Here is a 461,373-nt window from a genome sequence, read left to right on the forward strand (position 1 = left end):
GGCATCGTTCTCAAATTTGGGCAATTGCCCTGTACCGGTCATGGTGCGGCGGTTCACAATATAAGGCGGAATAATTTCCGTATATCCATGCTCCCTGGTATGCAAATCCAGCATGAAATCGATCAACGCCCGCTCCAGACGCGCTCCCAGACCCTTATAAAAGACAAACCGGGAACCCGTTACTTTGGCGGCGCGTTCAAAATCAAGCAAATCCAATTCTTCCGCCAGTTCCCAGTGCGGCTTCTGCTCGAAGGAAGGAGCGGGAACTTCCCCCCATGTGCGAACCACTTCGTTCTCTTCTTCCGACTTTCCGACGGGAACGCTTTCATGAGGAATGTTAGGAAGTTGGAGCAGGATTTGATTCATTTCTTCTTCATACCGGCGCAATTCTTCATCCAACCGTTTGATTTCCTCTCCCACTTGGCGCATTTCCTTGATTTTGTCTTCTGCATCCTCATTGTTCTTTTTCTTTTGGGAGATTTCTTTGGATACCACGTTCCGTTTGTTTTTCAATTGCTCACTTTGCTGAATCAATGCGCGTCGCCGCTGATCCAATTCCGTGAAGGCGCGGAGTCCTTCCAATTCGTCATTTCTTGTCGATAATTTTTTCTTCACATCCTCCATTTGATTGCGAAGGATTTTCATATCCAGCACTCACACACACCTCCTATAAAATAATAAACCTTCCCCCCTCATACAAGGGACGGAAGGTTCCGCGTTGCCACCCTTCTTGGCCGTGGACGCATCCACCGGCCCGCTCTGACGAGATAACGGTTCGTTCACCGAAAACACTTATGCGAACCCGGTTCGCTTCGTGCCTCGCTCCAAGGTGGATTCACTGATCATTTTGGACGGTTCGCACCTTCCACCGCCTCTCTGGATGGCAAAACAATCAGCTACTCGCCTTTTCCTCGCGGCCTGCCATTTCAAATTTTACCTTTTATTATATCCGATTGTACACCCTTTGTAACCATCCCAACCAAAAAATCCTCCCCAAAACAGGGAGGATTCCGTCAAGAATGAAAATTTTCCGTTATACTGCTTTTTCTGCCATCGATTCACGAACCATTTCAGCAAAATAAGCGTGAACCCGCGGATCTTCGGTCAATTCCGGATGGAAAGACATCGCGAGCAAATTCCCTTGCTTGGCAGCGACAATTTTTCCGTCCACTTCGGCGAAGACCTCGACTCCCGGTTCCACCTTTTCGATGTAAGGAGCACGAATAAAGACCGCCGGGTAATCATCAGCAATGTTTTTTAACGCCAGCTCCGCTTCAAAACTTTCCCGCTGGCGTCCAAACCCATTCCGCTTCACCGTGATGTTCATGATGCCCAAATGGGGTTCTTCTTCCGGCCCGATATTTTTGGCAATCAGGATCATTCCGGCACAGGTTCCGAAAATGGGTTTCCCAGCACGATGAAGCGCGAGAATCGGTTCGGTCAGTTCATATTTTTTCACCAATTTGCCAATCGTTGTGGATTCCCCGCCCGGAATCACCAGACCGTCCAGATCCGACAACTCTTCCGCCCTCTTCACCGCCACGGCCATTGCCCCGGTTTGTTGAAGCAGGCGGATATGTTCACGGACTGCGCCTTGTAATGCCAATACTCCAATTTTCATCGGATCTGTCCTCCTTATGTCACCAACCGCGCTCTTGCATCCGTTCTTCCGCACTCAGTTTGGAAATTTCAATCCCGGTCATCGCCGAACCCAGATCTTTGGAGACTTCTGCAATCAAAGCAAAATCTTCATAATGGGTGGTCGCTTCCACAATCGCGCGCGCATATTTTTCCGGGTTTTCCGATTTAAAAATACCGGAGCCCACAAACACGCCATCGGATCCCAAGTGCATCATGAGTGCGGCATCCGCCGGGGTGGCGACGCCTCCTGCCGCAAAGTTGACCACCGGCAATCTTCCGGTCTCATGCACTTCCAGGAGCAGTTCATACGGAGCCCCCAGTTTTTTCGCTTCGGCCATCAATTCATCACGGGACATATTTTGCACTTGGCGAATTTGTGCCTGCATCTTACGCATATGGCGAACCGCTTCCACAATGTTTCCGGTACCGGGTTCCCCCTTGGTCCGGATCATGGATGCCCCTTCCCCGATGCGACGCAACGCTTCCCCCAAATCACGGGCACCGCATACAAATGGAACGGTGAATTGGGATTTGTCGATATGGAACAAATCATCCGCCGGGGTTAACACTTCACTCTCATCAATATAATCAACCCCCATGGATTCCAATACACGCGCTTCGACAAAATGGCCGATCCGTGCTTTGGCCATTACCGGAATGGAAACAGCGTTCATCACTTCTTCCACCACACGCGGATCAGCCATGCGGGCAACGCCTCCTGCCGCACGGATATCCGACGGAACGCGCTCCAGCGCCATCACTGCCACCGCGCCGGCTTGTTCGGCAATTTTGGCCTGCTCGGCGTTCACCACGTCCATGATGACGCCGCCTTTTTGCATTTCAGCCATCCCGCGTTTTACCCGGTCCGTTCCTGTTTTCCGTGTTTGACTCATCTTGCTGCCTCCTCTGTGATCTTATGGATGTCTTCAACTGTGATCGTCATGGAAGGGGGGTTTCATTTTGCAAGAGAGAAAATCCCCCTTTTCCTCCCTCTTTTATTATAATTGAATGGAAGCATTTGAAAAATAATCAATCAAACCAACTTGAAATTTCATCCCCCACCGAGCGGAAAAAGAGGCGAATCCAGCTCCCTTCTTCCACGGATTGAGAAGTGACCACATTGATTGGTTTGAAGCCTTCCATTTTCTTTCCATCATAAACGACATATGCTTTTCCGACAATGGTGCCTTTCTCCAGAGGGGCTTTCACGTTGGAATCAAACTCCACTTTGATGGAATATTTGCCTTGTTCTCCTTTTTGAACCGGCAGCGACACGGCTTTTTCCACTTCCACCGGGACGGTCCGTTCCACGCCGTTAGGCAATGTCAATGATTCTTGCCCTTTTACTTTTCCGTGTTCCGGGACCAAAGTGGTGAATGAAAATTGGTCAAATCCGTAATCCAAAAGTTTTTTCGTTTCAGAAAAACGCCTTTGATCATTCGCGGTTCCCATCACGACCGAAACCAAGCGGTATCCGTTCCGTTGCGCGGTTCCCGTGAAACAATAACCGGCGGCATTGGTATGTCCGGTCTTCATTCCGTCCACACCCGGATAGGCATACACAAAATCCGGAAGCATAAGGTTCCAGTTCGTCACCGTTTGTTCCCGGTTGGTTCCGGGCCGGACCTTATATTTCGCCGTCGCCGTTACCTTCAGAACTTCGGGGTGTCTTTGAATCAACGTCGAAGCAAGAATCGCCGTGTCCCGGGCCGACATCACGTGTTTCCCGGGCACCTTGGGCGGATCGGGATACAGATGCAGATCCAAACCGGAGGCTCCTTGAAAATGGGTGTTGTTCATCCCAATTTCTTTCGCTTTTTCATTCATCCGGTCGACAAATCCTTCTTCGCTTCCGCCCACATGTTCCGCCAAGGCCACGGTCGCATCATTGGCGGAATAAATCAACATCGCTTCAAAAAGTTCCTTGACCGTGATCTTTTCGCCTTCGGTTAAATAAATTTGTGCTTCTTCCACATCGGCCGCCCGTTTGCTGACCGTCACCACATCATCCCAATGCAATTTTCCGTCCTGAATGTCATCCAAAACCACCAGGGCCGTCATCATTTTGGTCATGCTGGCCGGGGGATAAGGGGTTTCTTCATCTTTCGCGGCCAAAACCACCCCGGAATAAAAATCCATCAAAAAATAAGAACGCGCTTCCACTGGAGGAAGCTCTGCCTGCTCAGCCTGCACCGGAACCGGAAACATCCATATGAAAAAAGCAAACGCGCTTAAAAACAACCAAACTTTTTTGTCATGAAAATGATTCATCGTCGCTCATTCCCTACTTCCCTGTCTCTGTTTTGAAATCGTCCTCTACAACAACATTCGAAAAGGATGAAAAGGATGAGAATCATTTTACAAAATTGCAATAAAAAAAGAAATGGACAAGAAAAGAAAAATTTCGCATCACGAAGAAAAGCTGTTGACCGAATCAACGATCAACAGCTTGCATTTTAACGGATGGATTATAAATGATAGTTGGGCGCTTCTTTGGTGATTTGGACATCATGCGGATGGCTTTCGCGCAAAGAGGCATTGGTGATCCGGATAAACCGGCTGTTTTCCTTCAGTTCTTTCAATGTGGCCGCACCGCAGTAACCCATTCCGGCACGGATGCCTCCGATCAATTGATACACGGTATCGGCCAAAGGCCCTTTGTACGGAACCCGTCCTTCGATGCCTTCCGGAACGAGTTTTTGCGCATCTTCCTGGAAGTAACGGTCTTTGCTCCCCTGTTGCATGGCGCCGATGGATCCCATTCCCCGGTACACCTTGAACCGGCGTCCTTGGTAAATTTCTGATTCCCCGGGAGATTCCTCCGTTCCGGCAAACAGGCTTCCCAACATGACTGCATCCGCACCCGCCGCCAAAGCTTTGACGATATCCCCGGAATAACGGATTCCTCCGTCAGCAATGATCGGCACACCGTACTGGCGGGCCACAGTCGCGCAATCATAGATCGCCGTGATTTGCGGAACGCCGATGCCGGCAACCACACGGGTTGTGCAAATGGATCCCGGGCCGATTCCAACTTTCACGATATTGGCACCTGCCTCGATGAGATCACGGGTGGCTTCACCGGTTGCGACATTTCCGGCCACAATGACCAAATCCGGATACTTCCGGCGAAGCGTGTGAATGGCATCCAAAACCCCTTTGGAGTGGCCGTGGGCCGTATCCACAACAATCAAGTCCACTTCGGCATCGATCAAGGCTTGAACCCGGCGTTCCATATTTTTGGACACCCCGACAGCCGCCCCGACCAAAAGACGTCCTTGTTTATCTTTGGCCGCGTCGGGAAACTGTGTCGCCTTTTCAATGTCTTTGATGGTGATGAGCCCTTTTAAAACCCCGTTTTCATCCACCAGCGGCAATTTCTCGATTTTATGCTTTTGCAGGATTTCTTCCGCTTGTTCGAGCGTGGTCCCGACCGGAGCCGTAACAAGCGGTTCGGTCGTCATCACTTCTTGAATCGGCATGGCATAATCCCGTACAAAGCGAAGGTCACGGTTGGTGATAATGCCAACCAGTTTCCGGTTTTCATCCACAATCGGCACACCGGAAATCCGGTATTTGGCCATCAGTTCTTCCGCGTCATGGACTTTGTGTTCGGGCGTCAGATAAAACGGATTGGTGATCACTCCGCTTTCGGAACGTTTGACGCGGTCGACTTCCTCGGCTTGTTCTTCCACTTTCATGTTTTTATGAATGATTCCGATTCCGCCTTGCCGGGCAATGGCAATCGCCAGTTTGGATTCGGTGACGGTGTCCATTCCCGCACTGATCAACGGAATATTCAATTCAATTCCTTCTGCCAGCTTGGTTCCCACATTGACTTCGCGAGGCAGTACCTCTGATTTTGCCGGCAATAGCAGTACATCATCAAAAGTCAATCCTTCTTTGGCGAATTTCTGTTCCCACATAGACGTTTTCCCCTTTTGGCCTAATAATTTTAAAGCAGTTTAACAGTCTCCTGCATAACTGTCAAGATTTTTCAAGATCCAGCCATGGCTGTATTGTATTTATCCATAGATTATCCACAAAATCCTGTGGATAACTCACAAAGGCTTGTGGATAAATGTGTTTAAGGCAACAACTTGGATACAAATTCGGCAACCAGCGGGCTCTGGATCAACTGCAAATGGTTTAAATGCCAAAAAGTTTTCACATGGTAAGCGCCGGGAAGCGTGGCTTTTCCTTCTTCCACAACCCCGTCGCTGTCTGTATGATATTTCAGGGCCAGCAAGGTCCAACCGACGGCCAATTCCCCTTTCCATCCCCGGTCGCCCCAACCGTCCGCATCCCCGGCAATCGTGTACAGTTTTCCGTTTTGATAAAACGGGCTTTTTTCCACCGGAAAGCGCCGGTTAAACCGGGCCACTGCTTCCGGCGTGACATCTTTGATCCCTTCCTGTCCGTTGACAAACATCCCCAGCCATTCATATTCTTTCGCAAGCGGTGTCCCTTGATGCGGAGTCCCGAGCGTCACCAGGTCCGCCACTTCCCCGGGCCGCATGTAAACCAAACGCCGGGCAACGAGTCCACCCATGCTGTGAGCCAAAATGTAGTAGTTTTTCCCGAGTCCGTGCCTTTCTTGGAGAATCGAAATTTTCTCGGAAATCACCCGGGCCTGCTTCTCAATGGAATCATTCCCGGCCTGATGGTTTTTCGCCCCCATCATGATCACCCGTTTTCCTTGCACCGGCATCGACCAGACTTTCATGGACGAATTGGAATACACCACATAAACATTCCCGGAGCCCCAATTCCGGGCCAAACAGTTTAAAAATTCATACCCCCATTGATGGCGGTTGTTAAATCCGTGAATCAACACCAGATCATATTTTTTCGGAACCGTTGTCTTTCCGGAACCCGGAGGCGGCAACAGTCCAAACACAAAAACCGACAACAGACAAAGGCATATAACCTTTCTTTTCATGGATGCTGCCTCTCTCCCATTGCTCTTTCTTGTTATAGCCCTTTTTATTTTGTCAAACAATAAAAAAAAAAGAAAGAAAAATCGAGGTGACGGGTGTGCCGTTTTGCTCAGACCCTTCTTCCCGTGATGGCTTCCATGCACCGGATCTTTTTTTAAAACTGCAAAATGAAGAATGGGCACGCAAATTTCTGCAGCAAAAATATCAGGATGCTTCTTTCGGGGAACCGGGAGTTTTGGCTTACAAAAATGTCCAATCTTTTGCCGCTTACATTCGCCAAGCTTGCTCCCTGTTTCAAACAGCCCGGGCATGTGACAAATGGATGCAACCCCTTTTGCTCTATTACGGGATGATGAATTTTTTCAAAGCCTGGATTTTAACCAAAGACCCCGATTATCCAAAGAACACGGCCGTGTTGCGACACGGGCTGTCGACCCGCAAACGGAAAAGGGAACCCTTTCGCTTTTCGCAGGACGAAATCCGGATCCAAAAAGAGGGACTGTTTCCGTATCTGGCTGAAATGATAAATCTTCCGGTATCTGCCGGCGATTCCTATCGGATGAAGGAATTGCTCGGCTTTTTGCCTGAACTGCAGCCGACGTACCGGACGATCTTCGGTGAGTGCACTTGGTTTCCCGTGGATTGGATGCCTTCTTCCTCCCTTATGGTCATCCCTGAAAAAATTCTGGATCAATGCCACCTTGCTACCTCATCCTTTGTGGAAAAATTAAACGCACAAAGCAGGGAAATTCAGTTTTCATTGCACCATCAAGAGGAAGGAGCGCTTTACCTGAACTGTTCCGCCTCCGGCCCGCCGCACCGGCTTCATCCTTGGATTGAAAGAAACAAAAAGGGCGACCATTACCTGTATATCGGTAATCATCGCCCTGGTCCGCTTCCGCGGGTCATTTCCCTGATGATGCTGTGTTTTTCCATGAGTATGCTGTGCCGGTATGATCCCCCCTTGTGGGAAGAAATCATGCTGGCGTCCGTTCATCAGGAACAGCTGATGTTAATCCATCTGACTGATCTGATTCTTTACGGGTTCCCCGGCTTTATGGCCCCGTTTTGGGATTGGCCGGATTAAGCATCCGATTCTTTCTCTTCTTTTTCATCGTTTTCTTCCTCGGCATGCACCCGGGCCACCGCGGAAACTTCGTCTTCATCCACCCGAATCAGACGGACACCTTGGGCATACCGGCCCATGATGGAAATATCCGCAACTTTGATCCGGATCACGACGCCCGATTGCGTTGCAATCATGAGATCCTCATCTTCCGACACCACTTTGTGCGCAACCACTTCGCCTTTTTTCTCCGTCAGGCTTAACGTTTTAATCCCTTTGCCCCCACGCGATTGAATCCGGTATTCATCAATCGGCGTCCGTTTTCCGTAGCCGTTTTCGGTCACGATCATGACGTAGCTGTCCGGAACCACGATATCCATGTCAATGATGCGGTCTCCTTCGCCCAAGGTGATTCCTTTTACCCCGGTGGCAGAACGTCCCATTTCACGGACGTCGGATTCATGGAAACGGATGGACATGCCGTGCCGTGTTCCCATGATCACTTCCTGATCCCCGTCGGTCAGGCGCACGCCCACCAGATCGTCCCCGTCACGCAAATTGATGGCGAACAATCCGTTGCGGCGGATGTTTTCAAACTCGCTTAATGCGGTTTTCTTCACCACTCCTTCTGCTGTGACAAAGAAGAGGAATTGGTTCGGGGTAAATTCTTTGACCGGAATGACGGCTTCGATCCGTTCCCCTTGATCAATTTGAATCAAATTGATCACCGGGGTGCCTTTCGCCGTCCGTCCCAGTTCCGGAACTTCATAAGCTTTCAGGCGATAAACCTTTCCTTTGTTGGAAAAGAAAAGCAGCGTGCTGTGTGAATGGGTGACAAACATGTGCTGAACCAGATCGTCGTCACGGGTTCCCATTCCCGTGATGCCTTTTCCGCCCCGTTTTTGCGCGCGGTAGGTGGAAAGCGGCACCCGCTTGATATACCCTCTTTGCGTCATCATGATGGAGACTTCATCTTCCGGGATCAGATCCTCAATGTCGATGTTGTCTTCTTCAATTTTGATCATTGTCCGGCGTTCGTCACCGTATTTTTCTTTGATTTCAATGATTTCCTTGCGCAACACACCCCGGATTTTGTTCTCATCGGCAAGAATGGCACGCAATTTGGAGATCAGCTGTTGCAGCTCTTTATATTCGCTCTCGATTTTTTCCCGTTCCAAACCGGTTAAACGGTGCAGCCGCATATCGAGGATGGCTTGGGCTTGTTTTTCGGACAGGCCGAACCGTTCCATCAGGCCGGTTCTCGCTTCCTGCGTGGTTTTCGAGGAGCGGATCAAATCAATCACTTCGTCAATCTGGTCCAAAGCGATTCGGAGCCCTTCCAAGATGTGCGCCCGGTCTTCCGCTTTGTTCAAATCATATTGAGTCCGGCGGCGAATCACTTCGATTTGATGGTCCACATAATGTTGGATCGTCTGCTTCAGATTTAACACGCGCGGTTGTCCGTCGACCAATGCCAGCATGTTGATGCCGAAACTGGTTTGTAAGTTGGTGAATTTGTACAGGTTGTTCAAAACCACCTGCGGATTCACATCTTTGCGGAGCTCAATCACCACACGCATTCCGTTGCGGTCGGATTCATCTCTTAAATCGGTGATTCCGTCGATCTTTTTATCCCGTACCAATTCGGCGATTTTTTCGATCAATTTCGCTTTATTGACTTGGAACGGAAGTTCGTCCACCACAATCCGCATTTTTCCGTTTCGGGCTTCTTCAATCCGCGTTTTAGCCCGGATTTGAATGCTTCCGCGACCGGTGCGGTACGCTTTGCGGATTCCGTCATAACCCAAAATAATGCCGCCGGTGGGGAAATCCGGCCCTTTGATCACTTTGATCAATTCCTCAACGGACACATCCTGATTTTCCAGCAACAACAGGATGCCGTCGATCACTTCCCTCAAATTATGCGGAGGGATGTTGGTGGCCATCCCGACCGCAATCCCCGAAGCCCCGTTGACAAGGAGGTTCGGAAAACGGGAAGGGAGCACCACCGGCTCCTCTTGTTGCCCGTCGTAGTTGGGTGTGAAATCGATGGTGTCTTTTTGGATGTCGCGAAGCATTTCCAGATTGATGGCAGCCATCCTTGCTTCGGTATAACGCATGGCCGCCGGCGGGTCCCCGTCCACGGATCCGAAGTTCCCGTGTCCGTCGACAAGCGGATAACGGTAAGTAAAGTCCTGTGCCATCCGCACCATGGAATCGTACACGGCCGCATCCCCGTGCGGGTGATAATTCGCCGTCACGTTTCCGACGAGACGGGAAGACTTTTTGTACGGCTTATCCGGGGTCATCCCCAACTCGTAAAAGGTGTACAAAATCCGCCGGTGAACCGGTTTTAACCCGTCGCGGACATCCGGCAACGCCCGGCTCACGATCACGCTCATCGCATAGTCCAGGAAAGAGGTTTTCATTTCCTTACTGATATTGACTTCTTGGATACGGTTCATTTCTTCCATTGTTCATCTCTCCGTTCTACACTCGCCTAAATATCAAGGTTCGCCTGTTGTGCATACTCCTTGATAAATTCCCGACGCGGTGCCACGCGGTCTCCCATCAACATTTCAAACACTTCATCGGCATCCATGGCATCTTGCAAAGAAACACGGAGCAAGGTGCGGCTTTCCGGATCCATGGTGGTTTCCCACAGCTGGGTGGCGTTCATTTCCCCCAACCCTTTGTACCGTTGGATCTCGATTTTCCCTTTCCCTTGGAGCTCGGCCACGATTTCATCTTTCATCTTGTCATTGAACGCATACCGGATCTTTTTGCCTTGCGTAATTTTATACAGAGGCGGTTGGGCAATATAGACATATCCATGTTCAATCAACGGACGCATGTACCGGTAAAAGAAGGTGAGCAGCAAAGTCCGGATGTGGGCACCGTCGACGTCGGCATCCGTCATAATGATGATTTTGTGATAACGGGCCTTTTCAATATTGAAATCATCGCCGATTCCGGTTCCCAATGCCGTAATGATGGTGCGAATCTCATCATTGGAAAGCGCCCGGTCCAGTCGTGCTTTCTCCACATTGATGATTTTTCCTTTCAATGGCAAAATGGCTTGGAACATCCGGTCCCGTCCTTGTTTTGCGGTACCGCCGGCAGAATCCCCCTCCACAATGAAAAGCTCGCTGTCCTGAGCGCTGCGGGAGGTGCAATCCGCCAGTTTCCCGGGCAATGCACTGACCTCCAACGCGTTTTTGCGCCGTGTCAATTCCCGGGCTTTGCGGGCGGCCTGGCGGGCACGGGACGCCATCACGGCTTTGTTAATAATCTTTTTCGCTTCCGCGGGATGCTCGTCCAAATAGGTTTGGAAATGATCGGCAAAGAGCTGCTCGGTTGCGGAACGGGCTTCGCTGTTCCCCAGTTTGGTTTTGGTTTGCCCTTCAAACTGAGGATCCATAATTTTCACGCTGATAATGGCGGTCAAGCCTTCCCGCACGTCGTCCCCGGTCAAATTGCTGTCATTATCCTTCAAAAGGTTGTTCCGGCGGGCATAATCATTGATCACGCGCGTCAGAGCCGATTTAAAGCCGGCTTCATGCGTACCGCCCTCGTGCGTGTGGATGTTATTGGCATAAGAATAGATGTTGGATGTAAAAGAGTCGTTGTATTGCAAAGCGATTTCAATCAGGATGGAATCCCGTTCCCCCTGAATGTATACCGGCGGTTGATTCAACACTTCGCGATTCCGGTCCAAATGCTCCACAAAAGACCGGATTCCGCCTTCAAACTGAAAAACCACTTCTTTTTCTTCTTCGCCGCGCAAATCCTTTAAAATGATCTTTACGCCGCCGTTTAAGAAAGCAAGTTCGCGCAGACGGTTTTGCAAAATGTTGAAATCAAACTCGGTGGTTTCCGTGAAGATCTCGGGATCCGGTTTAAAGGTGATTTTGGTCCCTGTTTCCTCTGTTTCTCCGATCACTTCCAAATCCGCATCCGGAACCCCTCGTTGATAACGTTGATGATAGATTTTCCCGTCACGCTTCACTTCGACCGACAGCCATGTCGACAACGCATTGACAACAGAAACCCCCACACCGTGCAAACCGCCGGAAAATTTGTATCCGTCTCCGCCGAATTTACCCCCGGCATGAAGGACCGTCATCACAACCTCCACCGCCGGACGGCCCATTTTCGGGTGGATCCCGACAGGAATCCCGCTTCCGTTGTCAATCACGGTCACACTGTTGTCTTCATTGACAATCACCTGAATGGTATCACAACGGCCGGCCAGTGCTTCATCGATACTGTTGTCCACCACTTCCCACACCAAATGATGGAGACCGCGGCTGGAAGTGGAACCAATATACATTCCCGGCCGCCTTCGTACGGCTTCCAGACCTTCTAACACCTGAATTTGTGTTTCATCATAATTTGTTTGTTGAATGGACACTCTCGGTCACCTGCTTCCTTCTTCCATAACTGATAAACTCGGTTCTATATCTTTTGAGTCAGATCGGCCCGTTTTTTCAATGTGGTTGAAGAAATGGGCGATGCATAGATGTGATGTGTGGTGATCACATACGATTTGATTTCGTCAGGAGACAAATGTTCAATTTTCTTTTTCTGATGGCAAGCGTTCAAAAACGGTGGCGTTGCACTCTTCGCAACATTGGCGTCCAATATGGCGATCACTTCGCGAATGCAAATCATCCGGCTTCCACCCAAGTGGATAAACACTTCTTTCACCCCGATTCCGTAATCTGTCCTTGCTTCACCTGATAGATTTTGGCTCCGGATAAGATATCCGGATGGATCCCGTCCAAACCGGTGGTGGTCACAAAAGTTTGGACACGTCCGGAAATGGCCTTCAATAAATGCGTTTTGCGCATGTCATCCAATTCGGACAACACATCATCCAATAATAATATGGGATAATAACCGATTTCCTGATGAATCAATTCGATTTCCGCCAGCTTGAGCGACAAGGCGGCGGTTCGTTGCTGTCCCTGGGAACCGTAATGATGAAGATCCATCTCTCCCAGAAACAACCGGATGTCATCCCGTTGCGGCCCGATGGCGGTACTTCCCCGCATCACTTCTTTTTGGCGGTTTTTTTTCAGTTCCGACCGCAAAATCTCCGCCCATTCATCCGGCCCGGATGGTTCGGGCAAAGGAAAAGAAGGGCGGTACTTGATTACCAGCTCCTCCGGCTGTTGCGTAATGGCCTGATGAATTTCACGCGCCCATCGGGTGAGGGATTTTAAAAACTGTTTTCTTTTTTTCCATAAATGGACGGACAAAGCGGCAAATTGTTCATCCAATACCTCCAATAAAGGGGAATCCTCCTGCTTTTGCCGGGAAAGTTGTTTCAACAGGCTGTTTCTCTGCACGAGCAATTTGTTTAATTGCGACAAATCATGCACATATTGAGGACTTACCTGGCCAATCTCCATATCTAAAAAACGGCGTCGAACCTGCGGGCTTCCTTTGACCAGCGCCAGATCCTCCGGCGCAAAGAGGACGGCAGGAAGCGAGCCGATATACTGACTCAACTTCCTTTGTTCAACCCCGTTCCGACTCACTTTTTTTCCTTTGTCCGATAAACTGATTTCCAGACGCTGGATCTCATTTCCTTTTTTTACTCTGCACTTGATGAACGATGCCTTTTGGCCGAAACGGATCAGTTCTTTATGAGTCCGTGTGCGGTGTGATTTGCCAAGCGCAAGGACATAAAGGGATTCGAGGATGTTGGTTTTCCCTTGGGCATTGGGGCCGACAAAGAAATGAAGCTCCTCCGGACAATGCAGATGAAGTTTCTCAATGTTTCGGTACTGTTTCAATTCCAGGGTTTGGACACGCAAAACGAAGATCCTCCCTTACCGGTCCGACACGACCACGGACCCGAACCCGGAGATATCCACTTGATCCCGGGGATAAATTTTTCTCCCCCGTCTCGTTTCCACTTCGCCGTTGACTTTTACCGTTTCCTCTTGCAAAAAGTACTTGGCTTGCCCGCCGCTGTCGATCACATCCAGGCGTTTTAAGAGTTGCCCCAATGTGATGTACGGTGTGTCAATCTTGATGGATTCCAATCCCAATCCTCCTTTTCGGGCGTCATCCGTGCCGGTCCGTCCTAACGGGTGCGGACCGGTACGATCAGATGGAGCGAGTCATCCCGGTCTGTCGGTTGGATCATAAACGGTGTCATCGCGCCTGTGAATTGAATCCGGATTTCATCGCTTTCAATGGAGCGGAGAGCTTCCATCATGTAACGCGCATTAAAAGAGATGCTCATTTCCGGCCCGTTCACCTTGGCATTCACTTCTTCAGAGACGCTTCCAATATCCTGGGCGGTGGAGTGAACTTCCACTTTTCCGTCTTTTATAGTCCATTTTATCACATTATCCCGGCCATCCCGACTGATTAGGGATGCACGATCAACGGATTGTAACAATTCCTTGGTGGAGGAAACGAGTTCCGTCTCACCACGTTCGGGAATCACCCGGTTGGTGTCGGGATAGGTCCCGTCCAACAAACGGGAATAAAACGAGAATTCATCGGTTTTTACCAGAATTTGATTTTCCGCGATCAGGATATCCACATATCCGGAATAATCCCCCAGGGTCTTGGCCAATTCCGACAAGCTTTTGCCCGGGACAATCACATTTTTCAGTGTCACTTCCGGGGAAGCTTCCACTTGGGCCTGTTGTTTGGACAAACGGTGGCTGTCCGTGGCGATGCAAGTCAACACCCCATTTTCAAGTTGGAACAGCACTCCGGTCAATACGCCCCGCGCTTCTTTGGCGGCCACGGCAAATCCAGTTTGCCGGATCAGGGATTTGAGTGCATCGGCGGAAATACTGAACATCTGCTCTGTGGATAAGTGCGGCAAGCGCGGATATTCCACCGGATCCAGTCCGTTCAGTTGAAATTCCGCCATATCCGATCGGATGGTGGTTTGGAATTGATCATTGGTGATCCATTCCACTTCATCTCCGGGCAATTTGCGGACAAGCTCGCCAAAGATGCGTCCGGGGAGTACGATACTACCTATTTTTTCCACGAACACCTGATCCAAGTCCTCTTTTTTGACGGGAACATGCACCTGAATGGTGATGTCCGAATTGCTTCCGGTCAGAGTGAGCCCATCTTCATCCACAGCAATTTTAATCCCGGTGAGAATGGGAATGGTTGTTTTGGAAGAAACCGCTTTGGATACTTGAGAAACAGCATCAACCAATGCTGATTTGATGACACGGAATTTCATATCGATCCTCCTTGATGGTGATAGAACCAAAAATTGTTTTGGGAAAAACATGACAGGCATGCATAAAGCAGGACGCTTGTACATATATTTATTTTTTAAAATTGCAGTAGCACTAGTAGTAGGGATTGTGGATAATGTGGAAAACCGGGTTTGGACCAGGTGTAAAGCGGATTGCCGGCTGTGGAGAAAGTGTGCATAAGCTTGTACACCTTATCCACAGTTTCCACAGGCGTTGCTTTTAAGCTTTGCGTTGAAGTTGTTGTTTCAACTGCTTGATCACTTCTTTGACTTGGGGGTCTTCTTCGATCATGCGGCTGATTTTCTCATGTGCATGAATCACGGTTGTATGATCGCGCCCTCCAAAATCTTCCCCGATTTTCGGCAAAGAGAACTCTGTCATTTCCCGGCACAGATACATAGCGATCTGTCTTGGAAATGCCACCGACTTTGTTCGCTTTTTACTTTTCAAATCCTCTATGCGGAGACGGTAATAATCACAGACCGTCTGTTGAATAATATGAATGCTGAGCATTCTTGGCTTTGAATCGGGCATGATATCCTTCAGTGCCTCCAGTGCCAGATCGGGAGTGATGGGTTGATTCAAGAGAGCTGAATAAGCCACAACCCGGATTAACGCACCTTCCAGTTCACGAATGTTTGTATCCACGCGATCCGCGATAAATGCAAGGACTTCACTTGGAACATCTAAATTATCAGCTATTGCTTTCTTTCGCAAGATCGCGATCCGCGTTTCCAAATCCGGCGGTTGCACATCGGTGATCAGACCCCATTCAAAGCGTGAGCGCAAACGGTCTTCCAGCGTGGGGATTTCCTTGGGCGGCCGGTCGCTGGAGATAATGATTTGTTTATTGGCGTCATGCAAAGCGTTAAAGGTGTGGAAAAACTCTTCCTGGGTCTGTTCTTTTCCCGCCAAAAACTGAATGTCGTCGATCAACAAGATATCCACGGAACGGTATTTGTTCCGGAATTGGATCGTTTTGTTATCCCGGATCGAATTGATAAATTCATTGGTGAATTTTTCGGATGAGATGTACACCACCCGGCTGGACGGATCATGTTTCAGTACATAATGACCGATGGCATGCATCAAGTGTGTTTTTCCAAGGCCGACGCCACCGTAGATGAACAAAGGGTTGTATGCTTTGGCAGGCGCTTCGGCCACAGCCAGGGAAGCCGCATGGGCAAACCGGTTCCCGGAACCGATGACAAATGTGTCAAAAGTGTACCTCGGATTCAGTTGGGAGCCGGGGTCTTTTTCGTCTTCCACGTTTTCCGCCGCCGGTTGTTGCGGTTCTTTTAAGGATTCATGATGGTTTTTTTCCTGGGTCTGGCTGACAAATTTCACGCCAATTTTTGAACCGCCGGTCACTTCTTTCAAGGTGTCCCGCACCAAATCGGCATAGCGCGATTCCAGCCAGTCCCGGGCAAAATCATTGGGGGCACAAACGATCAGGATGTCATTTTCCATGTTGATGGCTTCAGTCGCCTTGAGCCAGGTTTCAAAACTGGGCTTGCTGATTTTGTTTTGGATGGAATCCAACGTTTGGGACCATAATTCTTGGATGTGAATCACCCAAAGAACCTCCTTCCTGACAAAAAAATGAACAATACTTATCCACAGTCAAAAGCGACGATGCATCAGAGTCTATTGCATTTATTCACATTATCCACAGGCTGTGGATACTTTTTTCCACAACTTGTGGTTAAATGATCTCCCGGATTATCCACAACTGTGGATATTCACTGCTCCGCAACATATTTATCCACAGGAAAACAAGAATAGAATATCAAAATATACCAATATTTACAATGAAAAATAGTGAGTTATCCACAATTCACAAAGCGGAAAAAACCTTGTTATCCACACCAGGGGATTTGTGGATAAATCGTGGATAATTTTGGGATAACGGGTGGATAATGAAAAATTTATCCACATGTGGATAAACAGGAGTGGATCCGGCCGGATTCTTGACAGTGATTGCCGATGCTGTCTATAATGATAGAGATTGTCCATCGGTTATTCACGGACTTGATTGAAAGAAGGGAGGTATCCTGGAACGCGGTCCTCAGCCGGCAAATTTGCCGTGGCTGAGTGATGGGGAACCAGGGGAATGAAAATGAAACGCACATTTCAACCAAGTAACCGCAGACGTAAAAACAAGCACGGTTTTCGTGCACGCATGAGCACGAAAAACGGACGTCGTGTTCTTGCAAGACGCAGAAGAAAAGGAAGAAAAGTATTATCTGCTTAATAAATGCCGGCCACGTGTTTTGTGGCCTTTTTTCCTATTTAATTCACGTTGAAAGTGTTTAATCTGCTTCTTTTTGTTTTATAATGTGAAGAAAAAACGGGGATTTTAGCGAGGAAGGAGATTTTCATTGCAGCGGGAATACCGTCTGAAGAAGAGAAAAGATTTTCGGAGGGTTTTTCAGGCCGGTCAATCTTTTGCCAATCGGCAATTTGTCGTGATCCAGTATGGCCGTTCTCCTTCCGGGCCACCGCGTATCGGCATCTCCGTGAGCAAAAAGGTCGGGAATGCCGTGATACGCAACCGGTGCAAACGTTTGATCAAAGAGGTGGCGAGGCATTGGGTTTCCCATTTGAAACCCGGAACCGATTACGTTATCATCGCCCGAAACCCCGTTGCCCAAATGGATTACAAACAGGTGAAATCCAGCCTTTTTCACGTGTTTCGCAAGGGAAAATGTTTTGTGTCAAAGCCTTCGGAATAGGGGAGGAGGAGTGGAATGAAGTGGATTGCCATCGGTCTGATTCAATTTTATCGCTATGTCATCTCACCGCTTAAGCCCCCTGTCTGCCGCTTCGTTCCCACCTGCTCGGAATACGCTTTGATTGCCTTTCGGAGACACGGATTTGTTGTCGGGGGATGGTATACGTTGATCCGTCTGTTGAAATGCCATCCTTTTCATCCGGGCGGATTTGATGATGTGCCGGAAAAAAAGAAACCGCAAACAAATGGATTCAGAGACTGAAGAGAAGATGAGGAGGAGTTATCCTTGCAAAAACGGAGGCGCGGGATTGCTGTACTCTTGCTGATGATTATGGCTGTCACCATCCTTTCGGGGTGTGCCCCCGATCAAAACCGGTACAAGATCGATTACAACAATCCCAGCTTTTTTCAACAGATCTTGGTTATCCCGATGGTCAAATTGCTGGACATCTTTAAAGATGCTTTGGGAAATTACGGATTGTCGATTCTGGTGCTGACTTTTCTCGTCCGTCTGATCGTCTTTCCGCTTACCTGGAAACAGCAACAAAGCACCCAGCGGATGCAGGAAATTCAGCCGGAAATGATGAAGATCCGCAAAAAGTACGAGAAAAATCCGCAAAAAATGCAAGAAGAAACCATGAAGCTGTTTCAAAAGCACAACATCAACCCGATGGCCGGATGCTTGCCTTTATTGATTCAGATTCCCGTTTTGTTCGCTTTTTACCAAGCGATCATGGGAAATGAGCATATCAAGGAATCCAGTTTCCTTTACCTGCAATTGGGAAGTCCGGATCCTTATTTCATCCTGCCTTTGATCGCGGCGTTTACCACGTACTTGCAGTTTATTGTTACCGGAGCGCAAAGCAATCCGCAAATGAAAGTAATGGTCTGGATCATGCCGGTTATGATCTTTTTCCTGGCCTATCAGTTCCCGTCCGCACTTTCTTTATACTGGGTATACGGGAACATCTTCACCATAGCCCAATCTCTCATTTTGCAGAAGCTGAATAAAAAAAATGAAGTAAAGGGTGCAACTCGTTGAGCAAACGGATAGAGCGGGCCCGGTCCGTTGAATTGGCGATTGAAAAAGCATGTGATGCGTTACAGGTGTCACCCGGTGAAATTGGGTATGAAGTGATCCAACCGCCCAAAAAAGGATTCCTCGGTATTTTCGGGAGACGGGATGCCATCGTGGAAGTTTCCGTCATCCGGAAGGAAAGCCCCGGGGAATATGCCTGTCAATTTTTGAAGGGGATCGTGGAGCGGATTGGTTGGCCGTGCCAAGTCGAAATGAAGGAAGAGCCGGCGGAGATTTCCTTTGTGTTGAAAGGAGAGGACTTGTCTCTTCTGATCGGAAAACACGGCCGGACGTTAAATGCAATTCAAACGTTGGTGCAAACCGTTGTCTGGCGGAAATACAATAACGGCATTCGCGTGACGGTGGATGCGGGAGATTACCGCCGTCGCCGGAAGGAGTCGTTAAAGCACCTGGCGGCGAAGATGATGGAAAAAGTCCGTGAAACGAAAAAAGAGGTGACCTTGCATCCGATGTCCGCAAGCGAACGGAAAATGATTCATCGCTTGGTACAGCGGGAAAAAGATTTAACCACATACAGTGTCGGAAAAGAACCCCGGCGCTCTGTGGTGATTGATTTAAGAAAAAACCAATAGCAGACGGCGCCCGTAAACTCCCCGTTCAGGGGGGTTTTTTGTTTCGGCGATTTTTTTGATTGAATGAATCGGATTATGCTAAGATTAAGTATTAGGAATCATGTTGGAGTGTGAAAAAATGGAGACCGATACCATTGCAGCGATTTCCACCCCCGTGGGGGAAGGGGGCATTTCGGTGATCCGTGTCAGCGGACCCGATGCCATTTCGATTGCAGATCAGATATATCAAGGAAAAAAATCTCTGGACAAGGTGCCTTCGCATACCGTCCATTACGGATATATCGTGGATCCGGAAGCGGGAGAGCGGGTCGATGAAGTGCTGGTGACCGTGATGCGCGCACCACGAACATTCACCCGGGAAGATGTGGTTGAAATCAGTTGTCATGGCGGGATGATTCCCGTTCAAAAAACGTTGGAAATCCTGTTGGATCATGGAGCAAGATTGGCGGAGCCTGGCGAGTTTACCAAACGGGCTTTTTTAAATGGCCGGATTGATTTGTCCCAGGCCGAAGCTGTCATGGATTTGATCCGCGCCAAAACGGACCGTGCCGCAAAAGTGGCTCTGTCCCAACATGACGGGAAACTTTCCCGTTTGATTCAACGGCTGAGAAGCGAAATTTTGGAAACCCTTGCCCATCTTGCGGTCAATGTGGATTATCCGGAGTATGACGCCGAAGAGATGACGGCCGGATTTTTGCGTGAGCGCTGTGTTTACATTTCCGGTGAAATTGAACGGTTGCTTCAAACCGCCCGCCAAGGGAAAATTTACCGGGAGGGAATCAAAACGGCAATCGTGGGGCGTCCCAATGTCGGCAAGTCATCGCTGATGAATGCTTTGACCCATGAAAACAAGGCCATTGTGACCGACATCCCGGGAACCACACGGGATGTGATTGAGGAATTTGTCAATGTGCGGGGAATTCCCCTCAAACTGTTGGACACAGCCGGAATCCGCGAGACCGAGGATGTGGTGGAACGGATCGGGGTGGAACGTTCCCGCCAAGCATTGAAACAGGCGGATTTGGTGTTGCTTTTGTTAAATTACGCCGAACCCCTCACCCCGTTGGACCGGGAGCTGCTTTCGCTGATTAAGGAGCACAGTTCGATCATCATTGTGAACAAAACAGATTTGCCCCGGCAAATCGAATTGGATGAAGTGAAGCGCTTGGCCGGCGACGTTCCGATTATTTCCGCTTCCGTCAAAGAGGACCGGGGAATAGAGGATTTGGAAGAAGCCATTACCCGGCTGTTTCAGTTGGGAAAAGTGGAACTTGCCGATGCCACGTATGTCAGCAATTCCCGGCATATCCACTTGCTTCGCAGAGCTTTGACAAGTGTGAAAGATGTGATCGAAGGGATTGATTCGGGGGTTCCGCTGGATATGGTGGAGATTGATTTGAAAAATGCCTGGGAATCGTTGGGCGAAGTCATTGGGGACTCCGTCTCCGAAGATTTGATCGACCAGATTTTTTCGCAATTTTGCTTGGGCAAATAAAGAGAGGTGAGCAGGATGAGGGATGCATCCCAATCCCAAAAATTTGACGTGATTGTAATCGGTGCCGGTCATGCCGGATGCGAAGCGGCCTTGGCCGCGGCCCGGATGGGTTGTTCCACACTGCTGTTGACCCTGAGTTTGGATACCATCGCTTACATGCCATGCAACCCTTCGATCGGGGGCCCGGCCAAAGGCCATGTGGTGCGTGAGATTGATGCGCTGGGTGGAGAAATGGGGAGAAATATTGACAAAACCCATATCCAGATGCGGATGTTAAATACGGGGAAAGGGCCGGCTGTTTATGCGTTAAGGGCACAAGCCGACAAAGTGCTGTATCAGCAAGAAATGAAGAAAACCCTGGAATCAACGCCCAATCTCCGTTTGCAGCAAGGAATGGTGGAAAAGCTGATTGTGGAAGACGGCGTGTGCAAAGGCGTCATCACCCGGACCGGAACCCGCTATCTGTCCGAAACGGTGATTTTGACGACCGGAACCTATTTGCGCGGCAAAATCATCATCGGGGATATCAGTTATGAAAGCGGCCCGAATAACCAACAGCCTTCCATCCAACTGGCTTATCATTTGAAAGAACTCGGTTTTGAAATGGTCCGGTTTAAAACCGGCACCCCGCCCCGGGTGAATAAACGATCCATTGACACCGGCAAGATGACCATTCAGCCGGGAGATGAGGAACCACGGGCTTTCTCCTATGAAACGACGGAATACATCACTGATCAACTGCCTTGCTGGCTGACATACACCAATGAAGAGACGCACCGTTACATCCGGGAAAATTTGCACCGCGCCCCCATGTATTCCGGGATGATTGAAGGGCGGGGGCCCCGTTATTGTCCGTCGATTGAAGACAAGATCGTCCGGTTCGCCGACAAAGGGCGGCACCAGATTTTTATCGAACCGGAGGGACGGGACACGGAAGAAATGTATGTCCAAGGGCTTTCCACCAGCTTGCCGGAAGATGTCCAGTTAAAAGTGCTTCACACCATCAAAGGACTGGAAAAGGCAGAAATGCTCCGTACCGGCTATGCCATCGAATATGATGCCATCGTTCCGACGCAACTTTGGCCTTCGTTGGAGACAAAATTGGTGAAAAACTTGTTTACCGCGGGTCAATTGAACGGAACTTCCGGTTATGAAGAAGCGGCCGCACAAGGCATCATGGCCGGAATCAATGCCGCCCGAAAAGTGCAAGGCAAGGAACCCGTGATTTTGGACCGTTCGCAAGCTTACATCGGTGTTTTGATTGATGACCTGGTCACCAAAGGGACCAATGAACCGTACCGGCTGTTGACATCACGGGCGGAATACCGCTTGTTGCTCCGGCATGACAATGCGGATTTGCGTTTGACGGAATTGGGCTATGAAATCGGGTTGATTCCGGAAGAGCGTTATCAGCGGTTTGTCAAAAAGAAAGAATTGATCCAAAAGGAAATTCAACGCCTGAGGGAAACCAAAGTCCGGCCGAAACCGGAAGTCCAAGCGATCCTGAAGGAAATGGGAACCTCGGAGATCAACAATGCGGTGGAACTGGCAAACTTAATCAAACGCCCCGAATTGGGATATAAAGAAATTGCCAGCATGTCCCCGCCGCCTGAGCCGCTCCCGGCGGATGTCATGGAGCAAGTGGAAATTCAATTGAAATATGAAGGTTATATCAAAAAAGCGCTCCAGCAAGTTGAAAAAATGCGCCGTATGGAAGAAAAACGGATTCCCGATTGGGTGGATTATGACAAAATCTCGGGAATTTCTTCGGAAGCACGGGAAAAATTAAAAGAAGTACAGCCGGTTTCTTTGGGCCAGGCTTCGCGAATTTCCGGGGTGAATCCTGCGGACATATCCATTTTGATGGTGCATATCGAGCAAGGCGGAAAAGCTTATGCCATATCGGAAAATCAAGCCTGACAAGTTTGTCAGGCTTTTTTAAAGGAGGTTTCAGGGGATGCATTGGGGGAGTTGGTTGCAACAAGAAACAGCGGAATGGGACATTTATCTGTCCCATGAACAGCTCCGGCAGTTCCACCGGTATTATGAGCTCTTGGTTGAAAAAAACAAAGTGATGAATTTAACGGCAATCACGGAAGAAAAGGAAGTCTACATCAAGCATTTTTATGATTCATTAACCTTGGCCCGCGTCATTCCGTTGAATCGTGTCCGGTCCGTGATCGATGTGGGGACTGGTGCCGGTTTCCCGGGATTGGCATTAAAGATTGCTTTTCCCCATTTGCAGGTGGTTTTGTTGGATTCGCTGAAAAAACGGGTCAACTTCTTAAACGAAATTGTGGGGGAATTGGGATTGACCCGGGTGGAATGCATTCATGGACGGGCTGAAGAGTTTGGAAAGAAAAAAGGATTCCGGCAAAGTTTTGATTTGGCCACGGCGCGTGCGGTCGCCCGGTTAAATGTATTGGCCGAATATTGCCTGCCGTTTGTCAAAGTGGGGGGGCATTTCATCGCCATGAAAGGGCCGGATGTGAGAGAGGAAATGGAAGAAGCGGGCAAGGCTTTGCACACCCTCGGGAAAACGACGCTGGATGTGAAGCAGTTTCGTTTGCCGGAAGAGATGGGGACGCGCAGTCTGCTGTGGATGAAAAAGCGGGATCATACGCCCAAAGCTTATCCGCGGAAAGCAGGGACACCGGCCAAACAACCATTGGTTTAAAAAGTCTGTTTCATATATAAAAAGAAAGCCGAATGCTCTTGGAGTCAGGGAGTGATTCGGCTTCTTTAATTAACCCATATTATTGATTAAATTGTGCAATCCACGCAAAGCGATTTTTCTCTTCTCAATTTTATCGATTTCTTGGCGCTTCCGGCTGTTTTGGGAATAAGGGGTCATGATTTCTTCCCACGAACTGTAGCCACCATAAGCATCTTCAAACTCAATGTCATCCCGTTTCAAACTGGATGCAGATTCTTCACTTTCATTCGTTTGAAAAGCGGAAACCGGTTGTTGCGCCTCGATCTTGTCTTCAATCCCGAAGGATTGGACACCGGATGAACCGTTGGGAAAGATGGGGTGCTTTTCATGGGTGGCGTGTTCTTCTGAAAACAGCATTGACTGGTTTCCTTGTTGTTGATGGTTTTCCGTCAATGATTGGTTTGTTTTTTCCGCAAGTGCTCCCCGCTTTTTTTGCAATCGGCTTCGCTTTCCCTGGCGGACCCGGCGGCGCGGCGAAAAAGGCTCAAACGGGACGAGTTCGTTTGACGGGTTGTCTTTGCTTTGTTCATTTGGTTTGAAATAATCCGATGGAAGGTTATTGTCGGACTCCGCATCGAATCCGTTCGAATAAAAATCAGGGAACGAGTCGGAAGAAAACGGGTCATCCGAAGTTCCGTACGTTTCCGGCGAAAAAGAGGAACGGTCTGATTGCATCGGCGATTCCTCGGCATCCTGGTTGAATGAATGGATCCACTGATTGTTTGTCCGTTTTTTGCGAAGTTTTGGTTCCCTTTCCAGAAGCATCTCTTCTTGTTTTTCCTGATCTTCGTCGATAAAAGGCGGATTCCAGGGATCTTCCCCGTGGTTGCTTGATTCTTCCTCTTCCCCCAACTGAACCCGTTCCAAGTGGTATACCGGATATTCATCCCCTGTTTCCGATGGTTCCTGGAAATTCAACTTTTGTTTACGGCGCAAAGTTTTTTTGCGTAAAGGGCCGCGATTGGTGAAAAAAGAATAGTGGGGAGGCGCATATTCCACTTTTTGAGCTTCGATGATCTCCATGTCTTTGGCGCTGGAGCTTTGGTCGGCCTGAGACGATTCATCATAAAAAGAGTCGGTTTGATAAGAAAAATCTTCAACCGGTTTGCTTTGGAATGTATATGTGTTGGTTTCAAGATGATTGGTATGTAAGGTTTGCTTTTGTACAAAGATTTCCCCGTTTCCATGCGTATCTGTTCGTGAGGAGGGGTCGCTTGATCCGGTGGATTGCCCGACTGCTTGTTGACTGATTAACGTTGCAATCATCTCGGGTTTCAATTCGATATACAGTGCGTTTTTCCCCTTTTCTTTGAGTGCATCGGCAGCCGCTTTTCCCGAATTGCCCGTACCGATAAGAATGCAATCGAATTGGGATTCAAATTGTGACATCTACTCCACCCTCCTTATAGTCGCCTGATCCCTTCCAACCTTCTTTCTCAATTATTATCTCTTTTTTCAGCGACAATCTCTATAATTTTTTTTGTTTATTTGACAAATTTCCTCAATGGAAAGCCCATGAAAAGTTTTCCCCCAAGGATTTCCTTGGGGGGTGAATCGCTTTTTTATTTTTTCCCGGATTTCCGATCTTTCTTTTGCTGGGTGTCCCCGAATTTATCAGGAACGTTAAACTCTTGGTGAATGGAGGCTGCCGCTTCCATCATTTCTTTGGATGATGCGGTGCGCGCTTTGGATTGGGCAAATTTGCACAATCCGAAGCCGTTGGCAAATTGGGCTTCGATTCCATAGTCTTCGGAGAAGATCAGTTTATCGCCGAAGCGTTCCCGGTAAAATGGTTTGAACGGAATCGAAGCTCCGCCGGTGAGGATGATATAAGTGATGTCGTCACCATAATCCAGGCGGTGCCAGACTTCATCCACCAAAGCTTCGCCCACTTCCTTGATCGATTCCTGAACGATGGCACTGACATCATATGATTTTCCTTTGAAACTGATTTCGCCGGAACGGACGATCCTAGGCAGGCTCCATAACGGATACTCTTTTCCGTTTCCGTCTTTATCCGCGTTCCGGGTGAATTCAAGCAAGCGCTTCGTCAGGTTTTGGTAAACGCCCAACATAGCATGGCGGGAGGTGAAGCTTTGGCGTTTGATGATCGTTTCCCCGTGCAGGGTTTCGATGTCCGAAGTACCAAAGCCCAAATCGTTGATGCTCACTTTTTGGATAAACAAGTCTTCATTGAGCAGTTTTCCTTCGCGGTCCAAGGCGATGTGGAACAAGGTTGCCATGGGTTGACTGATAACGAAAAGGTTTTCCTGTTTAATTTCAAACTCGATTTTGCGCCAAGGTAAGTTCCCTTGTTTCACTTCAAAACTGTGTTTCCCGATGAGACGGCGTTTCAATTCATCTTTGTAATCGATGTAGTTGTCCGTCGGCAGGGCCACCGCAACGACCGGTTCCGTCGATCCTTGCAGCATGAGGCCGGTGCTGACACGGAACATGATCAAGTATTCTTGTTCCCGGAACCAGGTCGGGCTGAAGAGACGACGTTTGTGTGAATCGAAAAGTTCGTCATCCCCGGCTTGCTCAATGGCCAGCTTTCCGCAGAACCATTCGCGGTCCCCTTCATGTTCCCGATACATGATGTTATGGGGATCGTTGTTATAGGTGATTTCCCCCACACGGTTTGGCACAACCATGTTCCGGATGAACATTTTATAAAACTTTCCATTCGCCCGGGTCACTACTTTGGTACCATAGTATCCTTGGTCATTTCCTATGTATACAGGTACGCTCATTTTTGAAATATCCTCCTCAAGTGATGAAATCCCCTTCTTCCCACGATTCTATCAATTGTGAAGGTAAAGGGTCAACAGAATAAAGTGAATCTTCACCAGCTTATAACGGGTTTTTTAGATTTGTAAATTCTTTTATATCGAAAGGCAGGGGGAGAAGGTTTGCGTCGATGTATCAGACCTTTCTTTCCACGATAAAGTTTCCGGATTCTCCCCTGTTTTTTAACCAAATGGTGAAAGGAACGGGTTTGGCATGATAAACTTTCCTCTCATATCATACAACGAAACCGGTCATGTTCCACGTGGAACATGTGAATCTTTTTCTATAATGTTTCGGGAAAGAAGGGGGTTGAACGATCAAAGCGAAAAGGTATATTAGGTGATTCCGTGACCTGAGTTGACCGTAAGGTGGTGTCTGTGTTCATGAGACAGTCTTTCACGAGATTATTCGGTCTGAAAGAGAAAGAGCAAGAACAAGAGCAAGAGGTTCATCCCGATCAAGTCATGCAGATTCCCGTGGACGAAATTGAACCCAGTCCCTATCAACCCCGCACGATTTTTGATGAGGAACGAATTGATGAATTATGCCAAACCATCCGTATGCACGGGATTATTCAACCCGTCGTGGTGCGCCGCACCGAACGCTGTTATGAGTTGGTTGCAGGTGAGCGCAGATTGCGTGCGGTAAAAAAATTGGGGCTGAAACGGATTCCTGCAGTGATTCGGGAAATGGATGATCATCAGGCGGCGGCGGCATCCCTCATTGAAAATTTGCAGCGCGAGGAATTGACGGCCATTGAAGAAGCGCATGCTTATCAACGGTTGATGGAGATTCATCAATTGACACAGGAAGGCCTCGCGCAAAAGTTGGGAAAAGGGCAGTCCACCATCGCCAACAAATTGAGGCTTTTGCAGCTGCCGGCCGAGGTGCAGGAAGCATTGCAGAAGCGGATGATCACCGAACGTCATGCACGGGCGCTCCTTCCGTTAAAAGAGGGGTTTTTGCAAAAACAAGTACTGGAAGAGATTTTGGCCAAAGGTTGGAATGTAAAGCAGACGGAAGAACGGGTCAAAAAGCTTCTGGTCAAGGAAACCAAGAAACAGCAGGCCAAACGCAAGTCGGTCACGCGTGATTTTCGCATTGCCATGAACACCATCCGCCAATCGGTGGATCTGGTGAAGAAAACGGGCATGGATGTCATGGTGGATGAACGGGAACATGAACATTTCGTTGAAGTGGTCATCCGCCTTCCCAAATGACGGGAAACGGATCTTCTTCCTGTTATGATGAATTTGATTTTATCTTTTTTTCTTTCTTTTTTATCATTAAAATAAGAGAAGAAACGGATGGGGCTGTGAGGCAATGATTCGCCTCATTTTCTTTTCGTACATAGGCTGGTTCTGCGGTGTGGTTCGGAAAACTAAAAGTCCGAAAATGAGGTGGGAGAATGGGCAAAGTAATTGCAATTGCAAACCAAAAGGGGGGCGTTGGGAAAACGACAACCTCAGTCAATCTGGCGGCAAGCCTTGCGGCGATGGGGAAAAAGGTTTTACTGGTGGATATTGATCCGCAGGGGAACTCGACCAGTGGACTCGGGATCAACAAAGCGGACGTGAAGCAGTGTGTATATGACATTTTGGTGGATGAAGTTCCGGCAGAAAAGGTGGTTTTGCCCACTGAGGTTGAGAATTTATCGATTATTCCCGCAACCATTCAGTTGGCAGGGGTTGAAATTGAACTGTCTCAGGCCATCTCACGGGAATTGCGGTTAAAAAGAGCATTGAAAAATGCAGCCCAACATTATCATTACATTTTTATCGATTGTCCTCCGTCGTTGGGGATCATTACGCTGAATGCGTTAACAGCTGCCAAATCTGTCCTGATTCCCATCCAATGCGAGTTTTATGCTTTGGAAGGATTGGGACAACTATTAAATACAATTCGCATCGTACAAAAACATTTGAACAAGGGACTGGAAATTGAAGGTGTGTTGTTGACCATGTTTGACGGGCGCACCAATCTGTCAGTCCAAGTGATGGAAGAAGTGAAAAAGTATTTTCAACAAAAAGTTTATGAAACGGTGATTCCGCGGAATGTCCGGCTGAGTGAGGCTCCCAGCCATGGCAAGCCGATCACGATTTATGATGCCCGCTCCCGGGGTGCGGAATGTTATAATCAACTGGCCAGAGAAGTGGTGATGAATAATGAGCAATTCTAAAGGTTTGGGACGGGGATTGGGTGCGCTGTTTCAACCGATTGATGTGGAGGACGGGGATGAAACCGTTCATGAAGCGGAGATTTCCGAGTTGCGCGCCAACCCTTATCAGCCTCGTAAAGAGTTTGATCCCGACTCCCTGCAGGAATTGGCAGAGTCCATTAAGCAACACGGGGTTGTCCAACCGTTAATCGTAAGAAAAAGCATTCGCGGATATGAAATTGTGGCGGGAGAGCGTCGTTTCCGGGCTGCCCAAGAAGTCGGACTGGAACGGGTTCCAGTGGTGGTGCGCGATTTTACCGATGAACAGATGATGGAAATCGCTTTGGTTGAAAATGTTCAGAGGGAGGACTTGAATCCCATTGAGATGGCGCGTGCCTATCAAAAATTGATGGAGCATTTATCCATCACGCAGGAAGAGTTGGCGGCGCGGGTTGGAAAAAGCCGGCCTCATGTCGCGAATTTCCTTCGTTTGCTTCAACTGCCGCCGGAGATTCAGGAGGATGTTTCACGTGGAACATTGTCCATGGGGCATGCCCGGGCATTATTGGGGATCAAAGACCGTGATTTAATGAAGAAACTGGCGGAAAAAGCAAAAAAAGAAAAGCCCAGTGTCCGCCAACTGGAGGAATGGGTGCAGCAATTGAATCAATCCGTTCCGAAAAAGGAAAAGAAAAAGAAGAAAGCGGCAGATCCTTTTATCAAACAATATGAAAACATGTTACAGCAAGTGTTCAGCACGCCGGTGCGCATTAAACACGGAAAGAAAAAAGGAAAAATTGAAATCGAATATTATTCCGAACGGGAACTGGAACGTTTAATTGAAATGTTAAACCGGGATCAGGTGATGACGGATTAACAGTCAAAGGAGAAACGAACCATGATTTATTTTGACAATGCGGCTTCCAGCTGGCCGAAACCTCCGGAAGTGGCGGAAGCTGTGCAACAAGCGATCATGCATGCGGGAGCCAATCCCGGGCGCGGCGGGCATCAACTGGCCCGAAAAGCGGAAGACATCATTGAAGGGACGCGGGGACGACTGTCTGAATTGCTGGGGGTTCATGATCCACAGCATCTGTTGTTTTGTTTCAACACCACCCATGCCATCAATCTGGCGTTGAAAGGATTATTGAAAGAAGGGGACCATTTGGTGATCACGGGATGGGAACATAATGCCGTGGCACGCCCCGCCTTTTGGTTGCAGGATCATCACGGAATCGGTGTGAGTGTGGTGGATGTGGATGCCAATGGCGATTGGGTTTCGGCGATCAAACAAGAGATTCGTCCAAATACCCGCTTGTTGGTCACCATCCATGGATCCAATGTAACGGGAGAATGCCTGCCGGTGTTGGAAATCGGAGAGTTCGCCCGTGAACAGGGGATTTATTATCTGGTGGATGCAGCCCAAACCGCCGGTTTGTTTCCGTACCAACTCGATCAAATGCCCATTGACATGCTGGCATTTCCCGGACACAAAAGCTTATTGGGACCGCAAGGAACGGGAGGTTTATATGTGGCCCCGAATGTTCCGTTAACTCCCTGGATGCAAGGGGGAACCGGGACGAAATCGGAAGAGATGGAACAGCCGCAAATCCGTCCGACGGGTTTTGAAAGCGGCACTCCCAATACCCCCGGAGTTGCGGGATTGGGAAAAGGGGTTGATTTTTTATTAAAAACCGGTGTCGAGGCGGTCTGTGAGCATGAACAAGCTTTGACCCGGCAGCTTTGGGAAGGATTGAGGGGGATCGACGGGGTGGAACTGGTGACGGACGCCCCGCCCGCTTTGCCTGTGATTTCATTTAATGTTCAGGGTGTGGACAGTCATGAAGTGGCCATGATCTTGGATCAGCATTATCAAATGGCGGTGCGCGCGGGTTTTCATTGTGCGGCACTGAAACATCGCGGTCTGAAGACGAAAACAGGAACGGTACGGGTGAGTCCGGGGTATTTCAACACCGGGGATGAAGTGGATCAATTGCTTGCTGCGGTGCGGGAAATCAGTAAGGCCTATTCCCTGTAAATCTCCACAAGTTTTGCCGTCCTGCCGCAAGAGTGTTCCGGCTGTTTTGGGAAAGGACTTTCCCACGCGTCATGCGCCGAAAAAGGCGCCTTTTTTATGGTTGCAAATACACAGGTTTTTCTTCCGACAGATTGCACACGGCTCGTCTGATGGATGAGGAAATCAGCTCGGCCATTTTCATGACCAGATTCAGCCTCGTATTCTGCAGGACAAAGTATTCCATAAATCCTGCCACGTTGACGATGCCGGTGATATGAATCTGGCCCACTTCCGGCAATTTTTTATGGACGCCGGCCCCGGGTTTCACAGGCCCCGGCCCCGCTTGAATCCAACCCACGTTTTTCATTTGTCCGAGACACGCATCGATGCCAATGATCAGTGCATGAGGGTGAGCGTCTTTAATCTTTGAAAGGGTTTGTTTCAAATTGAGTGCATGAACGGGCGCATCCAGTGTTCCGTACACCGAAAGTGAATCGGGAAGATCTTTCTCCAAAAGGGAGCCGACCAGCGGACCCAACGCATCCCCCGTGGAACGGTCCGTCCCGATGGAGACACAGACGACTTCTTCAAATGGAAAAAAAACAGACATTAATTTTTGCAATTGGCTTGAAAATTGATGTGGAGCATACGGATCACTGTATTCCACCCGAAAAAGGCCGGGGGGTTTCGCGCTGAACCGCGGAGGCATCGTTTCTCGCATTCGGGGGATCCCTTCCTTTACTCTGAAATCTCAAATTCAGTATACGGCTGGAGAGAAGAAAATATACATGCCGAAAAGTCCCACAGGCGTAAAATAAGGCGGATTCTTTTAAAATGAAATATAAATAGATTCAGAGGAAAAGAAGAATGGATCGCTGCAAGCTTCATCGCAAGCTTTTGTTTGCCGGTCCAGCGGCCGGTTCATTTGGGATCCGGTTCCGGGAAACCGGTCTTGTCAAAAGAGGCGGGGAGCCTCCGGAATGTCCGGTTGAATTTTAACGGGTCTCTTTCTATAATGAAGCAATAAAATAGTAAAGAGAGTGATTCCGATTGCAGAGGAAGGAATTTGGCTTAGGGGACATTGTGGAGATGAAAAAACCTCATCCATGCGGAACAAATGCCTGGAAAGTGATTCGCATGGGCGCAGATATCCGGATGAAATGCACCGGCTGTGACCATAGTGTCTTGTTGCCGCGCAGCCGGTTTGAAAGAAGAATGAAGCGGGTTTTGGTTTCGGCAAAAGACTCGGAATAAGAGAACCTCTCTCCCTGAATCGGCCCGGGAGGGAGGTTTTCTTTTTGCGGATGGAAGAGACCTCCCGTTTTACGCTATAATGGACGAGGATTGACGGGGCATAAAAATCCGGTGCGAAAAACCATTTTATAAATAGCAAGGAGGAGCCGATGTGGCGTTAGCAACAGGAATCGTCGGACTTCCCAATGTGGGGAAATCCACTCTATTTAATGCCATCACCCAAGCAGGGGCTGAATCAGCCAACTACCCGTTTTGCACCATTGACCCGAATGTGGGCGTGGTTGACGTTCCGGACGAACGACTGGAGAAAATCGCAGAAATTGTGGGTCCGCAAAAAGTCATACCCACCTCCTTTCAATTTGTCGACATTGCCGGGTTGGTCAAAGGAGCCAGCCGCGGGGAGGGATTGGGAAACAAGTTTTTGTCCCACATCCGCGAGGTGGATGCGATTATCCACGTGGTTCGCTGTTTTGAAAATGAAAACATCACGCATGTCGCGGGAAAAGTGGATCCGGCCGGTGACATTGAGACGATCAATCTGGAGCTGGTATTGGCGGATTTGGAAACCGTGGAAAAGCGGCTGGACCGCGTGGCACGCATCAAGAAAAGCGGAGATAAAGAAGCGGTTTTGGAATTTGACATCCTGACGCGTTTAAAAGAGGCGTTGGCAGAGGGAAAACCGGCCCGCACGGTGGAATTGGACGCGGATGAGAAAAAAATGATCAAAAGCTTAAACCTGCTGACCATGAAAAATATGCTGTATGCAGCCAACGTGAACGAGTCGGATATCGCCGATCCGGAGAATAACGAATATGTCCGGGTGGTCAAAGAGATTGCAGCTGCGGAAGGGGCTGAAGTGGTTCCGATCAGTGCGCAGGTGGAAGCAGAAATCGCCGAGTTGGATCAGGAAGAGCGGCAATTATTCCTGGAAGAGCTGGGACTCCGTTCTTCCGGAATGGACCGGTTGATTGCGGCGGCCTACCGCCTGTTGGGATTGATGACCTACTTTACGGCGGGGGAAAAAGAAGTGCGCGCCTGGACCATCCGCAAAGGAACGAAAGCGCCGCAAGCCGCCGGGGTGATCCACTCCGATTTTGAGCGCGGGTTTATCCGTGCGGAGGTTTTGTCCTATGAGGATTTGATCCGCTCCGGATCCCTGGCCAATGCCCGGGAGAAAGGATTGCTCCGGTTGGAAGGAAAAGATTATATCGTCCAGGACGGAGACATTATCACTTTCCGTTTTAATGTTTAAGGTTGAGAAAACCGGAAAGGGCAAAAATTTCAATGCCGGATGCGCATCCCCCGTATTGATTTATGACGGTGGCTTTGTTAGAATTAAATATCGTATTGTACATGGGCGATGATACGCTCCTTGCTCTGCCGGGAAGGCAGGGCCGAAAGTCCAGAAGGAGGTGGAAAGAGATGCAACACAGCTATGAAATGATGTATATTGTTCGTCCGGATGTGGATGAAGAAACATTGCAGGCAACCCGTGATAAAGTGGCGCAAACCATCAAAGCAAACAAAGGTGAAATCACCGATACCGATGACATGGGAAAACGCCGCTTTGCTTACGAGATCAATCACTATCGCGAAGGCTATTACACCGTTGTGAACTTCCAAGCGGATGCCGAAGTGATTGACGAGCTTGATTACACGATCCGGATCAATGACAACATTTTGCGTCATTTGATCATCAATGTGGACGAGAAAAAATAATTGGAACGTTGGAATAGATTCAAAGGTTGATCACGGGAAAGGGAGAGGTTTGTCATGATAAATCGGGTCATCCTGGTCGGGCGTTTGACGCGGGATCCGGAGCTTCGTTACACTCCGAGCGGTATCGCCGTGGTGCGATTCAATGTTGCGGTGAACCGGAATTACTTGAATCAGCGCGGCGAACGTGAAGCAGATTTTATCAATATTGTCGCTTGGCGGAATTTGGCGGAAAACTGTGCCAACTATTTGCGGAAAGGTTCGTTGGTTGGGATTGACGGACGTTTGCAAACCGGAAAATATGAGAACCAGGAAGGACGGACGGTCTATACAACCGATGTCGTTGCGGAAGATGTCCGGTTCTTGGAACCGCGCAACCGGAATGCGGAATCCGGCGGTGCTTTTGGAGCTTCTGACAACAGTCGGAACGGAAACAGTTACAGCCAGAACACGCCGTTGGATGACCCCTTTGCCGATGACGGACAACCGATTGATATCTCTGACGATGATCTTCCTTTCTGAGCACAAAAACGGTTTAAGGGAGGAGGGATGGTCTCATGGCACGCCGTCGTGGGAATAAGCGCCGTAAAGTTTGCTACTTTACAGCGAATAAAATCGAATACATCGATTACAAAGATGTTGATTTGCTGCGCAAGTTTATCAGCGAACGCGGCAAAATTTTACCCCGTCGTGTAACGGGAACCAGTTCTAAATATCAACGCCAGTTGACACGTGCGATCAAACGTGCACGTCAAATGGCTCTGTTGCCATATACCAATGATTGATCGAGAGCAGGGGTGGATGACGCCCCTGTTTTTCATATAAAAAGCAGGAAAACGCGAATCATCTGTGGAAACTTCTCCTAAATATGTTGGGTTTTGGAGGAGTGCAACCAATGAGTCGGCCTGAGCGGGGGTTACAATTCGCAAAGAGCATAAAGATTGTGGATTGGTTGAAGACAGAAATCCTGGATCAAATTGCCGCTTTGTTCCGGGCGATTTATTCAGCCAATCAGCATTTGATGATAGACAGTTTGTCCAGCTTGGTGATTTCGGTGTATGTATTGGCACGGAGAATGGGTTTTTCTTTCAGTGAATTGGATCAATCGGTTTCGCAAAAGTTGCGTGAACACGCCCGGGACGGGCACCAGCTGGAGAAATGGTATGGTGATTTGTCAAAACTGGACGAGTATCTAAACAAGAGGTGACGGATATTTGCCGCAAATGGACAAAGGTTGGATAAAAGACAGCTTCCTGTACACAGGGCTGTTTCTCTTCTTGCTGGCCTCCATTCACATTCCTTTTATCCAATGGCTTGCATTGTGGATCATTCCTTTTCCTTTTTTTATGTTGCGCGTGAAACAGCCGGTCAGTGCAATGGTTGTTCCGCTATTGGGCCTCTTCATCATGTTTCTCATCGGCATTCCGCTTTGGTACATCCTGCTCGGTGTTTCGGCCGGGTGCGTCGGCGTGGTGATGGGAAGCTTATACGCCCAAACCAGGATGACCGGAACCGATGTGGTATTGGGCGGATTGGTCAGCGGATTGATCGTCTCCGTCATGACCATGAGTGTGATGCAATGGGCCTTCGGGTTCTTTGACCGGTTAAATGCCCTGTGGTTGAATGAATGGCATCAGGCCCAAAAAATTTTGCAAGAATCGGGAGTGTCGGTGCCCGGGGAAATCATCCCGCCGTTGGAAGCTTTTGTGCTCATCTTTTTGTTGATGGCTTTATTGCCCATGGTATTGATAACGTTTGCGGTCGCCAAAAGACGGCTCGTATCCAAAGGATATGAAAGCAAATCGCTCCCTCCGTTTTATGAGTGGCGTTTGCCGAAGGTATTCTTTTATTTTTTTGTCATTGTGTTGCTGTTGCAGTGGCTTGCGGTCACGGAGGAGTACGGGGAAAATTTCCATTGGATCATCAGCGCCCTGCTGATTTTGCATGTCTTGTTTTTTATCCAAGGCTTGTCATTGATTGCGTTTTTGCTGAAACAAAAAAGAAAAAGCATGGTGTGGCTGGCACCGGCGGTTTTGTTGGCGTGGTTTCCCCCGGTTTCCTTTGTTATTTTGCTGATGGGGATGATTGATACAGGAACACCCTTGCGGAAAAGAATGCAGAAATGACAACAGGTACTTTATGGAACCGCGGATGTTTCACAAGGGGAGTTGCTCCTTGTGTCAACTAGGGTAAAATAAGAAGGAGAAACGGTTGCATATTGTGATGCATCGGATAGTTTGAGGGTGTATAGGATGCCGAAGTTTGTAATACAAAGATGGCATGGCTATCACATGGTTTTTGCCATGTGTTTCAGCCTGATTTTGATTGCGCTTTTATCGACGTACAAATGGATCTATGGAGTGATCGGTCTCGTTTTTTTTACGGTGTTGGCATGGGTCTTGTACCGGGCCGAGCGTGCCTTTCGCAAGGATTTTACCGAGTATGTGCTGACGCTTGGAAACCGGGTGAAGAACGCGGGACAGACGGCGGTGGATGAGTTGCCGCTGGGGATCCTGCTTTATGACCGGGACGGAAAAATCGAGTGGCATAACACCTTTGTCGAGCGCATGACAGGGCTTGACCGAATGGTGGGCAAGGAAATTGGTGAAGTGCTTCCCTCCTTGAAACAACATGCTTCGGAAAAAGAGGGGAGCTTTACCATGGAGCTGGGGGAGCATATCTATCAAGTCACTCCCCAGTCGGAAGAACGGTTGTACTTCTTCTGGGATGTCACCGAGTTGAGCCGTTTGAAAAAGCAGTTGCATGATGACAGGGCCGTTTTGGGATTTATTCACTTGGATAACTTTGATGAAGCCGGTCAAGGTTTGACGGATCAGGAAAGTACCTTGCTGTTGTCAAACGTGACGAGTGCGATCTCAAAATGGGCACTGGAATATGATATCGCCCTCAAACGAATTGAAACGGATAAAATGTTCTTTGTCACTCAACAGAAATCCTTGGAGAAGTTGATGAAATCCCGTTTTGGAATTTTGGATGTTGTCCGGGAAATGACCCGTCAAAATAAAATTCCGATTACGTTGAGCATTGGGGCAGCCAGTGTCGGCCAAACCATGGCGGAAAGAGTCCAGAATGCACAGGCGGCATTGGACATCACGCTGGCGCGGGGAGGCGATCAAGCAGCAGTCCACGCGGGAGAACAGATTACCTTTTATGGAGGAAAGACCAATGCGGTTGAAAAACGGACCCGCGTCCGGGCAAGGGTGATTTCCCATGCCATGAGCAATTTGTTTCGCGACAGCAAACGGGTTCTGGTGATGGGACATAAGCGCCCGGATATGGATGTGCTCGGAGCGGCCGTCGGTGTGGTCAAATTTGCCACCCTCCATGATTGTGAAGCGGCGATCGTATTGGATGAGGATGAAGACAACCTTTCCATTCAACGCTTGCTGATGGCCTTGAAAAATCATGAGTACCTGAAAGATCATTTGATTTCTCCCGAAAAAGCGATGCATTGGCTGGATGATCCGGACACTTTGTTGATTCTGGTGGATACGCATAAACCTTCGCTCGTGATGGAACCCCGTTTGTTGGATAAGGCCAAACGGGTCGTGGTTATCGATCATCACCGGCGGGGGGAAGATTTTGTTTCGGATCCGGTGCTGGTGTATTTGGAACCCTATGCTTCTTCCACTTGTGAATTGGTGACGGAGCTGCTGCAATACCAAGATGGCCGCCTGCCCATGGATACGCTGGAAGCGACCGCTTTGTTGTCCGGTATTGTGGTGGATACGAAAAATTTTGCTTTTCGTGCCGGGTCCCGCACTTTTGAAGCGGCTTCGTTCTTGCGGCGCCACGGGGCGGACCTGATGATGGTGCAGTCTCTGCTCAAGGAAGATTTGGGGCATTATGTGAAAAGAGCGGAAATCATAAAAAACACCGAAATTTATTTTGAAAACATTGCCGTGGCTCTCGGAAAGGAAGATGAGGAATATCATCAATTGCTGATTGCCCAGGCGGCGGATACTTTGCTCAATATGCAGGGAATCCGCGCTTCATTTGTGATTGGCAAAAGAGAAGACGGATTGGTTTCCATCAGTGCACGGTCTCAAGGAGAAATCAATGTCCAGGTGGTCATGGAGAAAATGGGGGGCGGTGGCCATATGACCAATGCGGCTTGCCAACTGGAACAGGTCTCTTTGGCGGAAGCGAAAGAAAAGTTGCTGAATGTGTTGAATGAAATCTTGGAGAGTGGGGGAGTGAACAGATGAAAGTAATCTTGCTGAAAGATGTGAAAGGTACCGGAAAAAAAGGGGAAGTCAAAGAGGTTGCAGAAGGGTACGCCCGAAATTTCCTGATTCCGCGGAAAATGGCGGTGGCGGCCACACAGGGAAACATGAATGCATTGAAAGACCAAAAACAAAGAGAACAAAGGCGCAAAGAGGAAGAACGGAAAGAGGCAGAGGCTTTGGCAGAAAAGCTGAACAAGATGAAGGTTTCTATCTCCATGAAATTGGGGAAAGACGGAAGGACTTTCGGTTCCATCACTTCCAAACAAATCAGCGAGATATTGAAGAAACAGCATCAAATGAATGTGGATAAGAGAAAGATCCAATTGGATCAGCCCATCCGTTCGCTTGGAGTTACGAAAGTTCCCGTGAAACTTCATCCGGAAGTGACGGCGACACTCGCCGTGCATGTGGTTGAAGAATGAGCGGAAGCACTCCATTGATCTGGAGTGCTTTTTTATGGATCGGAGGGATGTATCATGAGTGATCTTTTCGCGGACCGGCTCCCCCCTCACAACCAGGAAGCGGAACAAGCCGTGTTGGGAGCGGTTTTACTGGACCCCTCTGTGTTAACAACCGTGAATGAGCGATTAAAGCCGGGGGACTTTTATCGCCAGGCTCATCAAAAACTGTTTCAAGTGATGAATGAACTGGACGAAAAAGGTGAACCGGTTGATCTGGTGACGTTAACGGCTGAATTGAATGACCGGAAACTGCTCGACGAAATCGGCGGCGTTCCTTATTTGAACGAATTGGCCAATGCCGTGCCCACCGCGGCGAATGTGGAGTATTACGCCAAAATCGTGGAAGAAAAGGCCATTTTGCGGCGGTTGATTCGCACAGCCACGCAAATTGCCGCGTCCGGTTATTCGGGCCAAGCCGAATTGACTCAAATTTTGAATGAAGCAGAGAGAAAGATTTTGGAGATTTCACAGCGGACGGTTCGTGGGGAGGATTTTGTTTCGATCCACGATGCCTTGATGGAATCCTATGAACAGATTGAGACGCTTCATTTCAACAAGGGCGGGATCAGCGGGATTCCGACCGGTTTTGTCGATTTTGACCGGATGACTTCCGGGCTGAAAGGTTCGGAGCTGATCATTCTGGCTGCGCGTCCCAGTATGGGAAAAACGGCATTTGCACTGAACCTGGCACAAAATGTGGGGGTGCGAAGCGGAAAGACCGTGGCGATTTTCAGCCTGGAGATGTCGGCTTCCCAACTGGTGACCCGGATGTTGGCGGCGGAAGGGAATATCGATGCCCAAGCATTTAGGACCGGTAATTTGAATGAGGAAGATTGGGAAAAACTAACCATGGCGATGAGCACGCTGAGCGAAGCACCGATTTTTATTGATGATACGCCGGGGGTGACGGTGTATGATATCCGGGCGAAACTCCGGCGGTTAAAAGCCGAACACGGTTTGGGGCTCGTGGTGATCGACTATCTGCAACTGATTTCCGGCCGGGGCGGAGACAGCCGCCAACAGGAAATTTCGGAGATCTCCCGTTCCTTGAAGTTGCTGGCCCGCGAGTTTGATGTTCCGGTGATCGCTTTGTCGCAATTATCCCGTGCCGTGGAACAACGTCAGGATAAAAGGCCGATGTTATCCGATCTTCGGGAATCCGGGTCGATTGAGCAGGATGCCGATGTGGTGACCTTTTTGTATCGCGATGATTACTACAACGAGGAATCCGAAAAGCAAAATATCGCAGAGCTGATCATCGGCAAACAGCGGAATGGTCCGGTCGGAAAAGTGGAGCTCTTGTTTTTGAAGAACTATAACAAGTTTTTAAGCTTGGAAATGAACAAAACGCCAATTCCCGAATGATATTTATTTTTTATTTATCAATGTTCGACTTTTGTTTGACTCTTTTTACAGGATATTGATAAAATGTGCTTGTGCTAAAGCGATACAAAACCTCGTTTCAGGAGGAACGATAAGATGTCTACAGTGGTTGTCGTAGGTACCCAATGGGGAGATGAAGGAAAAGGGAAAATCACCGACTATCTCGCGGAAAAAGCGGAAGTCGTAGCCCGTTATCAAGGTGGAAACAACGCGGGACACACCATTGTTTTCAACGGAACCCGCTATAAATTGCACCTGATTCCCTCCGGGATTTTTTACAAAGAAAAAATCTGTGTACTTGGAAACGGGATGGTGATTCATCCCCAGGCGCTTGTCGAAGAACTGGATTATTTACACCAACATGGTGTTTCTACCGATAATCTCAGAATTTCAGACCGTGCCCATGTAATCATGCCGTATCATCTGCGTTTGGATCTGGCGAGCGAGAAACTGAAAGGGAACGAAAAAATCGGAACCACCGGAAAAGGAATCGGACCGGCGTATATGGACAAAGCCGCACGGGTGGGAATCCGCATCAGCGATTTACTGGATCCGGAACAATTTAAACAAAAATTAAAAAGAAATTTGGAAGAGAAAAACCGTTTGTTGGAACAGATTTATCAAACGGATGGATTCACATTTGAGGAAATCTACGAGTCGTATTTGGCCTGTGCCGACCGTTTCCGTCAATATGTCACCGATACCTCAGTGGTGTTAAATGATGCGATCGATCAAGGAAAACGGGTATTATTTGAAGGGGCGCAAGGCGTCATGCTCGATATCGACCAAGGAACTTATCCGTTTGTCACTTCTTCCAATCCGGTGGCCGGAGGCGTTTGCATCGGGTCCGGAGTCGGCCCGACCAAAATCCATCATGTCATTGGGGTTGCAAAATCTTACACGACGCGGGTCGGAGACGGACCGTTCCCGACGGAATTGCATGATGAAATTGGTGACCAAATTCGCGAAATCGGGCGGGAATATGGAACCACCACCGGTCGTCCGAGACGGGTCGGATGGTTTGACTCCGTCGTGGTCCGGCATGCCCGCCGGGTCAGCGGCATCACGGGCTTGTCTTTGAATTCACTCGATGTGTTAACCGGGCTGGATACGGTCAAAATTTGTGTCGCCTATGAAGTGGATGGCAAACGGATTGAAAATTACCCGGCCAATTTGTCCCTTCTTGAAAGATGCAAACCAGTCTATGAAGAATTGCCCGGATGGAAACAAGACATCACCGGCGTTCGCAGCATTCATGAACTGCCGGAGGAAACGCGGCATTATATCGAACGGGTGTCCCAATTGACCGGGATTCCGGTGACCACTTTCTCTGTCGGACCCGGCAGGGATCAAACGGTTCAAGTCCGTCCGGTTTATGCTTAAAAGACGGATCTTTGTGAAGACAGGCATATGGAACAATCAAGGACATTACATCATGTAATGTCCTTTTTGCTTTTTTTGTATTTTACTTTGATATGATTTCTATTTTAAACCCGCTAGGTACTTTTACATAGAAAGTATATCCGTGGGATTTTACGGGAGGAGTCATTTTTCAAGCGCTCACGGATTTGGTCCACTTTTTCCCTGCTTTCTTGTGGAAACCCGATATGAAACGTTTTTGGATACCGGATCTCTTTTCCTTTCATCAATGTGAGGACAAATTGGTCATCATCGAACAATTGAGAGGATTATTTTCATACCATCCCTGTATGTCATTAAATTTCTCTTTTGTTTATTTGTGATAGGTTTCTCCCCGGTTGATTTTAAAGGCCCGGTAGATTTGTTCCAGCAAGAAGACGCGGATCAGCTGATGGGGAAAAGTCATCTTTGAAAAAGAAAGGGAAAGATCAGACCGTTTCAGCACCTCGGGCGACAAACCGTAGGATCCGCCGATCACAAAGAGGATGCGGCTTTTCCCGTAGGTGGCCAGCTGATCCAGTTTCCGGGCGAATTCGGTGGATGTAAAAGCTTTTCCTTCGATGGCCAGTGCGATGAGAAAGGCATCCGCCGGACAGTGGCGCAAGATCCGTTGCCCTTCCTTCTCCAAAATTTGCTCTTTTTGTGCCGGATGAACCGGGTCACTCGCCCTTTCCTCCGCCACTTCAATGATTTCCGTTTTGGCATAGGGGGTTAATCGTTTCAAGTATTCTTTGCAAGCTTGTTGTAAGTATTTTTCTTTCATCTTTCCCACTGTGATGATTTGAATTTTCATAAGATCTCCTGCTTTTGAATTTCAAACTGATATTTCGGTTTTTCCCCGCACCATTTGCATCGCGCCCCGGCTTGTTGCGTGTCGCATGGTTCCATGACCGGCGGGGCTTGGTAAGTATCGATGAAATCTTCCATGACGATCTCTGTGTGTTCTTCACAAGCATACCAGACGATTTTTTCTCCGTCCAAAACCTTTCCTCCTTTCGACCATCGGATGAAATGAAAAATGAAACGAGTGTTTCACCCGTTTCATTTAAACATCATGGTTGGAATGATTTCGGGGCTTCCCCCAGGGCAATGGATGCGGTTTGTTTTTCGCCGTGGCGATAGTAAGTAACGTTGACTTTTTGATGAATCTCTTTTTTCGTGTACAAATACTTCCGAAGCTCGGAACTGCTCGAGATTTCCTGGCCATCCAAAGCGACGATCACATCCCGCGGCTGGAGTCCGGCTTGGTCGGCTGGGCTGCTTGGAACCACTTCGGCCACAGCCACGCCTTCACGCACGGAACCGGGCAATCTCAATTCCTCAAGGACATAAACCGGAAGGTTGGAGAGGTCAATCAGACTGAGTCCCAAATAAGGGCGTTGGACTTTTCCGTCTTTGACCAGGCTTTCAATGACCGGACGTGCTTCATTGACGGGGATGGCAAATCCCAGTCCTTCCACACCCTGGTCGGAAATTTTCAACGTGTTGATTCCGATCACCTGGCCGGCAACATTGACCAGAGCACCGCCACTGTTCCCCGGATTGATGGCGGCATCCGTTTGAATGACATCGGTCGCCATATTTGAACTGACTTCGATCGTTCGTTTCGGGGAACTGATGACTCCGACGGTAATGGAACGCCCGAGTCCCAGCGGATTGCCGATGGCAATGGCGGGTTCCCCGGCTTTCAGCGAATCGGAGTTGCCGAATTCGGCCACTTTGGTGACATATTTATCATCAATCTCCAAAACGGCAAGATCTGTATATTGATCGCTGCCAAGCAGTTTGGCATCCACTTCATGATGGTCGCCGTCTTCGCTGGAGATGTTGACTTTAAAGCTGGATCCGCCTTCGATGACATGGTTGTTGGTTACAATGAGCGCTTTGCCGTTGGCTTTTTGAAAGATGATTCCCGATCCGGTTCCTTGTTGGACTTGTTCGGTACTGAAGAAATCTCCCGAAGTTTTTAAATTAATTACGGATACAACAGCCGGCCCCACTTTGTTGACGGCTTCCGTCACTTCGGAATTGACACGGTAACTGGCTGTTTTGGAGTCGCCAAATATAGGTTCCTGTTGTTTGGAATACTCGGGAATGATTCCTTTTCCCATCAAAAAAGTAGACAGGAACAATACAACGAGCCCGCCGATGATGGCCGAAACGAGCGGAACCCATATGGTTGACGGGGAAAATTTTTTCTTCGGCGGTGGATTTTGAACATCGGATTCATCATAAAATCCCATGGCGTTCCCTCCTGCAAGTTAATATACCCAAAATGTTCTTTTTTTTAAACGGCAGTTTGCAAGATTTTCCTGTGTTTCATGGTGTTTCTGTTTTCATTCTACCGGACTTGTGTGTAGTTCATGTGAAAAAGATCAATCAAATCTGGGAACATCAGGTTCCTTCCCACTCCTGGAATTCGCCAAAATCAAAGAGGAAAACGTATGGGATGAATGGAATAGGTTTGTAAAGATTAAAAAACATTCTAAAAGTGAAGGGGAGTGTTTGGATATTAAAAACCAACGGCTTTTCCGTCGGGCTGTCACAGGGTGGATCCTTTCACTTGTTTTGGTTTGCGGTTTCCCTGTCCCGCCTGTATTTTCCGAAGAGGAACCGATGGCTCCCGTCAGTACGAAACCGTTTGTTCTCACCCGCACCGCGACGAATTTACCCGGTGAGGTGAGTAAGCTGGAAGGGGAGCTCAAAAAAAGCGGCATTCAAAAATTGCTGGATGAGGCCAATCGTGAGGCAACGCGGGGATGCAGTTCCCCGGCGCTGAACCAAGTGTCGGGTATTCTGGACAACTGGTGCTTCAACAGCGGGGACAATCAGACGTCCGAATGGTATCCGCAAGGAGTGACGGGAACCGGCGATGCCCAAGCCGATGATTATCGGGGAAGCAAACAGGCGATTTTGGTCAGCTGGTACCATTCCCAAAAAGGGGTCCGGATCAGTTTTCTGGATATGGATACGGGAAAATACCGCCATGTCTTGTTGGTTGAACCTTACACCAACTCGTATGGAAATCCGAGCTACCGGGCAGTGAAAATTCATGCCGGCGGGATCGTATGGTATGGAAACTATTTGTATGTCGTGGATACGAAAAAAGGGTTTCGCGTTTTTGACATGAGGTATGTGTTTGATTTGGGGACCAGTTCAAACGGCGATACCTCCAACAAAGATTTAATCGGGCGGCAAAACGGGGTTTATTACGGTCACGGTTACCGGTATGTGATGCCCCAGATCGGTGCCTGGACAGTTTCCGGAGACCAAACAAAAGACAATTGTGAACCTTCGGGTCCTCCCCGGTTCAGTTTTGTCGGACTGGATCGCAGTACTGTGCCTGATTCGCTGATTACCGGTGAATATTGCAATCCTCCCAATCCGGAAGAGGACCGCACATTATACGGGCGGGTGGCAAGATGGCCGATCGATGCCTCGACCGGGCAACTGAAAACGGCAGAGGACGGGAAAGTTTATGCAAGTGAAGCATATCGTCTGCCCAAAGCCCATGCACAAGGGGCCCTGGCTTTAAACGGCAATTGGTATGCGATGACCAGTGCCGGAGAGACCAAAAACGGGAAATTGTACAAAGGAACCCCGGGGAATGCACCTTCTTCCCGTGTTGCGGGGATCGGACCGGAAGATCTGTATTACTGGCCAAATCGCGATCAGCTATGGACGGTGACCGAGCATCCCGGAAAGCGCGTGTTGTATGCCGTCCGGCCTTAAAGGAGATACGTTGACCCCATCGGTATGAGGATGGGGTTTTTTGTATGACACAAAGCTCTTTAGGAACATTCACTTCCTGATCACAATTTTCTTACTTTGACTATATAAAATAGGAAAAAAGAGGAGATGAATAGAAAAAGTAAATATGCCAGGACAGATTAGGAGTTGAGAATATGGATCAACACAGACCCAAACGGGCGAAATTTTCAGGCTCGTTGGATTCGGTTGACAAATTGGACTTGGCAGGCCAGTTGGCAGAATTGAAATTAAGCTTTTACCAGCAAAGTGTGCTGTTATCCGCGATGATGGATTTGCTGATTGAAAAAGATTTACTGCAAAAAGAAGAAATAGCTCGTATGGCGATGAAAATAGATATGGAATTGGCAAAAGATCTGTATCCCCTGGAACAAAAGCCGACCGAAGAATAACAGGGCAGCCATTCACCGGCTGCCCTGTTTTGTTGCGCTTATTTCACTTCCCGTAAAGGGGTGGGACGATCATCGTAGGTTGTCCACAAATGGACATCCCGGCCGGTTTTGAGTCCGGTCTCTTCCAAAATGTTTTTTACGGTCAGATGGGCCAGTTCACTTAAATTGTTATCTTTGCTCAGATGAGCGAGATAAACATTTTCCCCCATCCCCTTTAAAATTTCCGCCAACGCTTCTCCGGCGTCTTCGTTGGACAAATGGCCGGTGTCGCTTAAAATGCGCCGTTTGACATTCCAAGGGTAAGAACCCATCCGGAGCATTTCCACATCGTGATTGCTTTCCCAAATCAATGTATCCACGCCTTGCAAAAAGTCGATGATGCGGGAGCTGACATAACCCAGATCCGTGACGGTTGCCAGCTTTTCCTTGCCGTGGTGAATCTGGTATCCCACGGGTTCGGCCGCATCGTGGGATACCGGGATGGATTCGATGAGCAGGTCTTTAAATTCCAAAGACGCTCCTGTTTCCATCACATTTTTTAAAGGCTCCGGAATTTCGCCCACACTGGACGGCAAATGTCGCCAGGTCGGTTCGTTCATATAAACGGGAATTTGCAGTCGGCGTGCCAACACGCCCAATCCTTTCACATGATCGATATGTTCATGGGTGACAAAAATCGCCTGGATGGTCGATGCGTCAACGTCCAGTTGTTGCAGGCGCATGGTCAGTTGTTTGGCGCTGATTCCGGCATCCACCAGAATCCTTGTTTGTTCCGACTCGATATATAAGGCATTGCCTGTGCTTCCGCTTGCGAGTACACTGAATTTCATGATTCATTCGTTCCCTTGCTTTATTGGTATTTTTTCAACCCCTTCATTTTGTCCGCGGTTGTTTGCCTGAATGAGGAGATAATCCGATCCCACTTCAAAGTACCAATAGGGAAGCAGGATATGTTCGTTGTTGACGCTGTTGTACAGTTTGGACCGGTAAGCGATGTTTGCGCCATTGATTGTCGCATTGTTGTTGAATTCCCAATTGGTGATCAGGCGGTACAAGGCCGTGCGCAGATTGACCGCGGAGATTGAAGACAGCTTTTCCAAGTGATTAAAATGCAGCACACGAATCGCTTCAATTTGTTTTCCGTTTAAATGGACTTCCACTTTTCCGTTGAAAAGTGGGATTTGGTTCACCACTTGGACATAGACACGCTTTTTTTCTGATGAAAATGCTTTGGAGTAACGGAAGTCCTGAAAAAACGGAATTTGTTGATTTAAAATCCGCTCCAAATCTTGTTCATTTTTAAACTCAAGCCCCGGGGAAAAGGTTTGGATGTAGCTTCCTTGTTTTTCTTTGACCCAGGGGTTCCCCAGTTCGGAAATCATCGCTTTGTACACCGTCAGTTGCCCGGGATAATCTTTTTGTTCCAGTTGGTCCAACTTTGCGTTTACATGGACCTGATCCAGCAACTGCTCAATCTGTTTGCGGTTGATTTGGTCTTCGCGGATGATTTTGGATTGTGTTTGCATCATTTGGCTTAATTGCAAGCCGAGAAAAAGATCGAGTATAAAAAAGGTGGCGATCAGGATACTTTTGGCCCGACTCCAATCCATTTGGGTTCCTCCCTGTCATGGAGAACTAATCCATACTTGCTGTCCGGATGTGGTTTTGACCACCCAGACGGGTGTCAACCGGACTTGTTGGTTGGTTGTGACAGCCTGATATCCCGGATGGATCCGTTTCACGTTGGAAAGGGAAAGATTCTGCCTGGACATTTGTTTGATCAGGGTCTCTTTATCCGGCAAGGCTGCCTGTTTTTGTTGCGGTTCTCCTGTGAGATAAAAGAGAGAACGCTCGTATTTATTGACATTGACTGCATTTTCAACCGGATTGGTTTGTAATTTGATTTCATCAGGGTGAATAAAATTCCTGTCTTTCCAATAAACCGGGTAGCCGTTCATGTAAAGACGGAATGTGAATTCGCTAAAAGCATTCTCTTTGTCTTCCACCTGATCGAGCAGATAATTGCCGGTCCATCCATGCGGCCGTTGCACAAAGTTGTTCACAGCCGACAAACGTTGTTCCACCGGCTGGATTTCTCCGGGGGACTCTTCCACGGCTTCGCTGTAGACCATAAACCGGTTGCTTTTGTTGACGGTCATCATTTGTTCGTCATACATGTACAGATCTTCATTTTTATTGATCGGGATCGGGCGAACCTCGGGATCTTTAAATAACCAGTCAATCATCGCATCCGCAGAGATGTCTTCCAACGGATAGGTTTTTTCGCTCAGAGAGACCGGTTGGGCCGGAAGGTAAAACATCCGCGGAAAAGGTTCGTCTTGATTGGCCGGATCCCACGGTGCTTTTCCGGTTGCAGGCACCGCCTCAAGAGACGGGGACAACGGATGTTTCATCTTTGAAAGCAGGTTTTCCAAGTCAATATCCGTTTTGGCTTGGATGATCTGCTGGTCTTGATCCGAAATAAACCAGACATAGTTTTGCTTTTTTTCCGGGTTGGAAAAGAACCAGATCCGGCTCACCGAGGAAAGGTGCGATATGGAATAATGTTGGGACAAAGATTCCTGGAAAAAGATGTCGGCGTATTCCAGGGAAACATCATCCGGAAAATAAAGTTCAACCCCCGTAAACCGGGTGAACATGTTTCTCCATGTGTCCGGGCTCACCTTCCCTATTTTTTCTATGTCACTGACAGACATGGATTGCATGGATCTTAATAATTGTTCATAACCGGCTTCCTCCGGCAGCAACCAATAATGGGCTCCCTTCCGGTGGACAATCATTTGGTTGGGAGCGGCCAGTTGATAAATTTTCCGGTCGTTGTATTTTTCGTCGTAAATCGGATTGATGGTGTAAGCATCGAGCGGATTGTAGGACCGCTTTTCCCCGGGTTGATTCAACCACAACAAGCCGGTCAGCAGGAAGCTGGCGAGGACCAGGGCAATGAGGAGCCCCGTTTTGATGTGCTCCACCCATTTTTCACTCATCGTTTTTCCCTCCTGTGACAGGGGGCAAGGTAAAGGTGACTAAAGTCCCTTTTTGGTAAACACTGTCAATCTCGATTTCGCCTTCGTGATGATGAACAATCTCTTGGGCGATGGCCAGTCCCAATCCCGTTCCCCCAAAGCTGCGGGAGCGCGCTTTGTCCACGCGATAAAACCGTTCAAAAATTCTTCCCAGGTCTTTTTTGGGAATCCCGATCCCCGTGTCGGCCACTCCGACTTCCACCATTCCTTGGCGGTTGGTTTGCAGCACCAAGGCGACCGATCCTCCGTCCGGTGTGTATTTCACGGCATTGGAGACCAGATTGTCCAAAACCTGATTCAGTTTGTCCTTGTCGGCGTAGACATTGGGAACCGGCGGATGAATGGACAAAGTGAAAGAAATGTTTCTTTCTTCGCATTGTAAACGGAAACGGTCGGCCACTTCCTCAAGCAAAGGTTCCAGAGAAATGGACTGTTTGTTGAAGGTCGCCTTTCTGGAATCCAAATGGGAAAGGTGCAACAGATCCTGAATCAGACGTGTCATCCGGTCGGCTTCCTGCAGGGACACTTTCAAGAAGCGACGGGCAAGTTCGGGCTCTTCCACCGCTCCATCTTCCAGTGCTTCCAGATAACTTTTGATCGTGGTCAAGGGTGTCCGCAGCTCGTGGGAAACATTGGCCACAAAATCTTTTCGTTGTTGATCCAGTCTTTTTTGCTCGGTGACGTCCCCCAAAACGGTCACCGTTCCGTACACGTTTTCTCCCTTCAGCTTGATCGGGGTGAAAGTGGCCCGCAAAATCACGGGATCTTCCGAATCCTGCTGACGGATCTCCAAATAAGTTTGCCACTCTTGGGCGAGCGGTTTGTCCAGGGGTTGATCCAGCGGGAGAATGTGATCGATTTTTTCCCCGATCGGAATCGGACGATCCAACAGTTTTTCCGCCCATTCGTTTTTCACAATCACTTTTCCTGCGCTGTCAAAAGCGATCACACCGTCGCTCATGTTGGAAAGGACCGATTCCAGCTTCTCTTTTTCTTCTTCTTTTTCAGCCAGAGCATTTCTGAGATGGGCTGCCAAATGATTGAAGGCGTGAGCCAGTTGCCCGATCTCGTCGTGACTGCGGACGTCCACTTTCCGGTCAAAATCCCCCGCTGCCATCAACGTGGCTTGTTCGGTGATCTCTTTCACCGGAGAGGTGATGGTGCGGGCCAGAATGACAATCAAAATGCAAGTGACCACCAGCGAGATCATGGTGATCTGAACCAGGATCACACTGATGTCTTTGATGTTTTCATAAGTTTGTTTTAAAGGCGCCTCAACATAAATCATTCCCACATAGTTGCCGGCATGGGACAGGCGTTCGGTGTAGAATTGATAATCCTGGTTTGTGGCCGGGTTGGTGCGTTTCAGCACTTCCGTGGGCTGTTGGGGCAAATTATAGGTGAACGGCCGCTTTTTCAGTTTGGATTGGTTGGGCTCCGTCGAAGCGATGATAAAATTGTTTTCGTCAATGATGTGAATGGTGATGTCGGATTGTTTCAATGACGGAGCCAGTTTGCCAAGCAACGTGTTCAGGTGATTGGAGCGCTCTTCGTCATTTTGTCCTTTCGCCAATTCTTCCGTGACGCCCATTTTCTTTAAGACCTCGGCTTGGGTGCGAAGGGTCTGATTTAAACTGCTCGTAAAATGATTTTCCAGCTGACGGAAGAAATAGACCCCGATCAGCTGCATGGCCATGATAATCATCAGCAAATAGATCACGACCAGTTTCCACTGGATACTGTTAGCAAGTTGTTTCCATCTTTTCAACATCCATCACCCGGCTACTGTTTCGAATAAGGATCCCGGATCGTGTAACCGATCCCGCGGCGCGTGATGATATATTGGGGAGCGCCCGGATCATCTTCAATCTTCTCCCTCAACCGCCGGATCGTCACATCCACCGTGCGTACATCCCCGAAGTAATCATATCCCCACACGGATTGCAAAAGATGCTCCCGGGTCAAAACCTGATTGACGTGTTTGGTCAGGTAAAGGAGCAACTCAAATTCCCGATGGGTCAAATCCACGGTTTGCCCTTTTTTGGTGACGACAAAGCTGTTGGGGTCAATCGAAATTTCCCCGACATTTAATGTGCCTTTCTTTTCTTCTTCGGCATTTGCCTGCTTCAGCGTTTGCGTCCGCCGCAAATTGGCTTTGATCCGGGCTAAAAGTTCCCGGTTGCTGAAAGGCTTGGTGACATAATCATCCGCGCCCATTTCCAGTCCGAGCACTTTGTCCAATTCCGAATCTTTGGCGGTGAGCATGATGATGGGAAATTGATAACGCTGTCGCACCTGCCGGCAAACTTCAATGCCGTCGGCGCCCGGCAGCATCAGATCCAAAAGCATGAGATCCGGAGGTGAGGACAAAGCTTTTTGAATGGCTTCACTGCCATCATGAATGCATTCCACGCTGTATCCTTCTTTTTCCAGATTGAACTGGATGATGTCTGCAATCGGTTTTTCATCTTCGACGACATAAATTTTGGCGCTCAAGCCCATCCCTCCCAAGGTTTTCAGGAATCGGAGAATTTATGGTCATCCACTGGTTTCAGAAACAAAAAAGAAAAAAGTTAAAACCATTTTCCCACAATTGCCTTCATGTGTACAATTTGTTTTTATGTCTTATTTTAACATCGGAATTCAGAGAAAACAGACGAAAAGATGGAAATCCACGGAACCTTAAAAAATCTCCCGGAGACCGGTTTTACGAAAATTGGGCTTTTTATTCCTGATCCATGCGACTTTCTTTGGAATAGGATACAAAAAAAAGGGGGGGAGCGCCATTGAAACCATTGCCGTATCAGCAAGTTGCCAGCAAAAGATTGAAGACCATGGTCCTGATGAAAAACCAACGGATCCGGCCCTACATTCCGGAAACAAGACTTTTCAGTCCCCGGAACCTGATCCGGATGCTCGGCCGCCACACTTCTTTGTTTCTCAAACCGGATAAAGGAGGAGGCGGTGCAGGGGCGGTCCGGTTGTTACAAAGAGGTTGGGGGCAAATTGAGATCCGCACTTTGAACCGCAAAAAAGTGATTGAGATCCGGAAGCTTTTCCATTATTTAAACCAATGCATGCACCCCGGGAAAAACTATATCATCCAACAGGGAATCGATCTGGGGGAAATCGGCGGACGCCCGTTTGATTTGCGGGTTCATCTGCAAAAGCCTTTTCATCGTTGGCACATCACCGGAGTTTGCGCCAAGGTGGCCGCTCCCGGCAAGATTGTCACCAACCATTGCAAGGGAGGATTGCCGGTGGAAGCAAAACATGCGTTGTGTCAGGTGGCGGGGCATCCAAGCCGGACGATTCATTTAATGAATGAGATCCAGGCGCTTTCCAAAGAGACGGCCCGCACATTAAATGCGGCTTTCCCCGGTTTAAAAGAGTTGGGCATTGATCTGGGGGTGGATAAAGATTTGCGGATCTGGATTTTTGAAGTCAACACCCGTCCGGACTTTAAAATGTTCCGATCTTTGAATAATCCCCGGATGTACCGTCGAATTTTGAAAAACCATGCCATGATCGTTTAAAAATTTAAGAAGAAAAATTATCACGCAAACCATTGCGGGTTAAATGATTTGTACATGCGCAAAGCATGTTTTTTTCGTTTTCGAAAATATATAACATGTTTCGACAAAGTCTTCCCGTTGACGTTCTTGTATAACACCTGTTACCATTAATATTAATTCTAGGTATTTAAAATTTTTTAACGATTTTTTGGAGGTGTATTTATGTCTTCCATTACGGTTGGCGTATATCTGGGGAAAAAGGACCGGTTGGTTCGTTATTGGTACGAAATTTTGCCGAAAGGCCAATTCCCGATGTTGGTCAAATACTGCATCCAGTCTTATCTGAGAAACAACTATTTCCCGTTGCAATCCATTTGTGATGCAAGACAGTTGAAAGAGCAAATCCAAAAAAGAAGCGAGTATGTTCCCACCCAGCGGAATGTCACGTTCACCCCGGAAGACGGTCCGGTTTATCAATGGATCAAAGGGCTGGAAAGCGGTTACCGCAGTGAGGAAATCAAAAACATTTTGAAGGAAACGGTGGTTCACACATTGCTGAATGAACAACCGCAATATCCGCAACGTATGATGGGACAAGTCCCTTACGGCGGCATGGAGGCCCATGAAGCCCAAGGCATGTACCGCCCTTATCCGGACGACACGCAAAAATTGACCCTGCTCAAACGGGAACAGATCGCGATGGAAGAACCGTACCCGACCGAAGGGGATGCAGAGGGGAAGGATAAAGCCACCAAAGGATTCAGCCATTTGGTCAACTATCTGGGATGACAAGCGGGTTTGATGACGGAAAGATAAATGCACACAAAGATGAACGACATCATGGGAAAAAGAGGAATGACAGTGTGGAGGAAAATCAGGCAGAAGGAATGAAAGAGTCCGTTTACTGTTGAGTGCGGGCTCTATTTTATTTGGCTTGATTTCAGACAGAGGATCGAAGTTTGACAATTTTTGTCGAATAAAACAAGGTTTGAAGGATTATTTTATTTGCAAGTGGAAGAAATCAACGAAGAATAATTGCACTGGATGTAGATAAAGAATGAATTTTGACAAAATATAGCAACTAAGGGAGTGCGGATCATCGTGTTGGATTATTATGCACTGGCAGAAAAGGGTTTTTTCTATTATGAAATCCAAAAATTATTTTCGGCCTACCCCTTTTTGCATTGGATGAGTGTCGGATTGGTCACGGGATTGTTGATCTTTTTGTTATTGATTCCGAAAAAAACGATGGAACGGTTTCCGCGCTACGGATATATGGCTTCCGTTTTGTTGACCATTGCATTATTGGATTTATTTACTTTATCCATCCCGATTTTAACTGTTTACCTGATTGTATTGGGATATGTCCTGTTTCGGTCCAATGAGGAAAAAAGCTATAAAGTGGCGGTTGCCTTTTTGTCTGTGTATTTGGTCATCTCGGCGTTGACGGTTTGGAACCGGTTGATGATCATTGAGCTGATCAGCCACGGGCTTTTATTTATATGGGTCACCTGGATGGCAAATCATGTGCGGGATATATTTTTTGAATTGCAAAAACAAAGGGAAAAAATCCGTTTCCTCGTTGATCAAAAGAATGAGGCAAATCAGCGTCTCCGGGATTTCCAGCGGGAACTGGATGAGACGTATCTCCGGGATTCGCTCACGGGACTGTATAACTTTCACGGTTTTCAGGAGCAGGTGATTCGCAGTTTGTCGCGGTTTTGGCCGGAAACGGCCTATCACGTGATTTGCATTGATTTGAATTCGTTCAGGCAAATCAACATTGAAGAAGGCATTGAGACGGGCGACCGCATTCTTGTGCAGATTGCCCGTCAACTGAAAAAACATCTTCCTCCTTCTGCCAAGCTGGCCCGCTATGACGGGGATCAGTATGCGATCGGATTGATGGGGGACGAATCGGTGTTGCGTCGTCTTTTGGAGACCATTGAAGCGATCATGGCCGGCATCCGCACCGAGCAAAGCATCATTCAATATTGCGTCGGGTTTGCCAGTTATCCGCGGGAAGCCAGCACCGGAGGGGAATTGATCCGCTTGGCTGAGGAAAGGTTGCGGATTGAACAGAACCGGATTCGCCACAAAGAGGAGGAGCAAAGAAGGCATATGGAAAAATTGTCGGCGGTCGGCCAACTGGCTGCGGGGCTGGCGCATGAAATCCGCAATCCGTTGACGTCGATCCGGGGATTTGTGCAGATATCGGCGGCGGAATCGGAAGCCGTGAAAAAATGGGAGTCCATCATTTTGCCGGAGATTGACCGGATCAACGATCTTTTGAAACAGTTTTTGAACCTGAGTGAATCCAAGCCGAAACAAGTGACGCGCTTTTCTTTAAATCAGTTGATGAGTGACGTGTTAAGTTTATTGGAACCCAAATCGTTGTTGATGGGGCATGAATTGAAACAAGATCCGCCGGAGGAAGACATGGAGATCGAGGCGGATCCGGAACAAATCAAACAAGTTTTGATCAACCTGATCCAAAACGGGTTGGAAGCCCTGAACGAAAAAGGAAGGGTGGAAGTGGGCTGGAAGCGGGTAAACCAGTATGTCCTGCTCACTGTCAAAGATAATGGAAACGGAATCAATCCGGAAGATTTCTCCCGGATTTTCGATCCTTTTTTCACCACCAAAGGCGATGGAACCGGCATGGGGCTTTCCATTTGTCAGCGCATTATTTCGGAGCATGGCGGGCAAATCACGGTGAACAGCCGTCCGGGCCGTGGGACCACTTTCCAGATTTATCTGCCACTTAAACAAGCAAGCTTGTGCCAAGAAGTTGATGAAGGCCAAAACCACCATCTGGAGGCGGATCCCGATCCGGGGGCACCGGAAAGAAACGTCGTTTCCGTTCAAAAGGCGGAACCGAGGAAAGAGGAGCAAAAACAGGGGGAAGTTGCCGTGTTACAGAAGCCGGCAGCCGGCGGAAAAAAAGTCTCGATCAGCCCGGAAGTGTCCCGGAAAATTGCCGCCATGATGCAAAAAGCGGAACGCACCATCGCCTTGAAATGGAAGGAGGAAGCAAAGGTAAGCCCGATCACCGGCCATAAGCGCCTGAAAGAAGAAAACAGGGCGGATCGAAAAGGGTTATCCGAAAAAAAGAAAACCGATTTTGCCCATCGGGCTGAACGTGCTGTAAAATAAAAGGAAGGAGGATGAAGAATGGCAGACAAAAAGAAGACGCAATTTCAGATTCTCGGTAACACATCCAACAGCATCCACGGCAGTTACTATACCGGAACTTTGAATCTCAGCAATTTGTCCTCACTTCTGATTGACGGGGATGAAGTAAAAATCGATTTGGGGCTTCTTCATGCCAAAAGTGCGGTGGAGCGCGGCATCAAATTTACGGCCAATCCGGAAGAAGTTCCGGAAGGAAAGGACTATTGGGTTATCTGGGTGGCCGCCGACCGGAGCGAAAAAGGGCCTTACTATGCAGGCGTTACCGCTTGTCCGATGCGCATTGACCGGGAAAAGCGGAAAGGGTGGAAAAATCTGGCCTTTCACGTGAACCGGATGGATGATGCCCTGAAGCGCAAAATCAAAATCAACGAGTTGGGCGGCCGGGAGAGAGAAGCCCTGAAGGAATTTTTGATCCGGCATAATAAGGAAATGTGGGAAAACAGTGGGGATGAGTTGAAGGAACAATTGTCCAAAAAGTGAACGGTTCGTGAACAAATCAACATATATCTTGCCGGGGTTGACCGGCAGGGGTACACTTGATTTGTGGTTTCGGAATCTTTTGCTAGGACACGGAAATGGCGAGCATACCCGCTCGCTGTTTTTTATTTGGAAATGGATGATATTTTCGTCTCCTTTGAGTCAACATAAATGGCAAAGGAGGCGTTTTTTCATGCGTGATTTCAATTCGGTCGATCTTTTTGCCAAACACGGGGGAGTCCATTACCGGGCCAATGTCCCCAAGCAACAAATCAACTTATATGTCCGGTCCTTGCCGGAACACAAAAGACAAAGCATGTTCCAAGTGATGCAAGAATTGGAATCAGCAGGGATGATCACCATCTACAATGACGGTTTGTTTGCCGATGGAGAGGGAGAAGTGGGAGGAAGCCAAGATTGTTGAAAATACGGGAACACCCCGGCATCCATAAAGCCGGGGTGTTTTTTTATCCGTGTTTCCACCAGCGGAGGAAACGTTCCAGCATGGAAGGCTTTTTCTTCCGGGGGATATGAGACGGAGTGCAGGACACGACCGGTTCGGTGCCGGCCACAAAATACTCCAAATATGCTTGTTTACCCATGCACCCGGGGGCGGCGATGTTCCCTTCTTCCGGATTCACATAGACGGCCTTTACACCGGACGGCATGGCGAAGATACGGGCCGGTTGCTTTCCGGTTGCCTTATTCATGTACTCGGCCCAAATGTTTTGAGCGAGACGCGCTTTGTGATAAGGAAGCTTTTTCCCTTGGTCATAACCCACCCACACTGTTGTGACCAAATTCGGTGTGTATCCGGACAACCATCCGTCCCAATCGGTGGTTCCGGTTTTTCCTGCCGCGGGCTGATGGAACAGATGTCCTGCCCGGTAACCGGTGCCACCCGGTTTCAACACATTTTCCAGCAGTTTTGTCAGCACAAAGGTGTGTGCCGGAGAAGCCACCCGCTCGGGTGCGGTCTTTTCTTCGACCAGGACCCGTCCAAACGGATCGACGATTTTGGTAATCCCGATTAGCGGTTTTTTGATGCCGCCGGCTGCCAGAGTGGCATATGCTTGCGCCATTTCAAACGGGGAAACGGGATAGCTTCCCAAGGCCAGCGAAGGGGTCGCTTGAATCGGGCTTTTGATCCCGAGCCGGCGGGCGGTTTCGATCACCGGTTCGGTGCCGATTTTGGCCAGCGTTCCAACGGCATAAACGTTATCCGAACGGGCAATCGCCTCTCTCAACGTGATCAGCCGGTTCGCATAGTGCTGATGAAAATTGCGGGGCGTGTAAGTGTCCCCGCCGAATTGAAAAATGGTGGGACGGCTCATGATTTTGGACAGGGGGGTAAAACCGTTTTCCAATGCACTTAAATAGACGACGGGTTTGAAGGACGAACCGGGTTGTCTCCGGGCAAAAACCCGGTTGTATTGAGATTGTTGATAATCCTTCCCCCCCACCATGGCTTTAATGTGACCGGTCGCCGGATCCACGGAGATCAGGGCTCCTTGCAGGTCTTTGTCATTTTGGGTATGGTTTTGCACCGCTTTTTCCGCCGCTTTTTGCATGTCTGCATTCAAGGTGGTGTAGATTTTAAGCCCGCCGCTTCTGACCAGCGATTCGTCCAGCCCGTACCGGGTGACCGCGGTTTGGATAATGTAATCGCGGAAATAACTGGCTTTGGCCGGCTTGGATCGGGACAAGGGATGCATGCTGACGGCCTGGTTCTTGGCTGCTTCGGCTTCTTCCGGCGAGATGAACCGGTTTTTCACCATCAGATCCAGGATGTGATGTTGCCGCTTTTTAGCCCGGTTGAGATGGCGGTAAGGGGAATAATAATAAGGCCCGCGGGGAATCCCTGCCAAGAGGGCGGATTCAGCCAAACTCAATTCTTCCGGCTTTTTGTTGAAATACATTTTGGAGGCCCGTCCGATTCCGTAAGCCCCGTGGCCGTAATAGATCTCATTGAAATACAGTTCCAGGATTTCATCTTTTGTGTAATGCAACTCCAATTGCAACGTATAGATCGCTTCTTTCAGTTTCCGGGTCCAGGTCCGGTCATGCGTCAAATAAAGGTTTCGGGCCAATTGTTGGGTGATGGTGCTGGCCCCTTGCACCACCCCGCCCGCTTTTAAGTTGGCGAGAACGGCCCGCACGATTCCGGAAACGGAAAATCCGTGATGGCGGTAAAAATCTTTATCCTCGGCCGCCAAGGTGGCATGGATCAAAGATTTGGGAAGTTGATTCAAACGGATGATGTCCCGGGGTTCCCCGTGATCCAAAGAGCCGATCACCCTTCCACGGTCATCCAGCATCATGGAACTGGCGTATGTATCGGGAGGAGGGAGCGGGCGCCCTTTCAGGTACAGTAAGGCAAGCCCGCAGAAAAGGGAAAAAAGGATGACGCTGATGAATGCCAATTTAATCATGCGTGCAAGACGCAGGATGATTTTCGCAAGGCGGGGGACATGCCCGGGTTGGACACCGGTTGGGAAATCCTGTTTATTCACAAATAGGCTCCTTCCTTCCAACAAGTTGACAAAGGGTATTATGCGGAGCCATCAGGAAAAATATACCTGAAAAAATTATGTTTGTATTTCCCGGGAAAAATGATTGTAACCACTTAAAACATGCATTATTCTTAGTATGTTATGGATCTGGTCAGTGTGGACAGGATGAAAGGAGATTGGATGGAAGATGGACATGGAATTGTGGTATACGGAAAAACAAACCAAAAACCACGGAATTACCACAAAAATTAAGCAAACCTTATATCACGACAAATCAGAGTATCAATCTTTGGATGTCATAGATACCATAGAATTCGGCAAGATGCTGGTTTTGGACGGAATGGTGATGACCACCGACCGCGATGAATTTGTTTATCATGAAATGATCAGCCATGTGGCCATGAACACGCATCCAAAGCCGAAACATGTTTTGATTGTCGGTGGCGGAGACGGAGGCGTCGTCCGCGAAGTTTTGCGCCATCCTTCCGTCGAAAAAGTGGTTTTGGCTGAGATCGACGGAAAAGTGATTGAAACCTCCAAAAAATATTTCCCGCAAATTGCCGGCAAGTTGAACGATGAGCGGGTGGACATCCAAGTGACGGACGGCGTGCGCCATATTCAGGAGAATAAAGGAAAATACGATGTGATTATTGTGGATTCCACCGAACCGGTCGGGCCGGCGGTGGGACTGTTCCAAAAACCGTTTTATGAAGGGATTTACGAAGCTTTGAAAGAAGATGGGATCATGGTTGCCCAAACGGAATCCCCGTGGTTTAACCGGCCGCTGATCCGCCAGGTGTTCCGGGACATTTCCCAAACGTTCCCGATCGCCCGCCTTTATACGGCCAGCATTCCCACCTATCCCAGCGGATTGTGGAGCTTTACCATCGGGTCCAAAAAATATGATCCGCTCGATGTGGATGAACAGTCCATTCGCGATTTGGACACCCGTTATTATCATCCGAAAATGCATCATGCTTTGTTCGATTTGCCCCGGTTTGTTGAGGAGCTGTTAGAGGATGGGGAGGAAAACGATGCGCTTTGACGAGAAGTATTCCGGAAACGTGTTTATCGGAGCAAGCGATGATTTTGACCGGGCTCAAGCCGTGATTTATGGCATGCCGATGGACTGGACCGTCAGCTTTCGCCCGGGTTCCCGCTTTGGCCCGGCGAGGATCCGGGAAAGCTCCCTGGTTCATGAGGAATACAGCCACTATTTAAAACGCGAGTTGTCGGAAGTGGTTTATTTTGATGCCGGGGACATTCCCCTTCCTTTCGGGAATGCGGAAAAAAGCTTGCAGTGTATCAGGCAGTTCGTGAGAAAAGTTCTGGATGCCGGGAAATTCCCCTTGGGGCTCGGAGGGGAACATTTGGTGACCTGGCCGGTGGTGGAGGAAGTTTATCGGGCTTATCCCGACCTGGCGGTGATCCATATCGATGCCCATGCCGATTTGCGTACCGATTATGAAGGGGAAATTTATTCCCATGCCACCCCTTTGCGCAAAATCGCCGAGCGGATCGGGGGAGAAAATCTTTATCAGTTTGGCATCCGCTCCATGACCAAAGAAGAAGTGATGTATACCGGGGAGGCCGGGATTCATTTTTATCCGTTTGATGTGGTGGAGCCGTTGAATCAATGCCTGCCGGAACTAAAAGGGCGTCCGGTGTATGTCACCATCGATATCGATGCGTTGGATCCTGCGCACGCTCCGGGAACGGGAACGCCGGAACCGGGGGGGATCACGACGCGGGAAATGTTGCAGGCCATCCATGCGATCGCCCGGTCGGAAGTGCGTGTGGTCGGTGCCGATTTGGTCGAAGTGGCGCCTTGCTACGATCACAGTGAGCAAACCCCCATTTTGGCGGCGAAACTGGTTCGCGAAATGCTGCTCGGTTTTGTAAAATCGTAAAAAAACGTCACGTCCGGTGCCGTTTCCCCCTTATAAAGGGGGTTTTTTCATATGCTGCCTTCAAGATTGGCAAACGGCAAAAACCAGTGATAAGATACTAATATTAGACAGAAAGGGGCAGGATGATGATTCCGGTCAAGATCTATATTGAATCGGTCATTCAATCGGAACCGGACCAGGAACCGGATGTGATCAAACAAGAAGTGAACGGCCGCTTTCAAGAAAAGGAAAACGGAGAGTGGATCCTGAAATACGAGGAAAACAGCGGAACCCGGGAGGAAGTGAAAACCTCCGTCAAGTCCATGCCGGAAAGAGTCACGATCATCCGGCAAGGCGCTGTTTCCTACCGGCAAAGTTACGAACCGGGGAAGACGTTGGGAAGCGTGGTTCACACACCTGCCGGGACCACGGAAATGGAAGTCACCACGTTGGCGTATGAGCGGAAACTTAAAGGGCAGGAAGGATGGATTGATTTTTCCTTTTTATTACATATGGGTCAACAAAATTTAGGAAAATACCAGTTGAGTTTACGGTGGATGGGAGGATCATGGAATGAGTCTGCTTGAGCAGAAAAAAGAGACGTTGAAACAGGAACTGAAACAAGCGGTGATTCAGTCCGGACTTGCTGAAGAAAAAGAGATTCCGGAGATTTTGCTGGAAGTGCCGAGGGAAAAAGAGCACGGGGATTGGGCCACCAACCTTGCCATGCAACTGACCAAAGTGGCACGCAGAAATCCGCGTGAAATCGCGGCCAAAATTGTGGAACACTTGGACAAAGAGAAGAATCACATTGAAAAAATCGAGATCGCAGGCCCCGGGTTCATCAATTTCTTCTTGGACCGCAGCTTTTTGGTCGATGTTTTGGATGAGATCGACCGCCAAAAAGAAAATTACGGACAATCCCCGGCCGGGAAGAACGAAAAAGTAAATGTCGAGTTTTGTTCCGCCAACCCGACCGGTTCCCTTCATTTGGGCCATGCCAGAGGCTCGGCGGTGGGCGATGCCTTGTGCAATCTGTTGGAAGCTGCCGGATATGATGTCACCCGTGAATATTACATCAATGATGCCGGAAACCAAATCCAAATGTTGGCTTTGTCGCTGGAAGCCCGTTATCTGGAACAGCTGGGGCAGCCCGTTTCCTTCCCGGAAAACGGTTATCGCGGGCAAGATATCGTCGACCTGGCCAAAGAGCTGGTGGAGAAAGAAGGCGACCGCCTGTTAAAGATCGACCGGGAAGAACGGATTCAAAAATTGCGTGAATACGGGAAAAAGCGCCTGCTTGACAAAATCCGGGAAGATTTGGCCAAATACCGTGTGGAATTTGACGTCTGGTTCAGCGAAACCTCGCTTTATGAATCGGGTGCCGTGGAAGAAACCCTGGAGGCGTTGAAGGAACGGGGTTACACCTATGAAAAGGACGGGGCTTTGTGGCTGAAGTCCACGGAATTTGGGGATGACAAAGACCGTGTCCTGATCAAAAAAGACGGTTCTTACACGTATTTAACCCCGGATATCGCTTATCACCGCAATAAATTCCACCGGGGATTCGACCGGTTGATCAATGTTTGGGGAGCCGACCACCATGGCTATATCGCCCGGATGAAAGCAGCGCTGGCTTCCTTGGGTTATAACCCGAATCAATTGGAAATCGTGATTACGCAAATGGTGAAATTGTTCCAAAACGGTGAACTGGTCAAGATGTCCAAACGGACCGGCAAAGCCGTGACACTTGTCGATTTGATGGAAGAAGTGGGAACGGACGCCGCCCGGTATTTTTTTGTCATGAGAAGTCCGGACACGCATTTGGATTTTGACATGGATTTGGCGGTTTCCAAGTCCAATGAAAACCCGGTTTACTATGTCCAATATGCCCATGCCCGGATGATGAGCGTGTTTCGCCAGGCGGAGGCAAAAGGCATCACTCCTTCCAGAGACCGCGAAGATTTGAAATTGCTCCGGGAGGAACAGGAATACGACTTGTTGGAGAAATTGGGAAGTTTTCCGGGCGAGATTGCTTCCTCGGCCGCACAGCTGGCCCCCCACAAGTTGGTTCGTTATCTGTATGAGTTGGCTTCCGACTTCCATCGTTATTACAACGCCCATCGCGTCATCAGCGATGATGTCAACCTGTCGCGGGCCAGACTGGCTTTGCTTCAAGGCATTGCCCAAGTGATCCGGAACGGATTAAATTTGATCGCAGTGGACGCACCGGAGCAAATGTAATGTTATACTAGCTAGAGGGGGAAATCCCTTCTGGCTTTTTTTATGCCATCATCACAGGGGTATTTTTCACATGTTGAATGAATGTTTGAAAAAATGTAACATTCTATCGCTGAAAACCGAGTTTTAATAGAGATGCTCAGACCTTTTTTCGTGGCTTGGGAATGAAAGAAATGATTTGGATAATAAACACTGCGATTAAGGAGATAGAATGATTATGGAAGGAATGAAGCTGGCGGAGAGATATGAGATCCTTCACTCTCTGGGCGGGGGCGGCATGGCGGTTGTATACAAGGCAAAGGACCTGGTGATTGACCGGTATGTTGCGATCAAAGTGATGAACAATTCGCTGATTCATGACCAGGATTTTGTCCGGCGCTTTATCCGGGAGGCGAAAGCGGCCGGCAGTTTGTCCCATCCCAATATTGTCAGTGTCTATGATGTGGGGCGGGAAGGTTCCATCTATTACATGGTGATGGAGTATGTGGACGGTCCGTCGTTGATTGACCTCATTAAAAAAGAAGGTCCTTTCCCGCCGGAAAAAGCGGTGAAAATTGCTTCACAGATATGTGACGGTTTGTCTCATGCCCATCGTCACGGGATTATTCACCGTGACATCAAACCGCACAATATTCTGGTCGGTTCCGACCAACGTTACAAGCTGACCGATTTCGGGATTTCGCATTTGCCCAGTGCCGCCACCGTCAAAACCAAAACTGGTTATGTCATGGGATCTGTTCATTATTTCTCCCCGGAACAAGCTTCAGGGAGAAAGGTGGACTACTCTTCGGATTTATATTCATTGGGAATCGTGATTTATGAGATGTTGACCAAAAAAGTTCCTTTTAACGGGGACAGTTCCATCTCCATTGCCTTGAAACATTTGCACGATCCGGTTCCGGACCCGACAACTTACAATCCGGATATTTCTGAATCGATGCGGCAAGTGCTGATGCGGGCGTTGGAAAAGGATCCGGAAAAACGGTACCAAACGGCAGTGGAATTGAAACACGCTTTGCAACAAGCCCTGGAAAAGCCGGATGCTTATATGTTGCCGGTGGACCGGCCGAAGAAGAAAAAATCAACCAAATTCAGCCCCAAAAAAATCGGGATCTTGTCCGGTGTGGCGGTTGTCGGACTTTTCCTGCTGACATTCGGCATCAAAATGATCGGGGAAACCAAGCAGGAAAAAAAGCCGGATCCTCCTTCTTCCTCCCCGACGGTTTCGCAAACACCGGCAAACGAGTCGCGGCCTGAATGGAACCATAAATGGTGGAAGGAAATACCCAAAGAAGAAAAGACCGAAAGCAAAATGTTTCGTGATTTTGAGGTGAAGGGAGCCGACGGCGAGTACGAGGTGACCCTCAAAGTCAACAATGACCTTAAGGGACGGACTTTTTATTATGATATTTATGTGGTGGATGGATTCAGTTCTCGGTCGGTGTTAAACGGCCGTTCGGTCACCTTTCACAAAGACAAGGATCAAGATTTTACAACGGTGGATTTTGAAGTCAACATTCCCAAAGAAGCGATCATGCCCATATCGGGTGAGGGAATTGCCAAAATCACCATATACAGTCTCGACAAGAAATCAGAGAACCGGAAAGAAAAATACACCATCGACAATTTATTGCAGATGTGGGGAACGGTCCCCGAATCTGAAGGAGAGAAAAAATCCGATTGACAGGAGGGAAATCCCCTCCTGTTTTTTGTCCGGATAATGCGGTACAATGGATAGTGATGAATTTTAAGCACAATTCTGATTATTTTTCGGCACCAACCGCGGAAGGAGGAATTTGGTCTGATTCATACCCGCTTGTCCAAAAAAATGATTTGCCGGTTTCTGGATTGTTTGAATGAAGGGGTGCATATCGTGGATGCCCGGGGAATGACGGTCTTTTACAACAAAGCGGCTTCCAAGCTGGACGGGATGGAGATTGACGAAGTCATGGGCGTCCATGTGCTTGAGGCATTTCCCTCGTTGACACAGAAAACGAGTACACTTTTGAACGTGCTGCAAACGGGAAAATCCATCGAAGAAAAACAGCAGTCGTTTATGAACCGGAGAGGACAGAGGGTGCTGACCGTCAACCGCACCATTCCGCTCCGGGTCCGTGGGGAAGTGGTGGGAGCTGCTGAAATTTCGCGCGACATCACGCAGGTCAAGGAATTGTCCGACCAGGTGATTCACTTGCAAGAAAAAATGAACCCGACGCCTCGCCGCTTAACTTCAAAAAAACAATCCTTTTACCAGTTTGCCGATATTGTGACGCAAAACCCGGTTATGCTGAAGGAAATCGAGAAAGCCAAGCGGGCTGCGCAAACCAAATCTCCCGTTTTGGTGGTCGGTGAGACTGGAACCGGAAAGGAATTGTTTGTCCAATCGATTCACAGTGCCTCCGGTCGTGTGAAGGGGCCGTTCATTGTGCAAAATTGCGCGGCGATTCCGTCAACTTTGCTGGAGGGGATCTTATTTGGCACGGTGAAAGGAGCGTTTACAGGTTCCGAAGATCGCCCGGGATTATTCGAATTGGCAGATGGAGGAACGTTGTTCCTGGATGAAATCCAATCGATGCCGATTGAGTTGCAGGCCAAATTATTGCGGGCACTCGAGGAAGGCGGTGTCCGGCGCGTCGGGGATGCGAGATTCCGTTCGGTGGATGTGCGGATAATTGTGGCGACCAACGAAGATCTGCTCATCAGCATGCAAAAAGGAAAGTTGAGAAAAGACTTGTACTACCGCATCCATGTGGTGGGAATTCATCTTCCTCCTTTGCGGGAGCGAAAAGACGACATCCCATGTTTGACCCGTTATTTTTTCAGGAAGTTAAAGGCCGAAATCGATTCGCCGGCCGGAGAAATCGACGATGAAGTGTTCCGGCTGTTCCATCAGTACCATTGGCCCGGAAATGTCAGGGAGTTGGCACATACCATTGAAGGGGCTTTGACGTTGGCGACCGAAAAAAAACTGAGCGTCGACCATCTGCCCGCCCATTTCAAAAACAGAAAATCCGATGCCGGGATCCAATTATCAACTTTATTCAAAGAAAACAGCAAGTCGCTGCGGGAAGTGGTGAGAGAAGTGGAGACCCGGTTGATCCGGCAGGCGATGAAAGAAACCGGAGGCAATGTGTTAAAAGCAGCCCGCCGGTTGGGGATTCCGCGCCAGACCCTGCAATACAAATTGAAGAAAATCAACTCGGTTTAAAAAGTGCCCAAAAATGGGCTTTTTTTTATGTTAAAAAACCCGGGATGCCCCGTGTTTTCGGTTGGCACCGGATTTGCATGAATAAAGGGCGAGAGGAGGGAACGACTTGATTTATCCGAAAGGCCACCCCTATGGTTTGCATCGTGTGATGGAACCGGCCGGCGCGTTGCCGCAACCGGCTTGGAAGCTGAATGCGGATCCGATGGTTTATGACAATGAACTGCTGATTGAAGTGGATTGCTTAAACATTGATTCCGCTTCTTTTCAGCAATTGAAAGAAGAAGCACGCCATGACGCCGGCAAGGTGGAAGAACAGATTTTGTCCATTGTTTCCCGACGCGGTAAAATGCACAATCCGGTGACGGGATCCGGCGGCATGTTGATCGGCACGGTGCAAGAGGCCGGCCCCCGTTTTCCATCCCGTGACGTCAAAAAAGGGATGAAAATTGCCACCTTGGTATCCCTGACACTGACGCCGCTTCACATCGAAAAAATCAAAAAAATACACATGGATACCGGTCAAGTCGAAATCAAGGGGCGGGCCGTCCTGTTTGCAAGCGGACCATTTGCCCTTTTGCCGGATGACATCCCGGAAAAAGTGGCACTGGCTGTGTTGGATGTATGTGGTGCCCCTGCCCAAACGGCCCGTCTGGTCCGGCCGCAGGACCGGGTGGTGGTGCTGGGAGCCGGCGGAAAGTCGGGGATGCTCAGTTTGTATCAGGCATGGAAAAAAGCGGGCAAGTCCGGGCAAGTGATCGCCATTGAGGCCAGCGAAAAGGCATGTCGGGAAATCCGTTCCCTTGGGCTGGTCCATGAAGTGATCCGGTTGAATGCCACGGATCCGATGGCGGTTTATGAGGCGGTTCACAAAGCCACCTGCGGGAAGCTGGCTGATTTGACCATCAACTGTGTCAACGCTTGTGATACGGAGCTTTCCTCCATTTTGGCCACCCGGGATCAAGGATTGGTTTATTTCTTCAGCATGGCGGTACAGTTTACCAAAGCAGCTTTGGGAGCCGAAGGAATGGGCAAGGACGTGCAAATGATGATTGGAAACGGCTATGCTCCCGGGCACGCAACGTTGGCTTTTCAGTCTCTTCGGGAATGTGACCGGTTGTTTCAAGCTTTTGCCAAACGCTATCAATGAAAGGGGTCGGAGACAGATGAGAGATTGGCGTGAGATCGAACTGTGGAAAGATGTGACGGAGGAACAGTGGAATGACTGGCTGTGGCAACTGACGCACACCATCCGCACGTTTGAAGACTTAAGCAAGGTGATCCGTTTGACGCCGGAAGAGATCGAAGGGGTGAAGATCTCCAAACAGACCATTCCGCTGAATATCACGCCGTATTATGCACTGTTGATGGATCCCGATGATCCGCAAGATCCCATCCGGATGCAATCGGTGCCGGTTTCTGCCGAATTGGACCGCACTCCTTACGACATGGAAGATCCGCTGTTGGAAGATACCGATTCCCCCGTCCCCGGATTGACCCATCGTTATCCGGACCGGGTCCTGTTTTTGATCACCAACCAATGCTCCATGTATTGCCGCTATTGTACGCGCCGCCGCTTTTCCGGGCAAATCGGGATGGGCGTTCCCAAAAAACAGATGGATGCCTGCCTCGACTACATCCGAAACACACCCGAGGTCAGGGACGTGCTGTTATCCGGGGGAGACGGATTATTGGTCAACGACCGGATTTTGGAGTATTTGCTGAAAAACCTGCGCGAAATTCCCCATGTGGAAATCATCCGGATCGGAACCAGGGCCCCGGTTGTTTTCCCGCAACGGATCACTGAAAATTTGTGCAATATCTTAAAGAAATACCATCCGGTATGGCTGAACACGCATTTTAACCATCCGAAGGAAATCACGCCGGAAGCCAAACGGGCTTGTGAAATGTTGGCGGATGCAGGGGTGCCGCTGGGGAATCAGTCCGTGATTCTGGCCGGGGTCAATGACTGTCCGCATATCATGAAAAAATTGATGCATGAGTTGGTGAAAATCCGTGTCCGGCCTTATTACATTTACCAATGCGATTTATCGGAAGGCATCGGGCACTTCAGAACTCCTGTTTCCAAAGGATTGGAAATCATCGAGTATTTGCGGGGGCATACTTCCGGTTATGCCGTTCCCACGTTTGTGGTGGATGCCCCGGGAGGAGGAGGCAAAATTCCGCTCAGCCCGAATTATCTGATCTCGCAAAGCACCGAAAAAACCGTTTTGCGCAATTTTGAAGGAGTGATCACCAGTTATCCCGAGCCGACCCATTACCAACCACATAACAAAGAAGAATGTGAATACTGCAGAGCAGCCGGGGAGCAAGTGGGAATCGCCGCTTTGATGAACGATGAACGGATCAATCTGGAACCGAAACAATTGACACGGGAAGACCGGCGTGTCCATCCGTCTTAAGGAACCGGCCATGGGCTTAAAAATGGATATCTCCTCCTTGTCTGTCATCGGACTGTCCAAAAACGCCGGAAAAACAACCGTGTTGAATGCGTTGATCCGCGATGCCCCCAAGGCCGGTGTGCTTGGGATATTAAGCATGGGCGTGGACGGGGAGAAACATGATGCCATAAGCGGCAGGGAAAAGCCTTTGATCCGGGTGAGGGAGAATATGCTGGTGGCCACTTCCGCTCACTGGTTGAACCGTCAACCGGGGCACTGGGAAGTGATTCAATCCTGCGGAATCCAATCGGTGATGGGGGAAGTGTTCATTGCCCGCGCCAAACGGGAGGGACCGGTTCTGTTGGCAGGTCTTCCTTCCAAAAGCGGGGCGGAACGGGCGATGGAGTTTTTGAGGCAGGCCGGTGCACAAAAAATCCTGTTGGACGGGGCTTATGACCGAAGATCGCCGTCCAGTCCCCAACTGACCGATGCAACCATTCTCGTCATCGGGGCTTCCCTTGATCCAAATTTTGCAGAGGTCCTCCGCAAAGCCGGGGAATGGAGCCGCTTGCTGCGCTTGAAGGCATGCAGCCATTTTCCGGAACAAAAAGCCGGAGCCTTGGCTTTGGAAAAAAAGCGGGTGGTCGGAGTTCTCCGCAACCGCATCGAACTGCTTCCTTTCACCGGTTTGTTTTCCGTCCGGGAGGACGGAGAATGGTTGCAAAAAGAATGGCAGGCACTGGCGATCAGCGGAGCGTTGACCGATCGGATGTTGCAAACTTTTCTCCGCTCCCGGAGGGCCGTCCGCATCATCGTTCCGGACATTACGCATTTATTTGTCAGTATGCCGGTGCTTCGCCGTTTTTACAAGCAAGGAGGGGAGATTCGCGTCCTGAAACCGATCCGTCTCCTTCAGGTGGCCGTCAACCCGGAATCGCCGGACGGATATTCCTTTCCCCCCGGGGAAATGAAAGAAAAAATCGGCCGCCTTTTCTTTCCCGTCCCCGTGGTGGATGTGATGAGGGACCGGCATGAGCAGGGAGTGTGGTGTGATGTTTTGTGATGAGCGTACTGCCAAAGAAATCGGCCTCTCGGTTTGCCTGGACTTGTTTCAGCCGCTCACCCCTTACGGAAGAGAGCAAAAGGATTGCCGGCCGTTTTTGCCGGGAGAGGAAGAAGCCTGGCAGCAATGTTTACAAGAGCAAGCAGAGATCAAAAAGCAATTTGACGCTTTTTCCATACGGGAACCGGTTCATGCCCTTCTCACCGAAATCCCGGACATTTCCTCTGTATTACGGAAACTGGAGGAGTTCCGGTTATTGGACTTGACCGAATGGTTCCAACTGAAAACCTTTTTATACAGCACGCAGAAGCTCCATTCGCTGTTGAAACAAACCACGCTCTTCCGCATGATTCTCAAAAACAAAGCGATGGAAAAGCGGTGCGAAAAGGCTTTTCTCCTTTTAAATCCCGCCAAAACGCACACATCTTCTTTTTGGTTTGATGATGCCTATGATGACCGTTTGAGAGAAGCCAGAAAAACGCTCAGGAAATTGCAGGCAAAAGTCAAACGGGATCAGGAACAAAAGGCGGTAAGGATTGCGGAAAAAACCGGGCAAACTTGCAACCGGTTTGGAGAATGGGTGGTGCCCCGGGATACAGAAGGGGACCGGTTGTTAAAAGAAGAGGCGGAATTGATGCTGGTTCGGCAAACGTCCCATGAATCGGTTTACCGCTTAAAAAACGAGCATCCCTTGTCGTGTGAAATTGCCGCATGGGAAGAACAGATCGCCCGGATCGAACAGGAAATCAACTGGTGGTTGGTAAAAGAACTGGTCCCGTTGGTCCCGGATTTCCGTGAATGGATGGTTCACATCACCCGGCTTGATCTGCAATGGGCCCGGATCCGGGCGGCCGAACACTGGCAAGGAGTCCGCCCGCGCTGGTCCAAAAATCAATTCCGGGTGAAAGGCGCTTTCCATCCTGCCTTGGAGCAAAAGCTGAACGAACGCGGACAATCCATGACCCGTGTGGATTGTTCCATCCGGCGCGGGGTGACGGTGATCATCGGCCCCAATATGGGGGGGAAAACGGTCGGATTAAAAACATTCGGGTTGATTGCTGTCTTGGCGCAATACGGATTTTTTGTCCCGGCTGCCGCCTGTGACATGCCTTTGTTTTCCTGGGTTGCCGGTTTGATCGGTGACGGACAGGGAATCCGGCAAGGGCTAAGCCGTTTTGGTGCAGAAATGGTCCGGTTTCGTGAGTTTTTACAGCTTCCGGGAACGGGACTGTTGTTGTTGGATGAAACGGGAAGCGGAACCAATCCGGTGGAAGGAGGGGCATTGGCCCGGGCCGTCACGGCTTTTCTTGCCAAAGAGCGGCACTATTCCGTGCATGTGACGCATTATCAGGAGGTGCTGGAAGTCAAAGGCATCCGCCTGTACCAAGTGGCCGGGATTTCTAGGCGGATGGCCGAAGCCGGTGCATTTCTTCCCGATGCTCTTGAAAAAAGGATGGATTACCGGCTGATCCCGGTCAAAGAGGGACGAAAAAGCATCCCGCATGAAGCCATCCGGATTGCTGAAGCCATTGGTCTGCCTCCCGAAATCATCCGGATGGCCAAACAACAAGCGGGGGAGAAAGCGGGGGAGGAACAGTGAATAAATTGAGGCTGGATCCTGAGAAAATCGCGCGTGCGCGTCAAGCGGCCAAAGAGATCGCCACCCAAGTGGACCGGTTGGTTTCCGATCACACCACGGTTGCGGTGGAACGGACGGTTTTGCGTTGTTTTGGAATCGACGGGGTGAATGAAGATGGAGTGCCGCTGGCCAATGTGGTTGTGGATCACTTGCTGGAAAGAGGACAATTGGAAACGGGTGCCGCTTATTGGGTTTTAAATGCGATGGTGATCAACGGGTGTTCGGCGCAGTATGTCGCGGAACAAGTGGCGGAGGGAAAATGGGATTTGGTGCAACTCCGCCGTGCCCCCTTGGCTGAGATTCAGGAAAAAGGAAAGCAAATGTCCGCTCTGGCTCTGGATGAGATTTGGAAAAACCGGATGGTGCGACAGCAGTGGACCGGGAAAACCGGGGAGAGAAAAAATCCTTATTTGTATGTGATCGTGGCAACCGGCGACATCTACGAAGATGTTGTGCAGGCCAAGTCTGCGGCCCGCCAGGGGGCGGATATTATCGCCGTGATCCGCAGCACGGGTCAGAGTTTGCTGGACTATGTGCCTTATGGCGCGACACGGGAAGGGTACGGGGGGACGTTTGCCACCCAGGAGAATTTCCGGATCATGCGGAAAGCGCTGGATGAAGTCAGCCGGGAAGAGGGGCGGTATATTTATCTGTGCAATTATTGCTCGGGGTTATGCATGCCGGAAATTGCCGCCATGGGAGCGTTTGAGCGGTTGGATGTCATGCTGAATGATGCCCTGTACGGGATTTTGTTCAGGGATATCAACATGCAGCGAACCCTGATCGACCAATCGTTTTCCCGCATGATCAACAGTTATGCCGGCATCATGATCAATACCGGGGAAGACAATTATTTGACAACAGCCGATGCCGTAAAAAGCGCGCATACCGTGCTGGCGTCGCAATTCATCAATGAACAGTTGGCGCTGTTGTCGGGACTTCCCCCGGAGCAAATGGGACTCGGCCATGCGTTTGAAATGAATCCGGATTTGGAAGACGGGTTGCTGTGGGAAATTGCCCAGGCCCAGATGGCAAGGCAAATCTTTCCCAATGCCCCCTTGAAGTATATGCCGCCGACCAAACACATGACCGGAAATATTTTTAAGGGCCATATCCAAAATGCACTGTTTAATTTGGTCGGCATCATGACGAACCAAGGGGTGCAATTGCTTGGCATGATGACCGAAGCCATGCATACACCACATATCCATGACCGGCAACTGGCCATCGAAAATGCCCGGTACATTTTCCGCAATGCCCGCCATTTGGGAGAAGAAATCTGCTTCCGGCCAGGGGGGCGCATCGAACAAAGAGCCCGCCATGTTTTGGAGGAAGCGATGAAACTATTGGAAGAAATTCGTGAAACCGGCTTGTTTAATGCTTTGGAAAAAGGCATGTTTGCCGATGTGAAACGGTCAAGGACCGGAGGAAAGGGGCTGGAAGGGGTTCTCAAAAAAAGCCGTGACTATTATAACCCGATTGAAGCGGAACTCCGGTTGCGTCTCGGATTGAAACCAAGGGAGGGGGTTGGACGTTGAAGGCGGATTTGACCCGTGTGAAACCGTATGGCGACACACTGAATGACGGCATGGTCCAGCTGAGTTTCAGCATGCCGGTTCCGTATGGTGAAGAAGCCCGGGAAGCAGCCAGACAACTGGCGATGAAAATGGGGCTGGATGAACCGCAAGTGTACCATATGAAAGACCTGACGGAAGGCTTCACTTTCTTCATCGTTTACGGAAAATGCCGCCATGCCGTTGATTTCACGGCCATCCGGGTTCCGAAAGTGGACAGTGTCCGCATGGATTTTGATCAGATCAATCAGTATATCCGGGAGAACATCGGAAGGAAAGTGGTTGTGGTCGGGGCGTGCACCGGAACGGACGCACACACGGTCGGCATTGACGCGATCATGAATATGAAAGGTTATCACGGGGAATACGGACTGGAACGGTATCCGGAAATCGAGGCTTACAATCTGGGAAGCCAGGTTGAAAACGAAGTGTTGATGGAAGAAGCTTTAAAGAAAAAGGCCGATGTGATTTTGGTTTCCCAAGTGGTGACCCAAAAAGGGGCCCACATCCAAACGCTTACCGGGTTGGTGGAATTGATGGAAGCGGAAGGGGTGCGGGACCGGTTTATCCTGATATGCGGAGGCCCCCGCATTCATCATGAACTGGCTTTGGAGTTGGGGTTTGATGCCGGTTTCGGCCCCGGCACATTGGCCCCGGATGTCGCTTCGTACTTTGTGCAGGAACTGGTTCGCCGCCAAAACCGGTCCCGGATGTTGTAAAAGGCTGACGCCAGCGCCAGCCTTTTTCTTTAAAACGAAAATTCGGGAGGAGACAAGGGGATTTCATTTTCCTGGTAAACTTTTCTTACATAGACCAGATAGTAGGATCGGAACTCCTTGTTGTTTAAGGGATGAATTTCAATCAATTCTTTTTTCTCCAACTGTTCCATGGCAAAGGAAACACGCGAATAGGGAAAATCCATTTCCTTGGCCAACCGGAAATGGTTGATAATCAGCCCCCGTGGCGGAATATTCACTCTGAAAATGGTATCTTTTTTAGCGACAGGAGAGGCCAAGCGGCTCAGTTCGTAGTAAACGAATCGTTCCATGGGAGGGAGTTTGTCAACGACAGAATACGGGATTTGAAAAGAATGAGGCTTCATATTCTCTCTCTCCTATTCTATATAAACTTAATAATCAAACGGGATGCCACTGGCTTTAATCTCTTGAAAAGAGGATGGAGGTACATTTTGACTCGACAGCATCCGGGAATTTTTCACGGGAGAAAGATCTTTGGCAGGTTGCAATTGGCCCATGCAATAGGCAAACAACAGGTTTTTGACAAGTCCGGAAAAGTTGATGTCTTCCCGGTCTGCCAACTTGAGCAGTTCCAGTTCCACCGCATCTTCGGTATTAAAGGAAACTTGTCTTCTTTCCCTCTTTTTATATTCCCTCATTCACCGAGCGTCTCCTTTCCCAGTGCATAATAACCGAGTGCATTGGCATATTGCGGATTGCCAAAACTGGTGGCGTGGATGAAACCCACATGTTTGAAGGGCTCCACCAATTCCGTTGCCTTTCCGCCGATCAACTCGACCACATCGGTCGTGGACCACATTCCTCCCAAATGTCCGACGATCATGGCCGCCATTTCCTCCGGATCGGCTTCCCGCACATTATCCCATCCTTTTGGCAACGTTCCGCTCTCCCGGTCAATAAAAATCCCGTCTTTAAACGTGGCATAGTTTGTCGTCCGGGCTCCCGGATCCACGATACGCACCGTTCCCATGCGCCGGTGCACCCAATAGGCCGCTCCTCCCTCAATGGTGATCGCGGCTTTGGTGATATTGATCTTTCGATATGTACCGTTTAAGACCACTTCGTGCTCTCCCTCCAACTTGGCACGAAGCCTCGCTCTTTCTTCCTCTTTATACATGTTGATCGGCACGCCGGTGACTAATTTTACATCCCCGATCGCTCCTGCTTTAAACAAAGCCGTCAGGATCAACAATACCGTTTCCACATTGACTTTGCTTTCGGTCATCATCTGTCTTGTGAAAGACCCTTCCCGCTCTGCCAGTTGCCCGATAAAATATTCCTTCCCTTGATACCGGAGCTCGATATCTTCCTCCAATGTCTGTACAAATGTTCTTTTTCTCGCTTTTGAAACTTTACTTGGAAATGAGAATTTTTGGTTTCCCGTTACTGTTTTTACAAAGGCACGTCCTGCATCCACCGCTATTAACATAAAAACGCCTCCTGCATCATTTTTGGCAAACGGAGACTGTCGTCATGACAAGTGTCATTCAATTCGTCTGTCCGGGGACTTCAGTCCGGACAAAAGTCAACGAAATGGAAAATCAGGTTGCCGTTTGTCATGACGACAGTCTGCATAAACGGAATAGAAATGTCCATAGTCCGGACCATGGTCTATTATAGCGCAAAAAAACGGCTTGGAGCATGAAAATATGCTAAAATTGAATAAATATCCATGGAAATGGATGAAGCTGGTTTTGATAAAAATTAATGAATGACTGCTCAGTTTATGATAGAATGTAAACAAACTGAATTTAAAGTAATTTTTGTGTGTTTGCAAAATCTTTTTTCTGAATTAACATAAATAATGGAAAGGAGAGAAAAGGATGTCGATGCTGCAAATTGTGAACCTCTTGGTCTTTTTAGGAGTTACCGCTTATGCCGTATACTTATTTGCCAGTGTTGTATATCGTCGGTATCAATATGTGAAATTGGGAAAGCCGGCCGATTTGGAGGTGGATTTAAAAACCGGAATCAATCAAGTGCTGGTAAACGTTTTTGGACAAAAGAAGCTGCTCAAGGATAAAAAAAGCGGGTTCATGCATGTATTGATGTTTTACGGTTTTATTATCATTCAATTTGGAGCGATTGATTTATTCATCAAAGGTTTGGCACCGGGACATCATCTTCCCGTGCCGGCATATCCGTTTTTTCTGTTCTTGCAGGAACTGACGACATTCATCGTCTTGTTGGCCACCCTTTATGCGTTCTACCGGCGTTATATTGAAAAATTGCCCCGGTTGAAAAGAGGTTTTAAATCCGGTCTTGTGATTATTTTTCTGACCTTATTGATGTCTTCCATTTTATTGTCCGCGGCCTTTGAAAAATTGTGGGCCGGCGAGGGGGTCACTTGGTACACCCCGTTTTCTTCCATCCTTGCCATGCCGTTTATGGATTGGATGAGTGCGGAGGCCGCCAAGGTGATGTTTTACGTTTTCTGGTGGATGCATGCCTTGGTCTTGCTGACTTTCTTGGTCTACGTTCCCCAATCCAAACACTTCCATTTGTTGGTGGCGCCGGTGAATGTTTTCTTGAAACAAAAACAGAAGCAGGCACCATCCAAGTTGTCTTTAATCGATTTTGAAGATGAATCCATCGAAGAATACGGGAAAGGAAAAATTGAAGACTTCAGCCAAAACCAATTGATCGATTTGTATGCCTGTGTTGAGTGCGGGCGTTGCACCAATATGTGTCCGGCTGCCGGAACGGGAAAAATGTTGTCTCCCATGGATTTGATCGTCAAAATGAGGGACCATTTGACCGCCAAAGGGGCAGCCATTACTTCCAAAAGCCCCTGGGTTCCGGGATTTGCCTTTGCCGGGGCGAATCAACAAGCTTTAAACACCGGGGAAGTCAATCTGATCGGGGATGTGATCACCGAGCAGGAATTATGGGCTTGCACCACTTGCCGCAACTGTGAAGACCAATGCCCGGTGATGAATGAGCATGTGGATAAAATTATTGACATGCGCCGTTACCTTGTGATGACGGAAGGGAAAATGAGCCCCGAAGTTTCACGGACTTTCTCGAACATTGAACGTCAGGGGAATCCTTGGGGAATCAGCCGGAAAGACCGGGCCAAATGGATAGAAAATTCGGATGTCCCCGTTCCGACCGTCAAAGAAGAAAAAGAATTCGAGTACCTCTTCTTTGTGGGTTCAATGGGGTCTTATGACAACCGCAGTCAGAAAATCAGCCGGGCTTTGGTGAAATTATTGAATCATGCAGGTGTGAAATTTGCCATTCTCGGGAATAAAGAGAAAAACTCGGGTGACACCCCCCGCCGTCTGGGAAATGAATTTTTGTTCCAACAATTGGCGATGGACAACATTGCTTTGTTCCAAAAGCATAAAGTGAAAAAAATTATTACGATTGATCCTCATGCCTATAATGCCTTTAAAAAAGAATATCCCGATCTTGGGTTGGAAGCGGAAGTATATCACCACACGGAAGTGTTGGCCGAACTCTTGAAACAAGGACGGATCAAGCCGACCAAAGAAGTGAAAGAACGTGTGACATACCATGATTCCTGCTATCTTGGAAGATATAACGGGGTGTTTGATCCCCCGCGTTATATCCTGAATCAAATCCCGGGCATCGAACTGGTGGAAATGAAACGAAACAGAGAAAACGGCATGTGCTGCGGAGCCGGCGGAGGATTGATGTGGCTGGAGGAAACCGAAGGGGTGCGCGTGAATGTCGCCCGTACCGAGCAGGCGCTTGAAGTGAACCCGACCGTGATCGGAAGTGCTTGCCCTTATTGCTTGACAATGTTGTCCGACGGAACCAAAGCCAAAGAAGTTGAAGACACAGTGCAAACCATGGATGTTGCTGAAATTTTGGCTCTTTCCATTGAGGATGAGCCGGGAGAAGTGGCAGAAGGCGTCCATTGATCAACAACGGGAAAGCGAATATGGGAAGAAAACTTCCTGTATTCGCTGTCTTCTTCTTTTGAGGAAAAAAAAGACAGGAAAGTGAAGCACAAATGCCAAAGATTTTGATCGTGGAGGACGAAGTGGAATTGGCCGGTCTGGTTGCAGGGGAACTGCGCCGCGACAGTTATGATACGTTGGTGGCCCACACGGCCGGCGAAGGATTGGAACTTTGGAAACAGGAGCAACCGGATCTGGTGATTTTGGATTGGGTTTTGCCGGATATGGAGGGAATCGAGGTCTGCAGAAAAATCCGGCAGAAATCGGTGGTGCCGATTTTGATGTTGACGGCCCGTGGCAGCGAGATGGAGAGGATTTGGGGACTGGATGTCGGTGCGGATGATTACATGATCAAACCTTTCAGCACCGGTGAATTGAGGGCCAGGGTTCGTGCCATGCTTCGCAGAATGGTTTTGATGGAACAGGAGAAGGGAAAACACGAACAGACCTGTATCGATTACGGGTTTATCCGCTTGAATGTGGAGACCCGTGAGGTTTTTTTGGAGGATTCCCTGCTGGAACTCACACCAAAGGAATATGAATTGTTGCACTTGTTTTTGGCCCACCCGGGCCGGGTGTTCAGCCGGAAATTTTTATTGGAACAAATCTGGGATTTGACGTATGATGGATTTGACCGGACGGTGGATACGCATGTATCGCGTTTGCGAAGAAAATTGGCGCCGTATTCAAAACATATTCTGACGGTGTGGGGAATGGGTTATAAGTTTGTGTTAAAAACGGCAAATAATGATTCATCACAGGAGTGAAAAGGTCTCTGCACAGCAGATGACCTTTTTTTAAAAGGGATTCGGGGGTCTCATTCATGCAGTTGAAAAGTTTCCAAAAAGCAGGAATCAAACGGGTATTGATTGAAACCTTTGCCCCGTTTTTGCTTTTATATGTGCTGATGCTCCTTTGGCAGGTCCGTACCTTTTATGAGTTGGTTTGGATGTATATATTGACGTTTATTCCCGAGTTTTGGATGAGTGTCTGGCCGGCTTATCGTTTCAAAAAAGGAGAAAATGCCAAAGAAAGTCTGGCTTTGTGGGCAAAGTTTTTGATCCCTTACCTGACGGGGGTTTTTTGTTTTGAATGGATCATGGAATGGCTGTTGAAACGGTTGCCCGTTTTCAAAGAATATCCGGTTCTTTTGCCGGACAATCAGGAAGTTTATATGGATTATGTCTGGATTTTGGCCATTGCGCTTTTCATCCTGGTTGCCTTCCGCCTGATCTTTTTCTTCCTGGGTGCCATTTGGGAATGGGCATCCGGCCGGTTGGTGCGCCAAATCACTTTATCACATGTCAATCTGTTTCTTTTTCTGGTGTTTTCCCTGGTTTCTTCTCTTGTTTTTTATACCGTCACCACCTATATCCCGAAAGTGGTCCGGGGCGAAAATGAAACGGTTCAAGTGGCCCGTTGGGCCTCCTACATGATGGAAAACCCACGGCTTCAGTCGTCGTTGCCCGAGTGGATCCGGCAGGTGGAATCCACGGCATGGAATGATTGGATTTTCCGGTGGTCTCCTTATCAGGTTGAACGGTATTGGACCATTTACAACCAAAAAGGCGAGTTGGTGGCCGACAGCACTTATCCGTTTTTGAAAGAAGCCCTGATCTCACAAGCGGCCCATCACGAAGAAAAAGCGTTTATCCGGGAGGTGCTGAAGACGCAAAAAATGATCAGCATCCCGTTAAAAAGCGGGAGCCGGTATATGACGGCCGCTCCGATTTACGGACACGACGGGCAAATTTTGGGCGTGGTCAATCAGATGATCCGCTTTGACGATTTCTTTTACGTGGATGCAGTGGTGTTGACCATGTTCTTTTCGTTTTTGTTATCCATTCCGCTGATCCTGTTGACGGTTTTGCTCGCGTTCGTCATTGCTCTTCCGTTTTCCTATCTTCATGCCCGCTTTGTCACCCGCCGGGTCGTCCAGGTGGGGGAAGCCGCCAAAGCCTGGTCCCGGGGAGATCTTGCTTTTCGGATTCGTGACGAACAAATTGATGAGCTGGGAATCTTGAGCCGCCAATTGAATCAGCTGGCCGGATCTTTGGAGGAAACGACGCAGAAGTTGCACAATGAAAAGAGACAAGTGGAGAGTTTATTGCGAAGCAAACAGGAGTTTGTCGCCAATGTTTCCCACGAATTGAGGAATCCCCTTGCCATTATCCAAGGGTATGTGGAACAACTGCACATGCATGACCCGTGGAAGGAGACGAAAGAGGTTCAAATCTTGAAACGGGAAGTCACCCGGTTGCAAAGGATGATTGATGACCTTTTTGTCATTGCCACCGAAGATGAAAAAAAATCGCTTGCTTCTTTTTTACAGCCGGAAACAACGCAGGTGGCCGGACTCATCAAACAAAGTCATGAAACTTTTTCCCAGATCGCATGGCAAAGCAAAAAAGTAAGTATTTTATTGGAGATCGAGCCCAAATTGCCCCTGATCCGGGTGGACCGGAAGAGGTTGTCGCAAATGCTGGACAATCTGATCCGCAATGCATTGCGTTTCACCCCGAGCGGATCGATGATCAAATTATCGGCAAGGCCGGCGGGGAACCACTGTGTCATTGAAGTGCAGGATACGGGGATGGGGATTTCCGAGGATGAACTTCCGTATATTTTCGAGAGATATTACCAGGGAAAAACCGGAGGGCGCGAACACGGGGCAGGGCTGGGGCTTGCGTTGGTCAAAGAATGGGTGGAGGCCATGGGCGGAAAAATTGAAGTGGAAAGCAAGGCCAATCAAGGCACTTTGGTTCGCCTTTGTTTTCCTGTGATGGATTCCAAATAACCGCACGCAACGTGCGGATTTTTTTATAGAAAATTTTATCTATACAGAATAAAGCATTTTATGGTAATAAATAAATTCGATTAACTATTGTTAAAAATAATAATTTCCGGTAAGCTAATGAATGAAGGCGTTTTCAACCGTATGCCAGCATATCGAACGAACGCTCGATAGAGTGCCTATTTACCGGAGGTGAAGAGATTTGTCCGAATCGGTGATTTTGGGTGGTGCACGAACTCCGATCGGGAAACTCGGAGGAGGATTAAAGGACAAAAAAGCAGTGGAATTGGGTGGCACGGCCATCCGGGCCGCTCTGGACAAAAGTGGTGTGCCGGATCAATCGGTGGACGAAGTCATCATGGGGATGGTTTTGCAAGGCGGAGCCGGACAAATTCCCTCCCGCCAGGCCGCCCGGCTTGCAGGGTTGAGCTGGGAAGTGGGAACGGAGACGATTAACAAAGTCTGCGCTTCCGGTCTTCGCAGTGTGACCTTGGCGGATCAGATTTTGCGGGCCGGCGATGCCGGATTGATGGTGGCAGGCGGCATGGAGAGCATGAGCAATGCGCCTTATGTTTTGCCCGGCGCGCGTTTTGGTCATCGGATGGGCGACGGGAGATTGGTGGATTTGATGGTGCATGACGGTTTGTGGTGTGCATTTCACGATGTTCACATGATCATCCATGGAAGCAATACGGCCAAAGAACAAAACATTTCGCGGGAAGAGCAGGATGAATGGGCTTTGAGAAGCCATGAACGGGCATTAAAAGCCATTCAATCCGGCCTCTTTGCGGAAGAGATTGTTCCGGTCACCGTCAAAACCAGAAAAAGTGAACATGTCGTGGATCAGGATGAATCGGTCCGGCCGGACACCACACTGGAGAAATTGGCTGCTTTAAAGCCCGCTTACCAAAAAGACGGCACCATTACAGCCGGAAATGCCCCCGGGGTGAATGACGGTGCTTGCGCATTGGTGGTTTCCACCGCCAAAAAAGCGGAGGAACTGGGCGTAAAACCATGGGCACGCATCTTGGGGCATGCATCCGTGGCGATGGAAGCCAAAGACTTTCCCATCACACCGGCATATGCCGTCCGGAAACTGTTAAACAAGCACCAGTTGTCGCCCCAAGACATTGATTTGTATGAAATCAACGAAGCTTTTGCCGCGGTGGCCCTGGCCAATCAAAAACTTTTGGGAATCGATGCGGAAAAACTGAATGTCAACGGGGGTGCCGTGGCATTGGGGCATCCCATCGGAGCCAGCGGTGCACGCATTCTTCTCACCCTGATCATGGAATTAAAACGTCGTGGCGGAGGATTGGGGGTTGCCGCCATTTGCAGCGGAGCAGCCCAAGGAGATGCCGTCTTGGTCCGGGTGGATGGATAGAAAGGGAGTGGAATGATGGAAATTAAACGGATTGCAGTGATCGGTGCCGGGCAGATGGGGAGCGGAATTGCCCAAGTGGCTGCCCAATCCGGTTTTTCCGTTTCTTTGCATGACGTGGCTGAAGAGCAGGTGAAAAAAGGACTGGCGCGGATTGAAGGTCTCTTGGAAAAAGGAGTGGCCAAAGGGAAGTGGACCGGGGAAGAAAAAGAGGCGGTGTTGTCACGGATTCAAACCACCGCGGATTTGCAGGAAGCGGTCAAGGATGCGGATCTGGTGATTGAAGCCGTGGTGGAAAACATGGAAGTCAAAACCGATTTGTTCCGCCGGTTGGACCAATACAGTCCGAAGTATGCGATTTTGGCCAGCAACACTTCTTCCCTGCCCATTACAGAAATTGCCGCAGCGACTTCCCGCCCCGAATCGGTCATTGGCATGCATTTTATGAACCCGGTTCCGGTGATGAAATTGGTGGAAGTGATCCGGGGATTGGCCACATCGGATGAAGTGAATGAAACCGTGAGGAATTTGGCGGAAAAGATGGGGAAAGTTCCGGTGGAAGTCAACGATTTTCCAGGCTTTGTGTCCAACCGCATCCTGATGCCGATGATCAATGAAGCCATTTATGCCGTGTATGAAGGCGTGGCTTCGCCCGAAGATGTGGACACTGTCATGAAACTGGGGATGAACCATCCGATGGGGCCGCTGACGTTGGCGGATTTTATCGGATTGGATACCTGCCTGTATATCATGGAAACCTTGTATGAAGGGTTTGGCGACAGCAAATACCGCCCGTGCCCTCTGTTGAGAAAATATGTGAAAGCCGGCTGGCTCGGAAAGAAAAGCGGTCGCGGTTTTTATCAATATGACAATGAAAAATAGAGAAAAAGCATCCTGAACTTTCATTTTCACGGAGTGGAGTGATTCTCATGCGGCTTTCCTTTACGGCTGAGCAAGAAATGATGCGCAAGATGGTGCGGGACTTTGCAGAAACGGAAATCGCTCCGTTGGTAAACCGCATGGATGAAGAAGACCGGTTTCCGGGAGAAATTGTCAATAAAATGGCACAACTCGGTTTGATGGGAATTCCGATTCCCGAGGAGTGGGGAGGAGCAGGAGCGGATTTTATCTCCTACATCCTTGCACTGGAAGAGATCTCGAAAGTCAGTGCCACGGTTGGCGTGATTTTGTCGGTTCACACTTCCGTCGGCACGATGCCGATTTTGACATACGGGAATGAGGAACAGAAAAAGAAATACGTTTCCCGTCTGGCTGCCGGCGAGTATCTCGGGGCTTTTGCCCTGACCGAACCCCAAGCCGGCTCGGAGGCTTCCAATCTTCGGACCAGTGCCCGGAAAGCAGGAGACAAATATATTTTGAACGGGAACAAGATCTTCATCACCAACAGTGGGGAAGCGGATGTATATGTCACGTTTGCCGTAACCGATCCCGATCAGGGTTCCAAAGGGATTTCGGCCTTTATTGTGGAGAAAGACACGCCCGGCTTCCGTGTCGGTAAAAAAGAGAAAAAGATGGGTTTAAATGGTTCCAATACGTGCGAGCTAATTTTTGAAGACGCGGAAGTACCGGCAGAAAACCTGCTGGGAAGCGAAGGGCAGGGGTATGAAGTGGCTTTGTCCAACCTGGCGGGAGGACGGATCGGCATTGCCGCGCAAGCCATCGGAATTGCCCAAAGAGCGATGCAGGAGGCACTTTCCTATGCCAAAGAACGGAAACAGTTTGGCCGGCCGATTGCAAAGAAACAGGCCATTCAATTCAAACTGGCCGACATGGCCACGCAAATCGAGGCGGCCCGTCTCTTGATTTACCAGGCAGCGGAGAAAAGGCAAAAAGGAAAACCGTGCAAGAAAGAGGCATCCATGGCCAAGATGTTTGCATCGGATACGGCCATGAAGGTGACCACCGAAGCGGTCCAAATTTTCGGCGGGTATGGTTATACGCGCGAGTATCCGGTCGAAAGATTGTTTCGTGATGCGAAAATTACGCAAATTTACGAAGGCACCAATGAAATTCAACGGATTGTCATCGCCGGCGAACTGTTAAATGGTTAGAAAACGATGATGGATGGGAGTGAAACCCGATGGAGTTTCAGTTGAGTGAAGAGCATGAAATGATGCGCAAGATGGTGCGTGATTTTGCATTAAAAGAAGTGGCCCCGTCTGCAGCCGAACGGGATGAACAAGAGAGGTTCGACCGTACCATTTTCGAAAAAATGGCAACGCTCGGACTGACGGGCATTCCCTTTCCCGAAGAATACGGCGGAGGCGGAGCGGACTTTTTGAGTTATGTGATTGCCGTGGAAGAGTTGTCCCGGGTTTGCGCGTCCACCGGAGTGACCTTGTCGGCGCATATTTCCCTGGCCAGCTGGCCGATCTTTAAGTTCGGCACCCCGGAGCAGAAAGAACGGTTTTTGCGTCCGTTGGCCGAAGGAAAGAAGTTGGGCGCCTTCGGTTTGACCGAACCGGGATCCGGTTCCGATGCGGCGGCCATGAAAACCACCGCCGTCCGCGACGGGGACGACTATGTTTTAAACGGCAGTAAAATTTTTATCACCAACGGGGGAGAAGCAGAGATTTATGTCGTTTTTGCCTTGACGGATCCGTCGCTGAAACATAAGGGAACCACGGCATTCATTGTGGAAAAGGGAACTCCCGGCTTCTCCATCGGAAAAAAAGAAAAAAAATTGGGGATCCGGTCGTCCCCGACCACGGAAATTTTGTTTGAAGACTGCCGGATTCCGGCGAGCCAGCGCTTGGGGGAAGAAGGAGAAGGATTTAAAATCGCCATGATGACGCTGGACGGGGGCCGGAACGGGATTGCCGCCCAGGCGGTGGGAATTGCGCAGGGCGCTTTGGATGAGGCGCTTTCCTATGCCAAAGAACGGCATCAATTTGGGAAACCGATCGCGAAAAAGCAAGCCATTCAATTTAAACTGGCCGATATGGCCACCCAGATTGAAGCGGCCCGCCTTTTGACTTACCAGGCTGCTTGGAGGGAATCCGAAGGCATTCCTTACGGAAAGGCATCGGCCATGGCCAAATTGTTTGCCGGGGATGTTGCCATGCAAGTGACGACGGAAGCCGTTCAAATCTTCGGCGGCTATGGATACACCCGTGAATATCCGGTGGAGCGCATGATGCGTGATGCAAAAATCACACAAATTTATGAAGGAACGAATGAAATCCAACGTGTCGTGATCGCAAACCACTTGTTAAAAGAATAAACCGTCTCCGGGAGGGGGAGTGATGGAGAGTTGGATCCAAGCCATCAGGCAAAAAAACAAGCGGAAGATTGCCCGCCTGATCACACGGATTGAAAATCAAGATCCGGATGCGGACCAATGGATGGAAGCGATTTATTCCAACACCGGAAATGCATACATTGTCGGGATCACCGGTTCGCCGGGGGCCGGCAAAAGCACGTTGTTGGACGAAGCCATCTCTTATTTGCGTCGCCAAAACTTGACGGTCGGGGTCATCTCCATTGACCCCTCCAGCCCCTATACAGGTGGGGCCATTCTGGGGGACCGGGTGAGAATGACCCGCCATTCCCTGGATGAGGGGGTTTTTATTCGGAGCATGGGAAGCCGCGGATCTTTGGGCGGCATTTCCAAATCCGCCAGAGACGCCGTCAAAATTTTGGATGCGGCCGGCTATGACCTGATTTTATTGGAGACGGTGGGAGTCGGGCAGGCCGAACTGGATGTGATGCATGTGGCCGATACCGTGTGCCTGGTTCTCAATCCGACCGCCGGGGATGTTATTCAGGTGTTTAAAGCCGGAATCATGGAAATTGCCGATTTGTTTGTCATCAATAAAGCCGATTTACCGGGAGCCGGACGCTTGGAATCGGAGATCAATGATTTGCTCGATTTGTCGAAGCAAAAGGAAGGCTGCTGGCGCCCTCCCATTGTCCGGACGATTGCGACGCGGGGGGAAGGAATTGAGAAATGGTGGGAAGCGATTGAACGGCACCGCCGCTACTTGGAAGAAAACGGGGAATTAAAGAAGAAGCGGAAAAAACAGTTGGAGTTGGAAACCCGCCAAATCATCGAAGAATCTGTCCGGCGCCTTTTGGAGAGGGCATGGAGGAGTCCGGATTGGAAAAAAGATTTGCAAAAGCTGGAATCCCGTGAGATCAGTCCGCGGAAGCTGGCTGAAAAATGGATCGGGGCATTGGGGAGGGGAGTCTGTGAAGAAACATTCCAAACTGATTCCTTCGATGATTAAGAATGAGCGTTTGATCGAACAAAGGCGGGAACAGATCATCGAAGGGGCGGTTCGGTTATTCGTGGAAAAAGGCTTTCACAAAACCACCACTCGTGAGATTGCCAGAGAATGCGGACTGTCCATCGGGACCATGTATGAATACATCCAGAGCAAAGAAGACGTTCTTTATCTGGTCTGCGAGCACATCCATTCCAAATTGGAGAGCCGGTTGCTGAAAGTCATGAACGAAGAAGACACCGGAATGGAATCATTGCAAAAAAGCTTGAAACAATTGTTCCGAGTCATGGATGAGATGCGCTCCTTGGTTCTTTTGATTTATCAAGAAACCAAATCATTGCCCAAAGACAAGATGAAATATGTATTAAAAAAAGAAGAAGAGATCACCAATTTATTTTCCCGAATTTTAGAAAAAGGAATGAACGACGGAACCATCCGAATCGATCCTTCCTCCATCAAGTTGATGGCCCACAATATCATGGTGATCGGCCAAATGTGGACGTTTCGCCACTGGGCGTTGGGGCGCGAGTATGATGTGGAAGAATACACAAAGCGGCAAATGGCTTTGTTGTTGGGAGAATTTACAGCAGGAGGCGATCGGGATGCAGGGGATTAAAACCAAGTATGCCATTCGGTTTGTGACCGCTGCGAGCTTGTTTGACGGACACGATGCTTCGATCAATTTATTCCGCCGCTTGTTGCAACAGGCCGGAGTGGAAGTGATTCATCTCGGACACAACCGGTCCGTGGATGAAATTGTGGAGGCCGCCATTCAGGAAGATGTGCAGGGGATCGCGGTTTCTTCGTACCAAGGCGGGCACATGGAATTTTTTAAATATATGATCGATTTGCTCAGAAAACGCGGCGCCGGCCATATTCAAGTGTTCGGCGGCGGGGGAGGCGTGATCGTTCCGCGGGAAATCAAGGAACTGGAAGAGTATGGCGTCAAAAAAATCTTTTCCCCGCAAGACGGGAGAAAGATGGGATTGGAAGGCATGATCCAAACCATGGTGGAGGCGACGGATTTCCCCACGGTTCGCGACATTTCCCGGGAAATGAGTCGTGCCAAGAAAGGGGATAAACAAGCGATTTCCCGCTTGATCACCTGGGTGGAGGATGATCCTGACCAGCGGGCAAGGCTGGGGGAACAGTTATCCAAAGAATTGCAGGGATTTGTTCCGGTCATCGGGATCACCGGGACGGGGGGAGCCGGGAAAAGTTCATTGACCGATGAATTGGTCCGGCGTTTTATCCATGACTTTGAAGACAAAAAAATTGCGATTTTGTCCGTCGACCCCTCCAAGCAAAAAACGGGAGGCGCGTTGTTGGGGGACCGGATCCGCATGAATTCCGTCCATCATCCCAGGGTTTACCTGCGAAGCCTGGCCACCCGGAAAACCCGGTCGGAATTAAGCGGCGGAATCAAAGAAGCGATTCAAATCTTAAAAGTGGCCGGATATGATCTGGTGATTGTCGAAACCAGCGGAATCGGGCAGGGAAATGCCGATGTGGTCGAAGTAAGTGACTTTTCCGTTTATGTGATGACATCGGAATTCGGTGCGCCTTCCCAGCTGGAAAAAATCGAAATGCTGGATTACGCCGACATGGTGGCCATCAACAAATTTGACCGGAAAGGATCGCAAGATGCCCTCAGAGACGTGAAAAAACAATACCGCCGCAATCATCAGTTGTTTGACGCCGATGATGAGGAGATTCCGGTTTATGGCACGATGGCTTCCCGGTTTAATGATCCCGGAACCAACCGGTTTTACCAGGAAATGATCCGGAAATTGAATGAAAAGTTTGATCTCGGTTGGGAAACCAAAGTAAAAGCCCCGGTTTCGGAAATGGACATCCATCATATCATCCCTCCGGAAAGGAGCCATTATTTAAGGGAAATTGCGTCCACCGTGCGGAAATACCATCAAGAGACGGAAGCGCAGGCAAAGCTGGCCACAAGGCTTTATCAATTAAATGGAAGCCTGCAATGCATGAAGGAAGAAGCGGCCGGGGAAGAAAGCCTGACGGAACGTTTTAAAGAGACCATTCAAAAAATTGAGGAACGCCTCACCCCGGAGAACCGGAAATTGCTGGATGAATGGGGTTTGTTGGCCGATGCCTACCGGCAGGATCGATTCACCATCAAGGTGCGCAACAAGACAAAGGAGATTCCTCTTTATACCAAAACGTTGGCCGGAAGCAAAATCCCCAAGGTGGCCTTGCCCCGGTTTGAGGATTGGGGAGAACGTTTACGCTTTTTGCGCAAGGAAAATGTTCCGGGGAGATTCCCGTTTACGGCCGGTGTGTTTCCGTTTAAAAGAACGGATGAAGACCCGAAACGGCAGTTTGCGGGAGAAGGAACGCCCGAACGCACCAACCGGCGGTTTCACTATTTGTCAAAAAATGATCAGGCCAAGCGGCTGTCCACCGCTTTTGACAGTGTGACCCTTTACGGGGAAGATCCGGACGAACGCCCGGACATTTACGGAAAAGTGGGTGAATCCGGCGTCAGTGTTTGTACCTTGGAAGATATGAAAAGGTTGTTTGAAGGCTTTGACCTTTGTGCTCCGAACACCAGTGTGTCCATGACGATCAACGGGCCGGCCCCCATTCTTTTGGCCATGTATTTCAATACGGCGATTGAGCAGCAGATGGTACAATTCCGCAAAAGGGAAGGACGGGAGCCCACGGCTGAAGAGGCGGAGGAAATCAAGAATCAGGCTCTGAAAAAGGTGCGCGGAACCGTTCAAGCCGATATCTTGAAAGAAGACCAAGGGCAAAACACCTGCATTTTCTCCACTGATTTTGCACTGAAGATGATGGGGGACATCCAGGAGTACTTTATTAAAAAAGGCATCCGCAATTATTATTCGGTCAGCATCAGCGGTTATCACATTGCTGAAGCCGGCGCCAATCCCATTACCCAGCTGGCTTTCACTCTCGCCAATGCCTTTACCTATGTGGAGTATTATTTGAGCCGCGGAATGAAGATTGATGAATTTGCCCCGAATCTTTCCTTCTTCTTCAGTAACGGATTGGATGCGGAGTATGCCGTGATCGGCCGGGTGGCGCGCCGGATTTGGGCCATTGTGATGAAGCATTTGTACGGAGCCAATGAGCGGAGCCAGAAATTAAAGTATCATATTCAAACTTCGGGCCGTTCCCTGCATGCGCAAGAAATGGACTTTAATGACATCCGGACGACGCTGCAGGCATTGATGGCCATTTATGACCAATGCAATTCGTTGCACACCAATGCCTATGATGAAGCGATTACCACACCGACCGAGGAATCGGTTCGCAGGGCCATGGCCATTCAGTTGATCATCATGAAGGAACTGGGGCTTGCCAAAAATGAAAATCCTTTGCAAGGCTCCTACATCATTGATGAACTGACGGATTTGGTGGAAGAGGCCGTCCTCTGTGAATTTGAGCGGATCAGTGACCGCGGGGGCGTGCTGGGGGCCATGGAAACCCAGTATCAACGGGGGAAAATTCAAGAGGAATCCTTGTTGTATGAAACGAAAAAACATTCCGGCGAGTTGCCGATCATCGGCGTGAATACTTTTGAAAACCCCAATCCCCCGGAAGATGTGGAAGTTCCGCTCAGCAGGGCCACCAAAGAGGAAAAAGACCTGCAAATCCGCCGTCTCCGTGAATTCCAGGAAAAACACCGGGAAGAGGCGAAAGTTGCGCTGGAGCGTTTGAAAAAAACGGCCCGCGAAAATGGAAACATTTTTGCCGAGTTGATGGAAACCGTAAAAGTGGCAAGCTTGGGCCAAATCACCCGTGCTTTGTATGAGGTGGGAGGCCAGTACCGCCGGAATATGTAAAGGTTTTCATGTCCGGGATGGAGACGGTTGTTGCTCCATCCCTTTTTTTGAGCCGTCCGGCTTTGGATGTTTATGGTTGACTTCACCTGTTTTTTGGATAAAATAGTTGTACTAGAAACAGGATATACGGTCTTCACCTCTGGATGGAAGGATGTGTCCGAATTTGAGTGACAATCTCGCTGTGGAAAGAGTGCGAGAGACTGCCATGGTTGATTTGGCTTACGACCTTTTGAAACAAAAGGGAGAAGCAATGCTGTACCGGGATATCATGGACGAAGTTTCGAGCATGAAAGGGTTTACAAAGGAAGAAGCCGAGCATTACATCGCCCAGCTTTACACCGAAATCAACATTGACGGAAGGTTTGTCTGTGTCGGCCGCAATTTGTGGGGATTGAGGGAATGGTATCCGACGGACCAAGCGACGGATTCCGCGGTTGCAGCCAACGTCAAAGAAGACGACGAATATCATGACCTTGATGAAGAACTGTTTGATGAGGAAGAAGAAGAGTTGGGCGAGATCGAAAATACGGAAGATGAATTTGCAATGGATGAGGAAGAAAATGAATTTGACGACGGGGATGAAGTGATTTAGTTGCTTGACAATCGTCATTTCCTGCGATAAATTATTTTCTGGGCTCGTTATGAACGGAAATAAAAGAGCGCCCCTTGATTGGGGGCGCTCTTTTCTATTTTGCGAAAAGAAAGGGCATCCTTGTCTATAGGAGGAAGATAAAAATGGCGAAATATATTTTTGTTACCGGTGGTGTGGTTTCTTCTCTGGGGAAAGGGATTACCGCTTCTTCCCTGGGAAGATTGTTAAAAAACAGAGGACTGAAAATTACCATCCAAAAATTTGACCCTTATATCAACGTGGATCCGGGAACCATGAGTCCTTACCAGCACGGTGAGGTATTCGTCACGGACGACGGGGCTGAAACGGACTTGGATTTGGGCCACTATGAACGATTTATCGATATTAATTTGACAAAAAACAGCAATGTGACAACGGGAAAAATTTATTCATCCGTCATTAACAAAGAACGCCGCGGGGATTACTTAGGGGGGACGGTTCAGGTCATCCCTCACATTACCAATGAAATCAAGGACCGGGTCTTCCGTGCGGCCCGTGAGACGGGCGCCGACGTGGTGATCACGGAGATCGGCGGTACTGTCGGGGACATCGAAAGCTTGCCTTTTTTGGAAGCCATCCGTCAAATCAAAAGCGATGTCGGCCGGGAGCATGTCATGTATATCCACTGCACCTTGGTGCCAATGATGCGGGCCAGCGGCGAATTGAAAACGAAACCGACCCAGCACAGTGTTAAGGAACTGCGCAGTCTCGGCATTCAACCCGATGTGATTGTTTGCCGGACCGAATATCCTCTTTCGGAAGAACTAAAAAATAAAATCGCCTTGTTCTGTGACATTGATCGTGAAGCGGTGATTGAAGTGCGCGATGCCGAAACCCTTTATGAAGTCCCGCTGATGATCCAGGAGCAGGGGCTGGATGAAATTGTGGTCAAGCGGTTGGGCTTGGAATGCGGACCGGCGGAAATGTCCGAGTGGTTGGAGCTGGTCAACAAAGTGAAAAACCTGACCCATCAAACACGCATTGCCATCGTCGGAAAATACGTGGCTTTGCATGATGCTTATATGAGTGTGGTTGAAGCATTGCGTCATGCCGGCTTTGACCGGGATACGGAGATTGACCTCAAATGGGTCAATTCCGAAGACGTGTCCGATTCCAATGTCCATGTTCTTCTCGGGGATGTGGACGGCATTCTGGTCCCCGGCGGATTTGGCGACCGCGGAATTGAAGGAAAGATCTCGGCGATCCGGTACGCAAGGGAACAGCGGATTCCTTTCCTCGGCATCTGTTTGGGTATGCAGATGGTTTGTGTGGAAGGCGCCCGGAACCTCCTGAAACTGGAAGGGGCACACAGTGCGGAATTTGATGCATCGACGCCTCATCCGATTATTGATTTATTGCCGGAACAAAAAACGATAGAGGAAAAAGGCGGCACCATGCGCCGTGGCTTGTATCCGTGCAAGTTGGTTCCCGACAGCCTCGCACATCAGGCATACGGATCGGATTTGGTGTACGAACGCCATCGCCATCGTTACGAATTCAACAATGAATACCGGAAAGCGTTGGAGGAAGTGGGATACGTGTTCTCGGGAACTTCCCCGGACGGAAGACTGGTCGAGATTGTGGAGTACAAAGATCATCCGTGGTTTGTGGCTGCTCAGTTCCATCCGGAATTTGTATCACGTCCGACGCGTCCGCAACCGCTGTTCCGTGAATTTGTAAAAGCAGCACTTCAAATGCATTTAAAGCCGCAAGTGGAAGTTTGAGGCGAAAAACCCGGCTGATTTCAGAGCCGGGTTTTTTGTATAGGGATTCGCAAACATTGGCTATTTTCTGTATAATAAAAATAATCAGATTGAAAGAGCGGGGGTGCTTCCGGTTTGAAGACACAACTGCAAAACGAAGTGAAGCCGGTCAGGCAAAAAAGTGATACCGCTTTCAAACACGTGGTTTCTTTTTTATTCATGATTGTCCTGACGGCCGTTTCGTTTCTGGCCGTGATTAATCAATGGTTCAGTTTGCAGGGAACGCTCTTTGTGATTCTTTTTTTGGCGGCTGTTCAAGTGATTTTGCAGCTTTATATTTTCATGCATCTGGATCAAAAAGGGTACGGGATGATGAGGATTTTCATCTTTTTCGGTCTGTTGTGCGGAACGGTTTGTGCCGTGGGGATTCTCCTCATGTAATGGGGGAGAAGTGTTCATAAAATGGTTAAATAAGGATTTGATTCATCGTTGTATTCGCTTTGCAGCCTGGTATAATTTTGTGTTGGAGCTGTCATGTCATATGACAGCTCTTTTTTTTCGGGACTTTTATTATTGATTTTTTTGCGCAAATTAGTGACAACAGGAGGGACAGAAATGGAATTTGCAAAATCCGTACCATCACAAACCGATGAAGTTTTCCAAGTATACAAAGAAGCCACCAAAATCATGAATGCCAATAATATTTATCAGTGGTCTGAAAATTATCCGGTACGGGAGGATATTGAAAAGGATATCCAAAGCGGAAATTTATATGTGCTGATGAACGAAGGGGAAATCGTTGCTTGTGTTGTGTTGGATCAACATCAGGAACCGGAGTATGATCACATACCGTGGGAAGATTCATCCGGGCGGTTTTTAGTTGTTCACCGGCTTTGTGTGAACCCAAAGTACCAAGGAAAAGGAATTTCGCGCACTTTGCTGGCGGAAATCGAACGATTTGCCAAAAAAGAAGGGTATGCCAGCATCCGGCTGGATACCCAGATGATCAATGAAAAGGCCATGTATTTGTATGAATCTTGCGGTTACGAGAAAAGAGGAAAATTTTATTTTCCCCGTCATGATGAGCCGTATATGGCTTTTGAAAAACGGGTGACTTAGAAACAAGCAGGACAGCAGGTTTCACGAGGTGGAGCCTGCTTTTTCTATTGACTGGATTTCTCAAGTTCTTGCTGATAAATCGACAACCTGCTGTAGACCGCTTTTATGAGCGGCAGACGGGCATCTCCGGGTGCCATTTTGAGCAAGGCCCCGTGGAAATGGTCGGATTCCACCGGCTTTCCTTTTTCCATGTCCCTCAACATGGAAGATTTCATGCTTGGGGAAAGGGATTCCATGTTGTGGAGGATTTTTCCGGCCAGGGTGGTCGGGATTTCCGGTTCCTGATGATGGGCAACCGAGACAATCTCCTCCAGCAGCTGTTGGTACATTTCTTTTCCGTAAGGTGCGGAAAGGATCGGACCGATACTGCTGTTCATCAGGCAGGTCATTCCGCTCATGGCGCTGATGAAAATATATTTTTGCCACATTTCAATCCGGATTTTTTGGCTGTATCTCGCGTCAAAACCGGCACCATCGAACAACGCTTGGATGTCAAGGATCCGTTTTGTCACATCTCCGTTTAATTCGCCGTAAACGATTTCATGTTGCGGGCTGTATTGTTCAATCTCCCCTTTGTCATTCAAGGTGGATTCAATAAAGCATAATCCGCCCAGAATCTTTTCAGCGCCGAATTCGTTTTGTAACTGCTGAATGTGAATGATCCCGTTTAACAGGGGGAGAATGGTGGTGTTTTCCCCGACATACGGCTTCAAATCATTGAGAGTCTTCGTTAAGTGATAAGCTTTAACCGAGAGGATGATCAGGTCAAAAGCGGGGGCCGGTTGTCCGGCGGTCAGGGTTTTCACTTTTAATTCGGCATTGCCGTTGACGCTTTTGATCACCAACCCGTTCTGCTCCAATTGCTCTTGTCTTTTCTTTCGCACCAGGAAGGTGACATCTTCTCCTTTTTCAACAAGCCTTCCTCCGAAATATCCGCCTACCGCACCGGCGCCAACCATCAAAACGCGCATCGTATTCCTCCTTTTGTCAAACAAAGGTCCTCTTGTAAAGCTATTGTAACAAAGGACCGGGCGAGGAACCCAGACCTTTGTCTGCCGATTAATAATGATATGTATTTTGGTTATTTTTCATTAATTGCAGAAACTGGCTTTTGACACTGTGATAGCCGATTTGGTACCATCCGTTTTTCGGATCCCACTTGCCGTATACTTGGACGGCACGCTTGATTTTATTTGCATCCTGCGGAACCAGCAGTTTCATTGTATATTCTTTTTGTGTGGGTTTGTATTTTGTGAACCGTGTTTTGTAAATGGAAAGAAAATATAAAGTTTTTTCGCCCTGGATTTTGCCTTCTTTCTCAAATTCGCTCAGGACTTTTCCCAGCATCCTGTGATCCGGATGGTAATCCTCGATGCTCATCGTCCGGAAGTGGGCGTCCGGAAAACGTTGCAAAAGCTCGTCCACAATTTCGCGAATCTCTTGTTCCTGTTCTTCAAACCGGTCGTTTTCAAGATCATAGACATGGACGTGATCTTTAGGAATCCCCAAAAGCTTGGCAGACTCTTTGAATTCCCGGACCCGGGCTTCCCCCAGATCGTCCACGGTGAGATAGAGATCCTGGTAGTGTTCTTTTTCCGGATCATGATATCGCTTGTGCAGAGGGCAATAAACCGGCGTTTTAAAGAGGAAGGGCTCTTGGTCGGAGTCTTTGAATCCGTTGATCAAAAAGCGGGCGCGGGAGTGGCCGCCGGGACTCATCAAAACCAAATGCACATCATAGCGCAAGCGGATGTGGTTGACGATGTCGACACCCATGGACAACAATTCATCATCGGCATGAGGGACCAAATACACCACTTGCGGCTGGTGAGACAGGTCGGATCCGTCCCCGCTTAACGCATGCAGTTCTTGATCCTCCAGAGCGGATACTTTGTGAAAAATGAAAAAAGCGGAGAATAAAAGGACGGCCAGCCCTGTGATGATGGGAAACCATTTCCGTTTCATGAATGTCTGCACCTACTTTGTCCAAATAAAACTCTTTTGCAATGAATTTATTATACGATGAAAAGAGTCCCTCTTTTATAAGCTCATTTTAAAATTTAAAGGAATTTTCGTGGGAGAAGGGGGTGTCGCATTTTTCGCCAAGAAGCAGGAAATAAGTGAAGGAATCGATAAATATTAGTCATAAATCCCTTTTGATGTTCGAAGATGCAAAATGGAAGCGGGGTTTGCAGGGACGGATCTGAGAGGAGGCAAGAGGTGAAATGGATAAAAAAATACTTGTGGTGGATGATCAATACGGAATCCGACTTTTGCTTCAGGAAGTGTTCTCCAAGGAAAATGTACATATTTTTCAAGCTTCCAACGGAAAACAGGCACTTGAAATCATACAAGCGGAAAAGCCGGACCTCATATTATTGGATATGAAGATGCCGGGAATGGATGGTTTGGAACTGTTAAGGCGTTTGCGGAAGTTTAACACCGAATCGAAGGTGATTATGATGACGGCTTACGGCGAATTGGATATGGTTGCCGAAGCCAGCCGACTCGGGGCGCTCACCCATTTTACCAAGCCGTTTGACATTGAAGAGCTGCGTACGGAAGTGTTAAAGCAACTGGCATCATAATGAGAATAAAGGGGATCATCAGGATGGAAGCAAAAATTCGCTTGCGGATGAGTCAGTCGGATGCACATTACGGGGGCAATCTGGTGGATGGAGCCCGGGTGATGTCTTTGTTCGGGGATGCCGCGACGGAACTGTTGATACGCCATGATGGCGACGAAGGGTTGTTTGTGGCTTATGACCAAGTGGAATTTTTGGCTCCTGTTCATGCCGGCGATTTTATCGAAGTGACCGGACGGATCGTCAAAGTGGGAAACACGAGCCGGAAAATGACCTTTGAAGCGGTCAAGGTCATTGAAGGCGGCATTGACCCCGCTTGCCCGTCCCGTGCCCGGGTGCTCAAGGAGCCGGTGGTGGTTGCCAGAGCTTCCGGAACTTGTGTGGTTCCGAAAAAGAACCGGACCGGATCATCGGTTTGAAGGAGGGAGCCGGTTTGCAAAAGCTGATCATTACGGCGGCGTTGGTGGGGGCGGAAGTGATGAAAGAGGACACCCCCCATCTTCCGGTTACGGCGGATGAAATTGCCGCTCAAGCCGAAGAAGTGAGAGAGGCGGGCGCATCGGTTGTCCATCTTCATGTCCGTGACGAAAACGGCCGTCCCAGCCAAGATCGTTCGCTTTATCAGGAAGTGATCGAAAAAATTCAAAAACGGACCGATCTCATTGTGCAAGTTTCCACGGGCGGGGCGGTGGGGATGTCTCCGGATGAGAGGTTGCAGCCCCTTTCTTTGCGTCCGGAGATGGCCACGTTGACAACGGGAACCGTCAATTTCGGTCGGGAAGTGTTCATGAATTCTCCCGCGCATCTCACCCGATTTGCGGAAGAATTTGAACGGTACGGGGTCCGGCCTGAATTTGAAATCTTTGATGTGGGAATGATAGCTAATGCCTTGAAGCTTGTGAAAGAAGGCTATTTTACCGGTCATCTTCATTTTGATTTCGTGATGGGGGTTCCCGGTGCGATTCCGGCCACGGCGGAAAACCTGCTCCATTTGATCCGCCAGTTGCCGGAAGGGGCGACCTGGACGGTGGCGGGAATCGGGAGGCACCAATTGCCCATGGCTGCACTCGGCGTGATTTTGGGAGGGCATGTACGCGTCGGTTTGGAAGACAACATTTATTACCGGAAAGGGGAACTGGCAACCAATGTCCGGCTGGTCGAGCGCGTGGTCCGGATTGCCGGGGAACTGGAGCGGAAGGTGGCAACCCCGGATGACGCCAGACAAATATTGCATTTAACAAAGAGTCGGTTTTATTAAGGAAGTGCATCTCTTTCTACCCAATCCTCCGATCAAGTGTTATAATGTCAAAATGATGATTTTTTGAACTGAAGGAGGCTACATATCATGCCACTTGTATCGATGAATGCCTTTTTGCCGCAAGCCAAAAAAGAAGGTTTTGCTGTCGGGCAATTTAATGTAAACAACCTGGAATTCGTGCAAGCCATTATCGAAGCCGGGAAAGAAGAACGTTCCCCGCTCATTTTCGGAGCCAGTGAAGGTGCCATCCGCTACATGGGGTTGAACAACGTGGTGGCATTGGCCAAAGCCGCTGCGGAAGAAGCTGATGTACCCGTCGCCCTTCATCTGGACCACGGAAGCAGCTTTGAAGTGGTGATGAAATGTATCCGGGCCGGATTTTCTTCGGTGATGTTCGACGGTTCCCATTATCCGTTTGAAGAAAACATCCGCCTGACCAAAAAAGTGGTCGAAGCTGCCCATGCCGTGGGGGTATCTGTGGAAGGAGAATTGGGAACCATTGGTGGTGTGGAAGACGATTTGAACGTTTCCGAAGAAGATGCCGCATTGGCGGATCCGGAGCAAGCCATCCGCTTCTGGGAAGAAACCAAAGTGGACGCGATGGCGATTGCGGTGGGAACGGCTCATGGCATGTATAAAGGAGAGCCGAAAATCCGCTACGACATCATTGAAAAAGTTGCCAGCCAAATTGAAGCTCCGATTGTTCTGCACGGCGGTTCTGGCGTGCCGGACGAATCCATCCAAAAAGCCGTTTCCCTGGGTGTCGGAAAAATTAATGTGAATACGGAAAACCAAGTTGCCATGGTGAAAGTGGTTCGTGAGTTGCTGGATAAAAACCCGGATATGATCGATCCGCGCAAATACCTCGGGCCGGCCCGCGAAGCCATCAAAGAAACCGTTAAAGCAAAAATGCGTTTGTTTGGAAGCTCCGGCAAAGCGTAAGCGATTGAACAATTATGGTTAGAAGGTGGTTGCGATGAAATTTTTTTTAGATACGGCCATTGTTGATGAAATTCGCCAGGTTCATGAATGGGGACTGTTGTCCGGGGTAACCACCAATCCCAGCCTCATTGCCAAATCAGGACGGGATTTTGAAGAAGTGCTCAAAGAAATCACGGAGATCGTGGACGGTTCGGTCAGCGCGGAGGTCCTCAGCCGTGACGCGCAAGGGATGATTGAAGAAGGAGAGCGTCTCGCTTCGATTTCGGACCAGGTGACGATTAAAGTCCCGATGACCGTAGAAGGATTAAAAGCCGTCAATCATTTTGCCAAAAAAGGGATCCATACCAACGTCACTTTGATTTTTTCCGCCAACCAGGCCTTGATGGCTGCCCGGGCCGGAGCCACCTATGTCAGCCCCTTTATCGGCCGTCTGGATGATATCAGCCAGGACGGAATGCAATTGATCCGGCAAGTGGCTGAGATTTTCCGGATTCACGACATTTCCTCACAAATCATTGCGGCCAGCATCCGTCATCCGGTGCATGTGACGCAAGCGGCCCTGAACGGGGCACATATTGCCACCTTGCCGTATAAGGTGTTGGAACAAATGGTTCGTCACCCATTGACGGATCAAGGGATTGAAAAGTTTGAGGCCGATTGGGAAAAAGTGAAACAATCTTGATCGCAGACGGGTTTGGCCGGGAAGGAATCTCCCGGCCGGACTCCCCTTTTAACCGGTACATTCCTATTTTTGGGATTTTTCACTCTACTGTTTTTGATAGTCATGATTTATAAATATCTTCGTCGTTCCCTCGCATTTTCTGTGCACAACCACTTTGTGTTCTCGTGATTTTCTTCACCGAAAAGGCGTTTCCTCCATCGAGATATCAAAAAATTGATCCATCCCCGTACAATCGTGTAACATATATCATAAATATGTTACTCTGATTGGGAGTTTTGTTGTCATTTTGATGTTTATTTTAAACAGGTGAGGGGATCGATCATGGAAAGAAGTTTAACGATGGAACTGGTGCGTGTGACCGAGGCGGCCGCTATTGCTTCCGCACGGTGGATGGGCTGCGGCAAGAAAGACGAAGCGGATGAAGCGGCAACAGAAGCGATGCGCAAAGTGTTTGACACGATTCCGATGCGCGGGACGGTTGTCATCGGCGAGGGAGAAATGGATGAGGCCCCGATGCTATACATTGGAGAAAAAGTGGGCTTGGGTTATCTCCCGGAAGTGGATGTGGCGGTGGACCCGCTTGAGGGCACCAATATTGTCGCTAAAGGTTTGTGGAATGCGCTGTCGGTGGTGGCGATTTCCGACAGCGGCGGATTGTTGCATGCCCCCGACATGTATATGGATAAAATTGCCGTGGGGCCGCAAGCCGTTGGACAAGTTGATATTGATGCGCCGGTGGAGGATAATTTGAAGGCGGTTGCCAAAGCAACCGGCAAGGATGTCGAAGATTTGGTGGCGGTGGTGCTTGACCGCCCGCGACATGCGAAACTGATCGAGGATATCCGCAAAGCGGGGGCGCGGATCAAGTTGATTCCGGACGGGGACGTGGCTGCGGCGATTCATACCGGATTTCCCGACACCGGGGTGGATATTTTGTTCGGGGCCGGCGGTGCTCCGGAAGGGGTTTTGTCTGCCGTTGCATTAAAATGCTTGGGCGGGGAAATCCAAGGCCGGCTGTTGCCGGAAAATGAGGAGCAATATAACCGCTGTGTTCAAATGGGGATCAGTGATCCGGGCAAAGTCTTGCGAATGGAAGATTTGGTCAAGGGGGATGATGCGATTTTTGCAGCGACTGGGGTGACGGACGGCGAATTGTTGAAAGGCGTCCGTTACAAAGGAAACCTGGCCAAAACCCATTCGTTGGTGATGCGTGCAAAAACCGGAACCATCCGTTTCATGGACGGAACGCATAAACTTGAGAAAAAACCAAATCTTATTTTATAATTTTCTCCTCTTCCTCTTTCTGATCCGGAAAGAGGAAGAGAATTTCAATAGAATCGAGTGGTGATGCGACACATGGAGCTCACGTTAAGTGATTTGGAAAATCGCCGCTTGGTGGATTTGTATAAGCTGGCGAAAGAATATCAAATTCCGTACTATTCACAGATGAAAAAGAAAGAATTGATTTTTGCGATTTTAAAAGCCAAGGCGGAAAAAGACGGATATATGTTTATGGAGGGTGTGCTGGACATCCTTTCCGAGGGATACGGTTTTTTAAGGCCGATTAATTTCCTTCCGTCCTCCGAGGATATTTACATCTCCGCTTCACAAATCCGCCGCTTTGATTTGCGGTCCGGAGATCTGGTGTCCGGTAAAGTCCGGCCTCCGAAAGAAAATGAGCGTTATTTTGGATTGCTTCATGTAGAAGCAGTCAATGGCGAAGACCCCGACATTGCTGCGGAAAGGCTCCACTTTGCTGCGCTTACTCCTCTTTACCCGCAGAAACGTCTCTTTTTGGAAACCACCCCAGATCGGATTTCAACGCGGATGATGGATTTGATCGCCCCGGTCGGTTTGGGACAGCGCGGTTTGATCGTCGCTCAGCCCAAAGCCGGCAAAACGATGCTGTTAAAAGAAATTGCCAATAGTATTACCACCAATCACCCGGATATCGAATTGTTCGTCCTGTTGATTGACGAACGGCCCGAAGAAGTGACGGACATGCAGCGGTCCGTGGATGCGGAAGTGGTGAGTTCCACTTTTGATGAGTTGCCGGAAAACCATGTTAAAGTGGCGGAGCTGGTTTTGGAAAGAGCCCAACGTCTGGTGGAACACAAAAAAGATGTGGTCATTTTGCTGGATAGTATTACACGCTTGGCACGGGCCTATAACCTGGTGATTCCCCCGAGCGGACGGACTTTGTCCGGCGGAATCGATCCGGCTGCTTTGCACCGGCCGAAAAGATTTTTCGGTGCCGCTCGCAACGTGGAAGAAGGCGGCAGCTTGACCATTTTGGCGACGGCGCTGGTGGATACCGGGTCGCGGATGGATGATGTGATTTATGAGGAATTTAAGGGAACGGGGAACATGGAACTTCATTTGGACCGCCGTCTGGCCGAGCGCAGAATTTTCCCGGCCATTGACATCCGCCGCTCCGGAACGCGCCGTGAGGAATTGTTGCTCAGCAAGACCGAACTGGAAAAGTTGTGGATGATTCGCAAGTCATTGAATGATTCTTCTGATTATACAGAAGCTATGGTGAAACGGTTGAAAAACACCGAGTCGAATGAGGAATTCCTCGCTTCGATCGAGTTCAAGTCCCATCGCACCAAGACATCGGTCTCTTAACGCCGGCTTGTTGTCATATTAAAGAAATTCCTCACATAAAGATAAAACCGGGTGAACTTCACCCCATCCATTATCTTCTGTGAGGTGCTAAAATGTCTTCAAAACGTGCCTTATTGGCTTCTTCCTTAGCCATCTGTTCAACATCGGCTTCATGGATGATGGGGACGGATAAGCATCCGGTTTATGCCCGGGAATTGGCCGATGGAGCTGATCCGGAACCGGAGAAGGAGCAGATTGCACAGGAAGCAATGTACCAATTTTTAAGCCCCATTTCTCAGGTTGCCGAGGGGAATTTGGCTGCCACGGTGGAGACAAAGCCTCTCACTTATCGTGTGCAAAAGGGGGATACGCTGTCACAGATCGGCCGATTGTTCGGAATCCCTCATCAAGAGCTGGTCCGGTTCAACCGGTTGGAAAACCCGGACTTGTTATACATTGGTCAGGAGATCAAAATTCCTTTGGCGAAAAAATGGGTTCGCTTGGAGTCCGGGGATACCTTGTCGGCTTTGGCCGAGACGTACCATACATCCCGTGAACTGTTGCTTTATTTGAACCCGAAGCTGAAGGAGGCCCCGCTCACGTATGCCGGGCAACTCATTGCCGTTCCCGAGAAATGGAGGGAAAGCATTCCGGGGTCATGGCCGAAAAAAGCGGATGCGAACAAAAAGAAAAAGAATACGATCCGGTTGGCAGACCGTGAAGGGGCTTATGTGTTCCGGTGGCCGGTCAATGGGCAGATCACCAGCAATTTCGGCTGGCGAAACGGCCGTCAGCATAAAGGGATTGATATTTGGAACGCAAAGAAAGCCAAAGCTGAAATTTGTGCATCGTTAAGCGGAGTCGTGATCCAGGCGGGTTATTCCGGATCTTACGGAAATCTTGTGGTCATTGACCATGGCGGCGGATGGGTCACTTATTATGCACATCTCAGCCAAATTTTGGTCAGCAAAGGCCAGGAGATTGAAACAGGGAACGTTTTGGGGATGATGGGACAGACCGGTCGTGCCACGGGTTATCATTTGCATTTTGAGGTTCGCAAAAACGGGAAAGCGATTAATCCCTTGCGGGTTTTAAAATAACTTGCTCTCATATTGGTTTATTTTTATGGAAGGGCACACTCTCCTGAAACCGGAGAGTGTGCCTTTTTAAACGGCCGGTTGCGACGGGGGCTGGTCTCTTTTCTTGCTTTCTCATCATCAAACGTGCTATAATACACCAGTGGTTCTAAATGTACGTATGGAAGCGGCATTAGGAAAGAGGTGAGACGAATGAAACAAGGAATTCATCCGGAATACAAATTGACCAAAGTCACCTGTGCGTGTGGAAATACATTTGAAACCGGATCGACCGTTGAAAACTTGAGGGTGGATATTTGCTCAGAATGTCATCCGTTTTTCACCGGGAAACAAAAAATGGTCAGTGCAGGTGGGCGTATCGATCGCTTCAAAAAGAAATACAACCTCAAATAATATCCTGGCAAGTCAGGCAAGCAGAAAATCGGGCTTGCCTTTTTATTTTTCATTCAGCAAACTTGAGACTGTGTATGTTAAAATAAAGAGAGTTTGCTTGGGCATCCAGAAGGGCTGGGTGCTTTTTCTTTGTGTAAAGAAATGGATTGAGCATCAATTTTTCGGGAGTTGGAGGAACAACAATGAGAGATATTCATCCATTAAGTGGTGATCACAGCGGCTGGATTGAAGTGATTTGCGGCGGGATGTTTTCCGGAAAAAGCGAAGAGTTGATCCGCCGGATCCGCCGTGCCAAAATTGCCAGGCAGAAAGTGGCCGCCTTTAAACCGGCCATTGATGACCGCTACCATCAAGAAGCGATCGCATCACACAATGGTTTGATGGCGGATGCCCGTCCGGTGAAAAGTGCAAGTGAAATTCCCGGATTGCTGGAAGAAAATGTGGATGTGGTGGCCATTGACGAGATTCAGTTTTTTGAACCCGAAATCGTCGATATTTGCCAGCAGTTGGCCGATCAGGGAAAACGGGTGATTTGTGCCGGATTGGATCAGGATTTTCGGGGAAAGCCGTTTGGCCCGACTCCGGTGTTGTTGGCTGTGGCGGAATATGTGACAAAATTGCAGGCCATTTGTGTAAAATGCGGAGGTCCGGCAAGCCGCACCCAGAGGCTGATCGATGGACGTCCGGCTGCCATTGATGATCCGGTGATCCAAGTCGGGGCCAAAGAACAATATGAAGCCCGTTGCCGGCACTGCCATGAGGTGTTGAGACAGAAAGAAGGGATTCTTGAAATATAAAAAACCCGCCGTTTGGAGACGGGGGTTAACTGCCCAACAGGCTCACGGAGATGTTATACGTCGCATGAATGATCATACATACGGTGGTGTTATAACGGATCCGTGCCCAACCCAGTACCAAGGCAAGCAACAGAACAACAAGGGAATTGAAACTGAATCCGTAGTTAGCGTGGACCAATGTAAACAACAGACTGGTGTAGACGAAGCCGAACCGCGGGAGCAATGCCCCCCGGAAAATCATTTCTTCTCCAAGAGCCGCTGCCAGTCCGATGGTTAAAATGCCGGGAATGGATGAGAGTAACGGTCCGAGCATTTTGTCCGTCAACTCATTGGCATGCACGTTCTCGGACCAATTCAGGGTCTCTGCCACCGATTGTGCGATGATCGGGGCCAAAAGCATGATCAGTCCGATACTAATGCCGGCTGCCGCCTGCTTGAGGGTGATTTTTTTCAATCCCAAGCGGTCCAAAGATTCCTTGAATGATCGTCTGGACAGCCATCCCACCCCGACCAGTCCCAAAATGCCGAACAGGATGTCTTGCGACCAGATGGAGGAAAGCGTTCCGGCTTCATCTCCGGGAACCGTCTGTTCATTGATCGATTCCAACCCGAAGCTCTGAGTGACAAAAAACTGAATAAAAACCAGCATGGAAAGGGATAAGGCGACGGCATGGACCTTGCTCCCGGGGTGAATGCGGAGAAAACGGGCACAAAACCGGCGTACGGGCGGCAACAAAACCGACATGGCGATCAAGGACGGGATCCATAGTGACATACCGACGTTTTTAACCATGTTCACTGAATACGGATCGACATCGAAATTTTGTGTCCATGGCAAGAAAGCATGGCTGTAGAAAAAAAGCAAGAGACCGATGATGAAACTGGCAAGATAACCGATCCATACGATCAAGTAACACAGAAAACCCAAAATGTTTCCCTTTATATCGGAATCGGAGTATGTATTTTCGGAATGGTTTATCAGCCAAAATAAAACAATCAAAGGACCGATAAGCAACAGATTATTGATGATGTTAAAGATGACTTCGTTCATGATCGCTCTCCTTTTATATTTTTTAACCGGTCTTCTGCTTTTTTATCATACCATTCTTTCCAATCCATTTCCTTCGCTTTCTTTCAAGGCTTGTGGTAAAATCAATTGATGCCAATTCTTGATCAATCATCATACTTATATCTTATAGTTAGCCGATATGCATGGCAAAATGATCCGATTTTACGGGAGTGAGCACAGTGTTAGATCGTCTTGAGGCGATACATCAACGTTATGAAGAGTTAAGCCGCCTGCTTTGTGACCCGGAAGTGATCAATGATACCAAAAAGTTGCGTGAATACTCCAAGGAGCAGGCCGGGTTGGAAGAAAAAAATCAAGCCTATATTGAATATAAAGAGACGATTGAGCAATTGAATGATGCGAAATCGATGTTGGAAGATAAACTGGACGAAGAAATGCGTGAATTGGTGAAAGCCGAAATCGACGAACTGAGCCGCCGGAAAGAGGAGCTGGAGGAAAGGATCAAAGTCCTGTTGCTGCCCAAAGACCCGAATGACGAGAAAAGCGTGATCGTGGAAGTGCGCGGGGCGGCAGGAGGAGAAGAAGCTGCATTGTTTGCCGCGGATTTGTACCGCATGTATACGCGTTTTGCAGAAAGACAAGGATGGAAAGTGGAAGTCCTGGAGGCAAACACCACCGGGCTCGGCGGATTTAAAGAAGTGGTTTTCTCTGTGGATGGCAACGGGGCTTACAGCAAATTGAAGTATGAGAACGGGGCACACCGGGTACAACGGGTGCCGGAGACGGAGTCCGGCGGACGGATTCACACGTCAACGGCCACGGTTGCCGTTTTGCCGGAGGCCGAGGAAGTGGAAGTGGAGATTCATGATAAAGACATTCGCATCGACACTTTCTGCTCCAGCGGCCCCGGGGGGCAAAGCGTCAACACGACCCAGTCTGCCGTACGCGTTACCCATCTTCCGACGGGGATTGTTGTTTCCTGTCAGGATGAAAAATCACAAAACAGCAACAAAGAGAAAGCGATGAGGGTGCTTCGTGCCCGCTTGTTTGACTTGAAGCAGAAAGAAGAAATGGAAAAAATGGCAAACGCCCGAAGAATGGCCGTGGGATCCGGTGACCGAAGCGAACGGATCCGGACTTACAATTTTCCGCAAAGCCGGGTAACGGATCATCGCATCGGACTGACGTTGCACAAATTGGATCTGATTCTGAACGGAGAACTGGAAGAGATTATCGATGCGCTCATTTTGCATGAGCAAACCGAGTTGTTGAAGGAGCAGGAAACAAAGACTTCCTGATTCAAAGGGTGAGTTTGATGAAAAATAAAACGATCCGGGAAGCCTGGCAAAAGGCTTCTTCTTTTTTACAGCAAAGCGGAACCGACTCTCCGCAGTTTGAAGCGGAATACATGATGCGCCGGCTTCTCGGGGTGGAGCGGGCAGCGTTTTTTGCGAAAATGGCCGATCCTTGGCCAAAGCGTCTGGAACCCAAATTCCGGGAATGGCTGAAACGACGTGGCGAGGGGGAACCGCTGCAATATATCGTGGGGGATCAGGAGTTTTTTGGGCGGGTTTTTGAGGTGAAGCCCGGGGTGTTGATTCCCAGACCGGAAACCGAATTGCTGGTGGAAGCTGTATTGCGGGAAGGGGAAAAGCTGTTTGCCGGCCGTCCGGTACATGTGGTCGATGTCGGGACGGGAAGCGGGGCGATTGCTGTCTCGTTGGCACTGGAACATCCCCACTGGCAGGTCACCGCGATTGACATTTCAGAACAAGCATTGTCGGTGGCAAGGCAAAATGCCCGGAAATTCGGGGTGAAAGAGCGGATCCGGTGGGTTTTGGGAAGTTATTTAAAGCCGCTTGAAAAGGAGCATCCCCCCATCGACATTTTGGTTTCCAATCCGCCGTATATACGTTCCGGGGAGATTGCAAGCCTTGACAAAACCGTTTCTTGTTATGAGCCCCGCCTTGCATTGGACGGGGGAGCGGACGGCCTTGAACCGTACCGTCGGATCACCCGGCAACTTTCCGGTTGGCCAAAAAGCCCGCGGCTGGTTGCTTTTGAAATTGGCGCCGACCAAGGCGAAGAGGTTTGCGGGCTGGTTCGCCAAATGCCGCGCATCACCCGCGTGGAAGTGAGAAAAGATCTGGCGGGAAGAGACCGGATGGTTTTGGGATGGTTTCAGGACGGAGAATCAATTCTGAAAAAATAAGATTAAGTTTTCTCCTCTCTGTCCATACTGTGGGTAGGGATAAAGAGGAGGAATGGGCAATGCGTAAATGGACTTATTTCATTCTTGGTATCATCGTGCTTTCCGGAGGAATCTTTTTTTACCAACGGGTTTGGGAGGATACGACCCAAACGCAAATGGCGTCATCTTCGAACCGGATCCCGGATCAGGCCATCCGCCTCAGAATTTTGGCCAACAGCGACCAGCCGGAAGATCAGTGGTTAAAACGAAAAGTCCGCGACGAAGTAATTCACGAAATGAATACATGGGTGACTCAGCCCCGTACGATTGAAGAAGCGAGAAAACTGGTGAAAGAGCACTTGCCCCGTTTTGAGGAAATTGCGCGGAAAACGGTCAGAGAACAGGGGTATGATTACGCGGTCCGGGTGGACTATGGAATGGTTCCGTTCCCGACCAAATTATACGGAGACAAGGTTTATCCCGCCGGAGATTATGAGGCGCTTCGCATCCAGATCGGAAGCGGCAAAGGGGAGAATTGGTGGTGCGTGTTGTTTCCTCCCCTGTGTTTTGTGGATATGAGCAACGGGGATGCCGTCAAGGCCAAATCGCCCGAATCGTTCTCCACTTCCATGACATCGGCGCAACCGGTTTATGCTTCGGAAGCGAAAGCACAAAAAGAAGAACAGGACAAGAAGCCCGAAGTACGGTTTTTTCTCTTGGACCAGGCAAAGAAGTGGATGAATGACTGACTCTTTGGTTCTATGAAACCTTTTTCTTTCATACCGCTAATATCAAAGAGTTTCAGCGGAATGGGGGAAAGGTATGTTTATCATCCGTCAAGCGGAGAAAAAAGATTTGTTTCAGATTCGCAAATTGCTCAAAGAAGTCGGATTAAATGACCGGGGGATCGAGGAGCACCTGGATCACTTTTTTATCGCCGAACTTCCCGGCGGAGGGGAAGGGGATGTTTCCCAAATGGTGGGCATCGTTGGCATGGAAGTGTATCCTCCGTACGGGTTGATCCGGTCTTTTGTTTTGGAGCGGGCTCCCTGGAACAGCAAAGTGGGAGTCCATATGATTCAAGTCATTCTTTCTTATGCCGAACAGATGGGGTTGTCCCGGATTTATTTGCTGGCCGGTCAATCCACGCATTTTTTCACCCGGCTCGGTTTTGTCAAGACCGGCGAAGAACATTTGCCGGAAGAGTTGCATCAATCCGCCCATTTGAAACAGTCGATCCACCGGGGGCAGCCGATGGTATACACCTGTGAGAATCCGACCTCGTTGCCGCATTGAGAAAATGTGTTATCATAAGTGGATAAAACGTGGAAAAGAAGGGAGCCAATGTTGAAAAAGACAGAACGGTTTCAACTGGATTGCGGGATGGAGGAAAAACAGCTCATTCATTCGGAAGCCATCAAACGGGCGGCGGCTTATTTGCGCCAGGGGAAACTGGTCGCTTTTCCCACGGAAACCGTCTATGGTTTGGGAGCGATTGCCACATCCCGCGACAGTGTTGCACAGATTTATGAAGCCAAAGGAAGGCCTTCGGACAATCCGTTAATTATTCATATCGGAAAAAAAGAGCAGCTGGCCAAATGGGTCCGCCGGTTTCCGGAGAATGCGCAAAAGCTGGCGGAAAAATTTTGGCCAGGCCCTCTGACGATGGTATTGCCCCACCGTGATAACCTGGCGGAAAACGTGACGGCAGGACTTTCGACGGTGGCGGTCCGGATGCCGGATCATCCGGTTGCGCTGGCCTTGTTAAACGAGGTGGACATTCCGGTGGCGGCTCCCAGTGCCAATCGTTCCGGGAAGCCCAGTCCCACGACGGCCGAGCATGTTTTAAATGATCTGGACGGAAGAATTGACGGAATCTTGGATGGAGGTCCGACCGGCATCGGGGTGGAATCCACCGTGGTCGACGTCAGCGGGGAAATCCCCGTGTTGCTCCGGCCGGGAGGAATCACTTTGGAACAGTTGCAAGAAACACTGGGGGAAGTTCGCGTGGACCCCGGATTGATGGACGCAAGCCAAACGCCCCGTTCACCCGGCATGAAATACCGGCATTACGCCCCGCAGGGAGAAATGTGGCTGGTCAAAGGGAATCCGGAAGCGGTGATTTTGTACATACAACAACAAGTCCAAGAGGCCGTCAAAAACGGAAAACGGGTCGGGGTTCTCACCACGGAAGAGAACCAAGGAAAGTATGATCGGGCGGATTGTGTGATTGCAGCCGGATCCCGCCGCCATCCGGCCAGCGTTGCCCGCCATTTGTATGGTGCATTGCGCCGTTTTGACGAACAAAAGGTGGATGTGATTTTTGCGGAAGCTTTTCCGGAACAAGGGTTGTATGCTTCCGTGATGAATCGCATGAAAAAAGCGGCCTCCGGCAACATGGTGGAAGTGTGAGACAATAGGCCCTGAAACCAAAAAACAGCTGCAATCTTCTGCAGCTGTTTTTTTCAGTTTATGTAAAATTCATCGTGATTTCCACGACTTCCGGCCGGTTTCCGATCCGAAGAGGCGGTCCCCATGTGCCGAACCCGCAGGAGACGACGGAATAAAAACCGCCTTTTTGCAAAAGTCCCCAGTCATTCTCGTAGATCATGGCGGTGATCCAGTTTCCGGGGAAAATTTGTCCGTGGTGGGTATGCCCGGAAAGCATCAGGTCAATGCCGTTTTTTTGTGCCTGTTCCAGCTCGATCGGTTGGTGATCCAGAAGAATCAAGGGTTGGGAAGAATCGGTTCCTTTCATCAAAGATGCCAGATCTTTGCGTCCCGGTTCCCGGATCAAATGAGGGTCATCCCGGCCGATCAGGGTGAAACGGTTTGGGAATACAACCTTCTCGTCTTTTAAAACCTTTATGCCGGCTTGTTGCAACGCCTGCATCAGTTCGCTTCCCCGTTCGGCAAGATCGCGGTCATGGTTTCCGGGAACGGCATAGACGCCATACGGTGCCTTGATATTTCCCAACGCGGTGGCCAATTTCCGGTCTTCCCCCGGCGGAAGAGGACCGTTGGTGATGTCACCGGCCAACAAAACCAAATCCGGTTTGATTTGATGAATCATCTGTTGCAAGGTTTTCAGTCTGTCCGTATCGATGACGGGACCGTAATGGATGTCGGATACCATGGCAATCCGGAGTTGTTTCATTTCGCCGGCATCTTTGTTGACGTGGACGTTGTATTTTTTGACCACCGGATGTTGTGCATTCCAACTGCCGTAAGCCACGGGAACCGTTGCGAGGAGAAAAACTGCCGCAGCCAGGGAATAAGGAGTGAAATGATGATTTTTAAAGGCGGGAGGAATGAATTTGGCCAGGCGGTCGATGAAGCGGACCACATCGAGCATCAGGATCAGAAAGAACAAATATAAAACGATGATCATGGAGTGTCCTCCCCAGATGCCCAACCAGGAACCGATGCGCTCAGGCAAAAGGTTTTTTCCCAGTTCGGACAGCGGGAAAGGGACGATCAGTGCCAACAGCGCCGCGATAAAAAGGACTTTGCTTACGGGGGAATCCTTACGGATCAAATATTTCCAACCTTTGCGGCCGATGTAATAACCCATCAGGCCATACAGTGTCAAAAAAATCAAAATAACCAGACCCCACATATGGCTCTCTCCTCTTAATTGATTGAAATGGTCTGTAGATGATTTTACTACAGATTCCGGTGGCGATGGCAAGCTTGGTTCTTTTTTTCGGGATCCGGCATATGATGGAATGTGACAAGCAGGCTCAGGGGGGGAACCAATGGAGCTTACACTCATTCAATGGGGTCAAGTGATGACTTTATCCATGATTGCGGTAGCACTCGGCATGGATGCTTTTTCCATGGGAATCGGGCTGGGATTGAAGCGGATTTCCGGTTCGCAAATGACGTTGATCAGCCTGTCCGTCGGCCTTTTTCATATCATCATGCCTCTTTTGGGAATGGGAATCGGGCACTTTTTAAGTGCTTTGTTGAAAGATATTGCCGTCATGCTGGGAGGCATCATGCTTTGCTTGTTGGGGTTGAATATGCTGTACCAGGTCGTCAAAGGGGATGATTCGGAGGAACTTCAAGTTCAATCGTTCTGGCAAACATTGATGCTTTCACTGAGTGTAAGCATGGATTCCCTTTCGGCCGGATTGAGTCTCGGCTTTTTTTCGACAGACATGGTGCTCGCGGTTTTGTTGTTTGGTTTCGCCGGACTGACCATGGCGGGAACGGGACTGATGCTCGGACGAATTTTCGGGGGATGGATTGGCCGCTACGGGGAAGTGATCGGAGGGTTTATTTTGCTTTTTTTGGGAGGAAAATTTCTGTTTTGACCGCTGGCGGCAGGAACAGAGAAGATGTGGAAGCCGCCGGGGATTTAGTGGTATGTTTTTAAAAGAAAGGGGGAAAGGGTATATCATCCATCTGTTCAACGGATACTGAAGAACAGGTGAAAATTGAGGTGAACATCATGAAAAGGGTGTTGTTTGTTTGCACGGGGAATACCTGCCGGAGTCCCATGGCAGAAGGATTGTTCCGTGAAACGGCCAGGAAAAGGAACATCCCGGTCGAGGTGAAGTCCGCCGGAATTGCTGCCATCGACGGGGTGAGGCCGTCCATGCAGGCGGTGGAGGTATTAAAAGAAAAAGGCATCAACTGCAATCATCGTTCCCGTTTATTGAATCAGCAACTCGTCGAATGGTCTGATTTGATTTTGGCGATGACGGAAGCGCATAAACAATTCATCGCACAAAACTTCTTGCAAAGCAGAGAAAAAATATACACTTTGAAAGAGTATGCTTTGTGGGGAGAAGAATCTGAGCAAATCCATAAAAAGCTGGATCAATTGTATCTGGAAGCGGAAAGCATCCGGGCAAAAATTCAGGCCCAGTTTTCCGTCAAAGCGGACGAGCCTTGGCCGGACGAAGCAAAGGCCGCCCTGGAAAAAGCCCTGAAGCCGCTGAGGGAACAGGAACAACAATATCTGGAAGAGATGAATGGGACAATGGATATTGAAGATCCGGTCGGCGGCAGCGTGGAGCGGTACCGGGAATGCGCCGCGGAATTGAAAAAATACATTAACCGGATTTTAGACCGGTGGGAGCAAGAATCATGACCCGGCGGGAAGGATTGATGATGTTATACTAAGATGGATCCAAGGAGGGAGATGAAGGGATGAAGCTGATCATCGGATCCGATCACGGTGGCAGAAATTTGAAAGAAGAGATTAAAGGACTGCTTGAGGAAATGAACATTGCTTATGAGGACGCAGGTTGTGATTGCGACACATCGGTGGATTATCCCGATTATGCCAAACCGGTGGCCAAACGCGTCGCCGAAGGGGAATTTGACCGGGGAATTTTAATTTGCGGAACCGGCATCGGGATGTCGATTGCCGCCAATAAAATCAAGGGAATCCGTTGTGCGGTCGTCAGCGATGAATACTCGGCGCGGATGAGCCGTGAACACAACAATGCCAATGTCCTGGCATTGGGCGAACGGGTCGTGGGGCCCGACCTGGCCAAATCCATTGTCCGCACCTGGCTGAAGGCCGAGTTTCAGGGAGACCGTCATCAGCGCCGTCTGGATAAGATCGAGCAATTGGAAAATGAAGGATGATCATGATGAAAGAGGAAGTGAAAAGGGCCTTACGTGATTTATTGGCGGCGATGCCCTTGGATGCCGGACATGTTTTGGTTGTAGGTACGAGCACCAGCGAAGTGGCCGGGAAACGGATCGGTTCCGGCGGCAGTGAGGAAATTGCGCGCGAATTGTATGAAGGAATTTCGGAAATTCAAAAGCAAGCTGGCTTTCATCTGGCATTTCAATGCTGTGAACATTTGAACCGGGCATTGGTGGTTGAACGAAAAACCGCCGAACGTTTTGGTTGGCCGGAAGTGACGGTGGTTCCCGTGAACAATGCCGGCGGAGCCATGGCCGCATATGCGTACAGACACATGAAGCAACCGGTGGTGGTCGAACAGATTCAGGCCGATGCGGGCATTGATATCGGGGATACACTGATCGGCATGCATTTAAAGCCCGTGGCCGTTCCCGTACGCTCTCAGCAAAAGACGATCGGACAAGCACATGTCACGTTGGCCAAGACCCGCCCCAAACTGATCGGGGGAGAGCGGGCCGTTTATGCGTTGGAAAAGTAATCCGAGTCCAAAAAAGAGAACTTGTTTGATAAAATAGAGAAAATTACCGAACAGGACAAGGAGGCAAATCATGAAGCAATTAATCACCAGCGATCCGCAAGTGGCTGAAGCCATCCAACAGGAACTGGGGCGTCAACGGGATAAAATCGAGTTGATTGCTTCGGAAAACTTCGTATCCCCGGCTGTGATGGAAGCGATGGGGACGGTCTTGACGAATAAGTATGCCGAAGGCTATCCGGGAAAGAGATATTACGGCGGCTGTGAGTATGTGGATGTGGTGGAAGACTTGGCAAGGGACCGTGCCAAGGAATTGTTTGGTGCAGAACACGCCAATGTTCAGCCTCACTCCGGCGCCCAAGCGAATATGGCCGTCTATTTTGCCGTTTTGGAACCGGGAGACACGGTATTGGGCATGAATCTTGCCCATGGGGGCCATTTGACCCATGGAAGCCCGGTGAATTTCTCCGGAAAAATGTACAATTTTGTCGCCTATGGGGTGGATCGTGAATCCCACCGGATCGATTATGAAGAAGTTCGCAAAGTTGCCTTGGAACATAAGCCGAAGATGATTGTGGCGGGAGCCAGCGCCTATCCCCGGATCATCGATTTCAAGCGGTTTCGGGAAATTGCCGATGAAGTCGGTGCATATCTGATGGTGGACATGGCTCACATTGCCGGACTGGTGGCGACGGGACTTCATCCCAATCCGGTTCCTTATGCCGATTTTGTCACCACCACCACACATAAGACGTTGCGCGGACCGCGGGGCGGCATGATCTTGTGCAAAGAAAAATATGCAAAGCAAATTGACAAATCCGTCTTCCCGGGGGTTCAAGGAGGACCGCTGATGCATGTGATCGCGGCCAAAGCCGTGGCGCTCGGGGAAGCCTTGACCGATGAATTTAAAACCTATACCCAAAACATTGTCGACAATGCCAAAAAGTTGGCGGAATCTTTGAAAGAGGAAGGGTTTAACCTGATTTCAGGCGGAACGGATAACCATCTGATCCTGATGGATGTCCGCAACTTCAACCTGACCGGCAAAAAAGCGGAACATCTGCTGGATGAAGTGGGGATCACGACCAATAAAAACGCGATTCCTTTTGATCCGGAAAAACCGTTTGTCACCAGCGGAGTCCGTATTGGCACGGCCGCTGTGACCAGCCGCGGCATGGACGGAAAAGCCATGGAGGAAATCGCGCAAATCATCGGATTGACTTTGAAAAATCCGGAAGACGAAAATGCACGGGAGGAAGCCAAAAAACGGGTGGCCCGGCTGACGGAAACGTATCCCTTGTATCCACAACTTTAACGGATTCATATGCCCGATCCGAGAGGGTCGGGTTTTTGGCAATAAGAAACATATATAAAAAAGTTGTGTACACAGGGTGAATTATGGTTATAATCAGTTGGATAAAAAATAGATGAGAAAGAGGTGAAGCAAGTGGGTCGTGTACATGTATTAGATCACCCGCTCATTCAACATAAGCTGACGTATATCCGGGACAAAAACACCGGCACGAAAGAGTTTCGCGAACTGGTGGACGAAGTCGCCGCTTTAATGGCTTATGAAATTACGAGAGACATGCCTTTGCGTGAAGTGGAAGTGGAAACGCCGCTGGCCAGGGCCAAATGTCAAGTGTTGGCCGGAAAAAAACTGGGCCTCGTTCCGATTTTGCGTGCGGGACTCGGCATGGTGGACGGAATTTTGAAATTGATCCCTGCCGCAAAGGTGGGGCATTTGGGAATGTACCGGGATCCGGAAACCTTAGAAGCGGTGAAATATTATTCCAAAATGCCTCCGGATATCGGAGAACGGGAATTGATTGTGATCGATCCCATGCTGGCAACGGGCGGGTCGGCCGCAGCGGGAATTTCCGTGCTGAAAGAAATGGGGGCCAAACAAATCAAACTGATGTGTTTGATTGCTGCTCAAGCCGGTATTGACCGCGTGCAAAAAGAACACGATGATGTGGATATTTATGTCGCGGCAGTCGATCCGGTTCTGAATGAAAAAAGTTATATCATTCCGGGACTGGGAGATGCAGGAGATCGACTCTTCGGTACAAAATAATTTTGAAAAAACCCGGTGTTTCAAGCGGAGTTTTTTAAATTGCGACAATTTGTTCATAAGTGTTTTTGAGAAAACGTTGACAAAAGATAGAACGCTTCGTTACTATAGGCAGGGGGAAGGATGGAAAACTGAGAAAACTTCACTCTTGTCAATCCGGCTCCCTACGGCGAAACTTCCCCTTTCAAAATGCCAAATGTTACGGGGGTTTTAAATTGAACGGAAATGCATGGCGGTTGTTTGCCGTGATCAGTTCCATGGGAATGGAAATCGTTCTTTTGACCTTGGGGGGAGCTTGGTTAGGGAAAAAACTGGATACGGTTTGGGGAACCCGGCCGTATCTTTTGATGGCTGGAGTGTTGCTGGGATTGGGAGTGGGTTTTTTCAGTGCCATTTACACCCTGAAAGCATTGTTAAAGGAATGAACCCTCATGGATACCGTGAAGACCATTCGGAAGCGAGTGGTATCCCTCACAACCGGACTCCTCACTCTGTTATTGATCATTTGGTTTATGACTCCGCACCAACGCATTGTTGCAGGCGTTTTCCTGGGTTTATGTGTAAGTTTGTACAATGTCTTAAACTTGTTGTGGAAAATAAAAATAGGTAGGGAAAGTGCCTTTCATGCAAAACCAAGATTTCGGGGAGTTGGAATGATTCATCGTTATCTCATGGTTGCCCTCGCTGTCATGATTGCTGTCAGATTTCCGGAATGGATTGAAGTCAAGGCAATTGTCGCAGGGTTACCAGTTTGCTATATATTGTTTTATTGCACTCAGTTTATCCAAGTGATTCGCTCTTCATCTTAAAGAGAAAGGAGTGAGGGAATGGAACTTACACCGAAGCTGGGATTTGAAGTGGCCGGGATTCCGATTCAATTTGACGTCACGGTCATGTTTACAACCACGGTCGCATGCATCCTGGTTTTTGTGATCGCCATGCTTGCTGCCCGTCGCCTTTCGCTTGTTCCGACCGGCATGCAGAATGTGGTTGAGATGGTGATCGAATTTACGCAGGGAATAGTCCGTGCCAGCATCTCGGGGAAAACGGCTGAACGTTTCTTCGGCTTTGCATTCACGCTTTTTCTGTTTATCTTTATCTCCAACCAGATGGGAGTCATGTTCAATGTCGTCGCCGAGTCGCATGTATCGATTCCGTTTTTGAAAATTTGGGCGGCCGATTCAGCCGGAGAAGGGGAACATTATGCGTATGCCCTGTGGAAATCGCCCACCGCCGACATCAATGTAACCATGGCCATGGCTTTGGCCATCACGCTGGCGGCTCATTTCCTGGGCTTCAAAAAATCTCCCAAGCATTATATTTCCCACTACTTCCAGCCTTTCTGGCCGATGGTCTTGATGCATGCGGTGGATGAAGTGGCGAAACCGTTGACACACGGCATGCGTTTATGGGCCAATATCTTTGCCGGTGAAGTGTTGATCATTGTGATGGTGAAAGGCAGCTGGTTCCTGACCGGGGCCCCGTTGATAGTCTGGCTGGGTTATTCCTTGTTCGTCGGAACCATTCAGGCCTATGTCTTCACCGTGTTGGCCATGGTTTACATGGCGCAAAAAATTGAATCATGACAATCAGAATGCAGTCTGAAGTCAGTCTTGTCTGATCCGCATATGGACTATCAAAAAAATTTTGAAACGAAAACAAATCAGAGGAGGAAATATCATGGATGTAAACATTTTGGCTGGTGCATTGTTGCTCGCAGTCGCAGCGATTGCCGGAGGATTTGGAAACGCAGTGGTATACAGCCGTTATTTGGAAGGGTCTGCCCGTCAACCCGAAATGGAAGGGAAACTTTTCACCCGGGCGTTTATCGGGATTGCGTTGGTTGAGGCATTGCCGGTTATTGCCGTGGCATTTGGTGTCATGTTGTTCTTCGGTGTAATTTAATGGATCGATCCGTATGATGGAGGCGGGGATTTGACTTTAAGTCCCCGTCTGGTCGTATTGAAGAAGAAACACGATCCCGAAGGGAGTGAGTTGGATTGCTGACCATCGAAATCGGTACGATGCTGTTTCAGCTGATTGCATTTATTATTTTAATGCTTCTTGTGTCCAAGTTTGCCCTTCGTCCGATGCTGCAGGTGATGAAACAACGCCAGGATCACATCGAAGGCCAGATCAAGGAAGCGGAAGAACGCAGAAAAGAAGCGGAAAAACTGCTTGAAGAGCAACGGCAGGAACTGAAAAAAGCGCGTCAGGAAGCCAAAGAGATCATTGAACGTGCCAAAGCGCAAAAAGACCGCGAAGCGGAAGCGATCATCAAGCAAGCACAGGAACGGGCAGGGCGCATTCTGGAAGAGGCGACGAACGAAATTCAGCGCGAAAAAGAAAAAGCGTTGGCCAGCTTGCGTGATGAAGTCGGCGGGCTTTCCGTTCAGTTGGCGTCCAAATTATTGGAAAAAGAATTGGACAAAAACCGGCATTCCGATTTGGTTTCCAGCTATCTTGACGAGGTAGGAAGATTGCAATGAGTAAGACGGTAGCGAGACGTTACGCCAAAGCGCTGTTTGAAGTTGCCTCTGAACAAAAGCAGATCGATGCCGTTGAGAAAGATTTGAAGCAAATCACCGATACATTGGAAGCTTTCCCGGAATTGACGGAATGGCTCAGCCATCCTTCAATCGGGAACGGACAAAAAAAGGAACTGCTCACCAAAATCTTTGATCAGTTGAATGCTTACACCAAGAATCTGATGTATCTGTTGGTGGATCGCCGGCGGGATAACGTTCTCTTTGATCTGTATGAAGAATACAAAAAGCTGGCAAATGAATCCAGAGGGATTGTCGAAGCTGTTGTCACGACGGCATTTGAATTGACCGAAGAGGATAAAAAACAAGTCAAAGCAACCTTTGAGCCAATGATCGGGAAAACCATGGAACTGGTTGAGAGAGTGGATTCAGATATCCTGGGCGGCGTGGTTGTGCAAATCGGCGACCGTTTGTACGACGGAAGTTTGCGAACCAGGCTGAATCGTTTCCAAGAACAGCTGAAACAAAATCAAGTTGGATAGATCACAGACGGAAAGATTGGGGTGACATTTATGAGCATTAAACCGGAAGAGATCAGCTCTCTGATTAAAGAGCAGATCGAGAATTACCGTTCCGAAGTGGAAGTGACGGATGTCGGCACCGTCATTCAAGTAGGTGACGGGATCGCACAAGTTCATGGCCTTTCCAACGCAATGGCGGGTGAGCTGGTTGAGTTTAAAAACGGCGTCATGGGAATGGTTTTGAACTTGGAAGAACACCATGTGGGGGTTATTATTTTAGGACCTTATCAGGATATTCGTGAAGGGGATCAGGTCAAACGCACCGGCCGCTTGATGGAAGTTCCGGTGGGGAAATCGCTTCTTGGCCGTGTCGTCAACCCGTTGGGTCAACCGCTTGATGGAAAAGGCCCCATTGAAACCACCGAATTCCGTCCCGTCGAATCTCCTGCACCGGGTGTCATTGACCGGAAATCCGTCCATGAACCTCTGCAAACAGGAATCAAATCGATTGACTCCATGATCCCGATCGGACGCGGGCAGCGTGAGTTGATCATCGGGGACCGTCAAACCGGGAAAACCACGATTGCCATTGACACCATCATTAACCAAAAAGATGAAGACATGATCTGTGTTTATGTGGCAATCGGGCAAAAGCAATCGACTGTTGCACAAGTTGTTGAAAAGCTTCGCCGCTACGGTGCGATGGATTACACCATTGTGGTGGTTGCCAGCGCTTCGGATCCGGCACCGCTTTTGTACCTCGCTCCCTATGCCGGATGTGCAATGGGTGAATACTTCATGTACAATGGCGGTCATGTTCTCTGCGTTTATGACGACTTGACCAAACAAGCCGCTGCTTACCGCGAGCTTTCGCTCTTGCTCCGTCGTCCGCCAGGCCGTGAAGCTTATCCGGGGGACGTGTTCTATTTGCACTCCCGTTTGCTCGAGCGGGCTGCAAAATTGTCCGACGAACGCGGCGGCGGTTCCTTGACGGCACTTCCGTTTATTGAAACCCAAGCCGGGGACGTGTCCGCATACATTCCGACCAACGTGATCTCCATCACCGACGGGCAAATTTTCTTGGAATCCGATTTGTTCCACTCCGGTTTCCGTCCGGCGATCAGTGTGGGGACGTCGGTATCCCGTGTCGGTGGCGCGGCGCAAACCAAAGCCATTAAAAAACTTACGGGAACGTTGCGTTTGGATTTGTCCCAATACTATGAGCTGGCGGCTTTTGCCCAATTTGGTTCGGATTTGGACAAAGCCACCAAAGCAAAACTGGAGCGGGGAAAACGCACCGAGGAAATTTTGAAACAGGAGGAACACCATCCGCTTCCTGTTGAGAAACAAGCGGTTTCCTTGTATCTTGTCACTAAGGGGCACTTGGATGACATCCCGGTGGAAGATGTGCGCCGTTTTGAGAAAGAATTCCACAGCTATCTGGAAACCAATGAAGAAGGCATTCTGAAATCGATCCGGGAGAAAAAAGCGCTTGAAGACGAGACCGAAGAAAAACTGAAAAAAGCAATCGAAACCTTTAAAAAAGGGTTTGCGGTTACCGAGAAATAAGCCGTTTCAGATAAAGTAGAAAAGAGTCGCTGGTCGTCAGCGGCTCTTACGGGGAGACTGGCAGCGGAAAGGCGGTGAAAACATGGGTCAATCGATGCGTGAGATCAAAAGGCGCATTCGTTCGACGGAAAAAATGAGACAAATCACCAAAGCGATGAAGATGGTTGCAGCCGCGAACTTGCGCCGTGCACAGGAAAGAGCCGAAAAAGCGCGTCCTTATGCGGAAAAAATGCGTGAAGTGATCGTAAGCATTGCCCAAGGTACGACGAATGCAAAACATCCCATGCTGGTTTCGCGCCCCGTACGTAAAACAGGCTATCTTGTGATTACGTCGGATCGCGGCCTTGCGGGAGGATACAACAGCAACCTTTTGCGGATGTTGCTTCAGACTTTGAATGAACGGCATCAAAGCAAAGATGAGTACGTATTGTTTGTCATTGGCCGGAAAGGCCGGGACTTCTTGAAAAAACGCAATTATCCAGTCATTGATGAGATTACGGGACTTTCTGATTCACCTTCTTATGATGAAGTGCAAGAAATTGCGAAAAAAGCCGTTCGTTTTTATGCAGAAGAGAAATATGACGAGCTGTACATCGTTTACAACGAGTTTGTAAACCCGGTTGTTCAGCGGCCTTTGGACAAACGGTTATTGCCGCTTGCGAGCGAGGATTTGAGCGGGCAGAAACAAGGTCCGAAAACAGCTTACGAATATGAACCATCGCAGGAAGAAGTGTTATCCGTCTTGCTCCCCCGGTATGCTGAATCTCTGATTTACAGCGCCTTACTCGACGCGAAAGCAAGTGAATTTGCTTCCAAAATGACAGCGATGAGCAATGCAACGGATAATGCGACGGAGTTGATTGATCAATTGACGTTACAGTTGAACCGTGCGCGTCAGGCTGCAATTACTCAGGAAATCGCTGAAATTGTCGGCGGTGCATCTGCGCTAAACGGCTGAGCATGATCTTTTCACAAGTGAAGAAACCAGTGCATGGCAGTTTAAGGAGGGAATTCGATGAGTTCTGGACGTGTGCTTCAGGTTATGGGGCCGGTTGTGGACGTTGAGTTTGAACGCGGACATCTGCCTGAGATTAACAACGCGATTAAAGTCAAGCGGGCGGACGGAAGCGAGCTTGTTTTGGAAACAGCTTTACATTTGGGAGATAACACGGTGCGTACCGTAGCCATGGCATCCACCGACGGTTTGGTCCGGGGGATGGAAGCGATCGATACGGGAAGACCAATCTCCGTACCCGTCGGACGTCCGACATTGGGACGGGTGTTTAACGTATTGGGAGAGCCGATTGATGAGGCCGGAGAAGTAAAAGGAGCCGAAAGACACTCCATTCACCGTCCGGCACCGAGCTTTGAAGAACAATCGACTGAGCAGGAAATGCTGGAAACGGGAATCAAAGTGGTTGACTTGCTTTGCCCTTATGCCAAAGGTGGAAAAATCGGACTCTTTGGCGGTGCGGGAGTAGGAAAAACCGTTTTGATTCAAGAGTTGATCAACAACATCGCACAAGAGCACGGCGGATTGTCGGTGTTTGCGGGGGTTGGTGAACGTACCCGCGAGGGGAACGATCTTTATCATGAGATGAAAGACACCGGGGTCATCGACAAAACCGTCATGGTGTTCGGACAGATGAACGAGCCCCCGGGGGCGCGGATGCGTGTGGCTTTGAGCGGTTTGACCATGGCGGAGTATTTCCGTGATCAAGAAGGTCAAGACGTTTTGTTATTCATTGATAACATTTTCCGCTTCACCCAAGCCGGATCCGAGGTGTCCGCACTTTTGGGCCGGATGCCGTCTGCGGTGGGTTACCAACCCACATTGGCAACGGAAATGGGTCAATTGCAAGAACGGATCACCTCCACGAAGAAAGGTTCCGTCACCTCCATTCAGGCCATTTACGTGCCGGCTGACGACTACACCGATCCGGCTCCGGCGACCACCTTTGCCCACTTGGATGCGACCACCAACCTGGAACGTCGTTTGTCTCAAAAAGGGATTTATCCGGCGGTGGATCCGCTGGCATCCACTTCCCGCATCCTGACGCCGGAAGTGGTGGGAGAAGAACACTATCAGGTTGCCCGTGGCGTGCAGGAACTCCTGCAACGTTACCAAGAGTTGCAAGACATCATTGCCATCTTGGGAATGGATGAATTGTCCGAGGAAGATAAAATCGTGGTTGCCCGTGCACGGAAAGTGGAGAAGTTCTTGTCGCAAAACTTCCACGTTGCTGAGCAGTTCACCGGTAACCCGGGAGTATATGTGCCGGTGAAAGAAACGGTTCGCAGCTTCAAAGAAGTGCTGGAAGGAAAATATGACGACTTGCCGGAAGACGCTTTCTACATGGTCGGCGGCATTGACGAAGCCGTTGAAAAAGCGAAAAAACTGGGTTATACCCGCATGGTGTAGATCCCGGCATTTTTTGCGGCGGGTTTCCGGTTGAACCGGAATGCCGATCGATGGATACACGGCTCACTCCGCAGGACAAGGAGGTGAAGCCCTGCCACATCCCGTGGTTGTTCCCGGGATCAGCAGGTCATGATGGGGAATAAAGTGCAGTTGGATATTGTAACGCCTGAGCGGATTGTTTATTCCAAGCACATTGATATGGTGGTGACAAAGGCGGCCAATGGAGAGATTGGCGTGATGGCCAAGCATGTTCCGTTTGTGAGCCCGATTATCGGGGATACCGTTCGGGTGAAAAATGACGGATCGGAAGAGACGTTTAAAATCAGCGGCGGGTTCATTGAAGTGCGCCCTGATAAAGTCACCATTCTTGCTGAATCCGCAGAGGTATAAAAACGGATCTTCAAAAAGACACCTTTTCCGAAGGTGTCTTTTTTATTTTAAGGTTTGTGAAAAATATTTCCCGCTTTTGGTGAACCATCTCAGATAAGCGCTATTTTTCTCAAGGACACGATCCTTCTCACAATTGGGAAAGTAGTGTATAATCAAACAATAGAGGAGGGGATTGCCAACTTTTTAGCACTGCTTTAAAAAAGCATTTTATTACTGAAAAATTAGTATTTCATTTAAATAATGTAAGCGTTTTATTTTTGTATAGATCAAGATGAAGGAGGGGTTTGTTTGTCTGCCGTCAGTCACGGGATCATTGCCATCTTTTTTATTCTCGGCATTGTTCTGCACATTGTGGCGCTTTCCATTGGAAAACTGCTTCGTCCCCATCAGCCCGCCCCGGATAAGGCCATTTCTTATGAAAGCGGTGTGGATCCGACCGGGGACAGTTGGATTCAGTTTAATGTCCGCTATTATTTGTTTGCGCTCTTGTTTGTCATCTTTGATGTGGAGGCGGTTTTTTTATACCCTTGGGCAGCCGGTTACGATGTTCTGCGCTCTGAGGTGGGGCTGTTCATTCTGGTGGAAATGGTTTTGTTTGTTTTCTTTCTGATCCTGGGTTTGCTTTATGCTTGGAAAAAGAAGGTGTTAGAATGGGAGTAAATTTTGAAAAATTGGCTCTGGTTGAGGAGCAGGAATTAAAGCGCAATGTGGTGACGACGAATTTGGAACAGATCAAAGCATGGGCGCGCAGCAGTTCTTTATGGCCCCTTACTTTCGGGTTGGCATGTTGCGCCATTGAAATGATGGGCACGGGGGCCCCGCATTATGATCTCGACCGGTTTGGCGTCATTTTTCGTGCGTCCCCGCGCCAGTCGGATGTCATGATTGTCGCAGGAACCGTGACCAAAAAAATGGCGCCTTTGTTGCGCAGATTATACGATCAAATGCCGGAACCCAAATGGGTGATTGCCATGGGGTCTTGTGCTACTGCCGGCGGACCGTATGTGAAATCTTATTCTGTTGTCAAAGGCGTTGATCAAATTGTGCCGGTCGATGTCTACATTCCGGGATGTCCTCCCAACCCGGCAGCCTTGATTTACGGAATCAACAAATTGCAGGAAAAAATCCGTTATGAAGCCAAACACGGGAAGAAGGTGACGAACCGGTGAGTTCTCATGAAGAGGATCGGAAAAAATCTGAAGAAAAAGAAAAAGGACTGGAAGAGAAAAACGCATCAACTGCTGGATCAAGTCCAAATGCTTTAGAACCGGAAAAACCGGCTCCCCAATCCCCGAAACCGAAAGACAAAGCAGTTCCCCAGCGGGCAAGGCCTGCTTCCGTCCGTTCCAAACCAGCCGACAAAGAGGAGAAAAAACCGGAAGAGCCGTCACCGCTTGAACCGGTTTTAAAACGTTTTAAGCAGGAAATCGTGGAAAAAGCAGGGGAAGACGCCGTGGTTGAAGATTATATCAACCGGGCCGGCGAACATATTCCCACGTTTGTCATCGCCAGGGAAAAGTGGCTTGAGGTGGCCCGGCTTTTGAAAGAAGATCCGTTGTTTTCCTTTGATTATCTGCGCAATTTATCGGCTGTGGATTACCAAAAAGAAATCGAAGTGGTATATCAGTTTTACTCTTTCAAAAAGAAACACCAGATTGCCATTCGCGTCAAAACAGACCGGGATGAAGCCAAAGTGCCGAGTGTGGCTCATTTATGGAAAGCAGCCGACTGGAATGAACGGGAAGCTTATGACCTGATGGGAGTGGTTTTTGAAGGGCACCCGAATCTGAAACGGATTTTGTTGCCGGATGAATGGGTGGGGCATCCGCTCCGGAAAGATTACGAACCACTGGATAAGGAGGTTTAATCCTTGTGCTTAGAACGGAAGAAATGTTGCTGAATGTCGGACCTCAACATCCCAGCACCCATGGCGTGCTCCGTTTGGTCGTGAAAATAGACGGGGAAATCATTGTGGATGCCGAGCCGGTGATTGGATACCTCCATCGGGGAACCGAAAAGCTGGCGGAGGATCTGAATTATACACAAATCATTCCCTATACGGACCGGATGGACTATCTGTCCGCCATGACCAACAACTATTCCATCGTCCATGCCACCGAAAAGCTGATGCAACTGGAAGTTCCGGAAAAAGCCCAATTTTTGCGGGTGATTGTGATGGAACTGAACCGGATTGCCAGCCATTTGGTTTGGATGGGAACTTATTTGTTGGATATCGGTGCTTTAAGCCCCTTTTTATATGCATTTCGGGACCGCGAAAAGATTTTGGATCTGTTTAATGAGTTGTGTGGTGCCCGGATCACGTTCAACTATATGCGCGTGGGCGGTGTCAAATGGGATGCGCCTCCGGGTTGGATTGACAAGGTCGGGCAATTCGCGGAGGACATGAAACGGCAAATGAAAGAATACCATGATCTCATCACCGGAAATGAAATCTTTATTCAACGGACCAAAGGAATCGGGGTGGTTTCGCCGTCGCTGGCCATTGAATACGGACTGTCGGGTGCCAATTTACGGGTGACCGGCGTGGATTGGGATTTGAGGAAGAACCAGCCGTATTCGATTTATGAACGGTTTGATTTTGATGTGCCGGTCGGGAAAACCGGAGATTTGTATGAAAAATATTTGTGTCGGATGAGGGAAATTGATGAATCCTTGAAAATCGTCGAACAAGCGGTTGCTCAGTTCCCCGAAAGCGGTCCGGTCATGGGAAAAGTTCCCCGGGTCCTACGGGTTCCGGAAGGAGAGATTTATTGCGGTATCGAATCTCCACGGGGAGAGCTGGGTTGCCATATTGTCAGCAATGGGAAAGACAAACCGTGGCGGTTGAAGTTCAGGCGTCCGTCTTTTTATAATTTACAGATACTCCCGACTTTATTAAAAGGAGAGAATATATCCAATTTGGTGGCGATTTTGGGCGGAATCGACATTGTGCTCGGGGAGGTGGATTGTTGATGAATCCGTGGATGATCATCGGACCGGTTCTGCTTTTGCTGATCGTACTCGGGTTTGTGACGTATGCCATTTTGTTTGAGCGGAAAGTGCTGGGCTGGATGCAGAACCGCATCGGCCCGAACCGGGTGGGGCCCCGGGGGATGTTTCAAACCGTGGCGGATGTTTTGAAGCTGCTCATCAAAGAAGATGTCATTCCCGCAAAAGCGGATGCCGGATTGTTTAAATTGGCGCCGGCGATTGCCTTTGTTCCCGCTTTTGCCGTGATGGCGGTGATTCCTTTCACCCCTTCCATTCAGTTTTCTGACTTTGCAGTCGGTTTGCTGTATTACATGGCAGTTTCCAGCATTACCATCATCGGAATCCTGGTGGGAGGCTGGGCTTCCAACAACAAATATGCATTGATCGGCGGGATGCGTTCGGCAGCGCAAATGATCAGTTATGAAATTCCGCTGGTGATGTCTGTCGTCGGGATTGCTTTGTCGGTCGGTTCATTAAATCTGGCCGAGATTGTGGAGGCCCAAAAAGAGGTTTGGTTTATTTTTCCGCAATTTATCGGTTTTGTGGTCTTTTTGATCGCGTCGGTTTCGGAATTGAACCGGACGCCGTTTGACCTGCCGGAAGCCGAATCGGAACTGGTGGCCGGTTACCATGTGGAATATACGGGTTTCCGGTTTGCGTTTTTTATGTTGGCGGAGTATACCTACATTTTTGCCATGGCATCCCTGACGACCGTGCTTTATCTGGGCGGATGGAATGCGCCATTCGGCTTCACGTGGGTTCCGCCGGTCCTTTGGTTTATATTGAAATTTTTGCTGGTCGTGTTTTTCCTGTTCTGGTTGAGAGCCACCATGCCGAGGATTCGTGTCGACCAACTGATGCAGTTTGCATGGAAGGTGTTGTTGCCGGTCGCTCTCCTCAATATTTTGCTGACTTGTCTTTTAAAAGAAGTGCCGGTGATCGGGACTTATTATTAACGGAAAAGGATTGGAGGGGAAAATGGTGCTTGGCTTGATCAAAGGGTTGGGAGTCACCCTCAAAAACATGACAAAGCCGAAGGTCACTTACCGGTATCCGGATGAGCCGCTCGAGATGCCGGACCGCTTTCGCGGAATCCAGCATTTCGATCCGGAAAAATGCATTGTCTGCAACCAATGTGTCCGCATCTGCCCGACCGATTGCATTTCACTGACGGGGAAAAAGCATCCGGAAAAGAAAGGGAAAGTGATTGACACTTACGATATTAACTTTGAAATTTGCATCTTATGCGATTTATGCACGGAAGTTTGCCCGACAGAAGCCATTGTCATGACCAATAACTATGAGCTCGCCGTTTACGGAAGGGATGAATTGTTTAAAGATTTGGAGTGGCTCAACCAAAATAATACAAAGATTCGAAAAGAAAACAGCACCAATCTCATCAAAAAACCGGGAGGAAAAAAATAATGCCCGTAAACGCTGAATTCATTGCATTTTTTATCCTTTCCGTCATGGCGATTGGCGGGGCCGTGTTTATGATCAACTTTACAAGGGTCATCCATATGGCTTTGGCGCTCGCATTCACTTTCTTCAGTATCGCAGGCATTTATTTGCTCTTAAACGCCGAGTTTTTGGCGGTGATCCAGGTGCTGATCTATACCGGGGCCGTTTCGATTCTCATGTTATTCGGGATCATGTTGACCAAACACCGGGATGAAGAGAAAAGTTCGATTGCGCCATGGCATGCCGTGCTCGGTTTTATCACTGTCGCTGCCTTTTTTGGCGTCATGATGTGGATCATTTATCAGGTGCCGGTATGGAGCGAACCGCATAACGGTGAAGGGTGGAACGTCGTCCGGTTGGGAGAGCGGGTCTTCACTGAATACGTGATCCCGTTTGAACTGGCATCGATCTTACTCTTGGTGGCACTGGTCGGGGCAGTCATTCTGGCAAAAAGGGAGGAGAAATGAGATGGTCATCACCTCATATCTTGCTTTGTCGGCCATCTTGTTCAGTATCGGTTTGTATGGCGTGTTGACGAAGAAAAACGCCGTGATGGTCCTGTTCTGCATTGAGTTGATGTTTAACGCCGCGAATATCAACTTTGTGGCATTTTCCAAATTTGGTCTGTTTCCCAATCTGGCGGGCCAGATCTTCACACTGTTTACGATTACGGTGGCAGCGGCGGAAGCGGCTGTGGGGATTGCCATTTTGATTGCCTTGTACCGGCAGGTGTCCACGGCGGAAGCCGACCGTTATCATTCGCTGAGAGATTAGCGGAAGCAATCAAACTTCTAAAAAGAAGGAAGGGTCAGAAATGGAAGCAAACATGGCTCTGTTGATTCCTCTTTTTCCTTTCATTGCATTTCTTTTGCTTCTGTCCGGCCGTGGATTCATCCAAAGGAAAATTGCGGCCGCAACAGGAGTGACGGCAACTTTTCTTTCTTTGTTGCTGTCCGTTTACGTTTGGTTGTCCGGGGAAACCGTCACATGGAACATTCCTTGGTTGAATCTGGGGGACGTTGCGGTTTCATTCAGCATCCATCTGGGTTCCCTGCAAATCTTGATGCTTTTGATCATCAGCATCGTCAGTTTTCTGGTTCATCTGTATTCGTACGGTTATATGGAACGGGATGACCGGATCCGGGTGTTTTATGCTTATTTGGCTTTGTTCACTTTTTCTATGTTTGGTCTGGTCATGGCGGCCAATCTGTTGTGGATCTATATCTTTTGGGAATTGGTCGGGGTTTGTTCCTTCTTGTTGATCGGGTTTTGGTACTTCAAACCGGAGGCCAGGGAAGCGGCACACAAAGCGTTTGTCGTTACAAGGATCGGGGATGTCGGTTTCTTCATTGCCATTCTCCTGATGTTTTGGCATGTGGGAAGCTTTGAAGTTTCCGATTTGAAAACGGCTGTGGTTTCCGGGCAAATGTCCCCCGGTTTGATCACTTTGTTGGCAATTCTCATCTTTATCGGAGCGGTTGGAAAATCCGGACAGTTTCCATTACATACCTGGTTGCCGGATGCCATGGAAGGGCCGACGCCGGTCAGTGCCCTGATCCATGCGGCCACCATGGTAGCCGCCGGGGTTTATCTCGTTGCCAATCTGTTTTTCCTCTTTCAGGCATCTCCTCCGGCCATGGATGTGGTGGCTTATATCGGGGGGTTCACTGCGATTTTTGCCGCAACCATCGGATTGATGCAGCATGATGTCAAACGGGTGCTTGCTTATTCCACGGTGAGCCAGCTCGGCTTCATGATGTTGGCCCTGGGTTCGGCCGGATATGTGGCCGGGGTTTTTCATCTCTTTACCCACGCTTTTTTTAAAGCGTTGTTGTTTTTGGGAGCCGGCGCGGTCATTGTTTTGCTCGCCCATGAACAGGATTTGCGGAAGATGGGCGGGCTTTGGAAAACCCACCGCCAACTCGGTGTTTGGTTCTTGGCCGGTTGTTTGTCCATTGCGGGGATTCCGCCTTTCTCCGGGTTTTTCTCCAAGGATGAAATCTTGTTTTCCGTTTACCAGGATGGAAGGACGGGGCTTTTTGTCACCGGTTTGATTGCCTCCTTCTTCACGGCTCTTTATATGTTCCGCCTTTTCTTTCTGGTATTTGCCGGGGAACCGAGGGGTCCCAAGGCAGACCGTCCGGTGTCTGCCGTGATGATGATTCCGGTGGCCGTGCTCGGGATTCTTTCAATTGGAAGCGGATGGGTCGGTTTGCTTCCCGGCGGGGGGTTTGAAAACTGGTTGGCCGCCGGCAACGGATCCGTTTCGGATGCCGCATCGGTTCCGATGTGGTTGGCGGTCGTGACGGTTGCGGTTTCCCTTGCCGGAATCGGATTGGCCTGGCTGTTTTACGGAAACGGTAAGTTCAGCGCCTGTCAGGCGGCACAAACCGTTCCTTGGCTCCATCGCCTGGTTTTGAACAAATATTATGTGGATGAATTGTATCAGTATTTGTTTGTCTGGACGATCAAAGGAATCGGCTGGTTTTTGTCCGGATGGGACCGGTTTGTGATTGGTGGGATTGTCCGGTTTGTCAGTTGGGTCGTCCAATGGATCGGGCGTTTGGGTTCCAGGATCCAAAACGGGCAGGCACAGACTTATGTGTTGGTGAGTGTGATTGGTTTTGTCCTTTTGATGGTAGGAATGACAGCGGGGAGGTTATTTAAATGAGTCGGTTTGATTGGATGCCTTCATTGGTCACGTTTCTCCCGCTTTTAGGGGCTTTGGTTCTCATTTTTCTTCCCCGTGAGAAAGTGCGCTGGCACCGGATTTGCGGGATTTTGTCCACACTTCCGCCGCTTTTGCTGTCCCTTGTGATGTATGCGCAATTTGATCAGGGGTTGAAAGGGTTACAGTGGGTGAAATCGGTTGTCTGGTTTCAAATCCCCCTCTTACAGGGAGAACCGTGGACTTTTCATTACAGCATGGGAGTGGACGGATTATCGCTTCCCTTCATCGTTTTGACCACCCTGATCAGTGCCGTGGCTGCCGCGGCATCCGGATTCATCAAGGAGGAGACCAAAGGGTTTTACCAGCTGTTTTTGCTCTTGGAGACAGGGATGATTGGTGTTTTTTCCGCATCCAATCTGTTTCTCTTTTTCATCTTCTTTGAAGTTACATTGATTGCCGCTTATTTTCTGATCGGAAAGTGGGGATTTTTGGGCAGGGAGAAAGCAGCCAACCAGTTTTTGTTGTTTAACGGGCTGGGATCCGGATTCCTTCTGTTTGCCATGGTGGGTTTGCTGCTTCTCTTTGGCACGTTGGATTATTCGGTGTTGCAAGACCGGATGGATCAGGTGATGGGGCAATTTGCGCTGTTGCCCCCAGTTTTGAAAACGATGTTGTGGGGAACGTTTGCGGCACTGGTAATCGCATTTTGCATTAAGTTGCCCGTGTTTCCTTTCCACAGCTGGATGTTAAAAACCCACGTCGAAGCTCCCATCCCGGTGGTGATGGTTCATGCCGGGGTTCTGCTGAAGATGGGGGCTTACGGTTTAATCCGGTTCGGGTTGGGGTTGTTCCCGGTGCAAATGAAGGAAATCTCCATCTATCTGGCTGTGTTCGGTTTGATAAACATCTTGTACGGAGCCTGTATTGCCATTGTGCAAAAAGAGTTGAAGCATGTGCTGGCTTATTCCAGTGTCAGCCATATGGGGATCATTTTGTTCGGGTTGGCCGCTTTAAATACGGCCGGACTAAACGGAGCGGTTTTCCAGGCGGTGTCCCACGGGATCATTTCGGCACTGCTTTTCTTCCTCGTCGGCAGCATTTATGACCGTGCCAAAACGACGGAATTGGATGATCTGGGCGGACTGGCCAAATCGGCACCGGTACTTTCGGGGATTTTCCTCACCGGTGGATTGGCGCTTTTGGGATTGCCGGGGCTGTCCGGTTTTATCAGCGAGTTTCTGGCCTATCTCGGCGTGTTCCAAAACCATCCGGTGATTGGGGCGGTCGGGGCACTCGGGTTGATTTTCACCGTGGTTTATGCATTGCGTGCTGTGTTGAAAACGACCTTCGGACCGTTGCCGGAACGTTTTCAGGCGGTTGGCGATCTGCATTTGCGCGAAAGCTTTCCGATGTTGGTGATGGTGCTGTTGATTGTCCTGATCGGTGTTTATCCGGCCGTTTTGAGTGCGCCGATGCAAGAAACGTTAGATCTTATTGTATCTCGGATCGGAGGGTAGGGGCATGATGCAAACATTGCTGGATTTTGACCTGAGGGTGATGGCCCCCGAGCTGACGATCGTCGTTGCCGCCGCTCTGTTGATGATTTTGGATTTGTTGTTGAAAGAAACGGTGTCAAAGAAATGGATGGGCATCTTCGGGCTCATGGCCATCTTGGCGGCAGGCGTTTTTGTCGGCATGGGTTGGGGGCATGAACCGTATCAGATTTTGGGGGATTCGTACCGGATTGATCATTTGAGCTTGACGCTCAAAGGCATTTTGCTTGCCGGAACGGCTTTGGTTTTCTTGTTTTCCTTCCGGAAAGACGAAGAGTTAAAAGCGGAAAGCGAATATTATTCTTTGCTTCTTACCGCTTTGCTCGGTGCCATGATCATGGTGTCGTCGGCGGAGTTGATCACATTGTTCGTCGGTCTGGAGCTGTTGAGCCTCTCATCCTACATATTGACTGGGATTCGGAAAAAACGGACTGATGCGACCGAAGCGGCATGGAAATATGTCGTTTTGGGAGGGGTTTCTTCCGCTTTTATCCTGTACGGGATGTCCTTTCTCTATGGATTGACCGGAAGCACCCACTTGTTTGAGATACGGGACCGGGTTGCGGAAGTTTCGGCAACTGATTACCAGTTGTTCCTCTTTTTGTCGTTCTTTTTAATGATGGTCGGATTTGGTTTTAAAATTTCATCCGCGCCTTTCCACACCTGGGTTCCCGATGTTTACCAAGGCTCGTCAACCCCGGTGGCGGTGTTTTTGGCTGTGGTGTCCAAAACCGCGGCGTTTGCTCTGGTGCTCCGGATGTTGCTCGGGGCCTATATTCCGCTGGTGTCAAACGGTGTCTGGAATGAAGTGATTTCCTGGACATTGATGATCATGGCAGCAGCTTCCATGATTGTGGGAAACACGGTGGCATTGCGCCAAACCAATGCCAAGCGGCTGATGGCTTACTCCAGCATCGCCAATGCCGGTTATCTGCTGGTTCCTCCCGCAACGATGGGATTTGTGGGATATGATCTGTTTCCGAGTCTGGTGTATTACCTCATCGCCTACCTGTTCATGACGGCCGGGGCCTTTGTGGTGATTGAAGTCGTGGGAAAAGAGACGGGAACCTATGATTTGAGAGCTTTTTCCGGGTTGTACCAACGTTCGCCGGGGCTGGCGGTGATCATGACCCTGTTTATTTTGTCTCTTGCCGGCCTTCCCGTGACGGCGGGGTTTGTAGGGAAATTTTACATTTTGATGAGCGCGGTGGCCAGTTCACACAACTGGCTGGCGCTCATCATGATCATCACAACGGTGATCTCTTATTACTACTATTTTCGCATCGCCCGGCACATCTATTTTAGAAGAGCCGGGGATGATGGGAAGCTGAACGTCCCTTGGACGGTGATGGCCGTCATCGGGATCGGATGTTTGGGCACCTTTTTGTTGGGATTGTTGCCGGACTACTTCTTTCAAGCCTTGGGGGATCTGGATTGGATGTCTGCGTTCTCCCAAGCTGCCAATACTTCACCATAGGCGCTCTTTTCATCAAGCGGAATCTGAAAGCATACCCCTCTTCAGAAGGGGTATGCTTGTTTTGTTCATGCATTTGCAAAAATATCTTTTGCGCATTCGCCATTTTTTTTGTACCATGGTAGCATGTGAACATATGCCTGAGGGAGTGCATATTATGGATGGGACGACGCAGCTGGCCTTGTCGGGGCTGGTGAACATATTCCTCTCGATCTTAAGCATTGCCTTTGTCTGGTGGATCTTGCTGGGCATGCGCATCGAGCAACTTTTCAAAAAGAATCACACGGCTCAGATCAGAGCCTTGATGATCGTCTTGTCGATCATTCTCGGGCATCAACTGGCGTCCTTTTTTATTGATTATCTCAGTTGGTCCAGGCTGATCAGCCAGCTGATTCACTGACCGGCTCCACGTATATCCTTTTCCCTGAATGTGAAGAATGGGAATAATAAGAATTCAGGGAGAGGGATGGAAAATGTGGGGGATTGTGAAAAAAGTGATTCTTTTTTGTGTTTTTTTGCCTTTTGTATTCATTGGATCACAGGAACAATCCCAACCCGAAGGGCAATTGATCAAAGCGTTCAAGAAAGTCGGGGTGGAACCGGAACGATATGTGTTGCATTATGGAAACCGGCTGCACCGGGCAATGAGCCAACAAGAGATCGAAGAGTGGACACAAGCATTGAGTCGTTCATTAAATATCGGGCCGTTGGAACGCAATGATGAATTTGCCGGAATAAAATTTTCGGCGGAAGGGATCATCGAGCGAAACATTTTGGTGAAAATGGCCGTGATCAATGATGAACCGTCTGAAGAATTCATCCATCCATATTTGTCCATTCAATTGGAAGGAAAAGGAAGTGACCGGGAAAACTGGCAAGCTGCCCGCGATCATGTGACGCGTGTTTTGTTAAATCATGGCATTACTCCATCTTATCATTATTCCGTTCAGGGAAGCAGGCCGGTGCAAAACGAACAGGAGGAATATTTACTCGCGGAGATTTTCCGGCTGTTGAAAGCGGAAGAGGTGGAAGCGATGCGTACGGATCATACCGTCAGCATCTCCGCACTTTCTCCGTTGTTACCGGCAGGCATCAAGACAAGAGGCGGCATGATGAATATGCAAGCGGCCGTTCGGATGAATCAGGATGCCCATCGCATGGTTATCACTTTAGGCACGCCAATTATCACCATCGAATATTAGTTTTTGGGGGGAAAAGCTTTGGAAAAGATCATCGTTCAAGGCGGAACACGTTTAAAAGGAAGAGTGAAAGTACATGGCGCCAAAAATGCGGTACTTCCTTTGATTGCCGGATCCATTTTGGCATCCAGAGGGGACATCAGGATTACGGATGTTCCGCTTTTGGAAGATGTGAAAACCATCACTCAACTTTTGAAACGCTTGGGGATCCAAGCCGATCTGGGTGATGACCAAATTGTGATCAATGCAGAAAAAGTGGAATCCACCGAAGCGCCTTATGAACTGGTGCGCAAGATGAGAGCTTCTGTTTTGGTGATGGGACCCCTGCTTGCCAGGAAAAAACACGCACGGATTCCTCTCCCGGGAGGATGTGCCATCGGAAGCAGGCCGATTGATCTGCATTTAAAAGGACTGGAAGCCATGGGTGCCCGGTTTGACATCGGGCAAGGCTACATTGAAGGGACCATTGACGGGCGTCTTCATGGAGCGACGGTTTATCTGGATTTCCCAAGTGTCGGAGCAACCCAAAATATCATGATGGCAGCAACATTGGCTGAAGGCCGGACAGTGATTGAAAATGCCGCTTGTGAGCCGGAAATCGTGGATCTTGCCAACTTCCTCAATGCGATGGGTGCAAAAATCCGGGGAGCCGGTACCGATGAAATTCGCATCGATGGAGTGGATATTTTGCGGGGAACAGAATACACCGTGATTCCCGACCGGATCGAAGCCGGAACTTACATGGTGGCGGCTGCCATCACCCGCGGCGAAGTTTTTGTGGAAGGGGCCATTTCCGATCATTTGGTTCCGCTGATTGCCAAGATGCGTGAAATGGGAGTCCATGTGCTTGACGGCGAAAACGGGATTCACGTTCGTGCAGACGGGGATTTGAAACCCGTGGATGTCAAAACCTTGCCCTATCCAGGATTTCCGACGGATATGCAATCACAGATGATGGCTCTTTTGCTTACCGCAAACGGAAACAGCATGCTGACGGAAACCGTGTTTGAAAACCGGTTTATGCATGTGGAAGAGTTTAAGCGGATGGGGGCGCAGATTAAAATCGACCGGCGCACCGCATTGATTGAAGGTGGAAAACCGTTGTCGGGAGCTCAGGTGAAAGCCACGGATCTGCGTGCCGGTGCGGCCTTGATTTTGGCCGGATTGGCAGCGGAAGGAGTCACCGAAGTGACGGAGTTGCATCATGTGGATCGCGGTTATGTGGACATTGTCGGGAAATTGAGAGGCTTGGGAGCCAAAATTGAACGGGTGAGCGAGGAGAAAAGTTCCAAGACGGAACAAAAATCTTTTGCATGACCAAACGAAGGTCAAGCGGCTTCTTTGAAGGGAAGCCGCTTTTTTCTTTATCAGGGAATCTACGAATTCCGGTTCTAAAAAAAGGGGTTTTTTTCATAGCTTAGTAGTGAACGCTGTGATTCAAATGGAGGCGAAGAACAGATTGCACAAAGGATTGCTGATGGTATTGTTGGGGCTTGTGGGCGTTATTCTTTTGATTCCGGTGTTTCTGGTTGCTTGGGATTCCGATGTCCCACCGGAGGCATTGGCAAAAGAGAAAGCATTGCAAAGTGAAAATCAGGATATCCGGGTTAAAGTGTACCTGACAGAGTCGAAAAAAGTGATTCAATTGCCGTTGGAAGAGTACATTTACGGTGTCGTGGCGGCGGAAATGCCGGCGGATTTCCACAAGGAAGCCTTAAAAGCCCAGGCCTTGGCTGCCCGGACTTATATCGTGGACCGGTTGGAGCGAAAAGATTATTCGGATATGTCCAAATGGGGGGAAGAAGCAAAGAAAGCACATGTCACGGACACGGTGAACCATCAGGCTTTTAAAACGGATGAAATGTTGAAGCAGGAGTGGAAAGCCCAATATGAAACCCTCCGGAATTCCATCCGGGAGGCCGTGAGGGAAACCGACGGCCAGATCATTACCTATCAGGGAAAGCCCATTTATGCTGCGTTTTTCTCAACCAGCAACGGCTATACCGAGAATTCGGAGGAGTATTTCAAACAAAAGTATCCTTACTTGCGGAGTGTGTCTTCCCCATGGGATCGGATGTCCCCAAAATATATTCACCGGCATACGTTGTCATGGGACGAGTTTGTCAGCCGACTGGAAAAGAAAACCGGACAGGCAGTCAGTCTTCCCGCCACAACCGGTACGCGTTTGATCCAGGTGACCGAGCGTACAAAAGGAAAAAGAATCGCCAAAATCAAGATTGGCGATCAGACATTCACCGGCAGGGAAATCCGGGAAGCATTGGGATTGGCTTCAACCGATTTTGATGTGGCGGTACAGGGGAATCAACTTCAAATCACCACCCGCGGATACGGACACGGCGTCGGCATGAGCCAATGGGGCGCCAATTTGATGGCAAAGCAGGGAAAAAAGGTGGATGAAATTATTCAGCATTACTACCAGGGGGTAAAGATCGAGCCTTTCTCCCCCGATCAAGTGAAATAAAGAATTTCTGCCCGGGGAAAGTAAGTGGAAATGGTGCGGTGCATGAAATCTTTGATTTCGTCCATTTGCTCTTTGGGATAAACATACTTTATCCGTCCGTAAGGGCCCCATTTTTTTCTCCGCTTTTCATCGTCCATGTCCAGCTTGGTCTTGGGATAACGTTCTTCGATGACCCGTTTGGCGCTTTGCGTGTAACGGTGGGTGATGAGTTCAAAGGTCAAATCATCCACTTCGGGAAGGCGATTGGACAATTTTTTCAATAAGGCCTGGTATTGTTCTTTCCATCCGGAAAAAGACATGATGGGAGCGATGATGAATCCGAGCGGGTAGCCGGCTTCCGCCACTTTTCCGGCGGCTTCAATCCGGTCCGGCAACGGTGAGGTTCCCGGTTCAAAATGTTTGACCACATAATCGGCATTAATGCTGAAGCGAAAACGGGTATGTCCCTTGTGGTCGGCATTTAAAAGGGATTCCACATTGGCGTACTTGGTGACAAAGCGCAAACGGCCCAACGGCTGTTTTCCCATGAACTCGATGGTTTTGTATAGCGACCCCGAAATATGTTCGATGCCCACCGGATCGGAAGTACATGCGGCTTCAAACCGGGTGATTTCCGGAGCACGTTCTTGGATGTATTTTTCGGCTTGGGAAAAAATTTCATCCAGGTTGACATAAATCCGGATATAAGGACGTTTTCCGAGCGTTGTTTGCAGATAACAGTAATGGCAATGCCCCATACAGCCGGTGGCCAGCGGAATGGCATATTCGGCTGAGGGCTTGGATTGTTCGAATTTTAATGATTTCTTCACTCCGATGACCAAGGTCCGCTTGGCAATCCGGTATTTATCCAACGGGGTCTCTCCCGGCAGGCCGGTCACCTGGTTGTGCGAGGTTGTTGGCCGGACCGGAATCTTCATGCTTTGAAACCTTGCCACCAATTCTTTTCCGAGTGGATAGTCCAAAGCTCCGGGCTCGTAGTAGACCAGATCAGGCTCAAAGGGTTTTATCACCGTTTCACCTCCTTCTGCCAAGCCTTTTCTAAAGTATGAGCCAAAGAAATGAAGATCATGTATGTCTCAGTTTTGACTTTGCTTCGAATTTACTAAAAGTTCCCATCTGTAGGTATAAAAAGAGAGAAGCTGGTCGACAATGGTTCCTGAGGTGATTTCCATGAAATCGAAGGAACCAAATGCAAATAACCAGATTTCTTCCTTTGAAAAAGCGAAGCGACGTTTGAAATGGAAAAAGTTAATGTCCAAAAAGTGGTTTTTCCCTGCTGTCTATCTCTTTGTGGCGGCACTGATTTTAAGTGTGGCATGGTGGTATCAGGATCATCAGGTGGAAAAAGCATCCAAAACCACCAGGGATTTGGTGGAACAAAATCTTCCCCAAGAGCCGATTCCGACCAATCCGACCGATGATGACATGATATTGCCTGTCGCCAAAAATGCCCATGCCGACAAAACCATGGGATTTTATAAGCAAGAAGATCCGGAAGCGAGCCGGGAATCCTCTTTGAACCAATATGCCAATACGTTCACGCCGCATTCGGGAGTTGACTTTGCGAAAAAAGATGGAGGAACCTTTGATGTGGTGGCGGCATTGGAAGGGAAAGTGGTGAAAGTCGAGGAAAACCCGGTTGTCGGATGGCAAGTGGTCATTCAGCATGAAAGCGGCATTCAAACGGTATACCAAAGTTTGGACGATGTCCGCGTCAAAAATGGACAAACCGTCAAGAAAGGACAAGTGATTGCCAAAGCAGGACGCAATCGTTTTGAAAAGGAAGCGGGTGTCCATCTGCATTTTGAAATCCGCGACCGGGATCAGAAAGCCATCAATCCGGATGTTTATTTAAGCGGGGAAAAATAAGGAAAAAGGCGTTTCCATCCAAGGGAACGCTTTTTTTTGTTCCCGAAAAAAGAAAAATTGCCAAACATGGCTTGTCACGGCTTGTTTAGAAAGAATAACCCGCCTCTTCCCTCAATATAATGTAGCAAATGGAGAAGAGAGGAGGTTTGGCGGGGTGCATGAATATATTAAGGAACGAACATTAAAAATCGGACATTATTTTGTGGAGACGCGAAATACGGTCCGGACGATTGCGAAAGAGTTTGGTGTTTCCAAGAGCACGGTTCATAAAGACCTTACGGAACGATTGCCGGAAATCAACCCGGAACTGGCTCGTCAAGTGAAAGAGATATTGGAATACCATAAATCGATTCGCCATATAAGAGGTGGAGAAGCGACAAAGATTAAATATAAGCAAAAAACCGGAAAAAAGAAGCAAGAAGTGTCCGTGTGACTGTGAAAATGAGACGGAAGCACCGGCAGTGTTTACATAAAAACAAGATCTCCGAATCATTGCCATAATATGTATCCTTTTTCCTTTCAACCCGGTGCTTCTACTGTATAAGAAACTTTCACACTCCTATAAGCTGTAAGTATAGACTTATGTTCATAGTTGCGATATATTCTATTATGAGTAGAATGGAGCTTATTTAAAAGTAAACTTGATTTTGTTGGACGAGCTTCATGAAATAGAGAGGATCGGTAATAGAAGTTAGCCTTGGAGAGGAATGCAGATGAGTTATTCTGATAAAGAAAAACACATGGACTACCAATCAGACGATGTGGAGTCTTCAGCAGAAAAATTCAATAATCCATCGGACCATTTGACAGTGGAAAATGAAAAAGTGGATGATATCTTGCCGGTAGGCCAATTGAAATGGCGAAGAGATGAAGAAGAAGAGCAAGACACCCTCGACAGTTTGGAGGATGCCCGGAAGTTTGAGCCTGCAAAGCAAGAAGGCGACAAAGAGAAAAAAGAGGAACAGACGGAGGAGAAGAAAGACTCCGGTAACCAGTTCCATTCCCATGAGTATGGCGCACCTCCAACCTTCGAAGTGGAACAACCTTCTTCCCCGCATGAAAAACGGCAGCTTTCATTAGAAGATACGTTAACTCCCATCGATTTTAAGGAATATTCCATTGATCCGGTCATCGGAGAGAACAGCGGCGACGAAAATTTCAAAGAAGAAGTGAAAAAACCGTCTTTTGTTGCAGAACAGCCAGTGAAACCGCGGGTGGAACAACTGGACTCCACCAAAGAAAAAAAGCAAAGTGCCGCTTCCCGTAGTGAAGATGATCCGCCGATTGATGAGAAAAAAGAGCAAATTCTAAAATGGGTTAAAATTCTTTGGCTGCCTGTTTCGCTCATTGTGGCTTTGTATGCGGGATTTGTCGTTGGTCATACCATCATTGGTGATCAACCGGCCGGCGATTTCTTGAATTTTGACATGTGGGTGCATATTTATCAGCTCATTTTTGGATCATAAGTCCCGTCTGTCACTTGGATGGAAGACGGGCTCTTTCCTTTTTTATTAACCATCCGTTCGGTAAACTGTAAGAAGGGGGGTCCTGAATGAATTTGCCCAATTTCTTGACCATGATTCGCCTTTTTTTGATTCCTGCGTATTTTGTTGCATTTTTTTCGGACACGCCATGGAATGTGTACTGGGCGTTTGGGATCATTCTTCTTGCGGGGTTAACCGATGTCATTGACGGGTATGTGGCCAGAAAGACAAAGCAAGTGACCCAGATTGGAATCATGCTGGATCCTTTGGCGGACAAATTAATGATGCTCTCTGTTTTTTTATCCCTGATGATCTCCGGAAAAATCGGAGTTTGGGCTGCCTTTATCATTGTCTTGCGCGATGTGTCCATGATCCTTTTTTCTGTTTTCCTGAAGCTGAGAGGCAAACGAACGGTCCCGGCAAACATTTTCGGCAAGCTGACAACCTTTTTGTTTTATGTCGCTTTATTTTTTATCATGTTTGAATTGCCGCTTGCACAAACTTTTTTATGGTCGGTCATTATTTTGTCCTACATCACGACACTTTCTTACCTGTTGCAATTGAAAACGGTGAACGAACGGGCTATGTAGGAAGAATCGGTGACCGGATCCGGTTCTTTTTTTCGATTTGACTTCAGACGGATTAGGGAGGTTAACGGATGGTACGGAATATGACACGCAGCATTATCGTGGAAACTCCTTCAAAGCCTGGCAACCTGGGAAAAGTGACCACAGCGATCGGACAAGCAGGAGGCGATATAGGGGACATCACCACCATCAAGATCGGCCCGTTTTCCACTCTCCGGGACATCACGGTCCAGTGTGAGAGTGAAGCACATCTGGATCAGGTGGTCACCAGCATTGAAGCGTTGGGGGGCGGCATTTACGTTCATTCCATATCGGACGAAGTGTTAAGTGCCCATGAAGGCGGAAAAATCCGCATGGTCAGCAAGATGGACATCCGGTCCTTGGCGGATTTGCGCCGTGTTTACACCCCGGGAGTGGCCAATGTATGCCTGGAGATCCGGGAGAATCCGGAAAAAGCCAATTATTATACAAGCATTGGAAACACCGTTGCCATTGTGACTGATGGCACCGCCATTTTGGGGCTTGGCAATATCGGTCCGTTGGCGGGAATGCCGGTGATGGAGGGAAAGGCCGCTTTGTTTGACCGCTTTGCCGGGATCAGCGGGATTCCGATTTTGTTGGATACAAGTGATCCGGATGAAGTGGTGAACATCTTGAAACACATTTATCAGGGATTTGGAGGCATTTTGTTGGAGGATATTGGTTCCCCGCATTGCTTTGAGATTGAAGAACGCCTCAAAGAAGAGTTGCCCATTCCGGTGATGCATGACGATCAGCACGGAACGGCGGTCGTGACACTGGCTGCCGTGATTTCGGCTTGCCGTTCCACCGGGATCAACCTGAAAGAAGCGTCAGTGGGACAAATCGGGCTTGGTGCCGCGGGTTTGGCTATTTGCCGCATGTTTAAAGCTTACGGGGTGCGGGAGATTTGCGGTGCCGACCGGCAAGAAAAAGCTTTGGAGCGTTTGGAGAATTACGGCGGCATACCGGTGGGCATGGAAGAATTGATGGAACGCTGCGACATTGTGGTGGCGACAACAGGGGTTCCCGGATTGATCAAACCGGAAATGATCCGGGAAGGTCAGGTGATTCTCGCCTTATCCAATCCCAAACCGGAAATCGACCCTGAATTGGCACTCAAATCCGGTGCTTCTTTTGCAGCAGACGGGCGTTCTGTCAATAATGTCCTCGGGTTTCCCGGGATCTTCCGCGGCGTGTTGAATGCCAATGCCAAGAAAATCACTCACCCGATGTTGGTGGCCGCCGCCGAAGCCATTGCAGATTGTACCAGTCCCGGGGAATTGGCGCCGCATCCCTTGGATCCCAAAGTCCATCGGGAAGTGGCCCGCGCGGTGGAAAGGGCTGCCGCTTTGTCGTGAAAAGTCACAGGGCGCAAGCATTGACACTTTGTTAAACGGACCGGAAAGTCCGTGTAACAAAGTGTTTTTTTATTCTCCAGATTGTTAAGAAACCGCCATTTTATGACGCCCGGATGTTTGGTAATTTAAATACGGTTTCGCTATAATGGTGACAAGTGATTTCAGAAGGTGAGACGGTTTTTTGAGAGGTGGATGACGATGTTAGATGCAAAACAGATTCAAGAAATTATTCCTCACCGGTATCCTTTTTTGTTGGTGGACCGGATCACGGAATTGGAACCGGCGAAAAAAGCGGTGGGAATCAAAAATGTGAGTGTGAATGAGCCGTTTTTCCAAGGGCATTTTCCGGACTATCCTGTTATGCCGGGCGTGCTGATTGTGGAGGCATTGGCGCAAGTGGGGGCCGTTGCCATTCTCAGTGTGGAAGAAAACCGGGGCAAAATCGCATTTTTTGCCGGACTGGATAAAGTCCGTTTCCGTCATCAGGTCAAACCCGGAGATGTCCTAACGCTGGAAGTGGAATTGACCCGGGTGAAAGGAAAAGTCGGGAAAGGCAAGGGTATTGCCCGTGTCGGGGAACATGTGGCGGTGGAAGCGGATCTGATGTTTGCGATCAATGATTAAAAAATACATAAAGCGGGAAGGTCCTTGGGGATGGACCTTCCTTGTCATGTATTTATTTCCATAAATGAAAAATGCGAAGTCCGAAATAAATCAGTCCCCAAAAAGGCAAGCTGATGAGAAAGGCATTCAACATGCCGAGGAATCCGTCATAGGAGTCGCTGGCGATTCTTTGTCTTTTCATGACAACGACCTCTCCTGTATGGTGTTGTACATAGTATCACCGGTTTGGAAAATGCTATTGACAGTAATCTTTCGGAAATGAAACCGGATAAAGGAAGTGGTTTCAATGAATGGGCGTATTTTGATCATTTCGCATATGTACCCGAATCCGGTCAATCCCATGGCGGGAATTTTTGTCCATAACCAGGCAAAAGCTTTAAAAAGAGAAGGGGCAGAGGTAAGCGTGGTGGTGCCCGTTCCTTCTTTCCCCTTTTACCCGAAGTGGAAAGGGTATCGTCAATTGCCGAAAAAGACAGAAAAGGATGGAATTGCCGTTTATTATGTTCCCACGCGAATGATTCCGGGGGGATTTTTTTTCCAACGCTATGGCAAGTATTATACAAAAGCCCTGCAAAAGGCAGTGGAGGAAGTACATAAAGCGTTTCCTTTTGATCTGATTCATTGTCACACCATCTATCCGGATGGTTATGCAGGAGGGGAACTGAAGAAAATTTGGAAGGTGCCGGTGTTAAGCACGATCCATGGCTCGGACATCATGTTGTATCCCAAACGAAAGCGTTCCGTTTATGAACAGACGCTTCGTGCATTAAAGGAAAATGACCTGGTCATCACGGTCAGCGACCGGCTGAAAGAAGAAGCGGAAAAAATGCATCCCGAGCTTGCGGCCAAAACGGTTTACAACGGTTTTGACCCGGAGAAATTCCGCCCCATGGACCGTCTGGAGGCAAGGAAACGTCTGGGGTTGAACAGGGAACAAAAAATTTTGCTTTTTGTCGGCAACTTGTATCCGGTCAAAGGCGTTTCTTATTTGTTGGAGGCTTTTTCCCGGATCCGCCAAGAAAGCCGGGACATTCATCTGTATTTGATCGGGGACGGGCCTTTGCGCCCCCGGCTTGAAAACCAGGCGGAAGAATCGGGATTAAGCGAAGCCGTCACCTTTTTGGGCAAAAAGCCGTACGCTGAGATTCCCGACTGGATCAACAGTGCCGATGTGATGGTTCTCACCAGTCTGAGCGAGGGGCTTCCCTCCATATTGCTGGAATCGATGGGGTGCGGCCGGCCCATGGTGGCGACGGATGTGGGCGGAATCAAGGAAATTCTTCAAGACGGGAAGACCGGATTTCTTGTGCCGGCCAAAGATGTGGACAAAATTGCCGGTTGCTTGCGCAAAATCCTGATCGATGATCCTTCCCTCATCGCCACTATGGGGAAAAATGCGTTGGATGCGTCCCGTGCATTGACTTGGAGCGAAAACGCGCGAACTACCTTACAAATTTATACATCTTTAATAGAACGGAAAAGTTTATGACTTTTTTGATGCAGGGTACTCAAGAGATTTCATCTATGTTACATTGAACATTAGATTTTGTAATGTTACTGTAATATAGATTGGATATGAATTGACTGACTGGGTAAAAGAAGAGAGGGAGATCTTTTGATACGCTATGGAATTGTAGGTTGTGGTCACATTGCGAAAAAGCACGTGGCAGCCATTAAAGCGGTGGAAGGAGCCGAGTTGGTTGCGGTTTGCGACACCAATGAAGAGCGTCTTTCCGAGTTTGCCGTCGACGGTGTCCGTGGGTATGCCGATTTGAAAGACATGCTGGCTTCGGATGTGGATGTGGTTTGCATTTGCACACCGAGCGGGATTCATGCACCGCTGACCATTCAGGCAGCGGAAGCCAAAAAGCATGTGATCGTGGAAAAACCGATGGCACTGACCTTGGAAGATGCAGACCGGATGATCGATGCCTGTGAGAAAAACGGTGTGAAAATGGCGGTGGTTCACCCCAACCGTTTCCGTCCGGCTGTCGTGGAACTCAGAAAGCAGTTGGAACAAGGGGCTTTCGGCAAAATCGGGCATGCCAACGCAACGGTTCGTTGGAACCGAAACCAGGCTTACTATGACCAGGCTCCTTGGCGTGGCACGAAAGCAATGGACGGAGGCGTGTTGATGAATCAGGCAATTCACAACATGGATCTTTTGTTGTGGATGATGGGGGACATTGAAGAGATTTCCTCTTATCACGCGACCCGTATCCGGAACATTGAAGCTGAGGACACCTCGGTGTCGGTGATCCGCTTTAAAAACGGGGCACTCGGGGTGTTGGAAGCTGCGGTCACCATTTATCCGAAAAACTTGGAAGAATCATTAAGTATTTTTGGCGAAAAGGGGACCGCGGTGATTGGCGGGCCGACGGCCAACTGGATCAAAGAATGGAAATTTGAAGGCCTGCCGGATGAAGAGGCTCAAAACACAATCCGCCGGGTGGAACAAGATCCATTCGGAATTCCGGGACATCAGTGCATCATTCAAGATATGACCGAAGCGGTGTTAAAAGACCGGAAGCCGGTCGTTTCCGGCGAAGAAGGACGCAAGGCGTTGAGCTTTGTGATCGGATGCCAGTTGGCTGCCGAAAGAAACCGGCCGGTCCGGATGGACGAATTAAACCGAAAATAAATTGAAATGATTAAAGGAGTAGAAAGCGATGAAAAAGATTCCTTTATTGGATTTAACGGCACAGTTGCAACCGATTCGGGAAGAAGTTCTCCAAGCGGTGGAGCGGGTGATTGACAGCGGACAATATATTATGGGGCCCGAAGTCAAAGCTTTTGAAGAAGAAGTGGCCAACTATCTCGGGGTGAAACATGCCATCGGCGTTGGGAACGGCACGGATGCGTTGCTTCTGGCATTGGATGCGGCAGGAATCAAAGCTGGCGATGAAGTGATCACGACACCGTTTACATTTTTCGCCACTGCCGAAACGATTTCTCAAGTCGGGGCCACCCCGGTTTTTGTTGACATCGACCCGAAAACTTACAACATCGATGTGAACCAAATCAAGGAAAAAATCAATGAAAAAACCAAAGCGATCATTCCGGTTCACATTTTCGGCCAGCCTGCCAACATGGAAGAAATTATGGCATTGGCTGAAGAACATCAATTGTTTGTCTTGGAAGATGCGGCTCAAGGCATGGGTTCGGAATATAAAGGACGGAAAATCGGAAATTGGGGTCATGCGGCCACCTTCTCTTTCTTCCCCACCAAAAACCTGGGCGGCTATGGTGACGGGGGAATGGTTGTCACCAATGATGACCAACTGGCGGAGAAAATCCGGATCTTGCGGGTTCATGGTTCCAATCCGAAGTATTACCACAGCATGATCGGATACAACAGCCGCCTGGATGCTTTGCAAGCTGCTGTTTTGCGCATCAAACTGCGCCATTTGGATGCTTGGAATGACGGCCGTCGGAAAAAAGCGGCCCTGTACAACGAGCTTTTAAAAGATACACCGGTGGTTACTCCTCATGAAGCGGAAGACCGCAAACACATCTATCACTTGTATATCATTCAGGCAGAAGATCGCGACGAATTAATGGCTCATTTGAAAGAGCAGGGAATCTCCTGCGGAGTTTATTATCCGGTTCCCCTGCATCAGCAGGAAGTGTATAAAGACTTGGGATATGAAGAAGGAAGTTTGCCTGTTTCCGAATACATGGCCAAACGCACCTTTGCACTTCCTCTGTATGCAGAATTGGAGGATGAAAACATCCGTTTTATCGCAAATACCATTAAAAGTTTTTATGCCAACAAATCCAAGTGAAAGAAGGAATAACCGTGAGTGGTAAGACTTTATTGCAAAAAATCGATGACAAAACGGCTAAAATCGGTGTTGTCGGATTGGGATATGTCGGTTTGCCACTGGCTGTGGAGAAAGCCAAAGCCGGGTTCAAAGTGATCGGTTTTGATATTCTGCAAAACCGTGTGGACATGGTGAACCGGGGAGTGAACTATATCGGCGATGTGGTGGACGAAGAATTGAAACAATTGGTGGAAAGCGGACAAATGTCTGCGACCACGGATTACTCCTTGATTCGTGAAGTGGACGCGGTGGCTATTTGCGTTCCCACACCGCTTGACAAATATCAGCAGCCCAATGTTTCCTATGTTGAATCTTCAGCAGAAAGCATTGCAAAATATTTGCACCCGGGCATGCTGGTGGTTTTGGAAAGCACCACCTACCCCGGAACCACCGAAGAAGTGGTGAAACCGATTCTGGAAAAAACCGGCTTGAAAGCAGGCGAAGACTTTTACCTTGCTTATTCGCCGGAACGGGTGGATCCCGGCAATAAAGTGTTTAATACCAAAAACACTCCCAAAGTGGTGGGCGGTGTGACCGATCAATGCACGGAAATCGCCGGTGCTTTGTACCGCGCGGTGTTGGACGGGGAAGTTCACCAAGTATCCAGCCCGAAAGTGGCCGAAATGGAAAAAATTCTTGAAAACACCTTCCGCAACATTAACATTGCCCTGGTGAACGAGATGGCCATTCTTTGCAACAAAATGGGAATCGATATTTGGGAAGTGATCGATGCCGCCAAAACCAAACCTTACGGTTATATGGCTTTTTATCCGGGGCCGGGTCTGGGCGGACATTGCATTCCCATTGATCCGTTCTATTTGACATGGAAAGCCCGCGAATATCATTATCATACGCGTTTGATTGAAGTGGCAGGCGAAATCAACAATGAAATGCCCGACTTTGTGGTGGATCGTTGCATGAAAATCTTGAACCGCTACGGCAAATCGTTGAATGGTTCCAAAGTGGCGGTACTCGGGGTGGCTTATAAAAAGGATATCGATGATTACCGCGAGTCCCCCGTGATTCAAATTGTCGAGCTGCTTGAGAAATATCAGGCAGAGTTCACGCTGGTTGATCCGCATGTGAAAACCTTCAAAGCCGGAGGCAAAGAATATGAAACGCAAGAGCTGACCACCGAACTTCTGGAGACGGCGGATCTTGTTTTGATCACCACGGATCACAGTGACTTTGATTATGAAGAAATTGCCGATAAAGCAAAAGTGATCTTTGACACGCGGAATGCTTTGAAAGATGTCCAAAACATCAAAGCGGATTACGAAAAATTATAAGAGGATGGGTTTTTCATGAAACAATCTTTCATTCATGATTCAGTCGAAATGGGAAAGAATGTCTCCGTCGGTTGTTTCTCTGTCATTGAAGAAGGCGTGGTTCTTGGCGACAATGTGACGATCGGCAACAATGTCACCATTAAAGCAGGAACCGTGATCGGTTCCGATGTATATATCTCTGACAACTGTGTGTTGGGCCGCTGGCCGAGACCGGCAAAGTCGTCCACCGTAAAGGTGGATGCCGACTTGCCGGTGCTGGAAATCGGCGACGGAACGACGATTGGTGCCAACACCGTTCTTTACCGGGGCAGCCGTTTCGGAAAAGAGGTGATGATCGGGGATCAGGCATCGGTCCGTGAAAAATGCGAGATCGGGGACCGTGTGGTGATCGGCCGTGGCGTTGCGGTGGAAAATCAGGTGAAAATCGGATCTTTTACAAAAATTCAAACCAATGCTTATATTACAGCTTATACCGTGTTGGAAGATCATGTCTTCATTGCCCCGACCGTCACGACCACGAACGACAACTTCATGGGGCGGACCAAAGAGCGTTTCAAATACGTGCGCGGTCCGGTTGTGAAAAGAGGAGCGCGTGTGGGCGGCGGATCCATCCTTTTGCCGGGGATCACGGTGGCCGAAGAAAGCTTCATTGCCGCCGGGGCGTTGGTCAATCGGGACACGGAGCCGGGCAAAGTGTATATCGGGGTTCCGGCACGGGTTTTGCGCGATGTTCCTGACCGTGAGAAATTGCAAAATCAAGAGTAACAGCCTGCAGGCAGAAGGTGTTGTTTAATCATGAAACAACTCATTAGACGGCTTTTTTCTGATTCAGCCGCTTTTGCGATTGCAACGATGGGGAATAAGGTGGTTGCGGCCATGCTTGGCCCCATCTATGTTGCTTTTTTGACCGGAGAAGGGGAAATTGCAGAGTGGGGACTCACCAACACGCTGACTCTGATTTTGACTTATCTCAGCATTTTGGGAACGGATGCGGCCATGGCGTTCTATTTTTATGACGCCAAGGATGTGACGGAACGCCGCACCTATTTTACCAATGCGGTGGTTTTCAGTGCCGGGGTTTGCCTGATATTCACCGTCTTTGCATTTTTGTTTGGAGCCCCTTTGTCCGAATGGGTCTATGAAAGCACGCGGGATTATTCCAACTTGTTGCCGGTTGCTTTTATGGCCACGTTTGGGGCGATCATTATTCAGCATATTTTGGGATATGCCAGATACAGCCGCCGGGTATGGCTGTTTAATATTTTCAGCATGGCTTATGTGATTGGTTCCAATTTGTTGAGCATCTTTTTTGTCACTGTCTATGACATGCGGGTTATGGGAATTTTTTATGGACAATTAATCGGTCAATTGACAGTGGCATTGATTCTGATTATCCTATTTCGCAAGGAATTTGTTTTTCGTATTTCGCGTAAACATTTGATGGATTTGATTCGTTACGGTGCTCCGCTGTTGCCGACATTGCTGGCTTTTTGGGTGATGACATCTGTATCCCGGCCCATTTTGTATCACATGGATTCCCAACTGAGTGCGGATATTTACGAAACCTGCATCCGGATTGCAAGCATCATTGTTTTGATCACCTCACCGTTTCAACTCGCATGGCGCCCTTTTTCCATGTCCATTAAAGAGCGGGAAGATGCCCCGCAGTTGTTCGGGCTGGTCGGTCGCGCGTTGTTGGTGGTTGGAACGCTGGCTGTCATGATTCTGGCCTTCTTCATGAAACCACTGTATCATTTGTATATTATCGGTCGGGATGATCAGTCGCTTTCATCCGGTTATATCTATGTCTGGGCTTTATCTTTGGGAACTTTATTCAATGTGTTGCATAATGTTTTTGGTGTCGGTTTGTTGATCAAGAAAAAAACCCAGGTCATTTCCTACGGATTTATGATTGCCGCCGCCATTTACCTGATCGGCAATTTGATCCTGGTGCCGGTTTTCAGCATTTGGGGCACTGTTATCATGACCGTTGTGGCTTATCTTTTTGTCATTGTTTGGGTTTATTGGAAAAATCAAAAAGAATATCCGATTGATTTCCGGTTTCGTTCCATTCTCATCTATTTGGCTGTCTTTTTCATCTCAATGACCGGGGTTACCTGGGTCCAATTAAATGAGATGGAATACGCCTGGCTCTATTATGTGCTGGCTTTTGTTGTAACCTTCGGATCTGTGTTTGCGACAGGACTTTTTTCCATTTCTTCACTGAATCGGATCGGTCACTTGTTACCCAAACTAGGAGGAAAAGGGTGAGAGTTGGTGAGTGAACTGTTGTTTTCAAAGCAGAAGCGTTTGGATATATTGTTTTATTTGATGATTGTTTTTGCGCTGATCGGCCCCTCCTTGGGTGTACCGATATCCGATGGGTTTAATCTGACGTTTTTCCGCATCGCATTTCTGTTGGTGGCGGCGGGAATCGCGCTGAGATTTGCAGCGGAAAAGAAATTGGAAACTTCCTACATGTATCCGGTTCGGTGGTATGGAGCCTTCTTTTTGTTTTGGTTTGCATACGGAGTGATTGCGTTATCCTGGTCAGCCAGTCTTTCTGCCGGGGTGCGGTATCTCTTTTTATTGGGAATGATGTTGCCTCTTGCTTATTCGTTCCCGTTTTTCCTGAAATCAACCGATTATTTTTGGAAAACCCTGCGGATTTTATTTTGGGTTTTTGCAGCCATTATTTTGTTTGCGGTTTTTGAGTCCATCACTTTGATTCATTTGCCGCAATCACGTGCATTTGGTCGGTTATCGGCTTCGGTGACATCGGTGTTTCGCAACCAGAATGATTTGGCAACCTGCATCACACTCGGCCTTCCTTTCCTGGCCAGTTCCTTTTATATGCTGGATCTGAAACGTAAACACAAATGGTTTATCTATATTATCGGTATCCTGTCCATTTATACACTGATTGCGACCGGTTCGCGCAGCAACACCTTCTTTGCCCTGCCGCTTGCCGCTTTGCCATTGGTGGTGCTGTTGCCGCAGGTGATGGACCGGAGCAAAATCACGTTGAAAAATGTATTTAAAGCCATTATTGCCGTTTTGGTGGCTTTCATACTGGCCAATGGTTTGAGCATGGTTTTCTTGAGCGCTGAAGCCAGGGAACAAGCCAAAACCAAACTGTCCAGCACTTTTGGCTTCTTGATGGATGTTCAAAACAGTCCGTGGACGGTGGAAGAAGGGGGAGAAGACCCCATTGATGCGGAAACCGGCCGGAGTGCCACGGTCCGGAAGTTTTTGATCCTCAACGGACTCCGCTTCCTCCATCAAAGCCATTACATGGGAGTCGGTCCAGGAAACGTTGAAGTGTACATGGACGGCGCCCCCAAAGTGGATAAAGTCAATATGCACAATTGGTGGGGCGAAGTGTTGGTCAACTTTGGCGTGATTATCTTTATCCTGTATATGTCCCTTTACTTCCTTATGTTGTGGCGCTTGTGGAAATTGGCCAGCTTGAAACACTCGCCGGAATTGAACCCGGTTTTGCGTTGGGGCGCTTACGCCACCATAGCCGCATTGACCGGTTACTTCTTCGGGGGCATGGCACCAAGCACGGCCATTCACTATACGCCGATGTGGATTTGTTACGGAATCGGCTTGGCCATCATTGCCATCGGGGAAACTTTGAAAAAGAAACACTCCGGATCGGAGCGGGAAAAAGGGTCTCTGGAGGGAGTGTGAGGAGAAAGGAGTTGCTTGTGTGTCCGCTAAAGTAATGATCTTCAGTTCGGTTCATCCTTATGATGATTCGCGGATTTTCCACAAACAAGCAAAATCACTGGCGAAAAACGGATACCGGGTGGAGCTCCACGCCATCGCCGATTTTAAAGAAAAAGTGATCGATGGCGTAAAAATCCGGGGGGTAAAGCGCGTCAACAAAAAGTGGAAACGGCTTTGGACCGGATATGAGCTTTACCGGCGCGCTTTAAAATGCGGAGCGGATTTGTATCATTTTCATGATCCGGAGTTGTTGCCGTGGGGAGTGTTATTGGCTTGGCGGACCGGGTGCCCGGTGATTTATGATTCGCATGAGGATTTGCCCAAACAGATCCAAACCAAACCGTGGATTCCCGAAAAGCTCCGTGCCCCGCTGGCAAAAATCGTCCATAAAGTGGAAAAGGGATTGGCCCGCCGGCTGTCCGCGGTCATTACAGCGACGGAATCGATTCAAAGACAGTTCCATCAAGCCAAAAGAGTCGAAGTGATTAAAAACTATCCGTTGTCGATCCCGGAGATCGAAAAAGAAGAGGATGGCGTCAACCGGATTTTGTATGTCGGGGGCGTGTCGTATCTGCGCGGTTACCGGGAAATGATACAGATGATGGATTATTTGCCGGAATCCTTGCAAGCCGAACTTCACATCATTGGTCCCCTCCAGCATATCAAACCGGAAGACCGGGACAAGTCCGCACTGGAACAGAAGAGGGTTTATTTGCATGGCCGGATTCCGTTTGATGATGTGCAGAAGTGGTTGGGAAAAGGAAAAGTGGGATTGGTTTGCCTGCATCCGGTCGAGAATTACCGGGAATCCCTTCCCATCAAGATGTTTGAATACATGGCCGCCGGATTGCCCATGGTGGCGACGGATTTTCCGATGTGGAGGGAAATTGTGGAATCCAGCCATTCCGGGCTGGTGGCCGATGCTTTGAATCCCAAGGATATTGCGCAAAAAGTGGAACGGATCTTAAGCGATGACGAACTGCGCGGCCAAATGAGCACCGATGCGAGAAAAGCCCATGAAACCCGTTATAATTGGAAGGTTGAGGAAAGAAAAGTTTTTTCTTTATATCAGGAACTGCTTCAATGAAAAGGGATCCTGTGTCCATGATCAGGGCGATTCCCCTGTCCATGGCAGGATCCTTTTAATAAAGGGTGTCAGGAGGTCGGGAATAGTTCAGTTGTTCCGCCAGGATCCCCCGGATGCGTTCGATTTCTTCGGGTGACACCCGGAAATAATAAATGCCGTCAATGGTTGCATCTTCCCCTTTGAACCGGACCGTTTTGATATTTTCCCGTGAAAGATTGGCATAGCGGTTTTGCAGTTGCAAAAGCTGAAAGGGGGAAATGTCGGTTTTGACATTGGAGCCGAGTTTTTCCATGACCGTATCCAGTTTGGTGAATGTGGTCCAATCCGTTCCCTTGCGGACGATGGCCCGGATCACTTCTTGTTGCCGTTGAATCCGTCCGAAATCCCCCAGCGGGTCCTCTTTTCTCATTCGTGCAAAGGCAAGGGTTTCTTCTCCGTTTAAATGCATGGTCCCCTTTTTGAAAGTGTGTCCTCCATAGGAAAAGGTGAAAGGCACTTCGACATCAATTCCATCCAGCTCATCCACGATTTCTTTCAAGCCTTGCATGTTGATTTGAACGTAACCATCGATGGGCAAATCCAAAAAATGCTCCACGGTCTTGCGGGTCAAATCCACTCCGCCGTAGGCATAGCTGTGGTTGATTTTGTCGCGGAAGTTTTTACCGGGGATTTCAACCCGGGTGTCCCGTGGAATATTGGTTAAGACAATGTCTTTTTCTTGCGGATTTAAAGCCGCAATCATAATGGTATCGGCACGTCCCTGATCTCCGTCCCGTTCATCCACGCCAAGCATCAGAATGGCGACAGGATCCTCATGCCATTTGATCGCTTCTTGACGTTTGTCCGATTTTTCCTGTTCAGGCGGGACATAGGACCGGTGAGCGGCGGACCAGATCAGGTACACATAATATCCAAATCCAAGCAGAACCGTTATAAACAAAAGCAGAAAAAAACGCAGGATCCATTTTTTCATTACGGAAAATCCCTCACAGGTGTTTGGTTTTATGTACTATATTATTCTTCTTTTCCATGGGAAAATACCTTCCAAAATATTGGGTGGGGATGTGGGGGCCAAGGGGCTATTTTCGAAAAATATGGACAAAAAGTTTAAAACTTGTCTTTTGCTTCTGCCTGGCTGAATTGATAAGATAGACGGGAATACGTTGAAAATGGCCGACTCAATTGACAAAGTCCACTCGAGAGAGGAGTCTGTAACAATGAAGGTAATCGTGACAGGCGGAGCCGGTTTTATTGGTTCCCACATTGTCGATCTGTTGATTGCAAGAGGAGACCGGGTGGTGATCATCGATAATCTTTCTTCAGGCAAGAAAGAGCACATCCATCCGGAAGCGAAATGGATTGAAATGGATTTGACCAATCCGGAATTAAGTGATGTGTTCATGCGGGAAAAACCGGAAGCCGTCATCCATCAAGCGGCGCAAATCCGTGTGGATGTTTCCGTTGAAGATCCGGTTTTGGACGCAAACACCAACATTATTGGGACGATCAATCTGTTGGAAGCCTGCCGCAAAAGCGGGGTGAAGAAAGTGGTTTACGCTTCATCCGCCGCCGTCTACGGAGATCCGAAATATCTGCCGGTTGATGAAGAACATCCGGTGTCACCGCTTTCCGGATACGGAATTTCCAAACATACCGTGGAACATTATTTGGAAGTGTACGCCCATTTATACGGGTTGAAATACACCGTTTTGCGCTACGCCAATGTTTACGGGCTCAGGCAGGATCCCCGCGGGGAAGGGGGAGTCATTTCCATCTTGGTGGATAAGTACTTGAAAAAAGAGCCTTTCACCATTTTTGGCGACGGCGAACAAACGAGGGATTATATTTATGTGGAAGATGTGGCCAAAGCCAACGTCGCGGCACTCTCAAGAGGAGACGGGGAGATCCTGAATGTCGGAACCGGGGTGCAAACTTCGCTGAACCAATTGCTTTCCTTGTTTGATGAAATCGCTTCTTTTGAAAACGAAAAGGTTCACGGCCCGGACCGTCCGGGGGACATTAAACACAGTTATTTCAAGAATGACAAAGTTTGCCGCATATTGGACTGGAAACCGAAATACACTCTTATGGAAGGTTTACGCAAAACCTACGAATATTACCAAAACGAATATCGCAAAATGGACAAAGAAATGTAGAAAATAAGCATATGCTGTGATCGGTCAAGGATTTGACACGGTTTTCAAAAAAGAACCTATTGTCATTCCGTGGGTTCTGCAGTATACTGTTTTACAGTAATCGGTTTGAAATATTACTGTAATGTTACTGTTATTTTTGTAAACTTAGCGAAGAAACGGAAGGGATTCTGATTATTATACACAGCAGGGGTGGATAGCTGATGCGTTCCAAGTTAGCCTACGAGAGCAACAACACGGGTGCATTTTCCGGACAGACCATTTATCCGATTTTCAAGCGGGCTTTTGAGATTGTTTTTTCCGTTGCATTGCTGCTGTTTACATTGCCTGTGCTTGTACTGACCATGATCGCGATTAAACTGGAGTCTCCGGGGCCTGTTTTTTATAAACAGGAACGCGTGGGGTTGAACGGGAAACGGTTTGAGATTATCAAACTCAGATCCATGCGCACCGATGCTGAGAAAAATGGTCCGCAATGGGCGGCAAAAAATGACCCGCGTGTCACTCGAGTAGGTAAATTTATCCGTAAGACACGGATTGACGAGCTTCCACAGTTAATCAATATCCTACGTGGTGACATGAGTCTGATCGGTCCCCGTCCGGAGAGACCTGTCTTCACCGAGAAATTTGACAAGGAGATTCCTGGTTTTAAAAAGCGCTTGTTGGTGAAACCAGGTTTGACTGGGTGGGCTCAGGTAAACGGAGGATATGAGATGACACCTGCTGAAAAGTTTGAGTTGGATATGTTCTATATTCAAAACCAATCCTTTAAAATGGATATGCAGATTTTGTTTCGGACGGTTTGGGTGGTTGTTTCCGGAAATGGAGCCCGCTAAAGAGATGCTGCCAAAAAGGGTGGCATCTTTTTTATTTATCGGAAGGATGATGGATTTCATTTGGTGCGCTCATTCAGAAAATCATTTTTAAAAACAGGTACATGAGAAGCCACAGTGGCACACTCAAACAAGAAGCGTTCATGACTCCGATCCAGAAGGACTTGCCGACAACCGTGTGCTCCATATGCGCACCTCCAAAGGATGAATGTATTTTTATTATACGCCATCTTCATTTTGGATAGATCGAAGTAGCGGCTTTGTTAATGAAATGTAATCTGGGAGTAACAGTTGATAAGATGCTGAAAACAGGCATATTTTTCCATAAATCGAATGAAGTTATACATGACCTTAAAAAATCGTTTGCATTAGAACGCTAATTGTTGACTGGCATGATTTTATGTGATAATTTTAGAAAAGATCTTGAACAAAATTGTATACGGGAATGAAGTATTCTCTTATCCAGAGAGAGGGAGGGAACAGGCCTGATGATCTCTCGGCAACCCCCTGTTGGGTTTGAAGAACCCATGGGAAGGTGCCAATTCCTGCAGAGCTGTACACTGCTCTGACAGATGAGAGAAGGAGATTGAGCAAAGTGATCCTTTCTGCATCTGAACGAGCAGGAAGGTTTTTTTATGCTTAAAAAATGTTTGCAGATCGAAGGCGGTGAAGGAAATGATTCAGTTGAAAAATGTTGTCAAAACATTTCCGGCTGCAGGTAAAAACAAAGAAATTACGGCATTAAAAGAAATTTCCCTGGAAATCGAAAAAGGGGATATATTTGGAATTGTCGGTTACAGCGGGGCCGGGAAAAGCACGTTGCTCCGGTTGTTAAACGGATTGGAGACGCCGACAAGGGGAACGGTGCTGGTGGATGGAAAAGAAATTTCGCGGCTTAGTGAACGGGAATTGCGCTTTGCCCGGCAAAAGATTGGTATGATTTTTCAACATTTCCATCTGTTGTGGTCCCGGACGGTTGCGGAAAATGTGGCGTTTCCGCTGGAGATTGCCGGGGTTCCCAAAAAACAGATCAAGGAGAAGGTAAGCCGTTTGCTGGAACTGGTCGGGTTATCCGAGCGCGCCGATGCTTATCCGGCACAGCTCAGTGGAGGACAGAAACAACGTGTCGGAATTGCCAGAGCCTTGGCCAATGATCCGGACGTGCTTTTGTGCGATGAGGCCACCTCGGCGTTGGATCCGGAGACCACGGCTTCGATTTTGCGGCTGTTAAAACAGATCCATCAAAAACTGGGGCTGACCCTTGTCTTGATTACGCACGAGATGAGTGTGGTACGTGCCATCTGCAACAAAATGGCGATCATGGAAAACGGCCGGATCATTGAAACGGGTCCGGTTGCCGAAATTTTTCAAAATCCGAAGCATCCTTTGACGAAGAAATTTGTTCAGGATGCAGAACCCGGCCAGGATGGCATTTGGGTGCCGTGGTCCGGCCTTTCCAAACTGAATGAACTGGCCCGCCAATATAACGTGCATTTTCAACTGGTCGGCGGAGAAGTGAAAGGAAGCAACGATGAAGATGCAGTCCAAGTCAAAATCGGCGGAAATGAAGAAGCAGTGGAAAAAGTGCGGAAGGTGTTGGGAGGGGAACTTGAATGTGGGAGTCGGTAGATCTTGATCTGTTGCAAGAAGCAACCCTGGAAACTCTTCATATGGTGGGAATTTCCACCCTGATGACGGCGGTGCTGGGGATTCCGCTGGGGGTGCTTCTGGTGGTGACGGACCGCGGCTATTTCTGGGAAAATCTCGTTTTTCAACGTATCTTGGCCTTTGTGGTCAATATTTTCCGGGCCGTTCCTTTCATTATTTTGGTTTTGTTTTTGTTTCCGGTGGCCAAGCTCTTGGTGGGAACCACATTGGGGCCGACGGCAGCCACCATTCCGCTCATTGCAGGAGCCGCTCCTTTTTATGCGCGCATGGTGGAAACCGCCATCCGTGACATTGACAGAGGAGTGATTGAAGCCGCACAAGCAATGGGGGCCAGCCGGCTGACCATCATATGCAAAGTGCTGATTCCGGAGGCATTTCCTTCGATTGTCTCCGGACTGACCGTTACTTGTGTTTCGTTGATCAGTTTTTCCGCAATGGCCGGAATTGTCGGGGCCGGCGGTCTCGGGGACACGGCTTATCGTTTTGGTTTTCAGGCATTTAATGATGCGATGCTGTACAGTTGTGGAATTTTGTTGGTCGTATTGGTGCAATTGGTTCAAGCAGTGGGGGACTGGATTGCCCGTGCCTTGGATAAAAGATCTTAAGGAGGTCAAATGGGATGAAAAAGTTTTGGGTTTTGCTTGTCAGTGTGCTGGTTGCGGTATTGGGAGCCGCTTGCGGCAACCAAAGCAAGGAAAATACGCTTGTGGTCGGAGCCACGCAGGTTCCGCATGCGGAAATTTTGGAGCATGTCAAACCGCAATTGGAAAAACAAGGGGTAAACTTGGAAATCAGAGTGTTTACGGATTATGTTTTGCCCAATAAAGCATTGGAAGAAGGAGAAATTGACGCAAACTATTTCCAACACATTGTCTGGCTTCAAACCACCAATCAGGAAAAAGGATATCATTTGAGGGATGTGGCCCGGGTCCATCTGGAGCCGATGGGGGCTTATTCCAAAAAAATAAACTCGGTTGATCAATTAAAAAGCGGTGCCAAAGTCGCCATTCCCAATGGAACGAGTGAAATTACACGCGTTTTGCAGTTGTTGGAGAAAAACGGGTTGATCAAGTTGAATGGACATCAAGGGGAGATCACCCTGAAAAATATTGTGGAGAACCCGAAAAATTTGCAGTTTGAGCTGCTTGAGGCTTCTGCACTTCCACGGATGATCAATGAAGTGGATCTGGCTGTGATCAATACCAACTATGCGCTTCAAGCCGATTTGGATCCGCTCAAGGATGCACTGTTTATGGAAGAGAAAGACCAAAATCCTTATGTGAATGTTTTGGCGGTCAAACAAGGGAATGAAAATAACCAGGCGGTGAAAAAACTGGCGGAAGCCCTCACTTCACCGGAAGTGAAAAAGTTTATCGAGGAAAAATACAAAGGCGTAGTGGTTCCGGCGTTCTGAGGTGTAAAGAAATCCCCCTTTCCGGTCAGGAGGAAAGGGGGATTTCTTTATATTCTTTTTCTCCGCGTGTCACTTTCACTTGCCCGTGGGTCCAGTTGGTGACTTGTTGGATGAAGTCCTCTTCTTCCCCAACCGGGATCCACACCGGCCAAGACACCACCTCCTGATAGAGGGGTGTTTCCAAAAAGTAATCGGTTTGGCGGAATTCATGTTCCATTTTTCCCATAAAATGATAATCAAACGTAAAGGTGATTTTTTGGTGTAATTGGCAGCGGATGATCCCGGCTGCTTCAATTGCCGCGGAAGCCCCCTGGCTGTAAGCGCGTACGAGCCCGCCCGCTCCCAATTTAATTCCCCCGAAATAACGGGTTACAACAATGGCGGTTTTGACCAGCTTTTTGGCATGGATCACTTCCAGTATCGGACGTCCGGCGGTCCCGGCCGGTTCCCCGTCATCGGAGGATTTTTGAATGGTGTCGGACACCAGGTATGCATAACAGTTGTGTGTGGCATCCCAATGTTGTTTGCTGATTTTCTGGACGAATTGTTGCGCTTCTTCCTCCGTAGAAACCCGTTTGGCCCTGCAAATAAAGCGCGATTTCTGAATGACGATTTCCGTTTCCCCTTGAGGTCCGACGGTTAAATACTGTTTCTCAGACATCGTTTCACCTTCTTCCCTACTATCTTAATGAAAACGGCGGGGAAATACCAGCGGTTTGCCGGGGAATTCGATGGTAAAACGGAAAAGTGACGGCTTAATAGCTGCCGTCACTTTCTGTATCACCGTCATATGAATTGGTGTTTTCGGTATCCGACATGTCATCATCCGTTCCGGAGCCGGAGTCACCGTCTGTCTCCCCATTTTCAAGCGGAGGCAATTCCAATTGTTCCCGCAGGGCTTGTCGAATTTTTTTGCGGTCTTTTTCAGGCCAGATCAACACCGCACCTGCCCCTTTGATATTTTCGGGGTAGGTTTCAATATGCAGGGTTTCAATATTGCTCTTCGGTATTTTGGTGTAGATGTTCACCAATGCCGGGAAGTTGTCCAATTCAAGACTGTGTTCGAAGTTCTCGCCCACTGCATTCATCAGGTCGGAGAATTTGCCGACTCCTTTGAAACTGGCGATTTTGTCAATCAATTTGGCAACCACTTCTTGTTGCCGTTCGTTGCGGCCCAAATCCCCGCGGGGATCCTGCTTGCGCATCCTTACATAGGCCAGGGCTTCAGATCCGTTCAGTTTGGCCGGTCCCGGCTCAAAGTAAACCGTCTTGCCGCCGATGGCTTTTTGGTGGAACGCAAACGGTACATCCACTTCCACTCCGCCCAAGGCATCGACAATGTCTTCAAATCCTTGGAAGTTGATTCGTGCGTAATGATCGATGGGGACATGCAACAGATTTTCCAAAGTTTTACGGATATTTTCAACTTGCCCGACATCTTTCTTATATCCCCAATAAGCGGCGGCATTTAATTTTGTTTTTAAACCATCCGTGTTGGCGATCTCTGTATAGGTATCCCGGGGGATACTCAGGACTTTGGCCGTGTGTTTTTTTGGGTTGACGGCAACCAGAATCATGGTGTCCGCCCGCCAAACCGGATCCGAACGTTTCCGTTGGTCGGTTCCGAGAAGTAAAATGGTGAAGGGGTCGGATTCCATTTCCACTTGTTTATCCCGTAAATCGGATTTTCCGATATCGTTTTTCGTATTGGCAAAGACTCCCCATATTTCGGATCCTAAATAAAGACCGACACCTAAAAGAAGGATGAAGGCCAAAGAGATGGAACGGATGATCCATTTTTTCCGCTGGTTTTTTTTAACCCGATTTAATCGGCTTTGTTCTACTCTTCTCATCGAAATCCCCACTCGCGCTAAATGTTTTCATTCAATGGTAACATCGTGGTTTGGATTGGATCAAGTAAAGACCGGTTGGCAATGATCAAATTCACTGAAAATTAATATTTAGGAAAGAAAACATCAAATAGTGATTAAACAGATAATATTGACGCTTTGTTGAAATCTTTTTGAACCGGGAAGAAAGGCTCCCGTACAAACCATGGATCAAAATGGAAACAGAATTGAATGGAATCCTTTAAAGAGATTTACATATGTAGACGTAATCCGGTCAGGATGGTTGCGTAAAAATTTGTCGATTTTGAGAAAACGATGAAACGATGGGAACGGCGAAACGGACCTTTTCATCAGAATGGAGGAGTTTAGAAAAATCCGGAATAGCTTTCTTCAAAAATTGGAAAGCTGTGGAGTGTCAAGGAGTCCCCTTCTGTTTCCGCTTTCCCGACGTGTCTGAGACACTGTAATTCTTTCAAAAGAGCGGTGCAAAAGGTAGAGAAGCTTCAATAAAGAAAAAGAAAGATTCTATCTACAATTATTTATTTTATATAATAAATTCGTATGAATCTACAATCCAGCTTTATGTTTTTTGAAAATAATCGTACTTTTGGTGATTGACATGATAAATCGAAAGAGGGCCGTGGGGCTGTTTTTCCTGTTTTTTGTGTTTATTTTGTTGCTTTCAGCTGTAACCTTACCGATGATGTCCACCCCCGGATCGCTGATTGCAAGCCGCAAGTGGGTGGTGAAGTGGCGTCAGCCGGCCCCTTCTTCTTTCTGGATGGAAGCAGAGCTTTTGGAAGAAGGGGGAGAAGGTTTATATTTGGTGCAGACCAAACCGGGAACGGATGAAGAACGGTGGGTTGAAACGTGGAAAGAAGATCCGGGAATCGAATTCATCGGTCCCGATATCCGGTATGAACTGGGGAAAGAAAAAAACCGGAGACGTTCCCGGGTGGCGTTTGGCAAAAATTATTATTTGCAACAAATCCGTATCCCGAAGGCTTGGGATTATTTCCGAAAAAAGGCGGATCCCGACAAAATAAAGCCGGTGACGGTGGCGGTGGTGGATACCGGAGTCGATTTGTCCCATCCGGTACTCAAACCTTTTCTGACCGAAGGGGTGAACGTGAAAAATCCCGATCTTCCCCCGCAGGATCATTTCGGGCACGGAACCAAAGTGGCCGGGGTTATTGCTTCCACTTGGGGGGCCAGAGAGGGGAAGCCGGTTGGAAAGGGCAGGATCATGCCGGTCAAAGTGATGGAAAACGACGGGGATGGTGAAATTTTCTACACTGTGAAAGGAATCCGCGAAGCCATCCAAAGAGGTGCTGACATCATTGTATTGTCACAAGGGAGTTGGACTTATTCCAAGTTGATGGAGGACGCAGTGGAGGAAGCCGAAAGCCGGGGCGTGCTGGTGGTTGCGGCGGCGGGGAATGCGGAATTCGATGAAAAAGGGGAGCTTTTGTTCAGTCAACCTTTGTATTATCCGGCGGCATTCCCTTCGGTTTTGTCCGTGGGTGCCACGGATTTTCAAGGGAAACATGAGCCCTTTTCCAATACCGGTTTGGGTTTGGATATCGTGGCGCCCGGTGACATGATATATACCACGTCCAATGGACAGGATTATGCTTTTGATTCGGGAACATCCTTTTCCACACCGCAAGTTGCCGGAGTGGCGGCTTTGGTCTGGCAGCTTCGTCCCGATTACACGCCCGGGGACATCCGCATGTTGCTCCGGCAAACGGCTTCTTCTTCGCCGCATTGGAATGAAAAAACCGGGTTTGGGATGTTGGATGCGGATCGTGCGCTTCGGTCCCCGCTTGACTCCGATATTGGCGAACCAAATGACAGTGAACAAACAGCAACGCCTTTTTTTCTTTCCCAAGAAATCCGTCTGGTTCTGCAAAAAGGGGATCCGGATTGGTATGTCTTGGATTTAAACAAGGCCGGCCGGCTGCAAATTGATGTAGAAGTGCTCGATGGCCCGGGGAAGGATGTTATTTTGTCAATTATCCAGTCAACGACCGGTCAAACCCGTTCCCGTTCCCTTTTGGCCCAATCAGGCAAACAACGGATCATCACGCCGGTCTCCCAAGGGAAGATCTTGTTGAAATGGTCGGTGTCCCAAGCATCCAAACAAGAGGTTGCCTTGCGGTTTCATGCCGCTTATTTGCCGGAAGAGGATGAGTATGAAGCGAATGATTTGTTGTCCCAAGCCGCTTTGCTGCCTCTTTCGGAAACCAAAAACACATTTTCTGCAACCATTTCCCGTCCCGGCGATGCCGACTGGTACCAATTGTTGATTCCGAAAGAAGGAAGGCTGGTGGTGCAAGTTCAACCCCTGACCCCGCGTTTTGATCCGGTGATCTTTAAAATCCGGCAGGATGATTGGGATAAGATGCGACAAGATGAAGAGAGGGAAGGAAGAACCGAAACTTTGTCACTGGATGTGAAACCGGGGCCGTTTTATTTTCGCGTGACGGACTATGCAGGAAATTTGATTGAGGATCCGTATCATTTAATCGTTTCTTTTGAACCAAAGTGACAAGCGTATGCGTCAAAATGTGGAAGAAAAGAATACGGTTGTAATTCACGAATGATTAGGTTATTCTAATGTTAAATAAAAATAGGGGTTTTATGTATCTGGGTATCGAGGATTACGAAACAATAAAGCCTTTCCTCGAAGGAAGGGCTTTTTCTGTTTGCAGTTTCAGGGTAGATAGGGGGAGAATGAATGTCAGCAACAAAACGCAGCCTTTTCACCTCTGAATCCGTCACGGTAGGTCACCCGGACAAAATTTGCGATCAGATTTCCGATGCCATTTTGGATGCCATTTTGGAAAAAGATCCTAATGCGCGGGTTGCTTGCGAAACTTCAGTGACAACCGGTTTGGTGTTGGTCAGTGGTGAGATTACAACTTCTTGCTATGTCGATATTCCCAAAATTGTTCGCCAAACGATCAAAGATATCGGCTATACCCGGGCAAAATACGGTTTCGATTCCGAAACATGCGCTGTGCTCACCTCCATTGACGAGCAGTCGCCCGATATTGCCATGGGTGTCGATGTCGCCCTTGAAAAACGGGAAGGTTCCATGACCGAGGAAGAAATTGAAGCCATTGGGGCCGGCGACCAAGGGATCATGTTCGGGTTTGCCTGCAATGAAACGGAAGAATTGATGCCGCTGCCCATTTCGCTGGCACACAAACTGGCCCGTCGCTTGCATGAAGTCCGGGTGGATGGCACGCTTCCATACCTTCGTCCGGATGGAAAAACGCAAGTGACGATTGAGTATGAGGATGATAAACCGGTCTGGATCGATACCATTGTTGTATCCACACAACATGCGGATCATGTTTCATTGGAACAGATTAAGAAAGATCTGATGGAACATGTGATTCTTCCGGTTGTTCCGGGTGAAATGTTTGATGAGCGAACCAAAACCTTCATCAATCCGACCGGTCGTTTTGTCATCGGGGGTCCGCAAGGGGACGCCGGCCTGACGGGACGGAAGATTATCGTGGATACTTACGGCGGATATGCCCGGCACGGCGGCGGGGCATTTTCCGGTAAAGACCCGACAAAAGTGGACCGTTCCGGAGCTTATGCAGCACGTTACGTGGCGAAAAACATCGTTGCCGCCGGACTCGCCGACAAATGTGAAGTACAGCTGGCTTATGCCATCGGGGTGGCCCGTCCGGTTTCCATTCGTGTGGACACCTTCGGCACGGGAAAAGTGGATGAAGAAACGCTGGTGAAACTGGTGGAAAAACATTTCGACCTGCGCCCGGCCGGCATTATCCGGCAGCTTGATTTGCGTCGCCCGATTTACCGGCAGACAGCTGCATACGGCCATTTCGGGCGGAACGATGTCGACTTGCCTTGGGAGCGCACCGACCTGGCGGATGTGTTGAAGAAAGAAGCCGGATTATGATAAAGAATGGAAAAGAGTTTGTGACCGTCAGGCGCAAACTCTTTTCTTTATGGATTTTAAAAAACCGGCCGCTTTGGCTGTTTGGTTCCTGCATACAAGGAAACGTTCGGCCGGTGATGAAAAAGATGTGCGTTCTCTTTTGAAGTGAAGGATTGTCTTTAAATGATGGACATCTTATTTCATCTTGATTTTATTCATGGTAAAATTTAAATAGAGGCAATATTGCGAGAAAGAGGCGATTTCCTTGGAGAAACAGCGGGCTGAAGTAGAAGAAAATACGGAAATTTCACAACATCCTTCTCCGATCCGGATCATGATTGCCGATCAGGACACCCGATTTCGTGACCGGCTTAAAGAGGCCTTAAAGCGGGAAAGCGATATGCTGCTCGTTGGCGAAACATCCGAAGGGAACGAGGTTCCTTTGGCCTGTGGAACATTGAACCCGCATGTTGTCGTCATGAATTTATATTTGCCGCGGGTGGACGGAGTGGAGGTCACCTACCGGCTTTGGAAAATGAGCCCGCAGACAAAAATTATGATTTTATCCGATCACGCCGATCCCTATGTGTTGGAAACGATTCGTTCCGGAGCGTCCGGTTTCCTGTTGAAAGATACCGAAATCCGGACGATGGTCGATGCGATCCGTGTCATTGCCCACGGAGGCGTCTATATCCATCCCGTCATGATGGGAAGTCTGGTCAATGAATTTCGCAGATTGAGCCGTATGGAAGGGGCGATTTATTATCATTACATGACCGTCCCCAAGGTCTCTTGGAGAGAAGTTTTGACCGAAAGGGAAATGGAAGTTTTAAGACTATTGGCACAGGGAAAAAATAACCGGACGATCAGTGAGCATCTGTACATCAGCGAAAAGACGGTAAAAAACCATGTGAGTAATATTTTGTATAAATTGAATGTACAGGATCGGACGCAAGCGGTGTTGATGGCGATGAGATACGGATGGGTTCAATTGATATGACGAATATCCCGGCAATGGTCACAGTCCCTGCCTTTTTGCCATACGATGCTTTTTGAGGAGGGGCGTTTTGTATGGGAGAGTGGATTTTGTGGAGCGTTTTTTTGTACATTGCCCTCTATTTCCTGGTAAAGGGTCTTTCCCGCTATTTGGGCAACTATTACCATAACAAAGCCGTTCATCTGGTGATCATTACAAAAAACAGCCAACACGAAGTCGAGTGGATGATCCGTTCTTATTATGCATGGAACGGTTCACAGGGAAAGCCGGGGCAAATCACTTGCCTGGATGCCGGTTCCAAGGATGACACCCTGTTCATTTTAAACCGGTTGAAACAACGTTATCCCACATTGGAAGTGATTCGGCTTCATTCCGGTTTCGATGAAGATGAAGCGGTTTATCGCTGGCTTCAATCCCAAGAGAAAAACAGCGGAAAACTGATTGTGATGGACTTGAGAGAGGTGGATTCGTCGGATAAATCTGAAAAAGGATCCGCTTGATTTGATCAGGCCTTGATCCGGCCTGATTCATTTTTGGGAAGTGATGGAGTTGGAAATTTATTTTTATCGTCTGGAAGGGGAAAAACAGGGGCGGTTCAGCCTGGCAGTGGAAGTGGATTTCTGGTATTGGAAGAAGCGGGGGAAGACATTGGCGGAGGTGCATTGGACCCGTTCGATCCGGGAAGCCTGGTCCTTGGCCCGGGGAAGGAAAGAAAAATCACCGGAACCCGTTACCATGCCTGTTGGACATGAACTTCCGGCATGGATGGATCAAGCGGGCCGGCTCTTTCCGGTTCTTGCCGGGAGAGCGTTGTTGTGGCAGGAAGTCCAAAACCTGGTGGAGAAACATATGTCGGGCATGGATTTGAAAACGATAAAAAGAGCCTTGCAAATCCTGATCCTGGAACAAAAATGTCAATTGAAACCGGGCGTGATCAAGCTGGGTTCGGTACGCAGATGGCGTTGTGAACGATGCCGTCATCAGGGGGAGGAAATCAAAGCGACGGTCTGTTCGTCATGCGGCGGCGAGTGTGCGGTTTGTGAACATTGCCTTTTGATGGGGCGCAGCCGTGCTTGCACCCCTTTTTTCTTGTTTGAACCGGAGGCAAATCAACCGGCAAAACCCGCATGCAAGGATCCGGCGTTTTCTTTGACCTTGAACCAGCAACGGGCTTCTTCCCGGATCGAAACCCTTCTTGAGAATCAGGAAAAAAAGGTATTGGTCTGGGCTGTCACCGGAGCCGGCAAGACCGAAATCATGTTTCCGGTGATTCAAAAATGGCTGGATCGCGGGAAAAGGATATTATGGGCGACGCCGCGCAAAGATGTCGTGTTGGAGTTGTACCCCCGGATGCGGGAATTTTTCCCGGCAACGGTTGCTTTGTACGGGGGATCCCCGCACCGGTGGCTTTCTTCCCCGCTTGTGCTGGCCACTTGCCATCAAATGTGGCGGTATCATCATGCGTTTGATTTGATGATCATTGATGAGGTGGATGCTTTTCCACTTGATGGCGATCCTGCGTTGGAAAGCGGATTGCACCGGGCGATGGCCCCGGATGGGCAACAAGTCTTGTTAACCGCAACACCGCCGGTTTATTGGCAGGACTCCGTCAAAAGAGGTCGTCTGGCCGCTGTGATGTTGCCGGCCCGGTATCATGGATGTCCACTTCCGCTTCCAAAGCTGTTTCTGGAGAGCCGGTTATGGACGAAAATCAGCAAAGGGAAACCGGTTGCCGTCTTGACCCGTTTTTTGCAACAACTGGATGAATGCCGGGGACAAGCTCTCATTTTTGTGCCCAGGGTTCGGGATGTCCGCTTGGTGCTTTTATGGTTAAAGAAAAATGCCCCTTCCTGTTTTGCCAGAGCCGGGGGCGTTCATGCCCGCGATCCTTTTCGTGAGCAAAAGATCCGGGAATTCCGCGAAGGAAAGTGGATCGTTTTGGTGACCACCACCATTTTGGAACGGGGCGTGACCGTTCCGCGTTGCCATGTGCTCGTCATGGGAGGAGATCATCCGGTTTTTGACGAAGCAACCCTCGTGCAAATCGCCGGCCGCGTCGGGAGAAATGCCGGGTACCAAAAGGGAGTGGTTTGGTTTTTGTCAGAGGAAAAAAACATGGCACAGAAACAAGCATTGAAAAAAATAAAGTGGCTGAATCATTTTGCTGAAAAAGAAGGATTTTGCTGAAAAAGGAGCGTATAATCAGAGGTGAAGTGGTGGTCATCTTTGTTTCCGGCTTTTCGTACTTGCTGGTTTTGCTCGTCTCCTGTGCAAAGGGAACTCCCCGTATCTGTATCGGATCATATCTGCCCGGTTTGTCTGGAGCAAGCGGAAGTGCTTCAAAAACCGTATTGTTCCATTTGCATGAGCCCCGGGGTATTCAACAGAAAGATTTGCGAAGATTGTCTGCGAATCCCCCCCGGTGAACGGGTCGTAAATCGCAGCGCTGTTTCCTATTCCCCTTTGGTCCGGGAATGGATGTGGACATTCAAATATGGCGGCAAGGAAAGCTTGGCGGTGCCGATGGGAAAGTGGATGGCGGAAGTGATCCGGGAACACTACGGGAGAAAAGCCGTTTCGGTGATCACTTATGTTCCGATGCATGGCGAAAGGCAAAAACAGCGAGGCTTTAATCAAGCGGAACGATTGGCTTTGACCATCGGGAAAAAATTGTGGATCCCGGTACATCCTTTATTGAAACGAGTAAAGGAAACCACTCCGCAAAGCAGGCGTACTCGCCGTGAGCGGCTTCATTCCATAAATGGCGTTTTTCAGTTGGCGGATCAAAGGCAAGCGCAAAAGGGCCGGAAACGGTCGGTATTGATCGTGGATGATGTTTACACCACCGGCGCCACGGTCAGAGAGTGTGCAAAAGTTTTGCGGAATGCGGGATTTCAAGAAGTTTTCTCTGTTACATTTGCCAGATAAAGTATTAGAATAGAAAAAAGTGGTCAACTCTTGTAGATAGCAATGTAAATCAAGTAATCATGAAGGAGCGTTGAAAAATGAACAAAACGGAATTAGTGGAAAAAGTAGCTGAAAAAACGGGCAAAACGAAGAAAGAGGCAGGAATGATCGTCGACAGCGTTTTGCAAACCATTTCGGAAGCATTGAAAAACGGAGATAAAGTCACACTGATCGGATTTGGAAACTTTGAAGTCCGTGAATATGCGGCACGCAAAGGAAGAAACCCGCAAACCGGAGAAGAAATGTTTATCGAAGCAAGAAAAGCCCCGGCTTTTAAACCCGGAAAACAATTGAAAGAACTGATCAATCAGTAATCCGTCCCTACGGAATCACCTGAGGCGCTGAGCCCCGGGTGATTTTTTTTATTTCCGCCTTCCTGAATTTGCATTCATGCCAGGATTGAATAAATATACATAAATATGTATAATTAAATCGAATCTTTTCAAAGGAAATGATTAAATTTTATACGTTTTTAGCGGATAAAGGGTTTGGGAAGGGGTGTGGGAAAATGCGCTTTTGCATGATTATACTTTCTTTGGTTTCTTCTTTGTTTCTATTGGCCGGTTGCGGCAGTCCGGCTGAAAAAGAAAATGACATCAAAGTGGGAACCAATGCTGAATTTCCTCCGTTTGAAAAGTTGGAAGGGAACGGGAAGATCACCGGTTTTGATGCTGAAATTTTGTCGGCTGTGGCCGAAGCGGAAAACCTTTCATTGGACTTTCAACATGTCGGCTGGGATGTCATGTTAAACGGTGTGGCAAGAGGCCGGTTGGATGCAGGGATCTCTGCAATCACCATCACAAAGGAGCGCCAAAAGATTTATGATTTTACGGAACCTTACTTTGAAGCGAAACAAGTGATTTTGGTTCCGTCGGCTTCCCAGGTCAAAACATTGAAAGATTTAGAAGGGAAAAAGATCGGGGTGCAATCGTCCACAACCGGGGAACAAGTGGTGCAAAAAGCATTTGGAAACACTTATCCGGGATTGAAACGGTATGACGTGATTTCTTCAGCGGTGGAAGATTTGAAGCTCGGCCGCATTGATGCGGTGGTGGTGGATGAAGCGGTGAATGCGGAATATCTCAAAAAGCTGGGAAAAAGTCAATTCAAAACGGTTCAAGATCCGTCGATGCCGTCGGAATCTTACGGGATGATTGTGAAAAAAGGAAACCGGGAATTGTTGAACCAGTTGAATGCCGGGCTGAAAAAGATTAAACAAAACGGAACTTATGACAAAATTTATGCCAAATATTTTGGGGATAAGTGAAATAAATCTGTGGATAACTTGTGGGTAAGTTGTGAAAAGAGCCTGTTTTTAATTTTGTGGATAATGTGGATAACTATGTGAATAACTGTGGACAGGGAGAAGGAGACTGTGGATAAATGATGGATTGGGATTGGTCGGTTGTCATAGAATATAAAGATTTATTTATCCAGGGGTTGATCACGACCATCGAATTAACCACGGTGGCGGTGGCCATTGGATTGGTGATCGGGGTTTTGCTGGGGATGATGTTGATTTCCACGAAGAAATGGCTCAAGATTCCTGCCAGGGTTTATGTCCATCTGTTTCGCGGAACCCCGCTTTTTTTGCAGATTTTGTTTTTCCATTTTGCCGTTTTGCCCACGTTGGCGGAAATGTTTTTCATGGATCCGCCCGAAGCCGTCATTTCCGGATTCGTTGCTTTTTCCATGAATGCCGGAGCTTATATTGCGGAGATTTTTCGCGGCGGCATTCAGTCTGTGGATAAAGGGCAGTTGGAGGCGGCCCGTTCGCTGGGCATGACTTATCCACAAGCGATGCGGTTTGTGGTGTTGCCTCAGGCGTTTAAAAATATGTTGCCGCCGCTCGGAAATGAAATGATCACCCTTTTAAAAGACACCTCCTTGGTGACCGTGATTGCCGTCAATGATATTACGTATGCGGCATTCGTGACGGCCAAAAACACATTTGTCCGTTGGACCCCTTACATCACGGCCGGATTGGTGTACCTCGTGTTGACAACGCTTCTGACGCAATGGGTTTCTTATTTGGAAAAACGGTTTCGGACAAGCAAACGTTAATCCGTGGCACAAAAAAATTTATGATCGGTTCGTTTGCGCCGTTTCAAAGGCATGCATGTGATGCCTGACGGACTTCAACGGATAAGGGATGATGACAGGATGATCCGGACAGAAAAACTGGATAAATTTTATGGTCAGTATCATGTATTAAAAGAGATTGATTTGGAGATAAATGAAAAAGAACTTGTTTGTGTCATTGGTCCGAGCGGATCAGGCAAAAGCACGTTGTTGCGCTGTTTGAACCGGCTTGAAACCATTACTTCAGGCAAGTTGATTGTAAACGGACAAGATTTGACGCATCCCGGTACCGATGTGAACCGGGTGAGGGCTGAAGTGGGGATGGTGTTTCAGCATTTTGAGCTGTTTCCTCACCTGAGTGTGTTGGAAAACATCACTTTGGCTCCGATTCGTGTCCGGAAGATGAAAAAAGAAGAAATCGAGCCGAAAGCTTATGCGTTATTGGACAAAGTCGGATTAAAGGAAAAAGCGGGGAGTTACCCCGGTGAACTGTCAGGAGGGCAAAAACAACGGGTTGCCATTGCCCGGGCATTGGCCATGGAGCCCAAAGTCATGTTGTTTGATGAACCCACTTCCGCCTTGGATCCGGAAATGGTGAAAGAAGTTTTGGAAGTGATGAAAGGCTTGGCCCGTGAAGGGATGACGATGGTCGTCGTCACCCATGAGATGGGATTTGCCCGTGAAGTCAGCGACCGCATCGTCTTTATGGACGAAGGAAGAGTCTTGGAGACGGGCAGTCCGGAAGAGATCTTTTTTCATCCCCGGCACGAAAGATTAAAAAATTTTCTCAGCAAGGTTTTATGATTCAAAAAGGGTCTTCTTGACAGTATTTTTAGACAAATGATATAGTTAAATGGCGTAAGATGTATGTCTTGTGCAATCTGATTGAAGAAGGGAATGTATTTTTCATGCAAGGCAAAGTCAAGTGGTTCAACGCGGAGAAAGGTTACGGCTTCATCGAGCGTGAAGGCGGGGACGATGTGTTTGTCCATTATTCCGCGATTGAAATGGAAGGATTTAAAACATTGGAAGAAGGTCAATTGGTTGAATTTGAAATCGTGGAGGGTTCGCGTGGACCACAGGCTGCGAACGTTGTTAAATTAGGTTAACGTTTTATAAAATCGAAAATAAAGCTCCCTCGAGGTTTCCTCCGGGGAGCTTTTGTGTTTTCTGTGGCATGCGGCCGGATCTTTTCGAAAATTAAAAACATCCAATATTTACCTTATATTAATTGTAACAAATACTGGAGGAATTTTTTAAAAATCAGGGAATAGATAAAGTACAAAGCGGAAGGAGGATTTCCCCATGAAATGTATCGTTCGCGGTCACAACTTACAAGTTACAGACGCTTTGAGAGACTTTATCGAACGTAAGTTGAGCAAGTTGGAAAGGTACTTTGATCATTCCGCTGAAATCGAGGCACAAGTTTCCCTGAATGTTTTAAAAGATATGCACAAAGTCGAAGTGACGATCCCGTTTCCGGGACTTTTGGTCCGGGCCGAAGAACTGAGTGAAGATATGTATGCCTCTGTGGATCTGGTAATGGAAAAACTGGAAAGACAGATCCGGAAATACAAAACCAAAATCAACCGGCGTTCCCGCCGCGAGTCAGGCTTTCGTAACATGTTAAAAGAAAACGCTTTAGAAAAGGGAACCACCATGACCGCATTGACCGATGAAGAAGAAGGAGACGATGAAATCGTCCGGGTGAAAAGGTTTCAGTTGAAACCGATGGACACCGAAGAAGCGATTTTGCAAATGGAGCTGTTGGGACACAATTTCTTCGTCTATACCAATGCAGTCACGGATGAAATAAATGTGATCTATCGCCGAAAAGATGGAAAGGTCGGCTTGATTGAACCCGAATAAAAATCCAAACTGCGAAATCATCCCCCCTTGCTTGGGGGGATTGTTGCTTTTATGATGTTTTTTATAAAAGAAGATTGAACTTGGACCATGCTGTGATATGATAACTTCATATTCCATGGGATCTCCCAAATTTCAGAGCACGCAGGGGGTTTATCCAATGAAAGTCTTGACAGTGGTTGGAGCAAGACCGCAATTTATCAAAGCAGCACCGGTTTCCCGTGTGATTCGTCGTCATGCCGAAGAAATTCTTGTACATACCGGTCAGCATTATGATCAGTCCATGTCGGATGTATTTTTTGATGAATTACATATTCCCGTGCCCGAATACCATTTGCATGTCGGTTCCAAATCGCATGGCCGGCAGACTGGTGAAATGCTGGGCAAAATCGAGGAAGTCCTTTTGTCTGAAAAGCCGGATTGCGTTTTGGTTTACGGAGACACCAATTCCACCCTGGCCGGGGCGCTGGCGGCTGCCAAGCTTCATATTCCGGTTGCTCATGTGGAAGCAGGGCTGAGAAGTTTTAACAAACGGATGCCGGAAGAGGTTAACCGGGTATTGACCGACCATGTTTCCAAATGGTTGTTTTGTCCCACGAAAACGGCGGTCAACCATTTGAAAACGGAAGGGATCACCGAAGGTGTCCATTTGATCGGCGATGTGATGTTGGATGCCGTGCTTTACAACCGCCGTCTGGCGGAAGAAAAAGCCGGTGCGCTCGAAAAACTCGGATTGGAACCCGGAAGCTATATTTTGATCACTTTGCACCGGGCGGAAAACACGGATGATCCCAAAAGGTTGCATGAAATTGTAAAAGCGATCAATGAATTGCCGGTGCCGGCGGTTCTCCCGCTTCACCCGAGAACGCGCGGAAAACTGAAAGAGTATGGTTTTGCCATTCAAAACGACCGCGTCCAATGCATTGAACCTGTCGGCTATCTGGATATGTTGCAGCTGGAAGTCAATGCGAAGAAAATTTTAACCGATTCGGGAGGCGTCCAAAAAGAAGCCATGTTTGCAAGGGTTCCCTGCATTACCATGCGCGATGAGACGGAATGGACCGAGACCGTTGAACTGGGAGCCAATCGATTGGTTGGTGCGGACTCCCGCAAGATTTTGGAAGCCGTTGAACAATTCGAAGTGGACTTTGACCAGGTGGAACCGGTTTTCGGAGACGGACATGCGGCGGAGAAAATTTTGGAACAGTTGGGCAAAGATATAGGATAAAGAAGGGATGAAGCCAGTTCTGAAAAAGGAACTGGCTCTTTTTATCAACGGTTTTAATCTTGACTATTTTGCGAAAAGGAATCGAAAGGATACCCAACGCAGAATGATTATGTTACATTGACGATAGTTTATTTCAGACTTTGTAATACAATGACGTTTATATTACAAAAGGAATTGATTTCCTTTTTTCATAAATTAAAAAAGTGAGAAACAAGGAAGTGAAGATCGTGCGGATATGGTTAGCGAATCATTATGCAGTTCCACCGAATATTGCAGGCATAACCCGCCACTATGAGCTGGCAAGAGAGTGGGCGGATGGCGAAGGGGCGGAAGTGACTCTGTTTTTGTCCAAGTTTGTGCACCCCCGCCGGACATTTATCACGGAGGAAGAAAAACGAAACATTGAACCGGTGAAAGGGCTGAACCTGGAGTGGCTGTGGTCCTTCCCGCATAAAACCAACGATTTCAAGCGGATTCTCAATATGGGAAGTTTTGCTTCCATTTTTTTTCTGGCCGGCTTGTTCAAAAAGAAGCCAGATGTGTTGATTGCATCTTCTCCCCATTTGTTCACGGCGTTTGCCGGATGGATGCTTTCAAAAGTAAAGCGTTGTCCGTTTGTTTTGGAAGTGCGTGATTTGTGGCCGGATTCGCTGATAAAAATGGGCGGTTTGAACAATAAATGGGTGGTTCGGATCTTGACTTGGATGGAATCGTTTTTGTATGAAAAAGCCGACCAGATTATCGTGTTGACGGAACATCAGCGCAAATTTATCGCAGACAAAGGGTTTGATCCCGATAAAATCCGGTTGATTCCCAATGGCATTGTGGTCGGCTCCTGGGAACCCGACCCGTCCAAACGGACTGAATTCCGCAGACGGATGGGTGTGAAGGAAGATGAGTTTGTTGCCATTTATACCGGGGCACACGGTCCGGCCAATGCACTGCAACATGTGGTGGAAGCAGGCCGCTATTTAAAACCGGGGGTTTCCATCGTTTTGATCGGAGACGGGCCGGAGAAGGAAAAATTGCTTCGATTAAAAGAAGAAGAAGGCTTGGATAACGTTCATTTGTTGGACCCGGTGCCCAAATCGGAGATCTTTGACTATACCCAGGCGGCTGACTGCGGAATCATTTCTTTGGCTGACAACGAGGTTTTCCGTGGCGCCCGGCCCAACAAATTGTTTGACTACACATTCATCGGCCTGCCGATCGTCACTACCGTTGACGGGGAAGTCCGGGAGATTGTGGAAAAGAATCAAGTCGGTTTCTTTGCGGGAGCGGAAAACCCGGAAGGGTTGGCTGAGGCCATTGAAAAAGTGCGTTCCCTGTCTCCTGAAGAGAGGGAAGCCATCCGGAAGCGGGGACGCGAATATATTGACCGGGAAGGGGACCGCAAGAAACTGGCCCGTCGTTTCTACGGATTCTTAAAAGAGCTGGTGAAGTAAAGCGCATACGCCGGATGTTTTTTTACTCTCCCCGGCGGTGAAAGCCAAATGAAAAAGGGGAAAAAATTTGTTAAACTATACAATATGGATTTGTTTGGATTTCGGCGAATATCTAATCCAGCTCAAGGTAGGAGATGATGAAGGTTGTTAAAAACCCTTCGCAAACTGTTTGACAATCAGGAAAGGCAACTGAAAAAGTTTTTTCAGATTGCCGATCAGATTGATGCTTTGGAACCGGATATGCAAAAACTGACCGATGCCCAATTGAGAGAGAAAACGGATGAGTTTAAACGGCGTCTCAAGGAAGGAGAAACATTGGACGACCTCCTGCCGGAGGCGTTTGCCGTGGTTCGCGAAGCCGCGCGCCGTGTCTTAAACATGCGTCATTTCCGTGTGCAGTTGGTCGGTGGAATGGTGCTTCATCAGGGCGATATTGCCGAGATGAAGACCGGGGAAGGAAAAACGCTCGTCTCCACGCTTCCTGCTTATTTGAATGCTTTGACGGAAAAAGGCGTTCATATTGTCACCGTGAATGATTACCTGGCCAAACGGGACCGTGAATGGATGGGGCAGGTGTTTGAATTTTTGGGCCTCACCGTCGGGCTGAATCTGCCGCACATGTCACCGGAAGAGAAGAGAGCCGCCTATCAGGCGGATATTACTTTTGGGACAAACAATGAATTCGGATTTGATTATTTGCGGGACAATATGGTGATGTATCCGGAGCAGTTGACGCAACGGGAACTGAATTATGCCATCATCGACGAGGTCGACAGCATTTTGATCGACGAAGCGAGAACGCCTTTGATTATCAGCGGGCAAGCCAATAAGGCCACCGATTTGTATTACGCGGCGGACAAAGTGGTGCGCCGCCTGAAACCGGAAGAGGACTTTACGGTGGATATCAAAACGAAGCAAGTGACGTTAACCGAAGACGGCGTGAAGAAAGTGGAGAACTTCCTCGGGATTGACAACCTTTATGACATGAAGCACATCATGTTGAACCACCACATTCAGCAAGCATTGAAAGCCCATGTTCTCATGAAACGGGACGAAGATTACGTGGTGAATGAAGACGGCGTGGTCATCGTGGATGAATTTACCGGCCGCTTGATGTACGGAAGGCGTTACAGTGACGGCCTGCACCAGGCGATTGAGGCCAAAGAAGGTTTGCAAGTTCAACGGGAGAGCATGACCCTGGCCACCATCACTTTGCAAAACTATTTCCGGATGTATGAAAAATTGTCGGGAATGACCGGTACGGCCAAAACCGAAGAAGAAGAGTTCCGCAAAATCTATAACATGGATGTTTTGCAAATTCCGACCAACCGTCCGATGATCCGGGAAGATTATTCTGATGTGCTGTACAAAACGGAAGAGGCGAAAATGAAGGCCGTGGTGGAGGAAATTGAACAATGCCACCAAAAAGGCCAGCCGGTGTTGGTGGGAACGGTGTCCATCGAAAAATCAGAGCGATTGTCCCGGATGTTGAAGCGAAAAGGGATTCCCCATCAAGTGCTGAATGCGAAAAACCATGAACGGGAAGCAGAAATCATTGCACAGGCCGGGCAAAAAGGAGCCGTCACCATTGCCACCAACATGGCCGGGCGCGGAACCGACATTGTTTTGGGAGAAGGTGTTGCCGAGCTGGGTGGTTTGCATGTGATCGGCACGGAACGCCATGAGAGCCGGCGGATTGACAACCAGCTCAGGGGACGTTCCGGACGTCAGGGCGATCCCGGTTCTTCCCGGTTCTTCCTGTCCCTGAATGACGATTTGATGCGCCGTTTTGGAGCGGAAAATCTGGAAGGAATGTTGAATAAACTGCCCGATGACGAACCGATCCGGGGGAAATTGTTTACCAAAGCAGTGGCCAATGCCCAGCGGAAAGTGGAGGCGAACAACTTCGATGCGCGCCGGTGGGTTTTGCAATATGACGATGTGTTGAACCAGCAACGGGAAATCATTTATAAACAACGCCGTGAAGTTTTAACCAGCCAGGATTTAAAAGATGTCGTTCTCGGCATGGCCAAATCAACCATCGAAAAAGTGGTTAAGGCCCATACGGCCGATGAACTGGAGGAAGAATGGGATTTGGATGCCATTGTTGATTTCGTCGAATCCAATCTGCTCCCGGAAGAAAGGATCTCCATCGATGAGTTGGAAAAATTGGATCCGGAAGAAATGATCGAATATATTTATGACGAAGTCGTAAGATATTATGAAGAGCGCAAGGAGGAAATGGGCGAAGAACGGCTCAATGAATTTGCGAAAGTCGTGACCTTGCGGACGGTTGACCGGAAATGGATGGATCACATTGACGCAATGGAACAATTGCGGCAAGGCATTCATTTGCGGGCGTACGGACAGGACAATCCTCTCCGGGCTTACCAATTTGAAGGTTTTGCCATGTTCGAGGAAATGGTGAGTGAAATACAGGAGGAAGTTGTCCGTTACGTGATGAAATCTGTCATCGACGAAAAAGAAGAAATTGAACGGGAAGAAGTCGCTGTCAACACCAAGGCGGTTTCCGGCCAGGAACAGAGCGAGACGGTATCGAAGAAGCAACCGGTTCGCCGGAGCGAAAAAGTGGGGCGGAATGACCCCTGCCCTTGCGGCAGCGGAAAGAAATACAAAAACTGTTGCTTAAAAAATGAAAAATCTGTTTCGGTTCAATGAAAGAAGCTCAGGGAACCCTGAGCCTTCCCTTTTCCAATCCGTTTTTTTGGAATAAGATATGTCATGAGGTGATAGGTATGGAAATCCATGAAATGAAACAAGCGTTGGAAAATACAGCCGGGAAACTGGCGGACATCAGGAGGTCTCTTTGACTTCGATCAGAAGAAATCGCGTTTGAAAGAGCTGGAAAGTGAGATGTCTCTTCCTGACTTTTGGGATGATCAGGAATCAGCCCAAAAAGTGATCGGTGAAATGAAACAATTGAAAGAACAGATCGAGAAGATGGAAGAGCTGGATGAAACCTTTGAGGAACAGAAATTGATGCTCGAACTGTTGCAAGAAGAAGGGGAAGACCCTTCCATGGAGAAGGAATTGGAAAGCGGAATCCGTTCCTTGCAAAAAGAGATCGACAATTTCGAGCTGACGGTCATGCTCAGTGAACCGTATGACCGCAACTCGGCGATTTTACAACTGCACCCGGGGGCAGGCGGAACCGAATCGCAAGATTGGGCGGACATGCTGCTCCGTATGTATACCCGTTGGGCGGAAGACCATGGATACAAAGTGGAAACATTGGATTATCTCGCAGGGGATGAAGCCGGCATAAAAAGTGTGACGTTGCTGATCAAAGGAAATTATGCTTACGGGTATTTGAAGGCGGAAAAAGGCATTCACCGTTTGGTGCGAATTTCGCCTTTTGATTCCTCCGGCCGCCGCCACACTTCGTTTGTATCGGTTGAAGTGATGCCGGAGATTGACAATGATATCGAAATTGAAATCCGGCAGGAAGACCTGAAAATTGACACCTACCGTTCCAGCGGCGCCGGGGGCCAGCATGTGAATACGACGGATTCAGCCGTCCGGATCACCCATATCCCAACCGGCATTGTGGTCACTTGCCAGTCGGAACGCTCTCAAATCAAAAACCGCGACCGGGCGATGAAAATTTTAAAAGCCCGCTTGTACGAGCGGCAATTGGAAGAGCAACAAAAAGAATTGCAGTCGCTAAAAGGGGAACAGAGCGAGATCGGATGGGGAAATCAGATCCGTTCTTATGTATTCCATCCTTACAGTATGGTGAAAGACCATCGGACGCAAGTGGAAGTAGGCAACGTGCAAGCCGTGATGGACGGGGAAATCGATTCGTTTATCGAAGCGTATTTACGTCAGCAGTTAAATCAAAAATCCTAGAGAAAAAATCAAAAACCAGGGAGGGCGGAAAATGTCCGACTGGAAATATTTAAACGTGGAGTTTGAGGGGAATACGGCGGTTCTGACGATTTCGCGGGAAAAAGTTTTAAATGCGCTGAATCAGGATCTGTTAAACGAATTGGAAGAAGCGGTTGCATCCATTGAACAATCGGAAGACGTCCGGGCATTGGTGATTACGGGAGCAGGGGGAAAAGCTTTTGTTGCGGGGGCCGACATCAAAGAGCTGCGCGAAATCTCCCGGCCGGATCAGGCTGAAGCCAAAGCCAAAAGAGGACAGGCCTTGTTCAACCGGATTGAAGAATTGAACATCCCGGTGATCATGGCCGTCAATGGATTTGCCTTGGGCGGAGGTTTGGAATTGGCACTCAGCGGGGATATGATCCTTGCATCGGAAAATGCGAAATTCGGGCAACCCGAAGTCAACCTGGGTGTCATCCCCGGTTACGGAGGAACGCAGCGCTTGGCCCGTTTGATCGGCAAGCAAGCTGCCAAATACCTTTGCATGACCGGGGAGATGATTTCCGCTGAGGAAGCCCGGCGGTTGGGAATTGTTTATCAAGTGTTCCCTTCCGACCAATTGTTACCCAAAGCAAAAGAGTTGGCTCAATTATTGGCCAAAAAGGCTCCGCTGGCCGTCCGTTTTGTGAAAAAAGCGATCAATCAGGGAGCAGAAGCAGATCTCCGATCCGGCTTGCAAATGGAAGCCGCGTACTTTGGTTTGTCCTTCGCCACCGAAGACCGTGTGGAAGGCATGGATGCTTTTCTTGAAAAAAGAGAGCCCCGGTTTAAAGGAAAATAAACATTGGCGGGCCGGCAAACAAAGCCGGCCTTCTCATTACATAGTCATGTTGGGGGAGCAGAGAAAAGAGGAGGTCGTCTTATGGATATGATCATGGAAAATCCCGTCTTATGGGGAACCGTTTTTGTTGTTGCATTGATTGTCATCATATTGGTCATCAGCATTATCGTTTCGAAAAAAAGAAAAAAAGAAGTGGAAGAAATCGAAAGAATGTTTCCGGATGGAAACATGTCCAGCGAAGATGTGCAGATTTCCATGGAACGATTTAAGCGGGAAAGGCAAAAAAGAAAACAAAAGCCCCGCATCCATCGTGAACGGCCGACGGAAGCACATCCGGATGAAGACAAAGAAATCATTGTGCGGAGTCCCGAGGAGTTACAAAAAAGAAAAGCCAACACCAAACCCGGTATCCAATCCAACACCAGCCGACCTGACGAGAAGAAGCGCGTCAATGCGAAGGCAAAACCGGCTGCATCCGAAGAAAAGATTCATTCCAAAAACGATGGTGCCGCTTCCATGACGTCAGAGAAGAAAGCAGAACAACCGAATGTCAACGGCAAACAAAGTTTGTTGAAATCTAAGCCGGAAGAGGTGTCCGGCCACAAATTGACATTAAACAAGAAGACACAAAAACCGGAAAAGAACCGTGGAGACGAAGAGAAGGCGACAGACGAAAAGCAACAGGAAGCATTGGATAAAAAAACAAACCGCCGTTTGTACAAAAGAAGTTTGTTAAAGCCGGAAAAAAGCGGGGAATCAACGAAAGATTCGGGGGAACACCCGAAAGCCAGCTTACTCGGCTCGCAAGCACCCGGCCATAATCAAGAGGAAGAGGAACAAGACCAAAAGAAAACGCCCTCCCGGGCCAAACATTATGCAGGGAAAAGTCTGTTTTCCAAAAAGAACAAGTAGGAGTGATACCATGAAAAGAACAGGTTGGTTTTTCGGAGCGCTTTGCGGACTGTTGCTCTTGGCCGGATGTAACTCCGGTGGAAATCCGAACACTTCGCAAAATCAAAACGGGACGACAACAGCTTCGGATCCCCAAACGGTTTATATGAACAACTGTTCTTCTTGTCATGGCGGAAACCGGCAAGGGGCCATGGGGCCGAGTTTGCAAAAGATCAGCGAGAAAATGAATAAAGATGAAATTCTTCAGGTTTTGGAGAATGGAAAAGGAAGCATGCCTGCTCAATCGCACATCCCCCAGGATCAGCGGGAAAAATTGGCTGACTGGTTGATTGGGCAGCCATAATCCGCACGTTCAAAAGCCAAGCGATCTGCTTGGCTTTTTTTGTTTCTCCTGAAATACGGTTGAATAAATATTATATTAAATGTATAATAATACATATCCAAAATGAAGGTGTGAGATTCTTTGAGAGTTTCAGTGATCGGTTCCACGGGCTATGGTGGCATGGAGTTGTTGCGAATTCTTCAGCGTCATCCGGAATTTCAAATTGCTTCTTATGTTTCCTCTTCCCAAGCCGGGCGGCCGTTAAACCGTTCTTTTCCGCATATGCCCCAATTGACGGAAACGTTTTGGGATCTGGATGTGAAACAAATTTGTGACTCGGCGGATCTTATTTTTTTTGCCACCCCGCCGGGCGTCAGTAAGGAGTACGCGTCTTTGTTTGTGGAAGAAGGAAAGATTGTGGTTGATTTGTCCGGGGATTTCAGGCTGAGGGATCCCGGCCGGTATGAAACGTGGTACCAAAAGCCGGCGGCGGACCGCAAATATCTGGACATGGCAGTTTACGGGTTGAGTGAATGGTTTTCCGAGGAGTTGAAAACGGCGCAACTCATCAGTAATCCGGGTTGTTATCCGACGGCCACGTTGCTTGCGCTTTTGCCGCTTTTAAAGGAAAAGTGCCTGGATCCGGCTTCGGTCATTATTGATGCCAAATCAGGTGTCACCGGTGCCGGACGGGCTGCCAGGCAGCAAAACTTGTTCAGCGAAATCAACGAAAATCTTCGTCCTTATAAAATCAGTCATCATCAACACATTCCCGAAATCGAGCAGGTGGCAAGCAGTCTTACCGGTTCGGATGTCCGGGTTCAATTTGTTCCCCATCTGGTTCCGATGAACCGGGGGATATTGGTCACGATCTATGCGCAGCCACTGAATAAATATACAAAGGCGGACCTTTTGCAACTTTATGAGGAAACTTATGCTTCGGAACCGTTTGTTCGTGTGTTAAAAGACAAATGGCCCGAAACCAAAGCAGTACAAGGAAGCAACTTTTGTGATATCGGGGTTCAAGTGGATGAACGGACAGGGAGATTCATCATCTTGGCGGCGATTGATAACTTAATGAAAGGAGCAGCGGGACAAGCCGTGCAAAATGCCAACATTCGCATGGGCTATCCGGTCACTGCCGGACTTGATATGGATCCGCTTTATCCTTAAACGGGGGGAGACGACATGATCACCGGAACGGATTGGTTTCAAATCGTTGAAAATCCTTCCATTGCATTGCCCGCAGGGTTTTCAGCCAAGGGAATCCATGCCGGATTGAAAAGAAAACGGAAGGATTTGGGGATGATTCAGTGCGAAGTGCCAGCTTCGGCGGCGGCGGTTTATACCGTGAATGCCTTTCAGGCGCCGCCGATCAAAGTGACGCAGGAAAGCATGGGCGTGGAAAGCAAGTTGCAAGCGATTGTGGTCAACAGTGCCATTGCCAATGCATGCACGGGGGAACGGGGATTGGAAGATGCAAGAAAAATGCGGGATCAAGCCGCTTCTTTATTAAATATTCCTTCGCATTTGGTCGCCGTGGCTTCCACGGGCGTGATTGGCGAGTATTTGCCCATGGACCGGGTCGCGGCCGGCTTAAAACGATTGGTGACGGAGACGGACAACCAACCTGCTGCATTTGCTGAAGCGATCCTGACGACGGATACATGCACCAAAGAAATTGCCGTCACCTTGGAAATTGACGGGAAGCCGGTAACCATTGCGGGAGTGGCCAAAGGTTCCGGCATGATTCATCCCAATATGGCGACCATGCTTTCTTTTATTACCACCGATGCCAAAATTGGGCCGGATCATTTGCAGAGATTGCTTTGGCAAACCACCGATGAAACCTTCAACATGATCACGGTGGATGGCGATACCAGCACCAATGACATGGTGTTGGTGATGGCAAGCGGATATGCCGGTCACCGGCCCCTTACCCGTCAGCATCCGGAATGGGCACGGTTTCAAGCCGCATTCCAATACGTTTGCGGGGCATTGTCCAAAATGATTGCCCGCGACGGCGAAGGAGCCACCCGCTTGATTCAGGTCCGGGTTGAAGGAGCCCCGTCGAAGGAAGCAGCACGGAAGGTGGCCAAATCCGTGGTGGGATCCAACCTGGTGAAAACCGCTGTTTTCGGGGAGGATGCCAATTGGGGCCGGGTCATCTGCGCAGCCGGTTATGCCGATCCTTCGTTAAATCCGGAAAACATGGATATCTGGCTGGGACCGGTTCAGGTGGTGAAAAAAGGGATGGCTTCAGACTTTCGTGAAGAGCTGGCGGAGCAAGTGTTAAAACAGGATGTCGTGGAGATCCGGTTGGATCTGGGCGACGGAATGGAGGAAGCCGTTGCCTGGGGATGTGATTTGACCTATGAATATGTCCGCATCAATGCAAGCTACCGGACATAAACAAAGGAGGAACAGAAAGTCTCCAATGATTGTGTTCAAATTGGGGGGAAGCGTGCTGAAACGGCTTCACCCGGATTTTTTCCGGAAGTTGAGGGAGTTGTCAAAAGAAAACATTCCGTATGTGATCGTGCACGGCGGCGGTCCTTTTGTTTCAAACTGGATGAACAAACTGGGCCAAAAACCGGTGTTTATCGAGGGGAGACGGGTCACGGATGAAGGAACGCTGGATATCGTGCAAATGGTGTTGGCCGGCCAAGTGAACAAACAGCTCGTTTCGCGTTTGCTCCAAGAAGGGATTCCGGCGCTTGGCATAAGCGGAATCGATCTGAATTTGATCACGGTGAAACCCAAAGACGAAAAACTGGGTTTTGTCGGGGAAGTGACCGGACTGAACCGGAAAGTGCTTCATCAGATGTTGGAGACTGGCTGGGTTCCTGTCCTTTCATCCCTCGGAATCGGGGAAAAAGGGCAAGCGTTTAATGTCAATGCCGATGAAGCGGCCGCTTTGGTTGCACAAGGGATGGGAGCGAGACAATTGGTCATGGTCAGCGATGTGGACGGAATTTTCATAAAGGAAGGAAATGAAAAAAATCTGTTGCGCCATGCGACACCGGAAATGGTGGAGCAATTGATTTCAGATGGGCAGATCACCGGCGGTATGATCCCGAAAGTCCGGTCCGCGGTCCGTTGCTTGAACGGCGGGGTGGAGAAAGTGTGGATTATCAACGGAGAAAAAGGTCGCGACACGGATGAAAAAAGACCGGATTCCCCGGGAACATGCCTGATGAAGAAAGAGGTGAGCGAACGTGTCTCTGTTTCCAACATATAAGCGCCACCCCGTTCATTTTGTGGACGGCGAAAAGGCGGTGTTGACCGATGCACAGGGAAAACGGTATCTGGATTTTGGTTCCGGCATCGGGGTGACCAATTTGGGTCATAAACATCCCCGCGTGTTGGAAGCACTCATGGCGCAAGCCCGGGCGGTTTGGCATGTGTCCAACCTGTTTGAACAGCCGTTGCAGGAAAAAGTGGCGGAAAAGTTGTGCCAAATCACCGGGTTGGATGCCGTCTTCTTTTGTAACAGCGGGGCGGAAGCGAATGAAGCATTAATCAAATTGGCCCGGAAATGGGCGAAAGACGCAAAGATCATCCATGAGCCTGAAATCATCACATTCACCGGCTCTTTTCACGGCCGTACACTGGCCACTTTGACGGCCACGGGGCAAGAGAAAGTTAAAACGGGATTTGACCCTTTGCCTCCCGGATTCCGCACGGTCCCCTATGGAGACATGGAGGCGGTGAAAGGAGCAACCCGGACAACCACCGCGGGTGTTTTCTTGGAACTGGTGCAGGGGGAAGGCGGGGTCCGGCCGGCTGATCCGGCGTTTGTCCGGGAATTGGCGGATTGGTGTAAAGAAAAAGAGATTTTGCTGATGATCGATGAAGTGCAGACCGGAGTCGGAAGGACGGGTGAATGGTTTGCCTATCAGGCATATGGCATCAAGCCGGATGCAATCTCCGTTGCCAAAGGGTTGGGAAACGGGTATCCGGTCGGGGCTGTTGTGGCGGATTCCCGCTTGAAACCGGTGTTGGGCCCCGGCACACACGGGACGACATTTGGAGGTAATCCGTTGGCCATGGCCGTTTGTGATGCGGTTTTGACCGAAATCGAACAAACCGGATTGTTGGAACAGGTAAGGGAAAAAGCGGAGTATTTAAAGAAGAAGCTGGACGGTTTGATCCGATCCCTTCCTGCTGTCCGGGAAATCCGCCAAAAAGGATTGATGGTCGGCATTGAGCTGGATGAACCGGCTGCCCCGTTCATCCGTCAGCTGTTGGAAAACGGACTGGTTGTGCTTCCTGCCGGCGAAAAGGTTGTGCGCCTGTTGCCGCCTTTAATTGTAAGTGAAGAAGAAATAGACCAGGCGGCCTCCGTTTTGCACCAAACCTTGTCACAAACAAAAATCGGCATGTGAGGAGGGGCGATAGTGAAAGAGACTTTGGAAACGCCGTTATTAGCAGGGAAAAAAGGGAAGAGTTTTTTAACATTGATCGACTGGGAGCCGCATGAAATTGAAGCTTTGCTTCAATCAGCCCTCAAACTCAAATCACTGCGGAACAAGGGAGAACACTGTCAGCCGCTGAAAGGAAAAAGCCTGGCGATGCTGTTTGAAAAGCCGTCCACCCGGACCCGTGTCTCTTTTGAAGTCGGGATGAAGGAGTTAGGGGGATACACGGTCTTGCTCCGGAACGATGAGATGCAGTTGGGCAGGGGAGAAAGCATGGAGGACACGGCAGGTGTTCTTTCGCGGTTTGTGGATGCGATTTTGATCCGCACCCATGAACATGCAAGAATCGAGCGCCTGGCCGATGCCGCAACCATTCCGGTCATTAACGGGCTTTCCGATCAGGCCCATCCCTGCCAGGCGCTGGCCGATTTGTTGACCATATTGGAAAAGAAGGGATCGTTAAAAGGAGTGAAATTGACTTATGTCGGGGATGGTAACAATGTCCTTCACTCTCTGATCCAGGCTTCGGCGCTCACCGGCATCGATTTGCATGTTGCAACGCCGCCGGGTTATGAACCGGATCCCGCTGTTTGGGAATACTCGGAGCAAATCGCCGGACAAACGGGAGCCTCTCTCACTTTCCATTATGATCCGGCCGTTTCCGTGCAAGGGGCCGATGTGGTTTACACAGATGTCTGGGCGAGCATGGGACAAGAAGAAGAAAAAGAAGAACGAAACAAAACGTTTGCTTCTTATCAAGTGAATGCTTCGCTGATGGAAAAAGCGAAACCCGATGCCATCTTTATGCATTGCCTGCCTGCTTACCGCGGACTGGAAGTGACCGGAGAAGTTTTGGAGGGACCGCAATCCGTGGTTTTTGATCAGGCGGAAAATCGTCTTCATGCGCAAAAAGCACTTTTGGTAGCCATTTTGGCTGATGGTTGACCCGGATGAAAACCCCCGGTTTCTGAAATGAAAGAAACCGGGGTTTTTTTTTGCGTGGAGCGAATTTTGACAGGGATTTGATTTTATGTCAAAGTAAAAGGATTATGCGAATTAAAAATTAAAATAATAAATGTTATGATGTTGGTAAAAAGTGATAACCAGCCGTTGATCCGTGTGGTGTCGTCAGGATGATTTTGCAAAGGAGAACCGGTTATGGCTATACATGTTGGTGTTGAATTATCCTCTTCTTTTTTCAAATTGGTTGAAGTGAAGAAAAAGAGGAAGAACATGGAGCTTCTCCAATATGTGGTCCATCCGTTGCCCAGTGTGTGGGCGGAATCGGGCACGTTTTTGGATCGGGAGGAATTGATCCAAACCATCCAGGAGGCCTTGTTGGGGAGAAGACTCAATACAAAACGGGTGCATGTCAGCATCCATTGTCGTCATGTTTTGTTTAAACGGGTGATGTTGCCGGAAATGCGCAAAAGAAAATACCGGAGATGGATTGAAAAATATTTGATTCCCGTGTTGGACCTGCCTTTTTCCGATCCGGTGTTTGATTTCCGTTTGCTGGATCATGTCTGGGAAGACGGGGACCAGCAAGAGGTTTTTCTGGCGTTGATTTCTCAGTCATACATTGACTCTTTTGTCCGGTGTTTTCAATATTGCGGATTGGATCCGGTTCATATTGATCTGGCTCCTTTCGGTTTGTACCGATGGATCCATTATCACCGGAGCTTTCAGACGCCCCATACCCTGATGATTCAAATCTCCAAACAGGATGTGGAGGTCAGCCATTTTATCGATCGAAAACTGGAACGGGTTTATCATCTTCATCTGCCGATGGCTTCGTTTGCAGAACATGAGGACCGTCCGCATCCCGATCCGCTCCATCCCTTGTTGAAAGAGAAACAAGAGGTGGAGAGATACGGGAAAAGGTTGATGGAACAAATTTTTGAAAAAGTTTCGAACAAGGAGAGAAAATGGTTGAAAAGCTCCAGAGCGGAATGGTTTTTGTCCGGGGAAGGATTGGATTTTTATTTGTTGGAAAACTGGCTTCAGCAACATTTGGAGGCGTCTGTCAAACTTGCCCCTCCGGCAGAGATCATCATGCCCGAACCGTTGCGTGACCGCGCATCGAAATGGCTCGGAAATGCTTTGTCGATCCCGATCGGTCTGACGGTGGATGAGAAGGAAGGAATGGGACCATGAATTTTTTGCCGCCACAGCCGATATACAAACGGTTTTTTTACAGTTTTTTGTCCGGGATTTTGCTTTTGCTTTCAGGGTTGGGGGTGGGCATTCTATATGCCAAGAAGGTTGCCGGTGAACGCGTGTCGGCTTTGGAAGCGGAAGTGGCCCAAAAGCGAAAACAGTTGAATCAGGCCATTCAGCTTAAAAAAAACGAAGAGAAAATTTATGAGAGTCAGCAACCAGCCATGGATTATGAAAAAACGATCCAAAAAGTGGAGGCAAGTCAACAGCGTTGGAAAGAAGCGGCCTATCAAGTGCATCAAATGATACCCCGCGGCACGGACTTGTTTCGCCTGCAAGGAATAGGAAATCAATTGGAAGGTTGGGCCTATTTTTCTTCGATTCCGGAAGCGACGAAATTTCTTCAGGAACTGGTTGAAAAAAAGCCGGATTTGTATCAGGAAGCATGGATCGAGTGTGTCGGAGACCGCTGCATGAATGAAGTTTATGAAAAAAACGCCAATCAGGTATTGGTGCATTTCCGGCTGGATTTAAAAAGAGAGAAAGGAGTGGAAGAATCATCCGAAAACCAGTCAAGATCCGGCGATGGAAGTCCGGAAAGTTCTTAATCATGACCCTGGCGGCTGGATTCTTGCTCATCCTGACCCTCTATTTTTATCTGGTGCATCCCTTGGTTTTAAAACAAAAATGGCTGGAAAGGGAGAGGGAATCCCTGGCCCAAAACATTGAAAGGCATCAAAAATACCTGGCGCCTGATTACCAACCCCCGTCTGTGTTAACCCATATGGAGTTGAGACGGCTGGAGGAAAGAATTCCGCTGAACCGGCGGGATCCGGGCTATGTTGTCGATATTGAGCGGGCCGTCAAATCGTCCGGTGCCGATTTTTTGAAGCTGGAAAGCTTAGCAGATCTTCACCAAATTGCACGTCAGGACACTGCGGAGCAAAGTGAGGCCCGACCGGTCAGTGAAGAAGAGCTCATGCAACAATTGGGGATGGTGGTGCGCCCGGAATTGGTTCCTTCTTGGGTTCAGTTGGAAGTAAAGGCCAATCAAAAAGAGTTTGCTTCATTGTTGGACCAATTGCAAAAGAGTGATCGTCTGGTCAGCGTGATTGGTTGGGATTACCAATGGGCGGACGAGCACACGGAGGATAAGGGTGTGATTTATCTGGCGGTTTATTCTTATCATGATCAAGAGGTGAAAAAATGAGCTACTGTAAAATATTTATGAACTGGCAGAAAAATTATTGACGGAGGAACAAATTTTTATATAATGTTTGTATGAACTGAATAATTGAATCATTTTTTGTTCTTTGATTAAGGGGAGTAGCTATTTACAACAAAGTCGTCATTACGGGTTTATCCCCGGCTTTGTTGCAACATTTTTATGTTGTTGGCAAGACCTTTGCGTGATTTGTCATGCAAAGGTCTTGCCATTTTTTGTAATCCCCTGAATCCAATAACAAATGGAGGGAAAGAATTTGGACTTCTTGTCAGTTGAGTTTCTCACCGCTTTACTTTCCATTGTGATCATTGATTTGGTTTTGGCAGGAGATAATGCCATTGTTATCGGGCTTTCCGCCCGCAATTTACCGAAAAACAAGCAAAAACAAGTGATTTTTTGGGGGACTGTCGGTGCCGTTGTGATGCGGATCCTTTGTACGCTGGCGGTGGTCTGGTTGTTAAAGGTTCCGGGGCTTTTGTTGATCGGCGGGCTGCTTTTGATCTGGATTGCCATGAAATTGCTGATTGAAGAGAAAGGCGATGAAGATGTCGAAGCGGCCAGCAGTGTGATGTCCGCGATCCGCACGATTGTGATCGCCGACACCCTGATGGGCTTGGATAACGTCCTCGCCGTGGCCGGCGCTGCTCACGCAAGCTTCATGCTGGTGATTATCGGATTGTTGATCAGCGTTCCCATCATTGTTTGGGGCAGTACCTTGTTCCTTAAGCTGTTGGAAAAGTATCCGTCGATTATTTACATCGGATCGGGAGTTTTGGCCTTTACATCGGCAAAAATGATTGCAGATGACAAGTTCATCCGTCCCTTTTTCCAAGGAGCGGAATGGTTGCAATATGTTTTCTATCTCGTCATGATCGCGTTTGTTCTGTTATGCGGACGCTGGTTGAAACTGAAAAAAGCGAAAAAAGAGGTTCCCAACGCCTCCTGATGACAAGGAAAAGAAGCAGATGTTATCAATCTGCTTCTTTCTTCATGACAAAGAAGGGAAAACCCTTTCATATTATAGAACTATATTTTTGTTGAGTTGATTATTATTTGGAATTGAGGGTAAATATGGAGAAGCTGGAATATCATTTGATGGAAGACGGAGAGGAGATTTCCGTCTTGTATGAGTATCCGTCTGTTTCCAAGGAAGAAGTGATGATGCGTTTTGCGTGTGACTATTTTGTCAGGGGGAAAGACGTGTTTGAATGTGTTCACATCCAGGCGGACCCGCCCGTGCACAAGATTTATGTAAAACGAAGCGAAGAAGAAAAAGTGCTTGACGACCGCCTCCGTTTCAGCCCGACCTGGCAAGGAATCCGCATGGAAGTGCGCCATTTTGATGCACGGTGGTCCGGTTATCCTGTGGTTCATTGTTATCAATTTCATCATGCACAAGATGCTTTGCTCCGTTTGCTCGGCAGCCTGCACTACATTGACGGGCAATGGTGGAAAACGACATCAACGGAAGTGGATGAAAACCGGTATGTTTATGTGATCTATGCTGTTCCCGTTTTAAAGGAAGGAGGAGGAAACGGATGAAAAAGAGCCGCCATCTGGTGGGGTTGTTTACCCTGGCCATGCTGTCCGTCCCGCTGTCGGGATGCGATGACAAGAATGACTGGGAATTTTGCCGCGACCAGAATCATGATCTGTTATGCGATGATGACCAAAGCCGGGTGGATCCGGACAGTTACGTGGTGATCAACGGGAAGAAAATGTATTATATCAAAGAAAACTCGCTGGTTTCATCCGGTTACAAAAAAACGGGCAGCAGTTACAAATCAGGAATTGGCAAAATCCGTGGTTCAGGAGGATAAATTTTGAAAGATTTAAATTATGCCAAGCGCAGGGAACAGATTTACCATCTGCTGAGAGAAGAAAAGGTGTTTACCTGGGACGTCATGTACGGTCAGGAATATGCCCTCGCTTCGGTTTACCCTTTGGACCCGGCGCTTCATCATGAAATTCAACAAGCGACCGCGTGTTTGGGGAAAATCTATGAACGCACGGTCAAGGTTTTACAGCAGGCCGATGACCGGTTGTTGGAGGAGTTGGGAATTCCCGAAGCAGCCCGAAGAGCCGTCCGGCAACCTTTTCTGCTTGACTGGCCAACGGTGATCGGTCGTTTTGACTTTGCCTATACCCCGCAAGGATTGAAAATGCTGGAATTTAACAGTGACACCCCCACAGGCATTGTGGAAGCTTTTTATGTCAACGGGCGGGTTACGAAAGCGATGGGATATCAAGATCCGAATGAAGGCATGGAGCAAGATTTGACCGATGCCTTTCAAAACGTGGTGGAGGCATACCAGAAACGAGGCTTCCGAACCGATCACATCTGCTTCAGCGCGTTGGACTGGCATGAAGAAGATTCCGGGACGACCCGGTATTTAATGGAGAAATCAGGCCTTTGCGCCCGTTTTGTCCCGTTGTCGGCATTGGCCGTCCGGGGAGACCGGTTGTATGCCAAGCAGGATCATGCCGGCTATGGACCGGTGGACGTTTTATATCGTTTGCATGCCATTGAAATCATGGCCGAAGACACGGATGAGGATGGTTATCCGACCGGGGCGCATCTCCTTTCCCTCATGGCCGGTCAAAAGCTGGTTTCCATTAATCCCCCCTCTGCTCTTTTATCGCAAACCAAAGCTTTACAGGCACTGATTTGGAACTTATATGAAACAAATACTTTTTTTAATGAAGAAGAACGTGATGTGATCGCAACGTACATGTTGCCCACCTACTTGGAAAACAATTTTAAAGGCCATGCGGCTTATGTGAAAAAGCCATTCTTCGGCCGGGAGGGCGGCGCCGTTTCTTTGTATGACCAAAACGGGAATTTGATTGTCCGGGACAACCAGGATGCCTATTGGGATCAACCCATGATTTATCAACAATTGGTGTCCCTGCAAAAAGTGGAAGTGGAAACCCTCAAGGGAGCTTATCAGGGGGAATTGTTGTGGGGGTCTTTTTTGATTGGCGGAAAGCCTTCGGCCGTGATCGCGAGGGTGGATCGGAAAATCACCGGAAACCTTTCCTATTTTGTGCCGGTGGGAAGGAAAGATTGAGCCGCTCCATCCGGGGTGGATCATCGTTTCAGAGCAGAAACCGGAAAAAGGTTTCTGCTTTTTTTTAGCCGGTTCAAAAAATTGGGGGTGGATTTTTTATGCACAGGATGTATAATCATACATATAAATGAATTTTTATTAAAAGCGAGGGATACCCATGAGTAAGGAGAAAGTGGTCTTAGCTTATTCAGGTGGTTTAGATACATCAGTTGCGATTCCGTGGTTGAAAGAAAAATACGGCTATGATGTGATTGCGGTCGGATTGGACGTCGGGGAAGGCAAAGACATGGATTTTGTCAAGGACAAGGCGTTGAAAGTGGGAGCAGTCAAATCCGTTGTGGTCGATGCCAAAGCGTTGTTTGCTGAAGAATACCTGCTGCCGGCTTTGAAAGCCAATGCTTTATATGAAGGAAAGTATCCGATGCATTCGGCCTTGTCCCGTCCGTTGATTTCCAAAGTGCTGGTTGAAATCGCAAAAGAAGAAGGGGCCGTTGCCGTTGCCCACGGTTGCACGGGAAAAGGAAATGACCAAGTCCGGTTTGATGTTTCGGTTGCGGCATTGAATCCAAAGTTGAAAGTGGTGGCCCCGGTACGGGAATGGGGAATGACCCGGGATGAGGAAATTGCTTATGCAAAAAAACACGGGATTCCGATTCCGGTTGATTTGGACAATCCGTTCAGCATTGACCAAAACATGTGGGGAAGAAGTTGTGAATGCGGTGAATTGGAGAATCCGTGGCAGGCGCCTCCGGAAGCTGCTTATGAATGGACGTGTCCTTTGGCCGGCACCCCGGATCAACCGGACGAAATCGAGATCGCTTTTGAAAAAGGCGTTCCTGTATCCCTGAATGGAAACCGGCTTTCTTTCCCTGAGATTTTGGAGCAATTGAACAAGTTGGCCGGAAAACACGGGGTCGGACGGATCGATCATGTGGAGGACCGGCTGGTGGGAATTAAATCGCGTGAAGTTTATGAATGTCCGGGAGCGGTCACATTGATCAACGCACACCGGGAACTGGAATTTCTGACGCAGCCGAAAGATGTTTTGCAGTTCAAGGCCACGGTTGAGAAAAAGTGGTCGGAAATGGTTTATGACGGGCTTTGGTATTCGCCGCTGAAAAAAGCGCTGGATGCGTTCATTGAAGAAACGCAACAAGTGGTGACCGGAAAGGTTCGCGTAAACTTGTTCAAAGGCCATGCGACGGTGACGGGAAGAATTTCCCCTTATTCGTTATACAACGAAAAATTGGCCACCTACTCCAATGAAGACAGTTTTGATCATCAGGCGGCTGTCGGGTTTATTAAATTGTGGGGATTGCCGACGAATATTTATGCAAGCGTGCATAAAAAGGAGGAAGACCATGAAACTGTGGGGCGGGCGTTTCACCAAGACCACACACCAGTGGGTGGAAGCCTTTAATGCATCCATTGGATTTGATAAAGAATTGGCTGAAGAAGACATCGAAGGGAGCATGGCGCATGTGAAAATGCTGGGCGCATGCGGGATTATCACCGGGGAAGAAGCAAACCGGATACTGGAAGGTTTGTCAACCATCCGGCAAAAAGTCCGGGAAGGGAAAGCCGAATTTTCCATTGAACATGAAGACATTCACATGAACATCGAGAAGATGCTGATCGACGAAATCGGGGAAGTCGGCGGAAAATTGCACACCGGACGGAGCCGGAATGACCAGGTTGCCTTGGATATGCACCTTTATGTGCGCAAGGAGACGGTCGATCTGGCCGGAAAGATCCTGGAATTGCAGGAAGCTTTGCTCAAACAGGTCGAGAAACACGTGGATACCATATTGCCGGGATACACTCACTTGCAGCGCGCGCAACCCGTCCGGTTTGCCCATCATTTATTGGCTTATGTTTCGATGTTTGAACGGGATGTACAACGGTTCATCGACAGCTTCAAACGCGTCAACTGCTGTCCGTTGGGGGCCGGTGCCATTGCGGGAACGACATTTCCCATCGACCGGCAAATGGTTGCAAAAGCGTTGGGATTTTCCTCGCTTTACGATAACAGCATGGATGCGGTGAGTGACCGGGATTATTTGGTGGAGTTTCTCTCAGTCTGTTCCTTGGTGATGGTTCATTTGTCCCGGCTGTCGGAAGAACTGATTCTGTGGTCGAGCGAAGAGTTTCAATATGTCATCCTGGATGATGCGTTTTGCACCGGAAGCAGCATGATGCCGCAGAAAAAAAACCCGGATATCCCGGAGTTGATCCGCGGAAAAACCGGACGGGTGTTCGGGCATTTGATGGCTTTGTTGACCACGCTGAAAGCTTTGCCCCTCACCTACAACAAAGACTTGCAGGAAGACAAAGAGGGGGTTTTTGATACAGTCCGCACGTTAAAAGGTTCCCTTCGTTTGATGGCGGCCCTCATTGAAACGATGGAAGTCAACCAATCGAAAATGAAACGGCATGCCGGGCAAGGGTTTGCCAATGCAACGGATTTGGCCGATTATTTGGTGGGCAAAGGCATTCCTTTCCGCAAAGCGCATGAAATTGTCGGAAAGCTGGTTTTGTATGCCATTCACAAAGAAAAAACCTTGAGTGATTGCTCCTTGGAAGAGTTTCACCGTTTCTCCCCGGAAATCGGGGAAGATGTCTATTCCTGTTTGGAACTGGAAAATGTGGTGGATGCGCGCAAAAGCGAGGGAGGAACCGCAAAAGAACAAGTGTTGAAGACACTTTCAAACAAAATCGCCACGCTTAAAAAGCAGCGGGAAACCTTATCCAATATTTACTAGGAAGGAATTCTATGGTAAGATAATACCCCAAATCACCATCATTTGGGGTTTTTTGTATTTTTGAATAAAAAATGATTTTGCAAAATATTAACCCGGGAAATTGGTGAATGGTGTTATAATATTGAAGTAGTTTTTGAAGGAAAGTAAGCCATTTCTTTATTTGATATTTTTCTTCAAATTTAGGATGATAATGGGATGAAGTGGCGAACCATTTTTGTTACCATCAGTAAGCAGGAGAAAAAATGGAGAGAGATAAACTATATTGAAAATCATGTTTCCTGGGGTGAGTTTTCGTGATTGAAATGCATGATGTGTGGAAGGTTTATCCAAATGGGGTTGAAGCTCTCCGCGGAGTGGACGTACGGATCGACCAGGGAGAATTCGTGTATGTGGTCGGACCGAGCGGAGCGGGGAAAAGTTCATTTATCAAGCTGATGTACAGAGAAGAAAAACCCACGCACGGCGTTGTTCTGATCAACGGGGTCAACGTCAAACGGGTACGCGATTGGAAAATTCCGCATGTTCGCCGCAAAATCGGTGTCGTGTTCCAGGATTTCAAATTGCTTCCGCATATGACAGCTTTTGAAAATGTTGCTTTTGCGATGGAAGCGATCGAGGCTCCCAAACGCAAAATCAAACCGAGAGTCACCGAAGTCTTGGAGCTGGTTGGTCTGGCGGACCGGATGCATGCCTTGCCGTCGCAACTTTCCGGAGGGGAGCAGCAACGTGTGGCAATCGCTCGCGCAATTGTCAATAATCCAACTTTTGTGATAGCGGACGAGCCCACCGGAAACCTCGATCCGGAAAACTCTTGGGACATCATGTATCTGCTGGAAGAGATTAACCGGCGCGGAACCACCATCGTAATGGCGACACACAACAAAGAAATTGTAAACACACTCAGACAACGCGTCATTGCCATTGAACAAGGTGTGATTGTCCGGGACGAAATGGGAGGAGAATACGGCTATGAGGATTGAGACATTATCGCGACATTTTCGGGAAGCTTATCGCGGCGTGCGTCGCAATGCCTGGATGAGTTTTGCCGCGATCAGTGCTGTAGCCGTTACGCTGTTTATCTTCGGTATTTTCCTCATTTTTGCATTCAACGTCCGCTACATGGCGGTGGAGCTGGATAAACAGGTGGCGATTCGTGCAGCACTTGCCGAGCAGTTGACGGATGACCAGCAGCTCCAAGTATTGAAACAAATCGAATCGATGCCCGAAGTGAAAAGTGCGGAACTGGTGCCGAAGGAAGAAGGATTGCGTCAGCTGAAGGCCCAATGGGGAGAGGAAGGAACGGAAATTTTCCGCAGTTATGAAGGGGAAGGGAAAAACCCCTTGCCTGACGTCATCACGGTTGTACCCAAAGATCCCCATCAGATCAAAAGCCTGACCGAAAAGGTGAAATCGGTGACGGGAATTGACGAAGCGGATGACGGTGAATATGTGACCGAGCAATTGCTGACATTGTCCAGCTGGATTCGGAACATCATTTTGATTTTCGGATTGGGGCTGGCGACTCTTGCCGCCTTCTTGATTTCCAACACCATTAAGCTGACCATTATTGCCCGTCGGAAAGAGATTGAAATCCAACGGCTGGTGGGAGCCAGCAACTGGTTCATCCGGTGGCCGTTCTTTATTGAAGGGGCGTTTATCGGATGGGTTGGTGCCCTCGTTCCGACCATCCTGGTTTTGGTTCTCTATCAAGTGGCTTACACCATTTTGGGGGCCGGTGAAGCCCAATCCATTCTGAAAATGATGCCGATCCTCTCGCTGGGTACTTATGTGACCTTGTGCATTTTCGCTCTGGGAACAGCGATCGGGACACTGGGAAGCATTATTTCCGTGCGCCGTTTCTTGAAAGTGTAAAGAGGAGGAATCTAGTTCGAGGAGGAGCAAAGTGATTAGGAAAGAATTTGCAGGGATATTTTCTTTTTTGCTGGTTTTTTCTTTGATCCCCGTCAAAGACAGCTTTGCAATCACAGATTCCTCTTCCATCGATGAGAAAAAAGAGGAAATCCGACAACGGGATCAAGAAATATTGCAACTGGAAAAAAAGAAAGAACTAGCGCAAGAGGACATGAAACAAATTTTGGGTCAGATTGAAGCGAAAAAGAAGGAACTCAACCAGTTGGACATGCGTGTTTATGCACTGGAAAACCAAATAAAGGAAAAACGGGAAGAGCGCAAAAGCGTTGAGAGGGAATTGGATCTTTTGCGTCAAACTTACAAACATCGCATGCAGGATATTTATTTAAAAGGAAACAATTTTTACTTTGAGCTTTTGTTACAATCCGACTCCATCGGGGATTTCCTGAAACGGTACGATTATATCAGCATTTTGGCCCGGGCCGATCAGCGCGTGATCCAAAAATATACCGACAAACAAAAAGAATTGGCCGGAGTTGAGCAGGAATTACAAAAGGATTTGGCAAACTTACAAACAGCACAAAAAGAAGCCCAGGGCGTTTTTGCTCAACTCCAAAAAAAATACCAACAACATGAAGGAAAGTTGGCGGCGCTGGAGACGAACCTGGCGGAATTGGAGGACCAAAACATTCAGGCCCGGAAAGAATTGCGCAACTGGGTGGCCAAACGGGAAGAAGAAGCCCGCAAAAAAGAGCAACAAAACCATCCGGACGGCAATGTTCCGGCAAGCGACGGCTTTCTTTGGCCGGTAAACGGGACGGTGACTTCCCCGTTCGGCATGCGATATCACCCGGTTCACCGGGAATACCGGATGCATGAAGGGATGGATATCGCAGCGAAAATGGGGACCCCGATCCGTGCCGCGTCGTCCGGTGAAGTGATTGAAGCCCGTCCTTCAAATGGATACGGTTATGTCATTGTCATTTACCATGGGAACGGACTTTCCACGCTTTATGCCCACATGTATGCTCAAACGGTAAAAGTGGAAGTCGGCCAAAAGGTATCGGCGGGAGATGTCATCGCAGCTGTGGGAAGTAATGGATTTTCAACCGGACCTCACTTGCATTTTGAAGTACATAAAGGAAGTACACCTGTCGATCCCATCTCTTATTTGCCCCCGGAACAGGGCAAGTAAGCTGAATTGAAACGGGAGGAGTACGACCAAAGTGGTTCGAAAATGGTTTGTCACTACAATGATGCTTGTTCAGGCGGTCTTATTCAGCCTCGCAAGCCCGCTTTCGGTCAAAGCAAACAGTGAACACCAGAAGAACCCGGCATGGATCAAACTGGAAGAAGCCAAAAAACAGGTTATGGCCAGGGAGCGGCAAGTTGCGGGGTTAAATGAAGAAATCGCGCAAAAGAAAATGAACCTGTTGGAGAAACAAAAAAAACTGAGCATGCTGGAAGCGCGGTTTGAGGCGGTGCTGGTACATATATATAAGAGAAGTCACAAAAATCAATATCTCTATTATTTGTTGAGCGCGAATTCCGTTTCGGAGTTTTTGATGCGCCTGGATATTCTTTCTATGTTCGTGGAAAATGAAAGTGCCGTGATCAAGCAATATTTGAAAGAGAAAAAAGCTTTGGAAAATGAAGTGGCCATGATCGAGAAAAGCAAAAAAGAAAAAGAGGCTTTGCTGAAAGAAGCCCGGCAACATTTGACACGTTATACGGCGTTGTATCAGCAGCAAAGCCGGACGCTTCAGCATCCGGTACGGGAGCCGGAGCCCGAGAAAATGCAACCCGTTCGTCAGGAGGATAAAAACAGACAGGTTCGCAATTCCCATCCGCCGGCATCTTCTTCACCGGACCGGCATGAGAATGATACTTTGGCCTGGCCGCAACCGGGCGGAAAAGTCTCTTCTGAATTCGGGGAACGAAACGGAAGCCACGAAGGAATTGACATCAAAAATTCGATGGGCTCACCGATTGTGGCTGCGGCTTCAGGCATCGTTGTATTGACAAAATCGGACCCGGGCGGATACGGCTACTATATTGTGATTGATCATGGAAATGGATTCAAGACCCTTTATGCCCATATGTATCCAAGCACAGTGCAAGTTGAGGTCGGGGATCGTGTGGAAAAAGGGCAACAAATCGCTTCGGTCGGGAACTATCCCCAGTTGGTGCCCTACCTGCATTTTGAAATACATGAAAACGGGAAACCGGTGGATCCCTTGCAATATTACTAGAACAAATCATGGATAAAGTCGATCTAATCCTGGTGATTAGATCGACTTCCCATTTTCATTGACCCCATCAAGCAAATTGGATAAAAAGGATAAAATCGTCAAAATTTCTTTGTATGTTTCCATATAAAATAGAATTAAACTATATTCATATGTTTTGAGTGATATAAAAAAGAACAGAGAACAGGAAGGCGATGGGGAACTAGGAGAAAGACTGGGAGGCGCTTATATCAATGAGTAAGAAATGGTTAACCATGGCTTTGATTGCTTCATTGACGGCAATGATGACTCCTCCACAAACAGTGTCAGCCGAGTCGCTCCGGGAAAAAATCGACAGCGTCCGTGAGGACAAACAAGGAATCCTGGAGAAACAGCAAAGTTTGAAACAGAAGATGGAAGAGTTTAAAAGCAAGATGGACGAAGCAGATCAAAAGATTGAGTCCATCCAGAAGGAAATCGAGCCCATTGAGCAAAAGCGGCAGGAAGCGGAAAAAGATTTGCAAGAGATCCGGAAAGATTTTGATGTTCGCATCAGCCGGATGTATTTGCACGGAGAAAATAACTACTTGGCCCAGTTGCTGGCTGCAGAGGATTTTAATGAGTTTTTGAACCGCTTTGAAATCATTCGCCTTCTCGTCAAAGGAGATTATAAAATCGTGGCCGAATACCAAAAAGCGGTCGACGATCGCCAGAAAGCCATTGACGAAAAACAGGTGAAAATTGAGGAACAACAAAAGCTGATTGATCAAATTAACAAAGAATATCAAAAGTTGATGAAAGAACTCGAAGCGTCCGATGCCAGCCTGCAGCAGCTGGAAAGCATTCTGGAGGAACATAAAGACGAATTGATTCAGATCAACCTGGCGGAATGGCGTTCGGGCAAGCTTCGTTTTGCATACACCGGTCCGCTCATTAAACCGACCACTGTCACAAAGACTTCCAGTTACGGATACCGTGTGCATCCCATCTTTGGAACGAAAAAACTTCACGCGGGAGTGGATTACGGAGGACCGATCGGCACTCCGATCAAGGCCGCAGCTGACGGTGTCGTGGTGTCCAGCCGTGCGTCTTCCGGATATGGTTGGTTGATCACCATTTATCACGGACATTATAAAGGCATGCCTTTCTTTACCCGGTATGCTCACAGTTACCCCAACCAAGTCAAAGTGCAACCCGGGGAAGAAGTAAAAGCCGGGCAGGTCATTTCAGCGATTGGAAATAACGGAAACTCAACGGGACCGCACTTGCACTTTGAAGTACGGATCGGACAAGGGGCCCAACCGCCGTCTTATGACCCGGAACGGTATATGAACTAAAAATGTGATATAGTTAAAATAATATCCCGGACGACTATTTTGTCCGGGGTTGTCATACATTAAAGAGTATAAAGGGCTGATCCGGATCGCCTGCAAGGGGATCCAAAGGTGGGTGTTTACTGACAATGAATTTTAAAGGCAGGACCGTCGCGATCATTACGGTTGTGACAATGATTTTCAGCAGTTTGCTTACCGTGCTGGTTGTGGGTGACGGGGGGTTGATTGATCAACTGGAATCCGGAACCCTGTTTTCTTTTGACCGGTCTCAATCATTTGAAACACACGAGGGGAAATTAAAGCAAGCATATCAAACGATTACTTCTTCTTATTTACATAAAGTAAATGAAGAACAATTGATTGACGGGGCCATCAAAGGAATGATTGAATCCCTGGGGGATCCTTACTCCGCCTACATGAGTCCGAAAGAAGCAGCGCAATTTGAGGAAGATTTGCAGTCATCCTTTACGGGAATCGGTGCCGAAGTGACATTGACCAACGGCCAAGTGACCATTATTGCGCCGATCAAGGATTCGCCTGCGGAAAAAGCCGGATTGCGTGCAGGTGACCAAGTGTTAAAAGTCAACGGGCAAAGCTTGGAAGGAATGGACATTCAAGAGGCGGTCAGCAAAATCCGCGGTCCGAAGGGAAGCAAAGCCCAATTGCTCATTTCCCGTCCCGGCGTCAGCGAACCGCTAAACATTACGGTGGTGCGGGATGAAATTTCGCTTCAAACCGTGGAAGCAACGATGTTGCCTGACAAAATCGGACGGATCACATTGACGCAGTTTTCGGAAAATACAGCAGAAGATTTTGCCAAAGAGCTGAAAAAACTGGAGGATCAGGGGATCAACGGGCTTGTCATTGACGTCCGCGGAAACCCGGGTGGCCTTTTGCAGTCCGTATTGGAAATTTGTGACCAATTGGTGCCCGGCAAAAAACGCGTCTTGATGACGGAGGATAAGTCGGGAAGCCGCACGGAATATCATTCCAAACAGGAAACCAAAAAGCCTTATCCCATCACGGTTTTGATTGACAAAGGCAGTGCGAGTGCGTCTGAAATTCTCGCAGCCGCTTTAAAAGAATCCGGTGGATATCCGTTGGTCGGGGAAACCACCTTCGGAAAAGGAACGGTTCAGACCACCAAATCCTTTGATGACGGCAGCAACTTGAAACTGACCATCGCCAAATGGTTGACGCCGGAAGGAAACTGGATTGACCAGCATGGCGGAACCAAAGGGATCAAACCGGATGTTCCCGTGAAGAAACCCGCATATGCCAATGTGCTTCCTCCCCAGCCGGATGCACCGCTAAAAAAAGATGATAATTCAACCGAAGTCAAAAATATGCAGTTGATTTTGGATGCGCTGGGTTACCATCCGGGGCGCACGGACGGATATTTTGACGGTTCTACCGAACAGGCTGTCAAGTCCTTCCAAAAGAAAGAAGGAATTCCGGAGACAGGACAACTGGATGAGGTATCCTCCGATAAATTGCGACAAGCATTTATCAACTTTTTGCGCGACCCGAAAAATGATGTGACATTGCAGGTGGCAGTGGAGCTCTTGAAGAAAAAATAAAGGATTTGTCCCGGAAATATAGAAAATACCCCAATGATTTCCATTGGGGTATTTTTTATGATATGGAGGAAGGACAAATTGTGGTCTGTTTGGGAAGATCCGCTTTCTTTTTTGACCAAGTGGTTTTCAACGTTCATTCACCCGGCTTTTTGGCTGGGAACAGGGATGATTGTGGTATATGTGTGGGTGCGCAGGCGATATGAACTCAAAACGTTTCACAGTGTTTTGGAACCCAAGTGGGCTTTGTTGCTTCGGACAACTTGCTGGTCGTTGATTGTCGGTTTGGCCGGTTCCCTGTGTTTGTCCGGGGGCCGGTGGGAGATTCAACCCGGAGACTGGTTCATGGTTTGGAGCCTGACGCTCCTTTTGTCCGTCTTTGGACTGCGTTTTGCTTGTCTTGCTTATTCTGCCGGCATGTTATGCCTGGTTCACTATTGCGTGACGGAAACAACGTGGCTGGATCCTTTCCCGGTCCCCGAAATGGTGTATGCTTTCCCTGCCCGGGACTGGTTATGGCTGATTGCCGCCAGCCATTGGTTGGAATGGGCTTTGATCCGCTTGGATGGGGAAAACGGAGCTTATCCGGTCCAAGTCAATCAGGTGAGTGGTTTCATGCTGAAAAAAGGCTGGCCGGTTCCTTTGCTGTTGAGCGGTCCAAATGGTTGGATTCCGCTTCCGGTTTTTTTGAGTTTTGCGCGGATGAATCTGTCGGGAATGTTGAAAAAACAAAAAAGGCAGACATCCACCTTTACTTTTTTGTATGCCGTGATTTTAAGTTTGGGGCTGGCCTTTTTGGAAGGATGGGAGTCCGGCGGGTGGATCATGGCGGTTTTGGCGGTGCTGGGGCATGAAGGGATCTATCTTGGAACCAAGTGGATGGAAAAACGTTCAACGCCGTATTTTGTTTCCAACCATCAAGGTGTGAAGGTTCTGGCTGTGATTCCGGATTCCCCGGCAGAAGCGATGGGATTGAGAACTGGCGATGTGATTCAGCGCTGTAACGGACGGCCCGTCCGGAGCATGGAGGAGCTGACCCGGGTGGCGGAAACAGCGACCCATTGCAAGCTGGCAGTGTTGGATGAACATCAGAACCTGCACATCACCCAAAAAACTTTATTTGAGGATGATCCGGCTGATTTGGGAGTGATTCCCGCCCTTCCGGCGGACGAAAAAACCCGCGTCCGGTCCACGTCTTGACTTGGGCCGCAATTTGGGGATTCAGGCGCCCGTCGGGTGTCAGCCAAAAGCCTTTCCGGTCTGGAAAGGCTTTTTTTGGATTCGGAACGAATGTTCTTATAGGTCGTGTCCGTATGTTATAATACTTTCATGTGGAAATGAGGTGAGTCGGATGGGAAAACAATTCCAACTGGTGTCGGATTTTGAGCCGCGTGGGGATCAACCGCAGGCGATTGAGAAACTGGTCCGCCAAATTCAGGCGGGCAACAAGTACCAAACCCTTTTGGGAGCCACGGGGACGGGGAAAACGTTTACCATGGCCCAAACGATTGCCCGGGTCAACAAACCCACGCTGGTGATTGCGCACAACAAGACGTTGGCGGCGCAGTTGTGCGGGGAGTTGAAGGAATTCTTCCCCCATAATGCCGTCGAATATTTTGTCAGTTATTATGATTATTATCAACCTGAAGCTTATATTCCGGCAACGGATACTTATATAGAAAAAGATGCGTCCATCAATGATGAAATTGACAAGTTGCGCCACTCGGCAACCAGCGCTCTGTTTGAGCGGGAAGATGTGATTATTGTTTCGAGTGTTTCTTGTATTTACGGCTTGGGTTCACCGACGGAATACCGGGATCTGGTTCTTTCCTTGCGAGTGGGAATGGAAAGGGACCGGAACGAAGTGTTGCGTAAGTTGGTGGATATCCAATATGAACGAAACGATATCAATTTTGTGCGCGGAACGTTCCGGGTGCGGGGCGATGTGGTGGAGATTTTCCCTGCTTCCCGGAGTGAACAAGCGGTCCGGGTGGAGTTTTTTGGGGATGAGATTGACCGGATTCGCGAAATTGATGTCGTGACGGGAGAAATTATCGGGGAAAGGGAACATGTTGCCATCTTCCCGGCTTCTCACTATGTCACCCGTTCCGATGTGATGGAAAGGGCTTTGAAAGGGATTGAACAGGAGCTGGATGAACGGCTCAAGGAACTGAGGGAACAAGGCAAACTGCTGGAAGCACAACGCTTGGAGCAAAGGACGAGATATGATTTGGAAATGATGCGGGAAGTCGGATTTTGTTCCGGGATCGAGAACTATTCCCGCCACCTGGTCGGCAAAAAGCCGGGAGAACCGCCTTACACCTTGTTGGACTTTTTCCCGAAAGACTTCTTGATCATAGTGGATGAGTCCCATGTCACCATTCCGCAAATTCACGGGATGTACAACGGGGATCAGGCGCGAAAGGAGATGTTGGTGGAGCACGGTTTCCGGCTTCCGTCGGCCAAAGACAACCGGCCGCTCAGATTTAGCGAGTTTGAAGAAAAGATTAATCAGATCTTATTTGTTTCCGCGACACCGGGTCCGTATGAATTGGAGAAATCGCCGGAAGTGGTGGAACAGATTATCCGCCCGACAGGGTTGTTGGATCCGAAAATCCATATCCATCCGATCAAGGGGCAAATTGACCACCTGATCGGGCTGATTCATGACCGCATTGAACAGGATGAACGCGTGCTGGTGACGACCCTGACGAAAAAAATGGCGGAGGATTTGACGGATTATCTGAAAGAAATGGGGATCAAAGTCCGCTATTTGCATTCGGATATCAAAACCATTGAACGGATGAAAATCTTACGCGATCTGCGTCTGGGTGAATTTGACGTGTTGATTGGGATTAACCTGTTAAGGGAAGGATTGGATTTACCGGAAGTTTCCCTGGTGGCGATTTTGGATGCCGACAAAGAAGGATTTTTGCGTTCGGAGCGTTCTTTGATCCAAACCATCGGACGGGCTGCGCGGAATGCCCACGGAGAAGTGGTGATGTATGCGGACAAGATCACCGACTCCATGAAAAAAGCGATCGATGAAACAGAGCGCCGTCGGCAAATTCAAGCGGCCTACAATAAAAAACACGGAATTGTCCCCCAAACGATTCAAAAAGACGTGCGTGAAGTGATTGAGGCGACCAAAGTGGCGGAACAAACCGCTGAATATGTGACAGGAAAACAAACGAAGAAAATGAGCAAGTCTGAACGGAACAAGTTGATCCGCGACCTGGAAAAAGAAATGAAAGAAGCCGCCAAAGAGTTGAATTTTGAACGTGCTGCCGAATTGCGGGATTTGATTATCGAATTGAAAGCGGAGGTTTAAGACATGTCGCAAGAAAAGATTGTCGTTCGCGGTGCACGGGTGCATAATCTGAAAAACATTGATGTGACGATTCCGCGTGATCAGTTTGTTGTCATCACGGGGTTGAGCGGTTCCGGAAAGTCCTCACTTGCGTTTGACACCATTTATGCCGAAGGGCAACGTCGTTATGTCGAATCGCTTTCGGCTTATGCCCGCCAGTTTTTGGGGCAAATGGACAAGCCGGATGTCGATGGGATTGACGGGTTGTCCCCGGCGATCTCCATCGACCAGAAAACGACGAGCCGCAATCCCCGTTCCACGGTCGGAACCGTGACCGAGATTTACGATTACCTGCGCTTGCTCTATGCGCGGGTGGGACATGCTTATTGTCCGGTGCATGGAATCGAGATTAAATCGCAAACCGTTCAGCAAATGGTGGACCGGATCATGGAATTGCCGGAGCGTTCCCGGATTCAGGTTTTGGCACCGGTCGTCAAAGGGCGAAAAGGGGAGCATGTCAAGCTTTTAAAAGATATCAGCCGCCAAGGGTATGTGCGTGTCCGGATTGACGGGGAACTCCGGGATTTGACCGAAGAGATCAAACTGGAGAAAAACAAAAAGCATACCATCGAAGTGGTGGTGGACCGGATCATCGTCAAACCGGGCGTGAACACGCGGCTTACGGATTCCGTCGAGACCGCTCTGGCAATCAGTGACGGTGAAGTGTTGGTGGATGTGATCGGCGGGGACGAGTTGTTGTTCAGTTCCAAGCTGGCTTGTCCGGAGTGCGGCTTCAGCATTGAGGAATTGTCTCCGCGCATGTTCTCTTTTAACAGCCCGTACGGCGCTTGTCCGGCTTGTGACGGACTGGGAAACCGGTTGGTGATCGACCCGCAGCTGGTGATTCCCGATCCGTCCCTTTCCCTGAATGAAGGAGCGATTGAACCCTGGTCTTCTTCCAACGGCAATCATTATTACGAGCAACTGTTGAAAGCCGCTTGCGACCATTTCCAAATTGACATGGATAAGCCGTTTCAGGATTTAAGCCAAAAGGAAAAGGATATTCTCCTTTACGGTTCCGATGAACGGTTTCCTTTCAGATATGTGAGAAACAGCGGTTTTGAACGGGAAGCCATGGCCCGGTTTGACGGGGTGGTGGGACATTTGAACCGCCGTTTTAAAGAAACCGGTTCCGACATGGTGCGCGAGTATTTGGAAACGTATATGACAACCAAGTCTTGCCCTTCCTGCAAGGGGGCCCGCCTGAAAAAAGAGATTCTTCATATCTACGTCGGCGGAAAAAACATCGATGAGGTCACTCGTCTTTCGATCAAAGAGGCACTGGGATTTTTCCAAAACCTGTCTTTGTCGGACAAGGAAAACCAAATCGCTTATCAAGTGTTAAAAGAAATTAAAAGCCGGCTCGGTTTTTTGGTCAATGTGGGACTCGGTTATCTGAGTTTGTCCCGCGCGGCCGGGACGTTGTCGGGAGGAGAAGCGCAACGGATTCGCCTGGCGACCCAGATCGGTTCCAAATTGATGGGGGTTTTGTATATTCTGGATGAGCCGAGCATCGGACTCCATCAGAGAGATAACAACCGCTTGATTGCCACCCTCAAGGAGATGAGGGATTTGGGGAATACCCTGATTGTGGTGGAGCATGATGAAGACACGATGTTGGCTTGCGATTACATCATCGATATCGGTCCTGGTGCCGGAGCCCACGGGGGAAAAGTGGTTGCTGCCGGCACGCCGCAGGAATTGATGGAAAATGAAAAATCGTTGACAGGGGAATACTTAAGCGGCCGCCGTTTCATTCCCGTGCCACAGAAGCGGAGAGAGCCGAACGGCAAATGGATCAAAGTGTCGGGAGCACGGGAAAATAACTTGAAAAATATCGATGTTGCCTTTCCTCTCGGCGTATTCACCTGTGTGACGGGCGTTTCCGGTTCGGGAAAAAGTACACTGGTTAATGAAATTTTGTTAAAAGGTTTGGCGCGCCGGTTGGGCAAAGCCAAAACGGTGCCCGGCAAGCACAAAAAAATCGAAGGCGCCGAACATTTAAATAAAATCATTAACATCGACCAATCTCCGATCGGGAGAACACCGCGTTCCAATCCTGCAACGTACACCGGGGTGTTTGATGATATCCGCGAAGTGTTTGCATCCACGCCGGAAGCCAAGGTGAGAGGCTACAAGAAAGGGCGTTTCAGTTTCAATGTCAAAGGCGGACGGTGCGAGGCCTGCCGCGGGGACGGTATTATTAAAATTGAAATGCATTTTCTGCCGGATGTTTATGTACCGTGTGAACAATGCAAAGGGAAACGGTATAACCGGGAAACCTTGGAAGTGAAATACAAAGGAAAAAGCATTTCGGATGTCTTGGAAATGACGGTGGAGGAATCCTTGGATTTCTTTGCGAATATTCCCCGGATCCAACGGAAATTGCAAACCCTTTATGACGTGGGGCTGGGGTATATCAAACTGGGACAGCCGGCCACGCAATTGTCCGGGGGGGAAGCCCAACGGGTGAAATTGGCTTCGGAGTTGTATAAACGGAGTCAAGGGCGGACGTTATATGTGCTGGATGAACCCACCACCGGTCTTCACATCGATGATATCGCGCGGTTGCTCAAAGTGTTGGAGCGGCTGGTGGAAAACGGGGACACGGTGGTCGTCATTGAGCATAATCTGGATGTGATTAAAACAGCGGACTATCTGATTGACCTGGGACCGGAAGGCGGAAGCGGCGGGGGAACGATCGTTGCCAAAGGAACACCGGAAGAAGTGGCCAAGAGCAAAGGATCTTATACCGGACAATTCCTGGCGCCGATTTTGGAAAGAGACAAAAAACGCATGGAAACCCTGCTGGCAAAACGGGAAGAGACCGCAACCCCAAAGTAAGGAATCAATAATTGCACGGAATTGCGGACAAACTGAATATTGCAAGACGTTCATCACCACCTTACGACAAAGGAGTGATTCGAATGGCTAGAAGAAACAGGCTTGTTGTTCCGGGTGCCAGAGAATCATTGGAACAGATGAAGAATGAAATCGCTCAAGAATTCGGAGTCGAGTTGGGGGCTGACACCACAGCCCGTGCCAATGGGTCAGTAGGTGGAGAGATGACAAAACGTCTTGTGGCGCTGGGCTCGCAAGTCATGGAGCAACAGCGAAAAGGAAAAGCAGGGGAATGATTTCCCCTGCTTTTTTATGTCAACACCATCCCAAATCGCAATCGCTCATACGAGTCAGGCGAAGGTTGGGATGGTGGGATGAGTGAAGAATGGATGTCTCCGTTTTTGAACTGATAGCCTTCTTCCAAATGAGGCAGCTTTTCGTCCAACGGAATATGGCCGATTTTTTTTCCAAGATGATATAAGACCACTTTACCATTTTCGATTTTTCCTACAACTTCGGATGTGATTTTTTGTTGGCAATCCATTTAGTCCATCCCCCTCCTTGCTGAAGAACCTAAAGATAAGTATACCCGTGGCATGATCCCTGAATGCAGGAAAGGGCTGATTCATTGTATTTTTACAATAGCACGGCTATATATTAAAGTCAATATCAATTTATAATAATTATAAAATGAGATTGATTATTAGTCAATTGAAGGGATCAAAGAGTGTGTTCGGTTTCATGATTCTATTCATTCATGAATACAGTGTATTAAAGATTGGAAAGAAATCATGATACAATAGGAAAAGAAGACCGGTTTGAAAAGAGGAGGAGAGAGATGTATTCATATGTCGTGGATGTGAAAGGCGCTTCGACGGAACAGGTGCTGAAGCGTTTGGAGGAAAAAATTGCCGAACATAAATTCCGATTATTATGGAAGTATGATATTTCCACAAAATTGTTTGAACAAGGAATCCGGTTCAATCAACCTTATTACATTCTTGAGTTGTCTCACGCCGACTTGACGAAACAGCTGTTAACCGAACATCCCGACTGTGGATTTTTGCTTCCGGCCAAATGCATGGTTTATTGGGATCAAGAAAAAAATACCGTACGTGTCGGTGTTCTACGTCTGAGTGAACTTGCCAAGGAAGTGGAAAGTGAACGGGTGAAACGGATTGCCGGGCAACTGGAGAAAAGACTGGTCGAAATGGTGAACCAATGCACGGGAGAAGAAATGGCATCCTGAAGTTTGTGTGATACAGGAAAGCGGGACGCCGGCTTTTCCGGACGGCTTGATCCGTTTGCAAAAAAAGACAGCCATGGCGGTTGAATGGATTCCATAACTTTTGCTCCTTCTCATCCGGGACAGAGGGGGATTCAAGAAAAAGGTTGATTGTTCACAAAGCATTTTATATCTTTGAACAATCGGGTATGAATTAAGTAAGGAGGAGAATGTTTATGAGAATCCTGTTAAAAATCGTTGTGGGCGCCATTGCTGTCTTTCTTGCTTCCCATTTGGTTTCGGGAATTGAAGTGGAAAGCTGGAAAGCCGCTCTTTTCGCCTCGATTGCACTGAGCATCATCAATCTGATTGTCCGGCCGGTCATCAAGGTGTTGACTTTGCCCATCACCATTTTGACATTGGGCTTGTTTTCATTTGTGATTAATACGTTCATGTTTTGGATGGCCAGCTTCTTTGTGGACGGGTTTGAAGTGGAAGGATTTGTCGCCGCATTTTTGGGGGCGTTGATCATGACCGTGGCCAACTGGATTTTGGGTTGGTTTACGGATTAACCGGCAACATAAAAAGGCTTGTGGAAAACACAAGCCTTTTTATGAATGATGTTTGTAAAATTGGTATTGTCCGAAAAGCAGTTTGCAAACATGGATAAACATTTCTTTTCGTTTCACCTGGTTGTTGGTGAAGATGCCGACGGCTCCTTGATCCCGGCGAACCCCTTTTTGTTTGGAATATTCCTCCATGATCCATCCTAATTCCTTTCCCTGATTCAGCGGAGTCCTGAATGAATCCGGAAGCGGAATCCGGGCCCCTCCGGCCAGCTGCACACGGCCGTTTTCATCCACAAGGGCTCCCCAATTGCACAAAAACAAACCATTAGGCGTTTCGGTCACTCCGCCTTCCAAGCCGATTCCGATGGCTGCGTCCAAAGCTTTTTTGGCGCGGCGTGCACGGTGAATGGCCCCTTCGATGGTTTCCTCATCGGAAAAAGGCTGGTCTGAAACCCCGGAAGGAACGGAAGCGGATAAAACCGTTCCGGTCCGGTTAAATTCCTGCCACGCTTCTTCAACAGCCCCGACTTTAGCGGGATTGGTCGATCCGACTGCGATGATCATGTTTGTTTTCACCTTCTTGAATTTGAATCAATTCAGCCCGGATGATATACCGATCCGGGGCATCTCCCACGTAATCAAACGGATAACAAGTTGACAGGGTCAGAACCGGACGGGAAATGGGAACGATCACGGTCCGGTCATCGGCGTGGGTGATCCAAGATTTACGGATTTGATAAGTGAAGAGATAGTTCCCGTATTTTATGTATAACCGGTCTCCTTTTTTCAATTTGCCCAAATCCCGAAAAACAGTGTCCCGATGGCCGGACAGGACAACATGCCCGGTGTCCCCGGGGTAAACCGTGCCATGCCCTTGGTATAATCCGACCCCTTTTTTTAAGGAATCGGAATCCGTTCCTTTGACGATCGGGAGAATCCGGCCCAGTTTCGGAATCACCAATTCTCCCAGCTTTTCACCTTGGCGGACGGGAGGGGGCGGGACGGAGACTCCCTGTTTTAAAGAAGGCATCGTGGTTTGGACATGCCAGTCGGGGGCAATGGATGCCGCCAGTTGTTCATTCTGTTCCACGACCGATGCTTCTTTCTGCCAATGATACATATTGTAACAAAAGAAAATGCCGCCTGCCAGAATCAGGAGCCAAGCCACTATGCGCATCACGCGTTTCCTCCTTGACGGCTTCCATTTCCGTGTTTATGGTTTTTATTCGACAAGAAGCCGGATATTCCCTGTGTCACGCCGGGAGAGAAAATCTCTCCTTCCGTTTTGACAAAGAAACAGAAAAAAAGGTATTTTAGGATATGAAACAAGTCAAGCCGGCAGAGGAACGGCATCCGTGAGAATAAAAAACTGTCCGCCGGCAAAAAGGCAATCAAAGGCCGGTTGGATGTTAGGAGATACGGACGATGAGTAAAAAGGTTACACTGGAAAAGTTAATACAAGAGTTTCGCCTGGAAGTGATTTATGGTTGGGATCAATTGGACCGTGCCGTGACCGTCGCGGATTTGTACCGGCCGGGATTGGAGCTGGCAGGTTTTTTCACTTATCATCCGGTCGAACGTTTGCAGTTGCTTGGCAAAACGGAATTGTCCTTTATTGAAGGATTGACCAGGCAAAAAAGAGAGGAACGTTTGGAGCGGTTGTGCCACTCGGAAATCCCTTGTTTTATCGTAACGCGGCAGTTGGAAGTGCCGCCCGAATTGATCCAGGCGTCCAAGAAGAAAAAGGTGCCGATTTTGCGCACTTCCTTGGCAACCACCAAATTTGCCAGCAAATTGACCAATTACCTGGAAAAATACTTGGCCCCGGCCACAACGATGCACGGGGTGTTGGTGGATGTGTATGGAATCGGCGTGCTGATTACGGGTTCAAGCGGAATCGGCAAAAGTGAAACGGCATTGGAACTGGTGAAGCGCGGCCATCGGTTGGTTGCCGATGATGCGGTGGAAATCACCCAGTCCGAAGAAGGGACGCTGGTCGGACATGCCCCGGAATTGATCCGTTACCTCCTGGAGATCCGGGGACTCGGGATCATCAATGTCATGACGCTGTTTGGGGCCGGAGCCGTGCGCGATAAAAAGAAAATTTCGCTGGCCATTCATTTGGAGGCATGGAAGGAAGAGCGCCAATACGATCGATTGGGTCTGGATGAAGAGAAAATCCGCATTATCGACACAGAAATCCCCAAGTTGACCATTCCGGTCCGCCCGGGGAGAAACCTGGCGGTGATTATTGAAGTGGCGGCCATGAACTACCGGTTGAAGCAAATGGGTTATCATGCCGCACAACAATTTGTCCAGCAATTGGGTTCCGCGATTGATGACAGTGAGGAATTTGATTGATGGGGTTGAATCCGGGAGGAGGAGAAGAAAAATTTGATGAAAAATGAACATGCATGGATGAAAGAGGGTTTTTCCTTTTTGCAATGGGTGGTCTTCTTGTTGGCAAATGCCCTTTCGCTCCCCGTTGTCATCGGCCAGCTTTATCATCTCTCTGCTGCAGAAGTTGCCGGCTTGATGCAGCGGACTTTTTTTGTAATCGGATTGACTTCTTTTTTGCAGGGATGGCTGGGGCACCGTTATCCTTTGGCAGACGGTCCGGCGGGAATCTGGCTCGGCATGTTCACGGTGATGGGAACCATGGCCGGGGCCGGTGAAGCCGTGCTTTCGGAGACCTTACGGGTGTTGGAAGGGGCGATGATCTTGGCCGGAGTCATCATCATCGTTATTTCTGCCTTCCGCTTGCTTCCGAAAATCCTGTTTTTATTTACCCCTTTGGTGACCGGGTCCTTTTTAATGCTATTGTCGCTCCAGTTAAGCGGTGTGTTCTTTCAGGGAATGTTCGGGATCGGGCAAGGCCGTGATGCTTTGGAGGGCAAATTGTTGCTCGTGTCGGTGGCGGTTTTTGTGTTGGTGTGGGTTCTTTCCGTTTGGGGAAAAGGCTGGATGAAAAATTATGCGGTTTTAATCGGCATTGCGGCAGGTTGGGCCGGTTTTGCAGGGTTGGGTTATGATGCGGCGCCGGTTTCTTTTTCTTCTTTTGTCACCCTTCCGTCCGTTTTTGCCTGGGGAACGCCGGTCTTTGATCCGAACATGATTTTAACCGTATTGGTGATTGTGTTGTTGCTTTTGTCCAATTTGATTGCAAGTGTGTCAGCCATGGAACAAGTGTTGTCCGGGAAGAATCGCTTGGAATCCGGGTTGTTGTCCCGTTCCGGAACGGTCAACGGGGTGGCGACGCTCGCTTCGTCTCTTTTTTCGACGGTCGGAATGGTTCCTTTGACGGTTTCCGCCGGCTTTGTCAGCATGACCGGCGAGAAGAGGAGACGTCCTTATCTGGCAGCCTGTATCGGGGTTGTCGCCATTTCATGCATCCCGCCTATCATCTCGTTTTTCGCCCAATTGCCGGGCCCGGTGGCCTATGCGGTATTGCTGGCTTCTTTCGGGCAAATGTTCGGCATCGGTTTGAAAGGCGTGTTAAAAGAAGCTCTGGATTCACGGAGATTTCAGATTTTAGGTATCACCATGTCGGCCGGGGTGGGAATGATGTTTCTTCCTGCCGAAGTGTTCCAAAACTTTCCCCCGGTGATTCAGTCCTTGATGAGCAACGGATTACTGGTGGGGATGTTGATCTGTCTGGTGCTGGAACAATGTTGGAGGCCGCGTGGGGAGGAATCGTTCAAAAAGGTGTCAAACCACGCATAGAGGCTGCTTCTTTTGTCAGGAGCAGCCGGCTGTGATCTATTATTCAAGCGTGATTTCGCGATCGGCGTGACAAGTTTTCGGCTTGCGCCAATGGGGAAGGTACACAAACTGGATGGGATCATTGGACAAACATCCGGGAGTGGAGCAAAATCCGCGATCTCCCATGATATACACACTTTGGCTGTTTCCGCATTCCATACAATCATAACGTTCTGCTTCTTCTCGGTGTAAATCGAACGCCAACAAAATAAATCCCTCCAATGATTTGTGTATACTATTTTAATGAATCAGACTTTTTATGTCCATAATAAATAATTCGATAAAAAAATGAAAAATACTGCACGGAAAGTCCGCCGGGATTTTTATGACGTTGCTTTGGACAGGCCAATCTGCTTTGAATGAAAACCGCTTGATCTGAAAGGGATTTTCTTTGCGAAAATTTTTAGGTTACAATGAAGACCAAATTTGTTCAAAATGGAAGGGTGGATCTGTGAAATTACTGTTTGGGGAAGAAGGGGGATGAAGGGAATGACGTTCATGGTGATTGATCCCGTGGCCTTTTCCATCGGCCCGATCCAGGTGCATTGGTACGGGATCATTATGGCGACGGCCGCCATGTTGGGTTTGTGGTTGGCGACAATGGAAGCAAAGCGCCAGGGGCTGGATCCGGATATTTTATTGGATATGATGATCTGGGTATTACCTTCGGCGATCGTGGGAGCCCGGCTTTATTATGTGCTCTTTGAGTGGGAGTATTATGCCATGCATCCCGGAGACATCATTGCCGTTTGGAAAGGCGGACTGGCGATTCACGGCGGATTGATCGGTGCTTTTACAGCCGGATACATATTTGTGCGCAAGCATGGTTTGTCATTTTTGCAAATGGCGGATATTGTAGCCCCGAGTATCATTTTGGGCCAGGCGATCGGACGTTGGGGAAATTTCGTCAATCAGGAAGCCCATGGTGGGGAAGTGTCGCGGGCTTTTTTGGAAAGCTTGCATTTGCCTTCATGGTTGATAGAGCAGATGAATATTTACGGTGTGTACTATCATCCGACGTTCCTGTATGAATCGATCTGGAATTTGGCCGGGTTCCTTTTGCTGATCGGTTTACGAAAGATACGCATCCGGCAAGGCGAGATTTTCTTCTCCTACTTGATCTGGTATTCATTGGGCCGCTTTTTCATTGAAGGCCTCCGGACAGACAGCCTTGCGTTTTCCGGCCCCGGCTTTTTGGAACAACTGCTGGCTGGGCTTTGGTCCCCGATGCAATTGTTGTTCGAACCGGGAATGTTAACCGGGGGGAACATCCGCATTGCACAATTGGTGAGCCTGATCGGCGTCTTGGCGGGGCTGGTTCTCATCATTTGGCGTCGCATGAGCGGAACTGTCCCAAAGCAGGCCGGTGAAAGTAAAAAAGCTTAAATCCCGAAGGAGTGGAACAAGCGTGAAATATTCCGTCATCCTTTTTGATTTGGATGGAACGTTGATCAATACCAATTCGTTGATTCTTGCTTCTTTTATGCATACGCTCAGTCAGCATTGTCCGGGAAAGTACACTCGGGAAGATGTGCTGAAGATCATGGGGGAGCCTCTGCTCGACCAGATGCGCCGTTTTGATCCTGATCAGGCCGAAGCGATGGTGAAAACCTACCATGCCTATAATATCAAGCATCATGATGAATATGCCGAAGCGTTTCCCCATGTCCGGGAGGTTTTGCAAGCGTTGGATCAAGCCGGTGTGGTGATGGGGGTGGTTTCCAATAAACGGCGGGTCGTGGTGGAAAGAGGATTGGATCTGTTTCAACTGACCCCGTTTATGAAAACCATCGTTTGCATCGGGGACACTCCCGAGGCAAAACCGTCTCCGGACATGATTTTTCTGGCTTTGGAACAGTTAAAGGCGGCTCCGGAGGAGGCATTGATGGTTGGAGACAGCCGCTATGATTTGATGGCGGCCAAGCGCGCCGGGGTCGATGCGGCAGCGGTGGGTTGGAGCCTTCATGCGGAGGAACTGAAGAAGTATGAGCCAGCCTATTATTTGCATGATATGCGTGATTTGCTTCGCATTTTGGATACAGAGAAGGGGTAAGCGGACAACATGCGCAAGACGGAACGATTCAAAGTGAGCGGGCCTAATTCATTATGGCAGGTGTACCGGACGGTTCCCTTTTGGAAAGTGTTTAAAAACACCCTCGTGATCTTGGTTGCCCGTTATTTGCCGTGGATGGGGTTGAAAAGGTGGTTTTATCGCAAGCTGACCGGCATGGAAATCGGAGAATGCACGGCGGTTGCTTTCATGGTGATGATGGATATTTTGTATCCGGAGAAAATCCATATCGGGAAAAATACGATTATCGGATACAACACCACCATTTTGACGCATGAATATTTGATTGATGAGTACCGGTTGGGGGATGTGCATATCGGTGATCATGTGATGATTGGCGCCAATTCCACCATCCTTCCGGGAGTGACGATTGGAGACCGTGCGGTGGTCGGAGCCGGTTCCGTGGTCACCAAAGATGTGCCCCCCGGCACTTTTGTGGCAGGAAATCCGGTCAGGGTGATAAAAAGTACAAAACAATGAGGGATTGAACCAAAAACCGGAATCCGATTCCGGTTTTTGGTATTCATGGGATGAAAGATTGGAATTTATATGAACAACAGTGAGATACACTATTTTTCAATTTGCTTAGAAGTTATTATTTAATCAGATTAATTATTTATGGGTGATATGAAAGGGGAGTCAAGGTGAATTGGTTGACCCGTTTTTCACTGCGAAACGTTGCCGCAGTGTTGATTTTGATCATTTTGGTAACCGGTGGCGGTGTTTATACAGCAACCCAATTAAAAATGGAAGCCATGCCGGATATCAACTTTCCGGTGATTGTCGCAGTCACCCCGTATCCGGGGGCATCGCCTGAGGATATCGCCGAAGAGGTGACCAAGCCGATAGAAAGAGAAATCATGGGAGTCAAAGGGGTGGATAAGGTTACATCCATTTCGGCAGACAGTACTTCCGTGGTGGTTGCCCAATTTGATTTTGATGCGGATCTGGACAAGGCGCAGCAACAAATGAGGGACGCCCTGGACCGTTTGGATTTGCCGGACAATGTGATGGATACAATCTTTAACCGGTTTGGATTCAACACCTTCCCCATGATTAATTTTACGGTAAGCAGTGACAAGAAAAATGCCACTGAATTGGAGCAATGGGTAAAAGATGTGGTGAAACCCAAACTGGAGTCGATCGAAGGGGTCGGTGAAGTACAGGTAAAAGGAGAAGGGACCAAAGCGGTATACATTCGTTTGAATCCGGAAGCATTAAAGAAACATAATCTCACTATGCAGCAAGTTCAACAAGCTTTGGCCAGTGCCCAGATGTCTTTGCCGCTGGGGGATTTAAACACCGGCAATGTGGATATGCCTGTACGCATTCATCAGGAGATCACCTCAGTGGAAGACTTGAAAAATTTTGAGTTGACCGTTCCTGCCAATCCGACGGAAGGCATGCAGGATGCCTTCAACCAAATCGGTCAATCCATGGAGAGCTTGGGGCAGGCTGTAGGCGGCCTAGGTCAAGCTGTCGGAGGATTGAGCGAAGGGTTGGGGCAAATGAGCCAAGGACTGGGACAGGTGAGCCAAGGATTGGGGCAAGTCAGCCAAGGAACCCAGCAGTTGGCGAAAGTACAGGCCCATACGCAAAAAGTCCAAGCCGAAATGATCGGGATTCAGATTGAGTTAAATAAAGCGATGGAGCAACTGCAAAAAGATCCTGAAAATCCTGAGCTCAAACAACAAATCGCCATGTTGCAGGGACAGTTGAAGGCCAAACAAGCTGAACTGGTGGCGCTGAGCAAACAATTGCAAGCGATGCTGGCGAAGATGCCCAAATCTTCCGGAACTGTGCCGAAAGGAAACAGCCAATCGGTAAAAATGCCGGCTTCGCAAGGAAAAACTTCTGCCGGCACCGGCAAACCGGAAATGAAAGAACCGGAAATTAAAACCGTCAAACTTCAGGACATTGCCACCATTACGGAATCAGCAAAAGGTCAATCCATGATCACCCGGACCAACGGGAAACCCTCCATCAATGTGGAGGTCATCAAAAATCCGGATGATAATGTGGTGGAAACAGCAGATGCAGTGAATGCGCAACTGGATCAGCTGGCAAAAGCCAATAAAGACGTTCAATTCATGAAGTTGTTTGACCAGTCGGACAGTGTCAAAATGTCCATCCATTCCATGGTGCGGGAAGGATTGCTCGGGGCTCTGTTTGCTTCGGTTGTGATTCTTCTGTTCTTGCGGAATGTGCGCATGACATTGATTTCGATTGTTTCGATTCCGGTGTCTGTTTTTGCAACCTTGATCTTGTTGAAACAAGCGGATGTGAGCCTCAATATCATGACCCTTGGCGGAATGACGGTGGCCATCGGTCGGGTGGTCGATGACAGCATTGTCGTGATCGAAAACATTTACCGCCACCTGATGAAAGGGATGGAACGCACGTCCGAATTGATTCTGTTGGCGACCAAAGAGGTTGCTTCAGCCATTACATCCTCCACATTGACGACGGTTGCGGTATTTGTTCCGCTCGGAATGATTGAAGGGATTATCGGTGAAGTCTTTTATCCCTTTGCACTGACGGTGACCATTTCGCTTTTGTGCTCGTTGGTGGTGGCTGTCACCATCGTTCCGGTCTTGGCGAAATTGCTGGCTTTGAACGGAAAGCCGTTGAAAAAAGACCGGACAAGGAGCCGGCTGGCGGAACAATACAAAAAAGCTCTCAATTGGTCTTTGAACCATAAAAAAATCGTTTTGGTCGGGTCGACTTTAATGTTGTTGGGAAGTTTTGCGCTCGTACCCTTTATCGGAACCATTTTCCTTCCTTCCGATAAAGAAAAAGCGATGAACATTGAATTGAAAATGCCTTCCGGCACGAATTTGGAAAAAACAAATCAAGTCGCCGAACAAATGGAGCAAAAGTTGAAACAGCACCCGGAAGTGAAAGTGATCAGCAGTTCGGTCGGGAACATGAGCAGCCAGATGACCAATGACGGTTCAACGGGCAGCAGCAACCGCGCTTCCATGTTTGTCACCTTGGCGGATGACACCGAAATGGACACCTTTTTGGAAAACATCCGCAAGGAATTAAATGCGGTGGATCAGGATGCCGTTGTGAATGTCAGTGAAGTCAACAGCATCAATCCCGCTTCCAATTCCATCGAAGTGGTGATTACCGGAGATTCGATGGACAAGATCCGGACATTGACCAATCAATTGACGGCAAAAATTCAAAAAGTGAACGGTCTTGCCAATGTGGAAAACAATTTGAGTGAACAGAAGAAAATCGTCACCATTGAAGTGGATGATGCCAAAGCTGCGAAGAAAGGTTTGGTGGCCCAACAAGTGGCCGCAAGTGTCCGCGGATTGTTGCAGGCGGATACGATCTTTGAAATTGAGAAAGGAAACGAATCGCAAGAAGTGAAATTGGGATTGAAACAAGATGAAGTCAATTCGGTGGATAAGGTGAAAGAAATCCGGATATTATCCTCCACCGGTGAACTGGTTCCGCTCAAAGATATTGCCAACGTCAAGGTGGAAGAAGGACCGGTCACCGTCAAAAGAGAAAACGGGCAGTTGGCTGCCACCGTTTCCGGGGATGTCACCATTAAGGACACCGGAGCCGTTTCCAAAGACATTCAAGCGCAAATTGACAGCACTCCGATCCCGCAAGGCGTTTCGGTCAAACTGGGCGGCGATATCGAACAAATGAACGAAAGCTTTGCTAATCTGGGGAAAGCCATGATCGTCGCGGTCTTTGCCGTTTATGTGGTCATGTTGATTGCATTTGGGGAAGCCACGGCACCCTTTACCATTTTGTTCTCTCTCCCGTATGCCGTCATCGGCGGTTTGCTCGGTCTGTGGATTGCCGGTCAGCCGATCAGTGCGCCTGCTTTGATCGGGGCATTGATGTTGATCGGGATCGTGGTCACCAATGCGATCGTCTTTGTGGATCGTGTGCAACAGATGAAAAAACGCGGGCACAATACCGTTGATGCTTTGTTGGAAGCAGGAGAAACCCGTCTGCGTCCCATTTTGATGACGGCTTTTGCAACGATTTTCGCTTTGTTGCCGCTGGCTCTCGGGTATGGAGAAGGTGCCGCCATGTCGCAAGGATTGGCGATTGTGGTGATCGGAGGACTTGCCTCGTCCACGTTATTGACTTTGTTTATTGTTCCGATCGTCTATCTTTTCCTCTCCCAATTGAAAGAAAGATGGCAGTCCAAAAGAAGTCGTCAAGCCGAAGCATAACCAAATCCCCCGGGGAAGACTTCCCGGGGGATTTTTATAACGGGTCCACCTCAATCAATTGATCAAAGGTGATTTTTTTCTTCCATTCGCCGTTGGCCATGATGAACCATTCTTCATACGGATGGATTTTTTTGATGCGTCCGTAAAACTGAAGGGGTGAATATTTCCCCGCATAGATCACGATGACAGGTTTTTGCAATTCATAAGATTCTTCCAGCAAAAAAGTCATGTATTGGCGCTCGTCTTCATCCCTTGCGGGGGGATGGTATGTTGCGGCCGGCCTGTTTGTGACCATGTTGTGCCGCTGGGTTTCATACCATTTGTGAAAAGAAGCTGCCAGCATCTTTCTCCGCCTCCTTGTCTATGATCATACACGAACACAAGTTCGCATTCAAGGAGGAACAGAGAAAAAATTATTGTTTAATCAGCTTGAAGGCATCAGCCACCACATAACCGGAACCGGATGACCATCTGGATACGGCAATTTTATAATCAGTGCCTTGCGACATGTGAAAACGGCCCAGATAGTTCCATTTGCCGCCGTTTTGTTGCTGATTGACATAAACTGTTTGGTTGCCGGAAGATGTTTTGATGATCACGGGCGTGTTGGAGTTATAGCCGCTGTTGGCTGGCCACCAGCCGTAAATATCATAGTTTCCCGAGGAAGGAATGTTGATTTGGTACCAGAAAGGGTCGCTGGCAAGCACCGGTTCGGCAAAATGATAGTTGCTTCCGTATTTTTGGGAATTCCAGCTGCTGGTTCCCCATGCGTCGCTGGCCATTTTTGCGCCGGTGTTGTCAAAAACGAGTTCTTGAGACTCCTTGACCAAAGACATATAGTAGTTCCAATCCCAGTGGGAACCCGGATCAGTATGGGTTGCGCCCGGCACTTCATTGTGTCCGATAATATGGCTTCGGTCTTTGGGAATGCCGTACCGGTCACACAACCAGCGGGTCAGGTTGGCTGAAGCGCGGTACATGGCATCCGTGTACCAAGCCGGATCGCTGACGTATCCTTCATGTTCGATCCCGATGCTGTGGACGTTGTAGTTCCAGTTTCCCGCATGCCAAGCAATGTCCTTGTTTTGAACCATTTGGGTAATTTCTCCGTCACTGGAACGGATTACATAGTGGGCGCTGACACTGGCTGCCGGATTTTGGAACCAGCTGATCGTGCCGCTGTAAGAGCCCTGTGTCGTATGAATGATGACATAGTCGATGGAATTGCCGTCGCTTTCGCGATTGGCCGCTGTATAGTTGGAACTGGAAGCGGCCACCCATTTGGCACCAGGGTAATCGGGCGTTGCCTGTTTTTCCGGTTGCTTTTCCACTTGTTCATACTTTCCTGTATGAGGTGTTACCGGAGTCGGCTGAATGAAAACATCTTCCCCGTCAATCACCCGTTGTGCGCCTTCATTGATGATTTTGAAAACTTCATCGGCATACCATTTGGCAGCCAAGTCGGAGGATAACCCGCTGTAATCGGCCACGGTGGTATACCAGTCAGCCAAATTTTGCGGGATCTGGCCCTGATTGTTTTCCTTGGCCAGTTCGGCCAAAACGGCAGCGCCTCCCCGGATGTTTTGTTTGATATCTGTCTTCAATGTGGATTCGGGGAGATTCAACAGGCGGCTGGCTTCTTTCAATGATTGGTTGTACGGGTTGTCGGCCAGGTGCATCAACCCGTAGCCGTTGAGCTGGCTGGGTTGTCCGTGATGGTCTTGCCAGCGGGTTTCGGCATAACTGACAGCCAGTAAAATTTCATCGGGAACCTGAAATTCCTTGGCAGCCTGCTGGAACGTTTCATATAAAGTTCCCGGTTGAAAGTGATCGTCGGCTGCATAGCTGACCGGCGGACTGAAACTGAAAAAGACCATGCTGAAAAGAAGAAGCGAGATCCCCAAAATTCTCCTCAAACCGGATTCCCCCTTTTATGTCTGAAGTGGTTCTCTATCTTTAATTATATATCTATAGCATTTTTCATAACAATATTTTCATTTTAAAAATAAAGAATTTTCTATATAAAAAAGCAGCGGCCGGAGGAAGGATTTAAATACAAGAAAAAGAAACAAGGAAAGAGAAAGGGGAGTGACAGGGGATGAACCGAGAACAAGACCAAATATTAAGCCAATTAAAGGAAAAGGGGGATACCGTCAAAATATATTTGGTCAACGGATACCAATATCAAGGGAAAGTCAATGATTTTGACAAATACACCCTTTCCATCGAGGTGGACGGGGAAATGTTTGTCATCTCCAAGAAGATGGTCAGCACCATTGAAATGTCAAAGCCACCTGAAATGTTTTGACAGGAAAAAGACGGGCTTTTACAAGGGAACCCGTCTTTTTGTTTCCTGCAAGTGTTGGCCGATCCATTCGGTAAAATGGCTGATTTGTTCTTTTTCCATCTGTCTTATCAATTCCTGGTTGATTTGCTTGACGATCCCGGGTCCCTGATAAATCATGCCGGTATAGATTTGAACCAGATTGGCCCCCGCTTTCAGTTTCTCGATGACATGTTGTCCCGAAAAAATGCCTCCCGAACCGATGATGGGAATGCTGCCTTGTGTTACGGAATAAATGTGTCGGATCATTTCGGTTGATTTTTCCCGCAAAGGCTTTCCGCTCAAACCTCCGTTTTCATGTCGGGCCGAGGCGGTCAATCCTTTACGGGACAACGTGGTGTTGGTGGCGATGATGCCGTCAATCCGCAAGGAAACCGCCGTGGAGACAATCTCTTTTAATGTCTGGATTTCAAGATCCGGAGCGATCTTTAACAGAACGGGCTTTCTTTTTTGATCGATTTTTTCCAATTTCGTTCGTTGGTTCATTATTTCCGTCAATAACGACTGCAATGCCTCGATGTGCTGGAGGTCGCGAAGCCCTTTGGTGTTGGGGGAGCTGACATTGATTACAAAATAGTCGCCGTAGGGATACAGTTCTTGGAGACCGCGGGTATAATCCTCCACTGCTTTGTCATTGGGGGTGTCTTTGTTTTTACCCAAATTAATGCCGACCGGAATGGCGGGATGTCCCAATCGTTCAAAGGATTCTTTCGCCGCGGCAATCCCGTGATTGTTAAATCCCATCCGGTTGATCACGGCTTTATCTTCCGGAAGGCGGAACAACCGGGGACGGGGATTCCCGTTTTGCGGACGGGGAGTCAGGGTGCCGACTTCCACGAAGCCGAATCCCAAAGCGGCAAGTGCCGGATAAACATAGGCGTTTTTATCGAATCCGGCTGCCATTCCCACCGGGTTTGGAAAAGAAATACCCCATAATTCGGAGGCAAGGCGCGGATCTTGGATGGTGAATGGTTTGGAGACGGTCTTTTGAATCAAGGAAGCAGACTGCATCCATTTCAATCCCCGGACGGTCCAGTTGTGGGCGGTTTCCGGATCCATCCGAAACAACACTTTTCGAAATAACTGGTAGTTCATGGGTGTGACTTCTCCTTTACCGCAAATATCTGAAGGTAGCATACCACAAGGGGTGGACAAAAAAAAGCTGACTGGCTTGTACCGGCCAGTCAGCAGAATGTGTATCAAGAGTTTCCAAAACAGAGGGGATCGTCCGTCATATGTAATTAATAATTTAAATTGGTGAAAAGGTTCGCTCTGAAGACTTGTTCTTTCCCTACATAGGCCACCAGGTAATCGGCTGCATCGTTGATCCAGCTTTGGGCAACGGCTTGTCCTTCTTCGCTGGCTAAGACTTTTTGCAGGGCATCGGGGCTTGCGAAGTAAATTTCGCACATTAAAGCAAAATCGTTATCCGGTGTCACATCGGTCGGGCTGCTGTTGGAAACCATCAATTCCGTCACTTCCACTTTAATTACACCGTGGATTTTTAAGATTCTCGGGATCAATGTATTTTTTAATTCCTCTGCAAACTCTTCAATTCCATCTTTTCTTTTGTAGTAACCAATGATCTTATACATAAATAAAAACCCCTCTTTCCTTATATCTTTCTGGAAATATATTTGATCGGAAATAAGTAATTGATAATTAACAGATAAGTTCATTACTTAAACCCAATAATTCAATTTTAATACCTTTATTAATCATTGTGTAGAATTAATCGAATCTTTTCAAGATGATTTCATGGTTTTTATCACAAATTTGTTACAGCAAAAAGAAGAGATCGTTAAAATCCGCCGTTATTTGTAAACGTTTTCAAAAAAACACAAAAAAGCTTCGGGTTTTAAACGCCGGTTTTATATGGAAATCATTCCAACCAACAGGAAAACGAGGCCCATCATTATGGGTTCCAATGATTGGTTTTTTCCCCGATATACCAGAAAGATTCCGATCAGTTCCAGAACGATCCCGGTTGCCAGGAAAGAGAGTCCCAAGTAGCCCATTGCTTTCGCCTTCCTTGTTAAAGTCTCTAGTGTATTTATTCGCATTGAACCGATCGTTTATGTCTTTTTTGTAAAAATAATGCGGCTGGCAGTGTATTATTTATTTCTGATGCAAGAGAATTAGCGTTAAAATGAGAAAAAATCAAAGTCAGATCGAACCATCGGAGGGGAAAAAATGAAACTTTTTTTCGTGACTCAAAACAAAGCAAAAGTGGCAGAAGCCAAAGGAATCCTGGCGCCTTTCGGAATTGACGTGGAGCAGAAGACGGTTGCCTTTGTGGAACCGGATAAAGGAACGGTGGAAGAAACAGCCCGGGCCAAATTGAAACAAGTCCGTAAACAAGGGCTGGATCAATTCATGGTGGATGATGCCGGGATCTATTTTGCGGCTTACAAAGATTTCCCCGGGATTTTGTCCAAGCGGATTTATGAACGGATTGGCTACAAAGGAATCCGCAAACTTTTGCACGGGGAAAAGAGAGAAGCCTGGTTCCAGGGAGCGGTCGGCATCTGCTTCAACGGGGAAATGAAGATTTTCAGCGGAGAAACCAGAGGGCATATCGTTGAGCAAATCGAACAATCGGAAAGTCCCGTCACCGACTTCCCCTATGACCCGATTTTTATACCGGAAGGGGAGTCGAGGGTGCTGAGTGAGCTGTCCGAAGAAGAATGGCAGACTTATTCTTACCGCCGCAAAGCATTGATCGGTTTGGCCGAATGGTTGAAAGAAAAAACAAAACACTAGTCAATAAGAAGTGCTTCATGTTATACTACTTGAAACGATACTTTAACTCATTATCGATTTAATAAGATAAAGCGAAGCGGAGGGGAGTGCGATGACCAAACCGCAGACATTTGAAAAACCAATGGGTTTTCGGGACTTTCCGCCGCTCATTGCGGAAAAGAAACGTTTGTTGGAAGACCGGGTCCGGGATCATTTTGTCAAGTGGGGCTATCAGGAAGTCTGCACGCCGGCCTTGGAATTTTTTGATACAGTGGGACAATCCAGCCAGATTCCCGTTTCGCGGATGTTTAAATGCATGGACCGGGACGGGAATCTGTTGGTTTTGCGTCCCGACCAGACCGCTCCGATCGCGCGGTTGGTGACTTCGGTTTTAAAAAGGGAGCCTTTGCCGCTGCGCCTGTTTTATCACGGGACGGTTTTCCGCGCCCAAGAGAAGGAAGCAGGCCGAAACAGCGAAAAATTTCAGTCGGGGGTGGAACTGGTCGGACAAGCGGGGCCGGAAGCCGACGGGGAAGTGATCGCTTTGGCCGTGGAGTCGATCCAGGCTTGTGGCATCGGTGCTCCGACCATCGTACTCAGCCATGTCGGACTTTTGGAAGGATTTTTAAGGGAACGGATTCATCGGGATGAAGCGATTGAAAAGTTGAAAGAAACATTGGAAGTCAGGGATTTGGTTGCATTTCGCCGCATTCTGGAGGAGTTGGATCTTTCCCTTGAAGAACGGCAAGAAATCATGGAGCTGACAAAACCGGGACTGGAAGGGAAAGATTGGAAAAAACTGTCTGCGTCGGCCCAAACAGAAGAAGTGCGGGAAAAATTTTGTTATCTGAAACGGGTTTGGGACCAGTTGCAGATTTTTGGCTGTGTGTCGCAAGTGAAAGTGGATTTGAGCTTGGTGGGGAGTCTCGGTTATTATACCGGCGTTTATTTTGAGGGCTATGCAAAAGGGATGGGATTTCCCCTCGTCAGCGGAGGACGGTATGACCAGCTTTATCAATCTTTCCACACGGATCTTCCGGCAACCGGTTTTGCTTTAAAAACCGACCGCCTGTTGGAGGCCAGTCCGTTAAAACCGGCATCGCCGAAACGGATCGCAGTTTTTTATGAACCTCATTTGCAACAGGAAGCTTATCGGAAAGTGCGTTCCTTACGGGAGCAAGGTTGTGCGGTGATCATGCAGCCGGTGGGAAGCCGGGCAGACCGGACACCGGATGTGGATGAAGTTTTGACGATCGCCGGCGAAGGGGAGTGGTCCACGTGTTAACGATCGCCATGGCCAAAGGGCGGGTGATGGAGGAAGCTTTTGACCTGTTTCAACAAGCCGGCCTGCCGGTTCCGAAAGCGGATGATCTGGATTCGCGAAAACTGGTGGTGTCGGTACCGGAGAACGAAATGACCTTTTTTTTGGCCAAGCCGATGGATGTCCCGACCTATGTGGAATATGGAGTAGCAGACCTCGGTGTGGTCGGGAAAGATGTGCTGATGGAGCAATCCCGTGATGTTTATGAATTACTGGATTTGAAAATCAGTCCCTGCCGGATGTCTGTGGCCGGGAAGCCGGAATCCACCCTTTCCCCCCATCCGAAGGTGGCAACCAAATATCCGCGGATTGCAGAACAATATTTTAAGGAACAAGGACAGCAGGTTGAAATCATCAGCCTGCACGGATCAGTCGAACTGGCTCCGATCATCGGATTGGCTGAGCGGATTGTCGATATTGTCTCCACCGGCCGGACACTGAAGGAAAACGGTTTGGTGGAGTGGTGTTGTATTGCCGATATTACCTCGCGGTTGATTGCCAATAAAGGAAGTTACCGCTTGAAGAATGAACGGATCCAAAAAATTTTGGGTGATTTGGAACGCGTGATTGAAAAGGAGGGGCGTCTGTGATCAAAATTGTCTCGCGGGAGGATTTAAAACGTCTCCACCGGGCCGGGATTGAAACGGAAGAACCGTTGTCAGCGGTGCAAGAGATCATTGACCTGGTCCGGAAAAAAGGCGATGAAGCCCTGCGTACCTTCACACTTCAGTTTGACGGTGCCGACGTTCAAAAATGGGAAGTGAGTCCGGAAGAAATTGAAGAAGCCATGGAGCAGGCGGATCCGGAGTTGGTCCGGGTTTTGACCGAAGCGGCCGGACGCATCCGGAAGTTTCATGAACACCAACGGCAACAGTCGTGGTTTTTTACAGAGGAAGACGGAACCGTTTTGGGACAAAAAGTCATTCCTTTGGAAAAGGTCGGAGTTTACGTGCCGGGAGGAAAAGCAGCTTATCCCTCATCTGTGTTGATGAATGTGATTCCGGCCAAAACCGCCGGCGTCAACGAGGTGATCATGGTGACTCCCCCGCTTGAAAACGGGGAGGTGTATGTAACGACGCTGGTGGCGGCAAAAATTGCTGGTGCGGACCGCATCTTCCGGGTCGGAGGAGCTCAGGCGATTGCTGCCTTGGCCTATGGGACGGAAAGTATTCCCCGTGTGGACAAGATTGTGGGGCCCGGCAATGTCTATGTGGCGTTGGCGAAACGGGCGGTGTTCGGCCAAGTGGATATTGACAGCATCGCCGGTCCGAGTGAGATCGTGGCCCTTGCGGATGAATCGGCGGATCCGGTTTATGTGGCGGCCGATCTGCTTTCCCAGGCGGAACACGACCGGATGGCCTCCGCTGTGTGTATCACGCCTTCCCGCTTTTTGGCTGAACGCGTCGCGGAGGAAGTGGACAGACAATGCCGCCGGTTGCCGCGCCGCGAGATTGCGGAAGCATCCATCAAAAATTTCGGTGCCGTTTGTGTGGTGAAAGATATGGAAGAAGCGGTGTCAACCGCAAATCAGCTGGCGCCCGAACATCTGGAACTGATGGTTCGCGATCCTTGGCATTGGCTTGCCAAAATTAAACACGCGGGTGCCGTCTTCCTGGGTGAACACAGTCCGGAACCGTTGGGGGATTATTGGGCCGGGCCCAATCATGTGTTGCCGACCAGCGGAACGGCCCGCTTTTTTTCACCGCTGAGCGTGGATCAATTTGTGAAAAAGACCAGTGTCATTTCCTACAGTCCGGAGGCGCTTTACCGTGACGGGAACAAAGTGATGTACCTCGCGGAAGCGGAAGGACTGACGGCGCATGCCGAATCGGTCCGGGTACGGATGGCAAAGAAAAGGGAAGGTGAGGGAATTGGTGAAAACAGGGAAGCGGATGAGTAATATCTCCCGTCAAACCAGGGAAACCGAGATTTCTTTGGCATTGCAATTGGATGGGATGGGACAAACCAATTTGAAGACAGGCGTCCCGTTTTTGGAACACATGCTGGATCTGTTTGCAAAACACGGGAAATTTGATTTGTTTGTCGAAGCTAAAGGAGATACCCATATTGATGATCATCATACCGTGGAAGACATCGCCATCTGTCTGGGACAGGCGTTGAGGGAAGCGCTCGGGGACAAAAGGGGAATCCGCCGCTATGGCAATGCTTTTGTTCCGATGGATGAGGCGTTGGGCCAGGTGGTGGTCGATTTGTCCAACCGTCCCCATTTGGAATTCCGGGCGGAATTCCCGAGTGAGAAGGTGGGGCGTTTTGACACGGAGCTTGTCCATGAATTCTTTTGGAAATTGGCGCTTGAAGCGCGCATCACTTTGCATGTGATCCTTCACTATGGCCAAAACACCCATCATATGATCGAGGCTTGTTTCAAAGCATTGGGGAGAGCATTGGATGATGCGGTGCAGATGGATCCCCGCGTACAGGGAATCCCTTCATCGAAAGGAGTCTTGTGATGATTGTCATTGTCGATTACGGAATGGGAAATTTGCATAGTGTGTCCAAAGCATTGGAACGGATGGGCTATGACAGTGTCATCGCGTCTGACCGGGAAACAATTCTTGAAGCGGATGCGATTATCCTGCCGGGAGTCGGTGCGTTCGGAAAGGCGATGTATGAACTGACCCAAAGGGATCTGGCCGCGGTGATCAAGGAAGCGGCCCGCCGGAACAAACCGGTTTTGGGGATTTGTCTGGGAATGCAATTGTTGTTCACCAGCAGTGATGAACATGGCTATCATCAGGGATTAAATTTGCTGCCCGGCCACGTGGTCCGGTTTGAAGGGGAATACCGGATTCCGCATATGGGGTGGAATTGGCTGAGTTTTAAACATCCGCATCCGTTATTTAAGGGATTGGAAGAAGGACATGTTTATTTTGCCCATTCCTATCATATCCAAGCGGACAATCCCGAAGATGTGATTGCCACCACCGATTACCACCAGACGGTGGCGGCGGTGGTCACCCGCGGAAACATTTACGGCATGCAATTCCATCCGGAAAAAAGCGGCAAGCTGGGACTTGCCTTGTTGGAACGGTTTGCCAAGCTCAGTGAAAAGGTGGGGACATCATGAGTTTTGTCATCTATCCGGCCATCGATCTAAGGGGCGGCAAGTGTGTCCGGCTCAAACAAGGGGATTACGGTCAGGAAACGGTGTACAGCGAAGATCCGCTGAACGTGGCACAAACGTTTATCGAACAGGGAGCGGAATGGCTCCATATCGTGGATTTGGATGCGGCGCGTTCTGGAGGGATGGAAAATGCCTCCATCATTCAAAAGATTGTGGAATTCTCTCCGGTTCCGGTTCAAATCGGCGGGGGCGTCCGAAATATGGAGCGGTTGGAGCGGCTTTTAAAATGGGGTGTCCGCCGGGTGGTCATCGGTTCCGCAGCCATTGATGATCCGTCGTTTGTGAAAGAGGCATTGAAGCTTTATTCCGCGCATATCGCCATCGGTCTGGATGCCAGGGACGGATTTGTCGCCACCCATGGCTGGCTGAAGACATCCCGGGTGAAAGCGGGGGAATTGGCACAACAAATGAGTGACTGGGGTGCGGAAACGTTTATCTTTACAGACATCTCCAGAGACGGAATGCTGACTGGTCCGAATATCGGGGCCGTGCGGGACCTGGCGGGTGTATGCGGGAAAACGGTGATCGCGTCCGGGGGTGTTCATCGGGTGGCAGATCTGAAACAGTTGGCTTCTTATCAACATGAAGGCGTGAAAGGAGCCATTGTCGGAAAAGCGTTGTACACCGGAGCCATCGACTTTCCGTCAGCCATCCGTGCGACAAAGGAGGCGAATTTATGATAACCAAACGCATCATTCCTTGTTTAGATGTCAAAGACGGCCGTGTAGTCAAAGGGGTTTCTTTTGTTGATTTAAAGGATGCGGGCGATCCGGTGGAGCTGGCGGCTTATTATGACCGGAACCAGGCGGATGAACTCGTTTTTTTGGATATTTCCGCTTCCCACGAAGGGAGGAAAATCATGCTGGATGTGGTGAGAAGAGCCGCGGAGCAGCTGAGCATCCCTTTCACCGTGGGTGGGGGAATCCGTACGGAGGAAGACATGTATGACATTTTGCGGTCGGGAGCGGACAAAGTGTCGGTCAATACATCTGCCGTTTTGAATCCCGGATTGATTGAAGCAGGCGCCAAACGGTTTGGCCACCAATGCATCGTGATTGCCATTGATGCCAAGTATGACCCGGATGAAAAAGACTGGTTTGTTTATACACACGGCGGACGGAAACGAACGGACAAGCGGGCCGTGGACTGGGCCGTGGAAGCCGTTGGCAGAGGGGCCGGGGAGATTTTATTAACCAGTATGGACCGGGACGGGCACAAGAACGGTTATGATCTGCCACTGACCCGGCAAATTGCCCAAAAAGCGGGCGTTCCGGTGATTGCTTCCGGCGGGGCCGGCAAGGTGGAGCATTTTGTGGAAGTGTTTCTGGAAACCGAAGCGGATGCGGCGTTGGCGGCTTCCATTTTTCATTTTCAAGAAGTCGGGATCGATCAAGTGAAAAAGGCTTTAAAAGAAAACGGGGTGAATGTGCGTTGATCCATCCGGATGATATTCAATTTGACGAAAAAGGGCTGGTGCCGGCAATACTGCAGGATGCGGCCAGCAAAGAAGTTTTGACCTTGGCTTATATGAACCGCGAAGCATTGGCATTGACGCTGAAGACAAAGGAAGCCTGGTTTTACAGCCGTTCCCGCAATCAACTTTGGCATAAAGGGGAAACTTCCGGAAATGTGCAGAAAGTGGTGTCCGTTCAGACGGACTGCGACCGGGATGCGATTTTGGTGAAGGTGCTTCCCGAGGGGCCGGCTTGCCACCAAGGAACCTACTCTTGTTTTAAGGAGCAACCGGAAGATACCGCCGGCCGCTTTCAGATGATCAATAAGTTGGAATCGGTGATTGCCAAAAAAGAAGCAGAACGGCCCGAAGGCTCTTATACGGCTTATTTGTTTGACAAAGGATTGGACAAGATCTTGAAAAAAGTCGGTGAAGAAGCTTCCGAGGTGATCATTGCCGCCAAAAACCGCAGCGCCGAAGAGCTGAGCAATGAAACGGCGGATCTCCTTTATCACTTGTTTGTTTTGCTGCGGGAACAAAAATTGCCTCTGGATGAGGTGCTCCGTGTATTAAAAGATCGGAATCAATAGCAAATCTTTAAAAATACAGACAAGGGATCATGCGTTCTCTTGTTTTTTATTTTGTTTGAGACTCTCCATATATTGATGTTTTGTTGTAATATTTAAATGGATCCATGTTAAAAAGATGGCTGTTAAAATTTGTTGGATCCTTTTAGAAATATTATCCATTTTTTTGCCAGGATTCTTGGTGATCCCCTTGTGTTTGCGCTATAATTGAATAAAATAATGAAACAACTTCATTCATGGCTTTCTTGTTCGGGTTTTGAAATTTATTTCTGTATTTGCATCATTTTATGTCAAATCGTTGACAATTACCCTGAGAATGTTACGAATTTGGTATACTACCAAAAAAACACACACCAGCCTGGCGAAAACATTGTGCTGGGTGGAGGGGAAATTCATGAGAAAATCACAGGCCGGAGCAGACCGCCAAAAAAATAAAAAAATCATCCGTTTGCGGATGGATGCCGGCTTTTTCTTTGAACGGGCCTTATATTACCTTGACCGCCACCGTTACGACAAAGCGGTCAAATATTTTCGTTTGGCGACGGAAAAGGAACCGGGAAATCCGGTGAATCACTGCAACCTGGCCGGCATTCTTTCGGAACTGGGGCGCTTTCAAGAGTCCAATCAAGTGCTGATGTCCGTTTTGGAAGAAGTGGATCCTGATTTATATGAATGCTGGTTTTATATGGCGAATAACGCGGCCAACATGGGCGATTTGGAACGGGCCGAAGAATATTTGTTGCAATATTTGAGCCGGGATCCTTACGGAGACTTTGCAGAAGAAGCAGAAGAAATGCTTTACATGATTGCCCAGGAGCTCGGACGTCCCCCAAAAGAATGGAAGCCGGTGAACCAGCCCGGCTATATTGAGGATCATGAAAGAGCACGCAGTTATTTGGAAGAAGGGAAGTTTCTCCAGGCCATACAACTGCTCGAAGAAATTTCCGAGGCGCATCCGGAGTTTTTGGCGGCGAAAAACAATCTGGCATTGGCTTATTATTACACGGGGGACTTGGAAAAGGCGACGGGATTGATCGAACATGTGCTGAAGATCGACCCCAATAATCTGCATGCATTGTGCAATCTGGCGGTTTTGTCCCGGAATCTCGGTGACGAAAAAAAGGAACGGGCCATTCTTGATATGTTGAAAAAACTGGTTCCGTTTCATCAGGAAAATACTTATAAATTGGCAACCACGCTGGGGATTTTGGGAGAACATGAAGTGGCGTACGCATTATTTTCCCGCCTTTTGAAAGTCGACGGAATTCAGGAACCCGGGCTTTACCATTACACGGCGGTTGCGGCTTGGAACTGCGGCCGCTTTGAAAGAGCCCGGCAATATTGGAAAAAGGCAATGAATCTCGAAGGCAGGGAAGCGATCGCGGCTTTCTATTACAAACATATGGACCAATGGGTGGAGTTGGATCAACCGCCGAAGCTCCCTTATCATTACCAGCTTCCGTTTGAAGAGCAATTAAACCGGATGGAACTGTTCGGCCCCAACGAGGAGATTGTCAAGCAATTACAGAGCAATCTGCTTTTGCGCTCTGCTTTTTTCTGGGCTTTGAGCCGGGGCGATCATCAAACGAAAAGGCAAGTCATCAAGTTTTTGACTTGGTTTTCGGATGATGAAGTGAAACAATTGTTGGAGCAGTTTGTGTCACAACCGGAAGAAGACGAGGAATTGAAACAGTTGGCGCAAATGGTGCTTCGCGAATTGAGCCGCACGGAAAGCGGGGAACCGGAAGATCCTCTTCCTTCGGTCATTGAAGTGAATCATAAGTGGAAAAAAGTGTTGGAATGCTGTCTGGAGCATGTTCAGGAAACATCCACCGCCCACCTCTGTAAGGAGATCGAACGGCTGTGGTTCGAATGGGCTGCAAGAAACCGTGACTTTTCGGTGGTTCGAAAAGTGGAGGGATGGGCGGCGGCTCTGGAATATTTGACGGCAAAATATCATGGGGTGGCCGTGACTCAGCGAGAACTGGCCAAAAAATACGAAGTATCCATGTCAACGGTATCCCGGCTTGCCAAACAGTTGGAAACCATCGCCAAAGAATGTTTTTCCTGAGGAAAGGGGAGGGATCGTTGTGAAAAAAGTGGACAAAGGAAACTTTCACGACTTTATTGCAGAAGGGGATAAAGTGGTCGAATTCAGTGCAAAGTGGTGTATTGATTGCAAACGGATCGCGCCTGATCTGCCTGAGATCACCGATCGCTTTTCCGGGCGGTTTGAATTTGCAGAGCTGGATGTGGATGAATCCAAGGAAATTGCCGATGAATACAATGTAAAAGGAATCCCGACCTTTATCGTTTATCGTGACGGAAAAGAAGTCGACCGGTTGCCGAGTCGCCATGCAAAGACAAAAGAACAAATCGAAAGCTTTTTGAGCCAGGTGTAAAGGCTTTGAATCCGAAACCGCCGGTGTTTGCCGGCGGTTTAGTTCTACATTGATGACATAAATTAATCATGATATTATAAAATGAATCAAAATATAGCTATTAAAACATTTTGAAAAAAGATTTAATCCAGCCGGAACGATGAGGGGTGTGGACGTGAAGCAGTATTTCGTCGGAATCGATCTGGGTGGAACCAATATGAAAATCGGATTGGTTCATCAGAACGGAAATGTGATCAAAGACATAGAAAAACCTACACTAAAAGAAGAAGGTCCGGACGGCGTGATTCGCCGGATGGTACGCCATACACAGGACTTGGCCAAAGAGGCCCGGGTGCCGTGGGAGGAAATCGGGGGAGTGGGTGTGGGATTGCCCGGCTTTCTCGATATTCCCGGCGGTGTTGTCAAGTATTTGACCAATCTGGGTTGGCGGGATGTCCCGATTCGTGATCAGCTGGAGTCGGCGTTTGAAGTACCTGTGAAGATTGATAATGATGCCAATGTTGCCGCGCTCGGAGAAGTATGGACCGGTGCCGGTGCCGGTGAGCAAAATGTGGTGTTGATCACACTCGGAACCGGTGTGGGCGGAGGCATTATTGCCGGCGGCAAACTTTTACACGGTGCCCGGGGCATTGCCGGGGAGATCGGGCATATTCCGATTGATCCGGACGGGGTGTTGTGTAACTGTGGACGAACCGGATGTTTGGAAACGATCGCATCGGCGACCGGAATGGTGCGGCTGGTTCGTGAAGCGGTGGAGGCAGGGGAAGAATCTTCGCTGGTACTTCCGGTTCAAAACGGAACGTTGTCAACCAAAGAAATTTTCGCCGAAGCGGAAAAAGGAGATTTCCTGGCCAAAAGAACAGTGGAAAGGGCCGTTGATGCGCTTGCCCGGGCGATGGCCATTCTTTCGGTCGTGGTAAATCCTTCGCTGTTCATTATAGGAGGCGGTGTTTCCAAGGCGGGGGATGCTTTGCTGAAGCCCTTGGAAAACCACTACCGGAAGCAGGTGCAACAAAATGCCGGCCAAGGTGTCCGGATCGAGTTGGCACGGTTGGGTAACCAAGCCGGATTCATCGGGGCTGCGGGTCTTTTAGCAAGGACGGGAAAATAATGTATAATAAGAGGAAATGGTTGCTCAGAGGTGATGGCCGTGGAACAAAAACAAGAAGTGAATATGGTTGTCATCACCGGTATGTCCGGAGCTGGAAAGTCCGTAGCGATGCAAAGCTTGGAAGATCAAGGCTACTTTTGCATAGACAATTTGCCCCCGATCTTGCTGCCCAAATTTGCAGAGCTTCTGAAAGAATCAAAGAGCAAATACCATAAAGTGGCCGTGGTGATTGACTTAAGAGGCCGGGAGTTTTTTTCTTCTTTGCTTGATTCACTGGATCTGTTGGTTAAAAATCACGGGATTCACCCGCGGATTATCTTTTTAGATGCTGATGACAACACACTGGTTCGAAGGTTTAAGGAGACGAGGCGTCGCCATCCGCTTTATCCCGGCAGCACGCCGTTGGATGCCATTTTAAAAGAGCGCAGGTTGTTGGAAGAGATCAAAGGCCGTGCACACTATCTCATCGACACGAGCGATTTGAAGCCTTCCGATCTGAAGGAGAAAATCGCCGTCATGATTTCGGAGAAAGATTCGGCCAAAATGATGGTGACCTTTGTATCCTTTGGATTTAAACATGGCATCCCCATCGATGCCGATCTTATTTTCGATGTGCGCTTTTTGCCAAATCCCCATTATGTTGACTCCCTTCGTCCGCAAACCGGACGGGACCCTGAAGTGGCCGAATACGTCATGAAATGGACGGAAACCAAACAGTTTTTGGAGAAGTTGACCACTTTGTTGGAGTTTTTGATCCCCCGGTATGCACGGGAAGGAAAGTCGCAACTGGTGATCGGAATCGGATGCACGGGAGGAAAACATCGTTCCGTGGCCATTGCAGAGTATTTGTATCAGACTTTCAATAAACAGGAGCATTGTCGAATCGCACATCGAGACATGAAGAAAGGCGGATAGCATTGTCGGCAAAGAAGAACCTGAATTCGAATGTATTTAGGCGTCCGCGTGTGGTTTGCATTGGTGGCGGTACAGGATTGTCCGTTATTTTACGTGGTTTGAAAAAGTTGCCCATTGAGATCACGGCCATTGTGACCGTAGCAGACGACGGAGGCAGCTCGGGGCGGCTGCGCAATGATTTACGGATGCCTCCCCCCGGCGATATCCGAAATGTTTTGATTGCGCTTGCAGATACGGAACCCCTTTTGGAAAGTGTTTTGCAATACCGGTTCAAAAACGGGGATGGTTTGGCAGGGCACACATTGGGGAATTTAATGATCGCCGCGATGAAAGAAATCACAGGGGATTTCACGCAAGCGGTCAAAGAAATGAGCCGTGTTCTTGCGGTGCGCGGACGGGTTCTCCCTGCCAGTGAGCAGGATGTTGTGTTGATGGCGGAAATGAAGGACGGAAGCATTGTCGAGGGAGAGTCACAAATTCCGCAAACCGGAAAGCCGATTCGCCGTGTTTTTTTAAACCCGCCGGATCCGCATCCCCTTCCCGAGGCGTTGGAAGCCATCGAGGCGGCGGATGGCATCGTGGTCGGGCCGGGGAGTTTGTACACCAGCATTCTTCCCAACCTGTTGGTCAAAGACATGAGCCGGATGATTCGCAAGTCCGATGCCTGCAAGATTTATGTTTGCAATGTCATGACGCAACCCGGGGAGACCGACGGGTTTTCTGCCAGTGACCACATTCAAGCCATTTATGATCACGTTGGTGAACGCTTGTTTGATGTGGCCATCATCAATAATGAGGTCCCACCGCTTGCCATCCAACAGCAATATGCCGAACGGGGCCAAAAGATGGTTTTGCCGGACATGAAAGAGATTCACCGTCTCGGTTGCCATGTCGTTGCCGATAACTTGCTGTTGTATCAGTCTGTATTGCGCCATGACGCCGAACGGATCAGCGGACACATTTTCCGCTTGATACATGAGCGCATGAAAAAGCGGCAAAGTGGTTAAAAGAAGGGATGTTCTATGTCATTTACTGCGATGATCAAAAAAGAATTGACCCAGCTTCAGTCGGAGACTTGTTGCAAGACGGCTGAACTGTCGGCATTGGTCCGGATGAACGGCACGGTTCACATTATGCACAAGAAGCCCATGATCGATATTGTGACTGAAAACCCGTCGACCGCGCGATACATTTTTTCTTTGGTCAAAAATTTGTATCAGATTCATCCCGAGGTGTTGGTGCGCAAAAAAGTCCGCTTGAAGAAAAACAATGTTTATTTGATACGCTTGACTTCGGACACGAGCCGGATTTTGGAAGAACTGCACATCATGAAAAAAAATTCATGGGAAAGGGTCGAAGGAATCTCCCCTGGCCTCATTGGCCGTCCTTGCTGCAAAAGAGCTTATTTAAGGGGAGCGTTTTTGGCCGCCGGTTCGGTCAACAACCCGGACAGCGCTTCTTATCATTTGGAAATTGTATCGACTTACCAAGACCATAGTCAATCACTTTGCGAAGTGATGAATCAGTTTCATTTGCATGCCAAAGTGATTGAGCGCAAAAAAGGCTTTGTGGTTTATATTAAAGAAGGGGACAAAATCGGGGAGTTTTTAAATATCATCGGCGCGCATCCTTCTTTGCTCGAATTTGAGAACGCACGCATCATGAAAGATATGAGAAATTCGGTGAATCGGCTGGTCAATTGTGAAACGGCGAATTTGAACAAAACGATTCAGGCTGCCATGCGCCAAATCGAAAACATCAAACGGATTGACCGGGAAATCGGTTTGGAACAATTGCCGAAAAAATTGCGGGAAGTCGCTGAAGCCCGTTTGAAATATCCGGAAGCCAACCTGGCGGAATTGGGCCAGTTGTTGCCGGAAGGAAAGATCAGCAAGTCGGCTATTAACCACCGTCTCCGCAAATTGGAGGAAATTGCGAAGAAATTGTGAAGTAAGGAGGATTGTGATGGCAGAAAAAAAAGTAACCGTTCAGTTGGAAACCGGACTTCATGCCCGACCGGCGGCTTTGTTTGTGCAAGAAGCGAACAAGTTTGCTTCGGATATTTTTGTGGTCAAAGGGAATAAAAAAGTGAATGCCAAAAGCATCATGGGAATTATGAGCCTGGCGGTCTCCCGCGGTACGGAAATCACCATCACCGCGGAAGGTTCCGATGAGGAAGAAGCGGTGGAAAAACTGGTGGAATTGGTCAGCAGACCGGAGTAAAAAAGGAAGCGGGCGTTTTCGGAAGAGAACAAGCCCGCTTTCATGAAGTGGAAAAGAATGTCAAAAACGACACGGAATCGTTGAAAGCATGTCACATTTCCCGGGTATGAATTGTTAAATTTTGACTATGATGGAATTAAATCTGGGGGGAACGTTTGGATAACCGACAAAGAAACCCTTGGATGGATACATATGATTGGAGGAAATTATGGATGCTTTCCTTTATCCGGTTTTGACAATTGGATATCTGGCTTTGTTTATCTGGAGTTTCCGTTCCTTTCGGGAATCTTTTTTTTGGGGGACTTCATGGATTTTATTCATCATTTTGGCATTCGTTTATGACAATTTGGTTTTGTCGCTCGGGATCTGGGTGGGGCAATCCGAATTATTTGAGATGCTGAGCATTGTCCGTTATTTGCTCCATGTTTTGCTGATTCCGACGCTGGTGTATGTATCCCTTGATATTATGCGGCGCATCCGTATTGAATGGTCGGAATACTTTGTGACCCATGTGGTGTATCACCTTTATACTTTTTTCTTGACGGTGCTCGGAATCTTCACCAATTTTTTGTGGGTGGAAATCGTCCCGAAAAAAGTGAGCGGAGTGGTGCAATATGTGCCGCAACAGATCCAATTTCCGGTTGTGTTGATGCTTGTGATGATCCCGCTTGTTATTTCCGGCTATTTGGTGTGGAAAAAGTTGCGCTGGCCCGTTTTGATATCAGGGATCGCATTGACCGTGATCGGAGGCGGATTGGCCTATGCACTGAAACTTCCGGGCATGGCCGCGCTGTTCCATTTTATCCTGATGGGAAGCCTGGTATTGACGGAACAAAGATTGAAAGCAGAGGATTATGAATAACAGGTCGAAGCCGTTGCTTCGGCTTTTTTGCGCATAAAGAACGCTTTCCTTCATCAAACTAGAAAGGGAGGTGTTCTTTGTGAAGCGGTTTTTTTGCCTTTTTCTTTGTCTTTTATCCGTCATGTTGTTTGCCTGCCAAAGGTTTGAAAAGCCCGCAGAACGGGAAGGGCTGGACAAAGACAGCCACTCTTTCACCAATATGGGTTTTCCGGAAAGCAAGATGAAGCAGGTGGCCAGAGATGTGGAAGGCGTGGAAGATGTCCGCGTGGAGTATAAACAACAAAAGATCATCATGTACATTTTGCCGGAAAAACACATTCCATCTTCAAAGTACCGGGATTTGGCCAACCGGGTTTATGAAAAAGTGAACGAGGCCACCCCGTCAAATCCGTTTCATGTGAAAATTGTCCCTCCTGAAAAGTGGATGGAGACGCCTTATTAATCCGTAGAAAGCATAAAAAGACCTTGGGAGGTCACCCAAGGTCTTTTGGCATCGAAGCTTATTTGTGTTTCATGACTTGGTCGATCAAACCGTATTTCAGTGCTTCTTCCGCACTCATAAAGTAATCGCGGTCGGTGTCCCGTTCAATTTTTTCCAACGGTTGCCCGGTGAATTCGGAGAGCAGCTTGTTCAAGCGGTCTCTGGTCCGCAAAATTCGTTTCGCCCGGATTTCTATGTCGGAAGCCTGGCCTTGCGCCCCGCCCAGTGGCTGATGGATCATGACCTCGCTGTTGGGAAGGGCAAACCGTTTTCCTTTTTTTCCGGCGGCCAGCAGGAATGCGCCCATGGATGCGGCCAATCCCACGCAGATGGTGGAGACATCCGGTTTGACGTATTGCATGGCATCATAAATGGCCATTCCCGCGGTGATGGAGCCGCCTGGCGAGTTGATGTACAGATGGATGTCCTTTTCCGGGTCTTCGGCTTCCAAAAAGAGAAGCTGGGCCACGATTAAGTTGGCGACTTCGTCGGTCACCGGGCTTCCCAGCAAAATAATCCGGTCTTTCAAAAGGCGGGAATAAATATCATAGGAACGTTCACCGCGATTGGTTTGTTCCACAACCATTGGGATTAGATTCATCTATCAGGGATGCACGGATCGTCCGGCACCCTTCCCTCCTTTCAAGGATCAAGGATGGTTTTCATTCGGTAAGGTTCATCTGTCCACATGGATGTTGCTTTACTTTTATGATACCCCAAAGGTCAAAAAAGGTCAAATCAATTTTGACGAATAAAAAAACAGGGCCTTCAAGGGCCCTGAAATAAAAGGGATTTATGTCATAAGGGGAATCCCATAAGAAAAAGAAGGGGGAGGACGAAGCTGGGACTTCGTCCATAAACAGAATTTAGAAACAGAGAAGGCCTTTTCTAACGTGACGAAAAAGCTTTGGGAACAAAATAGTCTGGTTAGGAGGACCATTTACTTAACAGACGCAAGGAACAGAAAAAGAGTTGCAGAGAAAAAATTTTTTTTCAAAAGTTTTTTATCGCTTTCATATTTGCAGAAATTCCGTCACGGTTTGGTCAATCTGCCGGACCAATTCATTGAATAACTTTTCCCCTTTTTCTTTGGAAGCACGGGTGGGATAACCGATGGTTCCCGTTTTGGTATATGCCTGCATTCCCAAAACTTCCAACAAGGGACGGTCGGAAACTTCCACATCTTCCGCTTTTTCCAATTGCACCGCTTGTTCCTGCAACAAATGGAGCAAGATGGAAGTTTCCCCTTCTCCGGCATGCATATCCTGAGAGGGGGTGGATGACAATCCCGCTTTTTGGTAAGCTTGTTCCCAGTGTTTCCGGCTCGGGGCGATCAAAAGTCTGCTTTTGCTTTGATTGAGCTCCTGGGCGAAGTTGGAAAGCAGTTTGTTTCCTCCGTGGCCGTTGATGATGACGCAACGCTTGACCCCGGATTGTTCCAGAGAAGAAAGCACATCTTTGACAATGGAGAACAGCGTCTCGATGCGGAGGGAGATGCTGCCGGGAAAGCCCGCATGCTCAAAGGAGCAAGAGTAAGGCAGAGTGGGAACGACAAATGCCTGATGTTTCATTGCCAGCTTTTGGGCGATGGCGGTCGCAATGAGGCTGTCCGTATTGGTGGGCAAATGGTATCCGTGCTGCTCGGTGGATCCGATCGGAAAAAATGCCAGCTCCATGTCTTTGAAATCTGGCCATGTTGGAAAATGGTTCATGTTTCGGCTCCCCTTTTCTTTTTTGAAATGTATTCTGGGTTTAGTGTAGAGCATCCTGCGGAAATTGGAAATAATTTTCCCAAAAACATCTTGCATGATTATTTTTTCCGTGATATAATTTCTTTCGTCAACTCGAAAAACGTGCGCCTATAGCTCAGGGGATAGAGCACTGGTCTCCGGAACCAGGTGCCCAGGTTCGAATCCTGGTAGGCGCACCATCAGAAGAAAAAGGTGCTTTTTATGCAAAAAGCACCTTTTTTGTTTTTTGCCCTTTTTTCAAGGAAGAGAGTGGTAAAAAAAGCGTAAAATGATGAATGGTATATTATGATAAAATATAATTGAAATTGTTTATTGAAGAAATTATTGAGCTGCATATATGATGTAGGCGGAGGTGGATGAGAGAATGGCTCTGCAAGTGGGTTTTGGCTTGATTCAGGAACAGCGGATGAAGATGGTGATGACCCCGGAACTGCGCCAAGCGATTCAGATTTTGCAATTCTCCGCAACCGATTTGCGAAAATATATAGAAGACCAAATGATGGAAAACCCGGTTTTGAATGTTTCCGAAGCAGAGAAAAAAGAGCCGGATTTGGACCGGTGGATGGAGTATATGCGTGACTTGCCCCGGCAAAGCAGGATCGGCTACCGGAAAGAACCGGACGAACCGTCGTTTGAGTCTTTTGTCACGGGACATCAAACGCTGGCCGATGAATTGGAAGCGCAACTTTGCGAGTATTCCCTGACTTTAAAAGAACGGAAGGTTTGTTTGTATTTGATTCACAATCTGGATGAAAAGGGATATTTGGATTTGGGTTCCGGTGAAGCATGTAAGCGCTTGCATATCGATGGCGGGATGTTTGCAAAGTGTTTGAAGGTGATTCAATCGATGGAGCCGGCTGGTGTGGGTGCCCGCTCGCTGGGAGAATGTGTGGAGCTGCAGTTGTGCCGGCGGGAGAGTGTCAATGAAACAGCCATCCGCATTGCCCGGGAGCATTTGCCGGATGTGGCGGATGCCAAATGGCGCAAGATCGCCGATGCCTTGCAAGTGGATCTGAGTGAAGTGCATCGTGCGGTGGAAGAGATTAAATCGTGCAATCCCAAACCCGGTCTTCAATTTCATTCATCTCCTCCCCGTTATGTGTCACCGGATGTGTATGTCGAGAAAATGGAGGATGAATACGTGATTCTCCTGAATGAAGGGGATATGCCGAATCTGACCGTGAACCGGTATTATCAGCAATTGTTGCGGCAAAAAGATGAGTTGGGCGAAGAGGTTAGCCGGTATCTGAAAAACTGGGTGCAGTCCGCTTTGTGGCTGATGAAGGGGATTGAGCAGCGCAGAGACACCATCTACCGTGTTGCCCAAGCCATTGTGAAGCGGCAGCGTGACTTTTTTGAGCTCGGGGTTGATCATTTGAAGCCGCTTACATTGAAGCAAATTGCCGAAGAAGTCGATCTCCATGAATCGACGGTCAGCCGGGCGACCCAGCATAAATACATGCAGACGCCAAACGGTTTGTTTCCGTTCCGTTTTTTCTTTCCTTCCGGCTTACAGACCGATACCGGAGTGGACATGGCGCAAAGTGCGGTGCAGAAAAAAATCCGGCAAATGATTGAAAACGAGGATAAAGCCAAGCCGTTATCCGATCAGAAGATTGCGGATCTGTTGAAGGCAGAGGGGGTTTCGATCTCCCGGCGCACCGTGGCCAAATACCGGGATGAAATGGGAATCGCATCATCTGCAAAACGAAAGCGTTTTCTGTGAATGTTCAATAAAATCAGGCCGGAGGAAACTTGTCAAAGACTGCCCTCTTAGGATAAAATAAAACTGATCCCAGCATCGGGGATTTTTTTTGGAGTGATTGGGACGATTTTTTCTACACGGGACATATTGCGTCCCAATGGTGGGGGTTTGATGAAAAATCTACTCAATTTGCAGAAACAATTATTGCCTGACTTGCTGAGGGTTATGCATAAGCGGTATGAGATACTGCGGCATATTCAATTGATGCAACCCGTGGGACGGCGGAGCCTTTCCGGCGTGTTGGATTTCACCGAACGCGTGCTTCGTGCCGAAGTCGATTTTTTAAGGACACAGGATTTGGTGGCTGTTGACTCCAGCGGCATGAGGCTGACCCAAAGCGGAGCCGATTTGTTGTCCGAGATGGAACCGATGATGAAAGAGCTGTTTGGACTCAATCAATTGGAGCGTGATTTGGAGTCCTGCCTCAACTTGAAAAAAGTCATCATTGTTCCCGGCGACTCGGATCAATCGGATTGGGTGAAAAAAGAAATGGGAAGGGCTTGTGCGCGATTCCTCCGGAAAATTGCAGAACCGGATCAGGTGATTGCCGTCTCCGGAGGGAGCACCATGTTGGCTGTCGCGGAAATGATGATGCCGTCTTCCGCTTTCAAATCCACCATGTTTGTTCCGGCCCGGGGAGGGGTCGGGGAAGCGGTGGAATTGGAAGCAAACTACATTGCTTCGCTCATGGCCAAAAAAACCAAAGGCCATTACCGCATGATGCATGTGCCGGACCAAGTCAGCGACCAGGCTTACCAAACGTTGCTTCGCGAACCGCATATTCAGGAAGTGCTGGAATCCCTTAAAAGAGCGCACATTGTCATTCACGGGATTGGCAATGCTATGACTATGGCAGTGCGGAGAAAATCAAGCCAAGCCGTCTTGGACAAGTTGCAGCGTGAACAGGCGGTTGGGGAATCTTTCGGATATTACTTCAACCGCAACGGGGAGATTGTTTACCGTGTGCAATCCTTGGGTTTGAAGTTGGATGATTTGGCCAATGCCAAAAATATCATTGCGGTGGCGGGCGGCTCGAGTAAGGCGGAAGCCATCCGGGCCATCAGCACCAAGGTTTCCAGAGATATTTTGATTACTGACGAGGGAGCCGCCAAAGCGATTTTGTCGCTGGAATGAGACCGCTTGGACGGTTCCGTCCTCAGTGATACTTTGCATAGATAACAAGGAGGAATTTTACCATGATCAAAGTGGGAATTAACGGATTTGGCCGTATCGGACGCAACGTTTTCCGGGCAATGATGAACCATCCGGAATTGGAAGTGGTGGCTGTCAATGATTTGACAGACTCCAAAACACTGGCCCATCTTCTGAAATATGATTCGGTTCATGGAAAATTCGACGGCGAAGTGGAAGCCACCGAAAACGGCTTCAGCGTCAACGGCCGGGAAATCAAAGTGTTGGCTGAACGCGATCCGGCCCAAATCAAATGGGCAGACTATGGTGTGGAAATTGTTGTTGAATCCACCGGGCGCTTCACCAACCGGGATGACGCCGCCAAACACCTGATCGGCGGAGCCAAAAAAGTGATTATTTCCGCTCCGGCCAAAGGGGAAGACATCACGATTGTGATGGGGGTTAACCATGAAAAATACGACCCTGCTTCCCATCACGTGATTTCCAATGCATCCTGCACCACCAACTGTCTTGCACCTTTTGCCAAAGTCTTGCATGAGAACTTCGGCATCCGCCGCGGTTTGATGACCACCGTCCATGCTTACACCAACGACCAACAAATTTTGGACCTGCCTCACAAAGACTTGCGCCGTGCACGTGCAGCGGGTCAATCAATCATTCCGACCACCACGGGGGCTGCCAAAGCCGTTTCCTTGGTACTGCCTGAATTGAAAGGGAAATTGAACGGTTTTGCCATGCGGGTTCCGACCAAAAACGTATCTGTTGTGGACTTGGTTGCCGAATTGGATCAGGAAGTCACCGCTGAACAAGTGAATGAAGCGTTGCGCAAAGCGGCAGAAGGAGAGTTGAAAGGCATCCTCAACTATTCCGAAGAACCGCTGGTGTCTGTCGACTACAACGGTGATCCTCATTCTTCCACCATTGATGCACTGTCCACGATGGTATTGGAAGGAAACATGGTGAAAGTCGTTTCCTGGTATGACAATGAATGGGGTTACTCCAACCGCGTGGTGGATCTGGCCAGCTACATTGCCAGCAAAGGTCTGTAAAGTTGAAAGATCAATAAGTTATACTAATTGAAAATATGCTATACTGATTTCGGAATTGAACCTGAAAAGAGGAGAACCATTCTCCTCTTTCTCATGCATTAAGGAGGGAGTCCCCTTGAACAAGAAATCAGTCAAAGATGTGGATGTACGCGGAATCCGCGTGTTTTGCCGCGTGGATTTCAACGTTCCGTTGCAAAACGGGAAAATTACTGATGACACCCGGATCCGTGCGGCCCTTCCCACCATCCGCCATTTGGTGGAACAAGGCGCCAAAGTCGTGCTCGCCAGCCATCTGGGACGGCCGAAAGGGAAAGTGGTGGAGGAGTTGCGTTTGAATCCGGTGGCCGAAAGGCTTTCGGAATACTTAAAGCAACCGGTGATCAAAGTTGATGAAGTGGCAGGTCCGGAAGTGGAAGAAAAAGTGTCAACGTTAAAGAACGGAGAAGTGTTGCTTTTGGAAAACGTCCGTTTCCATCCCGGTGAAGAAAAAAATGACCCGGAGCTTTCCAAAGCCTTCTCCCGTCTCGCTGATTTATATGTCAATGATGCCTTCGGCGCCGCTCACCGCGCCCATGCGTCCACAGCCGGAGTGGCTGAATATCTGCCGGCCGTTGCCGGGCTTTTGTTGCAAAAAGAAATTGAAACGTTAAGCAGTGCGCTCAACAATCCGAAACGTCCGTTCACGGCGATTATCGGTGGAGCCAAAGTGAAAGACAAGATCGGCGTCATTGAAAATTTGCTGGATAAAGTGGACCATTTGATCATCGGCGGAGGATTGGCTTATACATTTGTCCATGCCAAAGGATATGAAATCGGAAAATCGTTGTTCGATCCGGATAAAGTGGAATTGGCCAAATCATTCATGCAAAAAGCGGAAGAAAAAGGTGTCTGGTTTGAACTGCCGGTGGATGTGGTGGTTGTCGATGAATTCGGCCCCAATCCTTCCACGGTGAAAACAGTGGATATTGATCAGATTCCCGAAGACATGGAAGCGGTCGATATCGGCCCCAAAACAAGAGAACGGTACAAGGCGATTGTGAAAGAGTCCAAGCTGGTGATCTGGAATGGTCCCATGGGTGTTTTTGAATTTGATCAATTTGCCAAAGGAACCAATGCCGTGGCTGAAGCCGTCGCTGACAGCGAAGCCATGACCATTATCGGTGGCGGGGATTCGGCAGCAGCCATCAAAAAATCCGGATTGGCCGATCGGGTTGATCATATTTCCACCGGCGGTGGCGCATCCTTGGAGTTTTTGGAAGGAAAAGAATTACCGGGAGTGGCGGTGCTACAAGATCAATAACAGGAGGTTGCTTCGATGCGGAAGCCAGTGATTGCAGGAAACTGGAAAATGCACAAAACCATTGACGAAGCATTGCTTTTTGTCAAAGAGCTGAAGGAGACTGAGCTCCCTCAAGATGTGGAGACGGTTTTGTGCGCACCATTCCTGGCATTGCCTGCATTGGTGGAAGAGACCAAAAACAGCGGGATCGGAATCGGTGCGCAAAACGCCCATTATGAAGAACAAGGCGCATATACCGGTGAAGTGAGTTTGCCGATGTTAAAAGCTGCAGGCGTGCAGTACGTGATTTTGGGGCACTCGGAGCGGCGCGCTTATTACAATGAAACGGATGAAGACGTGAATAAGAAAACCAAAGCGGCTCACGCCCACGGCTTGATCCCGATCGTATGCGTCGGGGAAGTGTTGGAAGAAAGAGAAAGCGGCAAAACCATGGAAGTCGTTGCCGCACAAGTGAAATCTGCTTGTGAAGGGCTTTCTGCCGAAGAAATGAAAAAAACGATCATTGCCTATGAGCCGGTTTGGGCCATCGGCACCGGAAAAGCTTCCACGGCTGAAGATGCGGAGGAAGTTTGCTCTTTCATCCGGAGCACCATTTCCGACTTGTATGATGCATCTGTGGCCGAAGCGGTGCGGATTCAATACGGCGGCAGTGTGAAACCGGAAAACGTGGCTTCCTTCATGAAGCAGAAAAACATTGACGGAGCGTTGGTGGGCGGAGCCAGCTTGAAGCCGGATTCGTTTGCTTCGTTGGTAAGTCAGGCAAGTGAAGGTGAGAAACAATGAACCGACCCAAACCAGTGTTGTTGTGTATTTTGGATGGCTTTGCCCTTCGGGAGGCACGGGAAGGAAATGCCGTCAAGCAAGCCAACAAACCGAATTTTGACCGCTATTGGAACGAATATCCGCATGCAACGCTCGAGGCAAGCGGGGAAGCCGTCGGTCTTCCTGACGGACAAATGGGAAACTCCGAAGTGGGGCATTTGAATATCGGTGCCGGACGGATTGTGTATCAGGATCTGACCCGGGTGACCAAGGCAATTGAAGACAGCAGCTTCTTTGAAAACGAAGCGTTCCTTCAAGCGATTGAACACGTGAAAAAGAACCAAAGCCGCCTCCATTTGTTCGGACTGCTTTCCGACGGCGGGGTGCACAGCCACATCAACCATTTGTTTGCGCTTTTGGATCTGGCTGCCAAAGAAAAAGTGGAAGAAGTTTATGTGCATGCGTTTTTGGACGGGCGCGACGTGGCGCCGGACAGTGCCGTCCAATACATCCGGCAGTTACAGGAAAAAATGGATGAAGCCGGTGTCGGCAAGATTGCCACGGTTCAAGGACGTTATTATGCAATGGACCGTGACAAACGGTGGGATCGGGTGGAAAAATCCTATCGTGCCATGGTTTATGGAGAAGGTCCCCGGTACGGCGACCCGGTGGAAGCGGTACAAGCCTCCTACCAAGAGTCTGTCTATGACGAATTTGTGGTCCCGACGGTCATCGTGGATAAAAACGGAGAACCGGTCAGCCAAATCCGCGATCATGATGCAGTTATTTTTTACAATTTCCGTCCGGACCGGGCGATTCAACTTTCCCTCGCCTTTACCGATCCGGACTTTGACGGGTTTGACCGCGGTTCGGAGCATCCGCAAGACCTGGCTTATGTCTGCCTGACACATTACAGTGATGCGGTAAACGGCGAAGTGGCCTTTAAACCGACTGATCTCGCCCAAACGCTTGGGGAAGTGGTCAGCCGGCATCAACTGAAACAATTGCGGATTGCAGAAACTGAAAAATACCCGCATGTCACCTTTTTCTTCAGCGGCGGGCGGGAAGAGAAGTTTCCGGGTGAAGAACGGATTTTGATCAATTCGCCGAAAGTGGCGACTTACGACCTCAAGCCCGAGATGAGTGCCTATGAAGTGGCCGATGCGCTTTGCCGGGAAATCGAGGCGGAAAAACATGATGTGATTATCTTGAACTTCGCCAATCCGGACATGGTGGGCCACTCCGGAAAACTGGAACCGACGATCCGGGCGGTGGAAGCCGTTGACGAATGCCTGGGGAAAGTGGTCGACCTGACAATTGAAAAAGGCGGAGTGGCCGTGATCATCGCCGATCACGGAAACGCAGACATGGTGGTGAATGAAGACGGAAGTCCGCACACTGCCCATACCACCTTCCCGGTTCCTTTTATCGTGACGAAAAAAGGAGTGACCTTGCGGGAAAAAGGGATTTTGGCGGATGTATCTCCCACCTTGCTCCATCTGTTGAACATTGAACAACCTGAAGAAATGACAGGAAAATCGATGATCAAATCCAAATAAAAGTGAGGGATCAAGCAAATGACAACCATCATTGAAGTTTATGGCCGCGAGGTTTTGGACTCCCGCGGGAATCCGACGGTGGAAGTGGAAGTCGTATTGGAATCCGGTGCAACGGGACGCGCCATCGTACCGTCCGGTGCATCGACCGGTGCTTATGAAGCCGTTGAATTGCGTGACGGGGATGAAGAGCGTTTCTTGGGCAAAGGTGTGCTCAAAGCGGTTCAAAACGTAAATGACGTGATTGCCCCCCAACTCACGGGAATGGATGCACTGGACCAAGTGGCGATTGACCGTGCCCTGATCGAAATGGATGGCACCGAAAACAAAGGAAACCTGGGTGCCAATGCCATTTTGGGAGTATCCATGGCAGTTGCGCGCGCTGCCGCAGAGGCTTTGGGGGTTCCGTTATATACTTACTTGGGCGGATTTAACGCAAAAGTGCTGCCGGTTCCGATGATGAATATTTTAAACGGCGGCGCTCATGCCGATAACAATGTGGATATTCAAGAATTCATGATTATGCCCGTCGGTGCGGAAAGCATGCATGAAGCGGTCCGGATCGGCGCCGAAATCTTCCATAACCTGAAAAAAGTATTGAAAGAAAAAGGCTATGCGACCGGCGTGGGCGACGAAGGCGGATTCGCCCCGAACTTGAGTTCCAACGAAGAAGCTTTGTCCACGATCGTGACCGCCATTGAACGTGCCGGATACAAACCGGGAGAAGAAATCATGCTGGCGCTCGATGTGGCTTCCAGCGAAATCTATCGTGACGGCAAATATCACTTTGCCGGGGAAAACATCAGCCGCACTTCCGAGGAAATGATCGATTTCTATGAAGAATTGATTTCAAAATACCCGATCATCTCCATTGAGGATGGCTTGGCAGAAGACGATTGGGATGGATGGAAAAAAATGACCGAGCGTTTGGGTGACAAAGTGCAACTTGTCGGGGACGACTTGTTTGTCACCAACACCACCCGCCTCAAAGACGGAATTGAAAAAGGTGTTGGTAACTCCATTCTGATCAAAGTCAACCAAATCGGCACACTCACCGAAACCTTTGATGCGATTGAAATGGCAAAACGTGCCGGATATACCGCAGTGATTTCCCACCGCTCCGGGGAGACTGAAGACACCACCATTGCGGACATCGCCGTGGCAACCGGCGCCGGTCAAATCAAAACCGGGGCTCCTTCCCGCACGGATCGTGTGGCCAAATACAATCAATTGATCCGCATTGAAGATCAATTGGGCCATATCGCTCAATATCCGAAGCGTTCCGCATTTTACAACCTGCGCTCCATCGAAAAAGAATGACCGACATCTCATAAAGGGCACGGGGAAAATTCCCTGTGCCCTTTTTTGTTTGAATGTCCGACGGTCTTTTGTCTGTTGACGCCGGATTATTGAAATGCCGATTCGAATATGATAAAGTCATCTAGAGAGACGGCAAGGAGGTTGTGAACGTGGCGCTTGTTTCAAAATGGGTCCTTGCAATCATTTGCATCGGGTTGATTGTCGTTGTCCTGCTGCAACCTGGAAAAAGTGCAGGGTTGTCCGGTGCGATTGCAGGTGGAGCTGAACACCTGATGGGAAAAGCAAAAGCACGCGGTTTGGATGCGCTGTTGCACCGGTTAACCGTGGTGTTGGGAGCCTTGTTTATTATTGTTGCTTTGGTTGTTGCTTTCTTTTTGAAGTAATCTAAAGCTGGAATTCCTTAAGAGATATCTTTAAGGAATTCTATTTTATTTTTTTTAAAAAAAGACTTGCCAAGAGGATAAGGACATGCTATTATAATAAATGTCTGGTGACCATAGCGGAGGGGATCCACCCGTTCCCATCCCGAACACGGAAGTTAAGCCCTCCAGCGCCGATGGTACTTGGGGATGACCCCTGGGAGAGTAGGTCGTTGCCAGGCAAAAAAACCACGACGTTTGTACGTCGTGGTTTTTTTGTTGTTTTTACAAGGGTTGAAAAATGAAGCATTTATATGAATTTTCTATATGATATTCCGGTTTTTCTTCGTATAATGGGATCAGAAGGGGGCCATTCGCTGCCGGAAAGGAGAGGATTCCCGTGAAAAGAAGCTTTCGTCTTTTGTCTTTTGCATTGATAGCGGGGCTTCTTGCCGTTTTTGCGCTTCCCTTGTCATCTGCGGCGGCTTCCGCGAATAATGACGCAGGGGCGTACCTGGAACATATCATGTGGCTGGCGCAAGAAAAGAAAACCTTAAACAGCGGCCCTTTTCAGGTGGGCAGTTTGCTGGATGAGGTGAAGAAGTGGTGGGGCGAGCCGGATGACGACTCCGGTGTGGCGGCCAACTATTGGAACCGGAACATCCGCTTTATTTATGATCCCGATCAAAAGGGAAACCCCGTCACATGGGTGGAAGATTTTGATCCCGCCCTGCAAAAGATCACATTGGAAGAATTGCTTGACACATTGGGGGAAGCGGATCGGTTTGTGGAAGCGGAGGGAGATTATTATGTCACCTATTTGCTCAACGATGGCCATGAAATCACGTTTGTTTTGAATGTCCCCATGGAAGGGCAAACTTCGACAGTTCATCTGTATTATGTGACGGAACATACCCCATAATCCTTTGGTAAGTCCATCTTCGGATGGATTTTTTGTTTGGGAAGTTCCGGTCGGATTTCTTTCCATTTTTTCATCGGGTGTGCTATGGTTAGAATATTAAAAAATAAAATCCGAACCAAGGGGATGCACAATCATGAAAGTGGTACAACGTTCACCTGAACCTTTTTTTTATTCCGGGGGAAAAACGGGCATCCTATTGATACATGGCTTTACCGGGACGCCGTCTGAAATGCGGCCCATGGGGGACTTTTTCAAGGAGAAAGGTTACACCGTTTATGCGCCTCTGTTGGCCGGACATGGCAAAACACCCGAAGATTTGGAGCAAACCGGGTGGCGGGACTGGTGGCAAAGCGCGTTGGATGCTTATGATGAAATCCGCTCGAAAGCCGACTTGGATCACTTGTTTGTGGCCGGTTTATCGATGGGTGGCGTCCTGTCACTGCTTCTTGCCGCCGAAAAGCCGATGGATGGGGTCATTCCCATGTGCGCTCCAGTGTGGGTCCGGGACCGGCGGGCATTTTTGGCCGGGTTTGCCTATCGTTTTTACCGGTTTAAACCCAAAGGAAATCACCCCGATCCGGAAGTGGATGCCTATCTTGTCCCGTTTGACCGGACTCCCGTCAAAAGTGTCGGGGAACTGATGAAATTGCTTCGCCGGTTAAAACGAAATTTGCCCAAAGTGGAAGTTCCGGCACTGATTATTCAATCGCGGCAAGATGAAACCATCCGGTCCCGAAGTGCCAAATATATTTATGAGACCATTTCATCCAGGCACAAACATCTGTCTTGGTATGAAAAATCTTCCCATATCATTACGTTGGACAAAGAGAGAAAAAAATTATTTCATGAAGTGGATCACTTTATCAAGCACGTGTCTTTAACATCCATGAACGATAAGAAGTGAGGTGAAGCATCTGTCGCGGGGAATCTCCCCACAGCAGATGAGGTATGATCACAGAACAAGAGATTCGGCGTTTTATGTTGGAACAAGCTTATAAGCCGCTGATGCTGGAAGAACTGATCGAAGTCTTCGGCATTGGGGAAGAAGAGAGGGAAGCGTTTGTCAAACTGCTTCAGCAAATGGAAGAAGATGGAAAAATTGTGCAAACCCGGGCTAAACGGTACGGTGTCCCGGAGCGGTTCAACCTGGTGCGCGGCACTTTGCAGGGAACATCCAAAGGATTTGGCTTTGTCATTCCCGATGCGGCCCATCTAGATGATATTTATGTCCATCTGAACGATATGAACGGCGCGTTGGATGGCGATTTGGTGCTGGTGCGCATTCATAAAAGAAAATCGGAGCACCGGCGGCCGGAAGGGGAAATTGTCCGTGTGTTGAAACGGGGACGGGACCGCATTGTCGGAACGTTCCGCCGCTTGTCTTCCCATTTCGGCTTTGTGATTCCGGATGATAAACGGATTCCGGCCGATATTTTTATCGCTCACGAGTTGCAGATGAACGCCAGGGATGGGCAGAAGGTGGTCGTCAAACTGCACCAGATTGCCGGGCGCCACAGCGCGGAAGGGGAAATCATCGAGATCCTCGGGCATAAGGATGATCCGGGAGTCGACATTCTGTCGATCATCCGAAAACACGGATTGCCGGAAAAATTCCCCGAAGAGGTGCTGGCCGAAGCAGAGCAAATTCCCGGGGAAATCAGCGAAGAAGAAATCCAGGGAAGGCGCGACTTGCGCGAACGTACCATGGTCACCATTGACGGGGAAGATGCCAAGGATTTGGATGATGCCGTTTCGGTGGAACGTCTGGAAAACGGCAATGTCCGTCTGGGCGTTCATATTGCCGACGTGAGTTACTATGTCAAAGAAGGTTCCGCTTTGGACCGGGAAGCTTATGAACGGGGATGCAGTGTTTACCTGGTGGACCGGGTGATTCCCATGCTTCCCAAACGTTTGTCCAATGGCATCTGCAGTTTGAATCCCAAAGTGGACCGCCTGACCATGACGTGTGACATGGAGATTGACCCGGAAGGCAATGTGGTCGATTATGACATCTTCCCCAGCGTGATCCGTACCAATGAGCGCATGACTTACACCGATGTCAAAAAAATCGTCGTGGATGAAGACCCGGAACTGATCGAGCGGTACCGGCCTTTGGTGGAAGACTTCCGCCTGATGGCCGATCTTGCGAAAACCCTTCGCAGAAAACGTCTGCAACGGGGAGCCATCGATTTTAACTTTGCCGAAGCGAAAGTGGTCATCAATGAGAAAGGGGAGCCGGTGGACATTGTCAAACGTCCCCGGACCATCGCCGAACAACTGATCGAAGAATTCATGCTGAAGGCCAATGAAACCGTGGCCGAGCATTTTTACCGTTTGGAGGTTCCGTTCGTGTACCGGATTCACGAAAATCCGGATGCCGAGAAACTGAAAGCTTTCTATGAATTCATCACCAGCTTTGGCTACTCGGTCAAAGGGCGGCCGGATCAGGTCAAGCCGCACGCGCTCCAATCCTTGCTGGAGAAGATCCGGGGAAAACGGGAAGAGCATGTCATCAGCACCGTCATGTTGCGCTCGATGAAGCAGGCCAAGTATGCCGCAGATTGCATCGGCCACTTTGGTCTGGCGGCTCCTTTTTACAGTCATTTCACCTCGCCGATCCGCCGGTATCCGGACCTCATTATTCACCGGATCATCCGCGAAGTGTTGACAAAGGGCAGCTTGTCGGTGGAGCGGATTGATGAATTAAACGAAATCCTCCCGGATGCAGCTCAACAATCTTCCATCCGCGAACGCATTGCCGTGGATGCGGAGAGAGAAAGCCAGGATTTGAAAATCGCCGAGTTTATGATGGATAAGATCGGGGATGAGTACGAAGGAATCATCAGCAGCGTGACCTCGTTCGGGATCTTTGTGGAACTGCCCAACACCGTGGAAGGGCTGGTGCACGTCAGTTACCTGACGGATGATTACTACCATTATGATGAAAGTTCTTATTCCCTGATCGGCGAACGGACCGGCCGGATCATGCGCATCGGGGACAAAGTGCGGATCAAAGTGAGCGGGGTCAACATCGACGAGCGTAAAATCGACTTTGAACTGTTGGAACATTTCCCCGGAGAGGACGTGGTCTTGAAAAAGAAAGGGAAGAAAATCAAAGCCAAAAAAGCATCCGGGGAAAAAGAGAAAAAGCGCGGAAAAAAAGGCAAGTATTATGAAGTGGACCGTGAAGCTTTCCAATCAAAAACAAAAGAACAAAAGCAGCACAAGAAAAAGAAGAAGAAAAAGAAAAAATACCGCAATAAAGCAAAGAAAAAATAAAAAAATGCCCTCCGCCCAAAAGCGAAGGAGTTTTCCTTCGCTTTTGGAACGGACCGGAAATAATGATTGACTTGACAAAACATTTCTTGTTAGAATAAAATCTGCCATTCATTTCTACGGAGAACCGGGGCGAGGTGAAAACGATGAAAAACAAAGGCGTCAAGGTGATTGCCAAAAACAAAAAAGCATTTCATGATTATGAAATCAAAGAACAATATGAAGCTGGCATCGTTCTCACCGGAACAGAAATCAAGTCGGTCCGCAAAGGCAGTGTCAATTTGCGGGATGCCTATGCACGGATAGAAAACGGCGAAGCCTTTGTGATTGGCATGCACATCAGCCCGTTTGAGCAGGGAAACCGGTTTAATGTGGATCCCACCCGGACCCGGAAATTACTGATGCACAAAAAAGAGATTGACAAATTGTACGGCTTGATCAAGACGAAGGGGCTAACGTTGGTTCCGCTTGACATTCATCTGCGAAACGGTTTCGCCAAATTGCAGTTGGGACTCGCTCGCGGGAAAAAGCTGTACGATAAACGGGCAACCGCCGCCAAACGGGATGCAGAGCGCATGATCGAACGCAAACTCAAAGAACAAAATTATCGTTAAAAATGCTTGCATGATTTTCTATATGGTGTTATAATCTTGAACTGTAGCGAAAAGATTGCTCGATATTTCCTCAGAATCTCGGGGGCGTTCTTGGGATTCGACGGGGACAGATCGAGCGTCAGTAGCGAGCCGAGGGGTTGCGAACTCGTTAAAAACGCAAATGCCAAATGTAACTGGCAAACAAGAAAACTACGCTCTGGCTGCTTAATTAAACCAGCCAGGATCCGCCTCTCCATTGCCTGTGTGGAGTTGCCGGGTCTCATAACCAAGCAGGCTAGCTGACCGATCGGCCACTGGTCGGAAAGCGAAACTTGAGTGGCTAGTCTTTCATAACGCCTGTCACTGGGCAGTATGGAAGGCGAAGCTTCAATACAGTGACTGCGCTCGGAGAAGCTGGCGTGGCGATGTCTTCGGACAGCGGTTCGACTCCGCTCGCCTCCACCAAAAATGAAATACCATGCTGGAGTAGCTCAGCTGGCAGAGCACTTCACTCGTAATGAAGGGGTCGCAGGTTCGAATCCTGTCTCCAGCACCAAATCAAAACCTCTGCGGAATGCAGGGGTTTTTTGATTTTTAAATTCCAGCGATAAAATATGAATCCGTTTGCTTATGAAATCGTGAGAATTTCTCCCGCTGCTTCCTGTTTCGAAAACAGATGATGAAATAAATTTATTGATAATGATATAATGTAAATGATTGTTGACGATGAAATAACAGTGGGAAAGAAGGTGTCCTTTATTATTCATAAAGAGCTTTTAAAATATTGGAATCTCAATCTGGAAGAAAACCGGTATATGGACATCAATGAAAGAAATATCAATCCCTTGCACAGCATTAGCAGAGAGGAATATTATTCGGGTAAAATTTCAGATTTTACGCAATTGGCTAAGCATTGCACTGATGAAAACAGTGAATTGTTTATATGCCCGAAGTTATACCGGAAAAAAGAATACCAAGAGAACGGGGAGTCGACATATGTCTATTCCGTTTGGTTGGTGATACCGGCCAAAGTGACATCAACAGGTGAATTGGTGGCCACACGTCAACCTTTTATCCCGAGAAAATATTTACGTCCTTCCAAAGGGGATTTAACATTTTCTTCTCTGGAACGAGTGGAAAGGTATTGGAAAGACCATCCTTTCCCGACAAATCCAAGCTGGAAGCGGACGTTGGAAATATGCGAGGATTTTTCCCGTCGTGTGTTGGATAATGTGATTTCGCTCATTACTTTAGGGACTTATCAGGAACTGAAAGAAGTCATTATATTTGATGCAAATGAATGTTTGGGATCGGCCACGGACCGTCATGTGAAAAATTTTTATGAAAATCATATTGTCAATAAGTACAGCAAAAAGAAATACACGGAGCTTTGTAAAAAAAGTCCGCTCGTTTCTAAATTGTTTCTCCCCAAAGAAGAATTGCAACAAGGAACATTGTCAAATCATGAAACCATGGCTTTAAAACATTTAGGGCAGATCAAAAACAAAGATCCGCTCACTGAATCCCAACGCAAGGCACTTCATCACTTTTTGGCGTTGCAGGATGGAGAGTTATTATCCATTGAGGGGCCGCCGGGAACAGGGAAAACGACCCTGTTGCAAAGTGTGTTTGCTTCGATGTGGGTTTGTTCCGCATTGGATCAAAGTGATGTTCCTCCGGTTCTGTTGGCTTCGGGCGGCACAAATCTTGCCATCACCAACATTTTAAAAACATTTGACGAGAACATTGAGCTGAAGAGAGACCAATTTCCAAGTGGAGACCATTTTCATAACATTGAACTATTGGCAAAACGATGGATTCCCGATGTAAAAAGTTTGGGGACATATTGCATCGCTCCGTCCAAACAGGGGGACCACCAAGATTACCAGTTAATTTTTTATGACAAAGAAAGTCTGAAAACAAACTGGATCCACTTCGAAGAGCTGGACGAACAAGATATAAAAAGATACGAAAAAGCTTTTTTGAATGCAACCTCCAGATACTTCGGATTCAGCATTCCTGATATTAAATCAGCGAGACAACTGTTGCATGCAAGGTTGCAAACAGCAGTCGGTGAAATAAACGAAGTGATGGGGGTTTTGACAGAGGATTATTTGACGGCAAAGCAAATCCACGAGTTACTGAAAGAATACAAGGCTGAAAGTTTGGACCAGGTTTTATCCCATTGGAGCAATCAGCTGAATGATTTGGAAAAAGAAAAACAGGCCATTGAAGCGAAAATGTATGCATGGGATAAACACAAAGGCATTCGAAAGCCATTGGAAAAATTTTTGTTGCGGCTACCGGTGGTAAACAAATTCTTCGAAAAATGGTTTGTTTATGCCAATCAACGGTTTGTGGACAGAGTTCTAAGCAGTGCTTCCATTCCTTCCTATGAAGATACAACCATTGAAACTTATTTGGAAGAATTGGAAAAAGAATGTAATCAAAAGATCTGTCAACTGACAGCCAAAAAGGCCAAAGCAGAAGAATTAAAACAGAGAAATGAGCAAGCACAAAATGAATTAACTCATTTGCAAGAGAAATATAAAAAATATAAAGAGATTCCCATGGATCTGTTTCGTGCACAGGAAGCGTTTGATAAAATGCACAGGGTGCTGGCCTTTCATCTTTCCACTCATTATTGGGAAGCAAGATGGATTGAACGGGCAAAAGAAAGAATCTTACAAAAGCAAGGAAAATTTAGTGATCGAAAAGATTTTTACCGGGAAGTGGCGATGTTGACTCCGTGTTTTGTATCGACCATGTATATGGCACCGGTATATTTCAATGAGAAGTACAATTATTTTTATGGGTTTGCTGATCTTTTGATAATTGATGAGGCAAGCCAGGTGTTGCCGCAATATATGTTTCCGGTTCTTTCGTTTGCCAAAAAAGGACTGGTGGTCGGCGATTCCAAACAATTACCACCGATTTCCAATTTGTCCCGCGAGCGATGCGAAGTGAATATCAAAGAGGCCGGTTTACATAAGACTTCGTTGGATATTGAAGCCATGGGGCTCCATCAACCGGATGGAAGTATGCTGAAACTTGCCAACTACTTGACACGTTATTTGGATGAAGACTTGAAACCGTTTATGTTAAAAGAGCATTTCCGTTGTCATCCTTCCATTGCAAAATATTTTAATCAGTTGTTCTATGGGAAAAACTTAATTGTTCGTTCGGGCCAGAATAGTCCATATTCCATTCCGAATCTCGGATTTGTCGATATTGAAGGACAGGAAGAACCCTCCGGCTCCAGTCGCATTAATCATATTGAAGCCGCAACCATTGCCTTGTGGATTCAAGATTTCTTTGACTTGTACAACATAAAGGAAGATAAACAAAAGGACACATTGGCCGTATTGACCCCGTTTGCCCAACAGGCGAGAGTCATTCGGAAATACTTAAAAGAATTGGGGATTGACCAAATTGTTGTGGGAACCGTCCACTCGCTGCAAGGGGCCGAGTTTGACGTGGTTGTTTTTTCCCCGACATATACTTCCAATACGGATCAACACTTTTTTGACCGGGAACCCTATATTTTAAATGTTGCCGCTTCAAGAGCAAAAAAAGCGTTTTTGACTTTTGGGGATTTGAGGTATATCGGTGTGAATCGGAATGAGCCTTCCGGCAAACTGAGAAAAATGAGTGTGTTGGCAACCGAAACAGCTTTTGCACCGGCACTTCCGGAAGAAGTAGAAGTGAATGATTTGCTTGAAAGGATGAAAAAAGATTTTTACCGGGAGTTGCCTGAGAAAACCCATCAGATTTATAAAATGAACATTGTGAATAGTATCATTGACCGCTCGCAATTTGGAATGAATGAAAATGCCACTTTATATACTTGAAAGGAGAAACGGATAATGGGAAACGGAAATTTTTCCTTAAATTTTAATAACAATGTGATGAATGGCACTCAAATCGGAGACAACCGCAATGCCACAATGGATAATAGAAATGCCAACATAAATATCAGCAATCATCTTGATCCCAAGGAAGAAATAGTAGAGGAATTGAAACAAAAGCTAAATGAATTGATCCAGCGGATTGAAACGACAACCGAGCTTGATGAGGAAACAAAAGATGAATATCTGCTGAGTGTCAATGGAGCCAAAAGCCAGATTGAAAACGGGAAATGTACAAAAGGAGTATTGAAAGGGTTAAATAAGTCGTTAACGGAGTTTAGTGGCATCGTGGCCGGGATTTCTGCATTAGCCCCGACTGTCAGCGCTGTGGTTGATGTGATAGAAGCCCTTTTAAAAAGTTCTTAAAAAGTCTGTGATTCAGACTCTTTTTTTAATCCGGGGAACTTACGGGAACGCCAGGTCAGGGATTGATGATATTATCAAGAAATTGAGATTATGACGATCAGGATGTGGAATCATGAAAAAAGGATTTGAAGATTACTTTTCAAAAAGGCAGAGGACGGAAGTGATTGGTGAACGTCTTGGATGTCCTGTAAATGATCTGGGGACTGCATTCATAAAGATTTATTGATGCGTGGAAATAAGGTGGTTTTTATGGAGATCCAAATTGGATGTGAATATGTCCCGGCTGAAATAACCGATTTGCTGAAAGGGATAGTCGGTGCCAAAGTAATGAAGTTAACAAGATTTAGTTGGTGGAAAGGGAGTAGGCTAAGGAGCAATTGCAGATTGAAGCAGATGCACGGATGATACGGTTGTCCGGGAACTGAGAGAGGCATTGGGGATGGATGAAGAGCTGGCGGGTTGGTACAGGGAAGAGCCCCGCGGATGGGTGAGCTGGATTTTGGCGGAAATCCAATTCAATTGTACGAGCCGGAGGAACTGATTGATTTGCAGATGAATTTCAGCCACGATTTGCAAAATATGAAAAGGGATCCGGAGTGGAAAGATGATTTGGATTGTGATTGCAGACAAAGGTCTCGATCCTTTGATCTACGACATGAAATCCAAAGGAATGTATTATGCGCGACACGGTCAAGGAGATATCACATTAAAAAGACTATCCCCCGATCTGGAAGGGTGGATCAAGGCGCTTGTTGTGCTGTGTGAGATTTGTTACTTAACCTATCATGGGCGGTTTATGGACGAAAACGGGGAATTTGTTCCGAGGATTTTGCAAGGAACCGAAGAAAAATTGGATGCATTCCTGCCCGGTGAGTGCATTCAAAATTGGCGGTGCCTTCTGGAGTAATTAAAAAGCAGGTCAAATCAAATAAAGATATTGCCTCTGTCCGTCAAGATGGATATCGGCGGAAGGGAGCAAGTCGGGCTCTTTGATCAGATCAAAAGAAGAGTTGATAGATATCGTAAGCAAGTTGCTCCACTTCCACTGAAAAAGAGGCGGAGGGGTTGTCCCTTATGGAGAGAACCGTCCCTAATTTCCAGAGTTCATGAGGTTGATTTATTGAAATGATCTGGAACTTTCTCTGGAAGAGATCGTGGAAAAAGCTTTGATCATTGAACCGGTTGTGACACCCGCTCCGGATAATGAAAAAGCATAAGCATAAGCACCAAAAATGCCTCCTCGATGGCAGGAGGTATTTTTTTATGCAGGAAGCAGATGACACAAGATTGTTAACATCATTGGATGGAGACATGTTAAAATGAATTTGTTTTAATAAATCTGTTATTTAAAAAATTTGAGGAGTGCATGGGGAAGGGATGAATAAGAGAGAAAGAGAGAATATGGGGAATGAAATTGATCCTGTGACTGTTGAGGAATTAGATGAAGCCAGACGAAGACGAAAGAAAAAGATTTTACGTCTGGTGTCTTCTTTTCTCAGCGTGATTTTGATTCCGGTGATCCTCACGGTTGTCCTCGCCGCTTATGAAGATGAGACGAATGAATGGGTGCGCAATTTGTTTGAAGGCGAAAAGAAAGAAACCTACATGGAAAGCCTGAAGCGATTGGCTTCCGAAGGGAACATGCCTGAGTACGAATGCGGTGCGTTGGGTTCCGGCATTACCAATGTGATCAATCGTTGCGGGGAACCGATTGCGCGTAAAGATACATACGATGTCAGCTCGACCATGACAAGTTTGTACTATCAGTATGGGGATCACAAGTTGGTTCATTTGAACTTTGAGAATGATCGGTTAAAGGCGATCAAGGTGATGGATGAATCGAAGGAATCATTGTCTGTGGATGAAATGAAACGGGTCTTTGGGACTCCGGTTGAAACGGCGGAGAATCAAACAAATTTGAAATCGGATACGGTTTACTATCAATATCTTTTATCCGTATATGACTTGATGTTAAATTTTAGCAAGGACACAGGAAAATTGAAAGATATCAATCTGGAGACCAGAGAAAAGTTCGGCTATACCGGTTCTCCGCGAACACAATTTGAAACGGAAGTTCATCCGGTTGATCAAGCAAAGAGAATTTCCTCTGCCGGTGGCGTGAAGGCGGCCAAACAATTGCATGAATGGATCAGCCAAGGGGATTTGGGAAATTATGATTGCGGGCCGCTGGGAACCGCTTATCATGATGTTTTGTCCGGAAAATGCGGAACTTATCAGAATAATGTATCTCATAAAGAGGCGAATCAACAAAATAATGAAACGTTGTTGAAATATCAATTTAAAGACCGGGAAATAAAACTTAAATTTTTTAATGACGTTTTAACATCCATATCTATTCGGGAATTTGAAAATCTGTAACAAAAGATGACATTATTCAGGTTTTTGGCAAGCCGGCTCCGAAGAAAAGTCCGTCTGTCAACTTCGGGACTGAGATTGATAGTTTAACTTATCAAATCAACGGGAACAAAGTTCAAATGTTTTTCGATGAAGAAGGCAAAATCGACTATTTGTGGTTTTTTAAAGAGGGCTTGTATGATGAAGAATTCGGCTTTTTGTTGCCGCAAAAAAAATGATCAAACAAAAATCCCTGCACCGGACCGGATGCAGGGATTTTGTCGCGGCGGTGAAGCGGGGCCGTTTATTTGTTACAATACATATTAATGAAGGCAAATCGAGGATGCATCAGAGGGGGAACTTTGTTTGCGTTTAGTCGTTGGAATCACAGGTGCGACCGGAGCCATCTTTGGGATTCGATTGTTGGAATTTTTGCGGGAAACGGATACGGAAACCCATTTGATTTTATCCAAATGGGGGAGAGCGAACATTGAATTGGAAACGGATTACACGGTTCCGCAAGTGGAAGCGTTGGCGACGGTCTGCCATTCGTCACAAAATCTGGCCGCATCGGTTTCCAGCGGCTCTTTTCGTGTCGATGGGATGGTGATTGCACCTTGCAGTATGAAATCATTGGCCTCGATCCGGACCGGGCTTGCGGATAATCTGGTGACCCGGGCGGCGGATGTGGTTTTGAAGGAACGGAAGAAATTGGTCTTGTTAACCCGGGAAATGCCGCTGAATGACATTCACTTGGAAAACATGCTGGCTTTGTCGCGCATGGGTGCAACGATTTTGCCTCCGGTGCCGGCCTTTTACAATCATCCGCGAACAATCGATGATATTGTGGATCATGTGGTCGTGCGCACGTTGGATCAATTCGGGATCGAGGTGAGAAAGGCCAAACGCTGGCAGGGGATTGAAACGGGAAAAGACCGGAATTGAAGCCTGGAGGAAGACCGGGCTTTTTTATTTTCCCAAAATGGAAATCATTCATGGTAAAATGAAGAGAAACATCTTTATCCTTACAAACAGACCGGAGGTTTTTGAATGAAATTTTTTAAAATGAGGGAACCCGTCAATACTTGGACGCATTTTATTACGTTTTTGGCGGCTGTCATCGGGCTTTTTTTCCTGATCGGTTTCAGTTGGCCCGACCCCTCGACACTGGTCACGATGACGATTTACGGTGTGAGTGTGATTTTGCTGTATGGCGCAAGTTCTTTGTACCATTGGGTTGTGACGACTCCCGAAAAAGAATTGATCTTCAGGAAAATGGACCATTGTGCCATTTATTTGTTGATCGCCGGTTCGTACACTCCGGTCTTTTATTATGGCCTGAACGGAACCTTTCAATGGGTGATGCTCATCAGTGTATGGGGGTTATCGGTTCTCGGCATCGTGTTGAAGTTGTTTTTCATGCACATTCCGCGTTATGTTTCGACCGCATTTTACCTGACTTTGGGATGGATCGCCGTGGTTCCGTTTGTGCAATTGGTTCGTGCGCTTCCAACCGGTGCGATCTTGTTGATGGTTTTGGGAGGGGTGTTTTACACCGTCGGAGCCGTCATTTATGCGACCAAATGGCTGGATTTCTTTCCGGGTAAATTTGGTTTTCATGAAATTTTTCACTTGTTTATCATGGCCGGCACCGCTGTTCATTTTGCGATGATGGTGATATATATTTTGCCGATCGGATTGGGAAATGCATGATTCCGGTGGGGATGGCTGACCGGGAGGTCCTGTTCGGACTTGCCGGTCAGCTTTTATTTTCGGAAAGAGGCAAGTTCCTGCTTCAAAAACGCTAATATTTTTATATTATAATTGTATAGTAAAATAAAAGAATATATTATTTGTTTTAAATGTTAGTAAAGGAGGCGAAAAGACATGGTGATTGGAGACTTGCTGAACAGCCGGGCGGAACTGTCCCCACATTTGGAAGCGCTCATCTATAACGGCGAGCGCCTTACTTTCCGTGAATATAAACAGAAAGTGAACCAGCTGGCCAATTATTTGCTGAGTCTCAACGTGAAACATGGCGACCGTGTGGCCATGCTTTGCAAGAATACATACGCATTTCCGATCATATACTTAGCGGCAGCCAAAATCGGCGCGGTTACGGTTCCGGTGAATTGCCGGTTAAAACCAGTGGAGGTTCAGTATATTTTAAAAGACTGTCAAGCCAAAGTTTTATTATATGATGAGGATTTCAAGGACAGCCTGCAAGTGCTTCCGGATTGTGTGGAGAAAGTGATCTGTGTTTTTCAAGGAGAGCAGGTGTCGGAACAATTCAACAGCATTTTTTATACCGAATCGGATGAAGAACCCGATGTGGAAGTCCATGAAAACGATATGGCCACCATTATTTACACTTCCGGAACCACCGGAAATCCCAAAGGGGTGATCAGTACCCACGCCAATGTGTATGCGGCGGGATTGGCCAATGTGAACACGTTGGATCTTCGCAAGGCTGACCGTTTTTTGTTTGTGACGCCGCTTTTTCATATCAGCGGCATGATGTTTATCATCAACGCACTGATTCGGGGAATGGCCTTGGTGATCGCATCCAATTTCACTCCTTCCAAACTGTGGAATCTGATTGATGAAGAGAAGATCACCGGAATGATGTCGGTGCCGTCGATGTTGCCCTTTATGTTGGAAATGTTGAAGACCATTGATAAGGACATTTTTTCTTTGCGCGGAATTGTTTGCGGCGGTTCCCTGGTTCCGGAAAATTACATCAAGGCTTTTCACGATTTGGGATTTTCAGTGATCCAAGTTTACGGAGCTACCGAATTCACCGGTGCCGTCACTTATTTCTTGCCGGAAATGGACATCAACCGCTGTTATTCTGTCGGAAAAGGATTATATCTGACTGAAATCAAAATCATCGATCCGTTGACGGGTGTGGAGTGTGCTCCCGGAGAGATCGGAGAAATCCTGGTGCGCGGGGATCAGGTGTTTGCCGGCTATTGGAATAATCCGGAGGAAACGGCAAAGGTATTAAAGAACGGCTGGTATCACACGCAAGATTTGGGACGGGTGGATGAAGAAGGGTATTTGTATGTGATCGACCGTCTCCGTGACATGATCGTTTGTGGCGGGGAAAAAGTGTTCCCGGCCCAAGTGGAATCCGTGCTTCTGCAGATGGAAGGAATCGCTGAGGTGGCTGTCGTGGGTGTCAAGCATCCGGTTTGGGGAGAATTGCCCCGGGCATACATTGTGAAAGCGGATGGCCATGATATTACCAAAGAAGAAGTGATCCATCATGCGCGTGAAAATCTGGCGGATTATAAACTGATCGATGTGGAATTTATTAAGGAGCTTCCAAAAAACAGCATGGGGAAAGTTTTAAAATATGTATTGCGTGAGTATGCTTCCTGTGCCAATTAACTGCAAGGGACGGTTATCTGATCGGGTTAACCGTCCTTGCATGTTTTTTCAGGAGGGAAATGTCCTGCAAGGGGGTAATATTCAAAATAATGAATCTATTTATTAAAGGCAATAAATTTGAAGGAAAAGACTTTACAAACGTATGTTCGTATTTTAAAATATTATTGTCATCATCAGAAAAAGGGGAGCAATCATGAGCAAAAAAATCACTGAAAGAGACACAAAAGCGACCATTTTAAAAGCGCTTCGTGAAGCAGAAAAGAAAATTGCGGAACTGGAAAAAGGAAAATTGGATGCAGCCAAAGAGGCGAAAAAGAAGAAAGAAGCCGAAATCACCAACAAAGCCGATCAATTGATGGAAGGAAACATCGAAGGCAAAATCACCGATTTATCCAAATCCGTTGTTCAACTGCTGACGAAAATCGACAGTGATTTAAAAGAACAGACCAAGAACCTGCAGACGGTCAAAGAAGCCATTGCCATCAAAGAAGCCGAACTCAAAGAACTGTTTGATATCGAGAAACAAGCCCACACCCTTGCGGGATTGGTCAATGCTCATCAGGAATTGAAATTATCCCAAGAGAAAGAATTGGCTGAAGAGAAGGAAAAGGCGACCAATGAACTGGAAGAGATCAAAAAGCAAATCGAAATCGCCCGCAAAGAGTACCAAACCATGCTGAAAGAGCAAAAAGAAGCATTGGAATTGCAGAAAAAAAGAGGCGAAGAAGAGTTCAAATACGAATTCGCCCGCCAGAAAAAACAGTCTTATGACCAGTTGGAAGATGAACTGGCAAGCAAGCGGAAAGAATTTGAAGCGGAAGTCGAAAAAACCACGAAAGAACTGGATGCCTATAAAATGCAATTGGATGAACGCGAAGAAAAGCTCCTGAAGCGAGAAGAGAAAATGAAAGAGTTGGAAGAGGAAGTGGCTTCCATCCCGGACAAAATCGCGGAAGTGAAAAAAGAAGCGAAGGAAAAAGCGGACGCAGAGATGAAAAAAGTCTTGGCCATCCGCGAAGCCGCCTTCAAAAAAGAAGTGGAAGCGGACAAAAAGATCCTCGAAACCGAATGCGAAAACCTCAAAAAGCAACTGCAAGCATCCCACGAAACGATTACCGAACTGCAAAACAAGCTGGATGAAGCCTATAAGCGCATTCAGGAAATGGGGATCCAAATGGTTTCCAGTTCCAATGAGTCCAAAACCTTCGATAAAATCGCCGCACTCGTGTCAGAGAAAAATCATTCAAAATAAAACCGGATTCAAACCCATTCCTCCCCCAAAGGCAACACAAGTTGTTCATACATATCGGAAGACGGCTCGACAAAATTGGACAGCGACACCCCGACCAACCGGACGCCGGCTGAATAATCAAAGGCATCAAGCAACTCCTCCAAAACTTTGGCCCAGTCGGCGCCCGGTATTGTTGTTCGTTGCTTGGAATGCATTGTAAAATCAGCGTATTTGATTTTCAGGGTGAGTGTTTGCGGCCTGATTTTTTTCTTGTTCAGTTTTTGCTCGGTCTCCGCGAGAAGATCGCGGGCGATCCGGGCGATTTCCTCCCTGTCATACAAGTCTGAGGGCAATGTGATTTCCCGGCCGTGGGATTTTGGGGAACGATCGGTGACAATATCGCGGTTATCCTGCCCGCGGGCACGATCATATAAATCATGACCAAACTTGCCAAACATCGCCGTCACTTCTTCCAAAGACAAGCGCCAGAAATCACGAACCGTTTCCACTCCCATGGCGTGCAAACGCTTTTGTGATTTTTTTCCGATGCCGTGCAAAGCGCCGATCGGCAAATTTTTTAACACCGCCATGGCTTGTCCGGGCCGTATGATGACAAAGGCATCCGGCTTTTTTAAATCACTGGCAATTTTGGCCATGGATTTGTTGTAGGAAAGCCCGATGCTGCATGTAAGCCCGGTTTCCTCCCGGATCCGCCGCTTGATTTCACGTGCGACGGGTACAGCATTGTCGTAATGGGAGACATCCAGATAGGCTTCATCCAATCCGACGGTTTCGAAGCGGTCGCTGTATTCGGTGTAGATGTTCCGTACTTCACGGGATTTTTCCCGGTAACGTTCATACCTTACCGGCAAAAAAATGCCTTTTGGACAGAGTTTCCGGGCCTTGGCGGTCGGCATGGCCGAGTGGATGCCGTACTTCCTGGCTTCATAGCTGCAGGTGGAGACCACACCGCGGTTTTTCAGTCCCCCGACAATGACGGGTTTTCCCCGCAGTTCGGGAAAATCGAGTTGTTCCACGCTGGCAAAAAATGCATCCAAATCCAGATGCAAGATTTTTTTCATGGTGCTTTCACCTTCTGTGCAAACCGCAGTGAATAAAATCAAACCGGTGTTTCGTCATGGATATTATACCAAAAGAAATGAGCGGTCATCATTTCAAAACAATGGGAGATTCGAAGTCATCTGACGGATAGATTTCTTGCGGCATTTGTGTGCGAATTTTAAAAATTCCGTTTGGAGGGCTTAAATGAGAAAATTCACTGCTGTGGCTTTTTCATTGATCACCGTGTTCAGCATGTCTTTTTTCAGTTTTCAGCCGGAAACCTATGCCTGGTCGGAGGATTGGACCGGAACCTGGCCGAATCAAACCGTATGTGCAAATGATGCGGTCACGGTTCAATCGGCAAGCATTGACGGTGATCATCGAATTGCGTTACAGTCCGTCCTGTGAGACGGTTTGGGCACGGATTACCGCCGACTATCCGCATGATCCGAACTGGGGGTTGGGCACAGCCAAAATTGTCCGCAACAGCGACGGGCGCACATACAATTGTGATATTCCGAGAGGAGAGACGGTTTGCTTCACCCAACAGGTCAACGATCATCATGTGACGTCTTATGCGCATGGTATCCATGACAACGGGATCTATTTCCGGGGAGCAAGAACGGCTGCCTATTGACAGAAATCATGAGGGAGGGGAAAGCCTGTGTCCTTTTTTGGGGCACAGGCTTTTTCATTGGGAGGTGGTCAGGTCAAAGGTGGGAATTACTTCAAGGATTGCAGTTGCTTGGTCAGGATATCAGCGGAATGGTGTAATTTTTTTCGTTCTTCTTCCGTGAGATTAAGTTCGATAACTTCGCGAACCCCGGAGCGGTTAATGACAGCCGGGACCCCCAGACAGATGTCATTCAGACCGTATTCTCCTTTCAGGAGCGTGGAGACGGTCAGGATTGCATTTTCATCGCGAAATATGGCTTGCGTCAAACGCACCAGTCCCATGGCGATTGCATAGTAGGTGGCACCTTTCAAATCAATGATCTGGTAAGCGGCATCCCGCACTTGGGTGAACAGTTGATCCAACTGCTCTTTGTCCGGGCCTTTTCCTTCTTTCAAATAATCGGAAACCGGACGGGTGCCGATATAGGCATGGCTCCAGACCGGAAGTTCCGTATCGCCGTGTTCGCCTATGATATAAGCATGCACGTTTTGCGGGTTGATTTGGTAAGCTTCGCCGAGCAGATAGCGGAAGCGAGCCGTATCCAGAATGGTTCCCGAGCCGATGACGCGGTGAGCCGGGAAGCCGGAATACTTCATGGTGAGAAAGGACAAGATGTCAACGGGATTGGTGGCGACCAGAAACAGTCCGTCAAAACCGCTTTTCATCACTTCTGCAATGATGGTTTGAAAGATTTTCGCGTTCTTATTGACCAAGTCCAGACGGGTTTCTCCCGGCTTTTGATTGGCTCCGGCGGTTATGACGACCAAGTCTGCATCGTTACAGTCTTCATAATCTCCGGCCCGGACACAAATGCGTGATCCGAAGGGGGAAGCATGGTTTAAATCCATCGCATCCCCTTCTGCTTTTTTCTTGTTGATATCAATCAGGACCAGTTCATTGGCCAATCCTTGATTCAACACCGCAAAAGCATAGCTGGATCCGACAAATCCGGTTCCGATCAGAGCAATTTTTCTTTTCATCGTACAACACTCCCCACTTCTGTTTCAGCTTAGTGGAACAGAAAGCTCAAAAGATAGGTAAAGATACAGGTCAGCAGCAGGAAGGAAAGGCTGACTTTTAACGTCTTGCGGAACAAACCGGATTCCTGTCCCGCTTTGCCGACAGCTGCTGTGGCAATGGCCACGGATTGCGGGCTTAACAGTTTTCCGATCACCCCCCCGCTGGTATTTGCGGCGACCAACCAAGCCGGGGATGCCCCGATTTGGTGTGCGGTCACCAGTTGCAAGTTGGCAAACAGGGCATTGTTTGCGACGACCGACCCGGTCAGGAAAACGCCGAGCCACCCCAAAACGGGTGAGAAAAACGGAAAGAGTCCGCCGGTTTTGGCAAGGGTTAATCCCAAGGTGGAGGAAATGCCAGAGTAATTGGCGACATATGCAAAGGAAAGCACAAAACCTATTGTGATCACCGGTTTCCACAGTTCCGACCATGTTTCTTTGACCAGTTGAATTGTCGTTTTCAGATCCATCCGGAACAACCAAAGAGTCAAAAGGACGGAGAGGAAAATGGCGGTTCCGGTGGAAGAAACCCAATCCAGTTTTAAGATGGCATCATAAGGGGTCAATTTATCAGCAATGGGCGGAGCGATGAGAATTTTTTGATGCAACCCGGGGATTTTCAGATACGTGGTCAGAAAAGCCAGCGGTCCGCCGGGATCAAATAATTGCTTAAAGCCATGGCTGCTCCACAGTCCGATGATCCCTGTCAAGATGTAAAACGGTGACCATGCTTTGACCACTTCAAAAAGGGTGACTTGCTTCGGCGGTGCGGATGGCACGCCGTGTTGGAGTTGAAATATTTTTTTCGGTTTCCAGTATCTCGACAAGAGAACCAACGCCCCCATGCTGATGAGCGATGAAGTGATATTGGCCAGTTCCGGACCGATCCACGTCACGGTCAGATATTGTGTGAGTGTGTAGGAGCCGGCCACGGCCATCAGTGCCGGAAAGGTTTCTTTGATCCCCCGGAAGCGATCGATCATCCACACCATCAGGAACGGGACAAGGAAAGAGATGACAGGCAGTTGAATCCCGAGAATTTTGGAAAGCGTCATTTTGTCGATGCCGGACACCTGACCGGCGACAATCACCGGGATTCCGATGGCTCCATAAGCTCCGGAAGCCGCATTGGCAATCAGACAGAGAGAAGCGGCCTGCAAAGGCTTGAAACCGAGTTGCACCAACAGTGCAGCGGAAATGGCAATCGGAACCCCAAAGCCGGCGGCCCCTTCCAAAAAAGCGTTGAATGAAAAACCGATTAACAACAGTTGCAGACGCTGGTCTTGGGAAATGGCGATGATACTGGACCGGATGACATCGAATTGTCCGGTCTTGACCGTGATTTTATACAGCAAGACGGCTGTGATGACGATCCAGGCAATCGGCCACAACCCGTATGCAAAGCCAAAAACGGCCGCACCGGCAGCCATCGGGACAGGCATGTGATAGAAAAGGATTGCAATCGCCAAAGCAATCAAGGTGGTATATATAGCCGCGATGTGGCCTTTTAAGCGTAAGATTGTGAGGGATATCACAAAGAAGGCGATGGGAACGGCGGCAATCAGCGCCGACAGCCAAGAGCTTTCCAATGGATAATAAGTTTGGGTCCACAGATTCATGGGGAACACCTCGTTCCGGTCAAAGTGGCCTGGTTTTCCATACGCTAATGAATGGTTTCCAAAGAAAATCAATTTTATTCCAACGGCCTGCTGGTGACTGTTTCATGGGATGATGGATCCATCACCTACAGTATACTTCCGAAAGATGGGAAAAGAAATGGACATAATGTGAAATATTTCACATTAAGGGTGCTTTTTTTTCTTATCACTATAAAAAAACTAATATTTACAACGTTTATGACATGTTTAAACCAAGAGTTATTTGTGAATATATGAACATAAACTGTTTTATCCAAAGAAGTCAGAAGGGAAACCAAAAACGGCAACAACACGGAAATCGTCGGGGATTCCCAAATGTTTGCGGATATAATTTTCTCTTTTTTCGATCCCGCTTCGTTCTCGGAAGGATAAACCGCTCACCGACCACCCCGTCCTGTTTCAAATTGAAGGACATTTGTGCCGGAATTGGTTTTTTGACAGATTGGTATAATAATTTGAAAACAGGAGGATGCGGAAATGGTTTATCAATTGAAATTGAAACGGATCTATGAACCACCTGTCCGCGAAGATGGGAAACGGATTTTGGTTGATCGCTTGTGGCCACGCGGAGTCAAAAAAGAGCAAACCCGTTTGGATGAATGGATGAAAGAGGTTGCGCCGAGTCCGGAGTTGCGCCGTTGGTTTGGCCACCGGCCGGATCGTTTTGAGAAGTTTCGCGTGCTTTACCGGAAGGAATTGGCCACTGATCCCGGATGCAGACAATGGGTCGACCGGATTTGCCGGTATTTGCAAGAGGATCATGTCACCCTCCTTTATGCAGCCAAAGATCCAATTCACAACCATGCCGCGGTTCTGCGGGAATGGGTGAAAAATCAATGCTTGGATAATCCATAACCCAAATTTGTACAAAGGGGTTGGACAAAAATTGGGATGAAAACGTTTTCTATCTCCTGCGTTTTTTCCTTATACTGAAGAAAGAAAGGGATGATCCATGCAACTTGATGAACGCTGTATTCGATTGCTTCATGAAATTGCATCCCGCCCGGGCAGTTCATGGAAACAATTGCAGGAAAGGCTGGGGCTGTCCCGACGCCAGATCACCTATGATTTGGAGAAGATTAATTCCTGGTTGAAAGAAGAAAATCTCCCGGCGATTCGATATGTCCGGCAGCATGGATTTGTCATCCCTTCTTCATTGGAGGAATACTTGCAAAGATGGGATGCCGTCGAACAAAAAAATTATGTTTGGACCGGCACTGAACGAGTGAATATGCTCTTGCTTTCGCTTTTGATTGCAAGAGAACCGTGGTCGCTCGTCCATGTCACCAGTTTATTGGACGTAAGCCGGAACACGGCACTGGCCGATCTGAAAGAAGCGAGGAAAAAGGCTCGCAAAGCCGGAGTGAATTTGATCTATTCGCGGGCTGACGGGTACCGCTTTGCCGGCCCGGAGTGGAAGCAAAGGAACTTGTTAAGGTGGCTAGTGATCGAGTGCATTCGCTGGGATAACGGTGAAATGCTTTTAAACACCGTGTTGGATCAAGGCACGGGAATTTCCGCTGACCAAGTGTTGCATCAGTTGGAAGAGACCGAAAAACGGCTGGATATCCGTTATATGGATGAACATTTGAATCAGCTGAAATATTTGTTGATGTTTTTAATCCGGAGAATCGAAGAGGGGAACCGGGTCCGATGGCCGGAAAAGTGGGATGAAATTACGCGTACAAAAGCATTTGCGGCGGCCGGAAACCTGCTGAAAAGGCTGCTTCGTTTCCCGCTTTCCGATCCGGTTTTCAGTCGCGAACAAGCTTATATCGCCTTGCTTTTGCTGACGGGAAACATTTTTTCTCAGGCGGATCAGCCGATGCACGAATTGGCGGAAAAGATGATCGGGCGTTTTGAGCAAATCGGATGCCTTTATTTTTCGGAAAAGGAACAATTGGCTTCGATGATCGCCATGCATCTGGATCCGGCTTATTACCGGATTAAATACGGGCTGACACTGCCCAATCCTTTGAAGAACATCATTTTAGAGGAGCATGAAGCCCTCCATTTCCTGGTGAAAAAGTGTGCCGTTCCGTTTGAAGAAAAAGTAGGGAAACCCATTCCGGAAGACGAATTGGCTTATCTTACCATGCATTTTGGGGGATGGCTCCGACGACAAGGATTGGAATTGACCAACCGGCCGAAAGCGGTGGTGGTTTGCCCCAACGGAATTGCCATTTCCAATTTGCTGACCCACGGGCTCAGGGATTTGTTTCCGGATATCCTGTTTTTGGATGCGGTAACGGTGAGGGAGTTCTTTTCCAAACGTTATCCGTGTGACTTGGTTTTTTCCACGGTGTTTTTGCGGACGCAAGCAAAATTATTTTTGATTCCTCCGATTTTGACCCAAGAAGAAAAAGTGCGTTTAAGAAGTGAAGTTTCCAGGGAAATTTACGGTTTTTCCACGAATGAGGAGCATATCTTGAACATCATTGAGCAGTACGCGGACATTCATGACCGGGCTGGTCTGTCCAAAGCGTTGGCTTCGCTGTTCGCGCAAAACCATTTCGCTCCTTCATCAATAAAGGAGAGTCAGAAACCGATGTTGAACGAATTAATCACCGAACAGACGATTCAACTGGCCAAGAAGGCTGATTCATGGGAAGACGCCATCCGGCTGGCTGCAAAGCCGCTGGTCCAAAAAGGATGTGTCAAAGAACAATATGTCCAAGCCATGATTGATTCGATCCATGAATTGGGGCCCTATGTCGTGTTGGCACCGAAAGTGGCCATTCCTCATGCACGGCCGGATGACGGAGTTCATCAACTGTCGATGAGTTTTTTGCGATTGGAAGAAGGGGTGCTTTTTCCGCAACAGAAAAAGGTCCATTTACTCTTTGTGCTGGCGGCGGTGGACAGTGAATCCCATTTGCTGGCGCTTGCACAATTGTCGGAAATGTTATCCGATGAAGCGGAGATCGAGAAGCTCATCCAAGCACAAACCCCGGAAGAAGTTTTGCAGATGATTCACCAATATTCGAAAGGAGATGGCGTATCATGAAAATCTTGGTGGTATGCGGAAATGGACTGGGCAGCAGTTTTATCATGGAGCTGAACGTGAAAAAAGCATTGAATGAATTGGGCAAAGAAGCGGAAGTGGGGCATACCGATTTGGCGTCAGCCCGTTCGGAAGAGGCGGATCTTTATATCGGAGCGCAAGATATTATTTCACAACTTGATGATGGAACCCGCAACATTGTCGCACTGGAAAATGTAATGAATCTTGAGGAAATCAAAACCAAAATCGCTCCTTATCTCGATTGACATAATGGACAGGAAGTTGGCGATGAAAATGGAACTTTTAAATGTTTTTCTCGATATTTTGGCAACGCCTGCGATCCTTGTGGGTGTTTTTGCCTTGATCGGTTTGCTGTTGCAGAAAAAAGAGGTTTCGCAAGTCATTTCGGGAACGTTGAAAACGGTACTCGGTTTTATTTTGATTACTGCCGGTGGCAATGTCATCATCAGTTCGCTGGATGTGTTCGGGCAAATGTTCAACCGTGCCTTTTCCATTTCGGGGGTCATTCCGAACAATGAAGCCATTGTGGCTGTGGCTCAAAGCACATTTGGGACGCAAACGGCTTTGATCATGGTTTTCGGAATGGTCGTGAACCTGATTTTGGCCCGGTTTACCCCGCTCAAATTTGTCTTTCTCACCGGACACCATACCTTGTTTATGGCTTGCCTGATTGCGGTGATCTTGTCCACCGCCGGATTGAATGGGGCCCTGTTGGTGATTGTCGGTTCTGTGATTCTGGGGATTTTGATGGTGGTTTCCCCGGCGATTTTGTTCCCGTATGTCCGTAAAATCACGGGGTCTGACGATTTTGCCGTGGGTCACTTTGGTTCCGTGGGCTATTTGGTGGCAGGCGCCGTTGGAAAATGGACCGGGGATAAGTCAAAATCGACCGAATCGATCAAAGTGCCGAAGCAGCTGGGATTTTTAAGGGATACGTCGGTTGCCGTTTCTCTGACGATGGCGATCCTGTTTATAGTGGTGGCGCTTTTTACCGGATCGGGGTATATTGAGTCGCAGCTTTCCGACGGACAAAACTATCTGGTGTATTCCCTGATTCAGGCCATTACCTTTGCAGCCGGTGTGTATGTGGTGTTGGCCGGGGTGCGGATGTTGATCGGCGAAATTGTCCCCGCTTTTAAAGGATTCGCGGAAAAACTGGTGCCCGATGCCAAGCCGGCGTTGGACTGTCCGACGGTGTTCCCGTTTGCTCCCAATGCCGTGATTATCGGCTTTTTATCCAGCTTTGTTGCGGGATTGGTCAGCATGTTTGTGTTGCCGCTATTCGGCCTGCGGGTGATTGTTCCGGGACTTGTCCCCCATTTCTTTACCGGGGCGACCGCAGGGGTGTTTGGCAATGCGACCGGCGGGCGCCGCGGGGCGATCTTGGGCGCGTTTGCCAACGGACTCATCATCAGCTTTTTGCCGGCTCTGTTGTTGCCGGCGTTGGGGGATTTGGGATTCCGGGAAACGACCTTTGGGGATGCCGACTTTGGCGTTGTCGGACTCATTTTGAGTTTCCTGGCAGATTTCTTTTCATAAAGGAAATATTTTAAAGGGATGCGGGCCGTTTTGGATCCGCATCCCTTTATTGTGCAAAAAAGAAGCAACGTGGGGAAAATTGCTTATTCACAAAATATACACGAGTTTTCCGTATTGATTATTATACATTTAATGATTAAAATTTATATTAATGGAATCCGGAGATTTTTCCTTTAAAAAATAAAAATTGTCATAGCAGGATGTTCATTCCTTGTGATTGGATGAAGGAAAGTATACATAATTTCATGATGGAGTCAAAAAGTGTGAAGTATTTGAAAATGTGGAAATTGATGCAAAAATGAGTCGATCGGTTTTTGAGGGGGAATCATTTCATTCCCCCCTTTCGGTTTCTTAAAAAGAAAGGAGGGAGCGGCGGTTGAGTGTGATTGTCACCGTGATTTACGGTTCCGACGAAAAAAAAGACTGGGTGGATTTGGAACTTCCCACCGATGTTCAAGTCGGAGAGTTGATTCCGATCATGGTTGAAACGCTTGAAGAACATCTGCAAAACATACAGGACCGGTTTGTCTTGGAGATCAAAAACAAAAACAGCAATTGGGAAAAAATGAATGAAAAAAAGACGCTTCAAAACTATGGAGTCATGGACGGGTTTTATCTCCGGATTCAAAGAAAGCCGTTGGAAGAAGAAAAACATGACGATCTGGCCGAACAGCTGGGCTTGATTGAAAAAGAAGAGATCAAGGGGATTCTTGAAACTTGGAAGACCGATGGTTAAACCGGTAAAGGAGAGAAAGTGATGAGCATTATTTTTCAGAGATCACCGAGGATCAAGGAAGAGATGCCCCGGGAAGTCATTGAGATCAGCGAACCGCCTCAAAAGCCGACGGCGCCGACTTTTTCTTACGTGCAATTGATCTTCCCCATTCTCATGACCTGTACCACCATCGGGTTGTATATTTACATGATTAAATCGGGGAAATTGGGGAATTCCAGTTGGTATATGTTTTCGATCATCTCTTCCGTTATGATGGCTTTTTCGTACATCCTTCCGTTTTTCACTTACTTATCAAACAAGAAGAAATATAAACAAGACTTGGTCGAACGGGAGAGAAAATACCGGAATCTCCTGAAAAAATACCAAGAAGATCTGGAACAAAAGGAAAACCGGCAAGCGGAACTGCTCCGGAAATGGAATCCCTCGCCGCATGAATGCCTGAGAAGAATGCAGCGGAGAGACAGTTCCTTGTGGGAACGTTCGCCGCATGACAGCGATTTTTTGTCCTTGCGGTTGGGAAATGGCGATGTGCCTTCAACGCTGACGATCGTGGCGCCGAAACAGGATGAATATGAGCGGGAACCGCTCATCGATGAGGCCAAAGAACTGGAGAAAGAATACGGTCTCTTGGAAGACGTCCCGGTGTTGCTCCCGTTGAACAAACGGCAAGTGGTGGGGGTTGTCGGAGACCGGGATTCGATTTTAAGCACCTTCCGCAATCTGATCATTCAAATCGTGACGCACCATTCGCCGGATGAAGTGAAAATCGTTTCTTTTTATAACGAGGAAGAAGCCGATCGCTGGGATTGGATCCGGTGGTTTCCCCATGTTTGGGATGACCAGCGCCGAGTGCGGTACTTGGCATCCAATTATGAAGAAGCCCGGGAATTGGTCGATCACTTGTATGAAGTTTTGCGCCGCCGGAAACGGAACAAAAACCGGGAAATGATGGGGATGGAACTCCCTTATTATGTTTTTCTCATTTCCGACCCCGGTTTGTTGGAAGATGAAGCGATCCTGCCTTTGATTTTGAAAGAGCCGGATTTAGTCGGTGCGCGTACCTTGTTGCTTGCCGACTCCAAAGAAGTTTTGCCCATGCAATGTCAGGCGGTGCTTGAAGTGCAAGAGGGAGGCGGCATCCTGAAAGAGACGAACTATACCAAGGTCGAAAAAGAAGAAGACAAGTGGGAATACAAGTTTTATCCGGACCATGTTTCGCTGGAAATTGCGGATTTGTCCGCACGGGCATTGGCTCCGGTCCGTTTGAAAGCCAACCGTTCCAATCAAATCCCGCAATTGCTGACTTTGTTCGACTTATTGGAAGTTGAGAAGATGGAGGAAATGGATGTCAAGCGCCTCTGGGAGCGGAACCGTTTCCCCAACACATTGCCGGTTGCGGTGGGAATGAGCGCCGGCGGGAAGAAAGTCCGCTTGAATATTCACGATAAAATCGAGCGGCAAGGACACGGTCCGCACGGGCTGATCGCCGGTACGACCGGTTCGGGGAAAAGTGAAGTGATTCAAGCCTTGATCGCGGCACAAGCGCTGAAATATCATCCGCATGATATCGCTTATTTGTTGATTGACTATAAAGGGGGCGGGATGTCCAATATTTTTGAAAACCTCCCGCATTTGGCCGGCGTGATTACCAACTTGGACGGAAATCTTATTGAAAGGGCCAAGATTTCGTTAAAAGCGGAATTGATGAGGCGTGAACGGATTTTTAAAGAGGCAGGAAACATTCAGCATATTGATGAATATTTCAGGTCGGGCCATGCCGAAGAAAATCCGCTTCCTCATTTGGTGATTATTATCGACGAATTTGCGGAGTTGAAAAAAGAGCAACCCGAATTCATGAATGAATTGATCTCGATTGCGGCCAAAGGAAGAACCTTGGGGGTTCACTTGATTTTGGCCACGCAAAAACCGGCAGGGGTTGTGGATGACAAGATTTGGAGTAACGCCCGTTTCCGAGTCTGCTTGCGCGTACAAGATGAAGCAGACAGCCGTGAAATGTTGAAAATCCCGGATGCTGCATGGATCACCAACCCGGGACGCGGTTATTTCCAAGTGGGTAGCAATGAACTGTTGGAGTTGGTTCAATTTGCATGGAGCGGGGCTCCTTACCGCCCGGATTCTTCGCAAAATCAAGAAGCATCCATCAAGGAAGTGCTCTTGACGGGAAGAAGAGTGGACCGGACGAAACGAACATCGTCCGTGAAGAAGAAAAAAGAAGGAAGAACCCAAAAACAATTGGATGTGCTGGTGGATTATTTGGCCGAACAAGCCAGAGAAATGGGGATCAAACCGGTTGGCGGCCCATGGCTCCCGCCTTTGCCCAAACAGCTCTTTTTGGAAGAGTTGCGTGGGGAAAACGCGCCCGGTTGGGACGGGGAAACCTGGCAGCCGACAGAAAACTGGCTGGAACCGGCAGTCGGTTTGTTTGACGACCCGGAAAACCAAAATCAGGATACGTTGCGCATTCCGTTGAACGAAGGCCATTTGCCGGTATACGGAATGCCGGGAACCGGTAAAACCACATTTGTACAAAATCTGCTGATGTCACTGGCTTTGGAACATTCACCGGATGATGTGCATATGTATGTCCTGGACTTTGGTCGCATGTTCCGTGATTTGGCAAATCTCCCGCATATGGGGGCAATCATTCAGGATGACGAGCCGGACCGGGTGAAACGCTTGTTCCGTTACCTGACGCAGGAAATGGAACGCAGGCGGGATAAAATCGTTGAGTCCGGAGCAAAAACCTTCCAGGCTTACCGCAAGTCGGCATCGGAAAAAATTCCGGCCATCATCGTGGTGCTGGACGGGTATGTCAGCTTCAAGTCGACGTATGAGGAAGAACATCATCAATTGGAGAAATTGCTCCGTACCGGCGTGGGCTTCGGAATCCACTTCATTGTCACCATGAACCAATTAAGTGACATGTTTGACCGGGTGAGAAACAACTTCTCCTTGGGGGTTTCCTTTGAGCTGGCAGATCCGAGCGATTATTATTACGCAGTGGGCCGTTTAAGGACACCGCCGGTAAGTTTGCCGGAAGGGCGCGGATTTGTCAAAGGACAGGTTCCGCCTTTGGAATTCCAGAGCGCACTTCCGTCCGAAGGTGCGGATGAAATCGAGCGGTCCCGGACATTGCGGGAGAAAGCGCAGCTTCTCGCGGATGCTTGGGCCGGAAAACGCCCGAAAGAAATCGGTTCTCTGCCGGAAGTGGTGGAACTGCAAGAGCTGATTGTCAAACATGAAGAAAACCAGGCTTCCTTGAATCATTTGGAAGCACCGGTCGCCATCTCCATGGATGATTTGACCCCGTTTTATGTCAGTTTGAAGGACGGTCCTTACTTTGTGGTCGGAAGCCCGGTGGAAGGTGGCAAAACGTCTTTCTTGCAAACATGGATGTTGTCCCTTTCCTATTTTTATTCACCGGATGAAATCGAATTTTATTTAGTGGACTTCCGCCTCGGGGATCAAGGGTTGGCCATGGTGACAGGACTTCCCCATGTGAAGGGATATGCCACCGACGAAGAGGAACTGAAGGAAGTTTTAAAGCAGATTGATGAGAAATTGAGCAAGCGCGTGAAACCGAAAGGGTTTGAAGCCGTTTTGGCTGCCGCCAATGAAAAGAAAAAGGAAGGCCCGGCGATTGTGCTGGTAATCGATGATGCCGATTACTTCAGCAAACGGATGAATAACTTTGATCTTCAAAATCAGCTGAACCAAATTGCAACGCAGGGGCGGAGTAAAAACTTCTACATGATCATCTCCGGAACCCCCTCGAACTTCCCGTACAGCAGTGATAACTGGCTGGCGGAAGTAAAAGCCATGGAAACCGGCTTTTTGTTTGCAAGTCTGGATCCGAATGATTTGTCGTTCTTCAAGATTCCAACATCGGAGTCGAGGGCTTACTCCATGGGGCCGATTCAGCAAAGTTTGCGGGCCGGTGAAGGGTATTTCGCAAAACGGCGTTACACCAAAGTGAAAGGAGCACTTCCTTATTCAGGGGATTGGACGCCGGTTACTTGGACGGAACGGATAAGACAGCGTTGGCCGTCTGTTGAAAAAAAACCGTCCGAAAGTGTTGATGAAGCATGATGAAACACTTTTCATATAAAATATAAAAGGAAGAATATTGCTATAACAATAATTTTTGTATATAATTTCAATGTATATATTTTGGCTTTTACGAAAGGAGTTATACGGAATGCCTCGTATTCAAATTGATCCGGCTCAGGTCGAGCAAGTAGCTAACCAATTCCAAGCAAAACGCCAAGAAAGTGAGCAAATCATCCAACACTTGAGAAGCCAAATCAACAGCCTCGAAGGTCAATGGGAAGGTATGACCAAACAACGTTTCTTTAATGATTTCCAAGAAGCAGAACAAAACATGAAAAACTTCACCTTGCTCTTGGAAAACATTTCAACCGCATTGAAACAAATCGCCACCAAATTCCGTCAAACCGACGAAGCTTAATGGGATTTGGGACAAGCAGATCCGACGCCAGACGGATCTGCTTTTTTTATGCAATTAAAAAAACCTCCTGATTTCCAGGAGGTTTTTATTCTTTCTTGGGAGAATCCGGCTGGTGATAGATGCCTTCCATCTCCCATAAGGATTCCATGTTTTTCAGGTGTCGGGTGATTTCGTTTTTGTTCATCCGTGCGACTGCCGTCAAAAGCGCGTTGATCAAGCTTAGCGGGGCAACAAATGAGTCCAAAAACGACGGCAGGTTACTCGCGGCCACCAGGCACACATCCGAGACGCCGGCCAATGGGGAGCTGTGTGCGTCCGTAATGGCCAAGACCGGCACGTTTCTTTTTCTGACGAATTGCATGGCTTGGATCGTCCGCGAGGTGTAACGGGGAAAACTGATGCCAATCACCAGGTCTTTTTCCGTCAGGGTGGATAATTTCTCAAACATGGTGTCCGATTCGGTAATCAACTCTGCATGCTTTTTTAACAATTGCAAGTAGAAGGTGAGAAAAAAGCCCAACGAGTGGGAACTGCGAAGAGCGACCACCGTGATGGTATCGGCATGATGAATTTGTTTGGCCGCCTCGCTGAAGTCTTTGGCATCCAGCATTTGAATCGTTTGGTTGAGATTGGCGATGTCGTCGTTCAGAATTTCGTAGGCAATCCGCTGTTCTTCCGGGTAAATGTCACCGGCCAGATCCAATCTCTCCACCGTGGTGATCCGTTTTCGCAGTTGTTCCTGTAAACTGTGCTGCATGTCGGTGAATCCGGAATAGCCGAGGAAAGTGGAAAAACGGATAATCGTGGCTTCCCCCACTCCCGCCCGTTCTGCCAACTTGGCCGTGGTCAGAAATGCAGCGGTATCCGGATTGTTTTCGATATAGCGGGCGATTTGGCGCTGGGCTTTGCTCATCTGACTGCTCTTCTGGCGAATTCTTTGAAAAATGTCCGGTTGTTTTGTCAAACCATCATCTCCTGTTTAATCAGTTTCAAAACCCCCTTTTCAAATTGTTCCAGGGTTTCATCAATGATTTCCGGAGTGTGTGCCACTGAGGTGGAAAAGCGGTTCAGCGGTTTTATATAAATCCCCTGTTCCAATAATAAAAAATCCAATTTTTTGCGTAAGTCACGATTGGAGTTCAATACATCGTAAACTTGTCGGATGGGGCGATTCGTAAACACCAGATTAAAGATGCTGCCCACTCCCACTGTTTTGCCGTCGAGACCGTGGCGGTTCAAGATTTCCTCGATTCCGTTCCGCAAGCGCATAGTATTCTTTTCCAAAGATGAATAAACATCCTTCTTTTCCAAGAGTTGCAGCGTGGCCCATCCTGCTGCAAGGGTTAAGGGATGACCATTGTGCGTCCCGCTGTGAAACAAAGGTTTTTCGCCGGCATTGCCCGATTCCATGGATAAGATGTCCGTTCCGCGGGTGGGGGAGCATAAATCCAGGATGTCTTTTCGTCCTCCGACCACACCGACCGGAAAACCGCCGCCCAACACTTTGCCCAGTGTGGTCAGATCGGGGGAGACCCCGTAATAGCCTTGCGCTCCCGCCAAGCTGATGCGGAAACCGGTTTTGATCTCATCAAAGATGAGTACCATGTTCCGCTCCCGGGTTACTTCCCGGAGTCCTTTTAAAAATTCCGGGTCCGGCGGGATGTACCCGGCTTGAACCGGTTCCAGGATCACGGCACCGATCTCCGCGTGATGCCTCCGGAGAAATTCGGCGGTTCGGTCCAAATCATTAAAAGGGAGAACCAGCGTGTTTGCCACGATGTCTTCAGACAATCCATAAGAATCGGAGGTGGCGACGGGCATGGCCCCGGAAACCGGGGATGAGGGATTGACATTGATCAAAACCTGGTCGAAACTGCCATGATAATGCCCGTCAAACTTGACGATTTTCTTTTTTCCGGTCCAGGCGGTTGCCAGCCGAATGGCCAAGAGGGTCGCTTCCATCCCGGAATGGGTATAGCGGACTTTCTCGATTCCGGGATACAGGCCTGCCAGGCGTTCGGCCATTTGTTGCTCCAAAGCGTGAGGAGTTCCAAACGAAGTGGTTCCCCATTCGTTCAACACCGTTTGGATCGCACGGTTGACAGCGAGATGGCCGTGTCCCAAGACAAGGGCTCCGTAACATAAGTTGTAGTCAATATAACGGTTTTTGTCTATATCCCATAAATAGGCCCCGTCAGCTTTTTCCATCATGATCGGATAAGGTGAAAAATATTTGATATTGGCGGTCACACCCCCGGGTAACCATTGGCAAGCCTCTTGGTAAGCTTGGGCGGAACCGGAAGTTTGTTTTGCAAAGGAAGAAGTGAACATCACGGGCACCTCGCTCAGAAATATTTACTCCATATAAATAAATAAACAGAGTATATACTCCATTTTTCACACAATGGAGCACTTGTAAAACCGGAAGAAGAACGAAAAGAAGCGGGAAATCCTGTGAAAACGGCGTTTTGATCCGGAAAACTCCGGCTCCCTTTGAATTCTGCACAAAAAAACATGTCTTTCCGACATGTGGAGTGATCACATTATTCAATTTGTCGGTTTAAATATTTCTGCAGAATGGCTTCCAGTTGTCTTCCGGCCGGCATCCGCCAGTCTCTTTGCATCCGGGCGGCGGTTTCCAATACGTTGGTCAGCAAAACTCCCGCAGATTGCAATTGCTGGCTGACCATCCATATTCCGCCGGCGGTGTGAGAGCAGGAAACGTCCATCAGGGCGTAAGAGGTGTAACCGTGTTGGACGGCAGTGGAGGCCGGCAGGGTTAAACTGATCTCTGCAATGGCTCCGGCCCAGAAAAGGTTTCTTCTTCCGGCTTGCCGGATGGTGCCGGAAAAGCAGGAGTCATCCCAGGGGTTGACGGTGGTGCGGGAAATGATGACGGGTTTGGAATGCAGTTTTCTCCATTCGGGGATGAGGGAGGCATCCGATAACCCCAAGCTGCCATAGGTCATGATGACGGGCAGATGGAAAAGGTTGATCACTTGGATCAAGGTTTTCAGATTGTCCCGGGTTTGCGTGTTTTCCGTAACCAAAGGTTCAAGATAGTCGTTTAAGATCACCAGACTGTTTTCCGGATCCGGCATTTCGGTTTGCCGGTTGTAACCGTTCCTGCTCACCGGCTGAGGCCTGCCCGTCCTGAAAAACGGCTGATTCTCATAGTGTACTTCATGATGAACTTCATGATGGACTTCGGTAAACCGGTTTCCTTCATGGGTGGAGGAAGTGGTTGAATGCTTCGGATACATAGAGATCCCCTTTGCCTTAGGATGTTAATTTATACGTATGCAACAGTCTGCAAAAAAGCGACGCATCAGATGGCCCCCGACGCAATCACCCGGATAAAAAATCATTTTTTTCATGTATTTTGACAAAAATGAAACATTTTTTCGGTATATTATATATTGTCCTATTGATACGAAAAGGAGGAATGATCATGAAACGTTATTGGTCTGTTGTGATGGCTTTTGTCTTCATTTTCTCCATTTCTTTGTCCCAACCGGTTTTTTCCGCGCCGGATTTGGCGGTCCATCCTTCCGCAACGTATGAAGCTGAAGCGGCGGACACCGTTGTTACGGTATCTGCAAAGATTGCGGAGATCCGCGGATATGATTCGGACTATGAACATCAACACATCCTGGTGAATAATATCAATGTGTTGGATATTGAAAATGGAAATGCCAGTGACATTCCCAGCCGGGCGTTTGTCGCGATTCGCATTGATAAATCGGGAATCGGCGGTGAAATCCCCAATCTTCGCGTCGGTGCTTCGATTGTGATCAAAGGGGAATTCATTCCGGAGGACGAAGCGTATAAAACGCCGCATAACTGCTGTGATGCCGTTATTCATTTCACCCATGACCCGGTCGGATATGTTCAATATGACGGGGTGACTTATCGCTAAACCTGAAAGAAGTTGCATATTCAAATAAACAAATCCGATTTACCGGGAGGATGGTATGTCCCGTTTCAGGGAATATTGTCCTCTCGTTTTTTACATACACGATACTCTGTATGATAAATATTTGAATTATGAACGGACAGAGGCCTTCCCGAAACAAAAAAGGACATAACACAGGTGTTGCATGCAATCTGTTATGTCCTTGCATTTGATTTTTTTGGCTGAGGGTGGTTTCTTTTTAAAAAATAAGGAGTTTAATAAACAAAATCGCGGCAAACGGAATAAAAAAGGGGAAGAAAAAAGAAGCTTTCAGTTGTGAATCTTTGTTTTTTCTGAGTGGTTTGAAGTGGATGCCGCCCTTGCTTACCCCTGTGATCACGCCGGTGATGGTGTGTCCGCTGATCAGTTTGATCCGCACGACTTTCCCCTTGTACAAACGGCTTTTCTTTAACCAATGTTTTTTGGCAGGCATGAAATCTCTCCTTTCTTTTCTTTATCATCATATGGAAAAAAGGAGAGACAGACAGGGCGTGTACCTTTGTGCAGGAAGAAAAAGGGATGCATCATTTTAACGAAGAATATCTTTTTTTAGAAACACAGCAGGATTTTTCGGGAAAGGATGACACACGTGCAAAATCCATATCAACTGAAACAGCTCCGGCTTTTTGCTTTTCCTTATGCAGGAGGTTCGTCGAATATTTATCACGACTTGAAATCATATTTGCCGGCGGAAGTCGACTTTTGTCCGGTGGAATTGCCGGGCCGCGGACGCCGGTTGACCGAACCGCTTTGTGAGAATATGGCTTGCTTGGTGGAAGATGTCAGTCAACAAATCAAGGGACAACTCGATCTCCCTTTTGCATTTTTTGGATATAGCATGGGTTCGTTGCTCGCTTATGAGTTGGCCGTCCGGTTTCAGAAAGAGGGGGAAACTCCGGTTGCGCTTTATGTTGCGGCCAGCCGCGCGCCGCATTTACCGCGCCGGGATCTGGACATCGGCGATTTGTCTGATGACGAAGCATTGATCACCAAACTTCGCCAATTAAACGGGACACCGGAAGAAGTCTGGCAAAATCCGGAGTTATTGGAGATTGTGCTTCCGATTTTGCGCGCTGATTTTTCGGTGGTCAGCCGCTATACTTATGAACCGGCAGCCCCGCTTTCATGTCCGGTCATTGCTTTTGGAGGCGAGCGGGACCTGGATGTTTCCGAAGAAGCGCTGCTTGAGTGGGAGCGTCATTCGAACGGTTCATTCCGCCATTACATCTACCCGGGAGACCATTTTTTTATCCATGGAAACAAAGATGACTTTTTCAAGACGTTGAGCCGGGAACTGAATCGTGTCATCAAAGAGAAAGTAAACGGATAAAGGAGCGGTTGTCGTTGCAAACGAAGGATTCATTAATCCCCGGCAGGGTCTGGATTTATCAAACGCCTCTATCAGCGGCGGTCCCGGAACTCGCCGCTCTGTTAAACCATACGGAATTAAAAAGATTTCGTTCATACCAAAAGGAAGAAGATCAAAAACGGTCGCTTTTGTCTTTTGCTTTGCTGCGTTTGTTGCTGTCCCGGTTTACTGGGAAAGATCCCCGAAAGATAAAAATTTCCCGAAATTGCCCTGCTTGCGGAAAGCCGCACGGCAAGCCGCGGGTGATGGATGAAGGACCCATCGAAGTGAACATTTCCCATTCAGGAAAATGGGTGCTGACCGCCATTGCCTGTCACACTCCGGTCGGCATTGACATTGAACAAATCAATCCTGATCTGGTTGAAGATGAAATGGTGAAAAGGGTGCTTTCCGCGGAGGAAATGAAAGAATGGGAGAAATTGCCCCCGGGGGAAAGAAAAGAGGCCTTTTACCGGTACTGGACATGGAAAGAAGCAATCTTGAAAGCGACCGGAGAAGGGTTGGCGGTTTCAATGCCCCGCTTGACGGTGACAAACCGGGATGGTTCTCCGCGATTGACCCGGTGGGAAGGCCGTGAAGACCGGGTCGGGCAAATCGGTTGTCACCCGCTGCAGGTGGATCCGCAATATGCTGCTTGTTTGGCCGTGATCGGACGGGCTGAAGAAATCCTCCTCAGGCAAGGGGAAGAAATTATACAAGCATGGACGAAAAATCAAAACATATGGAGGAGTGCCCGTTGATTTTTGCGGGCTTTTTTATCATGAAGAGAATTTCCCGGACACGGACATGGAGAAATCGCTGGATTGGCAGGGATGATGATGGAGTTCATTCAAATCGGGCCCATGTTGCTTCGCTTGGAGTGGTTTGTTTTTTTCGTGGGCGGAGGTTTGGGAATGGCATTGTCAAGATGGTTGGCGATCAAGAAGAAATTGGATCCTGCTTGGGATTTGGATATTATCATCCAGGCGATTGCCATGGGAATGCTGGTTTGGAAATTAAGTGCGGTGATCTTTGAACCTTCATTGTTTTTGAAATATCACTGGACCATTGTTTACTTGCCTCCTTCCGGGAATGGGGATTGGTTGGGATTGTTGATTGCACTTTCCTATTTGGGGATTTATTTTTTCCGGTTAAAAAAACAGATGCGCCGCGGATGTTTGGACCTGTTCGGTGTTTTGATGGGGGTCGTGCTGGCGGTGAATCAATGGATCCGTGTTTTTTGGGATGGGGCTTGGAGCCTTCAGTGGATTCATTTGCCGGTGGCGGTTTTGCACAGCATGATTTTGTACTGGCTCTGGAGGCAGGGATTGAGAAAGATGGGAACGGGGGAAGTGTTTGCTGATTTTTTGGCTTTTTCCGGCTTGGTTTTGCTTGCCGGTTCCTTTCCGGTGTTTCACCCGGATCCCTTGATGTTTTTTGTGAAAACCGAATGGCTGGGCTTTTTCATGACCATTGCCGGACTCGTTTTGTACCTTATGCTTGATCAAGACAAAGGGAAAAACCGCTTCTAAGTCATTGGGCGGAAATGGCACGGCCTGGCCGGGTTATCCGGACCTTTGGGCATGAAGTGTTTATTGTCGGAAGCAGGGTAGCCATGGAATGGTTTTCACAATGAATGCTTTTATTTTAATTGTTGATAAAATAAAGTATTTATGTTATCCTTTTAAAAAAAGCATATTACGTTTTTCAGGGGGAGTCTGTCACTGGCAGGCTCCCTTTGTTCTTTTTGACCTAATTTTTAAAAAATTTGAGGGGTGAGGAGGAGAAACCATGTTTTTTGCACAATTACTGCTAATTTTGGTTGCAACAAAGTTGGCTGGCGATTTGAGCACCCGGATCGGACAGCCGGCTGTTTTGGGAAAATTGATTGTCGGTGTGATTTTGGGACCGGCGGTGCTGGGATGGATTGAAGAGAGCGACATCATCCATCAAATGAGCGAAATCGGTGTTCTCTTGTTAATGTTCTTGGCTGGTCTGGAGACCGATATACATGAGCTTAACAGAAATCGCACCTCTTCTCTTGCCGTGGCTGTGGGGGGAGTGATTCTCCCGTTGGTCGGAGGTTATCTGGTTGGGATCTGGTTCGGGATGGAACCGTTTACTGCCTGGTTTTTAGGTGCATTGCTTTCGGCCACTTCTGTCAGCATCACGGTTCAGACATTGCGGGATCTTGGCAAATTGCAAACCAAAGAAAGTGTCACCATTTTGGGTGCGGCCATTGCCGATGATGTCATTGTGGTGGTGTTGCTGGCCTTTTTGATGAGTTTTTCCGGATTGCAGGATGTCAGCCTCGGATTGGTGATCGGTCAAAAAATCTTGTTTTTTGCCCTGATTATCTTGTTGGGATGGAAAGTGGTTCCGTGGGCCATGAAATGGATGACCCGCATTCGCGCATCCGAAATTGTGGTCAGCTCTGCGTTGATGATTTGCTTTGCCTTTGCCTTTATGGCGGAAGAAATGGGCGTTGCAGGAATCATTGGCTCTTTTGCGGCCGGTCTTTCTCTGTCGCAAACCAAAGTGCGCCATGAGGTCGAAGAAAAGTTGAGTCCGATTGCTTATTCCGTTTTCGTTCCGATTTTCTTTGTAAGTATTGGGTTGTCTGTGTCTTTCGAAGGACTCGGCAGTCAAATTGGATTGATTGTTGTTCTTTCCATTCTTGCCATTTTCTCCAAATGGATCGGTTGCGGATTGGGAGCCCGTTTGACCGGATTTAACACCGCTTCATCCATCAGCATTGGTTCTGGCATGATTTCGCGTGGGGAAGTGGCCTTGATCATTGCTTCCCTTGGATTAAGTAAACATCTGTTGCCCGCCGAATGGTATACATCCACGATTTTGGTTGTGATTTTGACCACTATTATCACACCACCGTTGTTGAAAATCACCTTCCAGAAAATGAATCCTTCCAAAAAAGAGAAACCCCGACAAGAAGCAATTGCTTCCAAATAAAACCCATGTCAGGCCCCTTGATCCGGTAAGGAGCAAAGGGGCTTTTTTATGCGGGATGAATTAAATGATTTTTAAATAAATAATTTTCAAAAAAGTTAACTTTTTCATAAATTAATATGTTATATTTTTGAATATATATTATTTATCTAATAATCAGATTAACATCTTTGGAGGAGGTTTATTCATTGTCAGAAAACAAGAAGGTTGACAGAATGGCCTCAACGCATCCGGATTGGGAGGAAATTTCCCGCTCACCGGAATTTCGCGAGCTGATGCAAAAGAAGCGCCGGTTTATCATCTCAGCCACGTTCTTTTTCGCTCTCTATTATTTTGCCCTGCCTTTTTTCACCGGTTATTTTGAGTTTCTCAACACTCCGTTGATCGGATCCATCAATGGTGCCTATCTGTTTGCCATCTCCCAATTCTTTATGGCTTGGATCCTGGCGGTTTTATATGTTCGTCATGCCAACCAAACCGATCAATTGATTCAGCGTCTGATTGAGAAACAGAGGAGGGAAGCTTCGTGAACACAACCGCTTTTTCGTTGTTTTTGGTGATTGTGTTGCTGACGCTTTTGGTCACCTATTGGGCCGCCAAAAGGACGCAGACCACCACGGATTTTTATGCGGCGGGCCGGTCAATCAAGGGCTGGCAAAACGGGATTGCCATTGCCGGGGATTACATGAGTGCTGCCTCTTTCCTCGGAATAGCCGGGTTGATTGCTTTGGGAGGTTTTGACGGTTTTCTTTATTCCGTCGGCTGGCTGGTCGCTTATCTGGTCGTGTTGATCATCGTTGCTGAACCCCTCCGTAACTCCGGCCGGTATACGCTGGCGGACATGCTGGCCTACCGCATGAGGGCAAAGCCGGTCCGTTCCGCTGCGGCGCTGAGTACTTTGGCGATCTCCACCTTTTATATGATTGCCCAACTGGTCGGGGCAGGCGGGATCATCAAGTTATTGCTCGGGATCGATTTTGAGGTATCGATTGTAATGATCGGGATTTTGATGATTTTGTACGTGGCATTTGGCGGGATGCTGGCCACCACTTGGGTGCAGATCATCAAGGCGGTTTTGCTGATGGCGGGAACGGTTTTGCTCAGCTTCCTGGTGCTTGCCCGGTTTGATTTCAGCATGGTGGAGATGTTTAATCAAGTTTCGGACAAGCTCGGGCAAAGATTTCTCGAGCCGGGACTGTTGTACACCAATCCGCTGGACAACATTTCGTTGGGACTGGCCCTTCTGGCCGGGACGGCAGGCCTTCCCCACATATTGATCCGTTTTTATACGGTGCCGACTGCCAAAGAAGCGCGGACTTCCGTCGTCTGGGCCATGTTTATCATCGGGGCGTTTTATATCATGACCACGTTCCTCGGTTTTGGTTCGGCCATTCTGGTTGGCCAGGAAAAAATTATCGCCGCGGATCAAGCCGGAAACATGGCTGCCCCTCTGCTTGCCGAAGCATTGGGAGGAAATTTCTTTCTCGCCTTTATTTCCGCCGTGGCATTTGCAACCATCCTGGCGGTGGTGGCCGGGCTTGTGATCTCGGCAGCCGGTGCCTTTGCCCATGATTTTTATTCCAATGTTTTGCGTGGGGGAAAAGCCACGGAAAAAGAGCAAATGCAGGTGGCCAAATGGGCTTCGGTGGGAGTCGGGATTGTGTCCATAATCCTGGCCATTCTTGCCAAGAACCAAAATGTCGCTTTTCTGGTTTCTCTCGCCTTTGCCGTGGCGGCCAGCGCCAACTTGCCGGTGATCCTCTTCAGTTTGTTTTGGAAGCGCTTTAATACAACGGGTGCGGTCACCGGGATCTTAACCGGACTGTTCAGCTCCATTTTCCTTGTTTTGATCAGCCCGAACCTGATGGATCCGGAAGATGCGCTTTTCCCTCTGGGGAACCCTGCCATTGTATCGGTTCCGCTCGGTTTTATCGGTGCCTGGTTGGGAACGGTGTTTTCCCGTGAACCGGAGGCGGAACAGAAATTTACGGAGCTCTATGTCCGGTCCAACACCGGAATCGGTTCCGAATAAACGAAAGAAGCCTGCTTCAAAAAGCAGGCTTTGCTTTTTGGAGGGCAGAAAATGCGGGAATTTTATTCAGGATTTCAAAGCAGGTTGACAGGAGGGAAGCTTTTTTCGTGGTTGCAGGGTTTGATACCACCTCCGGCAGAGGACGATGATGATCACCAAGTCGATCACGTCGCCCCCGTAGTACATCAGCATTCCTCCGGCTTCTGCCAGGTCCGTTGGAACTTCGCCAGGCGGATGGGCATAGATGAATTTGGCCAAAATTTGGTGCGCGGCAAGGGAGAGAACCAGGACAGCAGCCCGGAACGAAAAACGGTACCGGTCAGGGGAAGGTTCCAACTGCAAGAGGGAGGCGGTGTATACATAGCCGGCCAAAAAAATGTGAAGGTGGATCAAAAGATAAAAAAACGCATGTTGATGCATCATTTCCCAGAGGCGGGTGGTGTATAACACCCACATCCCGCCGATATTGAGGAGGGAAGCGGTGACGGGATGGTGGAGGGTCCGGATATACCGGGTTTTTAAAAAACGGACAAGCCTCCGGGCGTTTTGGATGCTCAGGGTGCGAAAAATGAGGGTGAACGGGCGGGCCGAGTGGATCAAAAGCGGGGACAGCATGCCCAGAATTAAATGGGTTCCCATATGAAACCGAAAATCGGCATGCGCAAGATGGGCCAAGGGTCCGGTCGCCGAAACGACGGCCATAAGAACCCCCACAATCCCAAAAACGGTACGGGATCGCGGCCATGCCTTTCCCCGACGGCGGGAATGGACGAAGGCACCATACAGATAGACAAAAAAAACCGTCCCGAACGGAAGGATGAACAGCAGGGTATAAACCGGATTCACGCTTCCCGCTCCTTCCGTTTCTTTTGTGAGCGGATGACCAGAAAGCCGGCGATGATCATGATCACTGCAAGCAAATTCCAAACCAGATCATAGATCAACACATTTTCCACATAACGAATCTGATGAATCCGCATCCACTTGTGCTGAATGATTCCGTCGTACAATTGAAACAGACCGGCTCCCAGCACAACGCTTCCCCACCATCTCTTTTTCCGCCAGGCATGGCGCCGGCGAAGATCGGCCAGCAAGAACAATGACCAGACCGTCGCAAACCAGCTGAAGGCATGAAACAGCCCGTCGGAGACAAGCCCGATGCTGCGGGTGGCCCGGTCATAAAAATGATGCCAGTGTAAAAGTTGGTGAAAGACTGCTTCATCGAAAAAAGCAATCAATCCGATGCCAAACAACAACCCGGACCAGAAATTGCGCTTCCAAAAAACCGAATCCATGGATTCACGGGATAACGGACGACTTGTATCCATACGGATGCTCCTTTTTCTTTCGGGAATTTCGCAATTTATCCTCTAGGTTATCCCATGTGTATCCAAAGCAAACGTCTGAAGGATAATCAGGGTTGTCCACAATGTAATCTCTGATTTTCATTTATCTTCCGGTTATGGAACTGAGAGAGGAAATCGACGGTTTAACCAGCTTTCAGGGGGGCCGTTCAGGATTTATTTTTGTTGACACAGATCAGCAAAACCCTGATGGCAAGGGTTAACAAGGAGATTGCCAAAATCCCGATTCCCAGTCCGGTCAGCGTGAGAGAGGTGATTTCAATTTCAAACAACGGATCGCACCCCACTTTCCTCTTTTAAATGAAATATTTCATCATAATAAAATTATGCTGAATATTTGATGGTTAAAATATAAAAAGATAAAGTCCCCCGAAAAAAATTGAAACATTTGGGGGACTGGATCATGGAATGAAACGTTTCAGCAGGCTGTTTTTGTTTTCTAATAAACGAGGTGTTTAAATTTTATGTTCTTGTCGTCCAAATAACTCTCCACTTTATACCGGATCTGATGCAATAAATCAGTCTTATCCACCTTTATATCAAACAAGTTCTCCCCGTAAAAACGCACAAAAATCTTACCGTCATTCAAATCCTCCACGTGATTTTTTCCGATTTCCCGGACAATCGTTTCCACAATGACTTCCCTGGGTAAGTGAGTTTCCAAAAGATCCAATAACTCTTGCCACTCTGGATGAGGTTCCAAAGAGGCCCGATAGTCATAGATTTTTTCCGGACGGTAAAGAAAATAGATATTTCCCATAAAACCAGCCCGCAAGTCGCCTAACCACAGTTCTTGAATCTCACTGATCCGGGAAATGTCTTTCATCACCTGGATAAAATGACCGGTTAACGCTGGATTCTCCTTGAAATATTTCCCGCCATCATACTCGGAAATTGACAGGACCGAATCACTGATAAACATGCGGTGAACATATGGCTCCTCCTGTACCATTGGATTAAAAAAAACGACGTTAAAAGCGTCAAAGTTCTTTAACCGGGTCCCGGCGAGATGGATGAATTCAGATGAATATTTAATATCTCTTGCAATATCCCCCACCTTGTAATTGGTGATGGCTTTGATTCCTTCCCAATGCTTTAATAGTTTTTCACATATTTTGATTGCCGTGTTCCAATATCCATCCACCAGATATCTTCCCCAACCGGTATAAGCCAGATAAGTTTTTTCATCCATTTAGTCAATCCCCCTTATACCTTCACATTTTTACCCAAGAAATCAATATCTCATTTCCCGAATTTAACCTTGCGATATTTTACAACAATGCCAAGCTCTTTCTTAAAAGTATCCACAATCGTTTTCATATCTTTATCCTCTGCCTGGGAACCTTTATATAATATTCGACTATCTGCTCTATGAGTTATGCCAAGTTCCCGTGCTTTCTCTTGAATAATTAGGTCATCCAAGTGCTGATTTAGATAATCGATCGCATTTTTATGTTTATATAACTGAATAAAGGCATTAAATTCATTTCCTTTGCTATTTTTAACGAGAAGACCATCCTCTATAAATTGTTGAGGTTTATTCTCTGCTAACAGAGCTAAATCTTTGAGGGCATCTTTGGAATACAGTTTTGCTTCCTCTACAATAATGATTTTTCCGTTATCAACCACAATGTCATCAGGCAAACCAAAAATACCTTTTTTAGTTGGATCTTCTTTGTACGCTTTGTTGTAAACAGCTCGAAATAAGGAGTCTATTTTTCGTTTTCCTTCTTCTTCGCCAAATTTACTTCGGATACTGTTCTTTAACAAAGATTCCTCTTCAAAGCTAACACTGGCGTACTTTTTACCATTTGATTTGCTGGCAAACTTCTGTAACCACTGACCGAATGAGGTATCACCGATTGTCTTTGGTGCGGAAGCAGTTCCATCAGCAAATATTTCGAATGCCGTCGAAAGACTGAGTCCGTTAATTTTAGTTATAATGCCATCTAAATGGCTGCTTATGTACCAGCCGCCAAAGCTAAGGAAAAAACCGAATGCAGCGGCCACTATTGCTCGTTTTAAACTAAATATACCTGTTTTCAGGTAATCTGTTATGCTTTGGTCCGTTCCCGCAATCACTGCATTACCAAACATTTTGGGCGTAGCTCGGTTTAGCCAAGGAATTCTGGAACCGATCGAAGCTAGGATACTTGATTCACCGATCATGGCTATGAAGTAAGTGCACTGACGATTTCACCTAACACAATCCCAACACCTACAAAGGTGGCAATAGTAACCTCAAAAGCGAAAACAATGATGGCCACGATGATACCAGATCCTATTTCAATACCAATCCAATGTCTTTTTAGAATTTCGGCTGCGATATATGTTGTTACCGCTTCCACCAAATGGTTCAAATATCAAGTCACCTTCGTTTGTCGCAAACAAGCTAATGGTGTAAAGCCGATTAAACATGCATTTATTGAGAAGTTAAATCAGCTAGGTTGGGAAGATGAAAAGATTGTAAGTAAGAAGTCGATCAAAAATAGAAAGATTGACTCTTCCTTAGAATTAAGTGATGGAAAGTATTTTGGTGTTGAATGGGAAACAGGAAACATAGCTTCAAGTCATCGAGCAATAAACAGACTTAAACTTGGTATGTTAGAAGGTGATTTAGCTGGGGGATTCTTGGTATTACCTTCTCGTCAAATGTACTATTATTTAACTGAACGAGTTGGAAATTTTCAAGAGCTAGAGAAATATTTTCCTGTTATGTCGGATACTTCGAAAATTACCGGTTTTCTTGGTGTTATTGAAATAGAACATGACGGAGTAAGAGCTGATATACCTCCAATAAAGAAAGGAACAGACGGTAGAGCGCTAGTTTAAGGGTTAATCGATGTTGCATGATAAATCAAACGCTTGTATAAAGAGCTAAAAATGCTGAATACAAAAGCCAATTGTATACATAAGAAAGAAAAGACTAAAAAAAACTTTAGTCAAACTCCATAGATAACGTTAAGGGATGAACTCTAGCATAAAGTCCATCCCTTCTTGATCATAATCTCCCGTTATTTCATCAATAATAACTTTTCGAACTTAAAGTTTCATTTAAAGAAATATCCTAATTATTAGTGGTTGTATATCATGGTCTTGTATAAAGTGGAAAAAGGAGCAGTGATGTTTCAAGTCGTTGTTCCTTTTAACTTATTGTAAATAAAAACCCCCCGGAACATCCGAGGGTTTTCCTTTGGTGGAGCATAGCGGGCTCGAACCGCTGACCTCTACACTGCCAGTGTAGCGCTCTCCCAGCTGAGCTAATGCCCCGTGTTTTTCAGTTACATATTGTATTATAATCACCGGAGATCATTTTTGCAAGAAGAAAATTAAATTTTTTTCGTGTACTCGTTTACAAAAATTCTGTTCATTTCGTGATATACTCTTCCATATCCGAAAAACAACAAGAGAAAAAATGCCCTGACGGGGTGGAAAAGGCGGGAGGAACATGATTCGCAGGTTGACGGAAGAGGATCATGAAGCATGCATGAAGCTTTTGATGCCGAAAGCGGCGGAAAACTTGTTTATTCTCGGCGATATTGAGGCATATGGTTATGATCAGGCGTTCCAAAAGGTGTGGGGCGATTTTGATGATCATGGAAACTTGCGTGCGGTGCTTTTAAAATATTACCAAAATTACATCCCTTATGCGCCCGGTCATGATTTTGACCACGAAGGGTTGGCCAAGGTGATGGTTTCAGATCCGGAATTTCAAAACCTGAATGGCTTGGAGGATGTGGTTTCTTTTCTTATTCCGTGGATCGCTTCCAAGCCGTCTCAAATCCGGAAACTTTATTACGCCAAGTGCCGCGCGTTAAAGGAGTCTCAAGTAAATTGGCCGGTGAAAAAAGCAGGCGTTGAGGATGTCGGGAGAATCATGGAGTTATACCGGCACTTTTCATTCAGTAACAATCCGGAATCCATCAAAAGAAACATGGAAAAAGGTGTAGCCCGGACTTATTACATCGAAGTGGACGGACAGATGGTTTCTTCAGCTTCCAGTACGGCGGAAAATACGCTTTCTGCCATGGTGGTCGGGGTTTGCACTGTAAAAGAGCATCAAAAGAAGGGGATGGCTTCCGCCTGTCTGGTCCGGCTGTGCCAAGATCTGCTTCAAGAGGGAAAGGAACTTTGTTTGTTTTATGATAACCCGGACGCCGGGAGAATTTATGAACGTTTGGGATTTGTCCCGATCGGCCGGTGGATGATGGTTTCGTTTCAGTGAGTCCCGGTGAATGAACAGGAACCGGGGATGGGATTGGAAAGATTCTGCTTCAGGAATTAAAAGTTTGATGCCGGAAGGCTCCGAAGTGCACAAAGAACCCGGGGCTGTTGACGCTGTTGTCAACAGCCTGACCGATTTAAAACCACAAGGCCCCCGCGGAAAGTGCCAGAGACAGCAAAAACAGAATGGAAAAAAGAATCGTTTGCCGCTTTGATTTTTGTTGCCACATTTCTTCTTTTTCCAAAATGACTTTGTTCAATTGAGCCAGGTTTTCGGTCCATTTCTTTTGTTCCGCCTCGATGGTTTCCTTTAAGTTTTTCAATTTGTCATCCAGCTCTTCTTTTTTCTCTTCGTATTCTTTTTGCCGCTGATCCAGGGATTCCAATATTTTTTTGGCATGTTCATCCAGCTGTTTCTGCTTTTCTTCTTGTTTTTCATTCACCCAGTCGGTGAATTTTTCTTGATGTTGATCCAGTGCCCCGGCCATCTGTTTTTCGATTTCCTCTTGGATTTCCCCGGTTTTTTGATGTAGCTGTCCGATCAAATCTTCTATGTTTTTCCGTTGTTGGCGGATATAAGCGCAGGTTTCCTGATCATCCTTCTGGATGGATTTTTGGATCAGCTGTACATCCCGGTACGTTTCATTCAGTTTTTGTGAGATCATGACAGCCGATTGGTTGATCGTCGTGGCTTGTTTCAGCTTCTGGTCGATCTGGCGAAACGAGGATATTTCCCGCTTGATTCTTTCAATTTGGTGATACATGTTTCCGAGTTCTTCATAAATCTCTTGCAAAGCTTCGCCTGTGTTATTCGCGGAAAATCGGTTGAAAAAGCCCATATCACTCTCTCCTAGCTCTGGGTTGCTTAATCTCAAGTCACCAATACTATTCATCATATCAATAATTTAAATAGATCCATAATTATTTGTTTGTGAATCATTTATAAAATCTTTAAAGAACGTCCAACTATCAAGGATATGGTATGATGGAAAAACAGACAAGTGTTGAAGAAGGAGATTGAAAATGAAGCCAAAGCCGAGAACATACAAGGAGGGCGGTGCCAAGCGCCGGGTGCTGGTTGTGACCTCGGTACAGGCCGAACGGGAAGCTGTTTTACGGGGGCTGGAGCAGACCGAAGGGATTGAGGCCGAGGTCTTGGTGGCCGGAGTGGGATTGGCCCAAGCGGCTGCCTCCACAGCCATGGCTTTGTCTGCCGCCTCGTATGATTGGGTGATCAATGCCGGCATTGCCGGAGGGTTCCCGGGAAAGACGGACATTGGTTCGCTGGTGCTTTCCAGTGAAATCATTGCCGCCGACTTGGGCGCGGAAACCGGGGAAGGCTTTTGTTTTTTGGATCAATTGGAACTGGGAACCTCCCGGATCCCGGCGGATGCGGAATTTGTCTGTTGGATGGAACAAGCTTTGCAACATAAAGGGATATCCGTTACGACCGGACCGATCTTGACGGTGTCCACCGTCACCGGGACACAAGAAACGGCAGAGGAGCTGATCCGGCGTGTTCCGGAAGCGGCGGCGGAAGGGATGGAAGGTTTCGGTGTGGCCACCGCGGCCCGGTTGCAAGGCGTGCCGGTGTTTGAAATGCGGGCCGTGTCCAATTTTGTCGGCCCGCGAAACCGGGCGGCCTGGCGAATTAATGAAGCCTTGCAAACTTTGGAAAAAGCAAGCAGTGCATTGACGGAGGTGGTTCGATGAAAATCGCTTTTTCCCCTTGTCCCAATGATACGTTTGTATTCCATGCCTGGGTGCATGGATTGGTGCCCGGAGCGCCCAAACTGGATGTGACCTATGCCGATATTGATATCACCAACCATCTGGCGACACGGCCGGATGGACCGGATGTTTTAAAAATCTCATCCGCCGCTTTGCCGTGGGTATTGTCCGACTATGCACTTCTTCCCTGTGGAGGCGCGATGGGAAGGGGATGCGGGCCGCTCATCCTGACCAAGGATGCTTCCAAAGAAACGGACTTGAGCGGCAAACGCGTTGCCGTGCCCAGTGAACGCTCCACCGCTTATCTGTTGTTCCGTCTCTGGACCGCCCGGCATGTATCAGGAGACTTGGATATCCAGGTGGTTCCTTTTGACAAAATCATGCCGGCTGTCCGGGAAGGTACCTTTGATGCCGGATTGGTGATCCATGAAGCCCGTTTCACCTATCCGTCTTATGGACTTCATTTGTTGGCGGATCTCGGGGAATGGTGGGAAGAGGACACCGGCTTGCCGATTCCGCTCGGTTCCATCATTGCCCGCCGCACCCTTGATGTGAAGTCCATTGCCGAATGGACACGCGCTTCGGTCGAATATGCATGGAACCATCCGGAAGCATCCCGGGAATATGTGATGCAGCATGCCCAGGAAATGGATCCGGAAGTGGCCAAGAAACATATTGACCTTTATGTCAACGACTTTACCGCCGACCTCGGCGAAGAAGGGTATAGCGCGATTTATGCATTGCTCAGCCGGGCTGCCAAAGAAGGAATTGTTCCGGAAATCAAGCCCGAAATGTTGCGTTGAAATCCCAAAAGCAAAAAACGGATGGTTTCAGGCCATCCGTTTTTTTTTGTTCTTTTTAATTTTTCTTTAATGGACCGACCGTAACCGATTCATCCCCAAACGGGATGGACCATACTTCCCGACCGCCGGTGATGGTAAATCGATCCTTGCTTACCATATTTAAGATTTCCTGATCCGAAAGGGAAGGGGCTGTTTTGATAACAGCCGTCAGATAAGTGGTGTACGATTCTCCTGATGGGATGTTCCGAGGAAACCATAATTGCTTTTCACTGACCACAAGCAGTTTCTTTGTATCTTCGGAGAAAAGTGGTTGAACTCTGTGGTAGACACTGTCAGCGAGCGGGGAAGTGTTTTTGATCTCAAAAGTATAGGTGACTTTTTTGTAATCATCGATATGGTTGATGATTTTTTCTTTCTCTGTTTGATTTAATCCATACATGTTAAGAGAATCTTTGCTTCGCACGGATTTTTTTAAAGGATCCACTTCTACTTGTTTTAATTCCACTTCCATCACATGGCTTACGGCATACTGATAAAAGACAATAAAAGCGACGATGAAGAATATGATTGAAAGGATGGTAATCACCATAGGTCTTCTCCTGAAAAAATGCATAAAAAACCTCCTGTTTTTTCGAGAAATTATTTGACTTCAATCTGATCTTTCATTTTTACAATATGTAACTTATAATTGGGGGCTATGTTAGCGCCAACCTCAGCATTGAATTGATCATATGTGTGCCCTGAATAGAGCAAATGTCCTTGTTGATTCACGCCTGTAATCATAGTTGCGTGGTCAATTTTACCATCACCTTCAAAATCCCAGTAAAGTAAGTCTCCTGGTTTGATACCACCGCTTTTTTCAGCCTGGATCAAATCTTCCATTGTGGAGATTTCAATTGTTTCCTCAGAAAAACCGTTCTTTTTATTGGAAAAGTAACGGTATTGATCATCGGCAACGGCCCATTTGGGTGAGAAGTAATCAACAACGCGATTTAAAATGGGTATTTTGCGGATAAAACTGCCTTTTTTATAATACCATTCGTCGTTCATAGGGAGTCCGCCTGCATGCAGAAGTTGGGAGACAAAGTTGGCGCAATCTCCTCCACGGTTACTTCCGTGACTATCCATTCTTTCGAAATCCGGATTGAATTTCCCTTGGTTATCCGGGTCACTCCATTTTTTGGCATATTGGATGGCTTTGTCCCGGTCATAAACGATGAATTTTGTAAATTCGTCTTCGATGTGCGGAACATCAAACGTGCCGCCATTCGGATCTGCAAAAGCTTCATGGTAACCAAAGATCATGATGGATAACAGCAGTAAAAGAATGACAATATAATACTTTTTCCTGCTCATGCTAATCATTACGGAAAACCATCTACTCAAGTTATGTTCTCCGTAGTTGGTCACCTCTCTTCTTACGCTATAAGCATATAAAAAATGAAATCCTGATGAATCGGGGATAAATCAGAATAGATTATACAAAAGCCACAATAAAGACGAAATGATTGTACAAAATAAAAAATTATTTATTTTTAATCCAAGGTTTCAACCAGTTCATGCAGACGGTCCGCCAGCCGGCGCATGGGCATTTGTTTTAACGTCAGCCAAGCGTGACCGGTGACTTCTTCTTCCTGAATGATGACCTTTGCGGAAGGTTGCAAACGGAAGGCAAACCGGAAATCGGCGTGCCAGTGCGGAGGTTCGCCTTTTTCGGGATTTTCGGGGATCTCGTGCAAATCAATGTCAACGGGAACATTTGGGGGCAGGACGGGTTGAAGTTGTTCCGGAGAGATGCCGGTTTCTTCACAGGCTTCCCGCAAGCTGGCTTCAATCAGTGAACGATCTTTCTTTTCACAATGTCCACCCGGAAGAAGCCAGGCGTTCAAGGTTTTATGCCTGATATGCAGAACTCTTTTTTGTTCATCCATGATGACGGCACTTGTTGTGACGTGCCCGGGAAAAGTGGCGCGGGAAGTGATGTCCCGGGAATGATGAAGCACATCCATGAGAGGGTGGAGGGATTGCATGCCGGAGACGGAAAACCGGTTGGCATAAGCAGCAATGGACCGGGTGATTTCTGAATGCAAAATGGTCACCGGGATTCTCTCCTTTCCTTTTGAGGGTCACATGAAACGTTCTCCAATCCGGCTTGAAAACCTTCCGGATCCGGACATTACAAAGGGCATCGATGGATGCCCTTAAACGATGATATAAAACGCTTTTAAGGGGCCGTGGACCCCGACGACCAGGTTCATCTCAATATCTGCCGAGTTGCTGGGACCGGATATGAAATGGATGCTGGAGGGCGGGGTTTGGCCGTTTTCAATGGCTTGGTTGATGGCGTGGACGGCTTGGGTCATCCGCGGGACGATGGTGTCTTTCGGAATGATGGCGATGTAATTCTCCGGCAGATAATTTAAAGCCCGGCCTTGATCATCCCGGGTTTGAAGAACCACGGTCCCGGATTCTGCCAAGGCATGGTCGCAGAAGACCACGCCGAATTTGGCTGACGCGGCCTGCCGGATGTTTTCTTCCTTTTTCCCTTCTTGCCATCGGTAAACGGAAATCCCCTGACCGGGCCAGGTTTCATGAAGCAGCTCATGGAGCCCGTATTCTTGAAAGCGCGGATCCCCGGAGATGACCACCGGGCCTCCCCCGTTTTCCGATACCAGCTTTTTCAGCGTTACCGGCAGTTGTTCCCTTGTGGTTTCCATGACGGTTGTGTGGATGTTCCGGCATTGTTTTTTAAATATTTCCAGCAGTTGCTCTCTGCTTGCGCCTTTTAAAGTTTCCCGGTGAACTTCTGTTTTCCATTCCGGACGGGGGACCGGATCCGTCCTTTGTTTCCGTCCCAGCTTTCGGGCAATGTTTTTTAAAAAAGGGTCCCGGTTATGAATCGTTCCTTGCATCCGCTTTCCCTCTTTTCTGTTCCTGTTGATACCAATCACGAAAGCGCTCTTGGCTAGGGGCCGGAAATTCGCGGGATGCCATCCACTGCTTCAACGGGCCGACGCCTTTTTTGAATTTTGCACCGGCTGTAAGTGGACGGGTTGCCGCAGAGGCCATTTTGGATCCCCACTGATACAAAGTGCCGGAAGAAGCGCCCATTTCAAACATTTTCATGGCCAATTTCTCGGCCAGCGGGGCACGCCCTTCTTGTTCCACAATCACTTGCCGGTGTTTGATCAACAGTTCATGCAGGGGGATTTTTACCGGACATGCTTCGGTGCATGCCCCGCACAAACTGGAAGCGTAAGGCAATTCCTGAAAGTCTTCGTACCCGGCCAACAGAGGGGTTAAAACCGCCCCGACCGGCCCGGGATAGACCGATCCGTATGAAAGGCCGCCGATGTGGCGATAGACCGGGCAAACATTGATGCACGCCCCGCAGCGGATACATTGGAGGATGGAGCGGAACTCGGAGCCTAAAATCTTTGACCGGCCGTTGTCGACGATCACCAGGTGAAATTCTTCCGGTCCTTCGCTTTCCCCTGGCGGTTTGGGGCCGGCCACGGTGATATAGCTGGTTAACTTTTGCCCCACACTGCTCCGGCAAAGCAGGCTGACCAGAATATCCAGCTCTTCCATGGTCGGGACAATCCGTTCCATTCCCATTACGGCGATGTGGGTGTCCGGGATGGAAATGGCCAGGTCGGCATTTCCCTCATTGGTGACAAGACAGATGGAGCCGGTGTTGGCCACCGCAAAATTGCACCCGGTGATGCCGATGTCCGCTTCCATAAATTTTTCGCGCAAAATCTGCCGGACAAATTTGGTCATTTCATACGGGTCGTCCGATTGGTCATAGCCGAGTTTGTTTTGAAAGGTTTCGCGAATTTGTGTTTTGTTTTTGTGAAGCGCGGGAGCGACGATATGAGAAGGAACATCGTCGTTGATTTGCAAAATGTATTCCCCGAGATCGCTTTCCACCACTTCACAACCCGCTTGTTCAAGCGCCGGGTTCAAATGGATTTCCTCGGTCACCATGGATTTGGATTTGACGATTTTTTTGGCCTTTTTTTGCCTGGCCACGTTTTGGATGTATTGCACGGCTTCTTCCGCGGTTTGGGCGAAAAAGACATGGCCGCCCAGCTTGGCGACGTTTTCGCTGAGTTGCATCAGATAATGATCGAGGTTTTCCAGCGTGTGCTTGCGGATTTGCTCGCCCAAAAGCCGCCATTCTTCCCAGTTTCCCAATTCATTGGCGGCAGAAAGGCGCCGGTCTTGCAATCGTTCTTGGGCCGAGGCAACCGCCTGCCGCATCGTGGCATTTTCCAATCCTTGTTGTACCCGGTGGTCAAATGGATCTTCACTGATTTTAATTGCCATTGTGATCTCTCCTTAACGGCTGTTTAAAACTTCCGCGATATGCATCACTTGAACGGGATGCCCCAGGCGTTCGAGCCGCCCCTTGATATTCATCAGGCATCCGCAATCCGCCCCGATCAGGTAGTCGGCTTTGGTTTGCAGGATGTTGTTGACTTTCTCATCGACCATTTCCGTGGAGACGGGGCTCATTTTCACGGAAAACGTGCCTCCGAAGCCGCAGCAATTTCGCGCTTGGGGGAGCGGTTCAAGCTGCAATCCCCTGACATTGGAAAGAAGCGTGAAAGGTGCGTCTTTCACACCCAGCAGACGGGTCATGTGGCAAGACGAATGATATGTGGCTCTTCCGTCCAGCCGGGCTCCCGTGTCCGTGATCCCGAGAACATCCACAAGAAAGCGGGTCAGCTCGTACGTTTTGGAGGCCAACTGTTCAGCGCCCTCTTTCCACTTGGGATCGTCTTGAAAAAGACGCGGATATTCTTTGAACATGGTGGCGCAGGAGCCGGAAGGAGTCACGATGTATTCCGCATGTTCAAAGGCTTGAATCATGTTTTTGGCTGCACTTTTCGCTTCCCGGACATAACCGCTGTTATAAGCCGGCTGTCCGCAGCATACTTGTTTTTCCGGAAATTCCACATCACAACCCAGGTGGTTCAGCAATTCAACAGTGGCCTTTCCGACATTCGGATAAAACATATCCACCAAACAAGTAACAAACAACGATACTTTCACCATCATCACCTGCCCGGTTCATCGCATGTTTTTTTGTTTTTTGCGGTTGGCAAACAATTTTTGCTCCACATTCGCCAAATGCGTGAACATGGATTTTTCCGCTTCCCCGGCATGTTGGGCGGCAATGGCTTCATAAATCTTCTGATGTTCCTGAAGCAATTGATCCGGGTAACCGGGAATCAAAAACAATTGTTGGCGGCTTTCTTTCAATGATCTGGACAAGATGCCGTAAATGGATTCCATCATCCATTCCAACACCGGATTGTGGCTGGCACGGGCAATGGCATAATGAAAAGCCAGGTCCGCCTCATCCCCGAGTTCGCCTTCAGCCGCCGCGTTTTTCATGTCGGAAAGCGACTTTTCCATGGCTTTTAAATCCTCCCCGGATCTCCTTTCGGCAGCGTACCGGGCCATGCCGGTTTCAACGACTTTGCGTGCTTCCAGAAGGGAAAGGAGATCTTGGCGGGTCACCGGTTGAAAGGGTTTAAATTCAGACAAAACTTTTTTGGGGTCCAGCCGGGTGACGAAAGTCCCTTCTCCATGGCGAATCGTCACCAGTCCCATGGTTTTGAGCGAGCTGACCGCTTCCCGGATGGTCGATTGGCCCACTCCGATTTGTTCGCTCAATTCCCGGAAGGAAGGCAAGCGCTCGCCCGGTTGGTAGGTGCCGTTTAAAATGTGTTCTTTTAACAAGTCCGCCACTTCTTCATAGGATTTACGCACTTTCAAAGCAGATCTCATCTTCATTTTCTTTTCCATTTTTCACCTCATAAGGTCATCTGATGACCGGATGATTAAAAATGATCGTGTGCCATTCATGCAACGATGACAATGTTTTGGTTGTTGCAGATTCATGTTTTTAAACGGTAATCCCTGGCCGGCACCTTCAGACCGGTATGAAAAGAAAATCCCCCGAAGGGGGATCCCTGCGAGCAGGATGGAACCTGCAATTCCAGCGGGAAAGGCTGGCGTTTTCATTTAAACTATCGCAGGGCACAGGAAGGATTGGTTACCTTCATCTCCTGCGTGGGGCAGGCGCTTTCATTAAGCGACTGTGTGAAAAAATTTTATCATGTGATATGATTTTTTGTAAATATAAAATATTTAAATGGTGAGAGTTGAATGACGAATCCGCATCAACCGGCTCAGAGAGAAAAGAAACAAAAATGTTACATATGCAAACAACGGATGGATTCCTCCCATCCCCGTTATCCCAAATTGTGTGTGGAATGCGGAAATTTGAACGAACAGAAACGCCTTGCCCGCCATGATTTGACTTCTTATGTCGCGTTGGTGACAGGCGGCAGGGTGAAAATCGGGTATCATACGGCATTGCGCCTGTTGCGCGAAGGCGCCCGGGTGATTGTCACCACACGGTTTCCTTATGATGCCATCCGGCGATACTTTCAGGAGCCGGATTGGGAAGACTGGAAAGACCGGATTCACGTATACGGGTTGGATTTTCGGCGGATTGACCTCGTGGAGGCATTTGCTTTTTCTTTGAACAAGCAATTTCCCTATATTGACATCATTGTCAATAACGCAGCCCAGACGGTCCGGCTTCCGGATGAAGCGTACCAGGCCCTGTTGCAAAAAGAAAGGGAATGGAAAACGAAATGGTTGGGTTCCGGCGAAGAGCGGGGAAGGGAGTTGCCGGTTTATGCATTTGCGCAAGGGACGGAACCGTATGATGAGAAAAATCTTCTCCTGCCCGTGGCCAGCCCGTCCCGGCATCCGGCGAATCTTCCTCCATTTGCCAACAATGCCTGGATTGCCAAACCGGATCAGATCTCATTGACGGAAATGCTGGAAGTTCAACTGGTGAATGTCACGGCGCCCTTTTTGATCAGCACCCGGTTGAAACCGGCCATGCTGAGAAGTCCCCATCTGAACCGCTTTATCATCAATGTTTCTTCCAAGGAAGGGATCTTTCGGACCAAACGCAAAGGGCGCTACCATGTCCATACCAATATGGCCAAGGCTTCGCTGAATATGATGACATTGACGATGGCCAAAGATTACAAGCGGGATCGCATTTTTGTCAACAGTGTTGATCCGGGATGGGTGTCCAATCAACTCCCGGCCAAAATCCGGGAACCCATTCCACCTCCGTTGGACTGCGAAGATGCCGCGGCCCGGATTTGTGACCCGGTTTATCTGGGGATGGATGCTAAAAAACCGCCCAATGGACAGTTTTTCAAAGATTATCGCCCGGTGGACTGGTGATTTTCCTCATTCGGGTTTCGCAGAGGGCAGAGGATGGAGATGCCAACCAACTGTTTCAATCTTGTGGACAGAAAGGGGATATAAGATGGAAAGAAAAGTGACCATCGGGAAAACCGGTCTCACCGTCCATCCCATTGGTTTGGGGACCAATAAGGTCGGCAGCCAGGCGGGAAAAGAAGTGGTCCAAGCAGCCATTGAAAACGGGATCAATTTTTTGGACACCGCTTATCTGTACGGCCCCGAAAGGTCGGAAGAGCTGATCGGGGAAGTGGTGAAAGAAAGCGGCAAACGGACAAATGTGGTGATTGCCACCAAAATCGGCCCCAAATTTGTGAACAATCAGGTGGTGGCAGACAACACCCCGTCTTTTTTGAAACAGGAAGCCGAAAAAAGCTTGAAGCGTTTAAAAACCGATTACATCGACATTCTCTATATTCATATGCCGGATCAGGATACGCCCAAAGAAGAGGCGGTCGGGGCGTTGCAGGAACTGAAGGAAGAAGGGAAGATCCGCGCCATCGGCGTATCCAATTTTTCTCTTGAACAGCTGAAAGAGGCCAATCAGGACAGATATGTGGATGTGTATCAGGGAGAATACAATCTGTTGAACCGGCAAGCAGAACGTACCCTGTTCCCTTATCTCCGTGAGCATCAGATTTCCTTTGTTCCGTATTTTCCGCTGGCTTCCGGACTTTTGACCGGAAAATATGATGAAACGTCAACCATTCAGGGATACCGGGCCAATCTGCCCTATTTTCAAGGAGAAGCCTACCGCGAGAGTCTGGAAAAAGTGGAGAAATTAAAAGCGATGGCCAAATCCAAAGGGGTCAATACAGCCAATTTGGCGTTAGCCTGGTGTTTGCACCGGAAAGAAGTGGATGCGATCATCCCGGGGGCAAGAAACCCGGAACAGATGCTTTCGAATTTGAAAACCCTGGACGTGACCTTGACAGAGGAAGACATCAAGCAATTGGATGCAATCTTTTAATTTGGAGTGCCGGTAAGTGGCAACCCATCTTTCCATTGTTGAAAGACAGGTTGCCATTTTCTTATGGAACCGGGCGGAAAAACTCCATCGCACCGTTTGGCACGGATTTTGCAATTGTTTTGCAATGAATGACGGATAAGGGAGGAACCAGGATGGAAAAGAACAAATGGGGTTTTTCCACCCAAGCGATTCATGCCGGGATACGTCACGGGGAAATGGAAGGATCGTTGGCACCGCCCATTTTTCAAACTTCGACGTTTGTGTTTCCCTCGGCGGAAACCGGCGGGAACCGTTTTGCCGGACGGGAGGACGGATTTATTTATACCCGGCTGGGCAACCCGACGGTCCGCCTGTTGGAAGAGAAAGTGGCTGTGTTGGAAAAAGCGGAAACGGCGTTGGCTTTTTCATCCGGGATGGGAGCGGTTGCCTCGGTTTTGTTGGGGATTTTGAAGGCCGGGGATCATGTGGTTTGTTCCAAAGGCTTGTACGGATGCACGTACAGTCTGTTTCATTGGTTGCAGGAGCGGTTTCAAATCCGTTTTTCCATGTGTTCCATGATGGAAGAAGCCGTATTGGAAAAGGCGATTCGTCCCGAAACCCGTTGTTTTTATATTGAAACCCCCATGAATCCCACCCTTGAGCTGGTGAATCTGGAGTTGGTTTCAACCGTGGCCCGCAGGCACGGAATTGTGACCATTGTGGACAATACCCTGATGTCTCCGTATTTGCAGCGTCCGTTGGAATGGGGCTGTGACATTGTGCTGCACAGCGCCACCAAATATATCGGCGGTCACGGGGATGTGATTGCCGGGATTGCGGCTGGCCCCCGCCATCTGCTGGGAAACGTGAAAAAAACCACCTTGAAAGATTTGGGGGCGATTTTGTCGCCGATGGACGCCTACCTTTTGATCCGGGGATTGAAAACATTGGAGGTGCGCATGGACCGCCATTGTGAAAACGCGGGGAAGATCGCCCGTTTTTTGGCGGAACACCCCAAAGTGAAACAGGTATTTTACCCGGGACTTTCTTCTTTCCCTCAGGTTGAATTGGCCAAAAAACAAATGCGAAAGCCCGGCGGAGTCATCAGCTTTGAGATGAAGGGCGGATATGAAGCCGCCGTCCGGTTGCTGAATCATGTTTCGCTCTGTCAATTAGCCGTCAGTCTGGGGGAAACGGATACACTGATCCAGCATCCGGCTTCGATGACCCATGCGGTGGTTCCGCGGGAGGAGCGGCTGAAAATGGGCATTTCCGACGGCATGATCCGCCTGTCCGCGGGGATTGAAAACGCAGAGGACATTTTGGCTGATCTCGAGGAAGCTCTTTCATTTGTGTGATCGATCTTCCTCTTTCCTTCCGCTAAGATAAAAGTAAGAGGGACGGGAAGGAGGAAACGAATGAAAACGATCGCCCTCTGCATTAAAACCATTGACCGGGTGGGCATGACGCATGAGGTGATTTCCTGTCTGTTGGCCGATCATGTCGACATTGAGCGGATGGAGGTGGAATCGGGAAGCATTCATCTGAAAATCCGGTCGGTTCCTTCCGGGGTGTTTAAAAAGTTGACGGAACGGATCAGGCAAATCCCCGGGGTGAAGGAATTGGAACCGGTTCAAATTCTTCCGTCCGAGATGCGTGAAGGACAAATGAACACCATTTTGGAAACGGTTTCTGAAGGAATGATCCTGGTGGACGCCCGGTTGAAAATTCAGGCGATGAACCGGGCGGCGGCCGAAATTCTGCGCCTTTTTCCGGGAGATTGGGAAGAAGAGGATCTTCCCGGACTTTGGGGAACGGACCCGGAATGTTTACGGACATATTTGCAGTCGGGGAAAGAGCAGATGAATGTCCCGGTGACCATCTGCCGCGGTCCGGACATGATTCAAGTACTGGCCAGTTTTATTCCGGTCCGTTCCGGCGGAAAACGGCAGTCCGGCTTGGTGATCGTCATTCGCGACATGAATCAGGTCCGCCAATTGCTGCGGTCTGTCAACCGGAAGGGAATGGTTCAGTTTCAGGACATTATCCATCAAAGCGAAACGATGAAAAGATGCGTGGAAACGGCCAAAAAGGTGGCGCAAATGGAAGCGACCGTTTTGTTACAGGGGGAAAGCGGAACGGGAAAAGAATTGTTTGCGCGGGCCATTCATTTTGAAAGCCGGCGGGCCAACGGCCCTTTTATTTCCATCAATTGTGCCGCCGTTCCGGAGTCGTTAATGGAAAGCGAATGGTTCGGCTATGAGGAGGGAGCGTTCACCGGAGCGGGGAAAGGCGGAAAAAAAGGATTGATGGAATTGGCGCAGGACGGGACGCTGTTTTTGGATGAAATCGGTGAGCTTCCGCTCAATCTGCAAGCCAAATTATTGAGGGTTTTGGAAGAGAGGGCATTGAGGCGGGTCGGCGGAAACCGGTGGATTCCTCTTCGCGTGCGGATCATTGCCGCCACCAACCGGGATTTGGCGGATCTGGTGCGCCGGGGCCGGTTCCGCAAAGACTTGTATTACCGCCTCCATGTGATTCCGGTCACCATTCCCCCGTTAAGGGAACGCAGAGAAGACATCCCGCTTCTGGCAACTCATTTTCTCCGGAAATTTTGCGCCCGGTCCCGCCGTCCGCTTCTTTCCCTTTCCTCCCAGGCTCTCCTTCGCCTGCAGGCACACTCCTGGCCCGGGAATGTCCGGGAACTGCAAAATGTGATGGAGCGGAGCGTTTATCTTTGCCCGGAAGGAGAAACCGAATTAAAAGAAGTTTATCTGAGCGATGTGTTGGATACGGATTTCGCTTTTCCCCGGCGCAGTTTGAAAGAACATCTCGCACAGTATGAAAAGGAACTGGTGCAGGCCGGGATCCGGCGGTTCAAAAGCATACGGAAAACCGCCCGCCATCTGGGGGTGAGCCATACCACCGTTTTGAACAAGATGAAGAAGTATGGAATTTCCAAAAAAGACATTTTTTGTTGAAATCAGGGGTGGATTGGTTACATCTTTCATACATTGTTCAATGCAACAGGAAAAAAAGCTGTTAAAATAACGTTGTCGCTGAAAACACTGTTAGAAAGGGAAACGACAGATGAATAAAACCATTTTGTTTACAGGTGGCGGAACCGCCGGCCACGTCATGGTCAACTTGGCACTGATTCCTAAATTTTTGGAAGATGGCTGGAAAGTGATTTATATCGGTTCCAAAGACGGAATAGAAAAACAATTAGTTTCCGAACTGAAAGATGTGGAATATTACAGTGTTTCGACCGGAAAACTGCGCCGGTACTTTGATTGGAACAACTTTAAAGATCCTTTTAAAGTCCTGAAAGGGATTTTTGAAGCATACCGGCTGATTCGCCGCCATAAACCGGGTTTGATCTTCTCCAAGGGAGGATTCGTGTCGGTTCCGGTGGTGCTGGGAGGATGGTTGAACCGGGTGCCTGCCATCATTCACGAATCCGACATGACGCCCGGGCTGGCCAATAAGATTGCCACTCCGTTTGCAACAAAAGTTTGCACCACGTTTCCGGAAACGGCCAAACATTTTTCCAAGGAGAAAGGAAAGTATGTCGGCGCCATCATCCGGGAAGAATTGAAACACGGGGACCCCGGACGGGGAAGGGAATTGTGCGGATTCACCCAAGAGAAGCCGGTGATCCTGGTCATGGGCGGAAGTTTGGGGTCTGGCGTTATCAATGAAGTGGTTCGCAACAACTTGGATACGCTTCTAAAGCGGTTTCAAATTGTTCATCTTTGTGGGCGGGGAAAGGTGGACGAGTCGATTCAAAAACCCGGCTATTGCCAGTTTGAATACTTGTCGGAAGAACTTCCCCATGTCTTGAACATGGCCGACTTTGTCGTGTCGCGTGCCGGATCCAACGCCATTTTTGAATTCTTGTCGCTGAAAAAACCGATGCTTTTGATTCCGCTTTCCAAAGCCGCCAGCCGCGGGGATCAAATTTTGAATGCGCGTTCTTTCGAAAAAATGGGCTATGCGGAAGTTTTGATGGAAGAAGACTTGACTGATGAAAGTTTCTTCCAACATCTGGAGAATTTGGTGGAAAATCAGGAAGCCTACCGCGAGAAAATGAGCCAAAATTCTCCCGAGCAAAACATGCAAGAAGTGATCCAATTAATCAAATTGACTGCCAAACCGATGTGAAAAGAAAAGGTCTCGTTCCCGGTTGTCACCAGAGGGAAGAGACCTTTTCAGGTTTAACGGATTTTCTTTTTGAAGAAACCGATCAGGACGGCCGTGACGAGCGAACCGGCCAGGATGGCGAGAAGATACAAAAGCGGTTGGTTGACCAACGGTATGACAAAAATTCCGCCATGCGGAGCCGGCAAGGTGATGCCGAACATCATGGTGACCGCACCGGCCACGGCAGATCCCACAATGCAAGAAGTCAGAACCCGCAGGGGATCGGCGGCGGCAAACGGAATTGCTCCTTCGGTGATGAAAGAAGCGCCCATCACGTAATTGGTCAATCCGGATTTGCGCTGTTCGTCAGTGAACTTGTTTTTGAAGAAAGTGGTTGCCAACGCAATGCCGAGCGGCGGAACCATTCCCCCGGCCATGACGGCGGCGTGGGGGGCGAGGTTGCCGGCTTCGATGGCGGCGATGCCGAAGGTGAAAGCGGCTTTGTTCACCGGACCGCCCATGTCGACCGCCATCATGCCGCCCAAGATCAATCCGAGGATGACGGCATTGGTGCCGCTCATCCCGTTCAGCCAATCCGTCAGCCACTGGTTCAGTGCGGCGACGGGGGTATTGATCACTAGCACCATCAACACTCCGGTGATCAGGATGCCGAAAACCGGGTAGAGCAACACCGGTTTAATTCCTTCTAAACTGTCCGGCAAAACGGAAAAAGCTTTTTTCAATAAAAGGACGACATAACCGGCAAGGAAACCGGCAATCAATCCGCCCAAAAACCCGGCTCCCGCGCTGGCGGCCAAATAGCCTCCGACCACCCCGGGGGCAAATCCGGGGCGGTCCGCCAGACTGCTGGCGATAAATCCGGCCAAAATCGGAACCAAGAAATGAAACGCTCCTTCGTCTCCTCCGATTTTCATCAAAAGTTCTGCCACAGGGCCCTTGGCATCAATGCCTCCAAAGACAAAGGACAACGCAATGAAGATACCGCCGCCCACCACAAAGGGCAGCATATTGCTGACCCCGTTCATTAAATGCTTGTAAAACCCGAAGGAAGAAGGCGCTTTCTTTTTCGCACCTCTTGTCTCTTGATGTCCCTGGTAGACCGGGGCGTCCTGTTTCAAAGCGCGCCGGATGAGGGTTTCGGCCTTGTGAATGCCGTCGGCCACCGGAACCTGAATCACGTGTTTTCCATGAAAGCGATCCATTTCCACTTGCTTGTCCGCTGCGACGATGATGGCGGTGGCCCGTTTGATTTCGTTTTCTGTCAAACGGTTTTTCACTCCGGTTGAACCATTGGTTTCCACCTTGAGGGAAACTCCCATTTCTTTCGCTTTGGCGGCCAAGGCATCGGCAGCCATGTAGGTGTGGGCGATGCCGGTGGGGCAAGCGGTGACAGCCAGGATCATAGCTCCGTCGTCACCGGGTTCTTTTTCGTCTTTCTTTTCTTCTCTGTCCTCATGCCCTTCTGCTTCCTGGCGGCGAACAATGTCCAGCAGTTCTTCTTCGGTTTCGGCCTCGAGCAAGCGTTTTCTAAAATCTTCATTCATCAGCAACGTGGACAAGCGGGATAACGTCTCCAAATGGGTCTCGTTGGCTCCTTCCGGCGCGGCAATCATGAAGAATAAGCGGGCCGGGTTGCCGTCCAGCGATTCATATTCGATCCCGGAACGGCTGCGGCCAAAACCAATCGCCGGTGTCCGGACCGCTTTGGTTTTGGCATGGGGAATCGCGATCCCCTCGCCGATGCCGGTGGATCCTTGCGATTCCCGTTCGAGGATGGCTTCTTTAAACAGATTTTTGTCGGATAAAACCCCGGCTTGATCCAGCTTGTCCACCAGCTCGTCGATCACGGCAGATTTGGTGGTTGCGCCGAGTTCCATCACGATCGTTTCTTTGGTTAACAAATCGGTGATCTTCATTGGATTTGCACCTCCTCAAAGCGCCTCAATGTCAATTTCCTGTCGTAATTGTTCAACCTGTTCTTTGGTGCACAAGTCGGGCGAAAACGCGGTTGCACTGCCGGCAGCCACGGCGGTTTTGAATGCGGAGACCGCATCGTTGGTTTTCTCATAGTCAGCGAGAAAGGCGGCAACCATCGAATCGCCCGCCCCGACCGGGTGAACCACGGTGCCTTTGGGAACGGTGGAGCGATATGTCGCATCCTCTGTAAACAAAAGCGCTCCTTGGCCGGCCATTGATACGATCACATGGGCTGCCCCCGCTTGTTGCAGCTTGCGTCCGTAAACAACCACCTCTTCCATGGTGTTTAAACGGACACCATACAATTGGCCCAGTTCATGGTGATTGGGCTTCAACAAAAAAACGGGACGGTTGGCCGCTCTTTTTAATGCCGGACCGGCAACGTCAACAGCGACACGGACGCCGCGGGCGCTAAGTATTGCGGCCCATTCCTCATAGACGGAAGGGGACAGCGACGGGGGAATGCTGCCGGACATCACCACGGTGTCTCCCGGCCGGACTTGTTCCAGCTGTTCGTTTAATTGCTGAAACGCTACCGGAGGGATCGCCGGCCCTTGGCCATTGATTTCCGTTTCCTCGTTTGCCCCGGTTTTGAGCTTGATGTTGATGCGCGTATCTTCGTTGACGCGGATCCACCGGGCAGGAATGCCTTCCCGTCGCAACGCTTCTTCAATAAACCTTCCGGTAAATCCGCCCACAAAGCCGAGAGCCGTGGTTTCGGCCCCCAGCCGGTGCAACACGCGAGCCACGTTGATCCCTTTGCCCCCGGGGTATTTTTGTTCTTTCTTCATCCGGTTGACTTGATGGAGTTGCAAGGTTTCCACTTCAACCACAAAATCGATGGAAGGATTCAATGTAATGGTATAAATCATGCCTGATCAACCTCAAATACATAAGTTTTTTGTGCAAGTTTTTCTTTGATCTCCGAGGAAAGAGGAAGTGTAATCAAGGAGGCTTCTTCCAAATCAGCGAATTTGGCAAAAGAAACTTCCGATAACTTGCTGGGATCGGCCAACACAAACGCCTGACTGGAAAGTTGAAGCGCTTTTTGTTTCAGGCAGGCTTCTTCGGGATCCGGCGTCGTGTATCCAAAATCCGGATGGATGCCGTTGGTTCCCAAAAAACACTGATCAAAGCGGTAACGTTCGATTCCTTGGAGTGCCACGGCTCCGATCAGCGCTTTGGTGGATGATTTCATTTTCCCGCCCAAAACATAGGCCTCGATGTCATATTCAACCAGCCGTTCCAAATGCGTCATTCCATTGGTGACCACTGTGACTTGTTTTCCGGCCAGCGCCGGGATCATTTCAAGCGTGGTGCTGCCGGCATCGAGATAGATGCAAGCTCCCTGATCGACAAAGGAACCGGCAAAGAGAGCGATTTCTTTTTTCTCGGGGGTGTGCCGAATCGCTTTTTCTTGAATGGGCATTTCCAAACCTTTGTTTTGAAGCAGCGCTGCACCGCCGTGAACCCGTTTTAAAAGATGTTGTTGCTGCAATTGATCCAGGTCGCGGCGGATGGTGGATTCGGAAGCGCCGGTTAAATGAACCAATTCCTGCACTTTTACGATACCTTGCCTTTTTAATAAACTCAGAATGAATTGGTGACGTTGGGGTGTAAGCGTGATCCATCACCTCGCTTCGGCCTTTTCTTGATTGTATCGAAAAAAGAGAGCAAAAACAATCATTTTAAATCATAACCAATCAAAAACAATCAAAAAACAGGATCAAAGAAGGAGATTGCGCTGTTAATTTACTGGGTAAAATAAGAAATACAGAGAAAAAAAAGATATAGAGACAATATTTGAAGGATGTTTGAGTAATAAACAAAGTATTTTAATTTAATACATAAAATATTTAATAAAGATGCGGAGCATGGGATTAAACATTGATTGTTATTTGTAAAATTCGAAAAAATATCCGACTCGAAATAAAGATGTGAAAGCGGTGTTTCGATTGTTTTTTTCAAGATGAAACCGGGGCTTGTTTTTTGGGATGAAAGTTAAAAATAGAAATTGGTATAAATTACAATCCATAAAATGTTAATTTTTATATATTTATTTCTTTATAAAATAAAATGAATGAAGTAATATAGAGTTAACCAACAATCCGAAAGGAAAGATCGGCTATGAATATTTTGGAAATGAGTGAAATTGGCAAATTTATTCGTAAAGTCCGAAAAGAAAAAGGGTTAAGATTGGAAGATTTGGCAGATGAGCATATCTCCACGGCGACAATCAGTAATATTGAGCGCGGTGTTCCTCATGTCAACAAAGATAAAGTCTTGTATTTAATGAGCAAGCTGGAACTGGATTTAAATGAAATTCCGGAAATGATCGAAAAAGATACGGAAACTTTGGAAAGTATGCAAGTGCGGTTTGTCGCCATCGAAACCATGATCCAGATGGGAATGCCTGAACGGGCCCTTCATTTGCTTTCGGATATATCGGAAGAATCTTATTCCAGACATCAGGCTACGGTTCATTATTTGAAAGGGAAAGTGTACAGTCACCAGAAGGAATGGCGCAAAGCAGAACGTGAGTTGAGTGAAGCCATCCGTCTGGCTTATCAGGATCCCTATTCCCCGAAAAATCATTTGGAAGCTGCCGGTTATTGTGAACTGGCTTATTGCCGCTTTATGAACAAAGATTATGGACAAGCCCTCCGGTATGTGGAACGCGGGTTGGCGGCAATGGAGCAAGACAAATCCAATGAGTGTGATGACCGAACCTATTACTTGCTCTTGATTTCGCAAGTGGCTTACTTGGAAAAGTTGAACCGCACGGATGAAGCTTTCCGCCTGCTGGAAGAGTTGTGGGGGAAAATTCCCCGGATTCAAAGCAAAGACATCATCATTAAAATGTACTATTATCGCTCCAGGTTGTTACAGAGAATGAAACTTTACCATGATGCCATCCGCTATGCCAGAGAGGGGATTCAACGGTCGGTCGGCAGTAAAAACACGGAAGAAATGTTGAAGCTTTGGAGTGGATTGGGACTGTCTTACCTTGAAATTTCCCAATTGGATGATGCAGCGACCTGTTTCCAATTTGTCTTAGAACTGGCAGAACATGATGATAACTCCCAGGAAGTAGCACATGCCTATTGCCATCTGGGTAAAGTGTATATGTTGCAAGGCAAATACCACGAAGCTTATGATAAGCTGAAAAAAGCGCTGGAATGGGCGGAAAAAATTTATGATCCGCAACTGTTGAATGATGCCCTTTTCACCATGGGCAAACTGCTGAAGCAGATGAAGCATTACACTGAAGCGGTCGAATATTTGAAACGGTCTGCCCGTTTGGCAGCCAAAAACAAGCTGAAAACCAATGTTTACGACTGTTATTATGAACTGGCCGGCTGTTATGAAGCTTTGGATGATCAGGATGGCTTCAAATCGGCCACCGAGCAAATGTACCTGGCCCAAAAAGAACTCGAACAACAGCAACTGCGGCAAATTGGTTGACAACTTGCAAAAAGATTTATATATTATGAAGATAAACTGACATAATTTTTACAAGGATCTCTTATCAAGAGAGGCGGAGGGACTGGCCCGATGAAGCCCGGCAACCTGTTGGAACTTGCGTCCAATGTGGTGCCAATTCCAGCAGAGAGAGTTTCTCTCTCTGAAAGATGAGAGTGAGTCTGGCCGGGTAATCCACACCTTTTCATCTTTCAGAGATGAAAAGGTGTTTTTTATTTTGCGGACCTCTGCCTGGGAAAAAACGGTTAAAGGTGGCGATAGGTGTGGGGAAAAAACCGATTGAAGAATATTTGCGCGAAAAAATTGTCATTTTGGATGGCGCGATGGGCACGATGTTGCAGCAGGCACAACTGACGGCTGATGATTTTGGCGGAGAGCGGTATGAAGGTTGCAATGAAATCTTGAACCTGACCCGGCCGGATCTGATTCGAAACATTCATGAAAAGTATTACCAGGCCGGCGCCGATGTGGTGGAAACCAATACATTTGGAGCCACGCCGCTGGTTTTGGGGGAGTATCATTTGGCAGACAAAACCGAAGAAATTAACCGGGCAGCCGCCCGTTGTGCGGTTCAAGCAAGGGACAAATGGTCAACCGGTGACCGTCCCCGCTATGTGGCCGGCGCCATCGGGCCGACCACCAAGACATTGTCCGTCACCGGGGGGACGACCTTTGAAGCGTTGGCCGAGGGATACTATCGGCAGGCGAAAGCATTGATGGAGGGCGGGGTGGACTTTCTCCTGTTGGAAACTTCCCAAGACACGTTAAATGTGAAAGCTGGGGGGATCGGGATTGAAAGGGCTTTTCAGGACTTGGGCTTCCGTTTGCCTGTCATGATTTCCGGGACGATTGAGCCGATGGGAACGATGCTCGGAGGACAAACCATTGAAGCGTTTTATCTGTCCATCGAACATCTTCGCCCGTTTGCGGTCGGGCTGAATTGTGCGACCGGTCCCGAGTTCATGACGGATCACATCCGTTCGTTGTCCCGAATTGCCCGTTGCGGCGTCAGTTGTTATCCCAATGCCGGCTTGCCGGATGAAAACGGGGATTATCCGGAGACCCCCGAAGCCTTGGCGCAGAAATTGACCGACTTTGCGGATAAAGGATGGCTGAATTTGGCGGGAGGCTGTTGCGGAACCACACCGGAACACATCCGGGCCATTGCCCGGGCTTTGGAAGGGAAAAAACCCCGCCGGCCGGTTCAAAGCCATTTGCCAGGAATCTCGGGAATTGACCCGGTTTTCTTGGAAGAGGATGCCCGGCCGTTGCTTGTCGGGGAGCGCACCAACGTAATCGGGTCCCGCAAGTTTAAACGGCTCATCAGAGAAGGGAAATATGAGGAAGCCTCCGAGATTGCCCGCAAACAAGTGAAAGGCGGAGCCCAGATCATCGATGTTTGTCTGGCTGATCCGGACCGGGATGAACTGGCGGACATGGAAGCATTTTTGAAGCATGTGACCAAAATGGTGAAAGTTCCGCTGATGATTGATTCGACCGATGCCAGGGTGATTGAAAAGGCGCTTCAATATTCCCAAGGAAAAGCAGTGATCAATTCCATCAACCTGGAAAACGGGGAAGAACGTTTTCAAGAAGTGATCCCGCTGGTGAAAAAATACGGGGCGGCAATCGTGGTGGGATCGATTGATGAAGAGGGGATGGCGCAGACGGCCCGGCGGAAACTGGAAGTGGCGCTCAGAAGTTATGATTTGCTGGTTCATAAGTACGGCATTCCTGAAGAGGACATCATTTTTGACCCATTGGTTTTCCCCGTCGGGACGGGAGATGAACAGTACATCGGTTCCGCCCGTGAGACGGTGGAAGGCATCCGGCTCATCAAAAAAGCGTTGCCCCGGACATCAACCATTCTGGGTATCTCCAATGTTTCTTTCGGGCTTCCGCTGGCCGGGCGTGAAGTGTTAAATGCGGTGTTTCTCTATGCCTGCACCAAAGCAGGGTTGGATTATGCCATCGTCAATACGGAAAAACTGGAGCGCTACGCTTCCATCGGGGAAGAAGAGAGGGAGTTGGCGGAAACCTTCTTGTTTCACTCAGATCATCAAAACTATGACGATATCTTGATCCGGTTTACAAACTTTTACCGCCATAAAAAAGAAAAGAAAAAGCAAACCGGGGTTCGGATGACTTTGGAAGAGAGGCTTGCCAACTACATCCTGGAAGGAAGCAAAGACGGTTTGTACGAGGATTTGGATCAGGCGCTTGCCAAGTACAAACCGCTGGATATCATCAACGGGCCGTTGATGGCAGGCATGGATGAAGTGGGGCGTTTATTTAATGATAACCAGTTGATTGTGGCTGAAGTTTTGCAGAGTGCGGAAGTGATGAAAGCGGCCGTCCGGTATTTGGAACCCCACATGGACCGGGCGGAAAGCCATACACGGGGAAAAGTCGTTTTGGCCACCGTCAAGGGAGACGTCCATGACATCGGGAAAAATCTGGTGGAAATCATCTTGGCGAATAACGGCTATCAAGTGGTGAATTTGGGGATCAAAGTGCCCCCGGAGCAATTGATTGAGACCGCCCGGAAAGAAAAGCCGGATATCATCGGGCTGTCCGGGCTTTTGGTGAAGTCGGCCCAACAGATGGTGGTGACGGCCCAAGATCTGAAAGAAGCGGAGATTGACATTCCCATCCTGGTGGGCGGGGCGGCTTTGACGAGAAAATTTACAGAAACACGCATTTCCGTGGAATACGACGGCCCCGTTTTATATGCCAAAGACGCGATGAACGGACTGGAACTGGCCAACAAGTTGATGAATCCGGAGCAGAGGGAGCAAATTGAGGCCGAAAAAAACGAAAAGAAAAAACAGCGGTCTCCATTGCAAACAGACCGAAGGGAGGCGGGGCCCCCGGCGTCTTTGCTGGTGAAAAGCAAAGTGAACCGCAAGGCCCCTGTTTTTACTCCGCCGGATTTCAAAAAGCATGTTTACCGGGATTATCCGTTGGATTTGCTTCTTCCCTATATCAATTTGCAGATGTTGTTTGGAAAACATCTCGGGTTAAAGGGAAATGTGGAGCAATTGATCGAAGAGGGGGACGAAAAAGCGCTGGAAATGAAGGGATTGTTTAGCCAGTTTTTTGAAAAAGCCAAAAAAGAACGGTGGCTCACCCCTCACGGCATTTATCAATTTTTCCCCGCGCAAGCCGACGGGGATGACATTTTGATTTATGATCCTGAAGACCCCGGCGTGATATTGGAACGTTTTTCGTTTCCCCGTCAGCCTGAGGATCCGTATCTGTGCCTGGCAGATTTTGTGCGTCCGGTGGAATCCGGGGAAATGGATTATGTCGGTTTTCTTGCGGTGACAGCCGGGCAACACATCCGGGAATTGTCCCAAAAATGGAAAGAAAAAGGGGATTATCTCCATTCCCATTTCATTCAGGCCTTGGCATTGGAAACGGCGGAAGCCTTCGCCGAACAATTGCATCAACAGATGCGGAACCGTTGGGGATTTCCGGATCCGGCCGAAATGACCATGAAGGAGCGGTTCGGCGCAAGATATCAGGGAATTCGCGTTTCTTTCGGCTATCCGGCTTGTCCTGATCTGGAGGATCAGCAGAAGTTGTTTCGCCTGATTTCGCCGGAGGATATCGGCATTCAGTTAACCGACGGTTTCATGATGGATCCCGAAGCATCCGTGTCGGCAATGGTGTTTGCTCATCCGGAAGCTCGGTATTTTAATGCGATATAAGGGGGAAAGATTGATGGGCAAGCAAGGCTTGCTTCAATGCCTGCAACATTCTTTGCTGGTCGGAGACGGGGCGATTGCGACATTTTTGTATCAACAAGGCGTTTCCATCGGCCATTGTACGGAGGAATTGGTTTTGAGCAACCCGTCCCTGATCAGCGAGGTTCATGAAGCATATTATCGGGCCGGGGCGCGTGTGATTGAAACGCACACCTTTGGTGCCAACCGCGAGAGGCTGTCGCGTTACGGACTGGAGAGCAAGGTGACGCGGCTGAACCGGGAAGCCGTTCATATTGCCAAAGAATCGATTGGCAGCGATGCCTATGTTCTTGGGGTGATCGGTTCCATCTGTGCCGGGAAGGTGCCGGTGTACGATGAAGAGGAGTACCGGGTGATGTATGAAGAGCAAGCGGTGGCTCTTTTGCACGGAGGTGTTGACGGGATTTTGCTGGAGACTTTTTTGGATTTGAAAGAGCTGCAATTGGCGGTTGAAGTGATTCGCCCGTTGACGAAGCTTCCCGTCTTTGCCCAGCTGTCGATGATGGAAATCGGCCGGACCCGGGATGCCTTTACCGTCTCTGAAGCTTTTGAGAAGCTTGCATCGCTCGGGGTGAACGGGGTGGGAATCAATTGCCGTTTCGGTCCCGTGGAAGTATTGAGAACATTGGAAAAAACCATTGTTCCCGAGCAAATGATCCTCACGGCTTTTCCCAATGCCGGGCGGCTGGGGATGAGCAACGGGGAACTTCATTACAAGTCGGAGCCGGACTATTTTGAAGAAACAGCCGGTCTCTTGATTGATCAAGGAGTCCGCCTGCTTGGAGGGTGTTGCGGAACCACCCCCGGGCACATCGCCCGGATAGCCAAAGCATTGAAAGACAAATGTCCGGTTCAGCGGAAAAATCCTCCCCGGGATGGTTACAAACTGTCTTCCCATGAAACGATCGTCTTGCAAAAAAGAACGAAACCGACGGTCGTACAGAAAGTCCGCAACGGACAACGAACCATCATTTGTGAATTTGATCCGCCGAAAGATCTGGATACCATGCGGTTCTTGCAAGGGGCGAAAAAACTGAAACAAGCCGGTGTCGATGCGGTCACGATGGCGGACAATTCCCTGGCCACCGCCCGGATGAGCAATTTGGCGCTGGGCGCCATCTTAAAAAAATATGATATCGAGCCGTTGGTCCACGTGGCTTGCCGGGACCGGAATTTATTGGGACAGCAATCCCACCTGATGGGGCTTCACGCCTTGGGAATCGATCAAATTTTGGTGATTACCGGGGATCCCACCCGCATGGGGGATTTGCCCGGAGCCCATTCGATTTACGATGTCACTTCCTTTGAACTGATCCGGATGGCGAAACAGCTGAATGAAGGGATATCGTTCTCTGGAAGGAAATTAAAACAAAAAGCGCAGTTTGTGGTGGGCGCCGCCTTTAATCCGCATGTGCGAAAGCTGGATGCGGCGGTCAAACGTCTCGAGAAAAAAATTGAAGCCGGCGCGGATTTTGTCATGACTCAGCCGGTCTATGACCCGGACGGGGTGATTCGGATGCATGAGGCGACGAAATCGCTTGGCATCCCGGTGTTTATCGGTGTGATGCCGCTCACCGGGTATCGCAATGCATTGTTTTTGCATAATGAGGTGCCCGGAATTAAAATACCGGAAGACGTGTTAAAAAGAATGGAAAAAACGACCGACCGGCAGTCCGGAAAATCAGAAGGCGTCCAAGTGGCCAAGGAACTTTTGGAAGTGGCGATGGAAAAATTCGACGGAATTTATTTGATCACCCCGTTTTCCAACTGGCAGATGACAGAAGAATTGACGCATTTTATCCGGCGGCATGACAAAAAGATGCAAGCCTGTCTCAAGAGCCATACACATGCTTAAAGAACAAAAAAAGGCCCTCCTGTCGGTTCAGGAGGGCTGATTGTTTGATTACCCAAAACCAAATTCAAAAGAATAGAGAAACGAACCATTGGCCATTTGGGGGAATGATTCATCCGTTTGGAGAGGAAATGACGCCCTTTTGGAACGGGAGGGCTGTCATCCAATGCAAAATGCAAACCAAACAAAGGTGATTCACTTTTTAAAAGGCACATCCTTCGAAATATGGTCGAGAAACATATCTCTTGCCATTTTGAGTACCGTCCTTTTCACTGCGGGACGAACCCGCTTGTGAATGACACGGTACTTGTATCCCAGACGCTGGTCGGCAAAAGATTTCGAGGATCGATCACGTACGACCATATTCGCCCCCTCCTTTTTAACATTTATTAGACATCGGTAACCAACAATTCCTTCCTCGCGACATAAGTAGTCAAATCATTTAATTTTTTGACAAAAAAGGACATTGATGATAATGAGGATGATGGGGATTTTTTCGCATTCTTCCTTCTTTGAAAGGGGTTTGCCGGCTTGTTGACGAATGGATGATATAGTCAAAAATAACGAATTTTGCTTTTAAATATAAATAAAAAGATGCAGTGGATTGGTTTGTTCATGGAAAACGCGATTTTTTCAAAAGGGGAAATGGGTGAACAATGATGCAGGATCAAACAAAGAGAAAAAAAAGAGTGGAGCGTTTGGCGGACCAGATTGAAGCGGAGATATTAAATGCGATCCGGGAAGGCGGGCCTCAACCTTATTACACGGAAATGTATTTAAATTGCGCGATCTGTTATCAGGAAAAGAAGAGAACCGAATTGAGAATCGCCAAAGATCCCGACCAAATCTTTGATGAATTCGCCGTGTGCTTTGACTGTATTGCCCGGCGAAACCTGACGCTTTCCCATTCGGAACGGGCGCTTGATTTTGAAGCGAGAACGTTGGCCATCTTGCGAATCAAAAACGGTGTCATGAAACCCCAGAATTGGGAGGAAGAAGAGGAAGCTCTTTAAATCTGCACGAAATCACCCCTGTTTCATGGTTTTGTAATATTCCCATTCTGTACAAATTTATTTAAATGTAGTATACCTATTTACAGACGGACAAGATTCGGGGGGTTTTGATCATATGAATGGGAATATTCTGGATTCATCAGGAGTGATTATCCTTTTTTTGTTGTTTATTTCTTTTATTCTTGGTACCTTGTATGTCCGCGAAAGAATGAAAAATTAATCCGATACAGGTGCAATCAAGGCCATCCTTCCGGGAGAGAAATCAGGAAGGATGGCCTTTTTTCAGCAATGATGGTGAGAGCTTTCCCACCGGTGACGAGGGGATTCATGCGGATGACAGTGGTAAGGTCTTCTGCAGTGGGGATGGTGACGGTGAGGATGTCTGCAATCATGTTTGCTCTCACAATACCTCATATACCATTTAAGCATTTCCAATTCATACTTATGGCAAATTTTAAGGTGGTGATACATGTGCCGGAGCCATCTGGGATCACAGGGGATTTCATGCATGGGCGGCATGCAGGGCATGGGCATGGGGTGTTCCGGCATCGGCGGCATGGGATATTCCGGCATGACCGGCGGTTGCGGTTCGGGCCTCGGCATGGGTTTTGCTGGTTTTTCCATAATGCACACTCACTTCCTTCTGTTCATGATGACAGTGTATCTTATGAATGACCAAGGGTGGATGTTCCAGAAAAAATGCCTAAAAAATTGTGAAATCCTTTTGGACTTATCGGGAACAGGGAGGATTTGCATTTACCCGGAGCGGCCGTTGCGCTATAATGAGATGGACAAAAGCCTCGGATCCAACATCGGGGTCAGGAGGGAAAAACATGGAAGTCGTAAAAATCACACCGAGAGGATATTGTTACGGAGTGGTGGATGCCATGGTTTTGGCGCGCCAAGCCGCCCAAAACCTGGATCTGCCCCGTCCGATTTATATATTGGGAATGATTGTTCACAACAGCCATGTTGTGGAAGCATTTGAAGACGAAGGCATTATTACCCTGGACGGAGCAAACCGGTTGGAGATTCTGGAGAAAATTGACAAAGGGACGGTCATTTTCACCGCACACGGGGTTTCTCCCGAAGTCCGCCGTCGCGCCCGGGAAAAGGGTTTGACGGTGGTGGATGCAACTTGTCCGGATGTGACGCGGACGCACGATCTGATCAGGGAAAAGACGGCTGCCGGATATGAAGTGATTTATATCGGCAAACAAGGCCATCCCGAGCCTGAAGGGGCCATGGGAGTGGCTCCCGGGAAGGTTCACTTGATTGAAAAAGAGGAAGATATTGACCGGCTCCAACTCAAAACGGACCGGTTGCTCGTCACCAACCAAACCACCATGAGCCAATGGGACACCAAGCATTTGATGGAAAAGGTCAAAGAACGGTTCCCGACGGCAGAGATCCACAATGAAATTTGTCTCGCCACGCAATTGCGGCAAGAAGCCGTTGCGAAACAGGCGAAGGAAACGGATCTGGTTCTTGTTGTCGGAGATCCCCGCAGCAACAATTCCAACCGGCTGGCTCAGGTGGCCAAAGAGATCGCCGGCGTGGATGCGTACCGGATTGCGGATGTGACAGAAATCAATTTGGACTGGCTCAAAGGGAAAAAAGTGGTCGGCGTGACGGCGGGTGCGTCGACGCCAACACCGATCACCCGCGAAGTGATTCGCTTTTTGGAGCAGTTTGACGAAAATGATCCGAGTACCTGGGAACGCAAACAGGAAGTCAGCATGAACAAAATTTTGCCGCCGGTGCGAAAGAAAAAGTTACAACCGAAAAAATAACCGGAGACTTTCAAGTCCCGGTTTATTTTTCACTCATTTCTTTATACAATTCTGTCAATTTACAGACCTAAAAAAACATTATTTTCGGGGATAGTGTGCGGCCATAAAATCATAGCATTGATTCATGGTGCCGCGAAATTCAATGCGATGATCCTTTTTCATCGGATTATACCAAGCGAAATAGTTATCTTCATGAATGATCGATGGCGGGAGTTTTTCTGAATCGCGGACGACATAATACATTTTCGAACACACCTCCTAGTTGTATTATGTCCAATACAAATAAAAATTAACCATCATTTAACAGAACGGCGGGATACCGGTTTTTCCAACAAAGCCAAAGGAACGGCTGTTTTTTCACCGGAATGTTCCCAATTTCCCCAAGCCATCACTCCGTTCAGATATTCGACATAAAAAGGAATGTTTTTTCCTTCCACTTGATACCAACAGGAAGTTTGGACAGTTGAGGAATCGATCAGGTATGAACGCGCAAGATTGATTTTTTGTTCCAAAATGGCAAGTTGTGTATCCAAACCTTGGTCTTTTGCTTTTTGTTTTTCCCGGTTCAGGCGCTCAATTTCCATCTCAAGAGCATCTTTGGACATTTGGCTGAAACGTTGCATCGTATCCTCCTTTTTTGCAATACTCCTTTTTATTGTACCGGGAGGCCGGGATGAAAAACAACCTGGAGGACACAGACGGGGGGTGGGGAAGATCGCTGTTGTGCTGCTGTTTATTGACGGGGTGGGCTTGGGAGAGATGGCTGATCACAATCCCTGGGTGACGTATCCGACTCCTTGCATCCGTCAGTTGCTAGGCGGAATGCCGTTGGTGAGGGAAGCGGCCGGCCGCCATGGTCCGGATCTTCTTCTGCTCGAGACCGATGCCTGTCTGGGCGTGGAGGGGCTTCCGCAGAGTGCCACGGGCCAGGCGACGATCTTTACGGGAAAAAATGCAGCCCGTGAGATGGGAAAACACATGAGCGGGTTGCCGTTTCGAAGGTTGCGTGAATGGGTGAAAAAAGACAATATCTACTTACAGTTTGAAAAAAAAGGATGGAAAGCGACCTTTGCCAATGCGTACACCAAAGAGTATTTTGAACGTCCTGCCACCAAGCGCGGATGGGTGTCGGTCACCACGGCAACGATCCAATCCAGCGGGGAGCCGGTTCGGTTTTTCCCGGAATTGGTGGAAGGCAAAGCGGTGTATCATGACATTACCCGGACCATCCTGAAAAAATCAGGGACGGATGTGGAGGAAATCACGCCGGAGCAGGCTGCCCGCCACCTTTGGTCGATAGCCAGCGGTTATGATTTGGTTGTCCATGAGTTCTTCTTGAGTGACCGGGCCGGCCACAAACAGGATCCCTGGTTGCTTCAATATGTGACGCACCATTATGATCGTTTTTTGGGGGAACTTGCGCGGTTGAAAGGGCCGGAGGATACGATAGTATTGGTCAGCGATCATGGAAACAGCGAAGATTTGCGGGTGAAAACCCATACCGCCAACCCGGTCCCCACCCTGGTGATCGGGGATATTGACGCATTCTCGGAGGTTGACACGGGAGCGTGGGATTTAACGGGCATTGTTCCGCTGTTGCATCGGATCGTGTCCAGAAATAAAAATGAGGTAAAGGATCGGTGATTATGAGTTCAAGATATATACCACAGGTGACAGAAGCAGCCATTCCGGAGGACGGAGGATGGACCGAACTCCGTGCGGATGAAACGGATACGTTGGTGTTGTCCATTCCGGAGTGGGCCGGCGATGTCAAGCAATCGGAGGAAGCGGATGAATATGTCTGGATGTACGACCGCGGCAATGATGCTTACCTCTTTTGTTTCCGGTTGAAGGGGAAGCGGGAATATGCAGTTGCGTTTCCGAGGGAACATGCCGGGATCCTGCTGAAAGACAAACGTGCTTATGCGCCCTTTCATTTGTTGATCACCAGTCAACCTTTGTCGGGTTCCGATTCGTTGGATCCTTGCTTTTTGTTTCGGAATATCGAATTAAAAAGGCATCCCCAAGCCGGATGGTGAAGAAGACAAAAATCCCCTTTTTTTCTTTGAAAAGAAGGGGATTTTTTATGTTTCAGCCATCGTCCATGTTGTAGATGTATTCTTGCCGAAGATGGTCGTCGTCTTCCTTTTCTTGTTCGCTTTTGAGACGGTCCAATAATTTTTTATATTCATCGGCTCTTGTATAAGGCGGTTCGGTTTCCAACACCTTGGTTAGAGCCCGGATGACGATGCCGCGTTCTTTGGGTGTCAGGTACATAAAAGAAACCCCCTGGATTTAGGGTAATCAACATCTAAATTATATCCTACCCGCATTAAATAAAAATTACACGACGGATCTCCCTTTTTTGTGTTGATTTTATGTCCAATTGACATGAAACCGGGAAAAAGCCGTTTGTATTTCAGAAGACAGGGTAAAAGTTACTGATGATAATATCGGGCAGCTTGGCAAAAGCTAAGGACAGCGGAGTTGCAGAAAGAAAGATGATGGAGGAGAGTAGTTGAATGAAAACCACTCAAACCACTCCACATAATGTATCTTATGAAGTGGATGAATTTAATAGTCGCATTAAATTGATCCAATACAGCCGGTACGATGTGGAGTCCCTGTTGAAACACCTGGAAGAATTGGCCAAGGAAAAGGATATCGGTAAAGTGATGATTTATGCAAACCCTGAGGATATCTCCTTTTTTGAGAAGCTCGGGTTTCAAAGAGAAGGAGAAATCAGCGGTTTTTTCCAAGGAAATCCGGCTTGTATTTTGTCCCGCTTTCTGGAAGAGGACCGCGCGCATAAAAAAGATGAGGAGAAAAAAGATCAAATTGTGGAGATGGCAGAGCAGGCCGAAGCCATTAAAGAGCGTCCGCGTTTGGATCCAAAGTATCAATTGCGCCATGCCGTGAAAGAAGATGCCGAGGCTTTGGCGAAGTTGTATCAGCTGGTTTTTGAAACGTATCCCACCCCCATTCATGATCCGGATTTTATCCGCCAGTGCATGGACCAGGATGTCTACTTCACGGTGGTAACCGAAGGGGATCAGATTGTCAGCTCGGCATCGGCTGATGTTTTTCCGCATTTTCAATGTGCGGAAATCACTGATTGCGCCACTCACCCGGATCATCGGGGAAACGGACTGTTAAGTGCCATTATTTATGATCTGGAATTAAGAATGAAAGAAAAAGGGATCCCTCATCTGTTTTCATTGACCCGGGCGGTTTCGACGGGAATGAATATGGTGATCGCCAAGCTGGGTTTTGAATATAAAGGACGATTGATTCAAAACAGCCAGATCTCCGGGGATTTTGAAGATATGAATATCTGGGTGAAAAAGTTGTAAAAAGGCGGGCGTTGGCAAGAAGGAAATTAAAGCGGGACCGGATCCCGCTTTTTTTAACAAATGCTCCGGCAATGATTGGCCGTGGATGAGACACAGAAAACCTGGATGGACAGGTTCGTTGCAGGATGATTCGGATGATTCGAAATATTGGTTTTAAACTTTTTAAAAAGATCGCAGTGAAAGGGAATTTCGGTTAAAATAACTATTGAAGTTGTATACAGATTGTGTTAAGTTAATCACTGTGACATTGAGCTAGTAGGATCCAGGATTCACTTAAAGGGTTGGGACCTCACTGGACTAACCTTCCCCCGTGGTGAACAAGCAGATCCTAGCGGAATTTGGCTCACACCAACTTTTTGCTAGGAAGGGGGCCGAAAGAGATGGAATTTTCTACTTTCGGAAGACATGTAGCCATGGATGCATGGGGTGTTGATTTCGATCTGCTGAATGATGTCCAGCGTTTGGAGGAACACTTGAAAGATGCGGCAAAAGCCTGCGGAGCAACCGTTTTGTCCGTCCAATCGCATCAGTTTGAACCTCAAGGGGCCACTGTTTTAGTGTTGCTCTCAGAGAGTCATCTGTCCATTCACACGTATCCGGAAAAAGGGTTTGCCGCTTTGGATTGTTATACTTGCGGTCATACCGTTGATCCCATGATTGCCATTGAGCACATGTTCAATGTATTAAAACCCTCCCAAGCCTATCACAAAATGCTTCGGAGAGGTGTTAGGCCTATTGAGGTTGTCCAACCAGAACCAGCAATACGACCGATGAAAAAAATGACGGTTTAAATAAGGAACGGTGGGAATCCAAAAGCATGTTTTGGATTCCTTTTTCATTTAAAAAAAAAAGCCGAAGAACATGTTCTTCGGCTTTTTTTCGTCTTTATGATTTTTGTTCTTGGATGAACCGGCGGACTTGATCCCCGTCTTTTTGGTTCAACAGTCCCGCCGCCAATTTTTTGGCTTTTTCCGAATCGGTTTGGCGGACTTTTTGTTTCACTTCCGGAATGGTTCCTGCACTCATGGACAATTCGTGCAGGCCGAGTCCGACCAACGCTTCTGTCATGGCGGTGTCACCTGCCAATTCCCCGCACATGCCGACAACGATTCCGGCTTTTTCCGCGGCGTCACAGGTCATTTTGACCAGGCGCAACACTGCCGGATGTGCGGCATCATACAAATGAGCCACTTTCTCGTTGCCCCGGTCTGCCGCCAGGGTGTATTGGGTGAGGTCGTTGGTTCCAATGCTCATGAAATCCACTTCCGGCGCAAGTAGATCCGCATTGATGGCGGCTGCCGGAATTTCCACCATGATGCCGACGGGAATGTTTTCTGCGAAGGAAATGCCTTCGTTTTTCAGTTCATTTTTGCACTCATCCAGCAGCGCTTTGGCTTGGCGGATTTCGGCGAGGTTTTCGATCATCGGGAACATGATCCACAGATTTCCGTGGATGCTTGCCCGGAGCAGTGCACGCAATTGAGTTTTGAAGATGTCCGGGTTGGAAAGACAGAAACGGATCGCCCGGTGTCCCAAGAACGGGTTTTCTTCTTTGGGTAATTCGGCATAAGGCAAGTCTTTGTCGCCGCCGATATCCAAAGTCCGGATGACCACGGGGCGGTCGCCAAACGCTTTCAAAACTTTTGCATAAGCGTCATATTGTTCTTCCTCGTCAGGCCAGTGGTCATTTTCCAGATAAAGAAACTCGGTTCTGAACAAACCGACCCCTTCGGCATGGTTTTTCAGGGCGATTTCCACATCATTTAAACTTCCGATGTTGGCGAAAACCTGAATCCGTTTTCCATCAGCTGTATAAGCATCGGCTTTTGCTTCTTTCAATGCTTGCTCGCGTGCTTCGTTTTGTTTTTTGATCTGTTGGCGGATCGCTGCTTCGGTTTCTTTGTCCGGGTTGATTTGGATGGTTCCCTGATCCCCGTCCAACACAATGATGTCGCCGTCTTCAATTTGACGAATGGCCTCACCCAGTCCCAATACGGCCGGAATGCCCAAAGTCCGGGCCATGATGGCGGCATGGGCGGTTTTGCTTCCGCGTTCGGTCACCATCCCGCTGATTCCTTCCGGGAATTGGGCCGTGTCGGAGGGAGTCAATTCTTCCGCGATGACAACATGCCCCGGTTTTAACAAGGAAGGATCAAAAGGTTGTTTGCCGGATAAAATCAACAACAAACGGGTTCCGACATCACGAATGTCGTCGGCACGGGCTTGCATGTATTCGTCATCAAGCGAAGCCATTAACTGGCTCATTTCATCGGTGACTTCCTGGCAAATGGATTCCGCGTTTTGTTTTTTGCTTTGAATCCGGTTTTTCATTTCTCCCGTAAAACCGGGATCGTCCAAGAAGGCGAGGTGTGCATCAAAAACAGCGGCCTCTTCGTCACTCATCCGCCGGGAAGCGATCGAACGCAGCTCCTGGATTTGTTCCCTGGCTTGTTCAATCGCTTGATTTAACTTTTCCACTTCGGCATCGGTATCGGAGATGGAGCGTGTTTCCACAACCGGTTTTTCTTTGCGCCACCAAATGGCCTGTCCGATATTTAACCCCGGTGCAGCCCCCACTCCCTTGATGTGTTGGCTCAACATGAACCCTCCTTAAAGTTAAGCGTTGAGTTGTTCGATAAATTGTGCCAATTGGTTTACGGCTTCTTCAGCGTCTTCTCCTTCAGCCTGAATGACGATTTCATCATTTTGTTTGGCTGCGAGCGACATGACCCCCAATAAGCTTTTGGCATCCACTTCTTTTCCGTCTTTCACCAATTGGACTTTGCTGGAAAATTTTCCGGCTTCTTTCACCAAAAGTGCTGCCGGACGGGCATGCAAACCGCTTGGATTGGTAATGGTTACTTTCTTTTGAGCCATGTGACATGTTCCTTTCTTTTTATCATTTTGGATTTTGACTGGCATATCGTGTACAAGGTGGAAAGGATGACAACCTTTATTCTGTCCCATGCAATGAACGGTAAGTGGATAAAAGCAATGCCGCCTGTTTTAGCAACTGATCTCCGTTCATCGTGGCAAAAGCAACCGGGTCGACTTGCGCAAACGGTTTTCGATGGGCTTTTGCGACCGGTTCGATCTCGTTTCGGAGATGGCTGATTTGGGGTTCGATCATGATGAGATCTGCAGATTGGAGATGTTCGCTCCAATCTTTGACGCCGACTGCTTTTGCCCTTAAAGCAATCCCCTTTTGGGAAGCTGCTTCATTGATTTTCTGGCACAATACACTGGAAGTTGCCCCCCAGCTGCAAATGACGAGCAGGCGGATAGTGTGGTTCATTTCATTCCTCCGCTTCTGACAGAAACGATTTTCCACCTTGGTTTTAGTAATAAAAAATAATGCCATTTCATTTTAAATGCAAAAAGCATGCCAAACAATAAAACATACCGATTGGAAAGATTTTTCGCATCGGATGAGATTGGACACACCTGTGTGCAGCAAAATTACACACAAGGGTGGAACGGTTTAAACGGAAGACGCCGACAAACGGGTCATTTCTTGTGCCGTCATCGCCGGATATTGAACGGAAAAGACGGATTCCAGTTGGTGCAAAAGGTTTTTCCATAAATAGGATGGTTGTTCTGGCCGGGATTTATGCCCGCCGCCGTGATTTTGGCGGGACGTTTGATTGATTTGTTCTTTCAGCAGTTGATCGGTGTAAATCGCCAAATGCATCCAGATCCCCAGTTCGCGTTCGGGGGTCCACTGAAATGTTTCTTGAAACGGCGCGCGATGTTTTTGGATCAGGTCGATATATTTTTTGGGATTAAAGTGGGTGACCGTCTCCCGCAATCCTTGTTCCATTAACTGAAAGAGCCGGTTTTCGGGTTCCGGTTTCATGTCGCGTTTAAAAGATGAAGTGCCCGGGCGGCTATTGGATAACAGTTCCTTCAATTTGTCCCATCCGGCGGGTTGGTACAGTTCCCAAACCGGAATGTATGGAACATCTTTCATCTTGGGGGGAACCGTCCCGACCACGGCGACCAGATGACAGGATTTCGCCAGTTCTTCCAACTCCCCGGATTCGCGTTCAAGCGGATCGATCTGCACCGCACGGATCAACACGTCCTGGTCTTGCTCCGGCAAGTGTTGTTTCAGCCAAAGTTCCAATGAAACCGCCGCTCCTTCGCCAGTTAAACAAACCGTGGCAATCACCCGCGGCTTCGGATCGGATGAACGGGGTTGATACAACGAGAAAAAAAGGGAGATTAAATCCAATTCATCTTTCGGCAAACGGATACCCAACGCTTGTTCCAAAGCAGTTCCGATCTGACCGGCCAGTTCTCGGTAAACCGGTTCAATTTTCAACCCGTTAAACGTTTTTTTCGCACGGGGTCCGGGTTGTTCCAAATAAGACTGGATGTGCAGGGCCAGGGCGTTGATCTTCGTGCCGGATATCTTTTGGGCCAGAGGATGGTTCCAATGATCCACACATTGCCCGAGCACCTGCCGGATCGATTGGAACAGACGGGTTTCCTGATCCCCGGAGGGTTGTCGGTTTTTGGCTGAGTGCAAAAGACGGGTGATATATTCATTGACCGTTTCCTGCAGTTGCCGGTTTAATTCTGCAGGCGAAATGTTTTGTTTGCTTAATTGTTCTTTGGCTGCCAGCAGTTCACGGTAGATGTTGCCCGCTTCGTCTGTTGTTTTTGCTTTTGCCTCTATGGGTGCCGGTTGATCTTTCATTTTGGCTTCGATGGCGGCCGAGATCCAGCCTTGTTTGCGCAGATGGGCCGGCAAATCATGCAGTTGAATCACCACTTCTTGTCCGGAACGGTTCATGTGTCGGAGGAAAGCGCGGGCGCACGCAATCTGGATATCGCTTTTTAATTGGCCGATGTTTCCAAAACAAGGATAAGTCAAAAGCCGCGAGCGGCATTCGGGGGACAGGGAAACGGGAATGTTCATCTGTTTGGATTCATTGAGGAGAAATTTTTCGATCAATTGTTCCCTCACCTGAACCGGACGCTTTCTGAGCGGCGGAATTTCAATTTGCACGGAGAAACGGCGCTGTAAGGTCGGCAATAACGCCTGTTCAGGAGGTTCGGTGGTGGCGCCGATCAGCCGGATGCGGGCAGGGTGTTCCACGGAAGCTTCCCCCAGGCGACGGTAAAATCCTTGGTCCATCAGGTAAAAAAGCATTTCTTGTCCCGATGGGGGAAGACGGTGGATTTCATCCAAAAACAAAATGCCGCCATTGGCCCGCTCCACCAACCCGGCCCGGTTTTCCTGCGCACCGGTGTAGGCGCCTTTCTTCACGCCAAACAGTTGAGCCAGAAGCAATTCGGGGTTTTGGGCGTATTCCGCACAGTTAAAAGAGACAAACGGAGTGTTTGGCGGAAGGTAATTTTTTTCGATGGCCACTTCGACCAATTTTTTGGCCATATAGGTTTTTCCGACACCGGTTTCCCCGGTAAACAAAATGGGAAGCCCTTTGGGAGGATATAAAAGAGCTGCCAGGGCATCGTCCAGCAATCCGTCATCTTCAGCCGGTTTCTGGCGGGAGGTTGCCTGGATTTTGCCCGGGTCATCCGCAGGAAAATACCGCACCGGGCGACCCGCCTGTTTCCGGGCGCGTCCCAGTTTGACCAATTCATTTAAATACCGGCTGGCGGTGGAACGGTTCAGGCCTGATATCTTTCCGACTTGTTGTGCCGTCATTCCTTCCGGGTTTTCCAGGCAGGATTGACGGAGAACTTGTTCGATCCAATCCCGCTTTTTCATGGTACCGCCTCTTTTTCTCATTCTTCTAAGTATCATACACACTTTGCACACTAATTGTCACCCGAGCGTGTAAAAAAGGCAAGAAAAAATGAAATCCAAATTTAACCGTACACCGGCAAAACCGATGATTTTCATTTTTTTCGGGCATCGCCTGGGATGTGATGTTTTGGTACAATAAACAAAGATTGACTGAATCTCCGGACTCTTTGCCCGGCAAACTGGAGGGAAATCGATTTTGCATGAAAAATGGGAAGCATTAAAAACGAAGTTGCGCGAAATATATGATTTGGAAGCAACGATGGCCATATTAAGCTGGGATCAAAATACATACATGCCCCCGGCTGCAGCGGAAGCAAGAGGACACCAACTGTCCCTGTTGGGGAAACTGGTGCATCAGAAAAAAACGGATCCACGGTTGAGCGAATTACTGGAGGATCTGGAAAAAGCGACGGCTTCTTCATCCTTGGATTCCGATCAGGCAGCCATCGTCCGGGTTGCCAAACGGCAGTATGAGGAAGCACAAAAAGTTTCGGCGGATTTCATGGCCCGTTTTTACAGGCATATCACCGAAACCAACCAGGCGTGGTTGGAAGCGCGGGAAGCCAATGATTTTGGCAAAGTGATTCCTTACCTGAAAAAGACGTTGGAACTCAGTTTGGAATATGCCGACTTTTTTCCGGAAAAAGAGCATGTGTCCGACCCGTTGATCAACCGTTCGGACTACGGGATGAAAGCGTCGATGCTCCGCAAGTTGTTTCATGAGTTGCGAAGGGAATTGGTTCCCTTTGTGGAAGCGGTGACGAAGAAGCCGGCTTCGGACCGTTCCTCTTTGGAGCAATCTTATCCGGTGCAAAAACAGCTGGATTTCAGCAAGGAAATTATCAAGCAGATGGGATTTGATTTCAACCGCGGGAGAGTGGATTTGTCGGCCCACCCATTTATGACGCGGTTTGCGGCAGGAGATGTTCGCATCACCACCCGCGTCAATGAACGGGATATCAGCGAAGCGTTGTTCAGTACGATCCATGAAGCCGGGCATGCGCTGTATGAATTGGGGATTCGCCCGGAATATGACGGAACCCCGCTCTATGACGGGACCTCTTCCGGGGTACACGAAAGCCAGTCGCGTCTGTGGGAAAATGTGATTGCCAGAAGCCGGGAGTTTTGGACCTATTTTTATCCGCAATTGCAGGCCACGTTCCCGACCCAGTTGGGAAGGGTGACACTGGATGAGTTTTACCGGGCCATCAATCATGTGAAGCGGTCGCTGATCCGTACGGAAGCGGATGAATTGACATACAACTTGCATGTGATTATCCGCTTTGATCTGGAACTGCACATGCTGGAAGGAAAACTCCGGGTGGAAGATTTGCGTGATGCATGGAATGAACGTTATCAGTCCGATCTTGGAATCACTCCTCCCGATGACCGTTCGGGCGTATTGCAGGATATCCATTGGTATGCGGATTTTATTGGCGGACAGTTTCAGGGCTATGCGCTTGGAAATATCTTAAGTTGCCAATTTTACGAAGCGGCATTAAAAGATGCCCCTCACATCCCGGATCAAATTGCACACGGGAGCTTTACCGCTCTTCATTCTTGGTTGAAAGAACAGATCTATCAGCATGGAAGCAAATATACAGCAGATGAATTGATCCGGCGGGCAACCGGATCGGAACTGACCATCCAACCCTATCTGGATTATTTAAGAAAAAAATACAGTGAATTATATTTATAGGAGATTCTGACAGCAAATGTCCCGGGGGCATTTGCTTTTTTCTAAAGGAAAAAAGCCGGCTGTGGTATACTTATATTGTAAATGTAAACTATTTATTTCGATTTGGTTTACAATTGAATTGGCCCGACACCGGTTGATCCGGAGATTGGGTTCATGCATTTTTAAGGAGCAGGAGGTTTCTATGACACTTCATTCTTTCAGAAGCTTGTCCAAATGGGAAAAGTTGGCGGATAAGGCGCTTCAAGGAGAAACATTGAGCATGGAAGAGGGCCTTTCGGTGTTAAATGCACCGGATGATGAATTGCTGCCTTTGTTGCAAGCCAGCTTCCGTGTCCGGTGCCATTATTTCGGGAAAAAGGTCAAATTAAATATGATCATCAATGCCAAAAGCGGGCTTTGTCCGGAAGATTGCGGTTATTGTTCGCAATCGGTCGTTTCGCAGGCTCCGGTTGAGCGATACAGTTTATTGAAAAAAGAGGAATTGGTCGACGGGGCAAAAGAAGCCTTGGCACGAAAAGCCGGGACCTATTGCATTGTGGCAAGCGGGCGCGGACCGACCCGACGTGAACTGGATGAAGTGGTTCAAGCGGTTCGGGAAATCAAAGAAAAATATCCGCTAAAAATTTGCGCTTGTTTGGGGATCTTGAATGATGATCAAGTCAAACGGTTAAAAGAAGCCGGCGTGGACCGTTACAACCACAACCTGAATACCGGCGAAAAACACTATGAAAACATCACCACCACCCATACGTATCAAGACCGGGTGGAAACACTGCAATTGGTGAAGAAGGGGGGCATTTCCCCTTGCTCCGGCTATATTGTCGGCATGGGGGAAACCCAAGAACAAGTCGTGGAAATGGCTTTGGCCTTGCGTGAACTGGATGTTGATTCGATCCCGGTGAACTTCTTGAATCCCATCCCCGGAACGCCTTTGGAAGGGATGAATGAATTAAATCCGCGTTATTGTTTAAAAGTGCTTGCGTTGTTTCGTTTCATATGTCCGCAAAAGGAAATTCGGGTTTCGGGAGGAAGAGAAGTCAATTTGCGCCATTTGCAAGCATTGTCCCTCTATCCTGCCAATTCCATTTTTGTCGGGGATTACTTGACGACAGAAGGCCAATCGGCCTTGTTGGATCATCAAATGATACGGGATATGGGATTTGAGGTGGAAGAGGCAGAAGAAGATTGAACTTTTGCCTTGTGAAAACGGCCTGACAAAAATCCAAGAAAGCACATTGATTGATCCGCTCGCCGTGAGGAATGTATGGTAAGATGGGAGTAAATTAAATAATGATGAAAGGATGGAGCGGATTTGTTTAAGAAAATTCTAGCTTCTTTGGGAGTGGGAGCGGCCAAAATCGATTTGGTTTTGGATTCCGATGTGGTCACCATGGGTGAAGAGGTCACCGGAAAGGTGTATGTTGAGGGAGGCGAAGTCGAACAGCTAATCGAAGAGTTGGAAGTCCACTTCAATCTGGCGTCCTCTTTTAAAAAGGACGATGAAATCAAGTATGTCAATGAAACCATCGCAACCATTCCGGTGATGCAGGAAGAATTTGTGGTCCGGCCCGGGGAAAAAAGAGAATTTGATTTCTATTTTAAATGTCCTGAACTGCTCCCGGTTTCATCCGTCAACACCCGTTATTATTTCCAATCCAATTTGGAAATCATAAGCGGCATTGATGCCAAGGACCGGGACGTTGTCGATGTAAAGCCGTCGGGCCTTCTCAAAAACTTTTTGGGCGGTTTTGCAAAGCTGGGCTTTGTTCACTATGGAGAAGGGTATACCGGCCAACGGAACGGAGGCGTCCAAATCATCCAGTTTCATGCCACCGATTGGATGCGCGGCAAATTTGATGAAATCGTGTTTCAGTATAAACCGAAACAGGCGGTAAACAGCGTCAGAGGATTTTTTGAATTGGATAAGAAAACCAAAGGGTTGATCGGCATGCTGGCAGATGAGCTGGATTTAGATGAAAAAAAGGGAGCTTTTGAATTCCGTGCGGAAGAACTTTCCTCTGAAGAGGCGGCGGCAGAAACCATACGCAATTTCATCATCAAAAATTCTTCCGGATTAATTACCGGATAATTATGGAAATTAATGATTCCCTCGATCCCGATGGACGAGGGATATTTATTTACATAAAATAAACTTCTTGGAAACAAAGATTCAACCTGTAAAATCAAATTTTGTTTAATTTTAGTTGTAATTAAAATTACTGGTTAACAAAGACATGGAATTTTTAAATTTTCCCGGGAGGAAAGAATTATAAAAAGATATAAATATATATATAAAACTTTTTTATGACAAAGTTTTACGAAATAAAATAAAACAGAAAATCATCCAGGTCTTTGTGGGGGGAGGAGCAAACCGATGATATATATCTGTTTGCTGATACTGTCGTATTTGTTTATCAGCATCAACCGGGCGTTGTTGGGAATCCCGGGTTTTTTCTATTATTCCAGTGTCCGGCCGGTCTTGAAAATGTACTTCCGGGATAAGCTTTTTAAAGTGGAAGAAGTGTATTATTGGGAAATGGCCGAATCACTGGGAGACCGGGCTTTGTGGTCGATTTTGCCGGCGTATGTGTTGGCGTTTGACTTGTTGGATCTTCCGAATGTTTGGTTGAAAGCGGGGACTTTCCTTTTCATCAACTATTTGTGGTGCCTCTTTTATGCCGCGGCTTTGGTGAAAGAGTATATTCCCCAGACCCCCGCATTGAGACCGCGTGTGATGCGGGCAAGCAATCATTTATAAATTAAGGTGGAACGTTGCTCAGGCATCCGTCGGGGATGCACCGGGCAACTTTTTGCTTTCTAAAGGGATGTTTAAAATAACAAGGAATCCAACTGTTAATTAATAGATATTTTAAAACTATTTAGAAATATATGTTATAATGAATGTAACCATGAATGGAAAATTTCATGAAATCTGGGTTTTCTTTGGAAGGGAGGAAAGGGATGAAAAAGGGGTGGACCGCCTTTTTCGCTTTTTGGCTGGTTGTGGCGGCGCTTCCTTTATCACACAGCCTGGCTCAGGATGCCTATTCGATTCGGTGCAGTGTCGGTTTTGATGAACAAAGTGAACGGTATTATGTGTATGCGCGGCTCACGGTCGGATCCGGCGATCAAGTGGAAGGAAGCTGGTATTATTTTGACCGTGAACACAACCAATCGTTCCGCGAGATTGGCGATGGCGATGTCTCTTTTTTAAAGATCGGGAATGATGCCGGGAAAACCGCGGCACTCCTCAAGTTTGACGGGATTATTAACCGCAAGCCGTATATATTGGAAGAAAATTGCACGTTTACCCGGGAAGGCATTCGGTTGCAAGTGTCACCCTCCCAAGAGGGCATCCGCGCTTCAGGGGAAATTTTATATGGGAGTCAAGCGGCAGGAAAATGGCATTTTCAAATTTTTGATCAACAAGGACAAGAAAAAGCTTCCATTTGGCTCCGGCAAAACGGGGAGACCGCAAGCCACCGGTTTGAGGCGCTTCCTCCTGGCGCTTATCAGGCACAGCTCACCTTTGACGGGACGATCAACGGCGACCGGCGAATATTAAGAGATGCTTATTCGTTCCAAGTCTCTCCCGAAAGCTCTTCACCGGCTTCTGAAGACGAACCCGGCTTGCCGGATTCCGGTCCGAATCCTTCGCAAAGCAGCTCCACTCCGTTTTTCTTCACACCCGTTGCCATCTTTTCGGTTGTCGCATTGGGGGCGGGAATCATCATTTGGATCGTTATTTATCGAAAAATGTGACGAATCAAAAGGAACCGGATCGTTTTGAAAAAATATTTTTGTCAGAAGGAATTAAAAAGTCGATAAAAACCCTTGACGAAAATAAAAAACAGAGAAATAATATTATTGAAATTAATTATAAACAAAATAAAATTTGTTAAGTTATGAATTGGTGTCAATCCTCTTGTAGTCAAAGCCGATCCTTAGGGATAGGTTTTTTTCTATCCCTCAAGTGAATGACTGTTCATTCAGACGGGGTTTTTTAAAAGAAGAGAGGAGGAGAACTCTTGCGACGCATTCAAAAAGCAGCAGTGTTGGGCGCAGGTGTCATGGGGGCATCGATCGCCGGGCATCTTGCGAATGTAGGAATTCCCACTTTGTTACTGGACATTGTGCCGCGCGATTTGACGGAAAAGGAAAAGCAGAAAGGACTGACGCTTGAAGACCGGGCGGTTCGCAACCGTTTGGCTCAGGCCGGGAAAGACCGTTTGTTCAAGGAAAAGCCATCTCCGCTTTATACGAAGGAAGCGGCTGAACGGATAGAAATCGGAAACATGGAAGACGATTTTGACCGCTTGTCCGAGGTGGACTGGGTGATCGAAGTCGTTGTGGAAAATTTGGAAATTAAACAAGATTTGTTCAAGCGCCTGGAAAATGTTTGGAAACCGGGCATTGTGGTCAGTTCCAACACTTCGGGCATTTCCATCAATAAGATGGTGGAGGGCCGTTCCGAAGAGTTCCGGAAGCATTTTTTGGGGACGCACTTTTTTAACCCCCCGCGCTATATGAAATTGTTGGAGATTATTCCAAATGAAAAGACCGATCCTGCTATTGTCGAAGGCATGAAGTCTTTTGCCGAGGAGGTTCTGGGCAAAGGGGTGGTCATATGCAAGGATACCCCCAACTTTATTGCAAACCGCATCGGAACTTACGGGCTTCAAGTCACGTTAGAGGCGATGGAGGAAATGGATCTCGGACCGGCTGAAGTGGACGCGATCACCGGACGTGCCATGGGGCGGCCCAAAAGCGCCACCTTCCGTACCCTGGATCTGGTGGGATTGGATACGTTTGTCCATGTGGCAAACAATGTGAGAGAAAATGTGGATGATCCGGAGGAAAAAGCCGCTTTTGAGGTTTCTCCCCTCCTGAAAAAAATGGTGGAAAACGGGTGGCTCGGTGAAAAGAGCGGCCAAGGATTTTATAAACGGGTGAAAACGGAAAAAGGAAAAGAGATCTTGGTCTTAAATCCGAAAACGCTTACTTATGAACCGCGCCAAAAACTGAAAGCCCCTTCACTGGAAGCGAGCAAACGGGCAAAAGGGCTGCCGAAAAAATTGCGAGCTCTGGTTTATGCCGATGATGTTGCCGGAAAATTGGCTTGGACTATCACGAAAAAAGTGCTTCTTTATTCCGCTGCCCGTCTGGAAGAAATCGCCGATGACATCACCAGTGTGGATCGTGCGATGAAATGGGGATTCAACTGGGATTTGGGGCCGTTTGAAATGTGGGATGCCGTCGGGCTTGAAGAATCCGTCAACCGGATGCGCGAAGAAGGAGAAACCATCCCGCAATGGGTGGAAGAGATGCTTCAGTCCGGAAAAACCGCTTTCTATCAAACGGAAGACGGAAAAACCCGGGTGTTCGCGATTGGCGGCAAGTATGAAGAAGTAAAAGAGCATCAAAAAGCGATCTCTTTGGCCCGCTTGAAAGAACAAGGGAAGAAAATCTTCGGAAACCGGGGAGCCTCCCTGATTGACCTGGGCGATGACATTGCTTGTCTGGAAATCCATTCCCCCAAACAAGCACTGGGGCCGGAAGTGATCAGCATGATCAACAAATCGGTCAAAGAAGTGCGGAAGAATTACCGGGGACTCGTCATCAGTGCGGAAGCGCCCAACTTCTGTGTCGGCGCCAACCTGATGATGCTCTTAATGGAAGCCCAAGATTACAACTGGCCGGAAATCGATTTGATTGTTCATCAGTTCCAGCAAGCCATGGGCTCTTTGCGGACCCTTGAGAAACCGGTCGTTGCCGCACCTTATGGCATGGCGTTGGGCGGCGGCGTTGAGGTGTGCTTGCCGTGTGACCGGATTCAGGCAGCGGGAGAAACCTATATGGGGCTGGTTGAAGTCGGTGTCGGTTTGATTCCGGGCGGTGGCGGCAACAGCGAAATGTTGCTCCGCTTCACCGAAGGCGTGGATCCCAAAGACCGGATTTCTTTGCAGCCTCTGGTGAATCACATCTTTATGACCATCGGGCAAGCCAAGGTGTCAACCAGCGGTGAAGATGCCCGTAAATATAAATTCATCCGTCCGTATGACGGTATTACCGTCAACAAAGATCATTTGATTTACGATGCAAAACAAGTGGCGCTGGGACTTTACAACGCAGGTTATAAAGCGCCTCAACCGCGTAAAATCCCGGTGGTCGGGGAAACGGGATACAACACGCTGAAACTCGGGGCTTACGGTCTCTTGAAGTCGGGATATATCAGTGAGCATGACTACAAAATTGCAAGCAAACTGGCTTTTGTTCTGTCCGGAGGAAATGTGCCGGAAGGAACGCTGGTGGATCAGCAATATCTGTTGGATCTCGAACGGGAAGCCTTTTTGAGTTTGATCGGAGAACCCAAAACCCAACAAAGAATGCAACATATGTTGGCCAAAGGAAAGCCTCTTCGCAACTAACATTTGAAAAGGGGGAGAAAATATGCGCGAAGCAGTCATTGTGGCCGGCGCCCGTACTGCGGTGGGAAAAGCGGGAAAAGGGAGCTTGCGCAATTACCGGCCGGATGAAATGGCCGCAGCTGTTGTTTCGGATCTGATGCGGCGTGTTCCTCAGGTGGATCCCAAGGAAGTGGAAGATGTGATCTTGGGATGTGCGTTTCCTGAGGGAGAGCAAGGGATGAACCTTGCGAGAATCGTCGCTTTGAGGGCGGGACTTCCCACGGAGGTTCCGGGAATGACCGTGAATCGCTTCTGTTCTTCCGGCCTGCAAACCATTGCCATTGCGGCGGAAAAAATTATGTGCGGATTTGCCGACATCATGATCGCCGGCGGTGTCGAAAGCATGAGTATGGTGCCGATGGGCGGATATAAACCGGCGCCCAACCCCTATCTGATGGAACATTTGCCGGAAACCTACATGTCCATGGGGCATACGGCGGAAGAAGTGGCAAAGCGGTACAACGTGACAAGAGAAGATCAGGACCGTTTTGCCCTGGCCAGCCACCAAAAGGCGGCGGCAGCCATCAAAGCGGGGAAATTTAAAGATGAAATCGTTCCGTTGACCGTGAAGGAACATTTCTTTGATGAAAACGGAAAACTGCAAGTCAAAGAGCGGGTCTTTGACACTGATGAAGGCGTTCGTCCCGACACCAATCTGGAAGTGCTTGGGAAATTGCGTCCGGTTTTCCACGTGAACGGAACGGTGACCGCGGGGAACTCTTCGCAAACGAGTGACGGAGCGGCCGCTGTGATGATCATGTCCCGTGAAAAAGCCGAGGAACTGGGTGTGAAACCGCTGGCGATTTTCCGCGGATTCACCCTGGGCGGGGTGGATCCGGATGTCATGGGAATCGGTCCGGTGGCAGCCGTCCCCAAATTGCTTGAAAAAACGGGCATTCGCCTTGAGGACATCGATTTGATTGAGCTGAATGAAGCCTTTGCTTCCCAATCGGTGGCCGTGATCCGGGAGTTGGGACTGGATCACGAGAAGGTGAATGTCAATGGAGGCGCCATTGCCTTGGGCCATCCCCTGGGATGTTCCGGAGCGAAATTGACCGTTTCCATCTTGGGAGAACTGGAACGGCGCAATCTTCGTTACGGGCTTGTCACCATGTGTATCGGCGGCGGCATGGGAGCTGCGGGCATTGTGGAACGGGTAAGCTGACCCGGCCAATCCATCAGGTTTTAAATTAACGGGAGGGAAGAAAAATGACAGATACAAAAGCAAAAGGCGGAGCTTATTTACTGGAGCAAAGAGATCCGGAAACCGTGTTTACCCCGGAAGATTTTACAGAAGAACATAAGATGATCGCCAAAACGACCGAAGACTTTGTCAAAGACAAAGTATGGCCGGTTTTGCCGGAAATTGAGAATCATCAATTTGAACATACCGTGCGTTTGTTGAAAGAAGCAGGAGATTTGGGACTCCTTGGTGCCGACGTGCCGGAGAAATATGAAGGGCTGGGGCTGGACAAAGTCAGTTCCAGTTTGATCACGGAGAAAATTTCTCTTGCCCGTTCTTTTGGTTTGTCCCACGGGGCGCATGTGGGGATCGGATCCCTTCCGATTGTCTTTTTCGGAAATGAGGAACAAAAGAAAAAATATCTGCCGGATTTGGCCTCCGGACGGAAACTTTCCGCTTATGCCTTGACGGAACCCAGTTCCGGATCAGATGCCCTGGGGGCAAAAACGACGGCGAAATTAAGCGATGACGGCAAATATTACATCTTAAACGGGGAGAAACAATGGATTACCAACTCCGGCTTTGCCGATGTGTTTATCGTGTACGCCAAAGTGGATGGCGACAAGTTTACGGCGTTCATCGTGGAACGTGACTTCCCCGGTGTTTCTGTCGGGCCGGAAGAAAAGAAAATGGGGATCAAAGGTTCATCCACCCGCACCTTGATCCTGGAAGACGCCAAGGTTCCGGTGGAAAACCTGCTCGGAGAATTGGGTAAAGGGCACAAAATCGCCTTTAACATTTTGAATATCGGCCGTTACAAACTGGCCATCGGTACCGTGGGTTCCTCCAAACGGGCCATCGAGATCTCGGCGCAATACGCCAATGAACGGAAACAATTTAAAGTCCCGATTTCTAAATTTGGCCTCATTCGCGAAAAATTGGCCAACATGGCGACAAAAGTGTATGCTTCGGAAAGCTTGGCGTACCGGATTGCGGGAATGTTTGACGCCAACCTGGAAGGAGTGGAAAACGCGGAAGGTTCCGTGGTGGCCAATGCGATCGGAGATTTGGCGATCGAATGTTCCGTGTCGAAAGTGTTCGGTTCCGAAGTGCTCGATTATGTGGTGGATGAAGGGGTACAAATTCATGGCGGTTACGGTTTCATGAATGAGTACGAGATTGAAAACATGTATCGCGATTCCCGGATCAACCGCATTTTTGAAGGAACCAACGAAATTAACCGTTTGATCATTCCGGCCACCTTGATGCGGAAAGCATTGAAAGGGGAATTGCCTTTCTTGCAAGCCGCGCAAGACCTGCAAGAAGAATTGTTGACCATGATGCCGTACTTCCCGGATGAAGATGCTCCGGTCTTGGAAGCTGAAGAACATTATGTGGAAAATGCGAAGAAAATCTTCTTGATGGTCGCCGGACTGGCCACGCAAAAATACGGTGAGAAAATGCAGAAAGAACAAGAGTTGTTGCGTGACCTGGCGGATATCGCCATCGAAACCTTTGCCATGGAGAGTGCTTTGTTGCGCACGAAAAAAGCCATTCTTAAAAATGGTGAAGAAAATGAACAAGCCAAAATCGATTACACCGTGGCCTTCATCTATGATTCGATGCAAAAAGTGGATGCACTGGCCCGCCATGCTTTGGCAGCCATCGAAGAAGGCGATGTCCTGCGCACACAACTTTCGGTATTGAAAAAGCTGACCCGGATTCAACCGGTAAACGAAGTGGAACTGAAACGCCGGATTGCCGCCCGGATCATCGATGCCGAGAAATATGTGGTTTAATCGGCGTTTTCAGGCTGTTGACAAAATCGTCAACAGCCTTTTTTTATTGAAAAATTTCCTTTCATGTCTTTTCAATGACGGTTTCGTCCTGAAGCAGATGTTCGCTTTGCTCCGGGGAAGGCAGGTGAACGAGGAAACGTCTTCCGCCATGAACGTGCGTTTGAAATTCAGCGGCTTTCAGGAATTTTATATCCAAATATTTTTTATTATTTCTATATGATGAATCGGAATCAAATCCCCCTTTTGCATGTGTGAAGAAGAAAAGGGGAACGAAAGGGAAGGGTTAAAAAACCTCTTTTTTGCCAAGAAATTTAAAAAACCAGCGATGGTAAAACCATTCGATGACGGCATAGAGGATCCCGGCGGTCAAGGAAATTTGAAAAAGCGGCACTTGGTTGATTTTAAAGTTTTTGGTGCCGATATCCATATCAAAAAAGTAAGTCCCGATGAACCAAACAATGAGAAAACTTAACAAGGCATCCGACAGAGTGGTGAACATATTCCCCATTTTCGGCAGCAAAAAGAAATCCCCCAGATATCCGGCCAATGCAAGAACAATGCTGACAAACAGAATCGATTTATAATCAATGTCGTAAATCAATCCCAACGTAAGGTAGAGAAGCAAAGTGACATAGATAAACTTGATGATCAGATGGTAAGTATGATTCAACGCGCAAGCTCCTTTCCGGTTTTTTGTTATTATTTCACCGCCATAAACACCTATGCATGCGATGGATCAATCGGTGGTTTCATACAGCGCCAGCCACGCGCGGACGGCTTGATTGAGTTGCCGTGCAGCTCGGGTGATTAAGTGATGCGGCTTGTGGTTCAGCGGAAAATGAGTGGAATTGGGCAGGTTTTTGGTGAGAACTTCGGTATATTTGCGGAACCGGTCATTCCGGGTTCCCGAGAAAACCAAAACAGGTGCCTGAATGCCCGGCAGGAGCTTGGTGCCGTTAAATGTTTGGCTGTATTGAAAGTATTGCTTGATGTTTTCCGGGTTTCCCACGCGGGCTGCGGCATGGAGATAAGAAAACATTTTGCGGCTGCCGGCGTTGGCCATGCAAATGCCCCGTGACAAAAACGGAAAGCCGATGCGGTTGCACAAAGCCACAGCCAGATCCAATTCCGCTTGGATGATCGGATCGGATATTTCTGAAAGCGCACTGATTAAGATTCCGCCCAAAAATCGTTCGGGGTGGCGATGCAAGGCGTTTAACGCCACGCTTCCACCTGTGGAATACCCGGCCAGATAAGCTTTTTCGATTTGCAAGTGATCCATCAGGCGGCAAAGATCCTGGATGATTAACGGATAGGTCACCGGCTGGCGCGACGGGCCGCTGAATCCATGGCCGCGAACGTCAAAAAGGATCAGTTGATAACGGTGTTTCAAATCTTCTTTCTGATATCGGAAGACGCGGCTGGTGATCAGCGGAGGATGGATAAAAATGATGGCAGGGCCGTTTCCTTCCGATTCGTAGTAAAGCCGGGTTCCGCCGCAATCCAAAAAGGGCATTTTTTTTCGCCTCCTTCGCTTGTTGGCTTTATTTTGGCAAGAAGCTGGAAAAAGTATGAGAAAAATGCCCGCAATGGTGGCAGGATTTTGGGGGCGCCGGAGGGAAGATTAAGCAAAACCGGGTTTGCTTGTACAAGCCGGGAATGAAAGAAAACCGCAATTTTGATATTTTTGTCAAAATATCGACAAATTGCAGGGATATTTTTGACAAAAATTTCTATATAATGGAAGAAACAAAAGCAGAGTCAGAGATGGAGCTGATCGGCGATGGAAGAATTGCAATCTTTGTTGCATGCGGTGATGGAACGGATTGACATGCAGTCTGCAAGCATTGAACAGATCAAAACGGATATCTCGGATTTAAAAAAGAATTTGAACAAGGTGGAGCAAAAAGTCGACCGGATCGAATCGCACGTCAACGGAATGAAACAAATGGTGGGAATGATCAAAGAGGAACTTTCCTCTATCGACCGCTCAAAGGAGAGGCTGGATCAGGTTCTGATTGAGGAAGAAAATTGGCAGGAACAGATCACACAGGCTTTGGCCTTATGTTCCAAAGAAAAGAAGAATCAGCTTAAAAACATCATTGATCAGCATGTAGGGTAAGCCCGGACACGTTGTTTGGGTTTTTCTTTGTTTTGAATCGGTGTTATAATGGATACGATCTGAAGTGTCCCTTGATAAAGGAGGAAGCAAAGTGAGCATCAATGGTGTGGAATGGCTGCTGATATTTGTGGTGGCACTCATTTTGTTTGGTCCGAAGAAACTGCCGGAATTGGGACGAGCCCTTGGGAAATCGCTTCGAGAATTTAAAAAGGCCACCAGCGGGGTTTTAAGCGAAGAAGATTCGGGACAAGGAGCAGAGGCCAAGCCGGATGCACCCAAAGCGGAAAATGCCAAGACCGAAAATCCGAAGGCGGAAACCCAAACCGTGAAAGACGAAACAAAAACACCCAGCCTCTAAAGACCAGAGGTGGGTGTTTTTTTGCTGTTTCCGTTCAGCAACAGCGGCGGATGTCGCCGCTTCCGTATCGTTCATCGATGGCCTGGCGGTAAAATTCGGCTCTTGTCATCGGGATTTGGTCCGGATGATGTTTTTTAAGGTGCTCAAGATATCGGTTGTAATTGGGGACACCGGCCATTTCATTTAAATAAAAAGCAATGGCCCGGCAGGATTTTTTGATCCATTTCACCATTCAAATTCACCCCTTCACGGTTTTGGGTTGATGCGGAACGTACGGCGCTTCTTTTGCCGACAGGGGTTCGTGTTTGACCAGCACCTTGTACCAGATGCGGGCCGCATCCACAATAATCACGAGCACAAAAGCAATGAACAAGAAGGTTAAGACGGCATCAATCTGATTGTTCAAAACGATGCGTTTCATTTCTTCAATCGATTGCGCCGGACCCAGCAACTGGTTGTTGGCAATCGCTCCGGAATATTTGTTGGCCGCCGCGATAAATCCGATCGAAGGATCGGAATGGAACAACTTTTGCCATCCCGCTGTCATGGTGACGATGGTCAGCCATCCCAGCGGAATGAACGTTACCCAGGAGTAGGCGGCTTTTCCCATCTTGATCAAAATAGTGGTGCCGACAACCAGCGCAACGACCGCGAGCATTTGGTTGGCGATCCCAAACAGGGGCCATAACGTGTTAATGCCGCCCAACGGGTCGATGACGCCCTGGTATAAAAAGTATCCCCAGCCGGCAACGACCAGTGCGCTCGCCAGGATGTTTGCCGGATAAAACTTGGTGTCTCCCAGTTTTGGGACAACCCTTCCCATCAAGTCTTGCAAAATGAAGCGGCCCACTCGGGTACCGGCATCAATGGTGGTCAGAATGAACACGGCTTCAAACAAAATGGCAAAATGATACCAGAATGCCATCAACGATTGACCGCCGATCACTTCAGAAAAGATGACGGACATTCCGACGGCAAGGGTCGGAGCTCCGCCGGTGCGGGAAAGAATGGTGCTTTCACCGACCGATTCAGCCAGTTGCGACAAATCCTGTGGCGTTACGGTGAATCCCATCTCCGTCACGGCCCGGGCTGCCGAAATGACGTCATTTCCGATCACCGAAGCCGGACTGTTCATGGCAAAGTACACACCGGGGGTCAGGATGCATGCCGCGACCAATGCCATGATGGCGACGAAAGATTCGGTCAGCATTCCTCCGTATCCAATCATGGTGGCATGGGATTCCCGGGCGATCATTTTGGGAGTGGTGCCGGATGAAACCAAAGCGTGAAATCCGGAAATGGCACCACAAGCGATGGTGATAAAGACAAACGGGAACAGATCGCCGGAGAACACGGGACCGGTTCCGTCAATAAATTGGGTTAAGGCCGGCATTTGAAGATCCGGCAAGACAATGAGAATGCCGACAGCCAGTCCGAAAATGACCCCCACTTTCAAAAAGGTGCTTAAATAATCGCGTGGAGCGAGCAAAAGCCAAACCGGAAGAACCGAAGCGACAAAGCCGTAAATAATCATCATCCAGGCGATGGTGGTGCCTTCAAACGTGAAGTGGGAAGACAGGGCTGGATGAGCGGATACATATTGTCCCCCGTAAATGGACAAGAGCAACAAGGCAAACCCGATGATGGAGGCTTCCAGCACTCTCCCCGGCCGCAGATAGCGCATGTAAATGCCCATAAATATGGCGATGGGGATCGTCATCACAATGGTGAACATTCCCCACGGGCTGTGTGCGAGCGCTTGTACAACCACCAATGCCAAAACCGCCAGCAAAATAATCATAATTCCCAAAATGGCGATGGCAGCCGTGAATCCGCCAACCGGGCCGATTTCTTCGCGTGCCATGTCACCGAGCGACTTTCCGTTTCGCCGCATGGAGCCGAACAAAATGATAAAATCTTGCACGGCCCCGCCAAGCACCACGCCGACGATGATCCAGATCGTTCCCGGCAAATACCCCATTTGTGCCGCCAAAATGGGACCGACAAGGGGACCGGCGCCGGCAATGGCCGCAAAATGGTGGCCGAACAACACCCATTTGTTGGTGGGAACATAATCTTTGCCGTCGTTATGAATTTCTGCCGGAGTTTTCCGATTGTCATCCAATTCGAAAATTTTCCGCGCGATAAAACGGCTGTAAAAACGGTAAGCAACCGCATAGGTGCAGACGGCGGCGATAATCAGCCAAAATGAGTTCACCGATTCGCCGCGGTTTAAGGCCAAAACGGCCAAACCGGCGGCGCCTAATACGGATATTCCTCCCCATATGAGAATGGACAATAGTCGATTTTTCACTTTCAACCCTCCTGCTGATGAGAATTCGTCCGAACCGGTTGAATGGCGTTGCTTCATCGAATTCATCAAAATATTTATTGAATTTTATCATTATTATACTGGAGATTTTTCATGATTTCGACAAAAATATTTCCGGTTTTCGTCAAAAAATAAGGTCTCGGTTCCCACGGACCTGTATTTAAAAGGACGGAGCCAAAGAAAAACTAATGAAATTTACGGTTTTATGCTATACTGTGAGAAGTTAAAGTGGAAGAATAATAAGGCACGCGATTGTTTAGCGGAGGTGAACGAGATGGCGATTTCCAAAGAAGAGGTTTATAAAGTGGCTGAACTGGCCCGTTTGAAATTAAGTGAAGAGGAAGCGGAGCGGTTTACCAGCCAGTTAAATGATATTTTGGAGTTTGCCAATAAATTGAACGAATTGGACACAGATCATGTGGAACCGACCAGCCATGTTTTACCGATGATCAATGTGATGCGGGAAGATGAAGTGCGTCCGTCCCTGGACCGGGAAAAAGTATTGAAAAATGCACCGGAACATCAAGACGGAATGTTTCGTGTGCCGGCAGTTTTTGAAGAGTAAGGGGGAGAACGATGTCGCTGTTTAATGAATCCATAAAGAGCATACATAAACGCTTGGCAGATCGTGAAATTTCGGCCACAGATCTGGTGAATGAATCCTTGCGGCGCATTGAAGAAGTCGACGGACAAGTGAAAGCTTTTGTTCACGTGGATGCGGAAGGCGCCCGAAAGCGTGCGGAGGAGTTGGACAAGAAGCTTGCAAACGCTTCGGAAAAAGGTCTGCTCGCCGCTTTACCGGCAGGCATCAAGGACAATATTTGCACCGAAGGCATGACCACGACGTGTGCCAGCCAGCTTTTGTCCAATTACCAGCCGATCTATAACGCCACGGTGATGGATAAATTGGAACAGGCCGAAGCGGTGACGGTGGGAAAAATGAACATGGACGAATTTGCGATGGGTTCCTCCACGGAAAACTCCTCTCTCCACTTGACCCGCAATCCGTGGGATCTAAACCGGGTACCCGGAGGATCCAGCGGAGGTTCGGCCGCAGCGGTGGCCGCCCGCGAAGTCTATTTCTCACTGGGATCGGATACCGGCGGATCGATCCGCCAACCGGCAGCATATTGCGGCGTGGTTGGCATGAAGCCGACCTACGGGCGTGTTTCCCGTTATGGTTTGGTGGCTTTTGCCTCTTCGTTGGATCAAATCGGGCCGTTGACGAAAAACGTGGAAGACACCGCTTATGTCTTGCAAGCCATTTCCGGTCACGATCCTCATGACACCACCTCGGCCCCGGTAGAAGTGCCGGACTATCTGTCCGCTTTGACCGGAGAGATCAAAGGCATGAAGGTGGCCGTGGCCAAAGAAATGTTGGGAGAAGGTATTGATCCTTTCGTACGTGAAACGGTTCAAAAAGCGATTGACCAGCTGGAAAAAATGGGCGCACATGTGGAGGAAGTTTCCCTTCCCCATATGGAATATGCGGTAGCGGCCTACTACATCATTGCCCCGGCGGAAGCCTCTTCCAACCTGGCCCGCTTTGACGGCGTGCGGTACGGGGTTCGCAAAACCGGGAAAAACTTGTTGGATCTTTATCTGGAATCGCGCAGTCAGGGCTTCGGTCCCGAAGTGAAACGGCGGATCATGCTCGGAACTTATGCCCTCAGCTCCGGTTATTATGATGCTTACTACAAAAAGGCACAAAAAGTGAGAACATTGATCCGTCAGGATTTCGAGAACGTATTCAAGCAATTTGACGTGATTGTCGGACCGACCACGCCGACAACGGCCTTTAAAATCGGCGAACAGGCGGACGATCCGCTGACCATGTATATGAACGATATTTTGACCATTCCGGTCAATCTGGCAGGATTGCCGGCCATTAGTGTTCCGTGCGGTCTGGCAGACGGCATGCCGGTTGGTTTGCAGATCATTGGCCAGCCTTTTGCCGAATCGACGGTATTGCGCGTGGCTCATGCCTATGAACAACAAACTGAGTCATTGCCGGCTCCGATGGTGGGAGGGAACGCAGAATGAGTAAATATGAAACAGTCATCGGTTTGGAAGTTCACGTCGAACTGTCCACGAAATCCAAAATCTTTTGCGGTTGTTCGACTGAGTTCGGAGCTCCCCCCAACACGAATACCTGTCCGGTTTGCCTGGGGCATCCCGGCGTGCTTCCGGTATTGAACAAACAAGCAGTGAATTTCGCGATGAAAGCCGCCATGGCCCTGAATTGTGAGATTGCCGAATACAGCAAGTTTGACAGGAAAAACTATTTTTATCCGGACAGCCCGAAAGCTTACCAAATCTCTCAATATGATCAACCGATCGGCCAAAACGGATGGATTGAAATCGAAGTTGACGGAAAAAAGAAACGCATCGGAATCACGCGCTTGCATCTGGAAGAAGACGCCGGAAAGCTCAATCACAGCGATAACGGCGACGGTTCCCTGGTTGATTTCAACCGTGTGGGCGTGCCGCTGATTGAGATTGTATCCGAACCCGATCTCCGTTCACCGGCCGAAGCCCGGGCTTACTTGGAAAAATTAAAAACGATCATCCAGTACACGGGTGTATCCGATGTCCGGATGGAAGAAGGTTCGTTGCGTTGCGATGCCAATATCAGTTTGCGTCCGGTCGGCCAAAAAGAATTCGGCACCAAGACGGAAATGAAAAACTTAAACTCGTTCAAAAACGTGGAAAAAGCGCTGGAATATGAACAAAAACGGCAACAGGAAATTTTGGACCGCGGCGAAAAAGTGGTGCAACAAACCTTGCGCTGGCTGGAACAGGAAAACCGGACGAAAACCATGCGCAGCAAAGAGGAAGCGCACGATTACCGTTACTTCCCCGAACCGGATCTGGTTACGCTTCATATTGACGAAGCTTGGAAAGAAGAAATCCGCGCAAGCATCCCTGAATTGCCGGATCAGCGAAAAGAACGGTACCAAAAAGAGTTCGGGCTCAGTGATTATGATGCGGGAATTTTGACCAGCTCCAAAGCCGTTGCCGATTTTTATGAAGAGACAGTGACGAAAAAAGCGGATCCGAAACTGGCTTCCAACTGGATTATCACTGAACTGTTGGGATACCTGAACCGGGAAGGCATTGAAATCGAAGCCATCCGGATGACACCGGCTCATTTGGCTGAAATGATCTTATTGATCCAAAAAGGAACCATCAGCAGCAAAATCGCGAAAAAAGTGTTCAAGGAAATGCTGGATACCGGAAAAGACCCCGGCACCATCGTGAAAGAAAAAGGATGGGTCCAAATCAGTGACGAAGGGAAGCTGAAAGAGGAAGTCGCAAAAGTGATTGCCGCCAACCCGCAATCCGTTGAGGACTTTAAAAACGGAAAAGACCGGGCGCTTGGTTTCCTGGTTGGTCAGGTGATGAAAGCAACCCGGGGCCAAGCCAATCCGAAATTGGTGAATGAGTTGATCTTAAAACAAATTCAATCGTCCAATTAAAAAGCTCGCCTTTCGGCGGGCTTCTTTCTAATCAGAAGGAGGCTTGGTTGTGCTGCTTTTTCATCTTGTGATTATTGCGCTTCTGTTGGGGGCGGGGGTTTATTTTTTATTTTTGGTGCCGGCTCCTTATGAAGCGGTTACTTTTTTGATTTTTGCGTTGTACTTTTTGTTGACTTATTATGAACGGACGGCCCGGGCGTTTCCCAAACCGGTTTATTGGGTGACGGTTTTTTTGCTGGCTTTAAACGGAGTGGCTCAGGTCTTTTTTTATGCGGAAGGCCTGATGAATGGGATGATCAGCTTCTTTTTTGCTCTTTTGACATTTAAATCCATGCAGAAAGTGGCAGATCATTCAAAATAAGGGGATGTGTGATGGCGGAAAAAATCGGGGTGCTGGTGATTGCTCATGGTTCCAGAAGCAAACAGTGGGTCCGGTTGGTTGATGATGCCGCAAAACAGGTAAAAACGGACCATCCGCTTACGGTCGGTTTTTTGGAACTGGTGAAAGGGCGGAAGATTCAAGACGGAATTGATGCATTGGAAGCCCAAGGGGTAAACCGGATTTTCGCCATCCCTTTGTTTGCTTCTTCCGGCAGCAAACATATTGAAGAAATCCGGTTTATGTTGGGGCTGACCGGCCGTCTTCCGGCCGCATCCGATGCCGCACCGTTGAACGTGCATGCCAAAGTGGCGATGAGTCCCGCGATGGACGACCATCCGATCATTGCGGAAATGTTGGCCAAAAGAATCCAAGCTCTTATCCGGAAACCGGAGGAAGAGGCGGTTTTGCTGGTGGGACACGGAAATGGATTGCCTGGTTTCAAAGAGAAGTGGGAAGCCGGAGTGAACGGATTGGTGAAGCAGCTGCGGCGAAAGTTTCCTTTGGCCTGTATCACCTCTGCCTCCCTTTCATCGGACGAATTGCGAAAACGGGCTGATGCTTTGAGTCAGAAATACCGGGTGTTGGTTTTGCCTTTGTTTTTAAGCGAGGGGTACTTCACTGACCAACTGATTCCCTCCCGTTTGGAAGGATTGAAGGTTGAATACCTCAGGTCGGCATACTTGCCGGATCCGGGGGTTTCCCGTTGGATGGAGGCCATGGTGGAGGACCTGAAGAAAAAGACCAAGTCATAACAGATGACTTGGTCTTTTCTTTAAGATCCGGCAATTTGTTCAATCCTCCGGCAAACTTCTTCCGGGGTCAGGCCGCTTGCGCTGATGACCGGACAGTTTTCCACTTGGTCTTGCATGCCCATTAAATTCTGATCTTGTCCGGATATGACAATTGCGGCATAATTACCTTGATTTTGCAGTGATTCCGCTTGATATTCCTCCACTTGGAAACCTCTTTGGCTCAAGTAATCACGGACGGGCGATAATCCGGCTTCCACTGCAACGCGTTTCATGATTTAATCCCTCCTGTTTCTTGGTACGTTGTTAGTTTGATGGAAATGGCCCGGAATTATACGAAATGATGTGGGAGGAGAGATAGGATGGAGAAAATCCGTTATTGGGGATGGATGGGATTTTTATTGTGGATGATCGTTTTTTTGCCTTTGTTGCCGGCAGAGGCCCATCCGTTGCATCTGGTGTCTACGGATCTTTCGGTCGAAGGCAATCAAATTCATGTCTCGATGCTGATCAATGAGCCCCTGTTGGAACAGGTGGCGGGGAAGCAGCTGGTGCTGAAGGAAAATAAAGTGCGTGAAGAACAGGAGAATCAAATCGAAAGCTATATAAAAACACGGTTTGTTGCAAAAAATAATAACCGTCCGATGCCATTCACATTGAAAGAAATCACCCGGCCGGAACCGGGGCACTACAGGGTGGAGGGAGTGTTTGTTTCCACGGAACCGGTTGGCAAAGTGGATTTGTCCTATCAAATGTTCTTTGAATTCAACAAAAGCCAACACCAAAACGTGGTCAAGATCCATAACGGGGATCAGGAAGGGCATTATGTTTTTCATGATGACAACCGGCATCTGACTTTTTCCAAACAAACGGATTTGTCGGTTTGGCTGACGGCCAAAGAGTTTGTTTATATGGGAATGACACACATTTGGTTTGGGTTTGATCACTTGGCTTTTTTGGCGGGTCTTCTGGTGGCCGCGGGAAACGCGAAAAACTTGTTGAAGGTGATTACTTGTTTCACCGTTGCCCATTCCATCACGTTGATTTTGGCCGTCATGGACATTATTGCAGCCCCCTCCAAGTGGGTGGAAGTGCTGATTGCACTGACCATTGTTTATGTTGCAGTGGAGAATTTCTTTTTCCGGACATACCCTCATCGACTGACGGTTACGTTTTTCTTCGGATTGATTCACGGTCTCGGGTTTGCCGGTTCGCTGGCGGATATCCACTTGCCCAAAACCAATTTTCTCACCGCCCTCTTTTCGTTTAATGCGGGGATTGAAATCGGGCAATTGTTGGTGGTTTCCTTGGTGTTCCCGTTGCTTTGGCAGATCCGCATGCGAAACGGGGCACTTAAGCGCCGGATCATCCGGTGGGTTTCGGCGGTGATGGCGTTATTGGGAGTTTTGTGGATGGTGGAGCGGGCCTTTGAGATTCAAATTCCGTTTTTCCCGATTTGAAGAAGAATGAATTTGTTTTTGTTATAATTAATTATTAAAGATGAACAATACTTTACATTTATAGAAGGATGTGTCGTTCATGGCAAAAAGTCATATCGGAGTAATCGGACTGGCAGTGATGGGCAAAAATCTGGCTTTGAATATGGAAAGCAAAGGTTATACCGTATCTGTCTTCAACCGTTCTCCGGAGCGGACGAAAAAGCTGACCGAAAAACACAGCGATTTGAATATCGTTGGTACATATACCATGGAAGAATTTGTTCAGTCTCTTCAAAGGCCGCGCCGGATCATGTTGATGGTCAAAGCCGGCCAACCGACGGATGACATGATTCAACAACTGAAAAAATACCTGGAACCCGGCGATATCGTGATTGACGGCGGCAATGCCTTTTACGAGGACACCATTCGCCGCAGCAAAGAATTGGAAGCCACCGGGATTCATTTTATCGGGGCCGGGGTGTCCGGAGGGGAAGAAGGAGCTCTGCACGGACCGGCCATTATGCCGGGAGGATCCAAAGAAGCCTATGAGCAGGTCCAACATATTTTGACCGACATTTCCGCCAAAGTAAACGGCGATCCCTGCTGCACCTATATTGGCCCGGACGGAGCCGGACATTATGTAAAAATGGTTCACAACGGCATCGAATACGGCGACATGCAATTGATCAGCGAAGCTTATCATTTGTTGAAACATCTGTTAAACATGAATGCCGAAGAATTGCATGAGGTCTTTAAAGAATGGAACCAAGGCGAGTTGAACAGTTACCTGATCGAAATCACGGCAGACATCTTTACCAAAGTCGATAAGGAAACCGGACAGCCGTTGGTTGAATTGATCCTGGATACCGCCGGGCAAAAAGGAACCGGAAAGTGGACGAGCCAAAGCTCCTTGGATCTCGGCGTCCCGCTCTCCATTATCACCCAGTCGGTTTATTCCCGCTTTTTGTCGGCCATGAAAGAAGAGCGGGTTAAAGCCAGCCAGGTCTTAAAAGGGCCGAAAACCGGCTGCCATACGGTGATCGAGGACCGGGAAGCATTGATCGAATCGATCCGCAAAGCCCTTTATGCCAGCAAGATCTGTTCGTATGCCCAAGGATTTGCCCAAATGAAAGCTGCATCCGATGCATTTGGCTGGGATTTAAAACCCGGGGAAATCGCGATGATTTTCCGTGGCGGATGCATTATCCGTGCCCAATTCCTGCAAAATATCAAAGAGGCATATGACCGGGATCCGAACTTGAGCAACTTGCTTTTGGACCCCTACTTTAAAGGGATTGTGGAAGAGTATCAGCAAGCTTGGCGGGAAGTGGTGGCAACGGCGGTGTTAAACGGCATTCCGGTGCCGGCTTTTGCCAGTGCCATCAACTACTATGACAGTTACCGCTCTGAGAAATTGCCGGCCAACCTGTTGCAAGCCCAGCGCGATTATTTTGGAGCTCATACTTACCGGCGCATTGACCGGGAAGGCGTGTTCCATACGGAGTGGACAAAAGAATAATTTGGAGACCCCGGGATATCATTTCCGGGGTTTTTTTCTTGCATTTTATACATAAAACGAATAATATATATCTGTGCTTCTAATAATATTCGTTTTTTGGGGGAGTTCATCCATGTTTCAATTGGAAAAACACGGATCTTCCGTTAAAAAAGAAATCATTGCAGGAATGACCACCTTTTTCACCATGTCTTATATTATGGTGGTGAACCCGATTATTTTGGCGGATGCCGGGGTTCCCTTTTCGTTGAGTTTCTTTGCCACCATCATTGCGACGGTGGTTGGAACGCTGGTCATGGGATTGTTCGCAAATTACCCGATTGCCATTGCTCCGGCGATGGGTTTAAATGCATATTTTGCCTATTCCGTGGTGAAAGCCCATCAAGGATTGGGATATGAAGAAGCGTTCGCGGCGGTCTTTGTCGCGGGGATTCTCTTTGTTCTGATTTCGTTGACGCCGCTTCGGACCAAGCTGATTGAAGTGATCCCTTCCAATTTGAAAAGCGCGATCACCGCAGGCATTGGATTGTTTATTGCTTTCATCGGTTTGCGAATGTCGGGATTGATTCAAGACCATCCCTCCAATTTGGTGGCGCTTGGCAATCTTCATTCTGCTTCGGCGCTGCTTACGCTGGCCGGATTGGCGATCACACTGGCTTGTATGGCCTTGAATCTTAATGGCGCTTTATTTATCGGGATGATCGGGACGGGAATCATTGCTTATTTGACGGGACAGCTTTCTTTTGACAGCGGCATTGTGTCGGCTCCCGAGATTCCAAACCGGCTCGTGGTGGACAATCCGGTTCATGCGTTTCAAATCGTGTTTGATTACGGTTTGTATGCAGTGGTCTTTTCCTTTTTGCTGGTCACTTTGTTTGACACCACCGGCACTGTCTTGGGGGTTGCCAAACAAGCCGGATTGATGAAGGAGGGAGTGCTTCCCCGGGGGGAAAGGACCCTGCTGGCCGATTCGGTCGCAACCTTGACGGGCTCCGTTTTTGGAACCAGTCCGACTTCGGCCTATATTGAATCGTCTTCCGGTGTGGCTTCTGGCGGGAGAACCGGGTTGACAGCCGTGGTGGTGGCCGTGTTGTTTGCCCTTTCCGCCTTTTTCAGCCCGTTGGTTCAATCCGTGTCCGGGATTGCGGCCATCACGGCCCCGGCTTTGATTGTGGTCGGCGCCCTGATGATGAGCCATGTCAGCCATATCCAATGGAACGAGATCGATGAGGCATTCCCGGCATTTATGGTGATTTTGAGCATGCCGCTGACGTCAAGCATCGCCACGGGAATTGCGCTGGGCTTTCTCACCTATCCGCTGATGAAAATCTTCCGCGGCAAGTGGAGAGAAGTTCACTGGCTGGTGTATCTCTTTGCTGTCCTGTTCTTTTTCCAACTGGTTTATCTGCCCCATTGACCCGGACATTGACAGGCTTGTGGGAATTTCCCGCAAGCCTTTTTCTATAACGAAATATTCACTTTGAAGTGGGCAGGGGTGTTGGGTAAACTAGTAACTAGGTGTTTGTTCCAACGGAATAAGGAAAAATGACGGCAATTTTTTTGAAAGTCCAAAGGAGCTGGCTCTATGAAACGGGCACGACTGATATATAATCCCACAGCCGGAAGGGAAATGATAGCCAGGAAGTTGCCGCAGTTGATCGCGGTATTGGAACAGGCCGGATATGAAACCTCCTGCCATGCCACCACGGGACGGGGTTATGCCACCCGGGAAGCCCGCATTGCCGCAAAACGGGGAGAGGACGTGGTGATTGCCGCCGGCGGGGACGGGACGATTCATGAAGTGGTCAACGGGTTGGCGGAGTTTCCAAACCCTCCCGCACTCGGCATTTTGCCCGGAGGAACCACAAATGATCTGGCCCGGGCTTTAAAACTTCCCCGGGATTTGGAAGAAGCTTGCAAAGTAATTGCCAAAGGAAACACCGTCGATGTGGATGTCGGTGTGTTTGGAGATAAATATTTCATCAATGTGGCGGCAGCCGGCCGGTTGACGGAAGTCACCTATGAGGCGCCCAGCCGTTTAAAGTCCATGGTGGGGCCGTTGGCTTATTACGCCAAAGCGATTGAAAAGCTGGGGAGCCTTCATCATCCTTTCCCGGTCGAGCTTCAAACGCCCCGTGGGAAATGGAAGTCGGAAATCTGGCTGATCATCATTGCCAACAGCGTCTCTGTCGGGGGATTTGAACGGCTCGCTCCCGAAGCCAGTCTGAATGACGGTTTGTTTGATGTGCTCATCATTCCCAAAGCCAATATCCCCGACTTGTTGCACTTGGCTGCCCTGGCCCGTAAAGGGGAACATATCCGGGATTCGAGAATCATTTATTTCCAAACGGATGAGCTCGAGATCAACACCCCGATTTCCCTGAAATTAAATTTGGACGGGGAGTGGGGAGGGGAGCTTTCCGGTAAGGTGAAAATGCTGCCGCGCCACTTGCAGATCTTTTGTCCATAGTCGCCGTTCATCCGGGTTGATGAACGTTTTTTTATGAAGGAGTTGTTCGGATGAAGAAAGCAAATCCGCCGGTAAAAACAGGCGATGTGATTGAAATGGAAATCACCGGCTTGTCCCATGACGGAGCCGGTGTCGGGAAATACCAGGGATTCACCATCTTTGTTCCGCAAACGGTTCCGGATGAGAAAGTCCGCGTCCGCGTTCAAGTGGTGAAAAAAACATACGGGAAGGGCGAGGCGATCCAAGTGTTGAAAAGCCATCCCCGCCGGACGGAGCCCCCTTGCCCGATTTACCATGAATGCGGGGGATGCCAGATCCAACATTTGCAATATCCTGCCCAACTGGAGTATAAACGGCAACAGGTGGCGGATCATTTTGAGCGGATCGGCGGCATGCAGGTGCCGGTTCTCCCCGTGTTGGGCATGGAAGACCCATGGCGGTACCGCAATAAAGCCCAGGTTCCTTTGGGATGGGAGGACGGGAAAGTGAAAGCCGGTTTTTATGCGGCCGGATCGCACCGGATCGTGGATATGGAGGCCTGCCTCATCCAGCATGAAGCCAATGATCAAGCTGTCCGGAAAGTCAAAGAACTGGCCCGGGAACTGAAAACCCCCGTTTATGACGAAACCAAACACCAGGGATGCTTGCGGCATGTGATGGTTCGCACCGGTTTTCACACCGGGGAAATGATGATTGTGCTGGTGACGAACGGCAAAAAACTGCCGCATCGTGACAAATGGGTGGAGGCGTTGCGAAAAGAGTTTCCCGCGCTCAAGTCATTGATCCAAAACATCAATTCCAAACGGACCAATGTGGTCTTGGGTCCGGAAAATGAAGTGTTGTGGGGCCGGGATTTCATTTACGACCGGATCGGGGAAGTGACCTTTGCCATTTCGCCGCATTCCTTTTTCCAGGTCAATCCCGTGCAGACCCAAGTGCTGTATGATCAAGTGGCCCGGTATGCCGGCCTGACCGGCCATGAAGTCGTGATCGATGCTTATTGCGGAATCGGAACCATTGCCTTGTACCTGGCGCAAAACGCCAAGCGGGTGTACGGGGTGGAGATTGTCCCCGCCGCTGTCCGGGATGCAAAAAGAAATGCGAAAATTAACGGCATGGATCATGTCACGTTTGAAACGGGAGCCGCGGAAGAAGTGTTGCCCCGATGGTACAAAGAAGGGATCCGCCCGGATGTCGTGGTGGTCGATCCGCCGCGAAAAGGCTGTGACCGGGTGCTGCTCGATACCCTCGTTTCCATGCAGCCTGAGCGGCTCGTCTATGTTTCCTGCAATTCATCCACGTTGGCCCGTGATGCAAAATACCTCGCAGAATGCGGGTACCGGGTGCAGGAAGTGCAACCGGTGGACATGTTTCCGCAGACCGGGCACATAGAAAATGTTGCCATGTTTAAATTAGAAAATTATCTAAAATAAAAAGATCTGAAGAAATAGGCCTTAACCTGTCCTTGGGGGGGTCTATTTCTTTTAATATAGTGTCATTAGAGCAATAATTTCATTGACTCAAGCCGTAAATATCTTTTTATATTTGATAATTTGCCATATACCCATTACAAATTACAATAACTGTGCCTCCAGAAGGAGTCGAAACGGTCTGACTTTGTTCAGGGAGTTTCTGCTTTTGGCAGCGACTCAAAAAAATACATTCGTATTTTTCTGCGGTGTCATGCTCCGTAGCATATTCAAAGTCCTGCGGGAACAACACGATCCTAAAGACCTGAGCAAACGCGCTTGCGCGTTAACCTATACCCTTTGACAAAGGGTCGATATTTATATTAAAATTAAGAATATAAAGTTTATTTATTATATATTTTTTTAAGGGAATAAAATGAATTCATATGTTAAGTTTTCAAATATAAACGGAAATAAATTAGTACAGTTGAAAACAGGAAAGAGCAAGAATGGCATTTATAATATCCAGTATATTAACAACTACCACAGATTACATTGAGGTCTGAAAAATGCAGTCAAATTCCAAGAGGCCAGCAATTCGTTCGTCTCATGGATTCAGATAAATCAGAATTTATTGAATGATATTGAAAGGAGGTAATTATGGGAAATTCATTTCAGCGGGAAGATGTTGACTTTTATTCCAAGGGAACAAGATGCAGTGCATGGTTGTATTTACCAGCAAGCGATAAAAAATGCCCCATAATTGTAATGGCTCACGGATTGGGTGGAACTCGTGAAATGCGTTTATATGAATACGCTGAAAGATTTGCAGAAGCAGGATACGCTTGCTTTTTATTTGACTATCGTAACTTTGGGGCAAGTGACGGCAATAAAAGACAACTGATAAATGTAAAAATGCAGCTCGAAGATTGGAATAATGCCATCGAATATGTCAAAAAAGACAATCGCATTGACGGAGAGAATCTTTTGCTCTTTGGCACTTCATTCAGCGGTGGGCATGTAATATGGCTGTCGGCACACAGAAATGATATTAAAGCAACAGTAGCACAATGTCCATATACGGATACCATGGCCACAGTAAAAATGGTATCCCTGCCTTATATCCTGAAAAAAGTACCTTTTGTTATTGCTGACTTATTATCCTGTATAAGAGGATATCATCCCGTCATGCTGAAACTCTCCACATACAAGGGAGAAAATGCGTTTATGGAAGCCGATGAGGAAACCACAAAGAGATTTATTGGAGATGCAGAATTTAGAAATGAAGCACCAGCAAGAACATTACTTGAATTTGTCAAGTATTCTCCCGGCAAATATTTCAGTAAAATCAACAATCCGATTTATGTTGCGGTTTGTTCAAAAGATTCATTGGCTCCTGCAGAAAAAACCATACAACTTGCAGGAAACACGAAATACTCAACTTGTAAACAGTATGATTGCGGACACTTTGATATTTATTTAAATCCGTATTTTGAAGAAGCTATCAATGATTATATCAACTTTTATAATGAGATATTATTGTAAAACAAGACAGATCTGATTTTCGTATATGTCAGAACTAAGTTAAATGCACAAATCCCGGTTTGTAGAGGAAATAACGTCTCCTTTACAATTACACAAAAGATCAACCATATTTAGTAACAGAGCCTTTTTATTTTACATACTTTTCAAATCTCCATTGAGCTAAGGTATCATAAATTTCTTTTGTTTCTTTTATTGGTTCACCTCCACAATCGGATCCGTAACATAAAAGGTATTGAAAAGAAGTGATAATGCACCACTTCATCTCATTTTTTATAATTTGTCTGCCGTCAACACTCGAGATACGTGGAGTGCGTGGCATGGATGAAAAAAGATTGACAGAAAGACATTGGATCCGGATTTGATATAAAAGCACTGATCATTTCCGGATCTTTTTCTGTACCAATCCGGAGGGAATTTAGGGTGGACAAGAAAACAGAATTCTTGCCCGCGAGCGGGAGTCGTCAAGCAAGATAAACCGGAAGCAATATTTCGTCCACCAGCCGTTCCAACCGTTTGGTATTAATTCCATCTTTGCGCAAAATATTTTCAATCCGGATCAGGTCAAAAGGCAAGGTCAGTGTCTCGTCGCTGACCTCCTTTATTTTTTCTCCCCGTTTTTTGGCGAATCCGAGCAGTTTCCGCATGACCTGGATGTTTTTATTGGTTGCGTTGATTTCAAGTTCAGCCGCGATTTCTTTGTTTTGCCCCATTTCAAATAAAATCGCATTCATGATTTCACGCTCGCACCGGTCATAAATGCTTTGGTAGAGGGTGAGCAACTGCAATAAGTCCCCGCGCAAACTTCCGGTGTCCTCAATTTTATCGATCAAAGCCCCGTCGAGTGCGTCGATTGCTTTATATGCTACGATGTCACGGATCAACTCCAAGGGAGTTTTCCAACGGCGGTACAAGACCGAACGGCTGGTTTTGGCGGCCTGCGCGATTTGCTGAAAGGTCAGGTTGCTGTAGCCGACTTTTTTGATTAACTGAATCGTGGCTTCATAAATGCTTTCGGTCAGCGTGTCTCCTCTTCTGCGCGTATTCTTGTTTGGATCTTTCATTTCTTCACCTTCTTTCGGGAAACCTTAATCCCGGACCAAATTTTTCTAAAACATTATACCATATTGTTTTTGGAAATAAGGTACATATTGAATCTTATGGCGGCAGTGTGTATACTGATTAAAGTACAATGTGTATCCTAATAAGGTGGTGAGATGATGGAAAAAGATAAATTGCCCAAAGGATTGCTCAGCATTGCGTGGATTTTGGTACTTGGCGCACTGCCGCCGATGTTGGACTCCACGATCGTGAATATTGCGGTGAATGATTTGGCAAAAGTGTTTTCAGCCTCCTTCGTGGTTACGCAATGGGTTGTGACCGGATATGTTCTTGCGTTGGGGATGGCCGTCCCCTTCTCCGGATGGCTGATGCAAAAATATGACGGCAAGAAGGTGTATATGTACGCATTGGGACTGTTTTTGATCAGCTCTCTCCTTTCCGGATTTGCTTGGAACATTGAGAGTCTGATTGCATTTCGTGTGTTGCAGGGGATCGCTTCCGGGATCATCATTCCAACGCTGACGACCTTGGTTGCACAAGCTGCCGGCGGCGAAAACATCGGGCGTCTCATGTCTGTTGTCGGAATTCCGGTTGTTTTTGGCCCGATTGCCGGACCGGTGATCGGAGGGTTGATTTTGCAACACTCCGAGTGGCCGTGGTTGTTCTTTGTAAACCTTCCGGTCGGAGCCGTTGCACTCATCATTGCGCAATGGAAGCTTCCAAAATTTGAACCGGTGAATCGATCGGCAAAACTGGACTGGGCCGGTATTTTTTTGTTGGCGCTGTTATCGGGTATGTTTATCTATGGCATCACGGAGATCCGGGCGGAAAGCAAGCATGCAGCCACGGGCATTCTGGCTTTGGGGATGGCCGCTCTGTCGCTGATTTCCTACCTGTTTTATGCATGGAAGCAAAAAAGCGAAGCATTGATTCCGCTGGATCTGTTCCAATCCAAAAATTTCAGTGCCGTGTTCTTTTCCCTGTTCCTGGCCGGTTTTGCCACCAACGGACCCATGCTTCTCTTCCCGATGTTTTTTCAAAATGTACTTGGCCTGGATGTGATCACATCGGCACTGTGGCTGGTTCCCCAAGGCTTGGGGATGCTGGTGGCACGGCCGTTGATTGGCAACTTGACGGATAAGATCGGAGCCCGGTATGTTGTATTGCCTTCGATTGCCATCACCATCATCGGGACATTCCCATTTATATTTTTTGATGTTGCCACGGCGCAGTGGATCATCTGGATTGTACTCTTCATACGCGGAATCGGCGTTGGAGGGATCACGGTCCCGGTGATGAGCGATGCTTATGTGGGACTGGAAAGGTCGCAGATGCCGGCAGCCAGCGTAGCCACTCGCATCATCCAAAACGTCGGGGCGGCTTCCGGTTCCGCTGTTTTGGCAACCGTGGTGAGCCATGTCCTCGGGGGAGCTGCGGCAGCCAACTTGGCCGGAGCTTATCACTCCGGTTTTGTGACAAGCTTGATTTTCATGGGGATCAGCATCCTGCCGGCATTGTTTTTGACTGACAAACTGAAAAACCGGATACAAGGACCTCAGGTGCAAAATCAATAAGGAGATGAATTTGAAGCGAATTCAAGGAAGATCTTGTGAAGCCCGAGGTGGATTTGTCACTTCGGGCATTATTTTGGAAAAAGGCCGGCGGGGTGGGTTCCGGCATATTGAAACGCCTTCATGAATAGAATGACCTGACATATTCATGAAGGAGGAAAGCCATGGGTTACTATGTGAAGGCAAATCATATCAATATATATGTCGAAGATTTAAGGCCCGAATGCCAAAAGGCCATTTTGTTTTTGCACGGTTGGCCCGGCAATCATCATCTGTTTGAATACCAGTTCAACCGGCTTCCCAAATACGGGTATCGCTGTATCGGTATGGATATCCGGGGCTTTGGCAAGTCAGACAAACCGTTTTCCGGCTATGATTATGATACGTTGGCCGATGATGTGAGAGAGGTGGTGGAGGCGCTGGGGTTGTGTGATTTTACATTGGTCGGGCACTCCACCGGCGGTGCCATTGCGGCCAGGTATATGGGACGGCATCAGGGTTACGGGGTGTCGAAGCTGGTTTTGGTCGCAGCCGCTGCCCCCAGTTTGGTCCGGCGAACCGATTTTCCATACGGGGTTGAGAAAGAAACCATATTGCAGATCATCAAGGACACTTACCGGGACCGTCCCCGGATGCTTCGGGATTTCGGGGACCGCTTTTTTTACCAACATACATCGCAAGCATTTTCCGACTGGTTTTTCCAATTGGGGTTGGAGGCGGCGGGATGGGCCACGGCCGCCGTTGCAAAAACCTGGATCCGGGAAGTGTTGTTTGCCGATCTGGAAGTGATCCGGGTGCCGGTTTTAATCATTCACGGCATTCATGACCAAGTGGTTCCGTTTGAGCTGGGAGAAATCCAACAAAGGATGATCCGGAATGCCAGGTTGGTCCCGTTTCAATTTTCCGGACACGGATCTTTTTATGATGAGAAGGAAGAATTTAATCATCAATTGGCCAGATTTATCGGCGACTGAGCAAACCGCCGGACAATCCTGTCACCCGGGGCTTCAAGCAAGGAGCCCTTTTTTGTTTTTTGCACAAAAAAAGTTGCCCCGCTGATGATCAGCAGGGCAACCGGGATAAAACCCTTAATTGCGGATCAGATAGTCAAATGCTCCCAATGCGGCGGTTGCACCGGAGCCCATGGAAATGATGATTTGTTTGTAGGCACTGTTGGTACAATCCCCTGCGGCAAAGATGCCCGGAACATTGGTGGCACCTTTGGAATCGACGATGATTTGGCCGCGATCCATTTCGACCGTGCCTTCCAACCATTCGGTATTCGGCACGAGACCGATTTGGACAAAGACACCTTGCAGTTTGATGTGATGTTCTTCACCAGTCTCACGATCGATATATTTGATTCCGTCCACTTTATCTGTGCCAGTGATTTCCTTGGTTTGGGCATTGGTAATCACGGTGACGTTGGGAAGGCTGTTCAGGCGTTTTTGCAGAACTTCGTCTGCTTTTAGTTCAGGCATAAATTCGAGGACGGTGACATGATTGGCGATCCCTGCCAGGTCGATGGCCGACTCGATGCCGGAATTTCCTCCGCCGATGACGGCCACGTCTTTTCCGGCGAATAACGGTGCGTCACAGTGTGTGCAGTTTGCCACACCTTTGTTCCGGAATTTATCTTCTCCGGGAACACCGACATTACGCCAACGGGCACCCGTTGCAATAATGACGGTTTTGCTTTTTAACACGGCACCGTTTTCCAGGAAGATGTCAATCATGTCGTCTTTCTTTTCGATCCGTTTAACCGTTTGTGAATCCATCACATCGACAGGGTAATCCCTGACATGCGCTTCCAGTTGGGAAGCCAGTTTTTCCCCGTCGGTTTGTTTGACGGAGATGAAGTTTTCAATGGTGGTGGTGTCCAAAATTTGGCCGCCAAACCGGTCGGCAATGATACCTGTGCGAACCCCTTTACGCGCCGCATAAATGGCCGCCGTTGCGCCGGCAGGCCCTCCGCCGATGACGAGGACATCGAACGGATCTTTTTTATTGAATTCCGACGGGTCGGATTCGCTTCCAAGTTTTTTGAGAATGTCGCCGATCGTCATCCGTCCGCTTTCGAAAAATTCGCCATTCAGGTAAACCGTGGGCACAGCCAGGATGTCTTTGCTTTCCACTTCTTCCTGATAGGCTTTTCCTTCGATCATGGTGTGTTTGATACCCGGATTCAAAACACTCATCATGTTCAAAGCCTGCACCACATCCGGGCAGTTGGTGCAACTCAGGCTGACATATGTTTCGAAGTGGTATTCGCCATCCAGATTTTTAATTTGGTCAATAATGCTTTGCTCCACTTTGGGCGGTCTGCCGCTGACTTGCAACAGAGCCAGCACAAAGGAAGAAAACTCGTGACCCAGAGGAATACCTGCAAAGACAATTCCTGAATCTTCTCCAACACGGTCCACGCTAAAGCTGGGCGTGCGCTCCAATGTGGTTTTTTCCACTTTGATTTTGGGGGACATGCCCGCAACTTCATCCACGAAGGCGAGCATGTCTTGGGATACTTTATCGGAGCCGGCGCTCACTTTAAGAACGATATCGTTTTCCAATAGTTGGAGATATTGTTCCAGTTGTGTTTTTATTTCTGCATCCAGCATGTATATCGCTCTCCTCAGATTTTTCCAACCAGGTCAAGGCTCGGCTTAAGGGTTTCTTCTCCTTCTTTCCATTTTGCCGGGCAAACTTCGCCAGGATGGTTGCGTACGTATTGAGCTGCTTTGATTTTGTCCACGATGGTGCTTGCATCGCGTCCGATGCCGTCAGCGTTGATTTCGACAGCTTGGATCACGCCGTCCGGATCGATGATGAAGGTACCGCGGTCAGCCACACCTTCTTCTTCTCTCAATACATCGAACATGTTGATCAGCACATGAGCCGGGTCGCCGATCATGGTGTAGGTGATTTTGCTGATCGCTTCGGAATGATCATGCCATGCTTTGTGCACGAAGTGGGTGTCAGCGGAAACGGAGAATACTTCCGTGTCCAGTTTTTTCAGGGTTTCATATTGATCTTGCAAGTCTTCAAGCTCGGTCGGGCAAACAAAAGTAAAGTCTGCCGGGTAGAAGCAAACAACGCTCCAATGACCTTTGAAATCTTCTTCCGTCACTTCGACGAACTCACCATTTCTGTAAGCTTGCAATTTGAAAGGTTCAACTTTTTTACCGATTAAAGACATGGCTTGTTTCCTCCTGTTTTTAAGATATATGAAGCGCTTCGTGGGGATTGAAGGCTCGCTTCTTTAATTAATTCCTATTTAATAATAATTATAATTTATCTTGTTGTCAACGTTTAAGTAACTGAACCATTGAAACGGCTCCCGGCGCCGCCACATAAGCGGTTTTCCAGGTTCCATCCTCTTCCGGATGCAGGGCGGAGCTTCGGTTCCCCGTTGGTTGAAGCGTCTCCATTTTCATCTTTTATTTATTATTATCATAACTCATCATGAATAGTAATCATGCGCTTTTGATGAATAAAAAAATGCGGAATTTCTCTTGACCCTGACCTTGGGTAAGACTTTAGAGTGGATGGCGGGAGGTGAAGCGATGTGTCCTATACCGTGCAGGAAGTGGCGAAACTCTCCGGTGTGACCGTGAAGACGTTGCACCATTATCACAAAATCGGACTTTTGTTGCCAAAGAGGGTGGACGACAACGGATACCGTTATTATGGCGATCAGGAATTAAAACGGTTGCAGCAAATTTTATTTTATCGCGAGTTGGATTTTCCGTTGAAGAAAATCAAAGACTTGCTGGACCAGCAAACGGACCGGCTGAGCTGTTTGTTGGAACAGCATTCCCTCTTAAAAGAAAAAGAGCAGAGACTGGCCGGCATTTTGCGGACGTTGGAGGAAACCATCCGGCACGAAAAGGAGGAAATTCCGATGAGAAAGGATAAGATGTTTTCCGGGTTGAATGAAACCGAATGGAAAGAAGCGATGAAAGAGCAGAATGAGTATTTGCAAAAAAACTACGGCTACGAAATTGATTCAAGTGAAATCCATGCTGACGCGATGAATGAAAAGGCGAATGAAGCGGTTGAATTTATGTCGTTTATGGCCTCCGCCTTGAGAAACGGCATCGGTGTCAACGACAAGCGGGTACGGGATGCGATTGAAAAACACATCCGGTTCCTTCAAAAAGACATGGACATGGATGCAAAGGGTTTTTTGGCCCAAACCCGGTTTTTTATGATGGATGATTTTCACCGGAAGCAAATGGAATCGCAACAGACCGGCTTGAGTTATTATCTCTTCTGTGCGGCAGAGAATTATGCGTCGAATTAAACAATCCGACCGGGACCGCCGTCAAGATCCAATGCGAAAACGAGTGACAAAATATAGATCAGGTGATATATAAACATCTGCAAAAAAAGGGTTTTCCGTCCCTTGGCCGGAAAACCCTTATGTTTTACGTTCGTTTTTTGACCGGAATCCAAATCTCGCTGTAAGCATGGTCTTTTTGGTTTTGATCCCGTTTGGAAAAGGAAAAAGCAGGGGCATTGATGAGTTCATAATTGGAAGAGGGGAGCCATTCGGAATACACTTTGGCCATGGTTTCCTGCAGTGTGGAAGGGAAGGGACCTTCATTGGGGAAGACGGCCCAAGTGCATGCAGGCACCGTCACCTTTTCCAACCGGTCACTCACCTGATTTTTCGTCGTCAAAACCCCGATCATATGCGTTAATTCTCCTTCTTCTTTTAAGAAGTCAGCATCCGCTTCATAAGAAGCATTGACGACTTCATAAGGCTCGATGTTTTGAAGTGCATGCATTTCTTCTTTTTGCTCATCCGTGATGCTTTCTGCCAGTTTGACAATGTCTTGGTTGATTCCTTTGAATTGCATGGGAACCCGTTTCTTGACACCGACCAGATGAAAAGCCGGTTTGTTTTCGATCCGAAACTTCATGGAATGGCCTCCTTTGACTGTAATGACAAATGAAAGTTTGGGAAAAGATTGGCTGACGCCGTTCTTGATGACATCCGAGGGCAAATGACCGCTCCATTTTTTGAAAGCCCGGGTAAAGCCGTCGAGGGTATAACCGTATTTCAAAGCCACATCGGTCACGGTTTCTCCTTGCAACAGGTCCATGCCGGCTTCCGATAATCTTCGGTTTTTTATATATTCACTCAGAGGAAAGCCGGTAAGATAAAAAAATATCTTCCGAAAGTGGTAGTCCGAAACCCCGGCATATTCCGAAATCGATTCCAGAGTGAGTTCATCGGTCAAATGATCCTCAATATAGTTGATCACGTCATTCAATTCTTTTAACACATGGTTTCCCCCCTTCGGCATCGACATCATAACAAAACGCCATGCATTGCCGCTCGACTTTATTCATCCAAAAAAGATCGGATCATCAATCGGTATCTCATTGTCCGTTGTATACGTTTTCGATTGTTTTTAAAACCGATGGTGTGATGTCGGTCAAAGGGAGTTGTCATTGAGGAAGTTACAATGGAAATCAGCACCATGAAAAAGGGGAGGAGGAAGGAAACTGATCCAAAGATATATTGGCTGTTTTATGATAAAGGGTTTTCCGTCCCTTGGCCGGAAAACCCTTATTACGTTCGTTTTTTGACCGGAATCCAAATCCCGCTGTAAGCATGGTCTTTTGTTGGGAGTATTGCAGAGTTGATCATTGCCAGAAGGGGCAACCGGCATCCCTCATATTTACTTCACATGTAACAATCCTGTCAGTAACACGTTTAACCCGTACAGGAACTGCCGTTCAAAGTCCGGATCAAATGCATATTGCTTGCCAAAAAGCATTTCAAACTGCTTAAGTTCCTCTGAAGAAAGCTGCTTTGCCCGGATTTCATCGGCGACAAACGATAATATGTAATTATTGATGAGATTGGCTGCAGTCATACAATTTTTGTCAGATACCCCGAGCTTGGTCAGGGCAGATAAAACAAATTTGATGGCTTTGATTCTGCTCGGTGTCTTGGGGACAGATTGCGCAAAAATATCGACCGCATCCCGGGTATGAAGCAAAACCCTCCTGAATTCCAAAGCGATGGCTGTTAATGCTTCTTCAGGATGATCGACCGATTCGGGAAAAGATACATCCCGGGTGATGTGTTCTGCAATCAAATCATATAATTCCTGTTTATTTTTGATATGCCAGTACAAGGAAGCCGCCTTGATGTTTAACTCCTTTGCAAGTGCCCGCATTGTCAAATTCCCTATGCCATCCCGGTTTAAAAGATCCAGCGATGCTTGGATAATGGCTTCTTTGGTTATGGTCATCCAATCACTCCAAGAGAATATTTTCGAAACATTGACACTAACGGTGTTAGATTGTATACTGGCAGTATAAGCAGACTAACAATGTTAGGTGATTGCATTATAACCTGTTGCAACCGGATTATCAATACACCCAAGGCAGAGGAGCTTTGCACCGGTGACTGGCAGATTGATTTCCGGTTGAAAAAGGATGGTGAAAAACATGATCAAGAACAGGAGAAAAAAGAAAGATGTCGGGATCTATGGTTTGGCGGCCAAATGGTATGACCGAAACACGCGTAAGAACCGGCTTGCGGAAATGCGGGAATATGCCAATGAAGTGGCATCGCATGTCGGCGAAAATGCAAAGATCTTGGAAGTCGCCCCCGGCCCGGGTTATTTGGCCATCGAGCTTGCCTTAAGAGGTTTTCATGTAACGGGTGTTGAGATCAGCCCCGATTTTGTGAAGATTGAAAAAGAAAATGCAAAGAAAGCCGGTGTATTTGTTGATTTTAAAGAAGGAAATGCATCCAGTTTGCCTTGTGACGACAATTTTTTCGATTTTGTTGTATGCAGTGCGGCATTCAAAAACTTCAAGGAGCCCTTAAAAGCATTGAATGAAATGCACAGAGTGCTGAAACCGGGCGGAACTGCACTGATCATTGACATGAATCACGAGGCCACCGCAGAAGATATAGAGAATGAAATCAAGAAGACAGGCATGAAAGGATTTGACAAATATTTTGTAAAATTCGCATTTAGAACTTTCCTGAGGGAAGGCGCATACACCAAAGAAGGGTTTGAGGAATTAATCAACGAATCGTGTTTTGAAAATTACAAGATTAAAAAAGAAGGCATCAGTTTGTATGTCTATCTTTATAAGTAAATGAAACGGGTTGCTCTGGCGAATGCTGATTCACAAAATAAATGATTGTATCTGAAAAGTGGAAACGCCGATTCCATGCGCTCCGTTAAATTGCCTTGCCAATTCAGGGGATAAAAGCTGGCCTGATTGGCGTTTTTTTGTCTTCCATTTCACCATTCACCTCATTCAACTTCTCTCTGAATCCATCCTTGATGAAGATGTCCGCATGTCTTATCCTCACATCAAGAATCCGGCACCACTTTGCAACGGAAATCATGGATATGATCGCCGCAATTGAAGACAAGAGGATGCTCCCATTGACAAAAACAATGCTCCAAAGTATAATTTGTAATACAAGTAATACTAATTATACCAAACGTACCGAAGAAAAATATCTTGGATGAAGGAAAAGATCAAAGCGAAAGTACATCTGTCCGGTTACCACCGGTTCCAAAGGGGAAAGCATAATGACAAGTGTAAAGTCGGATGTCCATAAGGTTGGCAGAGTCCATTATTTGGACAATATCCGTTGGGCAACCGTGATTTTGGTCTTGATTTATCACGTGTTTTATCTGTTCAACACGGTCGGCGTGCCTTTTCCGGTTGCAGATGATGCCGGGGTACGCGCGTTTGATACGTTTTCTTATATCGTTTATCCGTGGTTTATGGTCATCCTTTTTTTAATCGCCGGGATCAGTGCCAGGTATGCGCTCTACAAGCGGACCCACCGGGAATTTTTAAAAGACAAAGTGAACAAGCTTTTGGTTCCGTCCACCCTGGGGTTGTTTGTCTTTCACTGGATCTCCGGGTACTTGAATATCAAGTGGGGAGGCGGGCTCGATTCCATTCCGGTTTGGATGCGTTATCCCGTTTTTGCCATGGCCGGAACCGGCCCTTTGTGGTTTATCCAAATGCTGTTTTTATTTTCAGTCTTCTTGGTGTTGATCCGCAAAATGGATAAAAACGATAAAATCTGGGCCTTTTGCGGGAAAATCAACATCGTCATGATCCTGTCGCTCGTTTTTGTCATCTGGGGGGCGGCACAGGTTTTGAATCCGCCTTTGATCACAACGTACCGGTTTGGGATCTATGGTGCCGCTTATCTGATCGGTTACTTTGTTTTTTCCCATGATGAGGTTCAAAACGCCGTCGAAAAGATCCGGATTCCCATGTTGTTTGCGGCCGTCATTCTGGGAGTGGCCTTTACCGTCTGTTACTTTGGGGAAAGTTTCGTCTCCACAAAGTGCCTGACAAGCTTTTTGACCAACTGTTATCTGTGGGCCGCCATCCTTGCGATCCTCGGCTGTGGCAAAGCCTGGTTTAATAAAACATCCGCTTTTGCATCCTATATGACCCGATCCAGCTTCGGTTTTTATGTGGTGCATTACTTGGTCGTTCAAGTGGTTTGTTTCTATGTTTACCATTTCAGTCCCTTGCCGAAGGTCCTGAATTACTTTTTGGCCTTGGCCATCGAACTGCCCGGCACGTTTCTCCTCTATGAGGGATTGCGGAGAATTCCTGTCATCCGCTATCTTGTGCTCGGGATGAAGAGGAAAAAAGTAAAACAACCGGCTCCCGTTTGATTCGAGGAGCCGGCTTCTTTTTTTAGATATGCTTCCAAAATGTTTCCTGTCCCTCTGATTTTCCGGATGAACCCGAAACAAAGTCAAATTAGTCCAAGGTTCCTGGTCATGTTCTCTGGAGGTACAAACTCTTTTCAAATAGTTGGTTGCCTGATTTCATCAAACTCCGTATCGCTGATATGAAATTTTTCGGGAAGTTAAAATAAAAAAGAAAACCGGTTTCCATTCTACAATAGAAACCGGTTTTTCGTGTTATTCAACCGAAAAGTCAATCCATTTTTCTGTTAACAAGTCATAGACATCGCCATTGGTATAGCCAAGATAATAAGGGAGTTTTGATTTCTTTCCGCCGGCTTGGACAAAACACTCTTGAAAAAACTGAAGTAAATATTCTTTTACATAATCATCCATTTCTTCCACGAGTTCTTCATCTTCTTCCAGCTTTTCGAATTCCTCTGGTGGAAGCACATGCTCCATTTTTTCATAAGCATAAAATCCAAAGGAACCTACTTTCGGGTCTTCTCCATGGGCATCCATGTTGAGTTGTCTTCCAAATCCGTTCATGGGTGTGATCGTTGCACCAAAAATTCCTCTGTCACCTCTGATTTCCAACAAGATAAGGGTGGTATCCGGATGAAACGGATATTGTAATAAATACCGAAAATGCTGAATGACATTTTCTTTTTCTAAATTAATTCCTTCTTGGAGGAGTGATTTGATTTTACGATCCATTCGAATTCGCTCCCGTAATGCCAGTCTGTTAAAATTCGTTAAATAATCATGCCGGCCTCATTGCCAATGGGGGGCCGGTGGAAAATGCAGTGCTTTAAGCAATGATAACGTTATGGAGAAAGATACTGTAAACATTTTTATATATCCTCTTTTTTCTGTTTTAGATATTCATCTATAAAAGATCTGTCCCTCTGATTTTCTGGTACAATTCCAAGATATTGATATCTCCAAAAGATTCTGCGTTTTCGCGGGCTCGCATGAGAGAGATCTTCATAGTCGAAATGGATTTTTAATTTTCCGGATGAATCCAAGAACAAAGTCAGGTTGGTCCAAGGCTCTTGGTTATGTTCTCTGAAGGTTTCCCACAACTTCACAAACTCTTCGAATAATTGGTGCTTAATTTCATCAAACTCCGTATCGCTGATATGAAATTTTTCGGGAATATCCAAAAAGTAAACAGGGGATGAATGATTTACAGGGTAGTAGTAAAAGTAAACATAACTAAATCCTTCACTCACTTCCGCATACAAATAAACTTTTTCCCATTCTTCGGGAATCATTTCAACAATGGTTTCTCCAATCTGCTGATATATTTTTCCTAATTGAGCTTCCATTTATTTACCTCCTGGTCTATTTTTAAACTCAATTTCAACCCAAGGATCATCACCAATTTTATATTTTATTTTAAAGTAATCTGGTCGATTTGAATTGCCAATGTATTTAGGATTTATTTTGACCTTAACTTCATTATTATGAAGTAATTCTTCTTTCCATTCGTTCTCCAACTTTTTCCATTCACCTCTGTTCAGATTAGAGTTCATCGGGACCAGGTTATCAATTTCACCAGATCCTTTGAAAATAGTCGCTATTAAATGGCCGCCATCGTCATCTGGCAACCTGTCATCACCACCCACGGTCCTTTGAGCATAATTATTCCTTTTTCCTTTGCCTAATTTTAAGGATGCTTCAATGTCTATGATTCTTCCGTTTGCATCGGTTATATATTTATAGCCTTCATTTGAAGTGTATTCAATGTTTGCTTTTAAAGCTTTTTTGCCATTTCTTTTGGTGAAGTGCTCTCCATATTTTTCACATTTAATTGGAGAAGCCAGTGCTATGGATGCCAAATAACTGTTTGATTGATATCGATAAGAAAAACAATCTGCGACTTGTTTTGCTGCGATTTCAACAGTTTCTGATTTTTTGAATGCGGTGGTTACTTTATCGATGATTGGGTCCAACTTGGGAACGATGAATGATCCTAATCCGACCAGTGCTGCGCCGCCTATTCCCGATAAGACTGCATTTTTCCAATTGATTTTTCGCCCGTGCAAAATATCGTCTGCGACGCTTGTACCGGCGCCTTCTACTGCTCCGATGACTCCACCTTTGGTAAACATGTTTTGCAGAGGTGCCGGCAATTTGGAAACCAGTTTTTGTCCTCCGCGCAGAACAGGTCCCAAGACTTTGGAATTCTTGGCACCCATGATCAGTTTTTGCCCGATGCCACTGGCCAAGCCCCGGGAAGCTCCTGCCGTGATGCCTCCTCCGATCAATCCCAAGAGGCCGCCAATGGCTGCTTCCAAGAAGGTCATTTTGTTAATTTCCCAACCATTCAGGGCCATACTGATCACAAATGACAAAGCCATACCACTGAGTACGGCAATCCCTAACGGTGTGGCAAAGATGCACAAGACAATGCCCAAAATCAAGACGCCGGCAAACGCTATGTATTCCTTAAATTTGACGATCCAGTCCCACACTGCAGACAGTGTATCGATTACGACTTCTGCTATTTTGGAGCAAATTTCAGTAAACCAATCCCAAAAGGAAAAATTGCATGACATGGTTATATTGGAAAGGGTTAAGAGGAAGGAACGGAGGTGGGGGATCCTCCGGGGTGGCAGTGCCAAAGGGGAGAATAAAACAAATGAAAATGGTGTTTTGGGGGTGGGGGGATAAGCCGGTGAAAAGATGGGTACGGGATTTCCCTGCTCCGGGCGGAAGAAATCTGCATCCGTAAGGTTTTTATCGGGGAATGTCAGGGTCTCGGGTTGAATCCGGCTTTTTTACAACCCTTCCCTTTGCAGACGCTTTAAGTCTTCCAGGCTGTCGATTTCATGGGTGTCCCAAGCATCGATTTCTTGCAAACGGACATTCAAATCCCGGATGTTTTCTTTGACGATATGATCCCAGTATTTGTTTTGGAAATCTCCGTTTGCGACGGTTTCTTCCAGTTTTTTGACCAGTTTCCGGCCGTCTGTTTCGCTCCAATAGGAGACGCCGCACAGGATGTAATCATTTCCTTGTTCCTCGATGGTGATGTTTTGGATCCGGTTTTGCGAATCCGTGTGAAGGACCCATTCGTTGACAAACGGTTTTTTGGCGCTGAAGTATAACGAGGTGGACGGCTTGTCCAAAAGAAAATTGCGGCGCAGATAGTTGTCGGCGTCAATGACATAAGCGCCGGGCAAGTATTCCCGGGCCAGGTACATGGAATAGAGGTTGTTGTACCGGTCATAGTGCGGGTTGCGGATCAGCGTGACGGCAAATTTCTTCTTTAAATAAGTAAATTTTTCGTGCAGGTATCCTGTCACCACCGCGATATCCCGGACACCGGTTTCCCTTAAAAAACGGATTTGCCTTTCCAACAGCGGTTCATCGTTTACGGTGATGAGGGATTTCGGGGTGGTCAGCGTGAGCGGGCGAAGCCGGGTCCCCATTCCTGCTGCCAGCAAAATGGCTTTCATCGTTTCACCTCCTTCATGGTCCGGTTCCGGAATTTTTTCAAAAAGTGCGTGAGATTCAGTTCATCTTTTTCAGCCACCGTCAGCACGGAACCCAGGATGATCATGAGGCTGTAACCAATCATTTTTAAAGAGAGAGGTTCACCGAAAAACAGAAAGCCGAAGAAGATGGCCCAGCCGGAATAAGAGATGTTCAGTCCCATGGCCTTGGCGGGACCGATGGCCCGGATGGCTTTGTAATAAAACAGGTAGGAGACCGATCCGGCCAAAGCAACGAGAGCGAGAAAGAACAGTTCCTTTTTGGTCATGACTCCGGCGGCAAAGTGCCAACCGCCAAAGAACGGAAGAATGACGGAACAGTAGGTGACCGTTGAAACCAGTTGGCGCAGCAGGATGGATTGCTCCGGGGAAATTTGTACTTTTTTCATTCCATAAGCGACCAGGACGCATTCCAATCCCCAGCAGATAATGCACAGCAGGACATACAAGAATCCGAGCCGGGATGGAACGGAAGCATCCTCTGATCCCGAGGAGCCGAGCAGGATGATGAACAAAATGCTGATGCAAAGCCCAAACCAGTTTTTGGGGCGCAGACGGTCTTTCAAAAGCAGAAAAGAGAAGAAGGCCCCGACGGCCGGATAAACCGCGGAGAACGAAGCGGCATAGGAGGAACCGAGGTGGTGGATGGAAAGCACATAAAAGGTCATTCCGAGCGGACCGCCAAGGATCGAGCCCAGAATGACAAACCGTCCGCCGTCCGTTTTGATGTTTGCAAGTGCTTTCTTCAGTTCCCCCTTCAGGGATAAGTATCCGGTGATCCACAAGCCCGATGTCGCGTCATGCAAAAAAGTCCCCACCAGCGGGGCGAGGAACAATGCCTGCCCGGAGGAGACAAACAGATCGCGGGAGAGGATCGCCCCGATGAATACCGTGTCCAACGCCCACATGATCCCCGACAAGAGTCCGTAAGCTGCACCGGCCCGTTTCATGCCGACACCTTCTTTGACAAGAAGAACTCAATGTTGGCAATGGCCCGGTTGTAGCGCATGATGCCGTAATCCCCGAAGTTGTCCCCTTTGGCTTCTTTGTAGATGGTCCACAAACTCCAGATGTAATCTTGGAAAATTTTGTGCATCAGCATGCGCATCCGGATTTTTTCGGTGATCTCTCCGGAGAAATAATAGGACAAGAAGAGATCTTCTTCCCGTCGGGTCAGGGAAGATTCCAGCGAGTAGGCAGCCAAATCCCAGACGGGATCATTCAACCCGGCATATTCCCAGTCGATCAGGTAAAGCCGGTTGTCCCCGCTTTTGATGAAGTTGTCCGGCAAGGTGTCATTATGGCACGGGACGAGCGGAACCTGCATGGCGTCAAACATCAATTTGATCTTCAACACTTCTTCTTTCAATTTGCGGAAGTTCGGATAAAAATAACCTCCGTTCACCTCGTCGACCAGCCGCTCATACTTGGTTTTGACCTGTCCGATGTCAAATTTGTTTTTCATCGGTGCGTTGGAGGTGTGGAGCTTTTTCAAAAGGTTGGCCACCAGCCGCATGTTTTCTTCGCGCCGGGCCATTTTGGGAGTGAGCGTTTCCGCATCCGGAATCATCTCAGAAATTTTCACGCCGTTTTTTTCATCAAAGTAGAGGGTTTTGGCGTTAATTCCGAGATCGCCGGCCAGCATGGCGTTTTCCTTTTCGAGGTGGCGGTCGATCATTTGGTCTGTCCCGGCGCCCGGAATGCGAAGAACATATTCCTTTCCTCCGACCACGCTGATTTTGTAGTTTTTGTTCGTCATGCCTCCCAACGGGACAGCCCCGGTGATGTCATCCTCCGGAATTCCGATGGCGGATGAAACCGTATCTTTTAATTGATGGATGAAATAGGTTTCTTCTTTCCGCTTCAATCGCGGGTGCACCAAATTCAAAATGCGGATATAATGCTCCTTCGTGTCGATGTCGGACCAGATCAAATCATTGATTTTCAAATAACCGATTTTGTACTGGCGGGAAACATCCAACAGCAGGTATTCATAATCGAGATAGGGATTCTGGTTGTTTTTGTATTCTTCCAGCATCAGTTGATAGACATCATACGAGATTTTGTTGATGCCCACCATTTCGCCGTCAATCCGGTTCAATTGGTGAAGATCTTTGGAAATTTTGAAGATACTCTGGTTGCGGAGTTCCACATAGGCCTCGTTGCCTTGCCCGCTTTCGGTTGCAATCAGCATGCAGTCGCGTTGTTCATTGTGAATCAGCTGCTTGAAGGCTTGTTCCTCCGCCAGAATATCGTGGTCGAGAACGATGAAATCCCCGGAAACGGCATATTTGGCACAAGCCAGGGAGGACATCGACCCGGTCCATTGGTAACGCGGGTTATCCACGAACACGATTCCTTCTTGATCAGTTAACGATTGGAAGGCTTCCTTTTGGTATCCGGTGACGATGATGATTTTTTCGATTCCGTGCTTTCTCAAAATGTCAATGTTGCGTTGTAACAGCGTGGTGCCGTTCAGCGGCAAGAGACTTACCGGAAGATTGAATTCATCGTTTTCGCCGGCGGCCAAAATGACGGCTTCTTTCACTTTGGTTGTTTTCCCGCCGTGAAGATCCACTTTTTTGTTTTGGTAAGAAGCATACCGGTTTTTCAAAAGGCGGATGCCTTCTTTGGTGAGGTAGTATTGGGTGCTGCGTCCATGTTTCCGTGTGTCGATCAGGCCTTTTTCCATCAAATCGCGGATCAGGTAATTGACTTTGCCGGAGGAAAAATGGCAGAGTTGCCCGATCGATTTTTGATTCACCTGCACATGTTTGTTGATGATTTCAAGCACTTTGAGTTGATCTTCCATGGACATCCCTCCTGCTGGATGGTGTGATGAATCGGTTGTGGCGGAGTGTGGCAGACCGGGGTGAAAACGTATGGACAAGATGAATCGAGAAACATATTCAATTTTTGAATGTATTTATTTTAACATAACTCTCTTTTTTTGAGAAATTAATGTGGCGTGAAATGGGAGATTTCCAGAGAGCGGCTGTTAAAAGGATTTTATTCAGAGTTCATAAAGCGTGAAAAAAAGAGGGAAGCTTTCGTCGGTGAAAGCCATCCCTCTTTTTTGGTCAAAAAATGAATGAATCAACCCTCATAATTGTAATTCGGTGAAGGTGTGTTTGGGCTTTTGCTTTTCTTCGGGAGGCAATTCCATGTAATGATCCCCGTAAAGCGTCCGCAAATAGCGGTCACGGTCTTTGATTGCCAGGAAAGAGTGCCCCTCGAACCGGATTTCTTCGAGGTCTTGAAAAATCCTGACGGGCAAAATCATGGATTCTTTAATCTCGGTTGGAACCAAGATGGAATTGTCTCCGTAAGTATATTCAAATTTTGAATGGTGATTGTATTTGGTTTTGATGCGGGTTTCCCATTGATTGAGCCGGTGGACGCCCAGCGCCTTGCCAAGCGGCCGGAGCAAGCGGCTTGCGATTTTTCTCATGCGGCTGTGGCTTTTCTTTTGGAATTTCAGTGTGACCGAATATCGGGTGAAGTAGATGAAAGTGAGACAGATCCGGTCGAGTGTGCGGAGAATCCGGCTGTCGGGGATGCGGTCGATGGGGAAGATATCGATAAAAACACCCCGTTTGATATCCGATTGGGAGGTAGTGTGCTCGACAAGGCGGGTGCGCGTGTCCACAATTTTGATAAAGTTGTGCGGATAATCGCGGTCAGTTTCATAGTGTTGGATGAACAAATAATCCGGCAAGTGTTTTTGGCCTTCTTTCCAAAAGCGTTCGTAATCTTCCCGGAGCATCGCCACATCCGCGTCGTCATCCCATGGGATAAACCCGCCGTGACGGACGGCCCCCAACAGGGTTCCGGAAGAAAGGGTATAGGAGAGGCCCATTTTTCTGGCCGCTTTGTCAAATTCCAGCAAAATCTCCAGTTGTTTTTTCTGCAGTTGTCGGATTGTTTCTGGTGAGAGTTTCACTTGCAACCACCTCAACCCTAAATTGTAGCACAGAACTCCGTTTTTGGGATTCGGGCGGAAGGGTGAAAGGGTTCCGGTTTTGAAAAACGGGAAGAGTTTATTAAGATAATATTGAGGTTCAATGAATGGAAACAAAGTCAATGGTTGATCGTTTGGGATCGGTTTATGATAAAGACAAGGAGGAATCTATGAATCAGAAGAAGAAAGGACCGGTTGGCAAATACGCCGGAACCGCAAAGGTCGGAACCAAAGGCCAGATCGTGATCCCCAAGGAGATCCGGGATATGTTTGACATTCAACCGGGCGAAACCCTGCTTTTGTTTGCGGATGTTGAAAGAGGGATTGCTGTCATGAAATCCGACGCATTGGAAGATGTGTTTGAGACGGTTCCGCAGTGGCCGAAAAAAGATGAGTGAAAGTCTGATGCAGGCACCTCAAAAACGAGGTGCTTTTTTGTTTTGAATGGTAAATTTACCGTCATTTAAAAAGGAATTCGTCTTATTTATATATAAATATTTTAGAATATAAATGAATTTTTTGGATAGTGTGTAAACGTAAAACGACTTCTTTGGAAAGGATGATTTACCATGAACAAACGCGGTTGGTTTGGGGCGGCTTTGGCGGTGGTTGTCGCGGTTTCTGCCGTCTCCTTTTCCAAAGTCTGGGCCGGACAGGAGGAAGTGGCAAGAAAGCAGAAGCCGCAGCCGAAGAATGTCATATTGATGGTCGGAGATGGGATGGGCAGGGCCCAACGGGATGCCATCCGGCTGTCCAGTGTCGGTTTGCACGGTAAAACGGCCATGGATGACATGCCGTATACAGGCTTTGTACACACCAATTCCGCAGACCCCGTAGAGTTTGTAACCGACTCGGCCGCAGCGGCGACGGCGATGGCCACCGGCGTGAAGACCTACAATGGAGCCATCGGTGTCGACCTGGATCAAAAGCCGGTGGAAACAGTGTTGGAAACATCCAAAAAACGGGGGAAAGCGACGGGGCTGGTCACCACCGCCCAAGTCACGGATGCAACCCCGGCGGCATTTGGTTCCCATGTGAAAGACCGGGAGGACCAGAGCAAAATCGCCCGGCAGTTTTTGGAGAAAAGCCGTCCTGACGTGATCTTGGGCGGAGGAGAAGATTACTGGTATCCGAAAGGGAACCCCGGCCGTCATCCGGATCATCCGGCGGAAGACCCCTCTGAAGAAAGCAAAGGAACCGAAGGAAATCTGGTGGAACGGGCCAAAGATCTGGGATACCAGTATGTCGCGAACCGGGAAGAGTTGCAAAAAGCAAACGGTTCCAAAATTCTCGGCTTGTTTGCCAACGAAGAGATGTTCCAATATGATACCGAGGCCGGGGATCGCTATGATCCGTCGGTGTCTTTGACCGAGATGGCGGACAAAGCCCTTCAAACGCTGTCCAAAAACAAAAACGGATTTTTCCTGCTGGTGGAAGAAGAAGGGATTGACGCCATGTGCCATGTGAACAACGCCGAACTGGCCATCAAAGCCGGTAAGGAGTTTGACAAAGCGGTGGCGCATGTCAAAGAATTTGCCAAAAAACGCGGGGATACCCTGGTCATTGTCGTCGGTGACCATGAAACCGGCGGATTTACGATTGAAGGATTGGATGACTCCGACGAGTCGGGGGACGGCGTGTCTGCTGAAGACGGGCCTTTCCCGGTAGCCGGTTCCGATCAGCAGTTTATGGTGGATTGGACAACCGGGGGACATTCGGCGGTAAGCATTCCTTTAACCGCCATGGGACCGGGAGCCGAGTTGTTGCAGGGGGCTTATGAGAACACCCGCATCCATGATGTGATTGTGCAGTTGATGAAATAAGAAACAATAGCTCGGAAGCGCCTTCCGTCCGGGAGGCGCTTTGGTTTTTGACAAGAAAAAACAGGGTATTATAAAATCGTTTTGACTGAATGGTCAGGAAAGAAACCGGTTTGAACGGTTCAGACAGCAAAGAGTGGTGATGAAAATGATTAAGATCACGGCAGACAGCACTTGTGATCTGTCTCCTGAAATCTTAAACGCGATGGATATCACGCTGGTGCCCTTGAATGTTTTGATTGATGACAAGTCATACCGGGACGGGGTGGACATTACGCCGGCCGAGATCTTCCGGTATGTGGGCGAGGAAGGGAAAACCTGCAAAACGGCAGCGGTGAACACCTATGAGTACGAGAAGGTTTTTGCCGAACTGTCCCCCAAATATGAAGCCGTCATCCATTTTTCCCTCAGCGCGGAATTTTCCTCGACTTATCAAAATGCGGTGTTGGCGGCAGAGAACTTCTCCAATGTCCATGTGATTGACACACGCAATCTTTCCACGGGCAGCGGACATCTCGTATATGATGCGGCGCTCATGGCCAAGGAAGGTTTAAAAGCGGAGGAGATTTGCGAAAAAATCAAGGAGACCATTCCCAAAGTGGATGCCAGCTTTGTGATTGACCGCCTCGATTATCTGAGAAAAGGCGGACGCTGTTCGGGAGTGGAAGCGTTGGGGGCGGCCTTGCTCCGGATCAAGCCGAGCATTGAAGTGGTCGACGGCCGGATGGAAGTCGGGAAGAAATACCGGGGCAGTTTTGAACGTTGCCTGGAACGTTATGTCAAAGACAAATTATCAGGTAAACAAGAGGATATCGACCGGAGCCGGATCTTTATCACTCATTCCAAGTGTTCGGAAGAAACCGTGGCCAAAGTCAAGGAAGCCGTCCGCCGTTATGTTGATTTTGATGAAATCATCGTCACCGAGGCCGGCTGCACCATCTCAAGCCATTGCGGCCCCAATACACTCGGGATTTTATTCAAACGGAAAAGCAAAAAATAATCGGTTGACCAAAGGAAAACCTGCCCGTGAGGGGCAGGTTTATTGGATTTGGTCATATGAAATGCTGCCGGATACTGCCTTTTCCGTTTTCGGTTTCCACCTCGGCAAAGGCTCCGTTGATGAAGGTCATCTGCGGCGGGACATGGCCGCAATCGACATCGTAAATGACCGGGATTTGAAGTTCCCCGGCAAGCTCTTGGTAAACATCATCCACGGTGTAGTCTTGAACCGGGTGATTGGCTTGGCTTCGTCCGAACAGGATCCCAGAGCATGCGTCAAACCAACCGGCCAATTTCATCTGCATGAGGGACCTTCTCAAATCCACCGTTGTCAATTCGCAATTTTCCAGATACCACACCACCGGTTCTCCATCCAGATGGGTTTTTCTGAATTTTTCCACATCCCCGTAAGGCGTGCCGGCCAAATGCCGGATGGTGTCAATGCATCCGCCGAGCAGCCGGCCTTTGATGATTTCTTTTTGGTTGGAAACGGTTTTCCAGCAAGTCGGCTCCGTCAGATGAAAAACGCAGGGTGTCGGGCGGTCGTGCTGCCATTTCTTTTGATAATATGCGGAAGAGCGCTGCAGGACGGAATTTCCCTTTCCCGCGGCCAAAACGTTTTTCCACATGGCGGTGGTGTCATCCCAATATTCCCCCCGCAAATCCACAAAGTTGGGGCCGTGGGCCGTGGCGATCCCTGTATTCAAGGTGATGGCCAACAACAAAGTGCTGGTATCGGAATAGCCCATCACCCATTTGTTTTTGATTTTTCGAAAGTCGGTATGTTCAAGCATCTCAATCAAAAGCTCCCCGCCCCATGGCGGGATAATAACGTGGATTGCATCGTTTTGCATCATTTCATGGAATTCCTCCGCCCGTTTCCGGGCAGGGGCTGATTTTGCTTTATGCTGGGTCCGGACGGTTTCCCCGCAATGGATCTGAAAACCTTTTTCTTCCATCTGCCGGCATGAAAGTTCAAACATGGCATGCAATTCCCGCGGCACACCGGATGACGGCGCGGTGACCCCGATGGTTGCGCCTTCGGTCCACAAAGGATATTGAATCATCGGGTTTCCCCCCTTTTTGTTTTATGGAAAGCCAAAACCGGTTGTTATGTATATTTAGGGAGCGGCGCGCTAAATCCTGTTTACAGGAAAGAACTGTTGTGGGAAAAGGTTGCTTTTTTATTGACGCTGATAAGAAAACGATTTATAGTATTATTGGACTTGAATTGATAATCATTATCAATGATAAATTAAAGATGTTGGGGGCATCAGGATGGGGCGCCTTTATACCGAACATTTGCAGGTTGGTTATGGGGAGAAAGCGATTGTCCGTGATTTGACGATTCAAATTCCCGATCATCAAATCACGGTGATCATCGGGCCGAACGGATGCGGAAAATCGACCTTTTTAAAAGCAATGTCACGCATCATCGCATATCAGTCGGGGTCGGTGATCCTAGACGGGAAAAGTATTGTGCAGGAAGACACAAAAAGTTTAGCCAGAAAAATGGCAATTCTCCCCCAAAATCCGGAAAGCGCGGCCGGGCTCACGGCCGGGGAACTGGTTTCTTACGGGAGGTATCCTTACCAAAAAGGGTTTGGACGCCTGAGCAAAAAGGACATCGAGGTGATTGACTGGGCACTTAAAGTCACCGGTACAGAGCGCTTTAAATATCATCCGGTGGATGCTTTATCCGGCGGCCAGAGACAGCGGGTTTGGATCGCTTTGGCCATTGCGCAGGAAACCGATATCATTTTCCTCGACGAACCCACCACTTATTTGGATCTGGCCCATCAGCTCGAGGTTTTGGAGCTTTTGCAAAAGCTCAATAAAGAAGAAGGGCGCACGATTGTCATGGTCCTGCATGATTTGAATCAGGCAGCCCGTTTTGCGGATTTTCTCGTGGCGATGAAAGACGGGAAAATCATAAAAAGCGGAACCGGTGAAGAGGTCATCACCCGGGATGTGCTGAGGGAAGTTTTCCATATTGATGCAGAAATCGGAAAAGATCCGCGCACCGGTAAACCGATGTGCTTGACATATAATCTGATCAAAGGAGAAGACGCTTATGAAGAAAATCTGGCCGTTGCTGCTCGGACTGGCACTGTTTCTTAGCGGGTGCGGCGGTTCGGCGGACGAGAGTGCAACAAACGGTTCATCCAAAACCGTGACTTACCAATCGGAAAACGGACCCGTCGAGGTTCCGGAACATCCCAAACGCATTGTGGTGCTTTCGCAGTTTGCCGGGAACGTGATGGCACTTGGCGGCAATATTGTCGGGGTGGATTCCTGGGCAAAAGACAATCCCCGTTTCAAAGACAAGCTGAAAAATGCGGAACTGGTCAGCGATGAAGATTTGGAGAAAATCATCGAGTTGAATCCGGATCTGATTATCGGTGTTTCCACAACGAAAAACGTGGATAAACTGAAACAAATCGCTCCCACCGTCACCTATACCTATGGGAAATTGGACTACCTGACACAGCATCTTGAAATCGGGAAGCTTCTCAACAAAGAAGAGGAAGCCCGCAAATGGATTGACCAATTCAAGGCGGAAGCCAAGAAAACCGGAGAGGAAATCAAAGCCAAAATCGGGGAAGATGCAACGGTTTCCGTGATTGAGAACTTTGATAAACAACTGTATGTTTTCGGGGATAACTGGGGAAGGGGAACCGAAATCCTTTATCAGGAAATGGGCCTGAAAATGCCCCCGAAAGTGAAAGAGAAAGCGTTGGGACCGGGCTATTATGCCATCTCTCCCGAAGTTTTGCGCGATTTTGCCGGGGATTATGTGATTTTCAGCAAATACAAAGATGCGGACACATCGTTTGAGAAAACCGAAACTTACCAAAACATCCCGGCGGTGAAAAATCATCGCGTGTTTGAAGTCGATGCGAGAGGTTTCTTCTTCAATGATCCCCTGACTTTGGAATATCAGCTTGATTTCTTTAAAAAGTCCTTTTTAAACCAGTAACATGCGGGGAAGAGGGGCCCTTGGACAGGGTGCCTCTTCCTGATGATAGAAAGATGAGATCAACATGTTGAAAAACCAAAGTTCTTTCCCGTTTGTTTTGAAATTGACGGCCGGGGTGGCCATTCTTTTTCTCTCTTTTGTCATCGCCATGGTGATGGGTGCGGCGGATACCAGTCTCAGGGAAGTGTGGCTGGCGATCACCGGCGGGGAAAAGACGGAGACGGTCACGATGATCCGGGAGATCCGTTTGCCCCGCGAAGTGGCGGCTGTTTTTGTCGGAGCGGCACTATCGGTGGCCGGCGCTGTCATGCAAGGGTTGACAAGAAATCCGTTGGCCGATCCCGGATTGCTGGGCCTGACGGCCGGCGCCAATGCCGCATTGGCTTTCCTGCTTGCTTTTTACCCTTCTGCCGGATACTTTGTCCTTACCATAGCCTGTTTTGTCGGGGCTTTTGCGGGGGTGTGTCTGGTGTTCGGCATCAGCGCGGTGAAAAAAGGCGGTTTTTCGCCTTTTAAAATCGTGTTGGCGGGTGCGGCGGTGACGGCCTTTTTGCAAGGGATTGCGGAAGCCATCGGGTTGTATTTCAAAATTTCCAAAGATGTGTCGATGTGGACGGCCGGCGGACTGATCGGAACTTCCTGGGAACAGCTTCAGGTGATCATTCCGTTTATTGCCGCCGGCATTTTGATCGCTCTTTATCTCTCCCGGCAGTTGACCATCCTCAGTTTGAATGAGGAGGTGGCGGTCGGCTTGGGGCAAAAGACCCGGCAGATCAAAGCGGTTTTGTTCATGGTGGTCACCATCCTCGCCGGCGCCGCGGTGGCGCTTGCCGGCAACATGGCTTTTATCGGCTTGATGGTTCCCCACATCGTCAGGGCGGTGGTGGGCACGGATTACCGTTTTGTTCTTCCCATGTCTGCCGTGTGCGGGGCTGCATTCATGCTTTTGGCCGATACGCTGGGCCGGACGATCCATGCCCCGTTTGAGACACCGGTGACGGCCATTGTATACATACTGGGGCTGCCCTTCTTCCTGTTGATCGTGCGCAAAGGAGGGAAAACCGTTTTATGATCCATCCTTCCGTGTTAAAGAAACAAAAAATCATCATCGGGATCTTGCTTGTCCTGACGGGGATCACCATGGTCCTCAGCCTGGGGCTTGGCCGTTCCTCGGTCTCTTTCGACCGGATTTTGCCGATTCTCTTGGGGGATGGAACCTTTAAAGAAGAATTTGTCTTCTATTCGATTCGCCTGCCGCGGATCGTGGTGACCCTCCTTGCCGGAATGGCTTTGGCTGTGTCCGGAGCCATTTTACAGGGAATTACGCGCAATGATCTGGCTGACCCCGGCATTATCGGCATCAATTCCGGCGCCGGTGTCGGAGTGGCCGTCTTTTTTCTGTTTTTTCCGGTGGAAGCCGGATCGTTAATCTATTTGCTGCCGGTCGTGGCTTTTTTATCCGGCATTTTGACCGCCATCCTTCTTTATCTGTTTTCTTATCAAAAGGGGGCGGGGCTCCAGCCGGCCCGTTTGATTTTGACGGGTGTGGGATTTTACATGGCTTTTTCCGGGGCGATGTTGGTCATTATTTCCTCGGCTGAGCGCGAAAAAGTGGATTTTATTGCACGATGGCTCAACGGGAATATTTGGGGGGACGATTGGCCGTTCATCTGGGCGCTCCTCCCCTGGCTGTTGGTGTTTATCCCGTTTACCTTTTATAAAGCCAATCAATTAAATCTGTTAAGTTTTAATGATCCGGTCGCCATCGGAGTCGGAATGCCCCTGCAAAAAGAAAGGATGTTCCTGCTGCTTGCGGCTGTGGCGCTTGCGGCTTCCGCCGTATCCGTCACCGGCGGGATTGCTTTTATCGGCTTGATGGCTCCCCATTTGGCGAAAGCCTTGATTGGACCGAGAAATCAGCTGTTTTTGCCGATTGCCCTGTTGATCGGAGGCTGGTTGCTTTTGACGGCCGATACTATCGGACGCAATCTGTTGGAACCGGACGGCATTCCGGCCGGAATTGTGGCATCGCTGATTGGCGCGCCTTATTTTGTTTATTTGTTGCTTCGAAAATAGGAGCCATTTTTTCCGTTGGCCTCGTCCTGCGGGCCCGTGAGAGAAACCGTGCTTTTGTCCCGGGAGGGATGAAAGTGCGGTTTTTTTGAAGGGAAATTTCAGTTTCAGGCCGGATCATGAAAATGATTTGGGGAAAAAGGCGGTGAACCCGCCATGATGAAACCATTGGCGGGAATCAAAATATTGGTTGTGGATGATGAGCCCGACATTATTAAAGATCGGTCTGCAAAATGAAGGATTTGAGGGCCGGACGGCACAGGATGGGATGGAGGCTCTGCAACTCATGAAGTAGTTTCTCCCGCATGTGGTGCTGCTGGATATCATGAAGGGACGGTTCTTTGCCATCTTGAATGGCACGGAAGAAACAGGGCTGCCCCAATTGGAGGGCTGGCGTTATTTGGAGGCTTGGCAGGAGGAAAAGCGGCATCCGGATTACCTGTGTGCTGAAATTTGTGCTGGAGGATGACTCTTGGGTGGCCGCCCGTCCCTCGGGGACCGAGCCGAAGCTGAAGTTTTATTTTGGAGTTAAGGACACCGGAATGGAGAATTGCGAACGGAAAATGGAAAGGTTTAAACAACATCTTTTCCTTCGGGTCAGAGAGGCCATCCAGCAAACAACCGCGTGAGTTTTTTGTGAAGAGGCGATGCCGTTCAGGAGCACCGGAATCAAGGTTCCAGTGCCCCTTTGACATCATACAGGGACAGATCGATGTCCAGTTCCAATCCCAATGCCAGTTTGGCCAGTTGGTTTCCGATAAAAGGTCCCATCGTCAGTCCTGAAGCTCCCAGTCCATTGGCCAACAGGATGCCGTCCCATCCGGGAAGCGGGCCGATGACCGGAAGGAACCCGGGAGTATAGGGACGGAAGCCGACTCTGGTCTCCAGCAAGGTGCTGTGTTCCAGTCCGGGAGCGACGTCCAGCGCTTTTTGAATCACTTCGAACAAGCCGCCGGCAGTGACCCGGGTGTCAAAGTGATCCAAATCATTTTCGTGGGTTGCCCCGACAATGATCCGGTGATCCTCCAGGGTCAGCATGTACTGATCATTGGGCGGCATGATGACCGGCCAATGGTTGGTGGGCGTGTCGGGCAATCGCAAATGGACGATTTGCCCTTTTTGGAAAGTGCCCAAAAAATTTACTCCCAGCGGGGCAAGCAATGATTTTGCCCATGCTCCCGCGCAGACAATCACGATATCCGCCGGAATCACCTCTTTGTCATTTACCCGGACGCCAGTCACCTTTTTTCCCTGGTGCAAGAGCGAGGCGCTTCCCCGGATGAACGATGCACCGTTTTTTTGTGACGCACGGAGCAGGGAGTCGCGGAGGGCGCGGCCATCCACGCGGGCCGCCCCTTCCACATGCAGGGACGAAAAATGGCTGGCAAGCGGAGGAAACCGTTCCCGTGTCTTTTGGGGTGGCAACGGGGTGAGCTTGCCCATTTCCGGTGCGTCCTGCCGGCGTTTTTCGGCCCGTTCTTCCACTTTGGCGAGCCTTTTGGCATCCGTATGAATGCGTAGCGCGCCGACTTTTTTGTAACCAGTTTGTTTTTCCCCGTCTTTTTCCAACCCGGCGATCAGTTGCGAATAAAAACGGGCCCCTTTTTTTGCCAGTTGATACCAGGCTTTGTTTCGCCTCTGTGACAACCAGGGACAAATGATTCCGGCGGCGGCGTCGGTGGCTTGTCCCGGATCTTTGCGGTCGATGATCGTAACCTTCACATCGGCACTCAGTTTGGTCAATTGGTACGCGGCGGAGGCGCCTGAAATTCCGCCTCCGATGACAATCACTTTTTTCATGGTCAACCCTTCTTTTTCAGGATTCGTTTTCCATTATACCGGTTTGGGGAAACAAACTTGAGTCGTGGTGGAGTCTGTCACAAAAACACCGTCTGTTTCGTTTTATTATTAAACAGGGAAAAGGGGATGGGCGGAATGAAGGAAATCACTTGTGTCGTGACAGGGGGCGGGCATGTGGGCCTTCATGCTTTAAAAGAGATCGGTCAGGCGATGAGAAAAGCAGGCAAACCCTTCCGGTTGATTTTGATTGATCCCAAGCCGTTTTATGTACAGAAAGTCCTGTTATTTCAACCGGTTGCCAGAGCTGAAAAGATTGCCTTGGCTTGGGAAGAGGTTCTCCCGGAAAGGGTGGAGCGCATTCAAGGTGAGCTTGTAACCATCGAAAGCCAGGAAAAGCGGATCTTTTTTTGTGATGCAGAGAAAAAGGAGCAATCATTGGACTATGATCTGTTGGTCATTACCGTGGGAAGTGTGGTGAAAAGGCCGGATCCGGAACAAGGCGGAATTTCATTGCACGATTTATCCGCATCGGAAGAGATACGAACCAAGTGGCGCCGGCATTTACAAAAGGCGGTAAACGAGCAAGACCCGGCCGAACGAAAACGATTGCTCTCTGTTGCGGTGGCAGGTGCCGGAATCAGTGGAGTGGAGACATCTGCGGAATTGGCACAGGCCATGCGTTCAGAAGCAGCTTGGTTGGGCATGGATCCCGCGTTGGTCCGGGTTTTTTTGATCAATGCGGAAGAAAGGTTGATGATGAACGGACCAAAGAAATTGGGCCGGAAATTGGAAGCCAAGCTGAACAATTTAGGTGTTACGGTCCTCCATCAACGCAAAGCTTTGTATGAGAAAGACGGAAAGCTGGTACTTTCCGATGGCACGCAACTTTCTGCCGGGTTCACCATTTGGACCTTGGGGCTTGAGCCCCATCCGGTTTTGCGCCAATGTCAACTGCCACTTACTTTGGAGGGAAAAGTGAAAGTGGATGCTTCTTATCGGGTGTCAGGGAAAAGTGCCATCTACAGTATCGGGGATTGTGCACATGTTATCGATCCGGAGAATGGAAAAGCAGACGGGATGACTTGCAAAGAAGGAATCCTGCAAGCAAAACGACTGGGAGAAGTTATTGAAGCTGATTTGAAAAAAAAGCCTGCTCCGATTCATCGGAGATGCCGAAATTTTTTTTGTATCAGTTTAGGTCAAAAAGAAGGTTTGGTCTGGGCTGAATACTGCGGAATCGATTGGATCCTGGCGGGGAAAATCGGCAGGTTCATCAGAAAATGGACATGGAAGAAAGCAAGTAACGTAAAATAAAAGTGAAATGGGGGCACAGGAGGGGAGAAGGATATGGGGAAACAATAAAACAACTTTATGAAGAATACAAACCTTTGCTTTGCACCATTGCATATCAATTGACCGGTTCGATGGCTGATGCGGAAGATCTGGTGCAAGATCTCTTTGTCAAACTGACCGGTTTGGATCTCAAGCGCTTGTACGATCCCAAGAATTATCTTTGTAAAATGATCGTCAATCGTTGTTATGATTATCTGGGTTCTGCCCAAAAAAGGCGGGAGCAATATACCGGTCCCTGGCTGCCGGAACCGGTTCCCACAGATGTTGCAGATCCCGGTGCCATGTTACTTAAAAAGGATATGTTGTCTTATGGGATGTTGGTGTTGTTGGAACGGTTGACCCCTGTTGAAAGAACGGTTTTTGTTTTGAGGGAAGCATTGTCTTTTGATTATGCCTCAATTGGAAAAATCGTGGAGAAAAGCGAGGGGAATTGTCGCAAAATTTTGAGCAGGGCGAGAAGGAAAGTGGGAAATCCGGGGAAAGCGATTCGCCGCCGGCAAAACCAAAGAGTATGGATTGAACAGTTTCTTGAAGAATTGCGTCGAGGAAATGTAGAAAAAATCCTTTCCCTCTTGGCGGAAGATGTCGTTGTAACATCTGACGGCGGCGGAAAAGTGACGGCTGCCCTCCGGCTGGTCATTTCTGCCGAAAAGGTGGCACGGTTCTTGTTGGGATTGTTGAGAAAATATCAGGGTGTGCAATACAGGGTGATCGGGATCAATGCAGAGGACGGACTGTTGATCCGTGCGGGTGGACAAATGACTGTCGCCTTGTTTCAACTGGAGGGAGGGAAAATGAAGAAACTTTATCTGGTGCGGAATCCGGAGAAACTCACATGGTTTAAAAACCTCTAGGCCCCGGCTGCCATTTACCGGCTGGCCGGGGATGTTTTTTCAAATGATATCCGATGTGCCACGATGCCGGCGGTTGTGCCATGGCAGGGAAGATCGGCCATCTGCCGGGCAATGGAGGGCGAAAGGAACGGAGAGATCTGCCGCCATTGCATCCATCAGGGATCAGATGGACATGATATGATTTGTTGGGGGTTGACTGGAATCTTGATGGAAATGGCCTGTTGTCAAGTTGTTTATCTTGACATATAATTTTTTGATATATTAAGTAATATGAAAGTATGTTTATCTGTCTAATTTCTATTTAAATTAATCGGGGTGATTGAATGTCAACAACAAAAACCATGGATGCGATTGAAGTGATGAAAGCGCGTTCCACGGTTCGCAAATATGATCCGAATGCAAACATTCCGGAAGAGGAATTGAATGAACTTCTGGAGATTGCCATCCAGGCTCCTTCTGCCTGGAACTTGCAACATTGGCGCTTTCTCGTCATTACATCCAAAGAGATGAAGGAAAAACTGTTGCCCATTTCATACAATCAAGAGCAAGTGGTCGAGGCGGCAGCCACCGTGGCTGTGTTGGGAGACCTGCAAGCGAATGAAACCGCCAAAATCGTCTATAAGGATGCCGGAAAAGACATTTACGATTTAATGATCGGCCAAGTGGAAAAAGCTTATCAAAATGACCGGTTCGCCCGGGATGAGGCTTTTTTGAATGCCGGATTTGCCGCCATGCAGCTGATGTTGGCAGCCAAAGCCAAAGGGTATGACACTTGTCCGATCGGAGGATTTAACCGGGAAAAATTTGTGGAGGAATTCCGGGTTCCGGATCGTTATGCGCCCGTTATGCTGATCACGATCGGCAAAGCGGCGGCTCCGGCCCGGCCGACGACCCGTTTGCCTTTGGATCAGGTTGTGGTGAAGGAAAGTTTTTAAAACGTATCCCGATGTAACTGAAAACCGGAACACGGGAGGGGTTCGGAAGAAGACCGGCCCCTCCCGTTTTTTATTGCAAAAGAGGCACCGAAACGATCCGGTGTTTTGTTTTTGTTCATATCCTTTTGGGAATCGGTGTTTTTAAAGAAGCGATGTGGGGAAAAAGTATGAACATGGAGCATTGTCTTACGTGAGGTGAGAATCATGCTGGTGTGCCTTGACCCGGGACATGGGGGAGAGGATTTGGGTTCGGTGGGTTATTCTCTGGCTGAAAAGGATGTTTGTTTGGAAATTGCTTTTCGCGTTCGCCGCAAGTTGTTAAATTATGAAGGGTTGTCCGTGACCATGACCCGGTCTGTGGATACCCACGTGAGTGCCCGGGAAAGGATTGAGTGGGCGAACCGTCAGAATGCGGACTTATTTTTAAGCATCCATACCAATGCTTCCCCTGATCCCACCATGTCCGGGTTTGCCTCTTATGTGAGCGTGATTGCAGGATTGGAAGAGAGAAAAATCCAGTGCTGGCTTCATAATCAGCTGACCAGCTTTTTAAGAAAATACGGCGTGATGGATTTGGGAAAGAAAAATGACACAGAGACGGCGGAAGGGAAAATCCAGGAATTGCGCGGGGTGAACATGCCCGCGATCACGGTGGCTTCGTTGTTTATCACCCACATGCGGGAAAACCATCTTCTTTCAGACGCCCGGTTTTTGGATCAATACGCAGAAACGATTACGGAAGGGATTGCCCGGATTCATCAGTGCCAAAAGAAAGAAAAAATCCGGTGAACGAAAGAGGGGCATAAAAAAACTGCCGGCCTTACGGTCAAGGCCGACAGTTTTTTTATTTATTCTTCCCAGACTTTGACTTCTTTCATGACCGTTCCGGGCTGCATGTTCAGCACGTGCTCCATTCCTTTGATCACCATGCCGAAAACGGTGTGCACCCCGTCCAAATGCGGCTGGGATTCATGAACAATGAAAAATTGGCAAGATCCGGTGTCTTTCCCGCGATGCGCCATCGATACGGCTCCGGGCACATGGCGGTGCGGATTGTTTTTCGTTTCGCAAGGAATGGTGTATCCGGCATCGCCGTTTCCCAGCCCGTTGGGGCAGCCTCCCTGGCTGACAAATCCCGGAATCACCCGGTGAAAGTTGAGCCCGTTGTAAAAGCCCTCATTGGCCAGTTTGCGAAAGTTATTGACCGTGATGGGAGCTTCATCCGGGAAAAATTCGATTTCGATGATTCCTCCGTTTTCAAGCAAAATTTCACCTTTGACTGTCATTGGATTCACTCCTCGTTGATGGACGTATTTATTTTACCTTGTTTTTGCAAGGAAAAGAAGCGGTCATTTTTTGTTTTTTGCTTCTTCGGCCAAGCGGGCTCCTTCGTTTTTGATGACTCTTTCCACTTCCGACATTTGCTTGACGGGATCGGGCATGCGCCTGATTTTTCTCAAGTCGTGCTCCAGAAACTGCACTCTTCCCCCTTGCCCGGTATGGACATAACGTGCAACGCTGGCGAGAAGTTCTTCATCTCCGTTTTTGATGACATAACGAATTACGTAAAACGGGTGTTGCTGTTCTTCCACCCCGCGTGTTTCCACTGGATAAGCCATCGAATTCCCCCTGATTTTGAGGTTTCCTTTATTGTACCAATGATGAAAAAAATGTACAGTGAAATAAGTCACCGCCTTAAAGTCCCTTGGGGGAATGAAAACGGGAAGCATATTGCGGGACCGGGATATTTGTGTGATAGTAAAGATAGAAGGTTATTCTCTTGTTATATAACAATCTCTCCCAAAAAAGAGAATACACAGGAAGAAGGGTTCATCCATGTTTGCGCAGATGTTGAAAACCGTCTTGCAAATCGGCGGGATTTACCTTTTTTATGAGACGGGCATGTGGATCCAGCAGAAGTTCCATGTCCCGATCCCGGGCAGTATGATCGGATTGTTTCTATTGTTCATTTGTTTGTCCACCGGCATGGTCCGGGTCAAGCGGCTGCAATCAGGGGCGGATGCATTGCTTTCCTGGTTGCCGCTTTTGTTTCTGCCCTCTGTCATCGGGGTGATCGAATATGGCGGCTTTTTGAAACAACACGGGTTGCAAGCCGTGGCCGTGGTTTTCATCAGTACCGTGCTGGTCATGTGTTTATCCGGATGGCTGGCACAATGGCTTGCCATGCGAAAGGAGGGTGTGGATGAAAGAGTGGATCAGCGGGGGAATATCCATCGGTGTCACGCTCGCGGTGTTCATCGCGATGAAACGTCTGTATAAACGCTTCCCGTCGCCGTTTTTGCTGCCCCTTTTGACTTCGGCAGTGTTTCTGATCAGCTTGTTGCTTTTATTCCAAATTCCTTATGATGTCTATATGACCGGCGGACGGTGGCTGGACGGGTTTCTGGGTCCGGCGGTGGTGGCGATGGCGATCCCGCTGTATCGTCACCGACGGGTCGTGAAACGTTATCTTGCTTCGATACTGGTCAGTGTGATTTCCGGTTGTTTCACCGCCGTGTTGAGCGGATACTTTTTGGCGGAGGCATTCGGGGTGGACCGCCGTCTTCTTTACACGTTGTTGCCGAAATCCGTGACCACGCCGGTGGCCATGGACTTGGCCAAGCTTTCGGGAGGCATCCCCTCTCTGGCCGCCTTATTTGTGATTGTGGCCGGACTGATCGGGGCTGTGTTGGGCCCGTATTTGATGAAATGGTGCAAGATCACCCATTACTTGGGCATAGGCATCGGATTTGGCAGTGCTTCCCATGCGATTGGAACGTCCAAAGCACTGGAGATCGGGGAAAAGGAAGGAACCGCCAGTTTGGTGGCCATGACCCTGTGTGCCATTTTGACTTCCCTCTTGATTCCCGTCTTGCTCCGGTTTTTGCATTAAAAAACAGGAACCCCGTAAGGTTCCTGTTTTTCTGGTTTCAACCGGTCAGGCGGACGGAATTTTCCTTGTGGGAGAGACGAAGCGACCGGGTTAATGTAAGAGTCAACAACACAGTGGCGATCAAGAGGACGGAGATCATGAAAATCACCCCGTACCAACCAAAGCGGGTCAAAAAGAACCCGCCGGCCCATCCCAAGAGGCTGGAGCCGGTGTAATAAAACAACAGGTATAAAGAAGAAGCGTACACTTTGATCCGGGGGTCTGCGATCATCCCGACCCATCCGCTGGCAAGGCTGTGTCCGGCGAAAAATCCGGCTGCAAACAAGATCAAGCCGGCCATCAACAAAAAGAGATTTCCGGTGCAGGTCAAAAGGGCACCGGCCAATGCCATGACCACCCCGCTGATCAAGAGGGAGGATCGCGAGTGGTTTTCTGTCAGTTTCCCGAAGAAATACGAACTCCACGATCCGGAAAGTTGAAAAATAAATAAAAAGCCGATCGCCGTTTGGCTCAATTGATACGGAGGATTGGACAAAGGAAAAGCGATGTAGTTAAACAATGTAATGTAGGCGCCGAGCAGCAAAAAGGCCATGGCGTAAATGGACAACAGATATTTGTTTTTCATTCCGCCGATCATGCCTGAAATCCAGTTGGAAAAAGAGAGTTGTTCTTTTTTGAAATGTTTGGATTCAGGAAGCAAAACGAAAAACAGCGCACTGCATAAAAAACTGAAAATCCCCAGCGCAAGGGCGCCCGCCTGCCAAGAATAAAAGTCGGCAAAAACACTGACCCATATTCTCCCAAAGAAACCGCCCACTGCATTGCCGCTCACATAAATCCCCATGATGCGCCCGATGTGTTTCGGTGAGATTTCTTCATTCAGATAAGTGATGGCAACGGATGGAAATCCGCTCATCGCCAGTCCCTGGAAAACCCGCAAAAAAACCAGGGTTTTGAAATCCGGGGTGAATGCCGTGGCGATTCCCGCCAAGGATGCCAACAACAAAGACACTCCCATGATTTTTTTCCGGCCCCAGGCATTGGAAAAAACTGTGAGAATCAACATTCCGACGGCCAGTGAAAAGGTGGCCAGCGAAACAGACAAACTGGCATGAGACGGGGAGATTCCCATTTGTGAGGCAAACGCATTGATCAATGTTTGCGGATAATACAGCTGGGCAAAAGTCACCATGCTCCCCAACAGCATGCAAACAAAAATCCGGTAATATTCACTGCTGCCGGATTCGACATATTTCATGAAGCACCTCTCCTCATTGTGAAGCTGTTGCTTTGGTTTTTAGTGTACTTCCGGCAGGCTGATGTGTCTATTGCATTATATTTATTTAAATGATAATTTTTTGCTATCAATAAAGAGAAAGAGGTTATCGAAGAATGGAATGGCAGCAGCTGGAATACTTTTGTCAAGTGGCCAAAACCGAGCACTTCCGGAAAGCGGCAAACCGGCTGGGCATTTCCCAACCGGCTCTCAGCCGTTCCATGGCCAAACTGGAAGAAGAGTTGGGGGTGCCGCTGTTTGACCGGGTCGGCCGTTCCGTCAAGCTGAATGCCTTCGGCCGGGTTTTTTTGAAACGGGTGGAAAATGCGCTCAATGAAATTTCCGTCGGGGTTCAGGAGATTGAACAATTGAAAAACCCGGATACCGGGAAGGTTTCGGTGGCCTTTCTCCGCACGTTGGGTGTCACGGTTTTGCCGGAGTTGATCCGCAGCTTTAACCAAAAATATCCCCGGGTGGAAATTCAACTGATCCAAAGCACCATTTCAAGAAGCGTGGAGCTGTTGAAGGCCAGGGAGGTTGATTTGTGCCTGATCAGTTCGTATGCGTTTCCGCCTGGCATTCAGTGGCATCCGCTGATGGAACAGGAATTGTTTTTGTATGTTCCGGCGAACCACCGGCTGGCTGCAAAAGACTCTGTGGATCTGAAGGAGATTGGCGGCGAAAGCTTTGTCGGTTTTCGGCAAGGATTGGAGATGAGGGAACGGATCACCTATTTTTGCCGGAAAGCCGGTTTCACCCCGGTCATGAAATTTGAAGGCGAAGATGTATCGACGTTGGCCGGGTTGGTTTCAGCCGGATTGGGCGTGACGTTGATCCCGGAATACCGGGGCATCAGCGAGGCCAAGATCAAAAAGATTTCCGTCCGGAATCCAAGATGTTACCGGAAGATCGGATTGACTTGGTTGAAAGACAATCCGTTATCCCCGTCCGCTGAGCGGTTTCGTTCCCATGTGATTGAATGGTTTGCAACCTGAGACGCGGCGGTTTTAAAACAGCCGGTTCTCATTTTTGCGGGCTGGCGCCTGGCAGTTTGCCCGTTGCTATGCTTTGCCTTGTTGCATACCCTGTCAGCAGGTTTTCTGAACAGGAAGGGATGAAACCGTTTGAAAAAGAAGAATTCAATATCGATTTCAAGTGGAGGGATTTGGTGAAAAGAAATTTCGGAATTGCGAGTCTTTTAATCGCTGTCTTGCTGGTTGCCTGTCAGCCTGATTCCGCCCCCGTCACCCGGCCAGAAAAACCGGTACGTCTGATGAGTCCCATCACCGGCACTCCTGTTGAGAAAGAGGAACCCAAACCCGTGATCATGGCCATGATCAACAACCATCCAGCGGCCCGTCCGCAATCCGGGCTTCAATTGGCGGATGTGGTGGTGGAGATTTTGGCGGAAGGAGAGATCACCCGGTTCGCGGCTTTTTATTATAACCGGTTGAACGGGGTGATCGGTCCGGTCCGGAGTGTCCGGGATTATTATCTGGACCTGGCGGACGGAACCGGGGCGGTGGTGGCGCATGCCGGCGGTTCCCCGTCTGCGTTAAACCGGATCCGTGAGGAGAAAAAGCCGGCGATCGACGGGGTCCATCAAGACGAAAAACATTTTTTCCGCGTCGATTTTCGCAAACCGCCGCATAACCTGTATGCCCGGTTGGAAGAATTGAGCCGGGTTGCAAAGCAACGGGATTATCCCGATTACAGTGGAAAGCCGGCTTACCAGTTTTCCGGTGAAGCGGTCACCGGCGGGGGAAAGGCCGCCGGGAAGGTCCGCCTCATTTACCATAAATTGTACGAAGCCGGGTATCAATATGATCCGGCCAAGCAGCAATATGTCCGCTACACCGAAGGCGAGATGCAAACCGATAGGGAAACCGGGGAGCCGGTCACCATGCAAAATGTACTCGTGATTTTTGCCAAACACAAGGTATTGGATTATGTGGGACACCGGGCGGTGGATATTACGGGGCAGGGGAAAGGTTATTTGCTCCAGCAGGGGAAGGCGGTCCCGGTCGAATGGAAGTACCGGGACGGATGGATCGTTCCTTACCGTGACGGAAAAGAATGCACGTTGCTGCCCGGGAAAACATGGATCAATGTTTTGCCGGAGACCGGAGAGGTTCTTCTCCAATAACCTCTTATTTTCTGCTATACTTATCAGAAGCATAACTTTAAAGGGCGAAAGGACTTCCTTCTACCTCGAGGAGGAATGATGAATGCAACTGAATAAACTGAACAAAAAAGAAGTGGATCAACTTTTTCAGGCAATCTTGCAACTTGAAACCATTGATGAATGTTACCGTTTTTTTGAAGATTTATGTACTGTCGGGGAGATCAAGTCACTGGCGCAACGGTTGGAAGTGGCCCGGATGCTCGAAGATGGTTGCACTTATAACCAGATTGAAACCGAAACGGGCGCCAGCACGGCAACGATATCCCGTGTCAAACGCTGTCTCCACTACGGTACCGACGGTTATTTGCTCGCCTTGGAACGTTTAAAAGAAGCGAAGGAAGAAAAATCCCCTGAAAAATGATAATACGGATGACTTTTTGCTGAAAGGCTGTGTTTTCCTGTACGGATCACAGCCTTTGTTTTCTTTTCATTTTCTCTGCGGTGTATAATAGGGATTGTAGGTTTCGGGCGGGGGGAAAAGTATGATAAAAAAAGTGAAGAAATGGAGACATGTCTTTAAATTGGACCCCAACCGGCGGCTTTCTGATCTGGCACTGGAAAGGATTTGCCAATCCGGAACTGATGCGATTATAGTTGGGGGAACGGATGGAATTACGTTTCAAAACACATGGCAATTGCTTGAACGGATACAGAAATATCAAGTGCCTTGTGTGCAGGAAATTTCGACGATGAAGGCGATTGTACCCGGATTTGACGGTTATCTCATTCCATCGGTGTTAAACACCGATCAAGCCAAGTGGATTCATGGGGCGCACCTGGAGGCCATCCGGCGTTACGGGAGCAGCATTCCCTGGGAGCAGGTTTTGTTGCTCGGATATGTGATTTTAAATCCAGGGGCCAAGGTGAGCCGCTTGACACAGGCCAAAGCGGACCTGACCGAAGAAGAAGCGGCCGGCTATGCCGATTTGGTGGAAAATTTGTTCCGGTGGCCGGTGCTTTATGTTGAATACAGCGGGACCTTTGGCGAGGAGAAAAAGGTGCGGGCCATTCGCCGAAAATTAAAGCAGACCCGGTTGTTTTACGGGGGAGGCATCACCAACGAAGAGCAGGCGAAAACCATGGCCCGGTGGGCCGATACCGTTGTCGTGGGTAATGTGGTTTACACCAATGTGGAAAAAGCGGTTCAAACCGTGACATGGGTCAAAGAAACAAAGTTGCAGGAGAAAGGGTGAGCTGATGCTTAACCAGTTGTCGACGGAGACGTTGCTTGAGGGCTTGAACCCGATGCAGCGAAAAGCAGTGGAAACCACCGAAGGCCCCGTTCTGATCGTGGCCGGGGCCGGAAGCGGAAAAACCCGGGTTTTGACACACCGCGTGGCTTATCTTCTCAGTGAAAAACAGGTTCACCCCTGGAATATTTTGGCGATCACCTTTACCAACAAAGCGGCGCGCGAAATGAAAGAACGCATCGTCTCTTTGGTGGGGCCCCGGGCGGAAGAGATCTGGATCTCCACCTTCCATGCGATGTGCGTGCGCATTTTGCGGCGGGATATTGACCAGCTGGGGATGTCGCGCAACTTCACCATTCTGGACACTTCGGACCAATTGAGCGTGATTAAACAAGTTTTAAAGGAAGAAAATCTGGATCCCAAAAAGTTTGAGCCGCGTTCCCTTTTGAATCAAATCAGCCATGCGAAGAATCAATTGGCCGGGCCGGCAGAAATGAAACAGGGTGCGCGCAACTTTTTCGAACAGGTGGCAGCAGATGTTTACGAAAAATACCAAGAGAAATTGCGGGCCAATCAATCCTTGGATTTTGACGATTTGTTAATGGAAACCGTCCGGCTTTTCAAATCGCGGCCCGAGGTGAAAGAGTATTACCAGCGCAAATTCAAGTACATTCATGTGGATGAGTATCAGGATACAAACCATGCCCAATATGTATTGGTTCAAATGCTGGCGGAACATCACCGGAATATTTGCGTGGTCGGTGATTCGGACCAATCGATTTACCGTTTCCGGGGAGCGGATATAAGGAACATTCTCCATTTTGAACAGGATTATCCGGATGCGGTGCAAATCAAGCTGGAGCAAAATTACCGTTCCACCAAAAACATCCTCCAAGCCGCCAATCATCTCATTGCCCACAACACGGAACGGAAACCCAAAGAATTGTGGACGGCCAATGAGGAAGGAAGCAAGATTCAATTGTTTGAAGCCGGTACTGAGCAGGAAGAAGCCTTCTATATTGCCGAAACCATTTCAAACGGCATCAAACAAGGAAAACGGTATTCCGATTATGCTGTGTTGTACCGGACCAATGCACAATCACGGGTGATCGAGGAAGTGATGATGAAATCCAACATTCCTTACACCGTGGTTGGCGGCATCAAGTTCTACGAACGAAAAGAGATTAAAGATTTGTTGGCATATTTGCGTCTGATTGTCAATCCCCATGATGATCTGAGCCTTTCCCGCATCATCAATGTGCCCCGCCGCGGTGTCGGAGCGGCTTCGCTGGAGAAAATCCAAAATTATGCAGTGCAAAACGGCATTTCCATGTTTGAAGCGCTGTTGGAGATGGAGCACATCGGACTGTCCAAGCGGACCCTGAAGCCGCTGGAAACCTTTGTCGGATTTGTGCGCGAGCTTCATGCCATGATTGAATATCTGTCAGCCGTGGAAATGACGGAAGAAGTGTTGCAACGAAGCGGCTACAGAGAAGAATTGAAAAAAGAGAAGACCATCGAAGCGGCGAGCCGGCTGGAAAACATTGATGAATTTTTATCGGTCGCCCAAGAGTTCGAGAAAAGAAATGAAGACAAAACATTGATCAGCTTTTTGACGGATTTGGCTTTGATTTCGGATGTGGACCAGCTGGATGAAGAGGAGGAAAAAAATGCGGAATCCGTGGCGTTGATGACATTGCACAGCGCCAAAGGACTCGAGTTTCCGCATGTCTTTTTGGTCGGCTTGGAAGAAGGGATTTTCCCTCACATGCGTTCACTGGATGACGAGTCGGAGATGGAAGAAGAAAGGCGGCTGGCCTATGTGGGGTTGACCCGTGCGGAGAAAGTGCTTCACCTGACACGGGCCCGGACGCGGACGATTTTTGGGCAAACCAGTTCCAATCTGCCTTCCCGTTTTTTGAGGGAAATTCCGGCAGGGTTGTTTGAAGAAGCCGGACAGAAAAAGGAAGCGCCGACGCCAAGCCGAAGCTTCAGGAAAGTGGCACGGCCGGCACCCAATCCGGAACGCAACTGGCAGGTCGGGGACAAAGCCGTCCACAAAAAATGGGGGGTCGGCACGGTCGTCAAAGTGCAGGGGGAAGGCGACGACATGGAGTTGAACATTGCATTTCCCGCTCCGGTCGGGGTGAAAAAATTATTGGCCAAATATGCTCCCATCACGAAAGAATGATGAACAGGAGGATGAAGTTGGATTGAAGCTGGAAGAGGCAAAGAAACGCGTGCTGGAATTGCATGATGAAATCAATGAACATAACCACCGGTATTATGTTTTGGATGATCCGGCCATTTCCGATGCCGAGTATGACCGGTTGATGCGCGAGCTCATGGCATTGGAAGAGAAATTTCCCGAACTGAAAACCCCGGATTCCCCCACCCAGCGGGTTGGCGGAGAACCGCTTCCTTATTTTGAAAAAGTCGAGCACACCGCCCCTATGCTCAGTTTGGGGAACGCTTTTGACGAGCAGGATTTGCGTGATTTTGACGAGCGTGTGAGAAAAGCGGCCGGCCGCCAAAATGTCCGTTATGTTTGCGAGTTGAAAATCGACGGGTTGGCAGTTTCCGTCAAATATGAAGACGGCCGTTTTGTCTTGGGATCCACCCGGGGGGATGGCATCACCGGGGAAGATATCACGCAAAACTTAAAAACGATCCGGTCCCTGCCTTTGCGCATCAACGAACCGCTTTCCATCGAAGTTCGCGGGGAAGCGTACATGCCGCGGCGGGCTTTTGAACGCTTGAACCGGGAACGGGCCGAAAACGGGGAACCTTTATTTGCCAACCCGCGCAATGCGGCAGCCGGTTCGCTTCGCCAGCTGGATCCCAAATTGGCGGCCCGGCGGACGCTGGATTTGTTTGTTTATGAGATCGGACAATTGGAAGGCCATACCGTCCAAACCCACACCGAAGGGCTTCAATTTTTGGAGACGTTGGGCTTTAAGGTGAATCCGGCCCGGCAGACGGTGGAATCCGTGGAGGAAATGCTGGCTTTCATTGAAAAATGGGGAAAGAACCGCCCGGATCTTCCTTACGAGATTGACGGCATTGTGATCAAAGTCGATGAATTGGCGTTAAGAAAACAGATGGGGAACACCGCCAAAAGCCCCCGTTGGGCCATTGCCTATAAATTCCCGGCGGAAGAAGCCGTCACCCGTCTTTTGGACATCACCCTGAATGTCGGTCGGACCGGCGTGGTGACACCGACTGCCGTTTTGGAGCCGGTCAGCCTGGCCGGAACCACCGTCCAACGAGCTTCTCTGCATAACGAAGACTTGATCCGTGAAAAAGATATCCGGATCCATGATTATGTGGTGGTGAAAAAAGCAGGAGACATCATTCCGGAAGTGGTGGGCGTTCTCACCGAAAAGCGCACCGGCGGAGAAAAAGCGTTTTCCATGCCGGAACACTGTCCGGAGTGTGGCAGCGGGCTGGTCCGCCTTGAAGGTGAAGTGGCGCTTCGCTGCATCAATCCCGAATGTCCGGCGCAGACTCGGGAAGGCATCATCCATTTTGTTTCGCGTGGTGCGATGAATATCGAAGGGCTGGGCGAAAAAGTGGTGACCCAGCTGTTTAACCACGGTTTGGTGCTAAGCGTGGCGGATCTTTATTACCTTGAAAAAGAAGATTTGTTACAGCTGGAGAGAATGGGAGAAAAATCGGTCCAAAACCTTCTGGAAGCCATTGAAAAAAGCAAACGGAATTCGCTGGAACGGTTGTTGTTCGGGCTGGGGATCCGTTTTGTCGGAGCCAAAGGGGCCAAAATTCTGGCGCAACACTTCAAGCATATGGATGCCCTGATGGAGGCGGGCATGGAAGAATTGCTTGCCTTGGATGAGATCGGGCCGAAAATGGCAGACAGCGTGGTCACCTACATGGAAAAACCGGAAGTCCGGGAAACGATCAATCGTTTGAAAGAAGCCGGCGTGAATATGGAATACAAAGGGCCGGGTGCGGATGGAGAAAAAGCCGTTGCATCATCACCGTTGGCCGGAAAGACGGTCGTCATCACAGGAACATTGCAGAAGATGTCCCGCAAAGAGGCAACGGACCTGCTCGAATCGTTGGGGGCCAATGTCACCGGAAGCGTCAGCAAAAAGACGGATTTGTTGGTTGCCGGCGAAAAAGCGGGCTCCAAACTGGACAAAGCGAAAAAATTGGATGTGACGATTTGGGATGAAGAAACGTTGTTGAGCCATTTGCCGGAAGAAGTGCGGGTATAAAAAATGGCCGGGGTCTTGTGTGTCAAAGACCCCGGCCATTTGCTTTTTTTATTTTAAACCGGCGGCGAAAAAGAAGGGTTTTTCACAATGCAAAAGAAAATGGAATAGCAAAGGAAAAAATTGTGAAAGGCCGGAGAAGGGTATGAGTTGGAAGTGGTTTTCGGCAGGTTGTGCGTTGTTGACGGCTTGTCTGCTCGGAGTGGCCGCATATCAGGACAAAGAGGCTTTGGACCGGACCTGGACCCGGGGATCGGAAAAACTGGTGTTCAGCAAACAGGCCAATCCGGGCTCGGATTTTCAAGGCAGAGAAAAAATCCGGTTGGAGGATTATGCCCAAAAACTGAACGCCAAACTGGAACAGCCTCAATGGGAACCGGTGCAGGCCGAATCCGATTTTACGGTTTCCGGAACCATCGAAAAGACAGAAAACCTGGCGGTTCCATACATATGGGTGCACATCGAGTACCAAGGGGAGCCCAAACAGGGATTGCCCAAAACATTGGATGAATATATTCCCGTGGAAAACGGGCGGTTCGGGAAAAGTCTCCGGCTGTTTCAGGGGAAAGGGGATTATCGCGTTTATCTCCGGCTTCCGGACCGGGAAGAAAAAGATTACTTTTATTTGATGGCGGCTTTTACTGTCCACAATGCTTCCGACACGTTGGCACGGGATGTGGCATACAGCATGCAAGCCCGGGAAGCCGAACTGAATCTCTCTTCCCCGCAGTCAGGGTATGTCCGGTCGGACCAGGCCGTCCCGATCCGCGGTGAGGTCAAAAAATCCGTGAAAAAACTGCTGGTGCAATTGAAAAAAGGAAATCAATCCTGGGAACGGGTCATCCGGGTCACCGACGGCAAGTTTCAGGAGCAGATCCCTTTGTTGTTCGGGCAGGGGGTGCATCAGCTTGATGTGATGGTTCCCGACTTGGAAAAATGGGGTTCGTTCCGGGAAGGAGCCACGCTGTATGTGGAACACACGAAAAACATCAAGCGGGAACCGGTTGCCTATACTGATCTTTATGCCCAAAGGGGCATTCAATTGGAAACGCCGGTGGCCAGCGGCGATACGGCCGGCTTGTCCTACCGCGTTGCCGGACGGATTGATGCGACGGCACCTTATGCAAAAGAGACCACCCATCTGATTGTCAAAACCAAAAAAGATGGAGAAGAGGCAACCTATTTTCTGCCGGTGAACAATTTCCGCTTTGATGACCGGATATGGCTGAGGTTTGGTCCCGGAAAATATGAAGTGAACCTGTATGTTCCGGAAATCACAACGGAGAAACGGGATTATTTCCGTTTTTTTAAAGTGGCCCGGTTTGAGGTGAACAGTTCGGCAAAGCAGGATCTCCGGTATTTGCTTCCGTCCAGAGGCATTGAGTCCGACAGTGCGGAGATTCAAAACCGGTCCGGACAACTGGTGAACGGAGCTTCCACACCGCGGGAAAAGGCGAAGGCGATCTATGATTATGTTGCAAAAAACATGACGTATGACATGGAAAAGTACCGGAAAAATGAATTCCATTGGTCGGACAGCGCGATCAAGTCGTTGCGCACAAAAAAGGGTATTTGCCAGGATTACGTGTTTTTGACGATTGCGCTTTTAAGATCCGCCGGTTTGCCGGCCCGTTTTGTGGAAGGAAAAGCGGGGGGACAACGCCATGCCTGGGTGGAAGTCCGGGTGGATGGGCGATGGCTGGTCATGGATCCGACATGGGGTTCCGGGTACATAACGAAAGAGGGAACGTTCCAAAAAAGATATGATTCCCGTTATTTTGATCCTCCTTCTTCCTTACTGGACAAAACACATCGCCGCACGGGCATTGTTTATTGACAAAACAGGGAACGGACGTGCATGCCGTTCCCTGTCATTTATTTAATCCGTTTCCGCCGGTTCCGGTAACAACCAGTCTTCCAGCTGTTTCCGGAGGGATTCCCATGTTTTATCTCCGCGGAGGGAAAAACGGTTTTCCTTGGGGAATGGAACCTTCAACTCTTGATACACCTGCATCGGGCGTTTCGTCAAAATATAGATGCGATCAGAAAGGAGCAAAGCTTCTTCAATGCTGTGTGTGATGAAAAGGACAGTGCGCCGTTCCTTTTTCAGCAAAGCATCCAGCCATTTTTGCATGTGGGTTCGCGTCAGGGCATCCAATGCGCCGAAAGGTTCGTCCAAAAGCAGCCATTCCTTTCCGCTTGCCAAGGTGCGCAAAAATGCCACCCGCTGTTGCATTCCCCCGCTCAGTTCGTGGGGATACAGCGATTCCGTCCCGCTCAAGCCTGCGTTTTCCAAATACCGGCGGATGTGCTCCGGTTTCATTTTTTGATGGTTCAATTCACTGGGAAGAGCAATGTTTTCCGCCACGGTCCGCCACGGGAAGAGGGACGGTTGTTGCGGCATGTAAGCGAAGTTGCCGCGTTTGCCGACGATGGACTGCCCGTTCCACGTAATTTCTCCTTCTGCCGGTTTTTCCAAGCCTCCGATCAGGTGGAACAGTGTGCTTTTTCCGCTCCCGGACGGCCCGATCAAGGAGACGAATTCCCGCTCTTTCACCCGTAAGGAAAGACCGGAAATGACCGGTCCGTTGCCATAAGAAAACGTGATGTTTTTCACTTCCAAAGTCATCGGGAATCCCTCCTTTGATTTCCATTGCGCACTGTCACCATCCGCTCGAAGAATGTGATCAAAGCGAAAAAGAGAAGGCTTAAGCCGGCGACCAACAAAATGGTCACAAAGACCCGGTCTGTGCGGAAAGTGGACGAAGCCAGCTGCATCATCACCCCGATGCCGTTTTCCGCTCCCAGCCATTCGGCGATGACCGCTCCCATCACGCTGTAAGTGGCCGATAATTTCAAACCGGAAAAAAAGGCCGGTAAAGCCGACGGGCATTCACATTTGAAAAAAATTTGCATCCGGGAAGCGCCGGCCATTTTCATATAGGTCAGAAGGGTGCGATCCGTTTCAGCCAATCCGCCCAACAGTGAGACGGTGACAGGGAAGAAACAGATCAGGGCAACCACCAGGATTTTTGGAAAGACGCCAAACCCGAGCCACATCACAAGCAACGGCGCTAGCGCAATCATCGGGATATTTTGCGACAAGATAATCAACGGATAAACCATTAGGCGCAGAGATGAAAATAAATGAAGCACGCCGGCGGTCAAAAGGCCGATGACGGTCCCCATGAAAAGGCCGCTGATGGCAATGCTTGCAGTTGCCCATACGGGAACGGGCAATTGCCGGGACAATGCGAGGGATTCTTTGCCGATTGCCGAAGGGGACGGAAGCACCCAAGGTTCAATATGAAACAAGGAAACCGACATTTCCCATAAGAACAACAGAAAAAGGACGAACCAGACAGGCATGCCCCGTTTAACAATGCTCATCATATTTTTTCGTCAACTCGCTTATCGAAATGCCGTCCGGCTGATACAAGATTTTCACTTGGGCCAGGACGCTGCCGCAACCCATTTTCACCATTTCTTCATGGACTTTCTCAACGATCTTTAGCAGTTCGGACAAGTCCCCTTCCATGGTGGTCTCCAGAGGGCCGACGCGGTAACGGACACCGGATTGGTCAATCAGTTCAATCGCCCGGTCCACATAAGGAATCACTTTTTCCCCGCGGGGGGTTCGCGGCAGGATTTGAAGGCTGACCAGTGCTTGGGCCAATTCAGTTTCCTCCTTCCGGCAAAAATTCATTGGTAAAGGCTTCGTTGGGTACAAATTTTCCCTCCAAAAGGTGGTGATCGCTCAGCCATTTGGCATAGTCCGCCCAAACTTCTTCTTTTTGCCATCCCCAAACTTTGGCATCATCCTTGTAACGGGGGCTGATCCATGCCTGGCTTTTTTTCACCAGTTCGGGATTTAAATCCGGCACTTCCCGGATCAGAATGTCAGCCGCTTGATCGGGATGGTCAATGGCAAACTGATAACCTTTGCTGACGGCTTTCATAAAGGATTGAACGGTTTCTTTGTTTTGGCTGATTTGTTTTTCGCTGGTGATGAGAACCGGGGTGTAATAGTCCAGAGCACGGTCATAATCTTTCAGGTAGACCATGTTCAGCTTTTCGCCGCGCAATTCGGCTTCAATGCCGGTCCATCCGTAATAAATCCACATAAAGTCGATATTTTGTTTGGACGCTTGGAAAAAGTCGACGTTTCCGGTGTTGATGATTTTGACTTTGTTTGCATCCGCCTGATCTTTTTCCATCAAAGAAGTCAGGATCTGTTTTTCAACCGGCGAACCGAAGCCGCCGTAGACTTTGCCTTCAAAATCTTTCGGCCGTTGAATCTGTTTGTCGCGGAGAGAGGCAAAGCCGGAAGTGTTATGTTGCAACACGGCCGCGATGGAAATGATCGGAATCCCTTGGGTTCGGGCATGGGTGACGTTTTCTTGATAACTGACGCCAAAATCGGCCTGCCCGGAAGCAACCATTTGCTCCGCGCCGCTGTTGCCGGGTTGGATAATTTGGACATCAAGCCCTTGTTCTTTGAAATAGCCCTTTTCTTTTGCTACGTACAGTCCGGTGTGATTGGTGTTCGGGGTCCAGTCGAGCACGATTTTGACTGTTTGTCTGGAAGAGTCCCCGGTTGAGGAACATGCCGCCAGAAACAAGGCGAACAAGGTGAAAAGTGCCGTGAGCACCAGACGTTGTTTCATTTTTGTACTCCTTCCTGGTTGCATGCAAAGGGGAAGACACAAAAAAGCACCCCTGATGGAGGGATGCTTGTGCTTGTCTGAAACCATGCGCAATCCCTACGCCGGCATAATCCGGATCAGGTTGTGAGGGTCAGTGTATCGGTACACTATCTCAGCCGGCCAATCTCCGGCTCCCCTTTGCAGGTATTTTTTTGGTTTTGGCATCATTATAACGAATGGATGAAATCATTGTCTATTATATATAATTACAATTATTTACAAAAGGGATTCTTTCTCGTTGATTTCACCCGTGCTATACTAGAAACGTTTGGAATCATCATGTCTTTTTGAGGTGTTTCATGAATAACCAGATCCAATTCACCCATGTCGTTTCCGGAGAAGAAGACGGGAAAATGTTGAAACAAATTCTCCGGAACAAGTACCGTTTTTCCAAAAGAATGATGACCCGCCTGAAAAGGAACCGGTTGGTCACGGTCAACGGCGAAGTGCGTTATTTTACGAGCCGGGTCAGGGAAGGGGACCAAATTGAAATCCGCTATATGGAAGAGGAATCGGAAACCGTCCTTCCCCAACCCGTTTCTTTTGACATTGTCGAAGAAGATGAAGATTTGATCGTGATTGACAAGCCGCCCGGCTTGGTGGTCCACCCCACGCGCGGTTATAAGGAAGGTACTTTGGCCAATGGGTTGATTTACCATTGGGAACAAAGAGGGGAACGAAGAAAGTTCCGGCCGGTGACCCGGCTGGACCGGGACACTTCCGGATTGATGGTGGTAGCCAAACATGCATACACGCATGCTTTTTTGGCGGCCCAAATGGAAAAAAAGCATTATGAACGAAGCTATCATGCCGTTGTCCATGGCCGGGTGGAAGACGAAAGCGGCACCATTGACAAGCCCATTCAAATGTTGCCGGAGGAAAAAGGGGGACGCGTCGTATCTGAGGAAGGCGTCCGCGCCGTTACCCGCTTTCAAGTCGTCAAGCGCTTCCAAGAAACCACTTTGTTGCGTTTGTGGTTGGAAACCGGACGCACGCATCAGATTCGGATTCATTTGGCATCCATCGGCCACCCCATCATTGGCGATCCGTTGTACGGAACCGGGGATGATCAACATCTGATCGGTCGGCAAGCCTTGCACGCTTCTTATCTCCGTTTGCTCCATCCCCGGTGGCATGAATGGAAAGAATGGGAGTCCCCGCTTCCGGAAGATATCCGGCAACTGCTTGAAACATTGGAAGCTGGAGCGTGTTGAATCATTGAGACTTGGCAAGGACAAGGCCGGGTCTGCATGTTCCCCGCTTTGGAACATGCAAACCATTAAATTTTCAAATATTCAAAATTTTATTTGTGGAATTTTATAGAATACGATATAATCAAAATTGAAAAATGGTTTGCAAGACCTTATGTTCTCTTGGAAACGCAAATGTTTCAGAAATAGATGTCGCAATCTTCTGTATATGAAAAAAGGAGGAGATTGTGTTGCGCCGGCCTTGGTGTTTTTTGCTTTGTTTGTTGTTGGCCTTCAGCATGTTTTTGCCCGCCGGATGGGTCGGGGCTGAGAGTGAGGAAATTCCCCCTCCCCAACCGATGGGAAATGTGATCAGCAATCAGTTGCCCCCTCCCTCTGAAGACACCACCCCCGGAACCTGGTTTTTGGGAGCCACTCCGGCAAATGCCGACCCGAACAAACTTCCCATCGTCTTTGTCCAAGGAATGAACGGAAAAGCCCAAAACTGGTGGAACGAGACCAATTATCACGGATTGAATGATATGTATGAAACCGCATACAACAACGGTTACCGGACCGCTTTTGTCCAATTGTATGATGCCGGCGGAAAGCCATCCAGCCAGTGGGATAACGGAGAATTGCTGGCCCGGATGCTGAAGGAAATTTATGACCATTTCGGACAGAAGGTGAATATTGTCGCACACAGCAAAGGTGGTCCTGACACGCAGGCAGCCTTGATTCATTATGGCGCGTATCCGTATGTATCAAAAGTGGTCACCTTAGGCTCCCCGCATCACGGTTCGCATCTTGCGGATCTGGCACACAGTTCCTGGGCCGGGTGGCTGGCAGAGTTGCTGGGACAGCGTTCGGATGCGACCTATTCCTTGCAAACGGGCGAAATGGCAAAGTACCGCGAACAAACCGACAGTCATCCCGATGCGGTTAAAAACGTTTATTACACTGCTGCGGGCACCAATTGGGGACCGAGTTTGTCGGCCTTGTGGTTTGGCGGTTTCTACTTGTCTTCCCATGGAGACAATGACGGGTTGGTGAATGTCTGGAGCACCGATCTTCCTTATGGAAACCATCTGTTTACCAAGGATGTGGATCATGATGCCATCCGGACCGGAACCGTCGCCTTTGCGGAAATCGATTCCGTGCTTCGCTCTGGTCAAGTGGTGCAAACCCGGCAGGATGTTCCCCGGATGAAGGAAGAAAGTGCTGACCATTTTGTCAGAGGGGGACCGTTGACGGCAGGCGAGCAAGCGGAAGAAACGATTTCGGTGGATGCCGGTTCGGAAGAAATCCTTTTCACCGTGCTTACCAAATCCCCTGAAGTGAAAGTCCGGTTGATCTCGCCATCCGGCAAAGTTTACACCGAAACCAGCGGCGTTTTTTCCAAAGCGACGGATGAAGCCTTCTTTCAAGGGGCGGCTGTGCAAATGTTTCATCTTAATGGAAGCCAGTTGGAAAGCGGAAACTGGACGATGCAAATGAACAGTCCGCAAACCGATGCTTATCTCTTGATCACCACCTATTCCGGAGCGGATACCCTTTCGTTCACGCTTCCGGCCAAAGCCGATTCCGGCCGTATCCCCTTACAGATGAATTGGAAAAACACGAATTTGAAACAACTGCAAGGATCCATCCAAGTGATTTCCCCGCGGGGGGAGAAAATTCGAACCGAAAAAATCACCGCCGGACAAATCCTGAAAAATGTACCGGATCTGGCTGACCGCTTCGGGTTGAAGGAGCCGGGCACCTACAATGTCACCATCGATCTTCAGGGAACCAAAGCCGACGGAACGCCTTTTGCACGCACCATCGTCCGGTCGGTTTACATCGGAAAACAGTGAGCGGACCGACGGCAGAGGGTTGCCACATCCTAAATCCGGCATCCGGAGATTTGCGGCGACGGTTGCCGGGAATGTTTGCAAGCAGACTGTGCAAGACAGCGGGCAATGTATCCAAAGTTGCCTGCTGTTTTTTTTATGAAGCAGTTTACCGGCCGGGAGAATCGGGCAATTTTCGGAGTGGGACTTCCAACGCCATATATTATAATAATAGACAAAATTTGCGACCGGGGATGGTATCATAATTTCCAAATGGCCGGACATAAAAATGTTTTGAATAAGGAGATGAATGTTTGATGGCGCAAAAAGAAAAGCCGGTGGCCTGGGTTGTCGGCGGCCCCAAAGGGCTGGGCGTGATGGTGGCCAAAGGGCTGGCTGAGGACGGTTACCGGATTGTGATCAATTATCGACAAAGTCGGAGTGCGGCGCAAAAAATGAAAAAAGAGATCGAAAAAAATGGAGGAGAAGCGGTCATTCTCCAAGGAGATATCAGCAACAAAGAGGATATCCGGCGCATGGTCGGTGAGGTTCGTGAAGATTTGGGGAGGATCGATGCCCTTGTCTGCACGGCCGGACCGTTTATTTTCAAGAAAACGCCCGTGATCGACTTTACGGATGAACATTGGCGTGACATGATCGACGGCAATTTATCCGGCGTTTTTTATTTGGTGCGGGAAGTGATTCCGATGATGCGCAACCAGGGAGGAGGGCGGATCATTACTTTCGGGTATCCGGAAGCGGATAAAGTGTTCGGATGGACCGGTTACGGGCCCTATGCCGCCGCGAAAACGGGATTGGCGGTGTTGACGCAAACACTGGCCCGTGAGGAAGCGGCCCATCAAATTACCGTCAATATGATCCTGCCCGGGGATATTCGCGATCCCTATAAAGAAGCATCCATTTGCGAAGCGAGGGGGAAGGAAGACCAACGCACCCCGGTCGGAAGGCCGGGCACCGGGGAGGATGTCGCACGCGTGGTCCGCTTTTTGGTCCATCCCGATTCCGATTTTATCACCGGTGCCATGATTCCAGTGACTGGGGGTTTCATCAATGGATGATATTATGTAGAATGAGCATAAGATTCGTGTAATATTGCTGTAATATTTTTTAAAAATGACAAACCATTTTGCAGGCTCTTAAGTTATAATGGGTAAGTATTCGAGAGAAGAAAAGATTACTTCTTTTGGAGGAGCCAACTCCAAGCAAACCAACAACCGGCACTGACCAGTCCGCCGATGAGACCGGTGATTCCTGCAACTTTCCATAAATAAAAGGTAAGGAAAAGGCTGATGATCCCGGTCAACCGACTGGAAAAAACTGCAGCTTTTTTGTGCATGACGACGCTCACCACCTTTTCGTTTATCATAGCACAAAAGCGGATGTGCAGGAATTGGTCAGCCTCATTGTCAAATTATCTATAGGTTTTCGTGCTTTTTTGAAGGTGGAAGCATGGATTGGATAGAACAATGGTTTCGGGAGGGTAATCGATGGATGATTTTCGCAGGGTGAGCATGAAAAGTGGTTATAGCCCGATGCCTCCGCGCTCACGCAGTGAACGAGTGGGTCCCCGTTCGCGTTCCCGTTCGGGTGGCGGCGGCGGACGCAAACCGCCCAAAACCGGGTGGAAGAGATTTCTTTCTTGGAAATGGCTTGTATTGGTATTGGTGACATCTCTGCTCCTGATGGTGGGCGGATGTTCAGCCATTATGTTAAGCGAAGGCACTTATGATTTGAAAAAAATTCAAAAAGAAAATATGCCATTTAGTTCCAAACTGTATGATGCCAATGATGAAGTGATTGCCACCATTGGTACGAAACAGCGTGAGTGGGCGGATATTGAAAAGTTAAAAGCAAAAAACCCGATGCTGGTCGACGCTTTTGTCAAAACGGAAGACCGTCGTTTCTATAAACATATCGGGGTTGACTTTGAAGGTTTGTCCCGGGCTGTGGTCAAAAACATCGTCGCCATGGGTGCGGCCCAAGGGGCAAGTACCATCACCCAACAGGTTTGTAAAAACATTATCCTGGAAAATGCCGAAAAAACCATGACCCGGAAGATCAAGGAGCTGGGTTGTTCGCTGAATCTTGAAAAGAGATACAGCAAGGATGATATTTTGGAAGCCTATTTAAACTTTATCGGATTCGGCGGCCGGGTAGCCGGTGTGCGTCTGGCTTCCAAGGTGTATTTTGGCAAGGACCCGGTTGAAGAAAAACTGGAGCCGCAAGAAGTGGCCATGCTTGCCGGGATGCCCAAGGCGCCCAACAAGTACAATCCGCTTAAACATCCGGATAAAGCAATCGAGCGCCGAAATGTCGTCTTGACGATGGTCATGCCGGTGGATGATGAGATGGAGCCGATGCTTTCGGAAGAAGAGGCCAAAAAGCTGGCGCAAAAGCCACTGGAAACTTGTAAAGAATGTGAACAAGAGTATCTGAAACAAAACGAGTTTGATGCTTATAAAGATTTGGTCATTGATGAATTGGAAGAAATATACGGCTTGAATGAAGAAGATCTGGAACAACTGGGACTCAATATTTATACCGGTTTGAATTTGAAAGCCCAAAAAGCGGTGGAAGAGGCTCTGAAAGATGATTCGCTGTTTACCAATAATGAAGGAAAATCTTTGGAGGGGGCCGACGCCGGGATTACCATTATTGATCCCAAAACGGGGCTGATCCGAGCCGTGGGAGGCGGCCGCGAATATAAACCGGGATACCGAAACCGGGCGGTGGCCGATCCGGTGCAACCGGGATCGACGATCAAACCATTGACCGTCTATTCCCCGGCCATTCAGGATCTTGGTTATAATGAGTATTTCACGGTTGAAGACAAAAAGGTGGACTTTGCCGGCGACTGGAGTCCAAGCAACTACTCAGGAGGTCCCAAAGGTGAGGTCAGCATGAAATACATGGTGGCCAACTCGCTGAACTTGTCGACGATTCACTTGTTGCGAGAAGTCGGACTGGAACGGGCCTATAATTACGGGCAAAAACTGGGGCTGGATTTGCAACCGGCGGATAAAGGATATGCACCCCTTGCTCTGGGAGGTTTGAACAAAGGGGTTACTTCCAAGCAAATGGCGCAAGCGTACTCCGTCTTCCCGAATAAAGGTTCTTATAAGCATGCGTACACCATCCGGAAAGTGGTGCAAGGAGACAAAGAGTTGGAGCCCAAAAAAGAAAAAGATGAAAAAGAAACCAAAGTCTTTGATGAAAAGACCGCTTATTGGATGACCCGCATGTTGAAGAATGTCATTACCGAAGGTTCCGGTAAAAAAGCCGCCTTGCATAACGACTGGGATGTTGCCGGGAAAACCGGTACGATCCAAGGCGGGCAAGCCGGATGGTTTGTCGGGTACACCCCCAATATGGTGATGGCTGTCAACGTGTTCTATCCCCAAGGCGGACAGGACAACCCGTACCTGACCGGGGGAAGCGCACCGGCGAAAATCTTCGGCTATGTGATGAACAAAGCGCTGGAAGGGGAGAAACCTCAGAAATTCCAGTTTAACGCACCTGAACCGCAACCGCCGTTTGAGTTGAAACAACCTCAATTAAGTGCGTCGCAACAAAGTGACGGTATTCTCTTGAAGTGGGGTGAACAGGGAGACCGCGTCAAATTCCAGGTATGGCGTGCAGAGGAAGGGCAAGACTTCCAGATGATTAAAGAATTGCCCGGAACCGTGGGAGAATATAAAGATCCCGTGCAACCGCCTCAAGGAGGAAACTTCCTGGATAATCTCTTCGGCGGAGGAGGGCAACCTGCCTCCAAAACCTACCGCTATAAAGTGGTGGCCATTGACACGGAGAAAAACGATCAAAAAGAATCGGGTGTCGTTTCGGTTACACTGGCCCCGCAAGGGGAAGAAAAACCGGATGACGGGGAAAAACCGGAAGATCCGAATGATCCGGGAAATGGAGACGACAACAATAACTTCCCGTTCCCCGGACCCGGCAACGGCAATGACCAAGGGGACAACGGAAATAACGGTGACGATGGCAAGAAGGATGATGACAAAAAAGGAGGATGGCCCTGGTAATCCAAAGACCAGCCAAAAACTTGGCTGGTCTTTTCTTATGCCCGTGATCATAAACTAGTCCTGACAGTCGGACAAAGGGGTTAGGGTTGTATGTGGTCACTGAGGAGATGGAGTTTGGCTCTCCGGATCAGTTTTGTCTATGCGGGAACCGCTGTTGGAGCCGGATTTGCTTCCGGACAGGAAATCATGCAATTTTTTACTTCTCACGGGAAAGACAGCATTTGGGGAGTCCTGTTTGCCATCGGGATGTTTTCATGGTTGGGAGTCCGCATGCTTCTCATGGGAAGCCGGTTGGGCACCCCGTCCTATGAAGATTTCAACTGTTATTTGTTTGGCGAATATTGGGGGAAATGGATGAGCCGGTTGGTCAGTCTCATGTTATTCGGCATCACAACCGCGATGTTGTCCGGCTCGGGGGCTTTGTTTGAGGAACAACTCGGATTGTCTTTTCATTTGGGGGTCATGATAACGGTCTTCATTGCATATGTCGTCATTTTAAGGGGAATGGACGGCATCTTATCGGTCAACTCCCTTGTCGTTCCCATGATGCTTCTGTTTATCGGGATGGTCGCGATTCATGCTTGGAAGACAGCGGATTGGTCTTCTTATATGCCCTTTGCTTTGGTGCCGTCCCGCTATCATTGGTTGGTGCCGTCCCTCATTTACGTGGCTTACAATTTGTCGTTGATGCAAGCGGTCTTGATCCCGTTGGGGGCCAAAGTGGCCGATGAGCCTGTGGTGATGGCGGGAGGGATGATGGGTGGCTTGGGCTTGGGCTTGATGCTTTTTGCCAGCAACCTCGCCATGCAGATTTATTGGACGGATGTGTCTCATCTGAAGATTCCCATGGCTTTTGTCATCAGCCGGTTGGGCGCCGGGCTCAAATACTTCTTTTTATTGGTGATGTGGGCGGAGATTTTGACCACCCTCATCGGCAATGTATACGGGTTGACCGTCAGTTTGAAACCGTGGATTCCGTACCATCCGGCAACTGTGATGGCTGTGATTTTTGGATTGGGCTATCTGTTTTCCTTGTTCGGTTTTCCGGTGTTGATCGGGTTTTTGTACCCTTTTTTCGGTTATGCCGGGCTGGTGACCCTGATCCGGTTGGCACTATGCCGTTTGCCGGCATAATTTGTTAAAAAACAGGGAAGGAGGGGACAGCATGAGTTTTGTTTGTATCTTGGCCGGCGCTTATCTGATGGGAGCTTTGCCGCTTCATCTCTGGGCTTTGGGAAAGTATCCGTTTCGATCCCAATTGCAGCCGCGCGAATATTTTTTAATAATTGTAATTGACTTGGTGAAAGGAATGGCAGCAACTCTTTTCGGCATGGCTTTGGGAGGGTGGCCGGGAGCGTGCTTTGCGGCTGTCCTGGTTGTCGCCGGCAGTATGTATTCTGTGTTCTTGGGTTTTCAAGGGAATTACGGATTGACCGTCGCAGCGGGAGCATTGCTGATTTTAAGCCCGGTGTTGGTTTTGGTGGGAATCATTATTTATTTTTTCAGTTTGCTGTTCACCCGTTATCTGTTTTTGTCCACACTGCTTACGACCATGGCGATGATTATTCTCGGATTGATTCTGGTGACCCATTTTTATGCATGGCTTGTCATTTTGGTTTTGGGAAGCCTCATTCTCTTCCGAATGAAGCCGAATTGGCGGCACATCCGCCGGAATTTGGGACCGCCGTACCGGTTTAAAAACTTCTTTCGCCGGATACATTAAAAATGCTCAAAGCGAAATGGAAATTTTGTATCCGGCATGTTTGCGCACCTGAAATACTCCGGTGTCAAAGATTAAGTATTGTGCTTTGATGCCGATCAATGTCCCGCGGATGGCCGGTTGTTTTTTAAAGTTCAGGGAAGTGATTTTATCGGGAACTTGAAGCTGGGGATAAGTGAATTCATGAATTTCCGTTTCAGGAAGGATGCAAGGCTGGAACCGTTCCGGCAGTTTTTTGATCAGTTCTTTCCGGGTTTGATACAAATCCGCGTCATTGATTTCATTTTTCAGCATTTTGCGCCAGTTGGTTTTGTCCGTAATGAATTGGGAAAGGAACACTTCCGCTTCGCCGGCGTCTTTGCGTGTAGCCACTTCCAAAACGGGCAATGCCTGCACCGCCCCTTGATCGATCCAGCGGTTGAACCGGTTGCTTTTTCGCGTGATGCCGACTTTGATATCGCTGGATAAAGCGAGATAAACAATATGGGGGCACATGCAATGATGCTCGCCGAAGGCGTTGTCCCGGCAAGTTCCCTGATGGAAATGGCACAATTCCGGTTTGACGATGCAAAGATCATTGACCGGGAGTTTTTTAAAACAAGGAAAGCATGAGCTGTTGTTACCGTAAAATTTTTTGGTTTTCCGTCCGCAATACCGGCATCGCAATTCATCCAGAAATCGGATTTCCATTTCCCTGCCCAAAAAATCATTCAAAGGGATGACTTGGTCATCCACTTTCAGCTCATAGTGTACAGGCCGGGCGGGGCGATGCTGAAGCGGCTCTAAAAATCCGGTGTATTTCACTGTAAAACTCCTATCTTTATGGAATCGACTTAATATATTAGTATAGCAAACGGGAAAGTGCCCAACAATGGAAAGTCGGGGGAATCACCGTGATCTTTCGGAAAGGGAATGCATATAGTATACTAAAAAAAGGAGCTTGCGAATGAGACAAGGAGGGAAGCAAGCGATGTTTGACACACTCCTTACAGCCAAAGAGAAATTGTTGCGCGAAAACAACCGGAATGATTTTGAGTGCTTTGCCAAATCGGTGCAAAAGCTGAAAAGGGATATGGAGGCTTTGGGAATCAAGCCGACGAAAGAAAAGTTGTACGGCCGTCCCTATCAAAGCCAATAATGAAAAGAGAAGGAGATTCCATGGATCACCAACAATTTCCAAAGCAAAGTCCTCTTTATCACGCTGTCCATCGCGACCGGTACGAACGGCAGGCATTGATGAGAGAATTGGAAAAGAAGACGGGGCGCCGCATTTTGGTGTACATGGCGAACCTGACCCATCCGGACAGCGCCATTACCCGGGAAGATATTGCTCCGTTTTATGAGATTGTTTCTTCTTTGGAGGACTCGTGTGATGTGGATTTGATCATCGAAAGCCCCGGTGGCGATCCGAATGCGGCGGAAACATTGGTGCACACGCTGTTTTCCAAAACCAGGCATCTTCGGGTGATTGTCCCGCAGGCAGCCAAAAGTGCGGCCACCTTGATCAGCCTGGCTGCGGATGAAATTGTGATGAGCGACACATCGGAACTGGGTCCGATCGATCCTCAGGTTTCGATTCCGACCGTGCTCGGTTATCAATACCGGCCCGCTCAAGCTTTCCTGAACGGACTCGAATTGATTAAAAAAGAACATGCAAATGGACAACCTTTAAATGCAGCCTATCTTCCTTTTTTGCAGGGCGTGGATGCGGCATTGATTGACTTTTGCCATAAATCGATTGAACATTCGAAACGTTTGGCCATCAAGTGGTTGAGCCGGTCCATGTATAAAAACAATCTGCTGAAGGCCAAGCGGATTGCCGAGACGTTGATCAACATAGACAAATATCCGAATCACGGTTCAGTCATCGGTTATGAGGAGGCCAAAGCGATCGGGCTGAAAGTGGTGTACCAACCGGCCGGGGATGAATTCTGGCAGGGAATGTGGCGTCTTTACACGCGTTATTTGGTGTATATGCGTGAGAAAACCGCCGTAAAGTTGTTTGAAAGTCATGATGTCTCCATCACGGTTTAAAATTTTATTTTTTCATTTTTTGTTGAAACTTTTCCGAAGCATGATCCGTTATAATAGATAGAGAAGCAAACAGACGCAGCATGACGATGCAACAATGGATGGAGCAGAGAAAACAACTTTCCTTTCCAATTTGTAAATGGATGATCTCATGTTCTCACGCGTCACTGATGGCAAGTAGAAATCCAAAACGTTTGACCCCCTTAAGCAGACAGGTTGGCGGGATCCGCCAACCTGTCTGCATTTTCACTGCTTATTTCATCAACTTATTCATGGTCACAAGCAATTCGTCAATCACTTCCATTTCGCCTTCTTGGAGACGTTCCACCACACAACTTCTCAAATGGCCTTCCAAAAGGATTTTGCCCACACTGTTTAAAGCCGATTGGATCGCTGCAATCTGATTTAACACATCATCGCAGTAAGTATCATTGTCGATCATTTTTTTGACACCGCGAATTTGCCCTTCAATGCGGTTGAGCCTGGAAATCAGATTGTTTTTCACTTTGTCGGGGTGGTGGCTTTTCCGGGTTTCCCCCGCCGGGCAATCCGAAGACGGTTTCTGCGTTTGCATTCCATTCACCTGCTTTTTACATGATGCACCTGCTATCATTATACCTGTTCAGGAGACAAATGCTTCAGAAAAAAAGAGGAGGTGGTTTGAATCGCCTCTTCCAGCTGCGGAGTCATTTTTTCAAAAGGATGAACCGCACCCATGGTGTGATTGGCCCCTTCGATGAGACGAAGCGTGGCCTTGTCTGCCAGATCAGCCATTTCTTTTGCTCCTTCCATAAATCCGGGGAGATCTTCGGTTCCTTGTACGATGAGCAGAGGAAGATGCAGATCCGGCAGACGTTTTTTGATGTCAAACCGTTCCCGGTTCTGCCGGATGTCATCGATGACTTCCCGGCGGACGGGCAATAGTTGTCCGGTGCGTGCATTGGATATATAACCGATTCCCTTGCGCTTGATGTCGTCCATCACTTCAGGAGCAAAGAAGTCGGCCCGGTGAATGCTGTTCCAAACAGCAACCGCTTTGATCCGATCCGGGTGATCCAAGGCATGGATCAGGCTGTTGCCTCCTCCGCGGCTGTGGCCGAAAAGTCCGATTCGTCCCGGATCGATGGCATCCGCATACGGAAAGTCCCCTTCGCGGACCTTTTGGATTAAAAAGGCCAAATCTTCTTGTTCCCGGCTGAAGGTGTTCAATGAAAATTTCTCCAACTCCGTAAAGTTTTCCAAATCCTCGCCGATTCCATTCATGGAAAAGTTAAACGTGACGGTGACAAAGCCGGCTTCTGCCAGTTTTTCGGCCAATACAGGGAAAAATCCCCAATCTTTGAATCCTTTGAAACCGTGACAAATGAAAAGGACCGGCGCAGGTAGTTGCGGTTTTGGCAAACGGATATCTCCGCGGATGACGCGATTTTCTTTTCCCAAATCAAAAGAAAAAGATTTTTTAAGCAAAGTGTGGTCTCTCCCTTCCGCTGCAGGTCTGAAAATTGAAACCCGTTTTCCTTTCTTTTATAATGATAACGAACGAAGTGAATAGAAGAAAAGGTCTTTCTCCGATGGGAGAAAGGTAATAGGGAAGACCGGTTGGAATCCGGCGCGGCCCCGCCACTGTATTTGGGGAGGACGGCTCTTAATGCCACTGTTTTCGCAAGAAAATGGGAAGGCGAGCCTGACGATGACCCATAAGCCAGGAGACCTGCCTTTTCTGTTTACTTACGTTCTCCTTCGGGGGTGAGGAGAGACGTATGCACTTGGCCCGTTGTGTGTCTCATGCCGGGCTGGTGTTTTGCATGCATGTAACTCCTGTGCCCCGTCAGCACGGGTTTTTTTATTGGCCACAGAGAGGAGTTCAAACATGAAACGATTCAAGTGGAAAGTTCTTTTCCTGGGGATCGCACTTCTGGTCTTGATCGGCGGAATTGCCGGTTGTTCCCCGCAAAACCTGGATGATTCAGCCGTGCAATACGGGCCGATGCAAGACAGAAGCGTCCATTATCCGCTGACCGTAAAAGATCAGACGGGCAATCTGGTTCAGATTGAAAAAGAGCCACAGCGTATCGTATCCCTGATGCCGAGCAACACGGAGCTTTTATTCGCACTGGGAGCAGGAAAGCAAGTGGTCGGAGTAACCGATCAGGATGATTATCCGGAGGAAGTCAAAAATTTGCCCAAAGTCAGTGCATTCCAAATCAATGCGGAACAAGTGGTGGCTTTAAAGCCGGATCTGGTTGTGGCAAGTTCCGGAAATGAAAAAGAAGTTCTGGATCAATTGAAAAAAATGGGGATTCCCGTGTTGGTGGCCGATCCCCAAAGCACCAAAGAGATTTATGAGGCCATTGTCATCTTGTCGCAGGCAACCAATCATCTAAAAGAGGCGGATCAATTGGTTGCCAAAATGGAAAAACAATTGCGGACGGTTTATGCCAAGGTGGCTCAAGTTCCGGAAGAAAAACGGGTGAAAGTGTGGATTGAATTGGACGACAACTTGTATACGGTCGGGGGAGACACCTTTATGAATGAATTGTTCCAATTGGCCGGCGGAAAAAATGTGGCGCAAGGGCTGAAAGGATGGCCCAAAGTTTCTCCGGAACAAGTGGTGAAATGGAATCCGGATGTGATTGTTTCGTTGCATGGCAATATCGAAGAAATTAAGAAAAGGGCAGGCTGGCAATCCATCCGTGCCATTCAGGAAGGCCGGGTCTACGCACTGGATCCGGATTTGTTGAGCCGTCCCGGGCCGCGCGTTTACGAAGGGGTCAAACAATTGGCTGAAACATTGTATCCTGACAGGTTTGGTGAGAGTGCCCGATGACGATCGGAAGAAGGAAGTGGTTGTGGGGAGGAGGGTTGTTGGTTGCCCTGATTCTCTCCGTTTCCCTGGGGGTTTTTCTGGGAAGCACGGATGTCGGATTTTGGACGGTGTGGAAAGTTATTTTGCAACATACCGGTTTGGCGGACGGGTTGAACATGGATGAAGCCGATGCCGCTATTATTTGGGAGTTGCGGCTTCCCCGGGTGTTGTTGGTGGGTTTGGTCGGAGCTTGTCTGGCGACGGCCGGAGTGATTTATCAGGGATTGCTCAAAAATCATTTGGCGGACCCGTATATCCTGGGGGTGTCCTCCGGTGCGGCTGTCGGAGCGGCTTTGGTTATCATCACCGGCTGGGGGGACCGGTCCGGTTGGATGCTTCCTCTTTTTGCTTTTCTGGGCGCTTGTCTGGCACTTTTGTTGGTGCTTCAGCTTGGGAGAGGACGGAGAGCATCGCAGGCGAGTTCATTAATTCTGGCCGGCGTGGTGGTCCAAGCGTTTTTCAGTGCGGTGTTGACTTTGGCCATTTCGACTTCCCCGGAGGAAATGCAGCGGATTCAGTTTTGGCTGATGGGCAGTTTTGCTTTTCGCGGGTGGCAACACATCGGTTTGCTGTTGCCATTTTTTCTCATCGGCTTTCTCGTTTGCTGGCGGTTTTCACGGGAGCTGAATTTGATGGTGTTGGGAGAAAGATCGGCTCACCATCTGGGTATTCATGTGGAAAAAATGCGGATATTTTTATTGATCATTGTTTCCCTGATGACCAGTGCGGCTGTTTCCGTTTCGGGAATGATTGGCTTTGTCGGATTGGTGGTCCCCCACATCATGCGCATGTTGACGGGGGCGGATCATCGGTATTTGCTTCCCTTGTCGGCGCTGTTCGGGGCTTCCTTTCTCATTTGGGCCGACGGGTTGTCCCGGATTGTGCTGGCACCCCGGGAACTCCCGATTGGTGTGGTGACAGCCTTTGTGGGGGCTCCTTTTTTCGCGGGCATTTTGCGCAGACATCAGAGAAGTCAGGGATGAAAGGAGACAAACGATGTTAAAAGCGGCCGGACTGGCGAAAAAGATGGGGCAACGCTGGGTGTTGAAAGAGATTTCTTTTCAAGTCAAACCAGGAGAAATGTTGGGCATCATCGGTCCGAACGGAAGCGGAAAGAGCACATTGCTGCGCCTTCTCACCGGGGAGGATGCTCCCGATGCCGGCAAGGTTTGGTTGGATGATAAGCCGCTTGAATCGTATCCGCTCAAAGAAAGAGCCAAAAAATGGGCGGTATTGACGCAGGAACAGGTTTCGGATCTTTCATTCACGGCTGAAGAAGTTGTTTTGATGGGACGTTATCCCTACCGCCGCCGCTTTTTCGGACAGACCGGGGAAGACCGGCGGGTGGTGGACCGGATCATGCGGGAAACGCAGGTTTACCCGGTCAGACACCGTCCGGTTTCTGAATTGAGCGGAGGGGAACGGCAACGGGTATCCATCGCCCGGGTGATGTCGCAGGAGCCCCGGTTGCTGATATTGGATGAACCAACCACTTATTTGGACATTCATTATCAACTTGCGGTGCTGGACCGGCTGAAAAACTGGCAAAAGACGTACGGATTGACAGTGATTGTGGTCCTGCATGATTTAAACCTGGCCGCCCAATATTGCGATGCACTGCTGGTGCTGAAAGACGGAAAGCTGGTAAGAACCGGAACGGCGTGGGAGGTGATCGAGCCCGGCCTCGTTGAAGAAGTATATGGTGTCAAGCCGGTTGTCATTGATCATCCGACCCTCCATGTTCCGCAAATTCTTTTAACATCCGCCAGGGGTGTTGATCAGGAGGAGATATCATGAAAATTTACACCCGTAAGGGAGATGAAGGAAAAACCAGTGTGATCGGCGGACGTGTGGATAAAGATGACATCCGCGTGGAAGCCTATGGAACCGTCGATGAGCTGAATGCGTTTGTCGGTGATGCCATCACCCGGTTGGATGACGAAAAGTTTTCCGATCTGATCCGGCATTTGACCGAAATTCAACATGAATTGTTTGATGCCGGAGCCGACCTGGCACAGGCGGGGGAAAAGCGGCAATATAAGGTGAATGCGGAGATGGTCCGTCGCCTTGAAAACTGGATTGATCATTATGAGGAAGAGTGCCCGGCGTTAAAACGGTTTATTTTGCCGGGTGGAACCCGGGGAGCCGCCGCTTTGCACATTTGCCGCGTGCTGGCGCGCCGTGCTGAACGCATGGTGGTGACATTGTGCCGTGAACAAGAGACCAATGAGGAAGTCCGCCGCTACTTAAACCGTTTGTCCGACTTTTTCTTTGTCGCGGCAAGGGTGGCCAATGTGAGGGAAAATGTGGCGGATGTGGAATATAAAAGAGGCGGCCAAGTGTTCAAATAATTTTATTCAGGATAGAATAAGAAATAATGATGTCCACATAAGGAGGGCTGAAATTGGCACTGAAAATGTACTGGTATCCGAAATGCGGGACGTGCCGTAAGGCCAAGAAATTTTTGGAGGAACACGGCGTGCGTTTCACCGAGCAAAACATCGTCGAAAACCCTCCTTCCCGGGATGAATTGGCACAGTTTGTTTCCAAAAGCGGACTGCCCGTCAAAAAGTTTTTCAATACCAGCGGCAAGAAATACCGTGAACTTGGATTGTCCAAAAAGCTGAAAGAGATGAGTGAAGAAGAGCAGTTGGATCTTTTGGCATCGGACGGGATGCTGATCAAGCGCCCGGTCATTACCGACGGGAACCAGGTCACGGTTGGTTTTAAAGAAGAAGAGTTCAAAGAAAAATGGCTGTAATGTTTCATTCGGTCTTAAAAAAGTTTACGGGCAAGCAAGCCGGAAGGCCTGACAATGTGTCGGGCCTTTATTCATACGGAACGGGAGGAATGGCACATGGTTCTGCGGTTGCGGACGGCATTGCCGGACATCGGCGGCGTCACGGAATGGGTGAATCAAGAGGTTTCAAACGACGAGCTCACGGGACAACCCGTGCTGGTTCATTTCTGGTCCGTCAGTTGCGAGTTGTGCAAAATGGGGTTTAAAGAATTGAACAAACTGCGGGAAGAACATCCGCATGTGGAATTTATAGGTATTCATGTCCCGCGTTCGGAAAAAGATACAGATGTAGACGCGGTGAAAGAAACTATCGTAAAATATGAATTGAAACATCCTCAAGGGATCGATAACAAGCATGCTGTTGTGGATGCCTTTGAGAATGAGTATGTACCGGCATTTTACTTATTCGATGCCAAAGGTCAATTAAGACACCGTTTCGCCGGCGCCAAGGCATTGTCCATGTTAAAGCGCCCGCTGGAACGGATGTCGGGAGAAATTCAATAACGGAGGGAATCGAACAATGAACGTGCCAAAAGAACTGCGGTATTCCAAAGAACATGAATGGGTGGAAACTTTGGAAGACAACAAAGTTCGCATCGGGATTACGGACTTTGCCCAAAACCAGTTAGGAGACATTGTTTTTGTGGAATTGCCTGAGGCAGGACAGGAACTGGCTGCCGAAGAATCGTTTGGCAGTGTCGAATCCGTGAAAACGGTTTCGGAACTTTATGCTCCGGTCAGCGGAAAAGTTCTTGAGGTTAACAGCGGACTGGAAGATTCGCCGGAAAATGTGAATGAATCCCCTTATGGAGACGGTTGGATGATCGTGTTGGAAATGTCCGATCCCTCCGAACTGGAGAAATTGTTGGATGCAAGCCAATATGAAGCGATGGTCAGTGAAGAAGACTGATTCTTAATGTGCCGTCACGGCCTGATTTGTCCTCCTGAAGGAAAATCTCGGTGAAAAAGAGATTTTTTACAGGAGGATATTTTTGTGCTTTCCGGCGGCCCGGGCGGCCCCTTCCCCGGATCAGGAGATTTTTAAAAGTGAAGATTTTCGGTGAACAGAAAAAATTGTCATGTTTTTTCTTTGTATAAATATGTTTGGATAATAGTGATTTGTGATAAAATATGTATAAGACGCCTTATCCTTTATAAAACCGAATCGCACCAGGATATGTCGCCGATCATGAGTGGGACAGGGGGGATCGCAGATGAGTTATTGTTGTGGCGCATCAACCATCGGATTTATCGGATCGTATCGTTCAGAGTCCGTCATGGTTCATAAGGTGCCACTGATGTACTGTCCGGTTTGCCATGACGTTCAAGTTCATCCATCGGTGAGAGAAGAGTTCGAGCTAGTGGTGGAGTACGCTCGGGAAGATCGCGTAAGAGAAGTCACCCTCCGAGATACCATTACCCCCGAAATGATCGCTGAATGGAAAGAATATGGCGTAAGTTTTCAAGAGTCTGAAGACTTTGAACCCATCTTGCGCGAACAAATTGATCATTCACTTGACTTGTTGAGAGTATCAAAAGTATTAAATGATAAAGAGTGGGGCGAAGAATTGAAGCATCGTCTCCACGTGTTAAGCGATCAGCTGAAAGAGCTCGAAGAGCAGAAAGAAGAAAGCAAATAAGAAATCCAGCCTAGGTCGTGAATGCGATCTAGGCTTTTTTATTGGAAAAGGAAGGAGCTTTTTGCAAATAAGTCCGGATTTGATTGAGCAAAAGATTGATGGCCACCTGATTGTGCCCTCCTTCAGGAATGATGATGTCGGCATAACGTTTGCTCGGTTCGATGAATTGCATGTGCATCGGACGCACAACGGTCAGATACTGGTTGATCACCGAATCCAGATCTCTTCCTCTTTCTTTGATGTCGCGGTCAATTCTTCTTAAAATCCGGACATCCGCATCCGTGTCAACAAAAATTTTGATATCCATCAGATTGCGCAAACGTTCATCTTCCAAAATCAAAATGCCTTCCAAGATGATGACATCTTTGGGCTCGAGATGTACGGATTCTTTTGCCCGGGTGTGCCGTGCATAATCATAAACGGGTTTTTGAACCGGTTGGTAGGTTTTCAGCTGAAGGAGATGTTGATACAACAAATCGTTGTCAAAGGCCAAAGGATGGTCGTAATTGGTTTTGATGCGTTCTTCAAAAGGCAAATGGGATTGATCTTTATAATAAGAATCTTGTTCCAGATAAACCACGGATTCCGAAAACTGTTCCACCAGTTTTTTGGCAATGGTCGTTTTGCCTGAACCGGTTCCTCCTGCAACACCGATAATGACAGGTTTTGTTGACATGACTGAGCTTCCTTTCTTTCGTCCAAGCTTCACCTTTGCTGATCATACCAATAGATTACATTGATTTCAACAGATAACAGGATGTCAAAAAATATAAAATAAGCGTTTTTGTTAATAAAAAAAACAGCTCTTGAAAAATAAGAGCTGTTTTTAAAAGAAAAGTTCAGAGCCGGGGGCCGGCGTTACGAATTTTATCCTTGATATTTTTAAATTTCGCGAAATGGGTGTGGAACCGACGGGACAATTCCCGTGCTTTTTCGTCATAAGCTTTTGGATCGTCCCAAGTGTTGCGCGGATTCAATATTTCATCCGGGACGTTCGGGCAGGTTTTGGGCATGGACAAACCAAAAATGGGATCCGTTTCATAATCCGCTTTTTTCAGTTCCCCGGAAATGGCGGCACGGACCATGGCGCGCGTATATTTCAAATCCATGCGTTTGCCGGTTCCATAAGGCCCGCCGGTCCAGCCGGTGTTGACCAAGTAAACATCGACTTGGTGTTTGTCAATTTTTTCGCCCAACATTTCCGCGTAAACCGATGCTGGGCGGGGCAGGAACGGAGCGCCGAAACATGTGGAAAAAGTGGCTTCCGGCTCCGTGATTCCCCGCTCGGTTCCGGCCAGCTTGCTCGTATAGCCGGACAAGAAATGATACATGGCTTGCTCCGGCGTCAACTTGGAAATCGGGGGCAATACTCCAAAAGCATCCGCCGTTAAAAAGAGAATGACTTTCGGGTGTCCGGCGATCCCCGGAATGACTGATCCAGAAATATGATGAATGGGATAAGCGGCGCGTGTGTTTTCGGTTAACGAAGCGTCCTCGTAATCGGGAACCCCGTCTTGATCCACCACGACATTTTCCAGAACGGAGCCAAAGCGGATGGCACGGTAGATTTGCGGCTCTTTTTCTTCGGTAAGGCCGATGCATTTGGCGTAGCAACCGCCTTCCATGTTAAACACCCCTTGGTCGGACCAGCCGTGCTCGTCATCTCCGATCAACGAGCGTTCAGGGTCTGCGGACAACGTTGTTTTTCCGGTTCCCGACAGTCCGAAAAAGAGGGCCACGTCTCCTTCCTTCCCGATGTTTGCAGAGCAATGCATCGGCAGCACACCATGTTCCGGCAGCAAGTAATTCATGACACTGAATATGGATTTTTTCATTTCCCCTGCATAACGGGTTCCGGCAATGATCACCATTTTGTGCTCAAAGCTGACGGCAATCACCGTTTCGGACCGGGTTCCGTCCGATTTCGGATCGGCTTTGAAGTCCGGGGCACAAACCACGGTGAATTCCGGCTCGTGCGTTTCCAGTTCTTCTTTTGAAGGGCGAATAAAAAGCTGATGTACGAACAGGTTTTGCCAGGCATACTCATTGATGACCCGGATCGCAAGGCGGTAAGCGGGGTCTGCGCCGGCAAAACCGTCAAAAATGTAGAGTTCTTTTTCTGCCAGATAGGTTTGTAACCGTTTTAATAAACGTTCAAACTTCTCCGGTTCCATGGGTTGATTGACGCTTCCCCAGTCGATGTGTCCATCGACGGAAGGTTCCTGAACGATGAATTTGTCTTTGGGTGAACGTCCGGTAAAAGCCCCTGTGGTTGCGCAAATGGCGCCGGATTCTGTCAAAACGGCTTCTTTTCTCAAGATGGCGTGTTCCACCAATTGGCTGACAGGGAGGTTGATGTGCAATTTTCCCCCGAGGTGAAGAGAAGGTTCATTTTTCGTCGGGATAACCATGCTCATATTTACATCCACCTTTTAATGAGATTCCGAATCGATTGTGATATATTAAATCACCGATTAGTATAACATAATTATCCGGATAAGGTGAATAGGATCATTTATTTTTTTGGTAAGGAACAAAAAAAGAAGAACCCGGTACAGGGGTTCTCCTTTTTTGAGAAGGATTCGGCTGGGAATGGTTTATTTTGAATGATGATTGTTTTCGTTTTTCAAATGGGTTTTGGTTGCTTCCCGAACCACCCGGATCGCTTTTCTTTCTTCCGCCTGATCTTTCTTTGCCTTTTCCTCAATGATTTTCACGTCATTCACCGAATGATGCACAAAAGTAGCCTCCCAACAATAAAGTTTGCGCGGCACGGGTTTTTCATGGAGGATGTTGCCGCTTCATCCCCGCCTCAGGTCTGTCCAACAGAATCAGAAAGGGATTATACAATCACATATCCTTTCAAATTCCCTTATAAGAAAAATATTAAACTAAGAAACAGGTGGGAAATCAAGTGCATATTTTGCCATGGTTTTGTGTATATTTTAAAGGCAAAGGTTTGGATCTGTGGAGACAAGGAGATAAATAAAACAAGCGCATCATCGGGTGCGAAGACATTTTTACCCATTGACTTTTACGAAAATAAATGGTACTTTTGTACAGAATTAATTACACTTCGGGAGTGTTATAATGAGCGTGTTAAAGGAAGGGGCCGTCGTAGAAGGGGAAGTGGTTACCACCAAACCGTTCGGCGCATTTGTCAAACTGGAATCCGGAGAAACGGGTTTGGTTCACATTTCTCAAATCTCGACAAAATATGTGGAAAAAGTTGAAGATGAGTTGCAAGTAGGTGCAAAAGTTAAAGCGAAAGTGCTTTCTATTGATCCTTCAGGAAAAATCTCCTTGTCAATAAAAGCGCTCCAGGCGGATCGTCCGCGTGATCGAAGAGGAGGACGGTCCGGTCGAAGAAGTTCGACGGACTTCGAAGACATGATGAAGAAATGGATGAAAAGCAGCGAAGAACGACTGAGTGCCCTTGCAGCCAAGCAAAGAAAAAACCGATAATGTTTCATAAATCAGCAATCAAACATCTTCCAGGAAGCCGGGAAGATGTTTTTATTATAAAAAGACGGATCGCCGGAGCGGGGATCCGTCTTTTTATGACCGTTTTTCGATCATCAGCAATGAAGGGGACCGGTCCCGGTTGATCATCTGTTGCCACATGACTTGAAAAGAACGGGGGGACAAGCCGGAAGCCCACTCAATGACGTGACCGGCTTCTTCTTGTCCGCCCGGATGGCCGGTGTACAGAGCTGCAATCAGCAGTCCGCCGGATGTTAAAAATTGGAGGGCCTGTTGCATGGCTCGGACGGTGGTGTCGGGACGGGTGATGATCGTTTTGTCCCCGTGCGGGAGATAGCCCAGATTAAACATCACGACTTGGACCTTTCCCAAGAGTTTTTCCGGCAACACTTCGTGCATTTGATCATGGCTTTTTTGGAACAATGTGACTTGACGATGTGCATTTTCCGCCAAGAGACGCCGGTGGGTCTTTTGGATGGCTTGTTCTTGAATGTCAAAGCCGAAGACTTGTCCGTCCGGTCCGACTTGCCTGGCCAAAAACAAGGTGTCATGGCCGTTTCCCGTTGTGGCATCGATGGCCGTCCCGCCGGGAGTTAATGCTTCGGACGCCCATTGGTGGGCACTTTGCAAGATGGATGGAAGAATCATGCTTTTCCTCCTGACATGGATGTGGAAGGCGTCAGCGGCTTGCGCGGTTTGGCTTTTTTTCCCTGCCATGCGTTGCGCTTTTTCAATTCGGCGTCAATGGCATTGAGCACGCTCCATTTGTTGGTGCTCCACATCGGGCCGATCAATAAGTCCGGGGGCCCGTCGCCCGTCAACCGGTGAATGACGATGTCGGGTGGGAGAAGTTCCAGGGAATCGGCGATCAAACTTATATATTGATCTTTTTCCAAAAACCGGATGAGCCCGGCTTCATATTGCTTCGCCATCGGCGTGTTTTTTAATACATGCAGCAAATGGATTTTGATCCCTTGGATATCCATGTCAGCGCAAGCTTTGACGGTTTCCAGCATCATTTCTTCGGTTTCGCCCGGCAGGCCGTGAATGATATGGGCACAGACACGGATTCCGTGTTTCCTCAGTTTATCCACGGCCTCCAGAAAACAGGCGAAGTCATGTCCGCGGTTGATCCTTTTGGCCGTTTCATCATGGATGGTTTGCAATCCCAACTCCACCCACAAATAAGACCGTTCGTTGAGTTCTTTCAGATACTCCACCACATCATCCGGCAGGCAGTCCGGCCGTGTTGCGATGTTTAAGCCGACAACGCCCGGTTGTTCCAAAATGATTTCATACATATTTTTCAATGTTTCCACGGGGGCATAGGTGTTGGTGAAAGCTTGAAAATAGCCAAGGTATTTGGCTTCCGGCCATTTTTGATGCATCCGCGTTTTGACTTCGTGAAATTGTTTTAATAAATTATCACGCCGGTTTCCGGCAAAATCCCCGGAGCCGCGTGCACTGCAAAACGTGCATCCGCCGACGGCCACGGTTCCGTCCCGGTTGGGACAAGTAAATCCGCCGTCCAACGCCACCTTAAACACTTTTTGCCCAAAAACCCGGCGCAAATGGTGATTCCATGTGTGATATCGTTTTTCTCCCCAACGGGAAGGGGTTTTGCATTTATTGTTTTTCATGGTATCATCCTTGTGTTTTGTCTGCTGTCAAATTCCATTGACCATTATACATGATTTGGTTCAGGATGGTTAAGGGATGGTTGGTTGGGGTAAGAAATGATTTGTCAGCATCGGGAAGGAGTGGGGAACATGGTTCAAATGATTGCAACAGATATGGATGGAACATTATTGAATCACGAAGGGAAGATCAGTCCGGAAAATCAAAAGGCGTTGCGTTTGGCCCGGGAAAAAGGGATTTTGGTGGTCATTGCAACCGGGCGTTCGTACCAAGGCGCCGTCACGGTTCTCGAGGAAGCCGGCCTCCGATTGCCTTTGATCCATTTGAACGGCGCTTGCATCCGGTCGGAAAAAGGGATGATTCTCCGGGAGATTTCTCTGGATGTAAATCAAGTCCGGAAGCTGCATGAAGCCTTCCGGGCAGCGGGGATTTATCATGAGCTGTACACCTCCGGCGGGATTTACTGCAATCGCGACGGATTTCAAAATCTAAAAGGAGAGCTGGACCGGCTTCAAATCGATCGTTCGAAGGTTCAGGACTGGATTCGGGATTTGGCCAAAAAACAATTTCGCACGACGGAAATTTGCGATCGGTATTATGAAGATGTGATGGAGGAAGCGAAATCCCCCGTCTTTAAAGTCCTGGCTTTTTCGTTGATGGAAGAAAAACTGGCCGAAGCGCGCGAAAAAGCAAAATCGGTTGCCGGGGTTTGTGTGACCAGCTCGAACGGGCAAAATATCGAAATCAATCATCCCGAAGCGCAAAAAGGGATCGCAGTGGAGTTTTTCGCCCGGCTGCATGGGATTCCGATGGAACGAGTCATGGTCCTGGGCGATCAATTCAATGATCTTTCCATGATGAAACGGGCCGGCGTCAGTGTGGCGATGGGAAATGCGGACGAAGAAGTGAAAAAAGCCTGCCGTTATGTCACACGCACCAATGATGAACACGGGGTGGCCTACGCGATTCAAACCTGGGCCGGCATTGAAGCGGTGGTATAGAGGGGGAAAACTCTTTGTGGGCCGGAATACGGTCTCATAAAGAGTTTTTTTGCTATAATAAGAACGAGAACGCTTTAGGGGGCATTGACAATTGGAAGATCCTGACAGTTGGTGGGTGCTTGGAGTCGTTCTTTTATTGGTGCTGTTTAATTCCGTTTTTGTTGCAGCAGAGCTTATGGTGCGTCATACGCCGGCAAAGAAGAGGCTGGAAATGTCGTTGAAAAGGTTGGATATCCACCAATATGTTTCTGCCGCGCAACTCGGGATGACGGTATCCTCTCTCGGTTTGGGATGGATGGGCGGATCTTTTTTGTTTCAATGGATGGAATCCGGGCTGAACCGTTTCGGCCTGTCAGACGGAGCCGTTCAGATCATTGCTTTTTTCTTGGTTTTTTTGTTGTTGACATTGTTGCATGCGGTTTTTGGCGAGATCTTTCCGAAGCTTTTTGCTCTTTCCAAACCGGAAAATTTAATGTGCTTTTTGACGCCTTGGGTGCTTGGCTGTTACCATGTATTTCGTCCGGTTGTCCAAATTTTGCGGCAATTGACCGTTTTCCTCTCGCGGAAACTGGGAATGGATGCAGGCGAGCAAAGGGTTCCATCGGAAAAAGAGATCCGGCAATCGCTGGAGCAAAGCTATCAACACGGGGTGATTGATCAAACCGCTTTTGCTCTGGTGGATAATGTCTTTGCATTGGTTGACCGTGTCGTGAGGGAAGTGATGGTTCCCCGGGTGGAAATGGTCTGCCTGTATAAAGGGCAATCGAAACAGGAGATGTTTCAGACGATCCGGCAGTCAAGCCACATGTGGTTTCCTTATTGCGGGAAAGACAAAGATGAGATTCTCGGCGTGATCCACATCAAAGACGTGTTTGAAAAGATGAGGGAAGGCGATGACTTTTCCGTCAGGGATTTGGTTCGTCCGGCGATGTTTGTGCCCGAGACGATGGAGCTCAAAGCCATGCTTCGCCTTTTTCGGCAGGAAAACATCAGACTGGCGGTGGTCATCGACGAATTTGGTGGAACCTCCGGACTGGTCACAATGGAAGACATCATGAATATGATGCTGAAAGAGATTCCCCGTCCGTTGCCTGAAGAAAGGCAACCGCTGTCCGGTTCAATCAAGATGGAGATCGATCCGGGATGGTTGATCGACGAGGTGAATCAGGTTTTTCATTGTCATATTCAGGACGATCACAATGACACCATCGGCGGATGGCTTTTCTCCCGGTTGGAGAAAGCGCCTGAAGTCGGAGACCAAGTCGCCTTTTCCCATTTGTTGTTTCGGGTGAAACAAGTGGATCATTTGCGGATTAGTAAAATAGAAGTGTCACTTCATAAAAGGCATGCATGGATACCGGAAGCAGAGCGGACCGGGGAGATTCGTTTTTCGGAACCGGTCAAATGGGAAAATGTCATGCCGCAATTTTCGGAACACTGAAAGGCCTGGACAAATTTCCAGGCCTTTTGGTGTTGTTTTTGTATGTATATCTGACGGTCTGAGATGAATTGCTGTGATTTCTGTTCTGAGTCAAGAGGTTTGGCTGATGGGCGGGTCCGCTTCCAAAAAAGCGCACATGAAACGTCACCTCTTCGTTTAAAAATTTAATGGATTATTATTCAGAGAATCAAAAACCTTTCTATAGAATGTACCATTTTTTAATTTAATTATAAAGGGATTTATTTCTTGAATATTTAATATCATCAATTGTTTTTTGATGAACATGAAATGCATCCGGGAACATGCATGGAGCGTGTTTGTGGATGGGTAAGATAAGGAAAGTACAAAATGATGCTCTTGAGCGATTGACAAATTTGCTGTGAGTTGTATTATTGAGGAAAGGCCATTTGTTTCAAAGCAAAAAAGTTAATAAAATCAATTGCTTTCCCTTGATTATTTTTGTTGTTATAAAACAGAATAAAAAAATGGGTGTAACAGTGAAACGCTTTCACTGATTGGTTTTTTGAGACTAATTCAAAGAGGTGAATGAATCATGGCAAAAACAAAACAAGCTGCCGTCTTTGGCAAAGCGGAAGTCAGCCTGAAACCGTTAGAGCCGTTTGCCATCCTTTCTCCGGAAGGGGAAGTGATCAATGAAGAACACATGCCGGAGTTAAGCGATGAACAGTTGAGAGAATTAATGAGAAGAATGGTCTTTACCCGTACATGGGATCAGCGTGCGGTCAGCCTCGCCCGCCAAGGACGCCTGGGGTTCTACGCGCCGGTTTCCGGGCAGGAAGCCACGATGATTGGAAGCGAATACGCTTTGAATAAAGATGATTTTATTTTGCCGGGTTACCGGGATATCCCGCAAATTTACTGGCATGGCTATCCGATGTACCAAGGGTTCCTGTGGTCCCGCGGCCATCAGCACGGCGGGGAAATTCCGGAAGATGTGCACGTCCTGGTTCCCCAAATCATTATCGGGGCGCAATATGTGCAAACATCCGGTGTGGCCATGGCGTTTAAACGCCGCGGGGAAAAACGCGTTGCCATCACCTTCACCGGTGACGGAGGAAGTTCCCAAGGGGATTTCTATGAAGCAATGAACTTTGCCGGCGCTTATCAATTGCCCGCCATTTTTGTCGTGCAAAATAACGGTTATGCAATCTCCACACCGTTCCGCAAACAAACAGCGGCAAAATCCGTCGCACAAAAAGGGGTCGCTGCCGGTATTCGCAGCGTGCAAGTGGACGGAATGGACGTCCTGGCCGTGTACCGTGTGGTGAAAGATGCCGCCGACCGTGCCCGCAACGGTGAAGGACCGACCTTGATCGAGGCCATCAACTACCGTCTCGGAGCGCACTCCATGTCCGGTGACGATCCGTCCCGTTACCGTCCGGAAGATGAACCGGGACAATATGAAAAAATCGAGCCGTTGGTTCGTTTCCGCAAATACTTGCAATCTAAAGGACTGTGGACGGAAGAAGACGAAAACCAAGTGATTGAGGAAGCAAAACAAACCGTTTCCGAAGAAATTAAAAAAGCGGATAAATATGAGAAAATGACCATTTCTGGTTTGATTGACTCCATGTTTGAAGTCACGCCTCCGAACCTTGAAAGACAAAAAGCGGAATATACAAAGGAGGGGAAATAAGCCATGCCACAAATGACAATGGTAAAAGCAATTAATGATGCACTTCGTGTCGAGTTAAAACGGGACCCGAACGTACTCTTGTTTGGGGAAGACGTGGGGAAAAACGGCGGTGTGTTCCGTGTCAGTGACGGATTGCAAAAAGAATTCGGGGAAGATCGCGTCTTTGATACACCGCTTGCCGAATCCGGAATCGGCGGTTTGGCAGTCGGTCTTGCCAGCCAAGGATTCCGTCCGGTTGCTGAAATCCAATTTATCGGTTTTATCTTTGAAGCCATGGATTCGATTTGTGTACAAGCTCCCCGCTTGCGTTACCGGACCGGCGGCCGTTTTCATGCCCCGATCGTGTTCCGCGCACCGCTTGGCGGAGGAGTAAAACCGCCGGAACTTCACGGGGATCCGTTGGAAGGATTGCTCACCCAAACACCAGGGTTGAAAGTGGTTATGCCTTCCAATCCGTATGATGCCAAAGGATTGATGATTTCGGCCATTCGGGACAATGACCCGGTATTCTTCCTGGAACACTTGAAACTTTACTTCTCGCAAAAAGCAGACGTTCCGGAAGGGGAATACACCGTTCCGATCGGTAAAGCCAACGTGGTTCGGGAAGGTTCCGATGTCACGGTGATCACGTACGGTGCCATGGTTCATACATCCTTGAAAGCGGCAGAGCAACTGGAAAAAGAACGCGGAACCAAAGTGGAAGTGATCGATCTTCGCACGCTCAGCCCGCTGGATACCGAAACCATCATCCAATCGGTGGAAAAAACGGGACGTGCCGTGGTGGTACAGGAAGCTCAAAGATCTTCCGGAATTGCGGCAGAAGTGATTGCTCAAATCAATGAACATGCCATCTTGAAACTGGAAGCACCGGTCAAACGGATTGCTCCTCCGGATACCGTCATCGCATTCCCGATGATCGAAGACCAGTGGATTCCGGATGTCAAACGCGTGGTGGAAGGAATTACCGAAGTACTCGACTTCTGATTGTAAAAAAGTGTGCCGGAAAGACACATACCGATGGATGCGGTGGTTTCGACATCACCGCGTCCTTTCTTAAACATGAAAACAGAAAAGGAGGCTATTTTCGTGGCAGCATATCAATTTAAACTGCCGGATGTGGGCGAAGGAATTCATGAAGGCGAAATCGTGACACTGCACGCCAAAGAAGGAGACACCATCCAGGAATTTGACATTTTTGCCGAAGTGCAAACTGATAAAGCCGTTGTGGAAATCCCCTCTCCGGTATCGGGGACGATCAAAGAGATCAAAGTCAAAGAAGGGGATGTGGTGCTCGTCGACTCGGTGATTGCCATCATCGATGCAGAAGGAGATTTCGAAGAAGCAGAGGTGGCAGAAGAAGACGCGGCCGAAGAGACGGCAGCACCGGCCCAGGAAGCCAAGGAAGAGAAAAAAGCGGCTCCGGAGCAAGCCGGCAACAAACGGAATGTATCGGCGATGCCGTCTGTCCGCAAATTGGCGCGTGAGTTGGGAGTCGACATCTCCCAGGTAACCGGAACCGGAAAACATGGCCGGATTTTGGCCGAAGACGTCAGACGGTTTGCAGAAGGCGGGCAAGCTGAAGCGGCAGCCCAACCGGAAACGCAACCGGTTCAAGGGAAAACCGTGGAGCCAAAAACACCGGTGGAAACCAGAGGGGACGAAGAACGCATTCCGCTGCGCGGCATCCGTCGCACCATCGCCAAACGCATGGTGGAAAGCAAACATACCGCTCCTCATGTCACCTTGATGGACGAAATCGATGCAACGGAATTGATGGCCATCCGCAAGTGGGGAAAAGAAGTGGCGCAAGAACGCGGAATCAAATTGACCTACCTGCCGTTCATGATCAAAGCGGCCATCGCTGCATTGCGTGAGTTCCCGGAACTGAATGCGTCCATCGATGAAGAAAGAGAAGAGATTGTCATCAAAAAATACTATAACATCGGTCTGGCCACCGCGACCGACCATGGTTTGATGGTGCCGGTCATTGAAGATGCCGATCGCAAATCGCTTTTCGAACTCGCTCAGGAAATCACCGAAAAAGCAACCAAAGCACGCGAAATGAAACTGGATCCCAGCGAATTGAAAGGCAGCACCTTTACCATTTCCAACCTCGGCGGATACGGGGCTCAATTCTTCACCCCGATCATCAACTATCCGGAGGTGGCCATCCTGGGCGTCGGAACCATCCAGGAAAAACCGGTGGTTCGTGACGGAGAGATTGTCATCCGCCCGCAAATGTTTGCATCTTTGAGCTTTGACCATCGTCTGGTGGATGGCGATTTGGCTGCACAATTTATGCGTCGGTTCAAACAGTTGATGGAAAATCCAAAACTCTTAATGATGGAGATGAGCTGATATGGTAGTGGGAGATCTTGCACAAGAAGTCGATGTTCTGGTGATCGGAGCCGGTCCGGGTGGATATGTGGCAGCCATTCGTGCCGCACAACTGGGACGCAAAGTGACCATTGTCGATAAAGATGCTTTGGGCGGCGTGTGCTTGAACCGTGGTTGTATTCCGTCTAAAGCTTTGATCACCGCTTCTGAACGTTTCTTGTCCATCAAAGAAGCGGATCAGATGGGGATCGAAGTTTCAGGGGATGTCAATGTGAACATGCCGGAACTCATGAAATGGAAAGACGGCGTTGTGAAAAAGTTGACCGGCGGTGTGAAATCGCTGTTGCAAGGAAACAAAGTGGAGATCATCAGCGGAGAAGCATACTTTAACGGCACCGATTCGGTCCGGGTTGTGACGGACGATTCCAGCCAGACTTATAAATTTAACGATGTGATTATTGCAACGGGATCCCGTCCGGCTGAACTTCCGATTCTCCGGTTTGACGGAAAACGGATCCTTTCCTCCACCGAAGCGCTGCAATTGCAAGAAGTTCCCGGACGCTTGGTGGTTGTGGGCGGCGGTTACATTGGTCTGGAATTGGGTACCGCTTATGCGAAACTGGGTGCAGAAGTCACCATTTTGGAAGGAGCCAAATCCATTCTCCCCGGAAGCGATCCGGCATTGACAAAAATGGTGATGCGCCGCTTGAAACAACTGGGCGTCAACGTTATGACGGAAGCCATGGTTCAAGGTGGCGAAAACAAAGGCGAAGAAGTGGAAATCAAAGCCACGGTCGGCGGGGAAGAAAAAACATTTACCGCAGACTATTGCCTGGTTGCGGTCGGTCGGAAACCGAACACCGACGAATTGGGATTGGAATACGCTCAAGTGGAACTGGATGAACGCGGCTTTATTAAAATCGACAATCAATGCCGCACCAATGTGGATCACATCTATGCCATCGGAGATTGCGCCGGAGGTGCACTGTTGGCCCACAAAGCCAGCTACGAAGGAAAAGTGGCTGCGGAAGCCATTGCTGGAATGAACAGCGTCATTGACTATCAAGCCATGCCGTTTGTTGTCTTCTCCGATCCGGAAATTGCTTACACCGGCCTGACGGAAGAAGAAGCCAAAGAACAAGGCTATGATCCGGTGGTCAGCCGCTTTGCCTTCCAGGCAAACGGACGCGCTTTGTCGATGAATCAGGCTGACGGTTTCGTCAAAATCGTCGCCGACTCCGAAACCAAACAGGTTTTGGGCGTTCAAATTGTTGGTCCGGAAGCCTCCACATTAATCGGAGAAGCCGTTTTTGCCGTGGAAATGGGTGCCAACGCAGAAGATCTCTCTTTGACGATTCATGCGCATCCGACCTTGACCGAAACAATCATGGAAGCGGCCGAAGGCGTCTTGGGCCACGCCATCCATATGGTGAACCGGTAAGCTTTTCGGACCCGGTGCCCCGTGAATCTTTCACGGGGCACTTTTTTGGCGAGATTTGACGGAAATTTAAAAATAATCGCGATTTAAACTGCTTGGGGACTTTTCGTATTATAATGGGAAGGGAATATTTCTGAAAATAATCTTTTTTGGTCTGGCAATTCATGCATGGTTAAGGGTGAAGCAGATGAATTGGTATCATCGATGGGCTCAGTTGTTTCTGAAGGTTTGCAATGGTTGGCGCGGAACTGTTGCCGTAAAAATGGGTGAGTTGATTCCTTCTCTCAAACACAAAAATATTTATGTCAGGCACCAAAAGCCGGAAAACTTGTCACCCCCTCAATTAAACACCATTTTCCACATCATGGATCAGATTGCGGGAAGCAAAGGGGAAGTGACGAAAGAGGAACAAAAAGCGTTTGTCCAATACCAGAAAAGTTTTTTAAACAAGCGGATCTTGCAAGAGTGGAAAAAGATCCGGCCGGGCATTTATGTCCGGCAACACGGAGTCGCACAGGATGAGTTGATGGAGGCGGCTTTTTTGAAAATGAAACCCATTCTGTACAAAAGTTTTTATGAATCCTGTCAGGGACAGGCCGTGGTGGTCAACGCATTTACGTTACGTGCATTTGTTTGGAATCATGAATACCTTACGCGGAAATTTGGGTTGGTCGAGGATCACCAATATTGGCTGGAGATTTTGGAGATGATCGACGATATCAAGAAAAATGCCTTTCAGACAAAGAAAAAATCGCTATTTTGATCTCAAAAAGGGGAGAAAGAGATGAAAACCTCCATTCAAATTGAAGTGCGGCCGACGGAAATCGACGTCATGGGGCATGTGAATAATGCGAAATATTTAGAGTATATGGAATGGAGCCGTGAAGATTGGTACAACAAAATGGGACTCCCGTTTGATGTGTTTACGGAGATGGGAGTGGGAACAGTGACTGTCAACATAAACATTAACTATCGGAAGGAAGCGTTGTTGGGGCAAAAGCTGGTGATATCCACAGAGCCTGTCCGGAAAGGAAGAACCAGTTTTGTGCTCAAACATGAAATTTATAATGAACAAGGGGAGAAAGTGGCGGATGCGGAAGTGACCAGTGTCACGATCGACCTGAAAAAAAGAAAATCGGTTGCATTGCCCGAACCATTGGCCAAAATTTTTACATAAAAAACAAGGCAGGGGAAAACCCTGCCTTCATTTTGCGTTTGTCCGGAGTTCCCTTAACTCCTCCAGTATCCCTTCGATTTCCATCATCGTCAGCCGGCCTTCTTTTTTCCGGATCAGTTGATGGATTTCCAACAATTCATCATATTGATCCAAGCAGAAATCTTCCGGTCTGATGATGGATGCATTGACCAATCTCAGGTTGCTTTTGATTTCTTCGACAATTTGTTCCAGATTTTCCTTGCTGGGCGTGCCAGAATTCAAATTTGCTCCATCCTCTCTGCCGTTTTTTAAAGGAGTGAAAATCCGTGGAGCCTTATTCCCCTTTATATATTGCCTTTTTTCATTATTTTAACACGGTCTGTGACTACTATGTATGCCACGATATGTTGGAAGAGCTGTGGCTCGAAGAGGGCAGGGAACCGTTTTACCAAGGATTGCTCCAAGTGGCTGTCGGATTGTACCATTTGCAAAACGACAACCGGAACGGAGCTTTAAAATTGCTCACCAGTGCTTTGGAAAAGCTGTCGCTTTATCCGGAGAAAGAGTGGATGGGGATCAACTTGGACCGGTTAAAACGGGATGTGAAAAAGGTAATCGCCTTTTTAAACGGAAATGCCCGTTTGGATGCCGTCCCGGAGCGGATCGTGATCGAACTGACGGACCCGGTGTTAAGAAAGGAAGTGGTCAAGATGGAAAATCAGGACCATTAAGGCTTCCGTTGTGTCCGTTCAGTGTTTAAACACTTGTTGCTTGATCAAGGCCAGACATTCGCGTGCTTTATGGTACGGAAGGAATAATACCTTGGAATGAACGGGCGAAGCTGTCACTTCCAGGCCGGCTTGCCGGGCATAATTCAAAGCCCGCAACATGTGATAGTCATGGGTGATGACGGTGATCTTCTCAAACCCCGTCCGTTTGATGATTTGTGCAGAATACAGCAGGTTTTCCCTGGTGTTGGAAGAACGGTCTTCCAGAAGAAGATGGGCGGGGGAAACCCCGCGTTCCACCAGGTAGTTTTTCATTCCTTCCGCTTCTGTGATCCCGTTGTTGCCCAGTCCCCCGGATAAAATGAGATAATCCACTCTCCCTTGCCTGTACAATTGCAAAGCAAGCTCCAAACGCTCCCTCAGGGCCGGGCTCGGCTGTTGATTCCATAATGCCGCTCCCAACACGATTCCGACTTGTGCATGTTCCTCCGGCGGATCTTTATGATCAAAACGGGAAACCCATTGCCACAGGTGAACGAAGACAAAAACCCCGCAGAAAAAAAGGGCGGACAGCCATCCGAACCAAAACCATTTGCTTGTCAGCATGATTCCCCTCTCCGTTTTTTTGTGTCTCTGTTATTATTTCATGCAATCGGGCAGTCGGGCATGCGTGGCGGATGTTGATGGGTCAAAGAAAATTTTCTGCGGACCGGATCATAATCGATCTTTAAGCCTTGGATCCATTCCTTTTCGCCGGCTTGCCACATGAACGGGATGCCTTTGATGTTTTCTTGTTCACAGGCCGGATCCGTTTCCGTGATTTCGAGGGAATAAACCGGGCTGTTGCACCCGGAAGTGAGAGAAACAATCTTCACCCCCAACGGATGGTTTTCCGACTGCTGCTCCTGGTAAAGCAGCCAGTGCAGTTTCCCGGCCGCCAAATCGGAAATCTCCATACTCAATGGATGCTCACTCCTTGAAATGCATTCTTCATCAATATAGCAAAAATCCGGGGGACATGAAAGAAAAGGGGGAGAGGGCATTTTCGTCCGTTTCCTGTGCTGAGCTAACTCAATAACGGAATGGCTTGCCTCTTGGTTTTCCAGCATGATAAGGTGAAAGCGAAATATAAATAATATTGCGTTTACAAGGAAAATTCCGAAAGGAGCCATCTGTGGTGAATGGAAAGAGGCAAGAGATCCGCGCTCCGCGGGGAACGGACTTAAGAACCAAGGGGTGGGTTCAAGAAGCCGCTTACCGGATGTTGATGAATAATTTGGATCCGGAAGTGGCGGAGCGTCCCGAAGAGCTGGTGGTGTACGGGGGAATGGGAAAAGCCGCCCGGAATTGGGAATGTTTTAATGCGATCCTGCACTCGCTGAAAGCGTTGGAAAATGACGAAACGTTACTGATTCAATCCGGAAAGCCGGTGGCGGTTTTCAAGTCGCATCCGGATGCGCCGCGGGTCTTGCTGGCCAATTCCAATCTGGTTCCGGCTTGGGCTGATTGGGAGACCTTTCGTGACCTGGAACAAAAAGGCTTGATCATGTACGGGCAAATGACGGCAGGAAGCTGGATTTACATCGGGACCCAGGGGATTTTGCAAGGGACGTATGAAACGTTTGCCGAAGCCGCAAGGAAACACTTCGGAGGCAGTTTGAAAGGCACGGTCACGGTCACTGCCGGGTTGGGCGGAATGGGAGGCGCGCAACCGCTTGCCGTCACCATGAACGAAGGGGTGATCATTGCGGTCGAATGCGATCCTTCCCGCATCCGGCGAAGAATCCAAACGGGTTATCTGGACAGGGAAACGGACAGTCTGGATGAAGCGATCCGCATGGCGGAAGCGGCCAAACAAAAAGGCAAACCCTTGTCCATCGGACTCGTGGGAAATGCCGCCGAATGTCTCCCTGAAATGGTGAAACGGGGGTTTATTCCGGATTTGGTGACCGACCAAACCTCGGCTCATGATCCGTTGAACGGTTATTACCCTGCCGGGATGACTTTGGAAGAATGCGAGCGGCTTCGCAAGACCGATCCGAAGCAATATATCCGAAAAGCCAAGGCAAGTATCGCCGGACACGTCAAGGCGATGTTGGCGATGAAAGAACGGGGGGCGGTTGCCTTTGATTACGGAAACAACATCCGGCAGGCCGCTTTTGATGAAGGAGTGAAAGAAGCGTTTTCCATCCCCGGATTCATCCCGGCTTTTATCCGGCCGCTGTTTTGTGAAGGAAAAGGTCCGTTTCGCTGGGTGGCCTTGTCCGGCGATCCGGAAGACATTTATAAAACGGATGAAGTGATCAAACGGGAATTTAAAGACCAGCCCTCTTTGGTGCGCTGGATCGATTTGGTCCGCAAGAAGGTGCAATTTCAAGGCTTGCCGGCCCGTATTTGTTGGCTGGGTTACGGCGAAAGAGTGCGATTCGGACGAATCATCAATGAAATGGTGGCATCGGGCGAACTGAAGGCGCCGGTTGTCATCGGACGGGATCATTTGGACTGCGGTTCGGTGGCCTCTCCCAATCGTGAAACCGAAGCAATGAAAGATGGCAGTGATGCGATTGCAGATTGGCCGCTGTTGAATGCATTGATCAATGCGGTCAACGGGGCAAGCTGGGTGTCCATCCATCATGGTGGCGGTGTCGGGATGGGTTATTCGATCCACGCGGGCATGGTGGTGGTGGCAGACGGCAGCAAAGAGGCGGCGAGGCGCCTGGAAAGGGTGTTGACCTCCGATCCGGGCACGGGGATCGTGCGCCATGTGGACGCCGGATATGAAAAGGCGGTCGAAACGGCGAAAAAGCACGGGATTCAGATTCCGATGATGGAGTGAGGGAAATGGAGAAGTGGCTGATTACCGGAGCAAACCAATTGCTTACGTTGCAAGGGGCCGGCAAACACCCGAAAACCGGGAAAGCAATGAATGATCTGGGCATCATCGAAGATGGGGCGGTGGCTGTTGAAAAAGACACGATCATTGCCGTCGGGACCCGCAACGAAGTGGAGAGTGAAGCGCGGAAACGATGGGGTTCATGGGAAAAGGTGAACCATTGGGATGCGACGGGAAAAGTCATCATGCCGGGGCTCATTGATCCGCACACCCATTTGGTGTATGCCGGTTCCCGTGAAGATGAGCTGAACATGCGCTTAAACGGGAAAACCTATTTGGAGATCTTGGAGGCCGGCGGCGGAATTTTGTCAACCACCCAAAGAACACGGGCAGCGAGTGCCGATGAATTGGCGGAGCAAGCCAAAGCGAGGCTGGACCGGTTTTTAAAGAACGGGGTGACCACCGTTGAAGCGAAAAGCGGATACGGGCTGTCCCTGGAACATGAACTGAAACAGCTCAGAGTGGCCAAACGATTGAATGAGGAGCATCCGGTGGAGATCGTATCCACTTTTATGGGGGCGCATGCGATCCCGAAGGAGTACCAACAACAACCGGATGCGTATGTCAGGCTCATCACGGACGAGATGATACCGCGGGTGGTTTCGGAGCATTTGGCTGAATTTTGCGATGTTTTTTGCGAAAGAGGCGTGTTTACCGTCGGACAGTCTGAAATGATCCTCCGGGCGGCCAAAGCGGCCGGCCTGATCCTGAAGATTCATGCGGACGAAATCGAACCGACGGGTGGGGCGGAACTCGCTGCCCGCATCGGTGCCATTTCCGCGGACCATTTGCTGAAAGCGTCCGATGAAGGAATCCGCGCACTCGCCAAAGCGAAAGTGGTGGCGGTCTTGCTTCCGGGAACGGCCTTTTTCCTGATGGCCCCCTTTGCCGACGGGCGAAAGATGATTGATGCCGGGGTGCCGGTGGCCTTGTCGACGGATTGCAATCCGGGCTCTTCCCCGACCGAATCCTTGCTTTTGATGATGAATCTGGCTTGTTTTCACATGAAGATGACCCCGGCAGAGGTGATTACAGCGGTGACCGTCAATGCCGCTCATGCCATCGGCCGGGCGGACCGGATCGGAAGTCTGGAGCCCGGCAAGCAAGCGGATTTGGTTGTATTCGATGTGCCCAACTATCTGCATTTGACGTATCATTACGGATCCAATGACGTGGAACGAGTGATGAAAAAAGGAAAATGGGTTGTTTAGGGAGGAAGGAAGGATGAACTTTCGTTATTTGAATCCGCCCCCCTTTGTCCACCGTGTTCAGACGGCTGATCCCAATGATCCGAAAGTGAGTGAGTGGATCCGGCCGTGGAACGGGAAAGAAACCATGGATGTCGGAGTCATCGGAGTCCCTTTGTCCCGTTCTTCCATCAGCGTTTCGGGAGCGAGTGAAACGCCGTGGGCCGTCCGGCAAAGCTGGAAAAGCTTTTCCACCTATGATGTGGATCATGATGCCGATTTAACCCGCTTGACGGTGCGGGATCTGGGCGATGTCCGCATGCATGTGACGGATATCCCGCTTTGCCATCATTACATTGAAAAAGGAATGGAAGAAGTTTATGAAAAGACACAGAAACAGGACTTCTTTTTGCCGGTGATCATCGGAGGGGACCATTCCATCACGTGCCCGTCGGTCAAGGCATGGAAAAAAGCCCGTCCGCCCGGCAAGACCGGTCTGCTCCAGTTTGACACGCATTTTGACGTGCGGAGCTTGGAAAGCGGAGGTCCGAGCAACGGGACGCCGGTTCGCGGATTGTTGGAGTCCGGCACACTGGAAGGAAAAGAGATTGTCCAAATCGGCATCCACGGCTTTGCTAATTCCCGGATCTACCGCCAATATGCAGAAGAAAAAGGAATCACTTTTTATACCATGCATCAAATCTGGAAAAAAGGATTTCCTGCGGTCTTTGAAGAAGCTCTGTCCAAATTGACTGAATTGGTGGATTCCATCTATGTGACCGTGGATATGGATGTGCTTGATCTTTCATTTCTGCCGGGTTCCCCCGGATCCCATCCCGGCGGTTTGTATTCGCGGGAATTGTTTGAGGCCATGTTCCGGCTGGGGGAAGAACCGAAAGTCAAGGCATTGGATATTGTTTGCCTGGATCCCATGCGGGATGTGGGATCGGTGTCGGTCAAAACGGCAACCCACACTATGCTTTCCTTCCTTTCCGGGGTGTTGAGCCGGAAGTCGGGTTCATCAGAAGAATAAAAACCCCGATTTTTGAAAAAAACGGGCCTTTTCGACAGAGAAACAGAGCCCCTTCCATTTGTGAAGGGGGATGTTTATTTTTTTTGTTTTCAAACAGTGTTAAGATAAAGAAGATGACTTTTTAAAGGAGGAAATGCTCATGGCCATCGAACGAAAAGGTGCTGTAACATTTAAAGGAAACCCGGTCACTTTGCTTGGCCCGGAGTTGAAAGTCGGGGACCAAGCCCCGGATTTTAAAGTGTTGGCAAATGATTTGTCCGAAGTCACACTGGCGGACAGCAAAGGGTTTGTCCGGATTATCAGTGTGGTTCCGTCTCTGGATACAGGAGTTTGTGATGCGCAAACCCGCCGTTTCAACGAAGAAGCGGGCGGCATTGACGGGGTGAAAGTACTGACCGTCAGTGTGGACCTGCCTTTCGCCCAAAAACGCTGGTGCGGGGCGGCCGGTGTGGAAAATGTGCAAACTCTTTCCGATCACCGCGATTTGTCGTTTGGAACGGCTTACGGTGTCGCCATTAAAGAAATGCGTTTGTTGGCCCGGGCCGTGTTTGTGGTGGATCAAAATGATCAGATCGTCTATGTGGAATACGTACCGGAATCCACCAATCATCCGGATTATGAAGCGCCGATTCTTGCCGCCAAAAAAGCATTGAACCAATAAATCCATATGCAAAAAAGGCTCGGCGATGACCGCTGAGCCTTTTCAGCATGGAATGGAGGTCGAATCGGGGATGGCACACGAATCCCGTTTGTTTATCGCCGTGAAATTACCGCCGGAAGTGAAACGGCATTTGGCCCGGGGAAGTGACATGTTGAAGCGACAATGCGATTTTTCCCGCTGGGTCTTTGAAGAGGATTACCATATTACGCTTCAATTTTTGGGCGATGTCAACCCGGAGAAAAAAGAACAAATTTTAAGCGCCTTGCCCCGTTGTGCCCAAGGAACGGAACCGTTTTCTTTAAAACTGTCCGGTCTCGGGACGTTTGGCAGGGAACATCAGCCGCGCATTTTGTGGGCCGGTGTTTCGGGAGATCTTGACGCTTTGTACCGCTTGCAAAAACAAGTGGTCCGGACGATGGAACCGCTCGGCTTTCCGGCTGAAAAACGGGCATACCGCCCCCATGTCACGATTGCCCGCAAATGCCGGCAGCCAAACTTTACACTGACGCCCGGGATGAGTTCCATCTTCCAAAACATCGAATGGCGGGTCCGGCAAATTGCGTGCTATGAGACGAAGTTGGGGCGGCAGCCGATGTATGAACCGGTGGGTCTTTTTTCCCTTGACCGGAATTATTGATAGAGGGAAGAGCCTTTTTTCTTAAATTCCCGGGCTTTTTCTTTCATCCCTTTTTTGGCGGCCTCTTCCAGGGTCAATCCTTGTTTGTCCGCATATTCCCGGATATCTTGCGTGATTTTCATACTGCAAAATTTGGGGCCGCACATCGAGCAGAAGTGGGCGGTTTTTGCCGGCTCGGCCGGTAAGGTTTCATCATGGAATTCTCTTGCCCGGACCGGATCCAGGGACAAATTGAACTGATCCACCCACCGGAATTCAAACCGTGCTTTGGACAACGCATCATCCCGTTTTTGCGCTCCCGGATGCCCTTTGGCCAGATCGGCGGCATGGGCGGCGATTTTATATGCGATGACCCCTTCTTTTACGTCTTGTTTGTTGGGGAGCCCCAGATGTTCTTTCGGAGTCACATAGCAAAGCATGGCGGTGCCATACCAGCCGATCATCGCCGCACCGATGGCAGACGTGATGTGGTCATAGCCGGGGGCGATATCCGTGGTCAGCGGCCCCAGGGTGTAAAAAGGAGCTTCTTGACACAGTTTTTGCTGAATATCCACGTTTTCTTTAATTTTATGCATTGGGATATGTCCCGGTCCTTCGATCATCACCTGCACATCGTGTTCCCATGCAATTTGGGTCAGTTCCGCCAGCGTTTCCAGTTCGGCGAATTGGGCTTTGTCGTTGGCATCGGCAATCGATCCCGGACGCAAGCCGTCACCGAGAGAAACGCAAATGTCATAAGCTTGCAGAATTTCGCAGATCTCGCGGAAGTGTGTGTATAAAAAGTTTTCCTCATGATGGGCCAGACACCATGCGGCCATGATCGAACCGCCGCGCGAGACAATTCCGGTGGTGCGTTCGGCCGTGAGCGGGATGTAATGGAGCCGCACGCCGGCATGGATGGTAAAGTAATCCACCCCTTGTTCGGCTTGTTCGATCAAGGTGTCGCGGTAAATTTCCCATGTCAAGTCTTCCGGAACCCCGTTGACCTTTTCGAGTGCCTGGTAAATGGGAACAGTTCCAACCGGAACCGGTGAATTGCGGATGATCCATTCCCGGGTGTTGTGAATGTTTTTTCCGGTCGATAAATCCATGATGGTATCGGCTCCCCATAAGGTGGCCCAGGTCATTTTTTCAACTTCTTCCTCAATGGAAGAGGAAACCGCGGAATTTCCGATGTTGGCATTGATTTTGACATGGAAGTTTTTGCCGATGATCATCGGTTCGGATTCCGGATGATTGATATTGGCGGGGATGATGGCCCGGCCGCTGGCGACTTCTTGCCGCACGAATTCGGGATCCAACTGTTCGCGAATGGCGACAAACTCCATTTCCGGCGTGATGATTCCCTTTTTGGCATAATGCATCTGGGTGACGATTTTTCCGGGTCTTGCTTTTAACGGGTGTTTGTTGGGATGAGGAAATGATTCAAGCGTTTTTGCCTTTTCCTCCGAGCGGTATCCATTGTCGACGGGCTGGACCGGGCGGCCTTTGGTTTCTTCCACGTCGCCCCGTTCCAAAATCCAGTTTCTTCGCAATTTTGGCAATCCTCGTCTCAAATCAATGGATGCTTCCGGATCGGTGTAAGGCCCGCTTGTGTCATAGATGCGGAGAGGTTCATTGGCACGGGTTCCGCGCCAGTCGGTGGTGGGGGAAAGGGAAATTTCCCGCATGGGAACGAGGAGATCGGGTCTGGACCCTTTGACATAAACTTTTTTGCTGTTCGGATAGAAATAACGTTCCATCAATATTGCCCTCCTTTGGTGATTGCAACCAGTGGCCAAAACGGACGAAGGGCGAATACGACACAAAAAAACCATACACCTGATGCGTATGGATCGGGGAAGTGATCAAAACGATGAGGGGACACGAGTCCCGTCATCTTCCCTACGCTGGCATTACCCAGATCAGGTACACGGTCGGCGGCAGAATTCTCCGCCCTCTCAGCCTGGCTGACTCCAAGCTCCCGTTTTTTGACCCTATTTAGTTGCTGTCCCTTTCAAGCTATCACAGATTTCACGGGAGGTCAATCGCCAAAGAATAAATTTATATAAAAGAAGAAGAAAAACAAACGGGATCCCCATTCGGTTGGAATCTGTTATTTTTGAAGGTTTTTTGTCACGATTTTGCAATATATTCACAATCCTCATTTTAGACAGGATATTTTTTGTCCGTTATACTTAAATTAAACAAACCCTGAATCAGGGGATATCTTCCATTTTTGGTTGAATGTGAAAATCCTTGGAAAAGATCTTTGTTTTTTGTACCTGTGAGAGGTTGGAGAAAGGGTGCATGAAAATTGAGAATAGAGTGGCATCACGTGCGGAAAGTTTTTGGTCAAAAGGCGCAGGTTTCACGTATGAGGATGACGGGGCTCATAGATTTTTCCGCTTCCGTCCGGGAAGGGGTGACGGCCTTGTTGGGCCCTGCGGGTTCGGGAAAAACAACGTTGTTGAAGCTGACCGCCCTGAAAATGGTTCCGGATGACGGCAGGATTGTTTTTTTCTCCCATAAAAAAGAACCGCATGTCTGGTCGAAAGGGAAAATGTTGCATTCCGGCCTTTCAGACCTTTCCTTTCTCAAATCACTGATTCACTATACCCCGCATGTCCAACGGTTGAACCAGGATACCACCATCGAGTCTTCACTCTTCATGCATGCGCAGTTGATGCGCGTTCCAAATCCCAGGAAAAAAATTGCGGAAATCATTGCAAAATGGGGATTGGCCGGTTATCGGAAAGTGCCTCTGTACGAACTTTCCGGAGCGGTTTTGAAAAGGTTTTTGTTGGCCCGCAGCCTGATTGTGCCCGCCCCGATCTGGATCATGGATGAGCCGACGGAAGGATTGGATCCATGGGGACGTTATTTGTTGATGCACGAATTGAAAAAACGCAAAAGAGGACAAATTACCTTGTTTGCGACCACCACAGACATGGACTTGGCAGAATGCGCAAATGATTTGATGTTGTTGGAATCGGGAGCTTGCAGGCGCCTGGGGAGTCGAAAGATTTTGACATCCGGTGTCACGGAGGGAACGGTACAGGCTTGGTACGAAGCGATGCAAGCTTTTTCTTATCTTAGAAAAGAACATCACTTTTAATTTTAATGACGTTCAGCGAAGAGAGAGAATATATTGTATAAATGAAACGAGGGCGAGGGTGTGAAGAGCGTGGACAATGAAATCACTTTGCCCTTTTTTCGTATCTGTATTTATAATGGAATGAAAATCGTTTCTGAGGGGGAGGAGAGCGGAAATGAGCATTGATGAACGGATCGACAAGTTCCTACATAGCGACAGGAAAGCTCCGCTGCCTTATGCGGTTGGTGATATAGTCAAGGTTCGCATCACCCGGATCATGGATTACGGCGCCTTTGTCGTGACCAAGGATGAACATATGGCTTCGGGACTGATCCATATATCCCAAATTCCCGACGGGGTGACCGTGGAAGTCAACCAGGTGATGGATGCCGAGGTGCGGCAAGTGAAGGAAGACCATAAAGTAGAGTTCAGTTTGATGTATATGGATAAAAGAGACAATCCTTTTCGATTATTGGAAAATGTCAAAAATGAACTCCCCAAAAAAGAGGTTCCGCAAGACGAAGTGGATCAAATCATTCAAGACCTTTCCAAAGAATTCGGCGTTGTGTCGGAAGAGTCCAAAACCATTATCAAGGACATGGTCCGGGAAATGGGGGTATATCAATTTACAAAGGCAATGATGAGAACGCTTCCGCAGTTTCAAAGGGACTTGGTTTACCATTTTTTGAAAGAATTAAGCCAAGGGAGGGAACATCTTTGAAACGCGTTCTTACCATTTTTCCTATCATTTGCGGAAGCGGCTGGAAGAACGCTTGAACCGAAAAATCTCCGGACATGAAATTGACCGGATGATCCGGGAGAGCCAGGTGATCTTGGAGACCGACCGCCACCTTTATTTGTACCATCGCGAGCAGGATATTCGCTTTCCTTGCATCCGGGATCAAGACCGCTGGATCATCAAATCGGCCATTGTCAAAGGAATGTGGATGGAAGCCAAAGATTGAGCCTGTCGTTGGATCTCCCCGCCGTTTGTCCCCAAAAAAATCCCCCCGGGAAAGTCCCGGGAGGTTTTTTGTTTCGGGTTATTCAGCTTATTGGTTGTCTTTTAAGATTTGGCGCAGAACCGTTTGCAGGATGCCGCCGTTTTTATAGTATTCCACATCCACAACGCTGTCGAGGCGGACGGTGACTTCAAATTCCGTGGTCTCGCCGTCCGGTTTGGTGGCGCGAACCGTCAGGCATTGCCCCGGTTGGATGTCATCATTCAAGCCGAGGATGTCAATGGTTTCTTTTCCGGTCAGGTTCAATGTTTTCCAGCTTTGCCCTTCTTTGAATTGAAGCGGCAATACGCCCATGCCGACCAGATTGCTGCGGTGAATCCGTTCAAAGCTTTCGGCGATGACAGCTTTTACCCCGAGCAGGTTGGTTCCTTTGGCCGCCCAGTCACGAGAGCTTCCCGTGCCGTATTCTTTTCCGGCAATCACGACGAGTGGCGTGTTTTCTTCTTTGTATTTCATGGCCGCATCATAAATGGACATGACTTGCCCGCTCGGAACATGTTCGGTCACTCCGCCTTCAGAACCGGGCACCATTTGGTTCCGGATCCGGATGTTTGCAAAGGTTCCGCGTGTCATGACCCGGTCGTTCCCGCGTCTGGAACCATATGAGTTGAAGTCTTTTACTTTGACGCCATGTTCTTGGAGATATTTCCCTGCCGGGCTGTTGGGGGCGATGCTTCCGGCCGGCGAAATATGGTCCGTGGTGACGGAATCTCCCAACAGAGCGAGAACACGGGCGTCTTGAATCGGAGCGATTTCTTCCGCTTCCACCGACATATCCACGAAGAACGGCGGTTCTTGAATGTAGGTGGAGTTTTCGTCCCAATCGTAGAGAACGCCTTTGGGAGTTGGCAATTGATTCCAGCGCTCGTTGGCGTCAAACACCCGGCTGTATTGTTTGCGGAATTGTTCCGCGCTGATGGCTTCGCTCATGACCCGGCTGATTTCTTGGGAAGTCGGCCAGATATCTTTGAGATAGACGGGTTGGCCGTCTTTGCCGTGACCGATCGGTTCGGTTTCAAAGTCAATATTGACGGTTCCGGCAAGCGCATAAGCAACAACCAGCGGCGGAGAAGCCAGATAATTGGCTTTTACCAGCGGATGGATGCGTCCTTCAAAGTTCCGGTTTCCGGACAGAACGGAAGCCACTGTCAAATCGTTTTCTTCAATGGCTTTGCTTACATCGTCTGCGAGGGGCCCGCTGTTTCCGATACAGGTGGCACATCCGTAACCGGCAACGGTAAAGCCGAGTTTGGCGAGCGGTTCCAGCAGATTGGCCTGGGCCAGGTATTCGGTGACCACTTTGGAACCGGGTGTCAAACTGCTTTTGACATAAGCCGGTACACTTAAACCTTTTTCGACGGCTTTTTTCGCCACCAAACCGGCTCCCACCATGACGGACGGGTTGGACGTGTTGGTACAGCTGGTGATGGCGGCAATCACCACGGAACCGTGTTTCAGGTCAAAACGGTCATTTTGGCGGGTGACTTGCACGGATTTGCTGATTTCTTCTTCCGTCAGACCAAAGCCGCTTTCATCAATCGGCTTGCGCAAGGTTTCGTTCCAAGCTTCTTTCATTTTGTTCAGTTCAATGCGGTCTTGCGGGCGTCTCGGTCCGGACAGGCTTGGAACCACCGTGCTGAGATCCAGTTCAATGGTGTCCGTGAATACCGGATCCGGAGTGTCATCGGTCCGGAACAAGCCTTGTGCCTGATAGTAAGCTTTGACCAGTTGAATCAGGTTTTCGTCCCGTCCGGTAGTGCGGAGGTAGTTCAAGGATTCTTCGTCAACCGGGAAGAAACCGACTGTTGCACCGTATTCCGGCGCCATGTTTGCCACTGTGGCCCGGTCAGCAAGGTTCAGGTTGGATAAGCCGGGACCGTAGAACTCGACAAATTTGCCGACGACGCCTTTCTTCCTGAGCATTTCTGTGACCGTAAGCGCGAGGTCGGTAGCGGTTGCCCCTTCCGGAAGTTGCCCCGTCAATTTGAATCCGATGACATCCGGGGTGATGAAGTACAATGGTTGCCCCAACATGCAGGCTTCCGCTTCGATTCCGCCAACGCCCCAACCGACGACGCCGAGTCCGTTAATCATGGTGGTGTGGGAGTCGGTTCCGACGAGGGAATCCGGGAATACCACTGTTTCCCCGTTTTCTTCACGGGTTTGTGCGACACGGGCCAGGTATTCCAAGTTCACCTGGTGGACAATTCCGGTTGCGGGCGGAACCGCTTGGAAATTGTCAAGGGATTCAGCAGCCCAGCGAAGCAGGCGGTAGCGTTCTTCATTCCGTTTGAATTCCAGATCCATGTTGTATTGCAGTGCATCTTCAGTTCCGGCACGATCCACCATCACCGAATGGTCGATCACCAGGTCAACCGGAATCAGCGGGTTAATCCGTTTTGGATCGCCGCCCACCCGGCTCATGGCAGAGCGCAATGCCGCCAAGTCCACGACTGCCGGCACACCGGTAAAGTCCTGCAAAACGATGCGGGCCGGTTTAAATCCGATTTCCTTTTTATCCTTGTTTTGGGTCCAGGAAGCCAACTGCTCAATATGTTCCTGGGTGACCGATTTCCCGTCATATTGGCGAAGGGCGGCTTCCAGCAACACTTTGATGGAGAAAGGCAACCGGGAGATTTCTCCGATCCCTTGTTCTTCCAAGCTGTCCAGACGATAGTAAACATATTCTTTGTTGCCCACTTTTAACGTGGAGCGCACATTGTATAAGTCTTTTGCCATGGGAAAACCTCCTTTGAAGAAAGATGAAAAAGCTTTCACATCAGCGGTGGCTGAATGAAAAGCGGGAAAAGTGCAAGGAATAAGGCACGCTGAGGGAGACGTCTTGTTTCATCAGATGAAACTAAGTTCTAAATTCGTCTTCATTATACAATGTTTTTTTAAACTTGTATAGACTCTTTATAAAAAATGCAAAAAAACGGACAAGTCAGACGTCTTATTCTTTTGGAACGACGCATGAAAAGACCGATCTCTTTGTTTTCTGTCAAAATTTCCGTTTTCTAATGGAAAAGAGAGGAGTATAATATTTGAAAAATGAGTTTCACAGAGTGAAACACGGGGGAGAGACTTGATTTTGAGTGGAGAAAAAAAATCGACAGTCCGAGCAGCTGAGCGTGCACTGGATATTTTGTTGTGTTTTGTGGATGAAACCAGGCTGGGGATGACAGAAATCGCCGAACGCACGGGGCTGAACAAAAGCACGGTGTTTCGTTTGCTTGCCACCTTGGAGAGCAAAGGATTTGTGAAGAGAGACCCGGATACCGAAAAATATCAGCTGGGTTTCCGGATTTGGGAGCTTTCCGCCCATTTAAACCGGTCCAAGGATCCCGCCGTGCTTTTCTTGCCGGAAATGGAGCGGCTGCGGGATGAATTGGATGAGACCGTCAGTTTGTATGTTTATGACGGCATCGAGCGGATCCGCATTCAGGCTGTCGAGAGCAATCAGGCAATTCGCCGGGTGGCCCCGGTCGGGGTCCGGATGCCGCTTACCGTCGGAGCTTCCAGTAAAGTTCTGGTAGCATTTGCGGAGCCGGCGCTGTTGCAAAAAGTGCTGGCCGAATCCGAATGGCCGGACCATGTGGAAAAGTCTGAATACCTGAACCAACTGAAACAGATCCGGAAAGACGGTTACGCGGTGAGCATCGAAGAAAGGGAAGCCGGAACAGCCGCAGTGGCGGTTCCGATCTTTTCCCGCCGGGAAAAATTGGTGGCGGCGCTGGCCGTGTCCGGTCCGGTTTCCCGGATGAATGTGGACAAGATGGAGCAATTTGTCCCGTATATGATGGAAGCGGCAGGAAAAATGGGGAAAATGATAGGGGATTGAACAAAAAAGGCCCGAGGTTTCTCGGGCTGACAAAATGTAGAGAACGGGAAAGATCACGCCCGCTGAAGGTCACGCTCCATTCCCGCTGATCCTGTGAGCTTCTTTTTAAGTAATTATAAGCAATACTGGCGCGGGTGTCGAGTATTATGTCTTATAATTGCTTATGATCGCTTAACGCCGGACGGAAAGGAGGGACGAGGGGTGTATCAGGAAGAAAGAATGATGATGATTTTGCGCCATCTAAAAAAACATCACCGGATCAGCGTTCAAGAGATTTGCGAGATGTTTCGGGTTTCCCGTGACACCGCCCGCAGGGATTTGGTGAAATTGAGTGAACAAAATGCCATCATCCGCACACGGGGCGGAGCCATTTTGCCGGTTCTTGAAAAAGAAGTCGACAGTTATAAGAAACGTGTGGGACAGAAAAGCGAAGCCAAGGCAAAGATCGGACGGCTGGCCGCGGCAAACATCCACCCCCGCGACCATATTTTGATGGATACGTCCACAACGGTGCAATATGCCGCGCAAGCCCTTGAAGCGCAAAATGTCGTGGTTGTAACCAATTCCATCGACATTGCGGATATCCTGTCCGGCAAAGAGGGGGTCAAACTGCATGTGTTGGGAGGGGTTTTTGACCCGCATTCCCGGTACATTCATGGAGCCGCGACCATCCGCCATTTGCAGGAGTTCCGGGTGAACAAGTGTTTGATGGGCGGCGGGGGAATCACCAAGGACGGGATTTTTGTCAAGGATGAAGAGGAAGGCCAGGTTGTCAAACAGATGATTGCCTGTTCGGAACAAGTGATTGTGCTGGCTGACCACACAAAATTTGGAAAGCGGTTTTTCTATCAAGTCTGCCGTTTGGAAGATATTGATCTTTTGGTGACGGACCGTTTGCCGGATCATTGGAAAGAATGTCTGGAAAAAGCCAATGTGGAGTGGAGTGTTGCAGAAGGATGACCAAAGCATCGCTTGCCCGAAAACGTTTGCTTTTGATAGCATGACAAAGTAGAATATAATTTTTGTGATGTCTATATTTTTTGCAGGAGAGAAGGTGCCCCTTTGCAACAAGATTCCGGATCCGTAAAAGATCCCAAACTTCCGATGGTGGAAATTTTTCAAACCGTTGAAGGGGAAGGGACCCGTGCCGGATTTCCCACCACGTTTGTACGGTTGTTTAATTGCAACTTACGGTGTACCTGGTGTGATACACCTTACAGCTACGCCCCTTCCAAACCGGAATATTTTGCACGGGTTTCCGAAATCGTAAAGGAAGTGAAAAAGTTTCCGCACCGGTTCATTTGCCTGACGGGCGGTGAGCCGTTGATGCATGGATATAAATCCGAACGGTTGATTGAAGCATTGGCTGAGATTGACCATATCGAGGACATTCACATTGAAACCAACGGCGCGATCCATTTGAAGCCGTTTGCTGAGTTAAGGCAAAACCATGAAGCGGCAAGACAAAAAGTCCGGTTCATTTTGGATTATAAATTGCCGGGAAGCGGCGAAAATAAGCGGATGATCGATGAGAATTTCGACTGTTTGAACGATGACGACGAGGTCAAATTTGTGATTGCCGGGGAAGAGGACTTCAAGGTGGCCAAAGAAGTCGTCCAGACCAAGATGAAAAAAGGGATTCCCTTGTTCAGTCCGGTGTGGGAATCAATGGAACCGGCAAAACTGGTGGATTTGATCTTGAAGCATCAATTGACACAGGTGAAATTGAGTCTGCAGATGCACAAAATGATTTGGGATCCCGACTTGCGCGGGGTATGACAGGAGGGAAAACGGGTGGAAGAAAAAGCGGTGATTGTGTTGAGCGGCGGATTGGACAGCACGACGTGCATGGGCATTGCCCGCGAAGAAGGTTATGCACTGTATCCGATCACCTTTTATTACAACCAGCGCCATGACAGGGAAGTGGAGCAAGCCAAAAAAATCGCCAAACACTACGGGGTGGGCCACCGGCATAAAATTGTAAACGTTTCTTTCCTCGGCGAGATTGGCGGCAGTGCCCTGACGGATCAGACAATGGAAGTCCGGACCGGGGGAGTGGAAGAAGACATCCCGGATACGTATGTTCCTGCCCGCAATTTAATTTTCCTGTCACTGGCATCGGCTTATGCGGAAGTGATCGGGGCCAGACGGATTTATACCGGGGTGAGTGCGGTGGATTACAGCGGTTATCCCGACTGCCGCCCCGAATTTATCCGTTCTTTCAGTGAAACGGTCAATTTGGCGACCAAAATGGGTGTTTCCGAAAAAATGGAGATCAGGACGCCGCTGATTCATTTGAGTAAAGCGGAAACCATCAAAAGAGGGCTTGAGCTGAACGTTCCTTATGAACTGACCACTTCCTGTTATCTGGGGGGAGAGGAAGCGTGCGGGGAATGCGACAGCTGCCTGCTCCGCTTGAAAGGTTTTAAAGAGAATAACGCGACGGATCCCATTGCTTATAAAAAAATCCCTGAACAATTAAGGTGATAAACATGCGCGGCAAATACACGATGGTGAAACACTTTTGGATTTCCTGCGCCCACAGCATTCCGGGGGCCGGGAAATGTGAAAGAATTCACGGACATAACTATAAGGTCACTTTTTGTGTGGAAGGGTTTGAGTTGGACGAAAAGCATATGTTGATCGATTTCCGGCAAGTGAAACATGCCATCGAGAAAAAGTATGACCACCACTACTTAAATGATTTTCCGGAGTTTGATCCCGAGCAAACCGGAGTGGCCCCGTCCACCGAGAAAGTGGCGGAGGTGTTTTTCCGGATTATTGAAGGCTTGTGCCGGCAAAAATCGAATCAACCCCGGTGCAAATGGGTTGAGGTTGAAGAGACCAATGAAGCTTATGCCCGTTTTGAACGTGTGGATGAACAGGAGGAAAAGTCATGAGCGACAAGTCGAAAGAGGAATTGTCCCTGAAAGCGTTGGGGAATGACACCACTTACCATTTCGAATACAACCCCGGTTTGTTGGAGACGTTTGACAACCGTCATCCGGGGACGGATTATTTTGTGAAGTTCAACTGCCCGGAGTTCACCAGTTTATGTCCGATTACCGGTCAACCGGACTTTGCGACCATTTATCTCAGCTATGTTCCGGATCAAAAACTGGTGGAAAGCAAATCGCTGAAGTTGTATCTGTTCAGTTTTCGCAATCACGGCGATTTTCACGAAAACTGCATTGTCACGATCATGAAGGATTTGATTGAGAAGCTGGATCCCAAATACATCGAAGTATGGGGGAAATTTTTGCCCAGAGGCGGGATCAGCATCGATCCTTATGTGAACTATGGAAAACCGGGAACCCGGTGGGAAAAAATCGCCGAACAGCGTTTGGCGCTGCATGACCTGTATCCCGAAAAAGTGGACAATCGGTAAATGTTTCTTTTCTCTGTTTCCCGATTGGGATAGAATAGTGGGGAGGAGGGTTGGAAATGAGTGAAAACTTCTATATTCTGCAAATGCAGCAGATGGTTCAACATATGCGTGATGAATTGACCGGTGTCGGTTTCAAAGAGCTCCGCACTCCGGAAGAAGTGGATGAAGCTCTGCAGGGGGAAGGAGCCAAAGGAACCACCTTGGTGGCGGTGAACTCGGTTTGCGGTTGTGCAGCCGGTTTGGCCCGCCCGGCAGTGGCGCTTTCTTTGAAACATGACAAAGTTCCGGATCACTTGTATACCGTTTTTGCCGGACAAGACCGGGAAGCCACGGAACGGGCCCGTTCATATTTTGAAGGAATGCCCCCGTCTTCACCATCTTTTGCCTTGTTAAAAGACGGGAAACTGGTGCACATGGTGCATCGCCACGACATTGAAAATGTTCCGCTTGAGGAAATCGCCAAAAATCTGACGGATGCTTATGACCGTTATGTGGATTAAACCGATTCAGTCTCCCCTGTGATTTTGATAGGGGAGTTTTTTATATGTTCATATGCGATGAGGTGTTTTTTCAGTAAAATAGAGATGAAAGGATGGTGAAGGGATGGAGCTGATCGCCTTTTTTTTGGTTGCCATATTCATCATCACGGTGATCATTGTGAATGTGTTA

General features: G+C 48.5%; 455 protein-coding genes, 3 tRNA genes, 1 rRNA gene, 1 other RNA gene, 3 pseudogenes, 4 riboswitches and 1 other annotated feature (2 of these 468 only partly in view). Of the genes and pseudogenes, 341 read left to right on the forward strand and 122 right to left on the reverse strand.

The window, feature by feature from the left end:
- The 6 genes from serS to FA954_RS01255 form a co-directional block, all read right to left on the reverse strand.
- A protein-coding gene (gene serS, locus FA954_RS01230) for a serine--tRNA ligase (protein WP_037998261.1) crosses the window boundary here: on the reverse strand, positions 1–654 show its 5' portion. The gene continues 624 nt to the left of window position 1, outside the view; 654 of the gene's 1,278 nt are visible here — the first part of the coding sequence; its start codon is at positions 652–654; the stop codon falls past the left edge of the window.
- A gap of 42 nt (positions 655–696) precedes the next feature.
- Positions 697–921, reverse strand: a binding site (T-box leader).
- A 112-nt stretch (positions 922–1,033) separates the two neighbouring features.
- Positions 1,034–1,621, reverse strand: coding sequence for a pyridoxal 5'-phosphate synthase glutaminase subunit PdxT (gene pdxT / locus FA954_RS01235; protein ID WP_037998259.1), 588 nt, complete (start codon positions 1,619–1,621; stop codon positions 1,034–1,036).
- Positions 1,622–1,640: 19 nt separating this feature from the next.
- Positions 1,641–2,534, reverse strand: a complete 894-nt coding sequence (gene pdxS / locus FA954_RS01240) for a pyridoxal 5'-phosphate synthase lyase subunit PdxS (RefSeq protein ID WP_037998258.1) — start codon at positions 2,532–2,534, stop codon at positions 1,641–1,643.
- A gap of 136 nt (positions 2,535–2,670) precedes the next feature.
- Positions 2,671–3,912 carry a D-alanyl-D-alanine carboxypeptidase family protein gene (locus FA954_RS01245; protein WP_062843209.1) on the reverse strand — a complete coding sequence of 414 codons (1,242 nt, stop codon included), beginning with the start codon at positions 3,910–3,912 and terminating at the stop codon, positions 2,671–2,673.
- Positions 3,913–4,109: 197 nt separating this feature from the next.
- Positions 4,110–5,567 carry an IMP dehydrogenase gene (gene guaB / locus FA954_RS01250; RefSeq protein ID WP_062843210.1) on the reverse strand — a complete coding sequence of 486 codons (1,458 nt, stop codon included), beginning with the start codon at positions 5,565–5,567 and terminating at the stop codon, positions 4,110–4,112.
- 161 nt (positions 5,568–5,728) lie between these two features.
- On the reverse strand, positions 5,729–6,583 hold the full coding sequence (locus FA954_RS01255) for an alpha/beta fold hydrolase (RefSeq protein WP_037998254.1): 855 nt from the start codon (positions 6,581–6,583) through the stop codon (positions 5,729–5,731).
- A 95-nt stretch (positions 6,584–6,678) separates the two neighbouring features.
- Here FA954_RS01255 and FA954_RS01260 point away from each other — a divergent pair, with 95 nt between their 5' ends.
- A complete protein-coding gene (locus FA954_RS01260) occupies positions 6,679–7,668 on the forward strand; it encodes a YaaC family protein (protein WP_175413162.1) in 990 nt (329 codons plus the stop codon).
- On the opposite strand, the gene gyrA is transcribed toward FA954_RS01260, so the two are convergent.
- From gyrA to dnaA, 7 genes are all read right to left on the reverse strand, one after another.
- Positions 7,665–10,121, reverse strand: coding sequence for a DNA gyrase subunit A (gene gyrA, locus FA954_RS01265; RefSeq protein ID WP_138614823.1), 2,457 nt, complete (start codon positions 10,119–10,121; stop codon positions 7,665–7,667). The genes FA954_RS01260 and gyrA overlap by 4 nt on opposite strands.
- A gap of 26 nt (positions 10,122–10,147) precedes the next feature.
- Complete coding sequence (gene gyrB / locus FA954_RS01270) at positions 10,148–12,061, reverse strand: DNA topoisomerase (ATP-hydrolyzing) subunit B (RefSeq protein ID WP_037998248.1); 1,914 nt, start codon at positions 12,059–12,061, stop codon at positions 10,148–10,150.
- A gap of 44 nt (positions 12,062–12,105) precedes the next feature.
- Positions 12,106–12,321, reverse strand: a complete 216-nt coding sequence (gene remB, locus FA954_RS01275; protein WP_197052019.1) for an extracellular matrix regulator RemB — start codon at positions 12,319–12,321, stop codon at positions 12,106–12,108.
- 32 nt (positions 12,322–12,353) lie between these two features.
- Entirely contained in the window at positions 12,354–13,472 is a 1,119-nt protein-coding gene (gene recF, locus FA954_RS01280; RefSeq protein ID WP_037998245.1) for a DNA replication/repair protein RecF, read from the reverse strand.
- 15 nt (positions 13,473–13,487) lie between these two features.
- A complete protein-coding gene (gene yaaA / locus FA954_RS01285; RefSeq protein ID WP_049720748.1) occupies positions 13,488–13,703 on the reverse strand; it encodes a S4 domain-containing protein YaaA in 216 nt (71 codons plus the stop codon).
- Between the two features lie 41 nt (positions 13,704–13,744).
- A complete protein-coding gene (dnaN, locus tag FA954_RS01290) occupies positions 13,745–14,878 on the reverse strand; it encodes a DNA polymerase III subunit beta (protein ID WP_049720747.1) in 1,134 nt (377 codons plus the stop codon).
- A 238-nt stretch (positions 14,879–15,116) separates the two neighbouring features.
- On the reverse strand, positions 15,117–16,472 hold the full coding sequence (gene dnaA / locus FA954_RS01295; RefSeq protein WP_037998240.1) for a chromosomal replication initiator protein DnaA: 1,356 nt from the start codon (positions 16,470–16,472) through the stop codon (positions 15,117–15,119).
- 544 nt (positions 16,473–17,016) lie between these two features.
- Here dnaA and rpmH point away from each other — a divergent pair.
- The 8 genes from rpmH to rsmG all read left to right on the forward strand — a co-directional run bounded on the left by rpmH (position 17,017) and on the right by rsmG (position 23,474).
- Positions 17,017–17,151, forward strand: a complete 135-nt coding sequence (rpmH, locus tag FA954_RS01300) for a 50S ribosomal protein L34 (protein WP_082240799.1) — start codon at positions 17,017–17,019, stop codon at positions 17,149–17,151.
- 127 nt (positions 17,152–17,278) lie between these two features.
- Positions 17,279–17,632, forward strand: coding sequence for a ribonuclease P protein component (gene rnpA, locus FA954_RS01305; RefSeq protein WP_037998238.1), 354 nt, complete (start codon positions 17,279–17,281; stop codon positions 17,630–17,632).
- A 15-nt stretch (positions 17,633–17,647) separates the two neighbouring features.
- Positions 17,648–17,893 carry a membrane protein insertion efficiency factor YidD gene (gene yidD / locus FA954_RS01310; RefSeq protein ID WP_037998237.1) on the forward strand — a complete coding sequence of 82 codons (246 nt, stop codon included), beginning with the start codon at positions 17,648–17,650 and terminating at the stop codon, positions 17,891–17,893.
- A 24-nt stretch (positions 17,894–17,917) separates the two neighbouring features.
- On the forward strand, positions 17,918–18,673 hold the full coding sequence (locus FA954_RS01315; protein WP_231564651.1) for a YidC/Oxa1 family membrane protein insertase: 756 nt from the start codon (positions 17,918–17,920) through the stop codon (positions 18,671–18,673).
- On the forward strand, positions 18,670–19,302 hold the full coding sequence (jag, locus tag FA954_RS01320) for an RNA-binding cell elongation regulator Jag/EloR (RefSeq protein WP_037998235.1): 633 nt from the start codon (positions 18,670–18,672) through the stop codon (positions 19,300–19,302). Before FA954_RS01315 ends, jag begins: the two co-directional genes overlap by 4 nt.
- Before the next feature lie 118 nt (positions 19,303–19,420).
- Complete coding sequence (mnmE, locus tag FA954_RS01325; RefSeq protein ID WP_049720745.1) at positions 19,421–20,797, forward strand: tRNA uridine-5-carboxymethylaminomethyl(34) synthesis GTPase MnmE; 1,377 nt, start codon at positions 19,421–19,423, stop codon at positions 20,795–20,797.
- Positions 20,798–20,812: 15 nt separating this feature from the next.
- Complete coding sequence (mnmG, locus tag FA954_RS01330; RefSeq protein ID WP_037998229.1) at positions 20,813–22,717, forward strand: tRNA uridine-5-carboxymethylaminomethyl(34) synthesis enzyme MnmG; 1,905 nt, start codon at positions 20,813–20,815, stop codon at positions 22,715–22,717.
- A 37-nt stretch (positions 22,718–22,754) separates the two neighbouring features.
- Positions 22,755–23,474, forward strand: a complete 720-nt coding sequence (rsmG, locus tag FA954_RS01335) for a 16S rRNA (guanine(527)-N(7))-methyltransferase RsmG (protein WP_037998227.1) — start codon at positions 22,755–22,757, stop codon at positions 23,472–23,474.
- Positions 23,475–23,543: 69 nt separating this feature from the next.
- Here the strand turns inward: rsmG and FA954_RS01340 are convergent, their stop codons facing one another.
- Complete coding sequence (locus tag FA954_RS01340; RefSeq protein WP_049720743.1) at positions 23,544–24,902, reverse strand: hypothetical protein; 1,359 nt, start codon at positions 24,900–24,902, stop codon at positions 23,544–23,546.
- A 173-nt stretch (positions 24,903–25,075) separates the two neighbouring features.
- On the reverse strand, positions 25,076–26,266 hold the full coding sequence (locus tag FA954_RS01345; protein ID WP_037998222.1) for a ParM/StbA family protein: 1,191 nt from the start codon (positions 26,264–26,266) through the stop codon (positions 25,076–25,078).
- A gap of 420 nt (positions 26,267–26,686) precedes the next feature.
- On the opposite strand from FA954_RS01345, the gene noc reads away from it, so the two are divergent.
- From noc to FA954_RS01365, 4 genes are all read left to right on the forward strand, one after another.
- Positions 26,687–27,523: a nucleoid occlusion protein gene (noc, locus tag FA954_RS01350; RefSeq protein ID WP_220215077.1), complete on the forward strand. Its 837-nt coding sequence runs from the start codon at positions 26,687–26,689 to the stop codon at positions 27,521–27,523.
- Between the two features lie 188 nt (positions 27,524–27,711).
- A complete protein-coding gene (locus tag FA954_RS01355; RefSeq protein ID WP_049720741.1) occupies positions 27,712–28,482 on the forward strand; it encodes a ParA family protein in 771 nt (256 codons plus the stop codon).
- Positions 28,469–29,338 carry a ParB/RepB/Spo0J family partition protein gene (locus tag FA954_RS01360; RefSeq protein WP_037998216.1) on the forward strand — a complete coding sequence of 290 codons (870 nt, stop codon included), beginning with the start codon at positions 28,469–28,471 and terminating at the stop codon, positions 29,336–29,338. The genes FA954_RS01355 and FA954_RS01360 overlap by 14 nt, the downstream gene beginning before the upstream one ends.
- A 21-nt stretch (positions 29,339–29,359) precedes the next feature.
- Entirely contained in the window at positions 29,360–30,499 is a 1,140-nt protein-coding gene (locus FA954_RS01365) for an aminotransferase class V-fold PLP-dependent enzyme (protein ID WP_049720740.1), read from the forward strand.
- Between the two features lie 94 nt (positions 30,500–30,593).
- On the opposite strand, the gene yyaC is transcribed toward FA954_RS01365, so the two are convergent.
- Entirely contained in the window at positions 30,594–31,199 is a 606-nt protein-coding gene (gene yyaC, locus FA954_RS01370) for a spore protease YyaC (protein ID WP_082240796.1), read from the reverse strand.
- A gap of 329 nt (positions 31,200–31,528) precedes the next feature.
- On the opposite strand from yyaC, the gene FA954_RS01375 reads away from it, so the two are divergent.
- The 11 genes from FA954_RS01375 (at position 31,529) to FA954_RS01425 (ending at position 40,925) form a co-directional block, all read left to right on the forward strand.
- Positions 31,529–31,732 carry a DUF951 domain-containing protein gene (locus FA954_RS01375; RefSeq protein WP_037998213.1) on the forward strand — a complete coding sequence of 68 codons (204 nt, stop codon included), beginning with the start codon at positions 31,529–31,531 and terminating at the stop codon, positions 31,730–31,732.
- Positions 31,733–31,883: 151 nt separating this feature from the next.
- Positions 31,884–32,984, forward strand: a complete 1,101-nt coding sequence (gene ychF / locus FA954_RS01380) for a redox-regulated ATPase YchF (RefSeq protein WP_037998211.1) — start codon at positions 31,884–31,886, stop codon at positions 32,982–32,984.
- Positions 32,985–33,154: 170 nt separating this feature from the next.
- Positions 33,155–33,451 (forward strand): 30S ribosomal protein S6, encoded by a 297-nt coding sequence (gene rpsF / locus FA954_RS01385; protein WP_037998208.1) that lies wholly within the window; start codon positions 33,155–33,157, stop codon positions 33,449–33,451.
- Positions 33,452–33,505: 54 nt separating this feature from the next.
- Entirely contained in the window at positions 33,506–33,970 is a 465-nt protein-coding gene (gene ssb, locus FA954_RS01390; RefSeq protein WP_037998204.1) for a single-stranded DNA-binding protein, read from the forward strand.
- A gap of 35 nt (positions 33,971–34,005) precedes the next feature.
- Positions 34,006–34,233, forward strand: coding sequence for a 30S ribosomal protein S18 (gene rpsR, locus FA954_RS01395; RefSeq protein WP_037998203.1), 228 nt, complete (start codon positions 34,006–34,008; stop codon positions 34,231–34,233).
- A gap of 110 nt (positions 34,234–34,343) precedes the next feature.
- On the forward strand, positions 34,344–34,655 hold the full coding sequence (locus FA954_RS01400; protein ID WP_037998200.1) for a MazG-like family protein: 312 nt from the start codon (positions 34,344–34,346) through the stop codon (positions 34,653–34,655).
- 16 nt (positions 34,656–34,671) lie between these two features.
- Positions 34,672–35,574, forward strand: coding sequence for a DUF2232 domain-containing protein (locus FA954_RS01405; RefSeq protein ID WP_181733413.1), 903 nt, complete (start codon positions 34,672–34,674; stop codon positions 35,572–35,574).
- A 126-nt stretch (positions 35,575–35,700) separates the two neighbouring features.
- Positions 35,701–37,677, forward strand: a complete 1,977-nt coding sequence (locus tag FA954_RS01410; RefSeq protein WP_037998197.1) for a DHH family phosphoesterase — start codon at positions 35,701–35,703, stop codon at positions 37,675–37,677.
- On the forward strand, positions 37,674–38,120 hold the full coding sequence (rplI, locus tag FA954_RS01415; RefSeq protein WP_037998194.1) for a 50S ribosomal protein L9: 447 nt from the start codon (positions 37,674–37,676) through the stop codon (positions 38,118–38,120). The genes FA954_RS01410 and rplI overlap by 4 nt, the downstream gene beginning before the upstream one ends.
- Positions 38,121–38,174: 54 nt before the next feature.
- Positions 38,175–39,524 carry a replicative DNA helicase gene (gene dnaB, locus FA954_RS01420; protein ID WP_037998192.1) on the forward strand — a complete coding sequence of 450 codons (1,350 nt, stop codon included), beginning with the start codon at positions 38,175–38,177 and terminating at the stop codon, positions 39,522–39,524.
- A gap of 114 nt (positions 39,525–39,638) precedes the next feature.
- Positions 39,639–40,925, forward strand: coding sequence for an adenylosuccinate synthase (locus FA954_RS01425; protein WP_049720737.1), 1,287 nt, complete (start codon positions 39,639–39,641; stop codon positions 40,923–40,925).
- Between the two features lie 82 nt (positions 40,926–41,007).
- On the opposite strand, the pseudogene FA954_RS13840 reads toward FA954_RS01425, so the two are convergent.
- The 4 genes and pseudogenes from FA954_RS13840 to FA954_RS01445 all read right to left on the reverse strand — a co-directional run.
- Positions 41,008–41,215 (reverse strand): annotated as a pseudogene (locus FA954_RS13840) (VOC family protein); the annotation flags it as partial.
- Between the two features lie 59 nt (positions 41,216–41,274).
- Positions 41,275–41,754: a 23S rRNA (pseudouridine(1915)-N(3))-methyltransferase RlmH gene (rlmH, locus tag FA954_RS01435; protein WP_037998190.1), complete on the reverse strand. Its 480-nt coding sequence runs from the start codon at positions 41,752–41,754 to the stop codon at positions 41,275–41,277.
- Positions 41,751–41,942: a CxxH/CxxC protein gene (locus tag FA954_RS01440; protein WP_037998187.1), complete on the reverse strand. Its 192-nt coding sequence runs from the start codon at positions 41,940–41,942 to the stop codon at positions 41,751–41,753. Before FA954_RS01440 ends, rlmH begins: the two co-directional genes overlap by 4 nt.
- A gap of 71 nt (positions 41,943–42,013) precedes the next feature.
- Positions 42,014–43,204, reverse strand: a complete 1,191-nt coding sequence (locus tag FA954_RS01445) for a S1C family serine protease (protein ID WP_037998185.1) — start codon at positions 43,202–43,204, stop codon at positions 42,014–42,016.
- 373 nt (positions 43,205–43,577) lie between these two features.
- Here FA954_RS01445 and FA954_RS01450 point away from each other — a divergent pair, with 373 nt between their 5' ends.
- Together FA954_RS01450 and FA954_RS01455 are read left to right on the forward strand one after the other, a co-directional pair.
- Positions 43,578–44,693: a hypothetical protein gene (locus tag FA954_RS01450; protein WP_138614824.1), complete on the forward strand. Its 1,116-nt coding sequence runs from the start codon at positions 43,578–43,580 to the stop codon at positions 44,691–44,693.
- 173 nt (positions 44,694–44,866) lie between these two features.
- Positions 44,867–45,121 carry a hypothetical protein gene (locus tag FA954_RS01455; protein WP_037998182.1) on the forward strand — a complete coding sequence of 85 codons (255 nt, stop codon included), beginning with the start codon at positions 44,867–44,869 and terminating at the stop codon, positions 45,119–45,121.
- A gap of 38 nt (positions 45,122–45,159) precedes the next feature.
- Here FA954_RS01455 and FA954_RS01460 read toward each other — a convergent pair whose 3' ends face one another.
- The 5 genes from FA954_RS01460 to yycF are packed head-to-tail and all read right to left on the reverse strand — an operon-like array spanning position 45,160 to position 50,661.
- Entirely contained in the window at positions 45,160–45,951 is a 792-nt protein-coding gene (locus FA954_RS01460) for an MBL fold metallo-hydrolase (protein WP_037998180.1), read from the reverse strand.
- Between the two features lie 3 nt (positions 45,952–45,954).
- On the reverse strand, positions 45,955–46,731 hold the full coding sequence (gene yycI, locus FA954_RS01465) for a two-component system regulatory protein YycI (RefSeq protein ID WP_037998178.1): 777 nt from the start codon (positions 46,729–46,731) through the stop codon (positions 45,955–45,957).
- 15 nt (positions 46,732–46,746) lie between these two features.
- Positions 46,747–48,126: a YycH family regulatory protein gene (locus tag FA954_RS01470; RefSeq protein WP_049720734.1), complete on the reverse strand. Its 1,380-nt coding sequence runs from the start codon at positions 48,124–48,126 to the stop codon at positions 46,747–46,749.
- The gene (locus FA954_RS01475; RefSeq protein WP_165489723.1) at positions 48,119–49,933 is read right to left on the reverse strand and encodes an ATP-binding protein; all 1,815 of its coding nucleotides are present in this window, start codon (positions 49,931–49,933) and stop codon (positions 48,119–48,121) included. Before FA954_RS01475 ends, FA954_RS01470 begins: the two co-directional genes overlap by 8 nt.
- A 14-nt stretch (positions 49,934–49,947) precedes the next feature.
- The gene (gene yycF / locus FA954_RS01480) at positions 49,948–50,661 is read right to left on the reverse strand and encodes a response regulator YycF (protein WP_231855191.1); all 714 of its coding nucleotides are present in this window, start codon (positions 50,659–50,661) and stop codon (positions 49,948–49,950) included.
- A gap of 290 nt (positions 50,662–50,951) precedes the next feature.
- On the opposite strand from yycF, the gene FA954_RS01485 reads away from it, so the two are divergent.
- The 5 genes from FA954_RS01485 to FA954_RS01505 all read left to right on the forward strand — a co-directional run bounded on the left by FA954_RS01485 (position 50,952) and on the right by FA954_RS01505 (position 55,776).
- Positions 50,952–51,701: a YheC/YheD family protein gene (locus tag FA954_RS01485; protein ID WP_037998165.1), complete on the forward strand. Its 750-nt coding sequence runs from the start codon at positions 50,952–50,954 to the stop codon at positions 51,699–51,701.
- Between the two features lie 201 nt (positions 51,702–51,902).
- The gene (locus FA954_RS01490; RefSeq protein WP_037998162.1) at positions 51,903–52,469 is read left to right on the forward strand and encodes a hypothetical protein; all 567 of its coding nucleotides are present in this window, start codon (positions 51,903–51,905) and stop codon (positions 52,467–52,469) included.
- A gap of 312 nt (positions 52,470–52,781) precedes the next feature.
- Complete coding sequence (locus FA954_RS01495; RefSeq protein WP_037998160.1) at positions 52,782–54,836, forward strand: sensor histidine kinase; 2,055 nt, start codon at positions 52,782–52,784, stop codon at positions 54,834–54,836.
- A gap of 18 nt (positions 54,837–54,854) precedes the next feature.
- Positions 54,855–55,355 carry a YwhD family protein gene (locus tag FA954_RS01500; RefSeq protein ID WP_037998157.1) on the forward strand — a complete coding sequence of 167 codons (501 nt, stop codon included), beginning with the start codon at positions 54,855–54,857 and terminating at the stop codon, positions 55,353–55,355.
- 190 nt (positions 55,356–55,545) lie between these two features.
- On the forward strand, positions 55,546–55,776 hold the full coding sequence (locus FA954_RS01505; RefSeq protein ID WP_049720732.1) for a hypothetical protein: 231 nt from the start codon (positions 55,546–55,548) through the stop codon (positions 55,774–55,776).
- A 43-nt stretch (positions 55,777–55,819) separates the two neighbouring features.
- Here the strand turns inward: FA954_RS01505 and FA954_RS01510 are convergent, their stop codons facing one another.
- Positions 55,820–57,865 carry a transglycosylase domain-containing protein gene (locus tag FA954_RS01510; RefSeq protein ID WP_049720731.1) on the reverse strand — a complete coding sequence of 682 codons (2,046 nt, stop codon included), beginning with the start codon at positions 57,863–57,865 and terminating at the stop codon, positions 55,820–55,822.
- Between the two features lie 193 nt (positions 57,866–58,058).
- On the opposite strand from FA954_RS01510, the gene speE reads away from it, so the two are divergent.
- From speE to kamE, 12 genes are all read left to right on the forward strand, one after another.
- Positions 58,059–58,910 carry a polyamine aminopropyltransferase gene (gene speE, locus FA954_RS01515; RefSeq protein WP_037996355.1) on the forward strand — a complete coding sequence of 284 codons (852 nt, stop codon included), beginning with the start codon at positions 58,059–58,061 and terminating at the stop codon, positions 58,908–58,910.
- Entirely contained in the window at positions 58,900–59,775 is an 876-nt protein-coding gene (gene speB / locus FA954_RS01520) for an agmatinase (RefSeq protein ID WP_037996353.1), read from the forward strand. The genes speE and speB overlap by 11 nt, the downstream gene beginning before the upstream one ends.
- Before the next feature lie 125 nt (positions 59,776–59,900).
- On the forward strand, positions 59,901–60,341 hold the full coding sequence (locus FA954_RS01525) for a YwiB family protein (RefSeq protein ID WP_037996352.1): 441 nt from the start codon (positions 59,901–59,903) through the stop codon (positions 60,339–60,341).
- Entirely contained in the window at positions 60,328–61,998 is a 1,671-nt protein-coding gene (gene argS, locus FA954_RS01530) for an arginine--tRNA ligase (RefSeq protein ID WP_049720730.1), read from the forward strand. Before FA954_RS01525 ends, argS begins: the two co-directional genes overlap by 14 nt.
- A 214-nt stretch (positions 61,999–62,212) precedes the next feature.
- Complete coding sequence (locus FA954_RS01535) at positions 62,213–63,679, forward strand: protein kinase domain-containing protein (protein WP_049720729.1); 1,467 nt, start codon at positions 62,213–62,215, stop codon at positions 63,677–63,679.
- Between the two features lie 189 nt (positions 63,680–63,868).
- A complete protein-coding gene (locus FA954_RS01540; RefSeq protein WP_231564604.1) occupies positions 63,869–65,203 on the forward strand; it encodes a sigma-54 interaction domain-containing protein in 1,335 nt (444 codons plus the stop codon).
- 106 nt (positions 65,204–65,309) lie between these two features.
- Positions 65,310–66,350: an L-erythro-3,5-diaminohexanoate dehydrogenase gene (gene kdd, locus FA954_RS01545; RefSeq protein ID WP_231564603.1), complete on the forward strand. Its 1,041-nt coding sequence runs from the start codon at positions 65,310–65,312 to the stop codon at positions 66,348–66,350.
- 16 nt (positions 66,351–66,366) lie between these two features.
- Entirely contained in the window at positions 66,367–67,623 is a 1,257-nt protein-coding gene (gene kamA, locus FA954_RS01550; protein WP_049720728.1) for a lysine 2,3-aminomutase, read from the forward strand.
- Positions 67,607–68,665: a lysine 5,6-aminomutase reactivase subunit KamB gene (kamB, locus tag FA954_RS01555; RefSeq protein WP_049720727.1), complete on the forward strand. Its 1,059-nt coding sequence runs from the start codon at positions 67,607–67,609 to the stop codon at positions 68,663–68,665. Before kamA ends, kamB begins: the two co-directional genes overlap by 17 nt.
- Entirely contained in the window at positions 68,634–70,265 is a 1,632-nt protein-coding gene (gene kamC, locus FA954_RS01560) for a lysine 5,6-aminomutase reactivase ATPase KamC (protein WP_082240680.1), read from the forward strand. Before kamB ends, kamC begins: the two co-directional genes overlap by 32 nt.
- The gene (gene kamD / locus FA954_RS01565; protein ID WP_138614825.1) at positions 70,262–71,842 is read left to right on the forward strand and encodes a lysine 5,6-aminomutase subunit alpha; all 1,581 of its coding nucleotides are present in this window, start codon (positions 70,262–70,264) and stop codon (positions 71,840–71,842) included. The genes kamC and kamD overlap by 4 nt, the downstream gene beginning before the upstream one ends.
- Positions 71,839–72,597, forward strand: a complete 759-nt coding sequence (gene kamE / locus FA954_RS01570) for a lysine 5,6-aminomutase subunit beta (RefSeq protein ID WP_121874268.1) — start codon at positions 71,839–71,841, stop codon at positions 72,595–72,597. The genes kamD and kamE overlap by 4 nt, the downstream gene beginning before the upstream one ends.
- A 29-nt stretch (positions 72,598–72,626) precedes the next feature.
- Here kamE and FA954_RS01575 read toward each other — a convergent pair whose 3' ends face one another.
- The 3 genes from FA954_RS01575 to FA954_RS01585 are packed head-to-tail and all read right to left on the reverse strand — an operon-like array spanning position 72,627 to position 74,065.
- Positions 72,627–72,980, reverse strand: coding sequence for a hypothetical protein (locus FA954_RS01575; protein ID WP_037995800.1), 354 nt, complete (start codon positions 72,978–72,980; stop codon positions 72,627–72,629).
- 27 nt (positions 72,981–73,007) lie between these two features.
- Positions 73,008–73,274 (reverse strand): hypothetical protein, encoded by a 267-nt coding sequence (locus FA954_RS01580; RefSeq protein WP_037995798.1) that lies wholly within the window; start codon positions 73,272–73,274, stop codon positions 73,008–73,010.
- On the reverse strand, positions 73,271–74,065 hold the full coding sequence (locus FA954_RS01585; protein ID WP_037995795.1) for a ParM/StbA family protein: 795 nt from the start codon (positions 74,063–74,065) through the stop codon (positions 73,271–73,273). The genes FA954_RS01580 and FA954_RS01585 overlap by 4 nt, the downstream gene beginning before the upstream one ends.
- Before the next feature lie 394 nt (positions 74,066–74,459).
- On the opposite strand from FA954_RS01585, the gene FA954_RS01590 reads away from it, so the two are divergent.
- The 14 genes from FA954_RS01590 to FA954_RS01655 all read left to right on the forward strand — a co-directional run bounded on the left by FA954_RS01590 (position 74,460) and on the right by FA954_RS01655 (position 92,273).
- The gene (locus FA954_RS01590) at positions 74,460–76,526 is read left to right on the forward strand and encodes a (Fe-S)-binding protein (protein WP_037995794.1); all 2,067 of its coding nucleotides are present in this window, start codon (positions 74,460–74,462) and stop codon (positions 76,524–76,526) included.
- Between the two features lie 92 nt (positions 76,527–76,618).
- Complete coding sequence (locus FA954_RS01595; protein WP_037995791.1) at positions 76,619–77,332, forward strand: response regulator transcription factor; 714 nt, start codon at positions 76,619–76,621, stop codon at positions 77,330–77,332.
- Positions 77,333–77,388: 56 nt separating this feature from the next.
- Positions 77,389–79,362, forward strand: a complete 1,974-nt coding sequence (locus FA954_RS01600) for a sensor histidine kinase (protein WP_049720724.1) — start codon at positions 77,389–77,391, stop codon at positions 79,360–79,362.
- Between the two features lie 199 nt (positions 79,363–79,561).
- Positions 79,562–80,743 (forward strand): acetyl-CoA C-acetyltransferase, encoded by a 1,182-nt coding sequence (locus FA954_RS01605; protein ID WP_037995788.1) that lies wholly within the window; start codon positions 79,562–79,564, stop codon positions 80,741–80,743.
- A 15-nt stretch (positions 80,744–80,758) separates the two neighbouring features.
- Entirely contained in the window at positions 80,759–81,622 is an 864-nt protein-coding gene (locus tag FA954_RS01610) for a 3-hydroxybutyryl-CoA dehydrogenase (RefSeq protein WP_037995786.1), read from the forward strand.
- A 47-nt stretch (positions 81,623–81,669) separates the two neighbouring features.
- On the forward strand, positions 81,670–82,812 hold the full coding sequence (locus FA954_RS01615) for an acyl-CoA dehydrogenase (protein WP_037995784.1): 1,143 nt from the start codon (positions 81,670–81,672) through the stop codon (positions 82,810–82,812).
- A gap of 29 nt (positions 82,813–82,841) precedes the next feature.
- The gene (locus FA954_RS01620; protein ID WP_037995782.1) at positions 82,842–83,984 is read left to right on the forward strand and encodes an acyl-CoA dehydrogenase; all 1,143 of its coding nucleotides are present in this window, start codon (positions 82,842–82,844) and stop codon (positions 83,982–83,984) included.
- A gap of 22 nt (positions 83,985–84,006) precedes the next feature.
- Positions 84,007–84,990, forward strand: a complete 984-nt coding sequence (meaB, locus tag FA954_RS01625; protein ID WP_037995780.1) for a methylmalonyl Co-A mutase-associated GTPase MeaB — start codon at positions 84,007–84,009, stop codon at positions 84,988–84,990.
- The gene (locus FA954_RS01630; protein ID WP_037995778.1) at positions 84,953–85,603 is read left to right on the forward strand and encodes a TetR/AcrR family transcriptional regulator; all 651 of its coding nucleotides are present in this window, start codon (positions 84,953–84,955) and stop codon (positions 85,601–85,603) included. Before meaB ends, FA954_RS01630 begins: the two co-directional genes overlap by 38 nt.
- The gene (gene icmF, locus FA954_RS01635; protein ID WP_037995777.1) at positions 85,590–88,820 is read left to right on the forward strand and encodes a fused isobutyryl-CoA mutase/GTPase IcmF; all 3,231 of its coding nucleotides are present in this window, start codon (positions 85,590–85,592) and stop codon (positions 88,818–88,820) included. The genes FA954_RS01630 and icmF overlap by 14 nt, the downstream gene beginning before the upstream one ends.
- 163 nt (positions 88,821–88,983) lie before the next feature.
- The gene (gene rpoE / locus FA954_RS01640; protein ID WP_052186706.1) at positions 88,984–89,412 is read left to right on the forward strand and encodes a DNA-directed RNA polymerase subunit delta; all 429 of its coding nucleotides are present in this window, start codon (positions 88,984–88,986) and stop codon (positions 89,410–89,412) included.
- Between the two features lie 143 nt (positions 89,413–89,555).
- Positions 89,556–91,175: a CTP synthase gene (locus FA954_RS01645; RefSeq protein WP_037995773.1), complete on the forward strand. Its 1,620-nt coding sequence runs from the start codon at positions 89,556–89,558 to the stop codon at positions 91,173–91,175.
- 114 nt (positions 91,176–91,289) lie between these two features.
- On the forward strand, positions 91,290–91,595 hold the full coding sequence (locus FA954_RS01650) for a cytochrome C oxidase subunit IV family protein (protein WP_037995771.1): 306 nt from the start codon (positions 91,290–91,292) through the stop codon (positions 91,593–91,595).
- A 174-nt stretch (positions 91,596–91,769) separates the two neighbouring features.
- Positions 91,770–92,273, forward strand: a complete 504-nt coding sequence (locus FA954_RS01655) for a GNAT family N-acetyltransferase (protein WP_037995769.1) — start codon at positions 91,770–91,772, stop codon at positions 92,271–92,273.
- Positions 92,274–92,317: 44 nt separating this feature from the next.
- On the opposite strand, the gene FA954_RS01660 is transcribed toward FA954_RS01655, so the two are convergent.
- Together FA954_RS01660 and FA954_RS01665 are read right to left on the reverse strand one after the other, a co-directional pair.
- On the reverse strand, positions 92,318–93,244 hold the full coding sequence (locus FA954_RS01660) for a ketopantoate reductase family protein (RefSeq protein WP_037995767.1): 927 nt from the start codon (positions 93,242–93,244) through the stop codon (positions 92,318–92,320).
- Between the two features lie 88 nt (positions 93,245–93,332).
- Positions 93,333–94,238: a PIG-L deacetylase family protein gene (locus FA954_RS01665; protein WP_037995766.1), complete on the reverse strand. Its 906-nt coding sequence runs from the start codon at positions 94,236–94,238 to the stop codon at positions 93,333–93,335.
- A gap of 260 nt (positions 94,239–94,498) precedes the next feature.
- Between FA954_RS01665 and FA954_RS01670 the strand changes: the two genes are divergently transcribed.
- The 10 genes from FA954_RS01670 to FA954_RS01715 all read left to right on the forward strand — a co-directional run bounded on the left by FA954_RS01670 (position 94,499) and on the right by FA954_RS01715 (position 102,634).
- Positions 94,499–94,861: a response regulator gene (locus FA954_RS01670; protein WP_037995764.1), complete on the forward strand. Its 363-nt coding sequence runs from the start codon at positions 94,499–94,501 to the stop codon at positions 94,859–94,861.
- A gap of 23 nt (positions 94,862–94,884) precedes the next feature.
- Positions 94,885–95,277 carry a 3-aminobutyryl-CoA ammonia lyase gene (gene kal, locus FA954_RS01675; RefSeq protein ID WP_037995761.1) on the forward strand — a complete coding sequence of 131 codons (393 nt, stop codon included), beginning with the start codon at positions 94,885–94,887 and terminating at the stop codon, positions 95,275–95,277.
- Positions 95,278–95,291: 14 nt separating this feature from the next.
- Positions 95,292–96,116 carry a 3-keto-5-aminohexanoate cleavage enzyme gene (kce, locus tag FA954_RS01680; protein ID WP_037995817.1) on the forward strand — a complete coding sequence of 275 codons (825 nt, stop codon included), beginning with the start codon at positions 95,292–95,294 and terminating at the stop codon, positions 96,114–96,116.
- Positions 96,117–96,203: 87 nt separating this feature from the next.
- On the forward strand, positions 96,204–97,058 hold the full coding sequence (locus tag FA954_RS01685) for a class II fructose-1,6-bisphosphate aldolase (protein ID WP_037995760.1): 855 nt from the start codon (positions 96,204–96,206) through the stop codon (positions 97,056–97,058).
- Positions 97,059–97,092: 34 nt separating this feature from the next.
- A complete protein-coding gene (fsa, locus tag FA954_RS01690) occupies positions 97,093–97,740 on the forward strand; it encodes a fructose-6-phosphate aldolase (protein ID WP_037995757.1) in 648 nt (215 codons plus the stop codon).
- Between the two features lie 321 nt (positions 97,741–98,061).
- A complete protein-coding gene (gene glpX / locus FA954_RS01695) occupies positions 98,062–99,024 on the forward strand; it encodes a class II fructose-bisphosphatase (RefSeq protein ID WP_037995754.1) in 963 nt (320 codons plus the stop codon).
- A gap of 72 nt (positions 99,025–99,096) precedes the next feature.
- Entirely contained in the window at positions 99,097–100,368 is a 1,272-nt protein-coding gene (gene rho, locus FA954_RS01700; RefSeq protein WP_037995753.1) for a transcription termination factor Rho, read from the forward strand.
- Positions 100,369–100,460: 92 nt separating this feature from the next.
- Positions 100,461–101,447: a M23 family metallopeptidase gene (locus tag FA954_RS01705; protein ID WP_052186705.1), complete on the forward strand. Its 987-nt coding sequence runs from the start codon at positions 100,461–100,463 to the stop codon at positions 101,445–101,447.
- Positions 101,448–101,636: 189 nt separating this feature from the next.
- Positions 101,637–101,837, forward strand: coding sequence for a 50S ribosomal protein L31 (gene rpmE / locus FA954_RS01710; RefSeq protein WP_037995751.1), 201 nt, complete (start codon positions 101,637–101,639; stop codon positions 101,835–101,837).
- Positions 101,838–102,019: 182 nt separating this feature from the next.
- A complete protein-coding gene (locus tag FA954_RS01715) occupies positions 102,020–102,634 on the forward strand; it encodes a thymidine kinase (RefSeq protein ID WP_037995750.1) in 615 nt (204 codons plus the stop codon).
- A gap of 25 nt (positions 102,635–102,659) precedes the next feature.
- On the opposite strand, the gene FA954_RS01720 is transcribed toward FA954_RS01715, so the two are convergent.
- Positions 102,660–103,685: a CPBP family intramembrane glutamic endopeptidase gene (locus FA954_RS01720; RefSeq protein ID WP_037995747.1), complete on the reverse strand. Its 1,026-nt coding sequence runs from the start codon at positions 103,683–103,685 to the stop codon at positions 102,660–102,662.
- Between the two features lie 197 nt (positions 103,686–103,882).
- Between FA954_RS01720 and prfA the strand changes: the two genes are divergently transcribed.
- The 5 genes from prfA (at position 103,883) to FA954_RS01745 (ending at position 108,267) form a co-directional block, all read left to right on the forward strand.
- A complete protein-coding gene (gene prfA / locus FA954_RS01725; protein ID WP_037995745.1) occupies positions 103,883–104,962 on the forward strand; it encodes a peptide chain release factor 1 in 1,080 nt (359 codons plus the stop codon).
- A gap of 17 nt (positions 104,963–104,979) precedes the next feature.
- Complete coding sequence (gene prmC / locus FA954_RS01730) at positions 104,980–105,876, forward strand: peptide chain release factor N(5)-glutamine methyltransferase (protein WP_049720716.1); 897 nt, start codon at positions 104,980–104,982, stop codon at positions 105,874–105,876.
- 59 nt (positions 105,877–105,935) lie between these two features.
- A complete protein-coding gene (gene spoIIR / locus FA954_RS01735; RefSeq protein WP_062843225.1) occupies positions 105,936–106,604 on the forward strand; it encodes a stage II sporulation protein R in 669 nt (222 codons plus the stop codon).
- A gap of 73 nt (positions 106,605–106,677) precedes the next feature.
- Positions 106,678–107,151 (forward strand): GNAT family N-acetyltransferase, encoded by a 474-nt coding sequence (locus FA954_RS01740; protein WP_037995837.1) that lies wholly within the window; start codon positions 106,678–106,680, stop codon positions 107,149–107,151.
- 48 nt (positions 107,152–107,199) lie between these two features.
- Positions 107,200–108,267 (forward strand): L-threonylcarbamoyladenylate synthase, encoded by a 1,068-nt coding sequence (locus tag FA954_RS01745; protein ID WP_037995834.1) that lies wholly within the window; start codon positions 107,200–107,202, stop codon positions 108,265–108,267.
- Positions 108,268–108,325: 58 nt separating this feature from the next.
- Here the strand turns inward: FA954_RS01745 and FA954_RS01750 are convergent, their stop codons facing one another.
- On the reverse strand, positions 108,326–109,474 hold the full coding sequence (locus FA954_RS01750) for a metallophosphoesterase (protein WP_037995833.1): 1,149 nt from the start codon (positions 109,472–109,474) through the stop codon (positions 108,326–108,328).
- A gap of 139 nt (positions 109,475–109,613) precedes the next feature.
- Between FA954_RS01750 and FA954_RS01755 the strand changes: the two genes are divergently transcribed.
- From FA954_RS01755 to spoIID, 31 genes are all read left to right on the forward strand, one after another.
- On the forward strand, positions 109,614–110,174 hold the full coding sequence (locus FA954_RS01755; protein WP_037995831.1) for a manganese efflux pump MntP: 561 nt from the start codon (positions 109,614–109,616) through the stop codon (positions 110,172–110,174).
- Positions 110,175–110,311: 137 nt separating this feature from the next.
- Positions 110,312–110,956 (forward strand): low molecular weight protein arginine phosphatase, encoded by a 645-nt coding sequence (locus FA954_RS01760; protein WP_037995841.1) that lies wholly within the window; start codon positions 110,312–110,314, stop codon positions 110,954–110,956.
- Positions 110,957–111,015: 59 nt separating this feature from the next.
- Positions 111,016–111,459 (forward strand): ribose 5-phosphate isomerase B, encoded by a 444-nt coding sequence (gene rpiB / locus FA954_RS01765; RefSeq protein WP_037995829.1) that lies wholly within the window; start codon positions 111,016–111,018, stop codon positions 111,457–111,459.
- Positions 111,456–112,001 carry a TIGR01440 family protein gene (locus tag FA954_RS01770; RefSeq protein WP_037995827.1) on the forward strand — a complete coding sequence of 182 codons (546 nt, stop codon included), beginning with the start codon at positions 111,456–111,458 and terminating at the stop codon, positions 111,999–112,001. The genes rpiB and FA954_RS01770 overlap by 4 nt, the downstream gene beginning before the upstream one ends.
- A gap of 70 nt (positions 112,002–112,071) precedes the next feature.
- The gene (locus FA954_RS01775; RefSeq protein WP_062843226.1) at positions 112,072–113,313 is read left to right on the forward strand and encodes a serine hydroxymethyltransferase; all 1,242 of its coding nucleotides are present in this window, start codon (positions 112,072–112,074) and stop codon (positions 113,311–113,313) included.
- Between the two features lie 132 nt (positions 113,314–113,445).
- Positions 113,446–114,075, forward strand: a complete 630-nt coding sequence (upp, locus tag FA954_RS01780) for a uracil phosphoribosyltransferase (RefSeq protein WP_037996622.1) — start codon at positions 113,446–113,448, stop codon at positions 114,073–114,075.
- Between the two features lie 212 nt (positions 114,076–114,287).
- Positions 114,288–114,497, forward strand: a complete 210-nt coding sequence (locus FA954_RS01785; RefSeq protein WP_037996624.1) for an AtpZ/AtpI family protein — start codon at positions 114,288–114,290, stop codon at positions 114,495–114,497.
- An 87-nt stretch (positions 114,498–114,584) separates the two neighbouring features.
- Positions 114,585–114,881 carry an ATP synthase subunit I gene (locus FA954_RS14075; protein ID WP_425329139.1) on the forward strand — a complete coding sequence of 99 codons (297 nt, stop codon included), beginning with the start codon at positions 114,585–114,587 and terminating at the stop codon, positions 114,879–114,881.
- An 18-nt stretch (positions 114,882–114,899) separates the two neighbouring features.
- Positions 114,900–115,658, forward strand: coding sequence for a F0F1 ATP synthase subunit A (atpB, locus tag FA954_RS01795; RefSeq protein WP_049720708.1), 759 nt, complete (start codon positions 114,900–114,902; stop codon positions 115,656–115,658).
- A gap of 94 nt (positions 115,659–115,752) precedes the next feature.
- Positions 115,753–115,977, forward strand: coding sequence for a F0F1 ATP synthase subunit C (atpE, locus tag FA954_RS01800; protein ID WP_037996628.1), 225 nt, complete (start codon positions 115,753–115,755; stop codon positions 115,975–115,977).
- 95 nt (positions 115,978–116,072) lie between these two features.
- Positions 116,073–116,561: a F0F1 ATP synthase subunit B gene (gene atpF / locus FA954_RS01805; protein WP_037996629.1), complete on the forward strand. Its 489-nt coding sequence runs from the start codon at positions 116,073–116,075 to the stop codon at positions 116,559–116,561.
- Positions 116,558–117,100, forward strand: a complete 543-nt coding sequence (locus FA954_RS01810) for a F0F1 ATP synthase subunit delta (protein ID WP_138614826.1) — start codon at positions 116,558–116,560, stop codon at positions 117,098–117,100. The genes atpF and FA954_RS01810 overlap by 4 nt, the downstream gene beginning before the upstream one ends.
- Positions 117,101–117,130: 30 nt before the next feature.
- Entirely contained in the window at positions 117,131–118,648 is a 1,518-nt protein-coding gene (gene atpA / locus FA954_RS01815; protein WP_037996634.1) for a F0F1 ATP synthase subunit alpha, read from the forward strand.
- 82 nt (positions 118,649–118,730) lie between these two features.
- Complete coding sequence (gene atpG / locus FA954_RS01820; RefSeq protein ID WP_037996636.1) at positions 118,731–119,606, forward strand: ATP synthase F1 subunit gamma; 876 nt, start codon at positions 118,731–118,733, stop codon at positions 119,604–119,606.
- 57 nt (positions 119,607–119,663) lie between these two features.
- Positions 119,664–121,070 (forward strand): F0F1 ATP synthase subunit beta, encoded by a 1,407-nt coding sequence (gene atpD, locus FA954_RS01825; RefSeq protein WP_037996637.1) that lies wholly within the window; start codon positions 119,664–119,666, stop codon positions 121,068–121,070.
- A gap of 132 nt (positions 121,071–121,202) precedes the next feature.
- Entirely contained in the window at positions 121,203–121,460 is a 258-nt protein-coding gene (gene atpC, locus FA954_RS01830; RefSeq protein WP_037996704.1) for an ATP synthase F1 subunit epsilon, read from the forward strand.
- 288 nt (positions 121,461–121,748) lie between these two features.
- Positions 121,749–122,120: an NADH-quinone oxidoreductase subunit A gene (locus FA954_RS01835; RefSeq protein WP_037996639.1), complete on the forward strand. Its 372-nt coding sequence runs from the start codon at positions 121,749–121,751 to the stop codon at positions 122,118–122,120.
- Positions 122,111–122,629 carry a NuoB/complex I 20 kDa subunit family protein gene (locus tag FA954_RS01840; RefSeq protein ID WP_037996642.1) on the forward strand — a complete coding sequence of 173 codons (519 nt, stop codon included), beginning with the start codon at positions 122,111–122,113 and terminating at the stop codon, positions 122,627–122,629. The genes FA954_RS01835 and FA954_RS01840 overlap by 10 nt, the downstream gene beginning before the upstream one ends.
- Positions 122,626–123,327: an NADH-quinone oxidoreductase subunit C gene (locus tag FA954_RS01845; protein WP_231564628.1), complete on the forward strand. Its 702-nt coding sequence runs from the start codon at positions 122,626–122,628 to the stop codon at positions 123,325–123,327. The genes FA954_RS01840 and FA954_RS01845 overlap by 4 nt, the downstream gene beginning before the upstream one ends.
- 5 nt (positions 123,328–123,332) lie before the next feature.
- Entirely contained in the window at positions 123,333–124,433 is a 1,101-nt protein-coding gene (locus tag FA954_RS01850; protein WP_037996645.1) for an NADH-quinone oxidoreductase subunit D, read from the forward strand.
- A complete protein-coding gene (gene nuoH, locus FA954_RS01855; RefSeq protein ID WP_049720705.1) occupies positions 124,433–125,407 on the forward strand; it encodes an NADH-quinone oxidoreductase subunit NuoH in 975 nt (324 codons plus the stop codon). Before FA954_RS01850 ends, nuoH begins: the two co-directional genes overlap by 1 nt.
- Positions 125,408–125,432: 25 nt before the next feature.
- A complete protein-coding gene (nuoI, locus tag FA954_RS01860) occupies positions 125,433–125,876 on the forward strand; it encodes an NADH-quinone oxidoreductase subunit NuoI (protein WP_037996710.1) in 444 nt (147 codons plus the stop codon).
- Positions 125,876–126,379 (forward strand): NADH-quinone oxidoreductase subunit J, encoded by a 504-nt coding sequence (locus FA954_RS01865; protein ID WP_037996647.1) that lies wholly within the window; start codon positions 125,876–125,878, stop codon positions 126,377–126,379. The genes nuoI and FA954_RS01865 overlap by 1 nt, the downstream gene beginning before the upstream one ends.
- A gap of 1 nt (position 126,380) precedes the next feature.
- Positions 126,381–126,686: an NADH-quinone oxidoreductase subunit NuoK gene (gene nuoK, locus FA954_RS01870; protein WP_037996651.1), complete on the forward strand. Its 306-nt coding sequence runs from the start codon at positions 126,381–126,383 to the stop codon at positions 126,684–126,686.
- Positions 126,687–126,726: 40 nt separating this feature from the next.
- Positions 126,727–128,583 (forward strand): NADH-quinone oxidoreductase subunit L, encoded by a 1,857-nt coding sequence (gene nuoL / locus FA954_RS01875; protein ID WP_037996654.1) that lies wholly within the window; start codon positions 126,727–126,729, stop codon positions 128,581–128,583.
- On the forward strand, positions 128,580–130,100 hold the full coding sequence (locus FA954_RS01880) for a complex I subunit 4 family protein (RefSeq protein ID WP_121874272.1): 1,521 nt from the start codon (positions 128,580–128,582) through the stop codon (positions 130,098–130,100). Before nuoL ends, FA954_RS01880 begins: the two co-directional genes overlap by 4 nt.
- A 4-nt stretch (positions 130,101–130,104) precedes the next feature.
- Entirely contained in the window at positions 130,105–131,613 is a 1,509-nt protein-coding gene (locus FA954_RS01885) for an NADH-quinone oxidoreductase subunit N (protein ID WP_037996657.1), read from the forward strand.
- A gap of 154 nt (positions 131,614–131,767) precedes the next feature.
- A complete protein-coding gene (locus FA954_RS01890; protein WP_037996714.1) occupies positions 131,768–132,010 on the forward strand; it encodes a DUF1146 family protein in 243 nt (80 codons plus the stop codon).
- A gap of 73 nt (positions 132,011–132,083) precedes the next feature.
- Entirely contained in the window at positions 132,084–132,812 is a 729-nt protein-coding gene (locus FA954_RS01895) for a YwmB family TATA-box binding protein (protein ID WP_037996659.1), read from the forward strand.
- 18 nt (positions 132,813–132,830) lie between these two features.
- Positions 132,831–134,126 (forward strand): UDP-N-acetylglucosamine 1-carboxyvinyltransferase, encoded by a 1,296-nt coding sequence (murA, locus tag FA954_RS01900; RefSeq protein ID WP_037996661.1) that lies wholly within the window; start codon positions 132,831–132,833, stop codon positions 134,124–134,126.
- 142 nt (positions 134,127–134,268) lie between these two features.
- Complete coding sequence (gene spoIID / locus FA954_RS01905) at positions 134,269–135,291, forward strand: stage II sporulation protein D (RefSeq protein WP_037996663.1); 1,023 nt, start codon at positions 134,269–134,271, stop codon at positions 135,289–135,291.
- Here spoIID and splB read toward each other — a convergent pair.
- On the reverse strand, positions 135,279–136,298 hold the full coding sequence (splB, locus tag FA954_RS01910) for a spore photoproduct lyase (protein WP_037996717.1): 1,020 nt from the start codon (positions 136,296–136,298) through the stop codon (positions 135,279–135,281). The genes spoIID and splB overlap by 13 nt on opposite strands.
- Positions 136,299–136,461: 163 nt before the next feature.
- Here splB and FA954_RS01915 point away from each other — a divergent pair, with 163 nt between their 5' ends.
- The 6 genes from FA954_RS01915 to fabZ all read left to right on the forward strand — a co-directional run bounded on the left by FA954_RS01915 (position 136,462) and on the right by fabZ (position 141,234).
- Entirely contained in the window at positions 136,462–137,160 is a 699-nt protein-coding gene (locus FA954_RS01915) for a M23 family metallopeptidase (RefSeq protein WP_037996720.1), read from the forward strand.
- A gap of 154 nt (positions 137,161–137,314) precedes the next feature.
- Positions 137,315–137,593, forward strand: coding sequence for a sporulation transcriptional regulator SpoIIID (spoIIID, locus tag FA954_RS01920; protein ID WP_037996666.1), 279 nt, complete (start codon positions 137,315–137,317; stop codon positions 137,591–137,593).
- 280 nt (positions 137,594–137,873) lie between these two features.
- Positions 137,874–138,626, forward strand: a complete 753-nt coding sequence (locus FA954_RS01925) for a DNA-directed RNA polymerase subunit beta (RefSeq protein ID WP_037996669.1) — start codon at positions 137,874–137,876, stop codon at positions 138,624–138,626.
- Positions 138,627–138,712: 86 nt separating this feature from the next.
- Positions 138,713–139,234, forward strand: a complete 522-nt coding sequence (gene pgsA / locus FA954_RS01930) for a CDP-diacylglycerol--glycerol-3-phosphate 3-phosphatidyltransferase (protein WP_037996672.1) — start codon at positions 138,713–138,715, stop codon at positions 139,232–139,234.
- Between the two features lie 68 nt (positions 139,235–139,302).
- Complete coding sequence (locus tag FA954_RS01935) at positions 139,303–140,610, forward strand: NAD-dependent malic enzyme (RefSeq protein ID WP_037996675.1); 1,308 nt, start codon at positions 139,303–139,305, stop codon at positions 140,608–140,610.
- 198 nt (positions 140,611–140,808) lie between these two features.
- Positions 140,809–141,234, forward strand: coding sequence for a 3-hydroxyacyl-ACP dehydratase FabZ (fabZ, locus tag FA954_RS01940; protein ID WP_049720699.1), 426 nt, complete (start codon positions 140,809–140,811; stop codon positions 141,232–141,234).
- 52 nt (positions 141,235–141,286) lie between these two features.
- Here fabZ and FA954_RS13940 read toward each other — a convergent pair whose 3' ends face one another.
- On the reverse strand, positions 141,287–141,415 hold the full coding sequence (locus FA954_RS13940; protein ID WP_255347197.1) for a hypothetical protein: 129 nt from the start codon (positions 141,413–141,415) through the stop codon (positions 141,287–141,289).
- Positions 141,416–141,520: 105 nt separating this feature from the next.
- Here FA954_RS13940 and FA954_RS01945 point away from each other — a divergent pair, with 105 nt between their 5' ends.
- The 8 genes from FA954_RS01945 (at position 141,521) to FA954_RS01980 (ending at position 151,169) form a co-directional block, all read left to right on the forward strand.
- The gene (locus FA954_RS01945; RefSeq protein ID WP_037996681.1) at positions 141,521–142,723 is read left to right on the forward strand and encodes a glycosyltransferase family 4 protein; all 1,203 of its coding nucleotides are present in this window, start codon (positions 141,521–141,523) and stop codon (positions 142,721–142,723) included.
- A 126-nt stretch (positions 142,724–142,849) separates the two neighbouring features.
- The gene (locus tag FA954_RS01950) at positions 142,850–143,875 is read left to right on the forward strand and encodes a Gfo/Idh/MocA family protein (protein ID WP_037996683.1); all 1,026 of its coding nucleotides are present in this window, start codon (positions 142,850–142,852) and stop codon (positions 143,873–143,875) included.
- Between the two features lie 28 nt (positions 143,876–143,903).
- Positions 143,904–145,019, forward strand: a complete 1,116-nt coding sequence (locus FA954_RS01955; RefSeq protein WP_037996686.1) for a DegT/DnrJ/EryC1/StrS family aminotransferase — start codon at positions 143,904–143,906, stop codon at positions 145,017–145,019.
- Between the two features lie 14 nt (positions 145,020–145,033).
- Entirely contained in the window at positions 145,034–146,347 is a 1,314-nt protein-coding gene (locus FA954_RS01960) for a nucleotide sugar dehydrogenase (protein WP_037996688.1), read from the forward strand.
- A 15-nt stretch (positions 146,348–146,362) separates the two neighbouring features.
- Positions 146,363–147,112: an acyltransferase gene (locus FA954_RS01965; RefSeq protein ID WP_037996691.1), complete on the forward strand. Its 750-nt coding sequence runs from the start codon at positions 146,363–146,365 to the stop codon at positions 147,110–147,112.
- Between the two features lie 30 nt (positions 147,113–147,142).
- Entirely contained in the window at positions 147,143–148,618 is a 1,476-nt protein-coding gene (locus FA954_RS01970; protein WP_037996693.1) for a lipopolysaccharide biosynthesis protein, read from the forward strand.
- Positions 148,619–148,624: 6 nt separating this feature from the next.
- The gene (locus FA954_RS01975) at positions 148,625–150,043 is read left to right on the forward strand and encodes an O-antigen ligase family protein (RefSeq protein ID WP_131470893.1); all 1,419 of its coding nucleotides are present in this window, start codon (positions 148,625–148,627) and stop codon (positions 150,041–150,043) included.
- Between the two features lie 19 nt (positions 150,044–150,062).
- A complete protein-coding gene (locus FA954_RS01980; protein WP_069201557.1) occupies positions 150,063–151,169 on the forward strand; it encodes a glycosyltransferase family 4 protein in 1,107 nt (368 codons plus the stop codon).
- 55 nt (positions 151,170–151,224) lie between these two features.
- Here the strand turns inward: FA954_RS01980 and FA954_RS01985 are convergent, their stop codons facing one another.
- A complete protein-coding gene (locus tag FA954_RS01985; RefSeq protein ID WP_037996698.1) occupies positions 151,225–152,142 on the reverse strand; it encodes an LCP family glycopolymer transferase in 918 nt (305 codons plus the stop codon).
- A 244-nt stretch (positions 152,143–152,386) separates the two neighbouring features.
- Between FA954_RS01985 and FA954_RS01990 the strand changes: the two genes are divergently transcribed.
- From FA954_RS01990 to FA954_RS02010, 5 genes are all read left to right on the forward strand, one after another.
- The gene (locus FA954_RS01990; protein WP_037996700.1) at positions 152,387–153,325 is read left to right on the forward strand and encodes an SDR family oxidoreductase; all 939 of its coding nucleotides are present in this window, start codon (positions 152,387–152,389) and stop codon (positions 153,323–153,325) included.
- A gap of 200 nt (positions 153,326–153,525) precedes the next feature.
- A complete protein-coding gene (locus tag FA954_RS01995; protein WP_049720694.1) occupies positions 153,526–154,158 on the forward strand; it encodes a sugar transferase in 633 nt (210 codons plus the stop codon).
- Between the two features lie 452 nt (positions 154,159–154,610).
- Positions 154,611–154,734: riboswitch (SAM riboswitch) on the forward strand.
- 96 nt (positions 154,735–154,830) lie between these two features.
- Positions 154,831–155,784 carry a methionine ABC transporter ATP-binding protein gene (locus FA954_RS02000; protein ID WP_037996729.1) on the forward strand — a complete coding sequence of 318 codons (954 nt, stop codon included), beginning with the start codon at positions 154,831–154,833 and terminating at the stop codon, positions 155,782–155,784.
- Positions 155,769–156,428, forward strand: coding sequence for a methionine ABC transporter permease (locus tag FA954_RS02005; RefSeq protein WP_037996731.1), 660 nt, complete (start codon positions 155,769–155,771; stop codon positions 156,426–156,428). The genes FA954_RS02000 and FA954_RS02005 overlap by 16 nt, the downstream gene beginning before the upstream one ends.
- A 14-nt stretch (positions 156,429–156,442) precedes the next feature.
- On the forward strand, positions 156,443–157,237 hold the full coding sequence (locus tag FA954_RS02010) for a MetQ/NlpA family ABC transporter substrate-binding protein (RefSeq protein WP_049720693.1): 795 nt from the start codon (positions 156,443–156,445) through the stop codon (positions 157,235–157,237).
- Positions 157,238–157,262: 25 nt separating this feature from the next.
- Here FA954_RS02010 and FA954_RS02015 read toward each other — a convergent pair whose 3' ends face one another.
- The gene (locus tag FA954_RS02015) at positions 157,263–157,898 is read right to left on the reverse strand and encodes a YigZ family protein (protein WP_037996736.1); all 636 of its coding nucleotides are present in this window, start codon (positions 157,896–157,898) and stop codon (positions 157,263–157,265) included.
- Between the two features lie 94 nt (positions 157,899–157,992).
- On the reverse strand, positions 157,993–159,090 hold the full coding sequence (locus tag FA954_RS02020) for an LCP family protein (protein ID WP_049720691.1): 1,098 nt from the start codon (positions 159,088–159,090) through the stop codon (positions 157,993–157,995).
- A gap of 616 nt (positions 159,091–159,706) precedes the next feature.
- Between FA954_RS02020 and FA954_RS02025 the strand changes: the two genes are divergently transcribed.
- The 43 genes from FA954_RS02025 to FA954_RS02235 all read left to right on the forward strand — a co-directional run bounded on the left by FA954_RS02025 (position 159,707) and on the right by FA954_RS02235 (position 206,672).
- Entirely contained in the window at positions 159,707–161,638 is a 1,932-nt protein-coding gene (locus tag FA954_RS02025; RefSeq protein ID WP_138614827.1) for a S8 family peptidase, read from the forward strand.
- Between the two features lie 189 nt (positions 161,639–161,827).
- On the forward strand, positions 161,828–163,027 hold the full coding sequence (gene metK / locus FA954_RS02030; protein WP_037996743.1) for a methionine adenosyltransferase: 1,200 nt from the start codon (positions 161,828–161,830) through the stop codon (positions 163,025–163,027).
- A gap of 244 nt (positions 163,028–163,271) precedes the next feature.
- The gene (locus FA954_RS02035; protein ID WP_049720688.1) at positions 163,272–164,006 is read left to right on the forward strand and encodes a response regulator transcription factor; all 735 of its coding nucleotides are present in this window, start codon (positions 163,272–163,274) and stop codon (positions 164,004–164,006) included.
- Positions 164,007–164,077: 71 nt separating this feature from the next.
- Positions 164,078–164,503 carry a glycosyltransferase family 2 protein gene (locus tag FA954_RS02040; protein ID WP_037997684.1) on the forward strand — a complete coding sequence of 142 codons (426 nt, stop codon included), beginning with the start codon at positions 164,078–164,080 and terminating at the stop codon, positions 164,501–164,503.
- A gap of 49 nt (positions 164,504–164,552) precedes the next feature.
- Positions 164,553–166,190, forward strand: a complete 1,638-nt coding sequence (locus FA954_RS02045) for an ATP-dependent helicase ComFA (protein ID WP_175413163.1) — start codon at positions 164,553–164,555, stop codon at positions 166,188–166,190.
- A 21-nt stretch (positions 166,191–166,211) separates the two neighbouring features.
- The gene (locus FA954_RS02050) at positions 166,212–166,931 is read left to right on the forward strand and encodes a ComFC family protein (protein ID WP_138614828.1); all 720 of its coding nucleotides are present in this window, start codon (positions 166,212–166,214) and stop codon (positions 166,929–166,931) included.
- 77 nt (positions 166,932–167,008) lie between these two features.
- Positions 167,009–167,284 (forward strand): HU family DNA-binding protein, encoded by a 276-nt coding sequence (locus tag FA954_RS02055; protein ID WP_037997689.1) that lies wholly within the window; start codon positions 167,009–167,011, stop codon positions 167,282–167,284.
- Between the two features lie 194 nt (positions 167,285–167,478).
- Positions 167,479–168,237: a basic amino acid ABC transporter substrate-binding protein gene (locus tag FA954_RS02060; RefSeq protein WP_037997692.1), complete on the forward strand. Its 759-nt coding sequence runs from the start codon at positions 167,479–167,481 to the stop codon at positions 168,235–168,237.
- Positions 168,238–168,353: 116 nt separating this feature from the next.
- A complete protein-coding gene (locus tag FA954_RS02065) occupies positions 168,354–169,034 on the forward strand; it encodes an amino acid ABC transporter permease (protein ID WP_037997694.1) in 681 nt (226 codons plus the stop codon).
- 99 nt (positions 169,035–169,133) lie between these two features.
- The gene (locus tag FA954_RS02070) at positions 169,134–169,856 is read left to right on the forward strand and encodes an amino acid ABC transporter ATP-binding protein (protein WP_037997697.1); all 723 of its coding nucleotides are present in this window, start codon (positions 169,134–169,136) and stop codon (positions 169,854–169,856) included.
- 104 nt (positions 169,857–169,960) lie between these two features.
- Entirely contained in the window at positions 169,961–170,161 is a 201-nt protein-coding gene (locus tag FA954_RS02075; RefSeq protein ID WP_037997728.1) for a cold shock domain-containing protein, read from the forward strand.
- A 196-nt stretch (positions 170,162–170,357) separates the two neighbouring features.
- The gene (gene hpf / locus FA954_RS02080; RefSeq protein WP_037997699.1) at positions 170,358–170,921 is read left to right on the forward strand and encodes a ribosome hibernation-promoting factor, HPF/YfiA family; all 564 of its coding nucleotides are present in this window, start codon (positions 170,358–170,360) and stop codon (positions 170,919–170,921) included.
- Between the two features lie 157 nt (positions 170,922–171,078).
- Complete coding sequence (gene wecB, locus FA954_RS02085; protein WP_037997700.1) at positions 171,079–172,146, forward strand: non-hydrolyzing UDP-N-acetylglucosamine 2-epimerase; 1,068 nt, start codon at positions 171,079–171,081, stop codon at positions 172,144–172,146.
- A 227-nt stretch (positions 172,147–172,373) separates the two neighbouring features.
- Positions 172,374–173,591: a glycosyltransferase family 4 protein gene (locus FA954_RS02090; protein ID WP_049720683.1), complete on the forward strand. Its 1,218-nt coding sequence runs from the start codon at positions 172,374–172,376 to the stop codon at positions 173,589–173,591.
- Between the two features lie 144 nt (positions 173,592–173,735).
- Complete coding sequence (secA, locus tag FA954_RS02095) at positions 173,736–176,270, forward strand: preprotein translocase subunit SecA (protein WP_037997705.1); 2,535 nt, start codon at positions 173,736–173,738, stop codon at positions 176,268–176,270.
- A 77-nt stretch (positions 176,271–176,347) separates the two neighbouring features.
- Positions 176,348–177,461 (forward strand): peptide chain release factor 2 gene (prfB, locus tag FA954_RS02100; protein WP_121874281.1). Its coding sequence is split into 2 segments (ribosomal slippage): positions 176,348–176,419 and positions 176,421–177,461, totalling 1,113 coding nucleotides; the frame shifts between segments, so codons are not numbered across the junction.
- 31 nt (positions 177,462–177,492) lie between these two features.
- Entirely contained in the window at positions 177,493–178,281 is a 789-nt protein-coding gene (locus FA954_RS02105) for an enoyl-CoA hydratase/isomerase family protein (protein WP_049720682.1), read from the forward strand.
- Positions 178,282–178,362: 81 nt separating this feature from the next.
- A complete protein-coding gene (locus tag FA954_RS02110) occupies positions 178,363–179,193 on the forward strand; it encodes a hypothetical protein (protein WP_037997707.1) in 831 nt (276 codons plus the stop codon).
- Positions 179,194–179,203: 10 nt separating this feature from the next.
- On the forward strand, positions 179,204–179,536 hold the full coding sequence (locus FA954_RS02115) for a c-type cytochrome (protein ID WP_037997709.1): 333 nt from the start codon (positions 179,204–179,206) through the stop codon (positions 179,534–179,536).
- 120 nt (positions 179,537–179,656) lie between these two features.
- Entirely contained in the window at positions 179,657–180,688 is a 1,032-nt protein-coding gene (gene argC, locus FA954_RS02120) for an N-acetyl-gamma-glutamyl-phosphate reductase (RefSeq protein WP_037997711.1), read from the forward strand.
- A gap of 15 nt (positions 180,689–180,703) precedes the next feature.
- The gene (gene argJ, locus FA954_RS02125; RefSeq protein WP_049720680.1) at positions 180,704–181,927 is read left to right on the forward strand and encodes a bifunctional glutamate N-acetyltransferase/amino-acid acetyltransferase ArgJ; all 1,224 of its coding nucleotides are present in this window, start codon (positions 180,704–180,706) and stop codon (positions 181,925–181,927) included.
- Positions 181,928–181,952: 25 nt separating this feature from the next.
- Positions 181,953–182,756: an acetylglutamate kinase gene (argB, locus tag FA954_RS02130; RefSeq protein WP_170151248.1), complete on the forward strand. Its 804-nt coding sequence runs from the start codon at positions 181,953–181,955 to the stop codon at positions 182,754–182,756.
- Positions 182,734–183,903, forward strand: a complete 1,170-nt coding sequence (locus FA954_RS02135) for an acetylornithine transaminase (RefSeq protein WP_049720678.1) — start codon at positions 182,734–182,736, stop codon at positions 183,901–183,903. The genes argB and FA954_RS02135 overlap by 23 nt, the downstream gene beginning before the upstream one ends.
- A gap of 12 nt (positions 183,904–183,915) precedes the next feature.
- Positions 183,916–184,881, forward strand: coding sequence for an ornithine carbamoyltransferase (gene argF, locus FA954_RS02140; RefSeq protein WP_082240779.1), 966 nt, complete (start codon positions 183,916–183,918; stop codon positions 184,879–184,881).
- A gap of 213 nt (positions 184,882–185,094) precedes the next feature.
- Entirely contained in the window at positions 185,095–186,093 is a 999-nt protein-coding gene (pilM, locus tag FA954_RS02145) for a type IV pilus biogenesis protein PilM (RefSeq protein ID WP_049720677.1), read from the forward strand.
- Complete coding sequence (locus FA954_RS02150) at positions 186,090–186,704, forward strand: hypothetical protein (protein ID WP_037997757.1); 615 nt, start codon at positions 186,090–186,092, stop codon at positions 186,702–186,704. Before pilM ends, FA954_RS02150 begins: the two co-directional genes overlap by 4 nt.
- Positions 186,705–186,706: 2 nt before the next feature.
- The gene (locus tag FA954_RS02155; protein ID WP_037997758.1) at positions 186,707–187,306 is read left to right on the forward strand and encodes a hypothetical protein; all 600 of its coding nucleotides are present in this window, start codon (positions 186,707–186,709) and stop codon (positions 187,304–187,306) included.
- A 271-nt stretch (positions 187,307–187,577) separates the two neighbouring features.
- Positions 187,578–188,267, forward strand: a complete 690-nt coding sequence (locus tag FA954_RS02160; protein WP_037997760.1) for a TerC family protein — start codon at positions 187,578–187,580, stop codon at positions 188,265–188,267.
- 125 nt (positions 188,268–188,392) lie between these two features.
- A complete protein-coding gene (locus tag FA954_RS02165; RefSeq protein ID WP_049720676.1) occupies positions 188,393–188,863 on the forward strand; it encodes a hypothetical protein in 471 nt (156 codons plus the stop codon).
- The gene (locus FA954_RS02170) at positions 188,860–189,141 is read left to right on the forward strand and encodes a hypothetical protein (RefSeq protein WP_037997764.1); all 282 of its coding nucleotides are present in this window, start codon (positions 188,860–188,862) and stop codon (positions 189,139–189,141) included. The genes FA954_RS02165 and FA954_RS02170 overlap by 4 nt, the downstream gene beginning before the upstream one ends.
- A 3-nt stretch (positions 189,142–189,144) precedes the next feature.
- Complete coding sequence (locus FA954_RS02175; RefSeq protein WP_049720675.1) at positions 189,145–190,392, forward strand: glutathionylspermidine synthase family protein; 1,248 nt, start codon at positions 189,145–189,147, stop codon at positions 190,390–190,392.
- A gap of 157 nt (positions 190,393–190,549) precedes the next feature.
- Positions 190,550–191,812, forward strand: a complete 1,263-nt coding sequence (locus FA954_RS02180; RefSeq protein WP_037997769.1) for an argininosuccinate synthase — start codon at positions 190,550–190,552, stop codon at positions 191,810–191,812.
- Entirely contained in the window at positions 191,754–193,154 is a 1,401-nt protein-coding gene (gene argH / locus FA954_RS02185) for an argininosuccinate lyase (RefSeq protein WP_049720674.1), read from the forward strand. Before FA954_RS02180 ends, argH begins: the two co-directional genes overlap by 59 nt.
- A 293-nt stretch (positions 193,155–193,447) precedes the next feature.
- Positions 193,448–194,134 (forward strand): cell division ATP-binding protein FtsE, encoded by a 687-nt coding sequence (gene ftsE / locus FA954_RS02190; RefSeq protein WP_037997772.1) that lies wholly within the window; start codon positions 193,448–193,450, stop codon positions 194,132–194,134.
- Complete coding sequence (ftsX, locus tag FA954_RS02195) at positions 194,124–195,026, forward strand: permease-like cell division protein FtsX (RefSeq protein ID WP_037997775.1); 903 nt, start codon at positions 194,124–194,126, stop codon at positions 195,024–195,026. Before ftsE ends, ftsX begins: the two co-directional genes overlap by 11 nt.
- 31 nt (positions 195,027–195,057) lie before the next feature.
- Positions 195,058–196,221 carry a murein hydrolase activator EnvC family protein gene (locus FA954_RS02200; protein ID WP_049720673.1) on the forward strand — a complete coding sequence of 388 codons (1,164 nt, stop codon included), beginning with the start codon at positions 195,058–195,060 and terminating at the stop codon, positions 196,219–196,221.
- Positions 196,222–196,252: 31 nt separating this feature from the next.
- A complete protein-coding gene (locus FA954_RS02205; protein WP_049720672.1) occupies positions 196,253–197,278 on the forward strand; it encodes a murein hydrolase activator EnvC family protein in 1,026 nt (341 codons plus the stop codon).
- A 230-nt stretch (positions 197,279–197,508) separates the two neighbouring features.
- Positions 197,509–198,591, forward strand: coding sequence for a murein hydrolase activator EnvC family protein (locus FA954_RS02210; protein WP_049720671.1), 1,083 nt, complete (start codon positions 197,509–197,511; stop codon positions 198,589–198,591).
- A gap of 125 nt (positions 198,592–198,716) precedes the next feature.
- Positions 198,717–200,168: a S41 family peptidase gene (locus FA954_RS02215; RefSeq protein WP_037997778.1), complete on the forward strand. Its 1,452-nt coding sequence runs from the start codon at positions 198,717–198,719 to the stop codon at positions 200,166–200,168.
- A gap of 57 nt (positions 200,169–200,225) precedes the next feature.
- Positions 200,226–201,365, forward strand: coding sequence for a PDZ domain-containing protein (locus FA954_RS02220; protein WP_165489724.1), 1,140 nt, complete (start codon positions 200,226–200,228; stop codon positions 201,363–201,365).
- A gap of 151 nt (positions 201,366–201,516) precedes the next feature.
- Positions 201,517–203,496, forward strand: a complete 1,980-nt coding sequence (gene uvrB / locus FA954_RS02225; RefSeq protein ID WP_037997783.1) for an excinuclease ABC subunit UvrB — start codon at positions 201,517–201,519, stop codon at positions 203,494–203,496.
- Positions 203,497–203,499: 3 nt separating this feature from the next.
- Positions 203,500–206,379: an excinuclease ABC subunit UvrA gene (gene uvrA / locus FA954_RS02230; protein ID WP_138614829.1), complete on the forward strand. Its 2,880-nt coding sequence runs from the start codon at positions 203,500–203,502 to the stop codon at positions 206,377–206,379.
- Between the two features lie 83 nt (positions 206,380–206,462).
- Entirely contained in the window at positions 206,463–206,672 is a 210-nt protein-coding gene (locus FA954_RS02235; protein ID WP_037997788.1) for an alpha/beta-type small acid-soluble spore protein, read from the forward strand.
- A gap of 14 nt (positions 206,673–206,686) precedes the next feature.
- Here the strand turns inward: FA954_RS02235 and FA954_RS02240 are convergent, their stop codons facing one another.
- Positions 206,687–206,920: a DUF2553 family protein gene (locus FA954_RS02240; RefSeq protein ID WP_138614830.1), complete on the reverse strand. Its 234-nt coding sequence runs from the start codon at positions 206,918–206,920 to the stop codon at positions 206,687–206,689.
- 294 nt (positions 206,921–207,214) lie between these two features.
- On the opposite strand from FA954_RS02240, the gene FA954_RS02245 reads away from it, so the two are divergent.
- Positions 207,215–207,625: a DUF302 domain-containing protein gene (locus FA954_RS02245; RefSeq protein ID WP_049720669.1), complete on the forward strand. Its 411-nt coding sequence runs from the start codon at positions 207,215–207,217 to the stop codon at positions 207,623–207,625.
- 212 nt (positions 207,626–207,837) lie between these two features.
- Positions 207,838–208,173: a phage holin family protein gene (locus tag FA954_RS02250; protein ID WP_037993291.1), complete on the forward strand. Its 336-nt coding sequence runs from the start codon at positions 207,838–207,840 to the stop codon at positions 208,171–208,173.
- 39 nt (positions 208,174–208,212) lie between these two features.
- Here FA954_RS02250 and FA954_RS02255 read toward each other — a convergent pair whose 3' ends face one another.
- Both FA954_RS02255 and FA954_RS02260 read right to left on the reverse strand, forming a co-directional pair.
- Positions 208,213–208,734: a DUF84 family protein gene (locus FA954_RS02255; RefSeq protein WP_037993292.1), complete on the reverse strand. Its 522-nt coding sequence runs from the start codon at positions 208,732–208,734 to the stop codon at positions 208,213–208,215.
- Positions 208,700–209,347: a class D sortase gene (locus tag FA954_RS02260; protein ID WP_049720668.1), complete on the reverse strand. Its 648-nt coding sequence runs from the start codon at positions 209,345–209,347 to the stop codon at positions 208,700–208,702. Before FA954_RS02260 ends, FA954_RS02255 begins: the two co-directional genes overlap by 35 nt.
- Before the next feature lie 248 nt (positions 209,348–209,595).
- On the opposite strand from FA954_RS02260, the gene hprK reads away from it, so the two are divergent.
- Both hprK and FA954_RS02270 read left to right on the forward strand, forming a co-directional pair.
- Positions 209,596–210,531, forward strand: a complete 936-nt coding sequence (gene hprK / locus FA954_RS02265) for an HPr(Ser) kinase/phosphatase (RefSeq protein ID WP_037993293.1) — start codon at positions 209,596–209,598, stop codon at positions 210,529–210,531.
- A gap of 36 nt (positions 210,532–210,567) precedes the next feature.
- Positions 210,568–211,893 carry a purine/pyrimidine permease gene (locus tag FA954_RS02270; RefSeq protein WP_121874333.1) on the forward strand — a complete coding sequence of 442 codons (1,326 nt, stop codon included), beginning with the start codon at positions 210,568–210,570 and terminating at the stop codon, positions 211,891–211,893.
- Positions 211,894–211,932: 39 nt separating this feature from the next.
- Here the strand turns inward: FA954_RS02270 and FA954_RS02275 are convergent, their stop codons facing one another.
- Positions 211,933–212,136 (reverse strand): hypothetical protein, encoded by a 204-nt coding sequence (locus FA954_RS02275; RefSeq protein ID WP_131470896.1) that lies wholly within the window; start codon positions 212,134–212,136, stop codon positions 211,933–211,935.
- 285 nt (positions 212,137–212,421) lie between these two features.
- On the opposite strand from FA954_RS02275, the gene lgt reads away from it, so the two are divergent.
- From lgt to FA954_RS02295, 4 genes are all read left to right on the forward strand, one after another.
- Positions 212,422–213,318 (forward strand): prolipoprotein diacylglyceryl transferase, encoded by an 897-nt coding sequence (gene lgt / locus FA954_RS02280; RefSeq protein WP_049720667.1) that lies wholly within the window; start codon positions 212,422–212,424, stop codon positions 213,316–213,318.
- A 22-nt stretch (positions 213,319–213,340) separates the two neighbouring features.
- Complete coding sequence (gene ppaX / locus FA954_RS02285; protein ID WP_049720666.1) at positions 213,341–213,985, forward strand: pyrophosphatase PpaX; 645 nt, start codon at positions 213,341–213,343, stop codon at positions 213,983–213,985.
- A 9-nt stretch (positions 213,986–213,994) separates the two neighbouring features.
- Complete coding sequence (locus FA954_RS02290) at positions 213,995–214,483, forward strand: acyltransferase (RefSeq protein ID WP_138614831.1); 489 nt, start codon at positions 213,995–213,997, stop codon at positions 214,481–214,483.
- A gap of 164 nt (positions 214,484–214,647) precedes the next feature.
- Positions 214,648–218,211: an efflux RND transporter permease subunit gene (locus FA954_RS02295; RefSeq protein WP_138614832.1), complete on the forward strand. Its 3,564-nt coding sequence runs from the start codon at positions 214,648–214,650 to the stop codon at positions 218,209–218,211.
- 34 nt (positions 218,212–218,245) lie between these two features.
- Here FA954_RS02295 and FA954_RS02300 read toward each other — a convergent pair whose 3' ends face one another.
- Both FA954_RS02300 and FA954_RS02305 read right to left on the reverse strand, forming a co-directional pair.
- Positions 218,246–218,554: a YolD-like family protein gene (locus FA954_RS02300; protein ID WP_037993300.1), complete on the reverse strand. Its 309-nt coding sequence runs from the start codon at positions 218,552–218,554 to the stop codon at positions 218,246–218,248.
- A gap of 70 nt (positions 218,555–218,624) precedes the next feature.
- Positions 218,625–220,127, reverse strand: a complete 1,503-nt coding sequence (locus tag FA954_RS02305; RefSeq protein WP_049720664.1) for a golvesin C-terminal-like domain-containing protein — start codon at positions 220,125–220,127, stop codon at positions 218,625–218,627.
- A gap of 182 nt (positions 220,128–220,309) precedes the next feature.
- On the opposite strand from FA954_RS02305, the gene FA954_RS02310 reads away from it, so the two are divergent.
- A complete protein-coding gene (locus FA954_RS02310; RefSeq protein ID WP_037993303.1) occupies positions 220,310–220,519 on the forward strand; it encodes an RNA chaperone Hfq in 210 nt (69 codons plus the stop codon).
- An 18-nt stretch (positions 220,520–220,537) separates the two neighbouring features.
- Here the strand turns inward: FA954_RS02310 and FA954_RS02315 are convergent, their stop codons facing one another.
- Together FA954_RS02315 and FA954_RS02320 are read right to left on the reverse strand one after the other, a co-directional pair.
- Positions 220,538–221,650 (reverse strand): quinone-dependent dihydroorotate dehydrogenase, encoded by a 1,113-nt coding sequence (locus FA954_RS02315; protein ID WP_037993305.1) that lies wholly within the window; start codon positions 221,648–221,650, stop codon positions 220,538–220,540.
- A 146-nt stretch (positions 221,651–221,796) separates the two neighbouring features.
- Entirely contained in the window at positions 221,797–222,150 is a 354-nt protein-coding gene (locus FA954_RS02320) for an EthD family reductase (protein WP_037993309.1), read from the reverse strand.
- Between the two features lie 598 nt (positions 222,151–222,748).
- On the opposite strand from FA954_RS02320, the gene FA954_RS02325 reads away from it, so the two are divergent.
- From FA954_RS02325 to FA954_RS02410, 18 genes are all read left to right on the forward strand, one after another.
- Positions 222,749–223,318 (forward strand): non-canonical purine NTP pyrophosphatase, encoded by a 570-nt coding sequence (locus tag FA954_RS02325; RefSeq protein ID WP_037993311.1) that lies wholly within the window; start codon positions 222,749–222,751, stop codon positions 223,316–223,318.
- A 91-nt stretch (positions 223,319–223,409) separates the two neighbouring features.
- A complete protein-coding gene (hisZ, locus tag FA954_RS02330) occupies positions 223,410–224,582 on the forward strand; it encodes an ATP phosphoribosyltransferase regulatory subunit (RefSeq protein WP_138614833.1) in 1,173 nt (390 codons plus the stop codon).
- Positions 224,567–225,208, forward strand: coding sequence for an ATP phosphoribosyltransferase (gene hisG, locus FA954_RS02335; protein ID WP_121874289.1), 642 nt, complete (start codon positions 224,567–224,569; stop codon positions 225,206–225,208). Before hisZ ends, hisG begins: the two co-directional genes overlap by 16 nt.
- A complete protein-coding gene (gene hisD / locus FA954_RS02340) occupies positions 225,208–226,518 on the forward strand; it encodes a histidinol dehydrogenase (RefSeq protein ID WP_121874334.1) in 1,311 nt (436 codons plus the stop codon). The genes hisG and hisD overlap by 1 nt, the downstream gene beginning before the upstream one ends.
- A complete protein-coding gene (hisB, locus tag FA954_RS02345; protein WP_037998100.1) occupies positions 226,511–227,089 on the forward strand; it encodes an imidazoleglycerol-phosphate dehydratase HisB in 579 nt (192 codons plus the stop codon). The genes hisD and hisB overlap by 8 nt, the downstream gene beginning before the upstream one ends.
- Positions 227,089–227,706, forward strand: coding sequence for an imidazole glycerol phosphate synthase subunit HisH (hisH, locus tag FA954_RS02350; RefSeq protein WP_037998086.1), 618 nt, complete (start codon positions 227,089–227,091; stop codon positions 227,704–227,706). Before hisB ends, hisH begins: the two co-directional genes overlap by 1 nt.
- Complete coding sequence (gene hisA, locus FA954_RS02355; RefSeq protein WP_138614834.1) at positions 227,703–228,443, forward strand: 1-(5-phosphoribosyl)-5-[(5-phosphoribosylamino)methylideneamino]imidazole-4-carboxamide isomerase; 741 nt, start codon at positions 227,703–227,705, stop codon at positions 228,441–228,443. The genes hisH and hisA overlap by 4 nt, the downstream gene beginning before the upstream one ends.
- Positions 228,440–229,198 carry an imidazole glycerol phosphate synthase subunit HisF gene (gene hisF, locus FA954_RS02360; RefSeq protein ID WP_062843244.1) on the forward strand — a complete coding sequence of 253 codons (759 nt, stop codon included), beginning with the start codon at positions 228,440–228,442 and terminating at the stop codon, positions 229,196–229,198. The genes hisA and hisF overlap by 4 nt, the downstream gene beginning before the upstream one ends.
- Positions 229,195–229,806 carry a bifunctional phosphoribosyl-AMP cyclohydrolase/phosphoribosyl-ATP diphosphatase HisIE gene (hisIE, locus tag FA954_RS02365; RefSeq protein WP_037997438.1) on the forward strand — a complete coding sequence of 204 codons (612 nt, stop codon included), beginning with the start codon at positions 229,195–229,197 and terminating at the stop codon, positions 229,804–229,806. Before hisF ends, hisIE begins: the two co-directional genes overlap by 4 nt.
- A gap of 391 nt (positions 229,807–230,197) precedes the next feature.
- The gene (locus FA954_RS02370) at positions 230,198–231,874 is read left to right on the forward strand and encodes a tetratricopeptide repeat protein (RefSeq protein WP_037997436.1); all 1,677 of its coding nucleotides are present in this window, start codon (positions 230,198–230,200) and stop codon (positions 231,872–231,874) included.
- Positions 231,875–231,893: 19 nt separating this feature from the next.
- The gene (locus FA954_RS02375; RefSeq protein WP_037997434.1) at positions 231,894–232,205 is read left to right on the forward strand and encodes a thioredoxin family protein; all 312 of its coding nucleotides are present in this window, start codon (positions 231,894–231,896) and stop codon (positions 232,203–232,205) included.
- Between the two features lie 154 nt (positions 232,206–232,359).
- Positions 232,360–233,316, forward strand: coding sequence for an ROK family glucokinase (locus FA954_RS02380; protein WP_231564641.1), 957 nt, complete (start codon positions 232,360–232,362; stop codon positions 233,314–233,316).
- 33 nt (positions 233,317–233,349) lie between these two features.
- Positions 233,350–234,231: an RNase adapter RapZ gene (gene rapZ, locus FA954_RS02385; protein ID WP_037997447.1), complete on the forward strand. Its 882-nt coding sequence runs from the start codon at positions 233,350–233,352 to the stop codon at positions 234,229–234,231.
- 77 nt (positions 234,232–234,308) lie between these two features.
- A complete protein-coding gene (locus FA954_RS02390) occupies positions 234,309–235,238 on the forward strand; it encodes a gluconeogenesis factor YvcK family protein (RefSeq protein WP_280524670.1) in 930 nt (309 codons plus the stop codon).
- A gap of 15 nt (positions 235,239–235,253) precedes the next feature.
- Positions 235,254–236,180: a DNA-binding protein WhiA gene (gene whiA, locus FA954_RS02395; protein WP_037997431.1), complete on the forward strand. Its 927-nt coding sequence runs from the start codon at positions 235,254–235,256 to the stop codon at positions 236,178–236,180.
- A 16-nt stretch (positions 236,181–236,196) separates the two neighbouring features.
- On the forward strand, positions 236,197–236,454 hold the full coding sequence (locus FA954_RS02400) for an HPr family phosphocarrier protein (RefSeq protein WP_138614835.1): 258 nt from the start codon (positions 236,197–236,199) through the stop codon (positions 236,452–236,454).
- A gap of 208 nt (positions 236,455–236,662) precedes the next feature.
- On the forward strand, positions 236,663–237,316 hold the full coding sequence (locus FA954_RS02405) for a hypothetical protein (protein ID WP_049720659.1): 654 nt from the start codon (positions 236,663–236,665) through the stop codon (positions 237,314–237,316).
- A gap of 79 nt (positions 237,317–237,395) precedes the next feature.
- On the forward strand, positions 237,396–237,758 hold the full coding sequence (locus tag FA954_RS02410) for a hypothetical protein (RefSeq protein ID WP_037997424.1): 363 nt from the start codon (positions 237,396–237,398) through the stop codon (positions 237,756–237,758).
- A 58-nt stretch (positions 237,759–237,816) separates the two neighbouring features.
- Here FA954_RS02410 and clpP read toward each other — a convergent pair whose 3' ends face one another.
- Entirely contained in the window at positions 237,817–238,398 is a 582-nt protein-coding gene (gene clpP / locus FA954_RS02415) for an ATP-dependent Clp endopeptidase proteolytic subunit ClpP (protein WP_037997422.1), read from the reverse strand.
- 412 nt (positions 238,399–238,810) lie between these two features.
- Entirely contained in the window at positions 238,811–239,509 is a 699-nt protein-coding gene (locus FA954_RS02420; protein WP_049720658.1) for a creatininase family protein, read from the reverse strand.
- A 143-nt stretch (positions 239,510–239,652) separates the two neighbouring features.
- Between FA954_RS02420 and FA954_RS02425 the strand changes: the two genes are divergently transcribed.
- The 24 genes from FA954_RS02425 to FA954_RS02540 all read left to right on the forward strand — a co-directional run bounded on the left by FA954_RS02425 (position 239,653) and on the right by FA954_RS02540 (position 264,876).
- Positions 239,653–239,727 (forward strand) — tRNA-Arg (locus tag FA954_RS02425).
- Positions 239,728–239,912: 185 nt separating this feature from the next.
- Positions 239,913–241,274 (forward strand): RNA polymerase factor sigma-54, encoded by a 1,362-nt coding sequence (rpoN, locus tag FA954_RS02430; protein WP_138614836.1) that lies wholly within the window; start codon positions 239,913–239,915, stop codon positions 241,272–241,274.
- A gap of 150 nt (positions 241,275–241,424) precedes the next feature.
- Entirely contained in the window at positions 241,425–242,447 is a 1,023-nt protein-coding gene (locus tag FA954_RS02435) for a sugar-binding transcriptional regulator (RefSeq protein WP_037996115.1), read from the forward strand.
- Positions 242,448–242,509: 62 nt separating this feature from the next.
- Positions 242,510–243,514: a type I glyceraldehyde-3-phosphate dehydrogenase gene (gap, locus tag FA954_RS02440; RefSeq protein ID WP_037996116.1), complete on the forward strand. Its 1,005-nt coding sequence runs from the start codon at positions 242,510–242,512 to the stop codon at positions 243,512–243,514.
- Positions 243,515–243,629: 115 nt separating this feature from the next.
- Complete coding sequence (locus FA954_RS02445) at positions 243,630–244,814, forward strand: phosphoglycerate kinase (protein ID WP_037996117.1); 1,185 nt, start codon at positions 243,630–243,632, stop codon at positions 244,812–244,814.
- 15 nt (positions 244,815–244,829) lie between these two features.
- Positions 244,830–245,597, forward strand: coding sequence for a triose-phosphate isomerase (gene tpiA / locus FA954_RS02450; RefSeq protein WP_037996120.1), 768 nt, complete (start codon positions 244,830–244,832; stop codon positions 245,595–245,597).
- Positions 245,594–247,135, forward strand: a complete 1,542-nt coding sequence (gpmI, locus tag FA954_RS02455) for a 2,3-bisphosphoglycerate-independent phosphoglycerate mutase (protein ID WP_037996123.1) — start codon at positions 245,594–245,596, stop codon at positions 247,133–247,135. Before tpiA ends, gpmI begins: the two co-directional genes overlap by 4 nt.
- 18 nt (positions 247,136–247,153) lie before the next feature.
- The gene (gene eno, locus FA954_RS02460; RefSeq protein WP_037996125.1) at positions 247,154–248,452 is read left to right on the forward strand and encodes a phosphopyruvate hydratase; all 1,299 of its coding nucleotides are present in this window, start codon (positions 247,154–247,156) and stop codon (positions 248,450–248,452) included.
- 149 nt (positions 248,453–248,601) lie between these two features.
- Positions 248,602–248,835, forward strand: a complete 234-nt coding sequence (gene secG, locus FA954_RS02465; protein WP_037996129.1) for a preprotein translocase subunit SecG — start codon at positions 248,602–248,604, stop codon at positions 248,833–248,835.
- Positions 248,836–248,938: 103 nt separating this feature from the next.
- Positions 248,939–249,053: ribosomal RNA gene (gene rrf / locus FA954_RS02470) — 5S ribosomal RNA — on the forward strand.
- Between the two features lie 158 nt (positions 249,054–249,211).
- The gene (locus tag FA954_RS02475) at positions 249,212–249,733 is read left to right on the forward strand and encodes a DUF4309 domain-containing protein (protein ID WP_037996132.1); all 522 of its coding nucleotides are present in this window, start codon (positions 249,212–249,214) and stop codon (positions 249,731–249,733) included.
- Between the two features lie 133 nt (positions 249,734–249,866).
- On the forward strand, positions 249,867–250,637 hold the full coding sequence (locus tag FA954_RS02480; protein WP_037996134.1) for an alpha/beta hydrolase: 771 nt from the start codon (positions 249,867–249,869) through the stop codon (positions 250,635–250,637).
- Between the two features lie 44 nt (positions 250,638–250,681).
- Positions 250,682–253,012, forward strand: coding sequence for a ribonuclease R (gene rnr / locus FA954_RS02485; RefSeq protein ID WP_037996137.1), 2,331 nt, complete (start codon positions 250,682–250,684; stop codon positions 253,010–253,012).
- Positions 253,013–253,155: 143 nt separating this feature from the next.
- A complete protein-coding gene (smpB, locus tag FA954_RS02490) occupies positions 253,156–253,623 on the forward strand; it encodes an SsrA-binding protein SmpB (protein ID WP_037996146.1) in 468 nt (155 codons plus the stop codon).
- A gap of 80 nt (positions 253,624–253,703) precedes the next feature.
- Positions 253,704–254,067, forward strand: a transfer-messenger RNA (tmRNA) gene (gene ssrA / locus FA954_RS02495).
- A 15-nt stretch (positions 254,068–254,082) separates the two neighbouring features.
- Positions 254,083–254,158 (forward strand) — tRNA-Thr (locus tag FA954_RS02500).
- A 181-nt stretch (positions 254,159–254,339) separates the two neighbouring features.
- Entirely contained in the window at positions 254,340–257,453 is a 3,114-nt protein-coding gene (locus tag FA954_RS02505) for an AAA domain-containing protein (protein ID WP_170151249.1), read from the forward strand.
- A gap of 15 nt (positions 257,454–257,468) precedes the next feature.
- Positions 257,469–257,876: a hypothetical protein gene (locus FA954_RS02510; protein WP_138614837.1), complete on the forward strand. Its 408-nt coding sequence runs from the start codon at positions 257,469–257,471 to the stop codon at positions 257,874–257,876.
- Between the two features lie 604 nt (positions 257,877–258,480).
- Positions 258,481–258,783 (forward strand): hypothetical protein, encoded by a 303-nt coding sequence (locus FA954_RS02515; protein ID WP_121874295.1) that lies wholly within the window; start codon positions 258,481–258,483, stop codon positions 258,781–258,783.
- Between the two features lie 470 nt (positions 258,784–259,253).
- Positions 259,254–260,255, forward strand: a complete 1,002-nt coding sequence (locus tag FA954_RS02520) for a DUF4309 domain-containing protein (protein ID WP_082240755.1) — start codon at positions 259,254–259,256, stop codon at positions 260,253–260,255.
- Positions 260,256–260,597: 342 nt separating this feature from the next.
- Entirely contained in the window at positions 260,598–261,176 is a 579-nt protein-coding gene (locus FA954_RS02525; RefSeq protein WP_037997344.1) for a non-oxidative hydroxyarylic acid decarboxylases subunit B, read from the forward strand.
- 105 nt (positions 261,177–261,281) lie between these two features.
- The gene (trhA, locus tag FA954_RS02530) at positions 261,282–261,944 is read left to right on the forward strand and encodes a PAQR family membrane homeostasis protein TrhA (RefSeq protein ID WP_037997346.1); all 663 of its coding nucleotides are present in this window, start codon (positions 261,282–261,284) and stop codon (positions 261,942–261,944) included.
- A 174-nt stretch (positions 261,945–262,118) separates the two neighbouring features.
- Complete coding sequence (locus FA954_RS02535) at positions 262,119–263,624, forward strand: class I adenylate-forming enzyme family protein (RefSeq protein ID WP_037997349.1); 1,506 nt, start codon at positions 262,119–262,121, stop codon at positions 263,622–263,624.
- A gap of 193 nt (positions 263,625–263,817) precedes the next feature.
- Positions 263,818–264,876, forward strand: a complete 1,059-nt coding sequence (locus tag FA954_RS02540) for a hypothetical protein (protein WP_037997350.1) — start codon at positions 263,818–263,820, stop codon at positions 264,874–264,876.
- Positions 264,877–264,884: 8 nt separating this feature from the next.
- Here FA954_RS02540 and FA954_RS02545 read toward each other — a convergent pair whose 3' ends face one another.
- Entirely contained in the window at positions 264,885–265,937 is a 1,053-nt protein-coding gene (locus FA954_RS02545) for a DNA polymerase IV (protein WP_037997352.1), read from the reverse strand.
- A gap of 184 nt (positions 265,938–266,121) precedes the next feature.
- Here FA954_RS02545 and FA954_RS13805 point away from each other — a divergent pair, with 184 nt between their 5' ends.
- Positions 266,122–266,325, forward strand: coding sequence for a hypothetical protein (locus FA954_RS13805; protein WP_052186853.1), 204 nt, complete (start codon positions 266,122–266,124; stop codon positions 266,323–266,325).
- The gene (locus tag FA954_RS02550) at positions 266,291–266,554 is read left to right on the forward strand and encodes a DUF2690 domain-containing protein (protein ID WP_197052014.1); all 264 of its coding nucleotides are present in this window, start codon (positions 266,291–266,293) and stop codon (positions 266,552–266,554) included. The genes FA954_RS13805 and FA954_RS02550 overlap by 35 nt, the downstream gene beginning before the upstream one ends.
- 86 nt (positions 266,555–266,640) lie before the next feature.
- Here FA954_RS02550 and FA954_RS02555 read toward each other — a convergent pair whose 3' ends face one another.
- Together FA954_RS02555 and FA954_RS02560 are read right to left on the reverse strand one after the other, a co-directional pair.
- Entirely contained in the window at positions 266,641–267,573 is a 933-nt protein-coding gene (locus tag FA954_RS02555; protein ID WP_049720640.1) for an L-lactate dehydrogenase, read from the reverse strand.
- Between the two features lie 29 nt (positions 267,574–267,602).
- Positions 267,603–269,231, reverse strand: a complete 1,629-nt coding sequence (locus tag FA954_RS02560; RefSeq protein WP_138614838.1) for a lactate permease LctP family transporter — start codon at positions 269,229–269,231, stop codon at positions 267,603–267,605.
- Between the two features lie 516 nt (positions 269,232–269,747).
- On the opposite strand from FA954_RS02560, the gene FA954_RS02565 reads away from it, so the two are divergent.
- From FA954_RS02565 to FA954_RS02595, 7 genes are all read left to right on the forward strand, one after another.
- A complete protein-coding gene (locus tag FA954_RS02565) occupies positions 269,748–270,125 on the forward strand; it encodes a DUF488 domain-containing protein (protein WP_037993177.1) in 378 nt (125 codons plus the stop codon).
- Positions 270,126–270,222: 97 nt separating this feature from the next.
- Positions 270,223–272,277, forward strand: a complete 2,055-nt coding sequence (locus FA954_RS02570) for a BglG family transcription antiterminator (protein WP_037993174.1) — start codon at positions 270,223–270,225, stop codon at positions 272,275–272,277.
- Positions 272,274–272,540 carry a PTS sugar transporter subunit IIB gene (locus FA954_RS02575; RefSeq protein WP_175413164.1) on the forward strand — a complete coding sequence of 89 codons (267 nt, stop codon included), beginning with the start codon at positions 272,274–272,276 and terminating at the stop codon, positions 272,538–272,540. Before FA954_RS02570 ends, FA954_RS02575 begins: the two co-directional genes overlap by 4 nt.
- A 28-nt stretch (positions 272,541–272,568) precedes the next feature.
- Positions 272,569–273,834: a PTS ascorbate transporter subunit IIC gene (locus FA954_RS02580; protein ID WP_037993235.1), complete on the forward strand. Its 1,266-nt coding sequence runs from the start codon at positions 272,569–272,571 to the stop codon at positions 273,832–273,834.
- 382 nt (positions 273,835–274,216) lie between these two features.
- Positions 274,217–274,570: an EsaB/YukD family protein gene (locus FA954_RS02585; protein WP_231564555.1), complete on the forward strand. Its 354-nt coding sequence runs from the start codon at positions 274,217–274,219 to the stop codon at positions 274,568–274,570.
- Positions 274,571–274,591: 21 nt separating this feature from the next.
- The gene (gene essC / locus FA954_RS02590; protein WP_138614839.1) at positions 274,592–278,680 is read left to right on the forward strand and encodes a type VII secretion protein EssC; all 4,089 of its coding nucleotides are present in this window, start codon (positions 274,592–274,594) and stop codon (positions 278,678–278,680) included.
- 109 nt (positions 278,681–278,789) lie between these two features.
- On the forward strand, positions 278,790–279,059 hold the full coding sequence (locus FA954_RS02595) for a WXG100 family type VII secretion target (RefSeq protein ID WP_049720635.1): 270 nt from the start codon (positions 278,790–278,792) through the stop codon (positions 279,057–279,059).
- Positions 279,060–279,144: 85 nt separating this feature from the next.
- On the opposite strand, the gene FA954_RS02600 is transcribed toward FA954_RS02595, so the two are convergent.
- The 3 genes from FA954_RS02600 to FA954_RS02610 form a co-directional block, all read right to left on the reverse strand.
- Complete coding sequence (locus tag FA954_RS02600; RefSeq protein ID WP_037993167.1) at positions 279,145–280,023, reverse strand: MurR/RpiR family transcriptional regulator; 879 nt, start codon at positions 280,021–280,023, stop codon at positions 279,145–279,147.
- Positions 280,020–281,390, reverse strand: a complete 1,371-nt coding sequence (locus FA954_RS02605) for an aspartate aminotransferase family protein (RefSeq protein WP_037993166.1) — start codon at positions 281,388–281,390, stop codon at positions 280,020–280,022. The genes FA954_RS02600 and FA954_RS02605 overlap by 4 nt, the downstream gene beginning before the upstream one ends.
- A gap of 212 nt (positions 281,391–281,602) precedes the next feature.
- Positions 281,603–282,322, reverse strand: coding sequence for a cysteine hydrolase family protein (locus tag FA954_RS02610; protein WP_062843249.1), 720 nt, complete (start codon positions 282,320–282,322; stop codon positions 281,603–281,605).
- Positions 282,323–282,510: 188 nt separating this feature from the next.
- Between FA954_RS02610 and FA954_RS02615 the strand changes: the two genes are divergently transcribed.
- Positions 282,511–282,978: a hypothetical protein gene (locus FA954_RS02615; protein ID WP_049720632.1), complete on the forward strand. Its 468-nt coding sequence runs from the start codon at positions 282,511–282,513 to the stop codon at positions 282,976–282,978.
- Between the two features lie 235 nt (positions 282,979–283,213).
- On the opposite strand, the gene FA954_RS02620 is transcribed toward FA954_RS02615, so the two are convergent.
- Positions 283,214–283,447, reverse strand: a complete 234-nt coding sequence (locus FA954_RS02620) for a hypothetical protein (protein ID WP_049720631.1) — start codon at positions 283,445–283,447, stop codon at positions 283,214–283,216.
- A 156-nt stretch (positions 283,448–283,603) separates the two neighbouring features.
- On the opposite strand from FA954_RS02620, the gene FA954_RS02625 reads away from it, so the two are divergent.
- The 6 genes from FA954_RS02625 to FA954_RS02650 all read left to right on the forward strand — a co-directional run bounded on the left by FA954_RS02625 (position 283,604) and on the right by FA954_RS02650 (position 289,361).
- Positions 283,604–284,344: a thioesterase II family protein gene (locus FA954_RS02625; protein ID WP_049720630.1), complete on the forward strand. Its 741-nt coding sequence runs from the start codon at positions 283,604–283,606 to the stop codon at positions 284,342–284,344.
- Positions 284,345–284,358: 14 nt separating this feature from the next.
- Positions 284,359–285,123 carry a 4'-phosphopantetheinyl transferase family protein gene (locus FA954_RS02630; protein WP_138614840.1) on the forward strand — a complete coding sequence of 255 codons (765 nt, stop codon included), beginning with the start codon at positions 284,359–284,361 and terminating at the stop codon, positions 285,121–285,123.
- A gap of 78 nt (positions 285,124–285,201) precedes the next feature.
- Entirely contained in the window at positions 285,202–285,894 is a 693-nt protein-coding gene (locus tag FA954_RS02635; RefSeq protein ID WP_138614841.1) for a hypothetical protein, read from the forward strand.
- A 259-nt stretch (positions 285,895–286,153) separates the two neighbouring features.
- Positions 286,154–287,332 (forward strand): cation:proton antiporter, encoded by a 1,179-nt coding sequence (locus FA954_RS02640; protein ID WP_049720629.1) that lies wholly within the window; start codon positions 286,154–286,156, stop codon positions 287,330–287,332.
- Between the two features lie 212 nt (positions 287,333–287,544).
- Positions 287,545–287,859 carry a DUF485 domain-containing protein gene (locus FA954_RS02645; RefSeq protein ID WP_037993231.1) on the forward strand — a complete coding sequence of 105 codons (315 nt, stop codon included), beginning with the start codon at positions 287,545–287,547 and terminating at the stop codon, positions 287,857–287,859.
- The gene (locus tag FA954_RS02650) at positions 287,856–289,361 is read left to right on the forward strand and encodes a solute symporter family protein (RefSeq protein WP_037993156.1); all 1,506 of its coding nucleotides are present in this window, start codon (positions 287,856–287,858) and stop codon (positions 289,359–289,361) included. The genes FA954_RS02645 and FA954_RS02650 overlap by 4 nt, the downstream gene beginning before the upstream one ends.
- Before the next feature lie 66 nt (positions 289,362–289,427).
- On the opposite strand, the gene FA954_RS02655 is transcribed toward FA954_RS02650, so the two are convergent.
- The 5 genes from FA954_RS02655 to FA954_RS02670 form a co-directional block, all read right to left on the reverse strand.
- The gene (locus FA954_RS02655) at positions 289,428–290,207 is read right to left on the reverse strand and encodes a cytochrome c oxidase assembly protein (protein ID WP_037993154.1); all 780 of its coding nucleotides are present in this window, start codon (positions 290,205–290,207) and stop codon (positions 289,428–289,430) included.
- On the reverse strand, positions 290,204–290,689 hold the full coding sequence (locus FA954_RS02660; protein ID WP_049720627.1) for a DUF2243 domain-containing protein: 486 nt from the start codon (positions 290,687–290,689) through the stop codon (positions 290,204–290,206). Before FA954_RS02660 ends, FA954_RS02655 begins: the two co-directional genes overlap by 4 nt.
- A 185-nt stretch (positions 290,690–290,874) precedes the next feature.
- Complete coding sequence (locus tag FA954_RS13945; protein WP_255347143.1) at positions 290,875–290,997, reverse strand: hypothetical protein; 123 nt, start codon at positions 290,995–290,997, stop codon at positions 290,875–290,877.
- Positions 290,998–291,164: 167 nt separating this feature from the next.
- Positions 291,165–291,917 (reverse strand): hypothetical protein, encoded by a 753-nt coding sequence (locus FA954_RS02665; RefSeq protein ID WP_138614842.1) that lies wholly within the window; start codon positions 291,915–291,917, stop codon positions 291,165–291,167.
- A 50-nt stretch (positions 291,918–291,967) separates the two neighbouring features.
- Positions 291,968–292,822: a hypothetical protein gene (locus FA954_RS02670; RefSeq protein ID WP_138614843.1), complete on the reverse strand. Its 855-nt coding sequence runs from the start codon at positions 292,820–292,822 to the stop codon at positions 291,968–291,970.
- A gap of 162 nt (positions 292,823–292,984) precedes the next feature.
- On the opposite strand from FA954_RS02670, the gene FA954_RS02675 reads away from it, so the two are divergent.
- Positions 292,985–293,557: a PDDEXK family nuclease gene (locus tag FA954_RS02675; RefSeq protein ID WP_165489727.1), complete on the forward strand. Its 573-nt coding sequence runs from the start codon at positions 292,985–292,987 to the stop codon at positions 293,555–293,557.
- Positions 293,558–293,919: 362 nt separating this feature from the next.
- On the opposite strand, the gene FA954_RS02680 is transcribed toward FA954_RS02675, so the two are convergent.
- Positions 293,920–293,995 (reverse strand) — tRNA-Ala (locus FA954_RS02680).
- Positions 293,996–294,173: 178 nt separating this feature from the next.
- Between FA954_RS02680 and FA954_RS02685 the strand changes: the two genes are divergently transcribed.
- Positions 294,174–294,950 (forward strand): GNAT family N-acetyltransferase, encoded by a 777-nt coding sequence (locus tag FA954_RS02685; protein ID WP_121874307.1) that lies wholly within the window; start codon positions 294,174–294,176, stop codon positions 294,948–294,950.
- 136 nt (positions 294,951–295,086) lie between these two features.
- Here the strand turns inward: FA954_RS02685 and FA954_RS02690 are convergent, their stop codons facing one another.
- Entirely contained in the window at positions 295,087–295,788 is a 702-nt protein-coding gene (locus FA954_RS02690; RefSeq protein WP_037993149.1) for a hypothetical protein, read from the reverse strand.
- A 184-nt stretch (positions 295,789–295,972) separates the two neighbouring features.
- Here FA954_RS02690 and FA954_RS02695 point away from each other — a divergent pair, with 184 nt between their 5' ends.
- Both FA954_RS02695 and FA954_RS02700 read left to right on the forward strand, forming a co-directional pair.
- Positions 295,973–296,662 (forward strand): futalosine hydrolase, encoded by a 690-nt coding sequence (locus tag FA954_RS02695; RefSeq protein WP_052186599.1) that lies wholly within the window; start codon positions 295,973–295,975, stop codon positions 296,660–296,662.
- Positions 296,659–297,483, forward strand: coding sequence for a 1,4-dihydroxy-6-naphtoate synthase (locus FA954_RS02700; RefSeq protein ID WP_037993148.1), 825 nt, complete (start codon positions 296,659–296,661; stop codon positions 297,481–297,483). Before FA954_RS02695 ends, FA954_RS02700 begins: the two co-directional genes overlap by 4 nt.
- A gap of 55 nt (positions 297,484–297,538) precedes the next feature.
- On the opposite strand, the gene FA954_RS02705 is transcribed toward FA954_RS02700, so the two are convergent.
- The 7 genes from FA954_RS02705 to FA954_RS02735 all read right to left on the reverse strand — a co-directional run bounded on the left by FA954_RS02705 (position 297,539) and on the right by FA954_RS02735 (position 303,303).
- Positions 297,539–298,072, reverse strand: a complete 534-nt coding sequence (locus FA954_RS02705; protein WP_037993146.1) for a hypothetical protein — start codon at positions 298,070–298,072, stop codon at positions 297,539–297,541.
- A gap of 50 nt (positions 298,073–298,122) precedes the next feature.
- On the reverse strand, positions 298,123–298,869 hold the full coding sequence (locus FA954_RS02710) for an amidase domain-containing protein (RefSeq protein WP_037993145.1): 747 nt from the start codon (positions 298,867–298,869) through the stop codon (positions 298,123–298,125).
- A 149-nt stretch (positions 298,870–299,018) separates the two neighbouring features.
- Entirely contained in the window at positions 299,019–299,582 is a 564-nt protein-coding gene (locus FA954_RS02715) for an NUDIX hydrolase (protein ID WP_052186598.1), read from the reverse strand.
- Positions 299,583–299,684: 102 nt separating this feature from the next.
- Entirely contained in the window at positions 299,685–300,395 is a 711-nt protein-coding gene (locus FA954_RS02720; RefSeq protein WP_062843253.1) for a LutC/YkgG family protein, read from the reverse strand.
- Positions 300,376–301,815 (reverse strand): LutB/LldF family L-lactate oxidation iron-sulfur protein, encoded by a 1,440-nt coding sequence (locus FA954_RS02725; RefSeq protein ID WP_037993142.1) that lies wholly within the window; start codon positions 301,813–301,815, stop codon positions 300,376–300,378. Before FA954_RS02725 ends, FA954_RS02720 begins: the two co-directional genes overlap by 20 nt.
- 12 nt (positions 301,816–301,827) lie before the next feature.
- Positions 301,828–302,544 (reverse strand): (Fe-S)-binding protein, encoded by a 717-nt coding sequence (locus tag FA954_RS02730; protein WP_037993225.1) that lies wholly within the window; start codon positions 302,542–302,544, stop codon positions 301,828–301,830.
- Positions 302,545–302,562: 18 nt separating this feature from the next.
- Positions 302,563–303,303 (reverse strand): FadR/GntR family transcriptional regulator, encoded by a 741-nt coding sequence (locus tag FA954_RS02735; protein ID WP_037993141.1) that lies wholly within the window; start codon positions 303,301–303,303, stop codon positions 302,563–302,565.
- A 363-nt stretch (positions 303,304–303,666) separates the two neighbouring features.
- Between FA954_RS02735 and FA954_RS02740 the strand changes: the two genes are divergently transcribed.
- The 6 genes from FA954_RS02740 to FA954_RS02760 all read left to right on the forward strand — a co-directional run bounded on the left by FA954_RS02740 (position 303,667) and on the right by FA954_RS02760 (position 309,901).
- A complete protein-coding gene (locus FA954_RS02740) occupies positions 303,667–304,770 on the forward strand; it encodes an SDR family NAD(P)-dependent oxidoreductase (RefSeq protein ID WP_037993140.1) in 1,104 nt (367 codons plus the stop codon).
- Positions 304,771–304,855: 85 nt separating this feature from the next.
- A complete protein-coding gene (locus FA954_RS02745; protein ID WP_062843255.1) occupies positions 304,856–305,758 on the forward strand; it encodes an aldo/keto reductase in 903 nt (300 codons plus the stop codon).
- A gap of 16 nt (positions 305,759–305,774) precedes the next feature.
- Positions 305,775–305,897 (forward strand): hypothetical protein, encoded by a 123-nt coding sequence (locus FA954_RS13950; RefSeq protein WP_280524671.1) that lies wholly within the window; start codon positions 305,775–305,777, stop codon positions 305,895–305,897.
- 13 nt (positions 305,898–305,910) lie between these two features.
- The gene (megL, locus tag FA954_RS02750) at positions 305,911–307,095 is read left to right on the forward strand and encodes a methionine gamma-lyase (RefSeq protein ID WP_037993134.1); all 1,185 of its coding nucleotides are present in this window, start codon (positions 305,911–305,913) and stop codon (positions 307,093–307,095) included.
- A gap of 60 nt (positions 307,096–307,155) precedes the next feature.
- The gene (locus tag FA954_RS02755) at positions 307,156–308,718 is read left to right on the forward strand and encodes a sigma 54-interacting transcriptional regulator (RefSeq protein ID WP_062843256.1); all 1,563 of its coding nucleotides are present in this window, start codon (positions 307,156–307,158) and stop codon (positions 308,716–308,718) included.
- 109 nt (positions 308,719–308,827) lie between these two features.
- Entirely contained in the window at positions 308,828–309,901 is a 1,074-nt protein-coding gene (locus tag FA954_RS02760; RefSeq protein WP_138614844.1) for an undecaprenyldiphospho-muramoylpentapeptide beta-N-acetylglucosaminyltransferase, read from the forward strand.
- A gap of 53 nt (positions 309,902–309,954) precedes the next feature.
- Here the strand turns inward: FA954_RS02760 and FA954_RS02765 are convergent, their stop codons facing one another.
- The 3 genes from FA954_RS02765 to FA954_RS02775 are packed head-to-tail and all read right to left on the reverse strand — an operon-like array spanning position 309,955 to position 313,505.
- Positions 309,955–311,817, reverse strand: coding sequence for a PTS fructose transporter subunit IIABC (locus FA954_RS02765; RefSeq protein WP_037993131.1), 1,863 nt, complete (start codon positions 311,815–311,817; stop codon positions 309,955–309,957).
- A 15-nt stretch (positions 311,818–311,832) separates the two neighbouring features.
- Positions 311,833–312,750 (reverse strand): 1-phosphofructokinase, encoded by a 918-nt coding sequence (gene pfkB / locus FA954_RS02770; protein WP_037993129.1) that lies wholly within the window; start codon positions 312,748–312,750, stop codon positions 311,833–311,835.
- On the reverse strand, positions 312,747–313,505 hold the full coding sequence (locus FA954_RS02775; protein WP_037993128.1) for a DeoR/GlpR family DNA-binding transcription regulator: 759 nt from the start codon (positions 313,503–313,505) through the stop codon (positions 312,747–312,749). The genes pfkB and FA954_RS02775 overlap by 4 nt, the downstream gene beginning before the upstream one ends.
- Positions 313,506–314,005: 500 nt before the next feature.
- Here FA954_RS02775 and FA954_RS02780 point away from each other — a divergent pair, with 500 nt between their 5' ends.
- The 3 genes from FA954_RS02780 to FA954_RS02790 all read left to right on the forward strand — a co-directional run bounded on the left by FA954_RS02780 (position 314,006) and on the right by FA954_RS02790 (position 320,965).
- Complete coding sequence (locus FA954_RS02780; RefSeq protein WP_121874315.1) at positions 314,006–315,343, forward strand: helix-turn-helix domain-containing protein; 1,338 nt, start codon at positions 314,006–314,008, stop codon at positions 315,341–315,343.
- A 58-nt stretch (positions 315,344–315,401) separates the two neighbouring features.
- Positions 315,402–315,517: riboswitch (SAM riboswitch) on the forward strand.
- A 167-nt stretch (positions 315,518–315,684) separates the two neighbouring features.
- Positions 315,685–319,074 (forward strand): methionine synthase, encoded by a 3,390-nt coding sequence (gene metH / locus FA954_RS02785; RefSeq protein WP_242062471.1) that lies wholly within the window; start codon positions 315,685–315,687, stop codon positions 319,072–319,074.
- A 13-nt stretch (positions 319,075–319,087) separates the two neighbouring features.
- On the forward strand, positions 319,088–320,965 hold the full coding sequence (locus FA954_RS02790) for a bifunctional homocysteine S-methyltransferase/methylenetetrahydrofolate reductase (RefSeq protein WP_037993125.1): 1,878 nt from the start codon (positions 319,088–319,090) through the stop codon (positions 320,963–320,965).
- Positions 320,966–321,157: 192 nt separating this feature from the next.
- Here the strand turns inward: FA954_RS02790 and FA954_RS13580 are convergent, their stop codons facing one another.
- Entirely contained in the window at positions 321,158–321,325 is a 168-nt protein-coding gene (locus FA954_RS13580; RefSeq protein ID WP_156097696.1) for a hypothetical protein, read from the reverse strand.
- Positions 321,326–321,621: 296 nt separating this feature from the next.
- Between FA954_RS13580 and FA954_RS02795 the strand changes: the two genes are divergently transcribed.
- Entirely contained in the window at positions 321,622–321,975 is a 354-nt protein-coding gene (locus tag FA954_RS02795) for a hypothetical protein (protein ID WP_131470903.1), read from the forward strand.
- Between the two features lie 236 nt (positions 321,976–322,211).
- On the opposite strand, the gene FA954_RS13585 is transcribed toward FA954_RS02795, so the two are convergent.
- Both FA954_RS13585 and FA954_RS13955 read right to left on the reverse strand, forming a co-directional pair.
- Complete coding sequence (locus FA954_RS13585; RefSeq protein ID WP_156097695.1) at positions 322,212–322,367, reverse strand: hypothetical protein; 156 nt, start codon at positions 322,365–322,367, stop codon at positions 322,212–322,214.
- Between the two features lie 110 nt (positions 322,368–322,477).
- A complete protein-coding gene (locus tag FA954_RS13955) occupies positions 322,478–322,606 on the reverse strand; it encodes a hypothetical protein (protein WP_255347142.1) in 129 nt (42 codons plus the stop codon).
- A gap of 202 nt (positions 322,607–322,808) precedes the next feature.
- Between FA954_RS13955 and FA954_RS02800 the strand changes: the two genes are divergently transcribed.
- On the forward strand, positions 322,809–323,768 hold the full coding sequence (locus tag FA954_RS02800; protein WP_037993122.1) for a 4-hydroxy-3-methylbut-2-enyl diphosphate reductase: 960 nt from the start codon (positions 322,809–322,811) through the stop codon (positions 323,766–323,768).
- 78 nt (positions 323,769–323,846) lie between these two features.
- On the opposite strand, the gene FA954_RS13590 is transcribed toward FA954_RS02800, so the two are convergent.
- Together FA954_RS13590 and FA954_RS02805 are read right to left on the reverse strand one after the other, a co-directional pair.
- A complete protein-coding gene (locus FA954_RS13590; protein ID WP_156097694.1) occupies positions 323,847–324,011 on the reverse strand; it encodes a hypothetical protein in 165 nt (54 codons plus the stop codon).
- Between the two features lie 53 nt (positions 324,012–324,064).
- Positions 324,065–324,391 (reverse strand): DUF1811 family protein, encoded by a 327-nt coding sequence (locus FA954_RS02805; RefSeq protein ID WP_037993120.1) that lies wholly within the window; start codon positions 324,389–324,391, stop codon positions 324,065–324,067.
- Between the two features lie 82 nt (positions 324,392–324,473).
- Here FA954_RS02805 and FA954_RS02810 point away from each other — a divergent pair, with 82 nt between their 5' ends.
- Both FA954_RS02810 and FA954_RS02815 read left to right on the forward strand, forming a co-directional pair.
- Positions 324,474–325,412, forward strand: coding sequence for a hypothetical protein (locus FA954_RS02810; protein WP_049720612.1), 939 nt, complete (start codon positions 324,474–324,476; stop codon positions 325,410–325,412).
- A 2-nt stretch (positions 325,413–325,414) separates the two neighbouring features.
- Positions 325,415–325,807 carry a hypothetical protein gene (locus tag FA954_RS02815; RefSeq protein ID WP_131470904.1) on the forward strand — a complete coding sequence of 131 codons (393 nt, stop codon included), beginning with the start codon at positions 325,415–325,417 and terminating at the stop codon, positions 325,805–325,807.
- A gap of 52 nt (positions 325,808–325,859) precedes the next feature.
- Here FA954_RS02815 and FA954_RS02820 read toward each other — a convergent pair whose 3' ends face one another.
- Positions 325,860–326,045, reverse strand: coding sequence for a hypothetical protein (locus tag FA954_RS02820; RefSeq protein ID WP_037993117.1), 186 nt, complete (start codon positions 326,043–326,045; stop codon positions 325,860–325,862).
- 245 nt (positions 326,046–326,290) lie between these two features.
- On the opposite strand from FA954_RS02820, the gene ablB reads away from it, so the two are divergent.
- Both ablB and speD read left to right on the forward strand, forming a co-directional pair.
- Positions 326,291–327,121 carry a putative beta-lysine N-acetyltransferase gene (gene ablB / locus FA954_RS02825; protein ID WP_121874318.1) on the forward strand — a complete coding sequence of 277 codons (831 nt, stop codon included), beginning with the start codon at positions 326,291–326,293 and terminating at the stop codon, positions 327,119–327,121.
- A 380-nt stretch (positions 327,122–327,501) separates the two neighbouring features.
- Positions 327,502–327,912 (forward strand): adenosylmethionine decarboxylase, encoded by a 411-nt coding sequence (speD, locus tag FA954_RS02830; RefSeq protein ID WP_037993114.1) that lies wholly within the window; start codon positions 327,502–327,504, stop codon positions 327,910–327,912.
- A 94-nt stretch (positions 327,913–328,006) separates the two neighbouring features.
- Here speD and ptsP read toward each other — a convergent pair whose 3' ends face one another.
- The 4 genes from ptsP to FA954_RS02850 form a co-directional block, all read right to left on the reverse strand.
- Positions 328,007–329,719, reverse strand: coding sequence for a phosphoenolpyruvate--protein phosphotransferase (gene ptsP / locus FA954_RS02835; RefSeq protein WP_165489728.1), 1,713 nt, complete (start codon positions 329,717–329,719; stop codon positions 328,007–328,009).
- A gap of 18 nt (positions 329,720–329,737) precedes the next feature.
- Positions 329,738–329,998, reverse strand: a complete 261-nt coding sequence (locus FA954_RS02840) for an HPr family phosphocarrier protein (protein ID WP_037993221.1) — start codon at positions 329,996–329,998, stop codon at positions 329,738–329,740.
- 76 nt (positions 329,999–330,074) lie between these two features.
- Positions 330,075–330,416: a PTS sugar transporter subunit IIB gene (locus FA954_RS02845; protein ID WP_037993111.1), complete on the reverse strand. Its 342-nt coding sequence runs from the start codon at positions 330,414–330,416 to the stop codon at positions 330,075–330,077.
- A 186-nt stretch (positions 330,417–330,602) separates the two neighbouring features.
- Positions 330,603–332,861 carry a sigma 54-interacting transcriptional regulator gene (locus tag FA954_RS02850; RefSeq protein ID WP_049720596.1) on the reverse strand — a complete coding sequence of 753 codons (2,259 nt, stop codon included), beginning with the start codon at positions 332,859–332,861 and terminating at the stop codon, positions 330,603–330,605.
- 235 nt (positions 332,862–333,096) lie between these two features.
- On the opposite strand from FA954_RS02850, the gene FA954_RS02855 reads away from it, so the two are divergent.
- From FA954_RS02855 to FA954_RS02890, 8 genes are all read left to right on the forward strand, one after another.
- Positions 333,097–334,599 (forward strand): carboxypeptidase M32, encoded by a 1,503-nt coding sequence (locus tag FA954_RS02855; RefSeq protein WP_244932708.1) that lies wholly within the window; start codon positions 333,097–333,099, stop codon positions 334,597–334,599.
- Between the two features lie 181 nt (positions 334,600–334,780).
- Entirely contained in the window at positions 334,781–335,788 is a 1,008-nt protein-coding gene (bioB, locus tag FA954_RS02860) for a biotin synthase BioB (RefSeq protein WP_049720594.1), read from the forward strand.
- Between the two features lie 123 nt (positions 335,789–335,911).
- Positions 335,912–336,688, forward strand: coding sequence for a sporulation protein (locus FA954_RS02865; protein WP_037993110.1), 777 nt, complete (start codon positions 335,912–335,914; stop codon positions 336,686–336,688).
- A 285-nt stretch (positions 336,689–336,973) separates the two neighbouring features.
- On the forward strand, positions 336,974–337,357 hold the full coding sequence (locus tag FA954_RS02870) for a hypothetical protein (RefSeq protein WP_037993108.1): 384 nt from the start codon (positions 336,974–336,976) through the stop codon (positions 337,355–337,357).
- A gap of 203 nt (positions 337,358–337,560) precedes the next feature.
- A complete protein-coding gene (locus FA954_RS02875; protein WP_138614845.1) occupies positions 337,561–338,361 on the forward strand; it encodes a hypothetical protein in 801 nt (266 codons plus the stop codon).
- A 308-nt stretch (positions 338,362–338,669) separates the two neighbouring features.
- Positions 338,670–341,027 carry a 3-hydroxyacyl-CoA dehydrogenase/enoyl-CoA hydratase family protein gene (locus tag FA954_RS02880; protein WP_052186603.1) on the forward strand — a complete coding sequence of 786 codons (2,358 nt, stop codon included), beginning with the start codon at positions 338,670–338,672 and terminating at the stop codon, positions 341,025–341,027.
- A gap of 22 nt (positions 341,028–341,049) precedes the next feature.
- Positions 341,050–342,231, forward strand: coding sequence for an acetyl-CoA C-acyltransferase (locus FA954_RS02885; protein WP_037993103.1), 1,182 nt, complete (start codon positions 341,050–341,052; stop codon positions 342,229–342,231).
- 44 nt (positions 342,232–342,275) lie between these two features.
- On the forward strand, positions 342,276–344,048 hold the full coding sequence (locus FA954_RS02890) for an acyl-CoA dehydrogenase FadE (protein ID WP_037993102.1): 1,773 nt from the start codon (positions 342,276–342,278) through the stop codon (positions 344,046–344,048).
- Between the two features lie 283 nt (positions 344,049–344,331).
- Here FA954_RS02890 and FA954_RS02895 read toward each other — a convergent pair whose 3' ends face one another.
- Both FA954_RS02895 and FA954_RS02900 read right to left on the reverse strand, forming a co-directional pair.
- Positions 344,332–344,718 carry a DUF2512 family protein gene (locus FA954_RS02895; RefSeq protein WP_037993099.1) on the reverse strand — a complete coding sequence of 129 codons (387 nt, stop codon included), beginning with the start codon at positions 344,716–344,718 and terminating at the stop codon, positions 344,332–344,334.
- A gap of 66 nt (positions 344,719–344,784) precedes the next feature.
- On the reverse strand, positions 344,785–345,564 hold the full coding sequence (locus tag FA954_RS02900) for an alpha/beta fold hydrolase (protein ID WP_037993097.1): 780 nt from the start codon (positions 345,562–345,564) through the stop codon (positions 344,785–344,787).
- A gap of 267 nt (positions 345,565–345,831) precedes the next feature.
- Here FA954_RS02900 and FA954_RS02905 point away from each other — a divergent pair, with 267 nt between their 5' ends.
- A complete protein-coding gene (locus FA954_RS02905; RefSeq protein ID WP_037993096.1) occupies positions 345,832–346,170 on the forward strand; it encodes a hypothetical protein in 339 nt (112 codons plus the stop codon).
- A 91-nt stretch (positions 346,171–346,261) separates the two neighbouring features.
- Positions 346,262–346,528 carry a Sec-independent protein translocase subunit TatA/TatB gene (locus FA954_RS13960; protein ID WP_037993094.1) on the forward strand — a complete coding sequence of 89 codons (267 nt, stop codon included), beginning with the start codon at positions 346,262–346,264 and terminating at the stop codon, positions 346,526–346,528.
- Positions 346,529–346,562: 34 nt separating this feature from the next.
- Here FA954_RS13960 and FA954_RS02915 read toward each other — a convergent pair whose 3' ends face one another.
- Together FA954_RS02915 and FA954_RS02920 are read right to left on the reverse strand one after the other, a co-directional pair.
- Entirely contained in the window at positions 346,563–346,760 is a 198-nt protein-coding gene (locus FA954_RS02915; protein WP_037993093.1) for a YbdD/YjiX family protein, read from the reverse strand.
- A gap of 6 nt (positions 346,761–346,766) precedes the next feature.
- The gene (locus FA954_RS02920) at positions 346,767–348,899 is read right to left on the reverse strand and encodes a carbon starvation CstA family protein (RefSeq protein WP_082813549.1); all 2,133 of its coding nucleotides are present in this window, start codon (positions 348,897–348,899) and stop codon (positions 346,767–346,769) included.
- Positions 348,900–349,134: 235 nt separating this feature from the next.
- Between FA954_RS02920 and gatC the strand changes: the two genes are divergently transcribed.
- Genes gatC through FA954_RS02945 form a run of 5 tightly spaced genes read left to right on the forward strand, consistent with a single transcriptional unit; the run spans position 349,135 to position 353,473 of the window.
- On the forward strand, positions 349,135–349,425 hold the full coding sequence (gene gatC, locus FA954_RS02925) for an Asp-tRNA(Asn)/Glu-tRNA(Gln) amidotransferase subunit GatC (protein ID WP_037993091.1): 291 nt from the start codon (positions 349,135–349,137) through the stop codon (positions 349,423–349,425).
- Positions 349,426–349,436: 11 nt separating this feature from the next.
- A complete protein-coding gene (gatA, locus tag FA954_RS02930; protein ID WP_037993088.1) occupies positions 349,437–350,903 on the forward strand; it encodes an Asp-tRNA(Asn)/Glu-tRNA(Gln) amidotransferase subunit GatA in 1,467 nt (488 codons plus the stop codon).
- A complete protein-coding gene (gene gatB, locus FA954_RS02935) occupies positions 350,900–352,339 on the forward strand; it encodes an Asp-tRNA(Asn)/Glu-tRNA(Gln) amidotransferase subunit GatB (protein WP_037993087.1) in 1,440 nt (479 codons plus the stop codon). The genes gatA and gatB overlap by 4 nt, the downstream gene beginning before the upstream one ends.
- A gap of 49 nt (positions 352,340–352,388) precedes the next feature.
- A complete protein-coding gene (locus FA954_RS02940) occupies positions 352,389–352,700 on the forward strand; it encodes a hypothetical protein (protein WP_037993086.1) in 312 nt (103 codons plus the stop codon).
- Positions 352,701–352,711: 11 nt separating this feature from the next.
- Entirely contained in the window at positions 352,712–353,473 is a 762-nt protein-coding gene (locus tag FA954_RS02945; RefSeq protein WP_138614846.1) for a sirohydrochlorin chelatase, read from the forward strand.
- 20 nt (positions 353,474–353,493) lie between these two features.
- On the opposite strand, the gene FA954_RS02950 is transcribed toward FA954_RS02945, so the two are convergent.
- Positions 353,494–353,745, reverse strand: a complete 252-nt coding sequence (locus FA954_RS02950; protein WP_037993084.1) for a YkuS family protein — start codon at positions 353,743–353,745, stop codon at positions 353,494–353,496.
- Between the two features lie 87 nt (positions 353,746–353,832).
- On the opposite strand from FA954_RS02950, the gene FA954_RS02955 reads away from it, so the two are divergent.
- From FA954_RS02955 to FA954_RS02985, 7 genes and pseudogenes are all read left to right on the forward strand, one after another.
- On the forward strand, positions 353,833–354,930 hold the full coding sequence (locus FA954_RS02955; protein WP_138614847.1) for a HupE/UreJ family protein: 1,098 nt from the start codon (positions 353,833–353,835) through the stop codon (positions 354,928–354,930).
- Between the two features lie 79 nt (positions 354,931–355,009).
- On the forward strand, positions 355,010–356,428 hold the full coding sequence (gndA, locus tag FA954_RS02960; RefSeq protein ID WP_037993082.1) for an NADP-dependent phosphogluconate dehydrogenase: 1,419 nt from the start codon (positions 355,010–355,012) through the stop codon (positions 356,426–356,428).
- A 112-nt stretch (positions 356,429–356,540) separates the two neighbouring features.
- Positions 356,541–357,842 carry an NCS2 family permease gene (locus FA954_RS02965; RefSeq protein WP_037993081.1) on the forward strand — a complete coding sequence of 434 codons (1,302 nt, stop codon included), beginning with the start codon at positions 356,541–356,543 and terminating at the stop codon, positions 357,840–357,842.
- A gap of 168 nt (positions 357,843–358,010) precedes the next feature.
- A complete protein-coding gene (locus tag FA954_RS02970) occupies positions 358,011–358,895 on the forward strand; it encodes a diacylglycerol kinase (RefSeq protein ID WP_037993079.1) in 885 nt (294 codons plus the stop codon).
- A gap of 50 nt (positions 358,896–358,945) precedes the next feature.
- Positions 358,946–360,328 carry a 23S rRNA (uracil(1939)-C(5))-methyltransferase RlmD gene (gene rlmD / locus FA954_RS02975; protein WP_138614848.1) on the forward strand — a complete coding sequence of 461 codons (1,383 nt, stop codon included), beginning with the start codon at positions 358,946–358,948 and terminating at the stop codon, positions 360,326–360,328.
- A 406-nt stretch (positions 360,329–360,734) separates the two neighbouring features.
- Positions 360,735–360,851 (forward strand): annotated as a pseudogene (locus FA954_RS02980) (IS1595 family transposase); the annotation flags it as partial.
- Between the two features lie 113 nt (positions 360,852–360,964).
- The gene (locus tag FA954_RS02985) at positions 360,965–361,849 is read left to right on the forward strand and encodes an alpha/beta hydrolase (protein WP_037993075.1); all 885 of its coding nucleotides are present in this window, start codon (positions 360,965–360,967) and stop codon (positions 361,847–361,849) included.
- 461 nt (positions 361,850–362,310) lie between these two features.
- Here the strand turns inward: FA954_RS02985 and FA954_RS02990 are convergent, their stop codons facing one another.
- Positions 362,311–362,910: a TetR/AcrR family transcriptional regulator gene (locus FA954_RS02990; RefSeq protein WP_138614849.1), complete on the reverse strand. Its 600-nt coding sequence runs from the start codon at positions 362,908–362,910 to the stop codon at positions 362,311–362,313.
- Between the two features lie 156 nt (positions 362,911–363,066).
- Between FA954_RS02990 and FA954_RS02995 the strand changes: the two genes are divergently transcribed.
- Together FA954_RS02995 and FA954_RS03000 are read left to right on the forward strand one after the other, a co-directional pair.
- Complete coding sequence (locus FA954_RS02995; protein WP_062843277.1) at positions 363,067–364,482, forward strand: MDR family MFS transporter; 1,416 nt, start codon at positions 363,067–363,069, stop codon at positions 364,480–364,482.
- 161 nt (positions 364,483–364,643) lie between these two features.
- The gene (locus tag FA954_RS03000) at positions 364,644–365,453 is read left to right on the forward strand and encodes an alpha/beta fold hydrolase (RefSeq protein WP_138614850.1); all 810 of its coding nucleotides are present in this window, start codon (positions 364,644–364,646) and stop codon (positions 365,451–365,453) included.
- Between the two features lie 114 nt (positions 365,454–365,567).
- Here the strand turns inward: FA954_RS03000 and ahpF are convergent, their stop codons facing one another.
- Both ahpF and ahpC read right to left on the reverse strand, forming a co-directional pair.
- Positions 365,568–367,094: an alkyl hydroperoxide reductase subunit F gene (gene ahpF / locus FA954_RS03005; RefSeq protein WP_037993069.1), complete on the reverse strand. Its 1,527-nt coding sequence runs from the start codon at positions 367,092–367,094 to the stop codon at positions 365,568–365,570.
- 14 nt (positions 367,095–367,108) lie between these two features.
- Positions 367,109–367,672, reverse strand: coding sequence for an alkyl hydroperoxide reductase subunit C (gene ahpC, locus FA954_RS03010; RefSeq protein WP_037993068.1), 564 nt, complete (start codon positions 367,670–367,672; stop codon positions 367,109–367,111).
- Between the two features lie 369 nt (positions 367,673–368,041).
- Between ahpC and FA954_RS03015 the strand changes: the two genes are divergently transcribed.
- Positions 368,042–368,779 (forward strand): MerR family transcriptional regulator, encoded by a 738-nt coding sequence (locus tag FA954_RS03015; protein ID WP_062843278.1) that lies wholly within the window; start codon positions 368,042–368,044, stop codon positions 368,777–368,779.
- Between the two features lie 124 nt (positions 368,780–368,903).
- Here FA954_RS03015 and FA954_RS03020 read toward each other — a convergent pair whose 3' ends face one another.
- Both FA954_RS03020 and FA954_RS03025 read right to left on the reverse strand, forming a co-directional pair.
- A complete protein-coding gene (locus tag FA954_RS03020) occupies positions 368,904–369,767 on the reverse strand; it encodes an AraC family transcriptional regulator (RefSeq protein ID WP_138614851.1) in 864 nt (287 codons plus the stop codon).
- Positions 369,768–370,166: 399 nt separating this feature from the next.
- The gene (locus tag FA954_RS03025; RefSeq protein WP_049720582.1) at positions 370,167–370,745 is read right to left on the reverse strand and encodes a TetR/AcrR family transcriptional regulator C-terminal domain-containing protein; all 579 of its coding nucleotides are present in this window, start codon (positions 370,743–370,745) and stop codon (positions 370,167–370,169) included.
- A 199-nt stretch (positions 370,746–370,944) separates the two neighbouring features.
- On the opposite strand from FA954_RS03025, the gene FA954_RS03030 reads away from it, so the two are divergent.
- Together FA954_RS03030 and FA954_RS03035 are read left to right on the forward strand one after the other, a co-directional pair.
- The gene (locus FA954_RS03030) at positions 370,945–371,607 is read left to right on the forward strand and encodes a class I SAM-dependent methyltransferase (RefSeq protein WP_049720581.1); all 663 of its coding nucleotides are present in this window, start codon (positions 370,945–370,947) and stop codon (positions 371,605–371,607) included.
- Between the two features lie 446 nt (positions 371,608–372,053).
- Positions 372,054–373,169, forward strand: a complete 1,116-nt coding sequence (locus FA954_RS03035; RefSeq protein WP_138614852.1) for an acyltransferase family protein — start codon at positions 372,054–372,056, stop codon at positions 373,167–373,169.
- Between the two features lie 252 nt (positions 373,170–373,421).
- On the opposite strand, the gene FA954_RS03040 is transcribed toward FA954_RS03035, so the two are convergent.
- The 7 genes from FA954_RS03040 to FA954_RS03070 all read right to left on the reverse strand — a co-directional run bounded on the left by FA954_RS03040 (position 373,422) and on the right by FA954_RS03070 (position 380,630).
- Positions 373,422–373,901: a hypothetical protein gene (locus FA954_RS03040; protein ID WP_037993052.1), complete on the reverse strand. Its 480-nt coding sequence runs from the start codon at positions 373,899–373,901 to the stop codon at positions 373,422–373,424.
- Positions 373,902–374,038: 137 nt separating this feature from the next.
- Positions 374,039–374,515, reverse strand: a complete 477-nt coding sequence (locus FA954_RS03045; RefSeq protein ID WP_138614853.1) for an antitoxin YezG family protein — start codon at positions 374,513–374,515, stop codon at positions 374,039–374,041.
- Complete coding sequence (locus FA954_RS03050) at positions 374,516–375,607, reverse strand: DNA/RNA non-specific endonuclease (protein WP_231564554.1); 1,092 nt, start codon at positions 375,605–375,607, stop codon at positions 374,516–374,518.
- A gap of 363 nt (positions 375,608–375,970) precedes the next feature.
- Positions 375,971–376,651, reverse strand: coding sequence for an NTP transferase domain-containing protein (locus tag FA954_RS03055; RefSeq protein WP_062843282.1), 681 nt, complete (start codon positions 376,649–376,651; stop codon positions 375,971–375,973).
- On the reverse strand, positions 376,648–377,637 hold the full coding sequence (locus FA954_RS03060) for a DMT family transporter (protein ID WP_138614854.1): 990 nt from the start codon (positions 377,635–377,637) through the stop codon (positions 376,648–376,650). Before FA954_RS03060 ends, FA954_RS03055 begins: the two co-directional genes overlap by 4 nt.
- On the reverse strand, positions 377,634–379,499 hold the full coding sequence (locus FA954_RS03065) for a phosphotransferase (RefSeq protein ID WP_037993045.1): 1,866 nt from the start codon (positions 379,497–379,499) through the stop codon (positions 377,634–377,636). Before FA954_RS03065 ends, FA954_RS03060 begins: the two co-directional genes overlap by 4 nt.
- Positions 379,500–379,790: 291 nt before the next feature.
- A complete protein-coding gene (locus tag FA954_RS03070; protein ID WP_052186596.1) occupies positions 379,791–380,630 on the reverse strand; it encodes a LicD family protein in 840 nt (279 codons plus the stop codon).
- Between the two features lie 125 nt (positions 380,631–380,755).
- Between FA954_RS03070 and FA954_RS03075 the strand changes: the two genes are divergently transcribed.
- The 3 genes from FA954_RS03075 to FA954_RS03085 all read left to right on the forward strand — a co-directional run bounded on the left by FA954_RS03075 (position 380,756) and on the right by FA954_RS03085 (position 383,468).
- The gene (locus FA954_RS03075; RefSeq protein WP_244932709.1) at positions 380,756–381,046 is read left to right on the forward strand and encodes an AbrB/MazE/SpoVT family DNA-binding domain-containing protein; all 291 of its coding nucleotides are present in this window, start codon (positions 380,756–380,758) and stop codon (positions 381,044–381,046) included.
- A gap of 171 nt (positions 381,047–381,217) precedes the next feature.
- Positions 381,218–382,471 (forward strand): alkaline phosphatase, encoded by a 1,254-nt coding sequence (locus FA954_RS03080; RefSeq protein WP_037993042.1) that lies wholly within the window; start codon positions 381,218–381,220, stop codon positions 382,469–382,471.
- 145 nt (positions 382,472–382,616) lie between these two features.
- Positions 382,617–383,468 (forward strand): DegV family protein, encoded by an 852-nt coding sequence (locus FA954_RS03085; protein WP_037993209.1) that lies wholly within the window; start codon positions 382,617–382,619, stop codon positions 383,466–383,468.
- Positions 383,469–383,520: 52 nt separating this feature from the next.
- Here the strand turns inward: FA954_RS03085 and FA954_RS03090 are convergent, their stop codons facing one another.
- Positions 383,521–384,534, reverse strand: coding sequence for a S66 family peptidase (locus FA954_RS03090; protein ID WP_037993041.1), 1,014 nt, complete (start codon positions 384,532–384,534; stop codon positions 383,521–383,523).
- Positions 384,535–384,745: 211 nt separating this feature from the next.
- On the opposite strand from FA954_RS03090, the gene FA954_RS03095 reads away from it, so the two are divergent.
- From FA954_RS03095 to FA954_RS03120, 5 genes and pseudogenes are all read left to right on the forward strand, one after another.
- Positions 384,746–385,588, forward strand: a complete 843-nt coding sequence (locus tag FA954_RS03095) for an ABC transporter ATP-binding protein (protein ID WP_037993040.1) — start codon at positions 384,746–384,748, stop codon at positions 385,586–385,588.
- Positions 385,542–386,447, forward strand: a complete 906-nt coding sequence (locus FA954_RS03100) for an iron-hydroxamate ABC transporter substrate-binding protein (protein WP_037993037.1) — start codon at positions 385,542–385,544, stop codon at positions 386,445–386,447. Before FA954_RS03095 ends, FA954_RS03100 begins: the two co-directional genes overlap by 47 nt.
- Positions 386,448–386,511: 64 nt before the next feature.
- Positions 386,512–387,519, forward strand: a complete 1,008-nt coding sequence (locus FA954_RS03105) for a FecCD family ABC transporter permease (RefSeq protein ID WP_037993036.1) — start codon at positions 386,512–386,514, stop codon at positions 387,517–387,519.
- Positions 387,516–388,523 (forward strand): FecCD family ABC transporter permease, encoded by a 1,008-nt coding sequence (locus tag FA954_RS03110; RefSeq protein ID WP_037993034.1) that lies wholly within the window; start codon positions 387,516–387,518, stop codon positions 388,521–388,523. Before FA954_RS03105 ends, FA954_RS03110 begins: the two co-directional genes overlap by 4 nt.
- A gap of 440 nt (positions 388,524–388,963) precedes the next feature.
- Positions 388,964–389,149 (forward strand): annotated as a pseudogene (locus FA954_RS03120) (phospho-sugar mutase); the annotation flags it as partial.
- Between the two features lie 40 nt (positions 389,150–389,189).
- Here FA954_RS03120 and FA954_RS03125 read toward each other — a convergent pair.
- On the reverse strand, positions 389,190–390,320 hold the full coding sequence (locus tag FA954_RS03125; protein WP_049720563.1) for an NAD(P)/FAD-dependent oxidoreductase: 1,131 nt from the start codon (positions 390,318–390,320) through the stop codon (positions 389,190–389,192).
- Between the two features lie 135 nt (positions 390,321–390,455).
- On the opposite strand from FA954_RS03125, the gene FA954_RS03130 reads away from it, so the two are divergent.
- From FA954_RS03130 to FA954_RS03145, 4 genes are all read left to right on the forward strand, one after another.
- On the forward strand, positions 390,456–391,634 hold the full coding sequence (locus FA954_RS03130; RefSeq protein ID WP_138614855.1) for an NAD(P)/FAD-dependent oxidoreductase: 1,179 nt from the start codon (positions 390,456–390,458) through the stop codon (positions 391,632–391,634).
- Positions 391,635–391,708: 74 nt separating this feature from the next.
- A complete protein-coding gene (locus FA954_RS03135; protein WP_231564552.1) occupies positions 391,709–392,527 on the forward strand; it encodes a sigma-70 family RNA polymerase sigma factor in 819 nt (272 codons plus the stop codon).
- A gap of 323 nt (positions 392,528–392,850) precedes the next feature.
- Positions 392,851–393,462, forward strand: a complete 612-nt coding sequence (locus tag FA954_RS03140) for a nitroreductase family protein (RefSeq protein WP_037993027.1) — start codon at positions 392,851–392,853, stop codon at positions 393,460–393,462.
- Positions 393,463–393,666: 204 nt separating this feature from the next.
- Positions 393,667–394,251: an N-acetylmuramoyl-L-alanine amidase family protein gene (locus FA954_RS03145; RefSeq protein ID WP_052186595.1), complete on the forward strand. Its 585-nt coding sequence runs from the start codon at positions 393,667–393,669 to the stop codon at positions 394,249–394,251.
- A 59-nt stretch (positions 394,252–394,310) separates the two neighbouring features.
- Here FA954_RS03145 and FA954_RS03150 read toward each other — a convergent pair whose 3' ends face one another.
- Entirely contained in the window at positions 394,311–394,748 is a 438-nt protein-coding gene (locus tag FA954_RS03150) for a peptidylprolyl isomerase (protein ID WP_049720560.1), read from the reverse strand.
- Between the two features lie 63 nt (positions 394,749–394,811).
- Positions 394,812–395,081: a hypothetical protein gene (locus FA954_RS03155; RefSeq protein WP_037993023.1), complete on the reverse strand. Its 270-nt coding sequence runs from the start codon at positions 395,079–395,081 to the stop codon at positions 394,812–394,814.
- A 217-nt stretch (positions 395,082–395,298) separates the two neighbouring features.
- Between FA954_RS03155 and FA954_RS03160 the strand changes: the two genes are divergently transcribed.
- Positions 395,299–395,742, forward strand: coding sequence for a CidA/LrgA family holin-like protein (locus tag FA954_RS03160; RefSeq protein WP_062843289.1), 444 nt, complete (start codon positions 395,299–395,301; stop codon positions 395,740–395,742).
- The gene (locus FA954_RS03165) at positions 395,666–396,355 is read left to right on the forward strand and encodes an LrgB family protein (protein WP_037993021.1); all 690 of its coding nucleotides are present in this window, start codon (positions 395,666–395,668) and stop codon (positions 396,353–396,355) included. Before FA954_RS03160 ends, FA954_RS03165 begins: the two co-directional genes overlap by 77 nt.
- Positions 396,356–396,392: 37 nt before the next feature.
- On the opposite strand, the gene FA954_RS03170 is transcribed toward FA954_RS03165, so the two are convergent.
- On the reverse strand, positions 396,393–397,613 hold the full coding sequence (locus FA954_RS03170) for an MFS transporter (RefSeq protein ID WP_037993018.1): 1,221 nt from the start codon (positions 397,611–397,613) through the stop codon (positions 396,393–396,395).
- Between the two features lie 134 nt (positions 397,614–397,747).
- Between FA954_RS03170 and FA954_RS03175 the strand changes: the two genes are divergently transcribed.
- From FA954_RS03175 to FA954_RS03205, 7 genes are all read left to right on the forward strand, one after another.
- Positions 397,748–398,626, forward strand: a complete 879-nt coding sequence (locus FA954_RS03175) for a LysR family transcriptional regulator (protein WP_037993016.1) — start codon at positions 397,748–397,750, stop codon at positions 398,624–398,626.
- A 119-nt stretch (positions 398,627–398,745) separates the two neighbouring features.
- Entirely contained in the window at positions 398,746–399,777 is a 1,032-nt protein-coding gene (locus FA954_RS03180) for a DUF3048 domain-containing protein (protein WP_049720558.1), read from the forward strand.
- Positions 399,778–399,859: 82 nt separating this feature from the next.
- Entirely contained in the window at positions 399,860–400,177 is a 318-nt protein-coding gene (locus FA954_RS03185; protein ID WP_037993013.1) for a YerC/YecD family TrpR-related protein, read from the forward strand.
- Positions 400,178–400,298: 121 nt separating this feature from the next.
- Positions 400,299–401,009 (forward strand): heptaprenylglyceryl phosphate synthase, encoded by a 711-nt coding sequence (gene pcrB / locus FA954_RS03190; protein ID WP_138614856.1) that lies wholly within the window; start codon positions 400,299–400,301, stop codon positions 401,007–401,009.
- A gap of 4 nt (positions 401,010–401,013) precedes the next feature.
- The gene (pcrA, locus tag FA954_RS03195; protein WP_037993010.1) at positions 401,014–403,197 is read left to right on the forward strand and encodes a DNA helicase PcrA; all 2,184 of its coding nucleotides are present in this window, start codon (positions 401,014–401,016) and stop codon (positions 403,195–403,197) included.
- On the forward strand, positions 403,175–405,244 hold the full coding sequence (gene ligA / locus FA954_RS03200; RefSeq protein WP_175413165.1) for an NAD-dependent DNA ligase LigA: 2,070 nt from the start codon (positions 403,175–403,177) through the stop codon (positions 405,242–405,244). The genes pcrA and ligA overlap by 23 nt, the downstream gene beginning before the upstream one ends.
- Positions 405,245–405,386: 142 nt before the next feature.
- Positions 405,387–407,078, forward strand: coding sequence for a transglutaminase domain-containing protein (locus tag FA954_RS03205; protein WP_138614858.1), 1,692 nt, complete (start codon positions 405,387–405,389; stop codon positions 407,076–407,078).
- A gap of 42 nt (positions 407,079–407,120) precedes the next feature.
- Here the strand turns inward: FA954_RS03205 and FA954_RS03210 are convergent, their stop codons facing one another.
- Genes FA954_RS03210 through FA954_RS03225 form a run of 4 tightly spaced genes read right to left on the reverse strand, consistent with a single transcriptional unit; the run spans position 407,121 to position 409,908 of the window.
- Positions 407,121–407,870, reverse strand: coding sequence for an ABC transporter ATP-binding protein (locus FA954_RS03210; protein WP_082240532.1), 750 nt, complete (start codon positions 407,868–407,870; stop codon positions 407,121–407,123).
- A complete protein-coding gene (locus tag FA954_RS03215) occupies positions 407,867–408,631 on the reverse strand; it encodes an ABC transporter permease (RefSeq protein ID WP_138614859.1) in 765 nt (254 codons plus the stop codon). Before FA954_RS03215 ends, FA954_RS03210 begins: the two co-directional genes overlap by 4 nt.
- Positions 408,618–408,917 carry a thiamine-binding protein gene (locus FA954_RS03220; protein WP_037993003.1) on the reverse strand — a complete coding sequence of 100 codons (300 nt, stop codon included), beginning with the start codon at positions 408,915–408,917 and terminating at the stop codon, positions 408,618–408,620. Before FA954_RS03220 ends, FA954_RS03215 begins: the two co-directional genes overlap by 14 nt.
- Before the next feature lies 1 nt (position 408,918).
- On the reverse strand, positions 408,919–409,908 hold the full coding sequence (locus FA954_RS03225) for an ABC transporter substrate-binding protein (protein WP_037993002.1): 990 nt from the start codon (positions 409,906–409,908) through the stop codon (positions 408,919–408,921).
- Between the two features lie 76 nt (positions 409,909–409,984).
- Positions 409,985–410,095, reverse strand: a riboswitch (TPP riboswitch).
- Positions 410,096–410,246: 151 nt separating this feature from the next.
- Here FA954_RS03225 and FA954_RS03230 point away from each other — a divergent pair.
- The 3 genes from FA954_RS03230 to FA954_RS03240 all read left to right on the forward strand — a co-directional run bounded on the left by FA954_RS03230 (position 410,247) and on the right by FA954_RS03240 (position 414,048).
- Positions 410,247–411,161 carry an RluA family pseudouridine synthase gene (locus tag FA954_RS03230; RefSeq protein WP_037993000.1) on the forward strand — a complete coding sequence of 305 codons (915 nt, stop codon included), beginning with the start codon at positions 410,247–410,249 and terminating at the stop codon, positions 411,159–411,161.
- A 227-nt stretch (positions 411,162–411,388) separates the two neighbouring features.
- A complete protein-coding gene (locus FA954_RS03235) occupies positions 411,389–412,993 on the forward strand; it encodes an esterase/lipase family protein (RefSeq protein ID WP_052186591.1) in 1,605 nt (534 codons plus the stop codon).
- A gap of 293 nt (positions 412,994–413,286) precedes the next feature.
- The gene (locus FA954_RS03240; RefSeq protein WP_049720552.1) at positions 413,287–414,048 is read left to right on the forward strand and encodes an SDR family oxidoreductase; all 762 of its coding nucleotides are present in this window, start codon (positions 413,287–413,289) and stop codon (positions 414,046–414,048) included.
- A 116-nt stretch (positions 414,049–414,164) separates the two neighbouring features.
- Here the strand turns inward: FA954_RS03240 and FA954_RS13595 are convergent, their stop codons facing one another.
- Positions 414,165–414,326, reverse strand: a complete 162-nt coding sequence (locus FA954_RS13595; protein WP_156097693.1) for a hypothetical protein — start codon at positions 414,324–414,326, stop codon at positions 414,165–414,167.
- A 151-nt stretch (positions 414,327–414,477) separates the two neighbouring features.
- Between FA954_RS13595 and FA954_RS03245 the strand changes: the two genes are divergently transcribed.
- From FA954_RS03245 to FA954_RS03255, 3 genes are all read left to right on the forward strand, one after another.
- Positions 414,478–417,030 (forward strand): transglycosylase domain-containing protein, encoded by a 2,553-nt coding sequence (locus tag FA954_RS03245; protein ID WP_049720551.1) that lies wholly within the window; start codon positions 414,478–414,480, stop codon positions 417,028–417,030.
- 90 nt (positions 417,031–417,120) lie between these two features.
- A complete protein-coding gene (locus FA954_RS03250; protein ID WP_131470907.1) occupies positions 417,121–418,164 on the forward strand; it encodes a YkvI family membrane protein in 1,044 nt (347 codons plus the stop codon).
- Between the two features lie 31 nt (positions 418,165–418,195).
- Positions 418,196–418,753: a glycerol-3-phosphate acyltransferase gene (locus FA954_RS03255; RefSeq protein WP_049720550.1), complete on the forward strand. Its 558-nt coding sequence runs from the start codon at positions 418,196–418,198 to the stop codon at positions 418,751–418,753.
- A 6-nt stretch (positions 418,754–418,759) separates the two neighbouring features.
- Here FA954_RS03255 and FA954_RS03260 read toward each other — a convergent pair whose 3' ends face one another.
- A complete protein-coding gene (locus tag FA954_RS03260; protein WP_037992990.1) occupies positions 418,760–419,554 on the reverse strand; it encodes a DUF2797 domain-containing protein in 795 nt (264 codons plus the stop codon).
- A gap of 142 nt (positions 419,555–419,696) precedes the next feature.
- Here FA954_RS03260 and FA954_RS03265 point away from each other — a divergent pair, with 142 nt between their 5' ends.
- Positions 419,697–419,888 (forward strand): hypothetical protein, encoded by a 192-nt coding sequence (locus tag FA954_RS03265; protein ID WP_131470908.1) that lies wholly within the window; start codon positions 419,697–419,699, stop codon positions 419,886–419,888.
- 20 nt (positions 419,889–419,908) lie between these two features.
- Complete coding sequence (locus FA954_RS03270; protein ID WP_049720548.1) at positions 419,909–420,784, forward strand: SDH family Clp fold serine proteinase; 876 nt, start codon at positions 419,909–419,911, stop codon at positions 420,782–420,784.
- 250 nt (positions 420,785–421,034) lie between these two features.
- Here FA954_RS03270 and FA954_RS03275 read toward each other — a convergent pair whose 3' ends face one another.
- A complete protein-coding gene (locus FA954_RS03275; RefSeq protein ID WP_037992988.1) occupies positions 421,035–421,355 on the reverse strand; it encodes a metal-sensitive transcriptional regulator in 321 nt (106 codons plus the stop codon).
- A 38-nt stretch (positions 421,356–421,393) separates the two neighbouring features.
- The gene (locus FA954_RS03280) at positions 421,394–422,248 is read right to left on the reverse strand and encodes an alpha/beta hydrolase family protein (protein WP_037992987.1); all 855 of its coding nucleotides are present in this window, start codon (positions 422,246–422,248) and stop codon (positions 421,394–421,396) included.
- A gap of 74 nt (positions 422,249–422,322) precedes the next feature.
- A riboswitch (cobalamin riboswitch) is annotated at positions 422,323–422,514 on the forward strand.
- Positions 422,515–422,651: 137 nt separating this feature from the next.
- Here FA954_RS03280 and FA954_RS03285 point away from each other — a divergent pair.
- The 8 genes from FA954_RS03285 (at position 422,652) to FA954_RS03320 (ending at position 428,087) form a co-directional block, all read left to right on the forward strand.
- Positions 422,652–423,608: an ABC transporter substrate-binding protein gene (locus tag FA954_RS03285; protein ID WP_037992985.1), complete on the forward strand. Its 957-nt coding sequence runs from the start codon at positions 422,652–422,654 to the stop codon at positions 423,606–423,608.
- The gene (locus tag FA954_RS03290; protein ID WP_052186589.1) at positions 423,605–424,630 is read left to right on the forward strand and encodes a FecCD family ABC transporter permease; all 1,026 of its coding nucleotides are present in this window, start codon (positions 423,605–423,607) and stop codon (positions 424,628–424,630) included. The genes FA954_RS03285 and FA954_RS03290 overlap by 4 nt, the downstream gene beginning before the upstream one ends.
- 13 nt (positions 424,631–424,643) lie before the next feature.
- Complete coding sequence (locus FA954_RS03295) at positions 424,644–425,444, forward strand: heme ABC transporter ATP-binding protein (RefSeq protein WP_037992984.1); 801 nt, start codon at positions 424,644–424,646, stop codon at positions 425,442–425,444.
- Positions 425,441–425,998: a cob(I)yrinic acid a,c-diamide adenosyltransferase gene (locus FA954_RS03300; RefSeq protein ID WP_037992983.1), complete on the forward strand. Its 558-nt coding sequence runs from the start codon at positions 425,441–425,443 to the stop codon at positions 425,996–425,998. Before FA954_RS03295 ends, FA954_RS03300 begins: the two co-directional genes overlap by 4 nt.
- Before the next feature lie 53 nt (positions 425,999–426,051).
- Positions 426,052–426,408, forward strand: coding sequence for an arsenate reductase family protein (locus FA954_RS03305; protein WP_037992981.1), 357 nt, complete (start codon positions 426,052–426,054; stop codon positions 426,406–426,408).
- 96 nt (positions 426,409–426,504) lie between these two features.
- A complete protein-coding gene (locus tag FA954_RS03310; RefSeq protein ID WP_231564551.1) occupies positions 426,505–426,951 on the forward strand; it encodes a TlpA family protein disulfide reductase in 447 nt (148 codons plus the stop codon).
- Positions 426,952–426,967: 16 nt separating this feature from the next.
- Positions 426,968–427,357: a glycine cleavage system protein GcvH gene (gcvH, locus tag FA954_RS03315; protein WP_037992979.1), complete on the forward strand. Its 390-nt coding sequence runs from the start codon at positions 426,968–426,970 to the stop codon at positions 427,355–427,357.
- Between the two features lie 304 nt (positions 427,358–427,661).
- Complete coding sequence (locus tag FA954_RS03320) at positions 427,662–428,087, forward strand: hypothetical protein (protein WP_037992978.1); 426 nt, start codon at positions 427,662–427,664, stop codon at positions 428,085–428,087.
- A gap of 28 nt (positions 428,088–428,115) precedes the next feature.
- Here FA954_RS03320 and udk read toward each other — a convergent pair whose 3' ends face one another.
- The 3 genes from udk to FA954_RS13600 form a co-directional block, all read right to left on the reverse strand.
- The gene (gene udk, locus FA954_RS03325; protein WP_037992976.1) at positions 428,116–428,763 is read right to left on the reverse strand and encodes a uridine kinase; all 648 of its coding nucleotides are present in this window, start codon (positions 428,761–428,763) and stop codon (positions 428,116–428,118) included.
- A 163-nt stretch (positions 428,764–428,926) separates the two neighbouring features.
- Entirely contained in the window at positions 428,927–430,504 is a 1,578-nt protein-coding gene (pckA, locus tag FA954_RS03330; protein ID WP_138614860.1) for a phosphoenolpyruvate carboxykinase (ATP), read from the reverse strand.
- A gap of 180 nt (positions 430,505–430,684) precedes the next feature.
- Positions 430,685–430,825 (reverse strand): hypothetical protein, encoded by a 141-nt coding sequence (locus FA954_RS13600; protein WP_156097692.1) that lies wholly within the window; start codon positions 430,823–430,825, stop codon positions 430,685–430,687.
- Positions 430,826–431,177: 352 nt separating this feature from the next.
- Here FA954_RS13600 and FA954_RS03335 point away from each other — a divergent pair, with 352 nt between their 5' ends.
- Positions 431,178–431,552 (forward strand): S1 RNA-binding domain-containing protein, encoded by a 375-nt coding sequence (locus FA954_RS03335; RefSeq protein WP_037992972.1) that lies wholly within the window; start codon positions 431,178–431,180, stop codon positions 431,550–431,552.
- Between the two features lie 93 nt (positions 431,553–431,645).
- On the opposite strand, the gene mnmM is transcribed toward FA954_RS03335, so the two are convergent.
- Both mnmM and mnmL read right to left on the reverse strand, forming a co-directional pair.
- Positions 431,646–432,218, reverse strand: coding sequence for a tRNA 5-(aminomethyl)-2-thiouridylate-methyltransferase MnmM (mnmM, locus tag FA954_RS03340; RefSeq protein ID WP_037992970.1), 573 nt, complete (start codon positions 432,216–432,218; stop codon positions 431,646–431,648).
- Entirely contained in the window at positions 432,215–433,210 is a 996-nt protein-coding gene (mnmL, locus tag FA954_RS03345) for a tRNA modification radical SAM protein MnmL/YtqA (RefSeq protein WP_049720542.1), read from the reverse strand. The genes mnmM and mnmL overlap by 4 nt, the downstream gene beginning before the upstream one ends.
- A 129-nt stretch (positions 433,211–433,339) precedes the next feature.
- On the opposite strand from mnmL, the gene FA954_RS03350 reads away from it, so the two are divergent.
- From FA954_RS03350 to FA954_RS03385, 8 genes are all read left to right on the forward strand, one after another.
- Positions 433,340–434,209 carry a Cof-type HAD-IIB family hydrolase gene (locus FA954_RS03350; protein ID WP_175413166.1) on the forward strand — a complete coding sequence of 290 codons (870 nt, stop codon included), beginning with the start codon at positions 433,340–433,342 and terminating at the stop codon, positions 434,207–434,209.
- A gap of 91 nt (positions 434,210–434,300) precedes the next feature.
- Entirely contained in the window at positions 434,301–435,650 is a 1,350-nt protein-coding gene (locus tag FA954_RS03355) for a hemolysin family protein (protein WP_037992966.1), read from the forward strand.
- Between the two features lie 553 nt (positions 435,651–436,203).
- On the forward strand, positions 436,204–437,307 hold the full coding sequence (pdhA, locus tag FA954_RS03360) for a pyruvate dehydrogenase (acetyl-transferring) E1 component subunit alpha (protein WP_037992965.1): 1,104 nt from the start codon (positions 436,204–436,206) through the stop codon (positions 437,305–437,307).
- A gap of 3 nt (positions 437,308–437,310) precedes the next feature.
- Positions 437,311–438,291: an alpha-ketoacid dehydrogenase subunit beta gene (locus tag FA954_RS03365; RefSeq protein WP_037992963.1), complete on the forward strand. Its 981-nt coding sequence runs from the start codon at positions 437,311–437,313 to the stop codon at positions 438,289–438,291.
- 102 nt (positions 438,292–438,393) lie between these two features.
- Positions 438,394–439,665 (forward strand): dihydrolipoamide acetyltransferase family protein, encoded by a 1,272-nt coding sequence (locus FA954_RS03370; RefSeq protein WP_049720541.1) that lies wholly within the window; start codon positions 438,394–438,396, stop codon positions 439,663–439,665.
- A 1-nt stretch (position 439,666) separates the two neighbouring features.
- Positions 439,667–441,085 (forward strand): dihydrolipoyl dehydrogenase, encoded by a 1,419-nt coding sequence (lpdA, locus tag FA954_RS03375; protein ID WP_037992959.1) that lies wholly within the window; start codon positions 439,667–439,669, stop codon positions 441,083–441,085.
- 184 nt (positions 441,086–441,269) lie between these two features.
- A complete protein-coding gene (locus FA954_RS03380; RefSeq protein WP_138614862.1) occupies positions 441,270–441,845 on the forward strand; it encodes a hypothetical protein in 576 nt (191 codons plus the stop codon).
- A 21-nt stretch (positions 441,846–441,866) separates the two neighbouring features.
- Positions 441,867–442,259 carry an acyl-CoA thioesterase gene (locus FA954_RS03385; protein ID WP_037992957.1) on the forward strand — a complete coding sequence of 131 codons (393 nt, stop codon included), beginning with the start codon at positions 441,867–441,869 and terminating at the stop codon, positions 442,257–442,259.
- A gap of 27 nt (positions 442,260–442,286) precedes the next feature.
- Here FA954_RS03385 and FA954_RS03390 read toward each other — a convergent pair whose 3' ends face one another.
- The gene (locus tag FA954_RS03390) at positions 442,287–442,520 is read right to left on the reverse strand and encodes a DUF1128 domain-containing protein (protein ID WP_037992954.1); all 234 of its coding nucleotides are present in this window, start codon (positions 442,518–442,520) and stop codon (positions 442,287–442,289) included.
- A gap of 44 nt (positions 442,521–442,564) precedes the next feature.
- Here FA954_RS03390 and FA954_RS03395 point away from each other — a divergent pair, with 44 nt between their 5' ends.
- Positions 442,565–442,969 (forward strand): DUF309 domain-containing protein, encoded by a 405-nt coding sequence (locus FA954_RS03395; RefSeq protein ID WP_049720540.1) that lies wholly within the window; start codon positions 442,565–442,567, stop codon positions 442,967–442,969.
- Positions 442,970–442,987: 18 nt separating this feature from the next.
- Here FA954_RS03395 and FA954_RS03400 read toward each other — a convergent pair whose 3' ends face one another.
- Positions 442,988–443,572 (reverse strand): YdcF family protein, encoded by a 585-nt coding sequence (locus FA954_RS03400; protein WP_049720539.1) that lies wholly within the window; start codon positions 443,570–443,572, stop codon positions 442,988–442,990.
- Between the two features lie 38 nt (positions 443,573–443,610).
- Positions 443,611–443,928 carry a hypothetical protein gene (locus FA954_RS03405; RefSeq protein WP_138614863.1) on the reverse strand — a complete coding sequence of 106 codons (318 nt, stop codon included), beginning with the start codon at positions 443,926–443,928 and terminating at the stop codon, positions 443,611–443,613.
- A 215-nt stretch (positions 443,929–444,143) separates the two neighbouring features.
- Here FA954_RS03405 and hutU point away from each other — a divergent pair, with 215 nt between their 5' ends.
- The 5 genes from hutU to thpR all read left to right on the forward strand — a co-directional run bounded on the left by hutU (position 444,144) and on the right by thpR (position 449,377).
- The gene (gene hutU, locus FA954_RS03410; protein ID WP_138614864.1) at positions 444,144–445,802 is read left to right on the forward strand and encodes a urocanate hydratase; all 1,659 of its coding nucleotides are present in this window, start codon (positions 444,144–444,146) and stop codon (positions 445,800–445,802) included.
- Positions 445,803–445,807: 5 nt separating this feature from the next.
- Complete coding sequence (gene hutI / locus FA954_RS03415) at positions 445,808–447,070, forward strand: imidazolonepropionase (RefSeq protein ID WP_138614865.1); 1,263 nt, start codon at positions 445,808–445,810, stop codon at positions 447,068–447,070.
- Between the two features lie 13 nt (positions 447,071–447,083).
- On the forward strand, positions 447,084–448,079 hold the full coding sequence (locus FA954_RS03420) for an agmatinase family protein (RefSeq protein WP_138614866.1): 996 nt from the start codon (positions 447,084–447,086) through the stop codon (positions 448,077–448,079).
- 133 nt (positions 448,080–448,212) lie between these two features.
- On the forward strand, positions 448,213–448,740 hold the full coding sequence (gene tpx / locus FA954_RS03425; RefSeq protein WP_037992946.1) for a thiol peroxidase: 528 nt from the start codon (positions 448,213–448,215) through the stop codon (positions 448,738–448,740).
- A gap of 70 nt (positions 448,741–448,810) precedes the next feature.
- Complete coding sequence (thpR, locus tag FA954_RS03430) at positions 448,811–449,377, forward strand: RNA 2',3'-cyclic phosphodiesterase (RefSeq protein ID WP_037993185.1); 567 nt, start codon at positions 448,811–448,813, stop codon at positions 449,375–449,377.
- On the opposite strand, the gene thiC is transcribed toward thpR, so the two are convergent.
- Positions 449,371–451,119, reverse strand: coding sequence for a phosphomethylpyrimidine synthase ThiC (gene thiC / locus FA954_RS03435; protein ID WP_049720536.1), 1,749 nt, complete (start codon positions 451,117–451,119; stop codon positions 449,371–449,373). The two genes, thpR and thiC, sit on opposite strands and share 7 nt — an antisense overlap.
- 620 nt (positions 451,120–451,739) lie before the next feature.
- Between thiC and FA954_RS03440 the strand changes: the two genes are divergently transcribed.
- From FA954_RS03440 to FA954_RS03450, 3 genes are all read left to right on the forward strand, one after another.
- Positions 451,740–452,474, forward strand: coding sequence for an ABC transporter ATP-binding protein (locus tag FA954_RS03440; protein ID WP_062843297.1), 735 nt, complete (start codon positions 451,740–451,742; stop codon positions 452,472–452,474).
- Between the two features lie 154 nt (positions 452,475–452,628).
- Positions 452,629–453,174, forward strand: coding sequence for a S1 RNA-binding domain-containing protein (locus FA954_RS03445; RefSeq protein ID WP_049720534.1), 546 nt, complete (start codon positions 452,629–452,631; stop codon positions 453,172–453,174).
- Between the two features lie 52 nt (positions 453,175–453,226).
- Entirely contained in the window at positions 453,227–453,418 is a 192-nt protein-coding gene (locus FA954_RS03450) for a hypothetical protein (protein ID WP_037992942.1), read from the forward strand.
- Positions 453,419–453,505: 87 nt separating this feature from the next.
- Here FA954_RS03450 and acnA read toward each other — a convergent pair whose 3' ends face one another.
- Positions 453,506–456,214, reverse strand: coding sequence for an aconitate hydratase AcnA (gene acnA / locus FA954_RS03455; RefSeq protein WP_062843298.1), 2,709 nt, complete (start codon positions 456,212–456,214; stop codon positions 453,506–453,508).
- A 352-nt stretch (positions 456,215–456,566) separates the two neighbouring features.
- Here acnA and FA954_RS03460 point away from each other — a divergent pair, with 352 nt between their 5' ends.
- The 8 genes from FA954_RS03460 to FA954_RS03495 form a co-directional block, all read left to right on the forward strand.
- The gene (locus FA954_RS03460) at positions 456,567–457,316 is read left to right on the forward strand and encodes an IclR family transcriptional regulator (protein WP_037993182.1); all 750 of its coding nucleotides are present in this window, start codon (positions 456,567–456,569) and stop codon (positions 457,314–457,316) included.
- 201 nt (positions 457,317–457,517) lie between these two features.
- A complete protein-coding gene (locus FA954_RS03465; protein WP_062843299.1) occupies positions 457,518–458,276 on the forward strand; it encodes a DeoR/GlpR family DNA-binding transcription regulator in 759 nt (252 codons plus the stop codon).
- A gap of 102 nt (positions 458,277–458,378) precedes the next feature.
- Positions 458,379–459,095, forward strand: coding sequence for a 7-carboxy-7-deazaguanine synthase QueE (locus tag FA954_RS03470; RefSeq protein ID WP_309485142.1), 717 nt, complete (start codon positions 458,379–458,381; stop codon positions 459,093–459,095).
- Between the two features lie 69 nt (positions 459,096–459,164).
- Entirely contained in the window at positions 459,165–459,803 is a 639-nt protein-coding gene (gene queC, locus FA954_RS03475; protein ID WP_049720600.1) for a 7-cyano-7-deazaguanine synthase QueC, read from the forward strand.
- Positions 459,804–459,808: 5 nt separating this feature from the next.
- Positions 459,809–460,216 (forward strand): 6-pyruvoyl trahydropterin synthase family protein, encoded by a 408-nt coding sequence (locus FA954_RS03480; protein ID WP_037996299.1) that lies wholly within the window; start codon positions 459,809–459,811, stop codon positions 460,214–460,216.
- Positions 460,213–460,704 carry a preQ(1) synthase gene (gene queF, locus FA954_RS03485; RefSeq protein WP_037996297.1) on the forward strand — a complete coding sequence of 164 codons (492 nt, stop codon included), beginning with the start codon at positions 460,213–460,215 and terminating at the stop codon, positions 460,702–460,704. Before FA954_RS03480 ends, queF begins: the two co-directional genes overlap by 4 nt.
- Positions 460,705–460,760: 56 nt before the next feature.
- Positions 460,761–461,204 (forward strand): BrxA/BrxB family bacilliredoxin, encoded by a 444-nt coding sequence (locus tag FA954_RS03490; RefSeq protein WP_138614868.1) that lies wholly within the window; start codon positions 460,761–460,763, stop codon positions 461,202–461,204.
- A 103-nt stretch (positions 461,205–461,307) separates the two neighbouring features.
- Positions 461,308–461,373 carry the 5' portion of a glycine-rich domain-containing protein gene (locus FA954_RS03495; RefSeq protein ID WP_138614869.1) on the forward strand. It continues 939 nt past the right edge of the window, so 66 of the gene's 1,005 nt are visible here — the first part of the coding sequence; the start codon lies at positions 461,308–461,310; its stop codon lies off the right edge, out of view.

The sequence above is a fragment of the Thermoactinomyces vulgaris genome, assembly GCF_005886755.1.
GTDB lineage: Bacteria > Bacillota > Bacilli > Thermoactinomycetales > Thermoactinomycetaceae > Thermoactinomyces > Thermoactinomyces vulgaris.

What these genes read in the sequence shown, in the direction of transcription:
- FA954_RS01840 (WP_037996642.1), top strand. Translation starts at nt 122,111, where the DNA reads ATGGGAGTAAATTTTGAAAAATTGGCTCTGGTTGAGGAGCAGGAATTA.
- gap (WP_037996116.1), top strand. Translation starts at nt 242,510, where the DNA reads ATGATCAAAGTGGGAATTAACGGATTTGGCCGTATCGGACGCAACGTT.
- FA954_RS02635 (WP_138614841.1), top strand. Translation starts at nt 285,202, where the DNA reads ATGGAGTTCATTCAAATCGGGCCCATGTTGCTTCGCTTGGAGTGGTTT.
- FA954_RS02040 (WP_037997684.1), top strand. Translation starts at nt 164,078, where the DNA reads ATGGGAGAGTGGATTTTGTGGAGCGTTTTTTTGTACATTGCCCTCTAT.
- FA954_RS02240 (WP_138614830.1), bottom strand. Translation starts at nt 206,920, where the DNA reads ATGGATTGCCAACAAAAAATCACATCCGAAGTTGTAGGAAAAATCGAA.
- FA954_RS02705 (WP_037993146.1), bottom strand. Translation starts at nt 298,072, where the DNA reads ATGGTGATTACCATCCTTTCAATCATATTCTTCATCGTCGCTTTTATT.
- FA954_RS01255 (WP_037998254.1), bottom strand. Translation starts at nt 6,583, where the DNA reads ATGAAAAGAAAGGTTATATGCCTTTGTCTGTTGTCGGTTTTTGTGTTT.
- FA954_RS01740 (WP_037995837.1), top strand. Translation starts at nt 106,678, where the DNA reads ATGTTTATCATCCGTCAAGCGGAGAAAAAAGATTTGTTTCAGATTCGC.
- atpB (WP_049720708.1), top strand. Translation starts at nt 114,900, where the DNA reads ATGGAACTTACACCGAAGCTGGGATTTGAAGTGGCCGGGATTCCGATT.
- hutI (WP_138614865.1), top strand. Translation starts at nt 445,808, where the DNA reads ATGGAGAAGTGGCTGATTACCGGAGCAAACCAATTGCTTACGTTGCAA.
- FA954_RS02615 (WP_049720632.1), top strand. Translation starts at nt 282,511, where the DNA reads ATGAAACGTTATTGGTCTGTTGTGATGGCTTTTGTCTTCATTTTCTCC.
- yidD (WP_037998237.1), top strand. Translation starts at nt 17,648, where the DNA reads ATGAAGTGGATTGCCATCGGTCTGATTCAATTTTATCGCTATGTCATC.
- FA954_RS03240 (WP_049720552.1), top strand. Translation starts at nt 413,287, where the DNA reads ATGGCGCAAAAAGAAAAGCCGGTGGCCTGGGTTGTCGGCGGCCCCAAA.
- nuoL (WP_037996654.1), top strand. Translation starts at nt 126,727, where the DNA reads ATGGAAGCAAACATGGCTCTGTTGATTCCTCTTTTTCCTTTCATTGCA.
- rpsR (WP_037998203.1), top strand. Translation starts at nt 34,006, where the DNA reads ATGGCACGCCGTCGTGGGAATAAGCGCCGTAAAGTTTGCTACTTTACA.
- FA954_RS03265 (WP_131470908.1), top strand. Translation starts at nt 419,697, where the DNA reads ATGAGACAAGGAGGGAAGCAAGCGATGTTTGACACACTCCTTACAGCC.
- ahpF (WP_037993069.1), bottom strand. Translation starts at nt 367,094, where the DNA reads ATGCTGGATGCAGAAATAAAAACACAACTGGAACAATATCTCCAACTA.
- yycI (WP_037998178.1), bottom strand. Translation starts at nt 46,731, where the DNA reads ATGGATTGGAGTCGGGCCAAAAGTATCCTGATCGCCACCTTTTTTATA.
- prmC (WP_049720716.1), top strand. Translation starts at nt 104,980, where the DNA reads ATGAAAAATAAAACGATCCGGGAAGCCTGGCAAAAGGCTTCTTCTTTT.
- FA954_RS01770 (WP_037995827.1), top strand. Translation starts at nt 111,456, where the DNA reads ATGATCATGATGAAAGAGGAAGTGAAAAGGGCCTTACGTGATTTATTG.
- argJ (WP_049720680.1), top strand. Translation starts at nt 180,704, where the DNA reads ATGATCACCGGAACGGATTGGTTTCAAATCGTTGAAAATCCTTCCATT.
- FA954_RS03090 (WP_037993041.1), bottom strand. Translation starts at nt 384,534, where the DNA reads ATGATTCAATATCCTTTGTGGACCGAAGGCGCAACCATCGGGGTCACC.
- FA954_RS02025 (WP_138614827.1), top strand. Translation starts at nt 159,707, where the DNA reads ATGATAAATCGAAAGAGGGCCGTGGGGCTGTTTTTCCTGTTTTTTGTG.
- FA954_RS02060 (WP_037997692.1), top strand. Translation starts at nt 167,479, where the DNA reads ATGCGCTTTTGCATGATTATACTTTCTTTGGTTTCTTCTTTGTTTCTA.
- FA954_RS02435 (WP_037996115.1), top strand. Translation starts at nt 241,425, where the DNA reads ATGAAAAATCTACTCAATTTGCAGAAACAATTATTGCCTGACTTGCTG.
- FA954_RS02620 (WP_049720631.1), bottom strand. Translation starts at nt 283,447, where the DNA reads ATGCCTGCCAAAAAACATTGGTTAAAGAAAAGCCGTTTGTACAAGGGG.
- lgt (WP_049720667.1), top strand. Translation starts at nt 212,422, where the DNA reads ATGACGTTCATGGTGATTGATCCCGTGGCCTTTTCCATCGGCCCGATC.
- kamA (WP_049720728.1), top strand. Translation starts at nt 66,367, where the DNA reads ATGAGAGATTGGCGTGAGATCGAACTGTGGAAAGATGTGACGGAGGAA.
- FA954_RS01810 (WP_138614826.1), top strand. Translation starts at nt 116,558, where the DNA reads ATGAGTAAGACGGTAGCGAGACGTTACGCCAAAGCGCTGTTTGAAGTT.
- FA954_RS01535 (WP_049720729.1), top strand. Translation starts at nt 62,213, where the DNA reads ATGGAAGGAATGAAGCTGGCGGAGAGATATGAGATCCTTCACTCTCTG.
- spoIIR (WP_062843225.1), top strand. Translation starts at nt 105,936, where the DNA reads ATGCGTAAATGGACTTATTTCATTCTTGGTATCATCGTGCTTTCCGGA.
- rpiB (WP_037995829.1), top strand. Translation starts at nt 111,016, where the DNA reads ATGAAGCTGATCATCGGATCCGATCACGGTGGCAGAAATTTGAAAGAA.
- FA954_RS02580 (WP_037993235.1), top strand. Translation starts at nt 272,569, where the DNA reads ATGGAACTTTTAAATGTTTTTCTCGATATTTTGGCAACGCCTGCGATC.
- FA954_RS02765 (WP_037993131.1), bottom strand. Translation starts at nt 311,817, where the DNA reads ATGAAGATCACCGATTTGTTAACCAAAGAAACGATCGTGATGGAACTC.
- yyaC (WP_082240796.1), bottom strand. Translation starts at nt 31,199, where the DNA reads ATGCGAGAAACGATGCCTCCGCGGTTCAGCGCGAAACCCCCCGGCCTT.
- fsa (WP_037995757.1), top strand. Translation starts at nt 97,093, where the DNA reads ATGAAATTTTTTTTAGATACGGCCATTGTTGATGAAATTCGCCAGGTT.
- nuoH (WP_049720705.1), top strand. Translation starts at nt 124,433, where the DNA reads ATGAATCCGTGGATGATCATCGGACCGGTTCTGCTTTTGCTGATCGTA.
- thiC (WP_049720536.1), bottom strand. Translation starts at nt 451,119, where the DNA reads ATGGAACGTTATTTCTATCCGAACAGCAAAAAAGTTTATGTCAAAGGG.
- FA954_RS01355 (WP_049720741.1), top strand. Translation starts at nt 27,712, where the DNA reads ATGGGCAAAGTAATTGCAATTGCAAACCAAAAGGGGGGCGTTGGGAAA.
- FA954_RS02955 (WP_138614847.1), top strand. Translation starts at nt 353,833, where the DNA reads ATGGAGAAAATCCGTTATTGGGGATGGATGGGATTTTTATTGTGGATG.
- FA954_RS02245 (WP_049720669.1), top strand. Translation starts at nt 207,215, where the DNA reads ATGTATTCATATGTCGTGGATGTGAAAGGCGCTTCGACGGAACAGGTG.
- FA954_RS03045 (WP_138614853.1), bottom strand. Translation starts at nt 374,515, where the DNA reads ATGGAAGCTCAATTAGGAAAAATATATCAGCAGATTGGAGAAACCATT.
- FA954_RS02640 (WP_049720629.1), top strand. Translation starts at nt 286,154, where the DNA reads ATGTTTTTTGCACAATTACTGCTAATTTTGGTTGCAACAAAGTTGGCT.
- FA954_RS03310 (WP_231564551.1), top strand. Translation starts at nt 426,505, where the DNA reads ATGGTTCTGCGGTTGCGGACGGCATTGCCGGACATCGGCGGCGTCACG.
- speE (WP_037996355.1), top strand. Translation starts at nt 58,059, where the DNA reads ATGGAATTGTGGTATACGGAAAAACAAACCAAAAACCACGGAATTACC.
- hisF (WP_062843244.1), top strand. Translation starts at nt 228,440, where the DNA reads ATGATAACCAAACGCATCATTCCTTGTTTAGATGTCAAAGACGGCCGT.
- FA954_RS02720 (WP_062843253.1), bottom strand. Translation starts at nt 300,395, where the DNA reads ATGCAAGGAACGATTCATAACCGGGACCCTTTTTTAAAAAACATTGCC.
- FA954_RS03350 (WP_175413166.1), top strand. Translation starts at nt 433,340, where the DNA reads ATGGTTCAAATGATTGCAACAGATATGGATGGAACATTATTGAATCAC.
- rapZ (WP_037997447.1), top strand. Translation starts at nt 233,350, where the DNA reads ATGGCCGTGGAACAAAAACAAGAAGTGAATATGGTTGTCATCACCGGT.
- FA954_RS01490 (WP_037998162.1), top strand. Translation starts at nt 51,903, where the DNA reads ATGTCTTCCATTACGGTTGGCGTATATCTGGGGAAAAAGGACCGGTTG.
- FA954_RS02745 (WP_062843255.1), top strand. Translation starts at nt 304,856, where the DNA reads ATGGAAAGAAAAGTGACCATCGGGAAAACCGGTCTCACCGTCCATCCC.
- FA954_RS02005 (WP_037996731.1), top strand. Translation starts at nt 155,769, where the DNA reads ATGTGGGAGTCGGTAGATCTTGATCTGTTGCAAGAAGCAACCCTGGAA.
- meaB (WP_037995780.1), top strand. Translation starts at nt 84,007, where the DNA reads ATGGAGAGTTGGATCCAAGCCATCAGGCAAAAAAACAAGCGGAAGATT.
- whiA (WP_037997431.1), top strand. Translation starts at nt 235,254, where the DNA reads ATGTCATTTACTGCGATGATCAAAAAAGAATTGACCCAGCTTCAGTCG.
- metH (WP_242062471.1), top strand. Translation starts at nt 315,685, where the DNA reads ATGGGCACGATGTTGCAGCAGGCACAACTGACGGCTGATGATTTTGGC.
- FA954_RS02115 (WP_037997709.1), top strand. Translation starts at nt 179,204, where the DNA reads ATGAAAAGAACAGGTTGGTTTTTCGGAGCGCTTTGCGGACTGTTGCTC.
- pckA (WP_138614860.1), bottom strand. Translation starts at nt 430,504, where the DNA reads ATGAGCATGGTTATCCCGACGAAAAATGAACCTTCTCTTCACCTCGGG.
- rsmG (WP_037998227.1), top strand. Translation starts at nt 22,755, where the DNA reads ATGCATTGGGGGAGTTGGTTGCAACAAGAAACAGCGGAATGGGACATT.
- clpP (WP_037997422.1), bottom strand. Translation starts at nt 238,398, where the DNA reads ATGAATCTAATCCCAATGGTTGTGGAACAAACCAATCGCGGTGAACGT.
- FA954_RS03205 (WP_138614858.1), top strand. Translation starts at nt 405,387, where the DNA reads ATGAGTTGGAAGTGGTTTTCGGCAGGTTGTGCGTTGTTGACGGCTTGT.
- gndA (WP_037993082.1), top strand. Translation starts at nt 355,010, where the DNA reads ATGGCAAAAAGTCATATCGGAGTAATCGGACTGGCAGTGATGGGCAAA.
- FA954_RS02075 (WP_037997728.1), top strand. Translation starts at nt 169,961, where the DNA reads ATGCAAGGCAAAGTCAAGTGGTTCAACGCGGAGAAAGGTTACGGCTTC.
- FA954_RS01915 (WP_037996720.1), top strand. Translation starts at nt 136,462, where the DNA reads ATGAAATCGAAGGAACCAAATGCAAATAACCAGATTTCTTCCTTTGAA.
- FA954_RS02420 (WP_049720658.1), bottom strand. Translation starts at nt 239,509, where the DNA reads ATGAACCATTTTCCAACATGGCCAGATTTCAAAGACATGGAGCTGGCA.
- FA954_RS01720 (WP_037995747.1), bottom strand. Translation starts at nt 103,685, where the DNA reads ATGAACGAAGTCATCTTTAACATCATCAATAATCTGTTGCTTATCGGT.
- remB (WP_197052019.1), bottom strand. Translation starts at nt 12,321, where the DNA reads ATGATTTGCATTCGCGAAGTGATCGCCATATTGGACGCCAATGTTGCG.
- FA954_RS03025 (WP_049720582.1), bottom strand. Translation starts at nt 370,745, where the DNA reads ATGACCATAACCAAAGAAGCCATTATCCAAGCATCGCTGGATCTTTTA.
- FA954_RS02320 (WP_037993309.1), bottom strand. Translation starts at nt 222,150, where the DNA reads ATGTATAAGATCATTGGTTACTACAAAAGAAAAGATGGAATTGAAGAG.
- FA954_RS02675 (WP_165489727.1), top strand. Translation starts at nt 292,985, where the DNA reads ATGGCCACGATGATACCAGATCCTATTTCAATACCAATCCAATGTCTT.
- FA954_RS02725 (WP_037993142.1), bottom strand. Translation starts at nt 301,815, where the DNA reads ATGGCAATTAAAATCAGTGAAGATCCATTTGACCACCGGGTACAACAA.
- FA954_RS02885 (WP_037993103.1), top strand. Translation starts at nt 341,050, where the DNA reads ATGCGCGAAGCAGTCATTGTGGCCGGCGCCCGTACTGCGGTGGGAAAA.
- FA954_RS03185 (WP_037993013.1), top strand. Translation starts at nt 399,860, where the DNA reads ATGCAACTGAATAAACTGAACAAAAAAGAAGTGGATCAACTTTTTCAG.
- FA954_RS02250 (WP_037993291.1), top strand. Translation starts at nt 207,838, where the DNA reads ATGAGAATCCTGTTAAAAATCGTTGTGGGCGCCATTGCTGTCTTTCTT.
- FA954_RS02850 (WP_049720596.1), bottom strand. Translation starts at nt 332,861, where the DNA reads ATGAAAAAGCGGGATTGGATCGAACAAGTTCTCCGTCAATCCTGCCTG.
- pdxS (WP_037998258.1), bottom strand. Translation starts at nt 2,534, where the DNA reads ATGAGTCAAACACGGAAAACAGGAACGGACCGGGTAAAACGCGGGATG.
- smpB (WP_037996146.1), top strand. Translation starts at nt 253,156, where the DNA reads ATGAAAAACAAAGGCGTCAAGGTGATTGCCAAAAACAAAAAAGCATTT.
- FA954_RS03255 (WP_049720550.1), top strand. Translation starts at nt 418,196, where the DNA reads ATGAGTTTTGTTTGTATCTTGGCCGGCGCTTATCTGATGGGAGCTTTG.
- FA954_RS02800 (WP_037993122.1), top strand. Translation starts at nt 322,809, where the DNA reads ATGGAAGTCGTAAAAATCACACCGAGAGGATATTGTTACGGAGTGGTG.
- FA954_RS02215 (WP_037997778.1), top strand. Translation starts at nt 198,717, where the DNA reads ATGAATTTTAAAGGCAGGACCGTCGCGATCATTACGGTTGTGACAATG.
- speD (WP_037993114.1), top strand. Translation starts at nt 327,502, where the DNA reads ATGGAATTTTCTACTTTCGGAAGACATGTAGCCATGGATGCATGGGGT.
- FA954_RS02990 (WP_138614849.1), bottom strand. Translation starts at nt 362,910, where the DNA reads ATGAAAGATCCAAACAAGAATACGCGCAGAAGAGGAGACACGCTGACC.
- FA954_RS02325 (WP_037993311.1), top strand. Translation starts at nt 222,749, where the DNA reads ATGAAACTTTTTTTCGTGACTCAAAACAAAGCAAAAGTGGCAGAAGCC.
- FA954_RS02875 (WP_138614845.1), top strand. Translation starts at nt 337,561, where the DNA reads ATGAAAAAGGGGTGGACCGCCTTTTTCGCTTTTTGGCTGGTTGTGGCG.
- FA954_RS02840 (WP_037993221.1), bottom strand. Translation starts at nt 329,998, where the DNA reads ATGGCTCAAAAGAAAGTAACCATTACCAATCCAAGCGGTTTGCATGCC.
- kal (WP_037995761.1), top strand. Translation starts at nt 94,885, where the DNA reads ATGGAAGCAAAAATTCGCTTGCGGATGAGTCAGTCGGATGCACATTAC.
- FA954_RS02515 (WP_121874295.1), top strand. Translation starts at nt 258,481, where the DNA reads ATGATTTGGATTGTGATTGCAGACAAAGGTCTCGATCCTTTGATCTAC.
- metK (WP_037996743.1), top strand. Translation starts at nt 161,828, where the DNA reads ATGTCAGCAACAAAACGCAGCCTTTTCACCTCTGAATCCGTCACGGTA.
- atpD (WP_037996637.1), top strand. Translation starts at nt 119,664, where the DNA reads ATGAGTTCTGGACGTGTGCTTCAGGTTATGGGGCCGGTTGTGGACGTT.
- FA954_RS02965 (WP_037993081.1), top strand. Translation starts at nt 356,541, where the DNA reads ATGTTTCAATTGGAAAAACACGGATCTTCCGTTAAAAAAGAAATCATT.
- FA954_RS02290 (WP_138614831.1), top strand. Translation starts at nt 213,995, where the DNA reads ATGCGCAAGACGGAACGATTCAAAGTGAGCGGGCCTAATTCATTATGG.
- FA954_RS02165 (WP_049720676.1), top strand. Translation starts at nt 188,393, where the DNA reads ATGGAGAAGCTGGAATATCATTTGATGGAAGACGGAGAGGAGATTTCC.
- FA954_RS01755 (WP_037995831.1), top strand. Translation starts at nt 109,614, where the DNA reads ATGGAGCTTACACTCATTCAATGGGGTCAAGTGATGACTTTATCCATG.
- FA954_RS02150 (WP_037997757.1), top strand. Translation starts at nt 186,090, where the DNA reads ATGAATTTTTTGCCGCCACAGCCGATATACAAACGGTTTTTTTACAGT.
- ssb (WP_037998204.1), top strand. Translation starts at nt 33,506, where the DNA reads ATGATAAATCGGGTCATCCTGGTCGGGCGTTTGACGCGGGATCCGGAG.
- FA954_RS02645 (WP_037993231.1), top strand. Translation starts at nt 287,545, where the DNA reads ATGGCCTCAACGCATCCGGATTGGGAGGAAATTTCCCGCTCACCGGAA.
- FA954_RS02510 (WP_138614837.1), top strand. Translation starts at nt 257,469, where the DNA reads ATGGGAAACGGAAATTTTTCCTTAAATTTTAATAACAATGTGATGAAT.
- FA954_RS02920 (WP_082813549.1), bottom strand. Translation starts at nt 348,899, where the DNA reads ATGAAGCAACGCCATTCAACCGGTTCGGACGAATTCTCATCAGCAGGA.
- hisH (WP_037998086.1), top strand. Translation starts at nt 227,089, where the DNA reads ATGATTGTCATTGTCGATTACGGAATGGGAAATTTGCATAGTGTGTCC.
- FA954_RS01945 (WP_037996681.1), top strand. Translation starts at nt 141,521, where the DNA reads ATGAATGGGCGTATTTTGATCATTTCGCATATGTACCCGAATCCGGTC.
- FA954_RS01590 (WP_037995794.1), top strand. Translation starts at nt 74,460, where the DNA reads ATGTCGATGCTGCAAATTGTGAACCTCTTGGTCTTTTTAGGAGTTACC.
- FA954_RS02310 (WP_037993303.1), top strand. Translation starts at nt 220,310, where the DNA reads ATGAACCGAGAACAAGACCAAATATTAAGCCAATTAAAGGAAAAGGGG.
- FA954_RS02900 (WP_037993097.1), bottom strand. Translation starts at nt 345,564, where the DNA reads ATGCCCTTTTTGGATTGCGGCGGAACCCGGCTTTACTACGAATCGGAA.
- FA954_RS03440 (WP_062843297.1), top strand. Translation starts at nt 451,740, where the DNA reads ATGACGGGGCTCATAGATTTTTCCGCTTCCGTCCGGGAAGGGGTGACG.
- FA954_RS02405 (WP_049720659.1), top strand. Translation starts at nt 236,663, where the DNA reads ATGGATGCTTTCCTTTATCCGGTTTTGACAATTGGATATCTGGCTTTG.
- FA954_RS01340 (WP_049720743.1), bottom strand. Translation starts at nt 24,902, where the DNA reads ATGTCACAATTTGAATCCCAATTCGATTGCATTCTTATCGGTACGGGC.
- glpX (WP_037995754.1), top strand. Translation starts at nt 98,062, where the DNA reads ATGGAAAGAAGTTTAACGATGGAACTGGTGCGTGTGACCGAGGCGGCC.
- hisZ (WP_138614833.1), top strand. Translation starts at nt 223,410, where the DNA reads ATGACCAAACCGCAGACATTTGAAAAACCAATGGGTTTTCGGGACTTT.
- FA954_RS02740 (WP_037993140.1), top strand. Translation starts at nt 303,667, where the DNA reads ATGACGAATCCGCATCAACCGGCTCAGAGAGAAAAGAAACAAAAATGT.
- lpdA (WP_037992959.1), top strand. Translation starts at nt 439,667, where the DNA reads ATGGTAGTGGGAGATCTTGCACAAGAAGTCGATGTTCTGGTGATCGGA.
- FA954_RS02995 (WP_062843277.1), top strand. Translation starts at nt 363,067, where the DNA reads ATGGAAAAAGATAAATTGCCCAAAGGATTGCTCAGCATTGCGTGGATT.
- FA954_RS01595 (WP_037995791.1), top strand. Translation starts at nt 76,619, where the DNA reads ATGCCAAAGATTTTGATCGTGGAGGACGAAGTGGAATTGGCCGGTCTG.
- FA954_RS02870 (WP_037993108.1), top strand. Translation starts at nt 336,974, where the DNA reads ATGATATATATCTGTTTGCTGATACTGTCGTATTTGTTTATCAGCATC.
- FA954_RS03035 (WP_138614852.1), top strand. Translation starts at nt 372,054, where the DNA reads ATGACAAGTGTAAAGTCGGATGTCCATAAGGTTGGCAGAGTCCATTAT.
- FA954_RS02210 (WP_049720671.1), top strand. Translation starts at nt 197,509, where the DNA reads ATGAGTAAGAAATGGTTAACCATGGCTTTGATTGCTTCATTGACGGCA.
- FA954_RS02300 (WP_037993300.1), bottom strand. Translation starts at nt 218,554, where the DNA reads ATGCTGGCAGCTTCTTTTCACAAATGGTATGAAACCCAGCGGCACAAC.
- FA954_RS03380 (WP_138614862.1), top strand. Translation starts at nt 441,270, where the DNA reads ATGAATTGGTATCATCGATGGGCTCAGTTGTTTCTGAAGGTTTGCAAT.
- FA954_RS01455 (WP_037998182.1), top strand. Translation starts at nt 44,867, where the DNA reads ATGGATCAACACAGACCCAAACGGGCGAAATTTTCAGGCTCGTTGGAT.
- FA954_RS02170 (WP_037997764.1), top strand. Translation starts at nt 188,860, where the DNA reads ATGAAAAAGAGCCGCCATCTGGTGGGGTTGTTTACCCTGGCCATGCTG.
- FA954_RS03175 (WP_037993016.1), top strand. Translation starts at nt 397,748, where the DNA reads ATGGAATGGCAGCAGCTGGAATACTTTTGTCAAGTGGCCAAAACCGAG.
- FA954_RS03085 (WP_037993209.1), top strand. Translation starts at nt 382,617, where the DNA reads ATGATTAAGATCACGGCAGACAGCACTTGTGATCTGTCTCCTGAAATC.
- acnA (WP_062843298.1), bottom strand. Translation starts at nt 456,214, where the DNA reads ATGGCAAAAGACTTATACAATGTGCGCTCCACGTTAAAAGTGGGCAAC.
- FA954_RS02670 (WP_138614843.1), bottom strand. Translation starts at nt 292,822, where the DNA reads ATGTTTGGTAATGCAGTGATTGCGGGAACGGACCAAAGCATAACAGAT.
- eno (WP_037996125.1), top strand. Translation starts at nt 247,154, where the DNA reads ATGACAACCATCATTGAAGTTTATGGCCGCGAGGTTTTGGACTCCCGC.
- pdhA (WP_037992965.1), top strand. Translation starts at nt 436,204, where the DNA reads ATGGCAAAAACAAAACAAGCTGCCGTCTTTGGCAAAGCGGAAGTCAGC.
- FA954_RS01505 (WP_049720732.1), top strand. Translation starts at nt 55,546, where the DNA reads ATGCGTGATTTCAATTCGGTCGATCTTTTTGCCAAACACGGGGGAGTC.
- mnmL (WP_049720542.1), bottom strand. Translation starts at nt 433,210, where the DNA reads ATGAAAAACAATAAATGCAAAACCCCTTCCCGTTGGGGAGAAAAACGA.
- FA954_RS02760 (WP_138614844.1), top strand. Translation starts at nt 308,828, where the DNA reads ATGAATAAAACCATTTTGTTTACAGGTGGCGGAACCGCCGGCCACGTC.
- FA954_RS03155 (WP_037993023.1), bottom strand. Translation starts at nt 395,081, where the DNA reads ATGGCTTATCCAGTGGAAACACGCGGGGTGGAAGAACAGCAACACCCG.
- FA954_RS03160 (WP_062843289.1), top strand. Translation starts at nt 395,299, where the DNA reads ATGTTTGCGCAGATGTTGAAAACCGTCTTGCAAATCGGCGGGATTTAC.
- ligA (WP_175413165.1), top strand. Translation starts at nt 403,175, where the DNA reads ATGCTCCCATCACGAAAGAATGATGAACAGGAGGATGAAGTTGGATTG.
- FA954_RS03445 (WP_049720534.1), top strand. Translation starts at nt 452,629, where the DNA reads ATGAGCATTGATGAACGGATCGACAAGTTCCTACATAGCGACAGGAAA.
- FA954_RS01895 (WP_037996659.1), top strand. Translation starts at nt 132,084, where the DNA reads ATGTGGGGGATTGTGAAAAAAGTGATTCTTTTTTGTGTTTTTTTGCCT.
- FA954_RS01450 (WP_138614824.1), top strand. Translation starts at nt 43,578, where the DNA reads ATGGCTCCCGTCAGTACGAAACCGTTTGTTCTCACCCGCACCGCGACG.
- FA954_RS03040 (WP_037993052.1), bottom strand. Translation starts at nt 373,901, where the DNA reads ATGGATCGTAAAATCAAATCACTCCTCCAAGAAGGAATTAATTTAGAA.
- FA954_RS02595 (WP_049720635.1), top strand. Translation starts at nt 278,790, where the DNA reads ATGCCTCGTATTCAAATTGATCCGGCTCAGGTCGAGCAAGTAGCTAAC.
- gatA (WP_037993088.1), top strand. Translation starts at nt 349,437, where the DNA reads ATGTCGCTGTTTAATGAATCCATAAAGAGCATACATAAACGCTTGGCA.
- rho (WP_037995753.1), top strand. Translation starts at nt 99,097, where the DNA reads ATGGAGCTCACGTTAAGTGATTTGGAAAATCGCCGCTTGGTGGATTTG.
- speB (WP_037996353.1), top strand. Translation starts at nt 58,900, where the DNA reads ATGCGCTTTGACGAGAAGTATTCCGGAAACGTGTTTATCGGAGCAAGC.
- FA954_RS03095 (WP_037993040.1), top strand. Translation starts at nt 384,746, where the DNA reads ATGGGGCGCCTTTATACCGAACATTTGCAGGTTGGTTATGGGGAGAAA.
- FA954_RS02700 (WP_037993148.1), top strand. Translation starts at nt 296,659, where the DNA reads ATGAAAATCGCTTTTTCCCCTTGTCCCAATGATACGTTTGTATTCCAT.
- mnmE (WP_049720745.1), top strand. Translation starts at nt 19,421, where the DNA reads ATGGAGACCGATACCATTGCAGCGATTTCCACCCCCGTGGGGGAAGGG.
- FA954_RS02795 (WP_131470903.1), top strand. Translation starts at nt 321,622, where the DNA reads ATGCAGGATCAAACAAAGAGAAAAAAAAGAGTGGAGCGTTTGGCGGAC.
- FA954_RS02660 (WP_049720627.1), bottom strand. Translation starts at nt 290,689, where the DNA reads ATGGATACAAGTCGTCCGTTATCCCGTGAATCCATGGATTCGGTTTTT.
- FA954_RS02315 (WP_037993305.1), bottom strand. Translation starts at nt 221,650, where the DNA reads ATGAACTACCAGTTATTTCGAAAAGTGTTGTTTCGGATGGATCCGGAA.
- FA954_RS02180 (WP_037997769.1), top strand. Translation starts at nt 190,550, where the DNA reads ATGAGTAAGGAGAAAGTGGTCTTAGCTTATTCAGGTGGTTTAGATACA.
- FA954_RS02805 (WP_037993120.1), bottom strand. Translation starts at nt 324,391, where the DNA reads ATGCAACGTTTCAGCCAAATGTCCAAAGATGCTCTTGAGATGGAAATT.
- FA954_RS01715 (WP_037995750.1), top strand. Translation starts at nt 102,020, where the DNA reads ATGAGAGATATTCATCCATTAAGTGGTGATCACAGCGGCTGGATTGAA.
- noc (WP_220215077.1), top strand. Translation starts at nt 26,687, where the DNA reads ATGAGACAGTCTTTCACGAGATTATTCGGTCTGAAAGAGAAAGAGCAA.
- FA954_RS02985 (WP_037993075.1), top strand. Translation starts at nt 360,965, where the DNA reads ATGGGAAATTCATTTCAGCGGGAAGATGTTGACTTTTATTCCAAGGGA.
- FA954_RS03210 (WP_082240532.1), bottom strand. Translation starts at nt 407,870, where the DNA reads ATGACTTTGGAAGTGAAAAACATCACGTTTTCTTATGGCAACGGACCG.
- FA954_RS03245 (WP_049720551.1), top strand. Translation starts at nt 414,478, where the DNA reads ATGGATGATTTTCGCAGGGTGAGCATGAAAAGTGGTTATAGCCCGATG.
- FA954_RS02915 (WP_037993093.1), bottom strand. Translation starts at nt 346,760, where the DNA reads ATGGTGAAATGGATCAAAAAATCCTGCCGGGCCATTGCTTTTTATTTA.
- FA954_RS01425 (WP_049720737.1), top strand. Translation starts at nt 39,639, where the DNA reads ATGTCTACAGTGGTTGTCGTAGGTACCCAATGGGGAGATGAAGGAAAA.
- FA954_RS02565 (WP_037993177.1), top strand. Translation starts at nt 269,748, where the DNA reads ATGGTTTATCAATTGAAATTGAAACGGATCTATGAACCACCTGTCCGC.
- pgsA (WP_037996672.1), top strand. Translation starts at nt 138,713, where the DNA reads ATGAATTTGCCCAATTTCTTGACCATGATTCGCCTTTTTTTGATTCCT.
- FA954_RS02605 (WP_037993166.1), bottom strand. Translation starts at nt 281,390, where the DNA reads ATGTTCACTTCTTCCTTTGCAAAACAAACTTCCGGTTCCGCCCAAGCT.
- FA954_RS01525 (WP_037996352.1), top strand. Translation starts at nt 59,901, where the DNA reads ATGATTCCGGTCAAGATCTATATTGAATCGGTCATTCAATCGGAACCG.
- FA954_RS03140 (WP_037993027.1), top strand. Translation starts at nt 392,851, where the DNA reads ATGTCAACAACAAAAACCATGGATGCGATTGAAGTGATGAAAGCGCGT.
- FA954_RS02575 (WP_175413164.1), top strand. Translation starts at nt 272,274, where the DNA reads ATGAAAATCTTGGTGGTATGCGGAAATGGACTGGGCAGCAGTTTTATC.
- FA954_RS02790 (WP_037993125.1), top strand. Translation starts at nt 319,088, where the DNA reads ATGGGCAAGCAAGGCTTGCTTCAATGCCTGCAACATTCTTTGCTGGTC.
- ablB (WP_121874318.1), top strand. Translation starts at nt 326,291, where the DNA reads ATGAAAACCACTCAAACCACTCCACATAATGTATCTTATGAAGTGGAT.
- FA954_RS02000 (WP_037996729.1), top strand. Translation starts at nt 154,831, where the DNA reads ATGATTCAGTTGAAAAATGTTGTCAAAACATTTCCGGCTGCAGGTAAA.
- gatC (WP_037993091.1), top strand. Translation starts at nt 349,135, where the DNA reads ATGGCGATTTCCAAAGAAGAGGTTTATAAAGTGGCTGAACTGGCCCGT.
- FA954_RS01985 (WP_037996698.1), bottom strand. Translation starts at nt 152,142, where the DNA reads ATGAAAAAATGGATCCTGCGTTTTTTTCTGCTTTTGTTTATAACGGTT.
- rpmH (WP_082240799.1), top strand. Translation starts at nt 17,017, where the DNA reads ATGAAACGCACATTTCAACCAAGTAACCGCAGACGTAAAAACAAGCAC.
- FA954_RS01585 (WP_037995795.1), bottom strand. Translation starts at nt 74,065, where the DNA reads ATGTTAATAGCGGTGGATGCAGGACGTGCCTTTGTAAAAACAGTAACG.
- FA954_RS02665 (WP_138614842.1), bottom strand. Translation starts at nt 291,917, where the DNA reads ATGGATGAAAAAACTTATCTGGCTTATACCGGTTGGGGAAGATATCTG.
- FA954_RS01500 (WP_037998157.1), top strand. Translation starts at nt 54,855, where the DNA reads ATGGCAGACAAAAAGAAGACGCAATTTCAGATTCTCGGTAACACATCC.
- FA954_RS01925 (WP_037996669.1), top strand. Translation starts at nt 137,874, where the DNA reads ATGAGTTATTCTGATAAAGAAAAACACATGGACTACCAATCAGACGAT.
- gcvH (WP_037992979.1), top strand. Translation starts at nt 426,968, where the DNA reads ATGAACGTGCCAAAAGAACTGCGGTATTCCAAAGAACATGAATGGGTG.
- FA954_RS02880 (WP_052186603.1), top strand. Translation starts at nt 338,670, where the DNA reads ATGGGGGCATCGATCGCCGGGCATCTTGCGAATGTAGGAATTCCCACT.
- FA954_RS02755 (WP_062843256.1), top strand. Translation starts at nt 307,156, where the DNA reads ATGAAAACGATCGCCCTCTGCATTAAAACCATTGACCGGGTGGGCATG.
- hpf (WP_037997699.1), top strand. Translation starts at nt 170,358, where the DNA reads ATGAAATGTATCGTTCGCGGTCACAACTTACAAGTTACAGACGCTTTG.
- FA954_RS03110 (WP_037993034.1), top strand. Translation starts at nt 387,516, where the DNA reads ATGATCCATCCTTCCGTGTTAAAGAAACAAAAAATCATCATCGGGATC.
- FA954_RS01890 (WP_037996714.1), top strand. Translation starts at nt 131,768, where the DNA reads ATGGATGGGACGACGCAGCTGGCCTTGTCGGGGCTGGTGAACATATTC.
- FA954_RS01775 (WP_062843226.1), top strand. Translation starts at nt 112,072, where the DNA reads ATGAAGCAATTAATCACCAGCGATCCGCAAGTGGCTGAAGCCATCCAA.
- rlmD (WP_138614848.1), top strand. Translation starts at nt 358,946, where the DNA reads ATGAAGAAAGCAAATCCGCCGGTAAAAACAGGCGATGTGATTGAAATG.
- FA954_RS03145 (WP_052186595.1), top strand. Translation starts at nt 393,667, where the DNA reads ATGCTGGTGTGCCTTGACCCGGGACATGGGGGAGAGGATTTGGGTTCG.
- FA954_RS03080 (WP_037993042.1), top strand. Translation starts at nt 381,218, where the DNA reads ATGAACAAACGCGGTTGGTTTGGGGCGGCTTTGGCGGTGGTTGTCGCG.
- FA954_RS01665 (WP_037995766.1), bottom strand. Translation starts at nt 94,238, where the DNA reads ATGAAACGGAAATGGTTTCCCATCATCACAGGGCTGGCCGTCCTTTTA.
- FA954_RS02780 (WP_121874315.1), top strand. Translation starts at nt 314,006, where the DNA reads ATGAATATTTTGGAAATGAGTGAAATTGGCAAATTTATTCGTAAAGTC.
- FA954_RS02695 (WP_052186599.1), top strand. Translation starts at nt 295,973, where the DNA reads ATGAAGCCAAAGCCGAGAACATACAAGGAGGGCGGTGCCAAGCGCCGG.
- FA954_RS02070 (WP_037997697.1), top strand. Translation starts at nt 169,134, where the DNA reads ATGATCCGGACAGAAAAACTGGATAAATTTTATGGTCAGTATCATGTA.
- FA954_RS02010 (WP_049720693.1), top strand. Translation starts at nt 156,443, where the DNA reads ATGAAAAAGTTTTGGGTTTTGCTTGTCAGTGTGCTGGTTGCGGTATTG.
- FA954_RS02555 (WP_049720640.1), bottom strand. Translation starts at nt 267,573, where the DNA reads ATGAAAAGAAAAATTGCTCTGATCGGAACCGGATTTGTCGGATCCAGC.
- FA954_RS03055 (WP_062843282.1), bottom strand. Translation starts at nt 376,651, where the DNA reads ATGAAAGCCATTTTGCTGGCAGCAGGAATGGGGACCCGGCTTCGCCCG.
- FA954_RS03225 (WP_037993002.1), bottom strand. Translation starts at nt 409,908, where the DNA reads ATGAAACAACGTCTGGTGCTCACGGCACTTTTCACCTTGTTCGCCTTG.
- FA954_RS02970 (WP_037993079.1), top strand. Translation starts at nt 358,011, where the DNA reads ATGAAACGGGCACGACTGATATATAATCCCACAGCCGGAAGGGAAATG.
- FA954_RS02105 (WP_049720682.1), top strand. Translation starts at nt 177,493, where the DNA reads ATGTCCGACTGGAAATATTTAAACGTGGAGTTTGAGGGGAATACGGCG.
- FA954_RS01885 (WP_037996657.1), top strand. Translation starts at nt 130,105, where the DNA reads ATGATGCAAACATTGCTGGATTTTGACCTGAGGGTGATGGCCCCCGAG.
- FA954_RS03075 (WP_244932709.1), top strand. Translation starts at nt 380,756, where the DNA reads ATGGAAACAAAGTCAATGGTTGATCGTTTGGGATCGGTTTATGATAAA.
- rnr (WP_037996137.1), top strand. Translation starts at nt 250,682, where the DNA reads ATGATCACAGAACAAGAGATTCGGCGTTTTATGTTGGAACAAGCTTAT.
- FA954_RS02370 (WP_037997436.1), top strand. Translation starts at nt 230,198, where the DNA reads ATGAGAAAATCACAGGCCGGAGCAGACCGCCAAAAAAATAAAAAAATC.
- FA954_RS02690 (WP_037993149.1), bottom strand. Translation starts at nt 295,788, where the DNA reads ATGGGCTTTTTCAACCGATTTTCCGCGAATAACACAGGCGAAGCTTTG.
- hprK (WP_037993293.1), top strand. Translation starts at nt 209,596, where the DNA reads ATGAGTAAAAAGGTTACACTGGAAAAGTTAATACAAGAGTTTCGCCTG.
- FA954_RS03490 (WP_138614868.1), top strand. Translation starts at nt 460,761, where the DNA reads ATGAGTGAAAACTTCTATATTCTGCAAATGCAGCAGATGGTTCAACAT.
- FA954_RS03150 (WP_049720560.1), bottom strand. Translation starts at nt 394,748, where the DNA reads ATGACAGTCAAAGGTGAAATTTTGCTTGAAAACGGAGGAATCATCGAA.
- FA954_RS02845 (WP_037993111.1), bottom strand. Translation starts at nt 330,416, where the DNA reads ATGAACCACACTATCCGCCTGCTCGTCATTTGCAGCTGGGGGGCAACT.
- FA954_RS03060 (WP_138614854.1), bottom strand. Translation starts at nt 377,637, where the DNA reads ATGAAACGGGCCGGTGCAGCTTACGGACTCTTGTCGGGGATCATGTGG.
- FA954_RS01245 (WP_062843209.1), bottom strand. Translation starts at nt 3,912, where the DNA reads ATGAATCATTTTCATGACAAAAAAGTTTGGTTGTTTTTAAGCGCGTTT.
- essC (WP_138614839.1), top strand. Translation starts at nt 274,592, where the DNA reads ATGAGCATTATTTTTCAGAGATCACCGAGGATCAAGGAAGAGATGCCC.
- FA954_RS02235 (WP_037997788.1), top strand. Translation starts at nt 206,463, where the DNA reads ATGGCTAGAAGAAACAGGCTTGTTGTTCCGGGTGCCAGAGAATCATTG.
- FA954_RS03170 (WP_037993018.1), bottom strand. Translation starts at nt 397,613, where the DNA reads ATGAAATATGTCGAATCCGGCAGCAGTGAATATTACCGGATTTTTGTT.
- megL (WP_037993134.1), top strand. Translation starts at nt 305,911, where the DNA reads ATGGAAAAGAACAAATGGGGTTTTTCCACCCAAGCGATTCATGCCGGG.
- FA954_RS02540 (WP_037997350.1), top strand. Translation starts at nt 263,818, where the DNA reads ATGAGCAAAAAAATCACTGAAAGAGACACAAAAGCGACCATTTTAAAA.
- FA954_RS02400 (WP_138614835.1), top strand. Translation starts at nt 236,197, where the DNA reads ATGGCAGAAAAAAAAGTAACCGTTCAGTTGGAAACCGGACTTCATGCC.
- FA954_RS03000 (WP_138614850.1), top strand. Translation starts at nt 364,644, where the DNA reads ATGGGTTACTATGTGAAGGCAAATCATATCAATATATATGTCGAAGAT.
- FA954_RS01880 (WP_121874272.1), top strand. Translation starts at nt 128,580, where the DNA reads ATGAGTCGGTTTGATTGGATGCCTTCATTGGTCACGTTTCTCCCGCTT.
- FA954_RS01705 (WP_052186705.1), top strand. Translation starts at nt 100,461, where the DNA reads ATGTCTTCAAAACGTGCCTTATTGGCTTCTTCCTTAGCCATCTGTTCA.
- FA954_RS02685 (WP_121874307.1), top strand. Translation starts at nt 294,174, where the DNA reads ATGATTCGCAGGTTGACGGAAGAGGATCATGAAGCATGCATGAAGCTT.
- FA954_RS03400 (WP_049720539.1), bottom strand. Translation starts at nt 443,572, where the DNA reads ATGCTGACAAGCAAATGGTTTTGGTTCGGATGGCTGTCCGCCCTTTTT.
- FA954_RS02945 (WP_138614846.1), top strand. Translation starts at nt 352,712, where the DNA reads ATGGCGGAAAAAATCGGGGTGCTGGTGATTGCTCATGGTTCCAGAAGC.
- FA954_RS13805 (WP_052186853.1), top strand. Translation starts at nt 266,122, where the DNA reads ATGAGAAAATTCACTGCTGTGGCTTTTTCATTGATCACCGTGTTCAGC.
- rpmE (WP_037995751.1), top strand. Translation starts at nt 101,637, where the DNA reads ATGAAACAAGGAATTCATCCGGAATACAAATTGACCAAAGTCACCTGT.
- hisB (WP_037998100.1), top strand. Translation starts at nt 226,511, where the DNA reads ATGAGTAATATCTCCCGTCAAACCAGGGAAACCGAGATTTCTTTGGCA.
- FA954_RS01470 (WP_049720734.1), bottom strand. Translation starts at nt 48,126, where the DNA reads ATGAGTGAAAAATGGGTGGAGCACATCAAAACGGGGCTCCTCATTGCC.
- FA954_RS13940 (WP_255347197.1), bottom strand. Translation starts at nt 141,415, where the DNA reads ATGAAAAGACAAAGAATCGCCAGCGACTCCTATGACGGATTCCTCGGC.
- uvrB (WP_037997783.1), top strand. Translation starts at nt 201,517, where the DNA reads ATGGGAAAACAATTCCAACTGGTGTCGGATTTTGAGCCGCGTGGGGAT.
- FA954_RS03030 (WP_049720581.1), top strand. Translation starts at nt 370,945, where the DNA reads ATGATCAAGAACAGGAGAAAAAAGAAAGATGTCGGGATCTATGGTTTG.
- rlmH (WP_037998190.1), bottom strand. Translation starts at nt 41,754, where the DNA reads ATGAAAATTCAAATCATCACAGTGGGAAAGATGAAAGAAAAATACTTA.
- FA954_RS02055 (WP_037997689.1), top strand. Translation starts at nt 167,009, where the DNA reads ATGAACAAAACGGAATTAGTGGAAAAAGTAGCTGAAAAAACGGGCAAA.
- FA954_RS01460 (WP_037998180.1), bottom strand. Translation starts at nt 45,951, where the DNA reads ATGAAATTCAGTGTACTCGCAAGCGGAAGCACAGGCAATGCCTTATAT.
- FA954_RS03125 (WP_049720563.1), bottom strand. Translation starts at nt 390,320, where the DNA reads ATGAAAAAAGTGATTGTCATCGGAGGCGGAATTTCAGGCGCCTCCGCC.
- FA954_RS03295 (WP_037992984.1), top strand. Translation starts at nt 424,644, where the DNA reads ATGTTAAAAGCGGCCGGACTGGCGAAAAAGATGGGGCAACGCTGGGTG.
- FA954_RS02155 (WP_037997758.1), top strand. Translation starts at nt 186,707, where the DNA reads ATGACCCTGGCGGCTGGATTCTTGCTCATCCTGACCCTCTATTTTTAT.
- FA954_RS03130 (WP_138614855.1), top strand. Translation starts at nt 390,456, where the DNA reads ATGAAGGAAATCACTTGTGTCGTGACAGGGGGCGGGCATGTGGGCCTT.
- FA954_RS02560 (WP_138614838.1), bottom strand. Translation starts at nt 269,231, where the DNA reads ATGAATCTGTGGACCCAAACTTATTATCCATTGGAAAGCTCTTGGCTG.
- FA954_RS02020 (WP_049720691.1), bottom strand. Translation starts at nt 159,090, where the DNA reads ATGAGAAGAGTAGAACAAAGCCGATTAAATCGGGTTAAAAAAAACCAG.
- FA954_RS02545 (WP_037997352.1), bottom strand. Translation starts at nt 265,937, where the DNA reads ATGAAAAAAATCTTGCATCTGGATTTGGATGCATTTTTTGCCAGCGTG.
- FA954_RS02260 (WP_049720668.1), bottom strand. Translation starts at nt 209,347, where the DNA reads ATGCGCATAGTGGCTTGGCTCCTGATTCTGGCAGGCGGCATTTTCTTT.
- FA954_RS03300 (WP_037992983.1), top strand. Translation starts at nt 425,441, where the DNA reads ATGAAAATTTACACCCGTAAGGGAGATGAAGGAAAAACCAGTGTGATC.
- argH (WP_049720674.1), top strand. Translation starts at nt 191,754, where the DNA reads ATGAAACTGTGGGGCGGGCGTTTCACCAAGACCACACACCAGTGGGTG.
- FA954_RS03180 (WP_049720558.1), top strand. Translation starts at nt 398,746, where the DNA reads ATGAAACCGTTTGAAAAAGAAGAATTCAATATCGATTTCAAGTGGAGG.
- FA954_RS03215 (WP_138614859.1), bottom strand. Translation starts at nt 408,631, where the DNA reads ATGAGCATTGTTAAACGGGGCATGCCTGTCTGGTTCGTCCTTTTTCTG.
- FA954_RS03105 (WP_037993036.1), top strand. Translation starts at nt 386,512, where the DNA reads ATGTTGAAAAACCAAAGTTCTTTCCCGTTTGTTTTGAAATTGACGGCC.
- FA954_RS03320 (WP_037992978.1), top strand. Translation starts at nt 427,662, where the DNA reads ATGAGTTATTGTTGTGGCGCATCAACCATCGGATTTATCGGATCGTAT.
- fabZ (WP_049720699.1), top strand. Translation starts at nt 140,809, where the DNA reads ATGTTAGATGCAAAACAGATTCAAGAAATTATTCCTCACCGGTATCCT.
- nuoK (WP_037996651.1), top strand. Translation starts at nt 126,381, where the DNA reads ATGGTCATCACCTCATATCTTGCTTTGTCGGCCATCTTGTTCAGTATC.
- mnmM (WP_037992970.1), bottom strand. Translation starts at nt 432,218, where the DNA reads ATGATTCTTCCATCCATCTTGCAAAGTGCCCACCAATGGGCGTCCGAA.
- FA954_RS01615 (WP_037995784.1), top strand. Translation starts at nt 81,670, where the DNA reads ATGCGGCTTTCCTTTACGGCTGAGCAAGAAATGATGCGCAAGATGGTG.
- FA954_RS01655 (WP_037995769.1), top strand. Translation starts at nt 91,770, where the DNA reads ATGGAATTTGCAAAATCCGTACCATCACAAACCGATGAAGTTTTCCAA.
- FA954_RS02890 (WP_037993102.1), top strand. Translation starts at nt 342,276, where the DNA reads ATGACAGATACAAAAGCAAAAGGCGGAGCTTATTTACTGGAGCAAAGA.
- FA954_RS02535 (WP_037997349.1), top strand. Translation starts at nt 262,119, where the DNA reads ATGGTGATTGGAGACTTGCTGAACAGCCGGGCGGAACTGTCCCCACAT.
- FA954_RS03285 (WP_037992985.1), top strand. Translation starts at nt 422,652, where the DNA reads ATGAAACGATTCAAGTGGAAAGTTCTTTTCCTGGGGATCGCACTTCTG.
- dnaB (WP_037998192.1), top strand. Translation starts at nt 38,175, where the DNA reads ATGAGTGATCTTTTCGCGGACCGGCTCCCCCCTCACAACCAGGAAGCG.
- FA954_RS01990 (WP_037996700.1), top strand. Translation starts at nt 152,387, where the DNA reads ATGAAGGTAATCGTGACAGGCGGAGCCGGTTTTATTGGTTCCCACATT.
- FA954_RS01360 (WP_037998216.1), top strand. Translation starts at nt 28,469, where the DNA reads ATGAGCAATTCTAAAGGTTTGGGACGGGGATTGGGTGCGCTGTTTCAA.
- atpC (WP_037996704.1), top strand. Translation starts at nt 121,203, where the DNA reads ATGGGGAATAAAGTGCAGTTGGATATTGTAACGCCTGAGCGGATTGTT.
- FA954_RS01760 (WP_037995841.1), top strand. Translation starts at nt 110,312, where the DNA reads ATGAAAAGGGTGTTGTTTGTTTGCACGGGGAATACCTGCCGGAGTCCC.
- atpG (WP_037996636.1), top strand. Translation starts at nt 118,731, where the DNA reads ATGGGTCAATCGATGCGTGAGATCAAAAGGCGCATTCGTTCGACGGAA.
- kamC (WP_082240680.1), top strand. Translation starts at nt 68,634, where the DNA reads ATGAGCAGGGAGTGTGGTGTGATGTTTTGTGATGAGCGTACTGCCAAA.
- wecB (WP_037997700.1), top strand. Translation starts at nt 171,079, where the DNA reads ATGAAAGTCTTGACAGTGGTTGGAGCAAGACCGCAATTTATCAAAGCA.
- FA954_RS02820 (WP_037993117.1), bottom strand. Translation starts at nt 326,045, where the DNA reads ATGTACCTGACACCCAAAGAACGCGGCATCGTCATCCGGGCTCTAACC.
- trhA (WP_037997346.1), top strand. Translation starts at nt 261,282, where the DNA reads ATGAAATTTTTTAAAATGAGGGAACCCGTCAATACTTGGACGCATTTT.
- FA954_RS03275 (WP_037992988.1), bottom strand. Translation starts at nt 421,355, where the DNA reads ATGCAAACGCAGAAACCGTCTTCGGATTGCCCGGCGGGGGAAACCCGG.
- FA954_RS02255 (WP_037993292.1), bottom strand. Translation starts at nt 208,734, where the DNA reads ATGATCATCGCAGTCGGATCGACCAATCCCGCTAAAGTCGGGGCTGTT.
- FA954_RS01750 (WP_037995833.1), bottom strand. Translation starts at nt 109,474, where the DNA reads ATGTGGGGTCTGGTTATTTTGATTTTTTTGACACTGTATGGCCTGATG.
- gatB (WP_037993087.1), top strand. Translation starts at nt 350,900, where the DNA reads ATGAGTAAATATGAAACAGTCATCGGTTTGGAAGTTCACGTCGAACTG.
- rpoN (WP_138614836.1), top strand. Translation starts at nt 239,913, where the DNA reads ATGGCTCTGCAAGTGGGTTTTGGCTTGATTCAGGAACAGCGGATGAAG.
- FA954_RS01685 (WP_037995760.1), top strand. Translation starts at nt 96,204, where the DNA reads ATGCCACTTGTATCGATGAATGCCTTTTTGCCGCAAGCCAAAAAAGAA.
- FA954_RS03385 (WP_037992957.1), top strand. Translation starts at nt 441,867, where the DNA reads ATGAAAACCTCCATTCAAATTGAAGTGCGGCCGACGGAAATCGACGTC.
- FA954_RS01365 (WP_049720740.1), top strand. Translation starts at nt 29,360, where the DNA reads ATGATTTATTTTGACAATGCGGCTTCCAGCTGGCCGAAACCTCCGGAA.
- FA954_RS01865 (WP_037996647.1), top strand. Translation starts at nt 125,876, where the DNA reads ATGCCCGTAAACGCTGAATTCATTGCATTTTTTATCCTTTCCGTCATG.
- hisA (WP_138614834.1), top strand. Translation starts at nt 227,703, where the DNA reads ATGAGTTTTGTCATCTATCCGGCCATCGATCTAAGGGGCGGCAAGTGT.
- FA954_RS03230 (WP_037993000.1), top strand. Translation starts at nt 410,247, where the DNA reads ATGAATAACCAGATCCAATTCACCCATGTCGTTTCCGGAGAAGAAGAC.
- FA954_RS14075 (WP_425329139.1), top strand. Translation starts at nt 114,585, where the DNA reads ATGACTCCGCACCAACGCATTGTTGCAGGCGTTTTCCTGGGTTTATGT.
- FA954_RS02950 (WP_037993084.1), bottom strand. Translation starts at nt 353,745, where the DNA reads ATGAAACGCGTTGCAGTGGAAGCCGGATTATCGCCCGTCCGTGATTAC.
- FA954_RS03365 (WP_037992963.1), top strand. Translation starts at nt 437,311, where the DNA reads ATGCCACAAATGACAATGGTAAAAGCAATTAATGATGCACTTCGTGTC.
- FA954_RS03480 (WP_037996299.1), top strand. Translation starts at nt 459,809, where the DNA reads ATGCGCGGCAAATACACGATGGTGAAACACTTTTGGATTTCCTGCGCC.
- argS (WP_049720730.1), top strand. Translation starts at nt 60,328, where the DNA reads ATGAGTCTGCTTGAGCAGAAAAAAGAGACGTTGAAACAGGAACTGAAA.
- FA954_RS02015 (WP_037996736.1), bottom strand. Translation starts at nt 157,898, where the DNA reads ATGTCTGAGAAACAGTATTTAACCGTCGGACCTCAAGGGGAAACGGAA.
- FA954_RS02110 (WP_037997707.1), top strand. Translation starts at nt 178,363, where the DNA reads ATGGATATGATCATGGAAAATCCCGTCTTATGGGGAACCGTTTTTGTT.
- FA954_RS01575 (WP_037995800.1), bottom strand. Translation starts at nt 72,980, where the DNA reads ATGAAGCCTCATTCTTTTCAAATCCCGTATTCTGTCGTTGACAAACTC.
- FA954_RS01935 (WP_037996675.1), top strand. Translation starts at nt 139,303, where the DNA reads ATGGTACGGAATATGACACGCAGCATTATCGTGGAAACTCCTTCAAAG.
- uvrA (WP_138614829.1), top strand. Translation starts at nt 203,500, where the DNA reads ATGTCGCAAGAAAAGATTGTCGTTCGCGGTGCACGGGTGCATAATCTG.
- mnmG (WP_037998229.1), top strand. Translation starts at nt 20,813, where the DNA reads ATGAGGGATGCATCCCAATCCCAAAAATTTGACGTGATTGTAATCGGT.
- pfkB (WP_037993129.1), bottom strand. Translation starts at nt 312,750, where the DNA reads ATGATTTATACCATTACATTGAATCCTTCCATCGATTTTGTGGTTGAA.
- FA954_RS13590 (WP_156097694.1), bottom strand. Translation starts at nt 324,011, where the DNA reads ATGTATTATGTCGTCCGCGATTCAGAAAAACTCCCGCCATCGATCATT.
- FA954_RS02570 (WP_037993174.1), top strand. Translation starts at nt 270,223, where the DNA reads ATGCAACTTGATGAACGCTGTATTCGATTGCTTCATGAAATTGCATCC.
- FA954_RS01600 (WP_049720724.1), top strand. Translation starts at nt 77,389, where the DNA reads ATGCAGTTGAAAAGTTTCCAAAAAGCAGGAATCAAACGGGTATTGATT.
- atpE (WP_037996628.1), top strand. Translation starts at nt 115,753, where the DNA reads ATGGATGTAAACATTTTGGCTGGTGCATTGTTGCTCGCAGTCGCAGCG.
- icmF (WP_037995777.1), top strand. Translation starts at nt 85,590, where the DNA reads ATGCAGGGGATTAAAACCAAGTATGCCATTCGGTTTGTGACCGCTGCG.
- ahpC (WP_037993068.1), bottom strand. Translation starts at nt 367,672, where the DNA reads ATGTCTTTAATCGGTAAAAAAGTTGAACCTTTCAAATTGCAAGCTTAC.
- tpiA (WP_037996120.1), top strand. Translation starts at nt 244,830, where the DNA reads ATGCGGAAGCCAGTGATTGCAGGAAACTGGAAAATGCACAAAACCATT.
- bioB (WP_049720594.1), top strand. Translation starts at nt 334,781, where the DNA reads ATGACACTTCATTCTTTCAGAAGCTTGTCCAAATGGGAAAAGTTGGCG.
- FA954_RS13585 (WP_156097695.1), bottom strand. Translation starts at nt 322,367, where the DNA reads ATGATTGCAGACATCCTCACCGTCACCATCCCCACTGCAGAAGACCTT.
- ftsX (WP_037997775.1), top strand. Translation starts at nt 194,124, where the DNA reads ATGAGGATTGAGACATTATCGCGACATTTTCGGGAAGCTTATCGCGGC.
- queF (WP_037996297.1), top strand. Translation starts at nt 460,213, where the DNA reads ATGAGCGACAAGTCGAAAGAGGAATTGTCCCTGAAAGCGTTGGGGAAT.
- gyrA (WP_138614823.1), bottom strand. Translation starts at nt 10,121, where the DNA reads ATGGAAGAAATGAACCGTATCCAAGAAGTCAATATCAGTAAGGAAATG.
- FA954_RS01580 (WP_037995798.1), bottom strand. Translation starts at nt 73,274, where the DNA reads ATGAGGGAATATAAAAAGAGGGAAAGAAGACAAGTTTCCTTTAATACC.
- FA954_RS02905 (WP_037993096.1), top strand. Translation starts at nt 345,832, where the DNA reads ATGGAAGAATTGCAATCTTTGTTGCATGCGGTGATGGAACGGATTGAC.
- FA954_RS01645 (WP_037995773.1), top strand. Translation starts at nt 89,556, where the DNA reads ATGGCGAAATATATTTTTGTTACCGGTGGTGTGGTTTCTTCTCTGGGG.
- FA954_RS03290 (WP_052186589.1), top strand. Translation starts at nt 423,605, where the DNA reads ATGACGATCGGAAGAAGGAAGTGGTTGTGGGGAGGAGGGTTGTTGGTT.
- FA954_RS01995 (WP_049720694.1), top strand. Translation starts at nt 153,526, where the DNA reads ATGCGTTCCAAGTTAGCCTACGAGAGCAACAACACGGGTGCATTTTCC.
- FA954_RS03250 (WP_131470907.1), top strand. Translation starts at nt 417,121, where the DNA reads ATGTGGTCACTGAGGAGATGGAGTTTGGCTCTCCGGATCAGTTTTGTC.
- FA954_RS02735 (WP_037993141.1), bottom strand. Translation starts at nt 303,303, where the DNA reads ATGGAAAAGAAAATGAAGATGAGATCTGCTTTGAAAGTGCGTAAATCC.
- queC (WP_049720600.1), top strand. Translation starts at nt 459,165, where the DNA reads ATGGGCATTGCCCGCGAAGAAGGTTATGCACTGTATCCGATCACCTTT.
- FA954_RS13580 (WP_156097696.1), bottom strand. Translation starts at nt 321,325, where the DNA reads ATGGTCGTACGTGATCGATCCTCGAAATCTTTTGCCGACCAGCGTCTG.
- FA954_RS01410 (WP_037998197.1), top strand. Translation starts at nt 35,701, where the DNA reads ATGCCGAAGTTTGTAATACAAAGATGGCATGGCTATCACATGGTTTTT.
- FA954_RS01965 (WP_037996691.1), top strand. Translation starts at nt 146,363, where the DNA reads ATGAAACAATCTTTCATTCATGATTCAGTCGAAATGGGAAAGAATGTC.
- pilM (WP_049720677.1), top strand. Translation starts at nt 185,095, where the DNA reads ATGGCTATACATGTTGGTGTTGAATTATCCTCTTCTTTTTTCAAATTG.
- FA954_RS02220 (WP_165489724.1), top strand. Translation starts at nt 200,226, where the DNA reads ATGATATGGAGGAAGGACAAATTGTGGTCTGTTTGGGAAGATCCGCTT.
- FA954_RS03100 (WP_037993037.1), top strand. Translation starts at nt 385,542, where the DNA reads ATGAAGAAAATCTGGCCGTTGCTGCTCGGACTGGCACTGTTTCTTAGC.
- FA954_RS01405 (WP_181733413.1), top strand. Translation starts at nt 34,672, where the DNA reads ATGGACAAAGGTTGGATAAAAGACAGCTTCCTGTACACAGGGCTGTTT.
- FA954_RS01955 (WP_037996686.1), top strand. Translation starts at nt 143,904, where the DNA reads ATGAAAAAGATTCCTTTATTGGATTTAACGGCACAGTTGCAACCGATT.
- thpR (WP_037993185.1), top strand. Translation starts at nt 448,811, where the DNA reads ATGGCACACGAATCCCGTTTGTTTATCGCCGTGAAATTACCGCCGGAA.
- FA954_RS01400 (WP_037998200.1), top strand. Translation starts at nt 34,344, where the DNA reads ATGAGTCGGCCTGAGCGGGGGTTACAATTCGCAAAGAGCATAAAGATT.
- FA954_RS02520 (WP_082240755.1), top strand. Translation starts at nt 259,254, where the DNA reads ATGAATAAGAGAGAAAGAGAGAATATGGGGAATGAAATTGATCCTGTG.
- pcrA (WP_037993010.1), top strand. Translation starts at nt 401,014, where the DNA reads ATGCTTAACCAGTTGTCGACGGAGACGTTGCTTGAGGGCTTGAACCCG.
- pdxT (WP_037998259.1), bottom strand. Translation starts at nt 1,621, where the DNA reads ATGAAAATTGGAGTATTGGCATTACAAGGCGCAGTCCGTGAACATATC.
- FA954_RS01660 (WP_037995767.1), bottom strand. Translation starts at nt 93,244, where the DNA reads ATGCGCGTTTTGATGGTTGGCGCCGGTGCGGTAGGCGGATATTTCGGA.
- rplI (WP_037998194.1), top strand. Translation starts at nt 37,674, where the DNA reads ATGAAAGTAATCTTGCTGAAAGATGTGAAAGGTACCGGAAAAAAAGGG.
- FA954_RS01745 (WP_037995834.1), top strand. Translation starts at nt 107,200, where the DNA reads ATGTTGAAAAAGACAGAACGGTTTCAACTGGATTGCGGGATGGAGGAA.
- FA954_RS01670 (WP_037995764.1), top strand. Translation starts at nt 94,499, where the DNA reads ATGGATAAAAAAATACTTGTGGTGGATGATCAATACGGAATCCGACTT.
- FA954_RS01445 (WP_037998185.1), bottom strand. Translation starts at nt 43,204, where the DNA reads ATGGGATTTTATGATGAATCCGATGTTCAAAATCCACCGCCGAAGAAA.
- FA954_RS03165 (WP_037993021.1), top strand. Translation starts at nt 395,666, where the DNA reads ATGAAAGAGTGGATCAGCGGGGGAATATCCATCGGTGTCACGCTCGCG.
- rpsF (WP_037998208.1), top strand. Translation starts at nt 33,155, where the DNA reads ATGCAACACAGCTATGAAATGATGTATATTGTTCGTCCGGATGTGGAT.
- FA954_RS02815 (WP_131470904.1), top strand. Translation starts at nt 325,415, where the DNA reads ATGAGTTCAAGATATATACCACAGGTGACAGAAGCAGCCATTCCGGAG.
- FA954_RS03270 (WP_049720548.1), top strand. Translation starts at nt 419,909, where the DNA reads ATGGATCACCAACAATTTCCAAAGCAAAGTCCTCTTTATCACGCTGTC.
- FA954_RS01610 (WP_037995786.1), top strand. Translation starts at nt 80,759, where the DNA reads ATGGAAATTAAACGGATTGCAGTGATCGGTGCCGGGCAGATGGGGAGC.
- FA954_RS13595 (WP_156097693.1), bottom strand. Translation starts at nt 414,326, where the DNA reads ATGCACAAAAAAGCTGCAGTTTTTTCCAGTCGGTTGACCGGGATCATC.
- FA954_RS03065 (WP_037993045.1), bottom strand. Translation starts at nt 379,499, where the DNA reads ATGGAAGATCAACTCAAAGTGCTTGAAATCATCAACAAACATGTGCAG.
- FA954_RS01620 (WP_037995782.1), top strand. Translation starts at nt 82,842, where the DNA reads ATGGAGTTTCAGTTGAGTGAAGAGCATGAAATGATGCGCAAGATGGTG.
- guaB (WP_062843210.1), bottom strand. Translation starts at nt 5,567, where the DNA reads ATGTGGGAACAGAAATTCGCCAAAGAAGGATTGACTTTTGATGATGTA.
- dnaN (WP_049720747.1), bottom strand. Translation starts at nt 14,878, where the DNA reads ATGAAATTCCGTGTCATCAAATCAGCATTGGTTGATGCTGTTTCTCAA.
- FA954_RS03420 (WP_138614866.1), top strand. Translation starts at nt 447,084, where the DNA reads ATGAACTTTCGTTATTTGAATCCGCCCCCCTTTGTCCACCGTGTTCAG.
- argB (WP_170151248.1), top strand. Translation starts at nt 181,953, where the DNA reads ATGATTGTGTTCAAATTGGGGGGAAGCGTGCTGAAACGGCTTCACCCG.
- FA954_RS01970 (WP_037996693.1), top strand. Translation starts at nt 147,143, where the DNA reads ATGAAACAACTCATTAGACGGCTTTTTTCTGATTCAGCCGCTTTTGCG.
- FA954_RS03335 (WP_037992972.1), top strand. Translation starts at nt 431,178, where the DNA reads ATGAGCGTGTTAAAGGAAGGGGCCGTCGTAGAAGGGGAAGTGGTTACC.
- FA954_RS01345 (WP_037998222.1), bottom strand. Translation starts at nt 26,266, where the DNA reads ATGAGCGTACCTGTATACATAGGAAATGACCAAGGATACTATGGTACC.
- FA954_RS02065 (WP_037997694.1), top strand. Translation starts at nt 168,354, where the DNA reads ATGATGGATTGGGATTGGTCGGTTGTCATAGAATATAAAGATTTATTT.
- tpx (WP_037992946.1), top strand. Translation starts at nt 448,213, where the DNA reads ATGCTCATGGCCATCGAACGAAAAGGTGCTGTAACATTTAAAGGAAAC.
- FA954_RS02480 (WP_037996134.1), top strand. Translation starts at nt 249,867, where the DNA reads ATGAAAGTGGTACAACGTTCACCTGAACCTTTTTTTTATTCCGGGGGA.
- udk (WP_037992976.1), bottom strand. Translation starts at nt 428,763, where the DNA reads ATGTCAACAAAACCTGTCATTATCGGTGTTGCAGGAGGAACCGGTTCA.
- FA954_RS02610 (WP_062843249.1), bottom strand. Translation starts at nt 282,322, where the DNA reads ATGTATCCGAAGCATTCAACCACTTCCTCCACCCATGAAGGAAACCGG.
- gpmI (WP_037996123.1), top strand. Translation starts at nt 245,594, where the DNA reads ATGAACCGACCCAAACCAGTGTTGTTGTGTATTTTGGATGGCTTTGCC.
- atpA (WP_037996634.1), top strand. Translation starts at nt 117,131, where the DNA reads ATGAGCATTAAACCGGAAGAGATCAGCTCTCTGATTAAAGAGCAGATC.
- FA954_RS02270 (WP_121874333.1), top strand. Translation starts at nt 210,568, where the DNA reads ATGAAAAATGAACATGCATGGATGAAAGAGGGTTTTTCCTTTTTGCAA.
- pcrB (WP_138614856.1), top strand. Translation starts at nt 400,299, where the DNA reads ATGATAAAAAAAGTGAAGAAATGGAGACATGTCTTTAAATTGGACCCC.